The sequence below is a fragment of the Ectothiorhodospira haloalkaliphila ATCC 51935 genome (genome assembly GCF_000633935.1).
In the GTDB taxonomy this organism is placed as follows: Bacteria; Pseudomonadota; Gammaproteobacteria; order Ectothiorhodospirales; family Ectothiorhodospiraceae; genus Ectothiorhodospira; species Ectothiorhodospira haloalkaliphila.
Genome location: NZ_KK214998.1, coordinates 944,010 through 1,350,310, shown reverse-complemented (window position 1 = coordinate 1,350,310; position 406,301 = coordinate 944,010). Strand labels below are relative to the sequence as shown.

At 63.6% G+C, this 406,301-nt stretch carries 372 protein-coding genes, 2 tRNA genes, 8 pseudogenes, 1 CRISPR repeat array and 1 riboswitch; of the genes and pseudogenes, 212 read left to right on the top strand and 170 right to left on the bottom strand.

Going from position 1 to position 406,301, the window contains the following annotated elements; translation table 11 throughout:
• The first annotated feature begins 22 nt into the window (after positions 1-22).
• Entirely contained in the window at positions 23-775 is a 753-nt protein-coding gene (locus ECTHA_RS0114115) for an ExeA family protein (protein ID WP_425305687.1), read from the top strand.
• A complete protein-coding gene (locus tag ECTHA_RS18445) occupies positions 772-981 on the top strand; it encodes a hypothetical protein (RefSeq protein WP_025281226.1) in 210 nt (69 codons plus the stop codon). Before ECTHA_RS0114115 ends, ECTHA_RS18445 begins: the two co-directional genes overlap by 4 nt.
• Before the next feature lie 163 nt (positions 982-1,144).
• Here ECTHA_RS18445 and ECTHA_RS18440 read toward each other — a convergent pair.
• A pseudogene (locus tag ECTHA_RS18440) lies at positions 1,145-1,981 on the bottom strand (FAD-binding domain-containing protein); the annotation flags it as partial.
• A 253-nt stretch (positions 1,982-2,234) separates the two neighbouring features.
• Here ECTHA_RS18440 and ECTHA_RS0114100 point away from each other — a divergent pair.
• From ECTHA_RS0114100 to ECTHA_RS0114085, 4 genes are all read left to right on the top strand, one after another.
• On the top strand, positions 2,235-3,803 hold the full coding sequence (locus tag ECTHA_RS0114100; protein ID WP_025280324.1) for an FAD-binding domain-containing protein: 1,569 nt from the start codon (positions 2,235-2,237) through the stop codon (positions 3,801-3,803).
• Positions 3,804-3,991: 188 nt separating this feature from the next.
• A complete protein-coding gene (locus ECTHA_RS0114095; RefSeq protein ID WP_025280325.1) occupies positions 3,992-4,717 on the top strand; it encodes a DUF4197 domain-containing protein in 726 nt (241 codons plus the stop codon).
• 23 nt (positions 4,718-4,740) lie between these two features.
• Positions 4,741-5,274, top strand: coding sequence for a hypothetical protein (locus ECTHA_RS0114090; RefSeq protein ID WP_025280326.1), 534 nt, complete (start codon positions 4,741-4,743; stop codon positions 5,272-5,274).
• 6 nt (positions 5,275-5,280) lie between these two features.
• On the top strand, positions 5,281-5,616 hold the full coding sequence (locus tag ECTHA_RS0114085) for a hypothetical protein (RefSeq protein WP_025280327.1): 336 nt from the start codon (positions 5,281-5,283) through the stop codon (positions 5,614-5,616).
• 207 nt (positions 5,617-5,823) lie between these two features.
• Here the strand turns inward: ECTHA_RS0114085 and ECTHA_RS18435 are convergent, their stop codons facing one another.
• From ECTHA_RS18435 to ECTHA_RS18425, 5 genes are all read right to left on the bottom strand, one after another.
• Complete coding sequence (locus ECTHA_RS18435; RefSeq protein ID WP_025280328.1) at positions 5,824-6,807, bottom strand: NAD(P)/FAD-dependent oxidoreductase; 984 nt, start codon at positions 6,805-6,807, stop codon at positions 5,824-5,826.
• A gap of 85 nt (positions 6,808-6,892) precedes the next feature.
• Positions 6,893-8,428, bottom strand: coding sequence for a cobyric acid synthase (locus ECTHA_RS18430; protein WP_051582659.1), 1,536 nt, complete (start codon positions 8,426-8,428; stop codon positions 6,893-6,895).
• On the bottom strand, positions 8,425-9,915 hold the full coding sequence (locus ECTHA_RS0114070) for a cobyric acid synthase (protein ID WP_162472061.1): 1,491 nt from the start codon (positions 9,913-9,915) through the stop codon (positions 8,425-8,427). The genes ECTHA_RS18430 and ECTHA_RS0114070 overlap by 4 nt, the downstream gene beginning before the upstream one ends.
• 163 nt (positions 9,916-10,078) lie before the next feature.
• Positions 10,079-11,764 (bottom strand): magnesium-protoporphyrin IX monomethyl ester anaerobic oxidative cyclase, encoded by a 1,686-nt coding sequence (gene bchE / locus ECTHA_RS0114065; RefSeq protein WP_025280331.1) that lies wholly within the window; start codon positions 11,762-11,764, stop codon positions 10,079-10,081.
• Positions 11,765-11,938: 174 nt separating this feature from the next.
• A complete protein-coding gene (locus tag ECTHA_RS18425) occupies positions 11,939-12,301 on the bottom strand; it encodes a cysteine-rich small domain-containing protein (protein WP_025280332.1) in 363 nt (120 codons plus the stop codon).
• Between the two features lie 390 nt (positions 12,302-12,691).
• On the opposite strand from ECTHA_RS18425, the gene ECTHA_RS0114055 reads away from it, so the two are divergent.
• The 3 genes from ECTHA_RS0114055 to ECTHA_RS0114045 are packed head-to-tail and all read left to right on the top strand — an operon-like array spanning position 12,692 to position 17,557.
• Positions 12,692-14,635, top strand: a complete 1,944-nt coding sequence (locus ECTHA_RS0114055; protein WP_025280333.1) for a PrkA family serine protein kinase — start codon at positions 12,692-12,694, stop codon at positions 14,633-14,635.
• A 31-nt stretch (positions 14,636-14,666) separates the two neighbouring features.
• Positions 14,667-15,950, top strand: coding sequence for a YeaH/YhbH family protein (locus ECTHA_RS0114050; RefSeq protein WP_025280334.1), 1,284 nt, complete (start codon positions 14,667-14,669; stop codon positions 15,948-15,950).
• A 56-nt stretch (positions 15,951-16,006) separates the two neighbouring features.
• Entirely contained in the window at positions 16,007-17,557 is a 1,551-nt protein-coding gene (locus ECTHA_RS0114045; protein ID WP_025280335.1) for a SpoVR family protein, read from the top strand.
• On the opposite strand, the gene hemF is transcribed toward ECTHA_RS0114045, so the two are convergent.
• From hemF to ECTHA_RS0114015, 6 genes are all read right to left on the bottom strand, one after another.
• Positions 17,548-18,486, bottom strand: coding sequence for an oxygen-dependent coproporphyrinogen oxidase (hemF, locus tag ECTHA_RS0114040; RefSeq protein WP_419398072.1), 939 nt, complete (start codon positions 18,484-18,486; stop codon positions 17,548-17,550). The two genes, ECTHA_RS0114045 and hemF, sit on opposite strands and share 10 nt — an antisense overlap.
• Before the next feature lie 15 nt (positions 18,487-18,501).
• A complete protein-coding gene (tsaC, locus tag ECTHA_RS0114035; RefSeq protein ID WP_025280337.1) occupies positions 18,502-19,065 on the bottom strand; it encodes an L-threonylcarbamoyladenylate synthase type 1 TsaC in 564 nt (187 codons plus the stop codon).
• Between the two features lie 15 nt (positions 19,066-19,080).
• Positions 19,081-21,672 carry a DNA topoisomerase I gene (locus ECTHA_RS0114030; protein WP_025280338.1) on the bottom strand — a complete coding sequence of 864 codons (2,592 nt, stop codon included), beginning with the start codon at positions 21,670-21,672 and terminating at the stop codon, positions 19,081-19,083.
• A 31-nt stretch (positions 21,673-21,703) separates the two neighbouring features.
• On the bottom strand, positions 21,704-22,177 hold the full coding sequence (locus tag ECTHA_RS0114025) for a DUF494 family protein (protein WP_025280339.1): 474 nt from the start codon (positions 22,175-22,177) through the stop codon (positions 21,704-21,706).
• A gap of 14 nt (positions 22,178-22,191) precedes the next feature.
• The gene (dprA, locus tag ECTHA_RS0114020) at positions 22,192-23,319 is read right to left on the bottom strand and encodes a DNA-processing protein DprA (protein WP_025280340.1); all 1,128 of its coding nucleotides are present in this window, start codon (positions 23,317-23,319) and stop codon (positions 22,192-22,194) included.
• A 93-nt stretch (positions 23,320-23,412) separates the two neighbouring features.
• The gene (locus ECTHA_RS0114015) at positions 23,413-24,549 is read right to left on the bottom strand and encodes a LysM peptidoglycan-binding domain-containing protein (protein ID WP_025280341.1); all 1,137 of its coding nucleotides are present in this window, start codon (positions 24,547-24,549) and stop codon (positions 23,413-23,415) included.
• A 183-nt stretch (positions 24,550-24,732) separates the two neighbouring features.
• On the opposite strand from ECTHA_RS0114015, the gene def reads away from it, so the two are divergent.
• From def to ECTHA_RS0113970, 9 genes are all read left to right on the top strand, one after another.
• Positions 24,733-25,293 carry a peptide deformylase gene (gene def / locus ECTHA_RS0114010; RefSeq protein WP_025280342.1) on the top strand — a complete coding sequence of 187 codons (561 nt, stop codon included), beginning with the start codon at positions 24,733-24,735 and terminating at the stop codon, positions 25,291-25,293.
• Positions 25,293-26,222, top strand: coding sequence for a methionyl-tRNA formyltransferase (gene fmt / locus ECTHA_RS0114005; RefSeq protein WP_025280343.1), 930 nt, complete (start codon positions 25,293-25,295; stop codon positions 26,220-26,222). The genes def and fmt overlap by 1 nt, the downstream gene beginning before the upstream one ends.
• An 8-nt stretch (positions 26,223-26,230) precedes the next feature.
• Positions 26,231-27,526: a 16S rRNA (cytosine(967)-C(5))-methyltransferase RsmB gene (gene rsmB, locus ECTHA_RS0114000; protein ID WP_025280344.1), complete on the top strand. Its 1,296-nt coding sequence runs from the start codon at positions 26,231-26,233 to the stop codon at positions 27,524-27,526.
• Positions 27,523-28,116 (top strand): DUF4390 domain-containing protein, encoded by a 594-nt coding sequence (locus tag ECTHA_RS0113995; protein ID WP_238624714.1) that lies wholly within the window; start codon positions 27,523-27,525, stop codon positions 28,114-28,116. The genes rsmB and ECTHA_RS0113995 overlap by 4 nt, the downstream gene beginning before the upstream one ends.
• A complete protein-coding gene (locus ECTHA_RS0113990; protein WP_025280346.1) occupies positions 28,101-30,308 on the top strand; it encodes a sensor histidine kinase in 2,208 nt (735 codons plus the stop codon). Before ECTHA_RS0113995 ends, ECTHA_RS0113990 begins: the two co-directional genes overlap by 16 nt.
• Positions 30,305-31,678: a sigma-54-dependent transcriptional regulator gene (locus ECTHA_RS0113985; protein ID WP_025280347.1), complete on the top strand. Its 1,374-nt coding sequence runs from the start codon at positions 30,305-30,307 to the stop codon at positions 31,676-31,678. Before ECTHA_RS0113990 ends, ECTHA_RS0113985 begins: the two co-directional genes overlap by 4 nt.
• A gap of 3 nt (positions 31,679-31,681) precedes the next feature.
• Positions 31,682-33,055, top strand: coding sequence for a Trk system potassium transporter TrkA (gene trkA / locus ECTHA_RS0113980; RefSeq protein WP_025280348.1), 1,374 nt, complete (start codon positions 31,682-31,684; stop codon positions 33,053-33,055).
• Positions 33,056-33,127: 72 nt separating this feature from the next.
• Positions 33,128-33,469, top strand: coding sequence for a tetratricopeptide repeat protein (locus ECTHA_RS0113975; RefSeq protein WP_025280349.1), 342 nt, complete (start codon positions 33,128-33,130; stop codon positions 33,467-33,469).
• Positions 33,462-34,409 carry an LpxL/LpxP family acyltransferase gene (locus ECTHA_RS0113970; RefSeq protein ID WP_025280350.1) on the top strand — a complete coding sequence of 316 codons (948 nt, stop codon included), beginning with the start codon at positions 33,462-33,464 and terminating at the stop codon, positions 34,407-34,409. The genes ECTHA_RS0113975 and ECTHA_RS0113970 overlap by 8 nt, the downstream gene beginning before the upstream one ends.
• Positions 34,410-34,428: 19 nt before the next feature.
• On the opposite strand, the gene ECTHA_RS0113965 is transcribed toward ECTHA_RS0113970, so the two are convergent.
• Together ECTHA_RS0113965 and nadA are read right to left on the bottom strand one after the other, a co-directional pair.
• Positions 34,429-35,622, bottom strand: a complete 1,194-nt coding sequence (locus ECTHA_RS0113965) for a hypothetical protein (RefSeq protein WP_026623822.1) — start codon at positions 35,620-35,622, stop codon at positions 34,429-34,431.
• Between the two features lie 39 nt (positions 35,623-35,661).
• The gene (gene nadA / locus ECTHA_RS0113960) at positions 35,662-36,741 is read right to left on the bottom strand and encodes a quinolinate synthase NadA (RefSeq protein WP_025280352.1); all 1,080 of its coding nucleotides are present in this window, start codon (positions 36,739-36,741) and stop codon (positions 35,662-35,664) included.
• A 137-nt stretch (positions 36,742-36,878) separates the two neighbouring features.
• Here nadA and ECTHA_RS0113955 point away from each other — a divergent pair, with 137 nt between their 5' ends.
• The 4 genes from ECTHA_RS0113955 to ECTHA_RS0113940 all read left to right on the top strand — a co-directional run bounded on the left by ECTHA_RS0113955 (position 36,879) and on the right by ECTHA_RS0113940 (position 41,812).
• Positions 36,879-37,400, top strand: coding sequence for a protein disulfide oxidoreductase (locus tag ECTHA_RS0113955; protein ID WP_025280353.1), 522 nt, complete (start codon positions 36,879-36,881; stop codon positions 37,398-37,400).
• A 166-nt stretch (positions 37,401-37,566) separates the two neighbouring features.
• Positions 37,567-39,387, top strand: coding sequence for an AMP-dependent synthetase/ligase (locus tag ECTHA_RS0113950; protein ID WP_026623821.1), 1,821 nt, complete (start codon positions 37,567-37,569; stop codon positions 39,385-39,387).
• Between the two features lie 50 nt (positions 39,388-39,437).
• A complete protein-coding gene (locus ECTHA_RS0113945) occupies positions 39,438-40,805 on the top strand; it encodes an OmpP1/FadL family transporter (RefSeq protein WP_025280355.1) in 1,368 nt (455 codons plus the stop codon).
• A 5-nt stretch (positions 40,806-40,810) separates the two neighbouring features.
• On the top strand, positions 40,811-41,812 hold the full coding sequence (locus ECTHA_RS0113940) for an acrylyl-CoA reductase family protein (RefSeq protein WP_025280356.1): 1,002 nt from the start codon (positions 40,811-40,813) through the stop codon (positions 41,810-41,812).
• A 54-nt stretch (positions 41,813-41,866) separates the two neighbouring features.
• On the opposite strand, the gene ECTHA_RS0113935 is transcribed toward ECTHA_RS0113940, so the two are convergent.
• Positions 41,867-42,256, bottom strand: coding sequence for a hypothetical protein (locus ECTHA_RS0113935; RefSeq protein ID WP_025280357.1), 390 nt, complete (start codon positions 42,254-42,256; stop codon positions 41,867-41,869).
• 204 nt (positions 42,257-42,460) lie between these two features.
• On the opposite strand from ECTHA_RS0113935, the gene ECTHA_RS0113930 reads away from it, so the two are divergent.
• Positions 42,461-43,597, top strand: coding sequence for an efflux RND transporter periplasmic adaptor subunit (locus ECTHA_RS0113930; RefSeq protein ID WP_025280358.1), 1,137 nt, complete (start codon positions 42,461-42,463; stop codon positions 43,595-43,597).
• Positions 43,594-46,671, top strand: a complete 3,078-nt coding sequence (locus ECTHA_RS18420) for an efflux RND transporter permease subunit (RefSeq protein ID WP_051582658.1) — start codon at positions 43,594-43,596, stop codon at positions 46,669-46,671. The genes ECTHA_RS0113930 and ECTHA_RS18420 overlap by 4 nt, the downstream gene beginning before the upstream one ends.
• An 81-nt stretch (positions 46,672-46,752) precedes the next feature.
• Here ECTHA_RS18420 and ECTHA_RS0113920 read toward each other — a convergent pair whose 3' ends face one another.
• A complete protein-coding gene (locus ECTHA_RS0113920; protein ID WP_025280360.1) occupies positions 46,753-49,434 on the bottom strand; it encodes a bifunctional acetate--CoA ligase family protein/GNAT family N-acetyltransferase in 2,682 nt (893 codons plus the stop codon).
• Between the two features lie 173 nt (positions 49,435-49,607).
• On the opposite strand from ECTHA_RS0113920, the gene ECTHA_RS0113915 reads away from it, so the two are divergent.
• Positions 49,608-50,537, top strand: a complete 930-nt coding sequence (locus tag ECTHA_RS0113915) for a histone deacetylase family protein (RefSeq protein ID WP_025280361.1) — start codon at positions 49,608-49,610, stop codon at positions 50,535-50,537.
• 304 nt (positions 50,538-50,841) lie between these two features.
• On the opposite strand, the gene ECTHA_RS0113910 is transcribed toward ECTHA_RS0113915, so the two are convergent.
• The 4 genes from ECTHA_RS0113910 to ECTHA_RS0113895 form a co-directional block, all read right to left on the bottom strand.
• Entirely contained in the window at positions 50,842-51,399 is a 558-nt protein-coding gene (locus ECTHA_RS0113910) for a thioredoxin family protein (RefSeq protein ID WP_025283051.1), read from the bottom strand.
• Between the two features lie 64 nt (positions 51,400-51,463).
• Positions 51,464-52,498, bottom strand: a complete 1,035-nt coding sequence (locus tag ECTHA_RS0113905; RefSeq protein ID WP_025283050.1) for an NADP(H)-dependent aldo-keto reductase — start codon at positions 52,496-52,498, stop codon at positions 51,464-51,466.
• Positions 52,499-52,778: 280 nt separating this feature from the next.
• Entirely contained in the window at positions 52,779-53,669 is an 891-nt protein-coding gene (locus ECTHA_RS0113900) for a phosphoribulokinase (RefSeq protein WP_025283049.1), read from the bottom strand.
• Positions 53,670-53,789: 120 nt separating this feature from the next.
• Entirely contained in the window at positions 53,790-55,628 is a 1,839-nt protein-coding gene (locus ECTHA_RS0113895) for an SLC13 family permease (protein WP_025283048.1), read from the bottom strand.
• Between the two features lie 131 nt (positions 55,629-55,759).
• On the opposite strand from ECTHA_RS0113895, the gene ECTHA_RS0113890 reads away from it, so the two are divergent.
• Positions 55,760-56,614: a universal stress protein gene (locus ECTHA_RS0113890; RefSeq protein ID WP_025283047.1), complete on the top strand. Its 855-nt coding sequence runs from the start codon at positions 55,760-55,762 to the stop codon at positions 56,612-56,614.
• Here the strand turns inward: ECTHA_RS0113890 and ECTHA_RS0113885 are convergent.
• The 4 genes from ECTHA_RS0113885 to thiS are packed head-to-tail and all read right to left on the bottom strand — an operon-like array spanning position 56,607 to position 59,222.
• On the bottom strand, positions 56,607-57,464 hold the full coding sequence (locus tag ECTHA_RS0113885) for an ion transporter (RefSeq protein WP_025283046.1): 858 nt from the start codon (positions 57,462-57,464) through the stop codon (positions 56,607-56,609). The two genes, ECTHA_RS0113890 and ECTHA_RS0113885, sit on opposite strands and share 8 nt — an antisense overlap.
• Complete coding sequence (trmB, locus tag ECTHA_RS0113880) at positions 57,439-58,146, bottom strand: tRNA (guanosine(46)-N7)-methyltransferase TrmB (protein WP_025283045.1); 708 nt, start codon at positions 58,144-58,146, stop codon at positions 57,439-57,441. Before trmB ends, ECTHA_RS0113885 begins: the two co-directional genes overlap by 26 nt.
• A 26-nt stretch (positions 58,147-58,172) precedes the next feature.
• Positions 58,173-58,985 carry a thiazole synthase gene (locus tag ECTHA_RS0113875; protein ID WP_025283044.1) on the bottom strand — a complete coding sequence of 271 codons (813 nt, stop codon included), beginning with the start codon at positions 58,983-58,985 and terminating at the stop codon, positions 58,173-58,175.
• Positions 58,986-59,021: 36 nt separating this feature from the next.
• Positions 59,022-59,222, bottom strand: coding sequence for a sulfur carrier protein ThiS (gene thiS, locus ECTHA_RS0113870; protein ID WP_025283043.1), 201 nt, complete (start codon positions 59,220-59,222; stop codon positions 59,022-59,024).
• A 115-nt stretch (positions 59,223-59,337) separates the two neighbouring features.
• Between thiS and ECTHA_RS0113865 the strand changes: the two genes are divergently transcribed.
• From ECTHA_RS0113865 to ECTHA_RS0113855, 3 genes are all read left to right on the top strand, one after another.
• Positions 59,338-59,411, top strand: a tRNA-Gly gene (locus tag ECTHA_RS0113865).
• 50 nt (positions 59,412-59,461) lie between these two features.
• A complete protein-coding gene (gene thiO, locus ECTHA_RS0113860; protein WP_025283042.1) occupies positions 59,462-60,577 on the top strand; it encodes a glycine oxidase ThiO in 1,116 nt (371 codons plus the stop codon).
• Between the two features lie 56 nt (positions 60,578-60,633).
• The gene (locus ECTHA_RS0113855) at positions 60,634-61,038 is read left to right on the top strand and encodes a Fur family transcriptional regulator (protein WP_026623819.1); all 405 of its coding nucleotides are present in this window, start codon (positions 60,634-60,636) and stop codon (positions 61,036-61,038) included.
• 40 nt (positions 61,039-61,078) lie between these two features.
• Here the strand turns inward: ECTHA_RS0113855 and ntrC are convergent, their stop codons facing one another.
• The 4 genes from ntrC to glnA form a co-directional block, all read right to left on the bottom strand.
• Positions 61,079-62,491: a nitrogen regulation protein NR(I) gene (ntrC, locus tag ECTHA_RS0113850; RefSeq protein WP_025283040.1), complete on the bottom strand. Its 1,413-nt coding sequence runs from the start codon at positions 62,489-62,491 to the stop codon at positions 61,079-61,081.
• Positions 62,484-63,551 (bottom strand): nitrogen regulation protein NR(II), encoded by a 1,068-nt coding sequence (gene glnL / locus ECTHA_RS0113845; RefSeq protein ID WP_025283039.1) that lies wholly within the window; start codon positions 63,549-63,551, stop codon positions 62,484-62,486. Before glnL ends, ntrC begins: the two co-directional genes overlap by 8 nt.
• A gap of 279 nt (positions 63,552-63,830) precedes the next feature.
• Entirely contained in the window at positions 63,831-64,400 is a 570-nt protein-coding gene (locus ECTHA_RS0113840; protein ID WP_035369635.1) for a DUF4124 domain-containing protein, read from the bottom strand.
• A gap of 109 nt (positions 64,401-64,509) precedes the next feature.
• Complete coding sequence (gene glnA / locus ECTHA_RS0113835) at positions 64,510-65,919, bottom strand: glutamate--ammonia ligase (protein WP_025283038.1); 1,410 nt, start codon at positions 65,917-65,919, stop codon at positions 64,510-64,512.
• 644 nt (positions 65,920-66,563) lie between these two features.
• Between glnA and glyQ the strand changes: the two genes are divergently transcribed.
• The 5 genes from glyQ (at position 66,564) to ECTHA_RS0113810 (ending at position 71,838) form a co-directional block, all read left to right on the top strand.
• Positions 66,564-67,508, top strand: a complete 945-nt coding sequence (glyQ, locus tag ECTHA_RS0113830; RefSeq protein ID WP_025283037.1) for a glycine--tRNA ligase subunit alpha — start codon at positions 66,564-66,566, stop codon at positions 67,506-67,508.
• Positions 67,509-67,511: 3 nt separating this feature from the next.
• The gene (gene glyS / locus ECTHA_RS0113825; protein ID WP_026623817.1) at positions 67,512-69,584 is read left to right on the top strand and encodes a glycine--tRNA ligase subunit beta; all 2,073 of its coding nucleotides are present in this window, start codon (positions 67,512-67,514) and stop codon (positions 69,582-69,584) included.
• Positions 69,581-70,156 (top strand): D-glycero-beta-D-manno-heptose 1,7-bisphosphate 7-phosphatase, encoded by a 576-nt coding sequence (gmhB, locus tag ECTHA_RS18415; RefSeq protein WP_025283036.1) that lies wholly within the window; start codon positions 69,581-69,583, stop codon positions 70,154-70,156. Before glyS ends, gmhB begins: the two co-directional genes overlap by 4 nt.
• Positions 70,157-70,384: 228 nt before the next feature.
• On the top strand, positions 70,385-71,170 hold the full coding sequence (locus tag ECTHA_RS18410) for a lysophospholipid acyltransferase family protein (RefSeq protein ID WP_238984791.1): 786 nt from the start codon (positions 70,385-70,387) through the stop codon (positions 71,168-71,170).
• Positions 71,167-71,838, top strand: a complete 672-nt coding sequence (locus ECTHA_RS0113810; RefSeq protein WP_025283034.1) for a protein tyrosine phosphatase family protein — start codon at positions 71,167-71,169, stop codon at positions 71,836-71,838. Before ECTHA_RS18410 ends, ECTHA_RS0113810 begins: the two co-directional genes overlap by 4 nt.
• A 12-nt stretch (positions 71,839-71,850) precedes the next feature.
• Here ECTHA_RS0113810 and ECTHA_RS0113805 read toward each other — a convergent pair whose 3' ends face one another.
• From ECTHA_RS0113805 to ECTHA_RS0113795, 3 genes are all read right to left on the bottom strand, one after another.
• Positions 71,851-74,091 carry an EAL domain-containing protein gene (locus ECTHA_RS0113805; protein WP_029762729.1) on the bottom strand — a complete coding sequence of 747 codons (2,241 nt, stop codon included), beginning with the start codon at positions 74,089-74,091 and terminating at the stop codon, positions 71,851-71,853.
• 64 nt (positions 74,092-74,155) lie between these two features.
• Positions 74,156-74,866: a tRNA threonylcarbamoyladenosine dehydratase gene (locus ECTHA_RS0113800; protein WP_051582711.1), complete on the bottom strand. Its 711-nt coding sequence runs from the start codon at positions 74,864-74,866 to the stop codon at positions 74,156-74,158.
• Between the two features lie 43 nt (positions 74,867-74,909).
• Positions 74,910-75,707, bottom strand: coding sequence for a TatD family hydrolase (locus ECTHA_RS0113795; RefSeq protein ID WP_025283031.1), 798 nt, complete (start codon positions 75,705-75,707; stop codon positions 74,910-74,912).
• Positions 75,708-75,810: 103 nt separating this feature from the next.
• Between ECTHA_RS0113795 and ECTHA_RS0113790 the strand changes: the two genes are divergently transcribed.
• Positions 75,811-76,551, top strand: coding sequence for a ferredoxin--NADP reductase (locus tag ECTHA_RS0113790; protein WP_025283030.1), 741 nt, complete (start codon positions 75,811-75,813; stop codon positions 76,549-76,551).
• 27 nt (positions 76,552-76,578) lie between these two features.
• Here the strand turns inward: ECTHA_RS0113790 and ECTHA_RS0113785 are convergent, their stop codons facing one another.
• Positions 76,579-77,217, bottom strand: a complete 639-nt coding sequence (locus tag ECTHA_RS0113785; protein ID WP_338018739.1) for a transcriptional repressor — start codon at positions 77,215-77,217, stop codon at positions 76,579-76,581.
• A 170-nt stretch (positions 77,218-77,387) separates the two neighbouring features.
• Between ECTHA_RS0113785 and ECTHA_RS0113780 the strand changes: the two genes are divergently transcribed.
• From ECTHA_RS0113780 to ECTHA_RS0113765, 4 genes are all read left to right on the top strand, one after another.
• Complete coding sequence (locus ECTHA_RS0113780; protein WP_203225284.1) at positions 77,388-77,774, top strand: type 2 periplasmic-binding domain-containing protein; 387 nt, start codon at positions 77,388-77,390, stop codon at positions 77,772-77,774.
• Positions 77,774-78,997 (top strand): TonB-dependent receptor, encoded by a 1,224-nt coding sequence (locus ECTHA_RS0113775; protein ID WP_238984790.1) that lies wholly within the window; start codon positions 77,774-77,776, stop codon positions 78,995-78,997. The genes ECTHA_RS0113780 and ECTHA_RS0113775 overlap by 1 nt, the downstream gene beginning before the upstream one ends.
• A 2-nt stretch (positions 78,998-78,999) precedes the next feature.
• Positions 79,000-81,915, top strand: a complete 2,916-nt coding sequence (locus ECTHA_RS19110; RefSeq protein WP_025283026.1) for a bifunctional diguanylate cyclase/phosphodiesterase — start codon at positions 79,000-79,002, stop codon at positions 81,913-81,915.
• Between the two features lie 90 nt (positions 81,916-82,005).
• Positions 82,006-82,206, top strand: a complete 201-nt coding sequence (locus tag ECTHA_RS0113765) for a YdcH family protein (protein WP_026623812.1) — start codon at positions 82,006-82,008, stop codon at positions 82,204-82,206.
• Positions 82,207-82,307: 101 nt separating this feature from the next.
• Here the strand turns inward: ECTHA_RS0113765 and ECTHA_RS0113760 are convergent, their stop codons facing one another.
• Both ECTHA_RS0113760 and ECTHA_RS0113755 read right to left on the bottom strand, forming a co-directional pair.
• The gene (locus ECTHA_RS0113760) at positions 82,308-83,603 is read right to left on the bottom strand and encodes an NAD(P)/FAD-dependent oxidoreductase (protein WP_025283024.1); all 1,296 of its coding nucleotides are present in this window, start codon (positions 83,601-83,603) and stop codon (positions 82,308-82,310) included.
• Between the two features lie 20 nt (positions 83,604-83,623).
• A complete protein-coding gene (locus tag ECTHA_RS0113755) occupies positions 83,624-83,926 on the bottom strand; it encodes a c-type cytochrome (protein WP_025283023.1) in 303 nt (100 codons plus the stop codon).
• A 253-nt stretch (positions 83,927-84,179) separates the two neighbouring features.
• On the opposite strand from ECTHA_RS0113755, the gene ECTHA_RS0113750 reads away from it, so the two are divergent.
• Positions 84,180-84,455: a PilZ domain-containing protein gene (locus ECTHA_RS0113750; RefSeq protein ID WP_025283022.1), complete on the top strand. Its 276-nt coding sequence runs from the start codon at positions 84,180-84,182 to the stop codon at positions 84,453-84,455.
• A 9-nt stretch (positions 84,456-84,464) separates the two neighbouring features.
• On the opposite strand, the gene ECTHA_RS18400 is transcribed toward ECTHA_RS0113750, so the two are convergent.
• Complete coding sequence (locus tag ECTHA_RS18400; protein WP_025283021.1) at positions 84,465-85,340, bottom strand: lysophospholipid acyltransferase family protein; 876 nt, start codon at positions 85,338-85,340, stop codon at positions 84,465-84,467.
• A complete protein-coding gene (locus tag ECTHA_RS0113740) occupies positions 85,328-86,137 on the bottom strand; it encodes a PP-loop family protein (RefSeq protein WP_025283020.1) in 810 nt (269 codons plus the stop codon). Before ECTHA_RS0113740 ends, ECTHA_RS18400 begins: the two co-directional genes overlap by 13 nt.
• A 513-nt stretch (positions 86,138-86,650) precedes the next feature.
• On the opposite strand from ECTHA_RS0113740, the gene pip reads away from it, so the two are divergent.
• The 6 genes from pip to ECTHA_RS18390 all read left to right on the top strand — a co-directional run bounded on the left by pip (position 86,651) and on the right by ECTHA_RS18390 (position 96,201).
• Positions 86,651-87,607 carry a prolyl aminopeptidase gene (gene pip / locus ECTHA_RS0113735; RefSeq protein ID WP_025283019.1) on the top strand — a complete coding sequence of 319 codons (957 nt, stop codon included), beginning with the start codon at positions 86,651-86,653 and terminating at the stop codon, positions 87,605-87,607.
• Complete coding sequence (dtd, locus tag ECTHA_RS0113730; protein ID WP_025283018.1) at positions 87,604-88,062, top strand: D-aminoacyl-tRNA deacylase; 459 nt, start codon at positions 87,604-87,606, stop codon at positions 88,060-88,062. Before pip ends, dtd begins: the two co-directional genes overlap by 4 nt.
• Positions 88,063-88,357: 295 nt before the next feature.
• Entirely contained in the window at positions 88,358-89,236 is an 879-nt protein-coding gene (locus ECTHA_RS18395; protein ID WP_025283017.1) for a DmsE family decaheme c-type cytochrome, read from the top strand.
• A gap of 43 nt (positions 89,237-89,279) precedes the next feature.
• On the top strand, positions 89,280-91,364 hold the full coding sequence (locus ECTHA_RS0113720; RefSeq protein WP_025283016.1) for an MtrB/PioB family decaheme-associated outer membrane protein: 2,085 nt from the start codon (positions 89,280-89,282) through the stop codon (positions 91,362-91,364).
• 171 nt (positions 91,365-91,535) lie between these two features.
• On the top strand, positions 91,536-94,559 hold the full coding sequence (locus ECTHA_RS0113715; RefSeq protein WP_025280400.1) for an OmcA/MtrC family decaheme c-type cytochrome: 3,024 nt from the start codon (positions 91,536-91,538) through the stop codon (positions 94,557-94,559).
• Positions 94,560-94,821: 262 nt separating this feature from the next.
• Positions 94,822-96,201 carry a sigma-54 interaction domain-containing protein gene (locus ECTHA_RS18390; protein ID WP_025280401.1) on the top strand — a complete coding sequence of 460 codons (1,380 nt, stop codon included), beginning with the start codon at positions 94,822-94,824 and terminating at the stop codon, positions 96,199-96,201.
• Between the two features lie 46 nt (positions 96,202-96,247).
• Here ECTHA_RS18390 and fnr read toward each other — a convergent pair whose 3' ends face one another.
• Positions 96,248-97,036: a fumarate/nitrate reduction transcriptional regulator Fnr gene (gene fnr, locus ECTHA_RS18385; RefSeq protein WP_025280402.1), complete on the bottom strand. Its 789-nt coding sequence runs from the start codon at positions 97,034-97,036 to the stop codon at positions 96,248-96,250.
• 179 nt (positions 97,037-97,215) lie between these two features.
• On the opposite strand from fnr, the gene hisB reads away from it, so the two are divergent.
• From hisB to gpmI, 10 genes and pseudogenes are all read left to right on the top strand, one after another.
• On the top strand, positions 97,216-97,809 hold the full coding sequence (gene hisB / locus ECTHA_RS0113700; protein ID WP_025280403.1) for an imidazoleglycerol-phosphate dehydratase HisB: 594 nt from the start codon (positions 97,216-97,218) through the stop codon (positions 97,807-97,809).
• Positions 97,810-97,844: 35 nt separating this feature from the next.
• Positions 97,845-98,492 carry an imidazole glycerol phosphate synthase subunit HisH gene (gene hisH, locus ECTHA_RS0113695; protein WP_025280404.1) on the top strand — a complete coding sequence of 216 codons (648 nt, stop codon included), beginning with the start codon at positions 97,845-97,847 and terminating at the stop codon, positions 98,490-98,492.
• Between the two features lie 24 nt (positions 98,493-98,516).
• A complete protein-coding gene (gene hisA / locus ECTHA_RS0113690; protein WP_025280405.1) occupies positions 98,517-99,257 on the top strand; it encodes a 1-(5-phosphoribosyl)-5-[(5-phosphoribosylamino)methylideneamino]imidazole-4-carboxamide isomerase in 741 nt (246 codons plus the stop codon).
• Between the two features lie 15 nt (positions 99,258-99,272).
• A complete protein-coding gene (hisF, locus tag ECTHA_RS0113685; protein WP_025280362.1) occupies positions 99,273-100,043 on the top strand; it encodes an imidazole glycerol phosphate synthase subunit HisF in 771 nt (256 codons plus the stop codon).
• Positions 100,044-100,147: 104 nt separating this feature from the next.
• Entirely contained in the window at positions 100,148-100,552 is a 405-nt protein-coding gene (gene hisI / locus ECTHA_RS0113680) for a phosphoribosyl-AMP cyclohydrolase (RefSeq protein ID WP_025280363.1), read from the top strand.
• Positions 100,545-100,868 (top strand): phosphoribosyl-ATP diphosphatase, encoded by a 324-nt coding sequence (locus ECTHA_RS0113675; protein WP_025280364.1) that lies wholly within the window; start codon positions 100,545-100,547, stop codon positions 100,866-100,868. Before hisI ends, ECTHA_RS0113675 begins: the two co-directional genes overlap by 8 nt.
• Before the next feature lie 96 nt (positions 100,869-100,964).
• On the top strand, positions 100,965-101,243 hold the full coding sequence (tatA, locus tag ECTHA_RS0113670) for a twin-arginine translocase TatA/TatE family subunit (RefSeq protein ID WP_025280365.1): 279 nt from the start codon (positions 100,965-100,967) through the stop codon (positions 101,241-101,243).
• Between the two features lie 66 nt (positions 101,244-101,309).
• A pseudogene (gene tatB, locus ECTHA_RS0113665) lies at positions 101,310-101,565 on the top strand (Sec-independent protein translocase protein TatB); the annotation flags it as partial.
• A 162-nt stretch (positions 101,566-101,727) separates the two neighbouring features.
• A pseudogene (gene tatC, locus ECTHA_RS0113660) lies at positions 101,728-102,519 on the top strand (twin-arginine translocase subunit TatC); the annotation flags it as partial.
• A gap of 81 nt (positions 102,520-102,600) precedes the next feature.
• On the top strand, positions 102,601-104,148 hold the full coding sequence (gpmI, locus tag ECTHA_RS0113655) for a 2,3-bisphosphoglycerate-independent phosphoglycerate mutase (protein ID WP_025280368.1): 1,548 nt from the start codon (positions 102,601-102,603) through the stop codon (positions 104,146-104,148).
• A 69-nt stretch (positions 104,149-104,217) separates the two neighbouring features.
• On the opposite strand, the gene ECTHA_RS0113650 is transcribed toward gpmI, so the two are convergent.
• Positions 104,218-104,805 (bottom strand): FHA domain-containing protein, encoded by a 588-nt coding sequence (locus ECTHA_RS0113650; RefSeq protein ID WP_025280369.1) that lies wholly within the window; start codon positions 104,803-104,805, stop codon positions 104,218-104,220.
• 157 nt (positions 104,806-104,962) lie between these two features.
• On the opposite strand from ECTHA_RS0113650, the gene gspC reads away from it, so the two are divergent.
• From gspC to ECTHA_RS0113590, 12 genes are all read left to right on the top strand, one after another.
• Positions 104,963-105,892, top strand: a complete 930-nt coding sequence (gene gspC / locus ECTHA_RS0113645; RefSeq protein ID WP_025280370.1) for a type II secretion system protein GspC — start codon at positions 104,963-104,965, stop codon at positions 105,890-105,892.
• 70 nt (positions 105,893-105,962) lie between these two features.
• Complete coding sequence (gspD, locus tag ECTHA_RS0113640; protein WP_239679944.1) at positions 105,963-107,966, top strand: type II secretion system secretin GspD; 2,004 nt, start codon at positions 105,963-105,965, stop codon at positions 107,964-107,966.
• Between the two features lie 35 nt (positions 107,967-108,001).
• Positions 108,002-109,507, top strand: a complete 1,506-nt coding sequence (gspE, locus tag ECTHA_RS0113635) for a type II secretion system ATPase GspE (RefSeq protein ID WP_051582707.1) — start codon at positions 108,002-108,004, stop codon at positions 109,505-109,507.
• 5 nt (positions 109,508-109,512) lie between these two features.
• On the top strand, positions 109,513-110,727 hold the full coding sequence (gspF, locus tag ECTHA_RS0113630) for a type II secretion system inner membrane protein GspF (protein ID WP_025280372.1): 1,215 nt from the start codon (positions 109,513-109,515) through the stop codon (positions 110,725-110,727).
• 43 nt (positions 110,728-110,770) lie between these two features.
• A complete protein-coding gene (gene gspG / locus ECTHA_RS0113625; RefSeq protein ID WP_025280373.1) occupies positions 110,771-111,205 on the top strand; it encodes a type II secretion system major pseudopilin GspG in 435 nt (144 codons plus the stop codon).
• Positions 111,198-111,734, top strand: coding sequence for a type II secretion system minor pseudopilin GspH (gene gspH / locus ECTHA_RS0113620; RefSeq protein ID WP_025280374.1), 537 nt, complete (start codon positions 111,198-111,200; stop codon positions 111,732-111,734). Before gspG ends, gspH begins: the two co-directional genes overlap by 8 nt.
• A 185-nt stretch (positions 111,735-111,919) precedes the next feature.
• A complete protein-coding gene (gspI, locus tag ECTHA_RS20430; protein WP_035369629.1) occupies positions 111,920-112,273 on the top strand; it encodes a type II secretion system minor pseudopilin GspI in 354 nt (117 codons plus the stop codon).
• Complete coding sequence (gene gspJ / locus ECTHA_RS0113610; RefSeq protein ID WP_025280376.1) at positions 112,270-112,911, top strand: type II secretion system minor pseudopilin GspJ; 642 nt, start codon at positions 112,270-112,272, stop codon at positions 112,909-112,911. Before gspI ends, gspJ begins: the two co-directional genes overlap by 4 nt.
• Entirely contained in the window at positions 112,911-113,741 is an 831-nt protein-coding gene (gene gspK, locus ECTHA_RS0113605; RefSeq protein WP_025280377.1) for a type II secretion system minor pseudopilin GspK, read from the top strand. Before gspJ ends, gspK begins: the two co-directional genes overlap by 1 nt.
• Before the next feature lie 69 nt (positions 113,742-113,810).
• Positions 113,811-115,052, top strand: coding sequence for a type II secretion system protein GspL (gspL, locus tag ECTHA_RS0113600; protein ID WP_025280378.1), 1,242 nt, complete (start codon positions 113,811-113,813; stop codon positions 115,050-115,052).
• On the top strand, positions 115,049-115,534 hold the full coding sequence (gene gspM / locus ECTHA_RS0113595; RefSeq protein WP_238984803.1) for a type II secretion system protein GspM: 486 nt from the start codon (positions 115,049-115,051) through the stop codon (positions 115,532-115,534). The genes gspL and gspM overlap by 4 nt, the downstream gene beginning before the upstream one ends.
• Positions 115,535-115,598: 64 nt before the next feature.
• On the top strand, positions 115,599-116,378 hold the full coding sequence (locus tag ECTHA_RS0113590; protein ID WP_025280380.1) for a type II secretion system protein N: 780 nt from the start codon (positions 115,599-115,601) through the stop codon (positions 116,376-116,378).
• Between the two features lie 85 nt (positions 116,379-116,463).
• Here ECTHA_RS0113590 and ECTHA_RS0113585 read toward each other — a convergent pair whose 3' ends face one another.
• Positions 116,464-117,867 (bottom strand): MFS transporter, encoded by a 1,404-nt coding sequence (locus ECTHA_RS0113585; RefSeq protein ID WP_025280381.1) that lies wholly within the window; start codon positions 117,865-117,867, stop codon positions 116,464-116,466.
• Between the two features lie 125 nt (positions 117,868-117,992).
• Positions 117,993-118,199 (bottom strand): ribbon-helix-helix protein, CopG family, encoded by a 207-nt coding sequence (locus ECTHA_RS0113580; RefSeq protein ID WP_025280382.1) that lies wholly within the window; start codon positions 118,197-118,199, stop codon positions 117,993-117,995.
• 345 nt (positions 118,200-118,544) lie between these two features.
• Here ECTHA_RS0113580 and ECTHA_RS0113575 point away from each other — a divergent pair, with 345 nt between their 5' ends.
• From ECTHA_RS0113575 to ECTHA_RS20145, 4 genes are all read left to right on the top strand, one after another.
• A complete protein-coding gene (locus tag ECTHA_RS0113575; protein WP_419397987.1) occupies positions 118,545-119,798 on the top strand; it encodes a NupC/NupG family nucleoside CNT transporter in 1,254 nt (417 codons plus the stop codon).
• Positions 119,799-120,148: 350 nt separating this feature from the next.
• On the top strand, positions 120,149-120,892 hold the full coding sequence (locus ECTHA_RS19105) for an outer membrane protein assembly factor BamD (RefSeq protein ID WP_025280384.1): 744 nt from the start codon (positions 120,149-120,151) through the stop codon (positions 120,890-120,892).
• A gap of 254 nt (positions 120,893-121,146) precedes the next feature.
• A complete protein-coding gene (locus ECTHA_RS0113565) occupies positions 121,147-121,566 on the top strand; it encodes a DUF4168 domain-containing protein (protein WP_025280385.1) in 420 nt (139 codons plus the stop codon).
• Positions 121,567-121,591: 25 nt separating this feature from the next.
• A complete protein-coding gene (locus ECTHA_RS20145; protein ID WP_174411997.1) occupies positions 121,592-122,158 on the top strand; it encodes a hypothetical protein in 567 nt (188 codons plus the stop codon).
• A 72-nt stretch (positions 122,159-122,230) separates the two neighbouring features.
• Here the strand turns inward: ECTHA_RS20145 and speA are convergent, their stop codons facing one another.
• Entirely contained in the window at positions 122,231-124,111 is a 1,881-nt protein-coding gene (speA, locus tag ECTHA_RS0113560; RefSeq protein ID WP_025280386.1) for a biosynthetic arginine decarboxylase, read from the bottom strand.
• Positions 124,112-124,357: 246 nt separating this feature from the next.
• On the opposite strand from speA, the gene ECTHA_RS0113555 reads away from it, so the two are divergent.
• A complete protein-coding gene (locus ECTHA_RS0113555; RefSeq protein WP_025280387.1) occupies positions 124,358-124,681 on the top strand; it encodes a high-potential iron-sulfur protein in 324 nt (107 codons plus the stop codon).
• Between the two features lie 202 nt (positions 124,682-124,883).
• On the opposite strand, the gene ECTHA_RS0113550 is transcribed toward ECTHA_RS0113555, so the two are convergent.
• The gene (locus tag ECTHA_RS0113550) at positions 124,884-125,399 is read right to left on the bottom strand and encodes a GspH/FimT family pseudopilin (RefSeq protein ID WP_025280388.1); all 516 of its coding nucleotides are present in this window, start codon (positions 125,397-125,399) and stop codon (positions 124,884-124,886) included.
• Between the two features lie 133 nt (positions 125,400-125,532).
• Here ECTHA_RS0113550 and ECTHA_RS0113545 point away from each other — a divergent pair, with 133 nt between their 5' ends.
• Together ECTHA_RS0113545 and ECTHA_RS0113540 are read left to right on the top strand one after the other, a co-directional pair.
• Positions 125,533-126,300 (top strand): hypothetical protein, encoded by a 768-nt coding sequence (locus ECTHA_RS0113545; protein ID WP_025280389.1) that lies wholly within the window; start codon positions 125,533-125,535, stop codon positions 126,298-126,300.
• Between the two features lie 2 nt (positions 126,301-126,302).
• Positions 126,303-126,548, top strand: coding sequence for a YcgL domain-containing protein (locus tag ECTHA_RS0113540; RefSeq protein ID WP_025280390.1), 246 nt, complete (start codon positions 126,303-126,305; stop codon positions 126,546-126,548).
• A 5-nt stretch (positions 126,549-126,553) separates the two neighbouring features.
• Here ECTHA_RS0113540 and ECTHA_RS0113535 read toward each other — a convergent pair whose 3' ends face one another.
• Complete coding sequence (locus ECTHA_RS0113535; protein WP_025280391.1) at positions 126,554-126,913, bottom strand: cupin domain-containing protein; 360 nt, start codon at positions 126,911-126,913, stop codon at positions 126,554-126,556.
• Positions 126,914-127,069: 156 nt separating this feature from the next.
• Between ECTHA_RS0113535 and ECTHA_RS0113530 the strand changes: the two genes are divergently transcribed.
• The 10 genes from ECTHA_RS0113530 to ECTHA_RS0113480 all read left to right on the top strand — a co-directional run bounded on the left by ECTHA_RS0113530 (position 127,070) and on the right by ECTHA_RS0113480 (position 140,789).
• Complete coding sequence (locus tag ECTHA_RS0113530) at positions 127,070-129,754, top strand: CRISPR-associated helicase/endonuclease Cas3 (RefSeq protein ID WP_026623806.1); 2,685 nt, start codon at positions 127,070-127,072, stop codon at positions 129,752-129,754.
• Positions 129,755-129,906: 152 nt separating this feature from the next.
• Entirely contained in the window at positions 129,907-131,616 is a 1,710-nt protein-coding gene (casA, locus tag ECTHA_RS0113520; RefSeq protein WP_238984804.1) for a type I-E CRISPR-associated protein Cse1/CasA, read from the top strand.
• On the top strand, positions 131,613-132,269 hold the full coding sequence (gene casB, locus ECTHA_RS18370; RefSeq protein ID WP_029762176.1) for a type I-E CRISPR-associated protein Cse2/CasB: 657 nt from the start codon (positions 131,613-131,615) through the stop codon (positions 132,267-132,269). The genes casA and casB overlap by 4 nt, the downstream gene beginning before the upstream one ends.
• Before the next feature lie 27 nt (positions 132,270-132,296).
• Positions 132,297-133,370, top strand: coding sequence for a type I-E CRISPR-associated protein Cas7/Cse4/CasC (gene cas7e, locus ECTHA_RS0113510; protein ID WP_025280395.1), 1,074 nt, complete (start codon positions 132,297-132,299; stop codon positions 133,368-133,370).
• Between the two features lie 9 nt (positions 133,371-133,379).
• Entirely contained in the window at positions 133,380-134,135 is a 756-nt protein-coding gene (cas5e, locus tag ECTHA_RS0113505; protein ID WP_025280396.1) for a type I-E CRISPR-associated protein Cas5/CasD, read from the top strand.
• Positions 134,135-134,827, top strand: a complete 693-nt coding sequence (cas6e, locus tag ECTHA_RS0113500; protein ID WP_025280397.1) for a type I-E CRISPR-associated protein Cas6/Cse3/CasE — start codon at positions 134,135-134,137, stop codon at positions 134,825-134,827. The genes cas5e and cas6e overlap by 1 nt, the downstream gene beginning before the upstream one ends.
• 24 nt (positions 134,828-134,851) lie before the next feature.
• Positions 134,852-135,772: a type I-E CRISPR-associated endonuclease Cas1e gene (gene cas1e, locus ECTHA_RS0113495; protein WP_025280398.1), complete on the top strand. Its 921-nt coding sequence runs from the start codon at positions 134,852-134,854 to the stop codon at positions 135,770-135,772.
• A 7-nt stretch (positions 135,773-135,779) separates the two neighbouring features.
• Positions 135,780-136,070, top strand: coding sequence for a type I-E CRISPR-associated endoribonuclease Cas2e (cas2e, locus tag ECTHA_RS0113490; RefSeq protein ID WP_419397998.1), 291 nt, complete (start codon positions 135,780-135,782; stop codon positions 136,068-136,070).
• 106 nt (positions 136,071-136,176) lie between these two features.
• Positions 136,177-139,987: direct repeats of the CRISPR family, unit length 29 nt; unit sequence CCGTTCCCCGCAGGCGCGGGGATGAACCG.
• Between the two features lie 172 nt (positions 139,988-140,159).
• Complete coding sequence (locus tag ECTHA_RS0113485; protein ID WP_025282744.1) at positions 140,160-140,342, top strand: type II toxin-antitoxin system HicA family toxin; 183 nt, start codon at positions 140,160-140,162, stop codon at positions 140,340-140,342.
• 36 nt (positions 140,343-140,378) lie between these two features.
• Positions 140,379-140,789, top strand: coding sequence for a type II toxin-antitoxin system HicB family antitoxin (locus ECTHA_RS0113480; RefSeq protein ID WP_025282743.1), 411 nt, complete (start codon positions 140,379-140,381; stop codon positions 140,787-140,789).
• Between the two features lie 81 nt (positions 140,790-140,870).
• Here the strand turns inward: ECTHA_RS0113480 and ECTHA_RS0113475 are convergent, their stop codons facing one another.
• The 4 genes from ECTHA_RS0113475 to ECTHA_RS0113460 form a co-directional block, all read right to left on the bottom strand.
• On the bottom strand, positions 140,871-141,374 hold the full coding sequence (locus tag ECTHA_RS0113475) for a GNAT family N-acetyltransferase (RefSeq protein ID WP_025282742.1): 504 nt from the start codon (positions 141,372-141,374) through the stop codon (positions 140,871-140,873).
• Entirely contained in the window at positions 141,371-141,649 is a 279-nt protein-coding gene (locus ECTHA_RS0113470; protein WP_025282741.1) for a type II toxin-antitoxin system TacA family antitoxin, read from the bottom strand. The genes ECTHA_RS0113475 and ECTHA_RS0113470 overlap by 4 nt, the downstream gene beginning before the upstream one ends.
• Positions 141,650-141,803: 154 nt before the next feature.
• Entirely contained in the window at positions 141,804-142,301 is a 498-nt protein-coding gene (locus ECTHA_RS0113465) for a GNAT family N-acetyltransferase (protein WP_025282740.1), read from the bottom strand.
• Positions 142,298-142,588: a type II toxin-antitoxin system TacA family antitoxin gene (locus tag ECTHA_RS0113460; RefSeq protein WP_025282739.1), complete on the bottom strand. Its 291-nt coding sequence runs from the start codon at positions 142,586-142,588 to the stop codon at positions 142,298-142,300. The genes ECTHA_RS0113465 and ECTHA_RS0113460 overlap by 4 nt, the downstream gene beginning before the upstream one ends.
• A gap of 185 nt (positions 142,589-142,773) precedes the next feature.
• Between ECTHA_RS0113460 and typA the strand changes: the two genes are divergently transcribed.
• Positions 142,774-144,591, top strand: coding sequence for a translational GTPase TypA (typA, locus tag ECTHA_RS0113455; RefSeq protein ID WP_025282738.1), 1,818 nt, complete (start codon positions 142,774-142,776; stop codon positions 144,589-144,591).
• Between the two features lie 65 nt (positions 144,592-144,656).
• Here typA and metF read toward each other — a convergent pair whose 3' ends face one another.
• The 3 genes from metF to ECTHA_RS0113440 form a co-directional block, all read right to left on the bottom strand.
• Positions 144,657-145,520: a methylenetetrahydrofolate reductase [NAD(P)H] gene (metF, locus tag ECTHA_RS0113450; protein ID WP_025282737.1), complete on the bottom strand. Its 864-nt coding sequence runs from the start codon at positions 145,518-145,520 to the stop codon at positions 144,657-144,659.
• Positions 145,521-145,801: 281 nt separating this feature from the next.
• Positions 145,802-147,217, bottom strand: coding sequence for an adenosylhomocysteinase (gene ahcY / locus ECTHA_RS0113445; protein ID WP_025282736.1), 1,416 nt, complete (start codon positions 147,215-147,217; stop codon positions 145,802-145,804).
• Positions 147,218-147,298: 81 nt separating this feature from the next.
• Positions 147,299-147,372: riboswitch (S-adenosyl-L-homocysteine riboswitch) on the bottom strand.
• Between the two features lie 112 nt (positions 147,373-147,484).
• Entirely contained in the window at positions 147,485-148,903 is a 1,419-nt protein-coding gene (locus ECTHA_RS0113440; RefSeq protein WP_025282735.1) for a dihydrolipoyl dehydrogenase, read from the bottom strand.
• A 471-nt stretch (positions 148,904-149,374) separates the two neighbouring features.
• Here ECTHA_RS0113440 and ECTHA_RS0113435 point away from each other — a divergent pair, with 471 nt between their 5' ends.
• The 3 genes from ECTHA_RS0113435 to ECTHA_RS0113425 all read left to right on the top strand — a co-directional run bounded on the left by ECTHA_RS0113435 (position 149,375) and on the right by ECTHA_RS0113425 (position 151,611).
• Positions 149,375-149,809 carry a hypothetical protein gene (locus tag ECTHA_RS0113435; protein WP_025282734.1) on the top strand — a complete coding sequence of 145 codons (435 nt, stop codon included), beginning with the start codon at positions 149,375-149,377 and terminating at the stop codon, positions 149,807-149,809.
• Positions 149,810-149,962: 153 nt separating this feature from the next.
• Positions 149,963-150,703: a hypothetical protein gene (locus tag ECTHA_RS0113430; protein WP_025282733.1), complete on the top strand. Its 741-nt coding sequence runs from the start codon at positions 149,963-149,965 to the stop codon at positions 150,701-150,703.
• A 377-nt stretch (positions 150,704-151,080) separates the two neighbouring features.
• Positions 151,081-151,611, top strand: coding sequence for a TorD/DmsD family molecular chaperone (locus ECTHA_RS0113425; RefSeq protein WP_025282732.1), 531 nt, complete (start codon positions 151,081-151,083; stop codon positions 151,609-151,611).
• A gap of 114 nt (positions 151,612-151,725) precedes the next feature.
• Here the strand turns inward: ECTHA_RS0113425 and bioD are convergent, their stop codons facing one another.
• Together bioD and ECTHA_RS0113415 are read right to left on the bottom strand one after the other, a co-directional pair.
• Positions 151,726-152,418: a dethiobiotin synthase gene (bioD, locus tag ECTHA_RS18365; RefSeq protein ID WP_025282731.1), complete on the bottom strand. Its 693-nt coding sequence runs from the start codon at positions 152,416-152,418 to the stop codon at positions 151,726-151,728.
• 42 nt (positions 152,419-152,460) lie between these two features.
• Positions 152,461-153,357 carry a phosphoribosylaminoimidazolesuccinocarboxamide synthase gene (locus ECTHA_RS0113415; RefSeq protein ID WP_025282730.1) on the bottom strand — a complete coding sequence of 299 codons (897 nt, stop codon included), beginning with the start codon at positions 153,355-153,357 and terminating at the stop codon, positions 152,461-152,463.
• 154 nt (positions 153,358-153,511) lie between these two features.
• On the opposite strand from ECTHA_RS0113415, the gene purE reads away from it, so the two are divergent.
• The 6 genes from purE to trpE all read left to right on the top strand — a co-directional run bounded on the left by purE (position 153,512) and on the right by trpE (position 158,796).
• Entirely contained in the window at positions 153,512-154,012 is a 501-nt protein-coding gene (purE, locus tag ECTHA_RS0113410) for a 5-(carboxyamino)imidazole ribonucleotide mutase (RefSeq protein ID WP_029762660.1), read from the top strand.
• Entirely contained in the window at positions 154,009-155,151 is a 1,143-nt protein-coding gene (locus ECTHA_RS0113405; RefSeq protein ID WP_025282728.1) for a 5-(carboxyamino)imidazole ribonucleotide synthase, read from the top strand. Before purE ends, ECTHA_RS0113405 begins: the two co-directional genes overlap by 4 nt.
• A 17-nt stretch (positions 155,152-155,168) precedes the next feature.
• Positions 155,169-155,759, top strand: a complete 591-nt coding sequence (locus ECTHA_RS0113400) for a class I SAM-dependent methyltransferase (protein ID WP_026623804.1) — start codon at positions 155,169-155,171, stop codon at positions 155,757-155,759.
• A 166-nt stretch (positions 155,760-155,925) separates the two neighbouring features.
• On the top strand, positions 155,926-156,615 hold the full coding sequence (rpe, locus tag ECTHA_RS0113395; RefSeq protein ID WP_025282727.1) for a ribulose-phosphate 3-epimerase: 690 nt from the start codon (positions 155,926-155,928) through the stop codon (positions 156,613-156,615).
• An 8-nt stretch (positions 156,616-156,623) separates the two neighbouring features.
• On the top strand, positions 156,624-157,304 hold the full coding sequence (locus ECTHA_RS0113390) for a phosphoglycolate phosphatase (RefSeq protein WP_025282726.1): 681 nt from the start codon (positions 156,624-156,626) through the stop codon (positions 157,302-157,304).
• Positions 157,305-157,317: 13 nt separating this feature from the next.
• Positions 157,318-158,796, top strand: a complete 1,479-nt coding sequence (gene trpE / locus ECTHA_RS0113385; protein ID WP_025282725.1) for an anthranilate synthase component I — start codon at positions 157,318-157,320, stop codon at positions 158,794-158,796.
• A 219-nt stretch (positions 158,797-159,015) separates the two neighbouring features.
• Here the strand turns inward: trpE and ECTHA_RS0113380 are convergent, their stop codons facing one another.
• Positions 159,016-159,411: a type II toxin-antitoxin system VapC family toxin gene (locus tag ECTHA_RS0113380; RefSeq protein WP_025282724.1), complete on the bottom strand. Its 396-nt coding sequence runs from the start codon at positions 159,409-159,411 to the stop codon at positions 159,016-159,018.
• Positions 159,408-159,638: a type II toxin-antitoxin system Phd/YefM family antitoxin gene (locus ECTHA_RS0113375; RefSeq protein ID WP_025282723.1), complete on the bottom strand. Its 231-nt coding sequence runs from the start codon at positions 159,636-159,638 to the stop codon at positions 159,408-159,410. Before ECTHA_RS0113375 ends, ECTHA_RS0113380 begins: the two co-directional genes overlap by 4 nt.
• A gap of 160 nt (positions 159,639-159,798) precedes the next feature.
• Here ECTHA_RS0113375 and treY point away from each other — a divergent pair, with 160 nt between their 5' ends.
• The 8 genes from treY to ECTHA_RS0113335 all read left to right on the top strand — a co-directional run bounded on the left by treY (position 159,799) and on the right by ECTHA_RS0113335 (position 170,653).
• Positions 159,799-162,537 (top strand): malto-oligosyltrehalose synthase, encoded by a 2,739-nt coding sequence (gene treY, locus ECTHA_RS20425; protein WP_025282722.1) that lies wholly within the window; start codon positions 159,799-159,801, stop codon positions 162,535-162,537.
• Positions 162,538-162,558: 21 nt separating this feature from the next.
• Positions 162,559-164,364 (top strand): malto-oligosyltrehalose trehalohydrolase, encoded by a 1,806-nt coding sequence (gene treZ / locus ECTHA_RS20420; protein ID WP_025282721.1) that lies wholly within the window; start codon positions 162,559-162,561, stop codon positions 164,362-164,364.
• Between the two features lie 15 nt (positions 164,365-164,379).
• On the top strand, positions 164,380-166,203 hold the full coding sequence (locus tag ECTHA_RS0113360; RefSeq protein ID WP_025282720.1) for a glycoside hydrolase family 15 protein: 1,824 nt from the start codon (positions 164,380-164,382) through the stop codon (positions 166,201-166,203).
• 61 nt (positions 166,204-166,264) lie between these two features.
• Positions 166,265-167,341, top strand: a complete 1,077-nt coding sequence (locus ECTHA_RS0113355; RefSeq protein ID WP_025282719.1) for a zinc-binding metallopeptidase family protein — start codon at positions 166,265-166,267, stop codon at positions 167,339-167,341.
• Between the two features lie 69 nt (positions 167,342-167,410).
• Positions 167,411-168,064, top strand: a complete 654-nt coding sequence (locus ECTHA_RS0113350; RefSeq protein WP_025282718.1) for an aminodeoxychorismate/anthranilate synthase component II — start codon at positions 167,411-167,413, stop codon at positions 168,062-168,064.
• Positions 168,061-169,080, top strand: a complete 1,020-nt coding sequence (gene trpD / locus ECTHA_RS0113345) for an anthranilate phosphoribosyltransferase (protein WP_025282717.1) — start codon at positions 168,061-168,063, stop codon at positions 169,078-169,080. Before ECTHA_RS0113350 ends, trpD begins: the two co-directional genes overlap by 4 nt.
• Positions 169,077-169,886 (top strand): indole-3-glycerol phosphate synthase TrpC, encoded by an 810-nt coding sequence (gene trpC / locus ECTHA_RS0113340; RefSeq protein WP_025282716.1) that lies wholly within the window; start codon positions 169,077-169,079, stop codon positions 169,884-169,886. Before trpD ends, trpC begins: the two co-directional genes overlap by 4 nt.
• Before the next feature lie 173 nt (positions 169,887-170,059).
• A complete protein-coding gene (locus ECTHA_RS0113335) occupies positions 170,060-170,653 on the top strand; it encodes a CBS domain-containing protein (protein ID WP_025282715.1) in 594 nt (197 codons plus the stop codon).
• A 199-nt stretch (positions 170,654-170,852) separates the two neighbouring features.
• On the opposite strand, the gene ECTHA_RS0113330 is transcribed toward ECTHA_RS0113335, so the two are convergent.
• The gene (locus tag ECTHA_RS0113330) at positions 170,853-171,140 is read right to left on the bottom strand and encodes an accessory factor UbiK family protein (protein ID WP_025282714.1); all 288 of its coding nucleotides are present in this window, start codon (positions 171,138-171,140) and stop codon (positions 170,853-170,855) included.
• A 271-nt stretch (positions 171,141-171,411) separates the two neighbouring features.
• Between ECTHA_RS0113330 and ECTHA_RS0113325 the strand changes: the two genes are divergently transcribed.
• From ECTHA_RS0113325 to ECTHA_RS0113315, 3 genes are all read left to right on the top strand, one after another.
• Positions 171,412-172,086, top strand: a complete 675-nt coding sequence (locus tag ECTHA_RS0113325) for a TorF family putative porin (protein ID WP_025282713.1) — start codon at positions 171,412-171,414, stop codon at positions 172,084-172,086.
• A 68-nt stretch (positions 172,087-172,154) separates the two neighbouring features.
• Positions 172,155-172,493 carry a P-II family nitrogen regulator gene (gene glnK / locus ECTHA_RS0113320; RefSeq protein WP_025282712.1) on the top strand — a complete coding sequence of 113 codons (339 nt, stop codon included), beginning with the start codon at positions 172,155-172,157 and terminating at the stop codon, positions 172,491-172,493.
• Between the two features lie 39 nt (positions 172,494-172,532).
• Positions 172,533-173,786 carry an ammonium transporter gene (locus ECTHA_RS0113315; protein WP_025282711.1) on the top strand — a complete coding sequence of 418 codons (1,254 nt, stop codon included), beginning with the start codon at positions 172,533-172,535 and terminating at the stop codon, positions 173,784-173,786.
• A gap of 103 nt (positions 173,787-173,889) precedes the next feature.
• Here ECTHA_RS0113315 and ECTHA_RS0113310 read toward each other — a convergent pair whose 3' ends face one another.
• Positions 173,890-175,035 carry a hypothetical protein gene (locus ECTHA_RS0113310; protein WP_025282710.1) on the bottom strand — a complete coding sequence of 382 codons (1,146 nt, stop codon included), beginning with the start codon at positions 175,033-175,035 and terminating at the stop codon, positions 173,890-173,892.
• Between the two features lie 537 nt (positions 175,036-175,572).
• On the opposite strand from ECTHA_RS0113310, the gene ECTHA_RS0113305 reads away from it, so the two are divergent.
• Entirely contained in the window at positions 175,573-178,380 is a 2,808-nt protein-coding gene (locus tag ECTHA_RS0113305) for a choice-of-anchor L domain-containing protein (RefSeq protein WP_026623803.1), read from the top strand.
• Positions 178,381-178,488: 108 nt separating this feature from the next.
• On the opposite strand, the gene ECTHA_RS0113300 is transcribed toward ECTHA_RS0113305, so the two are convergent.
• Positions 178,489-179,268 (bottom strand): SapC family protein, encoded by a 780-nt coding sequence (locus tag ECTHA_RS0113300; protein ID WP_025281018.1) that lies wholly within the window; start codon positions 179,266-179,268, stop codon positions 178,489-178,491.
• A gap of 113 nt (positions 179,269-179,381) precedes the next feature.
• Positions 179,382-182,120, bottom strand: a complete 2,739-nt coding sequence (locus ECTHA_RS0113295) for a DUF2807 domain-containing protein (RefSeq protein ID WP_026623802.1) — start codon at positions 182,118-182,120, stop codon at positions 179,382-179,384.
• 17 nt (positions 182,121-182,137) lie between these two features.
• Here ECTHA_RS0113295 and ECTHA_RS0113290 point away from each other — a divergent pair, with 17 nt between their 5' ends.
• Complete coding sequence (locus ECTHA_RS0113290; RefSeq protein ID WP_026623756.1) at positions 182,138-183,481, top strand: IS1380 family transposase; 1,344 nt, start codon at positions 182,138-182,140, stop codon at positions 183,479-183,481.
• Positions 183,482-183,721: 240 nt separating this feature from the next.
• Here the strand turns inward: ECTHA_RS0113290 and ECTHA_RS0113285 are convergent, their stop codons facing one another.
• Positions 183,722-184,474: a hypothetical protein gene (locus ECTHA_RS0113285; RefSeq protein WP_128571927.1), complete on the bottom strand. Its 753-nt coding sequence runs from the start codon at positions 184,472-184,474 to the stop codon at positions 183,722-183,724.
• A gap of 363 nt (positions 184,475-184,837) precedes the next feature.
• Between ECTHA_RS0113285 and ECTHA_RS0113280 the strand changes: the two genes are divergently transcribed.
• Together ECTHA_RS0113280 and ECTHA_RS18345 are read left to right on the top strand one after the other, a co-directional pair.
• Positions 184,838-186,748: a polysaccharide biosynthesis protein gene (locus ECTHA_RS0113280; protein ID WP_238984753.1), complete on the top strand. Its 1,911-nt coding sequence runs from the start codon at positions 184,838-184,840 to the stop codon at positions 186,746-186,748.
• 2 nt (positions 186,749-186,750) lie between these two features.
• The gene (locus ECTHA_RS18345) at positions 186,751-188,115 is read left to right on the top strand and encodes a Coenzyme F420 hydrogenase/dehydrogenase, beta subunit C-terminal domain (protein WP_025282193.1); all 1,365 of its coding nucleotides are present in this window, start codon (positions 186,751-186,753) and stop codon (positions 188,113-188,115) included.
• On the opposite strand, the gene ECTHA_RS18340 is transcribed toward ECTHA_RS18345, so the two are convergent.
• Positions 188,093-188,431: a hypothetical protein gene (locus ECTHA_RS18340; RefSeq protein ID WP_025282192.1), complete on the bottom strand. Its 339-nt coding sequence runs from the start codon at positions 188,429-188,431 to the stop codon at positions 188,093-188,095. The two genes, ECTHA_RS18345 and ECTHA_RS18340, sit on opposite strands and share 23 nt — an antisense overlap.
• 122 nt (positions 188,432-188,553) lie before the next feature.
• On the opposite strand from ECTHA_RS18340, the gene ECTHA_RS0113265 reads away from it, so the two are divergent.
• From ECTHA_RS0113265 to tnpB, 10 genes are all read left to right on the top strand, one after another.
• The gene (locus ECTHA_RS0113265; RefSeq protein WP_035369619.1) at positions 188,554-190,299 is read left to right on the top strand and encodes a type I secretion system permease/ATPase; all 1,746 of its coding nucleotides are present in this window, start codon (positions 188,554-188,556) and stop codon (positions 190,297-190,299) included.
• Between the two features lie 3 nt (positions 190,300-190,302).
• Positions 190,303-191,676 carry an HlyD family type I secretion periplasmic adaptor subunit gene (locus tag ECTHA_RS0113260; protein WP_025282191.1) on the top strand — a complete coding sequence of 458 codons (1,374 nt, stop codon included), beginning with the start codon at positions 190,303-190,305 and terminating at the stop codon, positions 191,674-191,676.
• Positions 191,677-191,678: 2 nt separating this feature from the next.
• Positions 191,679-193,067 (top strand): TolC family outer membrane protein, encoded by a 1,389-nt coding sequence (locus ECTHA_RS18335; RefSeq protein WP_025282190.1) that lies wholly within the window; start codon positions 191,679-191,681, stop codon positions 193,065-193,067.
• A 28-nt stretch (positions 193,068-193,095) separates the two neighbouring features.
• Entirely contained in the window at positions 193,096-194,358 is a 1,263-nt protein-coding gene (locus tag ECTHA_RS0113250; protein WP_025282189.1) for an oligosaccharide flippase family protein, read from the top strand.
• Complete coding sequence (locus ECTHA_RS0113245) at positions 194,355-195,530, top strand: polysaccharide pyruvyl transferase family protein (protein ID WP_025282188.1); 1,176 nt, start codon at positions 194,355-194,357, stop codon at positions 195,528-195,530. The genes ECTHA_RS0113250 and ECTHA_RS0113245 overlap by 4 nt, the downstream gene beginning before the upstream one ends.
• Before the next feature lie 4 nt (positions 195,531-195,534).
• Positions 195,535-196,278: a glycosyltransferase family 2 protein gene (locus ECTHA_RS0113240; RefSeq protein ID WP_025282187.1), complete on the top strand. Its 744-nt coding sequence runs from the start codon at positions 195,535-195,537 to the stop codon at positions 196,276-196,278.
• The gene (locus ECTHA_RS0113235; RefSeq protein WP_025282186.1) at positions 196,275-197,507 is read left to right on the top strand and encodes a glycosyltransferase; all 1,233 of its coding nucleotides are present in this window, start codon (positions 196,275-196,277) and stop codon (positions 197,505-197,507) included. The genes ECTHA_RS0113240 and ECTHA_RS0113235 overlap by 4 nt, the downstream gene beginning before the upstream one ends.
• A gap of 379 nt (positions 197,508-197,886) precedes the next feature.
• Complete coding sequence (locus ECTHA_RS0113230) at positions 197,887-200,163, top strand: calcium-binding protein (protein WP_025282185.1); 2,277 nt, start codon at positions 197,887-197,889, stop codon at positions 200,161-200,163.
• A gap of 663 nt (positions 200,164-200,826) precedes the next feature.
• Entirely contained in the window at positions 200,827-201,132 is a 306-nt protein-coding gene (gene tnpA / locus ECTHA_RS0113225; RefSeq protein ID WP_025282598.1) for an IS66 family insertion sequence element accessory protein TnpA, read from the top strand.
• On the top strand, positions 201,132-201,290 hold the full coding sequence (gene tnpB, locus ECTHA_RS19605; protein ID WP_084307001.1) for an IS66 family insertion sequence element accessory protein TnpB: 159 nt from the start codon (positions 201,132-201,134) through the stop codon (positions 201,288-201,290). The genes tnpA (ECTHA_RS0113225) and tnpB overlap by 1 nt, the downstream gene beginning before the upstream one ends.
• Before the next feature lie 221 nt (positions 201,291-201,511).
• Here the strand turns inward: tnpB and ECTHA_RS0113215 are convergent, their stop codons facing one another.
• On the bottom strand, positions 201,512-202,465 hold the full coding sequence (locus ECTHA_RS0113215; RefSeq protein WP_025282599.1) for a transposase: 954 nt from the start codon (positions 202,463-202,465) through the stop codon (positions 201,512-201,514).
• Positions 202,466-202,770: 305 nt separating this feature from the next.
• Here ECTHA_RS0113215 and ECTHA_RS0113210 point away from each other — a divergent pair, with 305 nt between their 5' ends.
• The gene (locus ECTHA_RS0113210; protein ID WP_025282600.1) at positions 202,771-203,565 is read left to right on the top strand and encodes a SapC family protein; all 795 of its coding nucleotides are present in this window, start codon (positions 202,771-202,773) and stop codon (positions 203,563-203,565) included.
• A gap of 33 nt (positions 203,566-203,598) precedes the next feature.
• Positions 203,599-203,811 (top strand): DUF6447 family protein, encoded by a 213-nt coding sequence (locus ECTHA_RS0113205; protein WP_025282601.1) that lies wholly within the window; start codon positions 203,599-203,601, stop codon positions 203,809-203,811.
• Positions 203,812-203,918: 107 nt separating this feature from the next.
• Here the strand turns inward: ECTHA_RS0113205 and ECTHA_RS0113200 are convergent, their stop codons facing one another.
• Together ECTHA_RS0113200 and ECTHA_RS0113195 are read right to left on the bottom strand one after the other, a co-directional pair.
• Positions 203,919-204,680, bottom strand: coding sequence for a hypothetical protein (locus ECTHA_RS0113200; RefSeq protein ID WP_025282602.1), 762 nt, complete (start codon positions 204,678-204,680; stop codon positions 203,919-203,921).
• A 477-nt stretch (positions 204,681-205,157) separates the two neighbouring features.
• Complete coding sequence (locus tag ECTHA_RS0113195) at positions 205,158-205,910, bottom strand: Rpn family recombination-promoting nuclease/putative transposase (protein ID WP_025282603.1); 753 nt, start codon at positions 205,908-205,910, stop codon at positions 205,158-205,160.
• A gap of 54 nt (positions 205,911-205,964) precedes the next feature.
• Here ECTHA_RS0113195 and ECTHA_RS18330 point away from each other — a divergent pair, with 54 nt between their 5' ends.
• The 3 genes from ECTHA_RS18330 (at position 205,965) to ECTHA_RS0113180 (ending at position 207,793) form a co-directional block, all read left to right on the top strand.
• Entirely contained in the window at positions 205,965-206,954 is a 990-nt protein-coding gene (locus ECTHA_RS18330; RefSeq protein ID WP_025282604.1) for an RpnC/YadD family protein, read from the top strand.
• A gap of 284 nt (positions 206,955-207,238) precedes the next feature.
• Positions 207,239-207,451: a DUF6447 family protein gene (locus ECTHA_RS0113185; protein WP_025282605.1), complete on the top strand. Its 213-nt coding sequence runs from the start codon at positions 207,239-207,241 to the stop codon at positions 207,449-207,451.
• 27 nt (positions 207,452-207,478) lie between these two features.
• Positions 207,479-207,793, top strand: a complete 315-nt coding sequence (locus ECTHA_RS0113180; RefSeq protein ID WP_025282606.1) for a hypothetical protein — start codon at positions 207,479-207,481, stop codon at positions 207,791-207,793.
• A 27-nt stretch (positions 207,794-207,820) separates the two neighbouring features.
• Here ECTHA_RS0113180 and ECTHA_RS0113175 read toward each other — a convergent pair whose 3' ends face one another.
• Complete coding sequence (locus ECTHA_RS0113175; RefSeq protein ID WP_025282607.1) at positions 207,821-208,960, bottom strand: glycosyltransferase family 4 protein; 1,140 nt, start codon at positions 208,958-208,960, stop codon at positions 207,821-207,823.
• Positions 208,961-209,096: 136 nt separating this feature from the next.
• Here ECTHA_RS0113175 and ECTHA_RS0113170 point away from each other — a divergent pair, with 136 nt between their 5' ends.
• Positions 209,097-209,384 (top strand): transposase, encoded by a 288-nt coding sequence (locus ECTHA_RS0113170; protein WP_025280892.1) that lies wholly within the window; start codon positions 209,097-209,099, stop codon positions 209,382-209,384.
• Between the two features lie 137 nt (positions 209,385-209,521).
• Positions 209,522-209,665, top strand: a pseudogene (locus ECTHA_RS20720) (IS3 family transposase); the annotation flags it as partial.
• A gap of 61 nt (positions 209,666-209,726) precedes the next feature.
• Here the strand turns inward: ECTHA_RS20720 and ECTHA_RS20415 are convergent.
• The 3 genes from ECTHA_RS20415 to ECTHA_RS0113155 form a co-directional block, all read right to left on the bottom strand.
• Positions 209,727-210,395, bottom strand: a complete 669-nt coding sequence (locus ECTHA_RS20415; protein WP_025282608.1) for a hypothetical protein — start codon at positions 210,393-210,395, stop codon at positions 209,727-209,729.
• A 750-nt stretch (positions 210,396-211,145) separates the two neighbouring features.
• A complete protein-coding gene (gene nadS / locus ECTHA_RS0113160; RefSeq protein ID WP_025282609.1) occupies positions 211,146-211,430 on the bottom strand; it encodes a NadS family protein in 285 nt (94 codons plus the stop codon).
• Positions 211,427-211,765 (bottom strand): type II toxin-antitoxin system RelE/ParE family toxin, encoded by a 339-nt coding sequence (locus ECTHA_RS0113155; RefSeq protein WP_025282610.1) that lies wholly within the window; start codon positions 211,763-211,765, stop codon positions 211,427-211,429. The genes nadS and ECTHA_RS0113155 overlap by 4 nt, the downstream gene beginning before the upstream one ends.
• Before the next feature lie 337 nt (positions 211,766-212,102).
• On the opposite strand from ECTHA_RS0113155, the gene ECTHA_RS0113150 reads away from it, so the two are divergent.
• From ECTHA_RS0113150 to ECTHA_RS0113135, 4 genes are all read left to right on the top strand, one after another.
• Positions 212,103-213,665, top strand: coding sequence for an ATP-binding protein (locus ECTHA_RS0113150; RefSeq protein ID WP_026623798.1), 1,563 nt, complete (start codon positions 212,103-212,105; stop codon positions 213,663-213,665).
• A 164-nt stretch (positions 213,666-213,829) separates the two neighbouring features.
• Positions 213,830-215,398 (top strand): ATP-binding protein, encoded by a 1,569-nt coding sequence (locus ECTHA_RS0113145; RefSeq protein WP_025280970.1) that lies wholly within the window; start codon positions 213,830-213,832, stop codon positions 215,396-215,398.
• Positions 215,399-215,758: 360 nt separating this feature from the next.
• Positions 215,759-216,370 carry a hypothetical protein gene (locus tag ECTHA_RS19940; protein ID WP_128571856.1) on the top strand — a complete coding sequence of 204 codons (612 nt, stop codon included), beginning with the start codon at positions 215,759-215,761 and terminating at the stop codon, positions 216,368-216,370.
• A gap of 516 nt (positions 216,371-216,886) precedes the next feature.
• Positions 216,887-217,543 (top strand): outer membrane beta-barrel protein, encoded by a 657-nt coding sequence (locus tag ECTHA_RS0113135; RefSeq protein WP_156946842.1) that lies wholly within the window; start codon positions 216,887-216,889, stop codon positions 217,541-217,543.
• Between the two features lie 181 nt (positions 217,544-217,724).
• Here the strand turns inward: ECTHA_RS0113135 and ECTHA_RS0113130 are convergent, their stop codons facing one another.
• The 3 genes from ECTHA_RS0113130 to ECTHA_RS20410 all read right to left on the bottom strand — a co-directional run bounded on the left by ECTHA_RS0113130 (position 217,725) and on the right by ECTHA_RS20410 (position 219,713).
• Entirely contained in the window at positions 217,725-218,987 is a 1,263-nt protein-coding gene (locus tag ECTHA_RS0113130; RefSeq protein WP_025283008.1) for an IS256 family transposase, read from the bottom strand.
• 266 nt (positions 218,988-219,253) lie between these two features.
• The gene (locus tag ECTHA_RS0113125) at positions 219,254-219,535 is read right to left on the bottom strand and encodes a HigA family addiction module antitoxin (protein ID WP_025283007.1); all 282 of its coding nucleotides are present in this window, start codon (positions 219,533-219,535) and stop codon (positions 219,254-219,256) included.
• A gap of 7 nt (positions 219,536-219,542) precedes the next feature.
• A complete protein-coding gene (locus ECTHA_RS20410; protein ID WP_238984853.1) occupies positions 219,543-219,713 on the bottom strand; it encodes a type II toxin-antitoxin system RelE/ParE family toxin in 171 nt (56 codons plus the stop codon).
• 24 nt (positions 219,714-219,737) lie between these two features.
• Here ECTHA_RS20410 and ECTHA_RS19595 point away from each other — a divergent pair.
• Positions 219,738-219,878, top strand: a pseudogene (locus tag ECTHA_RS19595) (PD-(D/E)XK nuclease domain-containing protein); the annotation flags it as partial.
• Between the two features lie 29 nt (positions 219,879-219,907).
• Here the strand turns inward: ECTHA_RS19595 and ECTHA_RS0113115 are convergent.
• The 11 genes from ECTHA_RS0113115 to rpsT form a co-directional block, all read right to left on the bottom strand.
• Positions 219,908-222,175 carry a S8 family serine peptidase gene (locus ECTHA_RS0113115; protein WP_084306997.1) on the bottom strand — a complete coding sequence of 756 codons (2,268 nt, stop codon included), beginning with the start codon at positions 222,173-222,175 and terminating at the stop codon, positions 219,908-219,910.
• 61 nt (positions 222,176-222,236) lie between these two features.
• Positions 222,237-222,851 (bottom strand): sugar transferase, encoded by a 615-nt coding sequence (locus ECTHA_RS18320; protein ID WP_025283004.1) that lies wholly within the window; start codon positions 222,849-222,851, stop codon positions 222,237-222,239.
• Positions 222,845-224,020: a DegT/DnrJ/EryC1/StrS family aminotransferase gene (locus ECTHA_RS0113105; protein ID WP_025283003.1), complete on the bottom strand. Its 1,176-nt coding sequence runs from the start codon at positions 224,018-224,020 to the stop codon at positions 222,845-222,847. Before ECTHA_RS0113105 ends, ECTHA_RS18320 begins: the two co-directional genes overlap by 7 nt.
• An 88-nt stretch (positions 224,021-224,108) precedes the next feature.
• Positions 224,109-225,257, bottom strand: a complete 1,149-nt coding sequence (locus ECTHA_RS0113100) for a glycosyltransferase family 4 protein (RefSeq protein WP_025283002.1) — start codon at positions 225,255-225,257, stop codon at positions 224,109-224,111.
• Between the two features lie 179 nt (positions 225,258-225,436).
• Positions 225,437-226,372 (bottom strand): 4-hydroxy-3-methylbut-2-enyl diphosphate reductase, encoded by a 936-nt coding sequence (gene ispH, locus ECTHA_RS0113095; RefSeq protein WP_025283001.1) that lies wholly within the window; start codon positions 226,370-226,372, stop codon positions 225,437-225,439.
• A gap of 123 nt (positions 226,373-226,495) precedes the next feature.
• Positions 226,496-226,933, bottom strand: a complete 438-nt coding sequence (locus ECTHA_RS0113090; protein ID WP_025283000.1) for an FKBP-type peptidyl-prolyl cis-trans isomerase — start codon at positions 226,931-226,933, stop codon at positions 226,496-226,498.
• A complete protein-coding gene (gene lspA / locus ECTHA_RS0113085; RefSeq protein ID WP_025282999.1) occupies positions 226,930-227,406 on the bottom strand; it encodes a signal peptidase II in 477 nt (158 codons plus the stop codon). The genes ECTHA_RS0113090 and lspA overlap by 4 nt, the downstream gene beginning before the upstream one ends.
• Positions 227,407-227,464: 58 nt before the next feature.
• Complete coding sequence (gene ileS, locus ECTHA_RS0113080; RefSeq protein WP_025282998.1) at positions 227,465-230,287, bottom strand: isoleucine--tRNA ligase; 2,823 nt, start codon at positions 230,285-230,287, stop codon at positions 227,465-227,467.
• Positions 230,288-230,303: 16 nt separating this feature from the next.
• The gene (ribF, locus tag ECTHA_RS0113075) at positions 230,304-231,257 is read right to left on the bottom strand and encodes a bifunctional riboflavin kinase/FAD synthetase (protein WP_025282997.1); all 954 of its coding nucleotides are present in this window, start codon (positions 231,255-231,257) and stop codon (positions 230,304-230,306) included.
• Between the two features lie 73 nt (positions 231,258-231,330).
• Positions 231,331-232,884: a murein biosynthesis integral membrane protein MurJ gene (murJ, locus tag ECTHA_RS0113070; protein WP_025282996.1), complete on the bottom strand. Its 1,554-nt coding sequence runs from the start codon at positions 232,882-232,884 to the stop codon at positions 231,331-231,333.
• A 124-nt stretch (positions 232,885-233,008) separates the two neighbouring features.
• Complete coding sequence (gene rpsT / locus ECTHA_RS0113065; RefSeq protein WP_025282995.1) at positions 233,009-233,269, bottom strand: 30S ribosomal protein S20; 261 nt, start codon at positions 233,267-233,269, stop codon at positions 233,009-233,011.
• A 223-nt stretch (positions 233,270-233,492) separates the two neighbouring features.
• Between rpsT and ECTHA_RS0113060 the strand changes: the two genes are divergently transcribed.
• Complete coding sequence (locus ECTHA_RS0113060) at positions 233,493-234,026, top strand: DsrE family protein (protein WP_035369615.1); 534 nt, start codon at positions 233,493-233,495, stop codon at positions 234,024-234,026.
• Between the two features lie 155 nt (positions 234,027-234,181).
• Here the strand turns inward: ECTHA_RS0113060 and proB are convergent, their stop codons facing one another.
• The 4 genes from proB to rplU form a co-directional block, all read right to left on the bottom strand.
• Complete coding sequence (gene proB, locus ECTHA_RS0113055; RefSeq protein WP_025282993.1) at positions 234,182-235,309, bottom strand: glutamate 5-kinase; 1,128 nt, start codon at positions 235,307-235,309, stop codon at positions 234,182-234,184.
• Entirely contained in the window at positions 235,293-236,315 is a 1,023-nt protein-coding gene (cgtA, locus tag ECTHA_RS0113050) for an Obg family GTPase CgtA (RefSeq protein WP_025282992.1), read from the bottom strand. Before cgtA ends, proB begins: the two co-directional genes overlap by 17 nt.
• Positions 236,316-236,476: 161 nt before the next feature.
• A complete protein-coding gene (rpmA, locus tag ECTHA_RS0113045) occupies positions 236,477-236,734 on the bottom strand; it encodes a 50S ribosomal protein L27 (protein WP_025282991.1) in 258 nt (85 codons plus the stop codon).
• A 20-nt stretch (positions 236,735-236,754) separates the two neighbouring features.
• Positions 236,755-237,066: a 50S ribosomal protein L21 gene (rplU, locus tag ECTHA_RS0113040; RefSeq protein ID WP_025282990.1), complete on the bottom strand. Its 312-nt coding sequence runs from the start codon at positions 237,064-237,066 to the stop codon at positions 236,755-236,757.
• A 168-nt stretch (positions 237,067-237,234) separates the two neighbouring features.
• On the opposite strand from rplU, the gene ispB reads away from it, so the two are divergent.
• The gene (ispB, locus tag ECTHA_RS0113035) at positions 237,235-238,203 is read left to right on the top strand and encodes an octaprenyl diphosphate synthase (RefSeq protein WP_025282989.1); all 969 of its coding nucleotides are present in this window, start codon (positions 237,235-237,237) and stop codon (positions 238,201-238,203) included.
• A 98-nt stretch (positions 238,204-238,301) separates the two neighbouring features.
• Positions 238,302-238,378 (top strand) — tRNA-Pro (locus ECTHA_RS0113030).
• A 105-nt stretch (positions 238,379-238,483) separates the two neighbouring features.
• Here ECTHA_RS0113030 and sohB read toward each other — a convergent pair.
• Both sohB and ECTHA_RS0113020 read right to left on the bottom strand, forming a co-directional pair.
• Positions 238,484-239,494 (bottom strand): protease SohB, encoded by a 1,011-nt coding sequence (sohB, locus tag ECTHA_RS0113025; RefSeq protein ID WP_025282988.1) that lies wholly within the window; start codon positions 239,492-239,494, stop codon positions 238,484-238,486.
• A 15-nt stretch (positions 239,495-239,509) separates the two neighbouring features.
• Complete coding sequence (locus ECTHA_RS0113020; RefSeq protein ID WP_026623797.1) at positions 239,510-240,538, bottom strand: alpha/beta fold hydrolase; 1,029 nt, start codon at positions 240,536-240,538, stop codon at positions 239,510-239,512.
• Between the two features lie 223 nt (positions 240,539-240,761).
• On the opposite strand from ECTHA_RS0113020, the gene ECTHA_RS0113010 reads away from it, so the two are divergent.
• The 7 genes from ECTHA_RS0113010 (at position 240,762) to spoT (ending at position 248,252) form a co-directional block, all read left to right on the top strand.
• Positions 240,762-241,193: a DUF4399 domain-containing protein gene (locus ECTHA_RS0113010; RefSeq protein WP_025282986.1), complete on the top strand. Its 432-nt coding sequence runs from the start codon at positions 240,762-240,764 to the stop codon at positions 241,191-241,193.
• A gap of 209 nt (positions 241,194-241,402) precedes the next feature.
• Positions 241,403-242,413 carry a class 1 fructose-bisphosphatase gene (locus ECTHA_RS0113005; RefSeq protein WP_025282709.1) on the top strand — a complete coding sequence of 337 codons (1,011 nt, stop codon included), beginning with the start codon at positions 241,403-241,405 and terminating at the stop codon, positions 242,411-242,413.
• 159 nt (positions 242,414-242,572) lie between these two features.
• Positions 242,573-243,631 (top strand): ParM/StbA family protein, encoded by a 1,059-nt coding sequence (locus tag ECTHA_RS18315; RefSeq protein ID WP_025282708.1) that lies wholly within the window; start codon positions 242,573-242,575, stop codon positions 243,629-243,631.
• A gap of 76 nt (positions 243,632-243,707) precedes the next feature.
• The gene (locus ECTHA_RS0112995) at positions 243,708-244,754 is read left to right on the top strand and encodes a thioredoxin family protein (protein WP_025282707.1); all 1,047 of its coding nucleotides are present in this window, start codon (positions 243,708-243,710) and stop codon (positions 244,752-244,754) included.
• Between the two features lie 315 nt (positions 244,755-245,069).
• Entirely contained in the window at positions 245,070-245,702 is a 633-nt protein-coding gene (gene gmk / locus ECTHA_RS0112990; protein WP_025282706.1) for a guanylate kinase, read from the top strand.
• 77 nt (positions 245,703-245,779) lie between these two features.
• Positions 245,780-246,004 (top strand): DNA-directed RNA polymerase subunit omega, encoded by a 225-nt coding sequence (rpoZ, locus tag ECTHA_RS0112985; RefSeq protein WP_025282705.1) that lies wholly within the window; start codon positions 245,780-245,782, stop codon positions 246,002-246,004.
• 58 nt (positions 246,005-246,062) lie between these two features.
• A complete protein-coding gene (gene spoT / locus ECTHA_RS0112980) occupies positions 246,063-248,252 on the top strand; it encodes a bifunctional GTP diphosphokinase/guanosine-3',5'-bis pyrophosphate 3'-pyrophosphohydrolase (protein WP_025282704.1) in 2,190 nt (729 codons plus the stop codon).
• Between the two features lie 21 nt (positions 248,253-248,273).
• On the opposite strand, the gene ECTHA_RS0112975 is transcribed toward spoT, so the two are convergent.
• The 3 genes from ECTHA_RS0112975 to ECTHA_RS20085 form a co-directional block, all read right to left on the bottom strand.
• Positions 248,274-248,576 (bottom strand): hypothetical protein, encoded by a 303-nt coding sequence (locus ECTHA_RS0112975; RefSeq protein ID WP_025282703.1) that lies wholly within the window; start codon positions 248,574-248,576, stop codon positions 248,274-248,276.
• 115 nt (positions 248,577-248,691) lie between these two features.
• Positions 248,692-249,330, bottom strand: coding sequence for a thiol:disulfide interchange protein DsbA/DsbL (locus ECTHA_RS0112970; protein ID WP_025282702.1), 639 nt, complete (start codon positions 249,328-249,330; stop codon positions 248,692-248,694).
• A 344-nt stretch (positions 249,331-249,674) separates the two neighbouring features.
• Positions 249,675-249,818, bottom strand: coding sequence for a hypothetical protein (locus ECTHA_RS20085; RefSeq protein ID WP_169738290.1), 144 nt, complete (start codon positions 249,816-249,818; stop codon positions 249,675-249,677).
• Positions 249,819-249,893: 75 nt separating this feature from the next.
• Here ECTHA_RS20085 and ECTHA_RS0112960 point away from each other — a divergent pair, with 75 nt between their 5' ends.
• Positions 249,894-250,799 (top strand): alpha/beta hydrolase, encoded by a 906-nt coding sequence (locus ECTHA_RS0112960; protein ID WP_025282701.1) that lies wholly within the window; start codon positions 249,894-249,896, stop codon positions 250,797-250,799.
• Positions 250,780-251,544, top strand: coding sequence for a sulfite exporter TauE/SafE family protein (locus ECTHA_RS0112955; RefSeq protein WP_203225282.1), 765 nt, complete (start codon positions 250,780-250,782; stop codon positions 251,542-251,544). The genes ECTHA_RS0112960 and ECTHA_RS0112955 overlap by 20 nt, the downstream gene beginning before the upstream one ends.
• A 22-nt stretch (positions 251,545-251,566) precedes the next feature.
• Here ECTHA_RS0112955 and ECTHA_RS0112950 read toward each other — a convergent pair whose 3' ends face one another.
• The 9 genes from ECTHA_RS0112950 to ECTHA_RS0112905 all read right to left on the bottom strand — a co-directional run bounded on the left by ECTHA_RS0112950 (position 251,567) and on the right by ECTHA_RS0112905 (position 266,671).
• On the bottom strand, positions 251,567-251,764 hold the full coding sequence (locus ECTHA_RS0112950) for a DUF2283 domain-containing protein (RefSeq protein WP_025282699.1): 198 nt from the start codon (positions 251,762-251,764) through the stop codon (positions 251,567-251,569).
• A 261-nt stretch (positions 251,765-252,025) separates the two neighbouring features.
• Positions 252,026-253,351 (bottom strand): TRAP transporter large permease, encoded by a 1,326-nt coding sequence (locus ECTHA_RS0112940; protein ID WP_025282697.1) that lies wholly within the window; start codon positions 253,349-253,351, stop codon positions 252,026-252,028.
• Positions 253,341-253,898, bottom strand: coding sequence for a TRAP transporter small permease subunit (locus tag ECTHA_RS0112935; RefSeq protein WP_025282696.1), 558 nt, complete (start codon positions 253,896-253,898; stop codon positions 253,341-253,343). Before ECTHA_RS0112935 ends, ECTHA_RS0112940 begins: the two co-directional genes overlap by 11 nt.
• A gap of 66 nt (positions 253,899-253,964) precedes the next feature.
• Entirely contained in the window at positions 253,965-255,083 is a 1,119-nt protein-coding gene (locus tag ECTHA_RS0112930; protein WP_025282695.1) for a TRAP transporter substrate-binding protein, read from the bottom strand.
• A 212-nt stretch (positions 255,084-255,295) separates the two neighbouring features.
• Positions 255,296-256,162, bottom strand: a complete 867-nt coding sequence (locus tag ECTHA_RS0112925) for an SDR family NAD(P)-dependent oxidoreductase (protein WP_203225281.1) — start codon at positions 256,160-256,162, stop codon at positions 255,296-255,298.
• 112 nt (positions 256,163-256,274) lie between these two features.
• Positions 256,275-256,766: a glutathione peroxidase gene (locus ECTHA_RS0112920; protein WP_025282693.1), complete on the bottom strand. Its 492-nt coding sequence runs from the start codon at positions 256,764-256,766 to the stop codon at positions 256,275-256,277.
• A gap of 144 nt (positions 256,767-256,910) precedes the next feature.
• Complete coding sequence (locus ECTHA_RS0112915) at positions 256,911-258,377, bottom strand: glutamate synthase subunit beta (RefSeq protein ID WP_025282692.1); 1,467 nt, start codon at positions 258,375-258,377, stop codon at positions 256,911-256,913.
• On the bottom strand, positions 258,370-263,043 hold the full coding sequence (gltB, locus tag ECTHA_RS0112910; RefSeq protein WP_025282691.1) for a glutamate synthase large subunit: 4,674 nt from the start codon (positions 263,041-263,043) through the stop codon (positions 258,370-258,372). Before gltB ends, ECTHA_RS0112915 begins: the two co-directional genes overlap by 8 nt.
• A 235-nt stretch (positions 263,044-263,278) precedes the next feature.
• The gene (locus ECTHA_RS0112905) at positions 263,279-266,671 is read right to left on the bottom strand and encodes a mechanosensitive ion channel domain-containing protein (RefSeq protein WP_026623795.1); all 3,393 of its coding nucleotides are present in this window, start codon (positions 266,669-266,671) and stop codon (positions 263,279-263,281) included.
• A 104-nt stretch (positions 266,672-266,775) separates the two neighbouring features.
• Between ECTHA_RS0112905 and ECTHA_RS0112900 the strand changes: the two genes are divergently transcribed.
• Positions 266,776-267,690 carry a patatin-like phospholipase family protein gene (locus tag ECTHA_RS0112900; RefSeq protein WP_051582654.1) on the top strand — a complete coding sequence of 305 codons (915 nt, stop codon included), beginning with the start codon at positions 266,776-266,778 and terminating at the stop codon, positions 267,688-267,690.
• Between the two features lie 3 nt (positions 267,691-267,693).
• On the opposite strand, the gene ECTHA_RS0112895 is transcribed toward ECTHA_RS0112900, so the two are convergent.
• From ECTHA_RS0112895 to ccmE, 6 genes are all read right to left on the bottom strand, one after another.
• Entirely contained in the window at positions 267,694-268,920 is a 1,227-nt protein-coding gene (locus tag ECTHA_RS0112895; RefSeq protein ID WP_025282688.1) for a Coenzyme F420 hydrogenase/dehydrogenase, beta subunit C-terminal domain, read from the bottom strand.
• A 216-nt stretch (positions 268,921-269,136) separates the two neighbouring features.
• Positions 269,137-270,426: a c-type cytochrome biogenesis protein CcmI gene (gene ccmI / locus ECTHA_RS0112890; RefSeq protein ID WP_025282687.1), complete on the bottom strand. Its 1,290-nt coding sequence runs from the start codon at positions 270,424-270,426 to the stop codon at positions 269,137-269,139.
• Positions 270,423-270,899, bottom strand: coding sequence for a cytochrome c-type biogenesis protein (locus ECTHA_RS0112885; protein WP_025282686.1), 477 nt, complete (start codon positions 270,897-270,899; stop codon positions 270,423-270,425). The genes ccmI and ECTHA_RS0112885 overlap by 4 nt, the downstream gene beginning before the upstream one ends.
• Complete coding sequence (locus ECTHA_RS0112880; RefSeq protein ID WP_025282685.1) at positions 270,896-271,435, bottom strand: DsbE family thiol:disulfide interchange protein; 540 nt, start codon at positions 271,433-271,435, stop codon at positions 270,896-270,898. The genes ECTHA_RS0112885 and ECTHA_RS0112880 overlap by 4 nt, the downstream gene beginning before the upstream one ends.
• A complete protein-coding gene (locus ECTHA_RS0112875) occupies positions 271,432-273,465 on the bottom strand; it encodes a heme lyase CcmF/NrfE family subunit (RefSeq protein WP_025282684.1) in 2,034 nt (677 codons plus the stop codon). Before ECTHA_RS0112875 ends, ECTHA_RS0112880 begins: the two co-directional genes overlap by 4 nt.
• 2 nt (positions 273,466-273,467) lie before the next feature.
• Positions 273,468-273,923 (bottom strand): cytochrome c maturation protein CcmE, encoded by a 456-nt coding sequence (ccmE, locus tag ECTHA_RS0112870; RefSeq protein ID WP_025282683.1) that lies wholly within the window; start codon positions 273,921-273,923, stop codon positions 273,468-273,470.
• Positions 273,924-274,272: 349 nt separating this feature from the next.
• On the opposite strand from ccmE, the gene ECTHA_RS0112865 reads away from it, so the two are divergent.
• From ECTHA_RS0112865 to ccmD, 5 genes are read left to right on the top strand one after another with little or no spacing between them, the layout of a single operon-like run.
• A complete protein-coding gene (locus ECTHA_RS0112865) occupies positions 274,273-275,199 on the top strand; it encodes a chemotaxis protein (protein ID WP_025282682.1) in 927 nt (308 codons plus the stop codon).
• Complete coding sequence (ccmA, locus tag ECTHA_RS0112860; protein ID WP_025282681.1) at positions 275,196-275,885, top strand: cytochrome c biogenesis heme-transporting ATPase CcmA; 690 nt, start codon at positions 275,196-275,198, stop codon at positions 275,883-275,885. Before ECTHA_RS0112865 ends, ccmA begins: the two co-directional genes overlap by 4 nt.
• Positions 275,882-276,559 carry a heme exporter protein CcmB gene (ccmB, locus tag ECTHA_RS0112855; RefSeq protein WP_029762651.1) on the top strand — a complete coding sequence of 226 codons (678 nt, stop codon included), beginning with the start codon at positions 275,882-275,884 and terminating at the stop codon, positions 276,557-276,559. Before ccmA ends, ccmB begins: the two co-directional genes overlap by 4 nt.
• Before the next feature lie 13 nt (positions 276,560-276,572).
• Positions 276,573-277,322 carry a heme ABC transporter permease gene (locus ECTHA_RS0112850; RefSeq protein ID WP_025282679.1) on the top strand — a complete coding sequence of 250 codons (750 nt, stop codon included), beginning with the start codon at positions 276,573-276,575 and terminating at the stop codon, positions 277,320-277,322.
• Positions 277,319-277,486, top strand: a complete 168-nt coding sequence (gene ccmD / locus ECTHA_RS0112845; RefSeq protein WP_025282678.1) for a heme exporter protein CcmD — start codon at positions 277,319-277,321, stop codon at positions 277,484-277,486. The genes ECTHA_RS0112850 and ccmD overlap by 4 nt, the downstream gene beginning before the upstream one ends.
• Positions 277,487-277,508: 22 nt before the next feature.
• Here ccmD and ECTHA_RS0112840 read toward each other — a convergent pair whose 3' ends face one another.
• Positions 277,509-277,985 (bottom strand): NapC/NirT family cytochrome c, encoded by a 477-nt coding sequence (locus ECTHA_RS0112840; RefSeq protein WP_025282677.1) that lies wholly within the window; start codon positions 277,983-277,985, stop codon positions 277,509-277,511.
• 181 nt (positions 277,986-278,166) lie between these two features.
• On the opposite strand from ECTHA_RS0112840, the gene ECTHA_RS18310 reads away from it, so the two are divergent.
• Genes ECTHA_RS18310 through ECTHA_RS0112820 form a run of 4 tightly spaced genes read left to right on the top strand, consistent with a single transcriptional unit; the run spans position 278,167 to position 281,854 of the window.
• On the top strand, positions 278,167-279,384 hold the full coding sequence (locus ECTHA_RS18310) for a response regulator (RefSeq protein ID WP_025282676.1): 1,218 nt from the start codon (positions 278,167-278,169) through the stop codon (positions 279,382-279,384).
• A 58-nt stretch (positions 279,385-279,442) separates the two neighbouring features.
• Positions 279,443-280,141 carry a sensor histidine kinase gene (locus ECTHA_RS0112830; RefSeq protein WP_025282675.1) on the top strand — a complete coding sequence of 233 codons (699 nt, stop codon included), beginning with the start codon at positions 279,443-279,445 and terminating at the stop codon, positions 280,139-280,141.
• A gap of 9 nt (positions 280,142-280,150) precedes the next feature.
• Positions 280,151-280,867 carry a GAF domain-containing protein gene (locus ECTHA_RS0112825; RefSeq protein WP_025282674.1) on the top strand — a complete coding sequence of 239 codons (717 nt, stop codon included), beginning with the start codon at positions 280,151-280,153 and terminating at the stop codon, positions 280,865-280,867.
• 60 nt (positions 280,868-280,927) lie between these two features.
• Positions 280,928-281,854 (top strand): recombination-associated protein RdgC, encoded by a 927-nt coding sequence (locus ECTHA_RS0112820; RefSeq protein WP_025282673.1) that lies wholly within the window; start codon positions 280,928-280,930, stop codon positions 281,852-281,854.
• A gap of 36 nt (positions 281,855-281,890) precedes the next feature.
• Here the strand turns inward: ECTHA_RS0112820 and ECTHA_RS0112815 are convergent, their stop codons facing one another.
• The 4 genes from ECTHA_RS0112815 to ECTHA_RS0112800 form a co-directional block, all read right to left on the bottom strand.
• Positions 281,891-282,256, bottom strand: a complete 366-nt coding sequence (locus tag ECTHA_RS0112815; protein ID WP_025282672.1) for an acyl-CoA thioesterase — start codon at positions 282,254-282,256, stop codon at positions 281,891-281,893.
• Positions 282,257-282,312: 56 nt separating this feature from the next.
• Entirely contained in the window at positions 282,313-283,599 is a 1,287-nt protein-coding gene (locus tag ECTHA_RS0112810; protein ID WP_025282671.1) for an Nramp family divalent metal transporter, read from the bottom strand.
• Between the two features lie 120 nt (positions 283,600-283,719).
• On the bottom strand, positions 283,720-284,301 hold the full coding sequence (mnmM, locus tag ECTHA_RS0112805; RefSeq protein WP_051582653.1) for a tRNA 5-(aminomethyl)-2-thiouridylate-methyltransferase MnmM: 582 nt from the start codon (positions 284,299-284,301) through the stop codon (positions 283,720-283,722).
• Entirely contained in the window at positions 284,301-284,783 is a 483-nt protein-coding gene (locus ECTHA_RS0112800) for an alpha/beta fold hydrolase (RefSeq protein WP_029762649.1), read from the bottom strand. The genes mnmM and ECTHA_RS0112800 overlap by 1 nt, the downstream gene beginning before the upstream one ends.
• A gap of 495 nt (positions 284,784-285,278) precedes the next feature.
• Between ECTHA_RS0112800 and tkt the strand changes: the two genes are divergently transcribed.
• The 5 genes from tkt (at position 285,279) to fba (ending at position 292,493) form a co-directional block, all read left to right on the top strand.
• Positions 285,279-287,273: a transketolase gene (tkt, locus tag ECTHA_RS0112795; protein WP_025282668.1), complete on the top strand. Its 1,995-nt coding sequence runs from the start codon at positions 285,279-285,281 to the stop codon at positions 287,271-287,273.
• 77 nt (positions 287,274-287,350) lie between these two features.
• On the top strand, positions 287,351-288,346 hold the full coding sequence (gene gap / locus ECTHA_RS0112790) for a type I glyceraldehyde-3-phosphate dehydrogenase (RefSeq protein WP_025282667.1): 996 nt from the start codon (positions 287,351-287,353) through the stop codon (positions 288,344-288,346).
• A gap of 196 nt (positions 288,347-288,542) precedes the next feature.
• Entirely contained in the window at positions 288,543-289,721 is a 1,179-nt protein-coding gene (locus ECTHA_RS0112785) for a phosphoglycerate kinase (RefSeq protein WP_025282666.1), read from the top strand.
• 152 nt (positions 289,722-289,873) lie between these two features.
• The gene (gene pyk, locus ECTHA_RS0112780) at positions 289,874-291,316 is read left to right on the top strand and encodes a pyruvate kinase (protein WP_025282665.1); all 1,443 of its coding nucleotides are present in this window, start codon (positions 289,874-289,876) and stop codon (positions 291,314-291,316) included.
• Between the two features lie 112 nt (positions 291,317-291,428).
• The gene (fba, locus tag ECTHA_RS0112775; RefSeq protein ID WP_025282664.1) at positions 291,429-292,493 is read left to right on the top strand and encodes a class II fructose-bisphosphate aldolase; all 1,065 of its coding nucleotides are present in this window, start codon (positions 291,429-291,431) and stop codon (positions 292,491-292,493) included.
• Positions 292,494-292,552: 59 nt separating this feature from the next.
• On the opposite strand, the gene betA is transcribed toward fba, so the two are convergent.
• The 3 genes from betA to betI form a co-directional block, all read right to left on the bottom strand.
• Positions 292,553-294,247 (bottom strand): choline dehydrogenase, encoded by a 1,695-nt coding sequence (gene betA / locus ECTHA_RS0112770; RefSeq protein ID WP_026623791.1) that lies wholly within the window; start codon positions 294,245-294,247, stop codon positions 292,553-292,555.
• A gap of 71 nt (positions 294,248-294,318) precedes the next feature.
• Positions 294,319-295,797, bottom strand: a complete 1,479-nt coding sequence (gene betB, locus ECTHA_RS0112765) for a betaine-aldehyde dehydrogenase (RefSeq protein ID WP_025280297.1) — start codon at positions 295,795-295,797, stop codon at positions 294,319-294,321.
• Positions 295,798-295,817: 20 nt separating this feature from the next.
• Positions 295,818-296,408, bottom strand: a complete 591-nt coding sequence (gene betI, locus ECTHA_RS0112760) for a transcriptional regulator BetI (protein WP_025280296.1) — start codon at positions 296,406-296,408, stop codon at positions 295,818-295,820.
• Positions 296,409-296,526: 118 nt separating this feature from the next.
• Here betI and choX point away from each other — a divergent pair, with 118 nt between their 5' ends.
• Both choX and ECTHA_RS0112750 read left to right on the top strand, forming a co-directional pair.
• The gene (gene choX / locus ECTHA_RS0112755) at positions 296,527-297,483 is read left to right on the top strand and encodes a choline ABC transporter substrate-binding protein (RefSeq protein ID WP_025280295.1); all 957 of its coding nucleotides are present in this window, start codon (positions 296,527-296,529) and stop codon (positions 297,481-297,483) included.
• A 550-nt stretch (positions 297,484-298,033) separates the two neighbouring features.
• On the top strand, positions 298,034-299,053 hold the full coding sequence (locus ECTHA_RS0112750) for a phospholipase A (RefSeq protein WP_084306989.1): 1,020 nt from the start codon (positions 298,034-298,036) through the stop codon (positions 299,051-299,053).
• 15 nt (positions 299,054-299,068) lie between these two features.
• On the opposite strand, the gene mtgA is transcribed toward ECTHA_RS0112750, so the two are convergent.
• Positions 299,069-300,445, bottom strand: a complete 1,377-nt coding sequence (mtgA, locus tag ECTHA_RS20160) for a monofunctional biosynthetic peptidoglycan transglycosylase (protein ID WP_025282518.1) — start codon at positions 300,443-300,445, stop codon at positions 299,069-299,071.
• Between the two features lie 453 nt (positions 300,446-300,898).
• Here mtgA and ECTHA_RS0112740 point away from each other — a divergent pair, with 453 nt between their 5' ends.
• From ECTHA_RS0112740 to ECTHA_RS0112685, 11 genes and pseudogenes are all read left to right on the top strand, one after another.
• On the top strand, positions 300,899-302,977 hold the full coding sequence (locus ECTHA_RS0112740; protein ID WP_026623787.1) for a translocation/assembly module TamB domain-containing protein: 2,079 nt from the start codon (positions 300,899-300,901) through the stop codon (positions 302,975-302,977).
• Between the two features lie 85 nt (positions 302,978-303,062).
• Positions 303,063-304,388 (top strand): prephenate-dependent tRNA uridine(34) hydroxylase TrhP, encoded by a 1,326-nt coding sequence (gene trhP, locus ECTHA_RS0112735; protein ID WP_025282516.1) that lies wholly within the window; start codon positions 303,063-303,065, stop codon positions 304,386-304,388.
• A gap of 61 nt (positions 304,389-304,449) precedes the next feature.
• Complete coding sequence (locus ECTHA_RS0112730; RefSeq protein ID WP_025282515.1) at positions 304,450-305,079, top strand: YdbL family probable chaperone protein; 630 nt, start codon at positions 304,450-304,452, stop codon at positions 305,077-305,079.
• Positions 305,051-305,563, top strand: a complete 513-nt coding sequence (locus ECTHA_RS0112725) for a Na+/H+ antiporter subunit E (protein WP_084306985.1) — start codon at positions 305,051-305,053, stop codon at positions 305,561-305,563. The genes ECTHA_RS0112730 and ECTHA_RS0112725 overlap by 29 nt, the downstream gene beginning before the upstream one ends.
• Complete coding sequence (locus ECTHA_RS0112720) at positions 305,560-305,835, top strand: MrpF/PhaF family protein (RefSeq protein ID WP_025282513.1); 276 nt, start codon at positions 305,560-305,562, stop codon at positions 305,833-305,835. Before ECTHA_RS0112725 ends, ECTHA_RS0112720 begins: the two co-directional genes overlap by 4 nt.
• A 14-nt stretch (positions 305,836-305,849) precedes the next feature.
• Positions 305,850-306,179 (top strand): monovalent cation/H(+) antiporter subunit G, encoded by a 330-nt coding sequence (gene mnhG, locus ECTHA_RS18300; protein ID WP_419398080.1) that lies wholly within the window; start codon positions 305,850-305,852, stop codon positions 306,177-306,179.
• Positions 306,176-307,134 (top strand): annotated as a pseudogene (locus tag ECTHA_RS0112705) (hydrogenase subunit MbhD domain-containing protein). The gene mnhG and the pseudogene ECTHA_RS0112705 overlap by 4 nt, the downstream one beginning before the upstream one ends.
• Positions 307,124-307,441: an NADH-quinone oxidoreductase subunit K gene (locus tag ECTHA_RS0112700; RefSeq protein ID WP_051582651.1), complete on the top strand. Its 318-nt coding sequence runs from the start codon at positions 307,124-307,126 to the stop codon at positions 307,439-307,441. Before ECTHA_RS0112705 ends, ECTHA_RS0112700 begins: the two are co-directional and overlap by 11 nt.
• Before the next feature lies 1 nt (position 307,442).
• The gene (locus ECTHA_RS0112695) at positions 307,443-308,900 is read left to right on the top strand and encodes a complex I subunit 5 family protein (RefSeq protein ID WP_025282510.1); all 1,458 of its coding nucleotides are present in this window, start codon (positions 307,443-307,445) and stop codon (positions 308,898-308,900) included.
• Position 308,901: 1 nt separating this feature from the next.
• Positions 308,902-310,443, top strand: coding sequence for a proton-conducting transporter transmembrane domain-containing protein (locus tag ECTHA_RS18295; RefSeq protein WP_035369609.1), 1,542 nt, complete (start codon positions 308,902-308,904; stop codon positions 310,441-310,443).
• Positions 310,440-312,233, top strand: coding sequence for a complex I subunit 5 family protein (locus tag ECTHA_RS0112685; RefSeq protein WP_025282509.1), 1,794 nt, complete (start codon positions 310,440-310,442; stop codon positions 312,231-312,233). The genes ECTHA_RS18295 and ECTHA_RS0112685 overlap by 4 nt, the downstream gene beginning before the upstream one ends.
• Before the next feature lie 332 nt (positions 312,234-312,565).
• On the opposite strand, the gene ECTHA_RS0112680 is transcribed toward ECTHA_RS0112685, so the two are convergent.
• Positions 312,566-313,066, bottom strand: a complete 501-nt coding sequence (locus tag ECTHA_RS0112680) for a peroxiredoxin (RefSeq protein WP_025282508.1) — start codon at positions 313,064-313,066, stop codon at positions 312,566-312,568.
• Between the two features lie 142 nt (positions 313,067-313,208).
• On the opposite strand from ECTHA_RS0112680, the gene ECTHA_RS0112675 reads away from it, so the two are divergent.
• Positions 313,209-314,576, top strand: coding sequence for a YhjD/YihY/BrkB family envelope integrity protein (locus tag ECTHA_RS0112675; protein WP_025282507.1), 1,368 nt, complete (start codon positions 313,209-313,211; stop codon positions 314,574-314,576).
• 25 nt (positions 314,577-314,601) lie between these two features.
• Here ECTHA_RS0112675 and ECTHA_RS18290 read toward each other — a convergent pair whose 3' ends face one another.
• Positions 314,602-315,132 carry a type II toxin-antitoxin system YhaV family toxin gene (locus tag ECTHA_RS18290; RefSeq protein WP_025282506.1) on the bottom strand — a complete coding sequence of 177 codons (531 nt, stop codon included), beginning with the start codon at positions 315,130-315,132 and terminating at the stop codon, positions 314,602-314,604.
• On the bottom strand, positions 315,129-315,464 hold the full coding sequence (locus ECTHA_RS0112665; RefSeq protein WP_025282505.1) for a type II toxin-antitoxin system PrlF family antitoxin: 336 nt from the start codon (positions 315,462-315,464) through the stop codon (positions 315,129-315,131). The genes ECTHA_RS18290 and ECTHA_RS0112665 overlap by 4 nt, the downstream gene beginning before the upstream one ends.
• Positions 315,465-315,724: 260 nt before the next feature.
• Here ECTHA_RS0112665 and ECTHA_RS18285 point away from each other — a divergent pair, with 260 nt between their 5' ends.
• From ECTHA_RS18285 to ECTHA_RS0112645, 4 genes are read left to right on the top strand one after another with little or no spacing between them, the layout of a single operon-like run.
• Positions 315,725-317,008 carry a SpoIIE family protein phosphatase gene (locus ECTHA_RS18285; protein ID WP_025282504.1) on the top strand — a complete coding sequence of 428 codons (1,284 nt, stop codon included), beginning with the start codon at positions 315,725-315,727 and terminating at the stop codon, positions 317,006-317,008.
• A gap of 10 nt (positions 317,009-317,018) precedes the next feature.
• Entirely contained in the window at positions 317,019-317,585 is a 567-nt protein-coding gene (locus ECTHA_RS0112655) for a SiaB family protein kinase (RefSeq protein ID WP_025282503.1), read from the top strand.
• A 22-nt stretch (positions 317,586-317,607) separates the two neighbouring features.
• On the top strand, positions 317,608-318,000 hold the full coding sequence (locus tag ECTHA_RS0112650) for a DUF1987 domain-containing protein (RefSeq protein ID WP_025282502.1): 393 nt from the start codon (positions 317,608-317,610) through the stop codon (positions 317,998-318,000).
• A gap of 1 nt (position 318,001) precedes the next feature.
• Positions 318,002-318,727, top strand: a complete 726-nt coding sequence (locus tag ECTHA_RS0112645) for a GGDEF domain-containing protein (RefSeq protein WP_025282501.1) — start codon at positions 318,002-318,004, stop codon at positions 318,725-318,727.
• Here the strand turns inward: ECTHA_RS0112645 and ECTHA_RS18280 are convergent.
• Positions 318,711-320,501, bottom strand: coding sequence for a GGDEF domain-containing protein (locus ECTHA_RS18280; RefSeq protein ID WP_025282500.1), 1,791 nt, complete (start codon positions 320,499-320,501; stop codon positions 318,711-318,713). The two genes, ECTHA_RS0112645 and ECTHA_RS18280, sit on opposite strands and share 17 nt — an antisense overlap.
• A gap of 357 nt (positions 320,502-320,858) precedes the next feature.
• On the opposite strand from ECTHA_RS18280, the gene ECTHA_RS0112635 reads away from it, so the two are divergent.
• Complete coding sequence (locus tag ECTHA_RS0112635) at positions 320,859-321,065, top strand: AbrB/MazE/SpoVT family DNA-binding domain-containing protein (RefSeq protein ID WP_025282499.1); 207 nt, start codon at positions 320,859-320,861, stop codon at positions 321,063-321,065.
• Between the two features lie 59 nt (positions 321,066-321,124).
• Here ECTHA_RS0112635 and ECTHA_RS20715 read toward each other — a convergent pair.
• From ECTHA_RS20715 to ECTHA_RS18275, 3 genes and pseudogenes are all read right to left on the bottom strand, one after another.
• Positions 321,125-321,250: pseudogene (locus ECTHA_RS20715) on the bottom strand (helix-turn-helix domain-containing protein); the annotation flags it as partial.
• Positions 321,251-321,363: 113 nt separating this feature from the next.
• Complete coding sequence (locus ECTHA_RS0112630; protein WP_025282498.1) at positions 321,364-323,397, bottom strand: 5'-nucleotidase C-terminal domain-containing protein; 2,034 nt, start codon at positions 323,395-323,397, stop codon at positions 321,364-321,366.
• A gap of 15 nt (positions 323,398-323,412) precedes the next feature.
• The gene (locus ECTHA_RS18275; RefSeq protein WP_025282497.1) at positions 323,413-324,564 is read right to left on the bottom strand and encodes an AI-2E family transporter; all 1,152 of its coding nucleotides are present in this window, start codon (positions 324,562-324,564) and stop codon (positions 323,413-323,415) included.
• 137 nt (positions 324,565-324,701) lie between these two features.
• On the opposite strand from ECTHA_RS18275, the gene ECTHA_RS0112620 reads away from it, so the two are divergent.
• On the top strand, positions 324,702-325,694 hold the full coding sequence (locus ECTHA_RS0112620) for an alpha/beta fold hydrolase (protein ID WP_025282496.1): 993 nt from the start codon (positions 324,702-324,704) through the stop codon (positions 325,692-325,694).
• A gap of 127 nt (positions 325,695-325,821) precedes the next feature.
• Here the strand turns inward: ECTHA_RS0112620 and ECTHA_RS0112615 are convergent, their stop codons facing one another.
• The 4 genes from ECTHA_RS0112615 to ECTHA_RS18270 all read right to left on the bottom strand — a co-directional run bounded on the left by ECTHA_RS0112615 (position 325,822) and on the right by ECTHA_RS18270 (position 331,336).
• Positions 325,822-327,273 (bottom strand): OprO/OprP family phosphate-selective porin, encoded by a 1,452-nt coding sequence (locus ECTHA_RS0112615; protein ID WP_025282495.1) that lies wholly within the window; start codon positions 327,271-327,273, stop codon positions 325,822-325,824.
• Between the two features lie 220 nt (positions 327,274-327,493).
• Positions 327,494-329,173, bottom strand: a complete 1,680-nt coding sequence (locus ECTHA_RS0112610; RefSeq protein WP_025282494.1) for an ABC transporter permease — start codon at positions 329,171-329,173, stop codon at positions 327,494-327,496.
• Positions 329,170-330,195: an extracellular solute-binding protein gene (locus ECTHA_RS0112605; protein WP_026623781.1), complete on the bottom strand. Its 1,026-nt coding sequence runs from the start codon at positions 330,193-330,195 to the stop codon at positions 329,170-329,172. The genes ECTHA_RS0112610 and ECTHA_RS0112605 overlap by 4 nt, the downstream gene beginning before the upstream one ends.
• A 70-nt stretch (positions 330,196-330,265) precedes the next feature.
• Entirely contained in the window at positions 330,266-331,336 is a 1,071-nt protein-coding gene (locus tag ECTHA_RS18270; RefSeq protein WP_025282492.1) for an ABC transporter ATP-binding protein, read from the bottom strand.
• 224 nt (positions 331,337-331,560) lie between these two features.
• Here ECTHA_RS18270 and ECTHA_RS0112595 point away from each other — a divergent pair, with 224 nt between their 5' ends.
• From ECTHA_RS0112595 to ECTHA_RS0112565, 7 genes are all read left to right on the top strand, one after another.
• Positions 331,561-332,538, top strand: a complete 978-nt coding sequence (locus ECTHA_RS0112595) for a PstS family phosphate ABC transporter substrate-binding protein (RefSeq protein ID WP_025282491.1) — start codon at positions 331,561-331,563, stop codon at positions 332,536-332,538.
• Positions 332,539-332,734: 196 nt separating this feature from the next.
• Positions 332,735-335,035 (top strand): ABC transporter permease subunit, encoded by a 2,301-nt coding sequence (locus tag ECTHA_RS0112590; protein WP_025282490.1) that lies wholly within the window; start codon positions 332,735-332,737, stop codon positions 335,033-335,035.
• 17 nt (positions 335,036-335,052) lie between these two features.
• A complete protein-coding gene (gene pstA, locus ECTHA_RS0112585) occupies positions 335,053-336,732 on the top strand; it encodes a phosphate ABC transporter permease PstA (RefSeq protein WP_025282489.1) in 1,680 nt (559 codons plus the stop codon).
• 48 nt (positions 336,733-336,780) lie between these two features.
• The gene (pstB, locus tag ECTHA_RS0112580) at positions 336,781-337,632 is read left to right on the top strand and encodes a phosphate ABC transporter ATP-binding protein PstB (protein WP_035369605.1); all 852 of its coding nucleotides are present in this window, start codon (positions 336,781-336,783) and stop codon (positions 337,630-337,632) included.
• A 59-nt stretch (positions 337,633-337,691) separates the two neighbouring features.
• On the top strand, positions 337,692-338,429 hold the full coding sequence (gene phoU, locus ECTHA_RS0112575; protein WP_025282487.1) for a phosphate signaling complex protein PhoU: 738 nt from the start codon (positions 337,692-337,694) through the stop codon (positions 338,427-338,429).
• Between the two features lie 65 nt (positions 338,430-338,494).
• Positions 338,495-338,935 (top strand): nucleotidyltransferase substrate binding protein, encoded by a 441-nt coding sequence (locus tag ECTHA_RS0112570; protein WP_025282486.1) that lies wholly within the window; start codon positions 338,495-338,497, stop codon positions 338,933-338,935.
• A 23-nt stretch (positions 338,936-338,958) separates the two neighbouring features.
• Positions 338,959-339,285, top strand: coding sequence for a nucleotidyltransferase domain-containing protein (locus tag ECTHA_RS0112565; RefSeq protein ID WP_238624805.1), 327 nt, complete (start codon positions 338,959-338,961; stop codon positions 339,283-339,285).
• On the opposite strand, the gene ECTHA_RS18265 is transcribed toward ECTHA_RS0112565, so the two are convergent.
• The 3 genes from ECTHA_RS18265 to ECTHA_RS0112550 all read right to left on the bottom strand — a co-directional run bounded on the left by ECTHA_RS18265 (position 339,258) and on the right by ECTHA_RS0112550 (position 342,309).
• The gene (locus ECTHA_RS18265; protein WP_025282484.1) at positions 339,258-340,109 is read right to left on the bottom strand and encodes a UDP-2,3-diacylglucosamine diphosphatase; all 852 of its coding nucleotides are present in this window, start codon (positions 340,107-340,109) and stop codon (positions 339,258-339,260) included. The two genes, ECTHA_RS0112565 and ECTHA_RS18265, sit on opposite strands and share 28 nt — an antisense overlap.
• A 59-nt stretch (positions 340,110-340,168) precedes the next feature.
• Positions 340,169-340,966, bottom strand: coding sequence for a GNAT family N-acetyltransferase (locus ECTHA_RS0112555; protein ID WP_026623779.1), 798 nt, complete (start codon positions 340,964-340,966; stop codon positions 340,169-340,171).
• A gap of 248 nt (positions 340,967-341,214) precedes the next feature.
• The gene (locus ECTHA_RS0112550; RefSeq protein ID WP_025282481.1) at positions 341,215-342,309 is read right to left on the bottom strand and encodes a porin; all 1,095 of its coding nucleotides are present in this window, start codon (positions 342,307-342,309) and stop codon (positions 341,215-341,217) included.
• 228 nt (positions 342,310-342,537) lie between these two features.
• Between ECTHA_RS0112550 and ECTHA_RS0112545 the strand changes: the two genes are divergently transcribed.
• Together ECTHA_RS0112545 and ECTHA_RS18260 are read left to right on the top strand one after the other, a co-directional pair.
• Positions 342,538-343,251 carry a sulfotransferase family protein gene (locus ECTHA_RS0112545; RefSeq protein WP_025282480.1) on the top strand — a complete coding sequence of 238 codons (714 nt, stop codon included), beginning with the start codon at positions 342,538-342,540 and terminating at the stop codon, positions 343,249-343,251.
• Positions 343,252-343,445: 194 nt separating this feature from the next.
• Positions 343,446-345,236: an alkaline phosphatase gene (locus ECTHA_RS18260; protein ID WP_025282479.1), complete on the top strand. Its 1,791-nt coding sequence runs from the start codon at positions 343,446-343,448 to the stop codon at positions 345,234-345,236.
• Between the two features lie 103 nt (positions 345,237-345,339).
• Here the strand turns inward: ECTHA_RS18260 and ECTHA_RS18255 are convergent, their stop codons facing one another.
• Positions 345,340-346,125 (bottom strand): hypothetical protein, encoded by a 786-nt coding sequence (locus ECTHA_RS18255; RefSeq protein WP_025282478.1) that lies wholly within the window; start codon positions 346,123-346,125, stop codon positions 345,340-345,342.
• 316 nt (positions 346,126-346,441) lie between these two features.
• Here ECTHA_RS18255 and ECTHA_RS0112525 point away from each other — a divergent pair, with 316 nt between their 5' ends.
• Positions 346,442-348,277 (top strand): pyruvate kinase, encoded by a 1,836-nt coding sequence (locus ECTHA_RS0112525; RefSeq protein ID WP_051582701.1) that lies wholly within the window; start codon positions 346,442-346,444, stop codon positions 348,275-348,277.
• 16 nt (positions 348,278-348,293) lie between these two features.
• Here the strand turns inward: ECTHA_RS0112525 and ECTHA_RS0112520 are convergent, their stop codons facing one another.
• The 13 genes from ECTHA_RS0112520 to ECTHA_RS0112460 all read right to left on the bottom strand — a co-directional run bounded on the left by ECTHA_RS0112520 (position 348,294) and on the right by ECTHA_RS0112460 (position 360,344).
• The gene (locus ECTHA_RS0112520; RefSeq protein ID WP_025282476.1) at positions 348,294-348,812 is read right to left on the bottom strand and encodes a phosphatase PAP2 family protein; all 519 of its coding nucleotides are present in this window, start codon (positions 348,810-348,812) and stop codon (positions 348,294-348,296) included.
• A 10-nt stretch (positions 348,813-348,822) separates the two neighbouring features.
• Positions 348,823-350,064, bottom strand: a complete 1,242-nt coding sequence (locus ECTHA_RS0112515) for a glycosyltransferase family 4 protein (RefSeq protein ID WP_128571949.1) — start codon at positions 350,062-350,064, stop codon at positions 348,823-348,825.
• Positions 350,065-350,150: 86 nt separating this feature from the next.
• Entirely contained in the window at positions 350,151-351,278 is a 1,128-nt protein-coding gene (locus ECTHA_RS0112510) for a carboxysome shell carbonic anhydrase domain-containg protein (protein ID WP_128571948.1), read from the bottom strand.
• Positions 351,279-351,340: 62 nt separating this feature from the next.
• On the bottom strand, positions 351,341-352,417 hold the full coding sequence (locus ECTHA_RS18250; protein WP_025282474.1) for a LysR family transcriptional regulator: 1,077 nt from the start codon (positions 352,415-352,417) through the stop codon (positions 351,341-351,343).
• A gap of 307 nt (positions 352,418-352,724) precedes the next feature.
• Positions 352,725-352,988: a 4a-hydroxytetrahydrobiopterin dehydratase gene (locus ECTHA_RS0112500; protein WP_025282473.1), complete on the bottom strand. Its 264-nt coding sequence runs from the start codon at positions 352,986-352,988 to the stop codon at positions 352,725-352,727.
• Between the two features lie 15 nt (positions 352,989-353,003).
• Entirely contained in the window at positions 353,004-353,480 is a 477-nt protein-coding gene (locus ECTHA_RS0112495; protein WP_025282472.1) for a ferritin-like domain-containing protein, read from the bottom strand.
• A 54-nt stretch (positions 353,481-353,534) separates the two neighbouring features.
• A complete protein-coding gene (gene csoS1, locus ECTHA_RS0112490; protein WP_025282471.1) occupies positions 353,535-353,837 on the bottom strand; it encodes an alpha-carboxysome major shell protein CsoS1 in 303 nt (100 codons plus the stop codon).
• Between the two features lie 149 nt (positions 353,838-353,986).
• The gene (locus ECTHA_RS0112485; protein ID WP_025282470.1) at positions 353,987-354,238 is read right to left on the bottom strand and encodes a carboxysome peptide B; all 252 of its coding nucleotides are present in this window, start codon (positions 354,236-354,238) and stop codon (positions 353,987-353,989) included.
• A gap of 10 nt (positions 354,239-354,248) precedes the next feature.
• Positions 354,249-354,518, bottom strand: a complete 270-nt coding sequence (gene csoS4 / locus ECTHA_RS0112480) for an alpha-carboxysome shell vertex protein CsoS4 (RefSeq protein WP_025282469.1) — start codon at positions 354,516-354,518, stop codon at positions 354,249-354,251.
• The gene (locus ECTHA_RS0112475; protein ID WP_025282468.1) at positions 354,518-356,170 is read right to left on the bottom strand and encodes a carboxysome shell carbonic anhydrase; all 1,653 of its coding nucleotides are present in this window, start codon (positions 356,168-356,170) and stop codon (positions 354,518-354,520) included. Before ECTHA_RS0112475 ends, csoS4 begins: the two co-directional genes overlap by 1 nt.
• 35 nt (positions 356,171-356,205) lie before the next feature.
• Complete coding sequence (locus tag ECTHA_RS0112470) at positions 356,206-358,506, bottom strand: alpha-carboxysome scaffolding protein CsoS2 (RefSeq protein ID WP_156946840.1); 2,301 nt, start codon at positions 358,504-358,506, stop codon at positions 356,206-356,208.
• Between the two features lie 29 nt (positions 358,507-358,535).
• Positions 358,536-358,880, bottom strand: a complete 345-nt coding sequence (locus tag ECTHA_RS0112465; protein ID WP_025282466.1) for a ribulose bisphosphate carboxylase small subunit — start codon at positions 358,878-358,880, stop codon at positions 358,536-358,538.
• 51 nt (positions 358,881-358,931) lie between these two features.
• Positions 358,932-360,344, bottom strand: a complete 1,413-nt coding sequence (locus ECTHA_RS0112460) for a form I ribulose bisphosphate carboxylase large subunit (RefSeq protein ID WP_025282465.1) — start codon at positions 360,342-360,344, stop codon at positions 358,932-358,934.
• Between the two features lie 234 nt (positions 360,345-360,578).
• Here ECTHA_RS0112460 and ECTHA_RS18245 point away from each other — a divergent pair, with 234 nt between their 5' ends.
• A complete protein-coding gene (locus ECTHA_RS18245) occupies positions 360,579-362,312 on the top strand; it encodes a SulP family inorganic anion transporter (RefSeq protein WP_025282464.1) in 1,734 nt (577 codons plus the stop codon).
• On the opposite strand, the gene ECTHA_RS18240 is transcribed toward ECTHA_RS18245, so the two are convergent.
• Positions 362,284-365,040 carry a bifunctional diguanylate cyclase/phosphodiesterase gene (locus tag ECTHA_RS18240; protein WP_025282463.1) on the bottom strand — a complete coding sequence of 919 codons (2,757 nt, stop codon included), beginning with the start codon at positions 365,038-365,040 and terminating at the stop codon, positions 362,284-362,286. The two genes, ECTHA_RS18245 and ECTHA_RS18240, sit on opposite strands and share 29 nt — an antisense overlap.
• A gap of 196 nt (positions 365,041-365,236) precedes the next feature.
• On the opposite strand from ECTHA_RS18240, the gene ECTHA_RS0112445 reads away from it, so the two are divergent.
• A complete protein-coding gene (locus ECTHA_RS0112445) occupies positions 365,237-365,962 on the top strand; it encodes a flagellar brake protein (protein ID WP_025282462.1) in 726 nt (241 codons plus the stop codon).
• 6 nt (positions 365,963-365,968) lie between these two features.
• On the opposite strand, the gene ECTHA_RS19100 is transcribed toward ECTHA_RS0112445, so the two are convergent.
• The 12 genes from ECTHA_RS19100 to cysB all read right to left on the bottom strand — a co-directional run bounded on the left by ECTHA_RS19100 (position 365,969) and on the right by cysB (position 378,107).
• Complete coding sequence (locus ECTHA_RS19100; protein WP_025282461.1) at positions 365,969-368,263, bottom strand: sensor domain-containing protein; 2,295 nt, start codon at positions 368,261-368,263, stop codon at positions 365,969-365,971.
• A gap of 145 nt (positions 368,264-368,408) precedes the next feature.
• Complete coding sequence (gene nth / locus ECTHA_RS0112435) at positions 368,409-369,041, bottom strand: endonuclease III (RefSeq protein WP_025282460.1); 633 nt, start codon at positions 369,039-369,041, stop codon at positions 368,409-368,411.
• A 20-nt stretch (positions 369,042-369,061) separates the two neighbouring features.
• On the bottom strand, positions 369,062-369,754 hold the full coding sequence (locus tag ECTHA_RS0112430) for an electron transport complex subunit E (protein ID WP_025282459.1): 693 nt from the start codon (positions 369,752-369,754) through the stop codon (positions 369,062-369,064).
• Entirely contained in the window at positions 369,747-370,457 is a 711-nt protein-coding gene (gene rsxG / locus ECTHA_RS18230) for an electron transport complex subunit RsxG (protein WP_025282458.1), read from the bottom strand. The genes ECTHA_RS0112430 and rsxG overlap by 8 nt, the downstream gene beginning before the upstream one ends.
• Positions 370,458-370,461: 4 nt before the next feature.
• Complete coding sequence (gene rsxD / locus ECTHA_RS0112420) at positions 370,462-371,508, bottom strand: electron transport complex subunit RsxD (RefSeq protein WP_025282457.1); 1,047 nt, start codon at positions 371,506-371,508, stop codon at positions 370,462-370,464.
• A gap of 85 nt (positions 371,509-371,593) precedes the next feature.
• Positions 371,594-373,228: an electron transport complex subunit RsxC gene (gene rsxC, locus ECTHA_RS0112415; RefSeq protein WP_025282456.1), complete on the bottom strand. Its 1,635-nt coding sequence runs from the start codon at positions 373,226-373,228 to the stop codon at positions 371,594-371,596.
• A gap of 39 nt (positions 373,229-373,267) precedes the next feature.
• Positions 373,268-373,849 carry an electron transport complex subunit RsxB gene (rsxB, locus tag ECTHA_RS0112410; protein WP_025282455.1) on the bottom strand — a complete coding sequence of 194 codons (582 nt, stop codon included), beginning with the start codon at positions 373,847-373,849 and terminating at the stop codon, positions 373,268-373,270.
• Positions 373,850-373,886: 37 nt separating this feature from the next.
• On the bottom strand, positions 373,887-374,465 hold the full coding sequence (rsxA, locus tag ECTHA_RS0112405; RefSeq protein ID WP_025282454.1) for an electron transport complex subunit RsxA: 579 nt from the start codon (positions 374,463-374,465) through the stop codon (positions 373,887-373,889).
• A gap of 24 nt (positions 374,466-374,489) precedes the next feature.
• On the bottom strand, positions 374,490-375,212 hold the full coding sequence (mtnC, locus tag ECTHA_RS18225; protein WP_025282453.1) for an acireductone synthase: 723 nt from the start codon (positions 375,210-375,212) through the stop codon (positions 374,490-374,492).
• Positions 375,209-375,835 carry a methylthioribulose 1-phosphate dehydratase gene (locus tag ECTHA_RS0112395; protein WP_025282452.1) on the bottom strand — a complete coding sequence of 209 codons (627 nt, stop codon included), beginning with the start codon at positions 375,833-375,835 and terminating at the stop codon, positions 375,209-375,211. The genes mtnC and ECTHA_RS0112395 overlap by 4 nt, the downstream gene beginning before the upstream one ends.
• A gap of 201 nt (positions 375,836-376,036) precedes the next feature.
• Positions 376,037-377,026: a LysR substrate-binding domain-containing protein gene (locus ECTHA_RS0112390; protein WP_025282451.1), complete on the bottom strand. Its 990-nt coding sequence runs from the start codon at positions 377,024-377,026 to the stop codon at positions 376,037-376,039.
• Positions 377,027-377,132: 106 nt separating this feature from the next.
• Positions 377,133-378,107 carry an HTH-type transcriptional regulator CysB gene (gene cysB, locus ECTHA_RS0112385; RefSeq protein WP_025282450.1) on the bottom strand — a complete coding sequence of 325 codons (975 nt, stop codon included), beginning with the start codon at positions 378,105-378,107 and terminating at the stop codon, positions 377,133-377,135.
• 178 nt (positions 378,108-378,285) lie between these two features.
• Here cysB and ECTHA_RS0112380 point away from each other — a divergent pair, with 178 nt between their 5' ends.
• Positions 378,286-378,504, top strand: coding sequence for a hypothetical protein (locus ECTHA_RS0112380; protein WP_025282449.1), 219 nt, complete (start codon positions 378,286-378,288; stop codon positions 378,502-378,504).
• Between the two features lies 1 nt (position 378,505).
• On the opposite strand, the gene metG is transcribed toward ECTHA_RS0112380, so the two are convergent.
• Positions 378,506-380,533: a methionine--tRNA ligase gene (metG, locus tag ECTHA_RS0112375; RefSeq protein ID WP_025282448.1), complete on the bottom strand. Its 2,028-nt coding sequence runs from the start codon at positions 380,531-380,533 to the stop codon at positions 378,506-378,508.
• A 140-nt stretch (positions 380,534-380,673) separates the two neighbouring features.
• On the opposite strand from metG, the gene apbC reads away from it, so the two are divergent.
• The 7 genes from apbC (at position 380,674) to ECTHA_RS0112340 (ending at position 387,563) form a co-directional block, all read left to right on the top strand.
• The gene (gene apbC, locus ECTHA_RS0112370; protein ID WP_025282447.1) at positions 380,674-381,765 is read left to right on the top strand and encodes an iron-sulfur cluster carrier protein ApbC; all 1,092 of its coding nucleotides are present in this window, start codon (positions 380,674-380,676) and stop codon (positions 381,763-381,765) included.
• 3 nt (positions 381,766-381,768) lie between these two features.
• A complete protein-coding gene (gene dcd / locus ECTHA_RS19935) occupies positions 381,769-382,335 on the top strand; it encodes a dCTP deaminase (protein WP_025282446.1) in 567 nt (188 codons plus the stop codon).
• Positions 382,336-382,499: 164 nt separating this feature from the next.
• Positions 382,500-383,129 carry a TatD family nuclease-associated radical SAM protein gene (locus tag ECTHA_RS0112360; protein ID WP_025282445.1) on the top strand — a complete coding sequence of 210 codons (630 nt, stop codon included), beginning with the start codon at positions 382,500-382,502 and terminating at the stop codon, positions 383,127-383,129.
• A gap of 3 nt (positions 383,130-383,132) precedes the next feature.
• Positions 383,133-384,089, top strand: coding sequence for a tRNA modification radical SAM protein MnmL/YtqA (mnmL, locus tag ECTHA_RS0112355; protein WP_025282444.1), 957 nt, complete (start codon positions 383,133-383,135; stop codon positions 384,087-384,089).
• Between the two features lie 14 nt (positions 384,090-384,103).
• The gene (gene ubiU, locus ECTHA_RS0112350) at positions 384,104-385,105 is read left to right on the top strand and encodes a ubiquinone anaerobic biosynthesis protein UbiU (RefSeq protein WP_419398015.1); all 1,002 of its coding nucleotides are present in this window, start codon (positions 384,104-384,106) and stop codon (positions 385,103-385,105) included.
• The gene (gene ubiV, locus ECTHA_RS0112345) at positions 385,102-385,995 is read left to right on the top strand and encodes a ubiquinone anaerobic biosynthesis protein UbiV (RefSeq protein ID WP_025282442.1); all 894 of its coding nucleotides are present in this window, start codon (positions 385,102-385,104) and stop codon (positions 385,993-385,995) included. The genes ubiU and ubiV overlap by 4 nt, the downstream gene beginning before the upstream one ends.
• Positions 385,992-387,563, top strand: coding sequence for a lipoyl protein ligase domain-containing protein (locus ECTHA_RS0112340; RefSeq protein ID WP_025282441.1), 1,572 nt, complete (start codon positions 385,992-385,994; stop codon positions 387,561-387,563). Before ubiV ends, ECTHA_RS0112340 begins: the two co-directional genes overlap by 4 nt.
• A gap of 3 nt (positions 387,564-387,566) precedes the next feature.
• Here ECTHA_RS0112340 and ECTHA_RS0112335 read toward each other — a convergent pair whose 3' ends face one another.
• The 4 genes from ECTHA_RS0112335 to rph are packed head-to-tail and all read right to left on the bottom strand — an operon-like array spanning position 387,567 to position 390,286.
• Entirely contained in the window at positions 387,567-387,761 is a 195-nt protein-coding gene (locus tag ECTHA_RS0112335) for a CPXCG motif-containing cysteine-rich protein (protein ID WP_025282440.1), read from the bottom strand.
• A complete protein-coding gene (hemW, locus tag ECTHA_RS0112330) occupies positions 387,758-388,921 on the bottom strand; it encodes a radical SAM family heme chaperone HemW (RefSeq protein ID WP_025282439.1) in 1,164 nt (387 codons plus the stop codon). The genes ECTHA_RS0112335 and hemW overlap by 4 nt, the downstream gene beginning before the upstream one ends.
• A gap of 25 nt (positions 388,922-388,946) precedes the next feature.
• Positions 388,947-389,537, bottom strand: coding sequence for an RdgB/HAM1 family non-canonical purine NTP pyrophosphatase (gene rdgB, locus ECTHA_RS0112325; RefSeq protein ID WP_025282438.1), 591 nt, complete (start codon positions 389,535-389,537; stop codon positions 388,947-388,949).
• 32 nt (positions 389,538-389,569) lie between these two features.
• Complete coding sequence (rph, locus tag ECTHA_RS0112320) at positions 389,570-390,286, bottom strand: ribonuclease PH (RefSeq protein WP_025282437.1); 717 nt, start codon at positions 390,284-390,286, stop codon at positions 389,570-389,572.
• Positions 390,287-390,465: 179 nt separating this feature from the next.
• On the opposite strand from rph, the gene ECTHA_RS0112315 reads away from it, so the two are divergent.
• Positions 390,466-391,779, top strand: coding sequence for a pilus assembly PilX family protein (locus tag ECTHA_RS0112315; protein WP_084306975.1), 1,314 nt, complete (start codon positions 390,466-390,468; stop codon positions 391,777-391,779).
• Positions 391,780-391,826: 47 nt separating this feature from the next.
• On the opposite strand, the gene ECTHA_RS0112310 is transcribed toward ECTHA_RS0112315, so the two are convergent.
• Positions 391,827-392,351, bottom strand: a complete 525-nt coding sequence (locus ECTHA_RS0112310; protein ID WP_025282434.1) for a retropepsin-like aspartic protease family protein — start codon at positions 392,349-392,351, stop codon at positions 391,827-391,829.
• Positions 392,352-392,609: 258 nt separating this feature from the next.
• On the opposite strand from ECTHA_RS0112310, the gene ECTHA_RS0112300 reads away from it, so the two are divergent.
• From ECTHA_RS0112300 to ECTHA_RS19580, 4 genes are all read left to right on the top strand, one after another.
• Positions 392,610-393,773 (top strand): Fic family protein, encoded by a 1,164-nt coding sequence (locus ECTHA_RS0112300; RefSeq protein ID WP_025282433.1) that lies wholly within the window; start codon positions 392,610-392,612, stop codon positions 393,771-393,773.
• A gap of 164 nt (positions 393,774-393,937) precedes the next feature.
• Positions 393,938-394,180 (top strand): FitA-like ribbon-helix-helix domain-containing protein, encoded by a 243-nt coding sequence (locus ECTHA_RS0112295; protein WP_025282432.1) that lies wholly within the window; start codon positions 393,938-393,940, stop codon positions 394,178-394,180.
• A 12-nt stretch (positions 394,181-394,192) separates the two neighbouring features.
• The gene (locus tag ECTHA_RS0112290) at positions 394,193-394,618 is read left to right on the top strand and encodes a type II toxin-antitoxin system VapC family toxin (protein WP_025282431.1); all 426 of its coding nucleotides are present in this window, start codon (positions 394,193-394,195) and stop codon (positions 394,616-394,618) included.
• Between the two features lie 93 nt (positions 394,619-394,711).
• Complete coding sequence (locus ECTHA_RS19580) at positions 394,712-395,473, top strand: transposase (RefSeq protein WP_239680161.1); 762 nt, start codon at positions 394,712-394,714, stop codon at positions 395,471-395,473.
• A 136-nt stretch (positions 395,474-395,609) separates the two neighbouring features.
• On the opposite strand, the gene ECTHA_RS0112275 is transcribed toward ECTHA_RS19580, so the two are convergent.
• The 3 genes and pseudogenes from ECTHA_RS0112275 to tnpA (ECTHA_RS18220) form a co-directional block, all read right to left on the bottom strand.
• Entirely contained in the window at positions 395,610-395,891 is a 282-nt protein-coding gene (locus ECTHA_RS0112275) for a helix-turn-helix domain-containing protein (RefSeq protein WP_025282428.1), read from the bottom strand.
• A 1-nt stretch (position 395,892) separates the two neighbouring features.
• Entirely contained in the window at positions 395,893-396,207 is a 315-nt protein-coding gene (locus ECTHA_RS0112270) for a type II toxin-antitoxin system RelE/ParE family toxin (protein ID WP_025282427.1), read from the bottom strand.
• Positions 396,208-396,358: 151 nt separating this feature from the next.
• Positions 396,359-396,640, bottom strand: a pseudogene (gene tnpA / locus ECTHA_RS18220) (IS200/IS605 family transposase); the annotation flags it as partial.
• Positions 396,641-396,657: 17 nt separating this feature from the next.
• Here tnpA (ECTHA_RS18220) and ECTHA_RS18215 point away from each other — a divergent pair.
• The gene (locus tag ECTHA_RS18215; protein WP_128571945.1) at positions 396,658-397,467 is read left to right on the top strand and encodes an RNA-guided endonuclease InsQ/TnpB family protein; all 810 of its coding nucleotides are present in this window, start codon (positions 396,658-396,660) and stop codon (positions 397,465-397,467) included.
• 52 nt (positions 397,468-397,519) lie between these two features.
• Here ECTHA_RS18215 and ECTHA_RS0112255 read toward each other — a convergent pair whose 3' ends face one another.
• A complete protein-coding gene (locus tag ECTHA_RS0112255) occupies positions 397,520-397,681 on the bottom strand; it encodes a hypothetical protein (RefSeq protein WP_238984760.1) in 162 nt (53 codons plus the stop codon).
• Positions 397,682-398,264: 583 nt separating this feature from the next.
• Here ECTHA_RS0112255 and ECTHA_RS20710 point away from each other — a divergent pair.
• The 3 genes from ECTHA_RS20710 (at position 398,265) to ECTHA_RS18210 (ending at position 399,876) form a co-directional block, all read left to right on the top strand.
• On the top strand, positions 398,265-398,495 hold the full coding sequence (locus ECTHA_RS20710) for a DUF4160 domain-containing protein (protein ID WP_025281134.1): 231 nt from the start codon (positions 398,265-398,267) through the stop codon (positions 398,493-398,495).
• Entirely contained in the window at positions 398,476-398,715 is a 240-nt protein-coding gene (locus tag ECTHA_RS0112245; protein ID WP_025281135.1) for a DUF2442 domain-containing protein, read from the top strand. Before ECTHA_RS20710 ends, ECTHA_RS0112245 begins: the two co-directional genes overlap by 20 nt.
• Positions 398,716-398,961: 246 nt before the next feature.
• A complete protein-coding gene (locus ECTHA_RS18210) occupies positions 398,962-399,876 on the top strand; it encodes a transposase (RefSeq protein WP_218915909.1) in 915 nt (304 codons plus the stop codon).
• A gap of 557 nt (positions 399,877-400,433) precedes the next feature.
• Here the strand turns inward: ECTHA_RS18210 and ECTHA_RS19575 are convergent.
• Positions 400,434-400,922 (bottom strand): pilin, encoded by a 489-nt coding sequence (locus ECTHA_RS19575; RefSeq protein ID WP_025281666.1) that lies wholly within the window; start codon positions 400,920-400,922, stop codon positions 400,434-400,436.
• Positions 400,923-401,403: 481 nt separating this feature from the next.
• Between ECTHA_RS19575 and pilV the strand changes: the two genes are divergently transcribed.
• The 4 genes from pilV to ECTHA_RS0112215 all read left to right on the top strand — a co-directional run bounded on the left by pilV (position 401,404) and on the right by ECTHA_RS0112215 (position 404,170).
• On the top strand, positions 401,404-401,883 hold the full coding sequence (pilV, locus tag ECTHA_RS0112230) for a type IV pilus modification protein PilV (protein ID WP_084306973.1): 480 nt from the start codon (positions 401,404-401,406) through the stop codon (positions 401,881-401,883).
• Entirely contained in the window at positions 401,883-402,425 is a 543-nt protein-coding gene (locus ECTHA_RS19095) for a PilW family protein (protein WP_025281668.1), read from the top strand. Before pilV ends, ECTHA_RS19095 begins: the two co-directional genes overlap by 1 nt.
• Before the next feature lie 70 nt (positions 402,426-402,495).
• The gene (locus ECTHA_RS19090) at positions 402,496-403,710 is read left to right on the top strand and encodes a pilus assembly PilX family protein (protein WP_025281669.1); all 1,215 of its coding nucleotides are present in this window, start codon (positions 402,496-402,498) and stop codon (positions 403,708-403,710) included.
• 4 nt (positions 403,711-403,714) lie between these two features.
• Entirely contained in the window at positions 403,715-404,170 is a 456-nt protein-coding gene (locus tag ECTHA_RS0112215) for a tetratricopeptide repeat protein (protein WP_025281670.1), read from the top strand.
• A 27-nt stretch (positions 404,171-404,197) separates the two neighbouring features.
• On the opposite strand, the gene ECTHA_RS0112210 is transcribed toward ECTHA_RS0112215, so the two are convergent.
• From ECTHA_RS0112210 to ECTHA_RS18195, 4 genes are all read right to left on the bottom strand, one after another.
• Positions 404,198-404,485 (bottom strand): type II toxin-antitoxin system RelE family toxin, encoded by a 288-nt coding sequence (locus ECTHA_RS0112210; protein WP_026623772.1) that lies wholly within the window; start codon positions 404,483-404,485, stop codon positions 404,198-404,200.
• Positions 404,486-404,488: 3 nt separating this feature from the next.
• Positions 404,489-404,779: a type II toxin-antitoxin system Phd/YefM family antitoxin gene (locus ECTHA_RS0112205; protein WP_035369602.1), complete on the bottom strand. Its 291-nt coding sequence runs from the start codon at positions 404,777-404,779 to the stop codon at positions 404,489-404,491.
• A 445-nt stretch (positions 404,780-405,224) separates the two neighbouring features.
• On the bottom strand, positions 405,225-405,542 hold the full coding sequence (locus tag ECTHA_RS0112200; RefSeq protein WP_025281672.1) for a helix-turn-helix domain-containing protein: 318 nt from the start codon (positions 405,540-405,542) through the stop codon (positions 405,225-405,227).
• A gap of 83 nt (positions 405,543-405,625) precedes the next feature.
• Positions 405,626-406,301: RNA-guided endonuclease InsQ/TnpB family protein (locus tag ECTHA_RS18195; protein ID WP_156946853.1), on the bottom strand; the 676-nt coding region annotated here is incomplete at its 5' end.

Sequence of the window (406,301 nt, the reverse complement as noted above, 5' to 3'; positions counted from 1 at the left end):
CGCCTATCCCTTCGAACCCAGCGTGGCCAGTGAAGACCTGTTCGAGTCCCAGACCCTGCGCGAGGCCCAGGCCCGGCTCAGGCACCTGCTGCGCCTGCGGGGCATCGGCCTGCTCACCGGCGAGGCCGGCAGCGGCAAGACCACCGCCTGCCGACGCATCACCAGCACCCTGCACTCGGGACTCTATCGTACCTTCTACATCCCCCTGACCACCGGCAATATCATGGACATGTACAAGTCCATCGCCTGGGAACTGGGCCTGCCCACCGAACGCAATCGCGCCAGCGCCTTCCGCCAGGTGCGCGCCGAAATCTCCCGGCTCACCCTGGAGAGCAAGCAACTGCCGGTCCTGATCATCGACGAGGCCCATCACCTGCGCAACGATGTCCTGGAGGATCTGCGCCTGCTCACCAACTACGCCATGGACTCCGATCCCCGTCTGTGCCTGCTGTTCGTTGGCCTCACCGAGCTGCGCCGGCGCCTGGGCATGGCCGTGCACGAGTCCCTGGCCCAGCGACTCGTCGTGCGCCATCACCTGGGGGGACTGAGCCGCGAGGAACTGCCCGACTACCTGGCCCACCGTCTGCGCCTGGTCGGCTGCGAACTGCCCCTGTTCGAGCCGGAGGCCATCGAGGCCCTCTATCAGGCCACCCACGGCATGCCCCGCCCTGTCGGCCGCCTGGCCCACTACGCCCTGACCTGCGCCGCCCAGCAACAGGTCCGCCAGGTCAGTGCCGAGCACCTGCAGACCGCCCTGGAGGAACTGCGACCATGAACCACCACCACACCCTCACCATCCCGCTGCCAGGCCACTGGACCCCGGAACAGGCTCTGGCCGTGTGGGAACTGCTGGAGATCCTCACCGAGCATATCGGCCAGCGCTACGACCTCGCCCTGCAGGAAGCCCTGGCCGCCGAGCGAGCGCCCTCCATCGACACCCGCCAGACCTCCCTGTTCGACGACGAGCAGGATCCCTTCTGAGTCCTTGCCCCCGGGCGCGAGTCACCCAAGGCTCGCGCCCCCAGCTTCCCGCATCCGTTCACCTTCCAGGAATCTTCCACCCGAGGGCATAATCCGGGAAAACACTCGGCCTGTAGCCAGGATCTGTGTGGGAAAAGGGGCGTGGAATAATCTGGGAAACAACAGCGGGCAATGCCTCATGACCGCCCAGGTCGTCGCCATGGAGCAAGAGCAATACCCGCTGCCCAGGGGGCAGTGTTGGCGGTGTTGGCAGAGGCGTGGGCGGTGGGGGGGATTCCTCCCGGATCGGGTGGGCCTCGGTGGCCAGGTTGTCGGGCCTGAAGCGATTGTCGGTATAACGGGCAATATTGTCGGCACGGGCCAGGTAGGTCTTGCCCGGAGTCTGGATGCCGGCGACCCATCGCCACCCCAGGGTGTTGGATGCCGGATCGGCATCGCGCAGATGGCGCAGAAAGAACTCGGCCCCGAGCGTCCAGGGCAATCCGAGCGTGAAGATCCAGATGGAGGCAAACCACATGCGCGCATGGTTGTGCAGGTATCCGGTCTGGACCAGCTCGCGAGCCCAGTCATCGAACCCTTCCACCGCGCTACGACCCTCCTGGGCCGCAGTGACCGCCGACCGCAGTCCCGCATCCTGTTCCAGGCGCGCCCTATCCGCCGCGAGTTCCCGCAGGAACGCCCGCCACACCTGCGGACGCATCTGCAACCAGCCCTTCCAGTAGGTGCGCCAGAACACCTCCTGGATGAACTTCTCGGCCCCCTCGGGGCTGTGCTGAGCCAGCACGGCCTGGAGCACCTGTCGTTCGCTCAGAACCCGATGCCGGATATACGGCGAGAGCATCGAGACATTGTCCCGCCGCCCCGGCCCGGCATCCCGATTGCGCTCCGCTGCATAGCGTCGCCCAGCACCCGGAACAAATGCCTGAAGGCGTTCCAGTGCGGCGGCATGGTTCGGAGGGAAGAGGTCGCTGTCGCGCAGGGTTTCGTGATGGTCAGCCATGGGTGTGTGCGGGCATTACGCGGGGCACTGAGGGCATGGAAGGAGTCCATTAGCCTCGCACCGGGGGTGTTTCAGCGCAACAGCGGATCCAGGGGTCGCGAGCTTCAGCGGCACAAACGCCCCTGGAGGCGGTCTATCGGACGATGCCGTCGCACGCTGCATGATCATCCATGCATGATGTTGCCACACAACCCGCGCACTGCCGCAGCCCCATCACCCGTGATCAGCGGCAATACGTGCAAGGAGATCCACAATGTCCGCCCCGATACACCTGGTCTGGTTCAAACGTGATCTTCGCGTCGATGATCATGTCCCGCTCTGCCAGGCAGCAAAGAATGGGCCCGTGTTGCCACTGTATATCGTGGAGCCGGGCTATTGGGATGAGCCGGATACCAGTCGTCGGCACTGGGGTTTCATTCGCGCCAGCCTGAGTGATCTGGACCGGGGCTTGCGCGAGCTCGGGCAACCGCTGATCGTACGTGAAGGAGAGGCCGGCACGGTGCTCGACCGGCTGTGCGAGGAACTGCCGATTGAGGCGGTCCATAGTCACCAGGAGACCGGTAATGGCTGGACCTTCAATCGGGATCGGGCGGTCGCCCGCCGACTGCGGGAGCGCGGCATCCCCTGGCATGAGTATCGTCAGCATGGCGTGGTTCGCCCGCTCCGTAGCCGCGATGGCTGGGCGGCGCAATGGGAGCAATTGATGGGCGAGCCTGTGGCCGCACTCCCCGAATCGCTCACACCCTGCCATGGGGTGGTGGGCGGCATCGAGACCTTGCCGGATTGCCCGGCGGGCGTGGCGGCGGATCTTCCCATACCGCTTCAGACGCCCGGGCTGGAGGCCGGTCATGCCGTCCTGGGGGACTTCCTTGGGGCGCGCGGCCAGCGGTATCCCGGCGGCATCAGCAGCCCGGAAAAGGCCTGGACGGCCAGTTCACGGCTGAGCCCGCACCTGGCCTATGGCACGCTGTCGCTGCGTCGGGTGTTGCAGGCCACCCGGGAGCGCAAGGCCCAGGTGGGTGAGGTGCCTGCCGGGGATCGCCAACGCACGGCCTGGCAGCGCTCCCTGCGTCAGTTCGAGGAACGGTTGCATTGGCACTGCCACTTCATGCAGAAGCTGGAGGATCAGCCCTCCATCGAGTTTGCCAATCTGCACCGTGCCTGTGACGGTCTGCGCGAGGACGCGTTCGACGTGGAGCGCATGCGGCTCTGGCAGCAGGGCCTGACGGGATATCCCCTGGTGGATGCCTGCATGCGTGCGCTAAACGACCATGGCTGGATCAATTTCCGCATGCGCGCGATGGTGGTGGCCTTCGCCTCCTATCACCTCTGGTTGCACTGGCGCGAGCCGTCACTGCACCTGGCCCGGGTTTTCGCCGACTACGAGCCCGGCATTCACTACAGTCAGATGCAGATGCAATCCGGCACCACGGGCATCAACGCCCTGCGCATTTACAATCCGGTGAAGCAGTCGGTGGATCAGGACCCGGAGGGTCGTTTCATTCGCAAATGGGTGCCGGAACTGGCGCGGGTGACGGGGGACTGGATCCACCAGCCATGGCGCATGCCGGCGGCGCTGCAGCGTGAGTTTGGTTGTCGCATCGGCCACGACTATCCGGCGCCCATCGTGGATCATGAGCAGGCGGCGCGAGAGGCCCGCGCGCGCTTCAAAGGGGTACGTGGCAAGGCGGCATCGCGTCAGGAGCGTGACGGCATCCAACAGCGCCATGGTAGCCGTCGCCGACCCTCTGCACGCACCACCACCCGACGCACCCCGCCCGCTCACGGGCAGCTCGATCTCTTCCCCGAAACGGACCGCTGAACGAGGGACAGCCACCGTTTCCCAATACGGGTTACTTGTGCCTCAGCCATGTCCCCGCCCGGGTTAACATGCTCCTGTCGGCGAGTGTATGGCTGTGCGGGGGAGACATGAAGCACCTGACGCGTCACCCTCTGATCTGGCACCGTGGCAGCACTGATAAAGGCACCACAATGAGGAGGAAATATACGATGAAGATCCATTCCACTGGCTTGATTGCTGCCCTGGTGATGGCCTTGGCGCTGCCGATGGCTGCTCAGGCCGACTGGGCGGATCGTCTTCGCGGAGCCTTGCCGGGCGGCGACGCTGAAAGGCCTGCATCGGGGCAGGTGGAGGGCCTGAGGGAGTTGCTCGGCAGCAGCAGTGATCACGCTGTATCCGCAGCTTCGCAAAGTGGCGGGTTCCTGGACAATCCGGGCATCAAAATCCCCTTGCCGGGGGTGCTGCAAGACGCACAGAGCCTGCTGGGTCGCTTGGGCCTGTCGCAGCAACTCGACGACCTGGAAGCGGCCATCAATGAAGCAGCGGAGCGGGCCGCGCCGGCCGCGCGCCCCATCCTGGCCGAGGCTATCCGGGATGTGCGCTTCGAGGATGTGCAACCCATCCTGGGGTCCTCCGATGGGGCCACTCGGCATCTGCAGGATCGACAGGGAGAGCGGGTCACTCAGGCCCTGCTCCCCGAGACCCGGCGCGCCCTGGAAGAGACTGGCGCCACCGATGCGCTCTCCCGTCTCATCGACCGCGTCGGCAACCGGCTGCCAGGGATGAGTGGGCTGCGGGATTTCGACCTGGATGCCTACGTGAACGACAAGACCGTGGAGGGCCTGTTCGAACTCATGGCGGAACGCGAGGGCATGATCCGGGAGGACCCGGTGGGGCAGGGCGGTCAGATGCTCAGACACCTGTTCGGGCGGTAAGCGGCGACGGAGGGCGCAGACTGATGAACTATTCCCAGATCCTTGAGGCCTTGAACAAGGCGTCCCTTTTCGAACTCTACCGTCTCCAGCAGGCCATTCAGCGGAACCTGGAAGACCCTCAAAGGATCCTGCAGATTCGGCGTGCGCTGAAGGTGGGGCAGGAGATCGAGTACTTTGATGCACAGCAAAACCGCCTGATCGAGGCCAGCATCATCGAATTGAAAACCACCAGGGCCCTGGTGGCCGACCGCCACGATGGCCAGCGCTGGAGCATCCCCCTCCACTTCATCAACCTCGATGGCGCCGATGTGGCCATCTCGAATCCCGGCGGCAAACTGGACCGCAATACCCTCCGGATCGGCGACAAAGTGGCCTTCAAGGACCGCAAGGGAAACGAGCTTTTCGGGGAGGTGACCAAGCTGAACCCGAAGACAGCCGGTGTGCGGGTAGGGACAACGCACTGGAGGGTCGCTTATGGCCTGTTGTCGTCGATCATCGAAGGCGAGGCGGGGGGCGAATCGAAGGTCATCGGCGGGCATGTGCTGCCCAAGTCATGACCGGCCATGTCGACCACCGAGCCGGAAGACGTTCACTCGACTGGTTGCCAGCTCTGCGGGCGGACCGTGGAGCATCTGACGCGCCACCATTTGATTCCGCGGGCCCGTCACCGGAATCGGCGCAACAAGCGGATGTTCGATCGTGTGGAGGTGCGGGAGCGGGTCATCTGGGTCTGCCGCCCATGTCACAGCCAGGTTCACCGGGTACTGGATGAGAAAACCCTGGAGCGGGAGTACAACACCCTGGAGGCCCTGCTCAGCCACCCGGACATCAGCACGTTCACCCGCTGGATTGCCAGCAAGCCGGATGGCTTCAAGCCGAAAGGTGGGCGGCGGAGATGATTTCGGACAACCATGCCGATTCTGAATGATCCGGGCAGGCAAGGGGCTCAAGCAGGTGAAGACAAAGCGTGTCGGGTGCAACTCGATGACATGAGATCCGACCCAAACACAGTGCCTGCAGCACACGCAAAAGACGTGCGGCGCTCACATCCGCTCGTAGTTTGCGAGCGCCCAGGGGCTTCCCGGTCAAGGAAGGAATGGTGGCTGTCAGGCAGAGGGTCCCGGGTTGGGTCCTTTGGCCTGCCCCTGGTCGACCCCTGTGGACCGGATCACCGCGGCAGCCAGTGCCTCGCCGCTGTCGAAGGCCGCTTCCACTCGGGCGCCGAGGGCCCAGTCGCCGCAGGCGCCGATCCGCTGTTGGGCATCCCACAGGCATGGCGTTCCGGCCGCCTGTTCCACACGGGCATACAACCAGCGGTGAACCTGCCAATGGAACGGTTGCGCCTTGCCCACAATGGCGCGCAAGGCCTCCAGCAGGGGTTCGCCCAGTTCCTCGGCAGGCGTGTCCACATGGGTCCGTGACCATTCGCTGCCGGCGTGGGCCACCACAGTCTCAGGCTCGGTGTCCCGCCCCGGCTTGGTGGCATTGCGGGCGATCCATGCCAACGGCCCCTCGGTGGGCTCGAATGCCACATCGGGCAATGAGAGGGGGTGATCGAACGCGGCCATCAACGTGATCGTGGGGGCGTAGCGCACCTGCGCCATCGCCGGGAACTCGATCCCCGCGGTGGCGGCCAGGGTGATGGCCTGGGGTGCGGGAATGGCCAGCAGCACGGCGTCGAAGGGTTTTGCCAGGGCCTCATGATCCGGTCCTGGCTCGGTGTGCAGTTGCCAGCCCTCCGGACGGTGTTCCAGATGTGTGATCCGGCAGTTGCGATGAATGCTCAGGCCGCGGGCCATGGCCCAGGCCGGCGCGGTCATGCCGGGGCAACCGACCAGTCGGTCTGGTCCCCATTCCGCGACGACCCCCTCCTGCTGCCAGCCTCGCACGTATGCCTTCAGTGACTCGCCTCGCGCAGTGAAGTATTGCGCCCCGTGATCGAATCGCAATGCGTCGGCATGGCGGGTGGCCATGCGCCCGCCCAGGCCCCGACTTTTTTCGAGCACCGTGCAGTCATGCCCCTGGTCTGCCAGGCGTCGTGCGGCAGCCAGTCCGGCCATACCGGCACCAATGATCGCAATACGGTTCATGGGCAGGCCTCGAATACCAGTGATGTCATCATTTTCTCGCAGGTTATCTCCGACGCCGTATCCCCTGACAGCGGTCCCTCTGGCGCTATTTGAGCCCCGGTGGCTGCGCCAGTTCCCACAGCCGATCCAGGTCCAGGTCTTCTTCCAGCTGCTCGGCAAAGGCATGCAGCGTGGCTTCCACGCGCTGGGCGTAATGCAGGCTGGATGATCGGGCACCCAGACCTTCCAGCCAGTGGCGCCGGAAGCCATCGGCGGCGAAGAGGCCGTGGACGTAGCCGCCCATGATGCGCCCGTTGGCCGATCGGGCACCTTCGGGGCGGGTGCCTTCGGTGTCCTCAAGGATCAACCAGGGAGTCTCCAGGGCGGGGCCGGCGGTGCGGCCCATGTGCATCTCGTAGCCGGTGAGGGCCTCGCCGCTGAGCCGGTCGCGGGCGTCCAGGTCCAGCAGGCGCTTGTCGCCGGTGAGGGTGGTTTCCATGTCCAGCAGGCCCAGGCCGGGGGTATCGCCGGCCGGTCCCTCGATCCCTTCGGGGTCGCGGATCACCCGACCCAGCATCTGGTAGCCGGCACACAGGCCCACCACGTGGCCGCCATGGCGCACATGAGTGTGGATGTCATGATGCCAGCCTTCCCGGTAGAGGCATTCCAGGTCGCTGCGGGTGGCCTTGGAGCCGGGCAGCAGGACGACGTCCGCATCCCGGGGCAGGGGCTGGCCCGGTGGGATCCAGCGCACGTCCACCCCCGGTTCGGCGGCCAGGGGATCCAGGTCGTCGAAATTGGCCACCCGGGGCAGGCGCGGGACGACGATGCGAAGGCCGGGACCTGAACTTGAATGTTGCTGGTCCAGGGCCAGGGAGTCCTCCTGGGCCAGACGGGCGGCGCCGTCGAACCAGCGGATCAGGCCCAGGTTGGGCCAGCCGGTGGCGCGGGTCATGTCCTCGGCAGCGGGGGCGAAGACGGCCGGATCGCCGCGAAAGCGGTTCACCAGATAACCCTGGACGCGGGCCCGTTCCGAGGTAGTCCACAGCTGGTGCGATCCCAGCACGGAGGCGGTGATGCCGCCCCGGGCATCTTCGCCCAGCAGGATTACCGGGATGTCCGCTGCTTCGGCCAGGCCCATGTTGGTGATGTCCCGGGCCCGCAGATAGCGTTCCGAACCGCAGCCGGCCCCTTCGATGAGCACCAGGTCCGACTCGGCGGCCAGGCGGTGCAGGCTGTCCACCACGGCGGGCAGCAGGTCCGTCTTCATGGTCTGATAGCCGGCAGCGGACCAGGTGCCCAGCACCCGGCCCCGCTGCACCACCTGGCTGTCCATGTCGCTTTGGGGCTTGAGCAGTACCGGGTTCATATGGACCGAGTTGGGTGCGCCACAGGCCAGGGCCTGCAGGGCCTGGGCCCGGCCGATCTCGCCGCGCACCGGTGTGCCATCGGCCCGGGGTGGTGCATCCGAGTCCACGGTGACCGCCGCGTTGTTGCTCATGTTCTGGGCCTTGAAGGGGCGCACGGTCAGGCCGCGGCGCGTGAAGGCCCGGCACAGGCCGGCCACCACCAGGCTCTTGCCGACATCGGCATTGGTGCCCTGGATCATGAGCACCCGGGCCATGTTCAGCTTAGATGTCATCGCGCCAGCGCCAGCAGTGCGTCCAGGTCCAGGTTGTCCTCGCAGTGATCTGCCAGGGCTTCCAGGGCCGCCTCGACGCGGGCCTCGTAATCCAGGGTGGAGGCCTCGGCTCCCACGCGGCGCAGCCAGTGAGCGCGAAAATCATCATTGCCGAAGATGCCGTGCACATAGGCGCCGGTGACCCGACCATCGGCAGACATGGCGCCTTCAGGCCGGGGCTTGCCCTGTTTGTCCTCCAGCATCAGCCAGGGGCGATCCAGGCCGGCGCCGTGGGTGCGGCCCATGTGCATCTCGTAGCCGGTGACACGACAGCCACTGGCTTGATCCCTGGCATCCAGGTCGATGAGTTGTTTCTCGCCGCTGATCTCGGTCTCCACGTCCAGGAGCCCGAGCCCCGGTGTCTCGCCGGGCTCACCCTCGATGCCCTGGGGATCGCGCACCACCCGGCCCAGCATCTGGAATCCGGCGCACAGGCCAACCACGCGCCCGCCCTGGCGCACATGGGCCAGGATGTCGATGTCCCAGCCCTCGCGGCGCATCACTTCAAGATCCGCGCGGGTGGACTTGGAGCCTGGCAGGATGACCACATCGGTTTCCCGGGGGATCGGCGTGCCGGGTTTCACCCAGTTCACGCTCACGCCCGGTTCGGCCGCCAGGGGATCCAGATCGTCGAAATTGGCCACCCGGGAGAGCTGCGGTACGGCGATGTTGAGACCGTGTCCCTCACCTTCCGCCGGTCGCTCCAGGGCCAGGGAGTCCTCCGCCGGCAGTCGTGAAGCGGATTCAAACCAGCGCACCACACCCAGCCAGGGCCAGCCGGTGCGCTGGGTCATGAGTTCGCAGGCGGGCTCGAACAGGGAGAGATCACCACGGAACTTGTTGATGATGTAACCCACCACCCGGGCGTTCTCGGACTCGTTGAGCAGGGCATGGGTGCCGACGATGGCCGCCAGGGCACCGCCGCGGTCGATGTCGCCCAGCACCACCACGGGCAGGTCCGCCAGTTCCGCCAGCTTCATGTTGGTGATGTCAGACTTGCGCAAGTACACCTCGGCGCCGCTGCCCGCACCCTCCACCAGCACCAGGTCCGCCTGGGCGGCGGTGCGGTGAAAGCTGTCCAGCACCGCCGGCAGCAACTGCGGCTTCATCTTGTGGTAGACCTTGGCGCGGCAGTTGCCGAGCACCCGGCCGCGCAGCACCACCTGGGAGCCGATGAGGGTCTGGGGCTTGAGCAGGACCGGGTTCATGTGGATGGAGGGTTCCACGCCGCAGGCCCGGGCCTGCAGGGCCTGGGCGCGACCGATCTCGCCCCGGGGTGCCTGGCCGTCGGGTCCCGGCGGCAGGTCGCTGTCGGCGGTGACGGCGGCGTTGTTGCTCATGTTCTGGGCCTTGAAGGGTCGCACCTTCAGGCCCCGTCGCGCATAGGCCCGGCACAGGCCGGCCACCAGCAGGCTCTTGCCCACGTCCGAGCTGGTGCCCTGGATCATCAGCGCCTTCGCCTGGCGCGGGCCGGCCTGGGGCAGGGCAGGGAAGTCGATGGGGGCAGTAGGGTCATCGATCACGGGGTTTTTCCTCAGCGGACAGAAAAAGGGCGCCCATGGGGCGCCCTTTACAATTGCGGATCAGGTTAGAGCAGGTCAGCCCGAGGGGTCAGGCGTTTTCCTTGATCTTCTCCTTGATCTTGGCGTCATCCAGGCTCTCTTCAAGCTGCTGATCGCCACCGCCGCAGATCTTCACCTGGGACGGATCCATCTGCGTGGCCTCGGCAGCCGCACCGGCCTTGGCGGGCTTGCCGCCGCGCTTGCGGGCCGGGGCGCTCTTCCACTTCACGATCTGCTCTTCCAGCTGGGCGTCCGGCTTGACCAGCTTGCGGGAGTGGTCGAACTTCCAGTCCACCGTCTTGCGGGACTGCGGGCCCCAGTAACCGGCCTTGCCCAGGTCGTAGAAGCGACGCTCGAAGGCACTCTTCAAGAAGGCCTTGAGACAACCCAGCAGGTACTTGCGACGCAGCGGGTTGCGCTCCCAGGGATAGCCCAGGAAGGCCTTTTTCATGTAGAAGCGGCGATAGTTGTGCATCACCCGGTCCAGCAGTTCGCCCCGGGTCATGGCCGCGGGTTTCATGATGGGGGTGACGAAGTTGTACTTGGCAAAGTCGTGGATCTCCACCTTGTCGCCCATCTCGGTGTACAGATCGGAGAAGGGCCAGGGGGTGAACATGGCCCAGTTGGCCATGTCGGGATTCCAGTCCATGCACAGCTTGAAGGTCTCTTCCAGGGTCTCGGCGGTCTCATTCTCCAGGCCGACGATGAACTGGGCCTCGGTGACGATGCCGGCGTTGCGCAGCAGTTCGATGGCGCGCTTGTTCTGGGCCACCGTGGTTTCCTTGACGAACAGGTCCAGGTTGAGCTGTGCCGCCGCCTCGGTGCCCAGGGAGATGTGCACCAGACCGGCCTTGCGGTAGAAGGGCAGCAGATCCTCGTCGCGCATGACGTCGGTCACGCGGGTGTTGATGCCCCAGAGCACGCCCAGGTCGCGGTCGATGAGTTCCTGACAGAACTCCACGAACTTGGCCTTGTTGATGGTGGGCTCTTCGTCGGCGAGGATGAAGAAGCCGACGCCATGCTCCTTGACCAGGATCTCGATCTCGTCCACCACCTTCTTGGGATCGCGCACCCGGTAGTCACGCCAGAACTTCCACTGGGAGCAGAAGCTGCAGGTGAAGGGGCAGCCGCGTGCCATGTTGGGGGTGGCCACCGGCACGCCCATGGGGATGTAGATGTATTTCTTCCAGTCCAGCACGCCCCAGTCGGGGATGATGGAGTCCACGTCCCGGATGGTGGGGGCGGCGGGGGTTGCCACCACCTGATCGTTTTCCACGTAGGCAATGCCGCGTACTTCGCTCCGGGCCTCGGGCCAGCGACCCTCGTCCACGGTGCGCACCAGGTCCAGGGTGACGGCTTCGCCTTCGCCTCGGATGATGGCATCGATCCAGGGGGCCTCAGTGAGCACCTGCTGGAACATGAAGGTGGCGTGGATGCCGCCCAGCAGCGTGACCGCATTGGGACAGGCTTCCTTGGCAATCTTGAGGGTTTCCTCCGCCTTGTAGATGGCGGGGGTCACGGCGGTACAGGCGATGATATCCGGCTGGGCTTCGGCGAAGATCTTGCGCAGATCCTCGTCGGAGATCTCGTCGGTCATGGCATCCACGAAGGTGTAGTCCTCGTAGCCATGAGTCTTGAGATACCCGGCCAGGTAGGCCACCCAGGCGGGTGACCATTTACCGGCGATTTCGGCGCCACCGGAATGGTAGTTCGGATGGACGAAGAGGATTCGCATACGTACGCTCCCGCGAAAAGGATTCATCGCCCCCGCCCGGCGGGCGGAGACGAACAATACAGGCGGGGCAGATTCCTTGGGTCCCCGGATCGCTTGATCCTACCCGCGCGTTTTAAAGACTGTCAACCTCGGTGGACAGTTGGGTATCCTGGCCCTGGCTTCACCTGATCTCCGTCAATCAGTCTCCCCTTGCGGCCCACCACGCCGGGGCTCGGCATCCTCGGGCAGGTCCACCTGATAACGGGTCTGCTCGTGACCGTCCCAAAGCACCGGTCGCTCCAGCCATTTCTGGATGAAGCTCCACGATTGAAGATAGCCGTTATGGGGCAGGTTGCAGGGGCTGCAATCCTTGCGTCGCATGCCGTGACGGTCGGTGATCACGCGGTAGGGTCCGGGGCATTCGTAGGCAATCAGGGGGCAGTAACAGAACAGGCAATTGAATTCGCGTTTCACCCCCTGGTGGCAGGGCATGAACGGGCAGGCGTCGTTGGTGAAACCCTTGAAGGCCTCGTTTCGGGTGCTGTCTTTGGGTTCCATGTTGAACTCCGGTCCCCGGGATCGGGGAAGTTGGGTCTTCGGCCAGTGGGCACTGAATGCTCGCTGCCATGGTCTATGCTCAGTAAACGTCCGGCACGGTATCTTAACGGCTTGCCGGTGTGGGGTCCGCCTGCACAATCCTGAGGCAAAAACCCGGGTATGCACAGGAACTGCGCGCCCGGGTCAGCGTCCAACTCAACAGACGAGCCACGGGCCACGCTTTGAGAAGGCCCGGGCATCCCACCCACGATCCCATGCAGGCTGTCCCCATCCGGGCCCCGTTCGCGACGGGGCAGCCTGGTGACTCGGGTGCGACAATTGCTGACTGTGGTATCTCCCTTGCATGGGGAATGCACAGTGAGATCGGACTCCAACAAGGGGGTGATTGCGATGGATTCGGCCGAAGCCTTGATTGCTCAGTATGCACGTTCCTATCAGAAGCGGCAGGAGGCCGACATGTCATTGAGTGAGTACCTGGAAGGATGCCGGGACGACCCCATGCGGTACGCCACTGCCGCCGAGCGCCTGGTACAGGCCATCGGTGAGCCGAAGGTTGTGGACACCGCCAAGGACGAGCGTCTGGGTCGTATCTTCATGAACCGCACCATCAAGGTGTATCCCGCATTCGAGGACTTTTACGGGATGGAAGAGACCATCGAGCGCATTGTGGGTTTCTTCCGCTATGCGGCGCAGGGCCTGGAGGAGCGCAAGCAGATCCTCTACCTGCTCGGGCCGGTGGGGGGCGGCAAGTCGTCCCTGGCGGAGCGGCTCAAGGCGCTCATGGAGAAATTCCCCATCTACGTGCTCAAGGCCGGTGATGAGGTGTCGCCGGTGTTCGAAAGCCCCCTGGGGCTGTTCGATCCCGCCATGGGGCAGGATCTGGAAGAGCGTTTCGGGATTCCCCGTCGGCGCCTGAGCGGGCTGATGTCCCCCTGGGCGGTGAAGCGCCTGGACGAGTTCGGTGGCGACATCTCCCGATTCTCCGTGGGACGCATGTATCCCTCCCGGTTGCGGCAGATCGGCGTGTCCAAGACGGAACCCGGCGACGAGAACAACCAGGACATCTCGTCGCTGGTGGGCAAGGTGGACATCCGCAAGCTGGAACTCTACAGCCAGAACGACACCGATGCCTACAGCTACTCCGGCGGCCTGAACCGGGCCAACCAGGGCATCCTCGAATTCGTGGAGATGTTCAAGGCCCCCATCAAGATGCTGCACCCCCTGCTCACCGCCACCCAGGAAGGCAACTACGTGGGCTCGGAGAACATCGGTGCCATCCCCTATCAGGGGATCATCATGGCCCACTCCAACGAATCGGAATGGCAGGCCTTCAAGAACAACAAGAACAACGAAGCCTTCATCGACCGCATCTCCGTGGTCAAGGTGCCCTACTGCCTGCGCATGAATGAGGAGACGCGGATCTACGAGAAGCTCATCCAGTCCAGTGAACTGGCCGATGCTTCCTGCGCTCCCGCCACCCTGGACATGCTGGCCAAGTTCTCGGTGCTCACCCGTCTGCGTCAGCACGAGAACTCCAACCTGTTCTCCAAGATGCGGGTCTACAACGGCGAGAGCCTCAAGGATACCGATCCCAAGGCCAAGTCCATGCAGGAATACCGGGACATGGCCGGCGTGGACGAGGGCATGGATGGGGTGTCCACCCGCTTCGCCTTCAAGGTGCTCTCCGAGACCTTCAACTATGACACCCGCGAGGTGGCGGCCGACCCGGTGCATCTGCTTTACATGCTGGAGCAGTCCATTCGTCGCCAGCAGTTCCCGGAGGAAACCGAACGGCGTTATCTGGAGTTCATCAAGGCCGAGTTGGCGCCACGGTACGCGGACTTCATCGGCAACGAGATCCAGAAGGCCTATCTGGAGTCCTACAGCGACTTCGGGCAGAACCTCTTCGAGCGTTACGTGGCCTATGCCGATGCCTGGATCGAGGACCATGACTTCAAGGATCCGGACACCGGTCAGCTTCTGGATCGTCAGTCCCTGAATCAGGAGCTGACCAAGATCGAGAAGGCCGCCGGCATCGCCAACCCCAAGGATTTTCGTAACGAGGTGGTCAAGTTCGCGCTGCGTTCGCAGGCGGCTCAGGGCGGCAAGATGCCCTCGTGGACCTCCTACGAGAAGATCCGCGAGGTGATCGAGAAGCGCATGTTCAGCCAGGTGGAGGACCTGCTGCCGGTGATCAGCTTCGGGGCCAAGACGGACTCGGAGATGGAGCGCAAGCACAACGATTTCGTGCAGCGTATGGTGGAACGCGGCTATACCGAACGCCAGGTCCGCCGGTTGGTGGAATGGTACATGCGAGTCAAGCAGGCAGGCTGATCAAGCCCCGTCTGCGGGAGGTGCGCCCCCTGTGGTGAATATCGTCGACCGCCGTCTGAACCCCAAGGACAAGAGCCTGGCCAACCGCCAGCGCTTCATCGGCCGTGCCAAGCGTCAGATCCTGGACGCGGTGCGGGATGTGTCGTCGCGTCGCAAGGTGGCGGACATCGGTCAGGGCGGGGAGGAGATCAGCATCCCCGCCGACGGCCTGCAGGAGCCCAGCTTCCGCAAGGGTACCGGCCGTGGCGTGCGTGACCATGTGGTCCCGGGCAACAAGGAGTTCGTCGCCGGAGACACCATCGCTCGACCCGAAGGTGGCCAGGGGGGCGGTGGCCGTGGCGGCAGCCCCCAGGGCGAGGGGGAAGATCCGTTCCAGTTCACCGTGAGTCAGGACGAGTTTCTGGATCTTTTCTTCGAAAACCTGGAGCTGCCCGACCTGGCGCACACCCAGGTGACGAAGGTGGAGCGTCACGGCATTCAGCGCGCCGGTTATTCCGTGTCCGGTTCGCCCTCCAATCTCAATCTGGCACGGACCATGCGCAATTCCCTGTCCCGCCGCCTGGCCCTGCGTCGTCCCAAGCGGGAGGAGACCCGCGCCCTGGACGAGGAGATCGACCGCCTGGAGCGCACCGGCAAGGAGCCCGAGCGGCTGCGGGACCTGATCCAGATGCGGGAGGAAGTCACCCGGCGGACCCGGTCCATCCCCTATATCGACCCCATCGACCTGCGCTACAACCGGTTCACCCCGGTACCCCGGCCCATCTCCCAGGCGGTGATGTTCTGTCTGATGGACGTCTCCGGTTCCATGACCGAGGACATGAAGGATCTGGCCAAGCGCTTCTTCATGCTGCTGTATCTGTTCCTGCAGCGGCGTTACCGGCATGTGGACATCGTCTTCATACGCCACACGCACATCGCTCAGGAGGTGGATGAGGACACCTTCTTCTACTCCAGGGAGACGGGCGGCACCCTGGTGTCGCCGGCCCTGGAGGAGATGCGCAAGGTGGTGGCGGATCGCTACGACCCGGCGGACTGGAACATCTATGCCGCCCAGGCCTCCGACGGGGACAACACCCCCGCTGACAACCCGGCGGTGCTGGAGATGATGGAGTCGGTGATCTTGCCGGTGTGCCGGTATTTCGCCTACATCGAGGTGGCCGAGGACCGCGGCTGGGAGATGACCACGGACCTGTGGCAGGTGTACGAGCGCCTGGCAACTTCCGGACGCCCCCTGGCCATGCGCAAGGTGCGCAACCGGGGAGACATCTTCCCGGTCTTCCGGGACCTGTTCACGCCGGTGGAGTTGAGAAGGTAGGTGCCCGCTGTGGTGGGAGAGGGCCGAATGACCGGACAATCAGGAGACCAGATACCATGAACACCATCACTGATGATGCCTGCTTGCTCTACACCGGCGCCGACTGGGATTACGCCCTGATCAAACGGGCCCACGACGCCATCGAGCGCATCGCCGTGGACGAGATGGGCCTGGATCCCTATCCCAGCCAGGTGGAGGTGATCAGCTCCGAGCAGATGCTGGATGCCTATTCCTCCATGGGGATGCCCCTGTTCTACCGTCACTGGTCCTTCGGCAAGCACTTTGCCCGCGACGAAATGTATTACCGCAAGGGCATGACCGGTCTGGCCTACGAGATCGTCATCAACTCCAATCCCTGCCTGTGCTACATCATGGAAGAGAACACCATGACCATGCAGACCCTGGTCATGGCCCATGCAGCCTTCGGGCACAGCCATTTTTTCAAGAACAATCACCTGTTCAAGTCCTGGACCGATGCCGAGGGCATCCTGGACTACCTGGATTTCGCCAAGTCCTATGTGGCCCAGTGCGAGGAACGCTACGGACGCTGGGAGGTGGAACGGGTGCTGGATGCCGCCCACGCCCTGATGTCCCACGGGGTGCACCGTTACCCGCGTCGACAGCCGCTGAATCTGGTGCAGGAAATGCAGCGCAAGCGGGACCGGGCCCGCTACGAGGAACAGACCTTCAACGACCTGTGGCGCACCTTGCCGCGTCGTGGTGACGAAGATGAGGAGCCTGGCGCCCAGGATGTGAGCGCACGTCATCAGGCCCTGGGTCTGCCCGAGGAAAACCTGTTGTATTTTCTGGAAAAACGGGCCCCCAAGCTGGAGCACTGGCAGCGGGAGATCCTGCGCATCGTGCGCATGGTGTCGCAGTATTTCTACCCGCAGAAGCAGACCAAGGTGATGAACGAAGGCTGCGCCACCTCGGTGCACTATCACATCATGAACCGGCTGTACGAGACCGGGCAGGTGACCGAAGGGGCCTTCATGGAATTCCTGCACCAGCACACCAACGTGGTGTTCCAGCCGGAATTCGACGACCCGCGCTTCTCGGGCATCAACCCCTATGCCCTGGGCTTCAACATCCTGCAGGACCTCAAGCGAATGTGCCTTGCTCCCACGGCAGAGGATCGGCGCTGGTTCCCGGACATCGCCGGCAACGGGGATTTCCTGGGCACCTGGAAGCACGCCTGGGCGGAATATCGGGACGAGAGCTTCATCCTGCAGTTCCTGGGGCCGAAGGTGATGCGGGACATGCGTCTGTTCGCCGTTCATGACGACGCGGCCGAGCCCCACCTGAAGGTGGAGGCCATCCACGACGATGCGGGCTACCGGGAGGTGCGCCGGGCCCTGTCGGCCCAGTACGATCTGGCCCGGCACGAGCCGGACATCCAGGTGGTGGACGTTGACCTGGCGGGGGATCGCAAGCTGATCCTGGAGCATCGTGCCCAGGATGGCCGTCTGCTGGAGGAAAAGGACGCCCGGCGCGTGCTCCAGCACCTGGCCAATCTGTGGGGTTATGCCGTGCGCCTGTACGAGGTGGATGCCCGCACGGATACGGTGATCAATGAGTTCGTGGACGTGGAGCCCACTCAGCCCTGATGGCGGGCTGAGGGATTCAGCCAGTCCCTGGGCTGGAGAAATCGTTCCACCAGTTCCGCCTCGGGGCTGCCCGGCTGCGGCTGATGGTTGTATTCCCAACGCACCAGCGGTGGCATGGACATGAGGATGGACTCGGTGCGCCCCCCCGACTGCAGACCGAACAGCGTCCCCCGGTCGTAGAGCAGATTGAACTCCACGTAGCGTCCTCGCCGGTACAGTTGGAAATCCCGTTGCGATGGGGTGTACGGCGTGTCCTTGCGGCGCTCGACGATGGGCCCGAAGCCATCCAGATAGCCATCCCCCACCCGCCGGACAAACTCGAAGCAGCGCTCGAAACCCCAGGCATTCAGGTCATCGAAGAACAGGCCGCCCACCCCTCGTGATTCGTTGCGGTGCTTCAGGAAGAAGTACTCATCGCAGCCCGCCTTGAACCGCGGGTAGACATCCTCCCCGAAGGGCTCACACACGCGTCGGGCGTTCTCATGCCAGTGCACGCAGTCGGCCTCCACGCCGTAATAGGGCGTGAGATCGAAGCCACCGCCGAACCACCACACCGGTACCTCGCCGGGCTTCTCGGCCAGGAAAAAACGCACGTTGGCGTGGGAGCTGGGCACATGGGGGTTCAGGGGGTGGATCACCAGCGAGACACCGGTGGCCTCGAAGCTGCGTCCGGCCAGTTCCGCTCGTCGCGCGCTGGCGGTCTGCGGCAGGCGGGCGCCGCGCACGTGGGAGAAGTTGACCCCTGCCTGTTCGAAGACTGCACCGCCCTTGAGCACCCGGCTGCGTCCACCGCCACCCTCGGCACGTTCCCAGCGATCGTCCACCCAGGGGGCATGGGGGTCCACTTCCGCCAGGTGCCGGCAGATGTGTGCCTGCAGGTGACGGAAGTAGTCCAGGATGGGCGTGAGTCGGGGCGCGTCGCTCATGATCCCTGTTCAGTCATGTCAGCCATCCCGAACGATGTCTCCCGTGACCAGGTCCCTGATCTCGCTGGGTTTGTCACGGCCTCCGGTATCACCTTCCAGGATGGTGTCCAGCAGTTTGCCCAAGGTCTGCTGCACGGTGTGCGCGTCCCGGGCCGGGGGCTCTCCGGAGCGGTTGGCGCTGGTGGAGACCAGGGCACGACCGGCCTGGTGGCAGAGGTCCGCGGCCAGGGGGTGATCGGTCATCCGCACGGCCAGTACGTCCCGATCCCCGGTGAGCCAGGGGGGCACGTCGGGGCGGCATGGCCATAGCCAGGTGACGGGGCCCGGCCAGGTGGCCATGGCCCGCGCCTGGAGGGCTGCCTCCACGGGACGCAGAAAGGGCGCCAGCTGGGAAAAATCAGCAGCGATGAGGATCAGTCCCTTGTCCGGCAGGCGGTGTTTTGCGGTCAACAGACGGTGCACCGCCAGCTCATTACGCGGATCGCAGCCCAGCCCGAACACGGCCTCGGTGGGGTAGGCCACCAGGCCTCCACCGCGAATCATGGCGGCGGCGTGCTGCACGTCCCGGGTCAGTCTGGCCATCCCCGTTGCCTGTGATCAGGTGCCGCTGGAGACGCCGGCCGTGCTGTCCTCGGCCGATTTCTTGCCTTGACGGGTGCTCGCTTTCCCCGTGGACGCCTTGGCCTTGGTGCCGCTGCCCGTGGACTTCTTGCTGGTGCTGGCGGTCTTGGCCTTGGTGGTGGACTTGCTGGTGGACTTGCTGGCGGCCTTCGTGGCCGTCTTGCCGGTGTCCGACGATGCTTTCGAGGCCTTCTTCGTGGTGCTCGCCTTGGTCGTGGTTTTCTTGGTGGTGGCTGCCTTCTTGGTCGCCGCCTTCTTGGCCGGGGCCTTGCGACCGCGACCCTTCTTTTCAGGCGCGGCGGCGAGCAGTTCCTGGCATTGCTCCAGGGTCAGGTCCTTGGGTTCCTGATCCTTGGGAATGCGGGCGTTCTTGGCACCGTTGGTGATATAGGGGCCATAGCGGCCATTGAGCACCTGGATCCCTTCTTTCTCGAAGGTCTTGATGAAGCGGTTGGCGTCGATTTCCTTCTTCTCGGCCACCAGTTCCAGGGCACGGGGCAGTTCGATGGTGTAGGGGTCGTCTTCCTTCTTCAGGGAGGCATAGCGATCCCCGAATTTCACGTAGGGGCCAAAACGGCCAATGTTCACCAGCACCGGTTCCCCTTCCGGGGTCTCGCCCAGTTCGCGGGGCAGCTTGAACAGGGCCATGGCCTCGTCCATGGTGATGCTGTCCATCTTCTGTCCGGGGCGCAGCCCTGCAAAACGGGGCTTTTCCTCGTCGTCCTTGGTGCCGATCTGCACGAAGGGCCCGTAGCGGCCCATGCGCACCGAGACGGGTCGGCCCGACTTGGGATCGGTGCCGATCTCCCGGGCCTGCACGGCCTCTTCCCGGGTGACCGAAGCGTCCTTCTCCTTGACCTGTTCGTGGAACTGGTCCCAGAACCGTTCCATCACCGGCACCCACTCCTTCTCGCCCCGGGAAATCTCGTCCAGTTCATCCTCGAGCCGGGCCGTGAAGTCGTAGTCCACGTACTGGGTGAAATGCTGGGTGAGGAAGGTGTTGACGATGCGGCCGATGTCCGTGGGTATGAACCGCCGGTTCACCAACTCGGCATATTCCCGCTGCAGCAGGGTGCTGATGATGGAGGCATAGGTGGAGGGACGTCCGATGCCATGCTCTTCCAGGGCCTTCACCAGGCTGGCCTCGGAGTAGCGCGGCGGGGGTTCGGTGAAGTGCTGATCCGCCTGCACGTCCCGCAGGTCGATATCCTCGCCTTCCTTGAGTTCCGGCAGCAGGCGCTCGTCGCTTTCCACCTTGGTGTCATCCTGGTCTTCCCGGTACACGGCCATGAAGCCCGGGTCGCGCACGGAGGAACCGGTGGCCCGGAAGACATGATCGGCGCTCCCCGCCTGCAGATCGGCCGCCACGGTGTCCAGGGTGGCATGGATCATCTGGCAGGCCACGGTGCGTTTCCACACCAGGTCGTAGAGCCGGGCCTGGTCCTGGGAGAGATGGGATTTCACCTCGTCGGGCAGGCGCTGCACCGACGTGGGACGGATGGCCTCATGGGCCTCCTGGGCGTTCTTGGACTTGGTCTTGTAGATGCGCGGGCTATCCGGCACCTTCTGCTTGCCGTAACGCTCCTCGATCAGCCCCCGGATTTCCTGAATGGCGTCATTGGACAGGGTGAAGGAGTCGGTCCGCATGTAGGTGATCAGCCCGATGGGCCCGCTGCCCAGGTCGATGCCCTCATACAACTGCTGGGCCACACGCATGGTGCGGCTGGCGGAGAAGCCGAGCTTGCGCGAGGCCTCCTGCTGCAGGGTGGAGGTGGTGAAGGGGGCGGCCGGGTTGCGGCGCCGCTGTTTCTTTTCCACCTTGGCCACATGCAGGCGACCGTTCGCGGACGACAGCAGGGTTTCGCGGGCCTTCTGGGCATCGGCCTCGTTGTTGATGTCGAACTGTTCCAGCTTCTTGCCCGCGTAGACCTGCAGCCGGGCCGTGAAGCCTTCGGCGTCCTTGGCTGCATGGGCATCCACCGTCCAGTACTCCTGGCTGACGAAGGCCTCGATCTCCTGTTCACGCTCCACGATCATGCGCAGGGCCGGGCTCTGTACCCGTCCGGCGGAGAGGCCGCGCTTGATCTTCTTCCACAGCAGCGGTGAGAGATTGAAGCCCACCAGATAGTCCAGGGCGCGGCGCGCCTGCTGGGCGTTGATCAGGTCGTTGGACAGGCCACGGGGGTGCTCAATGGCCTCGCGCACCGCCCGCTGAGTGATCTCGTGGAATACCACCCGCTGGGCGTCCTTGTCCTTGAGCAAGCCCCGTTCGTTCAGCAACTCGTAGAGATGCCAGGAAATGGCCTCTCCTTCGCGGTCGGGGTCAGTGGCCAGAATCAGGCTGTCAGCCTTTTTCAGGGCCCTGGCGATGCTTTCCACATGCTTTTCATTGCGCTCGATCACCTGGTAATTCATGCGGAAACCATCTTCGGTATCCACAGCGCCCTCCTTGGGCACCAGATCACGAACGTGACCATAGGAAGCCAGTACCTCGAAATCGTTTCCGAGGTACTTCTTGATGGTCTTGGCCTTGGCGGGCGATTCGACGATGACCAGGTGCTTGCTCATGTCCTGGCTACCTGTGTTGTGTGGCAGGGGGTCAGTGCAGATACTCCGGCGGGTTCTCGAACATCAGGCTCTCGAGCCAGGTGTAGGCGGCCTCCTGGCCGGGCTGGTTGAAGAGCACCATGAGGGTGATCCATTTGAGTTCATCCAGGCCGATTTCTTCCGTGTCCAGGTCCATGACCCGGTTGATCACCACCTCGCGGGTGGAGGGGCTCAAGACGCCGTTCTGCTCCAGAAACAGCAGGAAGCCACGGCTGGTGGCGTCCATGCGGTTCATTTCGGGCTCGGTATAGAGGCGCAGCGCCGAGTCGGTGTGCAGGGTCCTGAGCGAGGAGTCCTGACTGGCCAGGTTTTCCAGCCAGTCAAACGCCTTGTTGATCTCGGCGACCGGGAAGCCGGCGTCCAGCAGCAGGTTGTGCAGCTGCTCGCGATCCGGCTCCAGCTCCGTATCGTCGTCTATATAATTTTCAAACAGATACATCAGTACGTCGAGCACGTTCTCTTTCATCTTCGCTATTCCGGCTACAGGCGGACGTAACGACCACCGGACAGGGAGGCCACCTGGCCGCGCAACTCCATGAGCAGCAGCATGGAGGAAACCATGGCCACGGTCAATCCAGTGCGTCCCACGAGCTGATCCACCGAAACCGGGTCGTGCCCCATGGCTTCCAGCAGCCTGGCATGGTCCGGTTCCGTCTCCCCGGACGCATCGTCATGGGGGCCTTTACCCACGGAGGCAGACCTGGCGCTGGGCAGGGATGCGGCGGGGACCAGCGCCTGGGCTCCCAGTTCTTCCAGGATGTCATCGGCCGTTTCCACCAGTTTGGCGCCCTCGCGGATGAGACGATGGCAGCCCCGGGCCATGGGGTTGTGGATGGAGCCGGGGATGGCGAAGACCTCGCGGCCCTGTTCCAAGGCGCGGCGCGCGGTGATCAAGGACCCGCTGCGGGCCGCAGCCTCCACCACCAGGGTGCCGATGCTCAGGCCCGACAGGATGCGGTTGCGACGGGGGAAGTGCTCCCGCTTGACCTGCGTGCCCACGGGGAACTCCGTGACCATGGCCCCCTCGGCCACCAGGCGCTGGGCCAGCGACCGGTGGGCGCCGGGGTAGATGCGGTCCGGCCCCGTGCCGGTGACGGCCACTGTCAGACCTCCTGCCGACAGGGCCCCGGCATGGGCGGCGCCATCCACCCCCTGGGCCAGGCCGCTGGCAATCACCAGGCCCTGGCGCGCCAGGTGGGCACTGAAGGCCTTGGCGGTCTCGCGACCGCCCGGGGTCGGGTGACGGCTGCCCACTACCGCCAGCATGGGCCAATGCAGTACCTGGGGGTCCCCCACCACATACAGTACAGGCGGGGGGCTGGCGATGTCCCGCAGGCGGGGCGGGTAACCGGGATCCTCAAGGAGCAGAATGTGGTGCCGATCGCTCGCCGCCCAGTCCAGGTCGGCGGTCACGCCTGGTGGCGGGGCATCCTGTTCCAGGACGGCGATGGCCTCATCACGCAGCTCCAGTTCCCGCCAGGCCCCGCGTGGGGCTCGCAGGAAGGCCTCGGGGGTGCCGTACTGTTCCAGGATGCGCCGGAACAGGGCGGGCCCGACGCCGGGGGTATGCCACAGGTGAAGCCAGGAGGAGAGGACGGCCGTGTCCATGGTCTGTACAGGTCTCAAGCTTGAAGGGGGAAGAGAAGGGGCATCCCGGATCGGGGCGAAACCGGAGGTCTCGCCCCGAGGGATCGTCAGTGATCAGGGATGCTTGACGGCATAGCCGCGCTCGATGGGATGTGTGGACTCCATCACCAGGGCATAGCTCACCTTTTCGAAGGTGCGAAAGACCATCATCAGGCCCACCCGCTCGTCCGGCAGGGTCACGGTCTCGTTGCCGCGCCCGGCAAAGCGGTCGCGCACCTGGCGACCCGACTGATAGGTGGCAAACACATGCCCGCGTTCAATGCCCTCGCGTTCGCCCAGGTTGATCACGGCCACCTGGAAGCGGGCGATCTGGCTGATGGCATCGAACAGGGAGATGATCTGCCCTTCGGCATCAGGGTCGGGCGTGCTGGGGGTGAACAGGAAGGCCTGGTCGCTGTCGTCCTGGGGTAGCAGCCGGTCGCCGGTCAGGGCCTCCCGGTCGCTGCGGGTCAGCACCACCGTGGCCGGATCGCCTTCACGCACCAGTTCGGCGTCGCCCACGGGGATGGCCTCGAAACCGAGCATCTCACCGGTCACCGGGTCGCGCAGTTCTCCGCCGGCGCGGTAGACATTGTAGCGGGTGCCCAGGGGATCTTCGGCCAGACGTCGGGCATAGACGCGGTCATGGGCACCAAACACCATGCGTTCGTCCTGAGAGGCCAGCAGATAGGCGGAATCTTCCATCTGCTGCTCTGTCACAATACGAGGACGCACCAGGAATTGTTGCAGCGCCTGAATGGGCACATCCAGGCTGGGTGGAAGGGGTTCGGCACGCACCCGGGGCGAGAGTCTCACCGTGGGCCGCACGCGAGGGCCGCCATCCACCGTGAGGTGCGGACGCCCATCCACGTAGTAAAGTGTGATGATATCGCCGGGGTAGATCAGGTGGGGATTGGGGATCTGCGGATTGGCCACCCACAACTCCGGCCAGTACCAGGGATCGCGCAGGAAGTGGTTGGAGATGTCCCAGAGCGTGTCGCCCGGCTGTACCACGTAGCGTTCGGGGGCGGTAGGCTGAATGCGGATTTCCGGTTCCGGTTCGGGCTCCGGTGGTGCCTGCACCCGGGGCGGTTCGGGCTCCGGTTCCGGTGAAGGTTCGGGCGCGGTGGCGCAACCCGAGGCCAGGAACGCTAGAATAAGCGTCACGACGGACATCGCGTGTCCGACACGCAGCGGATATGGAGCGAACATCGTTCCCCCTCGTCGCCGGGGCGCCAATGGCCCGGATGCGGTTTTCCCGCCGATCCACGGCGGGTTGCGGCCGTCCCGGCTCCCCTGAGCGCAAGCTCGGACGGCATGTTCTGATGAAATCACAACTTTAGCAGAAATGGTTTTGACGCTGCACAAATACACCCATTGAGCGGATAGGCGGTCATGGCACTACTAGAAATCCTGCGTTTTCCCGATCCCCGGCTGCGTCGTCAGGCCGACCCGGTCAAAGTTGTGGATGGTGAGATCCGCAAGCTCGTGGACGACATGTTCGAGACCATGTACGCGTCCGAGGGCATTGGCCTGGCGGCCGTTCAGGTGAACGTCCTGCGCCGCGTGATCGTGATGGACGTGGCCGAGGAGGGCTCCGAGGAACGCTCGGGCCAGGGCCTGCGCCCTCTGTGCTTCATCAACCCGGAGATCGTTGATCGCTGGGGAGAGGCAGATTGCGAGGAGGGGTGCCTGTCCGTGCCGGGCTATTACGAACCGGTGACTCGTGCCGAGCGCATCCGCGTGAGGGCCCTGGACCGCAATGGCAAGCGCTTCGAGATGGAAGCAAGTGGCCTGCTGGGGGTGTGCATCCAGCACGAGATCGACCATCTGGACGGTAAGCTCTTCGTCGACCATCTGTCCAAGCTCAAGCGCGATCGCATCCGCAAAAAACTGGAAAAGACCAACCGCCACGGCACCCCCAATCGGGCCACGCGGCAGCGCGAGGCGGTTTGATGCGGATTGTTTATGCCGGCACGCCGGATTTTGCCGTGCCCGCCCTGCAGGCCCTGATCGACTCCCCCCACACGGTGGTGGCGGTCTACACCCAGCCGGACCGCCCCGCCGGGCGGGGGCGCAAGCTCAGACCCGGCCCCGTCAAGCAACTGGCCCAGGCCCATGGAATCCCCGTGGAACAGCCCGGGCGCCTGCGTGACGAGGCCGATCAGCAAACCCTGCGGGCCCATGCCCCGGACCTGATGGTGGTGGCAGCCTATGGGTTGATTCTGCCCCAGGCCGTGCTGGACATCCCCCGCCTGGGCTGCGTGAACCTGCATGCCTCGTTGCTGCCCCGCTGGCGTGGAGCCGCCCCCATACAGCGTGCCCTGCTGGCCGGAGATGACGAGACCGGCATCACCCTGATGCAGATGGCCGCGGGGCTGGACACCGGCGACATGCTGCTCAAATCCCGTTGCCCCATCACCGAACAGGACACAGCGGCCACGCTGCATGACACGCTGGCGGCCCAGGGCGCGCAATTGCTGCTCCAGGGCCTGGAAGGCCTGGAGGCCGGATCGCTGCGGGGAGACCCCCAGGACGAGGCCCTGGTCACCTATGCCGAGAAGCTCAGCAAGGCCGAGGCCTTGCTGGACTGGACACGGCGGGCCGTCTGTCTGGATCGTCGCGTGCGCGCCTTCAACCCCTGGCCTGTGGCCCAGACCCTTCACGAAGGGCAGCCCTTGCGCCTGTGGATGTCGGAACTGCCTGCGGGACAGGCCACGGCGGCGCCGGGCACGGTGGTTGCCGAAGGCCCCCAGGGCATCGACGTGGCCACCGGCGAGGGGTTGCTGCGCATCACCCGCCTGCAATTGCCGGGCGGCAAGCCGCTGTCGGCCCGGGAATTCCTGAATGGACGCTCCCTGCTGGGCCGCGTACTGGGACAATAGGACAACACATGTCACCCCGTGAAGCGGCCCTCAAGGTTCTGTTGCGCGTCCTCAAGGACGGTGCCTCCCTCTCCGATGCCCTGCCACATCATCTGCAGCAGGTGCCACCCCGGGATCGGGGTCTGACCCAGGCCCTGTGCTACGGCACCCTGCGCTGGCACCGCCGCCTGCAGGCGATGCTCGATGGCTGGATGGACAAACCCCTGCGGGGCAGGGATCAGGACGTGGCCTGTGCCCTGCTGATGGGGCTGTTCGAGATGCAGTACATGAACACCCCCGACTATGCCGTCATCCAGCAGACCGCCGACCTGGGCCGCAGCCTGCGCAAGCGCTGGGCCGTGGGTCTGATCAACGGCGTGCTGCGCCGGGCCCAGCGCGAGGGTGAGGCCCGGGGGCAGCAGGTGGATGCCTCGCCCGCCGTGCGTCATGCTCTGCCGGATTGGCTGTTCGCCCGTTTGCAGCGGGCCTATGGGGATGATACCGACCGCCTCTGTCAGGCCATGAACGCCCATCCCCCCATGACCCTTCGGGTGAATCTGCACCGGGGATCGCGCCAGGATTACCAGGCCCGGCTGGAAAGGCAGGGTGTCCAGGCACAGCCTCATGAACACGTGCCCTCGGCCCTCACCCTGTCCGAACCGGTGGCCGTGGAGGCCCTGCCTGGTTTTCAGGACGGCGAGGTATCGGTTCAGGACGCCGCCGCGCAACTGGCGGCGCCCTTGCTGGACTGCCGCCCGGGGCAGCGGGTGCTGGATGCCTGTGCGGCCCCGGGGGGCAAGACCCTGCACCTTCTGGAACACGCCGGTGGCGACCTGGACGTCACGGCGCTGGATGCCCATGCCGGGCGCCTGGAGCGGGTCAGGGAGAACCTGGAGCGGGGCCGGTATCAGGCCCACCTGGTGAGCGGCGACGGGGCCGAGCCGGACCACTGGCATCAGGGGGCGCCGTATGATCGCATCCTCCTGGATGTTCCCTGTTCCGCCACCGGGGTGATCCGTCGACACCCGGACATCAAGCTGCTGCGCCGGGACGCGGACATCCCCGCCCTGGCTGCCGAGCAGGCCCGATTGCTGCGTGCGCTCTGGCCCCTGCTGGCACCTGGGGGTATGCTTTTGTATGTCACCTGTTCCTTGTTGCCGGATGAAAACGCCTTGACCGTGGCCCAATTTCTCCAGGACGAACCCTCGGCCAGCGAATCCCCCCTGCAGGCGCCCTGGGGCCGCGCTCAGGTTGCGGGTCGCCAGATCCTCTCCGGTGATCAGGGAATGGACGGTTTCTATTACGCCCGGCTGATCAAACATTGACCCTCCTGGCGTCACAGGCCCGAATACACGGCTTGCGGGCGCTGCTGCTGTCGTGCCTGCTGTCCGTGCTGGTGGCCCTGCCGATCAACGCCCTGTCCGGTGACGCGCCCCTGAAGGTCCGATCCGCCCACACCGAACTGGCCAACGGCCTGTATCTGCTCAACGCCACCATCGATTACCGCCTCACCCCCAATCTGGAGGAGGCGCTGCACAATGGTGTGAAGCTTACCTTCGAGGTGCAGGTGGAGATCAGCCGCGGGCGGGACTGGATCTGGGACGCCACCGTGGCCGAGCTCTCTCAGCGTTATCGCCTGGAATATCATGCCCTGAGCCGCCTGTACGTGCTCACCCATCTGAATACGGGCGTGAAGCGCACCTTCTACCGTCTGGAGTCGGCCTTGTTCACCCTGGGGGAACTGGATGAGCTGCCGCTGCTGGATGCCTCGCTGCTCCAGGATGGGCAGGAATATGAGGCCCGGGTGCGCGCCCGGCTCCGGGTGGATGCCTTGCCCCTGCCATTGCGTGTGCGCGGTTACGTGATGCGTGACTGGAGCCCGGTGAGCGACTGGTACACATGGTCACTGCGCTGAGACGATTATCATTGGGCCTGGTGCCCATGGGCATCATCTTCGTGGTGCTGCTGTTGTCGCTGCTGGTGATGGGCGATGCGGCCCAGAACTCCGAACGCTTCGAGCGTCTTTACATCTGGTTGCTGCTGTTCAACTCGCTGGCCCTGGTTTTCATGGCCGCCCTGATCGGCACCAAGCTGTTTCTCGTGACCCGCCGGGTGCTGCGCAATGAGCCCGGGTCGCGGCTCACCCTCAAGCTGGTGACCCTTTTCGTGGGGCTGGCCCTGGTGCCGGTGATGGTGGTGTATTACTTCTCCATCACCTTTCTGGACGAGGGGATCGACAGCTGGTTCGACGTGCGCGTGGAAAAGGCCCTGGAGGATGCCCTTGAGCTGTCCCGCTCCTCCCTGGATCTGCGCGTCCGCCAGCACACCCAGGAGACCGAGTCCCTGGCCCGGGACCTGATGGACGTCTCCCAGGGCCTGGCGGCGTTGCGTCTGGGAGACATGCGCGATGACAGCCGGGCCATGGAACTCACCCTGTTCGGCGCCGACAATCGCATCATCGCCTACACCAGTGGCGCCACCCTGCAGCGCCTGCCCACACTGCCCGCCGGGGAGGTGCTGATGATCCTCTCCCAGGGACGCACCTATTCGGCCCTGGAGCCGGTGTATGACGATGGTCTGCACATCCGCGTGGTTGCGCCCGTGCCCAGCCGCACTCCTTCCGGGGACGGCCGCATCCTGCAGGCGGTGTATCCGGTGGCGCCACGCATGAGTGTGCTGGCCGACAGCGTCCAGGATGCCTTCTCCGAGTACAAGGAATTCGCTTATCTGCGGGGCCCCATCAAGCAGAGCTTCACCATCACCCTGTCCCTGGCCCTGCTGGTGTCGGTGATGGCCGCGGTCTGGGGGGCGCTGTACTCTGCCGGACGTCTGGTGGCGCCCATCCAGGAACTGGCCGAGGGCACCCGCGCCGTGGCGGCCGGTGAATATCACAAGAAGCTCCCCGTCACCCAGAACGACGAACTGGGTTTTCTGGTGCGCTCGTTCAATGCCATGACCGCCACCCTGGCCGCCACCCGCGACGAGGTGGAACGCAGCCGGCGCCTGGCCGAGAGTCAGCGCATGTACCTGGAAGCGGTGTTGCAGAATCTCTCCTCCGGGGTCATCACCCTGGATCGCCGCCTCACCCTGCGCACCGCCAATGCCGCCGCCTCGCAGATCCTGGAGGTGGATCTGGAGCGCCATCTGGGCCATGACCTGGGTGAGATTGCCCGCCACTCCGGGGTGGTGGAGCGATTTCAGGAAGAACTGGGGCCGCATTTCTCCTCGCGACGGCCTGAGTGGAGCGAGCAGCTCACCGCCTTCGGTTCCGGAGGTCGCAAGGTGCTCATGTGCCGGGGAGTCTGGCTGTCTCACGGCAGCGGGCTGCGCGGCGGCCCGGTGGTGGTGTTCGACGACATCACCACCCTGATCCAGGCCCAGCGGGATGCTGCCTGGGCAGAGGTGGCCCGGCGGCTGGCTCACGAGATCAAGAATCCGCTCACTCCCATCCAGCTCTCTGCCGAGCGACTGGAGCGCAAGCTGCACCCGCATCTCCAGGAGGCCGAGGCCAGCATGCTGCAGCGTTCCACCCAGACCATCATCAATCAGGTGGAGGCCATGAAGGCCATGGTCAACGCCTTCAGTGAGTATGCCCGGCCCCCGGCCCTGGCCATCAAGCCCCTGGATCTGAATCAACTGGTGCGCGAGGTGGCCGAGCTGTATCGTCACGGCGACATTGGCGTGCGTGTGGAGCTGAGCCTGGATGAGCGCCTGCCGCCACTGCGGGCAGATGCGGGCCGCTTGCGTCAGGTGCTGCACAATCTCATCAAGAACGGCCTGGAGGCCCTGGAAGGGATGGACGATGGCCGCCTGACGCTCCAGACCCGCCAGGAGGTGGACGGTCACCGCAACATGGTGGAAATCCTCGTGCTGGATAATGGCCGCGGCCTGTCGGAAGACATGATGACACGGCTGTTCGAACCCTATGTGACCAGCAAGCCCAAGGGCACCGGGCTTGGCCTGGCCATCGTCAGGAAACTGGTTGAAGAGCATAACGGCATGGTGCGGGCGGCCAATCGCCCCGGGGGTGGCGTGGTGGTCAGCATCAACCTGCCGCTCTCCGAAAACAGCCCTGCCGATACCCATGAGTCTCGGGAGGCAGTGTGAGCGAATCCTACATCCTGGTGGTGGATGACGAACCGGATATTCGGGGTCTGGTACAGGAAATCCTGGAAGACGAAGGCTATGGCGTGGCCGTGGCCGGTACCGTGGAGGAGGCCCGTGAGCAGCGCCGCAAGCGCCGCTTCGACCTCATTCTGCTGGACATCTGGATGCCCGATGGGGATGGGATTTCCCTGCTCAAGGAATGGATCGAGGCCGGGGGGCAACCCAGCCCGGTGATCATGATGTCGGGCCATGGCACCGTGGAGAGTGCCGTGGAGGCCACTCGCCTGGGTGCCTATGATTTCCTGGAAAAACCGCTCTCCCTGGCCAAGCTCACCCTCACCGTGGAGCGGGCCCTGGAAGCCGACCGGCTCACCCGGGAGAACATCGGCCTGCGCCGGCGTTCCCACAACACCGTCGAGCCGGAGGGGTCCAGCACCGCCATGCAGGCCCTGCGCGATCAGGTGAGCCGCATTGCCCAGCATGATACCTGGGTGTTGATCACCGGCGAGGCCGGGGTGGGCAAGCAGACCTTCGCCCGTTACCTGCACGCCTGCAGCGCCCGGGCTGCGCGGCCCTTCGTGGAGGTGCCGGTGGGGGCCATGAGCGCCGACGAGGCGGTGGTGGAGATCTTTGGTCAGGAGCAGGGACATCGTATCCGCTACGGTCTGCTGGAGCAGGCCAGCGGCGGCACCCTGTTCCTGGACGAGGTGGCACAAATGGACCTGCACACCCAGGGTCGCTTGCTCACCGCCCTGGAGGGACAGCGCATGACCCGTGTGGGGGGCAGCGATCCCATTGCCGTCAATGTGGGCGTGGTGGCCGCCACCCAGGAGGATCTGCGTGCCCGGGTGACCGCCGGGCAGTTCCGCGAGGATCTTTACTACCGCCTCAGCGTGGTGCCCCTGCACATCCCGCCGCTGCGCGAGCATGTGGACGATATACCGGAACTGCTGGAGCATTACGTTCAGGCCTTCCACCAGGAGGAGGGCCTGCCACGGCGCCATTTCAGCGGCGGTGCCCGGGCCCGCCTGGCTCGCCACCCCTGGCCGGGCAACATCCGTGAACTGCGCAACCTGGTGCAGCGCCTGCTGATCCTGGGCAATGCAGATGAGGTGGATGCGGCCGAGGTGGAGGCGGCGCTGACCGGGATTGCCCCCCAGCCCGTGGAACACCGGGAGAGCCCGGAGCCCAATACGCAACTGCCGCTGCGCGAGGCCCGCGAACAGTTCGAGCGGGACTACCTGCTGCGTCAGCTGGAGCAGGTGGATGGTCACATGACCCGGCTGGCAGAGCGGGTGGGGCTTGAACGCACGCATCTGTATCGTAAACTGCGCGCCCTTGGCATCGAGCCGAAGAAGTCCCGGGACTGAACCATGAAGATATTGATACTGGGCGCGGGCCAGGTGGGCAGCACGGTGGCCCACAACCTGGCCAACGAGGCCAACGACATCACCGTCGTGGACACCCGCCCGGACATCCTGCAGGCCCTTCAGGACCGCCTGGATCTGCGCACCATCGTTGGCTTTGCCTCCCATCCGGACGTGCTCATCAGCGCCGGCGCCAGGGATGCGGACATGATCATCGCGGTCACCAATTCCGATGAGACCAACATGGTGGCCTGCCAGGTGGCCTACACCCTGTTCCATACCCCCACGAAGATCGCCCGGGTGCGGGGCCTGGAGTATCTGCAGTACCGGGCCCTGTTCAGCCCGGAGTCGCTGCCCATTGATGTGCTCATCAGTCCCGAGGAGGTAGTGACCAATTATATTCAGCGCCTCATCGAGCATCCCGGTGCCCTGCAGGTGCTGGACTTTGCCGACGGGCGGGTCTCCCTGGTGGCGGTGCGCGCCTATCATGGGGGCCCCCTGGTGGGTAAGGAACTCAGGCATCTTGCCACCCACATGCCGGGTGTGCAGACCCGGGTGGCAGCCATCTTCCGGCGCGAGAAGCCCATTTTCCCCGAGGGCCACACGGTCATCGAGGTGGATGATGAGGTCTTCTTCATCGCCGCACGGCGTAATATCCGGGCCGTCACCAGTGAGCTGCGGCGCCTGGACAAGCCCTATCGGCGTTTGATGATTGCCGGGGGTGGCAACATCGGCAAGCGCCTGGCCCAGAACCTGGGACCCCATTTCTCCGTCAAGCTCATCGAACGCAACCCGGCGCGGGCCAAGGAGCTGGCCGAAACCCTGGATCACGTGGTGGTGCTGATGGGGGATGCCGCCGACAAGGAACTGCTCATGGAGGAGAACATCGAGGGCACGGACGTCTACGTGGCAGTCACCGATGATGACGAGGCCAACATCCTCTCCGCCATGCTGGCCAAACGCCTGGGCGCGCGTACGGTCATGTCACTGATCAACCGCCCCAGTTATGTTGAACTGGTACAGAGCGGCGTGATCGACATCGCCATCTCCCCCCAGCAGGTGACCATCGGCGCCCTGCTCACCCACGTGCGCCGCGGCGATGTGGTGGCCGTGCACAGCCTGCGTCGCGGCGCCGCCGAGGCCATCGAAGCGGTGGCCCATGGGGACCGCAAGACCTCCAAGGTGGTCGGCCGCCGGGTGGAGGAGATCAAGCTGCCCAAGGGCTGCACCATCGGCGCCCTGGTGCGCGGCGATGAGGTGATCATTGCCCACCGCGACACCGTGGTGCAATCGGAGGACCACGTGATTCTGTTCCTCACCGACAAGCAGCGCGTCAACGAGGTGGAGCGCCTGTTTCAGGTCAGCGTGACATTCCTGTAGGCCTCTTCGGGTTTTGCCCGCTTCGGTTGACGTTATACTTGTTGCACATTCTGTAAAACGAACGGGCCAAACATGACCAATATCGAACGCTTCGAGGCCATGCTGGCCGACGGTCAGGATAATCAATTGCTGCGCTTTTCCCTGGGCAATGCCTATCTGGCCGACGGTCGCCCCGGAGAGGCGTCCATCCATCTGCGGGCCGCTGTGGGCCATGATCCGGCCTACTCTGCCGCCTGGAAATTGTTGGGGCGGGCCCTGGACGAGAGTGGGGCGCTGTTCGAGGCCCTGGATGCCTACAATGAAGGGATCACCGTGGCCGAGTCACGAGGGGATATTCAGGCGGCCAAGGAGATGCGGATTTTCCGCAAACGAGTGGAAAAACGGATCGCGTCGGAAGAGGGGAGCCATGACTGATACCGCGGTGCAGGCCCCGGAGGGCTACCGCACCTGCTTCGAATGGGCCATGCTGCACCCGCGCTACTGGGGCACCTGGCTGGGTATTGCCCTGCTTTGGGTGATCATGTGGCTGCCACGGCCCGTGGGCCGGGTCGCGGGGCGGGCAGTGGGCTGGCTGGCCTGGGTGACTGGCGGGCGTCGTCGGCATGTGGGTCGTGTGAACCTGCGGCTGTGCTTTCCCGAATGGTCGGAAGAACAACGCGAGAAGGTGTTGCGCCAGCATTTCCGCATTCTCGGGCAGTGTTTCGTGGATTATCCCTTGCTCTGGTTTGGCAGCCATCGGCGCCATCGGGCGCGCATCCATCTGGTGGATGAAGCCGGTGTGCTGGAGATGCAGCGCCAGGGTCAGCCGGCCATCGTCTGCGCCGCCCATGCCCCGGCCCTGGATTTTGGTGGCCTGAGGCTGAGCCTGGAATGCGGCGGTGTCTCCTTTGCCAAGCCCATGAAGAACCCCATCATCGAGTGGATCAACACCCGCAGCCGTTCCCAGTATGGTGCTGCCGTCTTTGCCCGGGATCAGGGCCTGCGTCCGGCCATTCGTCACACCCGGCAGGGGAAGGTGTTCTACTATCTGGCGGACGAGGACCTGGGGCCCGCACACACCGTGTTTGCCCCGTTTTTTGGCGAACCCAAGGCCACCATCCCCGCGCTGGGCCGCCTGGTGCGCCTCACCGGCGCGCCGGTGGTGCCCAGCATGGGCTTTTATCGGATCGATGCGGACCGTTACGAGATGGTGATGGCCAAACCCCTGACGGATTTTCCCACCGGCGACGACGTGCAGGATGCAGCCCGCATGAATGCCGCCCTGGAGGCCCTGATTCGTCGCGATCCGGCCCAGTATCTGTGGACGCTGCGGTTCTTCAAGACCCGCCCGCGAGGTGAGCCCAAGGTGTATTGAAACCGGCCGCTTCAGGTCCTCACCCGCCGGGCTTGCGCTTGAACCGGCTTGAGCGTTTCAACTCGCTGAGTATTTCCCGTTCCAGACCGTCTAGATCCTCGCTCTTTACCTGGGCCACGTCGCTGATCCAGGCCGTGGTCTCGTTCCGCTTCTTGCGAAAATAATCCAGGATGAACTGCTCGGAGAGCAGCACGAAACGGATGGCCTGGGCCGGGTCCACCTGCAGGAAGGGGTTGCGGGCGATCTGTCGGGCAGAGTTCTCCTGCTGCTGACAATAGCGGCTGAGCAGGCTGTAAAGGGCCATGCGCCCGTCGCCCATATGGCTGGAGACCGAGGGTCGGGTCAGGGGGTGCAGGGCCGCGTCCACCAGCGCATCCAGCCACTGGGTGAGCTGGGTCTCCGAAATGCTCACCTCGCGGGAGCGTAGTTCACCTGCCAGTGCCATGATGCGCGACTGCAGATGCTCGGCCTGCTGGTCGGCGTGCAGTCGCTTGACCGCGCGGCGCCACAGGGTCTGGGAGTCCTCAAGCTGGGTGCGCAGATCCTCCATCTGCTCGCGCAGGTTCTCCGCCTGCCGGTCCAGGGTGTTGATCTGCTTGAGCCGCACCTGCATCTCGTGCTGGGCCACCGTGATGCGGATGCGGAAATACCGGGCCAGCAGGTTCTCGATGCGCTCGCTGTGCTCGTGCAAGCGCTCGATGGCCTGCTGGAACATGGCTTCAAGCTCTGGACCACAGACCTGCTCCCGCAGCAACTGCGCAGAACGGGTGGTGTCTGCGTTCTCGGCGCGCACGTCCAGCAGCAGTGCATTGAGAGTGCGGATCTGATTGCCAAGACGGTCCAGATTCTGTGGGCCTGGATCCTTGCGCCATTGCTCGTACATCCGTCGCAGATCCTCCAGCTTTTGCCAGAAGATCTTCACATTGGCGGTGTTGCCCACCACCTGGGACTTGTCCAGGGCGCTCATCACCTCTGGACCGTATTGTTCCTGGATGTGCAGCCGCCGCTCCAGATGATAGGCGTTGGCGGACAGGATCAGCCCCTCCACCGTGCGACGGGAGTAGTAAGGTGCCTCGTCCACCAGATCCAGGGGGATGTTCTCCGGCAGCTTCTCTGGCGGCAGGCGGGACAGCTCCTCCGCCGGCAACTGAGCCACCATCTTGCGAAACACCGCCATGGGGATGACGGGCTGCGCTCCTGCCTTGCTGCTCATGAGCGCGTGGCCAGGCAGCGATCCGCCAGCGCCATGGGATCAGGCGTCCCCACGTCCCAGCACCAGCGTGTGCTGGCTGCTGGCGAAGTCCAGCATGCGCTGGGTCGAGCGCAGCGCCCCCTGGCGCACGGTTTCGTCCACGTGGATCTCGTTGCCACCCTTTTCCAGCACCTCCAGCAGATTGCCCAGGCCGTTCATGGCCATCCACGGGCAATGGGCGCAGCTGCGACAGGTGGCGCTATGCCCGCCAGTGGGCGCCTCCAGGAAGGTCTTGTGTGGTGCCGCCTGTCGCATCTTGTAGAAGATGCCGCTATCGGTGGCCACGATCAAGGTCTCATGGGGCAGTTCCCGGGCCGCCTTGATCAATTGTGAGGTGGAGCCCACCGCATCGGCCAGTTCGATCACCCCGGCGGGGGACTCCGGGTGCACCAGCACGGCGGCATCCGGGTGCTCCTGTTTCAGGTCCACCAGGGCCCGGGTGCGGAACTCATCGTGCACTACGCAGGCGGTATCCCACAGCACCATATCGGCACCGGTGGTCTTCTGGATATAGGCCCCCAGGTGGCGGTCGGGAGCCCAGAGGATCTTCTTGCCCTCGTTCTTCAGGTGCTCCACCAGCTTCACCGCAATGCTGGAGGTGGCCACATAATCGGCGCGCGCCTTCACCTCGGCAGAGGTGTTGGCATAAACCACCACCGTGCGATCCGGATGCTGATCGCAAAAGGCGATGAATTCATCTGCCGGGCAGCCCAGGTCCAGGGAGCACTCCGCCTCCAGGGTGGGCATGATCACCCTTTTTTCAGGGCTGAGGATCTTGGCTGTTTCCCCCATGAAGCGCACGCCCGCCACCACCAGGGTGGAGGCCGGGTGTTCCTTGCCGAAACGGGCCATGTCCAGGGAGTCGGACACGCAACCGCCGGTCTGCTCGGCGATCATCTGCAGGTCCTCGTGCACGTAATAGTGGGCCACGAGGGTGGCCTCCTGCTTCTTGAGCAGGGTCTTGATGCGCTCGATCACCCGTTCGCGCTCGGCGCCGGTGTAGTGAGGCATCTGCCGTTCCACCCAGGCGGTTTCCGGAACCTTGAAGTGGCGCAGCGGTTGTACGGTGGATGTGGTCATGAATCTTGAGTCCCCGTTGGCTTGCGGGCAGGCCTTGGGCCTGTTGATAATGGTTTTGACCGGTATCAACCCGTCATGTTCTTCCCATGGCGTTCGATCAACCCTTCATTTGCGCGGCAGGCGCCCATCTCCCAGCCATGAGTGACACTCCCAAGCATACCGGACGACGGCGCTGGCTGCGCCGCGGACTGGAACTGATCATCATCCTGCTGGTGTTTCTGGCCATCAAGGCCTGGCTGCAGCGGGACATGGTCTCCGGTGAGGCGCCGCCGCTGCAGGGCGTGCTGCTGGACGGCTCACCGGTGAGCCTGTCGGACTATCAGGGCCAGCCGGTGCTGGTGCATTTCTGGGCCACCTGGTGCGGCATCTGCCGGGTGGAACAGCCGGCCATCGAATCCATCAGTCAGGACTGGCCCGTGCTCACCGTGGCCATGCAGTCCGGGAATGCCCAGACGCTGCGGGAATACATGCAGGAGAACGACTATACCCATCCGGTGCTGGTGGACGAGACCGGTGCCCTGTCCGCCCGATTCGGCGTGGGGGCGGTGCCGGCCACCTTCGTGGTGAACGCCGATGGCGAGGTGCGCTTTCGCCAGCGTGGCTTTGCCACCGGCTGGGGTCTGCGGGCCCGCCTGTGGGCCGCCGACGCGTTGAACTGACACAGCACACCAAAATGGCCCATCCAGTGATTATACTGGGCAGTCGCGATATATTCAGGCGAAACCCGGGGAAATCATGCTCAGTCTCGCGACGAGGCGGCGCAGAGCGGGATCCCCTCCAGGGCAAGAACCCGGGGCCAAGTACCCCGTCAGCAGAGGAGTCAACATGGGCGAGCCCAATCACGTGGTCACGCCAGGGGAGGCGAGGACCCTGGCCGGACTGTTCAGGGAGCGAGTCAAGCGAAGCCCCGATGCGGTGGCTTACAAACAGTATGATCAGGCCACTTCCGAATGGGTGTCGCGCACCTGGCAGGAGGTGAGCGAGCAGGTGGCCCGCTGGCAGGCGGCACTGCAAAAGGAAGACCTTTCTCCGGGCGACCGCGTCGCCGTCATGCTGCGCAATTGCCAGGAATGGGTCATCTTCGACCAGGCCTGCCTTGGCCTTGGCCTGATCACGGTGCCGCTATACACCGATGACCGGCCCGACAACATCGCCTATATCCTCAAGGATGCCGGGGCCAAGCTACTGCTCCTGGGCGGTCGACAGCAATGGAAGCGCCTCCAGGAGGTTCGCGAGCGGCTGGACACGGTCAATCGCATCGTCACCGTGCAAGCGGTGGACCCGGGAGAATTCCCCGAGGACACGCGCCTCAAGTCCCTGGATGAATGGGCCCCCGAGGGCGATCATGAACTGATCACCCGTGATGTGGATCCCAACTCCCTGGCCACCGTGGTGTATACCTCGGGCACGACGGGCCGATCCAAGGGGGTGATGCTCACCCACCAGAACATCCTGCAGAACGCCTATGCCGCTCAGCAGTGCGCCCCCATGGGTGGCGAGGACCTGTTCCTCTCCTTCCTGCCCCTTTCCCACACCCTGGAGCGCACCGGCGGCTGCTACATGCCCATGATGGTGGGTGCCCAGGTGGCCTTTGCCCGCTCGGTGCAGGGCCTGGCGGAGGATCTGATGAACCTGCGCCCCACCGTGCTCATTTCCGTACCGCGCATCTACGAGCGCATCTACGGGCGCATCACCTCGGGCCTGGAGGAGAAGTCCGGTTTCGCCCGCTTCCTGTTTCACACCACCGTTTCCGTGGGTTGGCACCGCTTCGAGCACGAGCAGGGCCGAGTCGGCTGGCATCCCAAGCTGCTGCTGTGGCCGCTGCTGAAAAAAATCGTGGCTGGCAAGGTGACGGAGCGTCTGGGCGGGCGTCTGCGTTATGCCGTCTGCGGCGGTGCGCCGCTGCCGCCCCCCATCGCCCGATTCTTCATCGGCCTGGGATTGCCCGTGTTCCATGGCTTTGGCATGACCGAGGCCAGCCCGGTGGTGGCCGTCAACCGGCCCGACGATAATGTTCCCGCCAGTGTGGGCTGTGCACTGCCCGGCGTGGAGGTGAGCATCGGCAAGGATGAGGAATTGCTGGTGCGTGGCCCCTCGGTGATGCAGGGCTACTGGAACAACGAGGAGGCTACCGCCGACACCATCGACAAGGACGGCTGGCTGCACAGTGGCGACAAGGCGCGCATCGACGAGCAGGGCCATATCTTCATCATCGGTCGCATCAAGGAGATCCTGGTGCTGGGCAACGGCGAGAAGGTGCCCCCGGCGGACATGGAGATGGCCATCACCCTGGATCCCATCTTTGAGCAGGCCATGGTGCTGGGTGAGGGCAAGCCCTATCTCGCCGCCCTGGTGGTGCTCGGCCCGGATGAGTGGAAAAAGCTGGCCGAGGAGCTGGAGGTGGATCCGGATAGCAGCGAGGATCTGTACAGCCGCAAGGTGGAAAAGGCCCTGCTGGAGCGGGCCGGCAAGCAGTTGACCGAGTTCCATGGCTACGCCCAGGTACGCCGCCTCACGCCCACCCTGGAGCCCTGGGATGTGGACAACGGCCTGCTCACACCCACCATGAAGCTCAAGCGTGCGCTGATCCTGGAGCGCTACAGCAAGCAGATCGAGGCCATGTACGAGGCCCACAGCAAGCGCTGATCCGTTGCCGAACCCATAAAAATCATAAAAGAATCACCCAAGGGGGATACATGTCTTTCATTCAGTCTCGCAACGCCCTGTCCTGCGCCGTGGCTGGCGCGCTGGCCCTGTCCGGAGCCACCCTGTGGCACTCACCGGTGAAGGCAGCGGGCTTTTACATTCAGGAGCAGAGCGTCAGCGGCCTGGGCCGCGCCTTCGCCGGCGAGGCGGCGGTGGCTCAGGATTCCAGCACCATCTTCTTCAACCCGGCGGGGATGGTGTTCCTTCCGGGGCCTGAGTTTCAGGCCGCTGTGCATCTTTTGATGCCGAAGGCGGATGCCAGGGAGAGTGGATCGACGGCTTCAGGTGTTGGTGCCTTTAATCCCGATACAGGTGAGCAGATATTACCCGGCTACGTCGATCAGCCTGTGAGCGGCGGTTCGGGAGGCAACCCCTACGATCCCACGCCCGTCCCAAACTTCTTCTACGCTCGTCCCCTCAATGAGCAAACCTGGTTTGGTCTGGGAATCACCGCACCATTCGGTCTGGCCAATCATTATGACGACGATTTCTGGGCACGCTATGATTCAACCGAGACAGATCTCAAGGTGATCAACATCCAGCCCAGCTTGGCCTACCGGGTGAATGAGCGATTCTCCATTGGAGGCGGGATCGATATTCAGTATGCAGACGCCACGCTCAAGAACGCGATTCCATCTCCCGCATTCGGGCCAAGCCTGGAAACCGATGGAGAGCAGCAACTCGATGCGGATAGCTGGGATGTGGGTTTTAACCTGGGCGCCATGTGGCAGGTGACCGAAGCAACCCGCTTGGGCCTGCACTATCGCCAAGGCGTGAAACACACTCTGGATGGCAAGGCCAAGATCGCTCGACCCATCACAGGCGAGCAAGAAACCCTGGACGGCAAGGCCGATCTGCACCTGCCGGATATGGTGGCATTGGGCGCGCGTCACCAATTGAATGATCGCTGGACCCTGATGGCCCAGTACAAGTGGTTCCAATGGTCCAATTTCGACGAAATCCGTGTTCGCTTCAACGACGGTCGGGAAGACAACGTTGTCGAGCAGAACTACAAGGATAGCTGGGCCCTGTCGGTGGGAGCCGAGTATCAACTGGACGACCGCTGGACCCTGCGCGGTGGCCTCCAGTACGATCGGACGCCGACTCAGGACGGCTATCGCACCACCCGCACCCCGGATGGTGACCGCACCTGGTACTCGTTCGGGGCCAGCTATGAGCAGGGACCCAACTGGGGATTTGACGTGGCCTATACCTACATCGACATCTCCAAGGAATCACTGGAACTGGAGCGGGAGTTCAAGAACGAGGCTGGCGTCACGTTCGCCACCGTCGACCTCACCGGCACCACCGAAGGCCACGTCCACATCCTCGCCGCCGCCGTGCGCTATCGGTTCTGATCGTCATGACCTCCACTTTCCCAGCCCTGCTGATCCGTGACGAGGTCCTTGGGTCCCATCGTGTCAGCCTCACGGACATGGAACCGTCGGAGTTGATGGACGGGGAGGTGGAGGTGGCGGTCCGTTACTCCTCGCTCAACTACAAGGACGCCCTGGGCATCACCGGCAGCGGTCGGGTGCTGCGGCGCTCGCCCCTTGTCGGCGGCATCGATGCGGCCGGTGAAGTGCTCTCCGCCGCCGAGGACAGCGGCTTAAAGGCCGGCGATCCCGTGCTGGTCACCGGTTGCGGGCTGGGCGAGATCCACCATGGCGGTTTTGCCGGTCGCATCCGCGTGCCCGCCGACTGGGTGGTGCCCGTGCCCAAGGGTCTGGACCTTCGGCAATCCATGATCCTGGGCACCGCCGGCTTCACGGCGGCCCTGGCCCTGCAGCGCCTGCGCGCCAACGATCAGGACCCGGGCATGGGGCCCATCCTGGTCACGGGGGCCAGTGGCGGAGTGGGTTCCCTTGCCGTGAGCCTGCTGGCCGCCCAGGGCTACGAGGTGGTGGCCCTGTCCGGCAAGACCCGCCAGCATGACTGGCTCAAGTCCCTGGGCGCGGTGAAGGTGATGGACCGCCGTGGTCTCTCCCAGGGCTGGCGCCCATTGGAGACGGCCCGCTGGGCGGGGGCGGTGGATACCGTTGGCGGCGAGATCCTGGGCTGGCTCACCCGCACGGTGGATGAGTGGGGCAATATCGTCACCATCGGGCTGGCGGGCGGAGCGGAGCTGCGCACCACAGTGATGCCGTTCATTCTGCGGGGTGTATCCCTGCTTGGGGTGAGTTCCAGCAACTATCCCACGGAGCGACGCGCGGCGGTCTGGGCACATCTGGCCACCGACTGGGCCATCCCCCACCTGGATGACATCGTCACCGAGGAGATCGGGCTGGAGGGTCTGGAATCGGCCAGCAAGCGGATGCTCGCAGGGGATGTACACGGGCGGATCCTGGTGGATCTTCAGCGATAATTCCAAAGACCACCCTCACCCCATTTCCCGGCCGAAGCCCTCAAACAGGCACCATCAAGGCTTGCCGATCCCCGACAGGATCGACTCCTGAGTGATCACTTCGCGCATCACCCGACTCTCCCGGTGCCGACCACCGCAGATCTCCAGCACATTGCCATTGGCCAGATGGGCCTCCACGTTGTAGCCCAGACCGGGTTCGTGGTTCAGCACGATGGTGCGGGTCTTTCCCGCTTCCAGTTGCAGGAGCGTGGTGGTCTGCTGGGTGTCCACATTGGCATAGCCGATCTCCACCTTGGGGATGGTCTCGGAAGTGCGGTTCTGAACATGGACGATCAGGGTGCGGTCGGGCATGGATGCGCCCTGATCGTGGCGGCAACCGGAGCCCAGCAGGGTCACGGCCAACAGTGCCGGAATCAGGCACACAAACAGTATTGAACGATTCATCTTCATGGTGCTCACATTAGCGCTTTCTGATGAATGCGTCAGTGAGAATTATCAGCCACCCCGAAAAAATGTGCCCCCCGTTACCGCAAGGCCACACGCTCCCTTCGGGAGCGGCCCTCGGCCACGAAGCTGGCATAACGATGAGGATGGCCCGGCAACACCATGCCTCGTTACACTGTGGCGCAGCAAGAAAGGAAACGACCCATGCCCAACCACACCACGCCTACCAGGGATGCCATCGGGCTCCTGTTGCTAGTGCTCGCCGCCACCATGCTGCTCGGCGCCTGCGACCAGCCCCCGGAGATGCGTGAGGATCCCCCGGAGCGTCCGGTGCTGGCCCTCACCCTTGAGCCCCCCGAGGACATGACCTCCCGCACCTTCAGTGCCCGGGCCGAGGCCGCCGAGCGCACGGCCCTGGCCTTCCGGGTGTCCGGTCAGGTGGTCCTGGTGCACGCGGACCTGGGCGACCGGGTGATGGAGGGCGATGTGCTGGCTCGGCTGGATGATCGGGATTACCGCCTCAAGGTGCGTGAACTGGAGGGTCAACTGGAGGCTGCCGAAGGCCAACTGGAGGAGGCCGAGGTCAATTACCGACGCGGCCAGGATCTGGTGCGGGACGGCACCATCAGTCGCGCCGATTACGACGGCCTGCGTTCCGCCTTCCGTCAGGCCCAGGGCCAGCGGGATGCGGCCCGCGAGGGGCTAGCCACCGCCCGGGCTGCCCTGGAGGACACGGTGTTGCGGGCTCCTTTCGACGCCCATGTGGCTCGCCGCAACATCGAACCCCATGAACAGGCCAGCCCGGAACGGGTGGTCTTCGTCCTGGACGACCTGGAGGAGATCGAACTGCGGGTGGGCATGCCCGAGACCCTGGTGGTGCACCGGGACCGGCTCACTGCCGTGGATGTGCATTTCGCCGCCCTGGGCCGCCGTTATGCAGGCCGGGTGCGGGCCGTGGGCGTGGACGTGGATGAGGATACCCAGACCTATCCGGTGCGCATCGTGGTGGATAACCCGGACCAGCGCATCCTGCCTGGCATGACCGCTCGTCTGGACTTCCGGGCGGGATTGCCCGAGGCCGACGAACAGGGCTATTTTCATGTGCCCATGACCGCGGTGTTCGACCACGAAGGTCAGCCCCACGTCTGGGTACTGGACGAGGCAGGGGGGACGGTGACGCGCCGCCCGGTGAGCCTGGGCCCGCTGGAGCGGGATGGAGTCCGCGTCCTCGGTGACTTGCACGCTGGCCAGCAGGTGGTCACTGCCGGGGTGCAGCACCTGAGCGAGGGTCAGACGGTACGGGTGCTCACCGAGGATGAGATGCGGGGTGCACGCCGATGAATGCCGCTGTCTGGGCCATCCAGCGGGGCCGCCTGATGGGCTTTTTGGTGGCCCTGATCGTGTTTGTGGGCGTTTTCAGCTACACCCAGCTGGGGCAACTCGAGGATCCGGAGTTCACCGTGCGCACCGCAGTGGTCTACACCGAATATCCGGGGGCTCGGGCGGTGCGTGTGGAGCAGGAGGTGACCGAGCGCATTGAACTCAAGATCCAGCAGTTGGGCGAACTGGACCAGGTGCAGTCCCATAGCCGGGACGGGGTGTCGGTGATCTTCGTGGACATCCAGGAGAGTCACGACCCGGAATCATTGCGACAGATCTGGGACGAGCTGCGCCACAAGGTGAATGAGGCTGCCCGCGAACTGCCCGATGGGGTGCGAGGACCCTTCGTGGACGACGATTACGGCGATGTCTTCGCCTTGCTCATTGCCCTCAGCGGTGAGGGCTACGGCTATGATGTGCTCGACCGGGTGACCGACAACGTGCGCCGGGAACTGCTAAGGGTGCCCGGCGTGGCCAAGGTGGAGCTGTTCGGGCAGCAGGGGGAGCGGGTCTTCGTGGAGACCTCCCGGGAGAAGATTGCCGAAATGGGCCTCACTCCCCATCAGGTGGTGCAGGCCCTGAACCGACAGAACGTGGTGGAGCCAGCCGGTTTTGTGGAGATGGGCCCTCGGGATGTACGCATCTTCGCCAGTGGCGTGTTCGAGTCCCTGGAGGAAATCCGCAGCCTCTCCATCCGCAGTCCGGCTACCGGCAACCTGGTGTATCTGCGCGATTTTGCCGAGGTGCGCCGAGGCTTCTCGGATCCGCCCCAGGCCCTGCTTCGCCATGAGGGGCAGGACGCCCTGGCCATCGGCATCGTACCCACCCAGGGTGTGAACGTGGTGGATCTTGGGGAGCGCATCAGCGAGAGCCTGGCGCGGATCGAACCCACCCTGCCCGTGGGGATGTCCTTCGGCATCATCGCCAACCAGCCCCGCGAGGTGGAGGCGGCGGTGGGCGAGTTCATGATCAACCTGGTCACGGCGGTGGTGATCGTCATCGCCGTGTTGCTCATCGCCCTGGGGCTGCGCACGGGCCTGATCGTCGGTGCCGGCGTGCCGTTCACCATTCTGGCCACCTTCATTGTCATGTGGGGCACGGGCATCGACCTGCACCGGGTCTCGTTGGGGGCGCTGGTGATCGTGCTGGGCATGATGGTGGACAACGCCATCGTGGTGGCAGAGCTGACCTTCGTGAAGATGCAGCGGGGCATGGATCGCCTGCAGGCAGCTCAGGAGGCGGTGAGCGAGACCGCCTGGCCGTTGTTCTCCGCCACGCTGATCGCCGTGCTGGCCTTCTCGCCCATCGCCCTCACCGATACCGCCACCGGGGAGTTCACCCGCTCCCTGTTCTGGGTGGTGGGCTTCTCCCTGCTGCTCAGCTGGGTGCTGGCCATCACCGTCACGCCGGTCATGTGTCACCGCTGGCTCAAGTCACCGGCCAAGGGCAGCGAGGGCGATGACCCCTATGGAGGGCGCCTGTATGGGGGTTTTCGCTGCCTGCTGGGCGGTGTGCTGCACTGGCGTCGTGTCAGCCTGGCGGGCATCGTCGGACTGCTGGTGCTCTCCCTGATCGGCTTCATGCTGGTGCCGCAGATCTTCTTCCCGCCTGCCCAGCGGGCCCAGTTCATGGTGGATTACTGGCTGCCGGAGGGCAGTCGCATCAGTCAGACATCCGAAGACATGGCGGTTATCGAGGGTTGGCTGCAGGGACGGGACGAGGTGGAATCCGCCACTGCCTTCATCGGCGAGGGGGCGCCGCGTTTCTATCTGCCCATGCTGCCCGAGCACCCCAATGCGGCCTTCGGACAGATCCTGGTGAACCTCAAGGCCGTGGATGACCTGGATGCCATGATGGCCGCCACCCGAGGGTTCATGGATCAGCGCTTCCCCGACGCCGAGCCCCGGGTGCGGCCCATGCAGTTGGGGGATCCGGTGCGCTATCCCATCGAGATGCGCATCATTGGCCCGGAACGGGACACCCTGCGGGCTGTGGCGGAACAGGGGCGGGCGTTGCTGGCGGGTGATCCTCGTCTGGATCATGTGCGCCTGGACTGGCGCGACCGGACGCCGCAGATCCAGGTGGATGTGGATCAGGAGCGGGCACGTCGGGCCAATGTCTCCAGTGCCGCCATCTCCGAGGCGCTGGCCACCGCCTTTGCCGGTCAGCCCATCGGGGTTTATATCGAGGATGACAAGCGCATTCCCATCAAGTGGCGCTTCCCCCTGGAGGATCGTACCGACCCCACCCAGGTGGAGACCATGGTGATCTGGCCTGAGCAAGGTCACCGACCGGTGCCACTCTTGCAGGTGGCCGATGTGTCGGTGGTGTGGGATGACGCCTCCATCTGGCGCATGGATCGAGAACGCAGCGTGACCCTGCAGATGGATCTCGTGCCGGGGGCCATTGCTCATGAGGTGCTTCGTGATCTTCGGCAGCGGGCCGGAGATCTGGATCTGCCATCAGGCTACCGTATCGAGTGGGACGGTGAGCCGGTGAAATCCCTGGAAGCCCAGCGGGGTGTATTGCAACCGGTACCGGTGGTGCTGGGGTTGATGGCCCTGGTGCTGATGGCCCAGTTCAACAGTTACCGGCGATCGCTGATCATCCTGCTGACCGTTCCCCTGGGTGTGGTGGGGGTGAGTGCGGGCCTGCTGCTGTTCAAGCAACCCTTTGGCTTCATGGCCCTGCTGGGGGTGATGAGCCTGTCGGGGATGATCATCAAGAACGCCATCGTCATGGTGGAGCAGCTGGATCTGGAGATGGAGCGATCCGACGATGCCTACGCCGCCCTGGTGGAGGCGGCGGTGAGCCGCGTGCGACCGGTGCTGCTGGCGGCGGCTACCACGGTGCTGGGGATGTTGCCGCTGGCGTTGTCCGGGCCCTTCTGGGCGCCCATGGCCATTGCCATCATGTTCGGGCTGGCGCTGGCGTCACTGCTGACGCTGCTGGCGGTACCGCTGTTTTATGCGGTGCTGTTCGGGATCTCGCCCCCTCACCCCAACCCCTCTCCCCGGGGGGGAGAGGAGCCATAACTCCCTTCCCCTCCAGGAGGGATCTCCCTTCTCCCCTCGGGGGAGAATGTCGGGGATGAGGGGAGCGGCGGGCACCGCCCCCTACAACCGCTTGGTCACCAGCTTGATGCCCTCGTCCTCCCGGCTGTTGCGGGAGCTGAAGCCCAGGCGGTGCATCAGGGCCATCATGTTGGTGTTCTGGGCGAGGACATCGCCTTCCATGGTGCGCAGGCCGCGGGTACGGGCCACGTCCATGAGCTCGTTCATCAGATGTGAGCCCACGCCCCGGCCCTGCCATTCGTCGGCCACCGCCAAGGCGAACTCGCAACTCTGCTGGTCCGGGTTGGCCGTGTAACGGGCCACGGCCACCTGCAACTCGGAGCCGTCGGGGCGTTCCTGCACGGCGATCAGGGCCATCTCCCGGTCGTAATCAATCTGGGTGAAACGCACCAGCATCTGCGGGGTGAGTTCGTGAACGGCCTGCATGAAGCGGTTGTAACGGGACTCCGCCGAGAGGTTGCGCACGAACTCCTGTTCGATCTTTGCGTCCTCCGGCCGGATCGGCCGAATGGTCAGATTGGTGCCATCGGGTAACTGCCACTGGTTGACCAGGTGGGCCGGGTAGGGGTGGATGGCCATGTGGGCATAGCGATCCGGCATCACCGGCGGGAAGTTCACGGTGATGCGGGCATCCACTGCCGCCAGACCGCGATCGTCGGCGATCAGCGGGTTGATGTCCATTTCCTGGATCTCCGGCAGTTCACAGACCATCTCCGACACCCTCAGCAGCACCTGCTCCAGGGCCTGCTCGTCCACCGCCGGCATGTTGCGGAATTCCTTGAGCAGCTTGGCCACCTTGGTGCGGGCGATCATGCCCTCGATGATCACCTCGTTGAGCGGCGGCAGGGCCACGGCCCGGTCCTTGATGACCTCCACCGAGGTGCCCCCGGAACCGAAGCTGATCACCGGACCGAACACCGGATCGCGCAGCACACCCACCATGAGTTCGCGCCCGTAGGTGCTCTGGTGCATGCGCTCCAGGGTCACCCCATTGATGCGCGCCCCGGGCTTCAGGCGCTGGGCGTCCTCCACCATGGTCTGGAAGGCGCTGCGCACGGATTCGGCGCTGGCGATGTTCAGGCGCACGCCCTGCACGTCGGACTTGTGTGTGATGTCGGGAGAATCGATCTTCATGGCTACCGGGTAACCCACGGTGCCTGCAGCCACCAGGGCCTCGCCGGCGGTGTTGGCCCGCATGGTCTGGGTGACCGGGATGCGGAAGGCCGAAAGCACCGCCTTGGACTCCAGGGTGCTGAGCAGCTTGCGGCCCTCGGAGAGGGCGCCTTCGATGATCAGCCGGGCGCCGTGCACATCGGTGCGGCCACGATCGCTGAGGGGGCTGGGTACCTGCAACAGGAGGCGCTGGTTGCGCTTGTGTGCCGCCAGGTAGGCGAACCCCTCCACCGAGGCTTCGGGGGTGGTGAAATGGGGCAGGCGTTCACGGGTGAGATGATCCCGCCCCTCGCGTACCTGGATATCCCCCATCCAGCATCCGAGCACGGGTTTCTTCACCTTTTTGGCGATCCGGGAGGTCACCTCGGCCACGGCCAGTGGGTCGGTCATGGCCTGGGGGGTGAGCATGACGATGGAGGCATCCACGCCGCTGTCTTCCAGGCAGGCGGTCATGGCGTTTTCGAAACGCTCCGCATCGGCATCCCCCAGGATGTCCACGGGATTGCCGTGGGACCATTGCTCCGGCAAGGCCTTGTTGAGCTTGTCCATGGTCTCGGTACTGAAGCGGGCCATGTTGACGTCCAGTTCCACGGCCCGGTCGGTGGCCATGACGCCGGGGCCGCCGGCATTGGTGATGATGGCCAGGCGGTTGCCCTCCACCCGGTAACCGCTGGAGAGGATACGGGCCGCGGAGAATAGCTGCTGGATGGTCATGGCCCGCACACCGCCGGCACGCTCCAGGGCGGCGTCGAACACATCGTCGGCGCCCACCAGGGAGCCGGTATGGGACATGGCTGCCCGGGAGCCTTCTGCATGGCGACCCGATTTGATGACGATCACCGGTTTCATGCGCGCCGCCGCACGCAGGCCGCTCATGAAACGCCGGGCGTTGTGAATGCCTTCCACGTAGAGCAGGATGCTGCGGGTTTCCCGGTCCAGGGCCAGATAATCCAGCACGTCGCCGAAATCCACATCAGAGGCATCGCCCATGGAGGCCACGGCAGAAAAGCCGATCTCCTGGCTCTCGGCCCAGTCCAGGATGGCTGTGCAGATGGCGCCGGATTGCGACACCAATGCCAGATTCCCCGGCAGGGCCTTGTTCTTGCTGAAGGTGGCGTTGAGCCCACGCCCCGGCCTCATCACGCCCAGACAGTTGGGGCCGATCAGGCGCAGGTCGTATTCCCGGGAGATCTCCATGATCTCCTCTTCCAGGCGCTTGCCGGCCCGACCGGATTCACTGAAACCGGCGGAGAGCACTACTGCGCCGCGCACGCCATGTTCGCCACAGTGGCGCAGGACGTTGGGCACGGTGCGTGCCGGCGTGGCCACCACGGCCAACTCCACGGGCCGTCCGATGGCCTCCACATCGGGATAGCAGCGGCGTCCGTGCACCTTGTCATGCTTGGGATTCACCGCATACAGCTCGCCCTTGAAGCCGGCATCCACCAGGTTGGCAAACACCAGGCTTCCCAGGGCATTGGTTCTTTCGGTGGCACCGATCACGGCGATGCTGCGTGGTGCGAAAATTCGGTTGAGGAAATGTGGTCCCATGATTGTGCTGCTGATCGCCCCCTTAGAGATTCTCTCTGAGTATAGTATGGGTGATGCTGCGGTGCGGCGAAACCGCTTGGGGACCCATGGCCCGAACAAACGAAATCGCTTGAGCCTATCTCGTCTTTTCGCGCTTCGCGTTACCATGGGTGAAAGTCCAAGGAGTTGCGCCCATGACCATCGCCTTCATCACGCATCATGATTGCAGTCTGCACCGTGTGGCCATCCACCATCCAGAGGTGCCCGAACGTCTTTCGGCCGTTGACGATCGAATGCTGGCCTCGGGGATCAGCATGCTGCTGAGCCATTATGATGCACCACTGGTGACGCGCGAGCAGTTGCTGCGGGTGCATACAGCGGATTACGTGGACTATGTGGAATCGTCCGCGCCCGGACCGGACGACATGGTGTGCCTGGACGAAGGCGATACGGTGATGACGGAGCACACCCTGCAGGCGGCCCGGAGGGCGGCCGGTGCAGCGGTCCTGGGGGTGGACCTGGTGATGTCCGGCGAGGTCAGCAGTGCCTTTTGCAGTGTGCGTCCGCCGGGGCATCACGCGGAGCGGGCGCGGGCCATGGGGTTCTGTATCTTCAACAATGTGGCGGTGGGGGCGGCCCATGCTCTGGCACAGTATGGGCTGGAGCGGGTGGCGGTGGTGGATTTCGATGTCCACCATGGCAACGGCACGGAGGATATTTTCCGTGACGAGCCGCGGGTGTTGTTCTGTTCCACCTTCCAGCATCCTTTTTACCCCCATACCGGTGAGGCGGTGGATTCGCCGCATCTGGTGAATGTGCCTTTGACACGGGGGGTGACGGGCAAGGAGTTCCGGGATGCGGTGCAGGGTCACTGGTTGCCGGCGCTGGAGGCCTTCCGGCCGCAGTTGATCATGATTTCGGCGGGTTTTGATGGTCATCGGGAAGAGGATATGGCGGACTTTCGCCTGGTGGAAGATGACTACGCCTGGGTGACCCGTGAGTTGAAGGCGGTGGCCAAGCGGCATGGGAAGGGGCGGCTGGTGTCCTGCCTGGAGGGGGGGTATGCCCTGTCAGCCCTGGGGCGGTCGGCCTGTGTGCATCTGGATGCGTTGATCGGGCACTGAGTCTGGTTTTGTTTGCTTTGCTTTATGGTGTGCCGTGGGGTGCCTGTGCCTGGGTTTGGCATCAGGGTAGCGATGTCCTCGGGGGCGGGTGCCTGTCCGCGGGACGCCGTGAATACGTCCCTGTAGGCTTGACCGCCGCATCCATGCGGCGAACACCCGCTCCCAGGCACCCGCCCCCGAGGACATCTTGTGACTCCAGCGGCTTTTGGTTGCAGGGCGCCATGAATTCATCGCTGCGGCCAAAGCCCCTCTCCCGCTGGCGGGAGAGGGGTTGGGGTGAGGGCGGGGTGGCGCGGATCTGCCCTTACTCCTTCCACTTGATGTTGCAGCCGAGGCTGGGTTTCTGGTCCTGGGGGATGGGCTGGCCTTCGAGCAGGGCGTCGGCGGCGGCGCGCAGGTCCTTGCCGGTGACGGGGACGTCGCTGCCGGGGCGGCAGTCGTCGAACTGGCCTCGGTAAACCAGCTTGCGGTCGGCGTCGAAGAGGTAGAAGTCCGGCGTGCAGGCGGCGTCATAGGCCTTGGCCACCTCCTGGGTCTCGTCGAACAGATACGGGAAGGTGTAGCCAAAGCGGCGGGCGTCGTCCTGCATCTTTTCCGGGCTGTCTTCCGGGAAATTGTCTGCGTCGTTGGCGTTGATGGCGATGACGGCCAGCCCCTTGTCGGTGTATTCACGGCCGAAGCGGGCGAATTCGTGGCGGATGAGTTGCACGAAGGGGCAGTGGTTGCAGATGAAGGCGATCACATAGCCCTTGGCTTGGGGAAAGTCATCCAGGGAAACGGTCTTGCCGGTGGACGGGTCGGGCAGGCTGAAGTCGGGGGCGCGGGTGCCCAGGTCGATCATTCGGGATTCGGTTCTGGCCATGGGGTTCTCCTTGCTCCTCTCCCGCTGGCGGGAGAGGGTTTGGGGTGAGGGTGGGCGTGCTCAATCAGGGGCACGGAACAGGATATCTTTCGTGCACGGCTTCGATTTCTTCCAGCACCGCCTCACTCAATGAGACCTCCAGGCTATCGAGATTCTCCTCCAATTGAGACAGCTTGGTGGCACCAATGATGTTGCTGGTGAGGAAGGGCTGGGCGTTCACGAAGGCCAGGGACATCTGGGCCGGGCTCAGGCCGTGGCGTCGGGCGATGTCGGCATATTCGCGGGTGGCGGCCACGCCAGTCTCGCCGGAGTAGCGCACGAAACGCGAATACAGGGTGATGCGTCCGTCCGGTGGGGCGTCGTCCAGGTATTTGCCGCTCAGGGCTCCGAAGGCCATGGGTGAGTAGGCCAGCAGGCCCACGTTTTCGCGTATGGCCATTTCCGCCAGACCCACCTCGAAGCTGCGGTTGAGCAGGTTGTAGGGGTTCTGGATGGAAACCACACGGGGCAGGTCGGCCTGCTCTGCCAGGCGCAGGTATTCCATCAGACCCCAGGGGGTCTCGTTGGAGATGCCGATGGTGCGCACCTTGCCGGCGCGCACGAAATCGGCCAGCACTTCCAGGGTTTCGGCAATGGGGGTGGCGCCGGCGTCGTCCTGGTGCCGATAGCCCAGTTGGCCAAAGTAGTTGGTGGGGCGTGAGGGCCAATGGATCTGATACAGGTCCAGGTAGTCCGTCTGCAGCCGTTGCAGGCTGTCGTGCAGGGCCTGTTCCAGGTGCGGGCGGTCCAGTTGCGGTCCGCCGCGGATGTGGCTGAAGTTCTCGCTGGGGCCTGATGCCTTGGAAGCGATCACCAGGTCGTCCCGCCGGCCACGACGGGCCAGCCAGGTGCCCAGGTACTGCTCGGTGAGGCCCTGGGTCTCGGCCTTGGGGGGAACGGGGTACATCTCGGCCGCGTCGATGAAGTTGATGCCCCGCTCCACGGCCATGTCCAGCTGGCTGTGGGCCTCGGCCTCGGTGTTCTGTTCGCCCCAGGTCATGGTGCCCAGGCACAGGGTGCTCACCTGGATGCCGGAACGTCCCAGTGGCTTGGTCTGCATGATCTTCTCCCGCGATGCGTGAACCCGGAAGGATACAACCCGGCCCCCGCCCGAATAAATCCAGCCCCCCGGACAACCCCACGGGAACTCCCGGGAACAACCCCCGCAGGAGCCCCCGTGGGAGCGGCCCTTGGCCGCGAAGGGCTGAGGGCAAGAAGGTCAACCTCGCCGCCAATCCCATTCGCGGGCAGGCCCGCTCCCACGAACCCCGACATCCCTCAAGGAAAGGGGAAGTACAGCCATGGGTTCCCAGGGGGACGGACGGATGGCCCCCGAAACCTCAGCGCCGCTTCTCCAGCATGCCGGCGATGATGGGGGCGAGGATCACCTCCATGGCCAGGCCCATCTTGCCGCCAGGGACAACAATGGTGTTGCGGCGCGACATGAAGGAGTCATGCAGCATGTTCAGCAGGTAGGGAAAATCCACACCGAACTTCTTGGGATCGCGGAAGCGGATCACCACCATGCTCTCGTCCGGCGTGGGGATGTCGCGGGCGATGAAGGGGTTGGAGGTGTCCACCATGGGCACGCGCTGGAAGTTGATGTCCGTTTTGGAGAACTGGGGCGTGATGTAGTGCACGTAGTCGGGCATGCGGCGCAGCATGGTGTCGACAATGGCCTCGGCGGTGTAGCCGCGCTCGGCGTTGTCGCGGAAGATCTTCTGGATCCATTCCAGGTTGACGATGGGAACCACGCCGATGCCCAGGTCCACGTGCTGGGCGGCGCTCACGTCACCATCGGTCACCAGACCGTGCAGCCCTTCGTAGAACATGAGGTCGGTGCCGTCAGGAATGTCTTCCCAGGGGGTGAACTCCCCGGCCTTGAGGCTGGTGCCCAGGCGGCCGTTGTGGTTGTCCGCTTCTTCCTCATTATGGATGTAGTAGCGCTTCTTGCCACCGCCGGTTTCGCCGTAGGTCTTGAACATCTCCTCGAGTTTGTCGAACAGATTGGCTTCCGGGCCGAAGTGGCTGAAGTGGTTGTTGCCCTGGGCGGCGGCCTCCTTCATGGCCTGCTTCATCTCCACCCGATTGTAGCGGTGGAAGCTGTCGCCTTCGATGATCACCGGGTTGATGTGTTCGCGGCGGAAGATGTGCTCGAAGGCGTTCTTGACAGTGGAGGTGCCTGCGCCGGATGAACCGGTGACGGCCACAATCGGGTGTTTCCTGGACATGGGTTTGACTCCTTCATGGCTTGATGGTTGATGGCTAAGGTTTGGTTATATGTCCCCCGGTCCTGGCCGGGGGATCGGAATCTTTATGCCGGTCAGCTCTATAGTGTGTAGGTAAATGGACTAAAAAACCAGATTGAGCATGACCAGCGATACGATCAGGAACAGCACCGTCATGATGCCGCCGGCCTTCATGAAGTCCTTCACGCGGTAGCCGCCGGGGCCCATGATCAGGGCATTGACCTGGTGCGTGGGGATGAGGAAGGAGTTGGAGGTGGCGATGGCCACCGTCAGTGCGAACACCCTGGGATCCGCGTCCATGCCCATGCCCTGGGCCGCCACCGCAATGCTCACGGCCAGGGGCACCAGCAGTACAGTGGCGCCCACATTGGACATCACCAGCGTGAAGAAGGTGGCCAGGATGGCCAGGGTGCCCTGCAGCACCCAGGGGGACACCTGCCCCAGGTAGGTCAGGGTCTGATGGGCGATCCAGGCGGCGGTGCCGGTCTGCTCCACGGCAGCGCCCAGGGGGATGAGGCTGGCCAGCAGGAACACCGTCTTCCAGCTCACGGCCTTGTAGGCTTCGTCCATGCTCAGCACACCGCTCAGGATCATGCCCACGGCACCCACCAGCAGGGCTACCGACAGACGCAGATCGGTGAACAGTATCAGCGCCAGAGCGATGAGGAAGAAGGTGAGGGCAAAGGGTACCTTCTGCGGGCGCAACTCCTCGCGGGGATACTCGCTGGTGATCACCACGAAATCACGGTTCTTCTCGATATCTGCCAGGGAATCCCAGCGACAGTGGCAGACAAGGGTGTCGCCCGCCAGCAGGGGGACTTCACGTACGCCGCTGCGGATGGTCTCCTCGCCCCTGTGGATACCCAGCACCGAGAGACCATAGGTCTTGCGCATGGCAATGTCGGTGACCTTCTTGCCGATGAGCTCCGAGCCGGGCGGCAGCACCACCTCGGCAATGCCCGATTGGTTGGGCGCCAGGGCATCACCAAAGACGTCCAGTCGGTCCTTGAGGGGATTGGCGCTACGGGCGGCAAAGGATTCCAGGGCCTCGTGGCGACCCAGCAGGGCCAGGTGGGCGTTGGGCTCCAGCACCAGGCCGCTCCATGGCCCTACCCGCAGTTCCCCGTTCATGAAGGCGCCGATGACGATGACCGGGTACTCGGCCTCCAGTTCGCCCACGGTGCGTCCGGCCAGGCCGTTGTGGTCCTCCAGGCGCACCTCGCGGATGACGAAATCCAGCCCGTAAACACGCTGGAAGTATTCCTCGGTGCTCTCGGCGGTGGGCTGCTCGCCCTTGGTGACCGGCAATACGAAGCGGCCCAGCAGCACGAAATACAGGATGCCCGTGGCCACCAGGGCCAGGCCGATGGGGGTGACGTCGAACAGACCAAAGGGCTCCATGCCCTCCGGTAGCAGGTCGTTGAGCAGAATGAGCGGGCTGGACCCCACCATGGTGATCGTCCCGCCCAGGATGGCGCAGAACCCCATGGGCATCAGCAGGCGGGACATTTTCAGTCCGGTGCGGGCACTGATGCGCGAGACCACGGGCAGGAACAGGGCCGCAGCCCCCACGTTCTGCATGAAGCTGGAGATCACCCCCACGGTGCCCGAGATCATGGGAACCACGCGTTTCTCCGTGGTGCCGCCCGAGCGCATGATGAGGCCGGCCACCCGGGACATGATGCCGGTCTTGTCCAGCCCGGCGCCGATGATCATGACGGCGATGATGGAGATGACCGCATTACTGGCGAAGCCATCGAAGAGCCGGTGCGGATCACTGATGGACTCCAGACCCGGCACCAGGCTGAGCAGTCCCAGCAGTACCATGATGGACACAGCGGCCACATCGATGCGCACCACCTCGGTGACGAAGAGCACGATGGTGAGGCCGAGCAGGCCCAGCACCACCATCATCTGGGGGGTGAAGGCAATCTCTTGCATTTTATTATATGAATATCTTGTGCGGGCATAAGCAGTGTAATGTCTTTATGCCTGGCTTGAAAGAGTGGGCGTCTGGTTCGTCCCGCCTCAATTCCGCTATGCTCACAACATCGCCCTAGGTGGAGTGTCTCATGGAATCCCAGTTGTCCCCCGTCGGCCGGTTCCGCAAGATCCTGCTGGCCTTTGATGGCACGGAACACAGTGACGGTGCGCGTGCCCTGGCCATGAGTCTGGCGCAGCATTGTGGCGCCGAACTGTTGGTCCTCCGGGTGGTGCTGACCAATCCGGAATACGAATCCATGGCTCCGCAGCGCGTCGATGCAGAGACTCGTGAGGTGGAACAGTCCCTGGAAACGCTTCAGCAGGAGGCAGAAAGGCAGGGTATCGAGTGCCGCGTGATGCTGCGTCATGGGGCGGATCCCTGCATCGCAGTGGTCCGCCTGGCGGAAGACGAAAACGTGGATTGTGTGGTCGTGGGGCGCCGCCATCGCAGTGATCTGGCGCGATTGGTGGTGGGGGATTCCACCAACCGGATCATCGGTCATGCCCCTTGCAGTGTGCTGGTGGCGCCGCCGGGATCAGAACCCCTGCGACGACGCATCCTGGTGGCCACCGATGGCTCTCGCCATGCGGACGCAGCCTGCGCCACGGCTGCGCGCCTGGCCCTGTCCACCGGGTTGCCCCTGACGGTGCTCTCCGCAACCCTGGGGGATGAGAGCGATGAGCGACGTGCACGGGCCAAAGAGGCTGTGCAGCGGGTGTTGTACATGCTCAAGCAGGAACTGGCCCCGGCGGGCATCGAACTGGATGGCATGGTGGAACAGGGGCGCCCGGAAGCAGTGATCGCGGACGTGGCCCGCAGCCGCAGCACCGACCTGGTGGTGATGGGCAGTCACGGGCACACTGCCCTGAAACGCCTGTTCATGGGCAGTGTCTCCAAGCGGGTGGTGGGCAATGCCCCCTGCCCGGTGCTGATCGTCAGGTAGGCGGCGTGCGGCCGCTGGACTCCAGGCGCGCCAATCGGTCGTTGATCTCCTGCAGTTTGGCCATCAACTCGTCGCGCTCTTCCCGGGCTGCGGCATCCTGCTCCTGGCGGCGGTTTTCCTCTTCTTCATAGTGCTGCTCCTGCATGCTGTTCACGATGATGCCGATGAACAGATTGAGCACCGTGAAGGCAGTGAGCATGATGAAGGCCAGGAAGTAGATCCAGGCGTAGGGGTATACCGCCATCACCGGGCGTGAGATCTCCTGGGACCAGCTCTCCAGGGTCATCACCTGGAACAGGGAATACATGCTGCGTCCCAGATGACCGAAATACTCGGGGAAACTGTCGGCGAACAGCCGGGTCCCCATCACGGCGAACACATAGAACACCAGCATCAGCAGTACGGCGATCCAGCCGATGCCCGGGATGGCCCGCAGCAGGGAATCCACCACATGGCGCAGGCGCTTGATCTTGGTGAGCAGGCGCAGTACCCGCAGGATACGCAGGGTCCGCAGCACGCTGAAGGCCCCCGTGCCCGGCAGCAGCGAAACCGCCACGATCAGGAAGTCGAAGACATTCCAGCCACTGCGGAAGAAGCGGAAGCCAAAGGCATACAGCTTGACCGCAATTTCGAAGACGAAGATCGTCAGTACCGTGCGCTCGATCCACTGCAGCACACTCCCGGCGTGCACCTGAACCACCTCGAAGGTGTCCAGCCCCAGGGTGATGGCGTTCAGGACGATGATCGCCACGATCAGGTTCTGGATGCGCGGGCTTTCGATCCAGCGTCCGGCCCGGGCGCGGAAACTGTCGGGAGGGGCGGGGTTATCGCTTTGGGCGTGTGCGTTCATAGACCAGATCCCAGACGTCATGTCCCAGTCGCTGACCCCGTTGTTCAAACTTGGTCAGGGGGCGGTAGGAGGGGCGCGGGCTGAAACCGCCATCGGCGGCCTGATTGGCGAAATCCCCGGCCTGCTGCATGACTTCAAGCATGTGCCGGGCATAATCTTCCCAGTCGGTGGCCAGGTGCAGGATGCCACCCTCGCGCAGCCGGCTGGCCAGTAGCGCCACAAAGGCCGGCTGCACCAGGCGCCGCTTGTGATGGCGTTTCTTGGGCCAGGGGTCGGGGAAATAGATCTGGATACGGTCCAGGCTTTGGGTCGGGATCTGCCGGTTGAGCATCTCCACGGCGTCATGGCAGGCCACACGCACATTGGTCAGACCCAGGTCTTCCACCTGCTGCAGCAGATGTCCCACGCCCGGGCGGTGCACCTCCACACCGATGAAATCCCGCTCCGGGTGCTCGGCGGCCATCTGCGCCAGGGATTCGCCATTGCCGAAGCCGATTTCCAGGGTTACCGGCGCCCGGCGCCCGAACAGGGCCTCCAGTTTCAGGGGCTCGGGCGCGAATTCCAGGCCCCAGCGGGGCCACAGCAGATCCAGCGCCCGCTGCTGCCCCACGGTGAGGCGTCCCTCCCGACGCACGAAGCTGCGAATGGGGCGATGGTGTGGGGGCGTTTGGGTGGCGGTCATGATGATGTGCTCGATACCTCAGGGCTTCAGAAAAACGTCCCCTCCAGCGGTGAAGAAGCCGAAGCATAACGTTTTTTGGGCATCCGGCCGGCCAGGAACGACTCGCGCCCTGCCTCGATGGCCTTCTTCATGGCCGAGGCCATCAGCACCGGGTTTCTGGCCGCGGCAATGGCCGTGTTCATGAGCACGCCATCACACCCCAGCTCCATGGCAATGGCGGCATCGGAGGCCGTTCCCACGCCGGCATCCACCAGGATGGGTACCTGGGCGTTTTCCACGATTTCCAGCACGTTGTAGCGGTTCTGGATGCCCAGGCCCGAACCGATGGGGGCGGCCAGGGGCATCACCGCCACGCAGCCGATCTCTTCCAGGCGCTTGGCCAGGATGGGGTCGTCGCTGGTGTACACCATCACCTTGAAGCCGTCGGCCACCAGGGTTTCGGCGGCGCTCAAGGTCTGCACCACATCCGGATACAGGGTCCGTTCATCACCCAGCACCTCCAGCTTGACCAGGTCGTGGCCATCCAGCAGTTCCCGGGCCAGGCGGCAGGTGCGCACGGCATCGTCGGCGGTGTAGCAGCCGGCGGTGTTGGGCAGGATGGTGTAGCGCTCCGGTGAGATCACGTCCAGCAGGTTGGGCTCGCCCGGGTTCTGCCCGATATTGGTGCGACGGATGGCCACGGTGACGATCTCGGCACCGCTGGCATCAATGGCGTCGCGGGTCTCATCCAGATCCTTGTATTTTCCCGTGCCCACCAGCAGGCGCGAACGGTAGGTGGTGCCGCCGATGATCAGTGCGTCTTCCCGGGGCGTGTTGTTTTCAGTGGCTTTGCTCGACATGGGGGTACCGTGTGCAATCTCTGGTCAGTGAGGGGGTCAGCCGCCGCCGATGGCCTGGACGATTTCCACGCGGTCGCCGGGGTTGAAGTGGTGCTGGTCGAACCGGCTGCGCGGCAGCAGTTCACCGTTGACCTCCACCGCCAGGCGGCGTCCGGTCAGGCCCAGATCCTCCACCAGGCCGGCGGCAGTCAGCTGCTCGGACACCTGGCGCGATTCGCCATTCACTATGAGTTCCATCATGGGAGTGTTCGGGATTGGAAAAGGCGGCTATGTTAACCGATCCAGCGGTTCCCGGGGTGCCGCATCTCCCCGTTGAGAACCGCGATGTAACCGCATACACTATGGGTGTCGCGCGGGTGTAGTTCAATGGTAGAACCTCAGCTTCCCAAGCTGATGACGTGGGTTCGATTCCCATCACCCGCTCCAGTTCCCCTCCGTTTTCCGGCGTTGGCCCATTTTCCTCAGCGGGTGATTTCATGACTGACTGCATCGTGGTGGGCGGCGGTCTGATCGGCATGCTTTCCGCCCGCATGCTTCATGATCAGGGCCTGGACGTCACCCTGCTGGATCGCCAGGAGCCGGGGCAGGAGGCCTCATGGGCCGGTGGCGGCATCCTCTCTCCGCTTTATCCCTGGCGTTTCCCCGATCCCGTGACCCATCTGGCCAGTCTCACGCAGGCGGCCTTTCCCTCTTTCGCCGACGAACTCCTTCAGGAAACGGGAGAAGACCCCCAGTGGACGCAAAACGGCCTGCTGGTGCTCGATCCCGGCCAGTGGGATGTGGCTCAAGCCTGGGCTCGCCGCTGGCCGGATGTGCAACTGGAGGCCCTGGATCAGCCGGCTGTGCATGGCTGTGAGCCGGCGCTCGCAGAAGGCTTTGATCAGGGGGTATGGATGCCCCGGGTGGCCCAGGTGCGTAATCCCCGGCTCATGCGGGCCCTGCAGCATAGTCTGGTGAGGCGCGGCGTGGATATCCGTCCGCGTACGCCGGTGAGCGGGTTTCGGGTGCGCAGTGGCCGAGTGACCGGCGTGATCACCGAACAGGGTGAACTCCTGGCCGAGCGTGTGGTGGTGGCGGGCGGTGCCTGGACCGGGGGGCTGCTGCTGTCCCTGGGGGCACCCCCCATCGAGCCGGTGCGTGGTCAGATGATCCTGTTCCGTGGCCCTCCCGGGCTGCTCAGCCGCATGGTGCTGAACGACGACCAGTACATCATCCCGAGACGCGACGGCCACGTGCTGGCCGGCAGTTCGCTGGAAAGGGTGGGTTTTGACAAATCCATCACCGAGGCGGCCGCTCAAACCTTCCGGGAGGCCGCAGCCCGTCTGGTGCCGGCCCTGGCGGATCTGCCCATCGAGAAACATTGGGCCGGACTGCGCCCGGGCTCACCCCAGGGCATCCCTTACATTGGTCCGCATCCGGAAGTGGAGGGGCTTTTTGTGAACGCCGGCCATTACCGGAACGGGGTGGTGATGAGTATCGGTGCCTGTCGCCTGCTCACGGACCTGATCATGGGGCACGCCCCCATCTGTGATCCATCCCCCTACCGGATCGATCGGGCGGATTTTTCGGTTCGGCGGAGTAACGCGAACTAGACTTTGTCTAGCTGACGGTTATACTGGGGTATGACCTGTAGTGGAGTGCATTCGCCATGCTCGATAGAGAGGCCGTAGTCAAACGGTTGAGGGATCACGGCATCACGCCGACCCAGCAACGCCTGGACATCGCTGAACTATTGTTCGAGAGGCCGCAGCATGTCTCCGCCGAGCAGCTACTGGCCCTCGCCAGTGAACGCCGCTACCGGGTGTCCAAGGCCACGGTGTACAACACGCTGGGATTGTTCGCGGAAAAAGGTCTGGTGCGCGAGGTGGTCGTTGACCCGGCCAAGCTGTTTTACGACTCCAACCTGACCCCGCATCATCACATGTATCACCTGGACACCGGTCACCTGGAGGACCTGGCCCTGGAACACGTGGACATCGGCAATCTGCCTGATCTGCCCGAGGGCACGCAGGTGGAGGGGGTGGATGTGATTGTCCGTGTGAGGCAGGGCTGAATCCCGCTGACCTCTCAGGCCAGTACGGAGTAGGCCGCTTTCAGGGATTGTCCTGTCCCTCGTCCATGTGAAGTTCGTTGATCTTGCGCGTCAGCGTATTGCGCCCCCATCCCAGCAGCCGCGCGGCATCCTGACGGCGTCCGCCGGTCTTTTTCATGGCGGCGCGGATCATGATGCGCTCGAAGGCCGGAGTGGCCTGCTCCAGCAGCGCCGAGTTTCCACGCGCCAGTTCCTGTTCCGCCCATTGGGCCAGGCCGTCTTCCCAGCCACTGATCTCTGCGTCGGCAGAGCGTTCATGCAGCTCTGGCGGCAGGTCGTTCATGTGGAGTTCCCGCCCCGAGGCCATCACGGTCAGCCATCGACAGATGTTCTCCAGTTGCCGCACGTTGCCGGGCCAGTCCAGGGTGGACAGGTAATCCTGCACCTCAGCCAGGGGAACCTTGCGTTCCACGTTCAGTTCCGAGGCTGCCAGTCCCAGGAAGTGATTGAGCAGCAGGGGGATGTCCTGGCGGCGTTCCCGCAAGGAGGGGACGTGGATGCGGATCACGTTCAGACGGTGAAACAGATCTTCCCGGAACAGGCCGTCCTTGACCCGTGAATCCAGGTTCTGGTGGGTGGCGGCGATGATACGTACATCCACCTTGACCGGCAGATGCCCCCCCACACGATAGAATTCCCCATCCGCCAGCACCCGCAGCAGCCGTGTTTGCAATTCGGCGGGCATGTCACCGATCTCGTCCAGGAACAGGGTGCCACCATCGGCCTGCTCGAAGCGCCCCCGCCGGGCGCTCTGAGCGCCGGTAAAGGCCCCCTTTTCGTGGCCAAAGAGCTCGGATTCCAGCAGATCCTTGGGGATGGCGGCGGTGTTCAGGGCAATGAAGGGCATGTGTGCACGGGGGCTGTGGCGGTGCAGGGCGTGCGCCACCAGCTCCTTGCCCGTGCCGGATTCTCCGTTGATGAGTACGGTGATGTTGGATCGGGACAAGCGCCCGATGGCGCGGAACACCTCCTGCATGGCGGGGGCCTCGCCGATGATCTCCGGTGTTTTTTCCGTGTCCTCGGGGGCATCGCGTCCACGTTCCCTGCGCAGTTGGCAGGCTCGACGCACCAGGGAGACCGCATCGTCCACATCGAAGGGCTTGGGCAGGTACTCGAAGGCACCGCCCTGGTAGGCAGAAACGGCGCTCTCCAGGTCGGAATGGGCGGTCATGATGATGACTGGCAGCTCGGGGTGATCCCGCTGCAGTCTTCCCAGCATCTCCAGTCCATCCATGCCCGGCATGCGGATGTCGGTCATCAGGGCGTCGGGCACGTCCTGTTCCAGGGCCTGCAGGGCCTCGGCGGCGGAGGCAAAGGATGTGACTTCGATGCCCGCGCGGCTCAAGGTGCGTTCCAGGACCCAGCGAATCGAGCGATCGTCATCAATGACCCAGATATGCTCTCGATTAGTCATCCTTCAACTCCACGGGTAGCAGCAGGGAAAATACGGTCTGGCCGGGGCGGGAGGTGCACTCGATCAGCCCGCCGTGCTGGTTGATCAGGGATTGCGCGATGGACAGGCCCAGTCCCGTGCCTCCGTCCCGGCCCGAGACCATGGGAAAGAAGATGCGTTCGCGAACCTCCTCACTGATGCCGGGGCCATGGTCGATCACCTGTATCAGGGCCACCAGCTTGTGGCGGACCTGGCCGATGGTGTACTGACGCAGCACGCGGCTGCGTAGTCGCACGACACCCTCTTCGCCCACAGCCTGCACTGCATTGCGGACAATGTTGAGGATGGACTGGATGAGCATGTCCTGATCAGCGTTGACGTCGGGAATGCTGGGGTCATAGTCCGTGCATATCAGAACACCTTCGGGGGCCTCCACGCTCACCAGGTTGCGCACGTGCTCCAGTGCCTTGTGGATGTTCTGGTGCTGGCGCTGGGGCAGGTTGTTGGGACCGAGCATGCGGTTCACCAGGTTCTGTAGCCGGTCGGCTTCGCCAATGATGATGCGGGTGTACTCCTGCAACTCCGGGTCGGGTAGTTCCCGTTCAAGCAACTGCGCGGCTCCCCGCAGGCCGCCCAGGGGATTCTTGATCTCGTGGGCCAGGCCGCGAAGCAGGGCCCGCGAGGCAGACTGCTGATTGAGAAGTTGTTCTTCCCGTGTGATCCGCAGTTGGCGGTCCACCTGCACCAGCTCGATCAGCAGGCGCCGCGGACTGCCCGGCTCGGAGATGGGCGATACGGTGATGTCCACCGTGACCTCCCGCTCGAAGTGCAGCGCCAGGAGGCGTTCCCGTTCGGTGAAGGGGTGCCCTGTGTTCAGTGACTGCTGCAGGCTGACCAGCAGCGTTTCGTCCTCCCGGAACAGGTCGCCCATGGGCAGGCCGCGCACGCGGTTGAGGCTGATCTCCATGAGCATTTCGGCCGCGGGGTTCATGAAATGCAGCCGCAGTCGTTCATCCGCCACCAGGATGGCAGTGGTCAGGTTCTCCAGCAGATGTCGGTGCAGTGTGTGATCCTGGGGCATATGGCTTTTCCTTCTGCAAAAACCGAACCAGCATGGATGCATGCACCGTGATCGGGCGTGGCCTGACCCCGGAGCGAGGCGTGGCGCCATTTTCGGGTGCGGGCAAAGATCACGAAGATGGTGCGTATGGCTCCGGGCGCACGCGCCTATGCACTATTATGGTGCAGGCCAGGTCCGCCTGCCATGTGCAGGGGCGAAGCTTGGAAGGTGAGGGCGGTTTCAGGCAGGTAGCCACGCGGCAAGGGTTCCAGCGCCAGGCGCGGGAGAGGGGGATCGGGCTCAGTTTCCACCGGGTCGGGTCTGCTGTCGCACCGTGGTGCGTAGCAGGTGGAAAGTGCTCTCCTCGGAAGCCTTCAGCGTCCGGTCGTTGCTGTCCAGGATTTCGGCCCTCAGGGTGTGGGTGCCCGGTGTGACCTCCTCCAGGGTGAATCGGGTGGACTCGCCCACGGCGGCGGTTTGACCATCCAGGACAATCCGCACCCGGTGGCCCTGGTCGGACTGAAGTTCCGGATCCACCTGGACCGACACATTCACCTCGCCCAGATTGGTGCGCACCACGTCATCATCGCCGGGGCTGGCGATGCTGATGCCGGTGTAGCCGGCGCTTCGTGCCTGTTCCCGCGCCTGTGCCTCTTCGCGCGGGGTGGGGCGCTCCAGGATCTCGCGGGCGTTCGGCAAGCCCGGCGTCACGGTGGGGCTGCGCACGTTCATGGGAGTGGCGTCCACGCCATCGGGGGGGGTATCGCCAAAGACCGTGTTGCCCTGATCATCGGTCCAGCGATACACCTCAGCCATGGCCGGTGCGGCCAGGGTGAGCAGCAGGAGCAGGGTGGTCAGGCGCGCGTTCATGACTTGACGATACCGCAGGGGTGCTGGACGGACAAGCGCCCAAAGAAAAGAGCCCCCGGCGTTGCCGGGGGCTCCTTACTGAATCACGATGACCTCAGGGGTCAGGTGATCACAGGCTGTAGTACATGTCGAATTCCACCGGGTGGGTGGTCATGCGCATGCGGGTGACCTCTTCCATCTTCAGGTCGATGTAGGCGTCGAGCATGTCGTCGGTGAAAACGCCGCCAGCGGTCAGGAACTCGCGGTCCTTGTCCAGTGCGTCCAGGGCCTGTTCCAGGGAGGCGCAGACCTGCGGGATCTGCTTTTCCTCTTCCGGGGGCAGGTCGTACAGGTTCTTGTCCATGGCTTCGCCCGGGTGGATCTTGTTCTGGATGCCGTCCAGGCCAGCCATCAGCATGGCAGCAAAGGCCAGGTAGGGGTTGGCGGTGGAGTCGGGGAAGCGCACCTCGATGCGGCGGGCCTTGGGGCTGGACACCCACGGAATCCGGATGGAAGCAGAACGGTTGCGGGCGGAGTAGGCCAGCATGACCGGGGCCTCGAAGCCGGGCACCAGACGCTTGTAGCTGTTGGTGGAGGGGTTGGTGAAGGCGTTCAGGGCACGGGCATGCTTGATGATGCCGCCCACATAGTACAGGGCCGTTTCGGACAGACCGCCGTACTTGTCGCCGGCGAACAGGTTCTGGCCGTCCTTGGACAGGGACATGTGCACGTGCATGCCGCTGCCGTTGTCACCCACCAGGGGCTTGGGCATGAAGGTGGCGGTCTTGCCGTAGTTGTGGGCCACGTTCTGCACCACATACTTGAGGATCAGTACCTCGTCGGCCTTGCGGGTGAGGGAGGCAGCACCCACGCCGATCTCGCACTGGCCGGCAGTGGCCACTTCGTGGTGGTGCACCTCGGTGGTCAGGCCCATTTCTTCCAGGGCCATGCACATGGCGGAGCGCAGATCCTGCAGGCTGTCCACCGGCGGCACCGGGAAGTAGCCGCCCTTCACGGTGGGGCGGTGGCCGATGTTGCCGTCTTCAAAGACCTTTTCCGAGTTCCAGCTGGCCTCGTCGGAGTCGATCTGGAAGAAGCAGTTCTGGATGGAGGTGCCCCACTTGATGTCGTCGAAGACGAAGAATTCGTTCTCCGGGCCGAACATGCAGCCGTCAGCGATGCCGGTGCTGGCCAGATAGGCCTCGGCGCGCTGGGCCAGGGAGCGGGGGCAGCGGTCATAGCCCTGCATGGTGGTCGGTTCCACCACCTGGCAGCGCAGGTTCAGGGTGGGCTCGTCGAAGAAGGGATCCATGACAGCGCTTTCGGTATCGGGCATGAGGATCATGTCCGATTCGTTGATGCCCTTCCAGCCGGAGATGGAGGAGCCGTCGAACATCTTGCCGCTTTCCAGTACGTCCTCGTCGATGGTGTGGGCGGGGACGGAGACGTGCTGCTCCTTGCCGCGGCTGTCCACGAAACGGAAGTCGACGAATTTCACGTCGTGTTCCTTGATCATGTTGAGTACGTCGCTTGCTGACATGCGTGCTCCTCCAGGGACTTGAATGATTGCCACTTTGAAATGGGTTGCCCACTGATCAGTCGGCAGGGGCGTTGAAAAACGTTCGGTCGGGATAATGCATGGACCGTGCCATGGTGTGAGTGGTCGAAATATGGGCCTGAGCGGGGCGGTCTGCCCGAAATGGGGTCACCGGCCTGCACCAGGATAGTGCATGCCAGGGTAGCATGCCTCATGTTGGGGCGGGGCAATACCCTGCATTGCCCCAGACCCGTGGCCCCCTGTGGCAGCGGCCCCCGGTCGCCAAGGGTGTATCTGGCACGAGCACCTGGGTTTCGCATCGGGGGCAGGGCCTGCCGAGGGGGGGGGGGGTCCTTACGGCGGGGCCGGACGCCTGAGTAGCTGCGATCTTCGCGGCCGAGGGCCGCTCCCACGGGAGTTCTTCCTGGGGTTCCCGTCAGGTTGGCCATGTCCCTTCCGTGGGAGCGGGCCTGCCCGCGAACGCGCGATAACCGTGGCCGGGGAAGTCTTTGCGGGCACCGTCTCGCGGCCGAGGGCCGCTCCCACGGGACGGCGCTGGTCTGGCTGCTGCCGACGCCGTTATAATGCGACGCCTTGCGTGGCCGGCGGCCCGCATGCCAATCACGAATCACTTCGGGTCGATCTGAATGTCCTCTCAAGACGTCTCAACCTTCCAGGGGCTCATCCTGGCCCTGCAGGACTATTGGGCCCGGCAGGGCTGCGTGCTGCTCCAGCCCTACGACATGGAGATGGGGGCCGGCACCTTCCACTGGGCCACCTTCCTGCGCGCCGTGGGTCCGGAGCCCTGGCGCACCGCCTATGTGCAGCCCTCGCGGCGCCCCACCGACGGACGCTATGGGGAGAACCCCAACCGCCTGCAGCACTATTACCAGTTCCAGGTGCTGCTCAAGCCCTCTCCGCCGGACTTCCAGGAACTGTATCTGGGCTCGCTCAAGACCATTGGCATCGACCCGCTGGTGCATGACATCCGCTTCGTGGAGGACAACTGGGAGTCGCCCACCCTGGGGGCCTGGGGCCTGGGCTGGGAGGTGTGGCTCAATGGCATGGAGGTGACCCAGTTCACCTACTTCCAGCAGGTGGGCGGCCTGGACTGCCGGCCCGTGAGCGGCGAGATCACCTACGGCCTGGAGCGCATCGCCATGTACCTGCAGGGGGTGGAGAGCGTCTATGACCTGGTGTGGACAAGGGGGCCGCAGGGCGTGGTGACCTATGGCGATGTCTATCACCAGAACGAGGTGGAACAATCCACCTACAACTTCGAGCACGCCGATGTGGAGCGCCTGTTCGCCTGGTTCGAGACCTGCGAACAGCAGAGTCGCCACCTGATCGAGCAGGGGCTGCCCCTGCCGGCCTACGAGCAGATGCTCAAGGCTTCCCATACCTTCAACCTGCTGGATGCCCGCCGCGCCATCTCCGTGACCGAGCGTCAGCGCTACATCCTGCGCGTGCGCGAACTGGCCCGCAGCGTCGCCAAGGCCTACCACGAGGCCCGGGAGGCCCTGGGTTTCCCGATGCTCCAGGGCAATGGGGGCAAGAAGGCCAATGGTCAGGCGCAAGGCGGACAGGGGTAAGACATGAGTGATGCACAGGATCTGTTGATCGAGATCGGTACTGAAGAACTGCCGCCCAAGGCCCTGCGGGAACTGCGCGATGCCTTTGCCCGGGAGGTGACCCGGGGCCTCGAGGAGGCGGGGTTCAAGGTCGGGGCGGGTCAGGCCTATGCCGCGCCGCGCCGGCTGGCGGTGTGGATCCGGGAGGTGCCGCTTCGCCAGGCGGATCAGGCCATGGAGCGCCGCGGGCCGGCGGTGAGTGCCGCCTTCGATGCCGAGGGTCAGCCCACCCGGGCGGCCCAGGGGTTTGCCGCCTCCTGCGGCGTGGAGGTGTCCGCCCTGGAGCGCATGGAGACCGACAAGGGCGCCTGGCTGGTGCATCGCCATGTGGAACCTGGTCGCGAAACCGCCGAGCTGGTGCCGGGGGTCGTGGAATCCGCCCTGGCCGCCCTGCCCATCCCCAAGCGCATGCGCTGGGGTGATGGCGATGCGGAATTCGTGCGCCCCGTGCACTGGGTGATCCTGCTGCTGGGGGACCAACCGATTCCGGGCACCATCCTGGGCATCCCCGCCGGGCGCGAGACCCGGGGGCACCGCTTCCACCACCCGGATCCGCTCCCTGTGCCGGAACCCTCCGCCTACGCGGACCTGCTGGCCCGACAGGGCCATGTGCTGGCGGATTTCGATGCGCGCCGGGAGGCCATCCGGGGGCAGGTGGAGCAGACCGCCGCCGAACTGGGCGGTCGCGCCGTGCTGGACGAGGCTCTTTTGGATGAAGTGGCCGCCCTGGTGGAATGGCCAGTGGCCGTGGCGGGCCATTTCGAGTCCCGCTTCCTGGACGTGCCCCAGGAGGCCCTGATCCTCACCATGCAGGACAACCAGAAGTACTTTGCCGTGGTGGACGACCAGGGGCGCCTGATGCCCCACTTCATCACCATCAGCAACGTGGACTCCCGGGCGCCCGAGCGGGTGCGCGAAGGCAACGAGCGGGTGATCCGCCCCCGCTTCGCCGACGCCGAGTTCTTCTGGAACCAGGACCGCAAGCGTCCCCTGGAAAGCCACCTGGACGCCCTGCGGCACGTGGTCTTCCAGCAGAAGCTGGGCAGCCTGTACGACAAGACCCAGCGGGTGGAGCAGCTGGCCGCGTACCTGGCCGGGGAGATCGACGCGCCGGAGAACGAAGCCCGGCGTGCGGCACGCCTGTGCAAGTGCGACCTGCAGACCCTCATGGTGTACGAGTTCACCGAGCTGCAGGGCACCATGGGGCGCCACTATGCCCGCTACGATGGCGAGGCCGCCTCCGTGGCCCGGGCCCTGGAGGACCAGTATCTCCCCCGCCACGCCGGCGACGACCTGCCCGGCGAGGCCGTGGGCCGGGTGCTGGCCCTGGCCGACCGCCTGGATACCCTGGTGGGCATCTTCGCCATCGGCCTCAAGCCCACCGGCGCCAAGGACCCCTTCGGCCTGCGCCGCGCCGCCCTGGGGGTGCTGCGCATCCTGGTGGAAGCGGAACTGCCCCTGGACCTGAAGGATCTGCTGGAGCACGCAGCCCGGGGCTATGGCCAGGCCGTGCCGGCCATGGAGGCCGTGCCCCAGGTGCTGGACTACATCATGGAACGCCTGCGCGCCTACTATCACGACCGTGGCATCCGCCCGGAAGTGTTCGACGCCGTGCTGTCGGTGCGTCCCACCCGGCCCCTGGACTTCGACCAGCGGGTGCGTGCCGTGGAAACCTTCCTGGGCCTGCCGGAGGCGGAACCCCTGGCCGCAGCCCACAAGCGCATCCACAACATCCTGCGCAAGGTGGAAGGCGACCTGCCCGAGCAGGTGGACCCGCAAAGGCTGCAGGAAGACGCCGAGCGCGCCCTGCACGAACGGCTCGAGGCCCTGTGGGCGCCCGTCTCGGCCCACTTCGATGCCGGTGAATACACCCAGGGACTCACCGAACTGGCCAGCCTGCGCGAGCCCGTGGATGCCTTCTTCGATCAGGTGATGGTCATGGCCGAAGACACCGCCCTGCGGGACAACCGCCTGGCCCTGCTCAACCGCCTGGCCGGCCTGTTCCTGCGGGTGGCGGACCTGTCCCGGGTGCCATGAAGCTCATCCTGCTGGACCGGGATGGCGTCATCAACCGGGACTCCCCCGACTACATCAAGTCACCGGAAGAGTGGATCCCCCTGCCCGGCAGCCTGGAGGCCATCGCCCGGCTCAGCCGGGCCGGCTGGCGGGTGGTGGTGGTCACCAACCAGAGCGGCCTGGCCCGCGGCCTGTTCGATGCCGCCACCCTGGATGCCATCCACGCGCGCATGACCGATGCAGTGGAGGCCGCCGGCGGCTCCCTGCAGGGCATCTATCACTGCCCCCACGGCCCCGACGATGGCTGCGACTGCCGCAAGCCCCGGCCGGGCCTGTTCCATCAGGTGGCCCGCGATCTGAATATCGACTTGGCCGGCGTACCCGCCGTCGGCGACTCCCCCCGCGACATCGAGGCCGCCACCGTCGCCGGCTGCAGCCCCCTGCTGGTCAAAACCGGCAACGGCGCCAGGGCCCTGGCCGAAGGCCGTATCCCCCAGGGCATTCCCGTCTACGAGGATCTGGCAGAACTGGTACAGGCCCTTCTCCGTCAGTGTCCCCCATCCCAGGGAGGCCCTCCCGAGCGAAGCCACTGACGTATCCAGTTCTCCCGAGGGGGTGGGTTCCTGGAGGCGGGTGTTCGCCGCATGGATGCGGCGATCAAGCCTACAGGGAGGTATTCACGGCGTCCCGCCGCAAGGAACCCACCCCCTCGGGAGAACGCCACCTCCGAAGCCCAGCCCAGCCCGGCCCAGCCCCGACACTGGCCCGCACCGGCCACGCTGGTTATCATGCAGCCTGCCCAAAACCCCTGAAATGACCCCGTGACCCGTCCACAGCCCACCCCGCTGCTATACCTGCGCGCCACCCTGTTCTGGGCCGGCTTTTCCGGTTCCACCATCGTGTTCGCCTGCACATTCCCCTTTCTCATCCTCCTGGACTGGCATGGCCGCTTCCGTGTCCTCTCACAATGGACCCGCTTCAATGTCTGGTGGCTCAAGGTCACCTGCGGCCTGGGCTTCGAAGTCACCGGCACCGAACACCTTGCCGGGGAAGCCAAGGTGCTTCTATGCAAGCACCAGTCCACCTGGGAGACCCTGGGATTGCAACGGGTGATCCCGCCCCAGGTCTGGGTGCTCAAGCGGGAGTTGATGCGCATCCCCCTGTTTGGCTGGGGCATGTCCCTGGTGCACCCCATCGCCGTGGACCGCTCGGCCGGGCGCAAGGCCATCAGCCAGTTGGTCCGCCAGGGCCAGGACCGGCTGCAGCGAGGACTTTGGGTGGTGATCTTTCCGGAGGGCACCCGCACCGCGCCCGGAGAACGGGGGCGTTACAAGCTGGGTGGCGCTGTGCTGGCGGCCCGCAGCGGTCGCCCGGTGATCCCCGTGGCCCACAACGCCGGGCTATATTGGCCCAAGGGCAGCTTCATCAAGTATCCCGGCACCATTCGCATGCAGATCGGGCCGCCCATCCCCACGGAAGGCCGCCGGGCCGAGGACATCATGGCCGACGCAGAAGAATGGATCGAGTCCCATACCAACGCCTTATGCGGGATACACAGCAACACAGAGACCCAGCCCGGGTCTGAAGGTCATCACGACGCCCCATGAGCCACTTTGATCTGAGTACGCGCACCCAGAGGGCGCGCACTCATGTGCATGCCCTCTGGGCCGATGACGGATGGGTGAGGGAGTTCGGGCTGTCCAACTTCCACCGGATATCGCATCGTGCGTTTCGCTCCGGCCAGCCCTCACCCCGACACCTGCACCGGCGCATACCCCGATATGGCATCCGCACGATGGTGAACCTGCGGGAAGAGGACCCGGACAACCCCATGATGGCCCTGGAGGCGGACGCCTGCCAGCGCCTTGGGGTGTCCCTTGAGCACCTCAAGCTGCACTCCCGCAGCCTTCCATCGCCCGAGTCGATACACGCGGCCCACGAGCTGCTCAATCGCATCGAATATCCAGTGTGGTTTCACTGCAAGTCCGGCGCCGACCGGGTGGGCGTGATGAGTACCCTCTACCTGCACTGGATGGAGGGCATGCCTCTGGACCAGACCCGGCAATTGCGACTCTGGCCCTATTTCCATTACCGATGGGCCAAGACCGGTCTGCTGGATTGGTTCTTCGAGAGCTACCTGCGGGATGCCGAACGAGAACCCATGGATCTGCTCACCTGGGTGGATACCCGCTATGACCGGGCCGTTCTCAGGAAGACGTTCCGCCCCAGTCGGCTGGCAGACTCCCTGGTCGACCGCATCCTGCGTCGGGAATAGGATCGGCCACCCTCAAGGTCTGTCGCCCAGGGTGATGGAGTGCAGTGGTACCGGGTGACCGATGTGATGACCCTGGACGTAATCCACCCCCATCTCCCGCAGGACCTGCAGGATGGCATCCGATTCCACGAACTCGGCGATGGTCTGTTTGCCCATCACGTGGGCGATGTCGTTGATGGACTGCACCAGCGCCCGGTCGGTCTCGTCCTGAGCCACGTCGCGCACGAACAGTCCATCGATCTTCAGGTAATGCACTGGCAGGTCGCGTAGATAGCCGAAGGAGGACATGCCACTGCCGAAGTCATCCAGGGAGAAACGGCAGCCGAGCGAGCCCAGGGAAGAGAACAGATGCCGGGCATTGTCCAGATTGCATATCGCCACGGTCTCGGTGACCTCGAAGCAGAGCTTTTCCGGTGGCAGATTGGATGTCTGCAAGGCCTCCAGCAGGAATTTGAGAAACTCACTGTTGCCCACCGAATGCCCCGACAGGTTGATGGCACAGGCATCCAGATGGTCCATGCGATCACGTTGGTCGCACATCCAGTCCAGCGTCTGGCGCACCACCCAGCGGTCAATGCGGGTGGACAGGTTGTAGCGTTCCGCCGCCGGCAGGAACGCCGATGGCGGGATCAGCTTGTCATCGTGATCCCGCATGCGCACCAGGATCTCGAAGTGTGTCCCCGCCTTCCTTCCCTCTGGAGCGACCGGTCGGATGGGCTGGCAGAAGAGCTGCAGACCGTTCTCCTCCACCGCCGAGTGGATGCGGCTCACCCAGTGCATGTCCCCCTGCATTCGCATCAGGCCGGTGTCGTCCTTCTTGAAGGCGTGCACCCGGTTACGGCCTGTGTCCTTGGCGGCGTTGCAGGCGGTGTCGGCCGCGGACAACAGGGTGATGCCGCTGCTGCTCTCGCGGGTTACAGGCACCAGCCCCACGCTCACGGTGAGCGAGAACTGGCGGTTCTCCCAGTGGAAGCGGTAGTTCTCTACCAGTTCACGCATTTCCTCGGCCAGACGCATGGCCTGCTCGGGGGTCACCTCGTGCAGTATCGCCGCGAATTCATCTCCCCCCAGGCGCGCCAGCGCGTCTCCCTGGCGGGCATGATCGGTGAGCAGGGTGGCAATGCGACGAAGCAGTTCATCTCCGGCCTGGTGGCCGCTGGTGTCGTTGATCAGCTTGAACTGGTCCAGGTCCAGATAAAGCAAGGCGTGCTGTACATGCTGACGCCTTGCATCGTGCAGGGCGCGCTCCAGACGGAACATGAGTTCGCGGCGATTGAGCAGGCCGGTGAGCGGATCGTGGCTGGCCTGATAGTCCAGCTGGGTGGACATGGAGCGGTATTCCGTGGCGTCCTGAAAGGTGATCACCGCGCCGCTGGCGGCGGTCCCCGCGCGAAGCGGCGTGATCGCCATGTGGACCGGCAGGGCCCGGCGGTCCCGGCGCCAAAGCACGGTTTCCAGCCGTTCCAGGGCCTGGCCGCTGCACAGTGCTTGATGCAGTGGTGAGTCTGGCCAGGCGACCGGCGTGCCGTCCTCGCGGGCCTTCAGCAACAGCCCATGGGCAGCGCGGCCCAGCAGGTCGGGGCGTGCATAACCCAGTTGCGTGAGTGCTTGCTGGTTCACGTAGGTGATCTGCCCCTGATCATCCACCGCAAACAGGGCCATGGGCGCCTGGTCCAGAAGCTGGTGCAGATGCCTGGCCAGTTGCGGTGCCTCCGTGGGGCCGGAGGGCACGGGCAGCGGGCTGGTCTCATGGGCCTGGGCGGGTTGCGCGCCATCGTATGGATCCGGGATCTCCATCATCAGGCCCTGGATGACGGCCCGCTCGCGGCGCCCGTCGTGGATGTAGGCCCCCATGTCTCGAACCCAGTGGGGTCGACCATCCAGGTCCTGGAGCCGGTATTCCAGGCAGTAGGCACGCTGGGTCTCGCGGGTTTGCCCCAGTGCGTCGAGGACCGCCTCCCGGTCATCCGGGTGGAGATGAGCCAGCCAGCGGTCATGATCCTTGAGAAACCGGCCCTTGTCCTGGCCGCTCATCCACTGTTTGAGGCGCGGACTGACATAAATGCGCTTCAGTTCGTCCACAGCCTTGGCCATATAGGGAATCATGGTGGGCACTTGATCACTGCCCTGCCAGGCATCAGGTGCTCGGTCCATGGCATGGACCTGGGCGATGACGCGCTCCAGATCATCGGGCGCTGGTTTGCCCTTCATCCGGGATGGGCCGGCAGAGGGCCGGAGAAGAGTCTTGCTCATGAGTTTCCCTGACACGAGGTCCTGTTGCGTCTTCAAACCCAGACTATAGACCAGCCCGAGGGTCTCAGGGGAGGGGGTGGCTGGCGAGGAGCCCTCTCACCACCTCACCTGCCAGGGTCAGCCCGAACAAGGCGGGCAGATAGGAGATCGTGCCGTTCACCGCCCGGGGGCGGCCGGATACCTGCCCATCAATGGGTCGATGTTCGCTTCCCTTGATGGGCGTCTCGGTGGAATACACCACCGGGTAGTCCAGATGTCCCCCCAGTCGACGCAGCCGCTTGCGCAGCTCACGCGCCAGGGGGCACTTCTCGGTTGTCGCCAACGGCCCCACGCGAACGGCGGTGGGATCAAGCCGCCCTCCGGCACCCATGCTGGAAATGACCGACAGACCGCGTTGCTGGCAGGTATGGACCAGGGCCGCCTTGCAGGCAATGGAGTCGATGCCATCCAGCACGAAGTCGCAATCTGCCGGCAGCAGGTCCGCGACATTGTCGGGACTGAGGAAGTCCTGCCGCACGATCACCCGCGCGGCCGGGTGGATATCAGCGATGCGTTCGGCCATCACATGGGCCTTGGGGCGCCCCAGAGTGGAGTGCAATGCCACCAGTTGACGATTGAGGTTCGAGGGGCCCACCACGTCGTGGTCGAGCAGGGTGATGCGGCCGACACCAGCCCGGGCAATGGCCTCGGCAGCACTGGCACCCACCCCGCCCAAGCCGGCGATGAAGACATGGCAGCGGCGCAACTGTTCCAGGCCTGCGTCTCCCAGGAGCATGCGGGTGCGTTCGTGGATGTCGGGTGTGTCGGTCACGGGTGGCTCAAGCGTCGGGTTGAATGGGCAGGTCGGCGGGCAACTGGAACAGGCGGCGGGCATTGTCAGCGGTGACCTGGGAGACCCTGAGCGGGTTGTCTTCACGCAACTGAGCCAGGGTGCGGATGATCTCGGGCAGGAATGCGGGTTCGTTGCGTTCACCCCGGTGAGAGACACCGGGCTGATCCGGGGCGTCCGTCTCCACCAGGATGCCTTCCAGTGGCAGCTCGCCCACCAGGCGCCGCAGGCGCTGGGCACGGGGATAGGTGATGGGGCCGCCAAAACCCAGCAGCATTCCCTGCTCCAGCAGCTTGTCGGCCTGCTGGCGGCTGCCGGAAAAGCTGTGCACGACCCCGGTAAGTTCTGGCCTTTCGCGCACCGCCCGGGTCACCTTGTCGACGGCGCGGCGGGCGTGGATGATCACGGGCAATCCGAACTGCACTGCCAGGTCCAGTTGCGCGGTGAAGTATGTCCACTGGACATCAAAGTCCAGGCCCTCAACAAAACAATCCAGACCACATTCGCCCACGGCCACCGCCGGTTCGCGGCCGAGCCAGTCAGCCAGTTCGTCCAGGTGCCCGGGCCGATGCCGGTCCAGATAGACCGGGTGCAGACCATAGGCCGGGTGGATGCCAGGGTAGCGATGGGCCACGTCGCGGACCCTCTCCCAGTTGTAACGACCAATGGCCGGTACCACCTGGGCCCTGACGCCGGCGGCGCGGGCGCGCTCCCAGCAGGCCTCCCGGTCGGGCTCGAAGGCCTCCACATCGAAATGGGAATGACTGTCTATACTGAAAGGAAGCATGGCTCAAGAATAACCCCAAATCCCGGGGCGTTGAAAAAAACGTCCGGGAGCGACACGTTATAGATAGATCGATTGAGGCCCATCAAGGGCCAAGGGAAATGTCATGGCAGGTTGGTTGACGGGTGAGGTGGTTGAACTCAAGCGCTGGACTCAGCGACTGTACTCGCTGCGGGTGGAGGCCCCCGTGGACGATTTCAAGGCAGGGCAGTTCAACCGGTTGGGGGTCACCATCGACGGCGAGCGCGTGGCCCGGCCCTATTCGTACGTGAATGCGCCCGATGAGCGGCCGCTGGACTTCTACTTCATCACGGTGCCGGAAGGATCCTTGACCAATCGCCTGCAGGAGCTGGGCCCTGGAGACACGGTGGAACTGATGTCCAGGGCCAATGGCTTCTTTGTGATGGACGAGATCCCCGACGCCGACGTGCTGTGGATGTTCGCCACCGGTACGGCGCTTGGTCCATATTTGTCCATACTCAAGACAGAGGCGCCCTGGCAACGCTTCGACAAGGTGGTGCTGGTGCATGCCGTGCGTACCGCCGAGGAACTCACCTACCAGGAGACCATCCAGGGCTTCCGGGATCGGGGCAGCCAATTCCAGTTCGTACCCTTCGTCAGTCGCGAGGAGGTTCGGGGCGCCCTGCCGGGGCGGGTGCCAGCGGCCATCGAGAACGGGCTGCTGGAGAGGCATACGGGGCTGCCGCTGACGCCGGATGTGTCCCAGGTCATGATCTGCGGCAACCCGGATATGGTGGCCGACACCAGCGCCGTGCTCAAGGCGAGAGGGATGACGCGCAACCGGCGCCGTGAGCCGGGCCATATCACCACCGAGAACTACTGGTGAGCGTGGGGTGAGCGGGTCGGGGTGCCGCTACCCTTCTCCCGCGCCATCGCCCTGGGTCCCCCGCTGCTCGGCACATTGCCGGCAGAGCCCCCGCCCCTCCACAATGGGCTGGTCCAGTGCAAAACCCTGGGACGAGGCCTTCTCGCGCAATGCCTGAGTCACCCCGGCATCCGCCAATTCCGTCACCACGCCGCATTGCCGACAGATCAGCAGCAGCGTGTCATGGGCCTGTTCCGGCTGGATGCAGCCCACGTAACCGTTGAGACTCTCGATACGATGCACCAGGCCCTGGGCCAGCAGGAAATCCAGCGCCCGGTACACGGTGGGCGGCTTCACGGTGTGGTCATGCGAACTGAGCTGATGAATCAGTTCATAGGCCTTCACCGCCTCATGACTTTGCCAGATCTGTTTCAGCACCCGCTTCCGCAAGGGGGTCAGGCGCACGCCCCGTTCCCGGCACAGGCGCTCGGCACTGTCCATGGCGCTGCGGATGCAGGCGGTATGGTCATGATGGGGATCGGCATGAGGTGGGTTCTGGGCCATCAGGGCGCTCGTCTGACTGCAATGGCCCTTCATCATACTCAGGTGAAAGGCCGGACCGCCATCGGTCAGGGTGAGTACGTCATCAGTGGACGCAACCCGGGGCTTGGGATAAGGTTCAAGCACGTCGATCGCGTGTGAGCCCTGGGCATGAGCCAGGCAGATCACACCACGCAGGCAGCGAGCACAAAGGGCCCGCCCATGGGGTAGTCAGGGACAGGAAGGCAGGGGATGATCGCCTCTTCAGGGAACTGAGGGCTGCGGGCCTTGTTTGCCTTTTGCTGGCATTCCTTCTCGTGGCACCGTCGGTCAATGCGGCGCCGCCTCCGGTGGTCATCGCCCACGAATCCTTGCCGGACAATGCCATCACACTGCCCATGCTTCGTGCCATCTTCAGCATGCGCCTGCAGACCCTTCAGGGAGAACGCCTCACCGTTTTCGTGCTGGACAGTCGTCACCCGGACCACGAGGCCTTCAGCAAGGAGGTGCTGGGCGTCTTTCCCTACCAGTTGCAAAATGCCTGGAATCGCGTGATCTTCTCGGGGACGGGCCGCGGGCCGGTCACCGTTGAGTCCCGTCAGGAGATGCTGCGCCAGGTGAGTCGGACCCCCGGGGGGGTGGGCTACGTGACCGGCCCGGCAGACCATCCGGGCATTCGGGTGATCAGCATGGAGGCCAGGTGATGAAACGCTCGGGCAAGGGAATCTGCATCTTCCTGGCCGCGCTGTGCAGCCTTTGGGTGGGGCAGGTGCAGGCGCAGGCCGGTGGGCCACTGGAACTGCATGGGTTTATCAGTCAGGGGTATCTGTATTCCAATGGCAACGACTATTACGGGCCGAGCCGGGATGGCAGCTTCGAGTTGACGGAACTGGGGCTCAATGCCCGCTACATGGTCACCCCTTCCCTGGCGTTGGCGGCCCAGGTGGTGAGCCGCCGCGCGGGTGAGTTGTATGACGGCGATCCTCGCCTGGACTACGGTTTTGTGGACTATCGGCTTCTGGACGGTTCGGTGGTTGGCGGTGTGCGCCTCGGTCGCGCCAAGATCCCCATCGGGTTTTACAACGAGACCCGGGACGTGGCCACCACGCGGCCGGGGATCCTCCTTCCCCAGACCATCTACGTGGAGGGGCTGGGTCTCCGGGACTTCTATACCGGTGTGGACGGATTACATACCTATTGGCAGTGGTTCACGGACCGGGGCCTGTTCCAGTTCGACCTGGGCCTGGCTGTCCCCACCACCATGCAGGACGAGACCCAGGCGGCCTTCCTGCGCACCCAGGATGCCCCGGGGAAGCTCAGGCTGACCAGCGGTCAGAACGCCCGCCTGCTGTATGAGCGGGATGGGGGTGCCCTGCGACTGGGGGCCACCTACTCCCGGGTACGCACCGAGTATCGCCCTGATGATCTGCCCAACCCTCCGCTAGAGGCCGGCGAAACGTCAGTGGACGCCCTGGTGCTCAGCGCCGAGTGGAACCGGGAGCGGCTGAGTCTGACCACCGAGGGGGTGGTCCGGCGCCTGCACCCCAAGGGCTACGGGCCGCTTACGGACGGTGCGTTTACAGAAGCAGGCTACTACCTGCAGGGCACCTATCGTTTCAATCACCAATGGGAGGGCTTCGTGCGCCACGAACAGCACTGGAATGACACCAGTGATCGCAGCGGCACACGCCAGTCCCGGGAGTTCGATCCGGTACCCGGGGTCGATCGTGAGCCGCATCGCTTCTACCAGCACCAATGGACCGTGGGCGCGGGCTGGCGGCCGACACCCCAATGGTTGCTGCGGGCCGAGTGGCACCACATTGATGGCACCGCCCTCACACCGCTCGCGGACAACCCGGAATTTGACCAGGGCGGCGGCCAGGCTCGCTGGGATCTGTTTGCCCTGCAAGCCTCGTTCACCTTCTGATCATGTACCAGGAAGCCATCTCCCAGGGATTTGTCAGCCTGAAGTGGAAGTTTCTGGCCATCTTCGGCGTGTTGCTGCTCCTGCTGCTGGCCACCTTTGCCCTGTTCAGTCATTACAATCTGCAACAGCAGTACGAAGGGCAGCGCGCCCTGGAGCAGACCCGTGCCCTGGAACAGTTGGAGGGGCTTTCCCAGCAGTCTCATGCGGAGTTGCTGAGTCTGGCCCATCTGGTCCCCGCCTTGTCCGGCGTGCGCGAGGCCTTGCAGGCGGGGGACGTCAGCCAACTGGAAGCGGCCTTTCGCCCGCTCTGGGCATCATTGCAGATGGACGCGGATCTGGCACTGGCGGCGTTTCTGGATGCCGATGGGGAAGTCATGCTGCAATCCAGTGTGGGGGTGCCATCTTGCGAGGACTGCCCCAAGATGCGGGGGGCCGTCGACCAGGTGCTTGCCACTGAACGGCCGCTGGTGTTCACCCACTGCCAGGGGCTGTGCCTGACCAAGGCCGTGGCGCCGATCCTGGGGGAGGAGGGGACCCTGGGCGCCATCGTGCTGGGCCGCACCCTGGGTGATCTGGTGCTCGCCTTCCAGGGAATCTCGCAGCTGGATATTGCCCTGATCGAGGATCCCGAGGGCAAGGCACTGCCGGATGGGACGCTGGACCTGCGTCCCCAGAGCCAGGGGGGGCAGTTGGTGGCCCTCACCCGGCAGGATGTGTTGCGGCCGCTGCTGGAGGACAAGACGTTGGTGCAGGTAAAAAGCACCATGGAGAGGCGGGGGCGTCGAGAGGCGGTGCTGGGGGATCGCTCTTTCGAAATGATGCCCTTCGACCTGCCAGGAACCCACCCGGAGGATCGCGTCCTGGCGGCCGTGATCTCGGACGTCACCGAGGCCCGAAGACAGATCGCGGCGGCCCGCTGGCAGAACCTGTTCATCGGTCTGGCCGGGCTGATGGTCTTCATGCTGGCTGTGGTGGCCCTGACCCGGCAACCCCTGGCACGATTGCGGCGTGTGGCCGGGTTGCTTCCCCTGCTGGCGGAGCATCGCTTCGCGGCAGCCCGGGAGCAGCTGGATCTTTCCCGTCGTCCGCGACTGCCCGATGAACTGACCCTGCTGGAGCGCATCACCCTCGGCCTGGCGGATCGCCTGGAGTTCCTGGAACGGGACGTGCAGCGTAAGAACCGATCCCTGACCGAAAAGATGCACGAACTGTCGGTGGAGCGTGAGCGCTACGAGCTGGCGGCCGCCGGGGCCAACGATGGTCTGTGGGACTGGAACCTGGACACCGACCGCATCTATTTCTCGCCCCGCTGGAAGGCCATGCTGGGTTGCCGGGATGTGGACCTGGGGGACTCCCCGGAGGCCTGGTTCGTGCGTGTGCATCCCGACGACGTGGCCAGTCTGAGGCGGGACGTGAAGGCCCACCTGGAGGGACGCAGTGACTGGCTGGAGAGTGACCAGCGTGTGCTGCATGAGCATGATGGCTACCTGTGGATGCGCTTTCGTGGCCTGGCGGTGCGTGATGACGAGGGGGTGGCCCATCGTATGGCCGGCTCCATGACGGACATCACTGAGCAGCGGCGTATCCAGGAGCGGCTCAGGCACGATGCCTTGCATGATGGCCTCACCGGCCTGCCCAACCGGACCCTGTTCCTGGACCGGCTTACACAGGCCATTTATCGGGCCCGTCGTGCCGATTTCGAGTTTGCGGTGCTGTTCCTGGACCTGGACGACTTCAAGACCATCAACGACTCCCTGGGGCATGCCATGGGGGACCGGGTGCTGGTGCAGGCGGCTGAGCGGTTGCGGCGGTTGCTGCGTCCTGGCGACACCGTGGCGCGCCTGGGGGGCGATGAATTCACGGTGCTGCTGGAGGATTTGCCCGACGAAGACGAAATCCACAAGGTGGTGCAACGCATCCGCGACGCCATGGCCGAACCCATCCGGGCGGGAGATGAGGAGCTGTTCATCACCTTCAGCATGGGGATCGCCAAGAGCACGGATGAGGATCTGCGTGCCGATGAGCTGCTGCGCAACGCCGATACGGCCATGTACCAGGCCAAGTCCCGGGCCCGGGGCGGTAGCGCCTTTTTCAATACCGCCATGCACACGCGTGCAGTGGAGCGGCTCAACCTGGAAAACGCCATGCGCAGGGCGCTGGAGCACAATGAGTTCCAGCTCAATTATCAGCCCCTGGTTGCCCTGGAGACGGGGCGTCTGGTCGGATTTGAGGCCCTTGCCCGCTGGCGGAGCGCCGACGGCAAGGCCGTTCCCCCGGATGTGTTCATCCCCGCGGCCGAGCACAGTGGCCTGATCCTGCCCCTGGGGCGCTGGGTCATCCGGGAGAGCGTGGCCCAGGCGGCCCGCTGGCATCTGGAACGCAGCGCCGTCGGCGCCCCCTGTCTGCCCGTGAATGTGAACGTGTCGGGCAAGCAGTTGCGGGATCCGGAACTGGTGTCTGTGCTGGCCGCAGCTCTGGAGCACCATCAGATACCCGGGGCCTGCATCAAGGTGGAACTCACCGAGTCGGCCCTGATCGAGAATGCCGCCCAGGCCCTGGAGGTCATGGAGGGCCTGAAGGCCATCGGCGTGTCCCTTTGCATTGATGATTTTGGCACCGGTTACTCCTCCCTGAGCCAGTTGCGCGACTTTCCCTTCGATGTGGTCAAGATTGACCGTTCATTCGTGCGTCGTCTGAGTGTGGATGCCGGCCACGCCGCCATCATCCAGGCAGTGATTTCCATCGCCGGCGCCCTTGACAAGATCGTTGTGGCCGAAGGTATCGAGACAGTCGGTCAGGCTGCACATCTGCGTGAGTTGGGATGCCAGGTGGGGCAGGGTTATCTGTTTGCCCCGGCCCTGGCGGAAGGCCCTGCCCGGGAATTGGTGCAATCCGACCGCGTGTACCCGCTGTCATGATCGAGCGCGGGGCTGGGTGCAGGGCATGGCGCCCACGCCGGGGATCTGGGATGATGTCGCCGACCCCCTGGCGGAGGATTCTGCTTGACTATCCCGAATCTGGACTCGGTGCGAACGCGGCTGAGTGAACTCAAAGAGGAGCATCGTGCCCTGGACGAGGCCATTGAGCGCCTGTCCGAAGGGCCGTTCGTGGATCAGATCCGCCTGACCCGGCTGAAGAAACGCAAGCTCATCCTGAAGGACTCCATCGCTCGACTGGAAAGCCAGTTGATCCCCGATCTCAACGCCTGAGGGCCAAGGAAACCAGGGGCCGTGGGGGTGCCCCCCGGTCGCCCAAGCCCCAACGCCATCGCGGGCCCCGGGACACACCCACAGGTCTGCCCCGGGTTTTGTCAGCCCCAGGTGTCCGCCGTGATGCTGTCGTACCACCCCTGGGCGTAACGGGCCTCCTGGCGCCGGAAGGCATCGCTGGCTTCAGAGGGACTTACGCCGCCTGAGCCAGGCACTCCGGCGATACCGCCATCCTCGAAGCGATACACCGCCGCCACCGTGATGCCGTAATCGGGGCCGATCAGGCTGTAGCAGGTGTTCACCGTGGACAGGGGCAGCATGTCCTGGTCGTTCATGGCCCGCACGATGGCCGCTGCCACCGCCTTGCCCTGGGTGTTGGCCGAGTGTCCCGACTTGGGCATGGCGCCGGCGATGCAGGCATCCCCGATCACGAAGATGTCCTCGTGCTTGTCTGACCGGAAGGTGAGCTGATCCACCGGGCACCAGCCCGTGTCGTCTGCCAGGCCGGCCTCCCGGGCGATGGCACCCGCCTGCTGTGACGGCACGAAGTTGAGTACGTCGGCGCGGAAGCGGGTCAGTCCCCCGTCCGAATACACGGTGCGTGTCTCGGGGTCCACCTGCTCCACCTGGCCACCCTGGGAACTGGGCACCCATTCGATCATGTCCCCGTAGAGGCGTTCCCAGCCGGCCATGAACAGACCCTGCTTGGAGAAGTTCTCCTTGTTATCAAGGATGATGACCTTGGAGCGGGGTTTGTGCTGCTTGAAGTAGTGGGCCACCATGCTGGCCCGCTCATAGGGCCCTGGGGGGCAGCGGAAGGGATTGCCCGGAGCCACCAGCACGAAGACCCCGCCATCGTCCATGGCGCGCAACTGATCCCTGAGGATGCGGGTTTGCTCACCCGCTTTCCAGGCATGGGGGATGTCCCGGGAGACCGCCTCGCTGTAGCCTTCCACCGCGTCGAAGCGGAAGTCGATCCCCGGGGAGACCACCAGTTTGTCGTAGGAAAGGGTGTCTCCCCCGGCCAGGCGTACCTGCCTGGCATCGGGATCAATGGCAGTGACCGTATCCTGCACGATATTCACATCGTGCCGGTCCTTCAGCGCCCCGTAGGTCTGCGCGATGTCGTCCATTTCGGCCAGGCCGCCGAGCACCCAGTTCGAGCCAAAGCAGGTATGGTAAGTGGCCTTGGGCTCCACCAGGGTGACCTGAATGCCGGGGTTGAACCGTTTCAGGTATTTGGCCGTGGTGGCGCCTCCGGGGCCGCCCCCCACAACCACCACGTTGGGGCCGCGACGGCGCGCTCCCGGCATGGTGCCGCAGGCGGCCAGTGCAGTGGCGGCTCCCCCGGCCCCCAGTGCACGGAGAAAGTTTCTGCGTGAAAATCGCTGTTGCATGATGTGAAGCCCCCTGCTTGTTATTGTCGGCTCAGGTATTCGGCGATGAGTTCGATTTCCTCATCGGTGTAGCCGGTGGCATGACGATCCATGACCGTGGCCGGACGCCGGCCATCACGGAAGGCCTTCATCTGATTGATCATGATCTCGGGGGGATACCCGTAGATGCTGGGCATGGATCCGGCGCTGTGTCCGTCGGTGCCATGGCAGGCAAAGCAGGTGGTGGCCATCAGTTCGCCCCGGGTGACGTCCGCCTGGACTACCGATACGGCGCCGATGGCAGCCAGGGCCAGGGTGGCGGATGTAATGTGTTTGCGTATCATGACGGGCAAGCTTCTCCAGGTGTTTGGTCTTCTCGTCTGAGGCGGCCGACCCTTGGGTGGCTACCTAAATTCAATATCAGCATATCCTTAGAAGCAATCCGGGTCCAATCGCGAATTACTTGCGATGGATCAATATATAGCCAGGTATGGCGATTGATCCAATATGGATAAATGAGGTTATAAGAACCTATTGTCATGAATGCCCTGTCCGCCAAGTTGCCGGACCGTGCCAGCCCTTGGGAGTCTTGAAGAGATGGAATCGGATCGGCGTCAGCATCCCCGTCTGCCAGTGGAGGTGGCGGTGGAATTGTTTCGTGAGGGTCGCCCCGCCCGCAGGGTTCAAACCCGTGATCTGAGCGGCAATGGCGTGTTGCTGCTGGTCGCAGGTGAGGATGCCCCGGTGATGGGGGAGCGGATCCAGGTGCGTGTGGAGGGTGCCCTGGGGGATGGTGAGGCACCGCCCCTGGTTCATGGGCGTGTGGTGCGAGTGGGTGATCGTGAGGTGGCCGTGGCGTTCATTGATGAATGAATGCCCGCATCAATACCGCCCGGGCGTGTCGGCGGGCCTGACCTTGAACCGCTTGTAACTCCACATGTACTGCTCGGGACATTGCCGTATGAGCGCCTCGGCCGCATGATTCACTGCTGTTGCGGCCACCTGCGGGTCCTGGTCGTAAATGGCCTCTGGCGCCGGGATGCACCGGTATCGATAGCCCAGGCCCCGGGGCAGGCGTTCGGCAAAGGCGAAGACCACCGGCGTGTGGCGGTGGGCCGCCAGCTTGGGCAGCAGGGTCATGGTCATGGCTGGCTGGCCAAAGAAGGGTGCAAACACCCCCTGAGCCCCCTTGGGGGTCTGATCCGGCAGCATGCCGACGATTTCCCCCCGGGCCAGGGCTTCCTTGATCAGGCGGATGCCGCGGCGGTCCGTGGGTACCAGTTGGGCACCGGTGGCCTGGCGCGCCTCCCGCAGGGGGGCATCCAGGGCCTGCATGCGTGGCGGGCGGTAGAGGTTGGTCATGGGGCCGAAGCTCACGGCCTGTAATCCGGAATATTCCCAACTGCCCAGATGCGGCGATACGAAGAAGGCCCCCCGACCCTGTGTCAGGGCCTCGGTCAGGTGCGCTTCGCCCTCGCCGGCCTGGCGCAGGGCCGCGATCCGTTGCGGCCCTGCATGCCACAGCCAGGGGGCTTCCGTGAGGGTCTTGCCCGTTTCCATCAGGCTGGCCCGGGCCACGCGCCGATGCCAGCCGGCGTCCTGCTCGGGAAAACACAGTCCCAGATTGATCAGCGACACGCGCCGAAGGTCAGTACGCAATCCCCAGGCAAGCCACCCCAGGCCCGCCCCCAGGGCGTGATTGACCCTCAGAGGCAGGCGGGCCAGCAGGGCGAAGGCCAGCCGGATCAGGGCTTCCATGAAACAACCGCCTCCGTTGGGTTGGCGGCGCCAGGTGCGTCGGCCTCATCCGCCTGGGGCACGTCATCCAGGCCCACGGACATCAGCGGCATCAAGGTGCGCACCAGGCTCTTGAAGAGATGGGGGTTATCGGCCTCCTCCCGGGCCAGCAAGGCCTTCATGCGCGGGCGTTGGGTGGGCGTGCCGTAGCGGGTGGGACAGTTCTCGTCCTGGATGGGCAGTGCGGCGGCGTGGGCAAAATCCTGGATCTGACGCTCTCGCGCATAGACCAGTGGGCGGATCACCCGCAGGTCACCGCTTTCAATCCGGTAATGAGCTTTCATGGTCTTCAGGCGCCCTCCGTTGAAGGCGCTCATGAGAAAACTCTCGGCCAGGTCATCCAGGTGCTGGCCCAGCGCGATCGCCGTATATCCGTGCTCCCGGGCGGTGCGGTAGATCAGTCCACGGCGCATGCGCGAGCAGAAGGCACAGTAAGAATGGTTGTCCAGATGCTTTTCGGCCCGCTCCAGGATGGGCTCGCTCACGTAGTGGTAGGGCACCTTCAGGTCATCCAGATAGGGAATCAGCGCTCGTTTGTCGGTCAGGCCGGTCTGGGGGTCGATGGTGACCGCGCCCAGTTCAAAACGCACCGGTGCCCGGGCCTGAAAGTACAGCAGCAGATGCAGCAGGGTGAGTGAATCCTTGCCTCCCGAGAGCCCCAGGAGCAGTCGATCCCCTTCGCGGATCATGCGAAAATCGCCGATGGCGCGGCCGGTGCAGCGGATGAGAGAGCGGGAAGGGCGTGTGGGCTGGGTCATGGCTGACCGACGATAACCACTGGGTGGGCGGTGGGCAAGCCCGGGGAAGACCGCTGCGTCTTGCGGGCAAAAAAAACCCTCGCCATCCCTGACGAGGGCCATGCCATCCTGGCATAAGGTGATTGAAGCGGCGTCCTTGCCTCCCAAGTGGATTCTTTCCACGCCTGGCTGGTGTCAATCCTTGATCCCGGCAATCCAGGGTTCCTTGCCCGGCGCGTCTTGCACCATGGGGAATATGATCCCACACGAAGTGTCGGGTCTGTAACGCCTGAAAAGCCCTTTTTTGCCGTTTTGCGGGTTTTTTCTGTAGGGATTTTCCTACACGGCGTCGTCGCCCCGAAAACCTCCTGTTTTTGCTCCCTCACGCCAGTCGATGCCTGGTCTCATGGCGCTGCCCCAGGGCGCCGCCTGGCCGGGGCCTCAATGCCACCATTTCTTGAACTCTCCAACACATGGATCGTGTCATTACTTTTAAAATACGGGTCAGTATTTTCCCTTCAGCGGTGAGCGCCCATGCCCAGCGATCTTCTTTACCCCAGCATCCAGCCCCATGGTTCCCAGCAACTGAGCGTGGACAACACTCATCGTCTGTACCTGGAGGAGTGTGGCAACCGCTCGGGGTTGCCGGTGATCTTCCTCCATGGCGGGCCGGGCGCTGGTTGTGATGTGTGGCACCGGCGTTTCTTCGATCCCGCCCGGTACCGGATCGTGCTGTTTGATCAGCGAGGCTGCGGCCGTTCCACCCCTCACGCGAGCCTGGAGAACAACACCACCTGGGATCTGGTGGACGACATGGAGCGCATCCGCGAGCACCTGGGCATCGATCGCTGGGTCGTCTTCGGTGGTTCCTGGGGCTCCACCCTGGCCCTGGCCTATGCCCAGCGCCACCCGCAGCGGGTGCTGGGCATGATCCTGCGGGGGATCTTCCTGTGCCGGCGCCAGGACATCCAGTGGTTCTATCAGGATGGCGCCGGGCGACTGTTCCCGGATTACTGGGAAGACTATCTGGAGCCCATTCCCGAGGCAGAGCGTGATGACATGGTGGAGGCATACTATCGTAGGCTCACCAGCGATGACGAGGTGGCGCGCATGGCGGCCGCCAAGACATGGTCTCAATGGGAGGGCCGGGCCGCCACCCTGACCACCGATCCACGCGTGGTGGCGCATTTCCAGGACCCTTATGTGGCCCTGAGTCTGGCCCGGGTTGAATGCCATTACTTCAAGCACCTGTGCTTTCTGGAGCCGGACCAGTTGCTCCGTGATGCCCATCTGCTCGCCGATATCCCGGGCACCATCGTGCATGGCCGTTACGATGTGGTCTGTCCCGTGGATCAGGCCTGGGCCCTGCACAAGGCATGGCCGGTGGCGGATCTGCATATCGTGCCCGATGCCGGTCACTCCGCCAGCGAGCCAGGGATCACCCGCGAACTGGTGGCCGCCACCAACGCCCTGGCGGATCGTCTGGCATGATCGGCCTGCTGCAGAGGGTGACGCGCGCCAGCGTGGAGGTGGACGGTCAAACAGTCGGGTCCATCGACGTCGGCCTGCTGGTGCTGGTGGGGGTGGAGCGGGGCGATGGCCCCGCCCAGGTCGAACGCCTGCTGGAGCGACTGCTGGGTTACCGGGTGTTCGAGGATGCCGAGGGTCGCATGAACCTGTCCGTCCGCGATATCCAGGGTGGCCTGCTGCTCGTACCCCAGTTCACCCTGGCCGCCGACACCCGCAAGGGCATGCGCCCCAGTTTCACCCCTGCCGCCCCGCCCGAGGAAGGCGAGCGTCTGTTCAATGAGCTGGTGAGCCAGGCCCGTCACGCCTGGCCGCATGTCGCCACGGGCCAGTTCGGAGCCCATATGGCCGTCTCGCTCATCAATGATGGGCCGGTCACCTTGTCGTTGCGGGTTCCGCCCGCTGACCCTCACGCATGAAGGTGGTGAGTCACCCCTGATGCCGAAAAGCTGGTGAGGGTGAGTCACCCAGACCCTCTCCCCTGGTGACCTTTTGATCGCCCCTGCTTGCGATTGATCAATAGTTACCCGGGCTCGTCTCGAATGACCTCATAAAAAAACAGCGTAATCAATCCATTACCATTTATATGGTTTTGGCACGACTCCTGCTGCTCCTCTCACCGAAGGCTGGTCCGTCCGCTGAATCGCCCCCGAGCGACCCGCTGCCGGGGGGGGATCTCCAACAACAAAGGACCAGACATCAGAGGGGGAAGTAATGAGGCAATGGCTGATTTTGATCGTCGCGGCCGTGGCGCTGGCGACCGCGGGCCCGGCTACGGTCTGGGCGATCGAGGCGGATCCCGAACGACCGATCCGGGGAGTGGACAAGATCCCGGAGGTGGTGGTGGACCGCACCGCGCAGATCGAGGAGCACGTTCAGCGCATCTTCAATTCGCCCCACGCGTTCACGGCCGATGAGCGCACGCCGTTCTCCCAGGGCATGTGCAACGCCTGCCACGGCCCGGGGATGGAAACCCTCTTCAATATCGAAAAGGAGAGCCCCGAGCGTCTTAACCAGCCCTGCCTGAGCTGTCATGAAGAGGGGGCGCGTCGCCACTGGAAGGGCAGCACGCACGAATTCTCCGGCCTGGCCTGCGTGAACTGTCACGCCATGCACAACGAGCGCCCCAGGCTGCTCAAGGCCGACACCCAGATGGAGGTCTGCGGTAGCTGTCACCTGGACCGTCGGGCCGACTTCGGCAAACCCTCCCATCACCCGGTCCCGGAAGGGATCATGGAGTGCACCGACTGCCACAATCCCCATGGCACGCCCGGCCCCAACAAGCTGGTGGGGCACACGATCAACGAGACCTGTTTCAACTGCCACGCCGAGAAGCGCGGGCCTTTCCTCTGGGAGCACAACCCGGTCCGGGAGTCCTGCGTGACCTGCCACGACCCCCATGGCTCCATTCATCGCCCCCTGCTTCAGGCCCGATCGCCCGGTCTGTGCCAGCAATGCCACCTGGGCACTCATTCCGACGTGGGTCTGAGTGCGGCCCGCATGGACTTCCGTGTACAGGGGCGCAGTTGCCTCAATTGCCACAGCCAGATCCACGGCACCAACCATCCCCGCGGCCATGTCTTCAAGGAGTGATGGCGCGGGTGACGGCAACCGGGGGACGAGAGGAGAACACCTCATGCATGCATCACGAAAGACGGCTCTGATCATGGGCCTGTGTGCCCTGGGTCTGATCCCTGTTCCGGCCTGGGCCCAGCCTGACGACGAAGTGCGCGAAGCCGCCCAGGAGGCCGCGGCGGCCATTGCCGATCGGCCCGGCGTGGAGCACACGGTGCGGCGGGAGGTTCGTCTGGGGCTGGGGTATCTGGATAACGACTCCTTCCGTCTGGGGCGCTTCACCGGAGTGAACGAGGAAGGGTGGTTTCTGGACATGGGCTTCCTGCTCCAGGGGCAGGATGCCCAGAACAGTGAAAGTGCCCGCTACTGGCGCCTGGAGGGCCGCAATCTGGGGCTGGATTCACGCAGCCTGCGTCTGGATGCCGGCGACCAGGGGCGTTACAGCAGCTTCTTTTACTACCGGGAAATCCCCAACACCCTCTACCGGAATCTGGGCACCCCGTATCGGGGCAGTGGGTCCGGCAATCTGCGCCTGCCCGAGGACGGCGGGCGGGAAGTGGCCGACGCCTTCCTGACCGAGCGCACCCTGGGCACCTCGCGCCAGGGCCTGGGCGCCGGTGGACGCGTCAACCTGGATACCCGCTGGCGAGCCAGCACGGCCGTGCATCACGAGCGCAAGGACGGAACCATCATCCGCGGCGTGAACAACAATCACTTCTGGACCCAGGAGCGTTCCTCCCTGGTGCCGGTGCCGGTGGATTACGAGACCACCCGGTTCGAGGCGGATGTCACCTATGACGGCGACGAACTCCAGGGCCGCCTGGGTTACCAGCTATCCGTCTTCTCGCAACGGGACGGCCACAGCCTGGACGTGCCCGATGCCACGCGCCCGGACTGGTCGGGAGCGGGGGATGCGGTGGGCACCGTCAGCCTGGAGCCGGACAATCAGTTCCACCAGGTGACCGGTTCGCTGGGCTACAGCTTCAGCGATACCGGTCGTGTGGGGGCAGACGTGGCCCTGGGACGCATGACCCAGGATGAACGTTTCGTCGAGGATGTGGCGGGGCTGCCCGGATCACTGAACGGACGCATCAACACCACGCTGGTAAACCTTCGAGCCAGTGGTCGGCCCCATCCGCGCGTCAACCTGAGGGCCGGTTATCGCTACGACGACCGGGACAACCGCACCAATGCCTACGAATACGAACTGGATAACCGTGTGGTGGCCACCCGCCCGGTCAGCTACACCCAGAACCGCTACCACCTGGATGCCAGCTACCGGGTGCAGGACCGTACTCACCTGAACCTGGGCGTGGTCCGGGACGAGCGTGAACGCACCTTCTCCGACCGCAAGGATACCGACGAGACCGCCTACCGGATCGGCGTGCGCAGCCGGGCACTGCCCCGAACCAGCCTCAACGTGGAACTGGGCTACGCCGAACAGCGGGGTTCCCAGTACGAGCGCGAGACCGGCCCCGAGGAGTTGCGTCAGTATTATCTGGCCGACCGGGACCGGCGTACCGCCAGCGCCTATGCCAGCTTTCACGTCACCGACCGCATCCAGGTGACCCCGCGCGTGCAGTGGATCGACGATGACTACACCCGCTCGGAACTGGGCCTGCAGCAGGCCGAACGCCAGGTGTGGGCCGTGGACCTGTCCTGGGTGCCCACTGATCGGATCACCACCTACGGCTTCTATGCCTATGAACGCACCGAGGCCCGCCAGGCGGGACGCGAGGCTCTGGCGTTTGCTGACCCTCGAAACTGGCGTTCCGACCGTGACGACGAGTCCGTCACCCTGGGGGTGGGGGGCGAGTACGACCTGAGGCCCGACCGGTTCACTGTGGGCGCCGAGGTCCTGCATGTGGAAACCTCCGGACGCCTGCGCACCCTGGTGGAGGGCGGCGGAGGGGGTGTTTATCCCAGCCTGGATAGCCGACTCACCCAGTTCAGCCTCTACGGGGATTACAGGGTGAACGAGAACCTGGATTTCCGTCTGCGCTACATGGTGGAGCGCTACCGCGAGAAGGACTGGGGAGTCGATGGCGTGGGCGTGACCGGCGTGGGCAACCTGATCCTGCTGGACCAGGATAGCCCCGATTACACCACGCATCTGATCGCCGGCGCCCTGCGCTACCGGTTCTGAAAACAACAAAGACCCTCTCCCGCTGACTGGGAGCGGAGTCACTTGATAGCCCCTCTCCCGCTGGCGGGAGAGGGGTTGGGGTGAGGGCCACACACCATGTCTTACCAACAACACTCAGGCAACGCACGCCAACCCTGGCCGCAAGACCGTCAAGACCCGGAGGTGGGGAGCATGTCATCCATGACCGATGATTTCATCCGATCACGATCGGCGAACCGGCGTACGCCACGCGCCCTGGTCACCCTTTTGCTGGCGACCCTTGCCCTGATCCTGGCGGGTTGTCTGCCCAGCGACGACGGCTTCGATGGTTCAGTGGATGAACCCACCACCACGCCCGTGGCCACCGCGCCGGCGGAGGGGCTCGGTCTGAGCATTACCAGCGCCAGCGTTGGCGAGGACGGACACCCGGTGGTGGAGTTCACACTCCTGGACGATACGGGTGTACCCATCACGGATCTGGAAAATGCCAGCTTCACCTTCGCCAAGCTGGCACCGCGTAGTCGGTATGGTGTGGGTTACGACTGGGTGAATTACATCACCCGGGAAAGGCAGGTGAATCCCACGGGCTGGGCGCACGCCGTTTCCGACAACAACCCCGACGGCGCTCCCATGTTCGGCAATGCCATCCAGGGGGCCGTGGAGAACAGCAACAACGGCACACTCGAGAACCTGGGCAATGGCGAGTATCGCTATACCTTCAGTCTGGATGTGAATGCCGCGAGCCGCACCATCAGGGGCGACAATCTTGCAGATTTATGGCGCTGTGTGGAAGACGGTTCACACGATGGGCACGAATTTTCCGATGACCTGGGAAGGGACGTGCGTTGCACCTGGGCAGATGGCACCACCCTGCCGAGGGGCGTGCGCATCGAGGGCTCCGGCGAAACCCTCACCTATACGGTGGATTACAATCCGGAGTGGACTCACCGCGTCGGCATGCAACTGGGCGGTGGCCTGCCCGCCACCAACGCCTGGTTCGACTTCATCCCGGCCACCGGCGAGACCCCCATGCACGGCGTGGACGCTACTCGCGACATCATCTCCCTGGAGAGTTGCAACACCTGCCACGACGGCACCCTGGCCAAGCATGGCGGCAATCGGGTGGAGCCCCAGTACTGCGTTACCTGCCACAATCCGGGCAGTGTCGATCCGGTCAGCGGCCGCAGCGTCGATTTCAAGCAGATGGTGCACAAGATCCACCGGGGGGAGACCCTGCCCAGCGTGCGTGCTGGCGTCCCCTACTTCATTCGCAACAACAACTTCAGCAATCTGCGTTTCCCCCAGGCCGTGCATGAGGATGGTGACGTTGATTCGGTTACGGGACATCCTCCGCAGGGTGTTGACAGAGAAGGGCGGGCCCTACCAAGAACGGCATCGCGAGGGATCGACAATTGCGTGAAGTGCCACATGGGGCAAGAGACGCATGATGAACTCGTCCTGGTTGCTGGTGGCGAGGATCGACTTGCTCGTCAGCAACTGGCCGTGGTGACTCCGGACGGCGATAACTGGCACGAAGGCGGCTCTCGTACTGTTGAGGTATGTGCATCCTGCCATGACAGTGTTTTCTGGCTGAGTGACGATAATTTGCATTCAGGCGGCAACACGACGGCCAACAGTGCTGAAGATGATCGACTTCCTGCAATGCTGGCTGCAGTGTTTGGAGCATCTAATGCGGGGCCTCGAGGTGACTGGCGGACAGGTCATCGCCATGACGTGGAAGCGCCAGAGCCAGAGACGGGTGAATCTTGGGATAATGTTGGATCAGCTGCCGGCCAGACTCTCTATAGTTCTGGATCAATGTGCGGAAGTTGTCACAATCAGAACGTGATCGATGACTCGGAGCACATTGGTTTGCGGGGAATTGAGCAAAATGGAATGAACCGAGTACGCATGAAGCGTGCCCATCTAAGCTTCACCCGCGCCGCCATTCGTGAGGACCAACTCACCATTCAGTTCGGCTCCGAAGGGGCCATGTTGGATCGCAAAGAGGGCACAGTCAGCTTTCGCCTGCGGGTGCGCGACGATGGTCGAAACACCTTCCTGCGCCATGATGACAACGCACGTTTCCAGTTGAGTTTTGTGGTGGGCTGGCGTGAGCAGAATGCTTCCGGGCTCATTTCAGCGGATTACACACACTCCACCGACCCCAGCTGGCCCGGAAGGACGACGGATGTGGGCTGTAATGCAGCCTGCTGGACCAACGGTGGCGATGGGTCAGCACTGACCATTTCGGAGGCAAGCAGCGGCTATTACCAGGTGACATATCAACTGCCGGACCAGGCCCGTACCAGCCTGCCCGAGCACGGCGTGGGCACCGTGGCGGTACAGAATCAGGTGGTGCCCATGGATGCGCTGGGGGATGTGGAAAGCGTCTGGGACGACGGTCGCACCCCACTGGTCAACGCCCTGCACCGCACCACCGAGTTCGCCATCGGCAACGCCGTGGCCGAGCCCCGGCGCAAGGTGGTGGATGTGGAGGAAACCTGTCGCTCCTGCCACATTCGCTTTGCCAAGCATGGCGGCAATCGTCGCAACAGCCCGGAGCTGTGCGTGCTCTGTCATAACCCGAGCAATACGGATATCTCGGCAGGTACCCAGCCCTTCATCGCCTTTGGCCGCCTGGGCAATCTCGGGATCCACGACCGTAAGTTCGAGGAGTCCAAGGACTTCAAGCGCATGATCCACCATGTACACCGTGCACAGATGGGCGGTGACGGGATTCAGCTTCGCGATAATGTCTTCGGCGGTCCGCTGGACCGGGATACACCGGCAGGTACATGGGACCCACAAGGTCCTTGGGACGGCGAGGCTCACTTCCCGGGCAGTGTGGGCAACTGCAACACCTGCCACGTGGAGGACAGCTACCAGCTGCCCCTGCAGGCGGGTGTGATCGGCTCCAGCATCCGCACCTTCGACTGGGATAACGCCAACTTCACCAACGCTGGAACCGATCAGTTCGGTGCCGACAACAACGTGACGGATATCCACCAGCACGAACGGTTCAGTCCCATCGCCTCGGTCTGCACCTCCTGTCATACCGACGAAGCCTGGCTGCGTGACCATATCCTGCAGCGCGGTGGCTCCGTCACGGCCACCCTGGACAACCCGGACCCCATGCAGGAGGGCTGCGCCAATTGTCATGGCCCGGGCGGTGAGGCCGATATCAGCCGGGTACATGACGTGCGCCCCCGCTAAGGCCGGCTGAGCGATCCTCCAGGCCCCATGAGGGGTCTCCTGAGCCCCCTCGCCCGTAATGCGCCAGGGGGCTCTTTTTTGCTCGAGACGCCCAGCCTGGATGCAATCGGCGCTTGACCCCTAAAGCCACTCTGGCTATACAGGTATTTCCATTGATAATAATCAATGTGTCTTATCGGTGCGATCCTCATGCTTATACCGTAAAGGCACAAACATAAGCCATGCGGTAGTCAGCAGACATGGCGGGGCCAGGAGGAGAGCGATGGATACCATGACCGGCAATGTCATGCTGATCGGTTGGCACGGCCACGAGTGCAGGAAACTGGAGCGCTGGTTGCGTGAACAGGGCCTTGTGTTCAACCATGCGCGCCCGGAAGACGTGGTTGCTGCGGAGCGCGCCTCAGTGGCACTCGTTCGGGAGAGCGGGGCAGAGGCTCCGGGGTTGCCACGTCTTGAAGCCGTCATGGAATCCAGCAGGGCCCAGCCGACCATTCTGGTGGGGGATGGGCTTGCGCCCGAACAGGTGATCCTCGCCGCCCGACTGGGCGCCCTGGATGTGCTGACCGAACCTCTTTGCCGCGACCAACTCAGGAAGGCCATCGGCGAAGCCCGCATGAGCTGCCTGGACAGCACCGACGCGGACGTGCTGCGGGAGGATTGCCCGGCGATACTCGGCACGTCTTCGCAGATCCTCAGTGTTTACAAGCAACTGGGTGTTGCCGCCTCCAACGATCTCAACGTGCTTCTCACGGGAGAAACGGGGGTGGGCAAGGAGGTTTCCGCCCATTGCATACATCGTCATTCCGTCCGGGCCCATCGGCCCTATGTGGCCATCAACTGCACCGCGATACCCGAAGGGCTGCTGGAGGCGGAGATGTTCGGTTATGCCCGTGGAGCCTATACCAACGCGATTGCGGATGGTGTGGGCCGGATCGAGTCGGCCCACGGGGGCACGCTGCTGCTGGATGAGGTGGGCGACATGCCCATGGCCTTTCAGGCCAAGTTGTTGCGCTTCCTGGAGGACCGGCAGTTCCATCGTCTGGGCGACTCCGAGCCCCGGGCCGCCGATGTACGCGTCATTGCCGCCACCAACCGCGATCTGGAGCAGGACGTGGAGGCTGGGCGATTCCGCCGAGATCTCTATTATCGGCTTTCTCAGTTACCCATCCACATCCCGGCCCTGCGCGAACGGACCGACGATGTTCGGGCCCTGCTGCGCGCCTTTGTGTCGGACGCCAACCTGAAGTTGGGTCTCCATATTACCGACATCTCCGAGCAGGCTCAGGCGGAGGCGGTGGCCTATCACTGGCCCGGGAACGTGAGGGAGCTAAAGAACATCGTCTATCAGGCCGCGGTACGTACCCGGGTAGGTCGCATCGACCATCTTCCACTGTTCCCTGGGACCCATACGCAAGGAGGCGACGATACCTGCTCCGAAACGGCCCTGGCAGCGCTGATTCAGCGTGCCATTGCGGGTGGGCGGGTGAGGGAAATGCTGGAGGAAGTGGAGGGGCTCGCATTGCAATCCCTGCTGGAGGCCTTCGCGGGCAACCGAAGTCGGGTGGCCGAGGAGTTGGGCATGTCACGCAATACGCTGCGCGCCCGCCTGAGGCTGCACGGGCTGCAGGTGGAGAGCCAGTAGCCGCGTCAACAAGCGGGGGCTTGATCTCCCGGAAGCGAGAAAGCCTTCAGTTTCCCTGGGGCTGATCGCCCTCGCACTGGCCCGGGCAGTTCCGGAGTTCTTCCACGGGCTGGGCGCCGGCCACCACCTGCAGGCCTTCCAGGTCGAAAATGGTGATCAGCTTGCGGTTCACCTCGATCAGGCCGGCACTCTGGAACCGGGTGAACAGCCGGCTCACGGTCTCCACCGCCAGGCCAAGGTAATTGGCAATGTCGTTGCGGGACATGGTGAGGTTGAATTCGGTGCGGGAGAAGCCGCGCATGCCCAGGCGGGTGGACAGGCTCAGGAGGAAAGCTGCCAGGCGGGCGTCGGAGGCCTTCTTGCCCAGCAGCATCATGAATTGCTCGTCGGTCTGGATCTCGCGACTCATGATGCGGAACAGCTGGTGCTGCAGCCCCGGGATGCGCACGGAGAGTTCCTCCAGGCGATCGAAGGGGATCTCGCAGATGCTGGTGGTTTCCAGGGCCCGGGCGGCGCAGGGGTGCACGCCGTCACTGATGGCATCCAGCCCCAGCAACTCGCCGGGCAGGTGAAAGCCCGTGATCTGTTCCTGGCCATCGTCGGTGAGGGTGTAGGTCTTCACCGTGCCGGAGCGCACTGCGTAGATGGAGTGCAATCGGTCACCCGGTCGGTACAGGTGATCCTTGCGTTGCAGTGGGCGGCGGCGGTTGATGATTCGCTCCAGCATCTGGAGCTCCTCATCTCCCACTCCAAGCGGCAGACAAAGGTCATGGAGGCTGCAACTCTTGCAGGCCTGCTTGAGACTGCCGAGGTCAAGAATCTTCGGGGCCGACATGTCGGTTCAACCACTCCCGCGGTGCAATGACCGCCTGAACACAACCGAAGTCAATATTGCACTTTTTTGGCACCTTACCGAAGGTGGGTGCCCAAGACAAGCAAGATGCGAATTTGTTCCCCACTGTGTTGGCGCCGGCTGTGTTAGGATGCCGCTTTACCCATCGGTCTGTCTTAGCCATGAATCCCCGCACAGCTCAGATCAAGCGAGATACCCTGGAAACCCGCGTCGACGTGCGCCTGAACCTGGACGGTCAGGGCCGCGGCGAGTTCGCCACGGGCGTTCCCTTCCTGGACCATATGCTGGATCAGGTGGCCCGCCATGGCTGCCTGGACCTGAGCATCCAGGCCGAGGGGGACCTGCACATCGACGCCCACCACACTGTCGAAGATGTGGGCATCACCCTGGGTCAGGCCTTTGCCGAGGCCCTGGGGGACAAGCAGGGCATCCGTCGCTACGGCCACGCCTATGTGCCGCTGGATGAGGCCTTGTCGCGGGTGGTGGTGGACTTTTCCGGTCGCCCGGGCCTGGAGTATCACGTGGAGTACCCCCGTGCCCGCATCGGTGACTTCGATGTGGACCTGTTCGAAGAGTTTTTCCACGGCTTTGTGAACCATGCCCGTGTCACCCTGCACCTGGACAGCTTGCGGGGGCACAACGCCCACCACGTGGCCGAGACCCTGTTCAAGGCGTTTGGGCGTGCCATTCGCATGGCCGCCGAACCGGATCCCCGCATGCAGGGGGTGACACCCTCCACCAAGGGCAGCCTGTAAATCTTTCCCAAGACCTTGCTGAAGATCCTGATCCCATGAAATTTATCGCAGTGGTCGATTACGGCATGGGCAACCTGCGTTCCGTGGTCAAGGCCCTGGAACATGTGGCCCCCGCCGATACCCGGGTGCGTCTGGTGGAAGGCGCCGATGACATCCTCGAGGCAGACCGGGTGGTCTTCCCCGGCCAGGGGGCAGCCCGGGATTGCATGGCGGCGCTGCGGGATCGGAAACTCATCCCCGTGCTCACCGAGGCAGCGACCACGCGACCCTTCCTGGGTATCTGCATGGGCCTGCAGGTGCTCATGGACCGAAGCGACGAAAATGGCGGCACCGATTGTCTGGGGCTGATCGCCGGTGGCGTGCGCCGTTTCGAGGATCATCAGGTGGACGCGCAGGGCCAGCGTCTCAAGATCCCGCACATGGGCTGGAATCAGGTTCACCAGACCCGTGCCCATCCCTTGTGGGAAGGCATCGATCAGGACAGCCGCTTCTATTTTGTGCACAGCTATCACGTGGTGCCCGCCAGTTATCAGGTGGTGGCTGGCACCACGCAGTACGGCCTGCCGTTTGCGTCGGCCGTGGCCCAGGACCATATCTTTGCCATCCAGTGTCACCCGGAAAAAAGTGCCGCCCCGGGTCTGACCCTGCTGAAGAACTTCATGCATTGGACCGGCGGCGTTTAGAGACCAACCCAGGGGATTGTGATCATGCTGGTGATTCCGGCCATCGACCTGAAAGAAGGCAAGTGCGTGCGCCTGCGCCAGGGGCGCATGGATGACTCCACGGTATTTTCCGAGAACCCGGTGGACATGGCTGCCCGCTGGGTGGACGAGGGCGCCCGACGCCTGCACCTGGTGGATCTGGACGGGGCCATTGCCGGCAAGCCCCGCAATGCGGACATCATCAGCGAGATCGTCAACCGCTTCCCGGACCTCCCGGTGCAGGTGGGCGGCGGCATCCGCGATGACGACACCGTGCAGGTCTATCTGGATGCCGGCGTGCAGTGGGTGATCATCGGCACCAAGGCGGTCAGTGCGCCCCACTTCGTCAACGACCTCTGCCTGGAATTCCCCGGCCGCATCATCGTCGGCCTGGACGCACGCAACGGCAAGGTGGCCATCGACGGCTGGTCCAAGCTCTCACATCACGATGTGGAGGATATGGCCCAGCACTTCGAGCAGGATGGCGTGGCCGGCATCATCTTCACCGACATCTCCCGGGACGGCATGATGCAGGGCGTGAATGTCGACTCCACGGTGAGTCTGGCCCGCTCGGTCAAGGTGCCCGTGTTTGCCTCCGGCGGCGTCACGTCCATCGAGGACATCCGCCGCCTGTGTGAAGTGGCCCACGAGGGGATCGACGGCGTCATCGTGGGGCGTGCCCTGTATGAGGGCGGCGTGAAACTCTCCGAGGCCCAGGCTCTGGTGGATCAGCATGCCAGCGGCTGAGGAGGGCGCAAGCCGATGCTAGCCAAGCGCATCATTCCTTGCCTGGACGTGGACAGCGGTCGGGTGGTCAAGGGCGTGAACTTCGTGGACATCCGCGATGCGGGTGACCCGGTGGAGGTGGCGCGGCGCTACGACGCCGAGGGCGCTGACGAAATCACCTTTCTGGATATCACCGCCAGTTCCGACGAGCGCGAGACCATCGTCCACGTGGTGGAACAGGTGGCTGAGGAGGTCTTCATCCCCCTGACCGTGGGCGGCGGCATCCGCAAGGTGGACGACATCCGTCGCCTGCTCAACGCCGGTGCTGACAAGGTGTCCATCAACACGGCGGCCGTGTTCAACCCGGATTTCGTGCGCGAGGCAGCCGACAAGGTGGGTTCCCAGTGCATCGTGGTGGCCATTGATGCCAAGCAGGTCTCCGCGCCGGGCGAGCCCTTGAGATGGGAGATCTTCACCCATGGTGGCCGCAAGCCCACCGGCCTGGATGCCATCGAATGGGCCCAGCGCATGGTGGCCAACGGTGCCGGCGAGATCCTGCTCACCAGCATGGACCGCGACGGCACCCGCCAGGGCTTCGATCTGCCCCTGACCCGGGCCATCTCCGATGCGGTGAGCGTCCCGGTGATCGCCTCCGGTGGGGTGGGCGAGTTGCAGCACCTGGTGGATGGCGTCACCGAGGGGCACGCCGATGCGGTGCTGGCGGCCAGCATCTTCCATTTTGCCGAGCACACGGTGGAGGAGGCCAAGCAGTTCATGCGGGCCCAGGGCGTGGAAGTCCGGCTTTGACCGGGGATGAGGGGCAGCGGCGGGCAGCTTGCACGGGTTTGCCCCTCAACCCCCCCCAAGACACTCAGTAACCTGGGGCCTTCAGCCCCGATGGCTCAGGACTCATGACACAGAATCCCCTAGACATCGTCCGCTGGAACGACCAGGGCCTGATCCCGGTCATCGCTCAGGAAAAGGGCACCGGCCAGATCCTCATGATGGCCTGGATGAATCGCGAGGCCCTGGCGCAGACCCTGGAAAAGCGCGAGGCCGTTTATTGGTCCCGCTCCCGGGGCCGACTGTGGCACAAGGGCGAGAGCTCCGGGCATGTGCAGGTGGTGCATGACATCCGCCTGGACTGCGATTACGACGCCTTGCTGCTCAGCGTGGAGCAAAAGGGCGGCATCGCCTGCCACACCGGCCGGCATCACTGCTTCTTCAACCAGTACCGGGACGGCCAATGGGTGGACGTGGACCCGGTGCTCAAGGACCCCGACGCCATCTACGGGGGAGGCAAGTCCCATGAGTGATGATCGTGTGCTGGAGCAACTGGCCCAGGTGCTGGAGTCGCGCAAGGGTGCCGATGCCTCCAGCTCCTACGTGGCCAGCCTGTACGCCAAGGGGCTGGACAGCATCCTCAAAAAGGTGGGCGAGGAGGCCACGGAGACCGTGGTGGCCGCCAAGAATGGCGAGCCGGATCAACTGGTCCACGAGATGGCCGACCTGTGGTTCCACAGCCTGGTCCTGCTGGCCCACCAGGGCCTCGGCCCACAGCAGGTGCTGGCGGAACTGGAACGCCGCTTCGGCCTCTCGGGCCTTGAGGAAAAGGCCAGCCGCCAGGGCTAAGCCCATAGGATGGGCGACCTGAAGGGGTGGTTTCTGGTATAACCGGCATATCGGCGCCTGGATTCAGGCATCCTCAAAGTCATCAGGAGGCAACACATGGGTTTTGGCGGCATCAGCATCTGGCAATTGCTCATCATTCTGGTCATCGTGGTCCTGCTGTTCGGCACCAAGAAGCTGCGCAACATGGGCGGCGATCTGGGCAGCGCCATCAAGAACTTCCGGCAGTCCGTGAAGGACGGTGAAACCGAGGGCGACACCACCGCCGGCAAACCGGGCGAGCCCGAAGAAGGCAAGCCCCTGGAAGACCAGGGCGGCCGCGTATTCGACTCCCAGGCGACCGAAGAAAAGCCCAAGGAAGGTGAACGCCAGTCCTGAAACAGCTCCCGGGCCGCCCCGCGGGGCGCCCCACGGCCACCCTCAAACGTCGGTTGACGCGCGCGCATGTTCGATTTCGGATTCTGGGAACTGATCATCATCGCCCTGGTGGCACTCCTGGTCGTGGGTCCGGAGCGCCTGCCCAAGCTGGCCCGCGAGATCGGGCGCTGGGTGGGCAAGATCAAACGCTTCGTCAGCAGCGTGCGTTCGGATATCGAACAGGAACTGCGCACCGACGAACTCAAGGCGATGCTTCAGGACCAGGAAAAGGAAATCAATCGCCTCAAGACCATGATGGAAGATACCGAGCAGGACCTGCGCCGCGAAGTGGACAAGACCCAGCACAAGGTCAAGTCCATGGAGGAAGAGATCAAGGAAGACGGCAGCGGAGACTTCCCCAAGCCCGCCGACCAGATCAAGGCCAGGGCAGAGGGTAACGCATCCCGCAACGGAAACGATCCAGACAAGCCGGCGAAGTCCCAAGATGAATCAAAAGTCTGAATCCGCCCAACCCGGCGAGGAGGGGGAGGGCACCCTGCTGTCCCACCTGTTCGAGCTGCGCACGCGACTGCTGCGCAGCGTGCTGTGCATCCTGGTGGTGTTCCTGGCCCTGTTCCCGTTCGCCAACACCATCTACACCTATCTGGCCGGGCCGCTGATGGCCCACCTGCCGGAAGGCGCCAGCATGATCGCCATCGAGGTGGCCGCACCCTTCCTGATCCCCTTCAAGCTGGTGCTGATGCTGGCCATCGTCATCTCGGTGCCCTTCCTGCTCTATCAGGCCTGGGCCTTCATCGCGCCGGGCCTGTACAAGCACGAAAAGCGCCTGGCGGTGCCGCTGCTGGTGTCCAGCACCCTGCTGTTCTACCTGGGGATGGCCTTCGCTTACTTCGTGGTCTTCCCGCTGATCTTTGCCTTCTTCACCGCATCCGCCCCGGAAGGCGTGGCGGTGATGACGGACATCTCCCGTTATCTGGATTTCATCATCCTGCTGTTCCTGGCCTTTGGCATCGCCTTCGAGGTGCCCATCGCCACCATCCTGCTGGTGGCCATGGGGTTGACCACGCCCCAGCAACTGGCGGCCAAGCGCCCCTATGTGATCGTGGGCGTGTTCATTGTCGGCATGGTGCTCACACCGCCGGACATCATCTCCCAGACCCTGCTGGCGCTGCCCATGTGGGTGCTGTTCGAGATCGGTATCATCCTCTCCCGCATCATGATCAAGAAGAAGGCCGAGGCCGAGGACAGGGATCCCGGCGATGCAACCGATGGTCCCCTGTCCGAGTCCGATATGGATGAAGAACTCGACCGTGCCGAGGCCGAGGAACGTCGCAATCGTCAACGACAGGACACCTGAATGTCGCAGTCATCCCCGAACACCCCCCGTCGTCCCACCCTGTTGATCATCATGGACGGCGTCGGGGTCAATCCCGGTAAACTCAACAACGCCTTCCATGATGCCAACACCCCGCGCCTGGACGGCTTTCTCGCCCGGAATGCCCATACGGTGATCGAGACGGCAGGCCGTGCCGTGGGGCTGCCGGACGGACAGATGGGCAACTCCGAGGTAGGGCACCTGACACTGGGTTGCGGCAGCGTGATCCGTCAGGATCTGGTGCGAATTGATGATGCCATCGAGGATGGCAGCTTCGCGGAGAACGACGCCCTGGTGGCGGCAGCAAAGGCCGCCAAATCCGCTGGTCGACCCCTGCATCTGGTGGGCCTGGTGTCCGATGGTGGCGTGCACAGTCATACCCGGCATCTGCATGCCCTGATTCGGCTATGCGGCCAGCACGGCGTCAAGCCCATGGTGCACATGATCACCGATGGCCGTGACACCGCTCCCAAGGCCTCCCCCAACTACCTGCCGGAACTGGAAGCCGTGCTCAAGGAGGTGGGCGGCAGCATCGCCACGGTCAGCGGTCGCTATTACGCCATGGATCGTGACAAGCGCTGGGACCGTGTTCAGCTGGCCTTCGATGCCATGGTGCATGGCAAGGGCGTGAAGGCATCCAATGCCCGCGCCGCCCTGAACGGTGCCCACGAGGCCGGCGAGACCGACGAATTCATCAAGCCGCGGGTGATCCAGAAGCAGGGCACCATCAAGGAGGGTGATTCGGTGGTGTTCTTCAACTTCCGCAACGACCGGCCGCGTCAGCTCACGGCGGCCCTGAGCCAGGCCGGATTCGAGCACTTCGAGCGGGGAAGCTTCCAGCCCGTCACGGTGACCTGTCTTACCCTGTACGATGCCCAGTTCGATCTGCCCGTGGCCTTCCCGCCTGAGCGCCCGGAGCTCACCCTGGCCCAGATCATCAGCCGTCAGGGTCTCAAGCAGTTCCACTGCGCCGAGACCGAGAAATACGCTCACGTCACCTTCTTCTTCAATGGGGGTGTGGAGGAACCGGCCGAGGGTGAGGACCACGTCATGATCCCGTCGCCTCAGGTGGCCACCTACGACCTGAAACCGGAGATGAGTGCGCCGGAAGTGGCCGACGCCACCATCAAGGCCCTGGAGAGCGGTCAGTACGACTTTGTGTTGGTGAACTTCGCCAATGGCGACATGGTGGGCCACACGGCGGTGTACGAGGCGGTGGTGGCGGCCGTGGAGGCCGTGGATACTCAGGTGGGCCGGGTGCTGGACGCGGCCATTGCCCAGGGGTATTCGGCCATCGTGACCGCCGACCATGGCAACTGCGAGGAACTGATCGATCCGGTGACCGGCGAACCCCACACCCAGCACAGCATGTACCCGGTGCCCTGCATGATCATCGATAAGGAGCGCTGGCGACTGATGACCGGTGCCGGGCTGAGCTCGATTGCCCCCACGGTGCTGCAACTGATGGGGCTGGAGCAGCCGGAGCAGATGACGGGGCGATCCCTGCTGCTGGAATCGGTGCCCGGTTAACGCTCATGCATCACGGCGGGGAGACACCCCCAATGATGGAAGATGCGTTATAAGCCCCCAAGCCAAAGCTCAGTCCTGCGTCGGTGAGCTGGCCTCGCGGCAATAGAAATACACCAGGTTTTCGGTGTTATCCGAGAGTGGCCGACCCAGGCTGAGATAGCCCGAGCCCTTGAGGGCCACGGTCTCCTGATGAATCAGGCGCCCTTCCCCGGAGGGCTCCTGCAGGTAAGTGCCGTTGAGGCTTTGTTCAATGAGCACAAAACCCCCATCCCGGTGGACGATGCGGGCATGCTCCCGGGAGACGTGATCCTGAGGGACCACCAGGTCGCAACTGCTGCGCCGGCCCAGCAGGAAGTCATCCCTGCCCTCGTAGAGGTTGATCACCACATCCCGGTAGTGCAGCAGGAGGCTGCGCCCCTTGAGGTTGCGCAGGGCCGGGGATGAACCCTGGGCCGTGTCCAGCATGGTCACCGCTGCCCTCGGGCGCGCAGATGCACTGGAAGGCTCGGAACTCCCCAGCGGCTTGTCGCCGTTGCTGGCGCGCCGATCCAGCTGGCGACGCCGGTTGCGGGTCACCCACACCCCCTGGCTGTCCCTGAATGGGTAGGAGGGGCGTGAGTCATAGCGCCGCCGTTCTCCCTTCCTCCTGATGTCCATGTGCCTGCCTTCTGATGTCATCAGACTTTGACCGTTGGCAGAGTATAAACCAAAGCTCAAGTTCAACGTTGTGACGGACCTCGATGCGTATTGCCAATGCGTAAGCGCGTGATAGCATCGGGTCTTCAAGACCCTCTCTTTCACACGGTCACTCTCCATGTTCAGTGTGTCCAGCCTTGCTGGCCCGGGGCGCTTCAGGCCCAAGCCGAATGATCTGACCCGCCTTGCGCCCTGGGTGACGCTGGCACTGGTGATCCTGTTGGCCTGGTCCCTGGCTCGCGTGACCTGGGACATGGTGGCTCCCTCATCGGCACCCCTGTCGGCTGCTGCGTCTGCCCGCCCGGAGTCGCCTCCGATCATCACTCAGGAGCGCCGGGATGATGGTCTGGAGCGTGTGGCCCGGCTGAGTCTGTTTGGTGAGGCCGAGCGCACCGTGGAGTCGCCGCCTGTTCCCACCGAAGCCCCGGAAACCCGCCTGCGCTTGAGCCTCAAGGGTGTGATCGCCTTTGCTGATCCCGGCCTGGGTGTGGCCCTTATTTCCGGAGAGGGCACGGATGAAAGACATTATCTGGTGGGTGCCTCCCTGCCTGGCAATGCCACCCTGGAACAGGTCTTTGCGGACCGGGTGATCCTCTCCCGCCAAGGCCGTTTCGAGATGCTGCGACTGCCCCGGGAGCAGATGGGGGAGGCTGCGGTGCAGCGAGGCGCCTCAAGGCCCACGGTCTCACAGATCGAATCATCCGATGGCAGGGCGCCCGTGGACGCGGGGCTGGCAGCGGATCTTGCCGCACGCCGTGACAACTGGCTGGAGAATCCCAACCGCTTCATGGAGGCGGTACGCATCCGCCCGGTAATGGAGCAGGGCAGCATCAAGGGCTTTTCCATCGCTCCCCGGCGCGATGCGGCCCTGTTCCGTCAGGCCGGGTTGAGGCCGGGGGACGTGGTCACCGCCATCAATGGCGTGGCCGTGGGGAGTATCGATGATCCACAGGCCCTGGCCGGGCAACTGTCCGAGGCACGTGAGGTCACCCTGGAAGTGGAACGGCAGGGGCGGGTGATGACGGTGACACTGCCCCTGGGTTCATGAAGGTGGCCCATGAGACAACCGACCCGGACCCATGCCCACGCCATCCCGACATCGGACAAGAGGACGCAACGTGCTAATTGATTTTCGGCCATGGCCCGCGACGACAATACGCCGCGCCCGCCTCTCCCTGATGGGTCTTTTGCTGCTCTGCCTGGGCGTGGCGCCCCTGCTGGCACTGGCCGGTGACAATTCGGAGGCCACCCTCAACTTCCGCGACGTGGACATCAACGCGGTGATCGATTACGTCTCCGAGGAGACCGGTACCAACTTCATCGTCGATCCCCGGGTGCGTGGACGTGTCACCCTGGTGTCGGGTCGTCCGGTGGATCGCTCGGAGTTGTACGACATCTTTCTCTCGGTGTTGCGGGTGCATGGGTTTGCCGCCATTGAGTCCGACGGCGTGGTCCGCCTGGTACCCGACGCCATCGCCAAGCAAGGTGAGGTTCCGACCATCTCCGGCCCGAGGGAGGCCCGTGGAGGTGACTACGTGACCCGCGTGATCACGGTCAACCACGTGGATGCTGCGCAACTGGTCCCCATCCTGCGCCCCCTGGTCCCGCAAAGCGGCCATCTGGCGGCGTCGCCGGAATCCAATACACTGGTGGTCTCCGATACCGCCAGCAACGTCAACCGCCTGGTGGAGATCATTGGCCGCATCGACCAGGAAAGCCGCGAGGACATGGAGGTGATCCCCCTGGAGCACGCCTCGGCCACCGAGGTGGCGCGCATCGTCACCACCATGGAGTCGGCCGAGGGTCGTCAGCGTTCCTCGGCCCAGGTGCGGGTGATCGCCGATGAGCGCACCAACAGCATCCTGCTGGGCGGTGAGCCCAAGCGTCGGGTGGCCATCCGCGCGGTGATCTCCCATCTGGATATCCCCGTGGAAGGGGGCAACACCCAGGTGGTGTACCTGCGCTATGCCAATGCCGCGGATGTGGCCGATGTCCTCTCCGGCCTGGCCGGTTCCTTCCTCTCCGGCGGTGCCGCAGATCAGGCCCCCAGCATTCACGTCCATTCCCATGAAAGCACCAATGCCGTGGTGATCAACGCCCCGCCGGATATCATCCGGGACATGCGTGCCGTCATCCGGCAACTGGATGTGCGCCGTGCCCAGGTCCTGGTGGAGGCCGTCATTGCCGAGGTGTCCACGGAGCGTGCGCGGGAACTGGGCGTGCAATGGGCCGTGGGCTCCGAGCGCGATGGCATCGGCATCCTGAACTTTCAGGGGGCCAGTCCCAGCCTGATCGGTCTGGCCGGCGGGCTGCAATCAGGCGATCTTTCCAATGTGAATTTTGGCAGCGGGCTGGCGCTGGGGGGCATTGGCTACTCGGGCCGCACCACCATCGCAGCCCTGATCAATGCCCTGGCCAGTGATTCGGCCAGCAACATCCTCTCCACCCCCAGCCTGCTCACCATGGATAACGAAGAGGCGGAGATCATCGTCGGTCAGAATGTGCCCTTCCGTTCAGGGCGTGCCATCGAGCAGTCCGGGCAGGCCTTCGATACCATTCAGCGCCAGGACGTGGGTGTGAAGCTCATGGTGAAGCCGCAGATCAACGAGGGCAATGCCGTCAAGCTGCAGATCGAGCAGGAGGTCTCCCAGGTGGCGCCCACGGTTGCCAGTCTGGACGCCGCTGATCTCATCACCAATACCCGCAGCCTGCGCACCAGTGTCATGGTGGACGATGGCGACATGGTGGTGCTGGGCGGCCTCATCGACGACGTGCTGGTGCAGAGCGAGAGCAGGGTGCCGGGGCTGGGCAGCATCCCAGGGCTGGGGCGGCTGTTCCGCTACGAGTCCTCACGCAAGGAAAAGCGTAACCTCATGGTCTTCCTGCGCCCCGTGATCGTCCGTGACCGGGCCACCCAGGCGGGGCTGACCGCCAGCAAATACAATCACATGCGCGCCGAGCAGCTCTACTCACGGGAGTTGGGGGTGTTGATGATGGGCGATGATGCCGTGCCCGTTCTGCCTGAATGGGATGAACTCCTGCACCTGCCACCCCCCTTCGAGGCCAGCAGCCAGGCCCGGGCCGCGGGCCTGTCGATCCAGCCACCGCCTTCACGCCGATGAACGCCCGTCACGAACTGGAGATCCCCGGCGAACTTATGCCGGACGCCCCGCCGGAAACGGAGTCGGCTCCGGAGATTCGGGGCGTCAGCTTCGGTTTTGCCCGTCGCCACGGGGTGGTGGTCATGGACGAGGAAGGGGCCGCCGTTCGTGTGGTCTGCCGCGAGGATGTGAGCAGTCAGAGCCTGGCGGAACTGCGCCGCCACCTGGGGCGGCCCCTGAAGCTTGAGCCGACCCCCGCCGACCGCTTCGAGGCCATCCTGCGGGCGCGCTACGAGAGCAGTGCCAACGATGCCATGCAGCTGATGGAGGGCATGGGCGAGGAAGACGACCTGGACAGCGTGGCCCAGAGCCTGGCCGAGCCCGAGGATCTGCTGGAAACGGAAGATGACGCCCCCATCATCCGCCTGATCAATGCCCTGCTCACCGAGGCCATCAAGGAGAATGCCTCGGATATCCACATCGAACCCTTCGAGGCCCGCCTGACGGTGCGCTTCCGGGTGGATGGGGTGTTGCGTGAGGTCCTGGAGCCACCCCGCATGCTGGCGCCGCTGATCATCTCCCGCATCAAGGTCATGGCCCGCCTGGACATCGCCGAGAAGCGGCTGCCACAGGATGGCCGCATCTCTCTCAAGGTGGCGGGCCGGGCCGTGGACGTGCGTGTGTCCACCCTGCCGTGTGGCCATGGGGAGCGGGTGGTGCTGCGCCTCCTGGACAAGCAGGCTGGGCGCCTGAACCTCACCCATCTGGGCATGGACCCGCACTCCCTGGAGGCCATGCAGCGGGTGATCGCTCGCCCCCACGGGATCATCCTGGTGACCGGGCCCACCGGCTCGGGCAAGACCACCACGCTATACGCGGCGCTCACCCAGCTCAACGACCGCAAGCGCAATATCCTCACCGTGGAGGACCCCATCGAGTATTACCTGGACGGTGTGGGTCAGACGCAGATCAACAGCAAGGTGGATATGACCTTTGCGCGCGGCCTCAGGGCCATCCTGCGCCAGGACCCGGACGTGGTCATGGTGGGAGAGATCCGCGATGTGGACACGGTGCACATCGCCGTGCAGGCCAGTCTCACCGGTCACCTGGTGTTTTCCACCCTGCACACCAACACCGCCGTAGGGGCCATTACGCGCCTGCGGGACATGGGGGTGGAACCCTTCCTGCTGTCCTCCACCCTGGTGGGCTTGCTGGCCCAGCGCCTGGTGCGGCTGCTCTGCCCCCATTGCCGCCAGCCCTATCAAGCCAGCGAGACCGACTGCCGCCTACTGGGGCTGACCCAAGGGGAGCGGCCTACCCTGTACCGTGCCACCGGCTGCCCCGAGTGCAATCAACTGGGCTACCGCGGGCGTACCGGGATCTATGAGCTGGTGGAGGTGGACGATGCCTTGCGCACCCTGATCCACGACGGGGCCGGTGAGCAGGCCATGGAGCGCCATGCCCGCCAGCATGGTCCCAGCATCCGTCAGGATGGGGTGCGGCGCATCCTGGCCGGGGACACCACCGTGGAAGAAGTGCTGCGCGTAACCAAGGAAGACTGAATCCCATGCCCGCCTTCGAATACACCGCCCTCAAACCCACGGGCCGCCAGGCACGGGGCGTGCTGGAGGGGGACACCCCCCGCCAGGTTCGGCAGCAACTGCGGGAAAAGGGGTTCACGCCCCTGTCCGTGGAGGCGGTGCAGCAGCGCGAGAAGCGGCGCCTTCAACTACCGGGTATTTCCCGCGGCATCAGTGCCATGGATCTGTCCCTGGTCACCCGTCAGCTGGCGACCCTGGTGCGTTCGGGGCTGCCTCTGGAAGAGGCCCTGGGCACCGTGGCGCGTCAGAGCGAGAAGGCGCGCATCCGCAGCATGCTCATGGCGGTGCGCACACGCGTGATGGAGGGTCACACTCTGGCGCGGGGGCTCGGGGATTTTCCCCATGTGTTTCCGGACATCTACCGCACCACCGTCTCCGCTGGCGAGCAGTCCGGTCACCTGGACGTGGTCCTGGACCGCCTGGCCGACTACACCGAAAACCGCCAGCAGATGCGCCAGAAGATCCAGCTGGCCCTGTTCTATCCGGCCATCCTCACCACCATGGCCCTGCTGGTGACCGTGGCCCTGCTCACCTACGTGGTGCCCGAGGTGGTACAGGTGTTCGTGGGCATCGGCCAGGAACTGCCCTGGCTCACCCGCACGCTGATTGCCGTCAGCGATGGCCTGAGGGACTATGGGCTGTATCTGCTGGGCGGTCTGGCTCTCGGGGCCCTGCTGGTGGAGCGCCTGCTGCGGCGTCCCCGCCCCCTGCATGCCTGGCATGCCCTGCTGTTGCGACTGCCGCTGGTGGGCCGGCTCACCCGGGGCATCAACACCGCGCGCTTTGCCCGAACCCTGGCCATTTTGTCCTCCAGCGGCGTGACCGTGCTGGAGGCCCTGCGCATCGCCGCCCAGGTGATGGCCAATCGCCCCATGCGTGCGGCGGTGGAAACCGTGGCCCAGCGGGTGCGCGAGGGTTCGGGCATCGGTGTGGCCCTGGAGCGCACCGGCTACTTCCCCCCCATGACCGTCCACCTCATCCGCAGCGGTGAGGCCAGCGGCGCCCTGGACGACATGCTGGACCGGGCGGCCGCCAACCAGGAGCGGGAACTGGAGACCCGCATCGCCGTGATCATGGGGGTGCTGGAGCCTTTGCTGATCCTGGTGATGGCCGTGGTGGTACTCATCATCGTCCTGGCCATCCTGCTGCCAATCTTCGAACTCAATCAGCTGGTCACCTGATGGACCGGCCCTCATTCCTCATCAAGCACGGAGAGTTGCATCCATGAGATTTCGCAGACACCCCCAACAAGGCTTCACCCTCATCGAGGTCATGGTGGTGGTGGTCATCCTGGGCATCCTGGCCGCCATCGTGGTTCCCCGCGTCATGGACCGCCCGGACGATGCCCGCATCACCAAGGCCCAGAATGATATCCGCGCCCTGGAAAGCGCCCTGAACCTGTACCGGCTGGACAACTTCACCTACCCCAGCACGGATCAGGGGCTGCAGGCGCTGGTGCAGCGTCCCTCGGGTCAGCCCGAGGCCCGAAACTGGCGCCAGGGCGGCTATATCGACCGTCTGCCCCGAGACCCGTGGGGCAACGAGTACCAATATCTGCATCCCGGCTCCCGGGGGGATTTCGATCTCTACAGCTTCGGCGCCGACGGGCGTCCAGGTGGCGAAGGCATGAACGCCGAGATCGGCAACTGGGGTGACTGACACCCGGCACAGCAGGGGCTTCACCCTGCTGGAACTGGTGGTGGTGCTGTTCATCATCGGCATCATGTTCACCTTTGCCGTCATCGCCGTGGGTGATGGGGGGCGTGATCGCATGATCGAGCAGGAGGCACGTCGCATCGTGGCCTTGATGGAGCTGGCCCGGGATGAGGGGATCCTCACCGCCGAGGAGACGGCGGCGGGCTTCTCCCGCCACGGCTACACCTTTCTGCGGGAGTTTGAGGTGGGGGAGCGCACCTATGAATGGTTGCCCCTGGAGGGCGACCGCCAACTGCGCGAGCGCAATCTGGAAGACCTGGGTCTGGAGCTGGAACTGCGTCTGGAGGGCATCGCCGTGAGCCTGGATCGCACCCTGGACAATCCGGCGCCCCATGTCTACCTGGGCATTACCGGGGAAATCACCCCCTTTGAACTGCATCTGCATGCCGACCGATCCCGTCGCCCTTATTTCATCATCGAGGGCCAGCCCAATGGCCGCATCCGTATGACCCGACCGGAAGACTGGCGATGATACGCCCATCCACCGGAAGCCTTTTCGGCAACCCCCATGGGAGCCCTTGTGGGAGCGGCCCTTGGCCGCGAAGGGTGCCGTCTCTTCGCTCTGGCCATTCGCGGCCAAGGGCCGCTCCCACAGGGTGTTTTTCTGCAGGGGTTCCCGCCGGATCACGCCGGCAATCGGGCTTCACCCTCCTGGAGGTGCTGGTGGCGGTGACCATCCTGGCCGTGGCCATGGGCGCGGTCATCAAGGTGGCCAGCGAAAACGCCCGCAATGCCGCCTATCTGCGTGACCGCACCCACGCCCACTGGGTGGCCAGCAACGTGATGGCCCGCTACCGCGCCGGCATGGAGGAGCCCGCCCGGGGCACCCGACGCGGCGCGATGATCATGGCCGAGCGGGAATGGTACTGGGAGGTGGAGATCCAGCCCCGGGATCTGGACGTGGCCGGCTACAGCCTCGGGGCCGTGCCGCGCATCCAGGTGACCGTACGCGACCAGGATGATCCGGATGCCCCCTACCTGGCCCGGCTTGCGGGGTTCCTGAATCCATGAAGCCGGCAATCTGCAGATCCGGGGCTGCTCAACAGGGCTTCACCCTCATGGAGCTGGTGGTCACCCTGGGCATCTTTGCCCTGGTGTCGGTGATGGCCTATGGCGGCCTGCGTACCGTGCTGGACGCCCAGGCCATGACGGCGGCCTCCGCCGAGCGCCTGGGGCAGGTGCAACTGGCCTTCACACTCATGGGGCGTGATCTGGAACAGATTGCCCAGCGGCCCGCCCGGGATGGCTATGGGGATTTTCGGCCGCCCTTGCGTTTTTCGGGGCTGCGCGAGCCCCCCCGTCTGGAGCTGATCCGCGCGGGTGCCCGCAGTGGCACGGGACGCAGCAGCCTGCAGCGGGTGGCCTGGGAGATGGAGCAGGGCACCCTTTACCGCCTGTACTGGTCGGCCCTGGATGGTGGCCACGAGGAGCCCACCGGGCGCATGCCCCTGCTGAGCCGGGACGATGCGGCCGCCCTGCGGGACTGGGAGGTGCGGTTTCATTACCGGGATGGCGCCGGCACCGCGGCCCTGGACTACTGGCCCCCCGCCGGCCTGGACGGGGGGCACGCCTCTCTGCCCCTGGCAGTGGAAGTGATCCTGGATCTGGACGGCATGGGCCGGGTCTCCCGGCTGTTTGCGGTGCGTTGATGAGGGGAACGCGTCCATCAGCGGCCAGACAGCGGGGCGTGGCGCTGCTCACGGCCCTGCTGGTGGTGGCGCTGGCCACCATCGCCGCGGTGTCCATGGCCACCCGACAGCATATGGATATCCGCCGCACCACCAATGTGTTCACCCACGACCAGGCCTACCAGCTCTCCCTGGGGGCCGAGGCCTACGCCCTGGCCCTGCTGGGCGAGGTGCATCGGGACAATGACGTCGATCTCCCCTGGGATGGATGTCTCTCGCCACCTATCCCTGTGGTCCTGGAGGATGCCGATCTCACCGTGTGGCTCGAGGACATGCACTGCCGCTTCAACCTGAACAACCTGGCCACCGAGGATGAAGCGGTTCACCAGGGTTTCGTGCAACTGCTGGATGCCATTTCCATGGAGGCCACCGGTGTCACCCTGGACAGTGATGGGCTCACCCGTCGCATCCGGGACTGGCTGGACCCGGAGACCGACGATCCGGGTTATCCGGCCCTGGATCCCCCTTACCTGAGTGGCAATCAGCCCATGCTCAGTCCCACGGAGCTGCGGCTGGTGCTGGATATGACGGACGAGGTCTGGCGGGAGGTGGCGCCCTATGTGACCGCCCTGCCGGAATCGGGTACCCGGATCCATCCCGTCGAGGCCCCCGAGATCCTGCTGGAGGCCTTCGAGGCGGGGCAGGAGGATGAAGATGCTGAATTCACCTCCCGATACTATCGCCTGGCGGTTCGCACCGAACTGCTGGGCCGCCGATTCGTTCTGTGCAGTCTGCTGGACATCGCCGATCAGCGCGTGATCCTGCGCGAACAGATCCCCTGTGGCCCATGAGCTGTTCAAGCCCTTGCCACGCCCCGCCCACCTGAATGACCATAAGACATACCCCAGGAGCCCGACCCCTTGACCCAGCGTCACCTGATCCTCAAACCCGACCCGGAAGCCGGCACCTGGCAGGGCCTGATCCAGGCGGCTGATGGCAGCCTCACGCTCCTGCCTCCCGACACGCCCGACGCGCTGCGGGCCAAGGCGCCGGATGCCGAGTGCCGGATACTCGCCCCCGGGGCGCGGATCCTGATCACCCGTGTCCGGATCCCCACCCGCAATGCCCGGGCGCTGCGCCGCGCATTGCCCTATGCCCTGGAAGATCAGCTGGCCGATGACGTGGAGACCCTGCATTTCGTTCCCGGTGCCCGGCATGACGATGGCAGCCTGACGGTGGCGGTGGTCGCCCACGCCGACATGACGGCCTGGATGGATGCCTTGGGCGAAGCCGGCATCCAGCCGGGCCAGGTGGTCCCGGAGACCGCCCTGCTGCCCGTCGAGGAGGATGCCTGGATACTGTGGCTGGAAGGTGACGGGGCCTGGCTGTCCACGGGGGAGGGCATGGGGGCGACCATGGAGCGGGACAACGCCGCCTTCCTGCTGCGTCGGCGTCTGCAGGAGGCCTTGGAGGAAGAGCGCCCGAGGCGGTTGAAGGTGCTGCGCCATGGCCCCGTCCGGGCCGAGGACGATGACCTGCGGGCCCTGGGCAACCCCGATGACATGGAGATCACATTCCTCGAGGCACCTTCGACGCTGATGGAACACCTGGCCTCACGCTGGCCCTCCCGCCCTCCGCTCAACCTGCTCTGTGGACCTTACAGCCCCAGGGATTCCCTGGATCATCTGTGGCGGCCCTGGCGGATCGCTGCCGGCGTGCTGCTGGCCTGGGTGGTGATCCAGTTCGTTGGCCTGGGCTGGAACCTTCAGACCCTGCGGGCCGAACAGGCCGCCCTGGAAGAACGCATGGTGGAGGTGTATCAGCAGACCTTCCCGGGCGGGCGTATTGTCGATCCCAGGCGCCAGATGGAAACGGCCCTCAGGGGCCTGTCATCGGGGCCAGACGGATCAGGCTCGGACCTGCAGGCCCTGCTCACGCGGGCCGCCCCGGCGCTGGCCAATGAGAAAGGCCTGAGCATCCAGGGCCTGCGTTACCAGGCGGGCAGGCTGGATCTGGACCTGCACCTGGCTGACCTTCAGGGCCTGGACCGTCTCAAGCAGCAACTGGAGCAGGAAGCGGGCTGGTCCGTGGATATACAGTCGGCCAGCGCCCGGGATGACCGGGTGGAGAGCCGTATCCTGATCAGGAGTTCGGGATCATGATCAAGGCATGGTGGCGTGAACAGTCGGTGCGTGATCGGCGCATCCTTGTTGTGGGTGGTCTCTTCCTCTGCGCGGCCTTGCCCTACTGGCTGGTCTGGCTGCCGCTGAGTGATCGGGTGAACTCCATGGAGCAGGACGTGGCCCGCCTGCAGGCCGATCTGGCCTGGATGGAACAGGCTGCCGGTCAGATCCGCAGCGCCCGCGGCCAGACCCAGGCGGCCCCCGCCGACATGGGTGGGCAGTCCCTGCTGGGCATCATCGACGCCACCGCCCAGTCCGGTCCCCTGGCGGGCACCCTGCGGCGGGTGCAGCCGGAGGGTGGAAACACGGTGCGTGTGTGGATGGAGAACACCCCCTTCGATGACATGCTCCTGTGGCTGGACGAGCTGCGTCGCCAGTACGGCATCCAGGTGAGCAGTCTGGTGGTGGACCGACAGTCGGCCGGCGGGCGGGTGAACGTGCGCCTGGTGCTGGAAAGCTGACACTACAAGCTCCGGGCTCAGCCGAATCCGGGCATCCATTCAACCGAAAGAGTCTCCTGGTCAAGTGTCCCTCAAGTCACCCAACTTCAAGATCTGGCACTACATCCTGGCGGGCCTGATCGCCTACCTTGCCTTCCTCCTGGCCACATTGCCCGCCACCCTGGCCCACGATGTCGCCCGTGACCGTGGCTGGTTGCCACCGGATCTTGCCGTGGAGGGGCTATCCGGTTCCGTGTGGTCCGGTGAGGCCCAGCAACTGCGCTGGGATGCGCTGGCGTTTCAGGGGCTGGCGTGGCAGGTGTCTCCCTGGCCACTGCTGCGGGGCGAGTTACGCACTCACATCCAGTTCGCCCGGCCCGGCAGTGGGGGCAGCGCGCAACTGGGCCTTCGGCCCAACGGGATTCGTCTGGAAAATCTGCGGGCAGACCTGCCGGCGGCCTACCTGGCCGATGCCTTTCTGGATTTTCCGGTGATCGTCGAGGGGCGCATCCTGGCCGACGTGCCGGTGGTGCACATCCATCACGAGGCAGGCTTCACCCGTGCCGAAGGCACCCTGGGCTGGCTGGGGGCCGCCTCGGGGCTGCCCCAGGCCATCCCCCTGGGCGACCTGCGCGCCGAGTTGAGCGCCGATGATGATGGCTGGCTCCGGGCCGTGGCCCGTGACCATGGAGGCCCGCTGTTCCTGGAGGCCACCGCTCGCCTGAGCCCGGTGGGCCCTTGGCAGATCCAGGGCCGGCTGGGTGCACGGGAACAGGCCGAACCCGGACTGGGTCAGGCCCTGAGCCTCATGGGGCGTGAGGACAGCGAAGGGCGCATCCCGCTCAACCTGAGCGGGCGGCTATGAGGGATGACCGATGCCGGTGACCCACTCGGGGTCGCCCGGTGAATCGGTGATGTCACGGACCACCCCCATCATCCCGCGGTCGATCCTATTTGCCGCCACCCGGCCGATGCGTGGGATCAATCCAGGGATCGTCCTCCGGGCCCAGGCCCGTATCCCGATCCAGTTCCACCTGGCTGATGGTCCTGCCCGGTGCCTTGATGCGCACCCACAGGCTGGCAAAGATCAGCAGGAAGTTGATCAGGCCCACCAGGATGAACGGCGCCCGCGGGTCGATCTGGTCGAACAACCGGCCGCCGATGAGCACGATCAGCAGGATGCCCAGTGCGCCACTGATATTGAAAGCCGCCAGCACCGAACCCCGTTTGGGCTTGGGTGCCTCCTGACCGATCAGTGACTGGGCCCCCAGGAACACGGCCATCTGGCCAATGCCCATCAGGATGAAGAAGGCGTAGGCATGGGTGGCCAGGGGGTTCACCAGGAAGAGCATGGCCAGATTCCCCGCCGCGGCGATGGCCATGCAAACACCCAGGGCCGTCACCCGGTTGAGACGGTCGATGATGGGCCCCAGGAAAGGCGCCGACACCAGGGCCGCCACCTGGGTGACGATGAAGATGATGGTTCCCTGCATCACCGCCTCGCCCGAGCTCATCCCCATGCCGATACCCACGGTGGTGCCCCACAGCACCACGAAGGTGGCGTTGATGGACTGATCCCCACGGGCGATGAACGCGGCCCCGTAGGAGAGCAGGATGCGGGGATTGCGTGCCTGTGCAAAGCCGGTGACCAGCAGTTCCCGCACCGGCGGCTGGGGCTCCCGACTGGGGGGCACCCCCGGTTTGAGCCCGAAACCGATCACCACGGCCGATATCGCCGCCAGGGCCGCCACCATGAGGAAGGTGTACAGGCCGGCGTCGGTGCCGCTCACCCCCATGCGCGTGAAGATGTCCGGAAATGCACCGAACATCTGCCCGATGATGACGATCCCCAATCCGTTGAGCATGCCGATGATGGCCACCAGCTTGCCCCGCGACCGTTCCGCCGGGTAGTCGGCCAGCACGGTGGACAGCGCCCCGGCGATGGCCACGATGCCCATGGCGTAGAAGATGCGATAGATGAACAGGTCATCCGCCGAGCCCGCCATGGGATACAGCACGTAGCAGGCGGCAATCAGCATGAAGCCAGCGATGTAGACGGGCCTTCGTCCGATCTTGTCGATGAGGATCCCCGCCGGTATGAACAGCAGCAGCGCCACCACCTCGGTCCAGAACACCAGGTCACCGCTGAGGGTGCCCTGCTCCTCGATGGGGATGTTCAGGTGTTCATTGAGGATGTAGGTCTGCCCGATGGTGATGAACACGATCAGGCCGATGGACACGAACCCCGCGTAGAAGAAGGTCCAGCCATGAAACGGCATGACCCCGGGCGCCAGGTAGATGGGCCCGATCCGGTGGGCACTGTGCGGGGGTTCGGATGCGGTGGTCTGGGTCATCTGAGGCTAGGCATCTCGTGGGCTCGGGAAAGTCCCACAAGATACAGGGCAAGCGGGTTGTCAGGCCAGTGGTTGGGTGGCTTTCGCGAAGGGCGGCCGAATGCTCGAGGTGAGGGTCGGGTCGATCAGATCATCAACTCACGCCTGTCGCGCGAGTCCTTGCTCTCAATGATTACCCGATTGCCGGCGCGAATCTCATCCGAGAGAAACTTTTCGTGGCCGATTGCCTGGCGCAACACCTCAGACAGCGTTAAGCCACGCTGTTCAGCGATGCTCCTGAGCGTATCCAGGGCTTCACTGCTCAGGGCGACATTTACACGTTGCTTACTCATGGCATGCACCTTACACGCGCTAATGTTGCGCCTAGTGTGCGTCTAACCGCCTCACCCTGCAATGGTGGGCCGCGCTGGAGCGCGAGGCTGCCGAGCATATGGCGTCCGGTAGGTTGAAGACCAACGCTCTGCGGTCCTGTTAGTCCCTTCCTCTGTCGTGCGCGTCGAGCGCAACGTGTTGATCAACCCGGAGCACCCCGAGTTCGGTCAGATAGAGACCGAGCTTCCTCAGCCGGTGTGGTGGGACCAGCGGCTGTTCAGTGCAGGCTGATGGCTCGGGTTTTCCCCATATCACCCGCGCGTTATCCTCCACGCATTTGATCCTGTAGGAGCGCAACGGTGCTGATGGTGCAGGGAATCGCGGGGCTGGCGGTGTTCATCGGTATCGCCTGGTTACTCAGCGAAGATCGAAGGCGCATGCCATGGCGGGCAGTGGCGGCGGGTCTTGGACTGCAGTTCGGCCTCGCGGCGCTGCTGCTATGGGTGCCGGGAGGACGCCACCTGTTCCTCTGGGCCAACGAACTGGTCATCGCCCTGAGCGAGGCCACGGAGGCGGGAACGGCCTTTGTCTTTGGCTACCTGGGCGGCGCCGAGCTGCCCTTTGAGGCCGAAGGGGCAGGGCAGGCCTTCGTCTTCGCCTTCCAGGCCTTGCCGCTGATCCTGGTCATGAGCGCCCTGTCGGCCCTGCTGTTCCACTGGCGCGTGTTGCCGCTGATCATTCGCGGTGCCTCACGGATGCTGGAGCGCAGCTTTGGCATCGGCGGCGCCCTGGGGGTGGGGACGGCGGCCAATGTCTTTCTGGGCATGGTGGAATCCCCGCTCCTGGTGCGCCCCTATCTGGCGCGCATGACCCGCAGTGAGCTGTTTGCCCTGATGACTGTGGGCATGGCCACCCTGGCGGGCACCATGCTGGTTCTCTACGCCACCTTCATCGGTCATGTGCTGGACGATGCACTGGGACACCTGATCATCGCCTCGGTCATCAGCCTGCCCGCCGCGCTGCTGATCGCGACGGTGATGGTGCCACCCACCGGCCCGGCTACTCAGGGGGCGTTGGACGAGGGGCTGGACCGGGCCGCCGGGGCCATGGATGCCATCACCCGCGGGACCCTGCGGGGCCTGGAGCTTTTGCTGCAGATCGTGGCCCTGCTGGTGGTGCTGATCGCTCTGGTGGCCCTGGCCAACGGCCTGCTGGGTCTGCTGCCCGCAATGGGAGGCGCCGACCTGAGTCTGGAGCGTCTGCTGGGCTGGGTCATGGCGCCGTTGGCATGGCTCATGGGCATTCCCTGGCCCGAGGCTCAGGTGGCTGGCTCACTGCTTGGCATCAAGACCATCCTGAACGAGATGCTGGCGTTCCTGCAGCTGGCGCAGCTGGATTCCCACGTGCTTTCCCCGCGTTCCGAACTCATCCTGATCTACGCGCTGAGCGGATTTGCCAACCTGGGCAGCCTGGGGATTCTCATCGGTGGTCTGGGGGCGATGGCGCCCGAGCGCCGCGACGAGGTGGTGGCACTGGGGATGCGCGCCCTGGTGGCCGGGACGCTGGCCACGCTGATGACCGGGGCCGTGGTGGGGTTGCTCACGCCGTGGAACGGTTGACGTGTTTTGGGTGGTGACGACCGACGCGTGGTTGACGGCGGAGGCATCGGAGCCCACAAGGGACTGGACCCGTGATCTCCCTCAAGGCTTGCCGGAAGAGCCCGAAAGTCGAATGCATTCCCAGGCAAACAGTTGACGCGTAGGTGCGGTACGCACGTCATCCGAGATGGATGCCGCGCGCGAGAAATCTGCCACCTCTCGAGTCATGTGATCACTACTGTGGAATACCGCAGTGTTGTCAGCCAGGCAAGGGCACAGAGTTCCAGTGCCAGCCTATGCCCAATCAGTACTGTTCCTGTCGCCATGGCATGCTAAGGTGTCGCCGGCCTGGCTGATGCTCCCCTGATCCCATGAAATCATCACTCCCGAATCTCTTCCTTCCCTTTGTCGCCCTGCTTGTGATGAGCCTGGTGCTGACCGGTTGCGCCAGCGTGCCCCGGGGCGAGCCCGGCGAGGTGGATTACTCGCCTCTGGAGCGTGCCCTGAACGAGCAGGACTGTGAGGCTGCGACCCAGGCACTGGAGGGTCTTGCGGATCACCAGGCAGCCCGGGCGGCGGTGATGGCCGATGCCCGGCTCGAGGTGGCGTATCTGTGCCTGTCGGACGGCGCCTTCGATGCCGCCTGGGAGCAGAGCATGGCTTTCCTGAGGGCGTTTGGGGATCATCCTCATGCCGACTATGGCTACTATCTGGCGGGTCTTTCCCGGTTTGCCGCCTGGCAGGCCCTGCATGAGGGGGGACAGGTGCCGGACCCGGACCAGGATTCGGCCGCCGCTCGGGAGGCGTTTGCGTTGTTCCGTGATCTGGTGCGGCAGTTTCCGGAGTCCGGCTATCGTGATGAAGTGGCACCGCATCTGATGGAGTTGCGGGAGGGGCTGGCTCAGGCGGAGTTACGGATTGCCCGCGCCCGTTTTGAGCAGGGGGACCACCAGCAGGCCATGGCCAGGGCGGAATATGTGAACGAGCATTTTCGTGCCACTCGTGCCCAGGGGCAGGCCCTCTTGCTGATGGCTGATGTGCTGGAAGCGCGCGGGGATGAGGCGGGGGCCGACAGGCTCCGACGCCGGGCGCCGGATATCCCGCAAGGGGATTAACCGCCGCCCCCTGCAAAGGGAACCGGGAGGGCCTGCCCTGGCCAGGGCTCTGGGCTCTCATGCCAATGTGATACCGACGTTCTGGCCCATGTGTTTTTTTGATACAGATTCACCCAGGGGGTGAGGCAGTCCGTCGAGCCATGATGCTTTCTTAATGTGTTGTTCTGAATAGTTTTTCCTGTCTTTTTCGGGCCATTGGCATGGCCCGTGCTATAGCTCCTCCACATTCTGATCATGTTCCTCTGGAGGACCCTATGGAATTTCGCAAGACAGCACTGACCTGCGCCCTCGCCACCCTGTTTGCCCTCGGCGGCACTGCTGCAGCCCAGGACTGGGGTGGCCAGCAGGGTGGGGGCGCCCAGGATGCCTCGCCGCCGGAGCACCAGGGTGCCATGCCCGGGGCAGATGTGGATCTGTCCGATGACACCATCGATGAGTTCGTGGATGCCTTCGTGGAGGTGCAGAAGGTGAACGATGAGTTCGCCCAGCGCCTGGAAAATGCTGCGGACGCCGAGCAGGCCCAGGCCCTGCATCAGGAAGCTCAGCAGGAGATGGTGGAGGCCGTTGAGGCCACCGGCATGAACGTGGAGGAATACAACGAAGTGGCCATGGCGCTACAGAACGACCCGGAATTGCTGGACCAGGTGGTCCAGATGGCCGAGGAACGCCAGTAATCACCGCGACGTTGGGAGGTCAGCCATGAAACATTCAGCGAAAGGTCTGGCCCTGCTGGCGGTGGTGCCGTTGGCAGTGATGGCCGGACAGGGTTTCGAACCCTCGGATCGTGACGCGATGGAACGGCAGCCGCCGGGTGGTGGCTTTGGCACCCCGGGTGCGGACAGCCCGCCCCCAGGGGGTGGCATGGAGCCCCCCGGTGGGGCGGCCCCTCCGCCCGGTGGCGGGCAACCAGTGCCTCCCCCGGGTGGTGAGGCCGCTCCCCCACCCGGGGGCACACAGCCTGCCCCGCCCCCCGGCGGCGGCGCCGCTCCGCCTCCACGGGGTGCCGAGCCCCCGCCGCCGGGTGACGGTGCCGGGGCACCTCCGGGTGGTGCCGCTCCGCCCCCGGGCGGGCAGCCCGGCGGAGGCATGGGGCAACCGCCCGAGCCGCCGGCTGGTGGTGGCGCGGGCGCACCGCCGCCGGCGCCGGGTGGTCAGCCCGGTGGGGGCATGGGTGACCCCCCCGCACCCCCGGGCGGTGGCATGGGCACACCCCCCGATGATGACGGGGACGGTGGCCTGGAAATGCCGCCCGCGGATCCGGAGTGATCTGATCCTCGCGCCGTGAGCATACCCCCCATGCGGGCCGTCACTCGACGGCCCGCCTCTGTTTGCGGCACCTCATTCCTCCAGGTAGGTATATCCCGACAGGCCATGATCCAGCTCGCCCAGGATCTGCTCCTGGCGGGCACGATCCAGGCCGGAATCCACCACCTTCTGCCGGTAGGCCCCCGCCAGCAGTTCCGTGTCGTAGTGCACGTAGCGCAGCAGCTCGGCCACCGTGTCCCCCTGTTCCGGCTCCACCACCTCGTAGCCCCCGTCGTCCTTGAGCACCACGTTGATGGCGTCGGTGTCGCCGAACAGGTTGTGCAGATCCCCCAGGATCTCCTGATACGCCCCCACCATGAAGATGCCCAGCAGATAATGCTCATGCTCGCGCAGTTCATGCAGCGGCAGGCTGGGCGCGGTGGTCTCGCCGTCCACGTAGCGATCCACATGACCGTCGGAGTCGCAGGTCAGGTCCTGCAGCACGGCCCGCCGGGTGGGCCGTTCGTCCAGCCGGTGCAGGGGCATGATGGGGAAGATCTGGTCGATGGCCCAGGCATCAGGGATGGACTGGAACACGGAGAAGTTGCAGAAATACTTGTCCGACAGCTTTTCATTGAGTTCATCGCCGATGTCCCGGGGCAGGCGGTCCGCTCTGGTCGCCAGCAGGCGCCGGCAGGTGGCGAAGTAGATCTGCTCGGCCAGGGCCCGGTGCTCCAGATCCAGCAGGCCGTGGGTGAACATGGAGCGCACCTCCCCCAGCCAGTCCAGCATGTTGTGGAAGACCTCGGTGGGCGCATTGTCGTCGGCCTGCTCGAACAGGCGCCACATGTCCAGTAGCACCGCCGGGGCATCCTCGTCCGGGGGCTGGATGTCGGCGGCCACCGGGGGGCGCTCAGTGTCGATCACATCGGTGATGAGCACCGCATGGTGCGCCGTGGTGGCCCGGCCCGACTCGGTGAAGATCTCCGGATGGGGCAGGTCATACTCTCGACAGGTGTTGGCCAGGATGCGTACCACGCTGCTGGCGTAATCCTGCAGGCTGTAGTTGATGGAGCACAGGTTGCGCGAGCGGGTGCCCTCGTAGTCCACGCCCAGTCCACCGCCCACGTCCACCACCTGAATGGGGGCGCCCAGACGGTGCAGCTCGGCAAAGAAGCGCGAGGCCTCGAACATGCCGGCCTGAATGTCGCGGATGTTGGCGATCTGAGAGCCCATGTGGAAATGCAGCAGTTGCATGCAGTCCAGCATGTCGTGGGCCCGCAGTTGCTCCAGAAGATGCAGGGCCTGGGCCGAGGAGAGACCGAACTTGGCTTTCTCGCCCCCGGTGTTCTGCCACTTGCCCTTGCCCACCGAGGCCAGGCGCACGCGCATCCCCAGGCAGGGCTTCACGCCCAGGTCACGGGCGGCGGCGATCACGCCCTTCAGTTCCGAGGGCTTTTCGATGACGATGTACACCCGATGCCCCAGCATCTGGCCGATCATGGCCAGGCGCAGGTATTCCCGGTCCTTGTAGCCATTGCACACGATCACGCCGCCCGGGCGCGACAGGGCCAGCACCGCCATCAGTTCCGGCTTGCTGCCCGCCTCCAGGCCCACCTTGTCCACACCATAGGTGAGGATGCGTTCCACCACGCTGCGCTGCTGGTTCACCTTGATGGGATAGACGGCGGTGTAGCGCCCGGGATACTCGCTCTCCTCGAAGGCCTGCCGGAAGGCCTGGGTGAGACGTTCCACCCGGTCGGTGAGGATGTCGGGGAAACGCACCAGCACCGGCACGTCGATGTTCATGGGCTTCACCCGGGCCACCAGGTCGTACAGGTCCACGCCGGGGTGTCCGGCATGGGCCGGCGGCCTGACGACTACCCGCCCCTGGTCATTGATATGGAAATAGCCGCCATTCCAGTGATCGATATTGTAGGTCTGGCGGGCGGATTCCGTGGTCCAGTCTGTCATGGGGAATTCTTCAGGTCTTTATGCGGGGGCCATGATAACGCAGGTGAGGGGAGGGATATCCCCATCGGGCGCGAGTTGCAGCGAAATACCCGATTCGATAGGGTGACTTCGATTGTCACGTCCAGCGACACACCGTGGTCGCGCAGGGAGATGCGACACAGGATGACCGAGGACTCACAGGCCACACGCCCGGGCGGGCATCGATTTTCAGGTTCATCAACTCAAGCATTGTGCAGGAGGAGAGACATGAAAGATCGTGACCACACCGTGAGCCGCCGTGGTTTCCTGAAGTTTGGCGCCTATGGCCTGCTGGCCGTGCCTGTGGCCGGCCTGGGCTGGAGCACCCAAGCCAAGGCCATGGAGCGTCTGGATGAGGACTCCGCCGAGGCGCAGGCCCTGGACTATGTCCACGATGCCGCCAATGCCGACCACCCCTCCTATGAGGAGGGTCAGGTCTGTGATAACTGTGATCTTTGGACCGACCCCACCGCCGAGGACTGGGGTCCCTGCGCCGTCTTCCCTGGCAAGCTGGTGGCCGCCGGCGGCTGGTGCAGCGCCTGGGTGGGCTGATTCACAGCCAACAAAGCCCCGCGGGTGGGAGCGGCCCCCGGCCGCGAATGGCGGCGGGTACAGCACCCAACCCCGCCGCCAACCCCATTCGCGGGCAGGCCCGCTCCCACATGGGGGCGTGCCATGGCTCCCGACTCCTGGCCTCAGGATAACTCCCGTGGGAGCGGCCCCCGGCCGCGAGTGGCGGCGGGCATGGCCCCTCTCAGCATTCCACACCTTCAACCCGAGCCCGGCCGGTGCGACTGATGATGATCCGCCGCCCCTTGTCGCCGTGACACAAGGACACCGTGCCCATCTGCAAGCCACCGTTGATCTGCCGGGTTTGCCCGTCCGGCCGATAGGCTATGTACCGGCTCATGGTGCCGTTCGCCTCGATGCTCACGGCAGCCGGTGGACCACCGTACACCCGTAATACCTCGCCAGGTTCGGAAATGTCTGCCGGATACTCAGGCGCCACACGCACGATCCAGCCCACCGTATAACCATCTTCCTGGCAGTGGCTGCCATCCGCCGAGGGGCAGATCAGCACACCTTCGCCCCGTTGCACGGCTTCGGACCGGGCCAGGCGCAGGCTTGCCATGAAATCGTTGGTGGCGGTGATCAGCCGCTGCTCCTGCAGCAGGCCGGCAAAGCCGGGCAGCGCGATGGTGGCGAGTATGACGGCCACCGCGAGTGTGACCAGCAGTTCCACGAGTGTGATGCCATGTTCCCTGGGCATGGGCCTCTCTCCTTGAGGTTGCAATGACTGTTTTCTTGAGTTTGAGAGGCTAACCCCGGCGTGAGCGGACTGCAACGCAGTCGCGCTATACTCTGGGCCTTGTCAATTCCCCGGCCATCATGAGGGTAGGTACATGACAGTGGAGGATGGTGCCCTGCTGTTAGGCGCAGCGCTCACGCTTCTGGGCTACGCCCTCGTGGTGGTGGCCGGGTTTCGCCGGGAATTCCTCTGGGGGGTGATCAACCTGGTGCCCGGCGTCTCGCTGGCCTTCGTGCTGTTGCACTGGCGGCGGGCCCGGCTGGGCTTCATCGTCAGCTTGATGGGCCTGGTGGTGGTGGCTGCCGCCCTGTATGGCGGTGCAGACCGCACCGTTGAGGAAAAACTGGCCCAGCATGACATCGGCCTGGATATTCAGATGCCGGTGACCCGCCCCTGGGATGAGGAATTGCCCAACCAGGCCCTGGTGCGACAGATCGAGGAAGAGACCGGCGAGCCCCTGGAGATCATTGAGTTCGACCCCTTTGGTCCCTCCACGGCCCGACCACTGCCACCAGCGGAGAGTTTTCGGCTGGCTCCGGATGGCCAGCGTGTGCAGCGTGCCTACCGGGAGGCCATCGCTGCCGAATGGGGTGAACTGGAGGGTGAGCGTGTGCGCCTCACCCTGGCTGGAGGCGCGGTGCGCGAGGGCAATCTCATTGCCGTGACCGGCCGCTCGCTATTTGTCCAGCAGGTGGTGCAGGGCGGTCATGTGGCCTTTGAATATCGTCGCGACGATGTACGGCGCATGGAAGTCTGGGATGTGGAGGGTGCTTCGCCGCGGGTACAGCCCCGTCCCGATCCCGTGGAAGAGTTGCCGGAACCCGAAGTGATCTTTGAAGAACTGCAAACCACTGAGGAATGATGATGCAGTGCTACGTTTATCGCAGCTCGCGGCGGCAGGACACCTACGTCTATCTGCCCGCCAAGGACGATTTCTCCAACATCCCTCAAGCCTTGCTGAATGTTTTTGGCACGCCGGAGTTCGCACTGGAGTTCGTTCTCAGTCCTGATCGCCGACTGGCTCGGGAAGATCCCTCGCAGGTGCTCGCCAATCTGAAAAACCAGGGCTTTCATCTGCAGATGCCGCCGGAGAACGATCGGCCGGCGTAGCCGTTTTACTCCAGCAGTTCCGTATCCTCGTGGCTATAGGCCGGCGTACAGGCGCAGAGGATGCGCATGGGAATGTTGCCGGTGTTGCGCACCCGGTGGGCGGTGCCCGGCTCGATACGCACGGTGTCACCGGTAGTCACTGGAAATTCCTCCTGCCCCATCTGCATCATCCCCTCGCCCTGAGTGAAGTGATAGATCTCCTCCGTGATCGGGTGGCGATGCAGGGTGGTGCAAGCACCTACGTGCACCAACGCCTCCGCCAGGCTCTGTGCCCCGTCACCGTGCAGCCGGGGATGCATGAGTTCACGGATCTCCGAACCATCCTTGGTGTCGTAGGCGGCGATGTCCTCATATCGGGTTTTCATCTGTCGAATCCTCTCAGCTGCTTCCCATTCAAGAGCGGCCATTGCCTGATTCCTGAGCAAAGCCTTATTTTAGTCAGTATGATGCCTGATGCCGGCAATTGCATTGCAAGTTGGGCTTTGGATTGAAGGGCGTGACTGCCATTCGGAGAGACAGGAATGTCGTATTACCTCTACTGGGGAAAGGCACAACCGGCGGACGGCGGCGATAGCTGCCATCTTCTGCCCTATCACAGTCTGGATGTGGCAGCCGTGGGCTGGCTTTTGTTGGCTCCCGGGCGACCACTGACCCGGTTGCTGGCGGCGCGGCTCGATTTGCCGTCTGAAAGGCTGCGTCGAGTCCTGGTGTTTCTCTTGGGGCTGCATGATCTAGGTAAGTTTGCGCGAGCCTTTCAGGGTGTGGCGCGGCCGCAAGGCGGCGAACTGGTGCCTCCGATAGAGCGACTGGCCTATACCGAACGACACGATCGTCTGGGCGCATTGCTGTGGCAGGCGTCCTGGATCGAGTGGCTGCGGGACGGCACGCTGCGTTGGCCGGACTGCGACCTCCACCGCAAGACACGCCAGCAACTCAGCGAGACCCTTCGCGCCGTGCTGGCACCGATGTTCGGACATCACGGCCAGCCCGTCGGGGCGGGTCGGCTTGAGCTGGCAGACTTCTTCGGTGATGACTACAGTGCATCAGATTGTGAGGCTGCGCGACAGTTTGTCGCGGACTGGGCCACACTGCTCGATCCCGACTGGCCGGTTCAGCACCTTGTCTCACCGGAATGGCGGGAAGCCTTTCTCGCACTGAGTTGGACCATCGCTGGTTGGGCCACGTTAAGCGACTGGCTGGGCTCGAATCGAGATCATTTCGAGTATCGCCAGGATGAGATGGCACTGGATGATTACTGGCCACTGGCCCTCAAACGCGCTCAGCTATCGCTCCAACAGTCCGGCTTTGCCGATCCTCCCAAGCCGGTGGCCTATACCGGCCTGTCCCATTGGTTCGGCGGCGAGTCGGTGACGCCAACCCCACTGCAGCGCAAAGCAGAAACCCTGACTATCGGGGACGGTCCCCAGCTCTTCATCCTTGAGGATGTGACTGGTTCCGGCAAGACAGAGGCGGCCTGCATTCTTGCCCAGCGTCTTCTCGCGGCGGGACATGGCGAGGGGTTGTACTTCGCCCTGCCGACCATGGCGACCTCCAATGCCATGTACCAGCGACTGGGGAACCTGCATCAACGTTTCTATGCCGCGAAGTCTCGCCCTTCCTTCGTGCTGGCTCATGGCGCCCGCGATCTGAACGATACCTTCGTGAATTCCGTGGCTTCCGAGCAGCCTGAAGACCAGGATTACGCCGCCGATGACATCACGGCGACGACATATTGCAATCGCTGGTTGGCCGATTCGCGCAAGAAGTCTCTGTTGGCCGATGTGGGGGTCGGCACCATCGATCAGGCACTGATGGGGCTGTTGCCGTTTCGGCATCAGTCGCTCCGCCTCTATGGCCTGGCGCGCAAGGTGCTGATTGTTGATGAGGTGCATGCCTATGACCATTACATGCAGACCCTTTTGCAGCAGTTGCTGACCCATCACGCCCGTCAGGGCGGGAGTGCCATCCTGCTTACGGCCACCCTGCCGCACGGCATGCGCGAGGAGCTGGCTGTGGCGTGGCGCCAGGGGTTGGGGCAGCCCCCGGCCTCGATGCGGGAACAGGCGTTCCCGCTGTTGACCCGGATCGATCATGACTCGGTGCGGGAAGTCCCGCTGTCCACGCGTCCCGAGGTGGCGCGCGAGGTGGGTGTCCATTGGCTGACAACCGAGGAGCAGGCGTTCGAGACGGTGATGGCGGCGGTGGAGGCAGGGGAGTGCGTTGCCTGGGTACGCAACACCGTGGATGACGCCATTCGGGCCTTCGAGCAACTGCGCGCGAGCCATCCTGACCCAGAGCGCTGCTTGCTCTTCCACAGCCGTTTCGCGATGACAGACCGTCAGCGAATTGAGTCGGATGTGATCGGGCGGCTGGGCAAGGCATCCAACCCTGATCAGCGACGCGGCCAGGTGCTGATCAGTACGCAGGTCTTCCAGGAATCACTGGATTGTGATGTTGACTACATGGTCAGTGATCTCGCACCGATCGACCTGCTGATTCAGCGGGCCGGGCGTCTTCAGCGCCATACACGTGGCCCGCGTCGTCAACCCTTGCTCGCCATTCTTGCACCGGAATGGAGCGACACGCCGGATGCCCAGTGGCTGAAGCGTACCTTGCCGGGCACTCAGGCGGTCTATCGCGATACCTCTCTATTGTGGCTGACGCAGCGCGTGTTGCGCGAGCTCGGGGCAATCCGTATGCCCGAGGAGGCGCGGACCCTGATCGAGAGCGTCTATGGGTCGGTTGCGGACCTGGTGCCGGATGGTCTGCTGGATGCGCGTTTCGAGCAGCATGGCATGAGGCGCCATGCGGTCTCGATGGCGGGTTTTAACGCCCTGTCGCTGGAGCAGGGCTACCTTCGTCATCCGGAATTTGATCAATGGCAGGAGGAGCAGGAGATCGGGACGCGCCTGGTCGATGAGCCGACGGTCAACGTTGTTTTGCTCAAGCATCGTGAAGATGGCGAGCTGACGCTCTGGGCAGAGGGGCAGCGTCACGCCGACATGCTCAGCCAGGTCAAGCTGCGCCAGAGCCAGGCTGAAAAACTGGCGGGCTTGCCCTGCGACTGCCAGCCCCGGTGGGAGGCCCTTCAAGAGCAATCCAAGGCGCTGAGCTTTACCCAGCCGTGGCTGGTCGAAGCCGATACTGCTTGCACCTATGACGGTGGATGGGGCGTGGTGTTTTCAAAGGACGGGAATCCCCGCTGACGCGGGGAACGAGCCAAAGAGTTGCTTTGAACCGGTCCATCACCGCGAAGGCGGTGAACGCGGGATTCATTATCGCTCAGGTTGACAGGATCCTCCAGGTGGGTTAAACCTGACTCTGATTTTTATTGCTTGAAGAATTGATATGAACCTTCATGTCTTTTGAGGAGCAAGGAACGGCGATGAATCTATTGACGGCATGTTGGCTGCCTTTTCGTACTCGGGATGGAACCACCACCTACCGTGCGCCCAGCGCGGTGGCCGACCCGGAGGTGATTGATCTCGCTTTGCACCGGGCCGATTTCCAGGGGGCCGCCCATCAGTTCCTGATCGGCCTCTTGCAGACCGCGCTGCCACCGCAGGATCACGGCGAGTGGCTGGATCGTTTTATCGAGCCGCCGAGTATCGCTGAATTGGAAAGGGTCTTTGCGCCTTTCAACACAGCCTTCGAGCTGGATGGCGAGAGAGCGCGGTTCATGCAGGACCTCGATCCACTCAAGGACGTCAAGGAAACCACAGTCAGCGGCCTGTTGATCGACTCCCCCGGGGCGAACGGCGTCAAGAACAATACCGACTTCTTCGTGAAGCGCGGGCGTGTCGATGCGATGTGCGAAGACTGCTCGGCGTTGGCGTTGTTCACCATGCAAATCAATGCACCGGCCGGTGGGGCAGGCATTCGCGTCGGCCTGAGGGGAGGCGGGCCGCTGACGACGCTGGTGCTGCCCGAATTGCCCGATGCCAGCCTGTGGTCTCGCCTGTGGTTGAACGTGCTGACGCCCAAGGCGCTGACGCGATCCGGGCAGACATGGAAGGTGCCACGCGCCGATGACGACACCTTGTTTCTGTGGATGGCACCGACACGGGTCAGCGACAAGAAAGGCACGGAAGTGTTGCCCGATGGCATGCATCCGCTGCATCCCTACTGGTCGATGCCCCGTCGCTTCCGGTTATTGTTCGAGGATGCGTCGTGTCGCTGCGACATCTGCGGACGGGAAACCACACGCGCCGTACGTCAGATCCGCGCCAAGAAGCAAGGCACCAACTACGACGGGCCCTGGCTGCACCCGCTGACCCCTTACCGCCGTGATCCCAAGAAACCTTCAGAGCCCCCTCTGTCCACCAAGGGGCAGCCGGGCGGCTTGGGTTATCAGCACTGGTCGAACCTGGTATTGCACGATGCCGATACCAGCGGCGCGCTACCGGCTCTGGTGGTGCAGGATTACATCGCAGGCAAGGTGCCGGTCGTCGACGAAGAGCGCCGCTTCGGCGAAGAGATCGCCGCCCTGCTCAAGCATGCCCGCTTGTGGGCGTTCGGCCACGACATGGACAACATGAAGCCGCGCGGCTGGTACAGCGTCGAGATGCCGCTGGTGGCCGTGCCCCCCGCCCAGCAGGAAAGACTGCGTAGCTGGGTGCAACAGTACACTGAATTGGCTCGCCAGGTGGCCTGGATGGTGCGCACCCAGGTCAAGAATGCCTGGTTCGCCCGCCCTTCCGATGCCAAGGGCGATATGAGCCATATCGACCTGCAGTTCTATGACACCACCCAGGGTGCCTTCTTTCATGCATTGCACGCTTTCCAGCAGGCACTGACGGAGGTCGATGACACCCCGCGCCTGCCTTCCGGGGTGGCTGAGGCGTGGTACTTCACGCTGAAACATGAAGCCTTGGCCCTATTCGAGGAGCAAGCGCTGAGTGGTGCGCTGGAAGCCGTCGACCTGCAGCGGGCAACGGCGGCAAGGCGTCAGTTGCTGAGTTTTCTGGCCGGGCGCAGCAAGGGCAGCAAGGTCATTCGTCAATTTGCCGAGACCGGTGGCTTCGTCTTGAGCGCCAAGCCGGCAACTACCGAAGAGAGTGTGTCATGAGTGAAACGGAACTCGCACCCCCAGCAGAGGCGCCACCACGCGTGCCCGAGCGGCTGTATGCCATCGAACGTCGAGAAGCCGATGCCTTGCGGCGCTGGTGGCAACGCTTGACGCTTTCCGCCGAGGCGTTGAAGGCCCATACCGACGCCCCTCCCTGGCCCAAAGGGATGCGGGCGGCATTGCGACGTTGCGACACCATTGAGGCGGCCATGCTCACAGAGGCGTTCCGCCACCTGTGGCGCTGGTTGCCGGCACAGGACGAACAGCCAGACCACCTGCGTGATCAGCGCTTGCAGGTCTGGACCTGTATCGCCCTGGTCGTGGCTGAGCTTCGCGAGGAACAGCCCAGGATGCCTCTTGGCGCCGGTCTCGGTCGGCAGAAGCGCGAAACCGGAAAGCCGTGCATGAGCGAGCTGCGCTTCCAGCAACTGATAACCGCGGGCACGCCGGAGGAACTGGTGCAACGCCTGCGCCGTGCCCTGGCGCTGATCGACAAGCGTGGTGTCAGCATTGTGCATCTCGCCGACAACATCGCGCTCTGGTGGCGTGAATATCAGGGCGGAGCATCGCCCCAACCTACCCGGCGTCTGGGGTTTGTGTGGGCCAATGACTATTTCGGCGCCACGGCCGGCTATCGACAAGACAACGAGTGATCCGTTCACCACACAGGGAGCCAAGTAATGAGCCACTTCATCCAACTGCATCTGTTGACCGCCTATCCGCCGGCGAACCTCAACCGTGACGACCTGGGGCGACCCAAGACCGCCATCATGGGCGGTGCCAAGCGACTGCGAGTGTCATCTCAGAGCCTGAAGCGCACCTGGCGCACCTCGGCAGTATTCGAGGAGGCGGTAGGGCAGCATCGTGGCATGCGCACCAAGCGCGTGGGTATCGAGGCGGAAAAGCGCCTGCAGGAAAAGGGCGTTAAGGAGAAAGACGCCCGCGCCTGGGCAACGGACATCGCCAAGGTCTTCGGTGATGTGGCCAAGGGCGAACTGGAAACCAGCCAGCTGGTCCACGTTGGCCCCGAGGAGCAGGCCGCCGTCGATGCCCTGGTCGAAAAACTGGCCGATGAGAATCGCGCGCCGGAGCAGGAGGATCTCGACCTGCTCCGCCATAAGCCGTCTGCCGTGGATATTGCACTGTTTGGCCGCATGCTGGCGGCGTCTCCGGCCTTCAACGTCGATGCAGCCTGCCAGGTCGCCCACGCGATCACCGTGCATGCCGCCGAGGTGGAGGACGACTACTTCACGGCCGTGGACGATCTGAATGCCGGTGACGAGCATCGAGGGGCAGCTCACGTGGGAGAGGCCGGTTTTGGTGCGGGCCTGTTTTACAGCTATGTGTGTATCGATCGGCGGCAGCTGATAGATAACCTCAAGGGGGATGATGTCCTGTCGGATCGCGCCATTGCGGCCCTGGTGGAAGCTGCCGTGAAGACCTCGCCGAAGGGCAAGCAGAACAGTTTTGGCTCCCGCGCTCACGCCAGCTACGTGCTGGCCGAAAAGGGCGACCAGCAGCCGCGTTCGCTCTCGGCCGCCTTTCTTCGCCCTATCTCGGGACAGGACCAGGCACTGGATGCCATCACACGTCTGGAGCGCCAGGCGCAGGCCTTCGACGATGCCTATGGGCCAGGTGCCGAGCAGCGCTTCGTCGTGGCCGCCGACCCCGACTACCGGGAACCATGCCTATCCGGAAAAGTGGCCATGGGGAACCTCCCTGAACTGATCGATTTTCTCTCCATCGAGCAGTAAGGAGTGGTCATGACGGAGTATCTGGTCTTTCGGCTCTATGCGCCGCTTGCAAGCTGGGGCGAGGCGGCGGTGGGCGAGTCACGCCCTACAGCCACTTATCCAGGGCGAAGTGCCATCATCGGGCTACTCGGCGCAGCTTTGGGGGTGCGTCGGGATGATGATGAGGGTCAGCGCCAACTGCGCGATAGTCTCGCTATCGCCATCAAGCAGCGCTCTCCCGGCAGCTTGATGCGCGATTACCACACCGTGCAGGTGCCGGCGTCGCAGGCCAAGGTGACCTACCGCACCCGGCGGGACGAATTGAGCGCACCCCGCAGGGTCATCAATACCATCCTCTCCAGCCGTGATTACCGCTGCGACGGGCTCTGGACGGTTGCCGTCTGGTTGACACCGCAGGCAGAGCTGACGCTCGAACAACTGGAGCAGGCACTCAAGGCACCGCATTTCCCGCTCTACCTGGGGCGCAAGTCGTGCCCACCGGCGGCTCCACTGGCGCCACGTCGGGAAGTCTCCGCCCTGCTGCGAGATGTTCTCGATTCAGGCTTTCCTCCACTATGCGGAAAGGATGAGGGTGACGAGAGCAGGGCTCTGAGATTGCCGGAAAGCGCGCTCTATGCCTGGGAAGGTGCCACCGATGCCCTGGACGGCAATGGCCAGGGTGTGGAGTCCAGCGAGGTCTGGGATATGCCATTGAATCGCCGCCGTTGGCAGTTCGGGCCGCGGGTGGAATACCGCCGTGTGGTGCGGGCAAGGGAGGAACGCTGATGTACCTTTCTCGTGTGGTTGTCGATCTCAACGGCCTCTCTCGGGGGACATTGTTCGAAATCATGGGGGCTGGGGCCTATGCCGCCCATCAACTGCTCTGGCGGTTATTCCCGGATCACCAAGGCCCACGGCCCTTCCTGTTCCGCCAGGAAATGGAAGAGCCCGAGGGCGGTGGAGCACCGCGAGGTTTGCCGTTGTTCTATGTGCTGTCCGATCGCGAGCCGGTCCCGGTTTCTGGCTTGCTCCAGGCGCAGTGCAAGCGGTTTTCGCCGGCACTGGAAGTTGGTGATCAACTCGCTTTTCGCCTGCGGGCCAACCCTACCGTGGCCAAGTCGGCGGCAGGTGAGCGGGGGCGGCGTGCCGATGTCTTGATGGCGGCCAAGTACCCCTTTGAGGCTGGCAAGGCTCGGACCAGCCAGGCCTGCACTGAGGCGATGGATCATGCCGCGCGTGGGTGGCTGGCCGAGCGCGCCGAATCCTGGGGATTTCGGTTGCCGGCGGAACCTGAAGTGGGCGCCTATCGTCAGCATGCCTTGCCCAAGGAAAAAGGTCGATCCATCCGCTTTTCCAGCGTCGACTATGAAGGCCTGCTGGAGGTCTCTGACCCGGGTCGATTGATCGAAACACTGGCCCAGGGCATTGGACGAGCCAAAGCGTTTGGCTGCGGGTTGCTGCTGTTGCGCCGTCCCTGATTGTCACCCGGTAAGGAGGCCGAGATGGGATACATTCCGCTCAAACCCATCCCCGAGAAAGACCGCATGTCGATGATCTTCATTCGCAAGGGGCAGATCGATGTGCGTGACGGAGCCTTTGTCGTCATCGATGAGGTGAACGGCGAGCGCATGCATATTCCGGTAGGTTCGGTGGCCTGCCTGTTGCTGGAGCCCGGCACGCGAATCTCCCATGCTGCCGTCAAACTGGCATCGGTCGTCGGGACCCTGCTGATCTGGGTCGGCGATGCAGGGGTTCGCCTCTACAGCGCCGGTCAGCCTGGTGGGGCACGCTCTGACAGGCTGCTCTATCAGGCGCAGTTGGCGCTGGATGAGCAGCTGCGCTTGAAGGTAGTGCGCAAGATGTTCGAGCTGCGTTTTGGTGAGCCTCCGCCCTCGCGGCGTAGCGTGGATCAACTCCGGGGCATGGAGGGCGCCCGGGTCCGCAAGACCTATCAACTGCTGGCCAAGCAGTATGGCGTCAAATGGCATGGAAGGCACTACGACCCGAATCAGTGGGATACCTCGGACGTGGCCAATCAGTGCCTGTCTTCTGCAACGGCTTGCCTGTATGGCATCACCGAGGCGGCGATCCTGGCAGCGGGGTATGCGCCGGCGATCGGTTTCCTGCATACCGGAAAGCCCCAGAGCTTCGTCTACGATATCGCGGATATCGTGAAATTCGAGACAGTGGTTCCGGCGGCCTTTCGGGTTGCGAAAATGAATCCGGTGGCCCCTGAACGCGAGGTGCGCATTGCCTGCCGTGATGCCTTCAAGCAGACAAAACTGCTGCAGCGCCTGATTCCGATGATCGAGGAGGTGCTGGCGGCCGGCGAGATAGATCCGCCGCCTCCGGCACCCGAGGCCATGCCACCGGCGATTCCCGAGCCGGAATCCATCGGCGACCAGGGACACCGGAGCAAATGACATGGCGATGCTGGTGGTGGTAACCGAGGCGGTGCCGCCGCGCCTGCGCGGCCGGCTGGCTGTATGGTTGCTGGAGATTCGCGCCGGCGTCTATGTTGGCGATGTCAGCAAGCGCGTACGCGAGATGATCTGGGAGCAGGTCGACGCCCTGGCCGAGGATGGCAACGTTGCCATGGCATGGGCCAGCAACCATGAATCCGGTTTCGAGTTCCAGACTTATGGCGCCAACCGACGTGAGGCGATCGATCATGATGGGCTAAGGTTGGTGAAATTTCTGCCCCCTCAGTCAACTGATTGATTCGCCGAGATCTTTAACAATTCGGTCTGTTTGAAAAGTAAGCAAAATCGTTGGTGGAATTCCCGCTAACGATTTTCTTCTTTGTAAACAAGTGGCTACAATTGGACCGTTCCCCGCAGGCGCGGGGATGAACCGGTGGTGCGCATAGTGATCCGCAACCGCCTGGACCGTTCCCCGCAGGCGCGGGGATGAACCGGTGTGAGGGGGAGGGGTGCTGTATCTACTGCGCCGTTCCCCGCAGGCGCGGGGATGAACCGTCCAGCGCCTCCACCCGCCCCATGTCGCCGTTCCGTTCCCCGCAGGCGCGGGGATGAACCGCAAACCGGCAACGTCTTTCTTCTGGTTCCCATCCGTTCCCCGCAGGCGCGGGGATGAACCGCGCCTTCTCCGCATCGATCAGCATCTTCAATCCCGTTCCCCGCAGGCGCGGGGATGAACCGCCATTGGCGTATGAGGCCGATGGCATAAAGAGCCGTTCCCCGCAGGCGCGGGGATGAACCGCGCATGAGCGATTGGCGTGCCATGATCCCCACCCGTTCCCCGCAGGCGCGGGGATGAACCGGCTGAGGCCATCCGGCCTGTCGGCAAGGCGGCCCGTTCCCCGCAGGCGCGGGGATGAACCGACCTGGCGCCGGGCCAGCTTCTTCCACTGGCGCCGTTCCCCGCAGGCGCGGGGATGAACCGCACCCCGGGCGAAAAAACCCGACGTCGGGAAGCCGTTCCCCGCAGGCGCGGGGATGAACCGGGGTTCGATGGTGAGGATCTGTTCGATGCCCTCCGTTCCCCGCAGGCGCGGGGATGAACCGGGGTTCGATGGTGAGGATCTGTTCGATGCCCTCCGTTCCCCGCAGGCGCGGGGATGAACCGATGTGTACGAAGATCAGCCCACCGACTCCCTCCCGTTCCCCGCAGGCGCGGGGATGAACCGCCAGGCCTGTAACCCTGCCGATGGTTGAGGCACCGTTCCCCGCAGGCGCGGGGATGAACCGCCCATAAGATGCTTTTCACCCTGGCTCTGGAGCCGTTCCCCGCAGGCGCGGGGATGAACCGTGCCGATGTTTGACCCACGACAGATAGATCAGCCGTTCCCCGCAGGCGCGGGGATGAACCGACGGGCATGTCCCATGAGGAAGCCCTGGCCCTCCGTTCCCCGCAGGCGCGGGGATGAACCGTCAGGTGTACATCGCCGGCCAGATGAGAACGCCCGTTCCCCGCAGGCGCGGGGATGAACCGCCCTGGCCGACCGCTGGGCCCGCCTCACGGGTCCGTTCCCCGCAGGCGCGGGGATGAACCGAATGGGAGGGCGCAGGTGAGTACGTGACCATCCCGTTCCCCGCAGGCGCGGGGATGAACCAGGGTATTTTGCATGGGGCCATCAAGGGTTCGCCCGTTCCCCGCAGGCGCGGGGATGAACCGTACTCATCAGCGCATACCAAAGGCGAAACGGGCCGTTCCCCGCAGGCGCGGGGATGAACCATACGTACTGGATGGATGGTGTTGAGGTAAATCCCGTTCCCCGCAGGCGCGGGGATGAACCGGGCCGCAAATGGTTTGCCGAAGATATCGAAATCCGTTCCCCGCAGGCGCGGGGATGAACCGTCAGTTTTGAGGCTGGCAAAAGAAAGCCAGCTCCGTTCCCCGCAGGCGCGGGGATGAACCGCGTCAGGCGGCGACCCGGACACGTTGTATTGGCCGTTCCCCGCAGGCGCGGGGATGAACCGCGCAGACCGGTGAAATCATTGATGGGCTGGATCCGTTCCCCGCAGGCGCGGGGATGAACCGTTGGTACGCCTGGCCCTGGAGATGGGCTGGGCCCGTTCCCCGCAGGCGCGGGGATGAACCGCGCCAAATGCCCCTACTGGGACGTCATCACCACCGTTCCCCGCAGGCGCGGGGATGAACCGTGTGAGCGCGGGTGATTTCACTTCGCCATCGACCGTTCCCCGCAGGCGCGGGGATGAACCGTTCTGATGATGGGCTATGCGAAAACTACTGATCCGTTCCCCGCAGGCGCGGGGATGAACCGCACTCCCCATCGGTCAGGTCGATTCCGCCATGCCGTTCCCCGCAGGCGCGGGGATGAACCGTGTGAACCCCTGGATCAGACTGATTGCGTGGACCGTTCCCCGCAGGCGCGGGGATGAACCGACCATCGACACCGCCATGAAGGAACTGATGCGCCGTTCCCCGCAGGCGCGGGGATGAACCGTCGCCCGACAGGTTATGCCGCACATTGATACCCCGTTCCCCGCAGGCGCGGGGATGAACCGAGCGGATGGCGTGTTGTCGCTGCCAGTGTATGCCGTTCCCCGCAGGCGCGGGGATGAACCGCAGGAACAGACCGAACCAGTGCAGGAACCTGACCGTTCCCCGCAGGCGCGGGGATGAACCGGTCGCCCGGACCTCACGGATGAAGACATGAAGCCGTTCCCCGCAGGCGCGGGGATGAACCGCGCGTGGACGGCCCCCCTGGAGCAGTGCCCATCCGTTCCCCGCAGGCGCGGGGATGAACCGTCCGTTCTCTATGGAAACGGCGCGCCCCAGTCCCGTTCCCCGCAGGCGCGGGGATGAACCGCTTGCGCCCGATTGGTGAAACTCGATGTCGATCCGTTCCCCGCAGGCGCGGGGATGAACCGTCCAGTAAACGAAACGGATTTAGTGGAAAACTCCGTTCCCCGCAGGCGCGGGGATGAACCGTCCAGTAAACGAAACGGATTTAGTGGAAAACTCCGTTCCCCGCAGGCGCGGGGATGAACCGACTCTCGATGCAGCAGTGAGGGCGATGCACAGCCGTTCCCCGCAGGCGCGGGGATGAACCGGGACGCGCTCCGCGCTCCTCGATGCGTTGCCCCCGTTCCCCGCAGGCGCGGGGATGAACCGCCGACCCGGCAGCAGCGATGCCCGCAACAAGCCCGTTCCCCGCAGGCGCGGGGATGAACCGTCTACCTTCACCGACCAAGCCATGCCCTACCTCCGTTCCCCGCAGGCGCGGGGATGAACCGCTGCAAATCAAGAAGCGGGACAATGCACATCACCGTTCCCCGCAGGCGCGGGGATGAACCGGCGAGCGCATAAAGGCACGCCTGTGCCTCACCCCGTTCCCCGCAGGCGCGGGGATGAACCGTGGGACGAGGGATTCGACACCCAGCAGTAACACCGTTCCCCGCAGGCGCGGGGATGAACCGGGGAGCGGGTAACAGTGGTTCCCAGGGAACTGCCGTTCCCCGCAGGCGCGGGGATGAACCGTTTCGAGGATGCCCCAGAACCGGAATGGCAGGCCGTTCCCCGCAGGCGCGGGGATGAACCGCCCGAGCATGACCCCGAGCAGTGCCAAGACATCCGTTCCCCGCAGGCGCGGGGATGAACCGCCGGATTCTTTGAGCAGCCGACGCGCCTTGGTCCGTTCCCCGCAGGCGCGGGGATGAACCGTCTCCCGCCGTCTTGATCGCCAGGCCGGTCATCCGTTCCCCGCAGGCGCGGGGATGAACCGCCATTCCAGCACTTCTTGGTGCGCCTGGGTAACCGTTCCCCGCAGGCGCGGGGATGAACCGCTGGGCAGTAAATACAGCTTTTTGTATAGCCCCCGTTCCCCGCAGGCGCGGGGATGAACCGATCCTCAAGCCCCCTGGCGCCGCTCTGCTGGTCCGTTCCCCGCAGGCGCGGGGATGAACCGCAGCTCATCGAGGTCAGCATGGACTCGGTGGACCGTTCCCCGCAGGCGCGGGGATGAACCGAAGGACATTGAGACAGCGATCATGGCGATCCGCCGTTCCCCGCAGGCGCGGGGATGAACCGTGTGCGCATTGTGCTGCCGTATTGATTGGAGCCCGTCCCCCGCAGGCGCGGGGATGAACCGGGCAGATACTGATATTGCCGCGCTCAGGGCGCCCGTTCCCCGCAGGCGCGGGGATGACTTGCCCCCTTCATTGGTAACTGAGCTATCCATGCGCTGTGGATCTGAAGACATGCACCGATCGGGTCAAGCGGATGATCGATAAGTTGTCTGAGTGAGGCAGGCATTCACATTTCGTTGACGTAATATAACCCCAGAGGTATGTTCTACGGCAGTGTTGGGGCAGGAGCAAGGTGGTGCAGAGCAGAGACCTGATCAAGGCACTGGAAGCTGACGGCTGGTATCTCGACCGCATAAAGGGGAGCCATCATATCTTCAAGCATCCAACCAGGTCTGGATCGATTCCTGTGCCACACCCGAAGAAGGATCTCCCCATCGGCACCGTCAACAGCATCAGGAAACAAGCCGGGCTGAAGTAGCCCTGCACACAGACTTCACCTCGGCAGGAGAGAGCAATGCAATATCCCATTGCCATTGAATGGGGTGACGAACACACTGCCACTGGCATCGTGTTCCCGGATATTCCCGGTGCGATCACCGCAGGCGATACTGTTGAACAGGCCTACGAGATGGCCGTCGAGGTCGCGCATATCCAGCTGGAGGAGCTCGCCACGGCGGGGAAGGCGATTCCCATGCCCGGGAATATCACCAAGCACCGCCAGAACCCCGAGTTCGCCGGCTGGGGGTGGGGGCTGGTCGAGATCGATATCACCCCCTATCTGGGCAAGACGGAAAAGATCAACGTCACCCTGCCTGGCCGTGTGGTGAAGCAGATCGATCAATATGTGAGTCTACACGGCATCAAGAGCCGCTCGGCCTTCCTGACCCGAGCCGCGCTGCATGAGCTGGAGGGTAATGCCGAATGAGTTTTCCGAGGTATCTCGAGTACAAGGACTCCGGACGAAATGCTGTGGCGGCCATCCTCGACGATGCATTGCCGAACCACATCAGCTCAACAAGCTCTTGAGATCCTTGAGCATCAGGAATAAGTGATACGGATCGGTCGGGCTGGGCTCGAATTCCCAGGATTCGTACCAGTACCGCGCCGCATCATCCTTGGTATGTACCAGCAGGCAACGGATACCGGCGATGTCGGCGGCCTGTGCCGTGCGCAGCAGGGCATTCTTGAGCAAAGCTTGGCCCAGGCCCTTGTGCTGATGCTCCTTGTCCACTGCTAGCCGGGCCAGGATCATGACCGGCACTGGGTGACGTGCCAGCCCCTTCATCACCCTTGATGGTGCCGCTTCTGGATCGACGCTGCCTACGGCGAGGCTGTAGAAGCCGACCACCACGTCACCCTGGCAGCAGACGTAGGTCTGCGCGCTGTTCGCCTTCTGGTTGACGAGCGCGTGGCGCTGAAGGAACTGGTTCAGCGCAGCCTGGCCGCAGTCAAAGGCATCGACCTGATCCGTTGCGGCCAACTTGCGAACGGGGGCGTAGCCATTGCTCAACCGAGCGCCCCGGGTTCACGCAGCAACTTCTTCAGGCGAGGCTTGCTTTGCACCGGACGATCCAACGCCTCCTGGAACGTCTGCCACTGCGCATCGTCCAGTATGAACTGGCGACGATCTGCCAGTGTCTGCGCAGCCGCCGTCACGCCCGCGTCGAGCAGGAACTCGCTGACATTCTTGTGGCAGGCGCGTGCGGCTTCCTGCAGTAGTTGCTTGACTGGCGTGCTCGCACGAACGTCAATGCGTTCAGTCTTGGAAAGATTCAGGGTGCCCATGGTGCCCCTCCGGACTGATCTTGGATGCCTCAATTGTAGGTGTCCGGACATTGTCCTGACAATGCCTTTTGATTTGTCCGCGCGTAACCTATTGATTATGAGAGTCTTAATTGCGCCGGGTGGCCGACGGCTTCGATGCTTGACCCAGTGCGGATCACTTGACCCACTGGCGGGCGTCCTTGAGCAGCAGCAAGAGTTGCTGCTCACGCAGCGGCGAGTCGATGAAACCAAAGCGGGTGTAGAACCGCGCCGCATCTTCGCCAATGGGGTGGGTCAGCATCGCGCGGATGCCGGCCTGCTCGGCAATCAGCAATGTGCGGCGGATGGCATCCTGCAACAGTCCGACGCCGATCCCACGGCCCTGATCCTGCAGGCGGACGGCCAGACGGGCAAGGATCACGACGGGGATCGGATACTGTCCCATGCCCTTGCGAATGCGCTCCGGCGCATCGAGCGTGTCGATCTGGCCGACGGTCAGGCTGAAATAACCAGCCACGTGGTCGTCTTCGCTGACGACGAAGGTCTTGGCCAAGCCGCTGCCTTGTGCCTGTTGGGCATGGCGCACCAGCCAGTCATTGAGCGTCGTTTTGCCGCAATCGAAGCCTTCGAGTCGGTGGTGTGCCCCGAGCGGCTCTGGGCCGATCAAGCTCACGCCTTCTCCCAAGGGGCTTTCCGTGAGAACAGGTCGTGCAGTCCTTCGTTCGCCTGTTCGGGCTGTTCCAGCAAATCCATCAGGGCCTGGTACTGGCTTCCCGAGACCATGAACAAGCGTTGGTCGAGCAGAGTTTGCTCGGCGGCCTGACAGGCGCTGTCGAGGATGAAATCTGTCAGCGACTTGTGCGCCACGTCGGCGGCGCGGCGCAGTACGGCTTCCTGCTCGGGCGTGGCGCGCAATCCCAATCGGGCGGAACGCGTCGCTGAAGAGGTAGAGGCGGTCATGGTTGACCTCCGTGCGTTAGTGCAATTGACGCAATGTTAGTACAAAGGGCAAACGCATTCCAGTTTGGATGGGGCGGCGGGGATGTCGATCTCCACGATGCCATGACGCGCATATCGCCGCCCGACAATGGGGAGTATAATCTCCACCCCCGCAATGACCGCCCCGCCGGAAGGCCGAACTTCCCATGACCGACAAGCTTCGCAATATCGCCATCATCGCCCACGTGGATCACGGCAAGACCACCCTCGTGGATAAATTGCTGCAGCAGTCGGGTACCCTCGATGCGCGCGCCCAGGTGGTGGAACGCATGATGGACTCCAATGCCCTGGAAAAGGAGCGTGGGATCACCATCCTGGCCAAGAACACCGCCCTGGACTGGCAGGGCTACCGCATCAACGTGGTGGACACCCCCGGCCACGCCGATTTCGGTGGCGAGGTGGAGCGTGTGCTCTCCATGGTGGATTCGGTGCTGCTGCTGGTGGACGCGGTGGACGGCCCCATGCCCCAGACCCGCTTCGTGACCGCCAAGGCCTTCGCCATGGGCTTCAAGCCCATCGTCGTGATCAACAAGGTGGATCGCCCCGGCGCCCGGCCCCATTGGGTGGTGGACCAGATTTTCGACCTGTTCGACCGCCTCGGCGCCGATGAGGAGCAGCTGGACTTCCCGGTGGTGTACTGCTCGGCCCTCAAGGGCTTTGCCGGCCTGGAGCATGATGTGACCGAAGGCGACATGACGCCCCTGTTCCAGACCATCGTCGATAAGGTGCCGCCGCCGTCCGTGGATCCGGATGGCCCGTTCCAGTTGCAGGTGTCCTCCCTGGACTACAACTCCTATCAGGGCCTGATCGGCATCGGCCGCATCAAGCGGGGCCGCATCAAGACCAACACCCCGGTGAAGGTGATGGACCGGGAAAGCAATGTCCGTAATGGCCGCGTGCTGCAGATCCTGGGCTTCAAGGGGCTGGAGCGGGTGGAAGTGCCCGAGGCCAGTGCCGGTGACATCATCTCCTTCACGGGCATGGACGAGCTCTACATCTCCGACACCCTGTGCGACCCGGCCGCCATTGAGCCCCTCAAGGCGCTCATCGTGGATGAGCCCACGGTGAACATGACCTTCCAGGTGAACACCTCTCCGTTTGCCGGCCGCGATGGCAAATACGTGACCTCTCGCAACATCCGTGACCGCCTGCAGGAGGAGTTGAAGCACAACGTGGCCCTGCGGGTGGAGGAAACGGACGATCCGGACAAATTCCGCGTGTCCGGGCGGGGCGAATTGCACCTGTCCATCCTCATCGAGAACATGCGTCGCGAGGGCTATGAGCTGGGCGTGTCACGCCCCGAGGTCATCGTGCGCGAGAAAGACGGGGAGAAGGAAGAGCCCTACGAGATGGTTACCGTGGATGTGGAAGAGCAGCACCAGGGCGCCATCATGGAAAAGCTGGGTAGTCGCCGAGGCGAGCTGCTGGACATGATTCCCGATGGCAAGGGCCGGGTGCGGCTGGATTATCGCGTGCCCTCGCGTGGCCTGATCGGCTTTCAGACGGAGTTCCTCACCGCCACCTCGGGCACCGGCATCCTGCACCATGTGTTCGACAGCTACGGCCCCTTCCGCCCCGGTGCGGTGGCACCCCGCAACAATGGCGTGCTGATCGCCAACGGTGCCGGCAAGGCCCTGGGTTTTGCGCTGTTCAACCTGCAGGATCGCGGTCGCATGTTCATCGGCCCCGGCGAGGAGGTGTACGAGGGCATGATCATCGGCATCCACAGCCGTGACAACGACCTGGTGGTGAACCCGCTCAAGGCCAAGCAGCTCACCAACATCCGTGCCGCAGGCTCGGACGAGAACATCATCCTCACCCCACCCCTGCGCCTGTCGCTGGAGCAGGCCCTGGAGTTCATTGAGGACGACGAGCTGGTGGAAGTGACCCCGACTTCCATTCGCCTGCGCAAGAAGCTGCTGCTGGAGCATGAGCGCAAGCGCGCCGCACGGTCAGCGGGCTGAACCAAAAAACCCCTCTCCCGCTGGCGGGAGAGGGGTTGGGGTGAGGGCCGCGTGGTCCCCGAATCTTACCGAGGCTCGGGCTTCAGCCCCAGGTTCTTCCAGATGGCCTTGATGGGGCCGGCCTGGTTCATGGTGTAGAAGTGCAGGCCCGGTGCGCCGGCCTTGAGCAGCTGGTCGCACATCTCGGTGACCACCTCTTCCCCGAAGGCCTTGATGGATGCCGTATCCTCACCAAAGGCTTCCAGGCGCTTGCGGATCCAGCGAGGGATCTCGGCGCCGCAGGCATCCGAGAAACGGGCCAGTTGCTTGTAGTTGGTGATGGGCATGATGCCCGGCACGATGGGGATGTTGATGTCCAGCTTCTCGCAATCTTCCACGAAACGGAAATAGGCTTCCGCCGAGTAGAAATACTGGGTGATGGCCGAGTCCGCGCCGGCATCCACCTTGCGCTTGAAGTTCTGCAGGTCCTTCAGGGCGTTCGGGGCCTGGGGATGGAACTCCGGGTAGGCCGCCACTTCCAGGGTGAAATGATCACCCGTTTCCTTGCGAATGAACTCCACCAGCTCATTGGCGTAGCGGAATTCGCCCGGGTCGCGCATGCCCGAGGGCAGGTCGCCACGCAGAGCCACGATATGGCGTAGTCCATTGTCCTTGTAGAGCTGCAGGATGCCGCGCATCTGTTCGGCGGTGGAGTCGATGCAGGACAGGTGAGGTGCGGCATCCACACCGGAGTTCTTGTGGATGTCCAGTACCGTTTCCAGGGTACGGGCCTGGGTGGAGCCGCCGGCGCCGTAGGTCACGGAGAAGAAGCGGGGCTCCAGCTTGGCCAGTTCGGTCCAGGTGTCCTTGAGTTTCTTCGCGCCCTCGTCGTTCTTGGGCGGGAAGAACTCGAAACTGAACGTGCGTTCGTGCTGTTTCTGGGTCTTCATGTCAGGTCCTCGCATGTGGTGCGGGAAGGCATTCGATCGTTGGCAGACCCATGGCGTAGGTACGGTAGGGCAGGGCACGCCGGTCTTGCCGGGTGAATACGATCAAGGGAAGGAAATTCAATAGGGCGGGGGAGGGCTGCGCGGGCACGCTATGAACGCCGCTGACACGGGAAGGCCCCGGAGTCCGGGGCCACCCAGTGGCAGCGCCCCGGAGGGCGCTGCCTGGCTCGCGTGCCGTGCCAGGGGTGCACAAAGGCGCCCCCAAGCCCACGGCGCCGCAATCAGTACCGGTAGTGTTCCGGCTTGTACGGGCCTTCCACCGGCAGACCCAGGTACTGGGCCTGGTCTTCCGTCAGCTTGGTCAGCTTGGCGCCGATCTTGCCCAGGTGCAGGGAAGCCACCTTCTCGTCCAGGTGCTTGGGCAGCACGTAGACGTCGTTCTTGTACTTGTCGCCATGCACCCAAAGCTCGATCTGGGCCAGGGTCTGGTTGGTGAAGGAGTTGGACATCACGAAGCTCGGGTGGCCCGTGCCGCAACCCAGGTTCACCAGGCGGCCTTCAGCCAGCAGGATGATGCGGTTGCCCTTCGGGAAGATGATGTGGTCCACCTGGGGCTTGATGTTCTCCCACTGGTACTTGCGCAGACCGGCAACGTCGATCTCGGAGTCAAAGTGACCGATGTTGCAGACGATGGCCTGGTCCTTCATGCGGGACATGTGATCGGCGGTGATCACGTCCTTGTTGCCGGTGGCGGTCACGTAGATGTCGGCCTTGTCACAGGCTTCGTCCATGGTGACCACGCGGTAGCCTTCCATCGCGGCCTGCAGGGCGCAGATCGGGTCGATTTCGGTGATCCACACTTCAGCGGACAGGGCACGCAGGGACTGGGCAGCACCCTTGCCCACGTCACCATAACCGCAGACCACGGCGGTCTTGCCGGCGATCATCACGTCGGTGGCGCGCTTGATGGCGTCCACGGTGGACTCACGGCAGCCATACAGGTTGTCGAACTTGGACTTGGTGACCGAGTCGTTCACGTTGATGGCCGGGAACGGCAGGGAGCCTTCCTTCGCCATCTGGTACAGGCGATGCACGCCCGTGGTGGTTTCTTCGGTCACGCCCTGGATGTTCTTCAGGACCTTGGAGTACCAGCCCGGCTGGCTCTTGACGCGTTCCTTGATCTGGGCGAACAGCACGCGCTCTTCATCATTGGTGGGGTTGTCCACCAGGGACAGATCCTTCTCGGCGCGGGCGCCCAGGTGGATCAGCAGGGTGGCGTCACCGCCATCGTCCAGGATCATGTTGGGGGTGCCGCCGTCGGACCATTCGAAGATCTTGTGGCAGTACTCCCAGTACTCTTCCAGAGTTTCGCCCTTGTAGGCGAACACGGGGGTGCCGCCGGCGGCGATGGCTGCAGCAGCGTGGTCCTGGGTGGAGAAGATGTTGCAGGAAGCCCAGCGCACGTCTGCGCCCAGGGCCTTCAGGGTTTCGATCAGCACGGCCGTCTGAATGGTCATGTGCAGGCTGCCGGCGATGCGGGCGCCCTTCAGCGGCTGGTCCTTGGCGTATTCTTCACGGGTGGCCATCAGACCGGGCATTTCGGTCTCGGCGATGGCGATTTCCTTGCGGCCGAAATCGGCCTGGTTGATATCGGCTACGGCGTAATCGTGGTTCTGGCTATCAACGACTGCGTTCATGAACACACTCCTTAAATCTTTGGGCGAGTGCGAAGCGGTCGGACGGGAGCAAGACTTTCAGCTCGCCGACCACTTTCGCGGGTACAGCGAGCGCCGTTTTAGGAGGTGTCTGAGCCTGGCGGATTCGATGATCCGTTGCAGCGCTCCTCAGACAGAGCCGCAAAGTATAGCGCAATCACTGGAAAAATCACACCCGGGGGTCTTCCTGCCCGATCAAAATACGGTCATCGGGCGCGAAAGACCCCGTCAACTCAGTGAAAACGCTGTTTATTCCTCGCGGCGAAATCCTTTGGGCAGATCATGCGTTTCCGGGAGCCTGGAGACGATGTCCTGCAGTGCATCGGGGAGTATTTCTTCCACCACGGGATGATAAAAAGGCATCGCCAGCAGGTCCTGTGCCGTTTCTCCACGCTGGATGGCCCAGGCCAGTAAATGAGCCAGGTGTTCGCCGTGTGTGGCCATCAGCGACGCGCCTCGCAAGCGGCCGGTTTTTGCGTCGGCATGAAGATGAATCAGATTGCTCTGCGCGCCCAGGATGACCGAGCGGCCATTGCCGCTGCCATCGGCTGAACCCGTCACGATCTCGTCGGGGTCCATATCTTCCAGGCGCTCACCGATCACGGCGATGTCCGGATGGGTGAAGGCGATACTCAGTGGTGTCCGGCGGCGAAAACGGGTGATGCCCCGGGCTGCGTTGAAGCCGGCGATGGTGCCCTCGTCCCCTGCTTCATGTTGCAGGGGGCGGTGGCCGTTCACGTCGCCTGCCACGAATACGGGGAAATCCTGAACCTGCTGAGTGGCGGGATCGAAGCGCAGTTGACCCTTGTCGTCCAGTTCGAAGCCCGCTTCAGCCAGGTTGAGGGTGTCGGTGTTGGGGCGGCGACCCAGGGATGCCAGGATCATGTCCACCTTTTCCTGCCCCTGGGATGTCTTCATCAGGATCCCGTCTTCCTCCTTGCTCAATTCGGCGCTCTCGCCCAACCACAGGGGAAACTCCGCACTGAATTGCTCGATCACGCGCTGCCCCAGTTCCGGGTCGCTGATGCCTGCCGGCAGCCTGGCAATGTCGGAACCCACGACGCGCACCCCGAGGCGTGACAGGGCAAGGCCCATCTCCAGGCCGATGGCGCCGAGGCCCAGCACGCCCACCGAGTCGGGGATGTGTTTGACATCGAACAGGGTGTCGGTGGTCACGACCCGATCACTCATGGGCTCGAGCCACTCGGGTACTACGGGGCGGGAGCCATTGGCAATGACCACGGCCTGGGCGCGCACCACCTGGCGCTCACCGCCAGGGAGTTCCACTTCAAGCACGGTGGGTTCCACGAAGCGGGCCGGTCCCTCCAGCAGGTTTTCGCCCATGGCCTTGCGGGCGTTCTCCTCTGTTTTCCCGGCGAATCGGTCGCGCATGGCGCTGACCCGGGCCCAGGCCTTGTCCCTGTCCAGCGAGAGTTGCTCGATGCCCTGGGTGCCGTACTCCGCCATCTCCTGCCGTTGGTGCCATAGGTGGGCGGCGTGCAGCGCAACCTTCGAGGGCATGCAGCCAACCCGGGCGCAGGTGGTGCCCAGTGGGCCCGGGTCTATCATCGTCACCGACTTGCCGGCCATGCGAACCTGTTTCATGGCGAACAGGCCGGCGGTGCCTGCGCCGATGATGGCGACGTCGGTTTGAATATCCTGGGGCATGGATGCCTCCTTGGTTTCTTGTGTCTACCACTCAAAATAAGCGTTTGCTGATATTCGTGCAATACGTAACCCGGTCATGTGGCGTTCCCTGAGCAAGCAACCATCAATTCTGGGTGGGCGTGTCTATCCCTGGGGTGTCACTTTGGCAGTATGTCCATATCCGCAAGCAGCGAGGTCAGTGGCCCATGGTGCTGGGCATGCGGGCAGGAGAGCAAGCGGCGCATGCATGTGTAAACGCCGTTGAACAATGTTGGAAAGTTGCACTCTCAAAACTTGAGATCCGTGTGATTCGGGAATGATAAAAATATGAAAGTGTTTTCACTCTATGCCATAATCCGCCCGGCACACGGGAGCGTGTCTGGAGTGATCAAGGCGCCAGGCATGGACGACCGAGGATGAAAAAAGGCGCCCGGGCCCGATGGTCCGGGCGCTTGCGTTGAACATGTATTCAATAAGATTCTGGAGAGAAGAATGACCGAGCAGATGAAGAGCCCTCATGAGATGTCGTCTGAAGAACTCTTTGCGCTGGCGCGCCAGCGTGAAGAGCAAGAGGCTGCCGAGAAGGAAGAGGCCCGTCGTCAGGAGCGTGAGGCCCTGCGTGAGAAGCGCCGTGAATTGGTGAAGCAGCATCGTAAGGAACTGGCGGCGCTGGATCGGGAAATCAGAAAGCTGGGCGGTCGTGTCAGCGGTCGTGGCAATGGTGCTGGTCGCGCCGCTTCCGAAGCCGGCCCCAGTCAGGTGCTGTGCCAGATCGTGTCCAATCAAGGCGAGATGACCATCGGTGAGATTCGTGCTCAGGCGGAACAAGCCGGCCTGAACGTCAAGAACATCAGCCAGACGCTGGGCTACCTGAAGCGCCAGGGCAAGCTGGACTCACCGCGTCGCGGCGTTTATCGGGCCGCCTGAACGATCGATGGGTGGAGTCGGCGGGCCGGCCCAGGGGCGGCCCGCGATGCTTGACTTCGGGTGCAGCATTCGCTTTCCAGATGAGATAGAATGCGCGCCCACGAATGGCGACACCCATCAATTGACATGCACATGCGTTAGCAGGAGTGATATGTGAACCAAGCAGAAGCAGAAATACAGCTGAAAGTCTGGAAGGAACTTGCGGTCAGCAAGCAAGTACTGATGAAGGGCGCAACAGACGCCCTGGGTCTGGACCCGGATTGCAGTGCCGACGAACTCAAGGTTGCCCTGGATGTTGCCATCCAGAAGGGTAACGAAGCAGACCGCAAGATCAAGCAGACCAATGAGCAGGCCAAGGAAGCCATCGACGCCATGGAGAAGAAGGTGAAGGCCAGTGAAAAGGCCCAGAAGCAGGCGGAAGCCGCCCGCGCCGAGGCCCAGGCCAAGCTGGAAAGCGGGGAGCAGGACATGGCCGCCGAGCGTGTGGCCCACACCAAGGAAATGAAGGCCATCAAGGCCTCTCTGGTGGAAAAGGAAAAGGCCCTCAAGGCGATCAACAAGTCGCTGGCCGATACCCCCGAAAACGTGGTCAAGAAGCTCAAGCAGCTCAAGAAGCAAAAGAACGAAGAGTCGGACGCCCGCAAGCAGGTGGAGGCTCAGCTGAGCACTTTGCGCAAGGACAAGCGGGAAGCCGACGAAAAACTCACCCAGCTACAGGCAGTGCTGGAAAGCAGTGCAAAACTGGCCGAGCAGTATCGCGAGTTGCGCAAGGTGTCTGAATCCTTGATCGAGCAGGTCAAGGCCAGTGGTGAAGAGGCACCTGAACTGCCCGAGATGGATGAGCAGATGCTGGAGGCTGTGGAAGAGGCTGCTGAGGCCGCCAAAGCTTCCTGATCCCCGATACGTCTGTCTCCCCCTCCTGGAATCGCAACCTTGCCGTGGTGGTTCCCTGGTGCACGCATGCGTGTGGGATCTGGTGTGAACCCGGGGCGCTTTCGCCACGGGCGTCGTCTCTGACAGCGCCTGTGAGGGTCCCGGTGCCCACCGCTGCGTGTCATCTCGTCTGCACCCATCCCGCGTGTGCGCTGCGTCTTTCTTGACCCGGCTCAACATCCGGAGCGGTTTCGTTTTTCCTCCCGCTGGCCTGGGTCGCATAGTCGTGGCCTGCGGCCAGGATCGGGCGCGGGGGCAGGCTACCTCTCCCGACCCATGGTTCCGCAGGTTGATTGATGCCTGACGGCCGCGAGTGGCCGCCATATGGAAATCGACTGATGGTGAACGACTTGCCCGGTGATGAACTGGATGTGGACGAGCTCTGCATACTGAGTGGATTGCTCTCGCCGCCCACCCAGGAGACCGTTGATGCGCTGGAGGAAATGGCCAGGGGGTGGGCCTGGCTGTCACCCGCGGTCATGGAGATTCGTCATTTGGGGCTCCCGGCCTTGCGCCGGGAGTACGATCGCCTGTTGGTGACAGATGACTGCCCTGCCCGGGAGTCGGCCTGGAGTTCACAGGTTCTGGCGGGCGGAGGGGCGAATCTGGAGCGTCTGTATCGTCAGGCAGGGATCTCCCTGCAGGGGCGCGAGCCCGATTCCCTGGCCATGGAGCTCATCTACGCAGCCTGGTACCTGGAGCAGGATCTATCCAACGCCCCGGCGGGCTGGCGGGTGATCTGGCATCACCTCTCGGGTTGGGTGCCTCCCTTCGCCCGGTGTCTGCAGTCCCACGCCCAGGTGGAGCTCTACCGCGCCCTGGGGGCGCGCCTGGAGATGCTGTTCAGCGAGCGAAACACCCGGCATTGAGGGGGCTCGTGACCACCCTCACCCCAGCCCCTCTCCCGCCAGCGGGAGAGGGGTCATGGATCCAGCGCGCCCGAGGGGGGCGTTGCAGACCCTCACGCACATGTTGATGGGGGGTCATAGGATTGCCTTCACCCAATCTGCCAGTCCATCCAAGTCCGACGGCAATTCCCCGTCCTCCACCGCCGCAAACGACCAGATAGGTGTCTGCAGCCTGCGCTCCAGATCCTGCCGGTTGTCCATCCCCTCCGGACCCGGTCCGGCACAATCGTTGAGCACCACTCCGGCCAGGTGTAGCTGACGGCGCTTGATGGCCTCGGCGGTCAGCAGGATGTGATTGAGCACCCCCAACCGGTCGGGGGCCACCAACAGCACTGGCAGGCCCAGGCGCACGGCCAGGTCGGCATTGAGACCGTCCTCCGCCAGAGGTGACAGGAAGCCGCCAGCCCCTTCCACCAGTCGGAAGCCCGCCTCCCCCGGCGTGGGCTGGCAGGCGGATTCCAGTGCATCCAGCATGATCCGGGTGCGTGCCAGGCGCGCGGCCCGGTCCGGGGCCAGGGCATGGGCAAAGCGCCAGGGTGTGATCTGCTCCAGGCTGCCGCCTCCAGCGGCTTCCATGAGCCGCGCTCCATCTTCCGGCCACATGCCCCCCTTTTCTTCCCGGCAGCCCGATTCCACGGGCTTGCGGGGGATCACGTTCACACCACGAGCCCTCAGGGCCCGCAGGATGGCGCAGCCCACCACCGTCTTGCCCACGCCGGTATCGGTGCCGGTGATGAAAAGCCCTGTGCCGGACATGAGAGTGCTCATGGGTTAATGCCTCCTGGTTCTTTCCAGCCCAACGTCTGGACGTCAGTCCGCCAGTGTCTGCCCCGTCAGCCGTTCCAGGGCCTCCTGATAGCGGGCCGCCACCTGAGAGACCACCTCCTCGGGTAGCGCTGGGCCCGGGTCAGTCTTGTCCCAGTCCAGGGTTTCCAGATAATCGCGCAGATACTGCTTGTCGAAGGAGGGCGGGCTCATGCCGGGCGCGTAGGTGTCTGCCGGCCAGAAACGCGAGGAGTCGGGCGTCAGGGCCTCATCAATCAGGTGCAGCACGCCCTGCTCATCCAGGCCGAACTCGAATTTGGTATCGGCGATGATGATGCCGTGCTCCAGGGCGTAAGCGGCAGCCTCCTTGTAGAGGGTCAGGGCCGTGTCCCGAACCTGGGCAGCCACCTCGGGGCCCAGGGTGCGTTCCGTATGGGCGTAGTCCACGTTTTCGTCATGGGCCCCCACTTCCGCCTTGGTGGACGGGGTATAGATGGGCTCGGGAAGCCGATCGGCCATTGTCAGGCCGGGGGGCAGGGTGATGCCGCACACCGTGCCGTCGGCCTGGTAGCTCTTCCAGCCCGAGCCGATGAGATAGCCGCGCACCACCGCCTCCACGGGCAGGGCCTTGAGACGCTTCACCACCACGCTGCGCCCCTCCAGCGGCGCCCGCTCGGCGGCATCGGGAATCACATCCGCCAGGGTGAGATCGCACAACTGGTTGGGTACCACATGGGAGAGGCGGTCAAACCAGAACGCCGAGATCTGCGTCAGCACGCGGCCCTTGTCCGGGATGGGCGTGGGCAGGATCACATCGAAGGCCGACAAGCGGTCGGTGGTGACGATGAGCATGTGATGGTCGTCCACGGCGTAGATGTCACGCACCTTGCCCTTGTGGATCAGGGGCAGGGACGACACTTGGCTTTCAAACAGGGCAGGCATGGAGGTTTCGCGCAAAGTGGATCAGGCCCGCAGTGTACGACCTGCCGTGAGCGGATGCACCCGCAGGTGGCATCCGCATGGCTACCCCCGCCAATATCTTGTATCTTTGGAATTTTGTCTTTCAACTCCAACCCGGTTCCATTACCCTTCGCCGATGCCAAACCAATCCCCTATCGTGGGCGTGGTGATGGGCAGCCAGAGCGACTGGCCCGTCATGCAACACGCCGTCAATCAGCTGGACGCCTTCGGCGTGCCTCACGAGGCCCGCGTGGTCTCGGCCCACCGCACACCCGACCTGCTGTTCGAGTATGCGGAACAGGCTGCAGCGCGGGGCCTTCGCTGCATCATCGCCGGTGCCGGCGGTGCCGCCCACCTGCCGGGCATGCTGGCGGCCAAGACCACGGTGCCGGTCCTGGGCGTACCGGTGCCTTCCCGCTACCTGAAGGGGGAGGATTCCCTGCTCTCCATCGTACAGATGCCCAAGGGCATCCCGGTGGCCACCTTCGCCATCGGCGAGGCGGGGGCCGCCAACGCCGGGTTGTTTGCCGTTTCCATGCTGGCGAGCGATCACCCCGGGCTGGCCGAGCAACTGGCCCGCTTCCGCGCTGAGCAGCGCGACACGGTGCTGGCCATGCAACTGCCGCCGTCGTCATGATCCTGCCCGGTCACACCCTGGGGATGCTGGGCGGCGGCCAGTTGGGTCGCATGTTCACCGTGGCCGCGCGCACGCTGGGCTATCGGGTGATGGTGCTGGACCCTGATTCAGGCAGTCCTGCTGGCCGTATGGCCGATGACCATGTCCACGCCGCCTACGGGGATGGCTGGGCCCTGGATCAACTGGCGCAGCGTTGTGCCGCCATTACCACCGAGTTCGAGAACATCCCCGCCGATACCCTGCGACACCTGGCTGACAGGGTTCCCGTGCGCCCGGGTGCGGCGGCCCTGGAGCATACGCAGAACCGGGCCCGGGAGAAGCACATGATCCGCCGGGCCGGACTGGACACCGCCCCCTTCGAGGTGGTGGCATCGGCAGATCAGGTGGAAGCGGCCTTTCAGTCGGTGGGGGACCCGGCCATTCTCAAGCGTGCCGCCCTGGGCTATGACGGCAAGGGGCAAGTCTCCGTGGACAGCGCCGAGGCCTGCCGCCGGGCCTTTGAGCGCCTGGGGCGTGTGCCCTGTGTGCTGGAGCGCAAGCTGGACTTGGCCGTGGAGATTTCGGTGGTGCTCAGCCGTGGAAGCGATGGGGTGTGCCTGTGTTATCCGGTGGCCGAGAACATCCATCGGGGTGGCATCCTGCACATGAGCATCGTCCCTGCCCGGGTACCGGATGCCACGGTCCGCGAGGCCTGCGACGCCGCCATCGCCCTGGCCGTGGCACTGGATTATGTGGGCCTGATGGCCGTGGAATTCTTCATCACCACCGAGGGGCAGTTGCTGGTCAACGAGGTGGCGCCGCGCCCTCATAACAGTGGCCACTTCACCCTGGATGCGTGCATCACCTCCCAGTTCGAGCAGCAGGTCCGCGCGCTTTGCGGTCTGCCCTTTGGCGACACCCACCTGCTCTCACCGGTGGTGATGGTCAACCTGCTGGGGGATCTGTGGACGGACGGGGAGCCCGACTGGGGCATGCTGCTGTCCCATCCTCGCGCCAAATTGCACCTCTACGGCAAGGAGGAGGCCCGCCCGGGCCGCAAGATGGGACATTTCTGCGTACTGGACACCCACCAGGACCAGGCCATCGCTGATGCAGAGCGTCTGTTTGACGCGTTACCGGCCGTACGGGCCGACGATTAAATACCCGGGAGCCGGTCTTGGAACGCGCTGAATACATCCAGTCCCTGCGCCGGGACATCGCCTTCTCCGATACCCTGCGCGGGCATACCCTGCAGTATCGCACCACCTGGGGCCTGTTCTCCCCCCGCGGCATCGACGCCGGCACCCGCCTGCTGCTGGATCACATGGACGTCCAGGAGACCGACGACTGCTTTGATCTGGGCTGTGGTTATGGCCCCATCGGCCTCACCCTGGCCCGCCTGGCCCCCAAGGGGCAGACCCTGCTGGTGGACAAGGACTTCGTGGCCCTGGAGTACACCCGCACCAATGCCGCCCTCAACGGCATCACCAATGCCGAGGCCGTGCTCAGCAACGGCTTTTCCCATGCGGGGGATCGCCGCTTTCACGTGGTCACCTCCAACCTCCCGGCCAAGGTAGGCAAGGAGATGCTCTACCTCTACCTGTACGATGCCTTCGAGCACCTGCATCCGGGGGGGCGCATCTACGTGGTCACCATTACCGGCCTGCGCCGCTTCATTGAGCGTGCCTTCAAGGAAGTCTTCGGTAACTACGACAAGGTGAAGCAGGGCCGGGAATACACCGTGGCCATGGCCCGCAAGCCCGAGTGAGCCGAGACCATGCCTGTCCCGAGTATAAGACCGGGTTAATTTTCCCGGCGCCATAAGGTACATTGCCCAAACCACCGAGGAAGTCATACCGACATAACGAACGATACCATCGTCCCTGCGACGCGCCTGACCGGAGACCGGTATCACCTATAACGAGGCAAGACCCATGGCACAAGCCGATCTGATCGCACCGTCCATCCTGTCCGCCGACTTCGCCCGTCTGGGCGAAGAAGTGACCAACGTGCTGGCTGCCGGCGCTGACATCGTCCACTTCGATGTGATGGACAATCACTATGTCCCCAACCTCACCATCGGCCCGCTGGTCTGCGAGGCCCTGCGCAAGCATGGGGTCACCGCCCCCATCGACGTGCACTTGATGGTGAAGCCGGTGGACCGCATCATCCCGGACTTTGCCAAGGCGGGTGCCGATTACATCACCTTCCACCCGGAGGCCTCCGATCACATCGATCGCAGCCTGCAGTTGATCCGCTCCGAGGGCTGCAAGGCCGGTCTGGTGTTCAACCCCGCCACACCCCTGTCCTACCTGGACTACGTGATGGACAAGGTGGACATGATCCTGCTGATGTCCGTGAACCCCGGTTTCGGGGGGCAGAGCTTCATCCCCGCCACCCTGGACAAGCTGCGTGAGGCCCGCCGCCGCATCGACGAATCCGGTCTGGACATCCGCCTGGAGATCGACGGCGGCGTCAAGACCGACAACATCGCCGAGATCAAGGCCGCGGGCGCCGACACCTTTGTGGCAGGATCGGCCATCTTCGGCGCCGCCCGCAGCGAAGACCCCCATCATTACGACAGCATCATCAACAAGATGCGCGCGGAACTGGCCAAGGCCTGAGTGCGACCATGACCCTTCAAGCCCCCAAAATGATTCTCATCGACCTGGACGGCACCTTGGTGGATAGCGTGCCTGATCTGGCCTTCAGCGTGGATCGCATGATGGAGCGCCTGGATATGCCGGTGCGCGGCGAGGCCAAGGTGCGCAACTGGGTGGGCAACGGCGTCGAGCGCCTGGTCAAGCGGGCGCTCACCAACAACCTGGATGGCGAGCCGGAGCCGGCGCTTTATGAACGTGCCCTGGCGGCATTCACCGAGATCTACCGGGAGAACAACGCCAAGCGCAGTCACCTGTACCCCGGCGTCCGGGAGGGCCTGGAGGCCCTGGCCCGGGACGATGTGCGCATCGGCTGCGTCACCAACAAACCCGCCCGCTTCACGGCCCCCTTGTTGCGGGCCATGGATATCGACCGCTATTTCGAGGTGGTGGTGGCCGGCGACACCCTGCCGCAGAAGAAGCCGGACCCGGCCCCGCTGCTGTTCGCCGCAGAGCAGTTCGACGTGGACCCGGAGGATGCCCTGATGGTGGGGGATTCACGCAGCGACGTGACCGCCGCTCGTGCCGCCGGCTTCGCCATCGTCTGTGTCAGCTATGGCTACAACCATGGCGGCGATATCCGCGAACAGCGCCCCGACGCGGTGATCGACAGCCTCACCGAACTGCCCGACCTCATGGCCCGGACCGCCTGATGACGAAGCCCCGATGACCCCTGAACACTTCGACCACCTGATTTCCCAGGGCTATAACCGAATCCCGCTGGTGCGGGAGGTGCTGGCCGACCTGGACACCCCCTTGAGTGTCTACATGAAGCTGGCGGCCAAGCCCTATTCCTGTTTGCTGGAATCGGTGCAGGGGGGGGAGAAGTGGGGGCGTTATTCCTTCATTGGTCTGCCGGCCCGCAAGGTGGTGCGGGTGCAGGGCAAGGAGGTTCGGGTGGAAGAGGGCGGTGAGGTCACCGAGTCCCTGCGAGTGGATGATCCCTTGCAGTGGCTTGAGTCCTTCCAGGCCCGCTATCGAGTGCCGGATCTGCCAGATCTGCCCCGTTTCAGCGGTGGCCTCGTCGGCTATTTTGGTTACGACACCATTGGCTATATCGAGCCGCGCCTGGCCGACGGCGACAAGGCCGACCCGCTGGGGGTGCCCGACATCCTGCTCATGGTCTGCGACGAGGTGGTGGCCTACGATAACCTGGCCGGTCGGTTGTATCTGGTGGTCCATGCCGGTCCCGGCGAGCGGGAGGCGGGCGAGCGCCGACTGGATGCATTGCAGGCCGAATTGCGCCATGCCTCGGCCAGTCCCGGGGTGCCCGGAGGCACACGCCGGGTCCAGGAGTCGGATTTCGTGTCTGGCTTCACCGAGGCCGGTTTCAAGGAGGCGGTGGAGCGCTGCAAGCGCTACATCGTCGATGGCGACGTCATGCAGGTGGTGCTCTCCCAGCGCCTGTCCATCCCCTACACTGCCCGCCCGCTGGACCTCTACCGGGCCCTGCGCAGCCTCAACCCCTCGCCCTACATGTTCTACCTGGACCTGGGCGATCACCACGTGGTCGGCTCCTCGCCGGAGATCCTGGTGCGTCTGGAGGACGACGTGGTGACCGTGCGCCCCATCGCAGGCACCCGTCCCCGGGGCGAGGACGAGGCCGCCGACCGGGCCCTGGAACAGGATCTGCTGGCCGACCCCAAGGAACTGGCCGAGCACCTGATGCTCATCGACCTGGGTCGCAATGACGCGGGCCGTGTGTCCCAGATCGGCAGCGTGGCCCTCACCGAGCGCATGGTGGTGGAGCGCTATTCCCACGTGATGCACATCGTCTCCAACGTGACCGGGCGTCTGCGCCCGGGCCTGAGCGCCATGGACGTGCTGCGTGCCACCTTCCCGGCGGGCACCGTGAGCGGCGCCCCCAAGATCCGCGCCATGGAAATCATCCACGAACTGGAACCGGTGAAGCGGGGCATCTACTCCGGCTCGGTGGGCTACTGGTCCTGGCAGGGCAACATGGACTCGGCCATCGCCATCCGCACGGCGGTGATCAAGGATGAGACCCTGCACATCCAGGCCGGCGCCGGCATCGTCCACGACTCCCTCCCCGACAACGAATGGGCCGAGACCATGAACAAGGGCCGCGCCATCTTCCGCGCCGTGGCCATGGTGGAGGCCGGCCTGGAGGTCCAGTCCCGCTGACGGGCGCCGACCGACCAAGTGGCCGACCAAGTAGGCGACCAAGTAGCCGCCCCAGTCAGCGACTAACTCCCCAGATCAATCCGATCCCACTGGCCACGCAGCAGGCCCAGCGCCAGCGTCAGGTATTACCTGAGCTGGCGGGTGAGCAGGAAGCTCTCCCGCTCAGAGGCCGATTGTTGAACGGATACCGCAGCCGCAAAGCGGCCCCTTCCGGTGCACTCACCAGACAGTGTCGATGAGACCACTCTGGCGAAGGTTTGTGTCGGCTGTCACTAGCTGGGCGTTATGGATGATGGATGTGGCGGCTATGATCCGGTCGGCTGGATCGTTGTTGATGTTCGTCCCAAAGTTCACCGACAACTCGGCAATCTCCGGTGAGATGGGTATGACGGTGACATTGCGTGAATCGAGAAACAGGTTGACGAAGTTTGCCGCCGTGGTGGCCACTTCAACGCGAGAGCGCTTGATGAGCATCGATATTTCCCAAATGGAAATGTCGGAGATGATCAAGGCCCGGTTCTCGTCCGCTCTTGCAATCGCATGCTTGGCGTTGTCGGTCAACCTGTCCCGGTCCAGGGCGTCCCACACAATGGCGCAGGTGTCGAGAAGGATCACTGCATGACATCCCATTCAGCGCCTGTGGGGCTGGTGACATCATGAATCCTGGCGGTGGCAGCCAGCTCATCAAGGCGCCTCTTGGCCGATTCCCTTTTGTCCATGGGTGGGGTGATGGTCGCCAGCACCCGACCGTTCGTGGTGACGGTGATGTGTTCCCCCTTGCTGGCCTTTTCCATGTATGCCAGCAGGTTGGCTCTGAGGTCGCTGATACTGACGGTGTGCATGGATGCAAGCCTCTGTGATTGTACAATAAGCTTGTACAAGCTTAGGGCGAAAGCTGGGAAAACACCAGGGGCCTCCCAATGGTCTGCTGTTCAGGCCCCTTCCCAGGCGCGGGCTGGCCATGCATATTAGAGGCTTGGAACAGGTCACCCCGGGCGCCCCATGGCCACGACCCCCGCTGCCACCTATCGCCTGCAACTGAGACCGGATTTCACCCTGGATGATGCGGCTGACCTCGTGCCCTACCTGTCCAGGCTGGGCATCAGCCATGTGTATCTCTCCCCCTGCTTGCAGGCCAGCCCCGGCAGCACCCACGGCTACGACGTGGTGGACCCCTCCCGGGTGAATGCGGAACTGGGGGGCGAGCCCGCCCGCCAGCACCTGTGCCAGGCCCTCGAGGTCCATGGCATGGGGCAGGTCCTGGACATCGTCCCCAATCACATGGCAGTGGCCGGCGACCGGAACCCCTGGTGGTGGGACGTGCTGGAAAACGGCCCCGCCAGTCGCTATGCCCCGTATTTCGATGTGGACTGGGAGGCCTCGGAAGAGCGCTGGCCCAACAAGGTGCTGCTGCCGGTGCTGGGGGACCACTACGGCCGCATCCTGGAAAACGGCGAACTGGAAGTCCGTTTCCAGGCAGGCCACTTCACCCTGAATTACCACGAGCACAGCTTCCCGCTGGATCCCTGGTCCCTGGCGGGCATCCTCGGGGGCGCCCACCAGGACAGCGGCAGCGAACTGCTGGGGTTTCTGGCCGAATCCTGTGCCCGCCTGCCCCGCCCGGGCTCGGCCACCGGCGGCCAGCGGGAGCGGCGTCACCGGGACAAGGCGGTGATCCATCAGTTGCTGGCCGGCGCCTGTCGCGACGAACCCGATGCCCGGGCGGCCATCCTGGCCCGGATGGACCGCATAAACCAGGACCCGGACGCCCTGGACGCCCTCATCGAACACCAGAACTACCGCCTGGCCTGGTGGCGCACCGCCGACCGGGACCTGGGCTACCGGCGTTTCTTCGACATCAAGGATCTGGCCGGTCTGCGGGTGGAGGACCAGGAAGTCTTCGAGGCCATTCATCAACTGCCGCTGCGCTGGTATCAGGAGGGCAGCGTGCAGGGCCTGCGCATCGATCACCCGGACGGACTGCGCGACCCGGCCCAGTACTTCCAGCGCCTGGCCCGGGCTTGCCCCGGCGCCTGGGTGGTGGCGGAAAAGATCCTCGAGCCCGGCGAACAGCTGCCCGAGGACTGGCCCATCGCCGGCACCACCGGCTATGACTTCCTCAACCGCGTGCAAGGGCTGTTCGTGGACCCGGAGGGTGAAGGCCCGCTCACGGCCCTCTGGGAAGACCTCACCGGCGAGAGCGCCTGCTTCGACGATCAGGTCTACCAGGCCAAGCGTCAGGTGCTGCAGGATCTGCTGGGCAGCGAACTGAACCGGCTCACCTCCCTGTTCGTCAGTATCTGCGAAGGGCAGCGCCGTCACCGGGACTACACCCGACACCAGCTCCAGCAGGTGTTGCTGGAGGCCGCCAGCTGCTTCCCCGTGTATCGCAGCTATTTGCGTGCTGGCGAGCCCGTGCACCCCACGGATCGGGCCCACATCCATCAGGCCCTGTCCCGGGTGAAGGCGCGCCGTCCCGACCTGGATCCGGAGCTTCTGGAGTTCCTCGAGGCCCTGCTCACCCTGGCGCGCGAAGGGCACCGGGAGACGGAACTGGCGCTGCGTTTCCAGCAACTCACCGGCCCGGCCATGGCCAAGGGGGTGGAGGATACGGTGTTCTATCGCTATCACCGGCTGATCGCCCTGAACGAGGTGGGCGGCGACCCGGGGCAATTCGGTCTGTCACCCGAAGACTTTCACGGGGCCTGCACCGAGGCCCATCGCCGCCATCCACAGGCCATGCTGTCCACCTCCACCCACGACACCAAACGCAGCGAGGATGTGCGCGCCCGGCTGTGCCTGCTCTCCCAGGTGCCCGAGGCCTGGACCGAGGCGGTCCGGGGTTTTTGGGCCCACAACGCACGGCATCGCTCGCCTGAGGGGCCGGATCCTGCCATGGAGTACCTCTACTATCAGGCCCTGGTGGGGGTGTGGCCCGGCGTAGCGGATGACGAGGCCGTGGAGGCGCTGTTGCCCCGTCTGCAGGGCTTCATGGAGAAGGCTGCCCGGGAGGCCAAGGTGCACACCTCCTGGACCCGCAACAACCCGGAATACGAACGGGCTGTGCAGCACTTCGTCGAGGCCACGCTGGGCGATGACACATTCCTGCAACAACTGCAGGCCTTCGCGGCTCTCCTGATCGAACCGGGCCGGGTGAACAGTCTGGCCCAGACCCTCATCAAGCTCACCGCCCCCGGCGTGCCCGACATCTACCAGGGCACGGAGCTGTGGGATCTGAGCCTGGTGGATCCGGACAACCGGCGCCCGGTGGATTTTGCCGAGCGGCAGACATGGCTTGAGGTGTGCGAAGCCGGCCCCACGCCCGAACGCATTCTTGAAGACATGGAAGCAGGCCTGCCCAAGCTGTGGGTGATCCACCGGACCCTGGCCCTGCGGGCGCTGTATCCGCACTGGTTCGATGAGCGGGCCGGGTATCGCCCCCTGCAGGCCAGGGGGAGCCGGCAGGATCATGTGGTCGCCTACCAGCGCGGGCCGGATCCGACCGGGTCCGATCAGGCAGAGGGTGTGGTGGTCATCGTGCCGCGACTGGGCCTGGATCTCGGCGTGGAGTGGTCCGACACCCGGCTGACCCTGCCCCCGGGAGACTGGCACCACTGGTTCACCGGGGAGAACCTGGAAGGCGGAGAGCACCTCATGGCAGACCTGTTGGGTCGCTATCCGGTGGCGCTGCTCGCGTCGGCGCCGCCCCCGGCACCCGGGCAGAATCGAGATTCCAGCTAAGGCAACTGGTTGACAACCCAAATGAATATTCCCCGTGTCTGGGCACCCCACGCCCATCAGGTCGATCTGGACTGCCAGGGTGAACGCCGCCCCCTGAAGCCCCTGGGTGACGGCTGGTGGTGCGGCGGCGGGCCACTGACCCATGGTACCGACTACGCCTTTCTCGTGGACGGCGAAGGGCCTTTCCCGGACCCCCGCTCCCCCTGGCAGCCCCAGGGCGTGCATGGGCCCTCCCGCTGGCTGGACCACGACCGCTTCACCTGGCACGACACGGCCTGGCAGGCGCCGCCCCTGGCCAGTGCCGTGATCCAGGAGATCCACGTGGGGACCTACACCCCCGAGGGCACCTTCGAGGCCATCATCCCGCGGCTGGATCATCTGCGGGACCTGGGCATCACCCATGTGGAACTCATGCCCGTGGCCGCCTTCCCGGGTCGTCACGGCTGGGGCTATGACGGCGTGGCCCTGTTCGCCCCCCACGCGCCCTACGGCGGTCCCGAGGGGCTCAAGCGTCTGGTGGATGCCTGTCATGGCAAGGGCCTGGCGGTGCTGCTGGACGTGGTCTACAACCACCTGGGGCCCAGCGGCAACTACCTGGGCCACTTCGGGCCCTACTTCACCGATGCCTATCAAACCCCCTGGGGGCAGGCCGTCAACCTGGACCGGGCCGACAGCCCTCAGGTGCGCCGGTTCTTCCTGGACAACGCCCTGCACTGGCTGGAGCATTACCACATCGACGGTCTGCGCATCGACGCGGTACATGCCATCATCGATACCTCCGCCACGCATTTTCTGGAAACCCTCGCCGAGGAGGTGGAACGCCTGCAGGCCCGCCTGGGCCGCCATCTCACCCTGATCGCCGAGAGTGACCTGAACGACCCGCGCATCCTCCGTCCCCGGGCCGTGGGCGGTTACGGGCTGGACGCCCAATGGAACGAGGACTTCCACCACGCCCTGCATGCCGCCCTCACCGGGGAACGCCAGGGCTACTACGAAGACTTCGGCGACCTGGCGCACCTGAGCCGGGCCGTCACCCGGGGGTTCTGCTATGCCGGGGATTATTCCCGCTATCGACGCCGCCATCACGGCCGCAGCGCCGCCGATCTGCCGGGCCACTGTTTCGTGGGCTGCCTGCAGAACCATGATCAGATCGGCAACCGCGCGGTGGGGGATCGCAGCAGCCGATTGCTATCCACCGGCCTGCTCCAGGTGGGCGCCGCCATCGTGCTCACCGCACCCTTCGTGCCCATGCTGTTCCAGGGGGAAGAATGGGGGGCGGGCACGCCGTTTCTGTACTTCACCGATCACCAGGAGCCGGAGCTGGCCGAGGCCGTGCGGGAAGGGCGCCGCCGGGAGTTCGCCGCCTTCGGCTGGGACCCGGAGCAGGTGCCCGATCCCCAGGCGCCGGAGACCTTCCAGCGCTCCCGCCTGGAGTGGGATGAGTTGGACCGTGAGCCGCACCGGGAACTGTTGCAATGGCACAGGAACCTGATCCACCTGCGCCGACATCATCCCGCCTTTGCCGATGACCGCCTGGACCGGGTGACCGCCCGGGGCGACGAACAGGCCCGCTGGTGGGTGATGTCACGCCCCGGTATCGTGGTGGCCTGCAACCTGGCACCCTCGGGGCAACGGGTACCGTTGACGCAGCAACCCGGCGAGATCCTGCTTGCCTCGGCACCCGGAGTGAGCCTGGAGGCCGGCGGCGTCCAGCTGCCGGCCGAGTCGGTGGTGATCCTGGAAGCACCCGACTGCTCCCTTCTCTCCTTGCCCACCCTCACCCCAACCCCTCCCCCGCCAGCGGGAGAGGGGCTTCATACACCATGACAACCAGAACAGACCATGACCCATCAGGAAAAACCCATCACCCGCCGCGGCCACTTCCTCCCCATCGAGGACCATGGCCTCATTGGCGATGGCACCACCGCCGCCCTGGTGGGGCGGGACGGCGCCATCTCCTGGTTGTGCGTGCCCCGCTTCGACAGCGATCCCCTGTTCTGCGGTCTGCTGGATCATGAAAAGGGGGGCGCCTTCAGTGTGGCCCCCGAACCCTTGCTGAGCGCCTGCCAGTACTACCAGCCCGACACCGGCGTGCTGGTCACCCGCATGAGCGGTCCCGACGGTACCGTGGAGGTGACCGACGCACTTACCCTGCGGGCCGGGGCCGATCTGTCGGAAGATACCCCGGCGGGGCGCGGTGAGTTGCTGCGTCATATCCGGGTGGTCAGTGGAAGGGTGCGCCTGCGCGTGAGCATTCACCCTCGGGGGGGCGCCCGCTGCGACCCCCATGGCGGCGGCCTGACCCTGCGGCCCGCCCGCCACCCCGACCTGGAACTGCACGTTGCCTCAAGCCTTGCCGTGGAAGGGCTGGATCAGAGCTTTGATCTGCGCGCAGGGGACACCCATCACCTGGTGCTTTCCTGGGGGCCCCATGCCCACCGCTTCCACCTGCATCGCCCCGAGGAAACCCTCGAGGCCACCGTGGAGGTCTGGCGCCGCTGGATGACCCATTTCGATTATCAGGGTCCGCGGGAGGCGATGGTGAGGCGCTCCGCCATCACCCTCAAACTCATGGACTACACCGCCACCGGCGCCATGGTTGCCGCGCCCACCTCCTCCCTGCCCGAAGCCCTGGGCGGCCCCCGCAACTGGGATTATCGCTATGCCTGGATCCGCGATGCCGCCTTCTCGGTCTATGCCATGGGTCGCATTGGCCTGCAGCATGAGGCCGAAGGTTTCATCGGCTGGGTACTAGATGCGGTGGACCGGGCCGGCTGGCCCCGCGTGCTGTATGACGTGGATGGTCACGTGCCGCCCCCGGAAAGGGAAGACCCGGACCTGAGCGGCTATCGCGGCGCACGACCCGTGCGCTGGGGCAACGGCGCAGCGGAGCAGCGTCAGCACGACGTGTTCGGCGAGATCCTGGATTGCGCCTACCGCTGGGTGCAGTGGGGTGGCCCGCTGGACGCCAGGCTCTGGGAACAGCTTCGGCGCCTGGTGGAGGCCGCCGGCCGGGAATGGCGCAACCCGGATCACGGCATCTGGGAAGTGCGTACTGCGGGCCGCCCCTTCACCTATTCGGCCGCCCTGTGTGCCGTTGCACTGGACCGGGGGGCTCGCCTGGCCGAGGTCCATCACATGCCCGGGGATGTGGAGCAATGGCGCGCCGAGGCCCAGGTGATCCGCGAGGCCATCCTGGAAAGCGCCTGGGACCCTGACCTGGAATCCCTCACCGAGCACCTGGGTGGCGGAGGTCTGGACGCCAGCCTGCTGGCCCTGCCCCTGCGGGGCGTGATCCCCGCGGATCATCCGAAGATGGTGGCCACCACCGAGGCCGTGGTGAAGCACCTGGGGGCCGGCAATGGCCTGCTCTACCGCTACTTGCCGGAAGAGTCACCCGACGGTCTGAGCGGTCACGAGGGGGCCTTCCTGCTGTGCAGCTTCTGGCTGGTGGACAACCTGCTGGGTCAGGGGCGCCAGGACGAGGCCATGGCGCTGTTCGATTCCCTGTGTGACCGCGCCAACCCCCTCGGCCTGCTCCCGGAGCAGATCGACCCCGCCAGCGGCGCCTTCCTGGGCAACTTCCCCCAGGCCTTCAGTCACGTGGGGGTGATTTCCAGCGCCATCAACCTGGCCAGGGCAGGATTCGGCCACTCCGCTCCATAGGGCGTATGCTATCCGCTATGCTCAATGATCGAGAGCCCCTCAGAAGGTCACTGACAATTCCATGAGACTGTTTAACTGTGGCTCTTGCGGCCAATTGATCTATTTTGAAAACACCAGTTGCACCCGCTGTGGCCACACCCTGGGATTCCTGCCCGATACCCTGGAAGTGGCGGCCCTGGAGCCGGAGGAGGGCGGGTTGTGGCGACCGGTGGGCGCGGTATCCCAGGGGCGCTATCGCATGTGTAACCACTACGCCCGCGATGCGGTGTGCAACTGGATGGTGCCCGCCGAAGAGGATGAGCGGTTCTGCGCCGCCTGCCGTCTCAACCAGGTGATTCCGGACCTGAGCGTGCCGGGCAACAAAAAGTTGTGGTATCGCCTGGAGACGGAGAAGCGCCGCCTGGTCTACAGCCTGTTGCGCCTGAAACTGCCCGTTGTGCCCCGTACCCGCGACCCACTGGGGCTGGCCTTTGCCTTCATGGCCGATGTGGAGCCCCAGTTCTACGAAACCGAGCGCGTCATGACCGGGCACGCCCAGGGCCTGATCACCATCAACATCGCCGAGGCCGACCCAGCCACCCGCGAGCGCCTGCGGGAGCAGATGGCCGAACCCTATCGCACCATTCTTGGGCATTTTCGGCACGAGTCGGGCCACTATTACTGGGAGCGTCTCATCAGGGATTCACCCTGGCTGGAGATCTTCCGCGCCCACTTCGGGGATGAACGGGAGAATTATGCCCAGGCCCTGCAGCGGCATTACCAGCAGGGGCCGCCGTCGGACTGGGGGCAGCACTTCATCAGCAGCTATGCCAGCAGTCACCCCTGGGAGGACTGGGCCGAGACCTGGGCCCATTACCTGCACATCGTCGACACCCTGGAAACGGCCCACGCCTGGGGCCTGGAGGTGGGTCCGCGGGTGGAGCAGGGCTGCGATCTGCGCGCCGCCCCCGATTTCGATCCCTACGAGCAGCGGGACTTCGCCCCCCTCATGGATCACTGGCTGCCGCTGACCTATGCCCTCAACAGCCTCAACCGCAGCATGGGACACAGCTCTGCCTATCCCTTCGTGCTCTCCCCGAAGGCCATGGAGAAGATGGCGCTGATCCACCGGATCGTCGGCGGGGAATCGCCGGCTTGACCCGGAACCAGGGATCCACGATGCTCCCTGAATCACACGACCACACCGCCGCGGGAGCCCGCCCAGACCATGCTGTTGATGATCGATAATTACGACTCCTTCACCTACAACCTGGTGCAGTATCTGGGTGAACTGGGGGCCGACGTGGACGTGCGTCGCAACGATGCCATCACCGTGGACGAGATCGAGGCCATGGCCCCGGAGCGCATCGTCATCTCCCCCGGCCCCTGCACCCCCGACCAGGCCGGCATCTCCCTGGAAGTGATCCGCCGGTTCGCCGGCCGGGTGCCGCTGCTGGGGGTGTGTCTGGGGCATCAGAGCATCGGTCAGGCCTTTGGCGGGCATATCATCCATGCCCGGGAGATCATGCACGGCAAGACCTCCATGGTGCATCACAAGGATATGGGCGTGTTTCATGGGTTGGAGAACCCCCTGGAGGCCACCCGATATCATTCCCTGGTGATCGACAAGACACGCCTGCCCGACTGCCTGGAAGTGACTGCCTGGACCGAAACTCAGGATGGTCAACTGGACGAAATCATGGGCGTGCGCCACCGGGAACTGGCGGTGGAAGGCGTGCAATTCCACCCGGAATCCATCCTCACCCGCCAGGGGCACGAACTGCTGCAGAACTTCCTGCGCACGCCTTTGGTGGTTGACCGGTCGCCCGGGGGCCGTGAAAATCCCGCCAAACACCATGACAGGGGGCGGGCGACACCATGAACATGCAGGAGGCCATCCGGGCCGTAACCGAACACCGGGATCTCTCCGGGCAGGAAATGATCACCGTCATGCGTCATATCATGACCGGCGAGGCCACGCCAGCCCAGATCGGCGGGTTCCTGGTGGGGCTGCGCATGAAGGGCGAGACGGTGGACGAAGTCGCCGCTGCCGCCTCCGTCATGCGTGAACTGGCCACCCGGGTGGACGTGGATGCCGAGCACCTGGTGGACACCTGCGGCACCGGCGGCGATGCCTCCGGCACCTTCAACATCTCCACCGCCGCCGCCTTCGTGGTGGCGGCCGCTGGAGGTCGGGTGGCCAAGCACGGCAACCGCTCCGTCTCCAGCCGTTCCGGCAGCGCCGACGTGCTGGAAAGCGCTGGCGTCAACCTGGACCTGGACCCGGAGCAGGTGGCCCGCTGCATCAACCAGGTGGGCGTGGGCTTTTTGTTCGCCCCCCGGCACCATGGCGCCATGAAGCACGCCGTGGGGCCGCGCCGCGAGATGGGGGTGCGCACCCTGTTCAATGTGCTGGGCCCGCTCACCAACCCGGCCGGCGCCCCCAACCAGGTGCTGGGGGTGTTCAGCACCCACTGGCTGGAGCCCCTGGCCCAGGTGCTCAAGCTGCTGGGCAGCCGGCACGTGATGGTGGTGCATGCCGAGGACGGTCTGGACGAGATCAGCATCGGCGCCCCCACCCGGGTGGCGGAATTGCGCGATGGCGAGGTCACCACCCGCATCATCGCTCCCGAGGAATTCGGTATGGAACGTACGCCCCTGGACGCCGTGCGGGTGGACAGCGCCGAGGAGAGTCTGGCGTTGATCCGGGGCGTGTTCGAGGGTCGCCCCGGGCCAGCGAGGGACATCACCCTGCTCAACGCGGGTGCCGCCATCTACGTGGCTGGCCTGGCCGAAACGCTGGACGCGGGTATCCAGCGGGCTGCCCAGGTCATCGACAATGGTGGCGCTGCTGCCAAGATGGACGAACTGATATCGCTGTCGGGGGCCATCCAGTGAGCGACGCACCGGATATCCTGAAGAAGATCCTCGCCCGCAAGCGCGAGGAGGTGGCCGAACGCAGCCGACACACCCCGATGGCGGACCTGATCCGTTTCACGGACGCCGCCCCCGCCGTGCGCCCCTTCCTGCAGGCACTGCGGGATCGCATCCAGGCTGGTGATCCGGCGGTGATCGCCGAGGTGAAGAAGGCCAGCCCCAGCAAGGGGGTGTTGCGAGAGGATTTTGATCCAGCAGCCATTGCCCGAAGTTATGAGCAGGGCGGGGCAGCGTGCCTGTCGGTGCTCACCGATCACGATTTCTTCCAGGGGCACGAGGCCTATCTGGAGGATGCCCGCGCTGCCTGCAGTCTGCCGGTGCTGCGCAAGGATTTCATCATCGACCCTTATCAGGTCCACGAGGCCCGGGTGATGGGGGCCGACTGCGTGCTGCTCATCGTCTCGGCCCTGGGGGATGCGAACCTCAAGGATCTGCTGCAACTGATCCACGAGCTGGGCATGAACGCCCTGGTGGAAGTGCACGACGCCGAGGAACTGGAGCGGGCCCTCAATCTGGATGCCACGCTGATCGGCATCAACAATCGCAGCCTCAGAACCTTCGAAACCCGTCTGGAGACCACCCTGGACATGGTGGATCGTGTGCCTGCGGACCGTCTGCTGGTCACCGAGAGCGGCATTCACCGCCGCGAGGACGTGGAGCGAATGCGCGCCGCCGGCGTGCACGCCTTCCTGATCGGCGAAGCCTTCATGAAGGCGCCGGACCCGGGCCAGGAACTTGCCACCCTGATGGGCTTCCCCCAGGCTTGATCCCGGGCACCGTGGGAGCGGGCCTGCCCGCGAAAGACGAAGCCCCATAACCCAGCGCCCAATCAGGGAATCGACAACCGCCATCGGCAGGCGTAACCTGACCATCGAGGCACCCCACGCCCCAACAGGGCGTGGTGAGAATAAACAAAAGCCCGATACCAAAGGAGACTGCCATGGCTGCACGCTACGCACTGATTCCGTCCCATACGCTGTCTGAACATGTGACTGTCCATCGTTTTGGCCAGGGTCTGCCCTCGCGGGTGACCATGGAGGATCCGGCCGGGGATGTGATGACCGATTTCCGCCGCGTGGAGGCGGTGACCGCGCCGCCCGAAATGCCCATGGACGCGGCGCTGCAGAAGATGATTCATGCCGGGGTGCGGTTGCTCATTGTGGTGGATCGCGAGGAGGGTGTGCGTGGTGTGGTCACCGCCCGGGACATCATGGGTGAGAAGCCGGTCAAGGCCGTCTCGAACGAGCGCATCTCCCACAATGCTCTGCTGGTGCAGCATGTGATGACGCCCCGGGGCGAGTTGAGCGTGATGGACCATTACGATGTGGTCACGGCCCGGGTGGGGGATGTGGTGGTCACCCTGCGCGATGCGGGGCGTCAGCACGCCCTGGTGGTGGAGTATGACGAGCGGCGCCGTGAGTTGTTGCGCGGATTGTTCTCCCTGACGCAGATCGGCCGGCAACTGGGGGTGGAGATCACCTCGGAGGGGCCGGTGCAGAGTTTTGCGGAGATTGAGAAGTTGTTGAATCGGTAGGTTGGTGGCGGGGTTCCGAACCGGGCAGGGGGCGGAGTTCTTGCGGCGGGACGCCGTGAATACGTCCCTGTAGGCTTGATCGCCGCATCCCTGCGGCGAACACCCGCCTCCAGAACACCACCCCCTGCCCGGTTCTGCTTGGGTGGTTGGCGGCGGCAGACACCCGCCTCCAGGAACCCACCCCGGCCCGGGTTCTGCTTTACAAATCCCCCGCCGGGTTGTCGTCTCCCTGGGCGCGGGGGACCAGGAACTCCTTCTCCAGGGCCTTCACCCGGGCTTCCATGGCCGAGAGGCGCTCGCGGGTGCGCTCCAGCAGCGCGGCCTGGACCTCGAATTCCTCCCGGGTGACCAGATCCATCCGGTGGAAGGCGCCCGACAGGCCGGCCTTGAGGTTCTTCTCGATGTCCGCCTGAACATGCTGCACGGACTCGGGCATCATCCCGCTCAGTTTGCGGACCATTTCATCCAGGCTCTTGTTGTCGATCATGGTGCACCTCCGTGCCGTGTACGTGTGTTGTATCTATTTTACGCCTTCCGCCGGCCGAACGAAGCCCCTTCTCATTGCTGCACCACAACAGTGCAAGACAGCGCCCCGATCCCCCCAAAACAGGGCATCCCCCGCACCTGAATGTGCCCGCCAATCCCCAACCCACTGATAAAAAAGAAAATCCCAACCTGGCACGCCAAATGCTAAACCCCTCCCGGCAGTGACTTTTACACCACAGACAGCAACAACGACCTGCGAGAGGACAACCTCAATGAGCAAGACCCTGACCAAGACCGCCCTGACCGCCGCCGTGACCACCGCCCTGCTGGCCGGCACCGCCGTCACCTCCACGGCCTCGGCGGAGGTGAGTGCGAATATCGGCTTCACCAGCAACTACCTGTTCCGCGGTGTCTCCGAATCCGGTGACGATGCCGCCGTGCAGGGCGGACTCGATTTCGAGCACGAAGGGGGCTTCTACATCGGCACCTGGACCTCCAGCCTGGGTGGTGGCGGCAGCTATGAGCTGGATGGCTACTTCGGGGTGGCGGGAGAGATTGGTGATACCGGTGTGGGCTTCGACGTGGGCTACATCTACTATGCCTACCCCGCCGATGACGATCTCGATTTCGGCGAACTCTATGGCGCCCTGGACTTCATGGGCTTCTACGGCATGGTCAACTTCGTCACCAACGCTGATGAGAGCGACTTCGAGGATTCCCTCGCCTACGAGATCGGGTACTCCAACGAATTCATGCCCGGCATGACTTTCGGCGGCACCATCGGCTATTGGGACTTCGACGACAGTGAAGCCGAAGACTATACCTGGTGGTCCCTCTACATGACCAAAGCCACCGACATGGGCGATTTCACCTTCGCCTACACCCAGAACGATACCGACGAGGATGACGACCCGCGCGTCAACGTCTCCTACGTCATGTCCTTCTAACCCGACCCAGAGACATCCACGCACACGGCGGGTGGCCTGACCGGCTGCCCGCCCAAGGAGCAGCCAACATGAAACTGGTCACAGCAATCATCAAGCCCTTCAAGCTGGACGACGTGCGTGAAGCCCTGTCGGAGATCGGCGTGCAGGGGATCACCGTCACGGAGGTCAAGGGCTTCGGACGTCAGAAGGGCCACACGGAACTCTACCGGGGGGCCGAGTACGTGGTGGATTTCCTGCCCAAGGTGAAGATGGAAGTCGCCGTGGATGATGGCCTGGTGGATCAGGTCATCGAGGCGGTGAGCAAGGCCGCCAACACCGGCAAGATCGGCGACGGCAAGATCTTCGTCTTCCCGCTGGAGCAGGCCATTCGCATCCGTACCGGCGAGACCGGCACCGACGCACTCTAAATCATCATCGAATAACACTCACTTGGCGGGGGATTCATTGTGGAAAACCAAGTCATAGAAGTCGCATACGGGCTGGATACGTTCTATTTCCTCGTATCCGGTGCCCTGGTCATGTGGATGGCCGCGGGCTTCACGATGCTCGAGGCGGGCCTGGTCCGCTCCAAGAGCACCGTGGAGATTCTCACCAAGAACATCGCGCTGTACTCCATCGCCTGCATCATGTACATGATCATCGGCTACAACATCATGTACGGCGGCGGCATCAACGCCCTGATTCCCAGCTTCTGGCCCGTGCTCAGCGCCGTGGACAACACGGCTGAAGAGGTCATCGCCAGCGGCGGGGAGATCTACTACTCCAACCTGTCCGACTTCTTCTTCCAGGTGGTCTTCGTGGCCACGGCCATGTCCATCGTCTCCGGTGCCGTGGCCGAGCGCATGAAGCTCTGGGCCTTCCTGGCCTTCTGTGTGATCCTCACCGGCTTCATCTACCCCATCCAGGGCTTCTGGAGCTGGGGCGAAGGCTTCCTGGATCAGCTGGGCTACCTGGACTACGCCGGTTCCGGCATCGTCCACATGACCGGTGCCGTGGCCGCCCTGGCCGGTGTGCTGCTGCTCGGCGCTCGTAAGGGCAAGTACGGTCCCAAGGGGCAGGTCAACGCCCTGCCGGGTGCCAACATGCCGCTGGCCACCCTGGGTATCTTCATCCTCTGGATGGGCTGGTTCGGCTTCAACGGTGGTTCCGAGCTCAAGGTGTCGGATGTGGAATCCGCCAACGCCGTGGCACGGGTGTTCACCAACACCAACCTCTCCGCTGCCGGTGGTGTGGTTGCCGCGCTGATCACCTCCCGACTGCTGTTCGGCAAGACCGATCTCACCATGGGCCTCAACGGTGCCCTGGCAGGCCTGGTGGCCATCACCGCCGAACCGCTCATGCCCCATCCCATGCTGGCGGTCATGATCGGCTTCATCGGCGGCGTGCTGGTGGTCTTCTCCATCATCCTGCTGGACAAGGTGAAGATCGACGACCCGGCAGGCGCCATCTCCGCCCACGGTACGGCCGGCATCTGGGGTGTGTTTGCGGTGCTGCTCTCCAACCCGGACGCCAGCTTCGTGGCTCAGCTGGTAGGTGTGCTCTCCATCTTTGCCTTCGTCTTCACCGCCAGCCTGCTGGTGTGGCTGATCCTCAAGTACACCATGGGCATCCGCATCAGCGAAGAGGACGAAATGCGGGGCGTGGACATCGCCGAGTGTGGCCTCGAGGCCTATCCGGAGTTCACCCCGGGCCGTAAGTAAGTCTCCTCTGCAGGGAGTGGAAGTGATTGCGGGCGCCTGAGGCGCCCGCTTTTTTCATTGACTTAGTGGAAAGGTAGGCGCGTCATCCGTCCCATTTGGCTCATCAGGCGACAGCAAGCTCCTCGCCCGAATCAGATACCCCCATCAACTCAATGCTCTCCCCAGCCATCTCCCCGGGGGCATCCTCCCAGTCCGACGCCATGGGCAGCATCCAGCCTGCCTCGCGGGCAGCAGCCTCCATCTCCCGCAGATCGTCATTATGCAATTCTCCGAACGAGAACTCGGGGGAGTCATCAATGCGGAATTCACGTCCGTCACCCAAAGTGAGTGCGGCTGTGATATCCGGTGCCTCATGGGCCAGAAAATCGATCTGAACCAGATACGGCATGTTGGAGAAGGTTTCCACGTAAACCATGCCCGGCTGCTCCAGTCCGGGGGCCAGTTGATCTACCAACTCCGTGGCCGAATTCCCGCTGGCCTCATAGGTTTGTCCATCCCATTCGATCGTGATCGAGGCGCCAGAGAAAAGCCCCTGGTAGTCATTGAACGCCAGCGTGTACGCCGTGGGCTCATTGGCAGCAGTTGGTCGAGGAAAGATCAGTTCATCGGGGAAGCTGGGTACACCCCCCCAGGCGCTCAGGCTGACCCCTGCCACGTCCTCAATTCCATCTTCAACAAAAAAACGGTCATCGCGATCGATCAAGGTCTCCAGAACCTCTCCATACCATCGCCCGAAACCTTCCGGGTCATCCAGGCTCGGAGGCTGTGGCAACTCCCCCGAAGGCGAATCGTCCGGCACACCCGGTTCCACAGGTGCCGGCGCCGCCTCGTCGGGCAGATCCGCCAACGCCTCGGTGCGAGCTTCCACGGCCCCCTGCGTCAACATGCTCACCCAGGCCAACGCGGCCTCAGCCTGCGCCGGCACCTCACCCGCCAGACCCTCGGCCCGGGTAGCCACCCACTCGGCGGCCGCCTGATTTCCTGCATGATCCTCGCTGGGCACAAATCGCCCCTGCCCCTCGTGGGCTTGCTGCACGAACGTGCCCGCCAGTTCATCCACTGACAGATCATCATTGAGTCGGTCCAGCCAGTAGCCGATGCGGGCCTCGGCATTCGCCATGGACGACGCATCGTCGTAGCCAAGCAACTGCTCGTAGGCCCTCTCCACCACAGCCCTCAGGCCACCCTCTGCAAGACCAGCCCCCACGAAGGTTTGGTTCAAATCATTCAATGCCTGTTCCTGAAACATCGTTGCGTCTCCCTGGTTACTTTGTTCTCAACACCACGCTCACAGTGGCCCAGACGCGCCCGCACGTTCAGATTAAAGATCAACGCTGAGCAAGCGCGCCGACCCAGGCTAGCAGTGGTGGATATGATGTTTCAGTGCTCAAATGCCCTAGAACTGTGACCAATTTCAAGTTTGCATGTAGGGTTTTTCCTACATCACTCAGCCAAAGCGGATTTCCGGACGGGCGGGCGTGATTGGTCAGGGCTCCAGGAAATTTGCGCCTGTCAAACGTGCTGCGCTGTCGATGCATTTTACACTTAACCCCTCCCAAAGCTGCCTAGCAGAGCCCTGCCAACCTAGACCGGTCGCCCGAAGTCAACCCAAAACCGCCTGAGTTTACGTGGTTAAGTGTCGGTATTTTTTTCAATGCCATGCCTTGTTGTGCCGTTTCACCTGTAAGTTTTTGTATTTTTTCTGGTTATTTTTTTCTGGCTTTATATTTGCTGGGTTCGTCTGGCTGTTGCTTTTTGTCACAAAAATAATCAAAGGGAGATGTAAATGTTTAATCAGGGCCTGCCTAATAACCATCAGACCGCAATTATCCATACGGATGCAGCGTCCTACAAAATTCCCGTTATGCCGGGTGCTTTGTCATGGGACCTGCAATATATGGACTGGTATGCTGACAACTTTTATGTTAAGGACCCTGATACAGGGGCCGTTGTGCATGGGTTGGATTATCATCTCGTTTCTGACCTGATGACTGCGAGTAGAACCGTGGCGTTGTTGCAGGAGCATGACTACAGGGGTATTCACTCTCCTCAGACTTATACCATTGTTGATCGTGTTATTGATGATCTTAATAATCATAACATAGAGCTAAAAAACGACCTGCAGCAGCAAGTGAAAATCGACGTGAATTTAGCACTAGCTGCTGCTGCCCTGTCATTCGCCGCTGCCGGTGCGGTAGTAATATTTCCGCCTTCTGGTATTCTGACTTTGCCGGCCTTAAAAGTTGCGGGTGTTGCATTTGCAACTAGCGTCGCTAGCGCTTGGTCAGCATCTCTCAGTGCTCAGGATCATGTCAACTCTCTGCTGCTATCGCATTCGGAAGGTGTGATACTTGGTGTGATCACTGACTACGCTAATACCTTCAGAGAGTTTTTGCCGGAGGGCTATTGGTCAGAAGATGGAAATCACGCCGAGTTCGAAGCTCAGTTGGCAGATCTAGAAAAATTGAGCGACCTGCACACGTCTCTATGGTTGAACCTTGCCACAATAAACGCTTTACAGAATGAGGTGGCCAGGGATCTAAATCCGGGGGATCCGCGGCTTTTGCAGTTGGCGGAGTTTTTGCCCAATTACGGTACAGCCTATTCCTTTATAAACTTGGTTGGGAATATTGTTGAAAATCGTAACGACAAGGCCAAGGCCGAAGCGTTAATGGAAAGCGAGTTTGTGGACTTCGAATGGAGTGCAGCACAAGATCTGATGTTCATGCCTCCGAACTCCCCGGATTATCAGGAGTTGGCTCAGGCAGCAGCTAAAATTCACGTAGGAGAATTTGCCAACCCTTTTAAAGCCTACTCGGCAGACGTGCATGCGCCGCATGATTTATTGGAGGCGTTGAGTGGTCAAGTCGATGGCATCGAAGTAGATTACCAGTCGGTGAACTATATTGGGGCTGATGAGGCCGTATCGTTCTTTTCGCCATTCGATTTCGGCGGGGCCGTGAGAATGGGTAATCCCGGAGTGTTGCTAACCAGTGGAGGTGGGATGCCGCCCCTGGCGAATACAATGGATAATTATACCGGCATATCCGATACTCCGGGTGATGCACAATTTGACCAGATCGTAAAAGCGGCTTTCCCAGGCGCGGGTAAAACATACGACGCGTCGATTTTGGAGTTTTCGTTTAATGTGGTTGATCCGGCTATAACCTCGCTGCGTTTCGATCTTATTTTTGGTTCGGAAGAATATCCAGACTATATTGATACGAGCTACGTTGATATCGCCGCGGTGATCGTGAATGACGAAAATTACGCATTATTCGATGGCGATCCGGCGAGACCGATGAGTGTCATCGGCAATAATGTCGAAAGTGGGACTTTGTTGGACAATATGGAAAATCAGTATGCCATTGAGTACAACGGTATTAGTCCCCGGATATCCATAATGGTGCCATTGAGTCACGGCGGTGAGTATGATGTTCGTATAGGTGTTGCGGATACCGGGGACGAGGTTCTTGACTCCGGCCTTTTTGTGAGCAATATGACCACATCTGCCACGAGTGCAAGCGGGATGTATGTTACTCAGGCTGCAGGAGACTCGGCGGGTAGCATCATGAGTGCTGCGGGCCCGGCTACTGCAACACTATTTGAAGCAGGGTTGGGTAATGATGTGATGACGGGTAGTGTGATGCCAGATATCTATGACCTAACCGCTGGTGGCGAGAATGTTATTAGAGGAACGGTCGAACAGCTTAATGGTGATACGATTGTTGGCTTTTCGGAAGAGGATGCGGTTGAAGTGAAGAATGTTTCGTTCACCAATGACGACATGTTGGTTGAGGAAGGGTCTGCAATTTTGCGTATTGATACCACCGGTGATAATCAGAGGGACTTGACGATCAGGCTTGAAGGTGAGTATGACCTTTCTGGATTTTCTGCCTCAGCTACGGATGATGGCGGAACCCAAGTCAGATATCATGCCTCTGGGCAGGAGTTCGATTCAGAGTCAGATCATGGCCCAACTGGCTCATCAGGAGGTGGTGGCGGTGGCGCCATCATCGAGGAAGTTGTTGATGCCGAGAATGGAGCAGATGAAGAGCCTCTCGATATGGAGTTGCCCCGGGAAGATTCAATTGCCTTGCTCAATGATGTCTTTACAGTAGTGCTCTCGGATATCGTCAACGACCATGAAGCCCTTGTTCGTGAGGCTTATTCGGTTTTCCTATCGCTTGACGGGGATTTCACGAATGCTGAACAGCGGGTGGGTTGGTGGGTATCCGAACTGGATTCTGAGGCCCTCGATACCGATAACTTCGTTGCCGCATTCTTGGATAAGGCTGATACGCATCAGGGGCGATATGTGCCTGATGCCTACTTTGAAGTGAATCAGCAACTTGTGCCGTTTGTGCTTTCAACCACCTCGCAATGGGCTCAAGAATTCGCTGAAGCGGACCTTCAGCATGCTATGTTAATCGAAATGATTCGGGACTCAGTTGATGGTGTGGCGAACGGGCTGTATGAGGGGGCGCCCCTCTATACGGAATCGGGGCTTGAGTCCAGTAATCAAGGCCCGAGCACCCACAATATCCAGGTCGTTGGAAATGGAGATGAAGGTGAGGACTGGCTGGTAGCTTAGGAAGCCAAGCGGGCAAGGTCTTTGGGCCTTGCCCGCTGTCATTGGTGATGGAAGTCGGATCGCAAGCTCTAGAGAAGTGTGGGGTGTGAACAATACAGCTCTCGGCCCTTATGAACGGTCGAAATCAAAACTCAACCCATCCCCACCTTCTCCGAACAGCGCATCCAGATCGATGTTCTTGGGCACCGTGGTCTTCTGGGCGCGTTGCTTGAGGGCCGGCAACTGGTGGGTGCTGATCATCTGGGTGTAGGCAATGGCCACCGCGCCCTTGCGGCGTAGGGTGTTGAAAACATCGTCGGGCAGGGCGTGGAAAGCGTTCTCATCGATGCGGTAGAGGTGGGGCACCGCCGTTCCAGCCACTGGGTCGAGCTTCCACGGTGTGAGCAGCTTATGGCTGGCCAGGGCGTCCACCGCCTGCTGGGTTTTCACCACATGCTTCTCCAGCTTGGTGAGGAATTCGAATACCTCCTTCACTGCCGGGGTGAGCTGCTGCTGGTCGTCCAGCAGGGTCTCTTCAAAACCCTGGTCGCCCGCAGCATCCAGCCAGGGGCTTTGTTGGTCGATGCCCAAGGCACGCTGACTGGGCTTGCCGCCGGGTGGAACAATGATGCGAAAGGGTGGCGTGCGAAGCCAGGCGGGCACGTAGCCTGCTTCCCAGCCATGCTGCTCATTCAGGCAATGATTGGTTTCCCTGGCAAGCCCGAGCAGGGCAGAAAGCACGAACTGCTCGCCCTGTTTAACGAACACCAGCGGCATGTCAGCGGCTGCCTGAGCACTTTCAGGGGCAACGACGGGCACCGTGGTCAGTTTTTCGGCGTGGCGGTAATCGGTGAAGCGCTGCCAACGTTGATGGGCGAGCTTGGGGCTGAGGGGGAGTATTCGAGACATGGCATCGGGATCCAGAAGTCATGGCGAAAAAAGAGCCCCAAGCGTAGGCCGGGGGCTCAAAAGGTCAAGCAATTGCCGAGTTAAGTGAGGTTAACTGCTAGTTGATTATAAGCTTAGCCATTGGCTTCCGGCACATGAATCACCTCCAACGCCACCTCGTATTGTATATTTTCCTCTTGAGCAGTAATGGTGAAATTAGTTTCCGCTGATGAGGTAACATTGAATAGGCCTGCTCCATCAATCCCATTTTCATAATCAAAGGCGGCAATGAGGTGCTCAAGTACTTTATAAGGCTGCTCGCTAACACTATAGTTGCTATCTGGGAGAGGGTTGCTGGTGCAAAAATTAAAAACACTGTCCCCATCTTTTTCTTTGATAGTTATCGCAAAGTTGTAGCTTCCCTTGGCCCCTTCTTCGTCCAGCGTGAAGGTGGCAGACCAAGGTGTAGCCGGCTCACCATCTTCACCGCTAGCAGGTTCAACGCCGTCTGCTAAATCCACGGTAGTTTCATCATCAAGCTCAACAACCTCAAACGACACTAGTTCGAGCCTCGCATCGCTACCACGACCATCCGAAGATACAACTAAACCACCATTGTCAACCCAAGCCGACTCCACTCCTTCAATATTCGTGATTGCTGTAAGGAACTGGTTTGTGTCCTCATATTTCTCATTCAGAACCCTTACTACATCACCTCCCACCTTTAGGCTGAAGGTAGATTGCCCAGATAGATCTAATCCATCCTCTAAATCCAACCCCTTCAAATCGATATGCAATAGCGCAGGATATGCCCCCTCCGACGATTGCTGATAGACCTCCCCGAGAATAATTGGGTCTTCGATCGAATCTGGATAATCTGCCTTGTACTCCAAAACGTCCAGATTATCACCCAATAATTGAATAAGCGTCAGACGTGCATCGTTTTCTACTTCTTTGTAGTCATAGGATAAAATCGAAGTACCCAATGCTTCATTAACAGCATGCTCCACAGTCTTGTCAATGCTCTGCTCGTCTTGCTCAATGGTCCCGCCGACCTTTACATCCAGGGCGACCAGATCTATCAATTCAATCGAGCCCCCAGCTTCGAATGCTAGCTTCACAGACAAGAAGCTCTTATCCTGAAAGATATTCGCATATTGACTTTGACCATGCGCCACCTCGATAGTAGATATAACATCCAGCAAAGCCTCCTCTGCAGATTTCTCCCCCAAGTCGCCAAGGCCGTGAAGCTTGAGCGTGTCAGACCGTTGCATATCACCCCCAAGCGTCATTCCAAACACTTGCAGGCTTACATCGTTATTGAATTGATCAATATTTAGTGTGATTTGATTCGCTCCATATTTCTCCTCGTTTGGAGCTTCAAACCCCGCTTTTAGTTGATCGTCAACGTTACCTTCAACGTAGGCATCGCTCGGATTCTTTAACACAAAATAACCGGCCTCCAGATCGATGCCAGTTATACCAGGCGAACTCATTATCGAGAAGCTAGTTAATGCATCTACGCCCGTAGCAACATCGACGTTCTCGGCAAGATTGATAGTTGTCTCTTCGCCAGGCTCTTTCACCGAAAAGTAAGTCAAACTGAGTTGAGCTGACTCGCCTTTTTCTGTCGAAGAGATAATCAGTTTATCACCTTCTACTGTGGCAGATTCAATTCCTTCAATAGACTGGATTGCACCCAGAAAGGCATCCTGGCTCTGGTAATTTTCAGCCAGTGAAACGGCGTTAGAGCTACCCACCTTCAGGGAAAAGGTGGAACCATTCGAGAGATCAATTCCGTTGGACAGCTCTAATCCGCCCAAATCAATAATCAGTTCCGCAGGCTCAGGAGGTATCGCAGGCAAATATTTGGATTCACCAGACTGATAAAATGCCGGAGGTAATGTGATCGATTCATTGGTGTTACCGTCAGCGTCTTGCACTACTACTTTGGTGCCTGCCGCATTGACAATGTCAACGATAGATTTATTGAGTGCATCATTAATCGATCCATCAGCGTTGAGTGTTACTATTGTCAACTGCGGCTGCGAGCCGGGAGCGAATTTTCCTGTAAGAGCCTCTGCTAAAGCATTAGCATCTTCTTCTGTTTTCACAACAGGCGTCAGGCTACCACCAGTTTCAGTCTTAACGCTGCTGATAGAAGTAAGCTGAGTTACGCTCAGCGCCAGGCCGGAGCTGATGGTGACGTTTTCAACCCCGGAGAACTCACCAGAGTCAGCGATGTTCGAGACGTCGAGTGTGCCGCCACTTACGGTGAGGCTCCCTTCACCCAAGGTCAGGTTGCTTGTTGACTCGAGTGTCAGCGTGCCATCATCCAGGAAATTAAACTTAAGGTCACCGCCAGAAAGCTGAATATCCAGATCAGCGGTACCCGGATCGGCAGGCACTTCAACCACGACGTTGCCTTCGCCCGTGATCTCAACCTTTTCGGCCTGTTCGAGAGTGAGCGTGAGTGTCGCTTCGTCGCCGACTTCGAAGCTAGCGTCGTCGCCCAAGGTGGCGTTGCCGTCAAGCTCAAAAGTGCCTTTGCCCGACAAGGTAACTGCCGCATCACCTAATTTGCCGGTAAACGTGATGTCGCTTTCAAGGTCGACTTTAAAACTTACCGAGTCAGCTTCGATCTTAGACAGTTCAACATCAACGTCATTATTGCTGAAGTCTTCAAGCGAGTTTTCGTCAAGACGAACTTCGACTCGGCCATCACCCTTAAGGGTGACGCCCTCACCAGTCAGCTTCTTGAGGGTGTCCGCATGGATGCTTAAACCTGAATCCGTGACGAAATCTCGCCAAATTTCATGATTAACCTTCAAAAACAATAAGATAAATGAGAAAATCGGGGCTTCCCGTTGCACCAGTTGGGTGAACCCAGATGCCCCTCAAAAAACCTCGCCTTGAGCAGTCGCCGCGCCGGATTCTCACCGCCCATGCGGGGCTGGCACTGATTGGCGAGGCGATTGCGGCATCCCGCCTGGATCAGGCGGTGAAGTCGATGGGATCTTACCGGGGCACCGACCATGGTCAGGTGCTCAGCACCTACCTGGGGCTGCTTACCCTGGGCAAAAGCGACTTTGAAGCCGCCGAAGGGGTGCGCAAGGATCCGTTCTTTCTGTCCTGCATGGGCTTGAAGCGCGGCCTGTCGGCAGCGCGCTTGCGTCAGCGCATGGATGCCTCGGCCATGGATTATGCCCGCGCCCTGGATCGAGCCAACCTGACCTTCCTCCAGCAGGCGAAGGTGCCGGTGACGCCGTTGTCCTGTGGCCACGTGGCGCTGGATCTGGACCTGTTTGCCCAGGACAACTCGGGCACCCACAAGGAAGGCGTGGGCTACACCTATCGGGGCTTTGACGGCTACGGCGTGATGCCGGCCTATCTGGGTGAAGAGGGCTGGTGTCTCGCCACCGAGCTCAAGCCTGGATCCGAGAACAGCCAGAACGGCTTCGGGTTCGTGCTGGATCGCGTGCTGCCAGCGGCGCGCAGCCTCACTGAACGCCCCATTCTGATGCGCCTGGACAGTGCCCATGATGCCCTGGAAAACCGAGTGCGCGCGCAGGCCGAAGGCATCGACTTCGTCATCAAGTGGAACCCCCGACAGGCGTCGGCCGCGGACTGGATGGCGCATGCGGATGGCCTGGAGGCAAGCAAGGTCAAGTGGGAAACGCCCCGCGAGGGTAAGCGGATCGCCACCTTCAGCGTCAACGAAACCCGCAGCTGGCAAGGGCGGGAGTACACCTTCCGACGCGTCATGCGCGTGGTGGAGCGCACCATTGACCGCAAGGGCCAGGCATTGGTGTTCCCCGACCTGGAGGTCGAGGGCTGGTGGACCTCCTTGGAGTTTTCCGATGACGACACCATCGCCCTGTATCGCGGCCATGCCACCTGCGAGCAATTCCATTCCGAGTTCAAGACCGACATGGACCTGGAGCGCCTGCCCTCCGGCAAGTTCGACACCAACACCCTGGTCATGGCAGCGGGCACTTTCGTGTACAACGTCCTGCGCTGGATTGGCCTGCAGGGGCTGATCGGCGATGACTCGCCCGTGCGCCATCCCGCCAAGCGCCGCCGCATCCGCACTGTGTTCCAGGAGTTGATCAGCCTGCCTGCTCAGCTGGTTCACCACGCCCGTCAGGTCTGGTTGCGCTTTGGCGCTCACTGCCCCGGCTTTGCGGCCTTCAAGCGAGTGTTCACACAGCTCCAGGCTTGCGCTTCCGGATAGCGGGAAACGCCGGCTCACATCCTGAACCCTTGCACACAGCCTGGGGCACAGGCGGTGCGGATACCTGTGGCTCCGGCCCTGGGAATCACCCCCAACTGCTGCTTGGAAAGGCTTGAATTTCATGGATGAACGCCTTCAGGTAACCTGAACGCTGGTTGGCCACCGGTCACAGCATCGCTCGCGGGGTCGCCCCCGTGCCAGGGCCGATTTCCGGTCGGGCGGGCGAGGTTGGCCACGGATTCAGGTTAAAGTTACATTATCGGGCACCACAATAGAGTTGTCTTGTTTCAGGTTTTCGAAAACGAACTCGTCAATTCCACCCGTTTCAGGATCGAGGATGTATTTTTGGTGATCGTCGTCAAATGACAAGTGAACAGAGTCCAGGCTCGTTTCAATAACGAACTTACCGGCAACCGTATCGTTAGCGACCCCGAAAGTTGGCTCAGCCGGAGGCGTCGTCGTCCCACCACCACCTCCAGTTGGAGGCGAAGCCTCAGTCTCCTCCTCCCCATCATCAACATCCTCACCATCCTCATCCCCCGGCTCACCAGGCGCTTCCTGCTCCAGTTCCTCCCGAACCTGCTGCGCCCGCTCAGACGCCGACTCACTCACCTGCGTCAGCAACGCGGCCGCTTCTTCCGGATCTTCCGGCACAACACCACCCGTGGCGGCCGACACCACTTCAGCAGCCTGCTGGGCGGCCTGCGTGGCTCCCTGGTTGGCCTGGAAATCAGTCTCCGGCACAAACCGCCCCGGGCTCTCGCTGGCCTGACGCAGGAAGGTGCCAGCAAAGGTTTCCGGCGTGAGGTCGCCGTCCAGGCGGTTCATCCAGTAGCCAATGCGATCATCCGCATTTTCCATGGCATCGGCATCGGCATAGCCCAGCAGCTGCTCGTAGGCCGCCTTGACGATGTCCCTGGGGTCATCGGCGGTGCTGCGACCGCTTGCCACAAACAATTGGTTGATGAAATCCAGCGCTTCATCTCGTGTCATGTCCATCTCCATTCAGGCGTGTGCAAAAGATCCAGAAAAGCCGCTTGCGTTCACCTTTGTTATTGCTTCTTCGTGAAAGAAAAGGTCAAAACGGATCGCGGTGGAAGTAAAAGCTAGGGCATCCAGATATGTGATGCAAGTCACGGTTTGAAGGCTCATATCGCATCGCGAATGACCAATCAAGGTTCAGATTTCCTGAAAACCTTGATCTCTGACAGGGTGCGATGTAAGGATTTTCCTACACGCCGTCTTTGCTCCCGTGTGTTTTTGCAGCGACCCTCACCACACACCCGTCGAACGGTACCTCCTGCCCCCCCGAGCGGTTATCATCCCCGCGTACCAATTCCACAAGCAGGCACTCCCTTGACGCTGCCCATGCCCACCCCGTGGCGACAGTTCCTTCGTCGCGCCGCCGCCTTTGCCCACGACCTGGGCTGGGTGGCCCTGGCCCTGTTACTGGGCTATCTGGCCCATGCCAACTTCCAGAGCCTGCACACCCTCAACTATCCCAGCCTGGGCACGCTGCTCCTGCTGGCCCTGCCGGTGCAGGCCGGTTGCCTGTGGGCCTTTGGCGTGTATCGCAGCCTGTGGCGGTTCACCTCCCTGCCGGATGTGGTGCGCATCCTCAAGGCGGTGGCCGTGGGCACCCTGCTGATCGCCACGCTGGCCTTTCTGCTGCACCTGCAGGGGGTGCCCCGCGCGGCCCTGGTGCTTTACCCGGTGTTCCTGCTCGTGGGCCTCACCGCGCCGCGACTCACCCATCGCTGGCTGAGGGACCACCACCTGCATCCGGTACCCCGGCAGGGTCGCCGCACCCTGGTGATCGGGGCAGGGCGGGGCGGCGAGATGGTGGTGCGCGACCTGCTCAAGGACGATACCTATCTCCCCGTGGGCCTTCTGGATGACGCCCCCGACAAGAAGGGCAGCGAGCTGCATGGCGTGCGCGTGCTGGGCCCCGTCACACGCCTGGAGGACACCATCGACCGCCTGGAGGTGGACCTGGTGCTGATTGCCATGCCCACCGCCCCTGCCGACCTCATGCGTCGCGTCACCCAGACCTGCACCCGTCTCAAGGTGGACTGCGTGACCCTGCCCACCCTGGCGGAACTGGCCGGCACCCCCGCCGGGGTGGCCCAGTTGCGCGATATTCGCATCGAGGATCTGCTGGGCCGGCAGCCCGTGGGGGCCGATACGGGGCTGCTGGATCGTTTCATCCAGGGGCGCCGGGTGCTGGTCACCGGTGCCGCCGGGTCCATCGGCTCCGAACTGTGCCGACAGGTGCTGGCCCACGGTCCCGAGCGACTGATCGCCCTGGATCACAGCGAGTTCGGCGTTTACAGCATTGACGAACAACTGCGCCAGCTGGCGCCCCCCGAACGGGTCATTTCCCGCCTGGGCGACGTGCGCGATGCCGCCCGCATGCGTGACCTGTTCAGCGAATGGCGCCCCCAGCTCGTGCTCCACGCCGCGGCCTACAAGCATGTGCATCTGGTGGAGCAGAACGTGGTGGAGGGCGTGCGCACCAACCTGCTGGGCACCTGCACCGTGGCGGATCTGGCCGTGGAGTTCGGGGTGGAGAAGTTCCTGCTGGTGTCCACCGACAAGGCCGTCAACCCCGGCAACGTCATGGGGGCCAGCAAGCGGGCGGCGGAAATCTACTGTCAGGCCCGCCAGGGCAGTGCCGACACCAACTTCATCATCACCCGCTTTGGCAATGTGCTCGACTCCGCCGGCTCCGTGGTGCCCCTGTTTCGTCGGCAGATCGAAGCCGGAGGGCCGGTGACCGTCACCCACCCGGAGGTCACCCGTTTTTTCATGACCATCCCCGAGGCGGTGAGCCTCATCCTGCAGTCGGCGGCCATGGGGCAGGGCGGCGAGGTATTCGTGCTGGACATGGGCGAGCCCATCCGCATCGTCGATCTGGCCCGGCAGATGATCCGGTTGTACGGCCTGGAGCCGGAGCGGGACATCCCGATCCGCTACATCGGCCTGCGCCCGGGTGAAAAGCTCCATGAGGAGCTCTTTCATGCCCAGGAGAACCTCACCGGCACCGTCCACAGCAAGATCCTCCAGGCCCAGGCACGCAATGCCGATCGGGACGTGCTCCAGGGGTGTCTGGTGGCGATGGGGCAGGCTTGTGAACGCCAGGACACCCAGGCGGTGCGTGGCCTGCTCAAGCAGGTGGTGCCCGAGTTCACTGAAGCCCCCGTGCACACAAGGCCGGATCGGCCGCGGGCGCAACCGGCGGACAACCTCAAGATCGTGGGCGGCTGAGCATGCCCCTGCGGCGGGTGGTGCAGGGGGGCTACTGTGTCGGCTGCGGCACCTGTGCCGCCCTGCCCGGTGCGGGCTTGTCCATGGTGCGCCTGCGGGACGGCCGCCATCGGCCCGTGGCGCACGCGGCCCCCGAGCCCGGATGCCATCCGGAAGCGGTATGCCCCTTCTTCAGTGAGGAAGACGAGGACCGCCTGGGCGAACGCCTTTTTGCCGATGCCCCTGGCCACCACCCGGCGGTGGGTCATTATCATGGCCTGTGCGCGGCGGCGGTGAGCCGGGATGCGTCCCGTCTGGCGTCCAGTTCCGGGGGGCTGGCCACCTGGCTTCTGGCCTCCCTGGTCGAGGCGGGCGAGATCGACGGCGTGGTTCACGTGGTGTCTGTTCCCGGCGGGGCCGGGCCGCATTTTCATTACCGCCTGTCACGCACCCCCGAAGAGATCCGCCAGGGGGCGGGCTCCCGCTACTATCCGGTGCAGTGGTCCGAGGTGCTGGCCCGGGTTCGGCAGCAGCCCGGGCGTTATGCCTTTGTGGGGGTGCCCTGCTTCATCAAGGGGTTGCGCCTGCTGGCGGCGCAGGATCCGGGCATGGCAAAGCGCGTGGCCCTGACGGTGGGATTGTTCTGCGGCCATCTGAAGACGGCGGCCTTTGCCGAACATCTGGCCTGGCAAATGGGCGTGCCGCCGGGCCATCTGGCGGCCATCGACTTTCGCCACAAGCGCCCTGCACGACTTGCCAGCCAGTATGCCGTGAAGGCATGGGATACCCAGGGGCGCGACGTGGTTGCCAACGCGGGTGATCTGTTCGGCAGTGACTGGGGCCTGGGGTTGTTCAAGCCCAAGGCCTGCGACTATTGCGATGATATTGCCGCCGAACTGGCTGACGTGGCCTGTGGCGACGCCTGGTTGTCACCCTATGTGGAGGACGGGCGCGGCACCAATCTGCTGGTGGTGCGTCGGGCGGATCTGTGGTCGCAGTTGCGGCAGGCCGCCGGGCGGGGAGAGATCTGGCTGGAGGCCGTCTCTGCCGAGCAGGTCCAGCAGTCCCAGGCGGCCAATTATCGGCACCGACGCCAGGGGCTGGCCTATCGCTTGTGGCGGGCCGAGCGCCGAGGTCGCTGGCATCCACCCAAGCGCGTGGCCCCGGCCGGGCCCCTGCGCACTCCCCGGGCCCGGTTGTACCGTCAGCGCCAGCGGCTGGCCATCCTGAGTCATCGAGGGCATGCGGAGGCGCTGCGCCGCGATGATCCGGCATTCTTGCAGCGGTATCTGGCCGCCCACGTGGCGCGTTATGAACGCCTGCGACGCCCCCTGTGGCGCCGCCTGCTCTCCCGCCTCAGGTGCCTCATCCGGTCAGCCAGCCGATGAGGGGCCTGAGAGCCAGGCCGAGCAGGGCGCCGCTCGCCACCCCCAGAAGATTGGCCCGCAGGTCGCCACGACAATAGCGCCGTCCGGGCACCCACCACTGCTGGGCCCATTCCAGGCACCACCCCAGCAGGAGGATTGCCAACAGGGCGGGCGCCACCCAGGGCAGCGGCAAAAACAGGGCCGGCGGCAGGGCCAGTGCCCCATAGGCCAGCCTGTGCAGGAGCTTGTCATCGGGCAGCCAGGCGGGTACGAGCCGGGCAGGCAGCAGGGTGCCGGCGATCACGAGCACGGCCCCCGAACCCCAGATCAATGTCATCCACAATCCCATCCTGTCCTCTCTGCCGGGCCACGAGTCGGCCCCTTGGTTAGCCACACACCTCCTGTTAGCATACCGCCTTCGCATCACCCCACTCCCCGGAAGGAAATCCATCCACACCCATGTCCCAGACTCCCAACACCGCCGGCGCCCAGGCCAAGAAGGGCGAGCTGCGCCAGAGCATGAGTCACCTGAAGCAGGCCTTCGTGTCCGTGGCCGTGTTCAGCTTCTTCATCAACATCCTCATGCTGGTGCCGCCCATCTTCATGCTGCAGATGTTCGACCGCGTGCTCTCCAGCGGCAGCATCCCCACCCTGGTCATGCTTTTGGTGGTGGCCATCGGCCTGCTCATCGTCATGGGCCTGCTGGACTGGTCCCGCAACCGGGTGCTGGTGCGTGCCGGCACCCGGCTGGATGCCCTGCTGGACAAGCGCCTGTTCGATGCCACCTTTTTCCGCGCCCTGCGCAGCCCCGATAGCGGCTCCACCCAGCCGCTCAAGGACATGGTCACCCTACGCCAGTTCATGACCGGCCAGGGGGTGTTCGCCTTCTTCGATGCCCCGTGGACGCCCATCTTCATCCTCATCATCTTCCTGTTCCACCCGCTGCTGGGCACGCTCACCCTCATCGGCGCCATCATCCTGTTCGCCATGGCCTATGCCAACGAGGTGATCACCCGCGAGCCCCTGGGGGCCGCCAACAGCGAGTACATCAAGGAATCGGACTACGCCAGCTCCAACCTGCGCAACGCCGAGGTGCTCGAGGCCATGGGCATGACCGGCCGCCTGCGCCAGCGCTGGCAGAAGATGCACCAGAGCGTGCTCAGCCTGCAGGCCATCGCCAGCGACCGCTCTGCCAACCTCACCGCCGCCTCCAAATCCCTGCGCATGATCCTGCAGGTGGGCATCCTGGCCACCGGTGCCTATCTGGCGGTGCAGAACGTCATCACCCCCGGGGTGATGATCGCCGCCTCCATCATCATGGCCCGCGCCCTGGCCCCCATCGACCAGGCCATGCACGCCTGGCGCGGCTTCATCGGCGCCCGCGGCGCCTGGGACCGGCTCAACAAGGTGCTGGAATCCACCCCCGCCCCCAGCGAGCACATGAAACTGCCCACGCCCCAGGGCAATGTCACCGTGGAGAACATCGTGGTGGTGCCCCCGGGCATGCGCACCCCCTCCCTGCGGGGCGTGAAGCTGGACCTCAAGCCCGGTCAGGCCCTGGGCGTGATCGGCCCCAGCGCCGCCGGCAAGTCCAGCCTGGCCCGCGCCCTGGTGGGGGTGTGGCCCACCTATGCCGGCGAGGTGCGCATCGACGGCGCCGACATCCACAACTGGGACCGCGAACAACTGGGCCCCCACATCGGCTATTTGCCCCAGGACATCGAACTCTTTGCCGGCACCATTGCCGAAAACATCGCCCGTTTCGGCGAAGTGGACTCGGACAAGGTGGTCGAGGCCGCCCGCAAGACCGGCCTGCATGAGATGATCCTGCGCCTGCCCGAGGGCTACGACACCGCCATCGGCATCCAGGGCGGGGCCCTCTCCGCCGGCCAGCGTCAGCGGGTGGGTCTGGCCCGGGCCGTGTACGGCAACCCCCGGTTCATCGTCCTGGACGAGCCCAACTCCAACCTGGACGAGGCCGGTGAGCAGGCCCTCACGCACACCATCCAGCAACTGCGCGAGGAAGGCTGCACTGTGGTGATCATCGCCCACCGCCCCTCCGTCCTCTCCGCCGTGGACCAGATCCTGGTGCTCAAGGATGGCCAGCCCGCCGCCCTGGGCCCGCGCCAGGAAGTCCTCGGGCGCTTTACCCGTCCCAGCGGCCTCACCGGCCCGGGCGGCAGCAACCCAGCGAGTCAGTCATAAATCATGAACGAGAAGGATCAAGACACCCCCGCCAGCCAGGCGCTGGCCCGTGAACAGGACCTCAAGGGCCCGTCCGGCAACCCCGTCCCCCCGAGCAACGACCGCTTCCCCCGGCTGTTCGGGCTGATCGTGATCCTCATCGCCTTCGGCTTCGTGGGTGGCTGGGCCAGCCTGGCCCCCATCGACAGCGCCGTGGTGGCCCAGGGCACGGTGACCGTGGACACCTACCGCAAGACCGTGCAGCACCTGGAGGGCGGCATCATCCGCACCCTGCACGTGCGCGACGGCGACACCGTGGAGCGCGGCGACCTGCTCATCCAGCTGGACGAGACCCAGGCCCGCTCCAGCTACCTGGTGAACTACAACCGCTACCTGGCCGAACTGGCCCGCCGCGCCCGCCTGGAAGCGGAGCTGGAAGGGGAGGAGCGCATCGACTTCCCCGAAGAGCTCACCGCCGGCGCCGAGGGGGAGGGGCGCGCCACCCGCGTGATGGCCACCGAGGAGCGGGAGTTCAAGGCCCGCCGCGAGGCCCTGGACGGCGAGGTCTCCGTGCTGCGCCAGCGCATCGACCAGCTCCAGGAGCGCATCGAGGGCATGGAGTCCCAGCGCCAGTCCCGGTTGCGGACCATCGCCTCCCTGGAGGACGAACTGGAAAGCCGCGGCCGCCTGGCCGAACGGGAACTGCTGCCCGCCGCCGAACTGCGCCCCCTGGAGCGCCAGCTGGCCGAGGCGGAAGGCGAGGCCGGCGAACTGCAGGCCTCCATCGCCGGTGCCCGCATCGAGATCGGCGAGGCCGAGCTGCAGATCATTCAGCTGCGCCGGGAGCTCTCCCGCGAGGTGGCCGCCGCCCTGCGCGAGACCAACACCCAGATCGACGCCCTGGAAGAGGAACTCCAGGCCCTGGAAGACACCCTGCGCCGCAAGCAGATCCGCGCCCCCGTGGATGGCGAAGTGGTGAACATGCGCTTTCACGCCGAATGGGCCGTGATCGGCCCCGGCGAGCCCATTCTCGACCTGGTGCCCGGCGACGAGCCCTTGGTGGTGGAGGCCCGCGTGCGGCCCCAGGACATCGACAGCGTCACCCTGGGCCAGCCCGCCGATGTGCGTTTCACGGCCTTCTCCTTCCGCACCACTCCGGTGGTGGAGGGCGAGGTGATCTTCGTCTCCGCCGACAGCCTGAAGGATGAGCAGACCGGCGAGTCCTACTTCCTGTCGCGCATCGTGGTGGGCGAGGAGGAAATGCGTCAGCTGGGTGCCGTGAGCCTGCGCCCCGGCATGCCCGCCGACGTGATGATCAAGACCGGTGAGCGCACCCCCATGGCCTATCTGCTCAAGCCGCTCACCGACGCCCTGGCCCGGGCCTTTACGGAGAACTGATCATGTCATTCGCCCGCCGCGCCCTGCCGCTCACCCTCCTGGTCGCTTTGGTGGCGCTGGGGGCCTCCCCGGTGAGCGCCAATGGCCCGGATGAGCCCGCCCCGGCGGAAAACCTGCTCGCCGTGTTCGATCAGGCCCGTCATGCCGACCCCACCCTGCGTGGCCAGCACTTCGAGCTGGAACACCTGCGCGAGCGGCGCCGCGAAGACCTGTCCCGGCTGATGCCCCACGTGACCCTCAGTGGCGATATTCGCCGCACCCGCCGCGACCAGACCCAGTCGGGCATGGCGGGAGAGCAGGAAACCACCCGGGATTTCACCATGCGCCGCTACGGCGTGGACCTGCGCCAGCCCCTGGTGGACCTGCCCGCCTGGCATGGCCTGGCCCGTGGCGACAGGGAGGTGAGCCGGGGCGAGGCAGAGCTGGAAGTGGCCCGCCAGGAACTGGTGGCCCGAGTCACCGAGGCCTACCTGCAGGTGTTGGGCGCACAATCGGGCGTGGAGCTGGCACAACAGGAGTTGCGTGCCATCCAGGCCAATGAGGAGCGGGTCAGCGGCCTCTTCGAGGAGCGCATGGTGGCCCGGGTGGATGTGGAAGAAGTGCGGGCCCGCCGCGACAGCGCCCAGGCGGCCCTGATCCGCGCCGAAGGTGAACTGGATGTGGCCCTGGAGCGCCTCACCGAGATCACCAACGTGCCCCACCAGCGCCTTGCCGCCCTGCGCGAGGATGCCACGCTGCCCACGCCCGATCCCGACAACCTGGATGCCTGGGTGGAGCAGGCCCTGGCGGCCAACCCCCACATCCGCGCCGCGCGCCAGCGCGTGGAGGCTGCCGAGGCGGACATCCGCGGCGCCCGCGCCGGCCGGTATCCCAGCGTGGACCTGGTGGCCAGCTACAGCTATCTCGACGACCTGGACGGCACTGCCTTTGGCCGTAAATACGAGGATGCCGCCATTGGCCTGCAAATGGATGTGCCGTTGTACACGGGCGGCGGCGTGACTGCACGCAGCCGTGGCGCGGTGCACACGCGTGATCGGGAACGCACCGCCCTGGAGGCCACCCGCCGTGGTGTACGGGCCGATGTACGCGCCGCCTGGCGCTCCGTGCTCAGCAGCCGCAGCGAGATCGCCGCCCTGGAGCAGGCTGTGCGCTCCAACGAGCGCAGCGTGGAGGCCGTGGATGCCGGTTTTGGTGCGGGCCTGCGCCCGCTCTCCGATGTGCTGGATACCCAGCGGGATCTGTTTGCCGCCCGTCGCGACCTGGCCCAGGCGCGTCATGAGTATCTGATCCATTTCATCGAGCTGCGCCGTGCCGCCGGTGCCTTGTACGAGGGTGACATCGTGGCCCTCAACGATATGCTCACCCACGCGGGTGGGAGCGCTGCCCGTTAAGCCGGTTTTCGCCCTTGGGCGCTGATCCATGATACGCCCCCTGGTCCTGCTGGTTGCCAGTGGCCTGGCGGCACTCATGGCATTGGCGGCCACGGTGCTGGTGGCGCGCAGCTTCGGGGCCGCCGCCTTCGGTTTTTATGCCACGTGTCTGGCCGCCTTTGCCCTGTTGGCGCCGTTACTGTCCATGGGGCTGGGCAAGCTGGTGCTGCGGCGACAGGTGCGCGATTGCAGCGGCGAAGGTGCCGGCTTGCTGCGTGTCGGTATCCCGCTGATCCTGCTTGCGGCGCTGGGCATGGCCGCCCTGTTCGTGGGGCTGGGCCCCGTGCTGTTTGCGGTGGAACCGCTCTGGTTCCTGTTGATGGCGGCCGCCCTGCCGGCCCTGGCACTGCAGGAACCCACCAAGGGTGTCTTGCAGGCCCACCGCCGTGACCTGGCCCTGGCCGGCTGGCAGTTGCTGCAGCCCGGCGTGCGTCTTGCCGCCGTGCTGGCCGCCCTGGCAGGAGCCTGGGGGTTCAGTGGCTATCTTGTTGCCTTCGCCGTGGGCGAGTGGATCAGTGTGGCGGTTGCCCTGCTGCTGGCGACGGCCTTCGTGCGTCGCACGGCGGCCAGTCAGGCAGGTGCCTTGCCACGGCCCCGCCTGCGTGGCGCCCTGGCCGAGGGGGCACCCTTTGCCCTGAGCGCCGTGCTCTATACGGTGTACTACCAGTCGGACATCATCATGCTGTCGCTCCTGGCGGGGCTGGAGGCGGCAGGGCAGTACAAGGCGGCCTTCGTGTTCCTGGCCGGGGCCTACCTGCTGCCCTCGGCATTCTTTCAGAGCTACTGGCTGCCTCGGGTCTTCGGTTGGTGGGAAGAGGCCGGTGGCGCATCGGTGTTGCGGCGCGTTCCCCTGGCATTGGCCGGGTGCCTGGCCTTCGGTGTGCCCCTGGCCCTGGGGCTGCATCTGGCCGCCGAACCACTGGTGACCACTCTGTATGGGCCGGACTATGCAGAGGCGGCACGGGCCCTGCGCCTGCTGGCCCTGGCCGCGTTGTTTCATTTCACTGCCATGGCCCTGGGCGTGTTCCTGGTCACGGAGCGGGGGGTGCGATTCAAGGTGTGGGCGCAGTTGCTCTGCGCCGGTGTGAATATCGGCGCCAACCTGTGGCTCATCCCCGTCATGGGCGTGCAGGGGGCGGTGGTGGCCACCCTGCTCACCGAGGCCCTGCTGGCCACCACCTATGGCCTGGCCCTGTGGGCGGCCTTGCGGCCCTTGAACAAACGTATGCCCAAAAGGCACGCCAACCCATGAAAATCCTGTTCAGCGGTCATCACAGTTGCCTCAACCGGGGCTGCGAGGCCCTGGTGAGAACCACCCTGGATCACCTGGGCCGCACCTGCCCGGGTGCCAGCGTGCTCCTGCCCACCCATACCCCGGAGTACGATGCCCGGGTGCTGGCCGACGCGGCCTGCCCCGTGCAGGTGGTGCCCCGTGAGCCGCCCCTGCTGGAGCGTCTGGTGCATCGCTGGCACCGCCTGCCCCTACCCGGGGTGCAGCGCCTGCTCTGGCCGGCGCCGATTCCCCGGCGTTGGCGGCAATGGCTGCGTGAGTGTGACCTGGTGCTGGCCGTGGGGGGCGACAACTACACCCTGGATTACGGTCTGCCCAGTGGCATCGTCGGCCTGGACCAGTGCGCCGTGCGCATGGGCATCCCCGTGGTGCTCTGGGGCGGGTCCGTCGGGCCATTCAGTGCCCGGCCGGCCTATGAAAGGGCACTGGCCCGGGGGCTGGGGCGCTATCGGTTCATCGGCGCGCGGGAATCCCTCACCCTGCACGAACTGCGGCATCATTTGGGGCTGGTCAATGTTCACGCCATGGACGACCCGGCCTTCATGCTCCGCCCCGAGTCCCCCGATCCGTTCTGGCCACAGGCCCTGACCGATGGGGCCGGACGGCGGGTGGCGCTGAACTTCAGCCCCCTGGCGCCAGGGCCGGGGGCCGAGGGGGAGGTGGTGGCCCTGATCCGATGCCTGCTGGAGGACCCGGGCACCCATCTGCTGCTCATTCCCCATGTGACGCCCGTGCGCCCTGGAGTGGAAGGTGATGCGGCGCTGATGCGGCGGCTGCTCTCCATGGCCGGCCTGAACGAGGATCAGCGCCGACGGGTTCACGAGGTGCCGGACACGCTGCGGGCTGCCCAGTACAAGGGGGCGGTGGCCCGCTGTGATGTCCTCATGGCGGCCCGCACCCATCTGACCATTGCCGGTTTTTCGCTGGGTGTGCCCACCGTCTCCCTGGGTTACAGTCGCAAGGCCGAGGGTCTGAACCGGGATCTGCTGGGCCACGCCCATTATCATGTGTCCTGCGAGCATTTCACTGCCCGTGTCGCCATGGAGCGGCTCGCCCAGGCCCAGGAGAATCCGATGCCACCGTATCAGCCTCGCCCCATGCCCACGCCCTGGAACGCCATGGCCAGGCCCTGAGTCCATGCCCTCAGCCGAACCCCGCATTTCCGTGATCATCCCCACCTGCGACCGCCATGAGCGGGTCGCCCTGTGTCTGTCCCGCCTGGCACGGCAGCAGCGGGCGCCCGATCAGGTGGTGCTGGTGGATAACGGCCTCGAGCCCGTGACGGCGCCACCGGGCGTTGAGTGCCTGCGTGCGCCGGTGCGTTGTGGGGCCTCACAGGCCCGCAACCTAGGTGCCGCCGTGGCGGCTCACCCCTGGCTCGCCTTCCTCGACGATGACGACCATTGGAGTGACAACTACCTGGCCGATCTGGCCCGGGAGATCAGGCAGCATCCGCAGGCCACATTGCATCTCTGTCCCCTGCGTGTGGAAGGGCCGCAACCGCTGGACAAACACTTTCAGGTGGGGCGGGATGAGCGGGTGCTGCTCTACCGGAATCCTGGCGTTGTGGGCAGTAATCTTGTGGTGCACAGGGATACCTTCCTGAGTCTGGGCGGCTTCGATGCCAGCCTGCCCGCCGCCGAGGATCGCGCCCTGGGATGGCGCTTCGTGGCACAGGGGCAGGGGGTTCAGGTGTCGGATCGGCGCCGGGCGCATCTCAATCATCATGAGGGCGAGCGTCTTTCTCACTGGCGCTCCCGGCTGCGCGGCAACTGGCGCTTCTATCGAGCCCACCGCTCGGTGATGAGCTGGAGGGAGCAGGGGAAGGCCATGGCGGTCATGGCATTGTGCCTGTGGCAAGGCGGGGGATGGCGTCGATGAAGGATCTGCCCGAGCACGCGCCCCGGGTCCTGATCTGCCTGCTGGACAAGGCGGATCCTCCTGCTGAATCCTTCATTGATGGCATGCTGGCGGCCGAGTTGCCCGCCGTGGGGTGCCGGGTCTGGATGCTGTGCGCCCGGGGGGAAGCCGGCCTGCGACCCCATAGATATGGTCATGCCGTGTGCCTGCCCTGGCTCAGGCCGCGCCGGGGCGTGGGGCGTTTCATCAATCTGCCGCTGGCCTGGTGGCGGGTGCGACGTCTTCAGGCCCGGGCCCGGCGTCGTGGTCTGAAGGTGGCCCTGCTGGCCCGCAACGACCCCATTCAGCTACTGGCGGCAGCCCTGGTGCGTCGCGCTCCCGCACGACTGGTGTTTCAGCAGACCTTCCCCCACGAACACGCCAGCCACCCCTGGAGCAAGCGCACCCTGGCCCGATGGCTCATGCGTCTGGCATCCCGGCGGGTGGATGGCCTGATGGCGGTCTCACCCTTGGGGCTGGAGCGCCTGCGGGGGTACTTTCCCGCCGGATTGCCGGGCATTGTGGTGCCGTTGCTGGTGCCTGCCGCGGAAAGGGCGGCGCAAGTGTGGCCGGCCGATCCCGGCCCCATGCGGTTCGTCTATATGGGCACCCACGATCCGGATCGTCGCCTGGACCAGGTGCTGGCGGCCATTGTGGAGGCGGTGTCGCGCGGGGCCCATGTGCGCTTCGATTTCATTGGCGGTCGGTCGGATGAGTTGGCCCCATTGCGATGCGTACCCGGCGTCACCGCCCTGGAACAGGCCGGCAGGCTTCGTTTCATCTCCCCGGTGCCGCGGTCGGACATGCCGGTGCTTCTGGCACGCTATCAGGTGGGGCTGTCACTCATCCCGCCGCTGCCCATCTATCGGGAGGCATCGCCCACCAAGCTGGCCGAGTGCATGGGGGCGGGCCTTGCGGTGCTCGCCTCGCGGGGCATCCCGCTGCAGGAGCGCATGGTGGAGGATTCCGGGGGTGGATGTCTGGTGGAATGGGAGGTGTCCGCCATGGCCGACGCCATCGTCGCCCTCGGTGCCGACCCGGGCCGGGTGCAGTGCATGCGAGAGTGCAGCTGGGCGTATGCTCGGGAGGTGTTGGACTATGGTTTGCTTAGAGGCGAGATGGCCATCACACTGTGGGCTGAGGCAGCGGATAAGCGGCTAACTACTGGACATGAGTGGTCCGGAGCTGCTAGACCCTTGCCTTGGCAATGAACTATACTCGTTGCTGCAAAACAAGGGGCTAAGGTGGTTCCTTCACGCGCCGTGACAGGTGCGCTCTGGGGCTTGTCTGCTTCGGTGTGGTGGGGTGACCAATAGTCAGATGGGAGAAGGCAGTCTTGCGAAGCAACACGCAAGAGCCTAAAGTAACGGTGGGCTTGGCACTGCGGTACTGTCACATTAGGATAATCCATGGCGGGTATCCTGGTGGAGTAGGCATGCGCGGGCTGCCGTACAGACGGTCCGAAAACTGATCGGGATAACGTTCAAAAAAATGGAGTAATCGGCTGTGTGGGGGTGCTGTATGGCCCGCTCCATCTGGCTGAACCTTCAGTGAGCAAACCCTCTTTATAATCTTAGGAGTCGCGAAATTATGACGCGTGAAGAAGCTTTGGAAGTACTTGAAAACCCTGCTTACCTGAATGCCCTGTTCAGCAGCGCAACCGAAGGTCTGAGCAGTGAGGAGCTGGTTGAGTCTGCCTACAGCAACCTTCTGGGCCTGGACCGGGGAGAAGCCGAATTCACCAACGCCGATGCCCGCATTGACTGGTGGGTGGGGGAACTGGACGGCGGCCGGGTGAGCAGCGATGAATTCGCTTCCACCTTCCTGAACGCCGCCCTGACGTCCCAGGGTAGCCTGGTGGACGACGAAGCCTTCGCGCTGAATGGTGTGCGCGCTCCGGTTGCTGTGGCTGCTGTTCAGCAGATCTCCGACGATAACGCTGGTGAGCAACCCGCAGATGCAGCTGCTGCACTGGCGGGCGTGAAGGCTGACGTGGATGCGGTGGATCCGGTGGATCCAGAAGATCCGGAAGTGCCTGGGCAGACTTTCACGCTCACTGCAGATGCCGATGATCTGACGGGTACGGCTAATGATGATGTGTTTAATGCGCCGTTGAATTTGGCGGGTGCCCAGACCCTGAATACGAATGATCGGTTGGATGGTAATGGGGGCACGAACACGCTGAATGCGACCCTGACCAACAGCATTAACCTCGAGGATGTTTTTGAGAATATTCAAAACGTTTTCATTCGCGCAGTAGGTAATGTCAATCCTACTGTTGTGAATATGACTGATATCGAAGGCTTGGAGCAGATCTGGAACGATCGCTCGACAGACGGGCTCACTGTCAATTCTATTGAAAATGTCGTCACAGTTGGTGTTATTCGTGGTTCAGGTGAGGACTTTACCGTCCTCTACGCCAATGTCGGTGATGCTGTCGAGCAGAACATGGTGTTCGATCGTGCAAACATCAACAATCTAACGATAGCCAACTTTGGCGATGCTGAGGTTGTAAACATCGACTTGGTGGGTGGCGACAGCACCTTCGATTCTATCGTTGTTACTGGCGCCGACCTTGAGGTAATCAATATTTCCGGAGGCGGTAACCTCGAGATTGATGATGCGGCTCCTCTCATCGCTGGTGTCATCGACGCATCCTCTGCCACGGGAAATCTGGAGTTCGCTGTTGATAATACGGCGGTCGTTCTGCCTGATGGAGTTGAAGAGCAGACGGTGAAGCTGGGTTCAGGCGATGATGTTTTGGATATCACCAATATCAATATCGACGCTGATGATATCAGCATCGATGGCGGTGCTGGCCGCGACATGATCATTGTCGATGGGGCGAATGCCAGCCTGACAGACAATCTGTTGGCGAAGGTTAAGAACTTCGAGGTGCTTAATCTTGACGGGCTCAACCAATCAGTCAATTGGGGTTCATTGACGACGATTGGTTATGAGGCGTTGGTCCTGACTGATTCTGCGGCCGGTGCCGTTGTTAATGGCCTCACTCAAGATGCGGATCTGACCTTGGTCGACAGTGCTGCTGCAACCCTGGAGTTGAATGTTGCCGGTGCATCCCAATCTGACGATACGGCCTTTGGTCTGAAGGTGATTGGTGATGACCAGCTTGCTAGCACGTTTGATTTCCAGGTCGATAATGTTCAGGACCTGAACGTCGAAGTAGAAAATACCAGTGACCGAGCCACTCACTCTGTATCTACCCTGACGATTACGGGTCAGGACGCAGACGGCAATGACACCCTCGAGAACCTGACTATCACGGGAGATGAGGCTGTACTGTTTGATGGCTCTGGTATTGACTCCTTGAAGTCCGTCGATGTCAGCGGCATTAGCGTCCGCTCTTCCATTGATGCCGGTAACTACGCTGCGAACATTGAGGTGGGTGACGGTGTGACGGTCACTGGTTCGTCTGGTGATGACATGATCACAGCCGGGTTTTCGACGGTGACTGGCGGCGAGGGTAAAGACACTTTCGTTGTTGCGGATGGTTCTACAGATCTTGGGAAATTCACGACGATCACTGACTTTAGTGATGGTGATGTGATTGACTTTGGTACAAACGTTACTGGCGTCTTCGAAATCACTGAAGACGATCTGGGTCTTGCACCTGGGGTTGACGTCAAGTTTGAAGATTTTGTCAATGCAGCCGTTTCCGTTAGTGGCGCGGATGGCGACGTCTCGTACTTTGAATTTGGCGGTGATACCTACCTTGTTCAGAACTCCGATGGTTCTAATAATGATTTCCTCGCTGCGGACATTATCGTCAAACTGGTCGGTGTTGTGGATCTGTCGGATCTGGAAGCGACCGACCCGGGTGTTGAGAGCACGGTGGCGTTCGCGTAACTCTGTGCCGGTATGGCTAGCTAAATCCTCTGGTGCCGGGAGAATTTAATCCCCCGGCGCTTGACCCGACGAAGATGTTTTACGTGAACGGTATTCCACCGATGACAAATCATGTAAAGGAAGGCCAGTAGAGCATCAGATCAGGTTGAGTTGAGGAAAAGATATTTAAGCCCCCGTTGCTGAGAGGTAGCGGGGGTTTTTCTTTTGGGGTGCATCCGAAGCCAGGAACCAGAGAAGAAAGCGAGAAGGATAACGAAGCCCAGCGCGGCAAAATCGGTGCTGTATAAATCAACAATAACCAATCAACTCATTCCTGATTCCTAAGTCACCAACCTCAAGATCCATCACCCTTTCTTCCCAGATATCTGTTCCTGCACTCTTGAAGATCCAAGGGCGAACAGATATCGATGCCTTTCAAGCGGATCAATCGTTCCTTCAGTCTCATCAAGGTTGACTTGCTGTAATCCTTTCCTCGGGTTGGGGCACTGTAACCGTTTGAATGGGCTTTTCTCTCGACCATCTGGCCGGGTGCCGACCTCACCCTTCATCGTCTGTTATCATCCTTCTATCAGTTTACCCAATGTAAGCGCCCGAGAATCAGCACCTACCCTGCCGGCCTGAGATTGACCACACTGATCCCCCACAGTCTCAGGAGGAATCAGCATGGCCTGCGAACGAGCTGAACTTTGGCAGGAGCATATCACGCAGTGGCGGTCGTCCGGATTGTCCGGGATGGCCTATTGCAAGCAGGAGTCGCTGGCCTATGGCCGGTTTGTCTATTGGCGCAAGAAGCTGGCCGGTTCGCCTGGGCCGGATGGAGCGGCACCCTCCGGGTTTGCCCGGGTGGCTCCAGTCACCAGGTTGGAAGCTGCGGACGGCCTGACGGTCTCCTTGCCTGGCGGTGTGTCGATCACCGGCCTGCATGCCGGGAACGTGGATTTGCTGGGTGCGATTCTGAGGCAGCTGTGATGCGCAAGCGGTACCTGCGCCCATCGTATGACCTGCCGGAGATCTACCTGTATCGGACGCCGATCGACTTTCGCAAGCAGGCCAACGGCCTGGCGCTGCTGGTGGAGCAGGAGTTGGGGCACAGCCCGTTCTCGGGTGCCCTCTATGCCTTCACGTGAGGAAGGGGTGGGGACAGGCACTCTTGAGTCTTTCGCTGGGTGATTCGCCTGATGGCGATTATGACAACGGTTCACCCCCCCCTGGTCCGAGCCGGCGCCCAGGGCCTGAACCACCTGCAGACCCCGATTCTCCCCGATCTCAATCCCATCCGCTGAACAGCACACACAGCATCATCTCGGCATCACCGCCGCAGGGGTATAGGCTGGTCAGGGGGAGGCCCTCAGGCCGCTGATCGTCGTCGCTGTGGCCGGTACAACGCCTCAAACCGCGTGCTCTGGTTCAGCCACTGATCCGGGGTGAACCCCAGGCGCTGCAGGATCGACGGCTGGGTGCTGGCAATGGCACCCTTCTTTCTTGGGTCGATGGCCCGCCCGGTGAAATCCACCAGGGCCAGGTAATCCTCAAACGCGAACGGGATGCCGGGCTGTTCCCGGTCAGCGAATGCCCCTTCAAACGGCAGCAGCGGCTTCACCGGCCCATCGAACCTCAGCAGGGACTCCTTCTGCATCTGTTCACGCACGGCCTGGGCCAGGTCGAATCGGGGCGCTATGCGTTCCCGGATGCTGGTGTGTTCCGAAGTTTCTGGGGTGGCCGCCATCCCGGCTCGCACCGGGTTGAGATCCACGTAGGCCATGCAACTGAGCAGCGCGGCCTCGGTGCGCAAGGCCTGGGACTTGAACCGCGCCTCCCAGAAGTGCCCGGTACAGCCGTCCTCCTGATTGGCCTGCCGGGCGATGGGTTCGTTCAGGCACTTCATGAACCAGCTCAGGTCTGCCAGTCGTTGCCGGTAGCATTGGGTGAACTCCGCCACCTGGGCCAGCTCGTAGCTTTCCTGCGGGTCCCCGGCCAGATACCGCTGGACCAGCAGTGGCCCCTTGAACAGGCAACTCCAGCGCCGCAGCACCTCGTCATCGGACCACTGCTCGGCCTGCGCGGGGTCCAGCTTGACCACCACATGATAATGGTTCGACATGACCGCGTAGGCGGCGATGTCCACGGCGAATAGGGAGGCCAGTAGCCGAATGCGATCCTCGATCCATTGCCGGCGGTGCTCATAGCTCTTGCCGGTGGTCTGATCCTGCCCACACAGGAAGGTGCGCCGCACACAGCGGGAGACGACGTGGTAGTAGGGGGTGTCGGTGATGGATATCTGTTGGCTACGGGGGCGTGGCATGGGTCCCTCCTGGACGGTGGTTCCCGGTCAGGTTCCTTGGCCGGGTGTCCGACCAGACTAGCGCAGGGAGGGAGAAAGGCCAAGGTGGGATAGGGCGGATATGGGGTGCTGTGGCTTGATGGCTTGTCCAGACGCCCACGCCCAAGAATGAATCCGACTGCAATAGTTGAGGGAGGCGGCCGGAACGCGCTGGGGCACTGTAACCGTTTGAATGGGCTTTTCTCTCGCCCATCTGGCCGGGTGCCGACCTCGCCCTTCATCGTCTGTTATCATCCTTCTATCAGTTTCCCCAATGAGGAGTTTCCATGACCCAATGGCAAGCCATTTCCCGAAGTGACCACGCCCAGGGTCGATATCGGCGCCGAGACAAGTATCACTTTGCCCAGGCTGAACAAGTGGCTCCCGTGCTTTTGGCCGAACTGCCCAAGCTGTTGCCTCACTACACACTGGGCTTCATCGCGCTGGAGCAGGGTTATCAGCCGGTGGTTTTGTTGAGCCTGGATGGCCAACGCAATCTTTACCTGGCACCTTCTGGTGATTGGTTGGGCACCTATGTGCCTGCTGCATTTCGTGGTTATCCATTCCGTCTGGCCGACAATCCTCAGGGGGATAAGGTGTTCTGCATCGCCCAGGAACATGTTACTGATGATCCTGCCGCTGATCCGCTATTTGATGCCCAGGGTCAGCTTGCCGAGCATGCCGCTCAGTCGCTGGATTTCCTCAAGCAATGCGAGCAGAACCGCCAGGCCACGCTGGCAGCGACTCAGGTATTGAACGAGGTTGGTGTCATCGAGCCCTGGCCCTTGCAGATCAAACGCTCCGAAGGTCAGGAGCCGCTCAAGGTGAACGGACTGCACCGAATCAGTGAGCAGGCCCTCAATGCGCTGGATCCCGAACAATACGCCAAGCTGCGCGGGGCGCCCATGGCCCTGGCTCATGCACAGTTATTCTCCACGCATCAGGTGCCAGAACTGGTCAAGCGTGCCGAGTGGTTGGCCAAGGATGCCCAGGCCAAAAAGGCGAAAGATCCCCTTGCGGATCTCTCCTCCGATGATCTCTTTGGTCAGGGTGATGAGTTGTCGTTCCGTTTCGACCACTGATCCATCCACTCAGCCCTCATCAGGAGTTTCCCCATGGCAGAAGCCACGAATCCCGGCACGATCACCATCGACGGTCAGCAGTACGATGTGAACAGCCTTTCCGAGAACGGCCGATCCCAGATCGCCAACCTGCGGATCACGGACCAGGAGATCCAGCGTCTGAACCAGCAGTTGGCCATTGCCCAGACGGCGCGTGCGGCGTATGCGCGGGCACTGGAAGCGGAGTTGCCTAAGACGGAGCAGTGAGGGATGAAGGGGAGGGCGGTGGCTGCCGGGATGTGGCTGGGGTGAGATCTGGCGCTCGTTCCCCGGCCAGGGGGAGGGCTTTTTGTGGGCCGACACCGGTTCCTGGCTCAGAAGAATGCCAGGAAGATCAGGTAGATGATGATGGCGGCCACGATCAGGCAACCAATCCCGGACGCTTTCTCCCCACTCTTGTTCTCTTTCTTCTGGCCTTTCTGGCGCCTGGGCGGGGTATCTGCGGGCTTTCGGGATGTGAAATTTTCCAAGGCGGCCATGCTTCGTTTATAAGCGTAACTCTGGTTCGGCTCGTAATCCCTCATGGACTTGTTCCGCAGCTCGTTACGGATCGATGTGACCAACTGATCATCCGTCGCGAGGGTTTCAGCTATGGAGACAATGGCTGGATGGCGTGGCGTGGTGAACCGTTTGGAGGGGTCCCGGTGTGGGCGTGCCAGGGTCAGGCAGAACAGATACCAGCCGACCATGTCCTCGCGGCGATCGGTGTTGGTCATGACACTGCTGATGTTGGCGAACAGTCGTCGTTGACCGATGTATGGGGAGACCTCGAGACCCAGTTCCTCAGCCATGGCGCGTTCCTGTGGCGAAGCAGGCGGATCCCCCTCCACTTTATTGGAGATGAGGTGGCTCAGATCGATGCCTGAGACGTCATTTGGGATCAGAATTCCCAGGTCACGCGCATATTCAATCTGCGCCTCGCTTGGGGGTTCGGGTGGCAGTTCTACAATGGATTCCACCTCGGTACCGTCAGCCGCTGCCAGCGCTTTAGCCTGATCGGCATCACGTGCCTTGTAAGTCCGGCTGCGTTTTCTCCCAGTTTCCTTGCCTTTCCCTTCGACCTTGAACCTTGGCATCCTGGATCCTCCAACTGTTTCTGCCTTCTGGGTGGCGGCTCGGGTTGCTCAGTTTTCCAGTGGGTGGGCTCCCTGTCCCGTGATCACCCGCTGGTGGCAGTCTGAGCGATCCTGTCTATTCCCTGGGTATGATCGTCTCACGGTGCTGGGTGAGCCAAGAGGTCTTTGTAGCGTTATTGACCTGCGTCGTCCCATTGACTTGCGGTTCCAATCTGGCTTCGGGAAACGCTTGATCAGACGCCTTTCCAGGCCGCTGAGACCGCCCGTGATGGTTTTTGTGGATTTCGGCGGGCATCGGTTGCCATGAGGAAATGGACGTCTGTGGTGGCTCTTGAGCGATTGAGGGGGGATGGATCCCTGAGCCATGGCGGTCTGACGCCCGTGTCGGGGGACCCCCGAGGTGTCATCCATGCCAGCAGGTCTTTGCCAGAACGGGCACAGCTCAATGCATGGGCGGTGTGTCCTTGAAGACGTCCTCTATGCGGTCGGTGGTGAGCAGACGGGCCGACCAAGCCTTGATCTGGGGTGGGAAACAACATGGGGTTCGTCAGCCTTTTCGATAGAGTCCTGATAGGCCTTGGGAGCTTGTGACCCAAATTTTTGTTCCAATAGCCAGATGAGCATCTGGGCCTCGCCTTTCTGCACGCCCTTGGCTTCGCCGCGATCCATCCATTCCTGAGCCAGCGACATGGTGAGTGCCTCCTCGAGATGGGGTTTGGCCATGGCCACCCCTTGCTTGAATTCATCTTCGGTCATTGTGTGGACCCGGACGATGTAAATCAATATCTGCCGGGTGAGGGGGTGTTCATCGGGTAAATCCTGCAGTAACCGGGCCAGTTGCTCGGGTTGAAAGTGCTTGACGAAGGCCCATGCCAGGGCCGCCAGTCCTGCCCGCAGCAGAGGGTGATCGGAGAAGTCCTCGTAGACTGGCGCACTGCCTGTGAGGTCTTTGACTGTGTAGCGTCCATCGCGTTGCAGTTCAAGCAGATCCTCGTCGGCATCAATGCAGTCGATCAGCCGGGTGGGCACATCCCAGGATGTCCGGCCATGGTAGACCAGCAGGGTGATGATGGGTGGCAGCGCGCGCAGGCGTTCCGGTTTGTCCTGGGCGTAGCGGGTCCAGATGCGGTGGCGATAGCCCATCAGTTGCAAGGGCGCCCCCATGTCGGGCCAGGATTTGTGCTCGATCAGGGTGTAGATGAAGGCAGTGCGGCCATCCTGCAGGGCCACTTGAAACAAGCGGGATATGGCGTGGTAAAGCGAAAGGCTGCTAAAGGAGTGCACATGACCGAACAAGATGCCGACAGGCAAGATGCCGACAGGCCCACGGACCACGACAGCCCCTGGAAGGAGGCCCTGGATTACTACTTCCAGGAATTCACGCAGTTGCTGTTCCCGGCAATCCACGGAGAGGTGGACTGGCCCCGGGGTTACAACCCCATGGACAAGGAACTGCAGCAGATCACGGCGGATGCCAACACGGGTCGACGCCATGCGGACAAGCTGATCCAGGTGTATGCCCGGGATGGCAGCGAGACCTGGGTGCTTATTCATGTGGAGGTCCAGGGCGAGCCGGAGGAAGGATTTGCGCAGCGGATGTACACTTACCAGTACCGCTTGCGGGATCGGTACGGGGTGGATGTGGTGAGTCTGGCGGTGCTGGCGGACACCCGCGAGAGCTTTCGGCCCTCGGCCTTCCAGTATGAGCGCTGGGGCTGCAAGCTGTCGTTCACGTTTCCCATGGCCAAGTTGATTGACTGGGAAGAGCGCTGGGCGGATCTGGAGGTCAGCGACAATGTCTTTGCCCTGGTGGTGATGGCGCAGATCAAGGCCAAGCGTGTCAAGGATGGTGCCACGCGCAAGGAGGTCAAGATCGCCCTGGTTCGGCTGCTGTACGAACGGGGCTATAGCCGCGAGCAGATCGTGCAGCTGTTCAGGATCATCGACTGGATGATCCAGCTGCCCAGAGAGCTGGAACCGGAGTTTGTGCAGGCGGTCTACGCCCTACAGGAGGAGAAGAAAATGCCTTACGTTAACACGATTGAACGCGTTGAGCGAGAGAAAGCGCTTCAGCAGGGGCTTGAGCGGGGGCTTGAGCGAGGTCGCCATCAGGGTGTGGAAGGCACCCTGCGCAAGCAATTAGCCCTGAAATTTGGAGAGTTGCCTGACTGGGCAGACGAACGCCTGGCCGCTGCCACGGATGCCCAGCTTGATGATTGGGTGTTGCGGATTATGGAGGCAGACAGCCTGGAGTCCCTGCTGGGCAAGCACTGATTCTGTCTTTCCTTCGTCTCTCCCCCTGAGCAGTTTGGGCCGCTGAAGCTTGAGACCTACGCCGAGGTCATCAAGGATGCGCTCGAGGCCTTGAACGCAGGGCCGAAGCTGCAACGATGTCTGGAGTTGGTTGAAGATGCTCATTCGGAAACTTCCCCTTTCAACTGGTACATAGCCTCGGTGTGAAGTGGTCACCAAGGGGCGGCCAGGAGTCGTGGGCTTTGGGTTTGCCTTCGTGGATGTAATAGAATTCGGGGTTAATCCGACTTGAGAGCAAGTTCCCCATGGCAGAAGCAACCCCAACGGGCAACATCACCATTGACGGCAGAGAATACGACGTTTCAGCCCTGTCTGAGAACGCGAAGTCCCAGATCGCCAACCTGCGGGTGACGGATCAAGAGATCCAGCGGCTCAAGCAGCAACTGGCCATCGCCCAGACGGCTCGGGCCGCCTATGCTCGGGCGCTGGAAGCCGAGTTGCCCAAGGTCCCACAGTAATCCGCCGCGTTGGCAAAGGGTTAAAAAATGATGATTCGCAAGCCTTATTTTTCGCCGGTGGTTCGCCTGCCATTGTTGGGGGCGCTTTCGCTGATGTTGCTCGCCGGTTGTGCCGGAACCCAGGTCACGCCCATTAGCCTGGGCGATGGGCGTCAGGGGCATGTGGTGGATTGCTCGCGCTTTGACCAGTCCATGAGTGACTGCCTGGCTGCGGCGAACGAGCAGTGTGATGGCAACTACGAGATCCTGGCCACCACGGGCCAGTGGACTCAGTCCCCGGGGCCCGCAATGGTGCTGGAGAAGATGGATCGCGCCATGCTGATCCGCTGCGAGGATGAGTGAACCGCGTAGACAGGGATGGCCGGGCTCTTATGATTCACCGGTAGCAGCCATGAGCTGCTCATAGATTTCCAGATGCGCCTTCACAACCCGGGGTAGCCCGAATTCCCTTTCGGCCTTGATGCGCGCCTGCCTGCCCATGGAGCGCAGCTTATCCGGCTGTGAGAGCAATTGCCCCATGGCCCGGGCAAGTGCCCCGGCATCTCTTGGGGGTACCAGCACCCCGGTCTCACCGGGATTGACTGTATCCCTGCAGCCGGGTGTGTCGGTGGTGATGATGGGCCGCCCCACGGCGGCCGCCTCGATAAGGCATTTGGGCAGCCCTTCTCGATAGGAAGGCAGCACCACGAGGGTGGCTTTTGCCAGAACGTCGGGCATGTCCTGGCGGTGTCCCCACCACTCCACATCCGCGTTTTCTCTCCAGCATTCCAGTTGTTCCAGTGGTATACCGGCCGGATTATGGGGGTCATGGGGGCCGACGAGCACAAATCGGGCACTCACCCCCTGCCGACGCAGTTCTCGGGCCGCTGCGACGAATTCACCCACGCCCTTGGTCCACAGCATCCGCGCCGGCATGACGACGATTTGGGGGGCGTCGGTGGGAAGAGGGGCCTGGGTGAAAGTTTTCAGGTCCACGCCGGAGCCGGGTATCAGCAGGTTGTGTTCTTCGGGCATGGAGTGCAATTTGCGGAGTGCATCTCGATCCGTGGGGTTTTGAACGATCACGCGGCCATTGGGGTGTTTCAGTGCGCTGCGATAGGCCCATTCCAGCAGGCGGCGAGGTATGCCTCGGTCCTCGTTGATGAAGAGATGCCCCATCCCGCTGATGGCCGCCACCCCGCAGGGTGTACCCAGCACTCTGGCCGCCAACCCACCGTAAATCACCGGTTTGATGGTGACCAGGTGCAGGATCTTCGGCCGCAGTTGGTGAATGAGTCTGAAGATCTGCGCAAATGTGCGCGCCTCATGCAAGGGGTGAGTGCCCGAGCGATCCAGCAGTAACCCATGATGCTGTGCACCAACGCGGGTGATGGCAGCTAAGGCACCAGCATCGGTGGTTGCCGTGGCCACATGAACATCGTAACCCGCAGCTATACAGGCCTCGGCAATGGGCAGCCGGTGGGAAACGAAGAAGGCAGGACAGTTGCAGACGAAAAGAAGGCGGGTCACGGAGGGTGAGTCGTGAAGGTTGACCAGTTACGTGGCAGGGAAGAATAGCAGAAAACGGCGGCGGTCCCCTTTGAGGTGGACCCCAAAATTCGGACCAGGGGTTAAGCTCTGATCATTCCGACAGGAGAATCTGATCATGAGCAGGAAACGCAAGCAATACAGCGCTGACTTCAAGGCCAAGGTGGCCCTTGAGGCCCTCAAAGGGGAGCAGACCACCTCGGAGCTGGCAGCCCGCTTCGAGATCCATCCGACCATGGTGAGTCAGTGGCGGCGTGAGTTGCTGGACAAGGCGACGGGGATCTTCGAGGGCAAGGGCGGGGGCAAGGCGGCCCAGAAGACCCAGGAGGAGATCGACACCCTGTACCGTGAGATCGGCAAGCTGACGGTGGAACGGGATTTTTTATCGCGCAGGCTCGGTCGTTGAGCCGGGCCCAGCGACAGGCCTTGGTGGAGCCACGGGCGGTTGATGTCAGCGTCCGGCGACAGTGTCAGTTGCTCGACATCAGTCGTTCCTCGGTGTACTACCGGCCCAAGCCGGCCCAGGATAGCGACCTGGAGCTGATGCGCCTGATTGACGATGAATACCTGCGAAGGCCGTTCTATGGTTCACGGCGGATGAGGGCCTATCTCAACCGCTTGGGCCACCCGGTAAACCGCAAGCGAGTCCAGCGGCTGATGCGCCAGATGGGCCTGCACGCCGTGTATCCGAGGCCGCGTACCAGTCGACCGGGCGAGGGCCACCGGATCTATCCCTACCTGCGACCGGCTACTGCCGCTCCATTTTGTCCTCTCTCAGCAGCAGCTCTTCCAGAGTGCTGGAACGTAATATGTCGCGACTCAATTGGACGAGTTGGTCATGGTCCTTTTGATGTAAGGCTTCGTCAGCCCAGAGCGGCATGTCATTGAACTTTTCCTGGAGCTGTATGCGTAGCGTCCTTCTCATTCCCTTGAGGAAGGCATCGGAGTCCCAAATGTCTGGGGGTAATTGGAGTACCTGTTCGCACAGGTCACGCCCCAGAAATATTTCTTCCAGTTGTCTGTGATCCGTTGATCCATCGAGCCATTTTTGCAGCTCTTCTTCCGGGGCGGTCCTGATTTTTTCCAGTACCCACTCAGGCAGTTTGCCAAATTTATCTTTATGAGTTGATTCGATGTAGGCTTCAATGCCGCGACGCTCCGAAGCTTTTTTCCACTCTGCAAGATCCTCTGCGTCAAGATCCATTTGGTCGACGATGTCCTCAGGATCGGTGATGCCGCTGTCGTATGCGCTTTTTACTGAATTGACAAAGGATAAAGGCATCATGATCAGTTCTGCGACATCTGTATCAGTGACTGAGTGCTCTCTTGTGTATTTCAATATTATTCCGGTATAAGCGATGAGATTTCCTTTCATGAATCCCTGTATCCAATATCGCTGGAAGATGGTGAGTCTCATTGGGTTGTCTCCACCTCAAATGCCACGATTTGCCGTTGCTGGCTGGAGAAGTCCAACCCGATCAAATGAATCGGTGTGCCGGTGAAACAGGGTCTCGCGAGCTCCGAAAAGGCGGCGCAGGGTGTCCAGCAGCAGGCTTTTGTTGGCAGGAGTTTATCATGGCGTCCACTCAGGTGTGCCGCACCCACCTTTCTGGTGGAGATTCCCAAGGATCGCGGCGTCTTCACCCCCCCCCGCTCACGGCCTGGGCAAGGGATTGGGCATCCCTGGTGGCAGGTCTCGGATACCCCCGTGTGGGGCGGCCCTTGGCTTCGAAGTGGAGTCTATGGCGGGATGTGTTGATTCCTGCATGACCGCCTGGTGGCGTATCTTCTGGCCCCGTTTTTCCTTTTGCTGTTGACTGCTCCCATGGAAAAAAATAAAAAAGCCAAAAGGAAAGTGAGATGAAGTTCAAGAAAAACCATTTGCAAGTCGGCTCTTCTCGCTGCCGCAATCGCACTGCCTGCTTCGGCGAGTGCGGATACCTTTATTGGGTTCTGTCTGGGCGGTGGCTCGGTTTACGTGGATACTGAGGCGAGCACATCGAACCTGATCGGCGTGGAGTTCTCCCGCGAAAGGCGGCAGATCGTGGCGTTTGATGTGGAGACGATCTGAGCTCCCTATGGAAGCTGGCTGGCCGGGAACCCACCCTATTCGCGGTGAGGGCTACTGCCGCTTGGCAATGGCCCCCTTCTTCTTCGGATCGGTGGGTCAGTGGGAGGCAAGCTCGTTGTAGAAAGCTGGGTTGTCCTGGATGGTGGCCAGTACCTTTGCGGCTAGGCCGGTGGGGTTGCGGCGCTTGGCCTCCCAGCTCTTGACCGTATCGACACTTGTCCCCATGGCCTGGGCAAACTCTACTTGGGAAACGTGCAACTGGGCGCGGATCGCCTTGACATCCGCTATCTCATGGCGGGTGGCGCGGCTTGCCTTAGCCTTGCCCTGCTTGATATCGACCGCTTCCTGCAACGATGTCTGGAGTTCGTCGAAGATGCTCATTTGGAAACTTCCCCTTTCAAATGGTGGGTCAGTGTTTTCAGTGCGGCCTTTTCGGAGGGCGTCAGGCTGTCTTTGATGCTCTTGGGGTAGGCCAGTATCAGGTAGATGACCTCTGCGGTGGCTAGAAAATAGATGACCCGAGCGCCGCCGCGCTTACCTTGATGCCCCAGCGCCATGCGGATCTTGCGAAGTCCACCGGTCCCCTGAATCAGATCACCTTTGTCCGGTTGGGCGATGAGGATACGCTGAAGTTCCTTGAGCTCATCATCCGTGGCCATCGTCTGGATCTGCCGGGTGAAGGTCGGGGTTTCAATGAATTCAACAGCATGGCTCACGGAAATGGTTACCTTGGCCGGCGTCTTGGTGCGTGTACATAGTACGCCAAGAGGTGTTCGTACGCCAAGAGGAATGATGGGAAAAGGGGCACTCTTGAACCGTGCCTTCCAGAGGCAAACGGTGACATGAAATAGTGGTCGACGCCGTGCCGGCAAGCTGATCCAGGTGTATGCACGGGATGGCAGCGAGACCTGGGTGATCATTCACGTGGAGGCCCGGGGGGGAAAGGAACAGGCAGTGCGCCAGGATAAGCTGGCGAGAGATTGGAGGTGCAAATCCTTCCCGGCGGCTGTGATAAACTCTCACGAGCATGACGCTTCACTCCCGGAGGCCTGCATGGCTACTGATCAGCGCCTCAGACTCCCCATCGGGATTCAGACCTTCTCCGAGATCCGCGAGGGGGGCTATTACTACGTGGACAAGACGCCCGTCATCGAGCGCCTGGTCCACCAGAACAAGTACTACTTCCTCTCCCGCCCCCGACGCTTCGGCAAGAGCCTGCTGCTGGACACCCTGCGCTGCCTGTTCGAGGGCCGTCGGTCACTCTTTGAGGGGCTTTACATCCACGACCGCTGGGACTGGCAGACCGTCCATCCGGTGATTCGTCTGAGTTTTGGCAGCGGCGTGATGCGCAGCCGCGATGAGCTGGACGAGCGCATTCGCCATCAGCTGCGCAGGCAACGCGAGCGTTTCACGCTGGCTGCCACGCCCAGGGCGGATATTCCCGGTGAATTTTCGGACCTGCTGGAACTTGCTCACCAGGAAACGGGCAAGCCGGTGGTGCTGCTGATCGACGAATACGACAAGCCCATCCTGGACAACATTCGGGATCCCGAGCGCGCCCGCGAGCTGCGCGAAGGCCTGAAGAACCTCTACAGCGTGCTCAAGGACGCCGATCCGTACCTGCACCTGGTGCTGCTCACCGGTGTCTCCAAGTTCAGCAAGGTCAGCCTGTTCTCGGGGCTGAACAACCTGCGCGACATCACCCTGTTACCCGACTACACCACCCTTTGCGGCTACACCGATGAAGATCTCGATACGGTGTTTGCCCCCGAGCTGCCTGGCCTGGATCGCGATGCCATCCGGCAGTGGTACAACGGTTACCGCTGGGGTGGGCAGGAGGTGACCTCCGTTTATAACCCCTTCGACGTCCTGCTGTTGCTCCAGAATCGCCAATTCGGCCCCTACTGGTTCGAGAGCGCGACTCCCACCTTTCTGGTGGATATGCTCAGGCAACGGGGTATCTACACGCCGTCTCTGGACCATTGGGAAACGGAATACGAACTGCTCAGCCAGTTCGACGTGGACAACATCAGTACCGACGCCCTGCTGTTCCAGGCCGGCTACCTGACCATCAAGACATTGGAAGAACCCATGCTGGGGTACCGCCAGTACACCCTGGGCTTTCCCAACCAGGAAGTGGAAACCAGTCTCAACCTTGCCCTGCTGCCCTCGCTGGGCCTGGAAAACGCACCTCGGGAGCGCAGAACCCTGTTTACCCACCTGCGCAACCATGACCTGGCCGGGCTGGAAAGCCACCTCAAGGCCCTCTATGCGGGCCTGCCTCACGACTGGTACCGCAACAACCCCATCGCCCAATACGAAGGGCATTATGCCAGTGTGTTTTACAGTCACTTTGCGGCCCTGGGGGGGCAGATCACGGTGGAAGATTCCAGCCACCATGGCAAGGTGGACATGGCGGTGGACTTTGCCGGGCACATCTACCTGTTCGAATTCAAGGTGGTGGAGCAACTGCCCGAAGGCAAGGCCCTGGCGCAGATCCAGGCCAAAGGCTACGCCGACAAATACCGCGCCACTGGCAAGCCCATTCACCTGATCGGTGTGGAATTCTCCCGCGAAAGGCGGCAGATCGTGGCTTTTGATGTGGAGACGATCTGAACTCCCTATGCAAGCTGGCTGGCCAGGTACCCACCCCATGAGGGACCTGGATCGTATCTTTCATGATCGGGGGGGGCACCCGCCGTGAAGCATGAGCATTAGCGGCCCTTCCCGGCGGCTGTGATAAACTCCCGCCCGTACGACGCTTCACTCTGGAGGCCTGCATGGCTACTGATCAGCGCCTCAGACTCCCCATCGGGATTCAAACCTTCTCCGAGATCCGCGAGGGGGGCTACTACTACGTGGACAAGACCCCCGTCATTGAGCGTCTGGTCCATCAGAACAAGTACTACTTCCTCTCCCGCCCTCGACGCTTTGGCAAGAGCCTGCTGCTGGATACCCTGCGCTGCCTGTTCGAGGGCCGTCGGTCACTCTTTGAGGGGCTTTACATCCACGACCGCTGGGACTGGCAGACCGTCCATCCGGTGATCCGCCTGAGTTTTGGCAGCGGCGTGATGCGCAGCCGAGATGAGCTGGATGAGCGCATTCGCCATCAGCTGCGCAGGCATCGGGAGCGTTTCACGCTGGCTGCCACGCCCAAGGCGGATATTCCCGGTGAATTTTCGGACCTGCTGGAACTCGCTTACCAGGAAACGGGCAAGCCGGCGGTGCTGCTGATCGATGAATACGACAAGCCCATCCTGGACAACATTCGCGACCCCGAGCGCGCCCGTGAGCTGCGCGAAGGCCTGAAGAACCTCTACAGCGTGCTCAAGGATGCCGATCCGCACCTGCACCTGGTGCTGCTCACGGGCGTATCCAAGTTCAGCAAGGTCAGTCTGTTCTCGGGGCTGAACAACCTGCGAGACATCACCCTGCTACCCGAGTTCACCACCCTCTGCGGCTACACCGATGATGATCTGGATACGGTGTTTGCCCCCGAGCTGCCTGGCCTGGATCGCGATGCCATCCGGCAGTGGTACAACGGTTACCGCTGGGGTGGGCAGGAGGTGACCTCCGTCTATAACCCTTTCGATGTGCTGCTGCTCTTGCAAAATCGTCAGTTCGGACCTTACTGGTTCGAGAGCGCGACCCCCACCTTTCTGGTGGATATCCTCAAGGAACGCGGCGTCTTCACTCCTGCGCTCACCGCCTGGCACAGCCGACCGGCACTGCTCAGCCGCTTCGATGTGGAGGATATCTCCACCGATGCCCTGCTGTTCCAGACCGGCTACCTCACCTTGAAGGACATCCACGAAGAAGTCCCGAACCGGCCACTCTACAAACTGGGCCTGCCCAACCAGGAGGTGGAGATCAGCCTCAACGAGGCTCTGCTACCGGCGCTGGGTGTGACTCATGCCGTCTTCGATGACGTGGTCATCCGCTTGCCCCGCCTGCTGAAGGCCGCTGACATGGCAGGCCTTGAGGCCCACATGAAAGCCCTGTACGCCGGTCTGCCCCACGATTGGTACCGCAACAACCCCATCGCCCAATACGAAGGGCATTATGCCAGTGTGTTTTACAGCCATTTTGCGGCCCTGGGGGTCCAGGTCACGGTGGAAGACTCCAGCCACCACGGCAAGGTGGACATGGCTGTGGACTTTGCCGGGCATATCTACCTGTTCGAGTTCAAGGTGGTGGAGCAACTGCCCGAAGGCAAGGCCCTGGAACAGATCAAGGCCAGAGGCTATGCCGATAAATGCCGCGCCACCGGCAAGCCCATTCACCTGATCGGTGTGGAATTCTCCCGCGAACAGCGGCAGATCGTGGCTTTTGATGTGGAGAGGATCTGAGCCTGACTGTACTGACCAGAACCCTTCTCGATCGCCTTTCAGTTCATGCAGCTTGTACCCGTTGGTCGAACGCCCGATCCGCTGGTTCCAGCTTGAGTGGGGGGGCGAAGAGGTCAGATTGTAGGAAAATCCCTACAAAAACACTCCTTGAAGTGCGCCAAAATTCAGATGAGCGGTGTCCTTGGGGGATGCCGCTATGACACTCTGTGGCTCAGTTTCCGTGCGAGTTGATCGGCGTTGGCGGGCGCTGGGGGCGCCAGGCTATTTGAGGTCAACGCTACAGCTATGCTGTCGACTTCACATGGGGGCTTTTGTAACGCGATTGGATTTCCCTGAAAATTATTCAAAGGAAACTTTTTGATGAGACCTTTTGTACCTGTTGCCGCGGCTTTATCTTTGGGGGTTCTGGTGGGTTGTGCTTCCATGACGCCTACTACGGAGCGAGAAGAAAGTTATGCCATCTATCATGTCACGCCAACCGATACCATAACCACGCGTGATCTTAGTGATGCCATTGTAACGGGGTTGCAAAACCACATGAGTGAGGTTCGGGTAGATAACCGAATTCCACCTTCCCCGTTGCCGGATGAGCCTGCACGGTTCAGGTTGGTCGACCCGTTCCAAGGTTCCAACTTGGGTGCGTTAGCTGCGGCGTCTGGGGGGGCCTTTCGTGTGCCTTCGTGTGATCAGGCTGTGATGACGGTGAATGCTGATGACCGCTCAATGAATCAGTACGGAGAAAACACCACTTTCTTCTTGTGTCTTCAGCCCTATAAGGCCGGTTATCATATTGATATTTATGTTGCCTTCAGCAAGAAGTCTGGTGCTGTGACCCCGGCTCTGCTGGGAGCGACCTTGGCGCGTAACGTCCTGGGCGACTCCAGCCAGTTCCTGCCTCGCACGATCGAAGGCGTTGTTGATGAAGTGAAAAAGACGGGGGCGGAAGTCACGCTCGTGGAGGCATATCCATGACATGAGCAGCTCATGAGCCCGAGTTGGCTGGTGCCCAGTTATTAGTGATTTTAACTCGGCCATCTTTGCCGATGGGGACAGGGAGCGTCCCAAGCTGGACATGGAGTTCAGCAGTGCCGTACCGGTCTGGCGTGGTGGCGTGATAAAACCATTGCCTTGGCGATCCGTTGTAGGAAAATCCCTACATCGTCAAACCGTTAGCTGACCAAAAAACCCGACAAGCGGTCGTTTTCAGGAAAATCAACGTGATATCGTATCTGCCGCTTTTAGGGCTGCCTCCTAAAGCTTCACATTATTTTGCGATGGTCGTCCTTGGTGTCATCCGTAATAAGTGGGTGCAGGCGGTTCTGAAAGTGCATACGTGACTGATGCCTGGATTCTGAGCGCAAAAAGCAGGTATTGCTTATTCCTGCGTGCTTTGATCTCTGGTTTAAGTCTGTATGATTCAAACGAGCTTTTGGGCTTATAAAAATAAATAATTGTCCTCTGATGGACGCAGTCTCAGGAGAGTTTATAGTGCCATTGAATGGTCGCGTTGTGTCTTCCAAGGTTGCTGCCTCTAGTGTGTTTGCTGCATCCTTGCTGCTTGCGCCGGTTTGTGCGAGTGCCTCCAATTTCAGTTACAGTACGCTCGACGTGGCGTATGTTTACACAAGCTTTGATGATGATCTTTATATGCCCACGTATTATGGGTGGGAGGTTCACGATGGCGTTGCCGGGGTAGGGCTTGGTGCCAGTTTTCAGGCGACTGATAACGTTTTTCTGCGCCTAGGCTATTCTTACCAAAGTAGCAAAGGATCTCGCACGGAGATCAGTGTGCGGGATGTAGGGATTGGTGTGGGCTTGGTGCAAGCCGTTGGAGATAGGACAGACGTAGGTGCGGTCTTGGATCTCCTCAACACGGAGGCGGAGGTTTGCTTTTCGTGGGATTGTGGGAAAGCCGATGAAAATGGAATTGGGTTTGGTGCGTTTGCCAGGCATTGGGTAAGTCAGAGCTTTGAGGTAAATGCCAATGTTTACCGCTCGAGCTATGATGACTTCGGGGATGAAACCATTCTTTCTCTTGGTGTGGCGGGTTGGTGGCAGGATCAACACTCCATTCGGGGAACGATTGGTGTTGGCGATGATACCAAGATTTTCACTCTCGGCTACCAGTATGCGTTTGGGAGATGATGGTAGCAGTTCGCGTTATGTTTGAAGTGTAAAGGGAAATAGGGGAAGGACTCTCAAGGCGTGGAATTCATGAAGAGTTCCACGCCTTTTGGTGCCCCCCTTCCGAAAGAAGGCCAGGGTCGGTCGCGCTATGCTCGTCTCCACCTTAAATGGAGTTATTGTCAAATCTGGTGTACGACGGTCAGGCGGCCTTCCTGTCTGACTGATCGATTACTTGCTCCCCGTCCTGGAACTTGACGTTGTTGACGACCAGTTCCAGCTTCTGGAAATGCTTGATGCGTCTCCAGCGCTTCTGGGCGCTCTGAAGCAGCTTGAATACCATCGCCAGGGTCGTCGCCCGGGATCCACAGTTCCGGCTGCGCTTGGTCCGCAGGCGAACCGTAGAGAAGGTCGATTCAACCGGGTTGGTGGTGCGGATGTGCACCCAATGCTCCGCCGGGTAATCGTAAAACGCCAGCAGTTCATCCCGGTCCTTGTTCAGGCATGCCATCGCCTTGGGGTACTTGGCCTCGAAGCGCTTCAGGGTGCGGTCAAAGGCCTTGTGAGCCCCTTCCCGGGTCTGCGCCATCCAGATTTCCTGGAGGTCAGACTTGACCTTGGGCTGCACCGACTTGGGCAGCTTGTTGAGCACATTCGCCGTCTTGTGAACCCAGCAACGCTGATGGTCCGTCTGTGGATAAACCTTGCTCAGCGCCGCCCAGAACCCCATGGCACCGTCACCCACAGCCAACTTGGGACCGGTGGTGAGGCCGCGTTCCCGCAGGTGGGTGAGCAGCGCCTCCCAGCTATCTGCCGACTCGCGGAACCCATCCTCGACAGCCACCAGCTCCTTGCGACCGTGCTCGGTGACTCCGATGATCACCAGCAGGCACAAACGGTTATCCATGCGCACCTTGCTGTAGATGCCGTCTGCCCACCAGTAGACGTAGCGACGGTCTGACAGGTCCATCTGCCGCCACGTGGTGTGCTCGTCCTCCCACTGCTTCTTGAGCCGTGACACTGTGTTGGCCGAGAGCCCCTTGGCCTTCTCGCCAAGCAACGCCCCCAGGGCCTCCTGGTAGTCCCCGGTGGAGACCCCCTTCAGGTAGAGCCAGGGGATCAACTCCTCAACACTGCGAGCCCGTCTCAGGTAGGGTGGCAGCAGACTGCTGTTGAAGCAGGCGCCACCCCCGCTGCGGTCACGCACCTTGGGCACCTTGGGCACTTTGACGCTGACATCACCGATCCCGGTCTGAACCGTGCGTTCAGGCAGGTGACCGTTGCGAACCACGGCCTGACGCCCATCCTCGAGGCGCTTCTCGGCATACTGCGCCAGGAAGGTGGCCAGCTCGGCCTCGACCGCCTGGGTGATCAGGTCGCGGGCACCCTGGCGCAGCAGCTCGTGCAGCGGATCCGTGGCCTGAGGTTCTGGTTGTGAAACAGCTTGAAGGGTAGACTTGGTCATGGCGTATCCGTTTTTGTTGATTGAGATCTTGGTCGTGATCAATCAACAGGATACGCCACCCTTCCTTCCCCATACACCAGATCTGACTTTAACTCCCTTAAATGCCACGAAGCAGGAGGGCGACGACAGGCACAGGCTGCTCCCACCCAAGCACAGCACTGAAGTGGTCCACCTCCGGGACCATGATAGACTGCCATCGGCATGATACTTGTCCCCGGAGGCCCAGGCATGGCGAACCATCAGCGCCTCAGACTCCCCATCGGGATTCAGACCTTTAGGCGTTCGACATCAGGTTGCGAGCGTTGCTCGGCTTGCCACAGTTTATAAGACGACTGCAGAGCCATCCACTGTCTCGCGGTACTGATGCCGGCGCGCTCAAGACGCACGGCCAGGTCGGGGCTAATGCCGGCACGCTCATTGAGTACGCGCGAAAGCTGTACTCGGGTCAGCCCCAGTCGCTTGGCGGCGTCGCTTACGGTCAAGCCCAAGGCCTCGATGACGTCCTCTCTCAAAATTTCGCCGGGATGTGGTGGGTTGAACAGGGCCATGATGATGTTACCTCTTGCTGTTTAACGTGAAAGAACCAAGGTGTACTGACCAGAACCCTTCTCGATCACCTTTCAGTTCATGCAGCTTGTACCCTGGTAAGTCCATATCCTGCGACTCTTTGGCTTCATCCAGGTTGGCCAGAATGCGACGCAGTTTCTTGACGTGGTTTTGCTGCACCCCTTTCGTTGATCCCTTCTCGTAAAGGGCTTTGCCCTGGAACAGATCAAGGCCAGAGGCTACGCCGATAAATACCGCGCCACCGGCAAGCCCATTCACCTGATCGGTGTGGAATTCTCCCGCGAAAGGCGGCAGATCGTGGCTTTTGATGTGGAGACGATCTGAGCCTGACACCTGCCGTAGTTGGCACCGACTCAGAACCGCCGCCCGTACCGTGTCAGCACCGCCGTGTCGGCAGGGGCAGTGCGCACATGGTCCGGCTCCAGCACATGCAGCACATTGAACTCCAGGCGCCGGGTGGGGGAGGGTGAAAAGGCGTAGCCCAGTTCGATATCGGTCTGCCGGCCGGTGGGGGTGAGGGGGACTTGCCGGCGTTCCCGGATGACTGATCCTTCCAGGGTGCGGCCCACCGGAATGTCGAATGCTGCCTGTCCGGATTCCACGCGCAGCGGCTGAGCCAGGCTGAAAAAGCCCTGATGCGCGTCGTCGGCGCGCCAGTGCAGACCCAGGCCCGCCTGCTGCGTTTGCACATCGTTCAGCGACCTCAGCAGGCCGCCGCCCTCCGGGAACCGGACGAAGCCGCGCTCGTACCGGCCCCACAGGCCAAAGTGATCATTGAGCTGGATATCCACACCAGCGCGCGCCGTGTTCAGGCGTGTGCCCCCGTCCATGTTGAAGGCGCCGCTGCCCACCGAGCCCAGCAGCCCGCCGGATTCCCGTCGTTGCCCCAGGGTGAGCGACAGCAGGGTGTGATCACCCGCCGCGTAGGAAATCCCCACATCGTGGTGGCGGGATCGATAGGTGGACAAGGCCCGGCCTTGAAGTGCCTGTCCCGCGCTGCGGTCGGCGCTGCCTGACCAGAAACGGGTGTGGAGGTTCAGGCCCTGGGCCATGCGCAGGTCCGCGCTCAGGCCGGTGCGTTCTTGCAGATGGTAGGCCAGGTCTCCGCCGGTGTGGGTGAGGGTGGCCATGCCGTGGGGCTGTGCGCCAAAGTCACCGGGCAGGTCCTCAAGCTCGTCCCGGGCGGTGAAGGCGGAGACGGCAAGGCCGTCCAGCTCTGCATGCAGACGTCCTGCCTGCAGTTCGCCGCTGGGATCAAAACGGCTGGTCATGGAAACCCGGGGCGTCACCTGGGCGTGCAGGGCGGGCTCCAGGCGACCTCGTTGCAACTGCGCCTCCATGCGATCCGTGAGTCGGCGTGCGTGTGTGCGAAGCGGCTGATGGCTGTCCGCGGTGTGCAGCGTGTAGTCACGGCCCAGGGTGTCGAACCCCACCAGTCCCCGCGTGCCTTCCTCCAGGCCGGCCAGTTCGCCCCCGAACGCCTGGGACCAGGCAGACCAGCTCTGGCGGACAGGCACGGACGCCCCCTCCACCGAGAGCCCCGTGGCCACCGCCAGTTCTCCCCTGGGTCGCAAGGCCGCGTCCAGATCCGCAAGCCCCCGCCCCATGTAATAGGCGCCGCAATTGACGGTGCCGCTCTCGCCGCAATCGTTACGGTCGAACAGGGGGGAGCCTCGGTCCGCGGTGTCCAGCAAATGCCGTGTGGCGGTCGGCGCGGTCAGATGCGGCCAGCGCGACATCAACTCGGCCAGCATCCCGGCGATCAAGGGGGTGGACCCGGAGGTGCCGCGCAGTGTGAGATAGCCATCGTCGGTGGTGCCGTCGGCGGCACGGCTGGAAAAGGGAGCCAGCAGAAAACGCGCCTGCAGGTCCTCCCGCTCGCCGGGGTAGCTGCTCTGGGCAGCCCGGGATGTCCCGGAGGACCCGCCGGCGAGGATCGTGCGCTCCATCAGTCTTCGCTGGTCCCGATCGGTCGGGTTGTAGTAGAAGCGCTGATCCGAGAGGCTGGCGGCGGTGTTGCCGGCGCTGATCACCAGGGCGGTGCCCACCGTCACGGGGGTGCCCTGCGCGGGGGTGTAGGTCACCTCCTGGATGCGGTCCGCCAGGGGGGCTGTTGTTGAAGAGGTGCCGGCAAGGGCCGCCGGGGGCACCGCAAAGCTCAGGCTGACCACCCTGGCCCCCTGGTCGATGCTCTTTTCAACACCTTCGGCCAGGGTGGAGGCGAAGGCCTGGTTGGAGTCCGTGGCCCGCACGAGAAAAAGCCGCGCATCGCGGGCCGTGCCGGTGGTCCTGCCGGCCACCAGGGAGGCGACGGGGGTGCCATGGTTCGGCACTCCATCCTGACCGGCCCGGGGGGTGGTGACATCGCGATCCTGTGTGAGCAGGTTCCAGGTATCCTGCACGCTGCCCACCAGTTCCACGTGACGTGTGTTGAAGTGCCCATCAACCACGCCCACCAGAACCGTATCGCCGGTCGTCGGCACGGCACTGTCGGTGGGTTCGGCAGTCGGTGTGTCCGTGGTGGGGCGGACATTGCTCCCGCCGCCACCACCGCCAAGGCATCCGGACAGCGCCAGGGTGAGAAGCAGGAGTCCTAGGCGACGGAGAGTAGCATGGGTCATGGTCGGGCTGACCTCTCGGCAGGTCGGGCCGGTTCGGCCCTCGGGTGACCCCACGCGGCCATCAAGGGGACTCGTGGTCTGTGCGCCTGCGTGCTAGGCAGAGGATCGTACGCAGAATGATTCGGGTATCTTCTCCGAAGGATTGTTTATCCGCATATTGCTGGTACTGAGCGAGCTTCCTCGGCAGCACGACATCAAGATAAGCTCGATGCGGATCCTCATACTGCGCTAGAAGACGGCTCTCGTCCAGCATCTCTAACGCAGCATAGTCGGTTAGCCCAGGTCGAAGAGATAGAACCTTTTCCCTTACATCAGCTGGGTAGTGCGCCACATATTCAGGTACCTCCGGGCGGGGGCCCACCAGGCTCATGGTGCCGCGCAGTACATCCATCAATTGTGGCAGTTCATCGAGTTTGTAATGACGCAGGAATCGACCGGATCGTGTGATCCGTGAGTCCTCCGCAAGAGTCAACTTCCCGGCGGCTTCACTATCGGTTCGCATGGTGCGAAACTTGATAATCCGAAAAGGTTTGCCATGTTGCCCAACGCGTACTTGGCGAAAAAACACGGGGCCGCGGGAGTCAAGTTTTATCCAAACGGCGATGCCCAGCAGCAGGGGCATGAGCAGCACCAGCCCCAGAGTTGCCGCCGCTATATCAAAAAACCTCTTCAGCATGTGTGCTCCAGTAGTTCCCGCGCCGCGTTTACAACCCGGTCAAGCTGTTCATCGGACATGGCCGTGTGCAGCGGTAGTGAAACCTCCTGTTGAAACAACATTTCAGACACGGGGAAATCCATTGCTGAAACACCACAGTATGCCTGCCAGTAGGGGTGACGATGTAGCGGGATGAAGTGCACTGAACAACCAATGCCCCGGGCCGCCATGCCCTCAATAAATGAATCGCGATCCAGACCTGCTTCAGGTAGCAGACGAATTGGGTAAAGGTGCCGGGACTGTACATCTCCCGGAGGCGCACTGGCCGGTAGTCGAATTGGCAAATCAGCAAGCCGCTCGTCATAACCTTGAGCGAGATATTCCCGACGAGCATGGAACTCGGGCAGCCGCCTTAACTGATGCAGTCCCAGCGCTGCTGCGATATCGGTCATATTGTACTTGAAACCGGGTGCGATCACTTCGTAGTACCAATCCGGAGATTCGGATTGGTAGCGGTTGAAAACGTCCCTGTTGATGCCATGCAAACGCATGCTTCGGGCGCGGTCTGCAAGGTCAGGATCGGCTGTTACCAGCATTCCTCCTTCGCCGGTGGTTATGGTCTTGTTGGCGTAGAAGCTGAACACGCACGCCGCGGAACCCAGGGTGCCTATGGTGCAACCTCGCCAAGTGGTTGGCAGCGCATGGGCTGCGTCCTCGACCAGGTCGAGGCCATGGCGCTTTGCCAAAACATCCAGTGAGGTCATGTCACAAGCCAGCCCCGCAAAGTGCACTGGCATGATGGCACGCGTCCGGTCTGTGATGGCCATCTCCACGCATGCGGGATCTATGTTGAACGTGTGTTCGTCCACATCCACAAGTACCGGTGTGGCACCAAGATAGCGTATGACCTCCGCGGTGGCGGTGAACGTGTAATTCGGGACGATCACCTCGTCTCCGGTGCCAATACCCAGTGCCTCCAGTGAGAGATGAAGCCCCGCAGTGGCGGAGTTGACCGCAACGCAATGCAGGTCATCTCCACCAAGGAAAGCCCGAAAGTCAGATTCGAATTGCTTGGTGCGTTGCCCGCTGGTGATCCAGCCAGAACGAAGCGTGGACACCACCTCTGCAATTTCCCCTTCACCGATGTCTGGGCATGCAAACAGGATGAATTCCTTACTTTTGTCTCTCAATGACGAGGCTCCATGGGTTCCTCTATGAATAACCGCTGTAACGATGCGCGACGAACGCTGACCATGTCGGTCGACATGCCACCATTCCTCAGGTCTGTTCGGCTTTTTCCGCTCTGCGTACTTGCAACAGTTCGTGATATATATCCAGGTGCGCGCCAACGATCTTGCCGATCTCGAACTCTCTTTCGGCGAGATCCCTCCCTGCCCGGCCCATCGCACGGCGTTCATCCGGGTTTTGGATCAGGCGCTGTAAGGCATCTGCCAGTTTCTCGGTGTCTCGGACTGGTACGAGCAACCCGGTGCGGTCGGGTTCAATGGCATCACGGCAACCGGGGACGTTGGTCGTGACCACGGCTCGTCCCGCTGCGGCGCCCTCCACCAGCACCTTGGGCAATCCCTCTCGATATGAAGGTAGGCAAATGATATGTGCCTGACGGAATAGATCAGGAACATCCCTCCGATAGCCCAGAAACTGCACAATGCCTTCGGTGCGCCAAAACTCCAGTTCCTGTTCTGTTGCCGTTGCATGATTTCCGGGATCCCTCTCCCCGATGACCCAAAAACGAGCATCAATGCCCCGGCGTTTGAGGATGCGTGCGGCATCAATGAATTCGACGAGGCCTTTATCCTTTAACAGGCGAGCGGCGAAGGCGATAATGGGCGGACCCTCAATTTCGGCGCAAGGCCTGTATTGTATAAGGTCCGCCCCCGAGCCACGGATGACCACTGATTGATGGGCGGAAACCACACCCCATTGTTCCAGTACAGCACGGTCATCATTATTTTGGAAAATGACGCGCTGCCGGCCATGCCCAAATGCCAGCTTGAACATTGGATAAAGCAAACCTCGAAAAATGCGCGCGAGGAGATCATTGCGGATAAATGCCGTTCCCAGACCTGCAACTGCTGAAACTACCGCGGGGATATTCACAATGCGGGCGGCAATGCCGCCGTAAAGGTATGGCTTGATGGTGACCAAATGGGCAATATCCGGACGCACGGATCTAAACAGGCTCACCAACGAGGAGATAGCATTAAGCTCTGTAAAAGGGTTCATTCCTTTACGGCAAAGCGGCACCGAATGAAATGTCATGCCTGCCTCAAGAATCTCCTTCGGCACCTGCCCAGGTCCGGCGACATGGACCTCGAAGCCCTGATCCTGTGCGGCCCGACCAACGGCCAACCGGTGTGAGACGAACCAGTTCGGTTCATTCACCAAAAATAGGAGTCGGGGCATGATAGTTCCAGGTGTCAAATACCGTGCTTGCGCGAAAATGCCACAGTGACTGCAGCCCGTCGCCATCGGCTGTCGAGGGGTTACTCAAGTGGCCCGTGCGATGTTCAGGCATACCCAAAAAGCTGCTTTCCACCGCTGGCCGGAGTTAGCCCTGCGTGGCGGCCCAGCGCTTCTCTTGCTCAAATCCGTAGTTCCTTCGGCAACGAGAAGGTCACCTTTTCGCTGCGGCCCTCATGTTCCACGCAGGTCTCCACGCCCAGGGGCTTGAGGTGGTTCACCACCTGCTGCACCAGCAGTTCCGGGGCTGAGGCGCCGGCGGTGATGCCGATGCGCTGACGGCCCTCCAGCCAGCGCGGGTCGATGTCCTCGGCGCCATCGATGAGATAGGCCTGGATGCCCATCTTCTCGGCGATCTCCCGTAGACGGTTGGAGTTGGAACTGTTGGGGGAGCCCACCACCAGGATCAGGTCGCACTGCCCGGCCAGGGACTTGATGGCGTCCTGGCGGTTCTGGGTGGCATAGCAGATGTCGTCACGGCGTTGCCCCTGGATGTTGGGGAAGCGCTCCCGCAGCACCTGGAAGATGCCCTGGGTGTCGTCCATGGAGAGGGTGGTCTGGGTCACGTAGGCCAGGTGATCCGGGTCCTTCACGGCCAGTTCCTGGGCCTGCTGGATGTTTTCCACCAGGTAAATCTCGCCGCCCTGGCTGCGATCATACTGCCCCAGGGTGCCGTCCACTTCCGGGTGGCCGGCGTGACCGATGAGGATGACCTCCTCACCCCGGGCGGCATGACGGGCCACCTCCATATGCACCTTGGTGACCAGCGGGCAGGTGGCGTCGAAGACCCGCAGGCCGCGCTTGTCGGCTTCGTGCCGCACACTGCGGGGTACGCCGTGGGCACTGAAGATCACGGTGGCGCCATCGGGCACCTGATCCAGTTCCTCCACGAAGACGGCGCCCTTCTCCCTGAGTTCGTTGACCACGTAGCGGTTATGCACCACCTCGTGGCGCACATAGATGGGTTGGCCGAACAGGTCCAGGGCCCGTTCCACGATCTCGATGGCCCGGTCGACACCGGCGCAGAATCCACGGGGGTTGGCGAGGAGAATGTGCATGTTTGTCTGGCCTGAGAATGAGGGTTGCGGATAGGCGCACATCCTACAACAACGGCGCACGGCTGCCGAATGGGCCTGCGATGCTTGGGGGCAAAAGGGGACTGTCCCCTTTATGCTACTGATTCAGTTCGGTGTTTCCACCGACAGCACCTCTATCTCCACGGTGATCTCATGCCCTGCCAGCGGGTGATTGAAATCCACCGTGACCCTGTCCCCTTCGATCTCCCGGATCAGCCCCGGGATCTGCTCCCCCTTGGGTGTGTCGAACCCCACCAGCAGGCCTGGCTCCAGGGGCATGTCCTCGGGGAAGTCGCTGCGCTCCATGGTCTGCACCGCCTGGGCGGTGGCGAAGCCGAAGGCCCGTTCAGGGGGCAGGGTGGTGGTGCGCGATTCCCCTTCTGACAGTTCGGTCACCAGCCCCTCCAGGGCTCCATGCAGTTCTCCCTCGCCCACGGTGAATTCCACCGGCTCACCTTCATCTTCCCGCGTGCTGTCGGCCACCTGGCCGTTTTCCAGGGTGATGGTGTAGTGCATGCGCACCCGGCTGCCGGGCGAGATCATGTGCCCTGCGTCCCTGGACGTGCGGGCATCAGGCTGGTGGCGATGAGGATCACGGCGCCTATGGTGATGGCGCTGTCGGCGATGTTGAAGGTGGGCCAGTGGTAGCCGACGTAGTGAACGTCGATGAAGTCGATCACGTGCCCGTGCAGGATCCGGTCGATGACATTGCCGATGGCGCCCCCCAGGATCAGCGCCAGGCTGATGGCCGTGCCCGTCTCGCCCCGCTTGAGGCGGTACAGCCACCAGACAATGATGGCGCTCACCAGCAGCGCCAGGGCGGTGAAGAACCAGCGTTGCCAGCCGCCGGCGTCACTGAGAAAGCTGAAGGCGGCGCCCTGGTTGTACACCAGGGCGAAGTTCAGGAAGGGCAGGATCTCCATGGGGGCGAATTGCACCAACTGGTACTCGGCAATGCGTTTGGTGATCTGATCCAGGACGATCACTCCGAAGGAGAGCCATAGCCATTTGAGCATGTTGTTGGGGTCTCTGTTTGACTTGGGTTGTCTTTTTTGGGGGGGGGCTGCGGCCCGCTCAGGCAAATGCCCGGTGCTCCCCTTCGCCCGCCACGTTCTCCACGCAGCGCCCGCACAACTCCGGATGCTCGGTGCTGGCCCCGACATCTTCCCGATGGTGCCAGCAGCGCGGGCACTTGGCATGTTCGCAGCGCAGCGCGCGGATGGCCAGGGCGGTGCCATCCGGCAGGGCGGAGGCCGCGGCCGTGGCCGGTGCCTGACCCAGGGCATGTACCCGGGCGTAAGAGGTGATCAGCACGAACCGCAATTCATCCCCCAGGCGACTGAGGATCTCCTGCAGGCCGGCATCGCAATACAGGTCCACCTCGGCATCCAGGGAGGCGCCGATGCCGCCTTCGTTGCGCAGCTTCTCCAGTTCACGGCTCACGCACTGACGGACCTCCAGCACCCGGCGCCAGTCCTCCACGCCCAGCGGCGCATCGTCCTGCAGGGGGAAGAGTCCATCGTACCAGGTGTTGAGCAGCACCGAGGCGTTGCGCTCGCCGGGGATCTGCTGCCAGATCTCCTCGCCCGTGAAGGAGAGGATGGGCGTCAACCAGCGTGTCATGGCCTCGATGATGTGGTACATGGCCGTCTGCGCCGAGCGGCGCGCACGGCTGTCCGCCTGGGTGGTGTACTGACGGTCCTTGATCACGTCCAGGTAGAAACTGCCCATCTCCACCGAGCAGAAGTTATGCACCCGCTGGTAGATCTGGTGGAACTGGTAGTGCTCGTAGGCGCGGATCACATGCTGCTGCACCTGCAGGGCCTGGTCCACGGCCCAGCGGTCCAGGGGCAGCATGCGCTCGGCGGGTAGCAGGTCCGTGGCCGGATCGAAGCCGTTCAGGTTGGCCAGCAGGAAGCGGGCGGTATTGCGCATGCGTCGATAGGCATCGGCGGTGCGCTTGAGGATCTCGTCGGAGACGGCCATCTCGCCGCTGAAGTCGGTGGCTGCCACCCACAGGCGCAGGATGTCGGCGCCCAGGGTATCCATGACTTTCTGCGGGGCCACCACGTTGCCCTTGGACTTGGACATCTTCTGGCCCTGGGCATCCACCGTGAAGCCGTGGGTGAGCACCGCCTTGTAGGGCGCGACGCCGCGCATGGCCACGGAGGTGAGCAGGGACGACTGGAACCAGCCCCGGTGCTGGTCGGAGCCTTCCAGGTACAGATCGGCCGGCAGCCCCAGGCCCGGGCGACGCTCGGTCACGGTGGCGTGGGTCACACCCGAGTCGAACCACACGTCCAGGGTGTCGCCGAGTTTTTCAAAGCGTTCGGCGTCGTCACCCAGCAGTTCCTTCGGGTCCAGCGAGAACCAGGCCTCGATGCCTTCCTTCTCCACCTTTGTGGCCACGACCTCGATCAGGTTCTGGGTGTCTGGGTGCAGTGCGCCGGTTTCCTTGTGGATGAACAAGGGAATGGGCACGCCCCAGTTGCGTTGCCGGGAGATGCACCAGTCCGGGCGGTTGCTCACCATGCCTTCGATGCGGGCGCGCCCCCAGTCGGGCACCCATTGCACCTGCTCGATGGCCTTGAGTGCGCCGTCGCGCAGTTCCGCCTTGTCCATGCTGATGAACCACTGAGAGGTGGCCCGGAAGATGATGGGGGTCTTGTGGCGCCAGCAATGGGGATAGCTGTGGCGCAGTTTCTCCATGTGCACCAGCGCCCCCCGCTCCTTGAGCACTTCCAGGATGCGGCCGTTGGCCTCGGTCACGCTCAGCCCGGCGAACAGCTCCGTGGAGGGCAGGAAGCGGCCATCGCCTCCTACCGGATTGTCCACGGACAGGTCATAACGGCGACCGACGATGTAGTCGTCCTGACCATGGCCCGGGGCGGTGTGCACGGCGCCGGTGCCGGCTTCCAGGTTCACGTGCTCGCCCAGGATCACGGGTACCTGGCGGTCGTAGAAGGGGTGCTGCAGCAGCAGGCCTTCCAGGGCCGCGCCCTGAGCGCGACAGATGATGTGGTGCCCTTCCAGTCCGTAGCGTTGCACGAGGTTGTCCACCAGGTCGGCGGCCACCAGCAGGCGCTCGTCATTCACGGCCACCAGGGCGTACTCCAGTTCCCCGTTCAGGGCCACGGCCTGGTTGGCGGGCAGGGTCCAGGGGGTGGTGGTCCAGATGACCACGCTGATGGGGCCGCTGCCGGCATCACTCTCCCCATGCATGCGTCTGAGCAGGTCCTCGTCGTCCAGGGCACGAAAGCGCACGTCGATGGCTGGGGACGTCTTGTCCTCGTATTCCACCTCGGCTTCGGCCAGGGCGGAACCGCAGTCCACGCACCAGTGCACGGGCTTGTTGCCCTGGATGACGTGGCCACGGTCGATGATGCGGCCCAGGGCGCGCATGATGTCCGCTTCCACGGCGTAGTCCATGGTCAGGTAGGGGTTCTCCCAGTCGCCCAGTACGCCCAGGCGCTTGAAGTCATCGCGCTGGCGGTTCACCTGATCCTGGGCGAAGTGGCGACAGGCTTCACGGAAGGCGCGGGCATCCGTCCCCTTGCCGGCCTTGCCCTGGCTGCGCTCCACCTGCAGTTCGATGGGCAGGCCATGGCAATCCCAGCCGGGCACATAGGGGGCGTCGTAGCCCGCCAGGGTGCGGCTCTTGACGATGACATCCTTGAGGATCTTGTTCACCGCATGGCCGATGTGAATGTCCCCATTGGCATAGGGTGGGCCGTCGGCCAGCACGAAGCGGGGTCGACCGGCGCTGGCCTGGCGGATCTGCTGGTACAGTCCTTCTTTTTCCCAGGTGGCCAGCATGTCCGGCTCGCGCTTGGCCAGGTTGCCGCGCATGGGGAAGTCGGTCTTGGGCAGGTTCAGGGTGTCTTTATAGTCGGTCAAGCTGGAAATCCTCGATTCAGTCCGGCGAACGGGCGTCGTCGGGCCGCACCTGAAAGAATGCACGGGCATGGTCAGCGTCCCGGGTGATCTGCGCGCGCAGCTCATCCAGGGAGGCGAAGCGTTTTTCATCCCGCAGGCGGTGGAGCAGGTCCACATGCAGGTGTTTTCCGTAGAGGTCGGCATCCACATCGAACAGATGCACCTCCAGGCGGTTCTGGACGCCCCCCACCGTGGGCCGGGTGCCGGCATTGGCCACGCCTTGCACCGGCTCGCCGGGCAGGCCGAACACCTCCACGGCAAACACGCCGCGCACCGCCATGGGGCAGGGGCCCAGACGCAGGTTGGCGGTGGGGAAGCCCAGCAAATGCCCTTTCTTGTCGCCATGGGCCACGCGCCCATTGATGCGATAGGGGCGGCCCAGGAGTTTTTCAGCCTCATCCATGCGGCCTTCGGCCAGGGCGCCGCGGATGCGGGTACTGCTCACCCGGGCCCCATCGATGTGAAAGGTGTGCATGTGCGCCACATCGAAACCATGCACCCGTCCCGCCTCGCGCAGGGTTTCGAAGTTGCCTGCGCGGCCCTTGCCGAAGCGGAAGTCATCACCCACCACCAGGTGACGCACACCCAGGCGCTCCACCAGCAGTTCCCGGATGAAGTCCTGGGCACTCATCCCTGCCAGGGCCGGGTTGAAGTTCAGGCACAGCAGCCGGTTAACGGAAAAACGGCGCATGGCCAGGAGCTTGTCCCGGAAGCGCTGCAGCCGGGCTGGCGAGCGCTCGCCCATGAAGTATTCCCGTGGCAGGGGCTCGAAGGTGACCGCCACCGTGGGCAGGCCCAGTTCGGCCCCTTTTTCGGCCAGTTGTCCGAGCACCGCCTGGTGCCCCAGGTGCACACCGTCGAAGTTGCCGATGGTGACCACCGAGCCCCGGTGTCGGGGCCTCAGGTTGTGGGCACCGCGAATCAGTTCCATGGGATTGGCCGCAAAAGCCTCGATTATACGTGGGGGGGTGGAACGTTTACAGGGTCACAGACGTCCCGGCGGGTCACCTCAGCAGGAATGTCCGCGGTCGCACGCCCGTGGCCAGCAGTGCCAAGCCATAGGCTCCGCCGCCCAGGGCGATCAGGCCCAGCAGGGCGCTCACCCGGGTCAGCGCCGGCCACTCACTCCACTGGCTCAGTTCCGGAGTCAGTAGCAGCAACAGCAGGGTGAGCAGGCCGGCTGCCAGCAGCATGCGCCACCACAGCCCCAGCCAGCCTGGCAGAATCACCAGGATGCCATCGCGGCGCAGCCCGCGATAGAGCAGCCCGGCATTCAGGTAGGCCGACAGCGACGTGGCCAGGGCCAGGCCGGCATGCGGCCCGGGCCAGCCCATCCACACCCAGGGCACCACAATGGCCAGGTTCAGCGCCATATTGGCCAGCATGGCGATCACCGCCACCTTCACCGGGGTCTTGGTGTCCTGGCGGGAGAAATACCCCGGCGCCAGGATCTTGATCAGAATGAAGGCGGGCAGACCGATGGCATAGGCCATCAGCGACAAGGCGGCCATGCGGGTGTCGCTCTCCAGGAACTCCTGATACTGAATGAGTGCCGCGAGGATGGGGGCGGCGAGCAGGATCAGACCCAGGGCCGAGGGCAGGGCGATCAGCAGGGAGAGGCGCAGGGCCCAGTCCAGGGTCTTGCTGAATGCCTGCGGGTCCTTGCGGGCGTATTCCCCGGAGAGGCGCGGCAGGATCACCGTGCCGATGGCGATGCCGAACAGGGCCAGGGGCAGTTCCACGAAGCGGTCGGAGAAATACAGCCAGGTGATGGAGCCTGCGGCCAGGAACGAGGCGATCAGGGTGTCCACCAGCAGATTGATCTGCACCACCGAGGTGCCGAAGATGGCCGGGAGCATGAGCTTGGCGATGCGTTTCACGCCCTCGTGGGCCCGGCGCAGCCGGGGGCGCGGCATCAGGCCATGGCGCACCAGGAAGGGTACCTGGAAGGCCAGTTGAACGATACCGGCCAGGAACACGCCCCAGGCCAGGGCCACCACCGGCTCGTTGAAGTGCGGCGCCCCCCATACGGCGGCGGCGATGAGGGACAGATTCAGGAATACCGGCGTGAAGGCCGGCACCGCGAACCGCCCCAGGCTGTTGAGAATGCCCCCGGCCATGGCCGTGAGCGAGATGAACAGCAGATAGGGGAAGGTGATGCGCAGCATGTCGGTGGCCAGGGCGTGACGGCCATCCTCCCCGTGAAATCCGGGGGCAAACACGCTGATCAAGAGGGGGGCAGCCAACACCCCCAGCAGGGTGGTGAGGAACAGCACCAGGGTCAGGGCGCCGCTCACATGGTCCACCAGATCCTTCAGTGCCTTGTGGCCGCGCTGCTCACGAAACTCCGCAAACACCGGCACGAAGGCCTGGGAGAAGGCCCCCTCGGCAAACAGCCGGCGCAGGAAGTTGGGGATGCGAAAGGCGACGAAGAAGGCGTCGGTGGCCCCGCTGGCGCCGAAGCTCACCGCCAGTACCATATCCCGCAGATAGCCGAACAGCCGCGACACCAGGGTCATGGCGCTGACAACAGCGGTGGACTTGAGCAGTCGGCTCATGGGTTGAAGCGAGCTCGCGGTTTGCCGGGCACAAAAAAACCCGGGGTGACCGGGTTCACAGGCACATCATCACAGATGAACCAGAAAGCCCCTCTCCCCCAGGGGGAGAAGGGCGTCAGGTCGATTACAGCGCCCGCACCCGTGCGTTCAGGCGGCTCTTGTGACGCGCTGCCTTGTTGCGGTGCAGGACGCCCTTGGAAACGGACTTGTCGATGACCGGCACAGCGGCCTGGTAGGCGCTGGTGGCGGTGTCCTTGTCACCCGCTTTCACAGCCTTCAGCACCTTCTTGATGGCAGTGCGAAAGCGCGAACGCGCGGCCATGTTGTGCTGGCGATTCTTTTCGCTCTGGCGGGCACGCTTGCGAGCTGAGGCGATGTTGGCCAAGGTAATCTCCTGAAAATTCGGGTCAGTTCCGGAAAAGCCGGCAATCTTGCATGGAAGCGGGGGGAATGTCAATTCCCCTGATGCCCGCATCTTTCATGAACTTGCTGCGCTGCAGATTGATCCGCCGCAATGCGGCTGCCACTCTTGGCTGCACCCGCCGCCAGAGGAGGCGATGGGGAACACCAATGGAGGATACGTCATGACACAATCCTGTCCGAACGGGATGAGCGCTCACGAAGGCCGAACCGCGGCTTCGGGACTGAAACGCTGGCAGGGCCTGGCCATGGCCTGGCTTCTCATCAGCCTGGCCTTCCTGGTGGTGCCGTCCACGGCTGCCGCTGCGGACCCCGCCGCCCGCGTGGTCTACCACGCAGATTTCTCTGATCCCCGCCGGTTCAGCGCCATGCTCACCAGCATCAACAACATGGCGGTGCACTACGAGAATGAACTGATGGATCACGACATCCGCATCGTCGCCGTCTCCCACGGCATCCGTTTCCTGACCGACGACCCCCTGGAAGGCTCCCCCTTCGCCGAGGACGACACCCTGGCCGCCGAACGTGACAATCTGCGCGGTCGACTCAGTTCCCTGATGTCCGTGCATGGCGTGAAGGTGGAGCTCTGCGACATCACCCGCTCGGCCCTTGATTTGCCGGAAGATGGGCTCTACGACGGGGTGTCCATGGTGCCCTCAGGCGTGGTGCGTCTGGCCGAACTGCAGAACACCAAGGGTTTCGCCTACATCAAGATCGAGTAACACCCCCCCTTCGCAATGCATCAAGGCCCTGCCGGGTGCCGGAGGTCTGTTGGCGGGCTTCAGCCGCAGGAAGCGGCTGCAGAGCCTACATGGATGTATTCACGGCGTCCCGCCAACAGACCTCCGGCACCCGGCAGGGCCGCTACCCCCACACCCTACAACACCACCAGATTATCCCGATGCATGAGCTCCGGCTCATCCACATACCCCAGGATGGATTCGATCTCGTCACCCCGCCGACCCATGATCCGGCGGGCCTCGTCAGCGGCGTAATTCACCAGCCCGCGGGCCACCGGGCGGCCATCCGGGTCCAGGCAGGTGACCACCTCGCCCCGGGAGAAACGCCCCTTCACATGGGTAACCCCCACCGGCAGCAGGCTGCGGCCCGCCTCCTTGATCACCCGTGCAGCGCCCGCATCCAGCAGCAACTCCCCCCGGGAGACCAGCTGCCCGGCGATCCACTGCTTGCGCGCTGCCAGAGGCTCCCGATCGGGGCGCAGCAGCGTGCCCAGATCCTCACCGGCAGCGATGCGCTCCAGCACGCCGGAGGTGCGGCCCGAGGCGATCAGGGTGTGGGTGCCGGAGCGGGCCGCGCGGGCCGCGGCCGTGAGCTTGGTGGCCATGCCCCCGCTGCCCAGTCGACCGAAGGTGGGCGCCACCAGGCGCAGCAGGCTCGGATCCGAGGCCAGACCCTCCGACACCAGGCGCGCATCCTGAAAGGTGCGCGGATCGCGGTCATACAGGCCCTTTTGATCGGTGAGGATCACCAGCAGCGACGCCTCCACCAGATTGCAGACCAGCGCCGCCAGGGTGTCGTTGTCACCAAAGCGGATCTCCTCGGTGGCGACGGTATCGTTCTCGTTCACCACCGGGATGGCATGCATGCGAAGCAGGGTGCGCAGGGTGCTGCGGGCATTGAGATAACGACGCCGATCGGCCAGATCATCATGGGTGAGCAGCACCTGAGCAGCATGCAGACCGTGTTTCTGAAAATGGCTCTCATAGGCCTGTACCAGGCCCATCTGCCCCACGGCAGCCGCTGCCTGCAACTCATAGAGGGCCGAGGGTCGCTCACTCCATCCCAGGCGCGTCATGCCCTCGGCCACTGCCCCGGAGGACACCAGGATGATCTCGTGGCCGGTACGGCTGAGCCTGGCCAGTTGGTCAGCCCAGCCGGCCAGAGCCTGCATGTCCAGGCCCTGGCCGTCGTTGGTGATCAGTGCCGAGCCGATCTTGACGACCCAGCGGCGGGACTTGCCCAGTGCTTCACGTGTCGCTGTCATGCTCTTCCAGGTATCTCATGACCTGTTGTGTAAGGGTGTCCGTGCCCTCGCCGGTGAAGGCGGAGATGTGAAAGACCGGTCCCTTCCAGTCAAGGGCCTCGATCACGGCCTGGCAGCGCGCTTCGCGCTCATCCGACGGGATCAGGTCCACCTTGTTGATCACCAGCCAGCGAGGGCGTTCCAGCAATTGCGGGTCGAACTGGGCCATTTCCTGCTCGATCACACGAACCGCCTGCTCAGGCGCCTGCTCAGGATCGGGTGGTTCGATGTCCACCAGGTGCAGCAGCAGGCGGTTGCGGGCCAGATGCTTGAGGAACTGTATGCCCAGCCCCGCGCCCTCCGCCGCGCCTTCGATGAGCCCGGGGATGTCGGCCATCACGAAACTCTGTAGCGGCCCCACGCGCACCACGCCCAGATTGGGGTGCAGGGTGGTGAAGGGATAATCAGCAACCTTGGGGCGGGCGCCGGAGACCTTGGAGATGAGCGTGGACTTGCCCGCGTTGGGCAGTCCCAGCAGGCCCACATCGGCCAGGACCTTCAGTTCCAGGCGCAGTTGACGCAGCTCCCCGGGCGTGCCCGGCTTGGACTGCCGCGGGGCCCGGTTCACCGAGCTCTTGTAGCGGGTGTTGCCCAGGCCGTGGAAGCCGCCCTGGGCCACCAGCAGTTTCTGGCCATGGTTCACCAGGTCGCCGATCAATTCACCGGTCTGGGCGTCGAAGGCCAGGGTGCCCACCGGCACCTCCACTTCCAGGTCCTCGCCAGCATGGCCGGTCATGTTGCGGCCACGGCCATTCTCACCGCGCCCGGCCTCGAAGTGCCGCTGGAAGCGAAAGTCCGCCAGGGTGTTCAGGTCGTGGGTGGCCACCAGGTAGACGGAACCCCCGTCGCCACCGTCGCCCCCGTCCGGGCCGCCAAAGGGGACGTATTTCTCCCGGCGAAAGCTCACGCAGCCGTTGCCGCCGTCGCCGGCCTTGACCTTGATGGTGGCTTCATCAACGAATTTCATGGGCTGGCTTCTTGTTCCGGGGTGGTGGTTGCCCTGTCAGGATACGTCGCTCGGGGGCAAAGCGACACCCTCTCCTGTGGTTGGGCGCGGGAGGTATGGGCATTAAAAAAGCCCCGGAAGGCCGGGGCTTTGGAGTCCTTGCTGCCGCTTGTGGCCGGCAATCAGGCGGCGAGTACGCTCACGTACTTGCGGCCCTTGGGACCTTTGGTCTCGAACACCACCTTGCCGTCCGCCTTGGCGAACAGGGTGTGATCCTTGCCGCAGCCCACGTTGAGGCCGGGGTGGAACTGGGTGCCACGCTGACGAACGATGATGTTGCCGGCGATCACGGCCTGGCCGCCGAAGCGCTTCACACCAAGACGTTTGCTTTCTGAGTCGCGGCCGTTACGGGTACTGCCGCCTGCCTTCTTATGTGCCATCTGATCTTACCTCTTGCCTATCAACCGGCGATGGAAGTGATTTCCAGCTCGGTGTAGTGCTGGCGGTGCCCCATCTGCTTGCGGGAGTGCTTGCGACGGCGGAACTTGATGATCTCCACCTTTTCGCCGCGCCCGTGGGCCTTGATGGTCGCGGTTACTTTGCCGCCTTCCACGTAGGGTGCACCCACCTTGATGTCTTCGCCGCTGCCGACCAGCAGGACGTTGTCGAATTCCACAGAGGCGCCTTCCTCCGCGTCGAGCTTCTCGACCCGGAGTTTTTCACCCTGGGCAACCCGGTACTGCTTGCCACCGGTAGCGATAACCGCGTACATCTTTGATGTTCTCCGAAAAGGTCTTCAATCCAAAGACGCGGAAGTTTACCTGCGCCGCAAGCGGTGGTCAAATAGAAACACACGCAAACTCAGGGATACGCCTTGACACTTAACCACTCCGTTCCTAGCATGCCCGAGGCTCCTTCCCTTAGTGATCAAATTCCGTCCATGGACCTTAACCAGATTCGCGACCTGATCGCCGACGATATGAAGGCGGTGGACGACTGCATATGTCGGCGTCTGCAATCCCCCGTGGTGCTCATCAACCAGCTGGGCCATTACATTATCAGTAGTGGCGGCAAGCGCTTGCGTCCCATGCTGGTGCTGCTGTCCTCCGGGGCGTGTGGCTATCGGGGTACGCAGCACATCGAGCTGGCTGCGGTCATCGAGTTCATCCACACGGCCACCCTGCTGCACGATGACGTGGTGGACGCCTCGGAGATGCGCCGAGGCCGGGAGACCGCGAATGCGCGCTTCGGCAACGAGGCCAGTGTGCTGGTGGGCGATTTCCTCTACTCCCGCTCCTTCGAGATGATGGTGGAGATCGGCAACATGCGCATCATGGAGATCGTTTCCCACACCACCAGCACGGTGGCCGAGGGTGAGGTGATGCAGTTGCTCAACTGCCATGACGCGGACACCACCGAAGAGCGCTACATGCATGTGATCCAGTCCAAGACGGCCAAGCTCTTCGATGCGGCCGGGCGCGTCGGCCCGGTGCTGGCGGAACAGCCCGAGGCGGTGATTCAGGGGCTGGCGGCTTACGGCATGCACCTGGGCACGGCCTTCCAGCTGATTGATGATGTGCTGGATTACAGCGGTGACCGTGATGCGATGGGCAAGAACATGGGTGATGATCTGGCCGAGGGTAAGCCGACGCTGCCGTTGATCCATGCCATGCGTGTGGGCAGCGAGGCGGATGCCGCTGTGGTGCGCGAGGCCATCGAGAAGGGCGGACGTGATTATGCCGAGCGGGTGTTGGCCGCCATCCAGGCCACGGGGTCCATCGAGTACACCCGTCGCATGGCGGAGCAGGAGGCGGACAATGCCATTGAGGCCCTGTCTGTCCTGCCGGAGAGCCCTTACCGGGAGGCCATGGCTTCGCTGGCGCGGTTTTCCGTGGGTCGGGGATATTGACTACGGCGGGTGGTGGATGGGGTTTCGCGGAGTTGGACTTTCGCGATGCTTCGTAGCACAATACGCAGCCTGTCGGGCCGGTGGGCCCTACGGTTCATCGGAGTGTAGCTCAGCCTGGTAGAGCACCGCCTTCGGGAGGCGGGGGTCGAAGGTTCGAATCCTTTCACTCCGACCAGATCGAAAAACGCCACGAGGGTTATCCCTTCGTGGCGTTTTTTTTGGCGGGTGCCTGAGGTGGTTGCCGGGGAGACTGGTCACTCTCCAGGCTTCGTTCACCCCCTCATCCCCGCCCCCCCAGCAGGCGGTCGGTGATGCTCTCCATCGCGGTCCCCATGCGCTTGCCCAGGCTCTGGCGGCGCTTGTAGGTGACCTCGTACAGATCATGCTCCCGGGCCAGCTTCATCAGTACATCGTCGCTGGTGCCCAGTTCGTCCACCAGACCCAGGGGGCGGGCCTGTTCCCCGTACCAATGCTCCCCGGTGCCCACCTGATCCATGTCCAGGGAGGGGCGATAGCGGGACAGGAAGGTCTTGAACAGGGTGTGGGTCTCCTCCAGGTCCTCCTGGAACTTGGCCCGCCCCTCGGCGGTGTTGCGACCCAGCACCGTGAGGGTGCGCTTGTATTCGCCGGCGGTGAGCAACTCGATATCCACGTTGCGACGCTTGAGCCAGCGGTGGAAGTTGGGCAGTTGCGCCACCACGCCGATGGAGCCGACGATGGCGAAGGGGGCCGCGATGATGCGGTGGGCCACGGCGGCCATCAGGTAGCCGCCGCTGGCGGCCACCCGGTCCACGCACACCGTGACCTGGAGCCCCGCATCCCGCAGTCGCACCAGTTGTGACGCCGCCAGGCCGTAATGGGGCACCATGCCGCCACCGCTCTCCACGCAGACCACCACATGATCCAGCTCCGGACGGGCCTGGGTGAGCACCGTGGAAACCTCCTCGCGCAGGCTCGCCACATGGGAGGCCCGGATGTCGCCGTGAAACTTCAGCACGAAGATGCGGGCCCGGTCCGGGTCCGGGGACGGATCCAGCCCGGTCTCGGCCTTTTTGCCACTGCGCAGGCGTTTGAGGCGCGCGGCCCACCCCTTGGGCGCGGCGAAGCGCTTTTTCAGGGTGTTCTCCATATGGCGGTAGCGGTCGTTGAGACGACGCACGTTGAGGTGGTCCTGGCCGCGATCCCGGGCGCTGGCGGCGGTGCTGGCAAGACTGCCCAGCACCACCAGGATGGCCACCACGATGGTGAGCACCTTGGCCAGGAAGATGGCGAAATCGTAGATGAATTCCATCTGAGGGAATCCGCCTTACGCCTTCATCACCTGGTTCTGCAGAAAGGCCTCGTACTCGGCCACGAAGGACTCTGGCATTTCAAAATAGGGCAGGGCACCGGTGGGCATCTCGTAGATGAGCCAGTTGGGGCGTTTGGCCACCACTGCCTTACCCTTGAAGTCCACGAAGTCGCCCCGCTCGCCATGCACCATGAACACCGGCAGCTTCAGGGATTCGTAGATGGTGGTGATGTCGGCGCTGAAGAGGTTGCCGGCCAGGAAGTGGTAGGGGGCATTCTTGGCTCCGGGCTGGCGGGTGGTGGCCACGCTGTATTCCAGCAGGCCCAGGTCGATGTCCTTGGAGCCCCAGGCCTTGTTGAGGAAGTAGCGGATCACGCTGCGCTTGGTGAGGGCATTGAACAGCCCCTGGCTCCAGGGAGCACGCACGAAGAAGGTGTGCAGCCAGGGCATGCCACGGGTGCTCTCGGCCGGGCCATCCAGGCGCCCGGTGCCCTTGAAACCCGTGGGGCTCACCAGGCCGATACTGCGGAAGGCGTCGGGGGATTCGTGGGCGGCGCGGGCCAGGAACTCCGAGCCCAGGGAGAGGGCGATGGCGTCCGGCTTGCCTTCGCCGTGCAGGCGCTGAATCTCCTCCACCATGGCGTGGATGGCATCGGTCATCAGGCGAGGCGTATAGGCCCGGTCGCTGCGGTCCGAGCCACCAAAGCCGGGCAGTTCCAGGGCATACACAGGGCGCCATTTGGCATAGTGATCGTAAAGTGGCTTGACCTCATAGGCGGAGCCGGCGGCGTTCACACTGTGAATCAGCAGCAGGGGGACGTCGGTACGCTGCTCCTCGCTTTTGGGGGCTGCGTGGTAGTAGCACAGGCTGCCCGCCTTGCTTTGCAGCGTGCGACGCTCGCCGGTAAGGGCTGGGGGCAGTGTCTGAGCAGATGCCTCGGCCTTGCCAGCGGTGCCATCGGTGGCGGCCTCGGCCATCTGGATCGTTGGATGGGTGGGTAGGGTGGCCGCGGGATGCGGCGCAAGGGAAATTGTGCTGGACATGATGGATGACTCCCGGTCGTGTGGATGTGCGGCTGCCATTTTTCATGGGGAACGGCAGAATCCTGAAGATGTGCCTGTGAGTATCTGGAGTTTGGCCATGCCGATCAAGCGGTGCGGCGTTCACGAGGTGGCCATCTGCGGCGATTAATCCGCAGTGCTATAGTCAACCAGCAGGATCAAGCAAACGAACAGAATAACTGGAAGGAGGCGTGTCATGAGCGTGATGTCCCGTGCAGTGATCACTTTGGCTGTCGCCGCATTGTTGCCCCTGGGGGTTGTCCAGGCGGATCTCAATCGTCCGGCGCCGCCAGAAGGGGCAGAGGTTTATTTCATCACACCAACGGATGGGGAGACCGTGAGTTCGCCGGTGACGGTGCGCATGGGGCTCAAGGGGGCAGGCGTTGCGCCGGCGGGGGTGGATCGCCCTGATACAGGCCATCATCACCTGCTGGTGAACAAGGATCTGGATGATGTGAACCTGGATGCGCCGCTGCCTTTCACTGACCAGACCGTGCATTTCGGCGGTGGTCAGACGGAGACGGAACTGGAACTGGAGCCGGGCACGCACACGCTGCAGTTGCTGTTCATGGATTATCGGCATGCCAGTTTTGATCCGCCGGTGGTGTCCGAGCAGATCACGATCATGGTGGAGTAGGTGCCCGGGGATGAGGGGTGCGGTGGGCTGAGGGTGCAGGGCAGGCAGGATGGTCGTGTCTTGCCCTGAGGCCCCACACCATGGGAGGTGATAAAAGGTTCTGTTAGTATAGCCAACAGTGATGCGTGGCCCCCGGAGCGCTCCGGTAGATTCCACAACAACGATGGCTGCGTCAGGATCTTTCAACACCACCATAGGAAAACGGCAACATGCATATCGGTACCACTCTCACCAACTTCATCATCGAAACCCAGCGCAAGTTCGAGGGGGCCACCGGGGAGTTCACCGGCCTGCTCAACGACATCTCCGTGGCTTGCAAGAAAATCTCCGACCTGGTCAACAAGGGCGATCTGGTGGGTGTGCTGGGCACCGCCAGCACCCAGAACGTGCAGGGGGAGGAGCAAAAGAAGCTGGATGTGATCACCAACGAGATCTTCATCGAGGCCCTGGCCCACAACGGCCACGTGGCTGCCCTGGCCTCCGAGGAGATGGATGACGTCTATCATCTGCCGGAAGACGCGCCCCGGGGCAAGTATCTGGTGCTGTTCGACCCGCTGGACGGCTCCTCCAATATCGATGTGAACGTCTCGGTGGGCACCATCTTCTCCATCCTCAAGGCGCCCCCCGGCGTGCGTAACCCCAGCAAGGAAGATTTCCTCAAGCCCGGTACGGAGCAGGTGGCCGCCGGTTACTGTGTGTACGGGCCCTCCACCATGATGGTGTTGACCACCGGCACCGGTACCAACATGTTCACCCTGGACCGTGATTTCGGTGAGTTTCTGCTCACCCACTCCAATGTGCAGATCCCGGAAGATACCCAGGAATTCGCCATCAATGCCTCCAACATGCGCTTCTGGGAGCAGCCGGTGAAGCGTTACATCGGCGAATGCCTGGAGGGCAAGGACGGCGCCCGGGACAAGGACTTCAACATGCGCTGGATCGCCTCCATGGTGGCCGAGGTGCATCGCATCCTGACCCGTGGCGGGGTGTTCATGTATCCCCTGGATTCCAAGATCCAGGCCAAGGGGCAGGGCGGCAAGCTGCGTCTGATGTATGAGGCCAATCCCATGGCCTTTCTCATCGAGCAGGCGGGCGGCGCCTGCACCACCGGTCGGGAGCGCATGATGACCTTGAGCCCCGATGATATCCATCAGCGCGTGCCCGTGATCCTGGGGTCCCGCAACGAGGTGGACCGCGTTACCGGTTACCACCAGGAGTAGGGTGACCCAGGGGTCGTCCCATCCCACAAGGCCCGGCTTTGCCGGGTCTTGTGCGTTTTGCGAACGATGTGTTTGCCAAACCGGGGCTGAAGGGTCTGTAATACGCCCACGTCATCACTGAACCACCCACTGACCTCCATCCAAAAGAGGACGACATTTATGGATCGCTGTATCGGGCTGGACATGGGCTACGGCTACATCAAGGCGGAGGATGGACAGAACGGTTACGTCTTCCCCAGCGTGGTGGGCGAGGCCGGGACCCAGGCACCCATGTCGCTGGGCTTCAAGCGGCCCCCGCCCACGGAGGATCTGCGCGTGTCGGTTGGGGGGCGGGAGTATTTCCTGGGCGATCTGGCCATCCGCCACTCCCGCATCGCCTACCGGGGGCTCTCCTCCACACGCGCCGAAGGGGATGACATCCTCATCCTCTGTCTGGGCACGCTCGCCCTGTATTGCAAGGAGAGCCTCAACAGCTTTTTCGTGGTCACCGGTCTGCCGCCGGGTCGCATGCACATGGCCGACGACCTGGTAAGACGCCTGCAGGGGGATCACGAAGTCATTCGTCGTATCGGCAGTCAGCGTCACGCCTACAGCGTGCGTCTGGACCGTATCGACGTGGTGCCCCAGCCCGTGGGCACCTTCTGGTCCATGGTGCTGGATGAACGGGGCAACCTGCGCGAGGACAGTCCCATGCTGGATGGCCGGGTGGGCATCATCGATGTGGGCTTTCGTACCAGTGATTTCGCCACCATCGTGGACGGCGAATACGCCCCGGCCTTCAGCCGCACCGTGCCCATCGGCATCTCCCACGGATACGACGAAATCGCCGAGTTGCTCAATGCCAGGTATGGCCTGGAACGGGAGACCTACACCCTGGATGAAGCCATCATCGACGGTGAGCTGAATGTTTCCGGGCGCAAGGTGGATATCAGCGGCCTGCGGGATCAGGTGTTCCAGGATCTGGCCACCAAGCTGCTGGTGGAGATCAACTCCCTATGGCAGGTGGATGACTATCCCTTCGTGCTCATCACGGGCGGCGGCGGGCAGGTGATGTCTCGCTATCTGCGCGAGATGATCCCCCATGCCCGAACCGTGGACGAGCCCATTACCGCCAATGCCCGCGGGTTCCATGCCTGGGCACGCTACAACGCGCTGCAGGTCGGCATGGGTGAGCGTAGCGGTGATGGATCGCCGGAGGGTGATGGCGGCGCGGATTGAGGTTTGTCAAGTTGCTCGGCTGATGCTCTTGGTCTAGGTTCATTCAAGGCCGATGGCCTGAGCCAAAGGAGGCAACATGACAATAAAACTCTATCGTTGGGTGAGCTTGATCGCCCTGATGTGCCTGCCTGCTGCGGGGGTCGCGCAAGACGGCCCCCGGCTGGCGCCCGGCATGGTCAATCCCGGGTGGGTGGAGCCGCCCCCCTGGTTCCATGAGTCCTTCCTGGATATTCGCGAGGATGTGGAGGAGGCCGCCGCCGAGGGCAAGCGGCTGATGCTGTATTTTTACCAGGATGGCTGCCCCTATTGCGAGAAGCTGATCCGCGACAATTTCGGTCAGCACGACATCGCCGAAAAGGCCCAGGAGTACTTCCACGTCATTGCCATCAACATGTGGGGCGCCCGCGAGGTCACCGACATGGAAGGCCGTGATACCACCGAGCGCGACTTTGCCCGTGACCTGGGCGTTCAGTTCACGCCCACCCTGCTGATGTTCAACGAAGACTTCGAGACCGTGGCCCGCCTGAACGGCTACTACGAGCCGCATCGATTCCGCGCCGCCCTGTCCTACATCGGCGAGGGCCTCGAGAACGAAATGAGCTTTCCCGAGTATTTCGAGCAGGTTGGCGGTGAACCGGCGTCCGGAGAACTGCATGTCCGCGAGGACTGGATGCAGCCCCCCATGGACTTGGCAGCGGCTCTCGAGGACGGTGACAAACCTCTCTTGATCTTTTTCGAGCAGGCCCAGTGCTCCGCCTGTGACGAATTGCATGGGGATATCCTGCAGCGTGAGGAGACTCAGGCCCAGCTGGAGCGCTTCCAGGTGGCCCAGGTGGACATCTGGTCCGACACCCCGCTGATCACCCCCGATGGCGTGAGCACCACGGCCCGGGAATGGGCCCGTGAGGCCGGCGTGCTATACACCCCCACCATGGCCCTGTACACGTCCGAGGATGGTGAGGTGATCCGCACGGAGGGGTATCTGCGCAGCTTCCATGTGCAGTCGGTGATGGCGTATGTGGCCACAGGCGCCTACCGGGACGAGCCGGAACTGCAACGCTATCTGGATGGCCGCGCCCAGTCCCTGTATGAACAGGGCATTGAGGTGGATCTGATGGATTGAATCGCTCTTTCACGGCTTTTTTCACCGAAAGCCACCTGAGTATCCGAACCTCGGTGGGGCGGCATGCCTGGGAGCGGGTGTTCGCCGCAGGGATGCGGCGATCAAGCCTACAGGGAGGTATTCACGGCGTCCCGCGGACAGGCATGCCGCCCCACCGAGGTTCCACCACGGTGCCAAACCTTGAGAGCGGAGGCCTCGGAACCCCTTCGCGGCCGAGGGCCGCTCCCACGGGGTCGGGGATGCCCCCGCCTGCACTCGGACCGGTCATTGGGTTAATCTAGGGGCCTCGTTGCAGACTGGCTGGAGGCCCGACCCTTGATCAGGGGAACCCTTTACATCATTTCCGCCCCCTCCGGGGCGGGCAAGACCTCGCTGGTGGCCGCCCTGCTCAAGGCGCGGCCCAGTCTCGTGGTATCCGTATCCCACACCACCCGCAAACCCCGTGAGGGGGAGGTGGACGGCGAGCACTATCACTTCGTGAATGCGGAACAATTCCTGGGCATGATCGAGGATGGCGCCTTCCTGGAGCATGCACGGGTCTTTGATCACTATTACGGCACCTCCCGAGCAGCCGTCGAGGCGGAACTGGAGCGTGGGCTGGACGTGATCCTGGAGATCGACTGGCAGGGGGCGCAGCAGGTGCGGCGTCTGATGCCCGATTGTCAGTCGGTGTTCATCGTACCCCCCTCCCGTGATGAGTTGCGCCAGCGTCTGCAGGCCCGGGGCAAGGACAGCGACGCCATCATCGAACGGCGCCTTGGGGAAGCTGTCAAAGAAATGAGCCGCTTTGGCGAGTACGACTATTTGGTGGTGAATGACGACTTTGACCGGGCCTTGGCAGACCTGGTCGCCATTTTCACCGCCAACCGCCTGCACACCCGACCGCAGCGTCATCGCCATGAGGCGCTGATACGGGATTTGCTGGCGTCTGGGGAAGCAAACCCCTAGTATTAACCGTTTTCCCGAAAGAATCAGGAGTTGAGCCGACCACGGCCCGCGTTACTGTTGAAGATTGCCTGGACAATATGGACAACCGCTTCCACCTGGTGCTGGTCGCTGCCAAGCGTGCCCGGCAACTGGCTGGCGGTGCCCATGCCCATCTGGACTGGGAAAATGACAAGCCCACCGTACTGGCCCTGCGTGAGATCGCCGACGGGCTGGTGGGCCCCGAAGTGCTGGATGAAGTGGTGGCTCGGGAGCACGCTGGCCCCTCCCAGGTGAGCGAAGAGGAGGTGCGAACGGAGATCTAGTCCCCCGTGCGGATCCTCATCGGGATCCGCGGGCAAGACAGGCCCGCAAGCATGCCCCATGGTCGAGAGTGCCACCCCCAGCCAGGCCCCCAGTAGCTCCGCGTCCCTGGACACCACCCGGTTCATGGCCAAGGACCTGTGCGCCTATCTGGAGAGCTACCTGGAGCCCGATCAGGTCAGCGAGGTGTATCGGGCCTACCTGTTTGGCGCCGAGGCCCATGAGGGCCAGACCCGCCTGAGCGGCGACCCCTATATCGTCCATCCCCTGGCCGTGGCCAAGACCATGGCCGAGATGCGGATGGATCACCGCAGCATCATTGCCGCCATCCTCCATGACGTCATGGAGGACACCCACATCAGCAAGGAACGCATCATCGAGGAGTTCGGCGAGGATGTGGCCGAGCTGGTGGATGGCGTCTCCAAGCTCACCCATCTCAAATTCCGCTCCAAGGCCGAGGCCCAGGCCGAGAACTTCCGCAAGATGATGCTGGCCATCACCCGGGACCTGCGGGTGATCATGGTCAAGCTGGCCGACCGCCTGCATAACATGCGCACCCTGGGGGTCATGCGCCCCGACAAGGGGCGACGCATTGCCCGGGAAACCCTGGAGATCTACGCCCCCATAGCGCAGCGCCTGGGCATGAACGCCATCCGGCGCGAACTGGAAGTGCTGGGCTTCGCCTCCCACAACCCGCTGCGCTACAAGGTGCTTCAGGACGCAGTCAAAAAGTCCCGCGGGCATCGCAAGGAGGTGATGCAAAAGATCGAGACGGCCATCTGCTCGCGCATGGAGGAAGCGGGGATCGTCTCGCGCATTATCGGCCGGGAGAAGAACCTCTACAGCATCTACCGCAAGATGCAGCAAAAACGCCTCTCCTTCGAAGAGGTCTTCGATGTCTTTGCCATTCGCATCGTGGTCACCGACGTGGATGCCTGCTACCGGGCCCTGGGCGTGGTCCACAACCTGTACAAGCCGGTGCCTGGTCGCTTCAAGGACTACATCGCCATCCCCAAGGCCAACGGCTACCAGAGCCTGCATACCGTCCTGTTTGGCCCCCATGGCATCCCCATTGAGGTACAGATCCGTACCGAGGAGATGGACCGGGTGGCCGAAAGCGGTATTGCGGCCCACTGGCTGTACAAGGCGGGTGATCGGCAGTCCGCCTCCGCCCAGGCCCGGGCACGGGAATGGCTCAAGGGGGTGCTGGAGATCCAGCAGGCTGCCGGCAACTCCATGGAGTTTCTGGAAAACGTGAAGGTGGACCTCTTCCCCGAGGAGGTTTACATCTTCACGCCTCGCGGCGAGATCATGGAGTTGCCCAAGGGGGCCACGGCGGTGGACTTTGCCTACGCGGTGCACTCGGATGTGGGCAACACCTGCGTGGCGGCCAAGATCGACCGGCGCCTGGCGCCGCTGTCCACCAAACTGGAGAGTGGCCGTACGGTGGAGGTGATCACCGCCCCTGGCGCGCGGCCCAATCCCGCCTGGCTGAATTTCGTGGTCACCGGCAAGGCCCGGGCCGCGATTCGGCATTATCTCAAGAACCTGCAGCAGGGTGAGGCGGTCAACCTGGGTCGTCGCTTGCTGGACAAGGCCCTGATCGGCGTTGGCAAGAGCCTGGAGGAGATCCCCCCGGAGCAGATGCAGGGTCTGCTGGAGGATCTGCAACTCCCCAACCTGGACGCCTTGCTGGGCGATGTGGGGCTGGGCAACCGTATGGCCACCCTGGTGGCACGCCGTCTTTGCAGCGACGACGCGGACGCGGAAGCCGATGAGGCTGAGCCGTCGCCGGCCATCTTGGGCAAGCCCCTTGCAGTCAAGGGCACCGAAGGCATGGTGCTGTCATTCGCCAAGTGCTGTCACCCCATACCTGGCGACCCCATCGTGGGTGTGATGAGTGCCGGCCGGGGGCTGGTGGTGCATCGAGAGCAGTGTCGCAACGTGGCCGAGTATCGCAACAAGCCGGACAAGTGGATCCCGGTGGCCTGGTCGGAAGACTCCACCCAGGAGTACGCTGCTGCGATCCGTGCACAGACAGCCAACAAAAGGGGTGTGCTGGCGAATCTGGCCTCGGTGATCGCCGACATGGGTTCGAATATCGAGAATGTCTCCTTCGACGAACGCGATGGCCATGCCTCGACCATCACCTTCACCCTGAGCGTGCGCAGCCGCAAGCATCTGGCGGACCTGATGCGCCGCCTGCGCCGGGTGCCCGAGGTGCTGCGCATCTCCCGGGCACGGGGATAAAGGTCCCCGGCGCGGTCGTTCCTACTCGCTCACGGCTCCCCGGGGGGCGCTGCGGCCGCCCTGCGAGGCGGTCTTCTTGTTGCTGAAGGTCTTCTTGCGTGCGCCGCCGTTTCCGCCGGCGCGGGGCCGCTTGGGGCCGCCGCCGCGTGGTGCGCGGCCAGCCGGTTCGGCGCTTTGTTCGCCGGGTTTTTTCTGGTTGACCGGAGCCAGGGAGATTTCCAGCTCGATGAGCTCATCCCATTGTTCTTCGGTGCGCTGGCTATCAGGGATGGCCAGCAGGCTTTGCAGCCGACGGCGCGGAGAGGTGGGCTGGGAATCGTTCATGGCTAGGTCGTCGCGTGAATGAGCCAGGGAAGGCGGGATGACAGGTGAACGGCTGACATCATGGTCTTTGTCTCCATGAGTGGATGAGGAAATTGCAAGGCGGGTGGGCGAGGAGTCAGGCGGCACGGGCCTTGTCCATGAGTTGTTCGGTGATATCCAGCAGGTCCTGATAGGTGCGGGCGTCTTCGCCCACAACCACGTAGCGGCCATCCACCACCAGGGTGGGGACGCTGTTGATGCGGAATCGGGACTGCAAACGGTCGCCGCGTGCCACCAGGGTCTGAGTACGGGAGGCATGGAAGGCTTCGGCAAACCGTTCGGTATCCACGTCGCGGTCGTCCATCCAGTCCATGATCGCCTGCTCGGTGAACAGCCGTTCACGGCGCTGGCCGATGGCATCGAAGACTTCCTGATCCAGTCGTTCCAGTTCCCCGGTGGCCTCCAGGGCGAAGTACACGCGGGAGAGATTGGCCCAGGCCGAGCGATTGAAGGAGACCGGAACACGGCGGAACACCACATCCTCTGGCAAATCCTCAAGCCAGGGCTTCATCACCTGATTGAGCTGCCCACAGAAGGGGCAGCCGTAGGAAAAGAACTTGAGCAACTCGATCTTGCCCTCAGGGGCCTCGCTCTGAGGACGGGAGATGGCGCGCCAGTCCCGACCCTCCCGCAACTCGGCCAGGGTGACGGGAGCGAGGGCCAGGCTCAGCCCTCCTACCAGGAATTGATTGAATCGACGTCGGGTCAACGGCATCAGTTTGCTCCAGGGGCAGGATCATTTGCTTCGGTTTCAGGCCGACCACCCCGGGTGGATGACTTCAGGATCGGGTATGGGATCTGGGTGCTCGGTCATGGACGGGCACCAGCCCGCCGCCAATGAAAGGTGGTGTCATCACAGCCTTTCGGAAAGGGGCCCAATGCCCCGGGACCGCGTGAATCCAGGTTCACGTCCGGCGCCATGCCAAACGGGACCGTGGCAGCTTCTGGCCGCCCTTCCCATTATCCAGCGTATGCCCTGATCATGCCCGGATTCAGGGCTGATGATCAATGGTGAGCCGATGGCTGGGCATTATACTGGCCCAAGGCAGCGAAATACCATCAGCGCGCCTTGATGAACATCAGGCGTCCGATGAAAGCCATGGTCAGAATGATCCAGCCGATGGGATACGGCAGCACGCCCAGCACGAAGGCCGTGAGGGTGGCGATGAGCAGGGCACCGATGATCAGTAGTGGAATGTCCATGTCTGTTTGAACATGCCGCGGGGCGGAAGTGCCCTGGAATGTCACTTTAATCAGGGCCGATGGCCCATGGAAATCATGACAACACTGATGCTTTTTATCGCGGCCCCGGTGCTGGTCACCCTGGGCCTGTTTGCCTTGCGCCTTTGGCTGCAATGGGCGTTTCGCATTCGGGATCGGCGCTGGGTGGATGATCCCGAACGTCTGACCATCCTGGCCGAGCGGGTTCGGGTGCCCACTCGCCGGGGCAGGACCCTGTCCGCCGCCTGGTATCTACCCCACCCCGGCGCGCCGGTGGTGGTGATGGTGCATGGCTGGGGGGCCAATGGTTCGCATCTGCTGTTCATGGTGCCCAGACTGCTGAGCGAGGGCCTGAATGTCGCGGTCTTCGATGCTCGCTGTCATGGCCAGAGCGATGATGACACCTTCGCTTCACTGCCCCGTTTTGCCGAGGATGCCGAGGCGGTCATGGGGGCCCTGCGGGCTCGAGGTCACGGGGACTTCATCCTGCTGGGCCACTCCGTGGGGGCCGGGGCGGTGCTGCTCACCGCCTCGCGCAACCCGGGGATCCGAGCGGTGATCAGTCTGTCTGCCTTTTCCCATCCCGAACCCATGATGAACGGCTGGCTCCAGGAGCGGGGCATCCCCCGCCGGCCGCTGGGGCTGATCATCAACCGTAGCGTGGAATGGCTGATTGGTCATCGCTTCGATGACATTGCCCCGCGCACCACCGTGGCGCGCATACAGGCGCCACTGCTGCTGGTGCATGGCAGCGAGGATACCGTGGTGCCCCTGTGGCACGCCCGTCGCCTGGCCCAGGAGAATCCCCGGGCCACGGTGCTCACACTGCCCGGCGTGCAGCACAACGACCCCGAGGGCTTCGCCCGCCACGTGGACCCCATCCTGGACTGGCTGCGTCCCCACCTTCGGCATCAGGACCCTGTTGAACTCTCGGAGCACGCCCGTGTTTTTGGAACCCCTTAGCATTCTGATCATTGCCACGGCAGCCTTCTTCGCCGGTATCATCAATGCCCTGGCCGGTGGGGGGAGCTTCCTCACCCTGCCAGCCCTGGTGTTCACCGGTGTGCCTCCGGTGGCGGCCAATGCCACTGGCACGGCGGCGCTGCTGCCGGGCTATCTGGCCAGTGCCTGGGCCTATCGGGATCTCATCAAGGCCCCAGCGGGGTTGTCGGTGCTGGCGGTGGTGGTCATCGGCGCCGTGGGGGGCGCTGCAGGTGCCTTGCTGCTGCTGGCCACCTCGGATCAGGCCTTCCGGGCGATCGTGCCCTGGCTGCTGTTGTTTGCCACGGTCTTGTTCGCCTTCGGGCCGCGTCTGCATGGGTTTCTGGCCCGGCGCGCCAAGCGGGGTCACGGCCTCTGGGGGCGGGTCGGCGTGCTGGCCGTGTGCGGCTATGGCGGGTATTTCAACGGCGGCATGGGCATCGTCATGCTGGCCATGTTCCGCCTGCTGGGTGTGCATGACCTGAACGTGGCCAACGGCCTGAAGAACCTGCTCTCCGCGGTGCTCACCGTGATTGCCGTGGCCATCTACATGGCCGGCGGCGCCATCTCCTGGCCCGAACTCCCCCCCATGGCACTGGCGGCCGTCCTGGGTGGTTTCGCCGGCGCCCGAATTGGCCGCCGCCTGCCACCGAATGTCCTGCGCAACGGCATTGTTCTCGTGGGGGCGATCACGACGGTGATCTTTTTCGTGGAGCTGTTTGGCTGAGCTGCCTCGGAACAAATGGCGCCTAAGCTGCGATGCCTTCCACGATAAGATGGCTCACATCGGTTCTTTCGCTGGCGTGCTCGAAGGTAATGGCGCACACGTTGCCGTCTGCATCGACGTCAAGGAGGGTTCTTTCATCCAGATCCCTGGATTCGGTAATCCCTTCGTCACGGAACTCGATATAGAGCGTGTCCGTGTCATGGAAGTAGCTGATTTTCATGGTTTGAAGCTCCTGTCAAAGAAGGCGTTATGGATGGTTTCCCCGTCCGCCAATAACACCACCCTCAAATACCGCTCGTCCATCTCCTTGATGCTCGCCCATCGTCTGATGCGACCGTCCGCCTGGATGAATTCTCTTTCCGGGTGCTCGACGACATGGCAGATCCACTCGTCCTTGATTCTGGCACGATCAGGCCTTGCTCGTGTTGCCTGGAAATACTTTGTTGTTTTCACTTGATGACGGGTTGGTCCATGGTATCCATTACCACCCAATGGCTTCCGGCAGCCACAGGGCGATCTGCGGGAAGGCCACCAGCAGCCCCAGGGCGGCCAGCTGGATGATCACGAAGGGGATGGCGCCCTTGTAGATGTCCGTGGTCTTGATGCCTCGGGGCGCCACCCCCTTCATGAAGATCAGCGACCATCCAAAGGGTGGCGTGAGGAACGATGTCTGCAGGTTCATGGCGACCAGGATGGCGATCCACACCATGGAGAACTCCGGGTAGCCTGCCAGGAAGGGCATGAACAGCGGCACCACGATGTAGGTGATCTGGATCCACTCCAGAAAGAACCCCAGCAGAAAGATCAGCAGCAGCATGAAAAGCAGCGTGCCGTAGGGCCCGCCGGGCACCCAGTCGAACATGGCCTCCACCAGGAACTCCCCATCCAGCCCCCGGAAGGCCAGGGCGAACACCTGGGAGGCGATCAGTACGAAAAACACCATGGCGGTGATGCGCACCGTGACCTTCAGGGTCTCCGACATGACGGGCCCACTCAGCCGCCCCATCACCGCCGCCACCACCACGGCCCCCACCGCGCCCACGGCAGCCGCCTCGGTGGGGGCCGCGATGCCGCCGATGATGGCCCCCAGCACCGCGAGCACCAATGCCAGCGGGGGCAGTACCGAGGTAAACAGGTCCCGGATCAACTGACGGGTGCTCATGGCGGCCCGCTCGGCCGCATCCAGGGCCGGTACGTCGGCGGAATAGAACCAGGCCAGCACGAACAGATACAGCACGTACAGGGTGGCCAGCAGCAGTCCCGGGATCAGGGCCGCGGCAAACAGACTGCCCACCGATAGGTTCATGGTGTCTGCCAGCACCAGCAGGACCAGGCTTGGGGGGATGATCTGCCCCAGGGTGCCCGAGGCACAGATGGTGCCGCAGGCCACGGTGGGCTTGTAGCCGCGCCTGAGCAGGGTGGGCAGGGCCATCAGGGTGAGGGTGACGATGGCTGCCCCGACGATCCCGGTGGCCGCCCCCATGAGCACGCCCACCATGATCACCGCCAGGGCCATGCCCCCGGGCAGGGCGCCGCTGGCATGGCCGATGACCTCCAGCATGCGTTCGGCCACCCGGGTCTTGTCCAGCATCACCCCCATGAAGACGAATAAGGGAATGGCCAGCAGGGTGTAATTGGTGATGGTGCCGAAGATGCGGGCGGGCAGCAGTTCGAACAACCAGCCTTCAAAGCCGATGAAGCCGAAGATGAAGCCCACCGCCGCCACGGCAAAGGCCACTGGTATGCCGGTGAGGACCAGGACGAAGAAGGCGGCCACCATCATCAGGGCGATGTACTCAAGCGGCATGACCGGTGCTCCCTGCCTTGTGACGACGTGAATGGCGGTAATGGAAGACCAGGCGCCGGCCAATGCGGAGCAATTGTCGCGCCGATTCGATGATGATCAGCGCAAAGCCGACCAGGATCATGGCCTTGGGCAGGAACAGCCAGGGCATCCCGCCGGCGTTGGGTGAGCCTTCACCGCGCACGTAGGAGATCTGCACGAAAGGCCAGGAGTAGTAAAGGATCAGCAGGGAGACGGGAATGGCCACCAGCAGCATGGTGATACCATCCAGCCAGAGCTTGCCCACGCGGTTCAGATGATGGGAGAAGACATCCACCCGCACGTGCTCGTCGGAGCGCATGGCATAGGCGATGCCCGTCATCACCGTGAGTGACAGCACATACCATTCCAGTTCCTGGGACCAGACACTGCCCATGCCCAAGGCATAGCGGGCCGCCATGTTGGCGAAGACCAGCAGCACCAGAGCCGCCATGCTGATGGCTGCTATCCAGCCAGCCAGGCGGGTCACCTGGTTCAGAGCGCGTTCGATGCGCAGCAGGAGTCGGGACATGAATGCCTCCCAGGCAGCATGAAGCCCCTCTCCCGCCAAGGGGAGAGGGGCTGGGGTGAGCGCGTGTTATCCCAGGATCTTCTGTCCCAGATCCCGAATCTGGGTCTGGAACATGGTCTCAGAGTTCGCCTGCCAGCGGTCGTGGCGAGCCTTGAACCTGAAGTAGCTCTCGTGGACCTTGCGGGTGAGCTCATCGTCCGCGGCGCGGTCGCTGAGTATGTCCCGTGTGGCCTCCAGCAGGGCCTCGATCACGTCATCGGGCACCGGGCCGAACTGCACCCCGTGGTTGTTCACCAGGTCGTCCAGAGCATCGGCGTTGCGGGCCTCCAGCCAGGCGTGGGAGGTGATGTTGCAGGCCGCGGCGGCATTGCGCATCACCGCCTGCAGGTCCTTGGGCAGGGACTCCCAGGCGCGGCGGTTCACCACAACCTCGGTGCTGGTGGCTGGCTCATGCCAGCCGGAGGAATAGTAGTACCTGGCGGCCCGGTGCAGGCCCAGCTCCCGGTCGGAATAGGGGCCCACCCACTCGGCGGCATCGATGGCGCCGCGTTCCAGGGCGGCAAACAATTCGCCGCCGGGCAGCAGTCGTGCATTGGCGCCGATGGCGTTGTAGATGTCCCCGGCCAGGCCCGGCATGCGGATGTTCAGTCCCCGGAAATCCCGCACGCTCTCCACCGGTTCCCGGAACCAGCCCATGGGCTGCACGCCGGTGCAGCCCACCACCAGGGGGATCAGGTCGAAGGGCGCATACACCTCCTTGTAGAGCTCGTAGCCGCCACCCTCATTCAGCCAGGCATTGTGGCCCTGGAAGGTCATGCCGAAGGGAACTGTGGTGAAATACTGGGCGGCAAAGGACTTGCCGGCCCAGTAATAGGCGCAGCCATGGTTGAGCTGCACCTGGCGGCCGGAGGAGGCGGCGTCAAAGCCTTCGAAGGCGGGTACCAGTTCGTTGGCCGAATAGACGCGGATGCGGATGCGTCCGTCCGACATCTCCTCCACCCGACGGGCGAAATCAGTGGCACTGCCCGGGCCGGTCTGGAAGAAGGGCAGCCCGCTGGGCCATGTGGTGGTCATGCGCCAGTTGAAGCGATCGCGGGCCTTGACGATGGCGGGCGCGCCCAGCACGGCGGCGCCCGTGGCCACCGCCGTGCCGACCTTGAGAAAGTCGCGGCGTTTGATGGACATCAGTGATCTCCTCGGTGGTACGTATTGTTGTGCTTGATTTTGCCGGCTCTGGGGCCACAGGAAATATGACGCATCCGTGGCCAGGATGCCAGACAGTGTGCCGGGGAGAGGGGCTCGGAACATCTTGCATCATCAGGGATGACCCACCATCGTGATGTCGTGGAGGGCGGCCGGCTTGGGGGGCGAGGGCTCGCATTCGTCCGCAGTCGTGCCTATGGCGGGGCGATGAGGGCTTCGGTGGCCTGTACCACCCGCTGGTTCATGGCCGGATCCCTGGCCTGCGCCGGTGCCTTGATGGGACCCTTGCGGGAGAGATACTGGCCATTCAGCGCGGCGGACTCGGGTGCGGTGGCATGGTGGATCACGCCCTGGGCAGCGCGCTCTGCCGGGGGGATGGCCCAGCCCAGCCAGCGTGCCACCGCGCGCCAGAAGGCATTCTGGGCGCCGTCGGTGCCTCCCAGGTTGGACATGAACACCCCGGGAAAGACGCAATTCACGGTGACGCCGGTGCCCTCCAGCTGACGCGCCAGCGCGAAGGTGGTGTGCAGCATCCCCAGCTTGGACTGCCCGTAGGCCTGCATCATGCGATAGCGGCGCTTTTCCCAGTTGAGGTCGTCCAGGTCCATGGCCGTGTTGAACCGGGTGCCCACGTTGATGATCCGGGCCGGGGCGCTGGACTGGAGACGCGGCAGCAGCAGCTGGGTGAGCAGGAAGGGGGCTACATGGTTGATGGCCAGGGCTTTCTCCACACCATCGCCGGTGAGGCGCCGCTCCGGGAAGGCACTGCCGGCATTGTTGATGAGCAGGTGCAGGGCCTTGAAGTCCCGTTTGAATTGCGCGGCCACACGGCGGACGTCGGCCTGCTCCGTCAGATCACCGGTGATCAGGTAGATGTCTTCGTTGCCGGTCTCCGCACGGATTTCCCAGCGGGCCTGTTCTCCGCGGGAGAGGGATCGGCATACCATCACCAGGGTCATGCCCCGGCGTGCCAGGTCCATGGCGATGGCCTTGCCCAGACCGGAGTTGGCACCGGTGATGAGAGCGGTGTGTTGGGTGGGGTCGGAGGAGGAGATGTTCATCGGGCATGTCCTTGATGAAAGCGGCCCTCACCCCAACCCCTCTTCCGCCAGCGGGAGAGGGTCTTGATGATCGCAGTCAATCTTGGGTAAGTGGGGCGCGGTGGCACGGGCTTTATAGCAAGCGCTCAATATCCTGGGCGATATCCTTCGGATCCGTATTGGATGCATACCGCCGCACCACCTGCCCCTCACGGTCCACCAGGAACTTGGTGAAGTTCCATTTAACGGCCTGAGTGCCCATCAGGCCCGGGGCCTGGGCCTTGAGGTGCTGGTACAGGGGGTGGGCGTTGTTGCCGTTCACTTCCACCTTGGCGAACATGGGGAAGTTTGCCTGAAAGCGCGTGCTGCAGAATTCGGCGATCTGGGATTCATCCCCGGGTTCCTGATTGCCGAACTGGTTGCAGGGAAAGCCCAGGACGTCGAAACCGCGCTCATGAAAACGATCCTGCAGTGCCTGCAGGCCACTGTACTGGCGCGTGAAACCGCATTGACTGGCCACGTTGGTGATCAGCAGGACCCTTCCGGCGAATTCCGACAGTGGGCGAGGATTGCCCTGGATGTCGGTGGCCTCGAAGTCATGGACCGAGGTGGGCGTCTCTGGCATGGCATGGGCTCCCTGGACAGACGATGACGGACATCCCGACGGGATGGATCACGATGCCTTGAGAGTGCCCGATGTGAGGGTGGGGGTAAAGTGGGGGAGGGGAGAGGGGCTCCATGAACCCCTCTCCCGCTGGCGGGAGCGCCCCTACCTCGGCAGGTCGGTACGCCCCATCAGCCACTGGTCCACCGCGCGGGCACACTGGCGTCCCTCACGGATGGCCCAGACCACCAGGGACTGGCCCCGGCGCATGTCGCCCGCAGCGAACACGCCCTCGGCACTGGTGTGATAGGCCTGCTCGCCCTCGGTGCTGCCCTTGACGTTGCCGCGGGCATCCAGTTCCAGATTGGCCTTTTCCTTCAGCTCGGCCAGCATGCCTTCCTGCACCGGATGCACGAAGCCCATGGCCAGCAGGACCAGATCGCAGCGGATCTCCTGCTCGGTGCCCGGCACCTCGCTCATCTGGAAGCGACCCTCGGCGTCCTTTTCCCACTTCACCGTGACCAACCTGGCCGCCTTCACGTTGCCATGGCCATCATCAATGAAGCCCTTGGTGGCGATATTCCACATGCGGTCACAGCCTTCCTCCTGGGAGCTGGAGGTGCGCATGCGGTTGGGCCAATCGGGCCAGGTGAGGCCCTTGTCTTCCTTCTGCGGTGGCTTGTCCAGGATCTCCACCTGGGTGACGTGGGCCGCGCCGTGGCGGTTGGAGGTGCCGATACAGTCGGAGCCCGTGTCGCCGCCACCGATGACCAGCACGTGCTTGCCCTGGGCACTGATGAAGTCTTCGTCGGGCACGAACACGCCCTGCACCCGCTTGCTGTTGCGGGTGAGGAAGTCCATGGCGAAGTGCACGCCGTTGAGCTCCCGGCCGGGGACGGGCAGGTCACGGGGTTTCTCGGCACCACCGGCCAGGACCAGGGCATCGTAATCGTCCTGGAGCCGGGACACGGGGACGTCCACGCCGATATGGGACAGGGTATGGAAGCGCACCCCCTCGGTGCGCATCTGGGCGATGCGCCGGTCGATATGGCCCTTGTCCATCTTGAAGTCCGGGATGCCATAGCGCAGCAGACCACCGATGCGGTCAGCCTTTTCGAAGACATCCACGTTATGACCCGCCCGGGCCAGTTGCTGGGCGCAGGCCAGGCCGGCAGGGCCGGAACCGACCACGGCCACGGTCTTGCCGGTGCGCCGATGGGCCACCTGGGGTTTGATCCAGCCCTCTTCCCATGCCCGGTCGACAATGGCGCACTCGATGGTCTTGATGGTCACCGGCGTGTCGTCGATGTTGAGCGTGCAGGAGGTCTCGCAGGGCGCCGGACAGATGCGCCCGGTGAACTCCGGGAAATTGTTGGTGGAATGCAGCACCTTGATGGCCTGTTCCCAGTCGTCCCGGTAGACCAGGTCATTCCAGTCGGGGATCAGGTTGTTCACCGGACAGCCCTGGTGGCAGAAGGGGATGCCGCAGTCCATGCAACGAGCCCCCTGCTCACGTACCTGATCGGGCTTCAGGGGGATGACGAATTCCCGATAGTGCACGATGCGGTCGGCGGCCGGCTCATAGTGCCGGTCGCGACGGTCGTATTCCATGAATCCGGTTGGCTTACCCATGGTTGGCGCTCCCTTCAAGCGTCTGGCTGGCCTTTGGCGGTTTGTTGGGCTCGGGCGGACGGGCCTTCTGGGCCTGGAGGTCTTCCAGGGCGCGGCGATAATCCACCGGCATCACCTTGACGAAGCGGGGCAGCCAGGCCTCCCAATCGTCCAGAATGGCCTTGGCGCGGGTCGAGCCGGTGTAGTCCAGATGACGCTGGATCAGGCTCTTGAGGCGCTGCGCATCAAAGCGCGTCATGTCGCGGCTCACATCCACGCGGCCGTGGGTCTCCAGGTCGCCGCCCTGATGATCCCAGGCCTCCAGGGCATCGTCCTCATCGGCGATGGGCTCCAGTTCCACCATGGCCTGGTTGCAGCGATCGGCAAAACTGCCGTCCTGATCCAGGACATAGGCGATGCCCCCGGACATGCCGGCGGCGAAGTTGCGCCCGGTGGTGCCCAGGCAGACCACGATACCGCCGGTCATGTATTCGCAGCCATGGTCGCCCACGCCCTCCACCACGGCGGTGGCGCCGGAGTTGCGCACGCAGAAGCGCTCGCCAGCCACGCCACGGAAGAACACTTCGCCGCTGATGGCGCCGTAGAGCACCGTGTTGCCGACGATGATGTTGTCCTCGGCCGGATCGATGGCGGAGCGGGCCGGCGGATAGATGATGATGCGCCCGCCGGAGAGGCCCTTGCCCACGTAGTCGTTGGCCTCGCCTTCCATATCGATGGTCACGCCCTTGGCCAGCCATGCCCCGAAGGACTGGCCGCCGGTGCCCGTGGCCTTGATATGGATGGTGTCGTCCGGCAAGCCCGCATGACCATAACGCTCGGCCACGCGGCCCGAGAGCATGGTGCCCACGGTGCGGTGGTAGTTGTGGATCTGTGCCTGGATGGTCACCGGCTTGCCCTGGCTCAGGGCGGGTTCGGCCTGCTGGATCAGCTCGTGATCCAGGGCCTTGTCCAGGCCGTGGTCCTGGAGCTCGCAGTGACGGATGGCCACCTCCGGGCCCACGTCCGGGCGGGTCAGGAGCTTGGTGTAGTCCAGCCCCTCCGCCTTCCAGTGGTTGATGGCACGACGCATCTCCAGACGGTCCGCCTGGCCGATCATCTCGTCCATGGTGCGGAAGCCCAGCTTCGCCATCAGGCGGCGGACCTCTTCGGCCACGAAGAAGAAGTAGTTGATCACGTGTTCGGGCTTGCCGGTGAAGCGCTTGCGCAACTCCGGATCCTGGGTGGCCACGCCCACCGGGCAGGTGTTCAGATGGCATTTGCGCATCATGATGCAACCTTCCACGATCAGCGGCGCGGTGGCAAAACCGAACTCGTCGGCCCCCAGCAGGGCCCCAATGACCACGTCACGGCCGGTGCGCAGGCCGCCGTCCACCTGCAGGGAGACGCGCCCGCGCAGGCGGTTCATCACCAGGGTCTGATGGGTCTCGGCCAGTCCGATCTCCCAGGAACTGCCGGCGTGCTTGATGGAAGTGAGCGGGCTGGCACCCGTGCCACCGTCATAGCCGGCGATGGTGATGTGATCCGCATGGGCCTTGGAGACGCCCGCAGCCACGGTACCCACGCCCACCTCGGAAACCAGCTTCACGGAGACGCGGGCCTTGGGGTTGACGTTCTTCAGGTCGTGGATCAGCTGCGCCAGGTCCTCGATGGAATAGATGTCGTGGTGTGGCGGCGGCGAGATCAGGGCCACGCCCGGAGTGGAATGACGTACCCGGGCGATCTGTGCGTTCACCTTATGGCCGGGTAGCTGGCCGCCCTCGCCGGGCTTGGCACCCTGGGCCACCTTGATCTGGATGTCATCGGCGTTCACCAGATATTCGGTGGTCACGCCAAAGCGGCCCGAGGCCACCTGCTTGATGGCGGAACGCTCCGGATTCATGGTGCCATCCGCCAGGGGCAGGAAGCGCTCAGGCTCCTCGCCACCCTCGCCGGTGTTGGACTTGCCACCGATGGCGTTCATGGCCTTGGCCAGCGTGGAGTGCGCCTCGTGGGAGATGGAGCCGAAGGACATGGCCCCGGTGGCAAAGCGCTTGACGATCTCCTTGGCCGGTTCCACTTCGTCCAGAGGGATCTCCCGGTCGGCAAACCGGAAGTCCATCAGGCCACGGAAGGTGAGCAGATTCTCGGTCTGCTCGTTGATCAGGCGGGAGAACTCATCGTAGGTGGCGGCATCGTTGGCACGGGTGGCGTGCTGCAGCTTGGCGATGGTGTCCGGCGTCCAGACGTGGCTCTCGCCGCGCAGACGGAAGGCATAGTCGCCGCCCACATCCAGCTGGTCGCGGTAGATCTCTGCATGACCATAGGCCTGCTGGTGCCAGCGAACGGCCTCCTCGGCCACCTGGGGCAGACCGATGCCTTCCACGCGGGTCTGGGTGCCGGAGAAGTACTTGTCCACAAAGGGCGTGTTCAGACCCACGGCGTCGAAGATCTGCGCCCCGCAATAGGACTCCAGGGTGGAGATGCCCATCTTCGACATCACCTTGAGCAGGCCCTTGCCCACGGCCTTGATGTAGCGCTTCTGGGCCTCTTCGAAGCTCAGACGCTCGGGCAGGCGGTCCAGCATGGACTGGATGGTGTCGAAGGCCAGATAGGGGTTGATGGCCTCGGCGCCATAACCTTCCAGTGTGGCGAAGTGATGCACCTCCAGAGCGGCACCGGTCTCCACCACGATACCGGAGCTGGTGCGCAGGCCCTTGTCGATCAGGTGGTGATGCACGGCCGAGGTGGCCAGCAGCATGGGGATCGGCACGCGATCCTGGTTGGTGTCACGGTCGGACAGGATCAGGATGTTGAAGCCATCCAGCACGGCCTGTTCGGCCTTGGCGCACAGGGCTTCCAGGGCAGGGCCCATGCCCTCCGCCCCCTCGGATGCGGGGTAGCACACATCCAGGGTGCGGGTGCGGAAGGCGCCGCCGGAGTTGTACTCGATGTGACGGATGCGCTCCAGGTCCTGATTGGTGAGCACCGGCTGCGGGGTCTCAAGGCGCCAATGCTGACCGGCTTCGTTGATGCCCAGCAGGTTGGGGCGCGGCCCGATCATGCACACCAGCGACATGACCAGTTCCTCGCGGATCGGGTCGATGGGCGGGTTGGTCACCTGGGCGAAGTTCTGCTTGAAGTAGTTGGACAGGTTCTTGGGCCGGGTCGAGAGCACCGAGGGTGGATTGTCCGCCCCCATGGAGCCCACGGCCTCCTGACCGGTCAGCACCATGGGGGTGAGCAGGAACTTGAGATCCTCCTGGGTGTAGCCGAAGGCCTGCTGGTAATCCAGCAGGGTGGCATCGTCCGGGGCCATGGGGCCCACGCCGGTGGGCAGATCTTCCAGACGGATCTGGGTCTTCTTCAGCCACTCGCCGTAGGGGCGGGCCTCGGACAGCTGGGCCTTGACCTCGTCGTCACTGATGATGCGGCCTTCTTCCAGGTCGATCAGCAGCATGCGGCCGGGCTGCAGGCGCCACTTCTTGACGATGCGCTCCTCAGGGATGTCCAGCACGCCCATTTCCGAGCCCAGGATCACCATGTCGTCGTTGGTGACCAGGTAGCGGGCCGGGCGCAGGCCGTTGCGGTCCAGGGTGGCGCCGATCTGACGGCCATCGGTGAAGCACATGGCAGCGGGGCCGTCCCAGGGCTCCATCAGGGCCATGTGGTATTCGTAGAAGGCGCGCCGCTTCTCGTCCATGAGGGTGTTGCCGGACCACGCCTCGGGGATGAGGATCATCATGGCGTGGGCCAGCGAGTAGCCCCCCATCACCAGCAGTTCCAGGGCGTTGTCAAAGCAGGCGGAGTCGGACTGACCCTCGGGGATCAGCGGCCAGATGGTGTCCAGATCATCCCCCAGCACCTCGGAGCGCATGGTGTGGCGGCGGGCCGCCATCCAGTTCACATTGCCGCGCAGGGTGTTGATCTCGCCGTTGTGGCAGACCATGCGGAAGGGCTGCGCCAGATCCCAGGTGGGGAAGGTGTTGGTGGAGAAGCGCTGGTGCACCAGGGCCAGGGCGCTGACGAAGGTCTCGTCCTGCAGGTCCAGGTAGTAGTGGCCCACCTGGCCAGCCAGCAGCATGCCCTTGTAGTTGACCGTCCGGGAGGACATGGAACACACGTAGCAGGCGTCCACGCCGTGTCCCGCATCGCGGATCTCGTTGTCCATGCGCTTGCGGATCACGAACAGTTTGCGCTCGAAGGCGTCCTGATCGGGGCAGTTCTCTCCCCGGCCCACGAACACCTGGCGCACCACCGGTTCACTGGGCAGCACGCTCTCGCCCAGGTCGCTGTTGTCCACGGGCACGTCGCGCCAGCCCAGTACAGTCTGGCCGCCTTCCTGGATGTGCTTCTCGATGATGGTCTGCATCTGCTCGCGCAGGCCGGCATCCTGAGGCAGGAAAATCATCCCAACGCCGTAACGACCGGCCTCCGGCAGGTCGAAACCCACCTTGGAGCGGAAGAAGGCATCCGGAATCTGTACCAGAATGCCGGCCCCGTCACCTGCCTTGGGGTCGGCCCCGACGGCACCCCGGTGATTGATGCGTTCCAGGATTTCCAGGCCCTGTGCGACGATCCGATGGCTCTTCTCGTTTCTGATGTGGCACACAAAGCCGACACCACAGGCATCGCGCTCCAGGGAGGGATCGTACAGGCCCTGTTCGGGCGGTAAGGCGTGAAAACTCATCGTTGACCTCGCTGATATCTGGTCGCTGGTCGGCATCCGCGGCAATCTGACGCAGGGGGCTGGCGTTGCAAGGGCTGGGGGAGGCCCACTCTTACAGGCCCGCGCGGAAGGCCATCAACCGGCGGGCTTGGGAGATTAAAGCTTAACTTTTCATTGTTCCAGTGTTTGTCGCCAAAAGAGCAAGGAATTGAGCCATATGCACCGTTATAGTGCGTATTTGCGCCATTTTGGGGCGTTATTGGCCTCCCTGAAGGTTGGCGCCGGTGGCCGCAAGGGGGGCCATGTCCCGGATATGCAGATCCATCTGAGGATAAGCAATTTCAATGCCCTCCTGACGGAAACGCTTGATGATGGTGGTGTGCAGTTCACTGATGGTGACCAGCCGTTCACGTAACTGACAGACATACACCCGTAATTCGAAGGTCAGGGCGCTGTCGCCAAACTTGAGGAAGAACACGGTGGGTTCCGGTTCGTCCAGCACCTGGGGGTTTTCGCGGGCCACTTCCAGCAGGATCTCCCGCACCTTGTCCACATCCGAGTCGTAGCTGACACCCACCGGGATCACCAGGCGGGTGGTGGTGTCGGACAGGGTCCAGTTGATCAGGCGCTCGGTGATGAAGTTCTTGTTGGGAACAACGATCTCCCGATTGTCCCAATCCACGATGGTGGTGGCGCGGGTGCGGATGCGGGCCACGGTGCCGCTGTATTCGCCGATGGTAATGGTGTCGCCGACGCGGATGGGGCGTTCCAGCAGCACGATCAGACCCGAGACGAAATTGGCCACCACCTCCTGCAGGCCGAAGCCCAGGCCCAGGGTGAGGGCCGCCACCATCCACTGCAGTTCACTCCAGCGCAGGCCCAGCAGGGAGAAGACGATGATCACCGCAACCACGGCCAGCACATAGCGCAGCAGCATGGTGGTGGTATAACGATCGGCGGCATCCAGCGTGGTGCTGCGGGCCAGCAGGATCTCCACCAGGCCGGGCAGGTTGCGGGCCGCCAGGGTGAAGACGATGCCCAGGAAGATTGCCAGCAGGAAATCCTGCAGACTCACCCGGCTGAGGATCTCGGCATCGCCCACCACGATGGTGCGTGACCAGAGGGTGATTCCATCCAGCCAGGTCAGTGCCGGCAGTACGTCTGACCAGGCCCAGAACAGGGCCAGGATCACGCCCGCTCCGGCGGTGGTGCGCAGCAGGGTCCGGGTCTGCTGGTTCACGTCCTCCAGGCTCAGGTGGCGCTCGGGGATTTCCACGCCCCCCTCGGCACCCACGGTGCTGCTGCTCTCCACGGCCGCCGCCTTGGCCCGCTGCTCGCGCATGCGACGCAGGAGGAGGCGGGTTTCGCTGAGGATCAGCGCCCGGGCGGCCAGGCTGTAGGCCAGCCACACGACACCCAGCACGATGGCGGTGTCAATGATGCGCGCCATCAGCTCCCCCACGGTCAGCAGGTAACCGGCCAGGGTGAGGCCCGCCAGCGTCAGGGTGACCGCCGCCAGGGTCATGCGCAGCAGGCGTCGGCGGCGTTCCTTCAGGGGGAAGGGGGTGTCCTCGGGGGGCGGTGCCAGCAGGTTCCAGCCCAGCAGGCCGGTGATGATGACGGCGGCCAGCAGGCCCAGGCGTCCGAAGATATCGAACACCAGTTCACTGGGATGGGCGAAGGTGAGGGCCAGGAACAGGATCAGGCCCAACTGGGCCGGGAGGAACCAGGTGAGATGGCGTCGCAGGCGCTGAAGGGTCAGCTCGTTCCAGCCGAAATGGGCGCGGGCCACGCCATGGGCTGAGGTGAACAGCAGGACCAGGTGCCCCGCCAGCCACCAGATGGAGGCACTGAAGAGCATGGCGGCCAATACCTCCACGCCGAATTCCATCTCCGGCATCCATTCCAGGCGCAGCGCGGTGATCATGAGCAGCAGCGGGATGGGGATCACCCGTACCAGGCTCCACCACAGGGCCTGCAGGGTGAGCTTGATGTGATCAGTGAAGCGGTGGCGGGTCTTTTCCGCCAGTGCCTGGAGGTGGGCCGGCGTGCCGCGGCCCCAGGCGAAGAGCAGGCCCACCACCATCAGCGTGAGCGGCATGGCAATCGGGCTGCCGATGGTCACCTCCCTGAGTGCCCAGCGGATTTCCCGCCATGAGGCCGGGTCCGCCAGGCTGGTGACAGCGGTTGGGGTCCCCATGGCCCAGTCCAGGCTCACCGGCAGGTGGCTGGGCCACCAAAGCAGGGTTTCCCTGAGGATCTGTTGCAGTTCGTCCACCAGCGCCACCACCGATCGAGCCCGCAGGTCCGCATGGCGCAATTGATCCGCCAGGACCTCCTCTGACTGCAGATGCGCGGCCAGGGTCTGCTGCTGGATGCGGGTCATCTCCGCTTGAGCCGGGTCGTCGACGGTGCTGATGACCGGGCGGGTGGGCAGGCGCGAGGCCTGTTCCCGCAGGCTGATGCTGCGCAGCCGTGCCTGAGACAGTTCCCGTTCGATGGTGGCCAGGGTGAATCGTACCTCGTCCAGGTCTCGCAGCCGTCGCTGTTCCTCCAGAAACAGTCCACCCAGGGCCTCGTTGAGGCCGCTGACCTCCAGGCGTTCACGCACATTGAGCAGCGTCTGGGTCAGGTCCTGCTCCAGGCGCGTGTAGCGTTCGCGGTCGGCCTGTAGTTCCCGGATGCGACTCTGGGTGCGGGCGATCTGCTCGAAACGGGCATTCAGTGCCTGAATCTCATCGGCAAAGCGTGTGCGGGCATCCGGCTCCTGGTTCAACAGCCGCTGCAGATCGCCGCGCAGGCTGCGCAGTTCCTCCGTGGAACGCTCATTCAGTGCCCGTTGCATCTGGGTGGCCCGCAGGGCCAGCCAGCGGGACTCCAGTTCCAGGGCGCGGACCTCCAGGGCCAGGGTTTCCATGCGCGGAAGCAATGTCTGGGCGTCCAGCTGGGCGGCGATGATGCGGGCATCCGCCTGACGGATCAGTGCCTCGGAAGCGGCTTCCCGTGCCTGGGGCATGTCCACATCATTGACGGCCTGAACCTGGTCGATGGCCCCCTGGCGTTCGCGACCCAGGCGCTCCAGGGTTTCGGCCTGGTTGCGAGACTGCTCCTCCAGGCGACTCAGGGTGAGCCGTTTCTGGTCAAGTTCCAGGGCGGCCTGCTGGCGACGCCGCTCAAGGGTGGTCAGTTCCTGATCGATTTCGTTGATGGTCCACTCGTCTTCGACGGGTTGCAGGGGGGCCACCGTCTGCTGAATCCGATCCATGAAGTCACTCAGTCGCTCTGGCGTGGCCCGCGCCGTGGTGGCCCGATCCAGGGCACCACGCACGCGATCCGCCGCGGACTGCTCTCGCTCCAATGCAGTTTGCCAGAGTGCCTGTTCCGTGCTCGCAAGGCTCGTGTCCCCGGCCCGCTGGCTCAGGTGTTGTTCGGGGCTTTGCTCCAGCCAGTCTTCGGCTGGACCGGTGTCAATGGCATCGATCAGGGGGAGCAGTCGGTCTCTGCCTGCTTCCATCTCGCCCAGCAGTGCCTCCAGTTCTGCCTGGGAGATCTGCGCCATGGGGGCTGGACCATGCTCCTGGGCATGCAGCGGGAATGATAACGGCAGTGTCAGACACAGGATCAGCAGGCTGAGCAGGATGCGGGACATGGTATTCCGGGAGGAGGGCAAGAGTGGCATTGTGCTACCGGGGTATCCGTAATGCCGCCGTTTAAATTATCTTGTGATTATACAATTCGACGGTGCCATCCAGCATGAATGCAGCAGACTCCTTGCCCATTTCGTCCAACGCTCGCACGGTTTCCCTGGTGCTGGGCTCTGGCGGAGCCCGCGGGCTGGCGCATATTGGTGTGATCCAGGAGCTGGAGGCTCAGGGCTATGAGATCCGTGCCATCGCCGGCAGTTCCATGGGGGCGCTGGTCGGGGGGATTTATGCCCTGGGGGAGCTGGATACCTACGCGGAATGGGTCACGGGTCTGGAGCAGTCGGATGTGCTGGGTCTGCTGGACTGGAGTTTTTCCGGGGGCGGGATCATCCGCGGCGACAAGCTGATGAAGAAGCTCAAGGAGCTGGTGGGGGAGAGTGATATCGAGCACCTGCCCATCAGCTACACGGCCGTGGCCGTGGACATCGATCGGGGCCGGGAGGTATGGATGAGCGATGGTTCCCTGTTCGATGCCATCCGCGCCTCCATTGCCATCCCGGCGGTCTTCACGCCACATCGCTACCGGGGACGCACGCTGGTGGATGGGGGGCTGCTCAATCCGGTGCCGGTGGCGCCCACGCTGCGCACGCTGACGGACCTGACCATTGTGGTGGACGTGAACGGTCCAGCCCCCGAGTCTGAACCGGAATCCGATGGTCGGGGGGCGACCCAGAACAAGAATGGGCTGTTACAGCGGATGCGTGGCTATGTGGAGTCCTTCGGCAACGACACCAGTCCATCGGCCGCCGAAGGGCTGGCCCTGTCCGAGGTGTTGATGCGCTCCCTGGATACCATGCAGGCGGCCATCACCCGGCAGCATCTGGCGGTCTTCCGACCGGACCTGGTGATCAGCGTGCCCAAGAATGTCTGCATGATCCACGAGTTTCACCGGGCGGGGCCGGTGATCGCCCTGGGGCGGAAACTGGCCAGGGAAGCACTGCCCGGTGCCCGCTCTGGCGGGTAGGGATTAACGTCCCCGTTCCCCCTCTTTCGGCTCCAGTCCATAAGGTTCCACCAGGCGCCACACATGATCCGGTATCATGTTGTGCATGCGCTTGGGCATGGCGCGACGCAGGTGAAGGACCGTCTCCACCGCCTTCATCTCCACACGGGCGCGGGCGAATTCCAGGCCGCGGGGGCCGATGCGGGGCATGAAAAAGGCAGCGATGGGCCTGGCCCAGTCGGGCATGCTGCGCAGCGGCAGGCCGCCAGCGGCGCGCTCGGTGTTCTTCATGAAACCGGTCACCGGCCCCTGACGCTTGCCGGCACTGGTGGGTGCCTTGAGGGTCACCTCATCCTCCAGGAGTTCCAGCATCTCGCGTCCGCGATCATTGCGCACCACCAGCCATTGCTCCCCTCGCCCAGCCATGTAACCGACAGTGATGTCCGCCAGCACGTTGGTGTAGTCCACGCAGGTTTGACAGGTCAGTGGGAAGAAATCCTTGGGCAACCTGGAGATGGGCAGTTTGAGGAAGGGGATGGTCTTCACGCGCCCGTCGGTGAAGCGCAGTTCCACATGGTAGTCGGCGCGAAACTCCAGGTAGGTGACGGTCTCGGGTTGATCCGCCAGCAATGCCAAAAAATCGTGGAAGCGTTCGGTGGTGGTGTTGTCGGAGCAGGGTGTGCCGATCACGTAGAGTGCTTCGATCTCCAGTTCCTGCTGCAGCACACGCAGGGGATACACCTGACAGGGCAGGCCGATCACCGCCAGTCGCTTGTATCCCTGAGCCAGCGCTGGTTCCAGGTGGGCCAGCAGCGGGGCATAGCCCATGCGCATGCCCCGACAGCGGGCCATGTCCTCGGCCCGGGTGACGAGCACAGGTTCGGGGCGCCAGAAATCATCGTCGGCGGCCCGCATGGTGAGTACGGCATCCACCTGGTGGGTTTCCAGCAGGCGCTCGGCCAGGCGGGTGGTGATCCCCGTCCATTGGGCGCCTTCCCGGGGCGGTTGCAGCGCGGCCTGGTGCATTGACTGATAGGGGCCGAAAAAAAGCTCATCGTCCCGCTCCGGGTCCCGGGCACGGCCGTGGACCTGGGCCTCCATTCGCGGGTAACGGGGCTGGATGAACTGGCAGGCGTGGCCGCAGCGGCGCGGATCGTGGGTGCGGGTGATGCCGCAATCGGTGCACAGATCCCGGTGGGGGAGTGCCTTGTCGGTGGGTGTGTTCTGCTGCGTGGGGGGCTGCGGGGGCATGAAACAGGCTCCTGATCGGTGCCGGGCGGTAACTTGAGGGGGTGAGCTTACTGCATTTCATGGGGCTTATCCCAGCACCCACCCCTCACCCCAACCCCTCTCCCCACGGGGGGAGAGGGGCTCAGGCTGCAGGTAGCCAGGTCCCACCTGCTCTGTGCCCCCTTCTCCCCCTTGGGGGGTGGGGATGAGGGGGCGGCGTCCAGGATGGCGGGATGCTTACGGCAGCACCCGGTCTATGCGCAGATTCACGCGGCCCTCCGGATCCGACGGATCCACCGGATCACTGATCCCCTCCAGATCGCCGCTGCGTGCCTCGGCCATGCCGCCTTCGCTGACGCGGGCCACCACTTCGATCCACTGGTACTCGCTCATGGCGTTCTGTGCGGCCATGCCCATGCCACCGCCGTCTTCCAGGGTGACCTGAAGCGGGAAGCGGGCCTCGGTGCGGACCACCGCCAGGGGCATGCGGGGACCATCCACCGGGCGGGCGAACACCATCACGTGTTCATCCCCGGAGAGCCGCTCGGCCAGGGCATCATCCAGTTCGATGGTGACCTCCAGAACCTTGGCATCGCCTTGCGGGGCAGTCGGGGTCCGGGCGCTGTCGGCCTGCTCCTGCTGCATGGCCGCGTTCACCTCCCGGAGTGCATCCTCCACCGCACGAGCCGAGCCAGTGTCAGGGTCCACCAGGGTTTCAAGATGTTGCAGATGCTCCTGAGAACGGCTCAGGTCACCCGCCTGGAAGGCGCCGATGGCCGCCAGCCAGAGGGCATTCTGGTTGTCCGGCTGTTGCTCCAGGGCCGTGTCCAGCAGTCCGGCGGCCCGGGTGGAGACACGGCCATCCTGGGCCACCACCAGGGTTTCGGCATAGTCCACGTTCAGGGTCGGGTCATCGCCGATGAGGTCATGGGCCCGCTCGTAGGCCTGGGCGGCGTCGCCGAACCGTTCCAGAAAGCGGTAGGTGCGGGCCAGCACCACCCAGCCTTCGGCATCATCCGGCTCCTGCTCCAGGCGAGCCCTGAGCTGGCCGATCATGCGTTCCACTTCCTCAAGATCATGCTGGCTCGCGCCCTGCTCCGATCCCCCGCCGGCAGAGGGAGCCTGCCCCATGGCGATGGTCTGGCGTGGGTCCGGGCCGCCATGGTCCAGCTGGAAGTGGATCAGCAGCGCCAGGATGGGCACCAGGATGGCGGTGGCCAGCAGTACCAACCCTCCTTGACGGTGAGGGGAGGCCGCTCTCGGCGGCGAGGATGTCTCAGAGTCATCCTCAACATCCGTGATCAGGTTGTCTTCCAGTTCCAGGCGTGCAGCCTCGTACTGCTCCCGGTTCATGAGCCCCGAGGCCAGTTCCTGATCCAGTTCGGCCATGCGCTGCCGGTAAATGGTGAGATTCAGGCCGCGTGCTTCCACGCCCGGCCCGGTGCGACCACGCAGGAAGGGCCACATCACCATGACGATGGCCGTGAGCATCAGCAGCGCGGCTGCAATCCAGAAACCAATGGTCATACGTCTTTTCCTTCACCCAGCAGGCGCCGGGCCCGCTCGCGTGCGGCGCTGTCCACGCCGGTGGTCCGGGCGCCCTGACGGCTGCCGCGGGAGGTGAGATACAGCACCACGAAGCCCAGCCCCAGGAGCACGAACGGTCCGATCCACAGCAGGTAGGTGGCGGGCGAGAACGGAGGGCGGTAGAGCACGAACTGACCGTATCTCGACACCATGTAGTCGATGATCTGGTCGTCGCTGGAGCCGGCGTTGAGCTGGGTGCGCAACTCCCGACGCAGATCCCGGGCCAGGCCGGCATCCGAGTCCGCCAGAGACTGATTCTGGCAGACGGTGCAGCGCAGTTCATGGAGCAGGGCGCGGTAGCGCTCCTCCAGCCCCGGTTCATCGAAATCGGTGGGGTCGACCCCACCGGCAGAGGCCACGGGGGAGAAGGCCAGCAGCGCCAGCAGCGGGATCAGGGGCCACCATGCCTTCATAGGGTTTCACTCCGCAGGCGCTCCACCAGGGGCAGGATGTCATCCTGAACCTTGTCCCAGGTGAGTGGGCCCACATGCTTGTAACGGATCCGGCCCTCGCCGTCGATGACAAAGGTTTCCGGCGTGCCGTACACGCCCCAGTCGATACCGACGCGACCCTCCAGGTCATGGGCGTTCCACACGTAGGGGTTGCCGAAGGCCCGCAGATACTCCAGGCCGTCACGGCGTTCGTCCTTGTAGTTGAGTCCATAAATGGGGATGCCGTAGCGGTCGGCCATGCGCACCAGCAATTGGTGCTCGTGACGGCAGGAGACGCACCAGCTGGCCCAGATGTTGAACAACACCACCTCGCCCTCGAAGTCCGCCGACCCCACCATGCGTTCGGGTTCCTCCAGGGCCGGCAGTTCGAAACCTGGGGCCGGCTGGTTCACCAGGGGGGAGGGAACCAGACGCGGATTGAGCCCCAGGCCGATGAGCAGGAACAGGCCCAGCAGGAGCAGCAGCCCCATGGGCAGCAGATACATCAGTCTTTTCATGCCGAGGGGCTCCGTTGGGCAGGCCGGGGTGCGGCATCCTGGTCAGCGATCCCGCCAGCGTTATCGATGCGTTGCGAGGCCGGCTCAGTGGCCCTCCGCCGGGAGAACACACGGTAGCGGCGGTCAGTGGCGGCCACGAAGCCCCCCAGCACGATCAACGTGGCCCCGATCCAGAGCCACATCTGGAAGGGGTTGTGATAGAGCCGCAATGACCAGGTGTTGCCGGACATGGGCTCGCCCAGCGCCACGAAGATGTCACGGGTGAATCGGGACTGGTATGACGCCTGGGCCATGGGTTGGGTCTGCACCCGGTACACCCGCCGCTGGGGATACAGGTCGGTGACCGGTTCACCGTTGCGGGTCACATGCACGTGGGCCTCCAGGGCATCCCAGTTGGGGCCGGCCACGTTGTAGACATCCCGCAACTCGTAGGTATAACCACCCAGTTCATGGCTCTGCCCCAGACCCATGCGCACATCACGCTCCTGCTCGAAGGCCATGAGCAGGGTGATGCCGATCACCAGGATGGCAAAGCCCACGTGACTGGTGGTCATGCCCCAGTAGCTGGCAGGCAGCTTGCGCAGGGTGGTCAGCGGCGTGCCGCGCTGGCGCAGCCGGCTGTAAAGATCACGCCCGGACGCCAGGATGATCCAGACCGCCAGGCCCACGCCCAGGGTGATCATCAGCGATGTACTGCCCATCATGGCCAGCGGGAAGACCACACCCACCGCCAGGGCCGCCAGCAAGGTGTGCCAGAAGCGCAGGCTGATCTCCCGGGCGGAAGCGCTCTTCCAGCGCAGCAGTGGCCCCAGGCCCACCAGGAAGATCATGGGCAGCATCAGCGGCGCGAACACCGCGTTGAAGTAAGGCGGTCCCACGGAGATCTTGCCCATGTTCAGGGCGTCCAGCAGCAGGGGATACAGGGTGCCCAACAGGACGGCGGCCAGGGCCACCATCCAGATGACGTTGTTGGCCAGCAGCCCTCCCTCCCGGGACACGGGCTTGAATTCGGCATGGCTGTGCACGTTGGGGGCACGCCAGGCATACAGGGCGAACGAGACCCCGGTGACCACCAGCAAAAGCGCGAGGATGTACACGCCTCGAGCAGGGTCAGTGGCAAAAGCATGCACGGAAACCAGCACGCCGGAGCGAACCAGGAAGGTGCCCAGCAGGCTCAGGCAGAAGGCCATGATGGCCAGCAGCACCGTCCAGGTGCGGAACGCCCCTCGCTTTTCCGTGACGATCAGGGAGTGAATCAATGCCGTGGCAGCCAGCCAGGGCATGAGGGAGGCATTTTCCACCGGGTCCCAGAACCACCAGCCGCCCCAGCCCAGGGTGTAGTAGGCCCACCAGCTGCCCAGGGCAATGCCGGCCCCCAGGAAAGCCCAGGCCACGGTGGCCCAGGGCCGCGTCCAGCGGGCCCAGGCGGCATCCAGTCGCCCGCCGATAAGGGCGGCGATGGCAATGGCAAAGGGCACGGCCAGCCCCACGTAGCCCATGTACAGCATGGGGGGATGGATCACCAGACCCGGATCCTGCAGCAGTGGATTGAGATCGCGCCCGTCGGCCGGTACCGGGAAGAGGGTTTCGAAGGGGTTGGAGGTAAACAGGGTGAACGAGAGGATGCCCACACTCACCAGGCCCATCACGGCCACGGTGCGCGCCGCCATGTCCGTGGGCAACCCCTTGCTGAGCCAGGACACGGCCAGCGACCAGCCACATAGCATCAGCGCCCAGAGCAGCAATGACCCTTCGTGGCCGCCCCAGACCCCGGAGATGCGATACATCAACGGCAGCTCGGAGTTGGAGTGGTTGGCCACGTAGGCCACCGAGAAATCATGGGTGATGAAGGCGTAGGTGAGCGCAATGTAGGCGATCGCCAGGAAAAGGAACTGACCGCCCACGGCCGTGTGAGCGGTGGCCATCCAGGCGGGCGTGCCCCGATGGGCGCCGATCAGGGGGATGATGCCCTGCACGGCGGCCATCAGGAGGGCAAGGATGAGGGCGAGCTGACCGATTTCCGCGATCATGGTCAGTACGCCTTCTCGCCGGGGTGTTCCTCATATCCCGCGGCCTTCAGTGCTGCGGCCACCTCGGGGGCCATATAGTTCTCATCGTGTCGCGCCAGCACCCGCTCGGCGCGGAAGATGCCGTCGCTGCCCAGGCGACCGTGGGTCACCACACCCTGACCTTCACGGAACAGGTCAGGCAGCAGGCCCACGTACTCCACGGGGATGCTGTGGGCTGTGTCGGTGATGCTGAACTGCACGGTCAGGTCGGTATCGTTGTGCTGGATGGATCCTTCCTCCACCAGTCCGCCCAGGCGGATGATGCGCTCGCCCGGTGCTTCACCCTGGGCGATCTGGGAGGGCCCATAGAAGTACATCAGGTTCTCGCGGAAGGCGCTCAGGGCCAGGGCCGAGGCGGTGGAAACCGCCAGCACGACGAGCGCCACGCCAGCCATTCGTCTCTTCTGTCGAGGCGTCATTGCATTCTCCTGCCAGGGTGTTTCCACCCAATGATCATGGTCTTTCCTTGAGGCACTTCCATCCGTGCGCCTGGCCGCCCGGGGCGGCGCTGGCCATTCATAGCACCATCACAGACGGGGTCGCAAGCGGGTTGGTGCCCCCATTTGCACCGTCCGGCCTGGGCATTTGTTTTGTTCATTCGTATTCAAGACAACCTGGGTGGCCTCAGGTTCTATGGTTGCGATTTATCAGTATGATCCAGGTCAGAAAACGATGCACGAAGTCCCGGGATGGATGGCGGGTGCGAGCGTGTGCCCTTCCGGGCGCACTGGTACCATGGGACGAAGGTGGGTCATCTGGAGTGTCGACATGGTTGAAGATCGTTGGGGGTCATCCCTGGAATCCAATCGGGTGGCCGGCAGCCGACTCGAGTTGCTGCTGTTCCAGCTCCAGGGCCAGCAACTCTATGGCATCAATATCTTCAAGGTTCAGGAGGTCATCCCTTATCAGCCCCTGTCCCATCTGGCGGGTTCCCATCCGCTGGTGAAGGGGATCGCTACCCTGCGGGGCATCACCATGCCGGTGATGGACCTCTCTCTCGCCATTGGCGGCCCGCCCCTCAAGTCGCCGGAGGATGGTTACATCATCATTACCGAGTACAACCGCTCGGTGCATGGTTTCCTGATCCGTCGCGTGGAGCGCATCATGAACACCCAATGGGGGCAGGTTCAGCCACCGCCCCGGGCCACGGGTCGCAATGCCTTCGTCACCGCCATTACCCTGCTGGATGATCGCATTGTGGAGATCCTGGATGTGGAGAAGGTGCTGGATCAGGTGGTGCATGCCAGCACTCAGGTGTCGGCAGATCTCAGTGATGGCTTTCGTGCCGAGGACTGCAAGGTGCTGGTGGTGGATGATTCCACGGTGGCCCGTAATCAGATTCGCGCCGCCCTGGAACAACTGGGCGTGCAGTGCACCCTGGTGACCGATGGCAAGCATGCCATCGAGCTGATCGAGCGCCTTCAGGCCGAGGGTGTGGATGTGGCCCGTGAATTCATCATGATGGTGTCGGATATCGAGATGCCGGAAGTGGACGGGTATCAGCTCACCACGCGGGTCCGCGAGGACGAGCGTCTCAAGGATCTCTACATCCTGTTGCATTCATCCATCAGCGGCGTCTTCAACGTGGACATGGTGCGTCGCACCGGAGCGGACAAGTTCGTGCAGAAATACCATCCGGACGATCTGGCCGAAGCCGTGCGAGAGCGCATGCGGCAGTTGGGGCAGTGGTCATGAGCGATGCTGCAGCCGTGCCGGGCGGCGCGCTGGATGCCCCGATCCCGCAGCCCTTTCCGGCGCATTGCCTTGCGGTGGACGGCCTGGTGCTGGAGCGCGGCGAGCGCCTGCTCTTCAATGGCCTGACGTTCTCGCTGGAGGCCGGGGAACTCCTGCAGGTGGCTGGCCGCAACGGCGCCGGCAAGACCAGCCTGTTGCGGGTGCTGTGCGGGCTCACCCGCCCCATGGAGGGGGAAATGACCTGGAACGGTGTGCCGGTGCGTCGCCTGGATGACGGCCCTGGGGGGCACCTGGCCTATCTGGGGCATCACAATGCGCTCAAGGATGAACTCAGCGCCGAGGAAAACATCCAAAGCCAGTGCCGGCTGCACGGCTGCCCGCAGGCGCCTGAGGTGGTGTTCTCCATGCTGGAGGAACTGGGCCTGGGCGGACATGCGGACCTGCCGGTGAAGCTGCTGTCTCAAGGCCAGAAACGGCGCGTCGCCCTGGCCCGGTTGTTGTTGCTGCGACGGCCCCTGTGGATTCTTGATGAACCCTTTGCCGCCCTGGATGTGCAGGTGATCGAAGTGCTCAGGCAGGCACTGGAGGCCCATCTGGCCGCCCGGGGCATGATCATTCTCACCACCCACCAGGCCGTACCTGTGCGCGGCACCCAGCGCACACTCACCCTGGGGACGGGTGCATGAGCGCGTTGTTACGGGCCTTGATGGCCCTGCTGAGACGGGATCTGCTGCTGGCCATGCGTCGTCGCCAGGATGCACTGGTGGTGCTGGGGTTCTTCGTGGTGGTGGTGTCCCTGTTCCCGCTGGGGGTGGGGCCCGATCCTCAGTTGCTGCGCAGCATGGCACCCGGGGTGCTGTGGGTGTCCGCCCTGCTGGCCACCATGCTCTCCCTGGAGCGCCTGTTTGCCGATGACTTCCGCGACGGCTCCCTTGAGCAGCTGTTGCTCACACCGCAGCCCCTGCCACTGCTGGTGTTGATGAAGATTCTTGCCCACTGGCTGGTCACGGGCCTTCCCCTGGTGCTGATATCGCCCTTGCTGGGCATGCAGCTCAACCTGGATGGCACCGAAATCGCTGTGCTGATGATGGCCCTGCTGCTGGGTACGCCCATTCTCAGCCTGGTGGGGGCCATCGGCGCGGGGCTCACGCTGGGACTGCGGGGCGGGGGCGTGCTGATTTCGCTGTTGATCCTGCCCCTGTATGTGCCGGCACTGATCATGGGGGCAGGGGCCGTGGATGCGGTCATGTACGGGTCGAGCCCCGATGCCCACCTGTCGCTGCTGGCCGCATTGCTGATCTTTACCCTGTTGTTGGCGCCCTGGGCGATCGCCGCGGCGCTGCGCATCATGCTGGACTGACTGGAGGAAGGCCGTGGCTCAACCGCGTGTGCAGTGGTTCAAGTTCTCTTCACCACCGAATTTCTATGACCTGTCGGGGCGATTGATTCCCTGGTTTGGGGGTCTGGCGGCGATACTGTGTGTCGCCGGTCTGTATGTGGGCTTCGTGGTGGCCCCGCCGGATTACCAGCAAGGGGACAGCTACCGCATCATGTTCATCCATGTGCCGGCGGCCTGGATGTCCATGTTCCTCTATGTGCTCATGGCCGTGTATGCGGCCATCGGCCTGATCTGGCGGGTGAAGACCGCCGAGGTGATGGCCAAGGCCATTGCCCCCACGGGCGCCCTGTTTGCGTTTCTTTGCCTGTGGACAGGGGCCCTGTGGGGCAAGCCCACCTGGGGCACCTACTGGGTGTGGGACGCACGCCTGACCTCCCAGTTGATCCTGCTGTTCCTCTATCTGGGTTACATGGCGCTGCATGGGGCCATCGAGGATCGTCAGCGGGCGGCCAATGCCAGTGCCGTGCTGGCCCTGGCGGGGGTGGTGAACGTGCCCATCATCTACTTCTCTGTGGTGTGGTGGAACACCCTGCACCAGGGGGCCTCCATCACCGTGACCAGTGCGCCCACCATGGAAACGGTGATGTTTGTGGCGCTGATGCTCATGACCTTCGCCTGCTGGATGTATGCCATCGCGGTGGTGCTTTGGCGGGCGCGGCTGGAATTGCTGGAACGTGAACGCCGCGCCAAGTGGGTGCTCGAACGCATGGGGGGCAAGGCATGATGGAATTTCTCGCCATGGGCGGCCACGGGCCGTTCGTCTGGGGCTCCTATGGGGCGGCCTTGCTGGTGCTGGTGGGGGAGATGATCTGGCTGCGCCGACGGCGCATTGCGTTGCGCCGTCAGCTGGCCCGGCTGGCAAGGCTCCAGGAGAGCCCGCCGCCATGATCCGGGCTGCCGGCGGGCGCGTCTAATCCTCCTGTGCGAACCGCGGTGCCTCGAAGCGCAGGGCCTGTAGCTCCGGGTCGTGTCCCGAATAATCGTGGCAGCTCTGGCAGGTGTCGAAGTTTTCCATCATGCCCGTGTGCTGGGCGAAGAATGCCGGATCATTCGCTTCCACTTCGCTGGTCATGTGGCAGGCGGCACAGTTGTCGCTGGTCTTCTGCGGGTGGAGTTGCGACGGCGGGTCGTTGTGGGGGTTGTTCTGACCGGTGAACATCAGGTAGACCTTGCGGGCCCCCTGCACCTTGTCGGTCACCAGGCCCTTGGTATGGCAATCCAGGCAGTTGGTGAAGGCATGGTCACCATGATCCCAGGAGACCTTTTCATAGGCATGGCAGGCGATGCAGAAGTCGTTCTGCTTGGACACGTGGTGGCCGCCCACACCCCCACCCACCAGCAGCGCCAGAACGATGACGACGATCAGGATGACCCAGAACCTGCCCATGACGGACTCCTTGAAGTTGGTAAGTTCGTGTTTGTAGACCGGGGGAGTCGCGCGAGACGATTCCCTCAATGACTGTAGCAGAATGCCCCGGCTGTCGTTTGGGACGGTATGGTGGGTCTTTTCACCAACGCCCCATGCGGGCAGAATCAGGTGCCCATTGGCCACGGGAGGCAAAACACGAATGGATCATGTGCTGGAGCGGTTGTCGGTCCTGATCATCGACGATTTCCATACCATGCGCTCCAATCTATCGGGAATGCTGCTTTCCATGGGGGCGCGGCAGGAGCCGGATGTGGCGGCCAATGCGGAGGATGCGCTGGGCCGGTTGCGCGCCAAACGCTACGACATCGTTCTGTGCGACTACAACCTGGGCGCTGGCATGGACGGGCAGCAGTTGCTGGAAACGGCCCGCCGCGAGGGGCGGGTGGGTGTGGGCACCGCCTTCCTGATGATCACTGCCGAGAACACCCCGGAGATGGTCATGGCCGCTCTGGAGAGTGCGCCCGATGCCTATCTGGCCAAACCCATCACCAAGGACCTGCTGGCCGTCCGGCTGCAGCGGGTGCTGCGCCGCCGTCTGCCCTTGAGGCCAGTGGCCGATGCGCTCTCGCAAAAGGATCTCTCCGGCGCCCGCAGTCTGCTGCAGGACATGCTGGCAACGGGGCGCGGCCAGCGGGCCGATGTGTTGCGTCTGCAGGCGGATCTGGCCCTCGAGGAAAACGACGCCGACGGCATGGAAGCGGCAGCGCGCGCTGCCCTGGCGGAGCAGGAAGTGGCCTGGGCCCATGTGGCCCTGGGGCAGGCGCAAGAGATGCGCGGTGACGATGGCCGGGCGGAGGCCTGTTATCGCAAGGCCCTGGAGGTGACACCCCACTTCATGTCTGCCCACGATCGACTGGCTGGCTCCCTGGAACGCCAGGGGCGCTCCGCAGACGCCTTCAAGGTTCTGATCGAGGCGATCCGGCGCTCGGGAAGATCCCTGGGGCGTCAACGTCAACTGGGGCGTCTGTCCATGGAACTTCAGCATTGGGAGCAGGCTGTGGCCTCCTGGAAACAGGCCGTGCAGCTGGGGCAGTCTCAGGGTGCCGGTCACCCCTCAGACGCTGTCTGGCTTGCTCATGCGCTGGCCAGGCATGGGGAGTCCAGCGAGGCGGGAGCTTGCCTCAAACAGATGCGCACGGAACTGCGGGGGCATGAAGATTTCCCCTGGTGGGAGCTGGTGGGGCACCTGCTGGTTTGCAACGAACTGGCACTGGACAAGGAGGCCATCCTGGACACCCTGGATGTTCAGCTCTCCCGCGGGCAGCCACCCGCCCTGGTCCGGGCTGCCTTGATCCAGGGGCTGTCCCATCTGGGGGAGGTGGAACGGGCAGAGATGCTGCGCCAGGAGGACCTTTGATGGTCTTGTTCCCCGTGAAACGGTTAGGATGATGGAAAGCAGCTAACGGGGTGAGGATGTGAGTCGACTGGATTTCAGCGCGGTGCTGGCCATCAGCATCCATGACATGAAGAACTCGCTCAACATGGTGCTCAACTCACTGGACACCCTGTTGGAGGATCATTCAGGCGCCCCCATCCAGTGCGATCCTGACCGCCTCACCCAACTCCGCTACGAGGCACGCCGTGTCAATGATGCGCTGATCCAGTTGCTGACCCTCTACCGAAACAGCACAGGTGGTTTCACGCCCCGTTTCGCCCCGGTGATGATCCAGGAACTGCTGGAGGATTACTGGCTCAGTAACAAGCCCCTCATGGATCACCGTGAGGTGCGTTGCGAACTCCATTGTGACCCGGATCTGATCTGGGTGATGGATCGCGGCCTGGTGAACAGCCTGCTGGAAAACGTGATCAACAATACCATCCGCTACACTCAGGATAAGCTGTCCATATGGGCCCGTGAGGAACGGGGGTGGCTGGTCCTTCAGGTGGACGACAACGGCGCCGGCTACCCCGAATCCATGCTGGGGCGCCGGTCGCTGGAGGACCAGGGCGATTTCGACCCCACGCAGGGACGCACCGGGCTGGGGCTTTACTTCTGTGCCCTGGTGGCCGACATGCATGCGGACGAAACGCGACGGGGTTATGTGGAGTTATCCAACCGGGGCAACCTGGGGGGTGGCTGTTTCACCCTGCGTCTCCCGGAAGTACTGACCTGAGAGCCTGCCATGTACGATGCCTCCTTTACCGAACGACTCACCGAACTGTCCCGCTTCGTGGAGACCACCCAATCCCTCGAGGAAGGGCTGGATCAACTCAGCACGTTGGTGGCCCATGCCATGACCTGCCACCACTGCTCCATCATGCTGGTCAGCAGGAACGATGGCGAGGAGCTGCCGCATCTCAGGGTGGAGGCCCATTGTGGACGTCTGACGGAGGAGGCCAGACAGCATGCCCAGCCCCTGGGAGACGGCATTGCCGGGCGGGTGGCCAGTTCCGGGGAACCGCTGCTGATCAAGGATCTGCATCATTCACCCTATGCACCCCTGGCCCGCCGCGGCGAGTCCGGTACCGTGGATGTGGTCTCGGTGCCGGTGATCCTGGAAGACCAGGTGGTCGGTGTGATCAATGTGGACAGCCCCATTGACCGGGAACGACTGGATGGCCTGGATCTGCGCATGGCCAGCATCCTGGCCCTGGTGGTATCCAAGGCCATCCACATCCATCGGCTTCAGGGTCTGCTCAAGACCCACTTCATGCAACTCACCCTGGCCCGCGAGGCACGCCGCACCGGGCGCATGACCCATGACCCCGAGAAGGTGGCGCGCCTGATGGCCCACACCCTTTACGACGAGATGATCGAAGCGGGCTTTGCCCGGGATCATGTGCTGATGGTGGCTACCGAGATCCTGTCCCAGGTCCATGATTCCCTGAGCAAGACCTGACTGAGCAAGATCAGGTCACGGCGGGTATAATCCCGGGCCTTTCCCACCACCGGTCACTTCATGTTCAAGAATGCCAGACTCTTCCGCCTGGGGGACCCCCTGGGTCTTTCCGCCTCGGAACTCGAAGACAAGCTTGCCGATCACCGTTTCAAACCCTGCGGCCCTCTGACCCTGTCCACCATGGGTTGGACCGAGCCCCTGGGCAGCGACACAACGGCCCTGGTGCACGGTGCCGCCGGTTGCCTGCTGATCTGCGCCCGGCGCCAGGAGCGGCTGCTGCCGTCTTCGGTCGTGGCCGAGATGCTGGAAGAGCGGGTGGCCGAGATCGAGGCCGGCGAGGCCCGCAGCGTCGGTCGTGCCGAACGCAAGCAGTTGCGCGAAGCCATCACCGCCGAACTACTCCCCCAGGCCTTCACCCGCTCACGCCGCCTGATGGCCTACGTGGATACCGTGGCCGGCTGGCTGGTGGTGGATGCCTCCAGTGAACGCCTGGCCGATGACCTGGTCAGCCTGTTGCGTGAGTCCCTGGGCAGCCTGCCCGCGGCCCTGCCGCAGCCGGCCAATCCTCCCGCCTCCCTGATGACCCGCTGGGTGTCACAGGGCCACGGTGACGAGGGCTTTGAGCTGGGGGATGCCTGCGAACTGCGTGACCCCAAGGACACCCAGTCGGTGGTCCGTTGCCGTGGGCAGGACCTGGCAGGGGAGGAGATCGCCAAGCACCTGGAAGTGGGCAAGCAGGTGGTGCAACTGGCCCTGGACTGGAACGAGCGCCTGAGTTTCGTGCTGGCGGATGATCTGTCCATCAAGCGCCTGCGCATGGCCGATGAGCTGATCGAAGAGGGCGGTGTGGCCGAGGCGGAGGACGCCCTGGCCCGCATGGATGCGGAGTTCACCCTGCTGGGTCACGAAATGCGTGGGCTGATCCAGCGGCTGGAGACGGTCTTCGAACTGCCCCAGCCGGTGTCTTCCGAAGCCGTGCCCTGGTAATGGGATGAGGGGGGCGAGGCCGGGAAGCCACGCCCGTCAGTCCGTGCCCTCGGGCAGGGGTGTCTTGTTCCCCTCGCCATCCAGATGCACAAAGGTGACGCAGGTGGAAAAGATCGGCTCTTCCCGGCCGCTCTCCAGGTCATCCGCAAAGGCACTCACCGCGTATTGCACGGAAGTCCTGCCCCGTTGATGTTCATGGCTGCTGAAACGCAGCACGGTTCCCTGATGAACGCCCTTGTGGAACTCCACGCTGTTCATGGCCACCGTCACGAAGCGGCAGCCGGGATAGTCCCGGCTGGCGGCAATCCAGGCGATTTCGTCCACCCACTTGAGCAGAAATCCCCCGAACAGATAACCGTAGTGGTTCAGGTGTTCCGGTCTGACCAGCTTGAACGTGTCCAAGGCGAACTCCTTTCTTGATCTTGAGGGAAAAGGGGGGATGACCCCGATTGATGCGGTTAACCCAGGATACGCCAGCCGGCCCAGACCAGGGAGAAACTGATCAGGAAGATCAATCCCACCCAGGCCAGGCCCAGGAGGACGGGCCCCGGTCGCGCAGCGGGAGGCATGTGTTCATCGGTGACCACCCGCAGGGTGAGCCAGGCCAGTACCGGGGCCGACAGGAAGGAAATGGTGGTGGCCAGATCCACAAAGGTGGTGAATCGTTCGCCCGCCAGGTAGATCAGGGTGAGGGCGCCGCTGAGGACCACCACCAGCGAAAGCACATAGGGCCAGCGATGATCTTCCGGCGGGCCCAGCACCACCCCCCGCTCATCGGCCCGGGCCGCCCGAATCAGGGCCGTGATCACCCGCGGATAGGCATCCGTCACCGCCAGAGTGGTGCTGAACATGGTGGTGAGGGCGGCCACGGCGATGAGGGGGCGGCTCCATTCGCCCAGGGCACCCGCGTACAGATCCACCAACTGTGCCGAGAAGCCCACGGCCGAATCGGCAAACCCCTGCCCGGTGCCATGCAGGGTGAGGGCCCCCAGCAGCAGGAAGGCCAGGGCCAGCAGGGTGGCGGCCAGGAAGCCGATGCGAAAGTCCGTGAGCGCCTGCCCCAGGCTGGGGCGGGTGCCGGTCTCCCGGGAGCGTTCCAGCGTCCATAGGGAGTGCCAGACGGCCACATCCAGCGGGATGGGCATCCAGCCCAGCAGGGCCAGCAGGAAGGCCACGCCGGCGGCGGTCCACACCTGCGGGGCCTGGGCGATGCCCGAGAGGGTGGACCAGTCCGGCGATTCGCCAAAGGCCAGCGCCACGGTGGCCAGGGTGGAAATGGTCAGGGCCCCCATGATCACCTTCATGCCCAGATCCACGCCCCGATAATTGCCGATGGCCAGCAGGAGCAGGCAGCCGCCCATGATCCAGGCCGACAGGGTGGCCGGCGAGGCGTCCATACCGAACACCATGCCGAACAGCCCTGCCGTCACCACGGTCACCACCGCCTGGATGATGAACATCGTCCCCAGGGTGACCAGGGCGAACAGCCCCAGGGCCCAGCGCCCCAGACGACGATAGCCGATCAGCAGGTTCTCTCCGGTGGCGGCCGCATAGCGGGGCCCGAATTCCAGAAAGGGGTATTTGAGGAGGCAGGCCAGCAGCACCAACGGCAGCAACAGCAGGCCGTATTCGGCCCCGGCGCGGGTGGATTGCACCAGGTGCGACACGCCGATGGCCGCCCCGGCCATGAGCAGGCCGGGGCCGATGGCGTGGCGCAACAAGCCCGGGCGGAGGGTGTTCTTCATGGGGCGGCCTCCGGGGCGGGCCGGCCGGCGCGGTGGTATGGAGCGACAATCAACATGGGCGCGGATTATACGAAGCCTGATGCGCCGGATGCCATGCCGGTGTGCCCGGATAGAGATCCATCAGGCCCGTTTGAGGCACTTCAGCACGGGAGAAGGGAAGGGGCGCTCCCGGGTCCTGTCGCAGACGATATCCCGGCGTTCCCGCAACCAGGCCTCGATGGCGGCGTGTTCTTCCTGCCCGCCGGGGTGGCCCCGGTACATCATCAGACTGATCATGCCGTCGGGGTGCAGCCAGTCCAGCGCGGTCTCAAGGGCCGCGAGGGTATGTCGTGGATGGGTGACGATGCCATGGTCGCCGCCGGGCAGATAGCCCAGGTTGAACATCACGGCCTTGATCCTGCCACGCAGGTTTTCCGGCAGATATTGAGCCAGGTGCTGATGTCCGGAGTGGACCGGCGTGACCCGTGATGCCAGGCCCTCTGCCTCCAGGCGTGCCCGGGTGGCCTGCAGGGCCTGGGCCTGGATATCGAACGCCCACACGTGCCCCGTGGCGCCCACCTGGCGCGCCAGGAACAGGGTGTCGTGACCGTTGCCGGCGGTGGCATCCACCACGTGATCTCCCTCGGCAAGACAGCCCTCCAGGGTGTGATGGGCCTGCCGGGTCAAGGGCAGGCGGTCGATGGCCTGGGCGCCGGCGGCCATCACGGATACAGCCGTGCCTGGCGCTCGCAGGCCTCCAGCATGGCCTGCAGGGGCTCCGGGTCGGCCAGGCGATGATCCCGCCCCACCTCGATGAGGCAGTGGTCGGGCAGGCCGCTGCGTGCCAGCAGTTCCTGGGAGTCGGCAAAGGGAATGGTCTCGTCCTCGCGGGCATGCAGGATCAGGGTGCCCGGTTTGACGCGATTGGCCTGGCCCCAGTGACGCCAGGCGGGGCATAGCAGGACCAGGGGGATGTCCCCGGTGTGCAGGTTCATGGCCACGGCCCCGCCCCGGGAGGATCCCACGATCACCTGCGGGCGATGGGCGTGAAGGGTGGCCTGGGCGGTGTCCATGGCGGCCTGGAAGTCATCATCGTCCAGGGGAGGATTGATCACCTCATGACCGTGACTGAGCAGATGTGTGGGCTTGAGGCCCCCGGGGCTGGATTGCCAGCCGTGGAGAAAGAGGATGCGGATTGGATGCATGGGGGGAGTGCCCTGGAAGCGGGTTTATCGCCTTGAGTGCGCGCATTTTAATCACCCGGGTGCCGCCGAGGCCATCACCTTGTCCCGCATGAGCGTGTTTCTTATGAGAATTCCCCATTTTTTGGCGCGCACGCTACCGCAACAACGACCCGCTTGAGTATTAAAGGAATCAAGAGTGATTCCGGAGAGTGTCGTTGAAGTTTTATGAGGCAGTGCAGCAAAAGGCCATGTGAAACTCTCGGACTTGCTCCGAAGCATTCTGTCAGCGAAAATGCACCGCTCCGAAGTTGTGACCAGGCCAAGGAATGCGCAATGTCAAGGTATCTGAATGCGAGATGTGTCAGATGCTGAACGCCACCTTCAGGCTGGTCTTGCAACACCCGATTCCCGGTCGCCGCGATCATTGAATGTCGTGGAGAAGAACAAGAACACCGTCAATAGGTGTCATCGCGGCCACCCCTGTTTTGTCGTTTTAAATCACTTGAGGAGAACTGCATGCCGTCTCGCAAAGAGCTAGCCAACGCCGTACGCGCGCTTTCCATGGACGCGGTCCAGAAAGCCAAGTCCGGTCACCCCGGCGCCCCCATGGGCATGGCCGATATCGCCGAAGTGCTGTGGAATGATTTTCTCACTCACAATCCGGACAACCCTCACTGGGTGAATCGCGACCGTTTCGTCATGTCCAACGGCCACGGCTCCATGCTGGTGTACTCACTGCTGCACCTCACCGGCTACAACCTGCCCATGGACGAGCTCAAGCAGTTCCGCCAGTTGCACTCCCAGACCCCTGGTCACCCGGAATACGGCTACACCGCCGGTGTGGAGACCACCACCGGTCCGCTGGGGCAGGGGCTGGCCAATGCGGTGGGCATGGCCATCGCCGAAAAGGCCCTGGCGGGTCAGTTCAACCGCCCCGGGCATGACATCGTCGATCACCACACCTACGTCTTCCTGGGCGACGGCTGCCTGATGGAAGGCATCTCCCACGAGGTCTGCTCCCTGGCCGGCACCCTGGGCCTTGGCAAGCTCATCGCCTTCTACGATGACAACGGCATCTCCATCGATGGTGAGGTGGAAGGCTGGTTCACCGACGACACCCCCGCCCGCTTCGAGGCCTATGGCTGGCATGTGGTGCGCAACGTGGACGGTCACGACGCCGAGGCCGTGAAGAAGGCCACCGAGGAGGCCCGCGGTGTCACCGATCGCCCGACCCTGATCTGTTGCAAGACCATCATCGGCTGGGGCTCCCCCAACAAGCAGGGCAAGGAGGAATGCCACGGAGCCCCCCTGGGCGATGACGAGATCAAGCTGGTGCGCGAGACCCTGGGCTGGCAGCATGAACCCTTCGTGATTCCAGAGGACATCTACGCCGGCTGGAGCGCCAAGGACAAGGGCGCCCAGGCCGAGCAGGCCTGGCAGGCCCGCTTTGATGAGTACAAGAAGGCCCATCCGGAACTGGCCGCCGAATTCACCCGCCGCATGAGTGGTGACCTGCCCGCCGACTGGCAGGAGAAGGCCACTGCCTTCATCCAGGAGACCGTGGACAAGGCCGAGAAGGTGGCCAGTCGCAAGGCTTCCCAGCAAAGCATCGGCGGCTATGCCCCGGCGCTTCCGGAACTGATGGGCGGCTCCGCCGACCTGGCCGGCTCCAACCTCACCCTCTGGGGTGGTGCCCGCGGTGTCAGCCGCGAAAACGCCGACGGCAACTACATCTACTACGGCGTGCGCGAGTTCGGCATGGCGGCCATCATGAACGGCATCGCCCTGCACGGCGGCTTCATCCCCTATGGCGGCACCTTCCTGATCTTCAGCGACTATGCCCGTAATGGCCTGCGCATGTCGGCCCTGATGAAGCAGCGCGCCATCTACGTGCTCACCCACGACTCCATCGGTCTGGGCGAGGATGGCCCCACCCACCAGCCGGTGGAGCAGGTGCCGAGCCTGCGCCTGATCCCCAACATGTCCCTCTGGCGCCCCTGCGATGCGGTGGAAACCGCCGTGGCCTGGAAATGTGCCATCGAACGCAAGGATGGCCCCACCGCCCTGAGCCTGTCCCGTCAGGGGCTGCCGCACCAGCAACGTGATTCGCAGCAACTGGCCAACGTGTCCCGCGGCGGTTACGTCCTCAAGGACACCGACGGCACCCCCGATGCGATCCTTATCGCCACCGGTTCCGAAGTGGCCCTGGCCATGGATGCCGCCGCCCGGCTGGCCGACAAGGGCCGCAAGGTGCGCGTGGTCTCCATGCCCTGCACGGATCTGTTCGATGCCCAGGACGCGGACTACCGCGAGTCGGTGCTGCCCGCCTCCGTGCGTGCCCGTGTGGCCGTGGAGGCCGCGGCCACCCAGGGCTGGTTCCGCTACGTGGGCCTGGACGGCAAGGTGGTCGGCATGGAAGGCTTTGGCGAATCCGCCCCGGGTGATGCCCTGATGGACTACTTCGGCTTCACGGTGGACAACGTCGTGCAGGCAGTGGAAGACGTCATGTGATCCACTGGCCGCTGCCGGCTTCGGCAGCGGCCAACCATTACAAAAATGATGACCCGTAAGATGGAGACAGTAACGTTATGACGATCAAAGTCGGTATCAATGGTTTCGGCCGCATCGGCCGCATGGCCTTCCGCGCCATTTCCCAGGAGTTCCCGGAACTGGAAGTGGTGGCCATCAACGACCTGCTCGAGCCCGAATACCTGGCCTACATGCTGCGCTACGACTCCGTGCACGGCCGCTTCAACGGTGATGTGTCCGTGGAAGGCGAGCACATGGTGGTCAAGGGCAAGAAGATCCGCCTGACCGCCGAGCGCGATCCGGCCAACCTCAAGTGGGGCGACGTGGGTGTGGACGTGGTGATCGAGTCCACCGGCTTCTTCCTCACCGAAGAGACCTGTCAGAAGCACATCGACGCGGGTGCCAGGAAGGTAGTGCAGAGTGCCCCGTCCAAGGACGCCACCCCCATGTTCGTGTACGGCGTGAACCACAAGGACTATGCCGATCAGGCCATCATCTCCGCCGCCTCCTGCACCACCAACGCCCTGGCCCCGGTGGCCAAGGTGCTGAACGACCAGTTCGGCATCAAGCGTGGCCTGATGACCACCGTGCATGCGGCCACCGCCACCCAGAAGACCGTGGACGGCCCTTCCCAGAAGGACTGGCGCGGTGGGCGCGGCATCCTGGAGAACATCATCCCGTCCTCCACCGGTGCCGCCAAGGCCGTGGGCAAGGTGCTGCCCAGCCTGAACGGCAAGCTCACTGGCATGGCCTTCCGGGTGCCCACCTCCGATGTCTCCGTGGTGGATCTCACCGTGGAACTGGACAAGGACGCCAGCTACGACGACATCTGCAAGGCCATGCAGTCCGCCTCCGAGGGTGAACTCAAGGGCGTGCTGGGCTACACCTCCGACAAGGTGGTGGCCACGGATTTCCGCGGCGTGAGCATGCCCTCCATCTTCGACGCCGAGGCGGGTATCCAGCTGGATCCCACTTTCGTCAAGGTGGTGGCCTGGTATGACAACGAGTACGGCTACACCTGCAACATGCTGCGTCTGGTGCAGCACGTGGGTTAAGGGCTTCGGCGCCCTCACCCCAACCCCTCTCCCCAAGGGGAGAGGGGGCTTTGGCCCCCTTCTCCCCCGTGGGGAGAAGGGCCGGGGATGAGGGGCAAACGGAGGGCACCCGAAGAACCCTTTGCCAAGCCCTCACCGGGTTTGCCAAAGTGTTCTTAAAACAAAAAATGCCAAAACCATCAAAGGAGTCACATCAATGTCCGTCATCAAGATGACCGATCTGGATCTCAAGGGTAAACGGGTCCTCATCCGCGAGGATCTGAATGTGCCCGTCAAGGGCGGCAAGGTCACGTCCGACGCCCGGATCCGCGCCAGTCTGCCCACCATCCAGCACGCCATGAAGGCCGGAGCCCGGGTGATGCTCATGTCCCATCTGGGGCGCCCGGAAGAGGGCGTGTTCTCCGAGGAGGACTCCCTGGCGCCGGTGGCCGAACACCTCTCCGGCCTGCTGGGCCAGAAGGTGAAACTGGTGCGCGATTATCTGGATGGCGTGGAGGTTCAGGATGGTGAAGTGGTGCTGCTGGAGAACGTGCGCTTCAACAAGGGCGAAAAGAAGGACGACGAGGCGCTCTCAAAGCAATATGCTGCCCTGTGCGACATCTACGTGATGGATGCCTTCGGTACCGCCCACCGGGCCCAGGCCTCCACCCATGGCGCCGGCAAGTTCGCTCCGGTGGCCTGCGCCGGGCCGCTGCTGGCGGCTGAACTGGAGGCCCTGGGCAAGGCCCTGGGCAACCCCAAACGGCCGCTGGTGGCCATTGTGGGTGGCTCCAAGGTGTCCACCAAGCTCACCGTGCTCGAATCCCTGTCCACCAAGGTGGATCAGCTCATCGTCGGCGGCGGCATCGCCAACACCTTCATCGCCGCCCAGGGGCATGGCGTGGGCAAGTCCCTGTACGAGGCCGACCTGGTGGCCGAGGCCAAGCGCCTGATGGAAGCCGCCAAGGCCAAGGGCGGCGAGATCCCGGTGCCCACCGATGTGTGCGTGGGCAAGGAGTTCTCCGAGTCCACCGAGGCCAGCAACCGCTCCGTGGACGCGGTGGCCGAGGATGACATGATCTTCGACGTGGGCCCGGAAACGGCGGCCACCTATGCCGAACTCATGAAAAAGGCCGGCACCATTGTCTGGAACGGCCCGGTGGGCGTGTTCGAGTTCGACCAGTTCGCCGCCGGCACCCGCGCCATGGGCGAAGCCATCGCCGAGAGCGATGCCTTCTCCATCGCCGGGGGCGGCGACACCCTGGCAGCCATCGACAAATATGGCCTGTCCGAGCGCATCTCCTATATCTCCACCGGCGGCGGTGCCTTCCTGGAGTTCCTGGAAGGCAAGACGCTGCCGGCGGTGGCCATGCTGGAGGCCCGGGCCAAGGCCTGAGTTCCGTGCTGTGCGGCTCGCGACCTTAGCCGTTCCCACCATGGGTGCTCGTGTCCCCGGTGGGGCGGCCCTGGCCGCGGGCGAGCGATCCGGCAGAGGTGAAATGGCCCCTGCCCCGAACGAAGTGCCCAGAACACAGGAACAGGCCCAACATGCGTAGAACCAAGATAGTCGCCACGCTGGGACCGGCCACGGACTCGCCCGCAGCCATGCGGGCGTTGGTGCGGGCGGGAGTCGACGTGGTACGCATCAATTTTTCCCATGGCGAGGCGGATGATCATCGCAAGCGCGTCAGCCGGTTGCGCGAAGCCGCCGCCGAGGCCTCGCGCATCATCGCCGTGCTGGGGGATCTGCAAGGCCCCAAGATCCGCATCGCCCGGTTTGCCAAGGGCAGTGTCGAACTGAACGAGGGCGATCCCTTCGTGCTGGATGCCGAACTGGATCCAGGGCTGGGAGATGTTCAGAAGGTCGGCCTCACCTACAAGGAGTTGCCCGGGGACGTGAACGCCGGGGATGTCCTTTTGCTGGATGATGGCCGTCTGGTGCTGGAGGTGCAGCGGGTGGATGGCCCGCGCATCCACACTCATGTGGTGGTGGGCGGCACCCTGTCCAACAACAAGGGCATCAACCGCCAGGGGGGCGGCCTCTCCGCCGCGGCACTCACCGACAAGGACGTGAACGACATCCGCCTGGCGGCGGAACTGGAGGTGGATTACCTGGCCATCTCCTTCCCTCGCTGTGCCGATGACATCCATCAGGCCCGCCAGCGCCTGCGGGATGCCGGGGGGGATGGTGCCATCTGCGCCAAGATCGAACGGGCTGAGGCGGTCACCGCCAGTGACGAGATCCTGGAGGCCACCGACGCCATCATGATCGCCCGAGGCGATCTGGGGGTGGAGATCGGCGATGCGGAACTGCCCGGCGTGCAGAAGCGCCTCATCCATGATGCCCGCACCCGCAACAAGGTGGTGATCACGGCCACCCAGATGATGGAGTCCATGATCACCAGCCCCATTCCCACCCGGGCCGAGGTGTTCGATGTGGCCAACGCCGTGCTCGATGGCACCGACGCCGTCATGCTCTCGGGAGAGACGGCCACCGGGCGGTATCCCGACAAGGCCGTGGCGGCCATGGGGCGCATCTGTGAGGCCGCCGAGCGCCAGCGCAGCGCCCGGGTGTCCACCCATCGCATGGACAGCTATTTCCAGCGGGTGGATGAGGCCATCGCCATGGCCACCATGTACACGGCCAATCACCTGGATGTGCGCGCCATCGCCGCCATGACGGAATCCGGCTCCACGGCCCAGTGGATGTCCCGGATCAGTTCCGGCATACCCATCTTCGCCATGACCCGCCACGAGCGCTCCTGCCGCAAAATGGCCCTGTACCGCGGCGTTTACCCGATACTGTTCGTGAGCGAAAACACCAGTCACGCGGAGAATAACCGCCAGGTGGTGGACATCCTTCGGGAGGCTGGGGTGGTGCGGGACGAGGACCTGGTCATCATCACCAAGGGGGATCTGACCGGGGTGATGGGTGGCACCAATGCCATGAAGATCGTCCAGGTGGGCGCGCTCCAGGATGGCGTCACCTGAATGCAGCAAACCGCCGCTGTCGGTCCGGGTATGTGACCGCGGCGGTCAGGTCATGATAACGATAGCGAACCTGCGATAAATTGTTTCTCAAGCAAACCAAAAGGAGGTCCCAATGGCCCTGATTTCCCTTCGACAACTGCTGGACCATGCTGCCGAACATGGCTATGGCATGCCCGCGTACAACGCCAACAACCTGGAGCAGGTGCAGTCCATCATGCAGGCTGCCGACGAGGTGGACTCGCCGGTGATCATCCAGGCCTCGGCCGGTGCCCGCAAATACGCTGGCGAGCCCTTCCTGCGTCACCTGATCGTGGCCGCGGTGGAACAGTACCCTCACATCCCCGTGGTGCTGCACCAGGACCACGGCGGTGAGCCGGCGGTGTGCCAGGCCTCCATCCAGTCCGGGTTCACCTCGGTGATGATGGACGGCTCCCTGATGCCTGACATGAAGACACCGTCCACCTACGACTACAACGTGGAAGTCACCCGACAGGTGGCCGACATGGCCCACTGGGTGGGCGTTTCCGTGGAGGGTGAGCTGGGTTGTCTGGGCTCCCTGGAGACCGGCCAGGCCGGCGAAGAGGACGGTTCCGGTGCCGAGGGCACCCTGTCCCATGATCAGCTGCTCACCGATCCGGACGAGGCCGCTGATTTCGTCAAGAAGACCCATGTGGACGCCCTGGCCATCGCCATCGGCACCTCCCACGGCGCCTACAAGTTCACCCGTCCGCCGACCGGTGACATTCTGGCCATCCAGCGCATCAAGGAGATCCACGCCCGCATCCCCGACACCCACCTGGTGATGCACGGCTCCTCCTCGGTGCCCCAGGAGTGGCTGAAGATCATCAACCAGTACGGCGGCGACATGGGCGAGACCTACGGTGTGCCCGTGGAGGAGATCCAGGAGGGCATCAAGCACGGCGTACGCAAGGTGAACATCGACACCGACCTGCGCATGGCCTCCACCGGCGCGGTGCGCAAGTTCCTGGCCGAGAACCCCAAGGAATTCGATCCGCGCAAATTCCTCAAGGCCTCCACCGCCGCCATGAAGGACATCTGCAAGGCCCGTTACGAGGCCTTCGGTTGTGCCGGCATGGCCTCCAAGATCCGGCCCATGAACCTGGAGGCCATGGTGGCCCGCTACAAGTCCGGCGAGCTGGACCCCAAGGTGAAGTAAGCCTGGGGGGGCGCCCGCCCCCCTCACCCCAACCCCTCTCCCCGGTGGGGAGAGGGGCTTTAAGCCGCTCGCTCCCCCTGCAACCGGGTCGGACTCCCCGCCTCCACCCGATACACCGGTGCCTGCGACGCAGGCAGCGCCTCCCGACCCCGGATGCGATCAGCGATCTTCTCCGCCATCATGATGGTGGGCGCATTGAGATTCCCCGTGACGATGCGAGGCATGATGGACGCATCCACCACCCGCAGCCCTTCCACCCCATGTACCCGTCCCTGGTCGTCCACCACGGCCATGTCATCCTCCGCCGTGCCCATGCGACAGGAGCCGCAGGGGTGATAGGCCGTTTCCGCGTGATTGCGGACGAACTCGTCCAGCTCCAGGTCCGACCTGGCCTGGGCCCCGGGGGCCAGTTCGCGGCCCCGGTAACGATCCAGGGCTGGCTGGGCCATGATCTCCCGGGTGAGGCGGATGGCGTCCCGGAACTCACGCCAGTCCTGCTCATGACTCATGTAATTGAAGCTGATCCGCGGCGCCTGCCTCGGGTCTGCAGCGGCCAGGCGCACGTGCCCCCGGCTGGGTGAGCGCATGGAACCCACATGGGCCTGGAAGCCGTGGGCCTCCACCGCCTGAGTGCCGTTGTAATTGATGGCGATGGGCAGGAAGTGGTACTGCAGGTTGGGCCAGTCAAAACGGGTTTCACTGCGGATGAACCCGGCCGCCTCGAACTGATTGCTGGCCCCGATGCCGCGCCCGCCCAGCAGCCACTGGGCGCCGATCCAGGGCTGGTTCCACCACTTCAGGGCCGGATACAGGCTGATGGGTTCCTTGCACGCATACTGCACATAGATTTCCAGATGATCCTGGAGGTTGTTGCCCACGCCGGGGAGTCCATGGATCACGGGGATATCCAGGTCCACCAGCTCCTGGGCGGGACCGATCCCCGAGCGCTTCAGGATGGCAGGGGAGAGGATGGCGCCGGCGCAGACCAGCACCTCCCGTTCGGCCCGAACCTCCTGGCGGCGGCCCCGCTGGATGTAACTCACGCCTCGGGCGGTGCGACCCTCCATGATGATGTGGTCGGTGAGGGCGCGGACCTGGATGTCCAGATTGGGCCGCTGCCGGGCCTGATCCAGGTAGCCTCGCGAAGTGCTGGCGCGGCGGCCCCGGGCCGTGGTGGTGCGGTCCATGGGGCCAAAACCCTCCTGCTGGTATCCGTTCACGTCCTCCGTGCGGGGGTAACCAGCCTGTTCGGCGGCCTGGATGAAGGTCTCGAAGAGGGGGTTGTTGCCGGGCTTGGGCGTGGTGACATACAGCGGCCCCTGGTCACCATGGTAGTCATTGGCGCCGATGTCCCGGGTCTCGGCCTTGCGAAAATAGGGCAGGCAGTGGGCGTATTCCCAGCCGGGCAGGCCAAAATCGCTGGCCCAGTGGTCGTAGTCCAGGGCGTTGCCACGGATGTAGCACATGCCGTTGATCAGTGAGGAGCCGCCCAAGCCCTTGCCCCGGCCGCAGTCCATGCGTCGCCAGTTCATGTGGGGTTCGGGCTCGGTCTGGAAGGCCCAGTTGTACTGTCGGCCCTGCAGCGGATAGGCGAGGGCGGCGGGCATCTGGGTGCGAAAGTCCAGGCGCCAGTCCCGGCCACCGGCTTCCAGCAGCAGCACCCGGGTGTCCGGGTCCTCGGTGAGGCGGGCTGCCAGCACGGCCCCGGCGGAGCCGGCGCCGATGATGATGTAGTCGTATGTATTGGTTTTCATGGGGTAATGCCCCTTGGTTGAATGGGTTGGGGGTGCACAGATGGGGGGTGAGGGACGCGGAGCCCCCCCCGTCAAAACACGCTCTGCACCTCTCCCAGTTCCACGTACACCGACTTGCGCTGGGTGTAATGCTCCAGCGCCGCCAGCCCGTTCTCCCGCCCAAGCCCCGATTGCTTGTAACCCCCCACCGGCATCTCCACCGGCGACAGGTTGTAGGTGTTGATCCAGCAGATCCCCGCCTGCAACTGATGGATCACCCGGTGGGCCCGGGACAGGTCGCGGCTGAATACCCCCGCCGCCAGGCCGTAGCGCGTGTCGTTGGCCCGCTGGATCACCTCCTGCTCGGAGGCAAAGGATTGCAGCACCATCACCGGTCCGAACACCTCCTGACGCACGAGGGGGTGATCGTCGGGGCAATCGGCAAACACTGTGGGGGCCACGAAGGCCCCTTCCGGCGCCGAGCCGGGCGACAGGGTCTCGCCCCCAATGAGCAGTTTCAGACCATCGGCACGGGCCCGGTCGATATGGTCCATCACCTGGTCCCGATGGGCATGGCTGATCAGCGGACCCAGATTGGTCTCGGGGTCCAGGGGATCCCCGGCACGGATCTTCCCGATGCGTTCGAGCAAGCGCGCCTCGAACGCTTCGCGTACGGACGATTCCACGAACACCCGGGTGCCGTTGGTGCAGATCTGGCCGCTGCTGTAGAAATTGGCCATCAGGGCGGCGCTCACCGCCTGTTCCAGATCCGCGTCGGCAAAGATGATCAGCGGCGACTTGCCCCCCAGTTCCATGGTCACCTGCTTGAGATTGCTGCTGGCCGAATCGGCGGTGACCGCCTTGCCCGTTTCCACCTCACCCGTGAACGAGACCTTGGCAATCTCCGGGTGACCGGTCAGGGCACGCCCGGTATCCGCATCTCCTTGCACCACATTGAATACACCCTCCGGCAGCCCGGCCTCGGTGAGGATCTCCGCCAGCACAAGGGCCGAGAGTGGCGTCACCTCGCTGGGCTTGAACACCATGGCATTGCCGGCGGCCAGGGCGGGGGCCGCCTTCCAGCAGGCGATCTGCAGGGGATAGTTCCAGGCGCCAATGCCCGCGCAGACCCCCAGGGGCTCGCGGCGGGTGTAGATGAAGGCCTGCTCGCCCTGGGGGATCTGTTCACCCTCCAGCGCCATGGCCACGCCGGCAAAGTACTCCAGGGCATCCGCGCCCGTCTGGATGTCCACGGCGGTGGTCTCGCTGATGGGCTTGCCGGTATCCAGGGTCTCCAGGGTTGCCAGCGCGTCGTTGCGCTCGCGCAGCAGGTCCGCAGCCCGGCGCAGCACCCGGCCCCGTACCATGGGGCTCAGGGCGGCCCAGACCCGCTGGCCCTCACGGGCCGATTGCACGGCGGCATCCACCTGCTCCGGGGCGCTGCTCTGCACGCGGGCCAGGGTCTGGCCCGTGGCCGGGTTGACCGTGTCGAAACACGGGCCGCTGGGGTCGGTCACCCGACGGCCATGAATGTAACCGCCCTGAATCGGGTCGATCTGGGGTAGTGGCATGAGGGGGCTCCGGAGTGGGGTCAGTGGGTCTGGGCCAGCCAGAAGCGGGCGTTTTCCCGCGCCAGGCGGCGGCAGCCGTTGATGTCGATGCCGTCGGGGTGTAGCGCGCCCCGCAGCCACAGGCCGTCGATCAGGCCAGCCACCGAGCGGGCCGCATCCCGTGCCTGAGTGGGTGGCAGGCGTTTGCGGAACTGGTGGCACAAATTCGAGTATAGGCGCCGTTCGTTCACCCGCTGCAGTCGCTGCAGCGCAGGCTGGTGCATACTGGATGCCCAGAACTCCAGCCAGGTGCGCATGGCGGCCCGATTGGTCTGTGTCGAGTCGAAATTGCCGTCGATGATGGCGTCCACATGCCCTTCCACGTCGTCGGCGTCCAGGCCCTGGCGGCGCTCCGTGACGGCCCGGCCCAGTTCGGCCAGCAGGTGGCGCATGGTGGCCTCCATCAGCCCGGACTTGCCGCCAAAGTAATGGCTGATGATGCCGGTGGACACCCCCGCCAGTCGGGCAATGCGGGCAATGGTGGCATCCGCCAGTCCATACTGGTGGATGGCGGTCAGATTGGCCCGGATGAGTTGCTCGCGGCGTCCGTTGAGTGATCCGTGATGAGGCATGCTCTGTCCCTGGTCGTGGATATGACCTTCACTCTAACCAAAATTGAATGAGCGTTCAATGTGTGTTTGAATGAACGTTCAATCAATATCCGATCAACTGTATGGGAGAGAACCTTTCATGGCTTCATTACCCCGAATCCTGACCGCCGGCGCGGCGATCTGCATGCTGGCTGCCCCGTTTGCCACCCTGGCAGGCAGCGACGAACCCGAGGCCTGTGGCCAGGTGCGCTTCGCCGAGGTGGGCTGGACTGACATCACGGCCACCACCGCCACGGCCCGTGTGGTCCTTGAGGCCTTGGGCTACGACACCACCAGCCTCACCGTGTCGGTGCCCATCGCTTATGGTGGTCTGGCCAATGATGATTTTGATGTCTTTCTGGGCAACTGGATGCCCAGCATGGCCAGCATCATCGAACCCTACGAGACTCGGGGCACGGTGGAGACCATTGCCACCAACCTCACGGGCGCCAAATACACGCTGGCGGTTCCCCAGTATGTGCACGATGCGGGCGTGACACATTTTTCCGACCTGGCTGAGCACCGCCGGGAGTTCGGTGGACGGATCTATGGCCTGGAGTCGGGCAATGACGGCAACGAGATCATCCATGACATGATCGACCAGGATGCCTATGGCCTGAGTCGCTTCCGGGTGATGGAGTCCAGCGAGGCGGGCATGCTGGGCGAGGTGCGCCGCAGCACCGGCAATGGCGACTGGATAGTATTCCTGGCCTGGGAACCTCACCCCATGAACACCCGTTTCGATATTGCCTATCTGGAGGGCGGCGAGGATTTCTTTGGCCCGGACTTCGGGGCCGCCACCGTGCACACCAATGTGCAGACCGGCTATGTGGACCGCTGTCCCAATGTGGGCCAGTTCCTCAAGCAGTTGAGCTTCACCCTGGAGATGGAAAATCACCTCATGGATCAGATCATGAACCAGGACGTGGATCCCAAGCAGGCGGCCCGCGACTGGCTGCGTGACAACCCCGAGGCGCTGGAGCCCTGGCTCGAGGGCGTGACTGACCGCCAGGGTCGTCCTGCACTGGAGGTGGTGAAAGAGGCTGTGGCCGGCTGATCCCGGCTCGGCTGAACCCACTCCCTATGATCGGCGTCTCCCCGTGGGAGCGGCCCTCGGCCGCGAAGGGCCTGACGGTCGGCCTCGCACCCAGGCCGGAGAGCGGAGTGGACCTCGGGGTGCCCGGATCCCTTGCAGCGGGACGCCGTGAATACATCCATGTAGGCTCTGCAGCCGCTTCCTGCGGCTGGAGCCCGCTTACAGGAATCCGGGCACCCCGAGGTCCGGACGCCACGGCGTTCTTTTCGAAAAGCCCTTCGCGGCCGAGGGCCGCTCCCACGGGGGCGGGGTTCGTGCCGGACAGCAGCAGACGATAGTGGAACCTGGCGCGCCGCTCCCACGGGGGCGGGGTTCGTGCCAGGGGGGGCGGTGGCAATGGGCTGTCGGTTGCCCTGGATGAATCCCTGCGGGGGCTGCCTTTCATTCGCACGGCGTGCTGACCTATGCTGTATCCTGATCGCCGCTCCAAAAATCGCCCCCCCGCATGCCCCCCACACACTTGGTAAAGCTCCAGCTGACGCACCGTCGCTTCTGCAGGCCCTCCCCGTTGATGCTGGCGTTCGTCGCCTGCTGGCCGATGTCGGGCGCGGCCATCACGTGGGAAGACTGCGCGCGGATCAACGCGGATGATGAACGCCTGGCCTGTTACGACGCTCTGGTCGGCGAGCAAACGGATGCGGCCCCCGCCGCGGATGCGCTCACCGCCATCGAATTACCCGAGCCGGAGCCGCCCGAGCCGCCCGCCCGTGAGTCGGCGGAGGGGCGTCCCACTTCCCGGCTTGCCAGCACCTGGGGATTCTCACCCGACTCCGATGCGCACATGCTGCGGGTGCATCAACCCAATTACTTCCTCCCGGCCCGATACTCCGATCGCACCAATGACCGGCCCTTCGCGCCACTGGCGGGGATCGATCCCGCGGCTGATCAGGATCTGGACTCGGTGGAGTCCAAGTTTCAGTTCAGTTTCAAGGCGCGCCTGTGGACCACCCATGACCGTCGCTGGGGCGTGTGGGCGGGTTACACCCAGCAGAGTCAGTGGCAGGTGTACAACGAGGACGTGTCACGTCCTTTCCGGGAGACCAACTATTCGCCCGAGTTGATCCTCAGCTATCGCCCCGGTCTGCGCCTGGCCGGTTTCGATTGGGAGGTGCTCAACCTGGGCTTCCTGCACCATTCCAATGGTCGGTCCGAGATTCTTTCACGCAGTTGGGATCGGTTGTACGCGGGGGTCGGTCTGGAGCGGGACGACCTGGCCCTGGTGGGGCGGCTATGGCATCGGGTGCCGGAAGGCAAGCAAAGGGACGATAATCCGGATATCACCGACTATTACGGCTATGGGGACCTGACGGCTTCGTACCGCCATGGGGATCACCGCTTCACTGCCATGCTGCGGGGCAACCCGTCCACGGGTCGGGGTGCGCTATCGGCCTCGTGGACTTCGCCTCCCGTGCTCGGTCCGCTGCGCGGCTACGTGCAGGTCTTCTCCGGCTACGGGGAGAGTCTGATCGATTACAACTGGTACCAGAATACCGTGGGGGTTGGCGTCAGTCTGAACGACGTTCTGGACTGATGCGTCGGGGCGAACTCAGTCCATGAGTGCCACGGCCCCGATCTCCAGCACGAAGGGCCCTGCGGCCTTGTCGGCGAGCATGAAGCCCAGTTGACGCACCTGGGCCGGTTTCAGGGGCGGGGCATCGGAGAGGATTCGGCCACGGAACACGGGTTCGAAGCCGTCGAAGGGCAGTTCCACCTCCCGCCATTCACCCTCCGTGGTATCAAAGTGCTGGCGGTAGGCCATGGCATCGTTCCCGGTGTCGGTGCGCAGTCGCAACTGGTAGGTGCGCCCGTCGCCACGCACCCGTAACAGGATGCCACGGGCCTGACCCATCTCAAGGGTATCGGGTATCCGGCGCACGGAGGCGAAGCCGCCGTTGTTGGCCAGGGAAATCTCCCCCGTGAAGACCGCCACACCCTCCTCGCTGATCTGGAACCGGCTGCGTGACAGCCCCCCCATGACACCGTCGTTGACGATCTGCCACCGCGCTGACTCATCGGCAGCATGCAGGTCGATCAATGTGGTCATCATTCCCTCCTGGCTCGCGAAGAATCCGGGTTTGGTCAGGTCTTTACGCACCGTATCACCGGAAGCCGGTGTCAGGCGATGTTTCAGTGCCACGCCATCCTGCGGGAAAAGAGGGGGTTGCCCAGTGTGGTCACCCGTGGGTGAGGCCCATACCCCCTCCAGATAACCCGCCCTCTTCAATTGTGGCACCTGGCGCTCGATCCAGGCCTGCCGCTCCAGTACATAGGAGGATGGACGATTGGCCCTCAGGCGCACCGGGCCCGGCAGCACTGCCGCCAGGCGTGCCGCCTCCGACTGGGTGAGGTGGCTGGCCGGTTTGTCGAAGTAGGCCTGGCTGGCCGCCTCCACCCCGTAGATGTTCGGCCCGAACTGGGCAGCATTGAGATACACCTCCAGGATGCGCTGCTTGGGCCAGAGCCACTCGATGAATACGGTCAGATAAGCTTCCACTCCCTTGCGCAGGAGACTGCGCTCTGGCCACAGGAACACGTTCTTGGCCGCCTGCTGACTGATGGTGCTGGCGCCCCTGAGTCGTCCTCCCTCCCGGTATTCCCGAAGGGCCGCACGGATGGAACCGAAATCAAAGCCCCGGTGATTCATGAAGTTCTGGTCCTCGGCGGCGATCACCGCATAGGCCGCCTCGGGAGCGATGCGATCCCGGGGCACCCATTCGTGGCGCACCGGCACCTTGTGCCCGGAGGCGCGGCTGGAATTCTCATGCAACACCATGAAGGCCGTGGTGGGCGGATCGACCCAGCGCAGTCCACCCACCACCAGGGTCGTGGAAACCAGCAGCAACAGGACAACCCCCACCGTCAGGCGGATCAGGAAGCGCCGGAATGACCAGCGTCGGGGTCTGTGATAATGGCGGCGTCTCACAGGGCGTAATATCTCAAGTTCAAGGTGACAGCGGAAGGCCATTCGGGCACGTTTGCGGCGAGGACCCGGACCTGGGACTTGTGGACCAAACCTGAAGTGCTTCGTGCCCTCGACGACGCAAATGCGGTGTATCACAGGGGAATTTCCCATTATCCACAAAAGCTGTGGATAACTCTGTGGATGGTGTGTCGGAAACTGCTCCCAGCCCCCGTGGCACGTGGCCTGTTCTCAGACTGATTACTTTTTGATCAATATCGTAACTGTCTGATATATTGAGCTTATTTTGAGTGTTCTCAAGTCTGACTGAAGGTGGCGGGATCAGCGTGCAGGGTGTGCCCGTCGCGGGCCCCTTGTGCATAATGTCAAGTGTTCAGGCGCCGCACTGACCCGTTTTTCGGGCTTACTGGTGGGCTGCGGCCCCATCACCCATTTTCTGTGTGGATTCTGCCCACCTTGCTCCGTTTCGCCTTGCCAACCTGGATGCTGATCACCCTGCTGCTGATGGCATCGTCGGCCTCGGGGCGGTGGATGCTGGATATTGGCGATGTGCAGGGCGATGGCTGGTCCATGACGGGTGTCACGCTGGAGATGACGCTGGCGCCCGGCCCGACCGGAGCGGACGCGATTCGTCTACACGTGGATCATCTGCACCTGCCGGACCCGGTGGGCTCGGCGAAGGCCTTGGAGGTGACTTGCCCCGGAGGGCGTCTGGAGCCCACACGGCTGAAATGCCCCGCCATCCGGCTCTCTGGACGTCATCCCTGGCTGACCCTCAACCAGGTGTCCGGGCAACTGGATCTGGGATTTGATGGCCGCCTGGAGCTGACGCTGAAGCAACTCCCCCTGGCGGATGGGCGTATGGACGTCTCGGTCACGCACGACGCGGGGCAGTGGGGGGTGCGTGCTCAGGGCCAGCGGCTGGCGTTGCGGGAAGTCCGCGGGTTGGCAGAAAGGGTGGGGGTGCCGCTGGAGGTTCTGATGCCCGAGGGCTTCCGGATGGAAGGTCATCTGGCGCTGGACTTCAAGGGCCGGGGCGGGATGGATGGCATCCAGGCCACTCAAGGCCGGGTGGTCTGGGGCGACGGTGCCTTCGCCGGCGCGGAAGGTACCCTGGCCGGGGAGGGCCTGGGCATGTCCCTGCAATGGGATGTGCGCCAGGAGGGTTCGGCCTGGCAGGGGGTGCTGGCCCTGGATTGGGATGAGGGTGCCCTGTACGTGGATCCGGTCTTCCTGGAGGTGGGGCCTGAACAGCCGGTCCGCGTCAGCACCCGGGTGGATTGGCATGACGGCAGGCTGTCCGTGAAGGATCTGGCGCTCGCCTGGGGGGAGGATCTGCGTCTGGCAGGGCAGGCGAGCCTGGATCCGGCGCACCTGCCCGGTAGTCTGAAGGCCACCCTGGACGTGGATCGGGCCAGGCTGCCGGCCGTTTACGAGGCCTTCCTGCAGCCCTTTGCCTACGGCACCGTCCTGGACGACCTGGAGACCGGCGGCCTGATCTCCGGGCGCCTGCAAATTCGCGAGGGCGCTCCGCAGCGGGCAGCCCTCACCCTCTCCGGCGTGGACGCGGACGACCGCAAGGGTCGTTTGGGCCTCTATGGTCTGGATGGGCGATTGATCTGGAAGTCTGATGGGGCGGCGCCCGTCAGTCATGTTTCCCTGGAGGGTGGGCACCTCTATCGCATCCCCCTGGGCATGACCCGCGTTGCATTGCAACTGGAGCAGGACGGTGTCCGGCTCACGCAGGAGGCACGGGTTCCGATACTCGATGGCGAGTTGCGCATGCACGGTCTGGAGGCCCTGGGCCTGGGCAGCGATGACCCGGTGGTGACCTTCGAGGCCAGCGTCATGCCCATCTCCATGGAACGCCTGGCGGCCAGCGTTGGCCGTCCGCTGTTCACCGGAACCCTGGCGGGCAGCATTCCCCGGGTGCGCTATCAGGGTGGTGAGCTCACCGTCGGCGGGCGCCTGGTGATCCAGGCCTTCGATGGCATGATCCGCGTGGGCAACCTGCGTCTGCGGGAGCCCTTCGGCGTGGCACCGGTGCTCTGGGCGGACATGGAGATGGACAATCTGGATCTGGCGTCCATCACCAACACCTTCGAGTTCGGTCTCATCGAGGGGCGCCTGAGGGGCCATGTAAGGGACATGATCCTGGTGAATTGGGAGCCGGTGCGCTTCGACGCGGCTCTGTACACGCCGCTGGATCAGCGCTTTCGGCGACGCATCAGCCAGCGGGCGGTGGATAATCTGGTGGGCCTTGGCGGTGGTGTCGGTGGCATGCTGGGTACCGGCTTTCTGCGCTTCTTCGATTCCTTTGGCTACCGGCAACTGGGCCTGTCCTGCCGGCTGCGTGGGGACGTCTGCGAGATGGATGGCGTGGCACCCGCGCCGGATGGTGTGGGGTATTACATCATCCAGGGGGCGGGTCTGCCGCGGGTGGAGGTGATCGGTTTCACGCGGCAGGTGGCCTGGCGGGATCTGATCCAGCGCCTGCAGGCGGCGGTGGAAGCCGGGGAGGTGAGTGAGTCCTAGCCCCTCTCCCGCTGGCGGGAGAGGGGTTGGGGTGAGGGCGCGGAGATGACGGTCGGGCACCAGGGTCTTGTGCTATCGTCCCGCCATGAACGCCCCCGAACTGCTTGCCCCCGCCGGTACCCTCAAGAACCTCCGTTACGCCCTGGCCTATGGCGCCGATGCCGTCTATGCCGGCATGCCCCGCTATTCGCTGCGGGTGCGCAACAACGAATTCGCCGCCCTTGAGGCCCTGGCGGAGGGCATCCGGCTCACTCATGCCGCCGGTCGGCGCTTCTTCCTGGCCGCCAACATCAGTGCCCATCAACCCAAGCTGGCCACCTTCGCGCGGGACATGGCCCCCGTGGTGGCGCTGCAGCCCGATGCACTGATCATGTCCGACCCCGGACTGATCATGCAGGTGCGCGAGCGCTGGCCCGAGATGCCCGTGCACCTTTCCGTGCAGGCCAACACCGTGAATGCCGCCAGCGTGCGCTTCTGGCAAGGCCTGGGGCTGACCCGGGTGATCCTCTCCCGGGAGCTCTCCCTGGGGGAGATCGAGTCCATCCGCCAGGACTGCCCGGACATGGAACTGGAGGTGATGGTCCACGGGGCCATGTGCATCGCCTATTCCGGGCGCTGCCTGCTGTCCGGCTACTTCAATCATCGCGACGCCAACCAGGGGGCCTGCACCAATGCCTGCCGCTGGCAGTACCGCCTGCACGCCGCCGAACAGGACGAGGGCGGCGATTGGATGCCCCGGGATGAAACTTCCCCTGCCAGCCGCCATCCCCAGGCGGATGAGCCCTTCCTGCTGGAGGAAGGCGAGCGCCCCGGGCAGCTCATGCCGGTGGAGGAGGATGAGCACGGCACCTATATCCTCAATTCCATGGACCTGCGCGCCGTGGAGCATGTGCAGCGCCTGGTGACCATCGGGGTGGATGCCCTGAAGATCGAGGGACGCACCAAATCCCATTATTACGCGGCGCGAACCGCCCAGGTGTACCGCCGGGCCATCGACGATGCCATGGCCGGCCGCGCATTCGATCCCGCCCTGCTGGAGGCCCTGGAGGGGCTGGCCAACCGGGGTTACACGGACGGCTTTCTCACCCGGCCCCGGGAGCGCACTGCCCAGAACTACGTCCGCGGGCATTCCGAGTCCGACCGGCGGCTGTTTGTCGGGGAGATCGAGGCCTATGACCCGGTCTCGGGCATGGCCCGGGTGGACGTGAAGAACCGCTTCGGGGTGGGGGATTGCCTGGAGATCATCACCCCGGGGGGCAGCCGCGAGATCGTGCTCGAGGCCATCACCGGCCGCGAGGGTCTGCCCGTGACACAGGCCCCCGGCGCCGGTCACCGGGTGTCCATTCCGCTGCCGCCGGGCGACTATCACATGGGCCTGATCCTCAGGCAGGTGGAGCCACCGTCCCCTTGATGCCGGCGTCGGGGTGGCGGAGACTATGAACCAGGAACCGTCACTGTACTGGAGATCATCCATGACCCCGATTGCCCGATGCGCGCGCCCGCTGGCGTGGTTTGGCCTGGCCTTTCTGCTGTCCGCCTGCGTGACCATCAACATCTACTTCCCCGCCGCGGCGGCGGAGGATGCGGCCCGCATCATCGTGCGCGACGTCCTGGGCGAGACGGAGCAGCCGCCAGCCCGTGATCCGGCCGAGGAGCCCGCTGCCTCGGATCAGGGAGCGCTGCGGGAGATGGGCAGCCGGGTGATGGTGGCCGTGCTCAACGGGGTGATCTCCCCGGCCCAGGCGCAGCAGCCGGATATCAACATCCGCTCCTCGGCCATCGATTCCCTGCGGGCTTCCATGCGCCAGCGGGCCTCGGGTCTGCGCCCCCACTATCAGTCCGGGGCGGTGGGCTTCACCAGCGATGGCCTGGTGGCGGTGCGCGACCTGAACGCGGTGCCGCTGCGGGATCGCTCGACGGTGCAGCGCCTGGTGTCCGAGGAGAACGCCGACCGCAACGCCTTGTATCGGGAGATCGCCCGCGCCAACGACCGCCCCGAATGGGAGTCCGACATCCGCAGGACCTTTGCCCGGGTCTGGGTGGAAGAGGCCCCCTCCGGCTACTGGTATCAGGATGAGCGTGGCCGCTGGCAGCAAAAATAGCCGCCGCTTCCTGGTCACCCTGGGTGCCTGCCTGTTCCTGTGGTGGGTGCTCACCGAGGGCGATCCCGGGTCCTGGACACTGGGGGTGCCGCTGGCCGTGCTGGCGGCACTCTCGGTATTCACCCTGCCCGCCGGGCGCCGCTACCGGATCGCCTGGCGCCAGGTTCTACCCTTCGCCCTGAGCTTCTTCTGGCAGTCCCTGGTGGGGGGCCTGGACGTCTCCCGCCGGGCCTTCTCGCCGCGTCTGCCGTTGCGTCCCGGGTTCATCGACTATCCCGTGCAACTGCGCCGGGGCCCGGCCCTGACCTTTTTCATGATCGTCATCAGCCTGTTGCCGGGTACGCTGAGCGTGGGTCTGCATCGGGCCTGCGTGCACGTGCACGTACTGGATCTGGGGCTTGACGTGCAGGGATCGCTGGCGGACCTGGAGGGTCGTGTGGCGCGCCTGTTCGGGATCACGATCCACCAAGGGGAGGCCTCATGAATGCGATCTGGATTGGCGCGGCCCTGTTCCTGCTGCTCACCGTGGCGGCGGGCATGGTGCGCGTGCTGATGGGGCCCCGCCCCGGCGATCGCATGCTGGCCGCCCAGCTCTTCGGTACCGCCGGCGTGGCCATGCTGTTGCTGCTGGCCTGGGGCCTGGAGATGCCGGCCCTGGTGGACGTGGCCCTGGTGTTCGCCCTGTTGTCGGCGGTGGCCACGGTGGCCTTCGTGCGCCAGCGAGGCCTGCCCCGTGAGGGTGGGGAAGAGCCGTGATGGGTCCGCTGGACATGGTCAGCCTGATCCTGGTGGTATCGGGCCTGGTGTTCTTTGCCGCCGGCAGCCTGGGGATGCTGCGGTTTCCCGATGTCTACACCCGCCTGCACGCCCTCACCAAGGCCGACAACCTGGGCCTGGGGCTGGTCGCCCTGGGTCTGATCCTGCAGGCGGGCAGCCTGCCCCTGGTGCTGAAGCTGGTGCTCATCTGGCTGCTGGTGCTGTTCAGTGGTGCCGCTGCCTGCCATCTGGTGGCGCAGCGGGCGCTCACGCAAGGTGAACCGGAATCGGAAGCCGGGGCCGACCCGGCGCGCCAGCCCCGGGGCCGGGAGGGTCGCGGATGAGCCCCTGGCAGGCCGGTTTGCTGTTGGCCTTTGACCTCACCCTGGTGCTCACCCTGCTGGGCGTGGCCTGGCAGTTGCTGCGGGGGGTGAACCTGTTTCGCTCGGTGGTGCTGTTCATTGCCTTCGGTCTGCTGCTCTCCCTGGCCTGGGTGCGCCTGCAGGCCCCCGATGTGGCCCTGGCCGAGGCCGCCATCGGCGCCGGGGTGACCGGTGCCCTGCTGCTGGTGGCCCTGGGGCGGCTGCGGCGCATGGCGTCGGGGCGCCACGGGGGGGAGGGATCATGAGTCGCCCGCGGCTGTCCCATGTGCTGACGTCCCTGCTGGCCGGGGCACTGGGCGTGGCCCTGGTGCTGATCCTGCTGGAACTGCCGGCCCATTCGGGTCTGGCCGAGCCCGTGACCGAGGCCATGGACCGTTCCGGGGTGGGGCATGAGGTGACCGCCGTGCTGCTGAACTTCCGGGGTTATGACACCTTCCTGGAACTGGCGGTACTGCTGCTGGCCGTCTGGGTGGCCTGGTCCCTGGGCCGCCAGGATCCGGTGCCCGCCCGTTCGGTGCGGGGGCCGGTGCTGCGCGGCACCCTGCGTCACCTGGTGCCGGTGGCCGTGCTGACGGGGGGTTACCTGGTCTGGGTGGGGGCCAGCACCACCGGTGGGGCCTTTCAGGGCGGGGCGGTACTGGGCGCGGCCGGGGTGATGCTCGTGCTGGCCCGGCCCCGGTCGCTCCCCCGGGTGCCGCGACTCGGGCTGCGATTCGTGGTGGCCCTGGGGGTGCTGGTGTTCCTGGCCAGCGGCGTGGGCGGCCTGCTGGGGGGGCATGGGTTCATGGGCTATCACCCGGACTGGGCCTATGCCCTGATCGTTGCCGTGGAACTGGCGGCCGCCGTGTCCATCGGTCTGGGGTTGGTACTGCTGTTCCTGGGAGGACGTGTTCAGGGAGATGACGATGATCACTGAGAACCTGGTGGGTGAGATCTATCTGGTCTGCGGCGCCCTGCTGTTCGTGCTGGGGGTGCACGCCCTGGTGGTGCGTCCCCACCTCCTGGTCAAGGTGCTGGCCGTCAATATCATGGGGTCCGGGGTGTTCATGGTCCTGCTCACCGCGGCCTCCGGTCCCGACCTCATCGATCCGGTGCCCCATGCCCTGGTCATCACCGGCATCGTCGTCGCCGTGTGTGCCAGCGCCGTGGCCCTGGCGCTGATGCTCAAGGTGAGGGCTGCCACGGGGCAGGCACGCCTGCCATCGGAAGCCCCGGAGGACTGACATGCCCATCGCCGGCCTCACAGGCGGGCTGTCCTGGGCAGCCTTGATCGTGATCGTGCCTCTGGTCGGGGCCCTGCTCACCGGGTTGTGGCCCCGGGCGGGGGGCTGGGTGGCACTGGTCGTGGCCCTGCTCACCCTGGGAACGACCCTGGGCGGCGCGCTGCATGTGTGGTGGCAGGGTCCGGAGATCCATGCCCTGGGCGGTTGGGAGGCCCCCTTGGGGATCGCCCTGGTCCTGGACGGACTGGCGGCCTTCATGCTGCTGCTCACATCGGTGGTGGGGCTGTTCGTCACCCTCTACGCCCTGGGCTACGTGGGCCGACAGGAGCGCTCCGGCCGTTTCTGGGTGTTGTGGCTGTGGCTCTGGGCGGCCATGAACGCCCTGTATCTCTCCGGTGACGTGTTCAACCTTTACGTCACCCTGGAACTGGTGGTGCTGGCCTCGGTGGCCCTGGTGGCCCTGGCCAGCGGCGGGCCGGCCCTGGTGGCCTCCATGCGCTACCTGCTGTTGAGCCTGCTGGGTTCCCTGGCCTATCTCATGGGGGTGGCCCTGCTCTATGGCGCCTACGGGGCACTGGATCTGATCACCCTGGCGGAGCAGGTCACCCCCGGCCACCTGCTCATGATGGTGGCGGCCCTGATGACCGTGGGGCTGATGGCCAAGACCGCGCTCTTTCCCCTGCATGGCTGGCTGGCGCCGGGGCATGGCAGTGCGCCGGCTGCCGCCAGCCCCATCCTCTCGGCCCTGGTGGTGAAGGTGTCCTTCTACCTGATGCTGCGCCTGTGGCTGACCCTGTTCCCGGACCTGGCCACACCGGCCCTGGGCGTGCTCATGGGAGGGCTGGGGGGTGCCGCCGTGATCTGGGGCGGCATCATGGCCATGGCGGCGGATCGGCTCAAGCCTTTCGTGGCCTACTCCACCGTGGCCCAGGTGGGTTACCTGGCCCTGTTCTTTCCCTTCATGCTGGCGGTGCCGGGTGGCTGGCGGGCGGTGGTGTTCTTCGCCGCCGCCCATGCCTGTGCCAAGGCCACCGTGTTCATGGCTGCCGGCACCCTGCAGAGGGCGGCGGGGCACGACCGGATGAGCGAACTGGCGGATGTGATGCGGGGGCGCCCCATCAGCAGCTTTGCCATGGGGATCGCCGGCGCCGGTCTGGTGGGCCTGCCGTTCACCGGCGGCTTCATCGCCAAGTGGTTGCTGGTGGAGACCGCCATCGCCGGTGACGTGTGGCCCTGGGCCGTGGTGGTCGTGGTGGGCGGGCTGCTGGCCGGGGCCTATGTGTTTCGCCTGCTGGGTCCGGCCTTCCTGGCGGGGCGCGGCAGCCCCGGTCGTCCCATTGCCGGGATCATGGAATGGTCCACCCTGGGCATGGCCCTGGTCTCCATCGCCCTGGGGTTCGCCGGCGCCGCCTCGCTGCAGTTGCTGGACGCCACCGTGACCGGTCCGGGAGGTCTGTGACATGGAACCGGGTGGCTTTCTGCTGGTGATCATCCTGATGACCTCCCTGGTGCCGGGGCTGGTCATCTTCTTCCTGCGCGAGCAGCAGTTCGCCCTGCGCACCTTCTTCAACCTGGGCGGAGCCGGGCTCAAGCTGGCGCTGATCATCAGTCTGCTGGTGGGCGTGTACCGGGATGGCAAGACCTACAGCTTCACCCTGAACCTGTTGCCGGGCATTGATCTGGTGCTGGCCGCCGACGCCCTGTCCCTGCTGTTCGCCACGCTCTCGGCGGTGCTCTGGCTGGTGACCACCATCTATGCCATCGGCTATCTGGAGCATTCTCCCAAGCGCAGCCGCTTCTTCGGTTTCTTCAGTCTGTGCGTGAGTGCCACGGTGGGGATCGCCTTCTCCGGCAACCTGGTCACCATGCTGATCTTCTATGAGATCCTCACCCTGGCCACCTGGCCCCTGGTGGTGCATCGGGGCACGCCGGATTCCTTCCGTGCCGGGCGTATCTATCTGGCCTACACCCTGATCGGCGGAGCGGTGCTGCTGGCGGCGGTGGTCTGGCTGACGGTGCTGGCGGGCAGTCAGGATTTCACGGCCGGTGGTTATCTGCGCGATCTTTACCCGGAGCATGAGTGGGCGCTGCCCCTGCTGTTCGTCATGTTCGTGGTGGGGTTCGGGGTCAAGGCGGCCCTGCTGCCCCTGCACAGCTGGTTGCCCCGGGCCATGGTGGCGCCGGCCCCGGTCAGTGCCCTGCTGCACGCGGTGGCGGTGGTCAAGGCCGGGGCCTTCGGTATCGTGCGGGTGATGAATGATGTTTACGGCATCCAGCTGGCCGCGGACATGGGGATGACCCTGCCGCTGATGGGGCTGGCGATCCTCACGGTGCTGTATGGCTCGGTGCGGGCCCTGTTCACCCAGGATCTCAAGCGTCGGCTGGCCTTTTCCACGGTGAGCCAGGTGTCCTACATCATCATCGGCGTGGCCCTGGCCGGCCCGGTGGGGGCCGTGGGGGGGCTGGTGCACCTGGTGCATCAGGGGGTGATGAAGATCACCCTGTTCTTCTGCGCCGGCAACTTCGCCGAGACCCTGGGCATCCATCGTATCGAGGAGATGCGGGGGGTGGGGCGGCGCATGCCCTGGACCATGGCCGCCTTCACCCTGGGAGGACTGGGGATGATCGGGGCACCCCCCATGGCCGGGTTCATCACCAAGTGGTACCTGGGGATGGGGGCCCTGGAGGTGGGGCAGGGCTGGGTGATCGGCGTGCTGCTGGTGAGCAGCCTGCTCAATGCGGCGTATTTCCTGCCGCCGATCCTGGCGGGCTGGTTCGGTCGGCCCCAGCATCACTGGTCCCAGGATCGTTTCCGCGACGGTCTGCTGGAGACCCACTGGATGCTGCTGCTGCCGACGCTGGCGGTGGCGGCCATGGCCCTGGGTATGGGGCTGCTGGCCTCGTTGAGCATCAGTCCCCTGTACTGGGTGACCTTCATCGTGGAGTTCGAATACGGCTATGAGCACATCTGGCGTGCCGTGTTCGAGGAGGTGGATCCATGAGCGCGGCCGTCGCTCCCTGGCTGGCCTTGATCCCCGGCATGCCGCTGCTGCTGGCCTTCCTGCTGGCCCTGGACGGGCGGGGTGCCCTCTGGCGCCTGACGCCGCTGGCAGTGTTGCCGGCGTTGCTGGGGGCGGTGTTATTGCCCGTGGGGGCATCGGCGGAGTATCCGGCGGTGCTCCTGGGGGCTGAACTGGCCCTGGATCCCATCGGGCGGGGGCTGCTGCTGGTCACGGCACTGCTGTGGGGGGCGGCGGCGGTCTTTGCCCAGGGGTATCTGGGGGGCAGCGCGGGAGCGGGCGTGTCTAGGCTGATAGGTTCGGAGCACCGCCATTCGCGGCCGGGGGCCGCTCCCACAGAGCCGGGACTGGTGCGCTTTCATGTCTTCTTCCTGCTGGCCATGGCGGGCAATCTGGGGTTGATCCTGGCGGGGGATGCCATGGTCTTCTACGCCTTTTTCGCCCTCATGAGCCTGTCGTCGGTGGGCCTGGTGGTGCATGAGCGCACCCGGGAGGCCTGGCGGGCGGGCTGGGTTTACCTGGGCATGACCATGCTGGGGGAGGTGGCGCTGTTTTCCGGGCTGGTGCTGCTGGTGCACGGTGCGGGCGGGCATTCCCTGGCGGAACTGGCTTCGGAGGCGCCGGCCAGTCCTCTGGCGGCCGCGTTGCTGCTCATCGGGCTGGGCATCAAGGCGGGCTTGTTGCCCCTGCATCTTTGGTTGCCGCTGGCGCATCCGGCGGCGCCGACACCGGCGAGTGCGGTGCTGTCGGGGGCGATGATCAAGGCGGGTCTGTTGGGGTGGATGCGTCTGCTGCCCGAAGGAGAGGCCACGCTCTGGGTGGGTGATCTGCTGGTGGTGCTGGGGTTGCTGGGGGCATGGTTCGGGGTGGTGGCCGGGGTGTTCCAGTCGCGACCGAAGACGATCCTGGCGTATTCGAGCATCAGTCAGATGGGGCTGATGATTGCGGGGCTGGGTGTGGCGATCCAGGTGCCTGCCCTGGCGCCGGTCCTGATGGCGGTGGTGGGCTTTTATGCGATGCATCATGGTCTGGCGAAGGGGGCGCTGTTTCTGTGTGTGGGGATTGCGGGCCGGGTGCGGGGGCCGTGGATTCTGGCCTATGTGGGTTTGCCGGCGCTGGCATTGGCGGGTTTGCCGCTGACTTCGGGCTGGGTGGCCAAGACGGCCCTGAAGGTGCCCATGGAGGGGCCGCTGGCGGATCTGTCGGTGGTGCTGTGGGTGCTGACGCTGGCGGCGGCGGGGACGACACTGTTGATGGTGCGGCTGGTGGCGGTGATGTTGCGTGAGCGGGGGCCTTCGCGGCCCCTGCCGCTGTCGATGTCGATGCCCTGGCTGGTGCTGGTGGTGGCGGGTGTGCTGTTGCCGTGGTTCTGGGTGCCGGACTGGACGGAGGCTTCGCTGGATGCCTATCGATTGTGGTCGGTGCTCTGGCCGATGCTGTTGGGGCTGGTGGTCGGTCTGCTGGGCTGGGCGGTGGCCCGCTGGCGCGGCTGGGGCATGCCGGGATGGATTCCTGAGGGCGATGTGTGGGTGCCGCTGGAGCGCCTGGGTGGCTGGTGGTTACGGGTCTTCGGGGGTGTGCCGGGGCGGGTTCATTCCCTTTGGGATGGGGTCATGGAGTTGCTGGGTGAGGGTGTCCGGGGTTTCTGGAACGGGGTACTGGCCTGGGCGGTCCGGGGGGAGCGCCGGATGGTGCAGTGGGAGGTGATGGGGGTACTTTTCCTGGGGCTGGTGCTGGGGGTGTTCCTGGTGCTGGCGTTGTCGTTGGGGTGAGGTTGTTGATGTAGTCTGGTTTGGGGTGCCTGGGTTGGGTCTTGTGTGAGCTTGTGGGAGCGGGCCTTGCCCGCGAAAGGCGTGCCCGGGGTGTGCTTCGGTGGTGGTTCCCCTCATCGGGGCCGCATTCCTTGCGGCGGGACGCCGTGAATACGTCCCTGTAGGCTTGGCCACCGCATCCATGCGGTGAACACCCGCCTCCAGGAACCCGCCCCCGCTGAGGCGACTCAGCATCGGTGGCTATCGGTGGCTATCGGTGGCTATCGGTGGCCGGGCCCCTCTCCCCTTGGGGAGAGGGGTTGGGGTGAGGGCGCCGAATCACGGGGCACCCCTCAGGATCCACTCTTCACACCCAGCGCTTCAAGCACGGCGTCGGCAGAGCTTTCCACCACCTGCCGGGGCTTGTCCACGCCGAGCCATTCCACCCGGCCATTGTCCACGATCATGGCATAGCGTCGGGAGCGGGTGCCCATGCCGCCGCCGGAGGCGTCCACGTCCAGGCCGACGGCTCGGGTGAAGTCGGCGTTGCCGTCGGCGACCATGAGGATGCGGTCGCCCACTTCATGGATCTCTCCCCAGGCATTGAGCACGAAGATGTCATTCACCGCCACGCACATCACCCTCTCAATCCCAGCCGCCTTGAGCCGATCATGGCGGGCGATGAAGCCGGGCAGGTGGATGCCGGAGCAGGCGGGGGTGAAGGCGCCGGGGACGGCGAACAGGGCCACCCGGAAACCGGTGAAGAGCTCCGAGGTGGAGATGGGCTGGTCCCCCGCGGGTGTCATGATGCGCAGGGTGACCTCGGGAATCGGCTCACCGGTCTGGATGGTCATGGCTGGCTCCTCCTTGGGGTTTGCGAAGCCCGGCATTTTAGAGGCGACTTATGATGAATGGCCAGTCGGCCCGGGCCGGTATGGTTTGATCCTGTCGTGGCTTGTATCCTGACAGCATTGGCCACCTGAAAGATACCTGACCATGAAGATCAAGGAACAGTCCCTACAGATCAAACGCATGGTGGAGCAGGGGGATATCCGGCGCATGTCCCGCTCCCAGGCCTGGTCGGTGGGTGCCGTGCGGGCCATGATGGGCATCGGCCGGGAGGTGTCCGGCGGTCAGCTGAATCTGCATGCCATGAGTCTGGTGTATACCAGCCTGCTGTCCGTGGTGCCGTTGCTGGCGCTGTCCTTTTCCGTGCTCAAGGCCTTTGGTGCCCACAATGCGGTGGAGCCCTTCCTGCTCACGCTGCTGGAGCCCCTGGGGGAGCAGGGGGAGGAGGTGGTTGCCAACGTCGTGGAGTTCGTGGAGAACATGCGCGTGGGGGTGCTGGGGTTCATCGGCCTGATCTTCCTGTTCTTCACGGTGGTGGGGCTGATCCAGAAGGTGGAGGCGGCCTTCAACTACATCTGGCACGTGCACACGCCCCGCAATTTCGTGCAGAAGTTTTCCAATTATCTGAGTGTGATCCTGGTGGGGCCGGTGCTGGTCTTTTCCGCCCTGGGGATCACCGGCACGGTGATGGCGACCGACATCGTGCAGCAGGCGATGGAATACGGGGTCGTGGGTCAGTCGGTGGAGCTGTTGTCCAAGCTGGTGCCCTACCTTCTGGTGACCCTGGCCTTCACGTTCATCTATGTGTTCGTGCCCAACACCCATGTGCGGCCGCTGCCGGCACTGATCGGTGCGCTGGTGGCTGCCATCCTCTGGCAGAGCGTGGGATGGGGGTTTGCGTCCATGATGGCGGGCTCCACCCGGTACGACGCCATCTATTCCGGCTTTGCCATCATGATCATGCTGCTGTTCTGGCTGTATCTGAACTGGCTGATCCTGCTGGTGGGGTCGCAGGTGGCCTTCTACCTGCAGAATCCCACCTATCTGCTGATCACCGATGGAGATTCGGCCACCCTGTCAGGCAATCTGCAGGAGCGTCTGGCGCTGCGCCTGATGCAGATCCTGGGGGCGCGTTTCTATGAGGGCGGTGAGCCCCTGTCCCGCGGGGAACTGGCGCATCATGTGGGTCTGCCCGAGGAGGCCCTGGACCGGGTGCTGCAGGCCCTGGAGAAGGCGGGGCTGTTGGTCCCCACATCGAAATACCCCACCCGCTACCTGCCGGGGCGGGACCTGGGCCAGATCGCGCTCAAGGATATCCTCGATGCGGTGCGGGGCTACGGCAACTCCCTTCCCGGCGAGCAGGAGCCCAGCCTGGATGACCAGGTGGCCCGGGTCTGCCAGGAGATGGAACAGGCGCTGGATGGCGCCCTGGCCAGTCAGTCACTGCGTGATCTGGTGCATCAGCAGCCGAAGAAGGAAGATGGAGTCTCGCCCGGGCAGGCCGCCTCGACCTGAGGAAAATCCATGACGAACGACTGATCTACGGCGATCTGGCGCGGCAGATGGCCTGATCATCAACGGTCTCGTCTGCTGCACCCAGAAGCGCCCTGAAGCGCTCGCCATGGCTCTTGGCTGCCTCCCGTAAGGTTTGCCAGCCATCGGGTGGATGACCCTCCCTGAGCATCTTTTGGAAGACGGCGTAAGCGTCATGCTTGCTGTCGTAGGCGCGCTTGGTGGATTCGTCGTTCACCCAGGCGTAAACGATAATCCTGCTGGCGAGGTCGTAGCGAAAGAACAGCCGGTACTGCTGGTAGAACTTGGCCCGACGCCAATGGCTGTGCTCCGTGCCGAGGGTGTTCCCTTGACGGTACTGAGGCCCCGAGGGATCTTGGGGAATGTCGTTCAAGGCCAGTTTCACGATGGCTGCAAGGCGCTTGGTGGCTGGTTTGCCGCGATATCCAACGGGATCCTTTTCCTGGAGTCGTTTCACCTTTTCGGTGAGCATTTCGACCTGTTCAATGAACAGTGGATGGGCGTAAATGGTCCATCCGTTCACCTTCAGCGCGGTCATGCGTCGTCGTCATCCTCTGGCAACACCTCGTCCATATCCACTTCAACGCCTGACGTGAGACGCTCAGCCTCGGCAAATGTGCTGACAGTGACCGCCTGAATGTTTTCCGGATGCTCCTGCAGATCGCGCTCCAGGAAGGCCAGGAAACTGGTCATCACGGGATCTCGGCTGGACTCGTCACTCGCACGTGAGAGCACCACTTCCCCATTCGGGCGAATGGTGTAGTGGATCCGGTCACGGCGTTTCAGCTTCAGGGCATGACGAACCGTTGCCGGCACCGTTGTCTGGTAGCGATCTGTCAGAGTGGAGTCAGCTTCAATGGTCGTGTTCATGTCGTTCTCCGCCCGGCGGCACTGCAAGGGTTACGGGAAGAAGGTAATGCATTCGCATTGCCTGGTCAATGAAGCCGCCTGCCCGTTGTTCAGCCAGGAGGTCCGCAGGGCTGTCCGACGTACGTTAATGGCACGGTGATGAACGGTCGCCACGAGCCGCCCCTATCAAACCCCTGTCATACTCCGTCTCTAACATGGCGACTCTGATTCTCAGGTGAACCAGTCGTGGGGTCTTGCCAAGACCTCACCCAAGAGACGTCATGACCAGCACGCTTCCCTCGCGACCCCCTCAGCGGGTTGATCACCGCGGCACGCCCATGGATCGCCGGATTGGCCGGGATCTGCTCGTTCATGTGGAGCCGGCCCATCCGGAACACACCAACGAGGAGATCGCCGAGCGCTTCGCCGCGGATCGGGCCCTGCAGAATCTGCCCGTCACCTTCGGGCAGCGTCCCATGGGGCTGATCAATCGCAGCCTGTTCCACAACATGATGGCGAAACCGTTCTATCCGGAGCTGTACAGCCGGCAGAGCTGCATTGCGTTCATGGACAAGAGCCCTCTGGTGGTGGAGGCCGGCCTTCCCATTCACGAACTGACATCACTGGCCATCCAGGCCGGCGAAAAGGTGTTCGTCGATGGCTTCATTCTGGTGGAGGATGGCGAATACGTGGGTGTGGGTCAGATGCTGGATCTGATGCAGGCGATGACGGAACTCCAGGAGCGACAGCACCGGCAGCTGAGAGAAAGCATCGATTACGCCAGCATCCTGCAGTCGTCGCTGCTGAAGCCGTCCTGTCAGGCCATGGCCGAAGCTCTGCCGGAACAGCACTGGCTGTGCTGGCGCCCCCGGGATGTGGTGGGCGGCGACTTCTACCACTTCCTGCCTCTGTCCGACGGATTCCTGGTGGGCCTGTTCGACTGCACGGGCCATGGTGTGCCAGGTGCCTTCATGACCCTGATCGCCGTCGCGGCCCTGGAACGGGCCCTTGCCGAACACGGTCCGGATGACCCGGCGGCCCTGCTCAAGGCCATGAATCGCCGTATCAAGCAGAGCCTGAATCAGCAGATGGGCTGCGACCGCCACGCCCATCGACTGGAGAACTCCGACGATGGTCTGGATGGGGCGATCCTGCGTTACCACGCCACCAGACAGCAGATTCGTCATGCCGGTGCCCACATGCCCCTGTTCCGCCTGATGCCCGGCACGCAGGGGCAGTGCGAGGCGGTCAAGGGCGACCGGGCGGGCGTGGGTTACACGGGCATCCATTGGGATCAGGAGTGGCAAAACCAGACACTGGAATGCCATCCGGGAGAAAGGCTCTATCTGGTCAGTGATGGTGTGATCGACCAGATCGGCGGCGACAAGCGCATCGCCTTTGGCAAGAAGCGCCTGCGCCAATGCCTGCTGGAGACACGACACCTGAGCCTGGCCGGGCAGGGCAAGGCGCTTGAGAAGGCTCTGGACGACTATCGCGGGGACGAGCCTCCCCGTGACGACATCACCCTCATCGCCCTGGCATTGCCCGGACATCCTTCCTGCTGAGGTTTCCCCAATGAATCAAGCACTGTGCATCTGTGCCGAAAAGCCCCAGGACTGCGCACGGCAAAACGGCGACCTGATCTTCTACTACGTGGGGGATTTCTCCCAGAACATCATCCATGCCATCGGCGACGCAGTGAAGCTGCGGCTGGAAGCCAGCGAGACTTCGGGCAGCACCCGGCGCAAGCTGTTTTCCATCTTCATCGAGATGGCGCAGAACATCATCCACTATTCCAGCGATCCCTTGCATGCGGATGATGCGTCGGCCGGGGAGATGCGTGCCGGGTCGGTGTGCATCTGCCGCTCTGGCGAGCGGTTCCAGATCATCTGCAAGAACCCTGTCACCCGCGAATGGGCCGATCAGCTGCAGCAGACCCTGTCCGCCCTGCGGGAGATGTCCCGGGAAGAGATCAAGCGTTCCTACCGCCAGCAACTGCGCGCCGCCGAACCGCCGGCCAACAGCAAGGGCGCAGGCCTTGGGCTGCTCACCATTGCCCGGGACAGCACCGCACCCATCGACTACGAGATCGGTGAACATCCCACGGGCGATCTCACACTCACGCTGCGCGCTTACCTTTGATGTTCAATGGGAGAACACACCGATGGACAATCGTCTTTACATTCCCGCCAGCCCGGACACCCCGGAGGTGGACTTCGATTTCGAGGCCTGTCATCTGCGCCTGCGCGGGGAGTCCTACCCGGAGAGTGCCGTGGCCTTCTACCATGACATCCTGGAGCGCACCCGGGCGTTCCTTGAGGGCTGCAAGGACACCGAGATCCAGGTCACCATCGAACTCAAGTACTTCAACAGTTCCAGCACCAAGATGCTCTTCAATCTGGTGGACATGCTCAACTATTCCATCGTCCGGGGTAATCACATCCGGTTGAACTGGATTCATGACGAGGACGATGAAACCATCCTGGAGTTCGGACAGGAACTGGCCGAGGACTTCCCCGATATCGATTTTCGTTCCCTGCCCACACAGGCACTCTGAGATGACCGCGCCCGACCTGTTTGCCCGGGAAAAGGCCGCTCTGAGCCGGGCCAAAGAGGCCCTGGAACAGGGAAACGGCGAGATTGCCCACCGTGCCCTGGCGGATCTTGCCCAGGCCTTCGACCGCATGATTCGTGACACGGGTCGGCTGATCAACCACGCGGACCGCACCGAACGTGAACTCAACCGGGCCAATCAGAAACTGCGGGAACTCACCGAAGAACTGACCTTCAGAAGCCGGCACGATGGACTCACGGGGTTGCTCAACCGCGAAACCTTCATCGGCGAAACGGTGTCGCTGATGGCCTCCGGGACGGTGATCCTGCTGCTGCTGGACATCGATCACTTCAAGCAGGTCAATGACCGCTACGGCCACCCGGTGGGCGACAGGGTGATCGTCGGCGTGGCCCGGGTACTGTGTGCACGGGCGCCCGGGCAGGCCCTGTGCGGGCGCCTGGGTGGCGAGGAGTTTGCCATCCTCCTGCCCCATGGGCACTGGGCCAGCGCGCTGCATCTGGCCGAGGACATCTGTGGCGGTATCCGGGATATACGGGAGCCCGCTCACCCGGGACTGCGGGTCACAGCCTCCATGAGCGCGGCTGCCAGCGCCCCCGGCACCCGTTTCGACACGCTCTACGTCTGTGCCGACGACGCCCTCTACCGGGCCAAGTCCCTGGGGCGGGATCGCATCGAGACGGTGGCGGACTGGATCACCCCAGACGCCTGACCGGGGGCTTGTCCGTCACGATATCGTGTTGATCGCTGCCGAGGCGGCGGTCAACGAACAGGGTGTTCCCGGGTTTCTGCTTGGCACAACGCTTGACCTCGCTGGCCCGCTGGGCGATGTCCAGGTGCGACTCGAACAGGCCGGGGTCCACCGGTACCACCCCGATGGAGAGGCTCAGCAAAGGAAAGAAGCGAGGTCGTCCCTGTCGATCCAGCAAGGTGACCCCTCCGGTTGCCCGGTCGCCTGCATCGTAGAACTCCCCCACCTGCTCGGCAAAGGCCTCCAGCAGCCATTTGCACCGGGCGTGCCCTTCTCCTTCCCCGTTGAAGACCAGGATGAAGTCATCGCCACCCACGTGCCCCACAAAATCCCCCTGCCGCCTGGGCAACCTGCGCACCAGGTCCCCCAGCGCACGGATCACGCGGTCGCCACGGGCGTAACCATAATGATCATTGAAGGGCTTGAAGTGGTCCAGGTCGCAGTAGGCCACGGTGAAGGGCTGGTGGGTTGCCAGCAGCTGGTCCAGGTGCTCGTTGATGGGCACATTGCCCGGTAGCTGGGTGAGCGGATTGGCATATCTTGCGTAATGCACCTGAAGCTTGGTGAGCTTCTTCAGAAGCTCCACCAGCCAGCCGACCCCCAGGTAGTCGCCGGTGTGCGGATCAATGATCACGAATTCCTGATCCACCTGTCCATGGGCGGAGATGGCCTCGCTCAACTCTTCCAGGGGCTGATCGGCGGGCACCAGCAACGGATCCACGCGCATGAAATAGCGCAGCGGACTGCGATCATGCAGTTCGCGGGTGAAGCGCTGGGAGTAGAGCATGAGCAGCTCATGGCGTCTTACCATGCCGACAGGTCGACCCCTGTCCACCACGGGAAGGCAGTGCAGATCCGGTGATGTCTGGAATTGCGCCACCGTGTCCGCCAGCGTCTGGTTGGGGTTGGCCACCGGATTGGGGTGGATCAGTTCCTGGGCCCGATTGCGGGGTGCCGGGAACCAGTCCTGCGGGTCCCATGATCGCTCGTGTCGAAGCCTTTCAGCGGCCAGGGTGGGCTCGGCCGCGGGCCGGGCAATATGGTAGCCCTGCCCCAGCGGGATGCCCAGATGTCGAATGACCTCGTATTCCGCCGCGGTCTCGATCCCTTCAGCGATGATCCGGGTGCCAAGGCCGTGGGCAATCTCGTTGATGGAGCGCAGAAACTGCCGCTTGACGTCATCGCGGTCGACGTTCTGCACGAAATGCATGTCGATCTTCACGTACTCGGGCTGTAACTCGGACCAGTGCCGCAGGCTGCTGTAGCCGGCACCCAGGTCGTCCAGGGCGATGGAAAACCCCATGTCCCTGTAATGCCGCACGGCGTCGCGCATGATGGAATAATCGATGATGGGTTCCTGCTCGGTGAGTTCGATCACCACCCGATCCGGTGGGATGCCGACCTCTTTGAGGAACCGCAGGGTCACCCCGTGTATGGCCTTGCGGTCCAGCAACACATCGGGCGTCACATTCAGGAACAACTTTTCCCCAAGCCCCAGGTGCGCAAACTGCCCGAGGATCACCTCCCGGCAAAGCACATCCAGTTCGAACAGTCGTCCCTGTCGCCGGGCCTCCGCCAGGAGCTTTTGCGGGGCGTGCCAGGGGCTGTCGGAAGGCCCTCTGATCAAACCCTCATAGCCCGCCACCTTTCCATCCCTCATGTCGACGATGGGTTGAAACAAGGCATGAAGATGCCCGCCCGCGATGATGTGGTCGAGCGTTTGACAACTGGACACTGTTTTTCCGATGCGCATTCGGGGCGTTGAAAGTTGAAAAGGTAGCTTACCTTGTATGGGTGACAGGTCCATGACGATGATGCCTGCGGCTACAGTGGGATATCTGTATGGGCGGCTGGTCAGTACAGCACCGCGAACATCCACCTTATCCCGCAGGAAATGCATGAGAATGAGCGGGGAAGGTTGAATGAGTTGCCGCAGGGCGGAGGAAGGGGGGATATCCAACAACGCCATGGACGCAGACACGCGAAAGCGGCGCTTCTTCGTCGCGTCACCATTGCCCGCTGGTTTATGTGCCTTGATCGTTCGAGTCGATAGAGCTATCGTAATACCGACTGCTTATCGATAGGTGGCCTCATGGCTTCAGTAACCGTTTCTCCCAAATACCAGATTGTTATTCCTAAAGAAATTCGTGAATCCATGGGAATTGTATCTGGCCAGAAAGTCCAGATTACATCATATCAGGGGAGAATCGAGGTGATTCCCCTCAAGCCCATGAAGGCGATGAGAGGCTTTCTGCAAGGAATTGATACCACCGTTCTCAGAGAAGAAGAACGGCTGTGAATGTCGTGGATTCGTCGCTTGCACTGAGTCGAAAACCCCAGTGACGCCTGCCGTTCGCTCCAGGCCTGCCGCCGCTCGGCCAGTGCTTCGTTCCACAGCAGGCAGTGAACCCAGCGTTGGTGCTCCAAGGCGGAGAGCTGGGCAGCCGTGGGGTAAAGCCGGTATGTGACCTTACGCTGGACCATATTGAGAGCATACTTGGTTGTTATGGACTCCCCTGAGCCGCTGCGCGAGTGATTAAAAGAACCCCGCAGGCGTCGTTCGCCTGCGGGGTCAGGCTGCATCACAGATGACGGTGTCAGTTGCTGACCGGTATCAAGCGCTCGTTGACATCCGGTGCCACGTCATAGGCATCGTCTGCATCCGAATGGAACTCCAGAAGGTACTCGGCCAGGGCGTCCTGTTCGCCCCCGGTGCTGGAAAAATCGGTACCACCGGGGTCGGCGTTCTGGAATCGTTCTTCGAGCAGGGATGCGAAGTTGGCTTCTGTCAGTCCATTGAATGGCCATCCACTACCGCAGTTGGGCCTCGCAAACTCGCTGCCAGCGGGGGCGGCGCAGGCTGCCAGAAAATCCAGTGCGACGACCCTGTAGCTTCTATCTGTTGACTGTGTCACGCCATTTGTGACGACGGTTTCCCAGCCCCCGCTGCAGGCGCCGGCATTCCAGTCCCCCAGGCAGACCTTCATTTCCCGGACTTGTTGCCCGTCGGTGACAGCGCCTTGATTGCTGTCGCCATCGGAGCGAGCTTCGAAGGATCGATCAAACTCAACGCGCAGACCTGCGGTGTGCCCGAAGTTGCCCTTGACCAGTTCCTCCAGCAGGTCGCGTAATTCAGCCGCCGTCATGTCCACCAGGGCAAGACCGTTGTTGAAGGCCAGGGAGGTCTGGATGTCCAGCTGCGAGATGCCGCCTTCGGGTTTGCCGAAGTCGTTGGCCGCCGGGGGCAGCAACGCCACCGCATCCTCTTCACCCGGCGGAACACTGACGATGCCGATGGGCGCGCGGATACCGCCCCCGTTCTTCACCGAGACCAAGGGCGGGTTATTGGTATCCATTTGCTGTGCGTACCACAGGTTGGCATCCGCCGTCAGATTGCCCAGGTTGGTCTCGCGGCTGCGCACCTCGGCGCGTCGTCCTTCCAGGAAAACCTCGGTGATGCCATAGGCAGTGCCATCGAGTTCGCCAAGGATCTGGCGGATGACTTCAGCAACCTCCACAACTTCCGGGATCGGTTCGGCCTTGAGTTGTTCCACCATCGTGGGCGTGGCCGCCCAGGCGCCGTTCTCGGCGGGATCCAACTTGTCAGTGAGGATCACTCCATCCGAATCGAATTCCACCACCAGACGACCCAGATATTTGTAGTCCGCATCCGTGTTGACCAGCAGAACAGGTTCACCGCTGGCGCTTTCGTAGATCTCAGGGTAATCACCCCCCTTGCTGTCTCCCTCTCGGAGCAGGTCGTTGCTGTCCGCCAGAAGCGTGTTGGATCCACCGGCAACGATGATGTCCACGTCTCGCAGGCGTGTGGCCAGGTTTCTTTCCACGTTGATGCGCTGCATGTGTGCGGCGAGGATGATCTTGTCGACCCCCTCTGCGGTCAGTGCATCCACCTCTTCCTGGATCACGGCAGCAAGTGCATCGAACCCCGCTTCATTCTCCACGAAATCAGCGGGTGAAAGGGTCAGGTTTCCGACAGATGTGATCGCAGGCAGAGTCGGGGTCACGGCACCTACAACGCCGACGCGCTCACCATCCACCGTGATCACGACGCTTCGGGCCAGTGAACCAGGTGGCAGGTTGCTGGCCTCCTGGCGCGGGTCCTGTACCAAGGGGGCCGTATTCGAATCCGCCATGAAATCGATGTTCACCGAAATGTACGGCCAGATGGCCCCGGGGTAGTCGCCGTCGGGCGAGATGATGCCGGCAAAGCCGGCGGGTCCGGTGTCGAGATCATGATTTCCAACGGCGGTGACCTGAACCCCCAGCCGATTCTGAATCACGATCTCGCCACGTCCCTGCCCAGGCTCGCCCACCACATCTGCCATACGGGCATCCGTGCTGGCCTCGAAGATGGGGCCCGGGATGTAGTTATCGCCAGAGCTGAGCAGGATCGTGCGCTCGGGATCCTGGGATCGGAAATGATCCACCAGGGCCGAAAACTCGTCCACGTTGAACATGGCCGCCGTACCGCCCCCATCCACATCCGCAAAGTGCAGCAACTGCAGCTGGAACGTTTCGTCCGATGTGCTGGTGGAATCACTGTCGCATCCGGCGAGCAGCGCTAATGCCAGAATAGCGGCACCACCAGCTTGAAAGGCCTTTGCTTGCATTTCCTTACTCCTGGCTTATTGATCGAAATTCGCAGTCTGGGCTGTGCAGGTGACATCTGCGTTTGCCTGGCATGAAGGCGGAGTGACATGATCAGGATGATGCTGGTGGCTCTCCATGAAACTCTCACTCGGCCAGGCGCGAATCACGGCATTCACCAGGGTGGCGAGGGGGATGGCGAAGAAGACGCCCCACAGCCCCCAGAGACCTCCGAAGATGATGACCGCGACGATGATGGCCAGGGGATGCAGGTTCATCATCTCCGAGAACAGCAGCGGCACCAGCACATTGCCATCCAGCATCTGGATGACGGTATAGGCCAGCATCACGTGGATGAAGGGGGCGCTGAACCCCCACTGAAAATAGGCGACCAGCGCCACCGGCAAGGTGACGGCGATGGCCCCCACCAGTGGAATCAGCACGGAAAGGCCCACCAACAGGGAGATCAGCAGGGCGTAATTGAGGCCCAGCATCCAGAACACCAGATAGGTCACGCCCCAGACAATGACGATTTCAATGAACTTGCCCCGCACGTAGCTGGAGATCCTTACATGGACCTCCTGCCAGACCACCTGGACGAGACCGCTGTCCCGTGGCAGAAAGCTCGCGAACCATGCCAGTATCAGCGCCTTGTCCTTGAGCAGGAAAAATACCATCAGTGGCACGATGATCAGGTACACCAGCAGGTTCATCATCTGCATGGCCGACATGAGCGTGAGGTTCAACACCCTTTGGCCAAGAACGATGGATTGCGCCCGCAGTGCACCCATCACCTCCCGCACCTGATCCTCGGTCACCATGTGGGGGTAATTTTCTGGTAACTGCAGCAGCATACGCTGGCCTTCCAGGATCATCCTGGGCAACTCTCTGACCAGCTGCCCGATTTGCTGCATGAGGATGGGGACGACCACCAGCACCACACCCAGCATGACGCCGAGGAACAGCACGAAGCACAGGGTGACCGCCAGGAGCCGGGGCAGGCCCCGTTGCTCCAGGGCGTGCACGGCCCACTCGAGCAGATAGGCGATGATCACTGCGGCGAGCAGGGGGGCAAGCAACTGCCCGGCCAGCACCAGGACGACGAGCCCCATCACCAGAAAGGCCGCCAGCACGAAGACCTGAGGGTTGGAAAAATGCCGGGAATACCATTCCCGAAGGAGAGTGAACATGAGCCTGTATCAAGCGTCCCGCCGGGGTGGCGCGATCATCCGAGGGTGCCACGACCGCATGTTGGCTCGACGACATCCCGATGACGATGCGATGACATGGCAGGGGTGTGTGCCCTGTCTCATGACCGGGGTCCGGGATGCGGCGTCCCTGGCTTCTTGACTCAGGACTGGGGCATCTGGCGGGCATTGCCCTGATCGCCGGGGTTTGCAGCCTGCCATGGTCATCGGCCCTGTCCATGGAGACTGAACGCTGGACCGCCCCCGACGGCACGACGCTGCGCGAGGCCGTCTGGCACCCGGACGGGCAGAGCCTGGGTACCCTGATACTGCTCCCGGGATACCAGGAGTTTGCTGAAAAGTACGACGAACTCGCCCACTGGGCGGCCCTGCAGGGTTGGCGGGTTCGACTTCTTGAATGGCGCGGCCAGGGCCTCTCCGAGCGCCCCCTGGCGGACCCGCATCGCGCTCATCATGACGATTTTGGCGTGGCTGCCGCCGATCTGCTGCACTGGATGGCGGATCAGACACACCAGGACCCCGGGCCCCGGGTCATCCTGGCCCATTCCCTGGGTGCCCACCTGGCGTTGCGAGCGTTGGTGGATGGCGATGCAGGTGCTGTGGATGCACTCATCCTCTCGGCGCCCATGCTACTGCCCAACACGGGGCCCTATCCCGTCTGGCTGGCCGAGCGCATCGCGCGCCTGGCGGTGTACCTTGGTCTGGGGGAGTGGTACGCGCTGGGACAGGGACCGTACGATCCCAAAAGACATCGGTTTGCCGGCAATCCGGTCACCGGCAGCCTGGCGCGCTGGTCGGTTCACCATGATCACTTCCGGGAACAACCCGAACTGGCGCTCGGCGGCGTCACCTGGGGATGGCTGGATCAGGCCTTGCGTTCCCGGCGTCTCATCAAGCGCAAGGCCGCCGATACCATCCATCAGCCAGTGCTGTTGCTCTCCGCCCCCGCCGACCGGCTGGTGGTGGCAGAACGACACCCGTCATTTTGCGACCTGCTGTCCCGATGCACCCTGATCCGTTATCCCGGTGCCCGCCATGAGCTGCTCATGGAGGAGGATCGCATCCGGGATCGGGTGCTGGAAGATGTGCTGGGATTCCTGAAAGACCAGTAGATGCGGGGGGCATCAGTCTTGCTGGGCACTTGGACCCACAAATGGGCTCATTCACCGCGAATTCGCATCGCCACAGCGTGGCCAGAAGAGGGCACGTCCCTGTGCATGCGCCTGGATGGCTTGCCGATCAGAACTCGAACTGAGCGCGGGCAGCCAGGACCTGGTTGCCGTCCGACTTGCCGCCGCGACCTTCATAGTCGAAGTACATATAGTTCAGCTTGAACACCATGTCTTCGTTCGGGTACCAGTTCAGACCGAGAGTGTAGTGATCCATTTTGTTGCCTCGGCCCGGACGGGAGTGCTCCGAGGAATCCGCGTGCGCAAACCGTGCGGCCAGCTCCCAGGCACCGGTGCCGCCGCGGCCAAACGTCGAGTTCGGGCGCACGGCACCAAAGTCACCGCTGAAGGCACGATAGTTGCGGTGTTCGCCGGTGAGGAAATAGCTGGCCTGCACATAGTAGCCATCCAGCGTGAGACGGCTCTTGTCGGTGCGAACATCCCCTTTGTCAGGGTCAAGGTTCAGGTCGACACGCAGATACTCGCCCTGAAGCGAGAAGGGACCATGGCCCCATGCGGCTTCCAGTGCATATCGGCTGAAGTCTTCCACCCCTTCGATGTCGTTGCGGCCGATCAGGCGAATATCGATTGCTCGCGCCCCTTCGCGTGAACGCAAGCGCACGTCCTCATAGATGTCGCCATCCTCGTCATCGAAGTCTTTGGAGTTGCGCCGATAGTTGTACGACAGCCCCAGGTGAGAAAAGGTGTCATCAGACATGTAGGGTGCGAAGGAGCCACGCAAGGCCAGTGCGTAGCCTTCTTCCACGTCGCGATCACGATCCGTGCCCTCGCCGCCGAAGACACCCGCTGCCAGATAGTAATTCGGAACCAGGGTCTCGTACATCAAGCCAATATTGCGGCTGGGGCGGTAGGCATCGACTGGCGTGGCGCGTTCCATGAAAGTCAGTCGGCGCGAACTGGTGGAGCTCTCCAGCGAGAAGGGTTCCTTGAAATTGCCAACTGCCAGCCGCCCGTGGTCGGTCAGGTAGGCGAGGTAGGCATTCGCGAACCTGACATCACTGTCCCGAAAATCAACTTCCAGCTGCCACTCCCAGGTGTCATCATAAACACCAATGGCTCCAAGGCGCGCCCGACGAAGGTATGTACCTCGCTCCGGGAGGGCCCCATCGAAATCCTGCCGGTCCGTTTGCGAGGATGCGGCGTTCAGATTCTTGTCCCAATCCGCGAATTCGGTATCGATCATCAGGCGGCCACGCAAGCCGAAACGATTCGTGCCATCCTGACTCTCCACGCGGAATTTCCTGGCCTGGATACGATCGTTCACTGCTCTCAGCGGCAGGGTCGGTTCATACTCGAGCCCCGGGTAACGATCCTCTGCCGCGCGCCGTTCCTTTTGCAAGGTGTCGTCACGCAATTCGCGGGCATCTTGCTCGGTAAGAACGCCGCGCTCGATCAGTTTGTCGATCAGCGCAGAGCTGGAGTCCCCGGAGTGGGCTGTATTGGTCAGGAAGCCGCCAGTGAGGAGGGCGGCAAGTACTGCTTGATGCTTTAATGATCTCATTCAGTTTCTCTCTCTCTTTCTTTATTCAAGGGACTCCTGTCGCGAATGGATGCCCACGAACGTGGGGGGAGGATGGACGCAACATCAATCAAAAACGGCAATGTGAATCCGCAGTTGGATCGGTGACCTGCACATACATTCCTCGCCGGCGGCCATCCTGTCGGTCGGGTATGACATGCGGATTGAGACAGGATGACGATTCAATGACGGGGTAGTGCGTTTACGCTTCCTGCCGCCCCACCCGGAACAGGATCAGCACCACCGTGGTCAGCACGATGGTCACGGTGGCCATGGCCATCGCCATGGTGATATCGCCTTGCTCGAACTGATTGAAGATGAACGTGGCGGTGGTGTCCGCGCCCGGGGGCAGGAGCAGGATGGAGGCGACCAGTTCGCGCATGCAGACGATGAAGGTGGTCACCCAGGCGGCCAGCAGGGCGGGTTTCAGTTGCGGGAGCACGATGCTGAAGAACACCCTTGCCCGGCCGGCGCCCAGCATGGCGGCGGCGTGTTCCATGCTCGGACTCATGCGCGTGAGGCTGGTGTTGGAATAGTTCAGGGCGTCGGTGATGTAGATGACCACATAGGCCAGCAGCAACATCCACAGGGTGTTGTAGACATCCAGATGGATCCAGGGCGCATTCCAGGCCAGGATCAGGCCCACGGCCACAACGATCTTGGGAATCACCCGGGGTAACATGGCCAGGCCGTCCAGCAGTTTTTGCAGGGGTCCGGTACTGCGGACATTCACGTAGGCGATGTACCCCCCGATGATCACGCAGATCGTCGCCGCGGCGATGGAGAGCCCCAAACTGGTGGTGAGGGCTTCCAGCCCCCGGGAGCCGGGTGCCAGGATGGCTTGGTAATGACCCAGGGTCAGTGCCGGCAGCCCCTCTCCCCAGGCATCCGCAAGGCTCGTGATGATCATGGCTGCATACGGTAGTGCCGCCGAGAGCAGGAACAGGCCAAGAAACAGGCCCCAGCCGAGGCATTTTCCCAGAGGTCCGAGAGGATGCAGGGCCGATTCCGAGGCCTTCAGCGTACCCCCTCCGGCTTTTGCCGCCAGCCAGCGGCTGACATACAGGGTGGCCAGGGCAAACAGGCACAGCAGGCTCGACAGGGAGGTGGCCAGGGGCAGATCGATGGGCCAACTGGTGACCAGGTAGAAGATCTCGGCCGGGAGCAGCGGCAGATTGGCCCGGGTTCCCATTACCGCCGGTACACCGAAATTCGAGATGGCTTCCAGGAATACCAGCAGACCTGAATTGAAAATGGCCGGCAGCAACAGCGGCACCAGCACCAGCGCACCCAATTGATACCACCGGGCTCCCAGCATCTGGGCCGCATCTTCCAGACGTCGCGGGATGGCCGACAAGGCCGCCTCAACCGCCAGAGCCACATAGCCGAATGAAGAGAGGGCCATCACCAGGGTCACGCCCCAGAAAGAGAAAAACCATGCTCTCAGGCCGTCCGGCAGTCCGCCAAGCAGGGTGTCCGCGAACCCCCCATGCTGCATGACGAGGATGTAGGACAGGGCGGCGATATAGGGGGGTGTCATGATCGGCACCAGCAGCGATAGCCGTGCCCAGAGCTTGCCGGGCAGGTTGGTGCGCGCCAGCAGATATCCACAGGGGATGCCCATGATCCAGCTAACCACCGTGACCGCCCCCGCCCACAGCAGGCTGTTGCGGATCATCTGCCCCAGGGCTTCGGTCTCGACGATGCGGCGGTAAGGGTCGAGAAAACCCTCCAAGCTGCCACCGAGGATGTCCGGAAACAGGCTCTGGGCGAACAGCAGCAGGAGCGGATAACCCGTGGCCAGCAGCAGGAGCAGGGCACAGATAAGAATGGGCAACTGCAGCCAGGCATGGCGGCGCAGGGCGCGTAGCTCAGGTGTCACGGGTTGTTGCCTCCGGCGGGAACCACCTCGGCACGTTCCACCTGGATCTGAAAGCGGCGCAGCACATCCCGATATTGCTCGAGTGCCTCGGCGGTATCGATATTGAAGGTCTCGGGCAGGCCCTGGCCGGCGCGGGCAGGGCTGAGGGGGACATCGGTCCTGGCGGGCAACAGATGCTGAGCCGCCACCTTTTCCTGCATGGGAAGACTGAGATAGTGGTCCACAAAGCTCTGGGCCAGATCCTCCACAGGTGTGTCTGCCAGGATGGCCACCGGCCGTATCACCAGGGCCGAGCCGGAAGGGGGATAATGCATGCGTACGGGGGCCCCCTGGTCGACCTGGCGGTAGATCAGATAATCCACCGCACCGACAATGGCCTGGTAGGCGCCCTGCAAAAGTCCCCCGATGGCCTGGCTGTTGGCAGCGGAAAACTCCAGTCCGGCCCGGCGCATGGCAAGGTAGTCATCCCAGGCCCGGTCGCCGTGATGCAGCTTGTAGGCCAGCACGAATTCACCGGCCGAACCGGAGCGGGAGGGAGACGGCATGGTCAGCCGTCCGCCGGTCTGGCCTGACATCAACTCCGACCAGTCGAGATCCACCGTGCCCACGCCATCCCTCAAGGCCACGCCAACGATGGCAGCGGAGGTGGCGACGTAGTGGTGATCCGGGTCGTGCCAGGCCTCGTGCGTGTGGTTGAGCCCCTCGGGTTGGTAGGGGAGCAGGGCGCCGCGTTGCTTGAGCGATTCCGCCGCCAGGGCGCTTGCAAAAACCACCACATCGGCCCGGGGGCGGTAGCGCTCCGCCTCGAGACGGGCCATGATCTGCCCCGTGGTGGCGGCAAAGAGTTCCACCCTGTGCCCGGTGCTCGCCTCCCAGTCCGACACCACAGCCTCGGCCAGGGGGCGGGGGCCGGCGGAATACACCACGAGGGTATCCCCGTCCGCCTGGCGTGCATCACCACAGCCAGCAGCCAGAATGACGAGGGTCAGCATCGCCGCGCAGGTTTTGAGGGGTTGAGGCATGAGATGAAAGCGTCAGTCGCGGTAGGGGGAAGCGTGAAGTGACTCGATGCGCGTGTTGATGGCCCAGGGGTCAGTCTGCGACCACGTGCAGGCCGTGACCCGGAAAGCGGATGGCCACCGGGTCGCCCGGGCGCAACGGGTGTTGAGAGAATCCACGTATCTCCAGTCCTCCATCCAGCCCGGCCAGGATCTCGTGGCGATCGCCCAGGAAGCTTCGGCGACGGCAGACCCCCTCCAGAACCACATGGCCGTTGAGGTGTCTCGTGCCTTCGCCCACGGGTTCGATGACGACGTGCTCGCGTCTGACCACCAGGTGACCCTTGGGGGGGATGGCGTGGGTGGGCAGCGGCATGTCGTGGCGATCCCGCAGGGTGACGCGATCGCCCTCCTGACGGTAGGGAATGACATTGGAGGCACCGATGAAGCTCGCGGCAAAGCGTGTGGAGGGGCGGGCATAAAGGGCTTCGGGAGTATCCAGTTGCTCGATGCGCCCCTGATACATGAGCGCCACCCGGTCGGCCAGTGTGAAGGCCTCGGACTGGTCGTGGGTGACATAGACAGCGGTGGTGCCCGTCTCTTTCAGCAGGGTGCCGATTTCGGACTTCAACTCCTCCCTCAATCGGGCGTCCAGTGCCGATAGGGGTTCGTCCATCAGGAGCACGCGTGGCCGTACGGCGAGCGCGCGGGCGATTGCGACCCGCTGGGCCTGCCCCCCGGAAAGCGTTGTCGGCCGGCGATCGGCAAACTCGGTCATCTGCACCTGCTCCAGTGCCTGCATGACCCGCGCCCGACGCTCACGGCTGCCGACGCCCTGAATCTTCAAGCCGAACTCCACGTTGCCGGCCACGGTCATGTGCGGCCAGAGGCTGAAGTCCTGGAATACCATGCCAAAGCCACGGCGCTGCATGGACTGATGTATGCCCTGACTTCGATCATCCAGGATCTCGTCATCACATCGCAGTTGCCCACCGTCGGCTTGATGCATGCCGGTGATGATGTTGAGCAGCGTCGTCTTGCCACAGCCTGAGGGGCCCAGCAGCACCAGACATTCTCCTGCGGGCAGCTCGAGGCTGATCTCCTTGAGAACCACCTGTGACTGGAACTGCTTGGTGATGGCGGTGCACTGGAGTGAAGCGGTCAATGGGGTACCCCGAATGGCTTTGGACGCTCACTCTCTAGGCTAGGGGTTGGAAATGACAGAGCCATGAACGGGGCGGCCGCCCGGTCCGTCATCAAAACGTCATCATTCATTCACAAAGCTGACACCCCTGCTTCCCATACTCTCCCTCGTCAAAACCGGTTTCCGCCCCGGATTATCTGGGGTGGCGGTTGTCTTGCCATCCATCCCGTGAGAAGAGGAATGTCATGAAGCACCTCAAGAAAGCCTTTGTCGCCGCCGGCGTGTCCGCCGCGCTGGTGATGGCCGGCCCCGTCCAGTCCAGTGAGGTCGACCCGAACCTGCCCACATACGAGCGTGTCTCGGGCATCTCCGGCAACCTGTCCTCCATCGGTTCCGACACTCTGAACAACCTCATGACCCTGTGGGCCGAGGAGTTCAACCGCTTCTATCCCAATGTGAATATCCAGATCCAGGGTGCCGGTTCGGGTACGGCGCCGCCGGCCATCACCGAGGGCACCGCCAACTTCGGTCCCATGAGCCGCACCATGCGTTCCTCCGAGAAGCAGTCCTTCGAGGAGCGCCATGGTTATCCGCCCACCGAAGTGGCCGTGGGTATCGACCTGGTGGCGGTGTTCGTGAACAAGGACAACCCCATCGAAGGCATGAGCCTGGCCCAGGTGGACTCCGTGTTCTCGGAAACCCGCCGCTGCGGCGCCGATCAGCGCGTCAGCCGCTGGGGTGAGCTGGGCCTCACCGGTGGCTGGGAAAACCGTGACATCGCCCTGTACGGCCGTAATGCCGTGTCCGGCACCTACGGCTTCTTCCGCCAGCATGCCCTGTGCGGCGGTGATTTCAGCGATGACGTGAACGAGCAGCCGGGTTCCGCTTCTGTGGTGCAGGGCGTCACCGAGTCCCTCAATGGCATCGGTTACTCCGGCATCGGCTATCAGACCGCCGGCGTCAAGGCCATCAAGCTGGGCCAGGAAGAAGGCAATCTGTTCGAGCCCAATGCGGAAAACGCCCTGACCGGTGACTACCCCATGGCCCGTTCCCTGATGGTGTACGTCAATTCCCACCCCAATGATGGTCTGCCCCCGCTGGAGCGCGAGTTCCTGAGAATGGTGCTCTCCAAGCAGGGTCAGGAAGTGGTGGCGCGTGATGGTTTCGTGCCGCTGCCCGAGTCGGTGGCCGGTCGCATGCGTACCGAGCTGGGTCTCGAGTGAAGTCGGGCACGGCGGGCATTCCAGCCCCGCCACCCCAGTCAGGGCCCCGCCATTCGCGGGGCCCTGACCTTTTGCACATTCGCGCTTCATGACGCCGTCACGAAACTGTCACGTTCGTGGGTTAGCGTGAGCGCCGATACGGTGGGCCCCGCTGGGGTGCCACCCCGTCTTTCCCCTCATCAAGACGACGAGCACCATGAGCACAACCAACCCGGCCATCGGTAGGGGTGGCGAAAGCCCCCGGGATGCGGCCCTTCTGCCCAGTGGCGACAAGCGCGCCCGGCTCAGGAAGTGGCGCTATTTCAAGGACGGCGTGTCCCGCTACGGCGTGGGTGCCGGCGGCATCGGGGTGGTGGTCGCCCTGGGGCTGATCTTCGTCTACCTCTTCTATGAAGTGGTCCCCATGCTCATGCCGGCGGATGTCACGCCCCATGAGAGCTATCAGATCCCCGGTGAGCCCGCGGCGCAGACCCTGCACCTGGCCATCGAGCGTTATCAGGAGTTGGGGGTACGGTTCTCGGACGACGGTGTGGCCACCTTCTTCGAAACTCCCGATGGCGAGGTTCGCAACTCGGTGGACCTGCCCATTCCAGCAGAGGCGCGCATCACCAGTTTTGCCGCCGCCGAGGCGCGCCAGCGCCTGGTGGCCTATGGCTTGTCCGACGGCACGGCCGTGGTAGCCCGACACGACTACGACCTGACCTACCCGGACAATGTGAGGCACATCGAGCCCAAGCTCACCTTTCCTCTGGGCGAGGAGCCGGTGGTCATGGACGCTCAAGGGGAACCGCTGATCCAGGTGGCCATTCAGGAGGGCAGTCGTGGCTTTGCCATCGCCGGCCTCACCGCCGACAACCGCCTGGTCTTCAGCCTGTATCGCACCTCCACCAATGTGTTCACCGGTGAGACCCAGATCAATCACAGTGCCTACGAACTGCCCTCGCCCCCTGGCGTGACCCGGCGGGTGCTGGTGGATTCGGATCACCGCGCCGTGTTCGTGGCGGACAATCAGTCACGCATTCACTATTACGACGTTTCCACCCCGAGCAACCCGCGCCGGGTGGAGGCGGTACGCGTGCTGGGAGACGACCATGACGTGACCGCCATGGAGTTTCTGGTGGGCACCCAGTCCATCATCGTCGGCGGATCGGATGGATCCCTGAGCCAGTGGTTCCTGGCCCGGGACGAGGAGAACGTGCGCCGTCTGCGGCATGTGCGCAGTTTTGAGTCGCAACCGGCGCCCATCGCCACCATCTCACCGGAACTGGCCCGCAAGGGTTTCCTGGTGGGAGATGCTGCCGGCGGCCTGAGCATTCACTATGCCACCTCCAATCGCACCCTGATGCAGGACACCATCCTGGACGGGCCCATTCAGGCCATCGGGGTGTCGCCGGTGAATCGGGCCCTGCTCGTGCTGGGGCCGGATGGGCAGGTCCTGCCCATGAGCCTGCGCAACCCCCATCCGCAGGTTTCCCTCAGCGCCCTGTGGGGCAAGGTGTGGTACGAGGGGCGGGACGAGCCCACCTACACCTGGCAGTCCTCCGGGGCCACGGATGATTTCGAACCCAAATTCAGCCTGGTGCCGGTGACCCTGGGGACCATCAAGGCGGCCTTTTACGCCATGCTGTTTGCCACGCCGCTGGCCATCATGGGGGCCGTTTACACGGCCTATTTCATGCAGCGCCACCTGCGCGGGATCGTCAAGCCCACCGTCGAGGTCATGGAGGCCCTGCCCACGGTCATCCTGGGCTTTCTCGCCGGTCTCTGGCTGGCGCCCTTCATCGAGGCTCATCTGCCGGCGGTGTTCAGCATCTTCATTCTGCTGCCGTTGCTGATGCTGGCGGTGGGGTTTGCCTGGACGCGCCTGCCCGAGGCGATTCGCGCCAGGATCCCCGTGGGGACGGAAATGCTCATCCTGATCCCCGCCGTGCTGCTCATGGTGTGGGTGTGTGTCCAGTTGAGCCCCATGGTGGAGGTGTGGTTCTTCGATGGCAGCACCCGCCAGTGGCTCACCGAGATGGGCATCACCTATGACCAGCGCAACGCCCTGGTGGTGGGTATCGCCATGGGCTTTGCCGTCATCCCCACCATCTTCTCCATTGCCGAGGATGCGGTCTACACCGTGCCCCGGCACCTCACCCAGGGCTCGCTGGCCCTAGGGGCCACGGCCTGGCAGACGGTGGTGGGGGTGGTCCTGCCCACCGCCAGCCCCGGCATCTTTGCCGCCGTGATGATGGGCTTCGGTCGCGCCGTGGGGGAAACCATGATCGTGCTCATGGCCACCGGTAACACGCCGGTCATCAATTTCAACATCTTCGAGGGCATGCGCACCCTGTCGGCCAACATCGCCGTGGAACTCACCGAGACGGCGGTGGGCAGCACCCATTACCGCATCCTGTTCCTCTCGGCCCTGGTGCTGCTGGTGCTCACCTTCGTGCTCAATACCGCCGCCGAGATCGTGCGCCAGCGTCTGCGCCAGCGTTACAGCAACCTGTAGGCCCGGAATCCTGAACGATGACAGTCAAGCAATGGTTTAAAAGCGGTTCTCCCTGGGTGTGGCTCAACGCCGGCGCCATCGCCATCAGCATGATCATGGTGGTGGGGCTGCTGTCGCTGATCCTGGTGCGCGGGTTCTCCCACTTCTGGCCGGCCCCCATCCTGGAGACCACGGTCACCCAGCCGGACGGTCGGCAGGTTCAGGTGATGGGTGAGCTGTCCCGTTCCCAGACCTTGCCCGCCGAGGTGCTCAGGGATGCTGGCGTGGATATCCCCCGGGAGATCAATCTGGTCACGCGCCACCTGATCAAGCAGGGCAACCGGGATGTCTGGGGTCGTGACTTCGTCTGGTATCCGGAAACCGGGATGGAGGAATGGCGTTTCCCGGCGGACGCCATGCGCCTGGAGCGACGGGAAAGGGGGGACTTCTTCGGCTATCCGGTCCGCCTGATGGAGGCGGGCCGCACGGTGGCCGAGGGGGATGACCTGTGGCCGGAGCTTCAGCAACGGGTGGCGCGCGCCAATGACATCTTCGACGAGATCCGCCGCATCGAGCGGCGCGAGATCGGCAGCGTCAACCAGCGCATGGAACGGGTGCGTCTGGATGAGCGCCGCCTGGAGATGGACCGACGTGCCGGGCGCATCGATCGTGCCACTCAGGAAGAGGCCATGGCGGAGCTTGAAGCCCGTCGCGCCGAACTGACCCAAGAGTTTGCCGTGTTGCAGGAGCGCCTGGACACGCTCTATCAGGACGTGCGCCGGGACACCCTGGTGGCCCGGGTATCGGATGGTCGGGAAGTGGATTTGTCACTGGCTCAGATCATCCGCGCCGTCAAGCCCAACGACATGTCCGTGGTCTCCAAGATGGGCCTGTACGTGGCCCAGTTCTGGGACTTCCTGAGCGGCTATCCGCGCGAAGCCAATACCGAGGGCGGCATCCTGCCCGCCATTTTCGGCACGGTGACCATGGTGTTCGTCATGTCCATCATCGTCTCCCCGTTCGGGGTGCTGGCGGCCATCTACCTGCGCGAATATGCCCGCCAGGGGCCGCTGCTGCGCATGATACGCATCTCGGTGTACAACCTGGCCGGGGTACCCTCCATCGTCTTCGGGGTATTTGGTCTGGGGTTCTTCGTCTACTTCGTGGGCGGGGCCGTGGACCAGCAGTTCTTCCCGGAGGCACTGCCATCGCCCACCTTCGGCACGCCGGGGCTGCTCTGGGCCTCGCTCACCCTGGCGCTGCTGACCTTGCCGGTGGTGATCGTGGCCACCGAGGAGGGGCTGGCGCGCATCCCCAGCACCATCCGTCACGGCAGTCTGGCGCTGGGGGCCACCAAGGCCGAGACTCTGTGGAAGGTGGTGGTTCCTCTGGCGACGCCGGCCATGATGACCGGGCTGATCCTGGCCATTGCCCGGGCGGCCGGCGAGGTGGCCCCCTTGATGCTGGTGGGCGTGGTCAAGCTGGCACCGACACTGCCCGTCGACGGCAACTTCCCCTTCATCCACCTGGAACGCAAGATCATGCACCTGGGCTTCCATATCTTTGACGTGGGCTTCCAGAGCCCCAATGTGGAGGCGGCCCAGCCACTGGTCTACGCCACGGCCATGACATTGGTGGTGCTCATCGTCATGCTGAACCTCACGGCCATCAGCATCCGCAACAGTCTGCGTGAGAAGTACCGCAGCGAGTCCGATTGATCCGCCATCAAGGCCTGAATACAGAGAATGACGCCAATGGATGCCACAATGACCCAGACCGACAACAGCGCGCCGGCCTCGAGCCACGGCATTGCCTCGAGCCTGTTCGAGAACCCCAACGCCAAGCGCCTCAAGCTGTCCGATGAGCGCATTGCCCTGGAGGTGAAGGACCTGAACCTCTATTACGGCGAGGAACAGGCGCTGAAGAACATCTCCTTGAAACTTGCCGCCAACCGGGTGACCGCCTTCATCGGCCCCTCCGGTTGCGGCAAATCCACCCTGCTGCGTTGCTTCAACCGCATGAACGATCTGGTGGACGCCTGCCGGATCGAAGGTTCGATCAGCCTGGAGGGCAAGGACATCTACGACCGCAAGGTGGACGTGGCCGAATTGCGCCGCCGGGTGGGCATGGTGTTCCAGAAGCCCAACCCCTTCCCCAAGTCCATCTTCGAGAATGTGGCCTATGGGCTTCGGCTCCAAGGGGTGCGCAACCGCCAGGTACTGAGCGAAGTGGTGGAGCGCGCACTGCGCGGGGCGGCCCTCTGGGATGAGGTGAAGGACCGCCTGAACCAGAATGCCTTTGGCCTTTCCGGCGGTCAGCAGCAGCGCCTGGTGATCGCCCGCGCCATCGCCATCGAGCCGGAGGTCATCCTGCTGGATGAGCCGGCCTCGGCCCTGGACCCCATCTCCACGGCCAAGATCGAGGAACTGATCTATGAATTGAAGGAGGATTACACCATCCTGATCGTGACCCATAACATGCAGCAGGCCGCCCGTGTTTCCGACTACACGGCCTACATGTACCTGGGCGAGATGGTGGAATATGGTGACACCATGACCCTGTTCACCAACCCGAAAAAGAAAGCCACGGAAGACTACATCACCGGTCGCTACGGTTAACGTCGCGGGCACGGTCATCAGTCATCATTTGATACAGCATTTTATCGAGGCACACGGCGATGGATCAGAGCAGTCTGAGTGGTCACTACCTGGAAAAGTACAACGAAGAGCTGGAGACCCTGCGGCGTCGTGTGCTCAACATGGGCAACCTGGTGGAGCGGCAGGTGGCCAACGCCGTGAAGGCCCTGACCACGGCAGACACGGCCCTGGCGGACGAGGTGATCCAGGAAGATGTGCGGGTCAATAGCATGGAGGTGGCCATCGACGAGCACTGCTCCGAGATCCTGGCCCGGCATCAGCCGGCCGCCAGCGACCTGCGGTTCATCCTGGCCATCATCAAGACCATCACCGACCTGGAGCGCATTGGTGACCAGGCCGAGCGGGTGGCCCGCATGGCACTGCACTTGGCGGAGAAGGACCGTCCGCGCAATCAATATGGTGACGTGCAGGCTCTGGGAGACAAGGTGACGCAGCTGGTGCACAACGCCGTGGATGCCTTTGCCCGTCTGGATGTGGATGCCGCGGTGGCCACTGCCCGGGAGGATGTCAACGTGGACAGGGACTACGAGGCGGTGATGCGTCAGCACATCACCTTCATGATGGAAGACCCGCGCACCATCTCCCGGGCCCTGGACGTGGTCTGGGCCATCCGCGCCCTGGAACGCGTGGGCGATCACTCCCGCAACATGTGCGAATACGTGATCTACCTGGTCCGCGGCAAGGATGTGAGGCACATCAGCCTGGATGAGATGGAACAGGTGGCCCGGGGGGCCGAGCCGGAGGGGGAGTCGCAGTAGCCGGGTGCCGAGAATGACGCCAGCGGCGGGTTCTGCTAGTTTGGAGGGCCCGGACAGGAGGTACGATGAACGACCAGGACATCCGCTGGCAGCAACGGTTTGCGAATTTCAACAAGGCGCACGCGCAATTGCTGGAAGCGCTGGAGTTGATGGAGCAACGGCCGCTCAGCAAGCTGGAAAAGCAGGGGACCATCCAGGCGTTTGAGTTCACCTACGAACTGGCCTGGAACCTGCTGCGCGACTACATCCTCTGGCAGGGCGATGCCCGGGTATCCGGTTCCAGGGATGCCATACGGGAGGCCTTCAATCGCCAATTGATCAGTGATGGCCACGGCTGGATGGCGATGCTGCAAGACAGAAACCGCACAGTGCATACCTACAATGAGGCCACTGCCAATGAAATCCTGGCCCATGTGCGTCAGCGTTATGCTGCCCTGTTTCGTGAACTCGCACAGACGTTTGCTGAATTGGCCCATGACCAGAAGTCCAAACCTGGGGGCCATTGATCATGTCGGCAGGGCGGTTCGGGTTGACCGAAAATGATGTGATAAAGCTGTGCAGCGTTTTCGAGCGCTATCCGCAGGTGCGCGAGGTCATCATTTACGGCTCGCGCGCCAAGGGCACCCATCGACCTGGGTCGGACGTCGACCTCACCATCCTGGGCTGCGTCGATTGGCAGGTTTTTAACCAGCTGGAACTGGACCTCGACGACCTGTTGCTGCCATACAAGATCGACCTCTCGCTGTACGAGCAAATCGATGATGCCGACTTGAAGTCCCATATCGAGCGCGTGGGGCAGACACTGTTTTGCGCAGCGCAGCGGTCGAACTATAGCCCCGAGCTCGCCCGGGACTGAAGGAAAGCAGGCTTGAGCCCCTCTCCCGCTTGCGGGAGAGGGGTTGGGGTGAGGGCGGGTGCCCGATGCAGCGCTTCCTCCCGGCTGTGATTGGACCAGTGCATGAGCCGGATATTGCCTTGAAAATCCTCCAGCAACGCCGTGCAGTGCTCCACCCAGTCACCGTCATTGCAGTACAGCACACCATCGATGCGCTCGATGCCCGCCTTGTGGATGTGGCCGCAGATGTAGCCGTCATAGTTCCGCTCGGCAGCCCGGCCGGCCGCCGCCGCCTCGAATCGCCGGATATACTCCCGGGCCTTGCCCACGCGGGTCTTCACATGCCCGGATAACGACCAGTACGAATGCCCCATGCGCATGCGCCAGGCGTTGTAGGCCTGATTGATGCGCAGCAGCACCTTGTAGGCGCCGTCCCCCAGCGCCTTGGCCAGCCGGTTGTGCTTCACCAGGGTGTCGAACTCATCCCCGTGGCTCACCAGAAAGCGACGCCCATCAGCGGTCACATGCTCCGCCTGACGCTGCACGCTCACCCCCTGGAACACCGTGCCCACGAACGCCCGCAGGGCCTCGTCATGGTTGCCGGGGATGTAGATCACCCGCGTGCCCGCCTGGGCCTTGTCCAGGATGCACTGAATCACCGCGCTGTGATCGGTGCTCCAGTAAACGCTGCGCTTCATGCTCCACAGGTCGAAGATATCCCCCACCAGATAGAGGGACTCGCACTCGGTGGACTCGAGAAAGTCCAGCAGATAATCCGCCCGGGACTGGCGCGTGCCCAGGTGGACATCGGAAAGGAAGATGCTGCGGCAGTGGATGCTGGCCATGATGAGGATGTCCCGTTTGGAGTCTGCGCCGATTATCCCCGCCTGACATGACCGTCGGATCAAGGGTGGATGGCATTGGGATGACGATGAGGGGCGGTGCGCATGAAATGCCGCTGATAGCGCGCAGGCAGGTCTTCACGCTTGAGCAGGATGAAGACGTCCGCGACCCTGAAATCCGGGTCCCAGCAAGGTTCGCCGCCGATGCGGGCCCCCAGGCGCAGATAGGCCTTGAGCAGGGGTGGCATGAGGGGTTGCTCGGGCAGGGCAGGGGGGCAGGGGGGGAGCGGCAGTCGGGGCATGACCCGCAGCGCTTCGGGCACCAGGTATTTTTCCCGCAGCCGCTCCATGATGGCATGGGCCTGGTGGCCGCCATCCTGCATGGGGATGCTGGCGCAGCCGATCAGGTGGTCGATGCGATGGCGTGACATGAACTGGGCGAGGCCTGCCCAGAGCACGCCGATGGCGGCGCCGTTGCGATAATCCGGATGGACGCAGGTACGTCCCACCTCCATCACGCGGCCTTCAAGTCGGGCCACTTCACCCAGCTGGAATTCGTTCTCGGAATAGAATCCGCCGGCCAGGCGGGCCTGCTGATCCAGGAGGATGCGTGTGCTGGCCACGGCAGCGCCGGTTTGGGTGTCGCGCACCAGCAGATGGTGGCAGTAGCGGTCGTACCGGTCCTGATCCAGGCCGCAGATCACCGAGGCCTGACTCAGTTCCGCTCCCATCTCTTCGGCGAACACCTGATAGCGCAGCCGCTGCGAGGCCATGATGTCCGCGTCATCCCGGGCCACATCCGCCCGGAGCATGTTCCGGGGCAGGTTCCATTGACCTTCGTTGAGGATCGCTGTTTGCATGTCGTCTGCTTTCCCGCCCAATAAGGCATGCGGGCGGCGCCCCGGCGCCACCCATTGAACCGTCCACCCCGGGGCGCTCTCCCAGGGTTCAGCGCCCATGCTGAATGAGTGATCTTTCAGGCCGGTGAAGCCATCGTGATCGTTGTGTTGCAAGGTGCATAAAAAAGGCCCGGGGGTAGGACCGGGCCAGGATCGCCATGCTTTGCAGAGGAGTGGGGCGTCCCTGCCCCGATACACACAGGGTGAGATCAGAAGTCGTAACGCATGCCCAGGGAGAAGGCGGTGGCCTTCTCGCCGGCGGCCCCACTGGGGCTGGCGGTACGGGCGGCGCTCCAGGAGGTCAGGCTGGAATCATCGTCGTTGTCCATGACGGCGATGTTGCCGTAGAAGCGCAGGGCGCTGTCCAGGCGATATTCCAGGCCGATGGCGTAGAGGTTGGCATCGTTGTCATCCAGGTCGGAATCCAGGGTGAACCAATGGGCATTCAGGTAGACGTTGGGGCTGGCCTTGTACTGGCCGCCGAGGCCCCAGACCTTGCCTTCCTGATCCTCGACACCGCGGGTGCTTTCGGTCACCTGGTAAAGGCCACCCAGACGGAACCCCGGGGTGATCTGGTAGGAGCCGGCCAAACGCCAGGCGTCGGCGTTGTAGTCGAACCCGGACGTTTGGCGGAGAACGACATCGCCTGTGTTCTGATTGATGACGTATTCGGAGCCAGCGTCACGATAGATGCTCTGATTTTCATAGGCCAGCACCACATTCACCGGCCCGTTGCGGAAACCCAGGGAGGTACTCACCGCGCGATTCTCGGCATCCTCGACGGTGGACTGGCCGGAGTTGTCGGCCGAGTACTGGATATCCCACACCAGCCCGTTCAGCGAAGGCGTGCGGTAATGGATGCTGTTCCTGAATCGCTCGTCGAAGCGACCGTGGTCGTTGGTGCGGGTCAGGTTGCGCATGTCGCCCACCTGATCACCGAAGAAGTTGGCCGGGCCGCGGGCGCGCTTGAAGGGGGTGTCGAACTTGCCCACGCGCAGCATGCCCCAGTCGCCCTTCAGGCCGGCGAAGGTATCGCGGGTGGCGAATTCGGTGCCGGAGTCATCGAAATCGATCTGCTGCTCAATCTGGAAGATGGCGGTGAGGTCATCCGCGAACTGGCGCTCACCCTTGAAGCCCAGGCGGCTGGAGTTGCTGGAGACGTTGAATTCGCTGTAATCGTCGCCGTCGTCCAGAATGTCGGCAGACAGATGTGCCCGCCCATACAGCGTCATGTCGGCCACGGCCAGGGCCGGCATGGACATACCCACGGCCACCATGGCCGCAATCAGTTTCTTGTGATGCATGTGAATGACTCCCCAAGTCTATGAGTGGAAAGGCTGTCCCGAGCCTGTCTAACCGGGGAGAAATATGGCGGTGCAGCGTTAAAATGCCGTGAACAAACCATGAAGTTGTGATGAAATCACCACAGGTGTTGCGTGAGTGCAACGCTTTTTGCGGTGCCGGGTTTATCCTGCTGTCATGTGGGGCCATTACCCTGAGTCGCTGGTTCACGACTCAGGAGTGTCACGCTCATGCGAGTCATCATCGGCTATTCCATGCGTTCGGGCAGCACCCTGCTGGCCCACATCCTCTCTGGCCATTCCCAGGCCCGTGCCTACAGCGACATCAGTTCCAACTGGGCACTGGTCCGCATTGCACTGGGGCTGCAGCCACCCGGCATGATCTGCATCAAGCCCGTTGACCTGCTTTATCTGCAGCGACACGTGCGGCTCTGGGATCGCTACGATCGACGTATCTGGCTGGCCCGAGACCCTCGGGATGCCTATCTGTCCTCCGTGGAGTCGGGGTATGCCTATCTGCTCTGGAGGCGGGGTCGCAGGGAGGAGGGGATCGACGTGGGCCTGCTCAAGCGCTGGCGGCGTATCTACGACACCTATCTCGATGATCCGGATCCCTGGTATCGGATCCACTACGAAGACCTGGTGGCCAGGCCCGATGCCACGCTGGCGGGCCTGATGAACTACCTGGACCTGCCCCACGAAACACTCTACCCCTTCCAGACCTTCGACATCCTCCACGGCGGCGACTACAAGATCGCCCGCTCCAACACCGTGCGGGATGACTCGCGGCATCGTTATCAGCGGGAATTGACACCGGCGCAACTGGAGGTCTTCGACCGGTATCTGGGAGATCACATGAGGACCCTGGATTATCCGCTCGGCGGAGATCTGCGCGGTTCCATCGGAAAATGTGATGTGGCTCGCACTCCCGTGACCTGTCAATAGAGTGTCAAGCATTCAAAACCTACCCGTCATATAGCACCCATAGGGTCGACCTGCAGCGTGGATGAGTGACTGCCCCATGGCAGTGGACGGGGCGGCGTTCACCGCGCGGCATCCTCCGGGGGCCGTTTCGGCCATCCGGATTCCAGTGATCTGAACGACGATTGTCGAAGAGGTGGTGTGTGATGGGTGTGCGAATGCGTTTTCGATCTTCAACCGTGGCGGTGGTCACCACCGTCGCCCTGGTTTGGGCCATGGCTCCGGCTCAGGCCGCAATGCCCAAGAACGTGATTGTGTTGATACCGGATGGTCAGTCCCAGTCGGTGGTGACCTTGGGGCGGCTCTATCGGGGCGAGCCCCTGGCATTGGATGAGATTGCCACGGGCATGGTGAATACCAGCATGACCAACTCGGTCATCACCGGCTCGGCGGCGGCGGGTACCGCGTTTGCCACCGGTTACAAGACCTCCGAGCCACATATCGGCATGGCGCCGCGTAGCTACGATATCCTGAGCAACTACCAGTTGCCCGAGGGAGTGGACTGGGATTGGTTTGAATACCGTCCCCTGGCCACGCTGCTGGAAGGGGCCCAATTGGCGGGCAAGGCCACGGGGGTGGTGGCCACCTCGCGTATCAGTCATGCCACCCCGGCTAGCTACACGGCCCACGTGGACGCCCGCGGCAAGGAGAACGAGATCATGAAGCACATGGTCTACCAGAACCTGGATGTGGTCTTCGGGGGCGGTAGCCGGCACCTGTTGCCCAGGAGCATGGGCGGCTCGCGGGACGATGGCGAAAATCTCCGGCAGGTCTTGCACGACCGCGGTTATCAGGTCATCGACCATGCCGATGACCTGCATGGCATCCATTCCGATCGCGTCTGGGGCCTGTTTGCTTCCAGCAGCATGATGCCGGAACTGGACCGTCGGTATCTGCGGGAAAACGGCCACGACTATGACGTGAGTCTGCACGAACAGGCCCTGGCGGAACCCTCGTTGTCGGAGATGACGGCCAAGGCCCTGGATATCCTGTCCCAGGATCGGGATGGCTTCTTCCTGATGGTGGAAGGGAGCCAGGTTGACTGGGCGGGTCACTCCAATGACGTCATCTATCATCTCCAGGATTTCCTGGAATTTGACGATACGGTTGGCCTGGCTCTGGATTTTGCCAAGCGCGACGGCCAGACCATGGTGGTGGTCATGCCTGACCACAACACCGGTGCACTCGCCCTGGGTAACTGGGCCAGCAGTGGCAACTACACCCGTACCTCCATCGAGCGGGTGATCGAACCCCTCCAGGGGATGCAGGTGACGGCCAACTTCCTCAGTGCGCAGCTGCCGAGAAACCCGTCTGATGGCGACATCCGTGACACGGTGGCCAAGTACTGGAATATCCACTTGTCGGATGACGACCTGGCGACCATCCGCGATGAGCAGTCCATCCGCGGTCTGCAGCGGGCCATCATCAAGGTGGTCAACGACAACCACACCATTTTCGGCTGGACCACCCACGGTCACTCCGGGGAGGATGTGCCCCTGTGGAGCTACGGCCCCGGTGCTCCCACCGGCTATGTGGATAATGCGGATATCGGCCAGATCATGGGCAAGGCGATGCGTCTGAATCTTTCGCTGACCCATCCCAGCGGTCTGAATCAGCGCCTTTTCGTGGATGTTCAGGAGCACTTCCCCGAGGCCGTCGTGGATGACACGGGGGCCACCCTGGGTGAGTGGCGTCTTGTGAACGGTACCGATGTGCTGCAGCGCGGAGATGACACCTGCCAGTTGGAAGGTCTGGTGGTGCATTCCCCGTTGGCAGGTGGTGGCGAGGGCCGCACCTTCGTGCCCGCTCAGGCCATCGAGATCATGCAACGGCCGGTGATGTGGAATCGCCATTGTGGCGTCTCCCAGCCAACCAACCTGGGGCAGAGCATCCGTGACCGGGTGCACGAGCGGCTGGAGCGGGCCTTCAGCGAACGTGGAATGCGCTGATCGCAAGTGCAGGTGATGGTGTTTGCCTTCCTCCGGAATGGACGGGGGGAGGGCTTCAAACCCGGATCAGGCCCGCGTTGCGGGCCTGATCCATTTTTGCCGTTTACGGCTGGTAGGCCATGTAACGGTCCAGGGTTTCGCTGTCCACGCCGCGCAGGGTGGCGCCCTGCGGGCCGGCGCCGATGCGGGCTACGTGCTTCCCGGTCTTCTCCTGATCCGGTTTGAGAATCCAGACCCGGCCATCTTCGGCTTCCGCCCGGTAGCCTGGTTTCGTGGCCAGGTAGGCCAGGGCCGTATCACGATCAGGCGCGCGCAGGGTCATGCCCTGCGGACCGGCATTGATCAGCATCACGGGGCGGGCGGGCTTCTCCTGACCTTCCCGAAGCACCCACAGGCGCCCGTCTTCCACACTGACATCAAAGCCCGGCTTGGTGGCCAGGTATTCCAGGGCGGTCTCGCGGTCGTGCGCGCGCAGGGTCATGCCCTGCGGACCGGCATTGATCAGCATCACGGGGCGGGCGGGCTTCTCCTGACCTTCACGAAGTACCCACAGACGCCCGTCCTCAACACTGACGTCGAAGCCCGGTTTGGCGGCCACGTATTCCAGAGCGGTTTCGCGGTCCACGGCCTTCAGGGTCATGCCCTGGGGGCCGGCGCCGATGAGTATCACCGGGCGATCCGGCTTTTCCTGGCCCTGCTTGAGCACCCACAGTCGACCATCCTCCAGCTGGACCCGGAAGCCGGGTTTCGAGAAGGCGGCCTCGGGGGCTGTCTGCTGGGCAGTGGTGGTGTCCATCGTGGATCCATCAGGGGATGGGGTGCTCTGACAGCCGGCTCCCACGAGAGCGGCGGCCAGGGCCGTGAACAGGGCGGTGCGTGCATGTTTCATGGATCAGATGTCCTCGGTATGGAGTGGGATCGAAAGGGGCGAGCCTGTGATCCGGTCCATGCTAAGGTAGAATCATGACGTTTTTTTGACCATGGCCGGCGGGCACTGTCATGCGCCTGTCACGCCTTTCTGTTATCTCATGGGGTCTCACTCCCAACGCGGTCCGCACTCGCCGGCGGACCCTCATGGCCCCGACTCCATGCAAGATTCCATTTCCGAAGAAAGTCATCCCTCCGCTCTGGATCACCCGATGGATGAAACCGGCCCCGGTCAAAGTGCAACTGCCACACCCCCAGTGGATTCACTGGAGACATTGATGGCTGGCCTGCAGAATCTGCGAACCGAGGTTCTGCTGGGGGCGCATCGACGACTGGAAAGGTTCTCCCGGGACTACCCCGGCGAAGTCCCGCTCTCGGCCCGTAACCTGGCCCATTACCTTGCCTTCCGGTCGCTGGATCTGCGCCCCATCCAGCGGGGCCTGGCCCGTCAGGGGCTGTCTTCCCTGGGGCGCACCGAGGCCCATGTGCTGGCGAGCATCAATCAGGTCACGCGTTTGCTGGGGCAGCTGACGGGGCGCCCGGTGGCCGGTCTGGAAGACGAGCCCGCCATCGATTACGACACGGGTGCAACCACCCTGCGCGACAATGCCGATCAGCTCTTCGGACCGCCATCGGGTCCGCGGGAGGTGCGCATCATGGTCACGCTGCCCAGTGCGGCGGCGGTGAATCCCCAACTGGTGATGGAACTGATGGAGGAGGGCATGGACTGTGCGCGCATCAACTGCGCGCACGACGATGCCCAGGCCTGGTCAGCCATGATCGGCCACCTGCGTGCCGCCGAGGCGCAACTGGGGCGGCGGTGCACCGTACTCATGGACCTGGGCGGCCACAAGCTGCGCACAGGCCCGCTGGAGTTCAAGCCGGCCATCACCCATATCAAGCCCCGCCGCAATCTGCTGGGCAGGGTCACGGAGCCCGCGCATGTCCACCTGCTGCCCGAAGGCACGGGGCAGGACCCGGTGCAGGCACGCGGCCAATATGCCTTCTCATTGCCCCAGGCGACGCTGGATGGCCTGCAATCGGTGGATGAACTGCGCTTTCGCGATACCCGTGGCAAGGCCCGGGTACTTCGGCTGGTGGAACCCCTGCCCAAGGGAGGGTGGCTGGCTACCCTGGACCAGGGGGCCTATGTGAGTGACGAGACCGAGTTCGTCCTCAAGCGCCCGGATGCCAACGGGCACCTAAGCCCGGTGCTGTCCCTGCGGCTGGGATGGCTGACGCGGGAGCCGGTCAACATTCGCCTCTACAAGGGCGCCCTGCTGCACCTGACCCGCGACCCGGTGCCGGGGCGTCCGGCCCTGGTGGATGATCAAGGGCGGTTGGCACGCTGCGCCCGGATCGCCTGTTCCGCGCCCGAAGCGCTGGATCTGCTGGAAGTGGGGCAGGCGGTGTGGATCGATGATGGCAAGATCGGTGGCCGGGTGGAGTCGGTGGATGCCAGCGGCGTGATGGTTCGTATCACCCATTGCCGTCCCCAGGGCAGTCGCCTTCGGGCGGACAAGGGTCTCAACTTCCCCGGCGCTCGACTGAACCTGCCGCCGCTGAGTCCCCAGGATATGAAGGACCTGGACTTCGTGGTGGCCCATGCGGATCTGGTGGGTTACTCCTTCGTGGAGTCCCGCCAGGACATGGTTGTTCTCATGGATGAACTGGCCCGGCGTGGCGGCGCCGGGCTTGGGGTGGTGGCCAAGATCGAGACGGGCCGTGCCCTGGAGAATCTCTCCGAGATCATCCTGGCCACCCTGGGGCGTCACCGCCTGGGGGTGATGATCGCCCGCGGGGATCTGGCCGTGGAGATCGGGGGCGAGCGGCTGGCGGAGATCCAGGAGGAGATCCTGTGGCTGTGCGAGGCGGCCCATGTGCCGGTGATCTGGGCCACTCAGGTGCTGGAGACCCTGGCCCGGAGCGGGACCATCTCCCGCCCCGAGATCACCGATGCGGCCATGGCCGGGCGGGCCGAATGCGTCATGCTGAACAAGGGGCCCTATATCCTGGAGGCGGTGCACACCCTGAACGATATCCTGGTGCGCATGCAGGCCCACCAGCACAAGAAGAGCTCGCAGTTGCGAGCCCTTCGGTTGTGTGCGGATTGAGGGGCGGGGCCGGCCGTCAAAGCATCAGGCTGGCACTGGCGACCAGGGCACCAATGGCGGCGCCTGCCAGCACGTCGCTGGGATAATGCAGACCCAGCACCAGGCGGGAGAGGGCGATCATCACCGTGAAGGGCACCACCAGCCAGGCCCAGGCCGGCAGGTAGGCCACCAGGATGATGGTGAAGGCCACCGCGTGCATGGTATGGCCGGAGGGGAAGCTGAAACGGTCCAGGACCGGCACGTTCTGCAGGATGTCCTGGTTCTGTGTGTAGGGCCGGTCGCGCACCGTGGTCTGCTTCAGGAGCTTGTAGATGGGCAGGCAGAGCAGGCCCACCAGGGCCATGTGCAGGCTCACCTGCAGGGCCCACAGGCCATGGATGACGGGCAGGGCCAGCATCAGCACATACCAGAACACCCCGTTGCCCAGGCGGCTGACCATGGCAAAGGTGCGATGGGTCAGCCATTGGTGATTGGCCCGGTTGAAGGCCAGGCAAAGGGGCAGTTCGGCTTCGGTCATTCGCTGCATCATGCGCATGGGGAACACCTCACTTGGCTTGGGCGTACTCAAGGAACAGGGCTTCCAGCCGGTCGTGCTCACAGCGCCAGTCCACCGTCTCGGCCTCGGCGCGAGCCTGGGTACCCAGGCGTCTCCAGGTGTGGGGATCGGCCACCAGCTCGGTGGCCAGTTGCTTGAACTGTTCGGCGTCATCGAAGCGGGCCAGCATGCCACTCTCGCCGTGGCGCAGATGCTGGCGGCCCGCCGCATAGTCGTAGGACACCACCGCCAGACCCGAGGCCATGGCCTCCAGGACCACGTTGCCGAAGGTGTCCGAGGTGGAGGGGAACAGGAACATGTCGCCGCTGGCGTAATATCCCGCCAGATCCTCACCGATGTGCACACCCGCCAGGATCAGGTCCGGGTGCTGTTCACGCAGTTCGGCGGCGGCCGGTCCATCACCCACCAGAATGAATCGGGCCCGGGGCTGGCGGGCCTGCATGGCGCGAAAGGCCTCCACGGCCAGGTGCAGATTCTTCTCCGCGGCCAGGCGGCCCACGTAGATCACCGCTGGGTCATCCGGCTCAAGTCCCCATTGGGCGCGCAGGTCAGGACGACGGCGGGCGGGGTTGAATAGCTGGGTGTCCACACCCCGGGCCAGGACTCGGCAGGTGCCAAAACCCTGCTCCTGCAGCTCTTGAGCCAGGGTGTCGGTAGGCACCAGGGTGCACTGGGTGCGGTGATGGAAGCGACGCAGGAACCAGCTGATCGCCGGCGCCAGGAACCCCAGGCCGTAATACTGGCTGTAGCGGTGGAAGTTGGTGTGAAAGCCGCTGATCACCGGGATACCCATGGCCCGGGCCGCGGACAGCACGGAGCCGCCCAGCAGGCCTTCGGTGGCCACGTAGATCACGTCCGGCGGGTTGGCGCGCCACGCCTTGCGGATGGCGCCACGGGCAGGCAGGCCGAAATGCAGGCCGGGGTAACCGGGGATCGGCAGGCCGTGGGTGAGTTGCTCACGCAGCCCCTCCCGGGGGGCCAGGGTGCCGTGGTCACCCTTGCCCTGGCGCGGGCGGATCAGGTGAACCTCATGCCCGCGCTCCAGCATGCTGTGCACCATCTGGTGCAGGGTGTGGGCCACGCCATTGATCTCGGGAGGGAAGGTTTCCGTGACCATGGCGATGCGCAGTCGCTGCCTGGGCACCGCGGCCAGGTAGGGGTGTTCGGTCTCTTCCGCGGCCGCGCCTGGGGTCGTCGTCTCAGTTTCCCGGGTTTGTTGGGCAGTCTGCATGGGGCTTCCACTGTGGACAGGTTGCCCCGATGCTAGGCGGGTTGGTTGTCAGCCCGGTGAACAAGCCGTGACGTTTGCGTGAAGCCCTACAACAACTCCAGTCTCCGTGTAGGCCAGTCCACCACGGCCGACCGGGCAATCATGCGGCGGGCCAGGTCCGGGAACTCCTCGCCAATCACCTGAGCCGCAAATTCGCACAAAAAGCGCGACTTCAGACGGGCGCGGGCCCGGTCCACTCCCATCTGTTCATAGGGTGATGAGGTCAGCAACAGGAAACCATCATCCGGGATGCGGCCTGCGGCCATGTTGGCGGCAATGATGCCCGCAGCCTTGATAATGGGCTCTGAAAGATCCGGATTATAAGGGCCGATGATCAGCGCCGTATTGGGTAGATGCAGGAAATCGAATCCGCGCCCCACACAGATGGCCCATTCCCGATGCTGGATGTCCAGTTCCCGATCCGCACCGCGCAGGGCGTCCACATGGTCCAGGTTGCCCAGCAGTAGCGGCAGAAGATCCCGCTGGAAGCCAGCAGGCATGTCCGGGCACAGGGTCTGGAGGCGTCGGGGCAGATCGTCCGCATCGGCGTGGTAAAGCGACGAGATATCCAGGGCATCGCCACGGCGGTTGTGAATGATCAGCGCGTCGCTGTCGGTTTCGAAGCCGCACACCAGTGGGTACACGCTTTGTCCGTCGGCACCGAACAGCTCTTCTGCCTGGGCGCAGATCTCCTGCGTGTGCTCCATGGCGGCGGTCGTGTCGCAGCCAAAGCCCGCACAGCCCCGGGCGTGATCGCCCCGCGAGTAATGATAGGTGATCAGCAGCAGCACACCGTGGCCGGCACGGGTGGCGCTTTCCACGGCATGAGTGATCACTTCTCCCAGGTAAGGCCAGCCCAGGTCAAAACGACCACCCAGGCTGCGAAAGGGCTGAATGATGCCCAGTGGGGTGTGGGTGGCATGGGGGATATGGACGCGGCCGTCCATGCACTTCATCACCATCACGCGGGTGGGATGACGCGCCAGGTAACGCTGCCGGGCCAGGGTGGTTGCGGGACTGCAAAAGTCCTCGCTGTGGGCTTCTGCCAGCGAAATGAGCCAGCCGATGCGTTCGTCGATGGGTCGGGTGTGGATCTGAATGGCCGTGCTCGCCCTGCCGGATGAAACATGCCAGCCGGGATCATGTCTTGACCCAGGCCGGGTTTTGGGAGGCATGAGCATAGCACTGGAATGAATGACGTTCATCGTTCCAGAGGGGATTTTTCATCAATTCGAGTCTATGGGTTGTCTTCTCCTTCCGGGAGCAGGATCGCCTGTTTGTCGGCACGCAGGACCTGGTAGGTCTTGTTCAGGGTGGCGCGGATCTCCGGTTCCTGCTCAATGGCAAAGGCCAGGAAGGTGCGGGCCAGGGTGGACAGCTCCCGCCCCTTGGGATGCACCAGATACCAGGCCCGGTCCACGGGAAAGCCTTCCACGTCCAGCATGGCCAGGCGGCCCCCGCCCCAATCCAGATTCAGGGAATGCAGCGACAGCGCCGAGAGGCCCAGGCCGGCCACGATGGCGTGCTTGATGGCCTCGTTGCTGCCCAGCTCCATGCGTACCCGCGGGCGCAGGCCCTTTTCCTGGAAGCGCCGCACCAGGGAATCGCGGATCCCTGAACCGGTCTCCCGAAGCAGGAAGTTCTCCCCGGCCAGGTGCTCCAGGGGAATGCGCTTTTCCTGGGTGAGGGGGTGATCGTTGCGGGCGACGATCACCAGGGGGTTGGGTGCCAGGTAGGTGGCCTCCACCTCCATGCCGGCAGTCTTGGGCTCACCGAAGATGTACAGGTCGTCCTCGTTGGCCACCATGCGCTCAATGATGCTCTCGCGATTGGTGATCTTGAGGGATACCTCGATGCCCGGGAATTTTTCGCAGAAGGACCCGAGGATTTCCGGGGCAAAATACTTGGCGGTGGTGATCACGGCCAGTCGCAGTCGACCACTCTTGAGGCCCTTCAGGTCTGCCAGCTTGGTCTCAAGATCGCTCAGCGTGCGCAGGATGGTGCGGACGGCGGTATAGACTTCCCGACCCGCATCGGTGGGCGCCACCTGGCGGCCCACGGTGACGAACAGGGGCATGCCCACGGTGTCGGAGAGCTTCTTGATCTGCATGGAGACCGTGGGCTGGGTGAGGAACATCTCCTCGGCTGCCCGGGTGAAGCTCCCCAGGCGGACGATGGCCTCCAGCAACTGCATCTGCCGTAGCGTGGCGTGGCGGATGAATCGGCTGGCGGTGCCGGAGGGACCACTGGGATGGTCCCGGTCATCGTTGTCGTTGGAGGACTTCGTCTTGCTGGACGTTTCACGAGGGGGCATCGGCGTTCCTCGTCTGACCCGGGTCAGTCGGGCCAGACGCGTGGGCGAGAGGGCAGGGCGGGCGGTGCCTCCTCCTCCTTGCGTTTGGTTGCCGACGAGCGCGGGGTTTGACTCCGGGTGCCGGTGCGGCGCTTGGTCGCGGCTGGTTTTCGGGGCGTGGTGGTCCCGGGTGAGGGTTTATCCGGAGGCGATGGAGGGCTGCTCGATGCCGATGCCTGACCAGATTCTTTCGGGTCGGATTCCTTCGGCGCGGCTGTCTGTGTCGCCGGTCCGGGGGATTCCGGTTTTTCCTGGGGGGGTGATTGGCTCATGCATCCTCCTGTGTGGGCGCCAGTGCATCCAGGTCGCGGGCAAAGTCCCTCTGCGCCTCGCTCAGGGCCTGGGCCCCTTCCTCGGCGTGAAGGGTGATGTTGACGTAGGTTCGCCCGAAGCTGATGTCCGGGTGGATGCCGCTGCGCTCGGACAGCTCCGCCGCCTTCTCCAGAAAGTGGCGAGTGCCCTCATAATCCTCAAAGGCGAGCCGGCGTTCCAGTCGCGGTGGTTTCTGTCGCTCGATCCATTCCGGGTTCATGTGCACGCTCCCCCGTCAGAAGTAGATCCGGTCACTGTCATGGCCGCGCCGGGGCACCCCCAGGGAGGCCAGCCAGTGTTCGATGTCATGGGCGTGCGCCAGTTCCTCCTGGAGCAGCCGTTGAAAGAAGGCGCCGTTATCCGCGTCACCCACACGCTGGCAGAACGTGAGGGCGTCCTGGTAGATGGCGATGATCTCGCCCTCCAGGATCGTGTCCTGACGAAGCAGATCCACCAGGGTGCGCCCCACGCCCGCGGGTCGTAACTGCGAGGCATTGGGGGCTGCCCCCAGGGACAGCATCCTTTGGGTGATCAGCTCAGCGTGGCGCATTTCCTCGACCGTTTCCTCCCGCAGGCGCGCGGCCGCCTCCGGCAGCCCCCAGGCCTCGACCAGCGAGGCCTGGGTCATGTACTGCTGCACCGCCGAGAGCTCCAGGCTGAGCGCCCGCCCGAGGTAACCCAGAATACGAGGATGGACTCGTGTTTGTCTCATGCTTGATGACCCCTGCCGCCCGCATCGGGCGGCTCAGGTTCAGGCAAAGGGGGTTCAGGCGCCAGGCTCGGCCTTGCTCAGGATGGGTTCCACTTCCCGGTGCGGACGGGCAATGATGTGTGCTGCCACCAGGCCGTCACCCACTCGTTCGCAGGCATCGGCCCCGGCGCGCACCGCAGCGTTCACGGCCCCGGTCTCGCCGCGCACCAGCACGGTCACATAACCCCCGCCGACAAATTCGCGGCCGATCAGTCGCACTTCGGCGGCTTTCGTCATGGCATCTGCCGCCTCGATGGCGGGCACCAGTCCGCGGGTTTCAATCATCCCCAGCGCAATACCATAGTTTTCTTGGGCCATCTGTCTTCTCCGAGTGACTCAGTGGTTGTTGATGATTCAGTGGTTGTTGTTGATTCAATTGGGCGGTTACCCGGCCCGGTATTCCCCGCGGTTGCGAACGGCCTCGAAGGTGCCCGCGGGGGCTCTAAACCATTTCAAGGCCCGATTTTTCATGTGTCCGGTTCCCAGTGGTCGATGATCCCGCCCACCGTCAGATCGGTGAGGATGCGGGCATCGCCCATGGCGTAGCGGGCGGCGGAGCCGCTCACCACAAACACCCAGTTACCCGGGCTCGCGCCCACCGGATCCGTGGCCACCACGCGCTTGCCCCTGGCATCGCGCAGCACCCTCAGATGCACGTGATGGAGCCCCGGGACGCGCTGGGTGCAGACCAAAGACCCTTCCACTTGTTGAATCTCCATGGCCTGCCTCCTAGGTCTCGCTGCCGGGTGCTGCTTCCGGCGGCGGCCAGTGATCAATGATCCCGACGATGGTCAGATCGCTGGGGAACTCCTTGCTGCCTGCTGCCTCCCGGGCGGCAGAACTGCCCACACAGATCACCCAGTCGCCGGGCACGCAGCCCACCGAATCCACCGCCACCTGCAGGGCGCTGCCATCGCGTACCACCTGCAGATGCTTGTGTTCGAAGCCCGGGATCCGGTTGGTGGCCACCAGCGGCCTCACCACCTGGCAGATCTTCATCAGTGTCCTCCCGCCGGCTGCGGATCCACGGAGGTGGACACCACTTCCAGCCCCGATCCTGCATCGCAGTCCCGCACCACCAGCATGCGGTGCAACAGGCCTTGCTGGACGCGGACGCGGAAACGATCTGCCAGCGCCCGATCCAGGCGGCGTGCCCGCTCCACGGCCCGCTCCCGGGCTCCCGGCACGCGGCCGTGGTAGTCAAAACGCACCACCACCGGGATGGGCAGGCCGTGGCTCACATTGAGACCGTCGAAGATGCGACAGCCCACGTCCAGATCCGGCGCGCCTTCCTCCACCGTGTGCAGGTAGGCGAAATAGGTCAGGTTGCGCAGCTGGATTTCCTCAAAACCGATACCCACGGCCATGAAGCGCTCAGCGTGGCCCGCGTCCGGGTAGCCGCCCCCCTGCAGGGTGCGCACATACTCGATCTGCGACAGGTTGTTTTCCACCAGGCGCGCCACCAGGCGCACCATGCCCTCATCGGCGGTGTCCGGCGCGGCGGCACAGACTGCCTCCAGGATGCCCTGCCGGGCGGCCTCGGGCGTGAGGTTGTGGGTCTGGTCATACAGCGCTTGCGCATCCACCGACTGGTTCAGGTCCATCTCGCCCCGTTCATCCGGCAGGTGCACACGGATCGCGTCGGTATCCGTATCCAGTCCGATCAGCAGCAGGGCCACGGAGGCGCCGCAGCAGAAACTGTTTTCGATGGCCTGGCGGAAATGGTGCAGCCGCTCCAGGCCGGCCCGGGCCGCCAGGCCATCGTCGGAGCCGTGGGCGGCGCAGCCCTGATGTTCCGGGTCAAGGCTGCTGAAGTGGTACATCACCACCTTGAGATAGCGGGTGGAGGTATCGGCAGTATTGGGCCGGCCCTCCCGGAAGCGCTGGTGTTCCACCTCCACCCATTTCTCCACTGTCTCCTCCACGTCGAACAGGGTGCCGGCGTAGGATTTGCGGCGCACCGCACCGATGGGCAAGCGCAGCACGTAACTGATGGCATGGGCCAGGCGTCCATCGGCGCAGGGCGTGATGTCCATCAGGTGAAAGCCGCAGGACTGCAGGAACTCGTCAAAGGCCGTCGTCTCCCGACCCCGCAGGGGGTCGCGGGCAAAGAAGTCATCGGCCATGCGCCGGTAGGTTTCGAACAGCGACCAGGCGTACAGGCGCCGCAGATCCAGGCCGGCGATCCAGGCATCGTCCAGGATACCGTTGGGCAACTCAAAACCCAGTTCCCGCTGCGCCAGTTGCTGGGCCCGCTGGGTGAAATCCGGCTCGCAGTGCAGGGCAGAGATCTGTTTGAGTGTGGGCACGATCTGGTCGAAGGCAGCTCGCACGCCCTGCTCGTAAGTCCGCAGTTGCTCGTTGGTCGAGCGGTTTGTCAGCGGATGCGGTTGGGTCACTGTGCCCGGCACGTGACGTCGTGCCCGATGCGGTGGACGACGCTCCCGGCTCGGCGCCAGGGGGGCGGTGTCCTGCACGGACGGGCGGCTGACTGTGTCCTCGGTACGCGGGGCCGCGGGCGCAGGCTCCCACCCCCCAGGCTTGCGGGGGGACGCCTGGCGCGCATCCCCGACCGTGGCCGCCGGGCTCGGCGCGGCGCCGGCCCCCGAGGCCCAGATCAGGTTATCGCGATGTGCGTGGCGTCGAATCATGTCGTGGGTTCGCTGTCTCTGTTCCTGGTTCTGTCTTAGCCGCGGGCGCCGCCGGAGTAGGTCACCAGCGAGCCGCGGTCTGTGTTGCCGCTGCCGCCGGTCACCCGGCTGACGGGCGGTGGCGTGTCTTCATTACGCTTGCGTTCCACACTGGGCATGGCGCTCACGGACCCGGCTCGCGTGGGATTGCGGCGGCGGGCGGAACTGCCCTCCGTGCCGGTGACGCGTTCGCCACGCTCCCAGTCATCTCCAGTGATGCGGGTGCCGGTGGACTGACCCTCACCGGTGACCCGGGATCGCATCCCGGCGGTCACGGAGGGCTGTTCCTCCAGGTTCTCGATGCCGGCTGCCGGAGCCACAGGCTCGAACTGGGTACGGCGATCAAAGCGTGCTTCCTCGGTGCCGGTGATCTTGCCGCCGGCCATGCCAAAGGGGCCGGTAATGCGCCCACCCTGTTCGTAGGCAGTGCCCGTTACGCCATCCTTCCTGCGCGTCTGATGGGCCTGGCGGGCCGGTGAGGCCACACTGAAGTGCTGCCAGGGTGCGCCATCCAGGGCCTGGGGAAAGTCGGGCTGCCCCGGCAGGGCTGCGGTATCACAGGCCTCGGCGAACTGGTCCACGCCCAGGTAGGGTGTGCCCGAGATGGTCTCGCACGCACCCCTGTCATCTCCGGTGACATCGCCACCGATGCCCGGCTGGATGCCGGTGGCCCTTGGGCCAGGGGTCGAAGCCCGGGGATGCACCCGCTCGGTGATGCGTTCCTGCTCCTTGGGGGCACAGAAGGCCGCTGACTGTTCCAGCCCTGCGTAGGGCGTGCCGGTCACGCTCTTGCAGGTGCCGGGCTCGTTGCCAGTGACGCGGCTCGAACGATCGGAGCGGGTGCCCGATACCCGCTGCCCACCCAGGGTGGTGGACTGGCCGGTACGCTCCGGTTCCAGAGGCTCCGGTCGGGAGCCACAGAAGGTTTCGTACTGTTCGCTACCCAGGTATTCATCCCCGGTCACCATCCGGCAGGTGCCTGGTTCGTCGCCGGTGACGCGGGAGCTGCGACCTACCTGGGCGCCGGTCACGTGCTGACCATGCAGCGTCTCGGACTGACCCACCTTGGGTGGCGGGTTGGCTGGGCCCCGGTTTTTCCTGCCGGTGCTCTCGGAAGCGGGGGCGCAAAAGGTGCCAAAGTGCTCCGCGGACAGATACTGATTGCCTGTCACGGCCGTGCAACTGCCGGATTCATTACCGGTCACCCGTTCCGAGCGGCCGGTGCGGCTGCCGGTGATTGTGGAGCCGGCGCCGGTACTGCTGAGTCCCACCTTCACGGGGCCGCGTGGGGCCTCGGTCTGGCAGAACTCGCGAAAGATTTCGGCACCCAGGTATTCGGTGCCGGTGACGGCTCGGCAGGTGCTCGCCTCGTCGCCGGTGACGGACTGGCTACGGCCCACCCGGGTGCCAGTGAGGTGCTGGCCATGGGCGGTTTCCATCACACCCACCTTCCAGGGCTGATCCTGCGCGCCGGACGGTGCCGGGCGCTGACGCCCCGTGGGGGCGGATTTGCGGGTGCCCACCCCGCCAGCGCGGCTGCGCTGATCACGCACTGCCTGGGCCAGTTCACGGCCCGAAAGCCGCGGGTTGGCCTGGCGAGCCAGGCTCGCTGCCGAGGGAGGCGAGTGTGCGGCGGCCTTGCCACGTCCTGCCTGCGCCTGGCGGCGGGCCATGGCCTGAAGGCGGCCCTGGGGCTGATTCACGGTGGGTCGCCGCCGACCATTGCCACGCCGGGTGCCGTTGGCGTCGCTTCGGCCCATGGAGGTTGCCGAGGCACGCGTGGACTGACCGGACTCCGACGCGTGAGTCGACCGGGACAGGTCCTGTCCCATGTGTTTGGTGTCGCGGTTTTCACCCCGACAGGCACCACCGCAGCGACATTCGCCCTGTTCGGGATTCTGCTTCGCACCAGCCCCGGCCGGACGAGCCATGGAAGGAGCCACGTCCTGGCGAGTGCGGTCGGCAGAGCGGTCCGCCCGCTTGCCGGCGCTGGCCAGAGCCTGGCGACGCGCCTGCGCCTTGGCGCGGGTATCGGAGGCGGGGGATTGCGCACCTGCACGGGTGCGTCGGGAAGGTGACGCCGGGGCGGCGCTTCGGCCAGCGGGAGGCTCTGGCCGTGGCGCAGGCGGCACCACAGGCTGCTGCGGTGCCTGGGGTGCAGCGGCAGTCGCCGACGCACGGGTATGCCCATCGCTTCGCGATGTGCCCAGGGCCGCCTTGCCTCCGGCGGCCTGTGCCCGGCGGCGGGCCTGCGATGCTGCCCGTCCGGTCAATGTCTGCTGCTCATGATGTGGCATGATGACCCCCCTGCCTTGGAACCCGCGTCTTAGCGACGACCCTCGAACACCACAAACGCCGAGCCCTGGCTCTGGGTGTAGTTGTCGTAGCCGGTGAAGCGGACGTGGTGATCAGGATAGGCTCGGTGGCAGGCCTCCAGCTCGTTGACCACCTGCTGCAGATCCACACTGCCGAAGAACGGCAGCTTCCACATGGGCCAGTAGTGGTTCATGGCCTGACTGGGGTGGATGTGCTCAATGCTGGGCGTCCAGCCCTGGGCGATGACATAGGCGATCTGATCGAAGATCTCCTCCTGAGTGAGGGCAGGCAGGAAACCGAAGGTTTCCAGGGTCTGGCGGGTCTGGTAGTCACCCATGGTGTTCTGGAATGGCATGGTCTAGGTTCCTCTTTGCGTCTGGGCCGGTTGCGGTGAAAGCCGGGCGGATCAGCCCTGGTCCAGCTTGTCCACGGTCTCGAACTCGAACTTGATCTCTTTCCAGGTTTCCATGGCGATGGCCAGTTCCGGACTGTGGCGGGCCGCCTCGCTGAGCACATCGCGGGCCTCCTTCTCGATCTCCCGGCCTTCGTTGCGGGCCTTGACGCAGGCCTCCAGCGCCACCCTGTTGGCAGCAGCGCCGGCGGCGTTGCCCCAGGGGTGACCCTGCGTGCCGCCTCCGAACTGCAGCACCGAGTCGTCGCCAAAGATGGTGACCAGGGCCGGCATGTGCCACACATGGATGCCGCCGGATGCCACGGCGAAGACGCCGGGCAGCGAGCCCCAGTCCTGGTCGAAGAAGATGCCCCGGGAGCGGTCTTCCGGGATGAAGGACTCACGCAGCAGGTCCACGAAGCCCAGGGTGGAGCCTCGATCCCCCTCCAGCTTGCCCACCACGGTGCCGGTGTGCAGGTGGTCGCCGCCAGAGAGGCGAAGGCACTTGGCCAGTACGCGGAAGTGAATGCCGTGCTTGGGATGACGATCGATGACGGCGTGCATGGCCCGGTGGATGTGCAACAGCATGCCGTTCTTGCGGCACCACTTGGCCAGACCGGTGTTGGCACAGAAGCCGCCGGTGATGTAGTCGTGCATGATGATGGGCTGGCCCAGTTCCTTGGCGAATTCGGCCCGGGCATACATCTCTTCCGGATCGGGGGCGGTCACGTTCAGGTAATGCCCCTTGCGTTCACCGGTCTCCTGCTGAGAGGCTGCCACCGCCTCGGCCACGAACTCGAAGCGGTTTTGCCAGCGCATGAACGGCTGCGAGTTCACGTTTTCGTCGTCCTTGGTGAAGTCCAGACCGCCGCGCAGGCACTCGTAAACGGCACGGCCGTAGTTCTTGGCGGAGAGTCCCAGCTTGGGCTTGATGGTGCAGCCCAGCAGGGGACGACCATACTTGTTGAGCTTGTCCCGCTCCACCTGGATACCGCTGGGCGGCCCCATGCAGGTCTTGACGTAGGCGATGGGGAAGCGGATATCCTCCAGTCGCAGGTGACGCAGCGCCTTGAACCCGAACACGTTACCCACCAGGGAGGTGAGCACGTTGACGATGGAGCCTTCCTCGAACAGATCTATGGGATAGGCGATGAAGGTATAGAAGGACTCCTTGTCGCCAGGCACGTCCTCGATGCGATAGGCGCGGCCCTTGTAGAATTCCAGATCGGTGAGCAGCTCCGACCATACGGTACTCCAGGTGCCGGTGGAGGACTCTGCCGCCACCGCAGCGGCCACTTCTTCCCGCGGCACGCCGGGCTGGCCGGTCACCTTGAAACAGGCCAGCAGGTCCGTGTCCAGGGGGACATAGTCCGGCGTCCAGTACATGTCTCGGTATTCTTTAACGCCCGCGTCGTACGTCTTGCTCATGGTCGGCTCCTGTGGTGTGTGCCCTGTCCGCCGTGCAGGGCGGGAGATACGTTTTCCACAAGAAGCTACACCAAGCGGGGGGATTGAAATAAATCATTTGTTTCGATCGTATCCATCGACTGGCGTCTATAGATAACCTATAGACGCCAGTCGATGCCCTCCCTAGGAAACTTCGATTATTGCCACGGTCATTGCGCGTCGATAATGATACCCGTCCCCGACGCGGAGTCTGCGATGCAATTATTCAACGAGATCCGCCTCAATAATCTGCGTGGCGATCTGTTTGGCGGTGTGACGGCGGCGGTGGTGGCACTGCCCATGGCGCTGGCCTTTGGTGTTGCCTCCGGCGCCGGCGCCGAGGCGGGGCTCTATGGTGCCGTCCTCATCGGCCTGTTCGCCGCCCTGTTCGGTGGTACGCCCACCCTGATCTCCGAGCCCACCGGGCCCATGACGGTGGTCTTTACCGCCGTGATCGCCTCGCTGATTGCCGCCGATCCGGAACAGGGGCTGGCCATGGCCTTCACGGTGGTCATGCTCACTGGGGTGTTTCAGATCGCCTTTGGTGCCATGCGTCTGGGGCGTTACGTGACCATGATGCCCTATACGGTGGTTTCCGGATTCATGTCCGGCATCGGCATCATATTGATCATCTTGCAGTTTCCTGGGTTGCTGGGTCATGCCACCCCGGAGGGCGGCGTGCTCGGCAGCCTCAGCGCGTTGCCGGAACTGGTGCGGGCCATCGACCCCTGGGAGTTGCTGCTGGCGGGATTGACTCTGGCGGTGCTGTTTCTCATGCCGGCCCGGATCAAGCGCTTCCTCCCGGCGCCGCTGGTGGCCCTGGTGGTGGGCACGGCCGTGGCGGTTTATTGGCTGGGCAACCAGGACCTGCGGGTGATCGGCGAGATCCCCACGGGGCTGCCGCAACTGCAGTTGCCGGTGTTCAGCGCTGCCCAGTGGCAGATCATCGTGGTGGATGCCCTGGTGCTGGCACTGCTGGGTTCGGTGGATGCCCTGCTGACCTCGGTGATCGCCTCCAACCTCACCCGCAAGAACAGCAACTCGGACAAGGAGTTGGTGGGCCAGGGCCTGGGCAACATGGCCTCCGGCCTGTTCGGCGGTCTGCCGGGTGCCGGTGCCACCATGGGCACGGTGGTGAATATCCAATCGGGCGGCCGCACCGCCTTGTCGGGGTTGGTGCGGGCGGCCTTGCTGGCGGTGGTGGTGATCTGGGCCGCGGACCTGACCGCCAGCATCCCGCTGGCGGTGCTGGCGGGGATTGCCGTCAAGGTGGGCGTGGACATCATCGACTGGCGTTTCCTGCGCCGGGCCCACCGTGTCTCCCTCAAGGGGGCCTTCATCCTCTATGGGGTGATCGGTGTCACCGTGTTCGTGGACCTGATCATGGCGGTGGCCATCGGCCTGTTCGTGGCCAATATCCTCACCATCCGCCGCCTGGCGGATGTGCAGTCGGAATGGGTGTGCACCCTGCCACCCAGCCGCGAGGGGGACGATGATGCCAGTGACAGCGACATCACCACCGAGGAGCGTGCCCTGCTTGCCCTGGGGAGCGGGCGGGTGAAGATGCTGCACCTGAGCGGACCGCTGGTATTCGGGGCCGCGGCCTCCATCCGGGGACAGCAGCACAAGCTGGAGGCGGCCCAGGCCGTGGTGGTGGATCTGAGTCGTGTGCCCCACCTGGGGGTGACCACTTCGGTGGCCCTGGATGCGGCCCTGAGGGGGCTGTTGAACCGCGACGTGCCCCTCTTCGTGGCGGGTGCCCGGGGGCAGCCGAGGGAGCGTCTGGAAAAGCTGGGCTTCGGTGAACTGGTGGGGGCCGACGGCTGGGTGGATGAACGCAAGCAGGCCCTGGAGAAGGCATTGGCGGCGATCAACGGGGGTGGGTCATCCGGCCCGGATGAACAAGGCCCTGGGCCACAGCCTATTTCGGGCGCTGCGCCACCTGCTTGAGCATCATCGACCGGATCTGTTCCCCGGGCACGGCAGGGCTGAACAGAAAACCCTGGCCAACCTGGCAATCGTGCCGGATCAGGAAATCCCGCTGGGCCGGGGTTTCCACACCTTCGGCTATCACCTCCAGGCCCAGGGTGTGCCCCAGGCCGATGATGGCCCGGATGATGGCGGAGTCCTCCGGATGCAGTTCGGGGTTGTCTTCCAGGTCCAGTACGAATGACTGATCGATCTTGACGGCCTGTACCGGCAGACGCTTGAGATAGTTCAGCGAGGAGTAGGCCGTGCCGAAATCATCGATGGAGAAGTGAAAGCCCCGGGCATTCATCAGCGCGAGGGTTTCGATGGTGCGCTCCACGGAACTCATGGCCGCGCTTTCGGTGATTTCAAACTCGATGCGTGCCGGCTCGACACCCGTCTGCTCCAATATGGTGAGGGTACGTTCCAGAATGTCCGGCTGGTGGAACTCCCGGGCTGACAGGTTGATGGCCACCGGCACGGCGGGCATGCCTTGCTCATCCCACTGTCGTATCTGCAGGCAGGCCAGACGCAGCACCTCCGGGCCCAGGGCCAGGATGAAGCCGGTTTCCTCGGCCAGGGGGATGAAGCGGCCCGGTGATACCAGGCCCCACTGCGGATGGTTCCAGCGCACCAGGGCCTCCAGGCTGATGATGCGGCCGGTGCTCAGTTCCACGCGGGGCTGGTAGCAAAGGAAAAACTCCTGGTTCTCCAGACCCTGGCGCATGGCCTGTTCCAGTTGCATGCGGTCCTGAAGCTGCTCGTCCAGTTCCCGGGTGTAAAAGTTGTAGGAGCGTCGCCCCTGGGTCTTGGCTCGATGCATGGCGGCGTCGGCATGGCGAATCAATTCCTCCGGTCGTTCGCTATCGTGGGGGAACACGGCCATGCCGATGCTGAAGCTGATGACCACCGGGGTATCCCCAAGGGTGAAGGGCTGACTGAAGGCTTCCTGCAGGTGTTCCACCACGGGGATGAGGTCCTGGGCCTTGTGAAGGTTGCTCAGCAGCAGCAGGAATTCGTCACCGCCGAACCGGGCCACCGTATCCCCCTCGCGCAGGTGCTCGCGCAGTCGCTGCGACACCTGGACCAGTAATGCATCGCCTTGTTCGTGGCCTAGCGAATCGTTGATCACCTTGAAGTCATCCAGGTCCAGGAAGGCCACCGCCAGGACATGGCGGTCCCGGCGGGCCATGGCCATGGCCTGAGTCAGGCGGTCTATGAGCAGTTCCCGATTGGGCAAGCCGGTCAGCGGGTCGTGAAAGGCCAGGAAATCCAGGCGTTCACTGAGCTGCTTCTTGTCGGTGATGTCCTCGGCCAGCTTGATGTAATGGGTGATTTCCCCCTGAGTATTGCGAATGGGATAGATGCAGGCCTGCTCCCAGTAGACTTCGCCGTTTTTCTTGACGTTACGGAATTGCCCTTCCCAAAGGCCCGCTTCGGAGAGGATGGAAAACACTCGGCTGTCCTCGATCCCAGGCGGATGTGTGCTGCCCAGATCCTGGGCAGACAGGCCCGAGACGTCCTTGAGACTAAAGCCCGTGACGTTGCAGAACTGGTGGTTGACGTACTGGATATGGCCCTGGGTGTCGGTGATTACCACGATGCTCGGGCTTTGATCCACCGCAAAGGCCAGGCGCTGCAGGCTCTCCTCCGTGGCGTGACGTTCGGTGATGTCCAGGTGGGAACCCACCATGCGGGCCGGCAGGCCGTCGGCACCCCGGATCAACGAGGCCTGCGCGAGAATCCAGCGGTAGGAACCATCCTTGTGCCGCATGCGTGTCTCGTAGACGAGGCGGCCTCGGGGGTTGGCCAGGAACTCGCGCACACGTTGCTCGGAGGCTTGTCTGTCCTCCGGGTGCAGGCGAGTGCTCCACTCCTCGTAGCTATTGCCAATCTCCCGGTCTTCATGACCCAGTTGCTGCTTCCACTCCCGCGAGTAGAAGACCTTTTGGGTATGGAGATCCCAGTCGAACAGGCCGATGTTGCCGGCCTGGATGGCTTCCTGGAGGCGCAGTTGATCGCGATTCTTCTCGGTCAGGTCCACATCCATGCAAAACAGGCGCAGGTCATCCGTGCCACTTTCCAGGGTGGTGTGTACGGAGTAAACCTGCACCGGGGTGCCGTCCTTGCGCTTGAGGGTGAGCGGGCCTGAGGCTGGTGCGGGGCCGCCGGCCTTGACCACCCGCAGTGCCTTGCGCGCCTGCGCCTTCATGGTGTCGGGAATGATCAGGTCCAGCAGGTTGCTCTGCAACGCCTCCCGGGCGGTGTAGCCGTAGATGGTTTCGCTGGCCTTGTTCCAGTAGAACACGCTGCCGTCCATGCAATAGCCCTGGATGGCGATATCCGGCACCTTTTGCAGCAGATTCTCGAAGATGGCATCCTTTTCGCGAGCCGCCTGCTCGGCCCGCTTGCGATCCGTCACATCCCGCAAATACACCGCAGAGACCCTATCCGCGCCCATCTGCATGGGCACGGTGCGCACATCCACGGAGATCACGCCCTTTTGGCGATGCGGAATCTCGATCTCGGTGGGTTCGTCGGGAACCACCACGAAACCGAAGTCATACCCTTCCAGTTGCTCCCGTGCCTGCCTGAACAGTCGGGCTGCGGCGGGGTTCGCGTAACGGATGGTGCCGTTGGTGTCCAGCAGCAGGATGGCATCGGAGGCCTCCTCGACGATCTGCTGAAAATGTTCGTGCCACAGTTGCATCGGCGATAATGTCCGGGAGAAGTGCCCGATTGGCTGGGTCTGGATCGCCGTGCGGACACGTGCCCGGCCCAGCGGGTTGCCCCTTGTGGGTCGACTCCTGTCACGGGGAGGGTGGCGCGTCGGTCCAGGGCGGCCGAATCAGGTTGCGAATGTTATCATGATCGCCCCTCTCGTTTTGCCAGCAGGCAAATTTTTCATGTCCGATCCCGCCTCCACCCTGATCCGCAACCATCGCCGTCAGCATTCCCTGTTTCGGGAACTGATCAAGGGCCGATCCCTGCTCACCCTCACGGGCACACCAAAGCGTCTGCAGGGCGTGACCCAGATGCTGGAAACCGACCTGGAAAGCGGCAAGCTGGCCCTGGAGGCCCCCAACAACGAAGAGTTGGTCAAACTGCTCGCGCCAGGCATGCCGCTGCGGGTACGTGGCTCGCTGCGCGGTGTGCCGGTGTATTTTGAGGTGATTCTGGAGCGGTTGATCCAGGATGGAGATCTGCAGGCCCTCGTATGTCAGTGGCCCGAAGAGGTGGATTACCGCCAGCGCCGCGGCGCCTTTCGCATGAACATCCCCCTGAGCATGGAGGCACGCGTGATATGGACTCAGCGCGACGAGGAAACGGGTCAGGAGTTTCTTCATACGGGCCGGCCGGTAGACCTGTCCATCCAGGGTATTGGGTTGGACTGGGAGCCCGACGAGCAACCGCTGCCGGTGGTGGGCAGCGCCGTGGTGGTTCAGTCCTTGGCGATAGGCCCCCATCGCTGGCGGGATATCGATGCTGTGCTGCGCAACGCGCAGCGCCACACCGGGCGGGATGACCTCTACCGGGTGGGTCTGGAGTTCGGTTTTCTGAGCCTGAGCGCAGAGCGGATGCTCAACCGCTTCATCATGGACCTGCAGTGCGAGGCCGCCAAGCGCACCTGAGCATGGCTAATGCCTGTCCTGGGTGGGGAACTGCAGTAGTCGGGTGGTGCTGGCATGGAAGACATGCATGCCATTGCGCCCCGTTTTCTTCACCTGATACATGGCCTGATCCGCCCGGCGCATCAGCTCCTCCACATCCAGCCGTCGGCCATGGAACAGGGTGATACCGATGCTGGGGGTGCAATGATACTCCATGCCTTCCAGATCATAGGGCTGACCCAGGGCATCCAGGATCTTCTGGCCCACATGCCGGGCCTGTTGCAGGGCCTCTTCCTCGATCAGTTCCAGGTCTTCCAGCATCACCACGAATTCGTCCCCGCCGAGGCGGGCCACCGTATCCGCTTCCCGCACGGCCTCGCGTAACCGCCCGGCAACCTGTTGAAGCAAGAGGTCGCCGACGGCGTGCCCATAGGTGTCGTTCAGGGCCTTGAAGTGATCCAGATCCAGGAACAACAGGGCACCGTGTTGCCCTGAGCGCTGCCCTGCCGCCATGGCATGGCGAATGTTCTCCATCAGCAGGCGGCGGTTGGGCAGTTGTGTGAGGGCATCGCAGTAAGCCAGCTGACCCATGCGCTCGGCCGCCTGCTTCTGGGTGGTGACATCACGCACCACCGCCACCACTTCGTCGTTATTGAGTTTCACCAGGCGGGCCTCGAAGTGGTGGGTCGCGTTGCCGATGTCCAGACTGTATTCCACGCGGCGCATCCGCCCATGGAGCAGCACGGAATGAATGCCTTCGAAGAGCGCCCAGGCGGCCTCTTCCGGCAGTACCTGGGTGAGGGTCTTGCCAATGAAGCGGTCCGGCTGCGCATAGAGCAGGGCGGTGTTGCCCGAGTGCCAGTCCAGGTAGCGCCCCTCGCTGTTGAACCGAAGCACCAGGTCGGGCATGGCCTCCAGGAGCGCGCGATTCTTTCGCTCACTGTCCGCCAGGGCCGTTTCCATCTCCTTGAGGCGGGTCTGGTCGAACACATAGCCGCGGATGCGGCGTATTCGGCCAGCCTCGTCCCGTTCTGGTCGGGTGATATCGTAGAACCAGCGGTAATACCCGCCCTTGTGGCGCAAACGGTAGGATTGTTCGAACTGACGGACGCCGCTTCGGGCATGATCGTGGTGTTCGTTCAGCACCCGCCCCATGTCTTCCGGGTGTATCAGGTCGACATAGTTAAAGCGCGGGTCCTGCAGTTCCATTCGGGTGTAGCCCAGCAGGTCATGGACATTTTCGGAGGCATAGAGGACCCGCCCGGTGTCCACAGCTTCCCAGATGAACAAGGCCACCGGGCCCGTGGCAAACAACTGGCGCTCCTCGTGCAGTGAATGCTCCACCCGTTTGCGACGGGAGATATCCTCCTGGATGCCGATCATGCGGACGGGCTTGCCGCTGGGATTGCGCTCGATCACCTGCCCCCGGTCGTGCACCCATACGTGGTGGCCTTCCCGGTGGCGCATGCGGTATTCCGCTTCGTAGAGGGCGGTTTCGCCGCGCAGGTGAGCGTTGAGTTGGGCATGCACGCTCATCCGGTCATCCGGGTGAATGCGTCCCTCGCGGGTGCCCAGTACCGGTTCCAGTTCCGCGGACTCATGGCCCAGCATCCGGGCCCAGCGGGGGGCGTAATACACATGGCCGCTGATCATGTCCCAGTCCCAAAGGCCCTGGCCGCTGCTCTCCAGGGCAAAGCGCCAGCGCAGTTCGTTGTCGCGAATGACTGCCCGCTGCGACTCCGCCTGCTGGCGCAGCCGGAAATTATCCTCGAAGCTCGCCTGAATGCGCCCGGTCATGAGGGCCACGAAGAGCAGGAACAGCAGGACGATGGCGCCGGCCATGGGGGATAGCCCCTCTCCCGGCAATACCAGGGCGAGCCCCAGGGAGAGCAGCATGGGGCCGATGATCAGCAGAGCGGAGAGGCGGTCCGTGGCCAGGGCGATCATCACGCCCGCGCTGATGCCGGCCATGGCAAAGGCCAGGAAGAACTGGGCCTGGGTGTCGCCGGACTGGCTGAGGATTGCCGCGCCCGCGGCCCAGGCGAGCCCCATGGCCAGCGCGCCGCGTCGAAAACGGATCAGCCAGATTCGACCCTGCTGCCGTCCCTGGCGCTCGGCGCGTCGGAATCGATACAGCAGGCTGGCCCGCAGGGCCGTGGCACCCGCGAGAAGGGCGAGCCAGGTCAGGATCAGGGCAGGCGAAACCAGGCTCCAGTGCACCCAGGCCAGTATCACCCCCGCAAACAGGCTGATCGGGAGTGAGGCGGTCAACCCGTTGTAGAGAAACCGGGTACGTTCCGTCCGGGGGTCGATGGTGCTCATGCCATGGCCGCCGCGGAGCGTTTATGTCTGTCCCTCGAATCTCGCATCCTGGAGAGTCCTGACCAAAATCTGACCCGAGGAGTGTGGCACAAACCACGGCACTTCTCCATGTGTCGACATGACCGCCGGGCGGGTGAATGTGCCCTTAGGGGGTTTTGTCCTTGTAATCACACAGGTCCGCGATGAGGCAGGTTCCACAGCGGGGGCTGCGTGCCAAACAGGTGTAGCGGCCATGGAGGATCAGCCAGTGATGGGCGTCGCGACGGAACTCGGCGGGCACCACCTTGAGCAGTCGCTGTTCCACCGCCAGCGGGGTCTTGCCCGGGGCCAGGCCGGTACGGTTGGCCACCCGGAAGATGTGGGTATCCACGGCAATGGTGGGCTCGCCGAAGGCGGTGTTGAGGATCACGTTGGCCGTCTTGCGGCCCACGCCGGGCAGGGCCTCCAGGGCGGCCCTTTCCCTGGGCACCTGGCCGCCGTGCTGTTCCACCAGGATGCGGCAGGTCTTGAGGATGTTTTCCGCCTTGGCGTTGTAAAGCCCGATGGTGCGGATATGGGTCTTCAGTCCCTCCAGCCCCAGTGCCAGGATGGCCTCCGGGGTATTGGCCACCGGGAACAGCCGGGCGGTGGCCTTGTTCACCCCCTTGTCGGTGGCCTGCGCCGAGAGGATCACGGCGATGAGCAGCTCGAAGGGGGTGGTGTAGTCCAGTTCGGTGGTGGGTTCCGGGTTGGCGTCACGCCAGCGGGTGAAGATTTCCCGGCGTTTCTGGTTGTTCATGGGGCGTGTGCAGGGCAGGCCTAGGCCTCGGCCTCCTTCAGGGTGACCGCCTCGCGCCGCCGGGCCTGGCGGCGCTCCAGCCGATCGTCGATCCAGTTCTTCATGGCCAGCAGCAGGCCCAGGCCGATGAAGGCCCCGGGGGGCAGGATGGCCAGCAGAAAGCCCCGGTAGTCCTCCACCAGGGTGATGGTGAGACCGCGTGCGGCCTCGCCGAACATCAGGTGGGCCTGGTCGAACAGGGTGCCGTGGCCCAGGGCCTCGCGCATGCCCCCCAGGGCCACCAGCACCGCCGTGAAGCCCAGGCCCATGGTCAGGCCGTCCACGAAGGCCCGTGGCAGTGTGTTCTTGGAGGCGAAGGCCTCGGCGCGACCGATGATGGCGCAGTTGGTGACGATCAGCGGGATGAAGATCCCGAGCACCAGATAGAGCTCATGGAAATAGGCGTTCATGGACAGCTCGATGGCGGTGACCACCGAGGCGATGATGAGCACGTAGACCGGGATGCGGATCTCGGGGCGCACCCAGTTGCGGATGGTGGAGACCGCCAGATTGGAGGCGATCAGGGTGAGGGTGGTGGCCAGGCCCAGGCCCAGGGAGTTGACCACGGTGCCGGAAATGGCCAGCAGCGGACACAGCCCCAGCAGCTGCACCAGTCCCGGGTTGTTGTACCAGAAGCCATCAGCAATGATCCGGCGATAGGAAACATCACTCATCGATCTCGCCCCGCTCTGCATCAGTGTGTGGTTCGTCGTTGTCGGCGCTGTCGCCGATTGCGGCGTCTTCTTCGTCGGAGGGTTGTTGCGCCTCCGGCAAGGGTTCGAAGACCTGTTCGCGATGGTTCTCGTAATAGATCAGGGTATTGCGCACTGCCCGCACCACGGCCCGGGGGGTCACGGTGGCACCGGTGAACTGGTCAAAGATACCGCCATCGCGCCGTACCGCCCAGTCCTCCTGGGGCGGGTCACCCAGGGAGCGGCCGTCAAAGTCGAGGATCCAGTCGGAACGCGCCGCCTCGATATCATCCCCAAGTCCCGGTGTTTCCCGGTGACTGACCACACGCACGCCGGCCACATCGCCGTCGTCCTCTACGCCCACCAGAATGTGGATATTGCCGGAATAACCATCCCGTGCCACCACCGAAAACACCGCCGCTACTGGTTCGCCCTCCCGGCGAGCCCGGTACACCAGCCGGTCGTCTCCACCCAGGAGGGGATCAGAGAGCTTGATGGTGTCCTCCAGGATGGCATTGTCATAGCGGTCCGCCGGCAGGATCTCGTTGAGACTGGCCAGGGTGGCCGCCTCGATGTTGGCGTCGATGCGCTCCCGTGTGCCCTCGAAGACGAGGGCCACCAGGGCGGTGCCCACCAGGCCGAACAGGGCCAGCAGGACCGTGGAGATGATGATGTTGCGCGACATCCCCTCAGCCCTCCTTGCGCGCCGGGGTCTTGCCGAAGACCCTGGGCTGGGTGTAGTGATCGATGGTCGGCGCCATCATGTTCATGAGCAGGATGGCGAAGGCCACCCCCTCGGCATACCCACCCCAGGCGCGGATCACGTAGGCCAGGATGCCCACACCGGCACCAAACACCAGTCGCCCCATGGGGGTGGTGCTGCCCGAGACCGGATCGGTGGCGATGAAGAAGGCCCCCAGAATGGCCGCGCCGCTAAACAGATGGAACAGGGGGGAGGCGTACACCTCCGGGTTGATCAGCCAGAACAGGCCGGAGATCAGCGCCAGCGATCCCAGCATGGCCACCGGCACATGCCAGGTGATCACCCGTCGCCGGATCAGCCACAGGCCGCCCAGCAGGAAGAACAGGTTGATCCACTCCCAGCCGCGGCCAGCCACGGCTCCGAAGAAGGGCGAGGCCTGGATATCGCTGAGGCTGCGATCCATGGCCAGTTCTGTCTGCAGGCGGTCCAGCGGCGTGGCGCCGGTGATCATGTCCCAGGTGAGCCCCGCCGGCAGCTGCCCCAGGAAGATCGCTTGCAGGGTCTGGGGCAGGCTGAAGGCCATCTCCGCCAGGGTGGAGGGGGGCAGCCACAGGGTCATCTCCCGGGGGAAGGAGATCACCACCGCCACGTAACCCACCATGGCGGGATTGAAGGGGTTGTAGCCCAGGCCGCCATACAGGTGCTTGGCCACCACGATGGCAAAGCCCACGCCGATCAGGGTGATCCACCAGGGGGTGAGCGGTGGCACGGCCAGGGCAAACAGCCAGCCGGCCACCACGGCCGACAGGTCGGTGACGAAGGGCTTCACGGGGCGCCGGCGCGCCATCAGCATCAATGCCTCGGCGGCCAGGGCCACGGTGACCGCCAGCACGACATTGACCAGCACCCCCCAGCCGAAGAACCAGGCCATGGCCACGGTGCCGGGCACCAGGGCATACAGTACCTGTCGCATGACCCGGTTGACGCTGCGGGCCGGGCTCATGTGGGGGGATGTGAAGGTCTTGAAGCGCATCAGTGGCCGTCTTGTTCAATGAGGCGGCCCGATCACCCGCCGGCCCGCACCAAGGCGCGGGATCCAGGGGCGACCGGGCCGCGGTTCACCGGGTTTTTTCCTGTGTCCGGGTGTCTGAGGGAGGCTTGCCCTGGTCGGGCGGAGTGGTGTCGGCACCCTGGGCCGCCTTTTTCGCCTGAGCCCGTTCCAGGGCGGCCTGGATCGCGGCCTTCTTGGGGTCGCTGCCCGTGTCCGAGGCCTTGTTTTCGGCGGGTTTGTCGTTCAGGGCCTGCTTCTTGCGGTTCATGCGTTCGGCCTTTTCCCGTTTTTCCCGGGCCAGGCGTTCCTGACGCATCTCATGACGCACCCGGGCGGCATCCGCCTCCTGCTTTTCCCGCTCCTGGGACCAGATCTCGTTCTTGGCGAAGCGGTAGAACTGCACCAGGGGAATGTTGCTGGGACACACATGGGCGCAGCAGCCGCACTCGATGCAGTCGAACAGGCTGTAGTCCTGGGCCTTGTCGAAATCCCGCGCCCGGGTGAACCAGTAAAGCTGCTGGGGCAGCAGGTTGGCGGGGCACACGCGCACGCACTCGCCGCAGCGGATGCAGGGCATCACGGGCCCGGGCGGATCCACCTCTTCGCCCTTGGCCGCCAGGATGCAGTTGGTGCCCTTGATGATGGGCACCTGGTCGCTGGCCAGGGCAAACCCCATCATGGGGCCGCCCATGATGAGCCGCTCCACGTCGTCGCTGTAGCCGCCGGCATGGGCTACCAGATGGCTGATGGGGGTGCCAAAGGGCACCCGCAGATTGCGGGGTCGCTGCACGCCGCTGCCGGTGACGGTGACGATGCGGGAGATCAGGGGCTCGCCGCGGATCACTGCCCGGTAGATGTTGGCCAGGGTGCCCACGTTATGACAGACCACGCCCACGTCGGCCGGCAGGCCCTCGCTGGGCACCTCGCGACCGGTGAGCACCCGGATGAGCTGGCGTTCGCCGCCGGCCGGGTAGATGCTGGGGACTGCGACGATGCGGATGTTGTCGTTTTCCTCGCCCCCCAGGGCCTCGGTCATGGCGCGCAGCGCCTCGGGCTTGTTGTCTTCGATGCCGATGAGGCACTGGCGGGGCTGCAGCGTGCGCTTGACCAGCAGCAGCCCCTGGATCACCGCGTCGGCGCGGGTGCGCATGAGCATGTCGTCGCAGGTGATGTAGGGTTCGCACTCGGCGCCGTTGACCACCAGGGTGTCGATGGTCTGCTGCGGGCGGGGATTGAGCTTCACCGCCGAGGGGAAGGCGGCGCCGCCCATGCCCACAAGGCCACCCTCGCGCACCCGGTGCCGCAGGCGAGCCGGATCCAGGTTCTGCAGGTCCTCGATGGGGGGCATGCGGTGCTCGCCCCAGTCCTCGTCGCCGTCCACTTCGATCACCACACAGGGGGCGGTGAGGCCGGAGGGGTGCGGCACCGGGTGTTCCTCGATGCCGCGCACGCGACCGGAGGTGGGGGCGTGGATGTGGGCGCCCACATAAGTGTCGCAGCGGGCGATGATCTGGCCCTTGTAGACCTTGTCGCCAGCCTTCACCACCGGTTGTGCCATCTCGCCGATGTGCTGGCGCAGGGGCAGGGTCAGGTACTCGGCCAGCGGTGCCTTGAACACGGTTTCTTGCGTGCTCTCGGCCTTGTGGTCGGGCAGCTTGAGGCCGCCATTGAAACGCCAGAGTTTGTGTGGGGTTGATGTCATCGGGTGCGATTGTAACCGAAACGGGGCATCGGTCCGGGGTCAGGCGCCAGGCGCCGACTGTTGAGCCAGATCCGCCAGGCGAACACGGCCGTCAGGACGCTCCAGGGGCAGGGGCCACTTCCAGCTGCTCAGATCCCTGGGGATGGGCTCCATCTGGATGCAGTCCACCGGGCAGGGGCTGATGCACAGTTCACAGCCGGTGCATTGGGCCTCAACCACGGTGTGCAGTTGTTTGGGGGCGCCCACGATGGCGTCCACCGGGCAGGCCTGCAGGCACAGGGTGCAGCCGATGCAGGTGTTCTCATCGATCACTGCCCGCGCCTTTTCCTTCACGTCGCCTTCAACGGGCTTGGCATCCCGGCCCAGCAGGTCAGCCAGGGCCAGCACCGTATTGTTGCCACCGGGCGGGCACAGATTGATGTCTGCCGTGCCCTCGGCGATGGCCTCGGCGTAGGGTCGGCAGCCGGGAAAGCCGCATTGACCGCACTGGGTTTGCGGCAGCATGTTGTCGATCTGCTCGACCACCGGGTCGCTTTCCACGCGAAAACGCACGGCGGAATACCCCAGGATGAGCCCGAAGACGGCAGACAGCGAACTGATGACAAGAACGGCGGCTAGCATAGGCGGTTACCTGTCTTGAAGGGGCGCGGCGAGCGCCTCAGGGGGCCAGACCGATGAATCCCATAAAGGCCAGGGACATGAGTCCGGCAGTCACCAGGGCGATGGCGCTGCCCTTGAACGGCTTGGGTACGTCGGCGGCGGCGATGCGCTCGCGCATGGCCGCGAACAGCACCAGCACCACCGAGAAGCCGATGGCGGCACCCAGGCCATAGACCACCGAATCCACAAAGCCGTGCATTTCCTGCACGTTCAGGAGCGCCACGCCCAATACTGCACAGTTAGTGGTGATCAGGGGCAGAAAGATCCCCAAAACGTTATAAAGCAGGGGGCTGGTCTTGTGCACCACCATCTCGGTGAACTGCACCACCGCCGCGATCACCAGGATGAAAGCGATGGTGCGCAGGTATTCCAGACCGAACGGCGCCAGCAGGTACTCGTTCACCAGGAAACTCACCACGGACGACAGGGTGAGCACGAAGGTGGTTGCCAACCCCATGCCGGCGGCAGTCTCCACCTTGCGGGAGACGCCCATGAACGGGCACAGGCCCAGGAACTTCACCAGGACGAAGTTGTTGACCAGTACCGTGCTGACCAGAATGAGTGCTAACTCGGACATGGATCTCCCACCGTCTGGCGAGTATCAATCACCGGCATGGTCGGCTTCAACCGGGCGGATACTGGGGGCACCATTCACGTCCACCCCGTGGAAGTCCGCGGCACGAGGGTGCCCGCCGGCATCACGCATGTCGCCGGCGCGGCGGATGCAGGTGGTGCGCAGCCCGGCGGACCCGGCGGCATCCAGTTCGTCCACCGTGTCGGACAGGAAGAGGATCTGCCCCGGTGGCACGCCGATGCGTTCGGCAATGGCCTTGTAGGCGGCAATCTGCTTCTTGCCGCCCACTCGGGTATCAAAGTGTTCGGTGAACAGGGGGCGCAGGTCGCCGGCCTGGCTGTGCCCCAGGAGCATCTGCTGGCTGTGCGCGGAGCCGGAGGAGAACACGTACAGCGCCAGGCCCTGATCATGCCAGCCGCGCAGGCAGTCCACGGCATCGCCGTACACATGGCCGGCGAAGTCGCCGCGCTGAAAGCCTTCTTCCCACACCAGCCCCTGCAGGGCCTGGAGTGGTGTGATCTTCTGATCCGCCTGCATCCAGGCCAGCATGCGTTCGATCAGGGCCTCGTCGTTCAGCGAGCGGCCCGCATAGGCTCGCACATCCGCCAGCAAGCGTTTGACCCCGGGCTCGCGGCTGTGTTCACGCACAAACCCGGGCAGTCGGCGCGCCGCGTAGGGGAACAACTCGTCGCGGATGAAGGCACGGCTGGACAGCGTTCCCTCGATATCGGTGAGGATGGCTTGGGTCATGGGGTCAGTCTGCGCATGTTCAGTTCACACTCAAACAGGAATTCGAAGGCTTCCACATGGTGCCGGGCCTGAGCCACATCCTCGCCCCAGGTGTAAAAGCCGTGGCCTTCGATGAGGTAGCCCAGTAGTTCCGGGTGCTGGGTCATGTGCTCATCCACCCGGGCGGCCAGTTGGGGTATATCCTGCTCGTTGCCGAAGATTGGCACAATCACTTCGGCATCATGGGAGGTCACTTCCGGCAGGGCCGTGAGGATCTCGTAGTCCCGCAGGTGGATCTGTGAGCCCTGGGCGAGGCGGGAGAGCACGGTGGCATTGACCGAGTGGGTGTGCATCACGGCCCCGATCCGCGGCCAGCGGCGATACAGGATGATGTGCAGGAAGGTCTCGGCTGAAGGCTGCTTGTCGGGGGACAATACATTGCCTTCCAGGTCCACCAGCATCAGGCCGTCCGGACCCAGTTGGCCCTTGTGCTGGCCGGATTCGGTGATCAGCATGCGATCATCATCCAGGCGCGCCGAGAGATTGCCGGCGGTGGCTGGCATCCAGCCCCGTTCGTGGAAGAACCGGGCCGCCGAGATCAATGCGTCTGCCGTGTCACCGTGGTGCTCGTTAAGTTCGTCCATACCTGTGGGATCATAGGGAAAAGCAGCCGGCTAATGTACGCGAGGGTGACACGCGCGTCCATCCCGCAGCGCCAGGTGGGAGCGGCCCCTGGCCGCGAATGGACAGCCCGGTCGCCGGGTTCTTCGGCTGACATCGGGGGTCGGACATTCTCGTGGTGGTTGGCGGGAAAGCCTTCGCGGCCGAGGGCCGCTCCCACGGGCTCAGGACCAGGCAGGTTGTCCGGTGGGGAGGTCGGTATTGGCGAACAGGCGCTCCACGCCTTCCGGGTCCAGTTCCTGCACGGCGCTGGCCACCTGCTCATGGGTGAGGTGCGGGGCCAGCAGGGTGATGAAGTCGAACATGTAGCTGCGCATCCAGGCGCCGCGGCGAAAGCCGATGCGGGTAATGTTCTCGGAAAAGGCCGGTTGCGTCTCCAGGGGCACCAGATCATCGTCATTGCCTGCTTCCAGGGCGATGCGGGCAATGATGCCCACCCCCATGCCGTGGCGCACGTAGGTCTTGATGACATCCGCATCGGCGGCGGTGAGGACGATATCCGGTGTGAGGCCGGCGCGACGGAAGTCCGCGTCCATCTTGGTGCGGCCGCTGAAGCCGTCCAGGTAGGTGACGATGGGGTAGTCTGCCAGGCGCTCCAGGGGAATGGCCTTTTCCTTGGCCAGTTCGTGTCCGGCGGGCACCACCACGCAATGGCTCCAGCGATACGCAGGCAGCATGATTACCTGACCGGAGGCGATCAGCGGCTCCGTGCCGATGATGAAGTCCACCTCATCGTGACTGAGCATCTCGGCGATCTGGCGAGGTGTGCCCTGGTGGATCTGCACCCGCACCTTGGGGAAGCGGTGCTTGAAGGCGTCCACGATGGGGGGGAGGATGTAGCGGGCCTGGGCATGGGTGGTGGCAATGCGCAGATCCCCGGCCTGTTCGTCCCGGGCCTCTTCGGCGGCGCTGCGGATGTTTTCCACCTCACGCAGGATGGTGTCGCTGTAGGTCAGGATGCGTCGCCCCACCGGGGTCATCCCCGACAGGTGCTTGCCGTTGCGCTGGAAAAGCGGCACGCCCAGTTCCTCTTCCAGCAGGCGGATCTGCTTGCTGATGCCCGGCTGTGAGGTCATCAATCGGTCCGCCGCCTCGGAGATGTTGAGGTTGTAACGGGCGATGGCCTGCAGATAGCGGAGTTGCTGGAGTTTCATGAAAATGGGATCCTGTGACGCCGTGATGCGGGTCGTGCGGAATACATGATCCCGCAATTATACATATGCAAATAATTTTGTGTTATGGCGTGCCGTTGGCGTGGGATCAATGCACTGGCAGGCTCACGTCTGCGAACAGGGCGTCCACGTCCTCCTGATTTCGGGCCGACACGGCCTGTTCCAGCCTGGGCTGGTCCAGGTGTGGCGCGATCAGCGACATGAAGTATCCCATATAACTGCGCAGATACATGCCCCGCCGGAAGCCTACCCGGGTGATGTGCTCGCTGAACAGGCCGTTCGCCGGCAGATACACCAGGTCCGTGTCCGTATCCTCCTCGAAGGCCATGTGGGCGATGATGCCTGCCCCCAGCCCCAGCCGCACATAGGTCTTGATCACGTCCGAGTCTGCTGCGCTCAGCACGACCTCCGGGGTGAGCCCCTGTTTCTGAAAGTCCTGCTCCAGCTGGCCGCGGCCGGTAAAGCCATGCACATAGGTGACGATGGGATGTTCGGCCACTGCCTTCAGGGTGAGCGACTCCATCTTCGTCAGGGGATGTCCTGGCGTTACCACCACGCCATGAAGCCACCGGTATGCCGGCACCATGATCAGTTCCCGGTGCAGGGCGATGGCCTCGGTGGCGATGGCGAAATCCACCTGGCCCGAGGCGGCCATCTGGGCAATCTGTTCCGGGTTGCCCTGATGAATCAGCAGATGCACCTGGGGGTAGCGCTCGCGAAAGCGCTTGATCAGCGGTGGCAGGAAGTAACGGGCCTGGGTGTGGGTGGTGGCAATACTCAGGGTGCCCCGCGCCTCGTCACCGAACTCCTCGGCGATGGCGCGAATATTCTCCACCTCCCGGAGGATATTCTCCGCCCTGGCAAGGATCTTCTGTCCCGCTGGTGTGACGTGGCTGAAATGCTTGCCGCTACGATGGAAGATCTCCAGACCCAGTTCCTCTTCCAGCAACTTGATCTGCTTGCTCACCCCAGGCTGGGAGGTGAACAGCCTTTCGGCCGCCTCGGTGACGTTGAGGTTATTCTCGACGATGGCCTGCAGGTAGCGGAATTGCTGGAGTTTCATGGGCGAGGGCTCTTGGGTGCCGATGGCGTCGGATCCGTCACGCCGGCATCGGCTTATCCTGGGGGAGGGGTTTATGCCCTGGGGTGATTGATGAAGAATTTAATATTCTTTCAAAGGAGTCTATCGGACTGCTAGGTTTGGGTCGTCATTTTTGATAAAACGCAAGAGGTGACCCGTCATGAGCCACGCAAATACAGTATCCGGGCAGGAATACAGCACCATCCAACGCGAGGCGGCCCTGCGTCGGCGGATGGTGAGTCTGGAGCGGGAGCTCAAAAAGGTGGAGGCAGAACTGGACGGCGTACGCCAGTCCCGTTCCCGGCAGGGGGCGGGGACCGGCGCGGCGTTCCCCTCGCAGCCCCGTTTTGATCATCCGCTGCCGGTGGCCGCAGGGTGAATTACTTCACCCGCATCCCCGGCTCGGCCCCATCATCCGGTGACAGGATGAACAGATCCTTGCCCCCCGGACCAGCCGCCAGCACCATCCCCTCCGAGACACCAAACTTCATCTTGCGCGGCGCCAGGTTGGCCACCATGACTGTCAGTCGGCCTTCCAGGTCCGCCGGGTCGTAGGCCGACTTGATGCCCGCAAACACCTGCCGCGTCTCGCCACCCAGGTCCAGGGTGAGACGCAGCAGCTTGTCCGCCCCCTTTACATGCTCAGCCTGAGCGATGCGGGCAATGCGCAGATCCACCTTGGCGAAATCATCAAAGCTGATCTCGTCACGGATCGGGTCCTTCGCCAGTGGGCCAGCCGGTTTTGAGGCCGTGGGCTCCAGGCTCTCCTTGGAGGCCTCCAGCAGGGCCTTGACGGCCTCTGGGTCCACCCGGGTCATCAGCGGCTCGTAGGGCTTGATACGCGTTCCGGTCAGGGGCTTGGCCACCGCATCCCAGGTCAGCGGTTCCACATCCAGGAAGGACTCGGCCCGTTCGGCCATGGCCGGCAGTACCGGCTTGAGGTAGGTCATCAGCACGCGGAACAGGTTGATCCCCTGGGTGCAGATGCCCTGCACCTGGGGCAGGGTGTCCTCCTGCTTGGCCAGCACCCAGGGCTTTTGCTCATCCACATACTGGTTGGCGGTGTCTGCCAGGGACATGATCACCCGCATGGCCTGACCGAACTCGCGGCGCTCATACAGGCCGGCGATTTCGTCACCGGCGCGACGGAAGCGGTCATACAGGTCCGGATCGGGCAGTTCCTCCGCCAGACGTCCCTCGAAACGCTTGTGAATGAACCCGGCGCAGCGGGAGGCGATGTTCACCACCTTGCCCACCAGGTCGCTGTTCACCCGGGCGATGAAGTCGTCCAGGGACAGGTCGATGTCGTCCACCCCGGGGCCCAGCTTGGCGGCAAAGTAGTAGCGCAGGTATTCCGGCTGCAGGTGCTCCAGGTATGTGCTGGCCTTGATGAAGGTGCCCCGGGACTTGGACATCTTCTGGCCGTTCACGGTGAGAAAGCCGTGGCAGTGCACCGCCGTGGGGGCACGGAAACCGGCACCATGCAGCATGGCCGGCCAGAACAGGGTATGGAAGTAGGCGATGTCCTTGCCGATGAAGTGGTGCAATTCCGTGTTGCTGTCCGGGTTCCACCAGGCGTTGAAGTCCAGACCGTGCTGGTCGCAGTAGTTCTGGAAGCTGGCCATGTAGCCGATGGGGGCGTCCAGCCACACATAGAAGAATTTGCCCGGTGCATCGGGGATCTCGAAGCCCCAGTAGGGGGCATCCCGGGAAATGTCCCAGTCATTCAGGCCGGCCTCGAACCACTCCCGCAGCTTGTTGCGGATCTCCCCCTGCAGGCTGCCGGAGCCGGTCCAGTCCCGCAGCATGCGATGAAAGTCGGCCAGCTGGAAGAAATAGTGTTCGGACTCCCTCTCCACCGGGGTGGCGCCGGAGATGGCAGACACCGGATTCTTCAGGTCCGTAGGGGTGTAGGTGGCCCCGCAGGCCTCGCAGGAGTCGCCATACTGATCGGCGGCGCCGCAGCGTGGGCATTCCCCCTTGATGAAGCGGTCGGGCAGGAACATGCCTGCCTCCGGGTCGTAGGCCTGGCGGATGGTGCGCTGGGCAATGTGCCCCTTTTCCTTCAGGCGGCCATAGATGAGTTCGGCGAAGTGCCGGTTCTCGGGGGAGTGGGTGCTGTGGTAGTTGTCGAAATCAACCAGAAAGCCGGCGAAGTCCGTGCGGTGCTCCTGGCCGATGCGTTCGATGAGTTCATCCGGCGTGATGCCCTCGCTGCGGGCCTTGAGCATGATGGGCGTGCCGTGGGCGTCGTCGGCGCACACGTACAGGCAGCGATGGCCGCGGGTCTTCTGGAACCGCACCCAGATATCGGTCTGGATGTATTCCACCAGATGCCCCAGGTGGATGGGGCCATTGGCATAGGGCAGGGCGCTGGTGACGAGGATGTTGCGGGTGTCGGATGTCATGATCGTAACGCTGCGGGGAAAACCATTGAAGTTAACAGTTTCCCGGCGGACGGACCAGCAAGACATGGTGGGCAGAGGGGTTGGGGCCGGGCCGCCATCGTGTAGAATCCCGGGAATTGCAAGATTGCGGAGTGAAGAACATGGCGGAAGTGTCGCGGCTCAAGATCGAAACGGCTCTGAAGGAGATCCAGGACCCGTACCTGGACAAGGATCTGATGTCCGCCAACGCGGTGAAGGACATCCAGGTGGAGGGCAGCGCGGTGACCGTGCAGCTGAGCCTGGGTTACCCGGCGGCGGGCTGGCATGGCGAGCTCACGCGTCTGGTGGAGGACAAGCTCAAGGCCATCGATGGCGTTGGTCAGGTGACGGTGAACATCGCCACCCGTATCGTCGCTCATGCGGTGCAGCGCACCCTCAAGCCCCTGGAAGGCATCAAGAACATCATCGCCGTGGCCTCCGGCAAAGGTGGCGTGGGCAAGTCCACCACCGCCGTCAACCTGGCCCTGGCCCTGAAGGCCGAAGGCGCCACCGTGGGCATCCTGGACGCCGACATCTACGGCCCCAGTCAGCCGCGCATGCTGGGCATTTCCGGCAAGCCGGAGACCAAGGATGGCAAGACCATGCAACCCATGGAAAATCATGGTCTGCAGGCCATGTCCATCGGCTTCCTCATCGAAGAGGACACGCCCATGATCTGGCGCGGCCCCATGGTCACCCAGGCCCTGGAACAGTTGCTGCGCGACACCAACTGGGCGGAGCTGGATTACCTGATCATCGACCTGCCCCCGGGCACCGGCGACACCCAGCTCACCCTGGCCCAGAAGATCCCGGTGAGCGGCGCCATCATCGTCACCACCCCGCAGGACATCGCCCTGCTGGATGCCCGCAAGGGCCTGAAGATGTTCGAAAAGGTGGACGTGCCGGTGCTGGGCGTGGTGGAAAACATGAGCATCCACATCTGCTCCAACTGCGGTCACGAGGAGCATATCTTCGGTCAGGGCGGCGGCGAGCGCATGGCCGAGGAGTACGGCGCCGAGTTCCTGGGTGCCTTGCCGCTGGACATGCACATCCGCGAGCAGGTGGACGGCGGCAATCCCACCGTGGTGGCCGACCCCGAGGGTCGCGTGGCCGAGATCTACCGGGAGATCGCCCGCCGCTCCGCTGCACGCCTGGCCACCCAGGCCAAGGACTTCAGTTCCAAGTTTCCCAACATCGTCATCCAGAACAGCTGACCCATGCCCATCAAATCCGACCACTGGATCCGCCGCATGGCGGAAGAACACGGCATGATCGAGCCCTTCGAGCCAGGCCAGGTGCGCTATGCCGGGAATGAACGCATCATCTCCTACGGCACCTCCAGCTACGGCTACGACGTACGCTGCGCGGACGAATTCAAGGTGTTCACCAACATCAACTCCACCATCGTCGACCCCAAACACTTCGACGAGCGCAGCTTCGTGGACGTGAAGTCGGATGTCTGCATCATCCCACCCAATTCCTTTGCGCTGGCGCATACCCTTGAATACTTTCGTATTCCACGCTCAATCCTGACCATTTGCCTCGGAAAAAGCACGTACGCAAGATGCGGATTAATTGTAAATGTAACGCCCTTGGAACCGGAGTGGGAGGGGCATGTGACGTTGGAGTTTTCCAATACCACGCCGCTGCCGGCGCGGATTTATGCCAACGAAGGCGTGGCGCAGATGCTGTTTCTGGAGTCGGATGAGATTTGTGATGTGTCCTACAAGGATCGGGGCGGGAAGTATCAGGGGCAGCGGGGGGTGACGTTGCCCAGGACCTGATTGTGCTCGCGGGAGAGGGGTTGGGGTGAGGACAGGCGGGCACGGGGCATGACAGCGCCCCCATACTTGAGGTTTAATGTAGGCTTTCCCGGCACACCTGCGCCGCGGTCGGCGGGGCGGGTTTTCAGCCGCCCGGACCGCATGCCACAGAGGTTCTAAACGACATGCAACAAACGGCCAACCACCATGACGCCGAGCGCGTGGTGGGCTACACGTTACACGGGCGCCGTTACCTGAATGTGACCCACCGCTGCACCCTGCGCTGCGCCTTCTGCCCCAAGTACAACCGGACCTGGGACGTGCAGGGCTACGACCTGCGCCTGCAGGCCGACCCCACCGTGGCCGAGATGATCGAGGCCGTGGGCGATCCGGTCCAGTGGGAGGCGGTGGTCTTCTGCGGCCTGGGCGAGCCCACCCTGCGTCTGGATGACATCCTGGAAGTGGCCCGCGACATCAAGACGCGGGGTGCCCGTTGCGTGCGCATCAATACCGACGGACTGGCCAGCCTGGTGCATGGTCGGGACGTGACCCCGGAGATGGCCGGCTGCATCGATGCCCTGTCCATCTCCTTGAATGCCCAGGATGAACTCACCTACGAGCGCCACTGCCGCCCCAAACTTCCCGGTGCCCATGCCGCCCTGCTGGACTTTGCCCGCAAGGCCCGGGCCCACGTGCCCGAGGTGACCCTTACCGCCGTCGACGGTCTGGCCGGCGTGGACATCGCCGCCTGCGAAGCCATCGCCCGGGATCTGGGCGTGGGGTTCCGTCGGCGCGTGCTGGACCAGGTGGGCTGACCCGTGGGACTGAGTGACCGCGTCAACACCCTGGGCCGCGACCTCAAGGCCCGTTTCGGCCAGCGGGTGCACAAGCTCACCGTGAGTGCCGGGTTCGTCTGTCCCAACATGGACGGCACCCGGGGTCGCGGTGGCTGCGCCTTCTGCAACAACGACAGCTTTGCCCCCCAGGGCCAGGACGGCGGTGAGGTGGCCCGCCAGCTGCGCGAAGGGCGCGAGGTCATCGTCCGGCGCAATGGCGCCAGCCTGTATCTGGCCTATTTCCAGGCCTACACCAACACCTATGCCGAGGTGGACCGCCTCAAGCATCTCTATGACGCCGCCCTGGAACAACCCGGCGTGGTGGGCCTGGCCATTGGCACCCGCCCCGACTGCGTGCCCGACAAGGTGCTGGACCTGCTGTGCGCCTACCAGGATCAGGGCTACCTCATCTGGCTGGAACTGGGCCTGCAGTCCGCCTTTGACGAGACCCTCAACCGCGTCAATCGCGGTCATGGCTTTGGCGAATACAAGGACGCCGTGAACCGCGCCCGCAGCCGGGGCCTGCTGGTGTGTACCCACCTGATCCACGGCCTGCCCGGCGAGACCCCCTGGCACCAGCGGGAAACCCTCAGCCGGGTGCTCAACGAAGGCACCGACGGCCTCAAGCTGCACCCCCTGCATGTGGTGCGTGGTACCCAGCTGGCCCGCCTGTGGCGCAACGGGGACTACCGCCCCTGGACCTTGAACGAATACGTGAACACCGCCGCCGACCTCATCGAGATGACCCCGCCGGAGGTGGTGTTCCACCGCCTCACGGCCACCGCCCGCGAACCCCTGCTGCTGGCCCCCGAGTGGTGCGCCAGCAAATGGAACGCGATCAACGGCATCGAACAGGAACTCACGCGCCGGGGCACCCGCCAGGGTGCGCGCCATCCCTACCCAGACAGTCACCTTCCCGGAACCCAGGAGAGTTGTTGATGAACCCACAACGTATGGAGCTGGTCTGCCCTGCCGGCGGCCTGCCCGCGCTGCGCACGGCGGTGGACCACGGCGCCGACGCCGTCTACCTGAGCCTGCGCGGCGAGACCAATGCCCGTAACTTTCCGGGCCTGAACTTCGATCGCAAGGCCCTGGCCAAGGGCATCGCCTATGCGCACGGCAAGGGCACCAAGGTGTACATGGCCCTGAACACCTATCCGCAACCGGATATCTGGAAGGCCGCCACCGAGGCAGTGGACGCCGCTGCCGCCGAGGGTGTGGACGCCGTCATCCTGGCGGATCTGGGCCTGATGCGTCACGCCGCCGACAACCATCCCGATCTCACCCTGCACCTGTCCGTGCAGGGCTCGGCCACCACCGCCGAGGCCCTCAACTTCTACCACGACCGCTATGGCGTGCGTCGCGCCGTGCTGCCCCGGGTGCTGTCCCTGTCCCAGGTGGCCCAGGTGATCGAGCGCACCAAGGTGGATATCGAGGTGTTCGGTTTTGGCAGCCTGTGCGTGATGGTGGAAGGGCGCTGCATGCTGTCCTCTTATGCCACCGGCGACTCTCCCAACACCAAGGGGGCCTGTTCCCCGGCCCACTCGGTACGCTGGATCGAGACCGAGCGCGGCCGCGAGGCCCGTCTCAACGGCGTGCTCATCGACACCTTCCGGGAAGGCGAGAGCGCCGGTTACCCGGTGATCTGCAAGGGCCGCTATCACGTGGGCGATGGCCAGGACACCGTGTACGCCATCGAGGAACCCACCAGCCTGAGCACCCTGGACATCCTGCCCGATCTGATGAAAGCGGGAGTGAAGGCCATCAAGCTGGAAGGCCGCCAGCGCAGCCCTGCCTACGTGGGCAAGGCCACGCAGGTGATGCGTCAGGCCCTGGATGCAGTGCATGCCAACCCCGACAATTACAAGCCGAAGCCGGAATGGGCCGAGCAGCTCGCCGGCATGTCCGAAGGACGCACCCAGACCCTGGGTGCCTTGCATAGAGCCTGGCAATGAAACTTTCTCTGGGACCGATTCCATACTACTGGCCCCGCGAACGGGTCATGGACTTCTACAAGGCCATCGAAACCGCACCCGTGGATATCGTCTACCTGGGCGAGACGGTGTGCTCCAAGCGCCGCGAGTTGCGCGCCGCTGACTGGCTGGAACTGGCCGATCGCCTGAGCGAGTCTGGCAAGACGGTGGTCATGTCCACCCTGGCCCTCATGGAGGCGGAATCCGAGCGCCTGGCCCTGGAACGCCTGGTGAACAACGGCCGCTACATGATCGAGGCCAACGATGCCACCGGCCTGGGCCTGTCCATGGGCAAGCCCTTCGTGGCCGGTCCTCACATCAACACCTATAACGCCGGCACCCTCAAGGAACTGGCCGACGTGGGTGCCGTGCGCTGGGTGATGCCCGTGGAACTGTCCCGGGACATCCTCGCGGCCATGCACGCGGCCCGGCCCGAGGGGCTGGAGACCGAGGTGTGGGGCTTCGGGCGTTTGCCTCTGGCCTTCTCCGCCCGCTGTTTCACCGCCCGGGCCCGCAACCTGCCCAAGGACAGCTGCGAACTGGCCTGCATCGATTACCCCGGCGGTCTGTCCATGTCCACCCAGGACGGCAAGGGCTTTCTCACCATCAACGGCATCGAATTGCAATCTGCCGACCCGTGCAACCTCATCGAAGCCGTGCCGGAGTTGCTGGACATGGGCGTGGAAGTGCTGCGCATCTCCCCTGAACCCGAGGGCACCGAGCAGGTGATCCAGGCCTTCCGCGACTGCGTTGAGGGTACCCGCTCGTCCGCCCAAGCCATGGAACAGATCAGGGACCTGTATCCGCGGTTCTCCAACGGTTACTGGAAGGGCGAGGCCGGCATGAACTGGCAGGAGAGCTTATCGGCATGAGCACCCGGCCCTGCCGGGTGTGGAGCGAGCCGGCCGCGCCGGGTTCCGTGCAGGCCGCGCGGGACCGTCTCCATCTGGAGGGCTGCGTGGCCGAGGATGAGGCGCGGCTGCGGTTTCATCGCTACCAGCCCACCGCCAGCCTGGGCCGCTTCGAGGCCGCGTGCCACGCGGTGCGCGAGCAGTACTGTGCCCAGGTCGGCATCCCCGTGGTGCGTCGCCTCACCGGCGGCGGGGCCCTGTACCTGGCCCCGGCACAATGCTGCCTGAGCCTGACCCTGCCCCGGCACTGGCTGGGAGAGGGTGATACCCTCACCGCGCTCATGGCCCGTCTCAACCGGGCCCTGGCCCGCGCCCTGCAAAGCCTGGGCGTGCCCGCGCGCACGGCGTTTCCCAACGACCTGGAAGTGGACGGCCGCAAGCTGGGGTCCGGTTTTCTGGCCATGGATGCCGAGTCGGTGCTCTACCAGGCGGTCCTGCTGGAAGACCTGGATACCGAAGTGCTGCTCAAGGTACTGCGCGCCCCCCGGGAAAAGCTCAGCAGTCAGGGCATCCTCAGTGCCCGGCAGCGCTTCATCACCCTGCGGGATTTCCCGGGCGACGCCCCGGAGATGGAAGCGGCCAAGGCGGCGGTATCCCAGGCACTGATGAAGGAACTGGCCCTGGAGCCAGTGGCCGCGCCGCCGGACCGCTGGATGGCGCTGGATCAGGGCAGGCCTCCTCCTGCAGTGAATCCGGCCCTTCAGGAAGACTGGTCCGATCAGCGCCAGGATCGCTGGGAGGCCTTCTTGCCCACCGCCGGCGGCGTGCTGCACCTGCGCGTCACACCGGATGCAGAGGGTCGTGTGATCGAGCAGGCCGTGTTTGCCGGCGCCGTGCATGTTTCGCCGGCCGACCTGTTCGACTCCCTGGCGGATGCCATTACCGGTGCGCCCATGGATGCCGCCGAGGTGCGCCTGATCCGGCGCCTTCGAACCGACGCGGGGCAGACGCCGGGTTTTGGGCCCGATGAGTTGTCGCTGTTGCTGCGCCTGGCCCTGGGACGCCGCTCCGAGCAGGCCCTGGGGTTGTCCAACTGGCAGGCCAATCGTTTGATGGTGCATCGGGTGAGTGGCAACGAGACCGCAAGGCAGATCCTGGATCGGGCCACGGTGATGCTGGTGCCCTATTGCGCCAAGCCGGGCTGGTGCCGCTGGCGTCACGAGGATGGCTGTCCGGAATGCGGTGCCTGCGAGGTGGGCGAGGCCTACCGCCTGGCCCGGGAGCGTGGGCTGGAAGTGGTGACCATCACCCGTTTCGAGCATCTGTGTGAGGTGCTGGAGCAAATGCAGGCCCGGGGTGAGCCCGCGTACGTGGGCATGTGCTGCAGCCACTTTTACCTCAAGCGCATCCACGCCTTTCGCAATGCGGGCATACCGGCGGTGCTCATGGATATCAGCGGTTCCAACTGTTACGAACTGGGGCAGGAGGACGAGGCCTATGCAGGGCGTTTCACGGCCGAGGCCCAACTGGATGGCGAGCTGCTGGAGAAGGTGATGGTGTGGGTGCCGAAGATGCCTGGCAAGCCCTGAGGCTCAGTCGTTTTCGCGACGCACGGTGACTTCCAGTTCGCCATCCATGGTTTCCTGGATATGGAATTCGATGGGGCTGCAGCAAGTGGGGCAGTCCTCCACATAGCTGTCGCCCAGCTCCAGGATGTCCACGCGCGTTTCAAATGTCTCGCCGCAGTGGGGGCATTGGGTGGTGATGAATTCGAGCGGATGGGTCATGGTTGATCCTCCAAAAACATCCCCACCAGATCGTTGAGATACCGCCGCCCCAACTCTGTGGCCACCAGCCGATCAGCATGGTTCGCCAGCAACCCCCTCTCCACCGCCCGGCCACGGGCCGGCTCCAGCACCTCCGGTGTGAGCCCGGTGTGGGCGGTGAACATCTCCACCGCAACCCCGTTCCTCAAGCGTAGCCCATTGAGCATGAATTCAAAGGCCGCGTCCGCCACCGTGAGGGCGCGCTCCCCGGCGACAGCAGATCCCGCTCGGGCCTCGTCCATGAACGCCTGGGGCTGACGCTGCTTCCAGCGGCGCAGGATGCGCCCCTCGCCAGGCAGGGTAAGCTTGCCATGGGCGCCGGCGCCGATGCCCAGGTAATCCCCAAAGTGCCAGTAGTTCAGGTTGTGGATGCATTGCCGCCCAGGCAGGGCATGGGCCGATACTTCGTAATGGGCGTAACCTGCCACCCGGAGTCGCTCATCCCCCGCTTGCTGCATGTCCCACTGGGTGTCTTCATCGGGCAGCATGGGTGGGTGGCTGGCAAAACGCGTATTGGGCTCCAGGGTCAGTTCATACCAACTTAGGTGTTCAGGCCCGAGCGCCAGGGCCGTGTCCAGATCCTTCAGGGCCTGATCCAGGGTCTGGTTCGGCAGCCCGAACATCAGGTCCAGATTCAGGTTGTCAAAGCCCGCTGCACGAGCCGCCGCCACGGCGCCATGGGCCTCATCCCCGGTGTGAATCCGCTCCAGCCGTTGAAGCAGCCCATCATCGAAGCTTTGCACCCCAATGGAGAGCCGGTTCACCCCGGCCTCGCGATAGCCCCGGAAGCGGTCCTGTTCCACCGTGCCGGGATTGGCCTCCATGGAGATTTCGATCCCCGGCCGGCAGGTGAGCCGGGCGCGGATGGCGCTCAGCAGACGGTCAATGGCCTCCGGGCTGAACAAGCTGGGGGTGCCGCCCCCCAGGAATATGCTCTCCAGCCTCCGCCCCCATACCAGCGGCAGGTCCGCCTCCAGGTCGGCGATCAAGGCATCCACATAGTCAGACTCGGGGACGGAGTCCGCCGCATGGGAGTTGAAGTCGCAATAGGGGCATTTGCGCACACACCAGGGCAGGTGGATGTACAAGGACAACGGCGGCGCGGGCAGCGAGGCGAACATCAGTGGATGCACTCGGGCCAGCGCCCTACACGGCCTCCAGTCGTGCCAGGAAGGCCCGCAGTGCCTCACCCCGATGGCTGCGGCGGTTCTTCTCGTCGCCGCTCATCTGCGCCGCCGTCATGCCCAGTTCGGCATCCAGGAAGATGGGGTCGTAGCCATGTCCGCCATCACCGGCGGGACCCGGCGCGATCATGCCCTCCCAGCTGCCCTCGGCGATGATGGGGGAGGGGTCCTCGGCGTGGCGCAAAAAGGCGATCACGCAGCGAAAGCGGGCAATGCGTCCCGATGCGGGGATCTCCCGCACGGCCTTGAGCAGCTTGACGTTGTTCTCCTCGGCCGAGGCATTGGGGCCGGCATAGCGGGCGGAATAGATACCCGGCGCACCGTCCAGGGCGTCCACCTCGATGCCCGAGTCATCGGCCATGGCGGGCAGGCCGGTGTGGGCGGCGGCGTTGCGGGCCTTGAGGATGGCGTTCTCCACAAAGCTCAGGCCCGTCTCCTCGGCCTCGGGCACCTGAAAGTCCGACTGGGGCACCACCTCGTGGCCGCTTTGGGCCAGCAGTTGCGCGAATTCCCGAACCTTGCCCTGATTGCCGGTGGCCAGCACAATCTTCATTTTCAGTCTCCCGTGATCAAGGTGGGCGACGCTTACAGCGCCAGCGCCGCCTGCTGTGCGGTGATGATCTCGCCGATACCCTTCTGGGCCAGCTCCAGCATGGCCTGCAACTCCTCCGGGCGGAAGGCGTGGCCCTCTGCCGTGCCCTGCACCTCGATGAACCCACCGGCCTCGTTCATCACCACATTCATGTCGGTCTCGGCTTCGGAGTCCTCCGGGTAATCCAGGTCCAGCACCGGCGTGCCCTTGTAAATGCCTGCGGACACCGCCGCCACGCTGCCAAACAGCGGATCGCGCTTGATCTGGCCCTTGGCCTTGAGGGCAGTAATGGCGTCCACCAGGGCCACGTAACCGCCACTGATGGAGGCGGTGCGGGTGCCGCCGTCGGCCTGGATCACGTCGCAGTCCACGGTGATCTGACGCTCACCCAGGGCCTCCAGGTTCACGGCCGCCCGCAGGCTGCGACCGATCAGGCGCTGGATTTCCACCGTACGCCCCCCCTGCTTGCCCCGGGCCGCCTCGCGGGGTACCCGATCATGGGTGGCCCGGGGCAGCATGCCGTATTCCGCCGTCACCCAGCCGCGCCCCTTGCCCTTGAGGAACGGGGGCACCCGATCGCTCACCGAGGCAGTGCAGATCACCCGTGTATTGCCATACTCCACCAGCACCGAGCCTTCGGCATGGGAGGTGAACCCCCGGGTGAAACGGATGGGTCGCAACTGATCCGGGGCGCGGCCGCTGGGTCGCATAGGGTGCTCCTTCTGGAAAATGGGGGGAGAGTATAACGCTCTTGATGTTGGGGCGCCGCCTGGGCGTTTCCCCAACGGGTGGCGCCGATTGCGGAAAATTTGAACTAGTACGCTGTTTGTCGGCTGGATGAGCGCTTTAATCGGGAAACACATTGTCGATACAGGGATAGGAGGTCCTCATGCGCTACAGACCCGCCAAGGAGCAGGGAGCGGTCCTGATTGTTTCATTGGTGATGCTGTCACTGGCCACGCTGATCGGCGTGAGCGGGATGACGTCGGCCCACCTTCAGGAGCGCATTGCCGGTAATCAGAAGCAGGGCACCGATGCTTTCATGGCGGCCGAGACGGGGGTGGCCGAGGTGCTCGCCAATTCTCGCCTCAGCTACAAGAATCTGAACCGACTGGATCCTGACGTGTTGCTTGAAGATCTCGGCGGCATGGGCCCGCATGATGTCACTGGCGAGCATCCGGCCCAGTGGTGGCTTGCTCAGGCTCCCGAAGCCAGCGGCAGTGCGATGACCGTGCAGGTCGTGGGCGGCGTGGGCAACACCGCCGCCCGGCGCACCCTTGAGATCACCCTGGAGACCGGCCTCGGCGGGCCTCATCCTGAGGGGGCCTATCATTGCTTTGGGGCTGCGTGTGCCGTGGACGACGATGATGTCGTTGTCCAGAGCGACAATTTTGACTTGCTCTTCGATGGCCGGATCTGGCCGTTGCCCAGCAGTGATGATGGCTATGTCTGCACATCGGGTTCATGTCCGAGCGATCCTCCCGAGAACCTGCCAGAGGCGTTGGCCGAAGCGCTTCCCGTCACAGGGCTTTACCTGGTGCTGGGAGACGCAAACGCCACTGCGGAGGGCCCGCGCTCTGTGGAGACGACGTCGGAACGGATTCATGGCGAACCTGCTCCCGTCATGGTCAGCGAGGGGGTGAGCACGGGGGGTGGGAACCCCTCCGGCACGCGCGCCAGTGACTGGAAGAGTTACGTGGACCAGCTCCTGACGCACCCGGAGCGAAAGCACGTTCAGCTTGACGCTGATGGCGGACCCTTGATCAACGACCGCTCCCCTACTGAGTATGGTGGTTCGGTGGGCTCTGTGTACGTTCAGGACTTCATGGGCAACCGTGAGTCCCCGCGTATTCATCATGTGGAAGGAGGGGGCAGGATTGGCCTGAGCGGGGATATGCATGGCGCGGGTATTCTGGTGATTTCCGATGACGTCCGGCTTGACCCAGGTACCGGTAATTCAATCACCTTCGAGGGTTTGGTGATCCTGCTCGAAGGCGCGCACTTGAATGCCGATGAGGCCTCAGTGAATATCTTCGGCTCGGTGGTTTCCCTGGCCGGCGACGATGGCAACTTATTCGACGACCTCTCCGGCAACATCAACATCCGCTACAGCCCCGAAGCCCTGGACAATCTGCGTGAACACGGACTGTGGGACGCCGCCTTCGAGCATCCACAGATCACCGCCTGGCGGGAGTTGATGTAAATGGAATGGAATTCGGTGGGAGAAGGGGCCGCCTTCGGGGAGCCCCATCAGCGCCGCTCGGGTGTCTGCAACACCATCGTGGAACCACGGATCTGGATATCAAAACGCCCCAGGTAGCTCATTCCCAGCAAGGCAAAATCCCCCTCCAGCCCTGGCGTGATGGCGCCGCGCACCCCGCGGGCGGACAGGTCTCCCAGTCTCACATCATCCAGCGTGGTGAGATGCCCCTGAACGCGCCCATTGGCCGTGTTGAACGTGGCCCGATGCTCCCGAGGCAGACCAAGTCGCTCTGCCAGATGCGCAGGCAAGGCCACATAAGTGGCGCCGGTATCCAGAAGGAAATCCACAGGCTCCCCATTGATCCGGCCCGTGGCCACAAAATGCCCCGCCCGGTTGCGCTCCAGGGTAACGCTGCCATCCCCATCGCCAAGGCTGTGCACAAGGTGCGTATTGGGATTGCGCTGACCATCCAGCACCCCCTGATACACCCACGTGCCCGTCCCCAGGGCCAGCACCCAGAACAGGGTCAACATGATCAAACCGGCCCGGCGGCCGGGGGGTGCCTGGTTCATCCGCGAAGCCCCGCGTATCCACTTCATCGTATGGGAATTGGAGTCGGATCCATTGTCGCGGGTTCCCGGGGACGTTGTCACTCACAGAGCAATACAGGTGACGATCCCCATTTTCATGTGGGAGCGGGCCTCGCCCGCGAAGGCGGTGGGCACATGGCCTGGCTGCTGATGGCGCATCACCCGAAATCCCAAGGCTTCCTTGCTTGCCCACTGAGCCGAAAAGGGCCATTCTTTCAGCTCACATCATGAGCCGAATAAATGACCGATCAAGCCCCCAAGTGGATCTGGCAACATCCCGATTGGCCCTGCTTTACCTGGGAAGTAGCTGAGGTTCAGCCTCGGCTTCAGAAGTGCTGGAGGGGGCTTGGCATCTTGCTGGGGCGGTCGGAGGCCCTGTTGCCCGCAGATGATCCGGAGGCCGAGGCGAGTGCCGCCCTGGACACGCTATTGGAGAACATTGTGACCTCCTCGGCCATCGAAGGTGAGCGCCTGAATGTTGCGTCGGTACGCTCATCGCTGGCCCGGCGCCTTGGTGTGCAGGAGCCTGGCGGGCCCCCTTCACCGCGCTCCGAAGGCCTGGCAGAGTTGATGCTGGATGCCACCCTCAAACCGGATTCACCGCTGGATGCGGAAAGACTATTTCAATGGCATCGATGGCTGTTCCCTGATGCGGAAGCCTCTCTTACAACGCTGCGCCCCGGCCAATGGCGAGGGGTGGAGCCGATGCAGGTGGTCTCGGGCCGCATTGACCGCCCCAAGGTGCATTTTGAGGCCCCGCCCCGAGAACGCCTGGAGCGCGAGGTTGACCAATTCCTCCAATGGTTCGAGTCCAGCCGCCATGACCCCGGGATGGACCCTCTCGTGCGGGCAGGCCTGTCCCACTTCTGGTTCGTGACGCTGCACCCGTTTGAAGACGGCAACGGGCGTATCGCCCGGGCCATCGCCGATCGCGCCCTGGCGCAGGCGGACCAGCAAGGGATTCGCTTGTATGCCATGTCCGCAGCCATCCTGGAGCGCCGAGCCGATTACTATCGCCATCTCGAGGAGAGCCAACGTGGAAAGCCGGACCTGACGACCTGGCTTGTCTGGTTCCTGGATACCCTGAATGCCACGTTGCTGAACGTAATTGATCAGGCTGAGCGGACACTGGCCAAAGCCTGCTTCTGGCAGCGCTTCGGGACGGCTGGCCTGCTCCCCGAGCAGGCAAAAGTGCTGAACCGGTTGCTTGATGGAGGGGAAAGGGGATTTGAGCAAGGCATCAGTGCTTCGCAGTATCAGAAAGTGGCCAAGGTGAGTAAGGCCACTGCCACCCGCCATCTTGCCGGGCTTGTCGAGAAGGGCTGCCTGGTGAAGTTATCGGCAGGAGGCCGAAGCACTCGATATCAGGTTCCAGAACTGTGCCGTAAGTGGATCCATTCCTGAGTGTTCTGGTCAAGTCGCAGCGGACACGGATTAAGCAGCAACCGCTAGAAAATGTTGCTGTGGGGGGCGGTCAAGAGTGCCTGTCCCTCGCTCCTGGTCCAGCTGGGTGAGTTGATATCAATGCAATCAAAGATTAATCTTAAGAGAGCTTGATGGAGAGTGCCATGGCCAGTATCACAATTCGTAATCTCGACGAGGGTCTGAAGCGTCGCCTGCGCATGCGCGCGGCCCAACATGACCGGTCGATGGAGGAGGAAGCGCGGGAAATCCTGCGCCAGGCCATCGGTAAGCCGGTGGCGCCCAAGAACCTCGGCGAGACTATCCACCGCCGGTTCGCGGCGCTCGGTGGGGTGGATCTCCCATTGCCGCCGCGGGAACCGATGCCGGAACCGCTACGGTTCGACTAAAGCGGACCGGCAATGATCCTGATCGACACGAATGTGATCTCGGAGCTGATGCGTCCAAACCCCGCCCCGGCTGTTCTAGCCTGGTTCGGGGTACAAGACACTGCAGTGCTTCATATCAGCGCGGTGGGAGAGGCCGAACTGCGGCGCGGGGCAGCGGTGATGTCCGAGGGCAAACGACGCAGTCGATTGATCGCCGAAATCGACGCCATGATCACCGAGGACTTCGCGGGCCGGGTTCTGCCCTTTGACAGCGTCGCAGCGCAAGCCTTTGCTACCATCTTCGTCGACCGCCGCGCCGCCGGTCGGCCGATCAGCTTCCCGGACTGCCAGATCGCCGCCACGGCACGTGCTCATGGCGCCGCCATCGCGACCCGCAACGTGACCGATTTCACGGGCTGCGGTGTCGAAGTGATCGACCCCTGGAAGCACGGGGCTTGATCAGTTGATTCGGGCCTGGCCTCCTACCTCGCGGTAGGCTGTCGTTCCACGGCCCATGGATCTGGCCGGTTAACCATCGTCCAGGAGGGACACATGCCGCGCCCCCGTTGCCAGCAGATATCGGTCACCGAGACCCCTTACTACCACGTCGTCTCGCGCTGCGTGCGGCGCACTTTCCTGAGTGGGCAGGATCACGCCACCGGCAAGAGCTTTGAACACCGCCGACAATGGATCGAAGATCGTATCCGACTGCTGGCGTCCTTGTTCGCCGTGGAGGTGGCCGCCTACGCGGTCATGTCCAACCATTACCACCTGGTGGTCAAGCTGGAACCGACCCAAGCCGAGCGCTGGTCCGATGACGAGGTGCTACGGCGCTGGAGCTGCCTGTTCAAAGGGCCACTGCTGGTTCAGCGGTATCTGGCCGGCGCGTCGCAGGAAAGCTACGAGCTGAGCCAGGTGGCAGAATTTGCCCAGTGTTACCGGCGGCGACTGGCGGACCTGAGCTGGTTCATGAAGTGCCTGAACGAGCCCATTGCCCGCCAGGCCAACCGGGATGGCGGCCACCCCGGAGGCCTGGGCGCACACCAGCATCCGGAAACGGATCACGCCCCGGTTCAACCTGGCGCAGGCCGTGCGCGAGCAGATGGGGCAGGGAGTCCATCTGCATCATGTGGGAGCGGGCCTCGCCCGCGAAGGCAGTGGGCGCATGGGCTGGCCCGGGCGCTGCTGGTGCAACGCATCGCCGGCAGGCCGGCTCCCACTGGGGGCGGTAGAGCAGGCAGACCAGCTGCCGCCCATCCTGCAGCGTCTGGGCATCACCTCGGATCAGTGGCTGGAGCAGAGTACGCGGTTTGAGGCCGTGTACCGACGGCAGCGGCGACGATCAGTGGCCTGAGGGGCTTTTCTGACCGACTTTTCCCATGCGGCGGCGAAAGGATGCCAACGGGGCGGGTGGACCTCGTCAGTCAAGAGTGCCAGTCCCTTGCTCTGCTCAGTCAATCCGCAACTCCACACGCTTACCCGCTCGGTGCAGCAGGCCCACCAGTTTGTCAGCGCTAAAGCGGTCGGTCTTGTGATGCAGCACCTCGGAAATTCGGCTGCGTGACACCCCTAACTCTGCTGCCAGCTCCCGCTGCGTCTTGCCGCGTTTGCGCAGTTCTTTCTCCAACGCGATCAAAAGAGTTTCCCTTACTTGCATTGCCGCAGCATCCTCCGGCGAGAATCCTAAATCCTCAAAAACGTTGCCACAGCTCACTGTCATCTTTTCGTCCATATCAGCACCCGATTTGCCTGTACCTGCGCTGTCCCAACTCGATATCCTTCGGGCTGGTCTTCTGCGCCTTTTTCTGGAAGGCATGCAATACATACACAGCGTTACCAATGTTTGTGACATAAAGGACCCGGAACTGGCCCTTAACATTGACCCGCACCTCGCGCACACCTTTGCCCACAGTCTTCATCGGCTTCCAGTTATCGGGGTCCAGTCCATGCTGAATACGAAGCAACTGTCGCCCAAGCTCCCTCCGCGCCCCCTCCGGAAAACCCCGGATATCCTCGCGACTGGAGCCCATGAAAATCAGTGTTTGCATGCTCGGAGTGTACGTAATTTTAGACGTCGCAGCAAACAGCAGGCACGCCTTTGCCAGCGCCTCGCTCCGCGCTAGTCTGACCCAGCGCGCGACAAGCCCCGCCGTTCAGGGCGGGGAAGGATAGCGCGGACGGCGTAGCCGTCCTTGGGTTTCAGTGAGGTGTCTGCTGCTGCTCGATGTACTGGCGCACGATGGAGGTCGGCGCGCCGCCGCAGGAGGATGCGAAGTAGGACGGCGACCACAGCACGCTGCCCTTCCAGTAGCGTTTCTCGATATCCGGGCGCTCCTTGCGAAGCAGACGGCTGGAGACGCCCTTGAGGCTGTTCACGAGGTTCGAGACGGCCACCTTGGGCGGATACTCCACCAGCAGATGCACATGATCGTCCTCGCCGTCCATCTCGATCAGTTGTGCCTCGAAGTCGGTGCAGACCTTGCCCATAGGCCAAGGTGGTGGGCGAGGTTCGCAATGTCACCGTCTCCCTCTCGGGCGGGCGCTGGCATGTATCCATCCAGGCGCGGCAGGAGATCGAAGATCCCCGCCACCCGGCTCGCAGCATCGTCGGCATGGATATGGGGGTGGCCTGCTTCGCCGCCCTCTCCAGCGGCGAGATCATTGCCCCGGCGCATGCCCTCAAAAAGCGCCAGCGGCAACTGGCGCGGGCTCAACGGGCGATGAGTCGCAAGGTCAAATTCAGCAATAACTGGAAAAAGGCCAAAGCCCGTATCCAGCGCATTCACACCCGCATCGGCCATGCCCGCCGCGACTTCCTGCACAAGACCTCGACCGCGATCAGCCAAAACCACGCAGTCGTTGTGATAGAGGACTTGCAGGTACGGAATATGTCCAAGTCGGCAGCAGGCACGGTCCATCTGCCGGGGCGAAATGTCCGGGCCAAATCGGGCCTGAACCGATCCATTCTGGATCAGGGATGGGCCGAGTTCCGACGCCAGCTTGAATATAAGCAGACATGGCGCGGTGGAATGGTCATTGCGGTGAATCCACGCAACACCAGCCGGATGTGTCCGGCTTGTGGTCATGCGGACAAGGCCAACCGCAAGACCCAGGCCCGATTCAAATGTGTTGCCTGCGGTCACACGGCTCATGCCGATGTGAATGCAGCCAACAATGTATTGGCGGCAGGGCATGCCGTCATGGCCTGTGGAGGGGATGTAAGGCCGCACCCACACCTCGGTGTAGGCACGGCAGCCCCGATGAAGCAGGAACCCACCGAAGCGACTCAAATCGCATCAGCGAACTGAGCGCCGTAGGAATCTCCGACCTTCGGGCCGGGGAGGATGTCAACAGAGCGCTTCACCGCCAGCGCTCCTTGAGATCATCGTCGGAATAAAGATCCGGTTCGTCCTCCAGGCCTCGCATGGATTGTTCAATACTCATGGCCCGGAACTCTTGTTCTGGCCAATCCACCTGTTCACTTGGAGGCGAAACCCCATACCGCTGTTCCAAGAACGTCACGAAATCTATCACCTCCTGGCGACGACTGTCTGGTAGGCGGCCTGAGGGGCTTTCCTGACCGACTTTTACCATGCGGCGGTGAGGTGCCGAGGTTGGCGCGTGGGCGCGGTTCGTGCTCTCAGCCAGATGGCGGGGAAATTCGAGGCTGGAAGCGCATTCCCAGGTGGGGAAAGGGTCGCCAGCGGGGCGGGTGGGCGTTGAACATAACGGCTAGGGGACGAAAGGCTGACCACGATGGTCAAGACTGCCTGTCCCTTGCCTTCTCGTCTTGCTCCGCCGCCCTGAGGCGGTAGTCGTGCTATCCTCGTGGTGCGTGGTTATCCCCTGCTTGCTTAAGGTGTCATATTTACGCGGTAGAGTTCGAGACGGATATCAAAAGCGCGTTCATCCGGATTCCGCAGTTTGAGAAGCTGATGAATCGCCACGTGAAGGTGATCGTATTAATGGAGGATCCGCCCGAGGATGTATTGGCGGTGAAGGTCCAAGCCTCATCGTCCCGGCGACACCCGGCGAAGGTGCCTCCTATACTTTTCCAGGGTGGCGTTATCGACACGGTGCCGGATTCCAGGTGGAAACTAAGTTGATGCCGACCTTATTGAACGAAAAAGGGTTCAAATTCTTTTTCTATGCGAATGAGCATCGGCCAGCGCACGTGCATGTGATGAAGTCTGACGGCTGGGCCAAGATCGAAATGGAAACCAGCGTGGTGGTATATTCAACGCTCAAGAAGCAAGAACTCAAGGAGTGTCTCGAACTTTTGAGCTTGCATAGACGGCAATTTCTGGAGGTGTGGAATGCATGGTTTGGGAGGTAGGGAAGTTCATTTTGACGACCATTTCCTTCATGTCGAGCTGAGTGATGGTCGGCGTATCTCGACACCACTGAGCTGGTATCCAGAGCTTGAGCAGGCCTCTGTCAAGGAATTACGTCACTACCAGTTTATCTGCGACGCTACAGGTATTGAGTGGCCGGATATTGACTACCATCTGAGCATTGCCGCCATGCTGGAAGTCCCCTCCCAGCAGGTGGCGTGAGGGGAACACTGTAAGATGATTTTGTCTGCGGGTTTGACGTCCTCCTCGCCGTGAACGAGGATTCCCGAGTTACGGTTGCCTGGCCGGATCGTTTTCACAAACGACCTTCCCTGCTTCGCGGCGGGTTGGCTTACAGTCCGGCTGATGCCGACCTGCCACCAAGACCACTGCAGAACACCCCTGCGCTAATCTGCCGCGACACCGGCTCATGGACTCAGCCGTTGAACCATCGTCCAGGAGGGACACATGCCACGCCCCCGTTGCCAACAGATATCGGTCACCGAGACCCCTTACTACCACGTGGTCTTGCGCTGTGTGCGTCGCACCTTCCTGTGCGGACAGGATCACGCCACTGGCAAGTGCTTTGACCACCGCCGGCAATGGATCGAAGATCGGATCCGGCTGCTGGCCTCCCTGTTCGCCGTGGAGGTGGCCGCCTACGCGGTCATGTCCAACCATTACCACCTGGTGGTCAAGCTGGAGCCGAGGCACGCCGAGCGCTGGTCTGATGACGAGGTGCTGCGGCGCTGGAGCTGCCTGTTCAAGGGGCCACTGCTGGTCCAGCGGTATCTGGCCGGCGCGTCGCAGGAAAGCTACGAGCTGACCCAGGTGGCGGAATTTGCCCAGTGTTACCGGCGGCGACTGGCGGACCTGAGCTGGTTCATGAAGTGCCTGAACGAGCCCATTGCCCGCCAGGCCAACCGGGAGGATGGCTGCAGCGGGCATTTCTGGGAGGCGCGGTTCAAGTCCCAGGCGCTGCGCACCGAGGCGGCGCTGCTCAGTTGCATGGCCTATGTGGATCTCAACCCGGTGCGGGCCGGGATGGCGGCCACCCCGGAGGTCTCGGAACACACCAGCATCCGGGAACGGATCTCGCCCCGGTTCAACCTGGCGCAGGCCGTGCGCGAGCAGATGCAGCTGGATGCCCTGTTGCGGTTCGATGGCAAGGTGAAGCCGCTGCTGCATTTCGAGGGCGCGTTCGTGCAAGAAGGGCAGACCGGCATTCCGTTCGCGTTCGAGGATTATCTGGCCCTGGTGGACGACACCGGGCGGGCCATCGATCCGAGGAAGAAGGGCGCCATTGCCAACACGCAGCCCCCCCATCCTGCAGCGCCTGGGCATCACCTCGGATCAGTGGCTGGAGCAGAGTACGCGGTTTGAGGCTGTGTACCGGCACCAGCGGCGACGATCAGTGGCCTGAGCGGCTTTCCTGAACGACTTTTCCCGTGCGGCGGCGAGGTGTCGAGGCTGGCGCGTGGGCGCCTTTCATGCTTCGAGAAAGATGGCGGGGAAATTCGGGGCTGGAAGCGCATTCCCAGGTGGGGAAAGGGTCGCCAGCGCGGCGGGTGGGTGTTGAACATAACGGCTAGGGGGCGAAAGACTGACTGCGATGGTCAAGAGTGCCTGTCCCTTGCTCCCTCCCCTGGACGGGGGGGGGTGAACATAACGGCTATGTGACGAAAAGCTGAGCGGGATGGTCAAGAGTGCCTGTCCCTTGTCCCTTGATCGTTTCTCACCGACTGCCGACAAAAAAAGAAACCCCGGCACGGGGCCGGGGTCAGGGTGTTGCTGTCTAGGGAAGGGCTAGGTCAAGAAAAGTGCCTGTCTCTTACCTTGAGAGAGGGATGGTCAAGAGTGCCTGTCCCTTGTCCCATGCCTTACCTTCTAACAAAAATGCCTGTCCCTTGCTGCTGCCTGTCCCTCAGTCAGTCCCTTCCTCAGGTAGGATCGGTATGACGGCAACCGCCAGGTAGCAAGTTGGCACTCGTACCGGTGCCTGTCCATTCACACCCCCAGCCATGGATAGAGCTTGGCGCATTATTATCTGGGGCAAGATCTGTGATTTTCTTGCCATCAGAGCCTAGAGCGAAGAGAAGCATGCTCTCACCGGCGATTTGGTTAGATACTCCACTATCCTGGAACTTAACGGTAATGCCGGTGTTGGCAGTGGTGACTTCAGCTACATAACGGCCGGATAGGTCTCCTTTATTCGCGTCGGGAACTAAGCCAGCAATATCTCCATTTCGTCCGAGTGAGACGAGTTCACCAATATCTGATCTCACGCCGGAGGTTACGGATAAAGCCTCGGCTGCCTGTGCTCGAGCCGTGTAATTCTGATACTGCGGAATCGCAATAGCCGCCAAAATCCCAATAATCGCCACCACGATCATCAGTTCAATCAAAGTAAAACCCTGTTGTTTCTGCATCACGAAACACCTCGTCTTTAGAAAGTCATTCCATCGTTCCAAGGCCAGTCATCCCGGCCTCACGCAGGAGGGATATTGCAGATCCCGGGCCAACCCATAAGCGGTTCCTTATCCGGGATGAACGGGCGTTTCGTGATGCTTTCTGTCCAAACGGCACAGCTTGATCCAAAACGGTGGCACGGGTTTATGTGTGTCACCGACGCAAGGAGAGGTCGTTTCCTGTGCCAATGCCCCCGGCTACGTCCGGCCCTCACCCCCAGCCCCTCTCCCGCTCGCGGGAGAGGGGAGCAGCCGCGAGCCCAACCGAAACTGAGCGGTAGAGTTTCACCGACAAGTTGCAACGCCAAATGATCACCCCCAACCCACCCCAACGCACCCAGCAATCCCCTCTGTGATCCATCCCCCAAATCCCACCACCCGGCGGCCCGCATGTAATGCCGAGGCGTATCATCAGTCATAGTATCGAGAGGACGCCCACACCATGACGCACATGCCGCACACAACCCGCTCATTGCAAACCGGTTTCTCGCTCATTGAGGCCCTGGTGGCTCTGCTGGTGCTCTCCGTTGGCCTGCTGGGCCTGGCGGGGTTGCAGTTGCTGGGGATGCAGAGCTCCCACTCCGCCTACCAGCGCACCGTGGCCAGCGTGATTGCTGCCGACGCGGGAGAGCGTTTGTGGATCAAGCTGGCCGAGGAGGGCGGGGAACTCACCCAGGCGGATGTTCAGGCGGTCAGGGATGACTGGCGGGATCACTGGCAGCACCAGGCGGGTGCTGATGCGGACGGGAACTACCCGGTGTCCCTGCCCGGCATGAGCGACGCCAGCATCACCTGCGACAACGACAACGTGTGCCTCATCAGCGTGCGCTGGTCAGAGGGTCGCTTTGATGAGCCGGGCGACGAGTCCCAATTCGAATACCGGGTGCGGTTGCCCGTGGACATCACCAACGGGAGTTCCTGATGAGACGCCCAAGCCAACAGACAGGCCTCTCCCTCGTCGAACTCATGGTTGCCCTGGTCATCGGGCTGATCCTCACCGCCGGTGTCATCCACGTGTTCCTGGGCAACCAGGCCGCCTACCGGGAGAGTCAACGGTTCAGTGAGTTGCAGGACAACATCGGCTTTGTGGCCGACTTCATGGTGCGCGATATCCGAGGAGCCGATGCCATCGACATCGTTTCCAACGGCCAGGGCATCACCGTGACGCGGGATCGCGACTCGGCTGTCTGTGATGTGAGCGGGACCAGCAGCACCGTGACCTATCATGTGGACAACGGAATCCTCCACTGCGGCCCGGCAGGCAATTCAACGGATCCAGAACTTGCGCGAGGACTCAAGCCCGGATCGGAACATGCATTCGTTTCGATCGACGCCAACGGCGACGTGATCGGCACCGAGATCACCCTTGTCTTCAGCAGTCGCGCTGGCGAAGGCGGGCCCGCCCGCCATCATTCATTCACGTTTCAGGTAGCCCTGCGGGGCCCGATTCTCAGGAATCTGTAACACCGGCCGCCGCACACAAGCGACGGCGCCCCATCCGCCTCCGGCCAAGCCAGGGGCGAGGAGAAGTAACATGAACCACCCACACGACAGACAACGCGGCACCGTCCTGGTGGTCAGCCTCATCATCCTGGCCATGGCCACCCTCATCGGCGTGGCCGGCATGAACGGCAGTTTCATCCAGGAGCGTGTTGCCGGCAACCAGAAACAGACCACCGAGGCCTTCATGGCGGCGGAAACCGGCATGAGTGAAGTGCTGGGAATGCTGCGCGACGCCTCCTTTGCCCACTGGGGCGACAGCGAAGAGAGCGTGAAGGCCATTGGCGACCATGACCGCTTCCTGGGCAACGGCCAAGTGGTCGCCTGGCGCCTGGCGGACCTGAGCTACCAGGGCGGCATCGCCCGTGTGCGCATCCAGGGGGAAATCATCGCCACCGGCACCCAGCGCATCGTGGAAGTGGAACTGGACCGCGGACTGGGCGGGCCAACGCCCGAGTCTGCCTACACCTGCTACGGCGCTGACTGCACCACCCGTACTGGCTCCAACAGCGGGAGCGCCATCTACTATGATGGCCGCGACTGGAAAGTGCCTGTGGAAGACGCCTGTACGGGTAACGACTGCAAGAGCGAGAAAGTGGACGACCGCTCCGGCGATAAGGCCGGCATCTACCTCATCGGTAATAACGCCAGCGATGCCATCGGCACCGGGAATCAGGCTGGCAACAATCGCCCGGATCAGATCCAGGGCGACCCGCCCTTGCGCCAGACCGATGCCAGCGTGAGCACCGGCGGTGTGAGCGCCAACGACTGGAATCAATATGCCGATGCTCTGGTCAGCCGTTCTGATACGCAACCAATCGACGTCAATGCCGACAGCACGAACAAGGATATTTCCCAGTATCTCGGCAGCCGCAGTGCGCCGACCGTCAGCCATGTGACCGGCACCGGCAGCATCCGGCTGAGTGGCAACACCCACGGGGCTGGCATCCTCATCGTGTCGGGAGATATCGAAATCTTCCCCGCCAACGGCACCATGACCTTCGAAGGGTTGATCATCCTGCGGGACGGTGCCCGCCTGTCATCGGGGTCGGGAACGGCCAATGTCTTTGGCTCCATCATCTCCCTCACCGGCAATGAAGATGCTGTCGACGCCGACCTGGGTGGCAACTTCAGCCTGAAATACAGCTCCCAGGCCCTGGAAAACCTGCGCGACCACGGCCTGTGGGGCAGTCCGCTGAGCGCGCCGAGGGTGGTAACCTGGAAAGAGGTCGTGAACACGGACACCTGACACCATGCACCTGGTCACCCTGAAAACCGCCATCTTCCTCACCGGCCTGAGCCGACGCACCCTGTGGCGGCGCATCGCCACAGGCGCCATCGCCAAGAAGAACAAGGACGAGCCCCTGGGCCGCACCCAGGTCCCCCTGGAAGGCCTGATGGATGACATCGGCATGTCGCTGAGCGAAGAGGACATGGATCTCATCCGTCGGGCAGACAACGGCGAGCCCCTGGCGCAAGGAGAACTGGGCCTGATGCTATTGCAGGCCGGCCAGCCGGAGCGGGCCCTCCACTGGCTGGAGCAGGCCGCAAAACGGGAAGACCCGGACGCCATGCACTGGCTCGGGCGTTGCTACATCCGCGGCGAGGGCGTGGAGGCCGACGAGTCGCTGGGGCTATCGTGGATCACCCGGGCCGCGGCCCGGGGGCATGTGATTTCGCAGAGGCAGGTGGCGGAGCTGGGGGTGTGAGGGGGTGTCCGTTCTTTGTGGTTTTGTTCAAACACGTTGGTCGGCGAGCTTGTAGGCCTCCTCGTCACGTCTCGCACCCACAGCAATGATCAGCACCTGGACGGCGTTTCCATCCACCCTGTACACGATTCGAGTATTGCCCGTTCGGATTCGTCGGCAACCGGCCAAGGTGCCACGCAGTGGCTTTCCCAGCTTTTCGGGTTCGCCATCACGGATACGCTCCTCAATAACATCAAGAACCCGTTTGGCAGCAGCCGAACCCAATCGCGCCAAGTCTTGCCGGACGCCCGGATGGTAGATCACCTTCCATGTCACGGGTCAGTCGCCTTGCTCGAAAAGGGACCGCATATCTTCATGAGAGATGGCCTGGTCGGCCTCATAAGTGGTTAACCGATCCCGTGCCACAGCTTCGATGCGCAGATCTTCGAGTTCATCGACAAGGTCTTGATACGCCTGAACATTCATCATTACCGCAACGGGCTTATTATCCTTGAAGATGACAAGCCTGTCGGTCTGCCGGGCCGATACTTCCTTGAGATGAGCGCTGAAACCTCGTGCCATGGATGTGGCAGAGACTGCATCTTCAGGACGATCCAATAGGGATGCCATCGCGATCCTCCGTGGGAGGTGTAATATAGTACGCTCTATTATACGTACTACATCGCTCGATCACCAAGCCTGCTGGGTTGCTCATGGCCTCGGAGGTGTGGCGTGTGGTCTTGAGGTGGCTGGATGTCGAGGCGCTGTCCCTGGTGACGGAATGATCGGGGTCAAGCGTGCCTGCCCCACGACGCCGAACGATGGTCAGGTTCTCCTGCCAGTGCTTGAAGAAGGTGATCCAGTCCGACAGCGGCCCGGGTGGCAAGCGGGATCAGTGCGGGACGTAACAATGTTCCCCGGCGTAACCTCCGGCTGGGTTTCATCGCGCATCTCAAAGCGCCACACAGCTTGCCGGCGTTCGGCCTCGCTGTGGGTGAACAGGTCAAAATCCAGCAGGTGCAGGCCAACCGAGGCAGGCAGAAAGAGGTGCATGTGCTCCAGATGAGTTCTGCCTCTAGATGATGGCTTGAATACCTTTTTTCTCGATCACCGTCAGTAGACGCAAAGCAGGTCCCCCAGGGCGCTTCACACCGCGCTCCCAGTCGGATACCAGATTCTTGCTGACGTTGAGGTAACGTGCGAAAACGGGCTGGGATAGATGCTCACGTTCACGCAAGGCGCGGATCTCTTCTGGTGGAAGTGGTTTGACTGGGGCAAGGCATGCGTCATCGAAGTCACGCATGGTCTGCTTGTCGATGGCGCCGACCTCGTGCAGGGCCTCCATGGTTTCGTGAATCGATGCCAGGGCTTCACTGCGGTACTGTTTTGCCATTGTCTTTTACCTCTGAAAATAGCCCCTTATGCTGAACTGCTCAAACCGTTCCATCATACCTACCCAAACCTATTCAGAAGCATCTAAACCGGTTCAGTGCTGATTTCCTGCTTCACAGAGGCCGGTTTCACTCCGGTCTTGCGACCTGAGCCAGCGCCTTCCTCTCCACAGGCTGACACCGTGGAACTCACGGCGTAATGGGCAAGATTTCTTGCCGCATTCACATCCCGGTCGTGGTGTACGCCACAGTCCGGGCAAATCCACTGCCGCGTGGATAGCGGCATTGCCTTCTGCACCGCTCCACAAACCGAACACATTTTGCTGCTGGGGAACCAGCGGTCGGCCACCACCACCTGCCCACCCCGCTGATCTGCCTTGTACTCCAGTTGCCGACGGCACTCATGAAAGCTCATGTCAGCAATGGAGCGGGCCAGATGCCGGTTCGCCATCATGCCGCACACATTCAGATCCTCGATGCCGATGGTATGAAACCGACGGGTCAGATCAGACGTGAGTTTGTGCAAGGCATCGGACCGGATGTTGGCAATGCGGGCATGCAGCCGTGCCAGTTTCGCCTTGGCCTTGTTCCGGTTGCTGGAACCTTTTTGCTTGCGCGACAGGCTGCGTGATACCCGCCGGAGTCGCTTGAGCAGGGCGGTATGCGCCTTTGGGCCGGTGATGGTGTCTCCCGTCGAGAGCGTGGCCAGTGCCGAGACCCCCAGATCCACCCCGACCGAGCCTTGGTTTTCAGCCGGTCGC

Excerpts from the sequence above, each read along its gene's own strand:
- ECTHA_RS18445 (WP_025281226.1), top strand. The coding sequence starts at position 772 with ATGAACCACCACCACACCCTCACCATCCCGCTGCCAGGCCACTGGACC.
- ECTHA_RS0114100 (WP_025280324.1), top strand. The coding sequence starts at position 2,235 with ATGTCCGCCCCGATACACCTGGTCTGGTTCAAACGTGATCTTCGCGTC.
- ECTHA_RS0114095 (WP_025280325.1), top strand. The coding sequence starts at position 3,992 with ATGAAGATCCATTCCACTGGCTTGATTGCTGCCCTGGTGATGGCCTTG.
- ECTHA_RS0114090 (WP_025280326.1), top strand. The coding sequence starts at position 4,741 with ATGAACTATTCCCAGATCCTTGAGGCCTTGAACAAGGCGTCCCTTTTC.
- ECTHA_RS0114085 (WP_025280327.1), top strand. The coding sequence starts at position 5,281 with ATGTCGACCACCGAGCCGGAAGACGTTCACTCGACTGGTTGCCAGCTC.
- ECTHA_RS18435 (WP_025280328.1), bottom strand. The coding sequence starts at position 6,807 with ATGAACCGTATTGCGATCATTGGTGCCGGTATGGCCGGACTGGCTGCC.
- ECTHA_RS18430 (WP_051582659.1), bottom strand. The coding sequence starts at position 8,428 with ATGACATCTAAGCTGAACATGGCCCGGGTGCTCATGATCCAGGGCACC.
- ECTHA_RS0114070 (WP_162472061.1), bottom strand. The coding sequence starts at position 9,915 with ATGATCCAGGGCACCAGCTCGGACGTGGGCAAGAGCCTGCTGGTGGCC.
- bchE (WP_025280331.1), bottom strand. The coding sequence starts at position 11,764 with ATGCGAATCCTCTTCGTCCATCCGAACTACCATTCCGGTGGCGCCGAA.
- ECTHA_RS18425 (WP_025280332.1), bottom strand. The coding sequence starts at position 12,301 with ATGGAACCCAAAGACAGCACCCGAAACGAGGCCTTCAAGGGTTTCACC.
- ECTHA_RS0114055 (WP_025280333.1), top strand. The coding sequence starts at position 12,692 with ATGGATTCGGCCGAAGCCTTGATTGCTCAGTATGCACGTTCCTATCAG.
- ECTHA_RS0114045 (WP_025280335.1), top strand. The coding sequence starts at position 16,007 with ATGAACACCATCACTGATGATGCCTGCTTGCTCTACACCGGCGCCGAC.
- tsaC (WP_025280337.1), bottom strand. The coding sequence starts at position 19,065 with ATGGCCAGACTGACCCGGGACGTGCAGCACGCCGCCGCCATGATTCGC.
- ECTHA_RS0114030 (WP_025280338.1), bottom strand. The coding sequence starts at position 21,672 with ATGAGCAAGCACCTGGTCATCGTCGAATCGCCCGCCAAGGCCAAGACC.
- ECTHA_RS0114025 (WP_025280339.1), bottom strand. The coding sequence starts at position 22,177 with ATGAAAGAGAACGTGCTCGACGTACTGATGTATCTGTTTGAAAATTAT.
- dprA (WP_025280340.1), bottom strand. The coding sequence starts at position 23,319 with ATGGACACGGCCGTCCTCTCCTCCTGGCTTCACCTGTGGCATACCCCC.
- ECTHA_RS0114015 (WP_025280341.1), bottom strand. The coding sequence starts at position 24,549 with ATGTTCGCTCCATATCCGCTGCGTGTCGGACACGCGATGTCCGTCGTG.
- def (WP_025280342.1), top strand. The coding sequence starts at position 24,733 with ATGGCACTACTAGAAATCCTGCGTTTTCCCGATCCCCGGCTGCGTCGT.
- fmt (WP_025280343.1), top strand. The coding sequence starts at position 25,293 with ATGCGGATTGTTTATGCCGGCACGCCGGATTTTGCCGTGCCCGCCCTG.
- rsmB (WP_025280344.1), top strand. The coding sequence starts at position 26,231 with ATGTCACCCCGTGAAGCGGCCCTCAAGGTTCTGTTGCGCGTCCTCAAG.
- ECTHA_RS0113990 (WP_025280346.1), top strand. The coding sequence starts at position 28,101 with ATGGTCACTGCGCTGAGACGATTATCATTGGGCCTGGTGCCCATGGGC.
- trkA (WP_025280348.1), top strand. The coding sequence starts at position 31,682 with ATGAAGATATTGATACTGGGCGCGGGCCAGGTGGGCAGCACGGTGGCC.
- ECTHA_RS0113975 (WP_025280349.1), top strand. The coding sequence starts at position 33,128 with ATGACCAATATCGAACGCTTCGAGGCCATGCTGGCCGACGGTCAGGAT.
- ECTHA_RS0113970 (WP_025280350.1), top strand. The coding sequence starts at position 33,462 with ATGACTGATACCGCGGTGCAGGCCCCGGAGGGCTACCGCACCTGCTTC.
- ECTHA_RS0113965 (WP_026623822.1), bottom strand. The coding sequence starts at position 35,622 with ATGAGCAGCAAGGCAGGAGCGCAGCCCGTCATCCCCATGGCGGTGTTT.
- nadA (WP_025280352.1), bottom strand. The coding sequence starts at position 36,741 with ATGACCACATCCACCGTACAACCGCTGCGCCACTTCAAGGTTCCGGAA.
- ECTHA_RS0113955 (WP_025280353.1), top strand. The coding sequence starts at position 36,879 with ATGAGTGACACTCCCAAGCATACCGGACGACGGCGCTGGCTGCGCCGC.
- ECTHA_RS0113950 (WP_026623821.1), top strand. The coding sequence starts at position 37,567 with ATGGGCGAGCCCAATCACGTGGTCACGCCAGGGGAGGCGAGGACCCTG.
- ECTHA_RS0113945 (WP_025280355.1), top strand. The coding sequence starts at position 39,438 with ATGTCTTTCATTCAGTCTCGCAACGCCCTGTCCTGCGCCGTGGCTGGC.
- ECTHA_RS0113940 (WP_025280356.1), top strand. The coding sequence starts at position 40,811 with ATGACCTCCACTTTCCCAGCCCTGCTGATCCGTGACGAGGTCCTTGGG.
- ECTHA_RS0113935 (WP_025280357.1), bottom strand. The coding sequence starts at position 42,256 with ATGAATCGTTCAATACTGTTTGTGTGCCTGATTCCGGCACTGTTGGCC.
- ECTHA_RS0113930 (WP_025280358.1), top strand. The coding sequence starts at position 42,461 with ATGCCCAACCACACCACGCCTACCAGGGATGCCATCGGGCTCCTGTTG.
- ECTHA_RS18420 (WP_051582658.1), top strand. The coding sequence starts at position 43,594 with ATGAATGCCGCTGTCTGGGCCATCCAGCGGGGCCGCCTGATGGGCTTT.
- ECTHA_RS0113920 (WP_025280360.1), bottom strand. The coding sequence starts at position 49,434 with ATGGGACCACATTTCCTCAACCGAATTTTCGCACCACGCAGCATCGCC.
- ECTHA_RS0113915 (WP_025280361.1), top strand. The coding sequence starts at position 49,608 with ATGACCATCGCCTTCATCACGCATCATGATTGCAGTCTGCACCGTGTG.
- ECTHA_RS0113910 (WP_025283051.1), bottom strand. The coding sequence starts at position 51,399 with ATGGCCAGAACCGAATCCCGAATGATCGACCTGGGCACCCGCGCCCCC.
- ECTHA_RS0113905 (WP_025283050.1), bottom strand. The coding sequence starts at position 52,498 with ATGCAGACCAAGCCACTGGGACGTTCCGGCATCCAGGTGAGCACCCTG.
- ECTHA_RS0113900 (WP_025283049.1), bottom strand. The coding sequence starts at position 53,669 with ATGTCCAGGAAACACCCGATTGTGGCCGTCACCGGTTCATCCGGCGCA.
- ECTHA_RS0113895 (WP_025283048.1), bottom strand. The coding sequence starts at position 55,628 with ATGCAAGAGATTGCCTTCACCCCCCAGATGATGGTGGTGCTGGGCCTG.
- ECTHA_RS0113890 (WP_025283047.1), top strand. The coding sequence starts at position 55,760 with ATGGAATCCCAGTTGTCCCCCGTCGGCCGGTTCCGCAAGATCCTGCTG.
- ECTHA_RS0113885 (WP_025283046.1), bottom strand. The coding sequence starts at position 57,464 with ATGAACGCACACGCCCAAAGCGATAACCCCGCCCCTCCCGACAGTTTC.
- trmB (WP_025283045.1), bottom strand. The coding sequence starts at position 58,146 with ATGACCGCCACCCAAACGCCCCCACACCATCGCCCCATTCGCAGCTTC.
- ECTHA_RS0113875 (WP_025283044.1), bottom strand. The coding sequence starts at position 58,985 with ATGTCGAGCAAAGCCACTGAAAACAACACGCCCCGGGAAGACGCACTG.
- thiS (WP_025283043.1), bottom strand. The coding sequence starts at position 59,222 with ATGGAACTCATAGTGAATGGCGAATCGCGCCAGGTGTCCGAGCAGCTG.
- thiO (WP_025283042.1), top strand. The coding sequence starts at position 59,462 with ATGACTGACTGCATCGTGGTGGGCGGCGGTCTGATCGGCATGCTTTCC.
- ECTHA_RS0113855 (WP_026623819.1), top strand. The coding sequence starts at position 60,634 with ATGCTCGATAGAGAGGCCGTAGTCAAACGGTTGAGGGATCACGGCATC.
- ntrC (WP_025283040.1), bottom strand. The coding sequence starts at position 62,491 with ATGACTAATCGAGAGCATATCTGGGTCATTGATGACGATCGCTCGATT.
- glnL (WP_025283039.1), bottom strand. The coding sequence starts at position 63,551 with ATGCCCCAGGATCACACACTGCACCGACATCTGCTGGAGAACCTGACC.
- ECTHA_RS0113840 (WP_035369635.1), bottom strand. The coding sequence starts at position 64,400 with ATGAACGCGCGCCTGACCACCCTGCTCCTGCTGCTCACCCTGGCCGCA.
- glnA (WP_025283038.1), bottom strand. The coding sequence starts at position 65,919 with ATGTCAGCAAGCGACGTACTCAACATGATCAAGGAACACGACGTGAAA.
- glyQ (WP_025283037.1), top strand. The coding sequence starts at position 66,564 with ATGTCCTCTCAAGACGTCTCAACCTTCCAGGGGCTCATCCTGGCCCTG.
- glyS (WP_026623817.1), top strand. The coding sequence starts at position 67,512 with ATGAGTGATGCACAGGATCTGTTGATCGAGATCGGTACTGAAGAACTG.
- gmhB (WP_025283036.1), top strand. The coding sequence starts at position 69,581 with ATGAAGCTCATCCTGCTGGACCGGGATGGCGTCATCAACCGGGACTCC.
- ECTHA_RS0113810 (WP_025283034.1), top strand. The coding sequence starts at position 71,167 with ATGAGCCACTTTGATCTGAGTACGCGCACCCAGAGGGCGCGCACTCAT.
- ECTHA_RS0113805 (WP_029762729.1), bottom strand. The coding sequence starts at position 74,091 with ATGAGCAAGACTCTTCTCCGGCCCTCTGCCGGCCCATCCCGGATGAAG.
- ECTHA_RS0113800 (WP_051582711.1), bottom strand. The coding sequence starts at position 74,866 with ATGCTCCTGGGAGACGCAGGCCTGGAACAGTTGCGCCGCTGCCATGTC.
- ECTHA_RS0113795 (WP_025283031.1), bottom strand. The coding sequence starts at position 75,707 with ATGCTTCCTTTCAGTATAGACAGTCATTCCCATTTCGATGTGGAGGCC.
- ECTHA_RS0113790 (WP_025283030.1), top strand. The coding sequence starts at position 75,811 with ATGGCAGGTTGGTTGACGGGTGAGGTGGTTGAACTCAAGCGCTGGACT.
- ECTHA_RS0113775 (WP_238984790.1), top strand. The coding sequence starts at position 77,774 with ATGAAACGCTCGGGCAAGGGAATCTGCATCTTCCTGGCCGCGCTGTGC.
- ECTHA_RS19110 (WP_025283026.1), top strand. The coding sequence starts at position 79,000 with ATGTACCAGGAAGCCATCTCCCAGGGATTTGTCAGCCTGAAGTGGAAG.
- ECTHA_RS0113760 (WP_025283024.1), bottom strand. The coding sequence starts at position 83,603 with ATGCAACAGCGATTTTCACGCAGAAACTTTCTCCGTGCACTGGGGGCC.
- ECTHA_RS0113755 (WP_025283023.1), bottom strand. The coding sequence starts at position 83,926 with ATGATACGCAAACACATTACATCCGCCACCCTGGCCCTGGCTGCCATC.
- ECTHA_RS0113750 (WP_025283022.1), top strand. The coding sequence starts at position 84,180 with ATGGAATCGGATCGGCGTCAGCATCCCCGTCTGCCAGTGGAGGTGGCG.
- ECTHA_RS18400 (WP_025283021.1), bottom strand. The coding sequence starts at position 85,340 with ATGGAAGCCCTGATCCGGCTGGCCTTCGCCCTGCTGGCCCGCCTGCCT.
- ECTHA_RS0113740 (WP_025283020.1), bottom strand. The coding sequence starts at position 86,137 with ATGACCCAGCCCACACGCCCTTCCCGCTCTCTCATCCGCTGCACCGGC.
- pip (WP_025283019.1), top strand. The coding sequence starts at position 86,651 with ATGCCCAGCGATCTTCTTTACCCCAGCATCCAGCCCCATGGTTCCCAG.
- dtd (WP_025283018.1), top strand. The coding sequence starts at position 87,604 with ATGATCGGCCTGCTGCAGAGGGTGACGCGCGCCAGCGTGGAGGTGGAC.
- ECTHA_RS18395 (WP_025283017.1), top strand. The coding sequence starts at position 88,358 with ATGAGGCAATGGCTGATTTTGATCGTCGCGGCCGTGGCGCTGGCGACC.
- ECTHA_RS0113720 (WP_025283016.1), top strand. The coding sequence starts at position 89,280 with ATGCATGCATCACGAAAGACGGCTCTGATCATGGGCCTGTGTGCCCTG.
- ECTHA_RS0113715 (WP_025280400.1), top strand. The coding sequence starts at position 91,536 with ATGTCATCCATGACCGATGATTTCATCCGATCACGATCGGCGAACCGG.
- ECTHA_RS18390 (WP_025280401.1), top strand. The coding sequence starts at position 94,822 with ATGGATACCATGACCGGCAATGTCATGCTGATCGGTTGGCACGGCCAC.
- fnr (WP_025280402.1), bottom strand. The coding sequence starts at position 97,036 with ATGTCGGCCCCGAAGATTCTTGACCTCGGCAGTCTCAAGCAGGCCTGC.
- hisB (WP_025280403.1), top strand. The coding sequence starts at position 97,216 with ATGAATCCCCGCACAGCTCAGATCAAGCGAGATACCCTGGAAACCCGC.
- hisH (WP_025280404.1), top strand. The coding sequence starts at position 97,845 with ATGAAATTTATCGCAGTGGTCGATTACGGCATGGGCAACCTGCGTTCC.
- hisA (WP_025280405.1), top strand. The coding sequence starts at position 98,517 with ATGCTGGTGATTCCGGCCATCGACCTGAAAGAAGGCAAGTGCGTGCGC.
- hisF (WP_025280362.1), top strand. The coding sequence starts at position 99,273 with ATGCTAGCCAAGCGCATCATTCCTTGCCTGGACGTGGACAGCGGTCGG.
- hisI (WP_025280363.1), top strand. The coding sequence starts at position 100,148 with ATGACACAGAATCCCCTAGACATCGTCCGCTGGAACGACCAGGGCCTG.
- ECTHA_RS0113675 (WP_025280364.1), top strand. The coding sequence starts at position 100,545 with ATGAGTGATGATCGTGTGCTGGAGCAACTGGCCCAGGTGCTGGAGTCG.
- tatA (WP_025280365.1), top strand. The coding sequence starts at position 100,965 with ATGGGTTTTGGCGGCATCAGCATCTGGCAATTGCTCATCATTCTGGTC.
- gpmI (WP_025280368.1), top strand. The coding sequence starts at position 102,601 with ATGTCGCAGTCATCCCCGAACACCCCCCGTCGTCCCACCCTGTTGATC.
- ECTHA_RS0113650 (WP_025280369.1), bottom strand. The coding sequence starts at position 104,805 with ATGGACATCAGGAGGAAGGGAGAACGGCGGCGCTATGACTCACGCCCC.
- gspC (WP_025280370.1), top strand. The coding sequence starts at position 104,963 with ATGTTCAGTGTGTCCAGCCTTGCTGGCCCGGGGCGCTTCAGGCCCAAG.
- gspE (WP_051582707.1), top strand. The coding sequence starts at position 108,002 with ATGCCGGACGCCCCGCCGGAAACGGAGTCGGCTCCGGAGATTCGGGGC.
- gspF (WP_025280372.1), top strand. The coding sequence starts at position 109,513 with ATGCCCGCCTTCGAATACACCGCCCTCAAACCCACGGGCCGCCAGGCA.
- gspG (WP_025280373.1), top strand. The coding sequence starts at position 110,771 with ATGAGATTTCGCAGACACCCCCAACAAGGCTTCACCCTCATCGAGGTC.
- gspJ (WP_025280376.1), top strand. The coding sequence starts at position 112,270 with ATGAAGCCGGCAATCTGCAGATCCGGGGCTGCTCAACAGGGCTTCACC.
- gspK (WP_025280377.1), top strand. The coding sequence starts at position 112,911 with ATGAGGGGAACGCGTCCATCAGCGGCCAGACAGCGGGGCGTGGCGCTG.
- gspM (WP_238984803.1), top strand. The coding sequence starts at position 115,049 with ATGATCAAGGCATGGTGGCGTGAACAGTCGGTGCGTGATCGGCGCATC.
- ECTHA_RS0113585 (WP_025280381.1), bottom strand. The coding sequence starts at position 117,867 with ATGACCCAGACCACCGCATCCGAACCCCCGCACAGTGCCCACCGGATC.
- ECTHA_RS0113580 (WP_025280382.1), bottom strand. The coding sequence starts at position 118,199 with ATGAGTAAGCAACGTGTAAATGTCGCCCTGAGCAGTGAAGCCCTGGAT.
- ECTHA_RS0113575 (WP_419397987.1), top strand. The coding sequence starts at position 118,545 with ATGGTGCAGGGAATCGCGGGGCTGGCGGTGTTCATCGGTATCGCCTGG.
- ECTHA_RS19105 (WP_025280384.1), top strand. The coding sequence starts at position 120,149 with ATGAAATCATCACTCCCGAATCTCTTCCTTCCCTTTGTCGCCCTGCTT.
- ECTHA_RS0113565 (WP_025280385.1), top strand. The coding sequence starts at position 121,147 with ATGGAATTTCGCAAGACAGCACTGACCTGCGCCCTCGCCACCCTGTTT.
- ECTHA_RS20145 (WP_174411997.1), top strand. The coding sequence starts at position 121,592 with ATGAAACATTCAGCGAAAGGTCTGGCCCTGCTGGCGGTGGTGCCGTTG.
- speA (WP_025280386.1), bottom strand. The coding sequence starts at position 124,111 with ATGACAGACTGGACCACGGAATCCGCCCGCCAGACCTACAATATCGAT.
- ECTHA_RS0113555 (WP_025280387.1), top strand. The coding sequence starts at position 124,358 with ATGAAAGATCGTGACCACACCGTGAGCCGCCGTGGTTTCCTGAAGTTT.
- ECTHA_RS0113550 (WP_025280388.1), bottom strand. The coding sequence starts at position 125,399 with ATGCCCAGGGAACATGGCATCACACTCGTGGAACTGCTGGTCACACTC.
- ECTHA_RS0113545 (WP_025280389.1), top strand. The coding sequence starts at position 125,533 with ATGACAGTGGAGGATGGTGCCCTGCTGTTAGGCGCAGCGCTCACGCTT.
- ECTHA_RS0113540 (WP_025280390.1), top strand. The coding sequence starts at position 126,303 with ATGCAGTGCTACGTTTATCGCAGCTCGCGGCGGCAGGACACCTACGTC.
- ECTHA_RS0113535 (WP_025280391.1), bottom strand. The coding sequence starts at position 126,913 with ATGAAAACCCGATATGAGGACATCGCCGCCTACGACACCAAGGATGGT.
- ECTHA_RS0113530 (WP_026623806.1), top strand. The coding sequence starts at position 127,070 with ATGTCGTATTACCTCTACTGGGGAAAGGCACAACCGGCGGACGGCGGC.
- casA (WP_238984804.1), top strand. The coding sequence starts at position 129,907 with ATGTCTTTTGAGGAGCAAGGAACGGCGATGAATCTATTGACGGCATGT.
- casB (WP_029762176.1), top strand. The coding sequence starts at position 131,613 with ATGAGTGAAACGGAACTCGCACCCCCAGCAGAGGCGCCACCACGCGTG.
- cas7e (WP_025280395.1), top strand. The coding sequence starts at position 132,297 with ATGAGCCACTTCATCCAACTGCATCTGTTGACCGCCTATCCGCCGGCG.
- cas5e (WP_025280396.1), top strand. The coding sequence starts at position 133,380 with ATGACGGAGTATCTGGTCTTTCGGCTCTATGCGCCGCTTGCAAGCTGG.
- cas6e (WP_025280397.1), top strand. The coding sequence starts at position 134,135 with ATGTACCTTTCTCGTGTGGTTGTCGATCTCAACGGCCTCTCTCGGGGG.
- cas1e (WP_025280398.1), top strand. The coding sequence starts at position 134,852 with ATGGGATACATTCCGCTCAAACCCATCCCCGAGAAAGACCGCATGTCG.
- cas2e (WP_419397998.1), top strand. The coding sequence starts at position 135,780 with ATGCTGGTGGTGGTAACCGAGGCGGTGCCGCCGCGCCTGCGCGGCCGG.
- ECTHA_RS0113480 (WP_025282743.1), top strand. The coding sequence starts at position 140,379 with ATGCAATATCCCATTGCCATTGAATGGGGTGACGAACACACTGCCACT.
- ECTHA_RS0113470 (WP_025282741.1), bottom strand. The coding sequence starts at position 141,649 with ATGGGCACCCTGAATCTTTCCAAGACTGAACGCATTGACGTTCGTGCG.
- ECTHA_RS0113460 (WP_025282739.1), bottom strand. The coding sequence starts at position 142,588 with ATGACCGCCTCTACCTCTTCAGCGACGCGTTCCGCCCGATTGGGATTG.
- typA (WP_025282738.1), top strand. The coding sequence starts at position 142,774 with ATGACCGACAAGCTTCGCAATATCGCCATCATCGCCCACGTGGATCAC.
- metF (WP_025282737.1), bottom strand. The coding sequence starts at position 145,520 with ATGAAGACCCAGAAACAGCACGAACGCACGTTCAGTTTCGAGTTCTTC.
- ahcY (WP_025282736.1), bottom strand. The coding sequence starts at position 147,217 with ATGAACGCAGTCGTTGATAGCCAGAACCACGATTACGCCGTAGCCGAT.
- ECTHA_RS0113440 (WP_025282735.1), bottom strand. The coding sequence starts at position 148,903 with ATGCCCCAGGATATTCAAACCGACGTCGCCATCATCGGCGCAGGCACC.
- ECTHA_RS0113435 (WP_025282734.1), top strand. The coding sequence starts at position 149,375 with ATGACCGAGCAGATGAAGAGCCCTCATGAGATGTCGTCTGAAGAACTC.
- ECTHA_RS0113425 (WP_025282732.1), top strand. The coding sequence starts at position 151,081 with ATGGTGAACGACTTGCCCGGTGATGAACTGGATGTGGACGAGCTCTGC.
- bioD (WP_025282731.1), bottom strand. The coding sequence starts at position 152,418 with ATGAGCACTCTCATGTCCGGCACAGGGCTTTTCATCACCGGCACCGAT.
- ECTHA_RS0113415 (WP_025282730.1), bottom strand. The coding sequence starts at position 153,357 with ATGCCTGCCCTGTTTGAAAGCCAAGTGTCGTCCCTGCCCCTGATCCAC.
- purE (WP_029762660.1), top strand. The coding sequence starts at position 153,512 with ATGCCAAACCAATCCCCTATCGTGGGCGTGGTGATGGGCAGCCAGAGC.
- ECTHA_RS0113405 (WP_025282728.1), top strand. The coding sequence starts at position 154,009 with ATGATCCTGCCCGGTCACACCCTGGGGATGCTGGGCGGCGGCCAGTTG.
- rpe (WP_025282727.1), top strand. The coding sequence starts at position 155,926 with ATGGCACAAGCCGATCTGATCGCACCGTCCATCCTGTCCGCCGACTTC.
- ECTHA_RS0113390 (WP_025282726.1), top strand. The coding sequence starts at position 156,624 with ATGACCCTTCAAGCCCCCAAAATGATTCTCATCGACCTGGACGGCACC.
- trpE (WP_025282725.1), top strand. The coding sequence starts at position 157,318 with ATGACCCCTGAACACTTCGACCACCTGATTTCCCAGGGCTATAACCGA.
- ECTHA_RS0113375 (WP_025282723.1), bottom strand. The coding sequence starts at position 159,638 with ATGCACACCGTCAGTATCAGCGACCTCAGAGCCAACCTGCTGGCATAC.
- treY (WP_025282722.1), top strand. The coding sequence starts at position 159,799 with ATGGCCACGACCCCCGCTGCCACCTATCGCCTGCAACTGAGACCGGAT.
- treZ (WP_025282721.1), top strand. The coding sequence starts at position 162,559 with ATGAATATTCCCCGTGTCTGGGCACCCCACGCCCATCAGGTCGATCTG.
- ECTHA_RS0113360 (WP_025282720.1), top strand. The coding sequence starts at position 164,380 with ATGACCCATCAGGAAAAACCCATCACCCGCCGCGGCCACTTCCTCCCC.
- ECTHA_RS0113355 (WP_025282719.1), top strand. The coding sequence starts at position 166,265 with ATGAGACTGTTTAACTGTGGCTCTTGCGGCCAATTGATCTATTTTGAA.
- ECTHA_RS0113350 (WP_025282718.1), top strand. The coding sequence starts at position 167,411 with ATGCTGTTGATGATCGATAATTACGACTCCTTCACCTACAACCTGGTG.
- trpD (WP_025282717.1), top strand. The coding sequence starts at position 168,061 with ATGAACATGCAGGAGGCCATCCGGGCCGTAACCGAACACCGGGATCTC.
- ECTHA_RS0113335 (WP_025282715.1), top strand. The coding sequence starts at position 170,060 with ATGGCTGCACGCTACGCACTGATTCCGTCCCATACGCTGTCTGAACAT.
- ECTHA_RS0113330 (WP_025282714.1), bottom strand. The coding sequence starts at position 171,140 with ATGATCGACAACAAGAGCCTGGATGAAATGGTCCGCAAACTGAGCGGG.
- ECTHA_RS0113325 (WP_025282713.1), top strand. The coding sequence starts at position 171,412 with ATGAGCAAGACCCTGACCAAGACCGCCCTGACCGCCGCCGTGACCACC.
- glnK (WP_025282712.1), top strand. The coding sequence starts at position 172,155 with ATGAAACTGGTCACAGCAATCATCAAGCCCTTCAAGCTGGACGACGTG.
- ECTHA_RS0113310 (WP_025282710.1), bottom strand. The coding sequence starts at position 175,035 with ATGTTTCAGGAACAGGCATTGAATGATTTGAACCAAACCTTCGTGGGG.
- ECTHA_RS0113305 (WP_026623803.1), top strand. The coding sequence starts at position 175,573 with ATGTTTAATCAGGGCCTGCCTAATAACCATCAGACCGCAATTATCCAT.
- ECTHA_RS0113300 (WP_025281018.1), bottom strand. The coding sequence starts at position 179,268 with ATGTCTCGAATACTCCCCCTCAGCCCCAAGCTCGCCCATCAACGTTGG.
- ECTHA_RS0113290 (WP_026623756.1), top strand. The coding sequence starts at position 182,138 with ATGCCCCTCAAAAAACCTCGCCTTGAGCAGTCGCCGCGCCGGATTCTC.
- ECTHA_RS0113285 (WP_128571927.1), bottom strand. The coding sequence starts at position 184,474 with ATGACACGAGATGAAGCGCTGGATTTCATCAACCAATTGTTTGTGGCA.
- ECTHA_RS18345 (WP_025282193.1), top strand. The coding sequence starts at position 186,751 with ATGCCCCTGCGGCGGGTGGTGCAGGGGGGCTACTGTGTCGGCTGCGGC.
- ECTHA_RS18340 (WP_025282192.1), bottom strand. The coding sequence starts at position 188,431 with ATGACATTGATCTGGGGTTCGGGGGCCGTGCTCGTGATCGCCGGCACC.
- ECTHA_RS0113265 (WP_035369619.1), top strand. The coding sequence starts at position 188,554 with ATGTCCCAGACTCCCAACACCGCCGGCGCCCAGGCCAAGAAGGGCGAG.
- ECTHA_RS0113260 (WP_025282191.1), top strand. The coding sequence starts at position 190,303 with ATGAACGAGAAGGATCAAGACACCCCCGCCAGCCAGGCGCTGGCCCGT.
- ECTHA_RS18335 (WP_025282190.1), top strand. The coding sequence starts at position 191,679 with ATGTCATTCGCCCGCCGCGCCCTGCCGCTCACCCTCCTGGTCGCTTTG.
- ECTHA_RS0113250 (WP_025282189.1), top strand. The coding sequence starts at position 193,096 with ATGATACGCCCCCTGGTCCTGCTGGTTGCCAGTGGCCTGGCGGCACTC.
- ECTHA_RS0113245 (WP_025282188.1), top strand. The coding sequence starts at position 194,355 with ATGAAAATCCTGTTCAGCGGTCATCACAGTTGCCTCAACCGGGGCTGC.
- ECTHA_RS0113240 (WP_025282187.1), top strand. The coding sequence starts at position 195,535 with ATGCCCTCAGCCGAACCCCGCATTTCCGTGATCATCCCCACCTGCGAC.
- ECTHA_RS0113235 (WP_025282186.1), top strand. The coding sequence starts at position 196,275 with ATGAAGGATCTGCCCGAGCACGCGCCCCGGGTCCTGATCTGCCTGCTG.
- ECTHA_RS0113230 (WP_025282185.1), top strand. The coding sequence starts at position 197,887 with ATGACGCGTGAAGAAGCTTTGGAAGTACTTGAAAACCCTGCTTACCTG.
- tnpA (WP_025282598.1), top strand. The coding sequence starts at position 200,827 with ATGGCCTGCGAACGAGCTGAACTTTGGCAGGAGCATATCACGCAGTGG.
- tnpB (WP_084307001.1), top strand. The coding sequence starts at position 201,132 with ATGCGCAAGCGGTACCTGCGCCCATCGTATGACCTGCCGGAGATCTAC.
- ECTHA_RS0113215 (WP_025282599.1), bottom strand. The coding sequence starts at position 202,465 with ATGCCACGCCCCCGTAGCCAACAGATATCCATCACCGACACCCCCTAC.
- ECTHA_RS0113210 (WP_025282600.1), top strand. The coding sequence starts at position 202,771 with ATGACCCAATGGCAAGCCATTTCCCGAAGTGACCACGCCCAGGGTCGA.
- ECTHA_RS0113205 (WP_025282601.1), top strand. The coding sequence starts at position 203,599 with ATGGCAGAAGCCACGAATCCCGGCACGATCACCATCGACGGTCAGCAG.
- ECTHA_RS0113200 (WP_025282602.1), bottom strand. The coding sequence starts at position 204,680 with ATGCCAAGGTTCAAGGTCGAAGGGAAAGGCAAGGAAACTGGGAGAAAA.
- ECTHA_RS18330 (WP_025282604.1), top strand. The coding sequence starts at position 205,965 with ATGACCGAACAAGATGCCGACAGGCAAGATGCCGACAGGCCCACGGAC.
- ECTHA_RS0113185 (WP_025282605.1), top strand. The coding sequence starts at position 207,239 with ATGGCAGAAGCAACCCCAACGGGCAACATCACCATTGACGGCAGAGAA.
- ECTHA_RS0113180 (WP_025282606.1), top strand. The coding sequence starts at position 207,479 with ATGATGATTCGCAAGCCTTATTTTTCGCCGGTGGTTCGCCTGCCATTG.
- ECTHA_RS0113170 (WP_025280892.1), top strand. The coding sequence starts at position 209,097 with ATGAGCAGGAAACGCAAGCAATACAGCGCTGACTTCAAGGCCAAGGTG.
- ECTHA_RS20415 (WP_025282608.1), bottom strand. The coding sequence starts at position 210,395 with ATGAGACTCACCATCTTCCAGCGATATTGGATACAGGGATTCATGAAA.
- nadS (WP_025282609.1), bottom strand. The coding sequence starts at position 211,430 with ATGAGCATCTTCGACGAACTCCAGACATCGTTGCAGGAAGCGGTCGAT.
- ECTHA_RS0113150 (WP_026623798.1), top strand. The coding sequence starts at position 212,103 with ATGGCTACTGATCAGCGCCTCAGACTCCCCATCGGGATTCAGACCTTC.
- ECTHA_RS0113145 (WP_025280970.1), top strand. The coding sequence starts at position 213,830 with ATGGCTACTGATCAGCGCCTCAGACTCCCCATCGGGATTCAAACCTTC.
- ECTHA_RS19940 (WP_128571856.1), top strand. The coding sequence starts at position 215,759 with ATGAGACCTTTTGTACCTGTTGCCGCGGCTTTATCTTTGGGGGTTCTG.
- ECTHA_RS0113130 (WP_025283008.1), bottom strand. The coding sequence starts at position 218,987 with ATGACCAAGTCTACCCTTCAAGCTGTTTCACAACCAGAACCTCAGGCC.
- ECTHA_RS0113125 (WP_025283007.1), bottom strand. The coding sequence starts at position 219,535 with ATGGCCCTGTTCAACCCACCACATCCCGGCGAAATTTTGAGAGAGGAC.
- ECTHA_RS0113115 (WP_084306997.1), bottom strand. The coding sequence starts at position 222,175 with ATGACCCATGCTACTCTCCGTCGCCTAGGACTCCTGCTTCTCACCCTG.
- ECTHA_RS18320 (WP_025283004.1), bottom strand. The coding sequence starts at position 222,851 with ATGCTGAAGAGGTTTTTTGATATAGCGGCGGCAACTCTGGGGCTGGTG.
- ECTHA_RS0113100 (WP_025283002.1), bottom strand. The coding sequence starts at position 225,257 with ATGCCCCGACTCCTATTTTTGGTGAATGAACCGAACTGGTTCGTCTCA.
- ispH (WP_025283001.1), bottom strand. The coding sequence starts at position 226,372 with ATGCACATTCTCCTCGCCAACCCCCGTGGATTCTGCGCCGGTGTCGAC.
- ECTHA_RS0113090 (WP_025283000.1), bottom strand. The coding sequence starts at position 226,933 with ATGATCTCGCCCGGCAGCCGGGTGCGCATGCACTACACCATCACCCTG.
- lspA (WP_025282999.1), bottom strand. The coding sequence starts at position 227,406 with ATGCTCAAATGGCTATGGCTCTCCTTCGGAGTGATCGTCCTGGATCAG.
- ribF (WP_025282997.1), bottom strand. The coding sequence starts at position 231,257 with ATGGAACTGATTCGCGGTGCCCACAACCTGAGGCCCCGACACCGGGGC.
- murJ (WP_025282996.1), bottom strand. The coding sequence starts at position 232,884 with ATGAGCCGACTGCTCAAGTCCACCGCTGTTGTCAGCGCCATGACCCTG.
- ECTHA_RS0113060 (WP_035369615.1), top strand. The coding sequence starts at position 233,493 with ATGAGCGCTCACGAAGGCCGAACCGCGGCTTCGGGACTGAAACGCTGG.
- proB (WP_025282993.1), bottom strand. The coding sequence starts at position 235,309 with ATGACAGCGACACGTGAAGCACTGGGCAAGTCCCGCCGCTGGGTCGTC.
- cgtA (WP_025282992.1), bottom strand. The coding sequence starts at position 236,315 with ATGAAATTCGTTGATGAAGCCACCATCAAGGTCAAGGCCGGCGACGGC.
- rpmA (WP_025282991.1), bottom strand. The coding sequence starts at position 236,734 with ATGGCACATAAGAAGGCAGGCGGCAGTACCCGTAACGGCCGCGACTCA.
- rplU (WP_025282990.1), bottom strand. The coding sequence starts at position 237,066 with ATGTACGCGGTTATCGCTACCGGTGGCAAGCAGTACCGGGTTGCCCAG.
- ispB (WP_025282989.1), top strand. The coding sequence starts at position 237,235 with ATGGACCTTAACCAGATTCGCGACCTGATCGCCGACGATATGAAGGCG.
- sohB (WP_025282988.1), bottom strand. The coding sequence starts at position 239,494 with ATGGAATTCATCTACGATTTCGCCATCTTCCTGGCCAAGGTGCTCACC.
- ECTHA_RS0113020 (WP_026623797.1), bottom strand. The coding sequence starts at position 240,538 with ATGTCCAGCACAATTTCCCTTGCGCCGCATCCCGCGGCCACCCTACCC.
- ECTHA_RS0113010 (WP_025282986.1), top strand. The coding sequence starts at position 240,762 with ATGTCCCGTGCAGTGATCACTTTGGCTGTCGCCGCATTGTTGCCCCTG.
- ECTHA_RS0113005 (WP_025282709.1), top strand. The coding sequence starts at position 241,403 with ATGCATATCGGTACCACTCTCACCAACTTCATCATCGAAACCCAGCGC.
- ECTHA_RS18315 (WP_025282708.1), top strand. The coding sequence starts at position 242,573 with ATGGATCGCTGTATCGGGCTGGACATGGGCTACGGCTACATCAAGGCG.
- ECTHA_RS0112995 (WP_025282707.1), top strand. The coding sequence starts at position 243,708 with ATGACAATAAAACTCTATCGTTGGGTGAGCTTGATCGCCCTGATGTGC.
- rpoZ (WP_025282705.1), top strand. The coding sequence starts at position 245,780 with ATGGACAACCGCTTCCACCTGGTGCTGGTCGCTGCCAAGCGTGCCCGG.
- spoT (WP_025282704.1), top strand. The coding sequence starts at position 246,063 with ATGGTCGAGAGTGCCACCCCCAGCCAGGCCCCCAGTAGCTCCGCGTCC.
- ECTHA_RS0112975 (WP_025282703.1), bottom strand. The coding sequence starts at position 248,576 with ATGAACGATTCCCAGCCCACCTCTCCGCGCCGTCGGCTGCAAAGCCTG.
- ECTHA_RS0112970 (WP_025282702.1), bottom strand. The coding sequence starts at position 249,330 with ATGCCGTTGACCCGACGTCGATTCAATCAATTCCTGGTAGGAGGGCTG.
- ECTHA_RS20085 (WP_169738290.1), bottom strand. The coding sequence starts at position 249,818 with ATGGACATTCCACTACTGATCATCGGTGCCCTGCTCATCGCCACCCTC.
- ECTHA_RS0112960 (WP_025282701.1), top strand. The coding sequence starts at position 249,894 with ATGACAACACTGATGCTTTTTATCGCGGCCCCGGTGCTGGTCACCCTG.
- ECTHA_RS0112950 (WP_025282699.1), bottom strand. The coding sequence starts at position 251,764 with ATGAAAATCAGCTACTTCCATGACACGGACACGCTCTATATCGAGTTC.
- ECTHA_RS0112940 (WP_025282697.1), bottom strand. The coding sequence starts at position 253,351 with ATGCCGCTTGAGTACATCGCCCTGATGATGGTGGCCGCCTTCTTCGTC.
- ECTHA_RS0112935 (WP_025282696.1), bottom strand. The coding sequence starts at position 253,898 with ATGTCCCGACTCCTGCTGCGCATCGAACGCGCTCTGAACCAGGTGACC.
- ECTHA_RS0112930 (WP_025282695.1), bottom strand. The coding sequence starts at position 255,083 with ATGTCCATCAAACGCCGCGACTTTCTCAAGGTCGGCACGGCGGTGGCC.
- ECTHA_RS0112925 (WP_203225281.1), bottom strand. The coding sequence starts at position 256,162 with ATGAACATCTCCTCCTCCGACCCCACCCAACACACCGCTCTCATCACC.
- ECTHA_RS0112920 (WP_025282693.1), bottom strand. The coding sequence starts at position 256,766 with ATGCCAGAGACGCCCACCTCGGTCCATGACTTCGAGGCCACCGACATC.
- ECTHA_RS0112915 (WP_025282692.1), bottom strand. The coding sequence starts at position 258,377 with ATGGGTAAGCCAACCGGATTCATGGAATACGACCGTCGCGACCGGCAC.
- gltB (WP_025282691.1), bottom strand. The coding sequence starts at position 263,043 with ATGAGTTTTCACGCCTTACCGCCCGAACAGGGCCTGTACGATCCCTCC.
- ECTHA_RS0112905 (WP_026623795.1), bottom strand. The coding sequence starts at position 266,671 with ATGTCCCGCATCCTGCTCAGCCTGCTGATCCTGTGTCTGACACTGCCG.
- ECTHA_RS0112900 (WP_051582654.1), top strand. The coding sequence starts at position 266,776 with ATGAATGCAGCAGACTCCTTGCCCATTTCGTCCAACGCTCGCACGGTT.
- ECTHA_RS0112895 (WP_025282688.1), bottom strand. The coding sequence starts at position 268,920 with ATGCCCCCGCAGCCCCCCACGCAGCAGAACACACCCACCGACAAGGCA.
- ccmI (WP_025282687.1), bottom strand. The coding sequence starts at position 270,426 with ATGACCATTGGTTTCTGGATTGCAGCCGCGCTGCTGATGCTCACGGCC.
- ECTHA_RS0112885 (WP_025282686.1), bottom strand. The coding sequence starts at position 270,899 with ATGAAGGCATGGTGGCCCCTGATCCCGCTGCTGGCGCTGCTGGCCTTC.
- ECTHA_RS0112880 (WP_025282685.1), bottom strand. The coding sequence starts at position 271,435 with ATGAAAAGACTGATGTATCTGCTGCCCATGGGGCTGCTGCTCCTGCTG.
- ECTHA_RS0112875 (WP_025282684.1), bottom strand. The coding sequence starts at position 273,465 with ATGATCGCGGAAATCGGTCAGCTCGCCCTCATCCTTGCCCTCCTGATG.
- ccmE (WP_025282683.1), bottom strand. The coding sequence starts at position 273,923 with ATGACGCCTCGACAGAAGAGACGAATGGCTGGCGTGGCGCTCGTCGTG.
- ECTHA_RS0112865 (WP_025282682.1), top strand. The coding sequence starts at position 274,273 with ATGGTTGAAGATCGTTGGGGGTCATCCCTGGAATCCAATCGGGTGGCC.
- ccmA (WP_025282681.1), top strand. The coding sequence starts at position 275,196 with ATGAGCGATGCTGCAGCCGTGCCGGGCGGCGCGCTGGATGCCCCGATC.
- ccmB (WP_029762651.1), top strand. The coding sequence starts at position 275,882 with ATGAGCGCGTTGTTACGGGCCTTGATGGCCCTGCTGAGACGGGATCTG.
- ccmD (WP_025282678.1), top strand. The coding sequence starts at position 277,319 with ATGATGGAATTTCTCGCCATGGGCGGCCACGGGCCGTTCGTCTGGGGC.
- ECTHA_RS0112840 (WP_025282677.1), bottom strand. The coding sequence starts at position 277,985 with ATGGGCAGGTTCTGGGTCATCCTGATCGTCGTCATCGTTCTGGCGCTG.
- ECTHA_RS18310 (WP_025282676.1), top strand. The coding sequence starts at position 278,167 with ATGGATCATGTGCTGGAGCGGTTGTCGGTCCTGATCATCGACGATTTC.
- ECTHA_RS0112825 (WP_025282674.1), top strand. The coding sequence starts at position 280,151 with ATGTACGATGCCTCCTTTACCGAACGACTCACCGAACTGTCCCGCTTC.
- ECTHA_RS0112820 (WP_025282673.1), top strand. The coding sequence starts at position 280,928 with ATGTTCAAGAATGCCAGACTCTTCCGCCTGGGGGACCCCCTGGGTCTT.
- ECTHA_RS0112810 (WP_025282671.1), bottom strand. The coding sequence starts at position 283,599 with ATGAAGAACACCCTCCGCCCGGGCTTGTTGCGCCACGCCATCGGCCCC.
- mnmM (WP_051582653.1), bottom strand. The coding sequence starts at position 284,301 with ATGGCCGCCGGCGCCCAGGCCATCGACCGCCTGCCCTTGACCCGGCAG.
- ECTHA_RS0112800 (WP_029762649.1), bottom strand. The coding sequence starts at position 284,783 with ATGCATCCAATCCGCATCCTCTTTCTCCACGGCTGGCAATCCAGCCCC.
- tkt (WP_025282668.1), top strand. The coding sequence starts at position 285,279 with ATGCCGTCTCGCAAAGAGCTAGCCAACGCCGTACGCGCGCTTTCCATG.
- gap (WP_025282667.1), top strand. The coding sequence starts at position 287,351 with ATGACGATCAAAGTCGGTATCAATGGTTTCGGCCGCATCGGCCGCATG.
- ECTHA_RS0112785 (WP_025282666.1), top strand. The coding sequence starts at position 288,543 with ATGTCCGTCATCAAGATGACCGATCTGGATCTCAAGGGTAAACGGGTC.
- pyk (WP_025282665.1), top strand. The coding sequence starts at position 289,874 with ATGCGTAGAACCAAGATAGTCGCCACGCTGGGACCGGCCACGGACTCG.
- fba (WP_025282664.1), top strand. The coding sequence starts at position 291,429 with ATGGCCCTGATTTCCCTTCGACAACTGCTGGACCATGCTGCCGAACAT.
- betA (WP_026623791.1), bottom strand. The coding sequence starts at position 294,247 with ATGAAAACCAATACATACGACTACATCATCATCGGCGCCGGCTCCGCC.
- betB (WP_025280297.1), bottom strand. The coding sequence starts at position 295,797 with ATGCCACTACCCCAGATCGACCCGATTCAGGGCGGTTACATTCATGGC.
- betI (WP_025280296.1), bottom strand. The coding sequence starts at position 296,408 with ATGCCTCATCACGGATCACTCAACGGACGCCGCGAGCAACTCATCCGG.
- choX (WP_025280295.1), top strand. The coding sequence starts at position 296,527 with ATGGCTTCATTACCCCGAATCCTGACCGCCGGCGCGGCGATCTGCATG.
- ECTHA_RS0112750 (WP_084306989.1), top strand. The coding sequence starts at position 298,034 with ATGCTGGCGTTCGTCGCCTGCTGGCCGATGTCGGGCGCGGCCATCACG.
- trhP (WP_025282516.1), top strand. The coding sequence starts at position 303,063 with ATGAACGCCCCCGAACTGCTTGCCCCCGCCGGTACCCTCAAGAACCTC.
- ECTHA_RS0112730 (WP_025282515.1), top strand. The coding sequence starts at position 304,450 with ATGACCCCGATTGCCCGATGCGCGCGCCCGCTGGCGTGGTTTGGCCTG.
- ECTHA_RS0112725 (WP_084306985.1), top strand. The coding sequence starts at position 305,051 with ATGAGCGTGGCCGCTGGCAGCAAAAATAGCCGCCGCTTCCTGGTCACC.
- ECTHA_RS0112720 (WP_025282513.1), top strand. The coding sequence starts at position 305,560 with ATGAATGCGATCTGGATTGGCGCGGCCCTGTTCCTGCTGCTCACCGTG.
- mnhG (WP_419398080.1), top strand. The coding sequence starts at position 305,850 with ATGGTCAGCCTGATCCTGGTGGTATCGGGCCTGGTGTTCTTTGCCGCC.
- ECTHA_RS0112700 (WP_051582651.1), top strand. The coding sequence starts at position 307,124 with ATGATCACTGAGAACCTGGTGGGTGAGATCTATCTGGTCTGCGGCGCC.
- ECTHA_RS0112695 (WP_025282510.1), top strand. The coding sequence starts at position 307,443 with ATGCCCATCGCCGGCCTCACAGGCGGGCTGTCCTGGGCAGCCTTGATC.
- ECTHA_RS18295 (WP_035369609.1), top strand. The coding sequence starts at position 308,902 with ATGGAACCGGGTGGCTTTCTGCTGGTGATCATCCTGATGACCTCCCTG.
- ECTHA_RS0112685 (WP_025282509.1), top strand. The coding sequence starts at position 310,440 with ATGAGCGCGGCCGTCGCTCCCTGGCTGGCCTTGATCCCCGGCATGCCG.
- ECTHA_RS0112680 (WP_025282508.1), bottom strand. The coding sequence starts at position 313,066 with ATGACCATCCAGACCGGTGAGCCGATTCCCGAGGTCACCCTGCGCATC.
- ECTHA_RS0112675 (WP_025282507.1), top strand. The coding sequence starts at position 313,209 with ATGAAGATCAAGGAACAGTCCCTACAGATCAAACGCATGGTGGAGCAG.
- ECTHA_RS18290 (WP_025282506.1), bottom strand. The coding sequence starts at position 315,132 with ATGACCGCGCTGAAGGTGAACGGATGGACCATTTACGCCCATCCACTG.
- ECTHA_RS0112665 (WP_025282505.1), bottom strand. The coding sequence starts at position 315,464 with ATGAACACGACCATTGAAGCTGACTCCACTCTGACAGATCGCTACCAG.
- ECTHA_RS18285 (WP_025282504.1), top strand. The coding sequence starts at position 315,725 with ATGACCAGCACGCTTCCCTCGCGACCCCCTCAGCGGGTTGATCACCGC.
- ECTHA_RS0112655 (WP_025282503.1), top strand. The coding sequence starts at position 317,019 with ATGAATCAAGCACTGTGCATCTGTGCCGAAAAGCCCCAGGACTGCGCA.
- ECTHA_RS0112650 (WP_025282502.1), top strand. The coding sequence starts at position 317,608 with ATGGACAATCGTCTTTACATTCCCGCCAGCCCGGACACCCCGGAGGTG.
- ECTHA_RS0112645 (WP_025282501.1), top strand. The coding sequence starts at position 318,002 with ATGACCGCGCCCGACCTGTTTGCCCGGGAAAAGGCCGCTCTGAGCCGG.
- ECTHA_RS0112635 (WP_025282499.1), top strand. The coding sequence starts at position 320,859 with ATGGCTTCAGTAACCGTTTCTCCCAAATACCAGATTGTTATTCCTAAA.
- ECTHA_RS0112630 (WP_025282498.1), bottom strand. The coding sequence starts at position 323,397 with ATGCAAGCAAAGGCCTTTCAAGCTGGTGGTGCCGCTATTCTGGCATTA.
- ECTHA_RS18275 (WP_025282497.1), bottom strand. The coding sequence starts at position 324,564 with ATGTTCACTCTCCTTCGGGAATGGTATTCCCGGCATTTTTCCAACCCT.
- ECTHA_RS0112620 (WP_025282496.1), top strand. The coding sequence starts at position 324,702 with ATGCGGCGTCCCTGGCTTCTTGACTCAGGACTGGGGCATCTGGCGGGC.
- ECTHA_RS0112615 (WP_025282495.1), bottom strand. The coding sequence starts at position 327,273 with ATGAGATCATTAAAGCATCAAGCAGTACTTGCCGCCCTCCTCACTGGC.
- ECTHA_RS0112605 (WP_026623781.1), bottom strand. The coding sequence starts at position 330,195 with ATGCCTCAACCCCTCAAAACCTGCGCGGCGATGCTGACCCTCGTCATT.
- ECTHA_RS0112595 (WP_025282491.1), top strand. The coding sequence starts at position 331,561 with ATGAAGCACCTCAAGAAAGCCTTTGTCGCCGCCGGCGTGTCCGCCGCG.
- ECTHA_RS0112590 (WP_025282490.1), top strand. The coding sequence starts at position 332,735 with ATGAGCACAACCAACCCGGCCATCGGTAGGGGTGGCGAAAGCCCCCGG.
- pstA (WP_025282489.1), top strand. The coding sequence starts at position 335,053 with ATGACAGTCAAGCAATGGTTTAAAAGCGGTTCTCCCTGGGTGTGGCTC.
- pstB (WP_035369605.1), top strand. The coding sequence starts at position 336,781 with ATGACCCAGACCGACAACAGCGCGCCGGCCTCGAGCCACGGCATTGCC.
- phoU (WP_025282487.1), top strand. The coding sequence starts at position 337,692 with ATGGATCAGAGCAGTCTGAGTGGTCACTACCTGGAAAAGTACAACGAA.
- ECTHA_RS0112570 (WP_025282486.1), top strand. The coding sequence starts at position 338,495 with ATGAACGACCAGGACATCCGCTGGCAGCAACGGTTTGCGAATTTCAAC.
- ECTHA_RS18265 (WP_025282484.1), bottom strand. The coding sequence starts at position 340,109 with ATGGCCAGCATCCACTGCCGCAGCATCTTCCTTTCCGATGTCCACCTG.
- ECTHA_RS0112555 (WP_026623779.1), bottom strand. The coding sequence starts at position 340,966 with ATGCAAACAGCGATCCTCAACGAAGGTCAATGGAACCTGCCCCGGAAC.
- ECTHA_RS0112550 (WP_025282481.1), bottom strand. The coding sequence starts at position 342,309 with ATGCATCACAAGAAACTGATTGCGGCCATGGTGGCCGTGGGTATGTCC.
- ECTHA_RS0112545 (WP_025282480.1), top strand. The coding sequence starts at position 342,538 with ATGCGAGTCATCATCGGCTATTCCATGCGTTCGGGCAGCACCCTGCTG.
- ECTHA_RS18260 (WP_025282479.1), top strand. The coding sequence starts at position 343,446 with ATGCGTTTTCGATCTTCAACCGTGGCGGTGGTCACCACCGTCGCCCTG.
- ECTHA_RS18255 (WP_025282478.1), bottom strand. The coding sequence starts at position 346,125 with ATGAAACATGCACGCACCGCCCTGTTCACGGCCCTGGCCGCCGCTCTC.
- ECTHA_RS0112525 (WP_051582701.1), top strand. The coding sequence starts at position 346,442 with ATGGCTGGCCTGCAGAATCTGCGAACCGAGGTTCTGCTGGGGGCGCAT.
- ECTHA_RS0112520 (WP_025282476.1), bottom strand. The coding sequence starts at position 348,812 with ATGCGCATGATGCAGCGAATGACCGAAGCCGAACTGCCCCTTTGCCTG.
- ECTHA_RS0112515 (WP_128571949.1), bottom strand. The coding sequence starts at position 350,064 with ATGCAGACTGCCCAACAAACCCGGGAAACTGAGACGACGACCCCAGGC.
- ECTHA_RS0112510 (WP_128571948.1), bottom strand. The coding sequence starts at position 351,278 with ATGCCTCCCAAAACCCGGCCTGGGTCAAGACATGATCCCGGCTGGCAT.
- ECTHA_RS18250 (WP_025282474.1), bottom strand. The coding sequence starts at position 352,417 with ATGCCCCCTCGTGAAACGTCCAGCAAGACGAAGTCCTCCAACGACAAC.
- ECTHA_RS0112500 (WP_025282473.1), bottom strand. The coding sequence starts at position 352,988 with ATGAACCCGGAATGGATCGAGCGACAGAAACCACCGCGACTGGAACGC.
- ECTHA_RS0112495 (WP_025282472.1), bottom strand. The coding sequence starts at position 353,480 with ATGAGACAAACACGAGTCCATCCTCGTATTCTGGGTTACCTCGGGCGG.
- csoS1 (WP_025282471.1), bottom strand. The coding sequence starts at position 353,837 with ATGGCCCAAGAAAACTATGGTATTGCGCTGGGGATGATTGAAACCCGC.
- ECTHA_RS0112485 (WP_025282470.1), bottom strand. The coding sequence starts at position 354,238 with ATGGAGATTCAACAAGTGGAAGGGTCTTTGGTCTGCACCCAGCGCGTC.
- csoS4 (WP_025282469.1), bottom strand. The coding sequence starts at position 354,518 with ATGAAGATCTGCCAGGTGGTGAGGCCGCTGGTGGCCACCAACCGGATC.
- ECTHA_RS0112475 (WP_025282468.1), bottom strand. The coding sequence starts at position 356,170 with ATGATTCGACGCCACGCACATCGCGATAACCTGATCTGGGCCTCGGGG.
- ECTHA_RS0112470 (WP_156946840.1), bottom strand. The coding sequence starts at position 358,506 with ATGCCACATCATGAGCAGCAGACATTGACCGGACGGGCAGCATCGCAG.
- ECTHA_RS0112465 (WP_025282466.1), bottom strand. The coding sequence starts at position 358,880 with ATGCCATTCCAGAACACCATGGGTGACTACCAGACCCGCCAGACCCTG.
- ECTHA_RS0112460 (WP_025282465.1), bottom strand. The coding sequence starts at position 360,344 with ATGAGCAAGACGTACGACGCGGGCGTTAAAGAATACCGAGACATGTAC.
- ECTHA_RS18245 (WP_025282464.1), top strand. The coding sequence starts at position 360,579 with ATGCAATTATTCAACGAGATCCGCCTCAATAATCTGCGTGGCGATCTG.
- ECTHA_RS18240 (WP_025282463.1), bottom strand. The coding sequence starts at position 365,040 with ATGCAACTGTGGCACGAACATTTTCAGCAGATCGTCGAGGAGGCCTCC.
- ECTHA_RS0112445 (WP_025282462.1), top strand. The coding sequence starts at position 365,237 with ATGTCCGATCCCGCCTCCACCCTGATCCGCAACCATCGCCGTCAGCAT.
- ECTHA_RS19100 (WP_025282461.1), bottom strand. The coding sequence starts at position 368,263 with ATGAGCACCATCGACCCCCGGACGGAACGTACCCGGTTTCTCTACAAC.
- nth (WP_025282460.1), bottom strand. The coding sequence starts at position 369,041 with ATGAACAACCAGAAACGCCGGGAAATCTTCACCCGCTGGCGTGACGCC.
- ECTHA_RS0112430 (WP_025282459.1), bottom strand. The coding sequence starts at position 369,754 with ATGAGTGATGTTTCCTATCGCCGGATCATTGCTGATGGCTTCTGGTAC.
- rsxG (WP_025282458.1), bottom strand. The coding sequence starts at position 370,457 with ATGTCGCGCAACATCATCATCTCCACGGTCCTGCTGGCCCTGTTCGGC.
- rsxD (WP_025282457.1), bottom strand. The coding sequence starts at position 371,508 with ATGCGCTTCAAGACCTTCACATCCCCCCACATGAGCCCGGCCCGCAGC.
- rsxC (WP_025282456.1), bottom strand. The coding sequence starts at position 373,228 with ATGACATCAACCCCACACAAACTCTGGCGTTTCAATGGCGGCCTCAAG.
- rsxB (WP_025282455.1), bottom strand. The coding sequence starts at position 373,849 with ATGCTAGCCGCCGTTCTTGTCATCAGTTCGCTGTCTGCCGTCTTCGGG.
- rsxA (WP_025282454.1), bottom strand. The coding sequence starts at position 374,465 with ATGTCCGAGTTAGCACTCATTCTGGTCAGCACGGTACTGGTCAACAAC.
- mtnC (WP_025282453.1), bottom strand. The coding sequence starts at position 375,212 with ATGACCCAAGCCATCCTCACCGATATCGAGGGAACGCTGTCCAGCCGT.
- ECTHA_RS0112395 (WP_025282452.1), bottom strand. The coding sequence starts at position 375,835 with ATGGACGAACTTAACGAGCACCACGGTGACACGGCAGACGCATTGATC.
- ECTHA_RS0112390 (WP_025282451.1), bottom strand. The coding sequence starts at position 377,026 with ATGAAACTCCAGCAACTCCGCTATCTGCAGGCCATCGCCCGTTACAAC.
- cysB (WP_025282450.1), bottom strand. The coding sequence starts at position 378,107 with ATGAAACTCCAGCAATTCCGCTACCTGCAGGCCATCGTCGAGAATAAC.
- ECTHA_RS0112380 (WP_025282449.1), top strand. The coding sequence starts at position 378,286 with ATGAGCCACGCAAATACAGTATCCGGGCAGGAATACAGCACCATCCAA.
- metG (WP_025282448.1), bottom strand. The coding sequence starts at position 380,533 with ATGACATCCGACACCCGCAACATCCTCGTCACCAGCGCCCTGCCCTAT.
- apbC (WP_025282447.1), top strand. The coding sequence starts at position 380,674 with ATGGCGGAAGTGTCGCGGCTCAAGATCGAAACGGCTCTGAAGGAGATC.
- dcd (WP_025282446.1), top strand. The coding sequence starts at position 381,769 with ATGCCCATCAAATCCGACCACTGGATCCGCCGCATGGCGGAAGAACAC.
- ECTHA_RS0112360 (WP_025282445.1), top strand. The coding sequence starts at position 382,500 with ATGCAACAAACGGCCAACCACCATGACGCCGAGCGCGTGGTGGGCTAC.
- ubiU (WP_419398015.1), top strand. The coding sequence starts at position 384,104 with ATGGAGCTGGTCTGCCCTGCCGGCGGCCTGCCCGCGCTGCGCACGGCG.
- ubiV (WP_025282442.1), top strand. The coding sequence starts at position 385,102 with ATGAAACTTTCTCTGGGACCGATTCCATACTACTGGCCCCGCGAACGG.
- ECTHA_RS0112340 (WP_025282441.1), top strand. The coding sequence starts at position 385,992 with ATGAGCACCCGGCCCTGCCGGGTGTGGAGCGAGCCGGCCGCGCCGGGT.
- ECTHA_RS0112335 (WP_025282440.1), bottom strand. The coding sequence starts at position 387,761 with ATGACCCATCCGCTCGAATTCATCACCACCCAATGCCCCCACTGCGGC.
- hemW (WP_025282439.1), bottom strand. The coding sequence starts at position 388,921 with ATGTTCGCCTCGCTGCCCGCGCCGCCGTTGTCCTTGTACATCCACCTG.
- rdgB (WP_025282438.1), bottom strand. The coding sequence starts at position 389,537 with ATGAAGATTGTGCTGGCCACCGGCAATCAGGGCAAGGTTCGGGAATTC.
- rph (WP_025282437.1), bottom strand. The coding sequence starts at position 390,286 with ATGCGACCCAGCGGCCGCGCCCCGGATCAGTTGCGACCCATCCGTTTC.
- ECTHA_RS0112315 (WP_084306975.1), top strand. The coding sequence starts at position 390,466 with ATGCGCTACAGACCCGCCAAGGAGCAGGGAGCGGTCCTGATTGTTTCA.
- ECTHA_RS0112310 (WP_025282434.1), bottom strand. The coding sequence starts at position 392,351 with ATGAACCAGGCACCCCCCGGCCGCCGGGCCGGTTTGATCATGTTGACC.
- ECTHA_RS0112300 (WP_025282433.1), top strand. The coding sequence starts at position 392,610 with ATGACCGATCAAGCCCCCAAGTGGATCTGGCAACATCCCGATTGGCCC.
- ECTHA_RS0112295 (WP_025282432.1), top strand. The coding sequence starts at position 393,938 with ATGGCCAGTATCACAATTCGTAATCTCGACGAGGGTCTGAAGCGTCGC.
- ECTHA_RS0112290 (WP_025282431.1), top strand. The coding sequence starts at position 394,193 with ATGATCCTGATCGACACGAATGTGATCTCGGAGCTGATGCGTCCAAAC.
- ECTHA_RS19580 (WP_239680161.1), top strand. The coding sequence starts at position 394,712 with ATGCCGCGCCCCCGTTGCCAGCAGATATCGGTCACCGAGACCCCTTAC.
- ECTHA_RS0112275 (WP_025282428.1), bottom strand. The coding sequence starts at position 395,891 with ATGGACGAAAAGATGACAGTGAGCTGTGGCAACGTTTTTGAGGATTTA.
- ECTHA_RS0112270 (WP_025282427.1), bottom strand. The coding sequence starts at position 396,207 with ATGCAAACACTGATTTTCATGGGCTCCAGTCGCGAGGATATCCGGGGT.
- ECTHA_RS20710 (WP_025281134.1), top strand. The coding sequence starts at position 398,265 with ATGCCGACCTTATTGAACGAAAAAGGGTTCAAATTCTTTTTCTATGCG.
- ECTHA_RS0112245 (WP_025281135.1), top strand. The coding sequence starts at position 398,476 with ATGCATGGTTTGGGAGGTAGGGAAGTTCATTTTGACGACCATTTCCTT.
- ECTHA_RS18210 (WP_218915909.1), top strand. The coding sequence starts at position 398,962 with ATGCCACGCCCCCGTTGCCAACAGATATCGGTCACCGAGACCCCTTAC.
- ECTHA_RS19575 (WP_025281666.1), bottom strand. The coding sequence starts at position 400,922 with ATGCAGAAACAACAGGGTTTTACTTTGATTGAACTGATGATCGTGGTG.
- pilV (WP_084306973.1), top strand. The coding sequence starts at position 401,404 with ATGACGCACATGCCGCACACAACCCGCTCATTGCAAACCGGTTTCTCG.
- ECTHA_RS19095 (WP_025281668.1), top strand. The coding sequence starts at position 401,883 with ATGAGACGCCCAAGCCAACAGACAGGCCTCTCCCTCGTCGAACTCATG.
- ECTHA_RS19090 (WP_025281669.1), top strand. The coding sequence starts at position 402,496 with ATGAACCACCCACACGACAGACAACGCGGCACCGTCCTGGTGGTCAGC.
- ECTHA_RS0112215 (WP_025281670.1), top strand. The coding sequence starts at position 403,715 with ATGCACCTGGTCACCCTGAAAACCGCCATCTTCCTCACCGGCCTGAGC.
- ECTHA_RS0112205 (WP_035369602.1), bottom strand. The coding sequence starts at position 404,779 with ATGGCATCCCTATTGGATCGTCCTGAAGATGCAGTCTCTGCCACATCC.
- ECTHA_RS0112200 (WP_025281672.1), bottom strand. The coding sequence starts at position 405,542 with ATGGCAAAACAGTACCGCAGTGAAGCCCTGGCATCGATTCACGAAACC.